This window comes from Aeromonas sp. NJAU223 (assembly GCF_051125555.1).
Classification (GTDB): domain Bacteria; phylum Pseudomonadota; class Gammaproteobacteria; order Enterobacterales; family Aeromonadaceae; genus Aeromonas; species Aeromonas veronii_G.
The window spans coordinates 410,001-780,000 of the sequence record NZ_CP144204.1; the positions used below are offsets into that span (position 1 = coordinate 410,001).

The window sequence follows — 370,000 nt, forward strand, 5'->3', positions numbered from 1 at the left end:
GTGAAAAGCCTCCTCGCCGGAAGACCAAGGGTTCCTGTCCAACGTTAATCGGGGCAGGGTGAGTCGACCCCTAAGGTGAGGCCGAAAGGCGTAATCGATGGGAAGCAGGTTAATATTCCTGCACGACTTGTAATTGCGATGGGGGGACGGAGAAGGCTAGGTGGGCCAGGCGACGGTTGTCCTGGTGAAAGTGCGTAGGTGGTGTTTCTAGGCAAATCCGGAGACACAACACTGAGACACGAGACGAACGCACTACGGTGCGGAAGCCATTGATGCCCTGCTTCCAGGAAAAGCCTCTAAGCTTCAGATTACAAGTCATCGTACCCCAAACCGACACAGGTGGTCGGGTAGAGAATACCAAGGCGCTTGAGAGAACTCGGGTGAAGGAACTAGGCAAAATAGAACCGTAACTTCGGGAGAAGGTTCGCTCTTGATGGTGAAGTCCCTTGCGGATGGAGCTGTCGGGAGTCGCAGTGACCAGATGGCTGGGACTGTTTATCAAAAACACAGCACTCTGCAAACACGAAAGTGGACGTATAGGGTGTGACACCTGCCCGGTGCCGGAAGGTTAATTGATGGGGTTAGCGCAAGCGAAGCTCTTGATCGAAGCCCCGGTAAACGGCGGCCGTAACTATAACGGTCCTAAGGTAGCGAAATTCCTTGTCGGGTAAGTTCCGACCTGCACGAATGGTGTAACCATGGCCATGCTGTCTCCACCCGAGACTCAGTGAAATCGAATTCGCCGTGAAGATGCGGTGTACCCGCGGCTAGACGGAAAGACCCCGTGAACCTTTACTACAGCTTGGCACTGAACATTGAACCTACATGTGTAGGATAGGTGGGAGGCTTTGAAGCGATGACGCCAGTTGTCGTGGAGCCGTCCTTGAAATACCACCCTTGTATGTTTGATGTTCTAACGCAGGGCCCTGAATCGGGCTCGCGGACAGTGCCTGGTGGGTAGTTTGACTGGGGCGGTCTCCTCCCAAAGAGTAACGGAGGAGCACGAAGGTTGGCTAATCCTGGTCGGACATCAGGAGGTTAGTGCAATGGCATAAGCCAGCTTAACTGCGAGACGGACAGGTCGAGCAGGTACGAAAGTAGGTCATAGTGATCCGGTGGTTCTGAATGGAAGGGCCATCGCTCAACGGATAAAAGGTACTCCGGGGATAACAGGCTGATACCGCCCAAGAGTTCATATCGACGGCGGTGTTTGGCACCTCGATGTCGGCTCATCACATCCTGGGGCTGAAGTCGGTCCCAAGGGTATGGCTGTTCGCCATTTAAAGTGGTACGCGAGCTGGGTTCAGAACGTCGTGAGACAGTTCGGTCCCTATCTGCCGTGGGCGTTGGATGATTGAAGGGAGTTGCTCCTAGTACGAGAGGACCGGAGTGAACGAACCTCTGGTGTTCGGGTTGTCACGCCAGTGGCACTGCCCGGTAGCTAAGTTCGGAATCGATAACCGCTGAAAGCATCTAAGCGGGAAGCGAGCCCTGAGATGAGTCATCCCTGACCCCTTGAGGGTCCTAAAGGGCCGTTGGAGACCACAACGTTGATAGGTGGGGTGTGTAAGCGCGGCGACGTGTTGAGCTAACCCATACTAATTACCCGTGAGGCTTAACCATACAACACCCAAGAAGTGTTTCTGGCCTTGTAGCAAGTGCATGAACTACTCAAATTCAGTGATAGCGACGAGCCAAGAGCGACATCGTTATTCACGTCAGCTTTCTAGATTAAGAATTTGCCTGGCGGCCATAGCGCCGTGGAACCACCTGATCCCATGCCGAACTCAGAAGTGAAACGCGGTAGCGCCGATGGTAGTGTGGCATTCGCCATGCGAGAGTAGGACACTGCCAGGCACCTAATTTGAAGAAGCCCGCTCATCTGAGCGGGCTTTTTTATTGACTGAAATTTATGCCTGTCCCTCTCACTTCTGCTCACCGCTCCTGTCTGGCTGGATTGCTGATTTCTTTCTCACAACCGTACCGAGCGGGACTGGATGGGGTTGTATCTGCACCATAACTCGGTAGAGTAAGGGGCATTCAGGGCTGTCCGTACCATGCTTTCATCTTCCTTCTGGTGCAGTTCGACCCGACCCGTTTTCATTCACCTTCAGTCAGTGGTATCGATATGGAACAAGTAAACAAGTCTAGCTTCAACGATGTGTTGGAATATGTGCGTATGTCCCGTCGCCAGAACAAGCTCAAGCGCGAGATCGTCGACAACGAGAAGAAGATCCGTGACAACCAGAAACGTGTACTGCTGCTCGACAACCTGAGTGACTATATCAAACCGGGGATGAGCATCGATGATGTCCAAGCCATCATCGCCAACATGCGTGCCGATTATGAAGAGCGGGTTGATGATCACATCATCAAGAATGCCGAGCTCTCCAAGGAGCGCAAAGAGCTGAGCACCAGACTCAAGGGCATGAGCTCCAGCAAGTAAGAGTTTTTACCTTCTCGAAACACCGGCTTGTAGCCGGTGTTTTGCATCTGGGCATCAGCTCGGATCTCTCTGCATACCGAAACAATCGACTCCCATTTTCATAATCGCCCTGTTAACATCTCTTCAAAGCGGTCAATAGTTTTCAAGCCCTTGACTTGAAACGACTAAGCTTGAATGAAATACAATAAATTGCGCAACCATGGTGGGGCTGATATGGGCGCATCAAAACAGACGGATTTGAAGACAGTGGCATCTCGGGATTCATCCGTACCGCATGCGGACGGGCAACAAAAGCGTAAACGCCGTTCCTGGTGGCGTTGGCTGTTCTGCTTCATCTTCTTGCTGTGCCTGGCGGTCGTCATCGCCTTGGTAGGCTATGAGATGAAGACTTCTCGCCTGCAATCGCAGGAGATCTCTCATTACGCCGCCAAGCTGACCTATCAGCTTGAAGCCGGTCCCAGCAAGCAGATTATCTTCCCGGATGACGGCCCCTTCGACAAGCGGCTCGGCTATGTGTTGATGCCGATGATCCAGGAGCGGCTCATCCAGCGTGGCTATCAGGTATCTGAGCAGGTCCGTTTCTCCGATGAGCTCAACAACTATGCCAGCCATGGCTTCTTCGTCCCCTATACCGAGAAGGTGCAGGCCGGATTGACGCTGCACGACTGTCGTGCCGAGCCTTTCTATCAGTACAAGTACCCGACCCACTACTACCCGGACTTCAACTCGATCCCGCCGCTGGTGATCCAGTCGCTGCTGTTCATCGAGAACCGGGATCTGCTGAGCAATGAGCAGCCGCTGGCCAACCCGGCGGTAGACTGGCCCCGCTTCGGCAAGGCCGCCCTGTCACAAGTCGGCAAGGCGCTGGACATGCAGGATCAATCAGCCGGTGGCAGTACGCTGGCGACCCAGGTCGAGAAGTATCGCCACTCCCCGGATGGGCTGACCCTTTCCCCGACCGAGAAGATCCGCCAGATGGTCTCTGCGAGCGTCCGTGCCTACCGGCTGGGCCCGGAGACCCTGGAGGCACGCAAGCTGGTCGCCTGGGCTTATCTCAACTCGGTACCGCTGTCCGCTGCGCCGGGCTACGGCGAGGTTCATGGTCTGGGGGACGGGCTCTGGGTCTGGTTTGGCGCCAATGTAGATGAAGTCAATAGACTGCTGGATCCTGAGCGCAATCAGGATGCCACCCTGGCCGAACAGGGGTTGGCACTGCGCCAGGTCGTCTCACTGATGATTGCTCACCGCCGCCCTTCTTACTATCTGGCACAAGGACGAGAGGCGCTGTCGACCCTGACGGATAGCTACCTGCGTCTGTTTGTGCAGGAGGGGATGATTACGCCTGCGCTGATGGAATCGGCACTCAAGGCCAAGCTGGGATTCCGGGACTTCCTGCTGGCACCGGCGATCACGCGGGTCAACAACAACAAGGGGCTGCAGGTAGCGCGTACCCGTCTCAGCCGTCAACTCGGGGTACAGCTCTACGATCTGGATCGCATGGATCTGACCGCAGATACCACTCTCAACATGCCGCTGCAAAACGAGATCTCCCGCTACCTGCAACAGCTGGCCGATCCCACTTTCGCGTCTCAGGTCGGTCTGTTTGGTGAGCGTTTGCTCTCGCCGGAGAAGACGGGGGACGTGAAGTACAGCTTCACCCTGTTTGAAAAAACGCCGGAAGGGGTCAAGGTGCGGGTGCAGACCGACAACACGGATCAGCCGTTCGACATCAACGAAGGCAGCAAGCTGGAACTGGGCTCCACCGCCAAGCTGCGGGTGCTGACCACCTATCTGGAAATCGTCACCGAGCTGCACGACGGCTATGGGGAGATGCCGGCGGAGAACCTGCGCAAGATAGAAGTCTCCAATCAGGACAACATCAGCCGCTGGGCCATCGGCTATCTGATGACCGCCAAGGACAAGAGTCTGCCTGTCATGCTGGAGGCGGCGCTGGATCGCAAATACTCCGCCAGCCCCTATGAAGGCTTCTTCACCGGCGGTGGCATGCACACCTTCAACAACTTCCGCAAGGAGGACAACGGCCGGATTCCCCCCATCCGGGATGCGCTGCGCGAGTCCATCAACCTGCCCTTCGTGCGGTTGATGCGAGACATAGTGCGCTACAGCCTCTACAAGGAAGGCAATCGCGCCCAGTTGCTCAAGGATGACAAGGATCCGCGTCGTACCGAATACCTTGCACGGTTCGCCGACAAGGAAGGGCAGACCTATCTGCTGCGCTTCTGGCGCAAGTATCAGGGCAAGACTCCCGATGAGCGGCTCGATACCTTCCTGGATGGTCTGAAGCCCAGCGCGGTGCGTCTCGCAGCCGTCCATCGCTATCTAATGCCGGAAGCCTCCCAGACAGACTTTGCGGCCTTCCTTGCCAAGCGACTGCCGCGGGAGAAATTGACGGACAAACGGATAGAACAGCTCTATACCAGCTATGGGCCAGGTAAGTATTCACTGCCGGATCAGGGCTATATCGCGCGGGTACACCCGCTGGAACTGTGGCTGCTCTCCTACCTCAAGGAGTTCGACAAGGCGACCTTTGCCGACGCGGTGGCGGCCAGTCGCGACGAACGCCAGGAGGTCTACAGCTGGCTGTTCAAGACCCGCCATCGCAGCGCCCGGGATACCCGGATCCGTACCATGCTGGAGGTCGAGGCTTTCCTCGACATCCATCAGCGCTGGGCCAGGCTGGGTTATCCATTCGATCACCTAGTGCCGTCGCTGGCGACCGCCCTCGGTAGCTCGGGTGACCGACCGGCGGCCCTGGCCGAGCTGATGGGGATCATCCAGAATGGCGGGCTGAGGGCGCCGACCCAACGCATCGAGTACCTGTCGTTTGCCAAGGATACCCCCTTTGCCACCGTGTTCGAACCGGCCAACGTGCAGGGTACCCGGGTGATGGCGCCCGAGGTGGCGAATGCCCTGCGCAATGCCCTGTCGAAAGTCGTGGAAGGGGGCACGGCACGGCGCATCGCCGGCGCCTTTGCCCTGCCGGACGGCACCATACTGCCGATGGGGGGCAAGACGGGAACCGGGGATAACCGGATAGAAACGGTGGGCCGCTATGGCAACGTGACCAGCTCCCTGGCCCGTAACCGTACTGCCACCTTCGTGTTCTACATCGGTGGCGATCACTTCGGCACCCTGACGGCCTACGTGCCGGGCAGCCAGTCCGACAAGTTCCGCTTCACCTCGGCGCTGCCGGTACAGGTGCTCAAGGGGATGGCACCGCTGCTGATGCCCTATCTGCAGCCAGGGACCCATACCCAGTGCATGGCAGGCAGCTGATGTCTGTGTTCAGAAGATAAAAAAACGGGGCCAGTTTGGCCCCGTTTTTTATCAGTCGGCGACGACTCCGGGTCGGCGCAGGTGAGTCATCACTCACAGCTGATCTTCGATCTCGCCGCGCAGGTACTGGTACATCTCGCGGAAGGCCACCGGCGGCTTGTTCAGCTCCCGCTCCTTGTTGGCGGTACGGATCAGCTGGCGCAGCTTCTGGCGATCCAGATCATGGAACTGGGCCATCAGCTCGTTGAGGGCGCTGTCTCCCTCGCTGATCAGCCGCTCGCGCCACTGCTCCAGCCGGTGCAGGCGGGCATTCACGGTAGAGTGACGCATCTTGATGATGGTGAGCGCCTCGGCGATGGGCTCGATGTCCCGGCTGCGCATCAGTCGGCCGATGAACTGCAGGTGGCGGCGGAAGGATTCATCCTTCTTGGGTTTGAGTTTGCGACCCAGCTCGACGGCTTCTGCCAGTTCTTCGTCCAGCGGGAGCTTCTCCAGTTCGCTGTGGCTGAGGGAGACGATCTCTTCCCCCATCTTCTGCAGCGCTTCGGCATCGCGCTTGAGCTGGCTCTTGCTGGGACCCCAATCGTCCAGTTCGTTGTCGTCTTGATACTGACTCATCGGTCTCTTGATTCCTGTCATTCACGTTGGTGGATATGTTACCAGCTTCTCCCGCTGGGCGCAGGGGTCTGATATGCTTAGCCCCTTTCCTTTCTTCATACAGATGTGAGTTATGGACCAGCTAGATCAAATTCGCCAGGATCAAGCCCACCTCGAGGCCGTGGTGGCCGAGGCACTGGAGATCGCCAAAGGGCTGGGTGCCGGGCTTGCCGAAGTATCCATCAGCAAGCAGACCGGTCTGTCGGTGAATACCCGGGGCTGCGAGCTGGAAAGTATCGAATTCAACAAGGATGGAGCGCTCGGCATCGCCGTCTATCGGGATGGCTGCAAGGGCTCCTCATCCACCACGGATCTCGGCAAGGCCGCCATTCGTGCCGCCGTCGAGGCGGCGATGGAGATTGCCCGTCACACCTCCCCCGATGACTGCGCCGGCCTCGCCGATGCGGAACTGCTGGCCTGGAACGCTCCGGATCTGCAGCTGTGCCATCCTACCTTGCTGGATCCGCAACAGGGCATAGAGCTGGCCATCGAGTGCGAGCGGCTGGCGCTGGGGCGCGATGCCCGCATCAAACACTCCGACGGTGGCAGCTTCTCCAGCCATCTGGGGGTCAAGGTCTATGGCAACAGCCACGGTTTCGTCAAAGGCTATGCGGCGTCCCGCAACTCCCTGAGCTGCGTGTTGATCGGCGAGCAGGATGGCGATATGCAGCGGGACTACGGCTATTCCTCCAGTCGTACCCTGGAGGGGCTCTGGAGCCCCCAGCGCATCGCCGACGAGGCGGTGGAGCGTACCCTCTCTCGCCTCGGTGCCCGCAAGATCAGTACCCGCCAGGCGCCCGTGCTGTTCCACCCCGATACCGCAGCCGGCCTCTGGGGCCACCTAGTGATGGCCATCAGCGGCGGCAACCTCTATCGCAAGTCGAGCTTCCTGCTGGACAAGCTCGGTGAGCAGGTGCTGCCACAGTGGCTCAACATCCAGGAGTTCCCGCATCTGCTGGGAGGCTTGGCTAGCACGCCGTTCGACGGGGAGGGGGTGCGTACCACAGACATGGACATCGTCCGTGACGGCCGCCTGATGAGCTGGCTGCTCACCTCCTACTCGGCCCGCAAGCTGGGGCTGACCACCACGGGCCATGCCGGTGGCATCCACAACTGGCAGGTGTCGAACACGGGGCAGGACTTCCAGGGCATGCTCAGGGAGATGGGCACCGGCCTGCTGGTGACCGAGCTGATGGGGCAGGGCGTCAATATCGTCAACGGTGACTACTCCCGTGGAGCCGCCGGTTTCTGGGTGGAAAATGGTGAGATAGCCTATCCGGTAGAAGAGATCACCATCGCCGGCAATCTGGCCGATATGTTCCGCTCCATGGTGGCGGTGGGGACCGACGTGGATGAGCGCTCCAGCCTGCGAACCGGCTCCGTGCTGGTCGAGCAGATGAAGCTGGCGGGCCACTGATCTCCCTTTCAGCCCCAAGCCGATGCGATGAAAAAGGCCCCCTCTTGTGAGGGGGCCTTTTCTATGTTCCGAGCCAGGAGTCGAGCTTACTCCTTGATGCGCTCGATGCGACCACTCAGGCCTTGCAGCTTGTGCTCGATGTCTTCATAGCCACGGTCGATGTGATAGATGCGCTCGACCATGGTGGTGCCTTCTGCGACGAAGCCGGCCAGTACCAGGCTGGCGGAGGCGCGCAGATCGGTGGCCATCACCTGGGCACCCTTGAGCTGCTCGGTGTCGCGGCAGATGGCGACATTGCCCTGCAGCTCGATGTCGGCGCCCATACGCACCAGTTCCGGCACATGCATGAAGCGGTTCTCGAAGATGGTCTCGGTGACCATGCCGGTGCCCTTGGCGACCGCGTTCAGCACGGTGAACTGGGCCTGCATGTCGGTCGGGAAGGCCGGGTAGGGGGCCGTCTTGATGGTGACCGGCTTGAGGGTACGGCCGGTCATATCCAGGCTGATCCAGTCTTCGCCTTTCTCGATCAGGGCGCCTGCCTCTTCCAGTTTGACCAGGACGGCTTCCAGCAGGGCAGGATCCGTCTTGCGGCAGGTGATCTTGCCACCGGTGACGGCGGCGCCCACCAGGAAGGTACCGGTTTCGATACGATCGGGCTGCACGCTGTAGCTGCCGCCGTGCAGACGCTCGACCCCGTCGATGGTCAGGGTGTCGGTACCCGCGCCCTGAATGTTAGCTCCGAGCGCGTTGAGGAAGTTGGCCAGATCCACGACTTCCGGTTCACGGGCGGCGTTCTCGATCACGGTGCGGCCATCTGCCAGGGTGGCGGCCATCATCAGGTTCTCGGTGCCGGTGACGGAGATCATGTCCATCAGGATATGGGCACCCTTGAGGCGACCATCGACGCGGGCCTTGATATAACCATCCTCGATGGCGATCTTGGCGCCCATCAGCTCCAGGCCGTGGACGTGCAGATTGACCGGACGGGCACCGATGGCGCAGCCACCGGGCAGGGAGACATCGGCCGCCCCGAAGCGGGCCGCCAGCGGACCCAGCGCCAGGATGGAGGCGCGCATGGTCTTCACCAGCTCGTAGGGAGCGACGTGGTTGTTCACGGCACCGGTCAGCACGGTCACGTTGCCGTTGACCTTGGTGCTGGCACCCAGCATCTCCAGCAGCTTGAGGGTGGTGCCCACGTCTTTGAGGCGCGGTACGTTGGAGAGCTGGATCTCCTCATCACACAGCAGGGTGGCGAACAGGATCGGCAGGGCGGCGTTCTTGGCGCCGGAGATGGTCACTTCACCGGAAAGGGTGCAGGGGCCGGTGATCTTGAATTTGTCCATTTTTACTTCGTTACCAAATCAGGAGGGCAATAGGAATTTACGTTCGCGTTTCCATTCGGCATCGGTAAAAGCCTTGATGGAGAGAGCGTGGATGGCGTTGCTGGCGATCTTGTCCATCAGCGGGGCATAGATGGCCTGCTGCTTCTTGACCCGGCTCATGCCGTCAAACATGTCACCGACGGCGATCACCTGATAGTGACTACCGTCCCCTTTGACATGGACTTCGGACAATGGCAAGGCCTCAAGGAGTATCGCTTCAATTTCAGAGACTTGCATTATGCGTCCTCAGTTGTGAGCGGGGTTGATTGAAACAAATTGGCCACCCCGTACAGGTTGGCCAAGGTAAAGAAATCGTCGGAGGCGCCCACCAGTGTCGGTGTAGCACCCCGGGCCAGCACGGCCTTGGCCCATTTGACCAGGAGCGCGAGTCCGGCGGAGTCCAGGGTGGTGATCTCGTCGAGGGCGAGCGTATCTTCCTGCCACCACTCGGCACGGCGCTGCCACAGGGCAATCACCTGTGGGGCCTGCAGCTCGCCCGCGAGCGTCATGACTTGATGACCAGCGGCTTGGCGTTGTGTTCGCGCAACTGGGCGATCACCGCATCGATGCCGTTCTGGCGAATGAGGCCACCGAGCTCGTTCTGCTTGGCAGAGAGCAGGCTGATCCCTTCGGCGACCATGTCAAAGGCCTTCCACTCGCCGGTCTTGTTGTTCTTGCGCAGCTTGAACTCGAGGAAGATATCCGGCTTGCCGGCCTCGGTCACGCTGACGTTGACGGCGGTGATGTTGCTGTCACCCACGGCCTTGCCCGGCTGCACCTTGACGGTCTGCTTGTCGAAGTGGGCGAGGGCATCGGCGTAGGAACTCACCATGTATTCGGTGAACACCTCGACGAAGGCATCACGCTGGGCCGGAGTGGTCTCCTTGATCTGGTTGCCGAGCACCTTGTAGGCGGCGAAGCGGTTGTCCACGTAGGGCAGCAGCTCCTCGCGGATGATGACCCTCAGGTGGTCCGGGTTGCTCTTGATCTGAGCCTGATCGGCCTTGAGACGGGCAAAGGTCTGCTTGGCGGCTTGATCCACCAGGGCGTAAGGATCCGTGGCATTGGCCCCTGCGGCCTGAGTGGTCACGGAAAACAGCATGCTGGTCATCAGGCCCAGCAACAGGGCGATCTTCTTGAACATGGTTACTCCTTGCTTGCAGGCGGATTGGTGGCCGGAGACGACTGGCTGTAGAGGAATTTGCCAATCAGATCTTCCAGCACTATGGCTGATTTGGTGTCTGCGATCATGTCGCCATCCTTGAGCATGCTGGTGCCCATGTCTTCATCGCTGAAACCCGGTGCCAGGCCGATGTACTGTTCGCCGAGCAGACCGGAAGTCAGGATGGAGAGGGTGCTGGTATCGGCAAACTCACCGGCCTCTTTTTGCATCAGCAGGGAGACGACGGGCACCTGGGTCTTGGCATCCAGCTCGATGCTGCTGACCCGACCGACGACGACACCGCCGACCTTGACCGGCGAGCGTACTTTCAGGCCGCCGATATTATCGAAATGGGCGCGCAGGGTATAGGTCTCTCCTTCCGGTTTGAAACTCAAACCCGCCACTTGCAGGGCCAATGCCAGAATGGCTGCGATGCCAGCCAGCATGAAGGCGCCAACCAGGAATTCTACTTTGCTGAACTTCATCTTTACCTTATCCAAACATGACTGCGGTGAGTATAAAATCCAGACCGAGCACGGCCAGGGATGAGTGGACCACGGTTCGGGTGGTCGCCTGACTGATCCCGGCCGAGGTCGGCTTGGCATCATAGCCATTGAAAAGCGCAATCCAGGTGACGACCAGCGCGAAGATCACGCTCTTGATGGCCCCCTGCATGATGTCATCCTGCCAGTCGACGGATGCCTGCATGGCGGACCAGAAACTGCCTTCGTCCACCCCCAGCAAGTCGACCCCGACCAGTTTGCCACCGAAGATGCCGATCAGGCTGAACATGAAGGCCAGCAACGGCATGCTGATGACCCCGGCCCAGAAACGGGGGGCCACCACCCGGCGCAGGGGATCCACCGCCATCATCTCCAGGCTCGAGAGCTGTTCGGTGGCCTTCATCAGGCCGATCTCGGCAGTCAGGGCGGAGCCGGCCCGACCGGCGAACAGCAGGGCGGTAACCACGGGGCCGAGTTCGCGCAGCAGCGAGAGGGAGACCAGGGGCCCCAGACTCTGCTCGGCGCCGAAATCCTTCAATACGTTATAGCCCTGCAACGAGAGCACCATGCCGATGAAGAGGCCGGACACCAAAATGATGGCGACGGATTGCACCCCCACCACATAGAGCTGCTGGATCAGCAGCGGGAAGTGCTTGCGTGGCTGGGGGCGACCGGCCAGGGCATGAAACAGCATAATAGTCGCACGGCCGATGGCGCTGATGAAGTGCACACCGACCCGGCCCAACTTGCTTACTTGGCTTATCAACATCACAGATCCTGTAGCAGGTCGCCTGCCGGAAAATGAAACGGAACAGGACCGTCAGGCAATCCACGCAGGAACTGCTCGACCTCGGGATTGTGCTCCTCGCGCAGCTGCGCCGGGGTGCCGTGTGCCACCACCTTGCGATTGGCGATGATATAGGCGTAGTCAGCGATGCCGAGCACCTCTTTCACGTCGTGGGTGACGATGACGGAGGTGATGCCGAGGGCATCGTTCAGCTCCTTGATCAGCTTGACCAGCACCGCCATGGTGATGGGATCCTGACCCACGAAGGGCTCGTCATACATGATGAGGTCCGGATCCAGGGCGATGGCACGGGCCAGGGCGGCGCGGCGGGCCATGCCACCGGAAAGCTCGGAAGGCATCAGTTTGGCGGCGCCACGCAGTCCCACCGCCTGCAGCTTCATCATGACGATGGTGTGGATCAGCTCCTCCGGCAGGCCGGAATGCTCCCGCAATGGAAACGCCACGTTGTCGAACACCGTCATGCCGGTGAACAGGGCGCCACTCTGGAACAGCATGCTCATCCGCTTGCGCACCTCGTAGAGACGGGAGCGGGAGAGGGTGGGGATATCCTCCCCGTCAAACAGGATATGACCCGATTCCGGTTTCAACTGGCCACCGATCAGCCGCAGCAAGGTGGTCTTGCCGATGCCGCTCGGCCCCATGACGGCGGTGACCTTGCCACGGGGAATGGTCAGATTGATCCCGTCATACAGCAGCCTGTCTCCGTGGCTGAAAGTCAGGTCGGAGATGGTGATCAGGTCATTGTTCAAACAATTGTCCATCCGGTATAAAAGAAGAGCGAATTTTATGGGCTAGTCTAGGTCTAAGCAACATCAAGGAACAACTATTGAGCGCAGATCCGCCCCAAAAACGCGACAGTTTTATGTAACAAGGTGCGTCAGCAAGTGGGTACCCCGCATCCGATTCGCTTATCTCGGCAGACTTTTTTATAATCCCGCAGCAAATTTCGGTCCGGAGCCGTGCCTTTATGTCTGTAAAGTCTGAAAAAGTGTCTGAACTGTTCGATTTTCGTCGCAGTGCCCGTGCGGTGCTGGACATTGAAAAACAAGCGATTGATGGACTCTACCAGTACCTCGACGAGCACTTCGTGAAGGCGTGCGAGATGGTGCTGCGCTGCGGCGGCAAGATAGTGGTCACCGGCATGGGCAAGTCGGGCCATGTGGGCAACAAGATAGCCGCGACCCTGGCCAGCACGGGCACGCCCGCCTTCTTCCTGCACCCGGGTGAGGCCAGCCACGGCGATCTCGGGATGATCTCCGCCGGGGATCTCATCATCGCCATCTCCAACTCCGGCGAGAGTGACGAGATCCTGGCCCTGCTGCCGGTACTCAAGCGTCGCGGCATCCCGCTCATCTGCATGACCGGCAACCCGGCCTCGACCATGGCCAAGGAAGCCAACGTGCACCTGTGCATCCGGGTCGAGCAGGAGGCCTGCCCCCTCGGTCTGGCCCCCACGTCCAGCACCACGGCGACCCTGGTGATGGGAGATGCCCTGGCGGTGGCCTTGCTGGAGGCCCGCGGCTTCACCGCCGACGACTTCGCGCTGTCTCATCCGGGCGGTTCCCTCGGCAAGCGGCTGCTGCTGCGGGTCGGCGATCTGATGCACGGTGGCGAGCTGTTGCCCAAGGTCGGGATCGATGCCACCATCAGCCAGGCCCTGCTGGAAGTGAGCCGCAAGGGACTCGGCATGACGGCGGTGGTGGATGAGCTGGGCCAGCTGGCCGGTCTCTTCACCGATGGCGACCTGCGCCGGATCCTGGATTTGCAGGTGGACATCCATCACACCTCTATCGCCAAGGTGATGACGGTCAACTGTGTTACCGTAGGGCCAGAGATGATGGCGGCCGAGGCCGTCAAGCTGATGGAAACCAGAAAGATTAACGGATTGCTGGTGGTGGATGGGGAGCGGCGGCCGCTGGGTGCCTTCAACATGCACGACCTGCTGAAAGCCGGGGTGATTTGATGCAAGATGTACCGACCCTCTATGGTCCGGTGACGCGCAGCCAGTTCGAGAAGGCGGCGCAGATCCGCCTGCTGGTGTGCGATGTGGACGGGGTGCTCTCCAACGGCTTCATCTACATGGGAAATAACGGCGAAGAGCTGAAGACCTTCTGCACCCGGGACGGGGCAGGCATGCGTGCCCTGCTCAATGCCGGGCTGGAGATTGCCATCATCACCGGGCGCAATTCCCGCATCGTCAGCGATCGGATGAAGAGCCTGGGGGTGCAGCACCTGGTGCAGGGGGCGGATCAGAAGCTGCCCCATTTCGAGGCCCTGCTGGCCAAGCTGGGGCTCGATGCCTCCCAGGCGGCCTATATGGGGGATGACACCATCGATCTGCCGGTGATGCAGGCCTGCGGCCTCGGCATCGCAGTGGCAGATGCTCACCCGCGGGTATTGGCCTGTGCCGACCTGGTCACCCGGCTGGGGGGGGGCGTCGGGGCGGTGCGGGAGGTGTGCGATCTGATCCTGCAAGCCCAGGGGCTCGCCGATGAGTTGCCCGAGGCGTCGCGATGAAGCAGACTATTCTGTTCTTCCTGCTTTTCCTGGCGGCATTGGCTGCCTGGCAGCTGGGTGACATCGACTTGGCCCCGGATTCCACCACCAAGGTAGAGAATTATCAGCCCGATTTCACCGCCAGGAATCTGGTCATCACCCGCTTTGACGAGCAGGGCAAGCGGACCGAGCGGCTGGAGTCGGAGTTTGCCGAGTATTTCCAGATCCTCGAGCAGGCGACCTTCAACAAGCCGGTCATCTACCTGTACGACGACAAGGGTGAGGCCGAGTGGAAGGTGACGGCGGAGACCGGCGTACTCAATACCGATGACAACGTGATCCTGCGGGACAAGGTGCATCTGGATGGCCTGTTGCCGACCTCCTTCATCTCCAGCATGGATACCCAGTATCTGGAGATGGACATGGTGACTCAGGACGTGAGAAGCAACCAGCACATCCGCATTCAGGGCCAGGAATTCCAGACCGAGGGCGTAGGCCTCAAGGGTCACCTGGAACGTAAATATTTCGAATTACTGGATAAAGGCCATGCCATTTATTTCAATGAAAAACGCTAATCTGGTCCTCGTGGCCCTGCTGCTGTGCGGCGCGGCCAACGCCAAAGAGTCCGACTTCACCGAAAAGGTCTATGTGGACGCGGTCAAGCAGGTGGCCGAGATGCAGGACAACCGTGTCACCTTCAGCGAAGACGTCATCATCACCCAGGGCACCATCAAGATTAAGGCCGACAAGGTGGTGGTGATCCGCTCCGGCGAGAAGGGTGCCGAGGTGATGACCGCCTATGGCAGCCCGGCCACCTTCTTCCAGATCCTGGACAACGGCAAGCCGGTCAACGCCCATGGCAACAGCATCCGTTACGAGCTGAAGAACCGTCTGGTGACCATCACCGGCAACGGCCAGCTCAAGCAGGAAGACAGCCAGGTCAATGGCGACCTCATCCGCTACGACATCGTCAAACAGAAGATGATCGCCGAGAGCAAGGGGCCGACCCAGCGCGTCAAGACGGTGTTCCTGCCGGATCAGGTCGAGAATTTCGACAAGCCCGCCGAACAGAAGAAGTAGGAAACAACAGTCATGGCAGTGTTAAAAGCAGTGGGCTTGCAGAAGAGCTACAAGCGTCGCATGGTGGTCAGTGACGTCAGCCTGGAAGTGGGCACCGGCCAGATCGTGGGGCTGCTTGGCCCGAACGGAGCTGGCAAGACCACCTCCTTCTACATGATAGTGGGGCTGGTGCAGCGGGATGCCGGGCTCATCACCATCGACGATCAGGATATCAGCCTGCAGCCCATGCACATCCGTGCGCGCAACGGCATCGGTTACCTGCCTCAGGAAGCCTCCATCTTCCGCCGTCTGTCGGTGTTCGACAACCTGATGGGGGTCATGCAGACCCGCAAGGGACTGAGCAGCGAGGAGCGGGAGGACAAGGTCGAGCAACTGCTGGAAGAGTTCAACATCACCCACATCCGTGACAGCCTGGGTCAGAGCCTGTCAGGGGGGGAGCGCCGTCGGGTCGAGATCGCCCGGGCGCTGGCGGCAGAGCCGAGATTTATTCTGCTGGATGAGCCTTTTGCAGGGGTTGATCCCATTTCTGTCATCGATATCAAAAAGATCATCCAGCATCTGAAGGAACGTGGGCTGGGTGTGCTGATCACCGATCACAACGTTCGCGAGACCCTGGATGTGTGTGAGAAGGCCTATATTGTCAGCCACGGCAAGATGATTGCCGAGGGCGCACCGGTGGATATCCTCGCCGATGAGCAGGTCAAGCGCGTCTATTTGGGCGATCAATTCAGTCTATAGTAAGGGGGCATTCCCTCATTTTTGTTAGGTGACTGCCTCGCTGAACATAAGGATATCCCGACGTAGATGAAGCCGACATTACAGTTGCGTCTCGGTCAGTCCCTGACCATGACGCCACAATTACAACAAGCGATTCGTCTGCTCCAGCTTTCCACGCTGGAACTCCAGCAGGAAATTCAGCAAGCGCTCGACAACAACCCCTTGCTGGAGCAAGAGGAGAGCGAGGCGCAGGAAACCAGTCCGGTCGAAGTGGCCGATGCCAGTCAGCTGGATTCCAGTGACGCCATGGCGCAGGACAAGATGCCGGACGAGCTGCCCGTCGATACCACCTGGGACGAGGTCTACTCCGCCGGGACGGCCCAGAGCGCCGGCCCCATCCACGATGGAGAGGAGAGCGTCTATCAGGGGGAAACCACCGAGAACCTGCAGGACTATCTGTTGTGGCAGATGCGGCTGACGCCGTTCAGCGATCTGGATGCCGCCATCGCCCTCGCCATCATCGATGCCATCGACGAATCCGGTTATCTGACGGTTTCTCTCGAGGATATTCAGGCTGCAGTCAGCAGTGACGAGGTAGAAGTGGAACTGGATGAGGTCGAGGCCGTGCTCAAGCGGGTGCAGCATTTCGATCCGCTCGGCATCGCCGCCCGCTCCGTGCAGGAGTGCCTGCTGATCCAGCTTGGCCAGTATCCCTCCGATCTGCCCTGGCTCAACGAGGCACGGGAAGTGATCAGCGAGCACATGGATCTGCTTGGCAATCGTGACTATCGCACCCTGGCGCGCAAGACCCGGCTCAAGGAGAGCGACCTCAAGGAGGTGCTGGACCTTATCCAGCAGCTGGAACCCAGACCCGGCAACGGCGTCATCCAGAGCGAATCCCAATACGTGATCCCGGATGTGTCCGTGGTCAAGAAAGGCAGCAAGTGGGTGGTGGAGCTCAACCCGGATTCGGCGCCGCGCATTCGCGTCAACGAGACCTATGCGGCCATGGCCCGCAACGCGCGCAGCAGCACGGATACCCAGTTCATCCGCTCCCACCTGCAGGAGGCGAAGTGGTTCATCAAGAGTCTGGAGAGTCGTAACGACACCCTGCTCAAGGTGGCCAGCTGCATCGTCGAGCAGCAGCAGGGCTTCTTCGAATACGGGGAAGAAGCCATGAAACCCATGGTGCTCAATGACATCGCCGAGGCGGTGGAGATGCATGAATCGACCATCTCGCGGGTGACGACCCAGAAGTACATGCATACGCCCCGTGGCATCTTTGAACTGAAGTTTTTTTTCTCCAGTCACGTGAATACGGAAGGAGGAGGAGAGTGCTCATCGACCGCTATTCGCGCCTTGATCAAGAAGCTGGTGACGGCGGAAAACCCCGCCAAGCCGCTTAGTGATAGCAAGATCGCGGATTTGCTGGCCGAACAGGGTATTATGGTGGCGAGACGCACGATCGCAAAGTACCGTGAATCCTTGTTGATCCCGCCATCCAATCAGCGCAAACGCCTGGTTTAGGCAAACAAAAGGAAGACGTTATGCAAATTAACCTGACCGGACACCATGTCGAGATTACCGAAGCTCTGCGTGATTATGTGAACAACAAATTTGCCAAACTCGAGCGTCACTTTGACCATATCAACAACGTCCATGTGGTGTTGAGCGTCGAAAAACTGAACCAGATTGCCGAAGCCAAGCTGCATGTCAGCGGCGGTGAGGTGTTCGCCAACTCGGAGCATGCCGACATGTATGCTGCGATTGATACCCTGCTTGATAAACTGGACAGACAGATCATCAAGCACAAAGATAAATTAAATCAAAAATAACTATGCAACTTGAACACATACTGAGTCGGGACTGCACCAAGAGTGCGGTCCCCTGTACCAGCAAGAAACGCGCTCTCGAGATCATCAGTGAACTGGCCGCAGAGCGCCTCGGCACCTCCCGTCAGGTGTTGTTTGAAAGCCTGCTGGCGCGGGAAAAAATGGGCAGTACCGGGATCGGTGCCGGTATTGCCATTCCGCATGGCCGCATTGACGATGCCTTTGCGCCGACGGCTGTGCTGATGACCTTCTCCGAACCCATCCCTTTCGACTCGATTGACAATCAACCGGTTGACCTGCTCTTTGCATTGCTGGTGCCGGAAAGCGAGTGCAAGCAGCATCTCAAGACCCTTTCCCTGATGGCATCCAAGTTGGGTGACAAGGCCGTCTGCCGCCAGTTGCGCCAGGCGACCAGTGACGAAGAACTCTATCAGATCATGACCTCGGCCTGATGCCGGACAAGGCACAGCCAGGTTGGCGTGGGGGGACAAGATGCAATTAATCGTGGTAAGCGGTCGCTCGGGCTCCGGCAAGACGGTAGCCCTGCGGGTGCTGGAAGATCTGGGGTATTACTGCGTAGACAATCTGCCGGTCAATCTGTTGCCCCAGTTGATCGTCTCGGTGGAGAGCCAGTATGACAAGCTGGCGGTCAGCATCGACGTGCGCAACCTGCCCACCGAGCAGGATCGGCTGGAGAATCTGCTGGCCCAGGTACGCAGCGAGGGGCGGGTGGAATTCTCCAGCTTCTTCTTCGACGCCGACAACACTACCCTGCTCAAACGCTATGGCGAGAGTCGCCGGTTGCACCCCCTCTCTCGCAACAAGCTGTCGCTGGACGAGGCCATCCGGGAGGAGACCCACCTGCTGGCGCCCCTCTCTTCCAGTGCCGACCTGCGCATCGACACCACCAACCTCAGCATTCACGATCTCAGCGAGCTCATCAAAACCCGGGTGCTCGGCAAGAAAGAGAACGAGCTGGTGCTGGTGTTTGAATCATTCGGCTTCAAGTACGGCATCCCCAAGGATGCAGACTTCGTGTTCGATGCCCGTTTCCTGCCAAATCCCCACTGGATCCCCGAACTCAAGCCTTTCACCGGCCGGGATGAACCTGTGGCGAACTACCTCTCCAGCCAGACGGACGTCATGCTGTTCATCCAGCAGATCGAGAACATGCTGGGCACCTGGTTGCCCCATCTGGAACGCAACAATCGCAGCTATGTGACCGTGGGTATCGGCTGCACCGGTGGCCAGCATCGCTCGGTGTTCATCGCCGAACGGTTGGCGAGCGCGTTTCGCCTGCTCGGCAAGAACGTGCAGATCCGCCACCGCACCCTGGACAAGCGCTCGGCGCAGGTCTGACAGCTCAGAAGGATGCACAGATGACCGTTTCCGCCTCGGTAGAAGTCAAAAACAAGCTGGGTATTCATGCCAGACCGGCCATGATGCTGTTCGAACTGGTACAGGGCTTCGATGCCCATGTCCTGCTGCGCAACGAGGACGGGGTCGAGGCCGACGCGGACAGCGTGATCGGCCTGCTGATGCTGGACTCCGCCCAGGGCAAACAGGTAGAAGTGCAGGTGGAAGGACCGGAGGAGACGGAAGCCCTGGCCGCGGTGGTGGCGCTGTTCACCTCGGGCTTCAACGAAGAGTAGGCGCCCTCTGACTAGGCGCCGGTGCGAGCCAGTGCCTTGAAACCGGCGAAACTGCGACAGGCCAGCAAATTCTTGCTGGCTTTTTCGTTCATCAGGGCCAGGAAGAGATCGTAGAGGCCCATGGCCTCCTCATAGTCCGCCTTGGCGATGGCCAGCAGGAAGATGAGGGTGGCCGTCTCGCCATTGCCCCAGTCGATGCCCTGGGGGGCCAGCACCGTATAGACCAGGGTGCGCCTGGCCAGCAGGCCGAGGGAGTGGGGCAGGGCTATGCCGTCTCCCAGCATGGTGGAGACGATACGCTCCCGCTCCTGCAAGGATCCCCTGAACCCCGTTTCCACCTGCTCTTCCCTTTCCAGCTGATCGCAGACCCGTGTGAACAGGGCTGACTGGCTGATGGGTTCATCGATCACCATGAAATGGTCGGCGTCAAAGTACTTGTCGAGCAGGTAGGGGCGGGTGCGATCGACCAGTACCAGCTTGCCGAGCTGCTCCAACTGATATTGGGCCGGGAAGGGGGCCACCTGCACCACGGGCACATTCTTCTCGCTCACCTTGACCGTGCTTATCACGAAATCCTGCTCGATCCGCGAGAGCCCCTCGTAGTCCCGTACGGATTCCAGACTGGTCAGTTGCAACTGGGGGTATTCCCGCTTGATTCGCGCCTCCAGTACCCGGAAGGTGGCATTGCCGGCATCGCACAGCAGTAACGCCTGGGGGGGACGGCTATAGCCGATGTCATAGTGGCGCTCCAGTCCGACGCCGATATGGATCACCAGGTAGCCTATCTCGTGATGGGTCAGATGATAGGGCGTCTGCCTGATCCACTCGGAGATGGCGGCGAGGGTGATGTCATAGGCGAGGGGATAGTACTGCTTGATGTGATCCGCCAGCGGGTTGTCGCTGCCTATCTGGTATTTGATCCGCAGCAACATGGCGCTGATGTGGGTAAGCAGGTCGGCGTGCAACTGGTCGTCGTGGCGCAAGTCATAGGGATAGTGTTCGTGGATGTAATCCAGCAGGTGCGCCACCAGGTGGGCACTTTCGGCCGTCATGGTCGGGCTGAGCTGCGGGGTATCGGCGATGAGACGAGCCTGGATCTGGATGGCGAGACACAGCAGCTCCGGCTCTCCCGGTGCGGTCAATGTGGGCAGCTCATCATAGATGTCGCGAGCCACGGCGGTGAGGGGGGCGGTCAGATCCTCGCTGCTGAAGGTCAGCAGCTCATGACCCGCCGCCTGGCGGAGCAGGGCCACGGCGCAGTAGATAGTGAGCTGCTGCAGGCTTTCGTCGGCCAGCCTGAGCTGATGGCGACCCAGCTGGGCATGGATCCGGTTGCCGATGACTTCCAAAGTCTTGCTGGGACAAAGGTTGGGCAGCAAGCCCTGCAAGGGGCTGTTGCGGCTCTGTTCCCGATAGAGCAACTGGGTGAGGCAGGCCCGGATGGCGGTCTCTTCCCCTTGAATGCGCATGCCGAGACGGGGCTTGCTGTCGATGTTCAGGCCGAAATGGATCAGCCGCTCCCTCACTTCCGCCATGTCTCCCTGTAGCGCGGCCCGGCTCAGATACCAGGTATCTGCCAGCTCGTCGAGCTTGATCCCCTGCTCGGCGGTGAGCAGCAGCAACTGCAGATGCAGCACCCGCTCCCGGCTGGTGCGGGGCAGGCTGGCCTCCTGCTCCTGGGCCGCCAGCAGTTCGTCAAACAGCCCCTGATTGTAAATCTTGAGTTGATAGCCGCTGCCGCGCTGGTGGATGAGGTGGGCGCCATGGGTGGCGATCAGCTCGTTCAGGGTCGCCACGTCGGTGCGTACCGTGCGGGTGGAGACATTGAGGCGACGGGCCAGCTCCTCCTGCGGCAAGGCCTCGGCGTGGAGCTGGGTCAGCAACTGATGGAGTCTGGGGTGGGGCAGCTTGGTCATGGGGGAAGGAGACTCCGATCGCGGGGGGAGAGAAGGATGTTAACAATTGAATCATCAACAAGCCAGGCACCGGCCAGAGGTTGGACCGGTGCCACTGTCAGGTCAGGGTAGCAGGCGTTTCACCGTATCGAGCAGGGTGCGCACGTCGGCCGGGCGGGTCTGGCCTGCCTCGTCGATGATGGAGCTGTAGACGTGGGGGATCACCTTGTCGACCCCGGCGGTCAGTGCGATTTGGACTATCTCTTCGAAGTTGTCCAGATCGATGCCGCCGGTCGGTTCCAGCCAGAAGCCGTGGCGGGCGCAAGCCTCGGCCACTGCCTGATATTCATCCCGGCTCTTGAGCCCTCCCATGGGGAAGAACTTGACCGAGCTGCCCCCCATGTCCTTGAGCATGGCGATGGCGGTATCGACGGGGACGATGGCGTCGGCCTGACTGGCGCTGAGGGGACCGGTGGAGATCTTGACCATGCCAGGAGTGCCAGTGGGGGAGACAAGGCCGTTGACCAGGCTTTGGGACTGGCCAAGTCGCGCCCGGCTGGCACCGACCCCGGTGAAGACCTGGTTGACATGCTGGGGCTGCAGCAGGCCGGCCAGCTCGGCGACCATGGCGGACTGGCGGGGATCCCCGGCGCCCAGTCCGATGGAGAGAGCGTTGTCGATGAGCGCGGCATACTCTTTCATGTCGGCGACGGCGGCAGGCACGTCCGGGTAGTTCTTGGAGAGCACGCCAACCAGCACGTGGCCCTCGGCCGCCTCATAGACATCGACGGCATTCTGCTTGGAGCCTGCCAGCACATTGAGGCAGATCCGGTCACGGTAGTAATTGGGAATAAGGGACATCAGTGATTCTCCTGGGTTAACTGGGCGATGGCGTGATGGATCTGATCGAGCTGGGCCGGGCTGACGCTGCGCACATCGATCTCGATATGGCCCTCGTTGGCCTTGTAGCCCCGGCAATAGATGGCGGGATTGCCCTGTTGCAAGCGGGCCACCACTTGGACCGTGGTCATGCCGAGGCGTTCGTGGTCGAAGGCAATATCGGTACGGGCGATGTCACGTCCCGCGCTGTCCCATACCACCTTGGCGGTGACGCCGGACAGCTGGTTGAGGCGTTCGATGAAGGGAGCCATCTTGGCGACCATGGCGGCGCCGCTCTCCTTTTCTTTCTCCAGATAACGTTCGATGGCGTGAGTCAGGCCGAGGATCCCTTCCTTGCCAACCTTCATGGCACGGCCGATGCCATTCGCCTGCTGTTTGACCCATGCCACATACTGGGCCTTGCCGAGCACCAGACCGCTGGTGGGCCCCTCGATGGCTTTAGCTCCGCTGTAGATGACCAGATCGGCGCCCTGCTGGTAGTAGAGGCGCAGATCCTCTTCTGCCGCCGCATCGACGATCAGCGGCAGCTGGTGGGCCTTGGCGACATCCGCGGCCTCGGCCACCGACAGAATGCTCTTCTGCACGCAGTGGTGGGACTTGATGTAGAGGATGGCGGCCGTCTGCGGATTGATGGCGGCGGCCAGCTGGGCGGCCGAACACTCGTTGGCGTAGCCGGCCTCCACCACCTTGCCGCCCCCCAGATTGATCATGGTGCCGACCGGCGCGCCGAAGTTCACGTTGTGCCCCTTGGGCAGCACGATTTCGCTCGGCACATCGTGGGCATGGGCATGCAGTTGTTCAAGGCGGTAGGCATCACCGCGCACGATCACGGCGGCGACTGACTGGGCGATGCCGGCACTGGCGCAGGAGACCACGACCGCATCCTCGACCCCCAGCAGGGCGGCGAGATAGGCCCCGGTCTTGTTGACCAGATCCTTGACCTCGAAGTAGTGGCCGAGGCCAAAATTGACGGCGTCGACCACCTCCTGCTCCGGCGTGGAGACACCGAGTATGGTCATGCGCCCGGAGGCGTTGATCACCGGTTTGAGCTGATATTTCTCATAAACAGAAGGCATGGTGTGATTTCCCATAGTGAGTCAGAACCAGGTTGCCGCCGACCAGGACGGCGAGGGGAAGCAGTTGCAGGTCGCCGCTGCGCGATTGCGCCTCGGTATCCGTGAACAGAGTCTGGCATTTGGCCAGATCAAACAGGGTCAGGTCGGCATCGGCGCCTACCTCGAGCCGCCCCTTGCCAGGCAGACGCAGGGCATCGGCGGCCTGATGGGTGACACAGGCGAGCACCTGCTCCAGGCTCATGCCGATGACGAAAAACTTCGACATCACGTGGGCCAGGCTGTAGACGGGGCCCTTGATGCGATTCTTGCAATAGATGTCCGAGCTGATGGTGTGGGGCAGGATCCCCTGACGGATGGCGTGTTCAGCCACTTCGAAGCTGAAGCTGGCGCCGCCATGGCCGATGTCGAGGCGCAGGCCTCGCAGCATGGCGTCGCGTACCGCCTGACGCAGCTCACCGGCCGGGGTCAGGATGCGATTTGGTTTGCCGTTGAAGCAATGGGTCAGCAGATCGCCCTCACCCAGCAGGGCGACGATCTCGTCCAGATCCGGTGGCGTATTGCCCACGTGCACCATCAGCGGCAGATCGCCGTTGTCGCGCTGGATCTGCTTGGCGATGCGCAGGGGTTGCAGGCCATTCTCACCCACCACGCTGCCACTCATGCGGGCCTTGATGCCGACGATGAAGGAGGGGTAGCGGCGAATGGCGGCCTTGGCGAGTACAGGGTCGATATCGGCGGGATTGGCCAGCTCGTTCTGGCGCAACAGGCCGATGCGGGAGATGTTGAGCAGGGCATGGACCCGGGTCTTGCAGCCGGCCGCCAACTGCTGGAAGGCATCCACATCGTCGGCCCCGGTGCTGCCCGCATCGATGACGGTGGTCACGCCGGATTCCACGCCCACCTTGTCCGGTTCATCGTGATAGATGGGGGAAGCGGGGTAGCAGTGGGTGTGGCCATCGATCCAGCCTGCACTCACATAGGTATTACCGGCCAGATCCAGCGTCTCTCTTGCCTCGGCCGTGGCAGGGAGAGAGCCCATGGCCGCTATCTTGCCGTCCAGAATGGCGATGTCGATGAGCTCGCCGTTTCCCTGGCGTCCCGCTCTGATGATGAAGTCATACATGGTGCTGGCCTCTAGCGTGCCGCCCCGCAGGGCGGCCAGTGTTTATGCAAGGGCTACCGGGAAGAAGGTCCCGAGCAGCATGGCACCCAGGATAGCGCCGCCAGTGATGGGCTTGTTCCAGATGTAGAACAGCAGTGCACCCAGCAGGGATCCCAGGCCGATGGGGATGGAGGCGCCCATGGCGGAGAGAATGATCAAGGGGCCGAGGAAGCGCCCCGAGCTGTTGCCAGCCCCCATCATCACATCCGCCCCATAGGTGGAGTTGCTCTGATTGATGGTGAACTTGCGGGCCAGGATGATCACGTAGCCGATGGCCAGGCCAATCCCCATGCCGGTGACCAGGGAGGCGGTGAAGTTCTCCACCGGGTAGACGATGCCGGCACCCAGCAGCAGGGCGGGAACCCCCAGGCCGACGCCGGTCTGGATGGCGCCGCCGATGTCCAGTATCCCCACCAGGGAGCCTTCGATGATGCGGGCGAACAGGAAGCTGGCACCAAAGGCCGCGACCGCGCCGTAGGCACCCGTGTCCATCCCGGCCTTCAGCATGGCGACGAAAGCCACTTCGTTGAAGGCACCGACCCCGTACAGATAGAACATGTGGGTCCCGGCAAAGACCCCGGCTGACAGCAAACCGACGAAGATGGGGAAGGACCAGTCGGCATACCAGAAGTTGTTTCTCAATTTCTCATCCATGGGATAGTCCTTATTTTCCGCTCATCAGGTTGTGGACATTGTCCAGCCACAGGGGGACCCCGAGGTGGAAGGACTCGATCAGTTTCATATCGAAGCCACGGAAGAATCCGCTCAGCACGAACAGCAGTACGATGGCCGCCATCATCACCTTGGTGACATGGTTCCAGCCGCTCTCTTCCACACCCTTGCCGATGAGGATGCCGAGTACCAGACCGGGAACGGCGTTGCCCATGATGAGCTGGGCCAGACCGCCGAAGATGGTGGCCCAGAAGCCGGACTTCTTGCCCGCCTCGATGGCGGCCAGCCAGAAGATCACCGGCATGACGGTGTTGACCAGCAGGTTGGCGGCAGGCACCAGTACCTTGACGGCGGTGACCTGCAAGGCGGCGGGGACGGCGGCGGCGGTGCTGTTCAAGAAGGCGACGACGATGGCGCCGATGATGCCGCAGGCGATGGCCATCTTCTTGGGATCGTGCAAGGTGGTGGCGAGATCCCGGTTCTTGATCATCAGGGCCGCAGCGCCCCAGTTCGGCAGGATGCGGTGATCCACGTCCTGGGTGAAGGCACCTGCCGCAACGGTTGAGGCCCAGGCGTTGAAGAAGAAGCCAAGACCGAAGGAGAAGTGTGACGCCGGGTCTCCCTCACAGGAGTTGAGCTCGCCCAGGGTACGGAAAGCCCCCATGCCCTGCACGGTCGGTGCATGGAACATCCGTGCCGCACCGGCCCCCACACCGACGCCCACCAGGCCGCCGATGATCAATGATTTGAAAAGAATGATTAGAAACATCCAACATGTCCTTTTTGTGGGTTAAACCAGGCTGAAATCCACCTTGTCCACGTCCAGGCTGGTGACCTTGACGGCGATCTCCAGCTGGACGCGGAACTCACGACGCTGGCGCGGCAGGAAGAAGAACAGAAACTTCTCCACCCGGACCGACTCCTCGGCCTTGAGCACCTGAACCTCGACCGGTTCGAGCCGCAGCATGACGTGCTGGCTGCCCTTGAGCAGCGTGGGTTGCACCTGGCTGAGGGCGGCGGCGAACGCCTGCTGGCGTGTCGCCCCCTTGCCATTGACGATGACCTGGGTGGTGAAGTGTTCTTTCATCAGGCGCGACCGTGCTTCTTGGCGAAGGCCTCGACCAGCTTCTGGCCCAGCTCTTCCTTGTCCATGAAGCCGAAGCCCAGCACCACGCAGCCTTCGTTGATGGCGGTGACGCCCTCTTCGATGGATCGCATGCCGTAGCGGCACTTGTAGCCGTACTTGGTCTGGGCCGTGATAGCACCGGCTCCGCCGCTGCCGCAGAAGGAGATGCCGAGATCCGCTTGCTCCTTGTTCATCACATCACCGAGCTTCATGTCGGCGGCCATGCCGGGGATGACGGTGACGCTGGCACCGGCGGCTTCGGCGCCGGCCCCCACTTTCTGGCCCTTGCCGAGACGATCTCCAATCACGAGTTTGATGGCTGACATACAGGTATCTCCTTGATTAAGGGTTCAGGACTGAACTGAGTTCATTTTCTTTGGCCACTTCGAAATGGACGGACAAGAGATGGGCCTCTTCGTAGGCCAGCTTGTCCAGCCAGGCGACGACCTGTTCGGCCAGTCGCAGGGACAGGGGGGAGATCTCGTCAAACAGGCTGAGATCGACCTCCGGCAGGGATTCACCGCTGTAGGAGCGCCACACCATGGCTTTGACATGGGAGGCGAGCATCTGTTTTTGCACCTCGTTGGGGAGAATGCCCTGTTCGGCCAGCAGGGGATAAATGCGGGCCAGAGTCAGGTCTGTCTTGCGCAACAGGTCCGGGCTATCCGGGGTCAGGGTGTGGTCAGTCTGGGTCTTCAAGGTCTGCTCTCCAAGGCTGGCAGAAGGAATGACCCTACCCTAAGGGGGCAAAGCAGTATGGAGGAGGCAGCTTTTTTCCGATTCGAACTGGAAATCCGGCTGGAAAGCAGACCCAAAATGGCCATTTCTGTGGCTCAGGGGCGTCAAAAGGGGAACTCCAGGCGCTATGAGTGTGATCCGTGCCGCACTTTGGCGGCCGAAACCTGGCCGTGGGCGAGGTGTGGAACTGTGAGTCGTCTCACGCAAAGGGAAGGGGGGCAGACATGAAAACAGGGCCATCGGGCCCTGTCGGTAACCAAATGGTGGCTTAACTGGTGGAAGTGGCGCTGCTGGCCGGCAGGTTCTGGTAGCGCACGTCCTCCTCGATGATGACATCCACATCCAGCGGTTTGCCATTGCGGATGACGGAGATGCGCAGCTTGGTGCCGGGGCGGCTCTCGACGATCTTGTCCATGACGGCCCTTACCCCGCTGATGGCTTCGCCATTGACCTTGAGCAGCACGTCACCGCGCTTGAGGCCGGCCTTGCTGGCGGGCCCCGTGGGGTCCAGGCTCTCCACCACCAGACCCTGCAGATCGCCCAGGTTCATCATGCGCGCGACTATGGGGTTGATCTCGACACTGGAGATGCCGAGGTAGCCGCGGATGACCCGGCCGTTGGCGATGAGCTCATCCATGATGCGCTTGGCCAGCTTGTAGGGGATGGCGAAGCTGATGCCGTAACTCTCCTGATTGCCGTTGAGGTGATAGGCGGCAGTATTGATGCCCACCAGGTCGCCGCGGCCGTTGACCAGGGCTCCACCGGAGTTGCCTTCGTTGATGGCGGCGTCGGTCTGCAGCAGATCCTGCCGGCCATTGCTGTCCGGCCCCATGCTGGAGAGGCCGATGCGGCCGGTGGCGCTGATGATGCCCTGAGTGATGGTCTGTCCGACGTTGTAGGGGTTGCCGATGGCGAGCACCACGTCCCCCACATCCGGCAGGCGGTCGGGATCTTGCGGGATCACCGGCAGGTTGTCCGATTCGATGTAGAGCACCGCCAGATCGGTCAGCTTGTCGGAGCCGACCAGCTCGGCACTGAACACCCGGCCATCCTGCAGCGCGACGATGATCTGATCCGCGTCTGCGATGACGTGATAGTTGGTCAGCACGTGGCCGCGGGCGCTCATGATGACCCCGGAGCCCAGACCCTGTGGTCGCAGCTCCGCCTTTTCACCACGGTTGCCGGCAAAGCTGCGGGTGTAGATGTTGACGACGGCGGGGCCGGCACGGTGAGCGGCGTAGGAGAAACTCAGCTCGCGGGCATTGGTGATGAGGCCGGGTAGCTGGGCTCCGCCACGGAAATTGGGGAACAGTAACAACAGGAGTGCAGCGACGGTGAGGCCGAAGCCGACAGACTTGCCCAAGTAGCTGATCAAAGGTGGGATTTTCATGTCATTCTCATCCGTACAGGCTGCGCGCAGAGAATAACATTATCGGTGGATAAAAATCACCCGCGGCAGTTGCCGCGGGTGTGAGGGGCTTAACGGATCACCAAATAGAGGGAGGAGTCGCCACGCTGGATGTTCAGCGCCAGCACTTCCGGCTTGTCCTTCAGCGCCTTGGTCAGTTCACCCAGGCTGTTGATGCGCAGGCGGTTGACCCCGATGATGATGTCGCCCTTCTGCAGGCCGGAGGCGGCGGCAGGGGAGCGCGGATCGATATCGGAGACGGCCACGCCGGTCACCGGCTCTGAGGTGGTGCTGAGCTTGGCGCCTTCGAGTGCCGGGTGCAGGGCACTGGCGAGGATCTCGCTGTCATCGGCCTTCTTCAGGGTGACCTTGACGGTCTGCTCCTTGCCATCACGGATAAGGCCGAGCGCCACCTGCTTGTCGGCCCCCATGGTGGCTATCTTGGCACGCAGCTCACCGAAGGAGCGGATGGCCTTGCCATCGATGCTGACGATGATATCCCCTGCCTTGATGCCGGCCTTGGCCGCCGCGGAGTCGGGCATGACCTGGTTGACGAAGGCACCATCCTTCTTGTTGTAACCGAAGGACTTGGCGATATCAGAGGTCAGCTCGGTACCCGTGATCCCCAGTTGGCCACGACGGACCTCACCGTACTTGACGATCTGCTCCGACAGGTCCCGCACCATGTTGGACGGGATGGCGAAGCCGATACCGATGTTGCCGCCGTTCGGTCCCAGAATGGCGGTGTTGATGCCGATCAGCTCGCCACGTAGGTTGAGCAGGGCACCGCCTGAGTTGCCGGAGTTGATGGCCGCATCGGTCTGGATGAAGTTTTCCAGGTTTTCGATGTTGAGGCCGCTGCGACCGAGGGCACTGACGATGCCGGAGGTGACGGTCTGGCCCAGGCCGAACGGGTTGCCGATGGCGAGCGCATAGTCACCGACCCGCAGGTCGTCGGAATCGGCAAACTTAATTTGTACCAGGTCATCGGCCTTGATTTGCAGCAGGGCGATGTCGGACTGCTTGTCTTCGCCTATCTTCTTGGCGGCATATTCACGGCCGTCCTTCAGATTGACCTTGATCTCGTCCGCCTCATGAACCACGTGGGCGTTAGTGATCACATAGCCTTTCTTCGCATCGATGATGACGCCGGAGCCGAGCGCCTGGAAGGGCTGCTCGCTCACCTGCTCGTCAGGCATGTTGGGGCCGAAGAAGAAGCGGAATTGTTCGGGCAGGCGCTGGCGAGTGATCTTTTTGCCAGAGACGGAGATGTTGACCACGGCAGGGGTGACCTGCTCGAGGACGGGGGCCAGGCTCGGCATCTCCTGGTTGTTCGCCAGCAGGGGCAGGGCAGCTTGCGCTGGCGCCGCAGACAGGGCGATACCGACACTGAGGGCTAATACACTGAATACAGAAAGAGATTTACGCATATGAGAAACAGCTCCCAGAAAAAGTTGCAGTGCAATCGTCAAGGTCTGACCACGATAAGGCGTAATAAGTTCCACCAGGGGCTAGCTGGATTGCTTGAGCAGACCCGAGGCGCCCGCATAGTCACGGGGCGGCAGACCCGGCTGCTCATTGGCTGATTCATCCTTCACCTCTTCGGCCTCTGACTCGCGGAACAGCGGCTCCTGTACCTTGGCCAGGAACTTGCTCTGCTCGGCCATGTGGCGATAGAGGGTCTGGTATTGATCGGCCAGCTGTTCCATCAGGGCTGCGCTGTCGGCGAAGTGGGTGTTGATCTGACCCTGGTAGCTTTCCAGCTCCTTGTGGGCCTTTTTCAGCTCCTGCTCCAGGCGCCCGGCATCGCGGCTGCGGACAGTAAAACGACCGACCAGAACGCCGATGATCAGGGCGGCTACCGCCAGCAGGATCCCGTTTAACAGAGTCATAGATGCTCCTTTTACAGCTAAATCGATGAGTGTTGAGGCGACCGACATGGCCGCTGTGCCTCGATGGCACTATACCGCGCACCCCGAGGGCGTGATACTATTTTGTCCTTCATTCAGGGACTTGGAGACGGTTGACAGGATGACCCCGCAGCAAAAATACCAGCAGGATTTGCAGCGTCCCGGCTTTTTGGCCGACCCGGCCCAGGCGATGGCCGTGACCCGGCTGGAACGACTCTATCAGGATTTGTGCGCCAGCCCGACTCCGACCAGATCCCGTGGCCTGTTCAGCTGGCTGCAAAAAACCAAGCCACCGGCTCCCGTCCTTGGACTCTATATGTGGGGTGGAGTGGGCAGAGGCAAGACCTGGTTGATGGATACTTTCTTCGAAAGCCTGCCGGGCACACGCAAGCTGCGCATTCACTTCCACCGCTTCATGCACCGCATCCATGCCGAACTCAAGGGGCTGACCGGCCAGGCCGATCCCCTCAAGCTCATCGCCAGCAGGCTGGCGGACGAGGTGGATGTCATCTGCTTCGACGAGTTTTTCGTCTCCGACATCACCGATGCCATGCTGCTGGGCACCCTGTTCCAGGAACTGTTCGGCCACGGCGTCGTGCTGGTGGCGACGTCCAACATTCCACCCAAGGATCTCTATCGCAACGGCTTGCAGCGGGCGCGTTTCCTGCCCGCCATCGCGCTCATCGAGCGGCACTGCGAGATCCTCAATGTGGACGGAGGGGTGGACTATCGCCTGCGGACCCTGGAGCAGGCCGAGATCTATCATTTCCCCCTGGATGAAGAAGCCAAAAGCAATCTGGAACGCTACTTCAGCCAGTTGACGGGGTTGCCTCAGGCGATCCCAGCCCCTCTTGAAGTCAATCATCGTCAGCTGAGCGCGCTGGGGAAAGGGGAAGGAGTGCTCTACATGGAGTTTGAGCAGCTCTGCTGTACTCCACGCTCCCAGGGGGATTACATCGAGCTGGCCCGGGAATTTCACACCGTCTTGCTGGCCAATGTGCAGCCCATGGGCACGGGGACGGATGATGCCGCCCGCCGCTTCATCGCTATGGTGGACGAGTTCTACGAGCGGCACGTCAAGCTCATCTTGTCGGCAGCGGTACCCATGGTTGAACTCTACGGAGACGGCCTGCTGAATTTCGAATTCAAGCGCTGCCTTTCACGGCTCCAGGAGATGCAATCGCACGAATACCTTGCCAGAGTGCACCTTCCTTAGTCACAATACTGCGCCTGCCAGTCGGATGGGCATCTGCGGCAGGTAGGGCCGGGCGACATTTGCTAGCTTCATGGCAGTGAAATTAGCAGGTGATATTTAAGGCAACTTCACTTATAATCGCCCGGCCCACGTTACAGCTGTCGATAAGACAGCAACACTTTAAGCTTTACTTGTATTCGAAGGGGTACAGGTAGGCCATCGTTTGTTGTTTGTGGGAGAGCCCCCATAAGCAATTGGGTCTGTAACAGGTAATTGGGTTTAACTTAATGAAAACTTTCGTTGCCAAGCCAGAAACCGTAAAACGTGACTGGTACATTGTGGACGCAGAAGGTAAAACTCTGGGTCGTATCGCCACCGAGATCGCTGCTCGTCTGCGCGGTAAGCACAAAGCGGAATACACTCCGCACGTTGACACCGGTGATTACATCATCGTTGTAAACGCCGAGAAGGTACACGTAACCGGTAAGAAATTTACCGACAAAATGTACCATGCTCACTCCGGTTTCCCGGGTGGTATCAAGTCCATCAGCTTCGACAAGCTGATTCAGCGTAAGCCGGAAATGGTAATCGAAGCTGCCGTCAAGGGCATGCTGCCGAAGGGCCCGCTGGGTCGTGCCATGTTCCGTAAGCTGAAAGTTTACGCAGGCGCAGAGCACGCTCATGCTGCTCAGCAACCTCAAGTACTGGATATCTAACGGGAACTGGCAACATGGCAGAAAATCAATACTACGGTACCGGCCGTCGCAAAAGCTCCACTGCTCGCGTCTTCATCAAAGCGGGTAGCGGTAAAATCGTAATCAACCAGCGCTCCCTGGAGCAATACTTCGGTCGTCCGACTGCCCGCATGGTAGTTCGTCAGCCGCTGGAACTGGTTGAGATGACCGAGAAACTGGATCTGTACATCACCGTTAACGGTGGTGGCATCTCCGGTCAAGCTGGTGCGATCCGCCACGGTATCACTCGTGCTCTGATGCAGTACGACGAGACCCTGCGTTCCGAACTGCGTAAAGCAGGCTTTGTTACTCGCGATGCCCGTAAGGTTGAGCGTAAGAAAGTCGGTCTGCACAAAGCGCGTAAGCGTCCGCAGTACTCCAAGCGTTAATTCGCTTTTGGTACGCACTCTCACGAGTGTCAAAAAAGCCTGGCAATCGCCAGGCTTTTTTTATTGGTAATATTCCGCACGTTATTGCTAACCATGCGTCACAAAAGACAAAAAAATGTGTATTTATTGTTTTTACCCATCGACTCTCTTTCTTGTCAAATTGTTATCTTTTCTTTAAAATTTCCCATGGTCTTTCTGTGTCAATTGCCACTCCGCTTCCGCCGCAGTTGTCATGGGGAAGGCGAAAGGGAAACGGGACACTAATAAGAATGAGCGGAGTCCACATGGGAGAGTTTTTGGATGAGCAATGTGCCAGTTGATACCGGCCGCCGCAGATTTCTTACCTGGTCAACGGTTGCCGTTGGCGGTGTAGGAGCTGCTTTTACCGCAGTGCCGTTTATAAAATCATGGAATCCGAGTGCCAAAGCCAAAGCGGCAGGGGCTCCGGTTGAAGTCGATATCAGCAAGTTGGAACCGGGCCAGCTCATCCGTGTGGAGTGGCGTGGCAAGCCGGTCTGGGTCGTGAAGCGTACCAAGCAGACGCTGGACGCCCTGGCGGCACATGACGACAAGCTGCGTGACCCCGCCTCCGATGAACCACAGCAGCCGGATTACGCCCACAACGGCTATCGATCCATCAAACCCGAGATCTTCGTCGCGGTCGGCATTTGCACCCACCTCGGCTGCTCTCCTTCTTACCTGCCGGACAGTTTCGGTGAACAGGTTCAGGGGGTGACTTCCGGCTTCTTCTGCCCCTGTCATGGCTCCAAGTTTGACATGGCCGGCCGGGTATTCCAGGGCGTTCCCGCGCCATTGAATCTGGTTATTCCGCCATATCAATTCCTCAGCGACACCACCATTCTGGTGGGTGCTGATGGCAAGGAGGCCTGATCATGTTGACCAAACTCATGGGCTGGATCGACGATCGTTTCCCGCTCACCGCCATGTACAACGATCACATGGCCAAGTATCCCGCGCCCAAGAACCTGAACTTCTGGTACTTCTTCGGCTCGCTGGCCATGCTGGTGCTGGTCAACCAGATCATCACCGGTATCTGGCTGACCATGAACTACAACCCTTCCGCCGAAGGTGCCTTCGCCTCGGTGGAGTACATCATGCGGGATGTGGACTACGGCTGGTTGCTGCGTTACATGCACTCCACCGGTGCCTCCGCTTTCTTCGTGGTGGTCTATCTGCACATGTTCCGCGGCATGATCTACGGCTCATATCAGAAGCCGCGCGAGCTGCTGTGGATCTTCGGCATGTTGATCTTCCTGGTGCTGATGGCGGAAGCCTTCATGGGCTATCTGCTGCCCTGGGGACAGATGTCGTTCTGGGGGGCCCAGGTCATCATCTCGCTGTTTGGCGCCATCCCGGTCATCGGTGACGATCTGACCCTGTGGATCCGGGGGGACTACGTCATCTCGGGTGCCACCCTGAACCGCTTCTTCGCACTGCACGTCATCGCCCTGCCGCTGGTGCTGGTGATGCTGGTGGCCATGCACATACTGGCGCTGCACGAAGTGGGTTCCAACAACCCGGACGGCATCGACATCAAGAAGCACAAGGACGAGAAGGGCTGGCCTCTGGATGCGGTGGCATTCCACCCGTACTTCACCGTCAAGGACATGATCGGGGTGGCAGGCTTCCTGTTTCTGTTCTGCGCCATCATCTTCTTCAAGCCGGACATGTGGGGCTACTTCCTCGAGAAGCCGAACTTCGAAGTGGCAAACGGTCTGAAGACGCCGGAGCACATTGCGCCCGTCTGGTATTTCACCCCCTTCTACGCCATCTTGCGGGCGGTGCCGGACAAGCTGCTGGGGGTCATCATGATGGGCCTCTCCATCGTCGTGCTGTTCCTGCTGCCCTGGCTGGATCGCTGCAAGGTGCGCTCGGTGCGCTATCGCAGCACCCTGCACAAGTTGAACATCGCCCAGTTCGTGGTCTGCTTCATCATTCTGGGGGTCTTGGGGGTGCTGCCGTCGACGCCGACCCTGACGCTGGTCGCGCAGATCTGTTCGCTGGGGTATTTCGGATTCTTCGTCCTGTTGTTCTTCTACAGCAAGAATGAGAGCACCAAGCCGCTGCCGGAGAGGGTGACATTCAAATGAAAAGAATAATTTTTGCGGTACTTGCCCTGTTGCCAAGTCTGGCACTGGCGGCCGGCAGTGATTTCCCGCTCGACAAGGCCGATTACGACCTGGGTGACAAGGCGTCCTTGCAGCGCGGGGCCGCCACCTTCATGAACTACTGCGCTGGTTGCCACTCGACCCAGTATCAACGTTACAACCGGGTGGCTGCCGATATCGGCATTCCGGAAGATCTGATGCGGGAGAACCTCATCTTCACCGGCGCCAAGATTGGCGATCTGATGAAGAGTGCCATGTCCGAGAAGGATGCGGCACGCTGGTTCGGGGCACCACCGCCGGATCTGACCCTTGTTGCCCGGGTGCGCGGTGCGGACTGGATCTACACCTATCTGCGCTCCTTTTACGTGGATGAAACCCGTCCATTCGGGGTGAACAATGCGGTCTTCCCGTCCGTGGGCATGCCCCATGTGCTGGAGCCGCTGCAAGGAACGCCCAGAGCCGAATTCGGTACTCACGAGGTAGACGGGCAGCCGGTTCAGCAAGTCGTCAGCATCAAATCTGACGGCAACGGTGAAATGAATAACGAAGAATATGATCAGACGGTACTGGATCTGGTAAACTTCTTGGTCTACTCGGCTGAGCCGGTACAGCAGGAGCGCGAACGCATGGGCTTCTGGGTACTCGGTTTCATCGCTATCTTCTTCATCTTCACTGTGCTGTTGAAGAAGGAATTCTGGCGCGACGTTCACTAAGCGACCAGATCAGGGTAATATGACGCACGGCAATGGAGATAAAACACCTTCATTGCCGTTTCTGCTTTTTAATGACGGGAGGGTTCAATGGCTGTAGCTGCCAATAAGCGTTCGGTAATGACGCTGTTTTCCGGTGCCAACGATATGTTCAGCCATCAGGTGCGCATTGTCCTGGCGGAGAAGGGGGTGAGCGTGGATATCTGCCAGGTTGACCCAAGCAACCTGCCGGACGAGCTGGCCGAGCTGAACCCGTACAACAGTGTGCCGACCCTGGTGGATCGCGAACTGGCGTTGTACACCTCGCGCATCATCATGGAGTATCTGGACGAGCGCTTCCCGCACCCGCCGCTGATGCCGGTCTACCCGGTGGCGCGTGGTAACAGCCGCCTGATGATGCACCGCATCGAGCTGGACTGGTACTCCCTGGCCGATAAGATCATGGCGGGTACCGATGCCGACGCCGCGCGTGCCGAGCTGCGGGACAACCTGCTGGCCATCGCCCCCATCTTCGGTGAGATGCCCTATTTCATGAGCGAAGAGTTCGGTCTGGTCGACTGCTACATGGCCCCGCTGCTGTGGCGTCTGCCGAGCCTGGGTATCGACTTCACCGGTCGTGGTGCCAAAGAGCTGAAGGCCTACATGGTTCGTCTGTTCGAGCGTGAATCCTTCCAGGCCTCCCTGACCGAGGCCGAGCGCGAGATCCGTGCCAGCATATGAGTACGGAACCTACCATGACTCCCAGTCGCCCGTACCTGCTACGGGCGTTCTTCGACTGGCTGCTGGATAACGATCTGACCCCCCATCTGGTGGTCAATGCCAATATTCCCCATGTGATGGTGCCGATGCAGTTCGTTCAGGATGGTCAAATCGTCCTGAACATAGCGCCACGGGCCGTGGGTCAGTTCCACATGGATAATGATGCCGTCAGCTTCAGCGCCCGCTTCGGCGGCGTGTCGCAGCAGGTCTACATCCCCATGGCGGCGATCCTGGCCATCCATGCCCGGGAGAACGGCGTGGGGACCTTGTTCCCGCCGGAGCCGGGTTATGATCTCTGGCTGGAACAGGCCGAAGCGCCGGCAGAACCGGAGCCGGAACCGCCGCGTCCCAGTGGTCGCCCGACCCTCAAGGTCATCAAATGAAAAAACGCAGCCAGTTGGCTGCGTTTTTTTATGGCTGTTTGCCGGGAGATCCGTTCTGGGCAAATTCGAAGGCCTTGATCACCTGCTTCACACCGCTAACGTGGCGGGCGATCTCCACCGCCTGCTCTCCTTCCTGACGGGTCACCAGACCGATGAGGAAGACCTCGCTATTCTCGGTTACCACCTTGACCTTGGTGCTGTCAAAGCCCTTGGTGCCCAGCATGTCGGCTCTGACCTTGGAGGTGATCCAGGTATCGTTGCTGCGCACCCCTATGCTCACCGGCTTGCCGAGGCGCAGCTCGTTGTAGACGTGGCGAACCCCTTCGATTCGACCCACTATCTTGCCCGCTTCCTGCTTGTAGGCGTCGGAAGGGGTCTGGCCGACCAACAGCACGCGGCCATTGTTGCTGTAGACGCTGATCTTGCTGGCTGCGCTCAGTTGCTTGTTGTCCGCCAGCAGATTGGCCGCTTTCAGTTCTATGGTCTGATCGTCCCACTGAGCGCCCAGGGTACGGCGATCGCCGGACGCCTTGGTGGCCCCGGCAGCGCCTCCCACCACGACGGCGGCGCAGCCTTGCAGCAGCAGGGAGGTAGTCAGCAGGCCAAGCACCAATATCTTCTTGTTCATCGTTTCAATCCTCCTGTTGCGGGAAAAGCGTCTGGTCGATGAGATCACAGAGACAGTGCAGGGTCAACAGGTTCACCTCCAGAATGCGGGGGCGGCGGGCTGAGGGCACCCGGATTTCCACGTCGTTGGGACCGAGCAGGCCAGCAATCTCGCCGCCGTCACCACCACCGAGCACTATGATGGTCATGTCGCGGGAGAGGGCCGCTTCCGCCGCCTTGATCAGGTTGCGGCTGTTCCCCGTGGTCGTGATGACCACCAGGATATCTCCCGGCTGACCCAGGGCCCGGATCTGCTTGGAGTAGACCTCTTCGAAGCCGTGATCGGTGGCGATGGCGCTGATGGTCGCCATGTCCGGGGTCAGGGCCATGCCGGGCAGGGAGGGGCGCTCGGTCTCGTAGCAGTTGACCAGCTCGGAGATGAACAGCTGGGCCAGGGCAGCGGAAGGGCCATTGCCGCATGCCATCACCTTGTGGCCATTGAGCAGACAGATGGTCAGCATCTGGGCTGCGGTATGGATAGCCTCCGGCAGTGCCTCGGCAGCGGCTATCTTGGTCTGGATGCTCTCGGTGTAATTCTCTTTGATGGGATCAGTCATGGGGTCCTCTTAAAATGCGTTCCGGATCCAGTGTGGCTGGTCGCCCTCGAACGCGATCACATCGAATCGGCAGGCCTGGCTGGCCTCGTTGATGGCATGTTGCTTGAAATAGTGGCGTGCGGCCAGCACGATCTTGTGCTGTTTGCGCCGGGTGACCGAGCTGGCGGCACCGCCATGGCTGGCGCTCTCACGGTACCTGACCTCGACAAACACCAGGGTGTCTCCCTGGTGCATGATGAGATCGATCTCGCCACCCCGGCAGCGGTAGTTGCGGGTCACGGGTTGCAGGCCCTGGGCCTGCAACCAGCGCTCCGCTAGGTGCTCAAAGTGCTGGCCCTTGCTCGTCGGTGACGGGAACAGGTTCTGCCACTGCTGGTTCATTCGTGCCAGTAGACCCTTCATGGGAACTTTCCTCTATCTGGGGCACGGCGCTGTCGCTCACCAGCTTGCCATTCTGATAGATGGCCCAGTCCAGCATGCGCACCACGTTGCCTTGAGGATCCACGCTCAGTTGACCACTCATGCCCGGCTGCTGCATGGCGTTGACCTTGCGCATCTGTGGCAGGTTGCCTGCCAGGCTGACCGCATCGTAACCAAGGGCAAACAGCCGCAGCAGATCGCCCTGGGTTTGTGGCCAGAGCACGGCTATCTGCTCGCGCTGCGGTTCATAACCACCCAGCAGCAGCGGCATGTCGGAGATGTGCATGCCGTTGAGCTCGGAGGCGACCTCGGTGGCGCCACTGTCATAACCGCGGGCGCTGCTGTAGATGGGCAGGCTGCCCATGGGGTCGACCGAGATGTCCACGTAGGGTTTGATCATCCGGGTCTCGAGGCTGTTGGCCACCACGTATACGGCATCGATGCTGCGCGGCGCGGCCTCGGACAGCTGGACGATTTCCCCGGCACGGGCGGTAGAGCGGCCGCTCAGGGCATTCTTGACCATGCCTTGCACCTCGTTGCGCGCCCCGAAGGTGGCGACCACGGGTTTCTCTTGGCTCAGACCGGCCCAGGACTGTTCGAACGCCTTGATGCTGCTGTAACCGATACGACCCTGAGCCGCGATCAGCAGGGGCTTGCGGTAACCCTGCGCATAGAGGTACTGGGCGGCCTGACCCGCATCGGCGGCGGCGGAGAGGGAGAAGTAGTAGGTGTTGTCATTGACGATGGGCTTGTCCAGCTCGTTCAGCGCCAACACGGGCACGGTCGGGTTGGCCTTGAGCAGCTCCTCGACCCTGTCCTTGAGCAGGGGACCGATGATCATGTTCGCCCCTTCCTGGACCGCCTGCTGGTAGAGAGCCCCCATCGCCTTGCCCTGGGTGTCGTAGAAGTTCAGGGTGAACTGACCCTGATTCTCCTTGTAGGACATCAGCATGCCGTTGCGAATGGCGGCGCCCTGGGCTTCCAGATTGCCGGACAGCGGCAGGAAGACGGCGACCTGCTGCAGCGAGCCCACGTTGGTGGTGGCGAGATCGCCGAGGCCGGCGGGCATGTCGCTCTGGGCCGGATGGTTCGGGAAGCTTTGCTTCCAACCCGCCAGCTGGCGGGAGAGCTGGCCGGGCTGAGCACCAAACTCGTTGACCAGCGCCGCCAGTCGCAGCCAGCCGGTGGTCACGTCAGGAGCTGGCGCCTCTTCCAGCGCCTGCAGGGTGGAGGGGGTCATGCTCTTGAGCAGGGACCAGATCTGCTGGTGATTGGTCGCCAGCTCATTCTTGGCGAGATAGGGCTCCAGCAGGATCAGTGACTTGGCGGCACCAAACTTGTTGTTGATGTCGAGCTGCAGCACCACCCGCTGGCGATACCAGTCCTTCTGGGTGTCTGCATCCAGCGCCACATCGGGCTTGCCTTCCAGCAGGATCAGCGCCTGGTTGGCGTTGCCCTGGGCCAGCAGCAGGTGAGCCTGCAGCAGTTGCAGCTGGGCCTTCTGCTCATCGCTCTGGGCCTGCTTTTGCAGTCGCTGGTAGAGCGCCGAGGCGGGCTTGGCCTGGCCGAGGGCCAGATAGCTGCGCGCCGCCATCACCTGCCAGGTGAAGGCTTCTGCCGGCTTGGCAGGATCCACCTGCTCCAGATACCACTGGGCATTCTTGGTCAGATCCGAGAAGGCCGACGGCATGCCGGGCTGGCCGGTGGATGAATTGGGCTCCGACGCACAGGCGGCGAGCAAGAGCGCCGCGAGTAGGATGCCGAAGAGTCGTGATACACTTAGCTGCTTTGTAACCCGGTTCAAGTTCATTCCCCGACCAGTGTTGAAGTTCTCCATAGTGTAAACGGGCCAATATGGCGACACAATTGTCGGGACGCTCGGAGATCCCATGAGTGACATCCCAACCCTGTATATAGTCCCCACCCCGATCGGCAATCTGGCGGATATCACCCAGCGTGCATTGGACATTCTACGCAGTGTCGATCTGGTGGCCGCCGAGGATACCCGTCACACCGGTATCCTGCTCAACCACTACCAGATCTCGGTGTCGACCTTCGCCCTGCATGATCACAACGAGCAGCAAAAAGCCGATGTGCTCATCGCCCGCATCAAGGAGGGCAAGAGCGTGGCCCTGGTCTCCGATGCCGGCACCCCGCTCATCAGCGACCCTGGTTATCACTTGGTCACCCGCTGTCGCGAGGCCGGGGTCAAGGTGGTTCCGCTGCCGGGCCCCTGTGCCGCCATCACGGCCCTCTCTGCCGCCGGTCTGCCCACCGACCGCTTCGCCTTCGAGGGATTCCTGCCGGCCAAGGCCAAGGGGCGGGACGACAGGCTGCAGGCCGTCATCGAAGACACCCGCTCTCTGGTGTTCTACGAATCCCCGCGCCGGGTGCAGGAGACGGTGGAGGCCATCGCCCGCATCCTGGGAGAACGTCAGGTGGTGGTGTGCCGCGAACTGACCAAGACCTTCGAGTCCATCCATGGCTTGCCAGCCTCCGAGATGCTGGTGTGGCTCGGCGAGGACGAGAACCGTTGCCGCGGCGAGATCGTGCTGGTGGTGGCCGGTGCCAGCAAGGTGGATGAGGAGTTGCCTGCGGAGGCGATCCGTACCCTGGGACTGCTGGTGGCGGAGCTGCCGCTGAAAAAAGCGGCCGCGCTCACCGCCGAGATCCACGGCGTGAAAAAGAACGCGCTCTATAAATACGGTCTGGAGCACCACTAGGTAGCACGAGTCACTGCGCTTTCAATACTCATGGTGTGAAACTCCGTAAATTCCTCATTTTATAGGCAGAATCGCTGCCTTTGACGGCTTTCCAACCCCGCCTCGCGGTGGAAAGCGCAATTGCGGGTTTACCCGGGACGCGGGACAAGGCTATAATCCGCGCCCGGAGTTGGCTGGGCAATCGCTGCTTCGTCGTTGTGTCCCTCGGGACAGACGGGCGGAGGGGAGGAAAGTCCGGGCTTCATAGGGCAGGGTGCCAGGTAACGCCTGGGGGGCGTGAGCCTACGACCAGTGCAACAGAGAGCAAACCGCCGATGGCCCGCAAGGGATCAGGTAAGGGTGAAAGGGTGCGGTAAGAGCGCACCGCGCGACTGGCAACAGTTCGTGGCACGGTAAACTCCACCCGAAGCAAGACCAAATAGGCCCCTATTGGCGCGGCCCGCGTTGGGGGCGGGTAGGTTGCTTGAGCCAGCGAGCGATTGCTGGCCTAGAGGAATGATTGCTACCGGGGCAACCCGGAACAGAACCCGGCTTACAGGCCGACTCCGACCTATTCGACAAAGAGCCTTGCGAGCGATCGCAAGGCTCTTTTCATCAGGGTGAGGAAATATGACCGTTGTGGGAGTAGGTCATTTTTGCTGTAGGGGAAAACCTCAGTCTTGTAGGAAAGGTATTGCGCTATTTGGCCGTCACCTTAAATAGTGATGGCTAATAGAAACATTATGCAGACAATGGTGACTTGAATGCGTATTCGAACCGCGCCATTACTCATCTTCGTGATATTTTTTAATTTTTTCTAATTAATCGCCTCCTGGCTGCCTCACGATAACTCTTGGAAAATCAATTCATTTAATCGGCTGTGCCCCACAGCTACGTCAATATGTTCCCCATGCCCGAGATCCTTGCTTGAAAAGCCCTCTGCTCGTCCTTAAACTTCATGGTGGAGAAAAGTGGATCAAAGTGGTTTTATCGGGCGATTTGCCTCCTTAAACTCACCTTCGGGGACTGACATTTGTTGCGTGGCGCTCACGCCATCAGCCTGGACAGCAAAGGGCGACTGGCGATTCCGACCAAATATCGAGACTGGCTGCGCGACGAATGCGACGGCCAGCTGGTCTGCACCATCGACATCGCACACCCCTGTCTGCTGCTTTATCCCCTGAATGAATGGGAAGAGATCGAGCGCAAGCTCAAGACGCTTTCCAGCACCAACCCCGCGGAGCGCCGCCTGCAGCGCCTGCTGCTCGGCAACGCCATCGAGTGCGAACTGGACGGCAATGGCCGTCTGCTGCTGAGCCAGCCGCTGCGCAATCACGCCGGGCTGGACAAGAAAATCATGCTGGTGGGCCAGCTCAACAAGTTTGAGCTGTGGGACGAAGCCCGCTGGCAGCAACAGATCAATGACGATATCCAGGGCCTGCCCGAGGACGATTGGGCGAGTTCACCACGACTACAGGATTTCTCTTTATAAATGACCCAAGCCGCTGAACACATCACTGTGCTGTTGCACGAAGCCGTCGAAGGGCTGGCCATCAAGCCGGACGGCGTCTATGTCGACGGTACTTTTGGCCGGGGTGGTCACTCTCGTCTCATTCTTGAAAAGCTCGGCCCCAATGGCCGACTCATCGCCATCGATCGGGATCCCCAGGCCATTGCCGAGGCAGCCAAGATCCAGGATCCCCGTTTCGAGATCGTGCACGGCCCCTTCTCCGGCATCACCGCTTATCTGAATGAGCGCGGTCTGCTGGGCAAGGTCGACGGCTTCCTGCTGGATCTCGGTGTTTCCTCCCCCCAACTCGACGATGCCGAGCGCGGCTTCAGCTTCATGAAAGATGGCCCGCTGGACATGCGCATGGACCCCACCTCCGGCCAGAGCGCGGCCGAGTGGCTGGCCCGCGCCGACGTGGATGACATCGCCTGGGTGTTGAAGACCTTCGGTGAAGAGCGTTTTGCCAAGAAGATCGCCCGCGCCATCGTCCATGACCGGGTGACCGAGCCCTATGTACGTACCCGCCAGCTGGCGGAGATGATTGCCCGGGTCAATCCGAGCAAGGAGAAGGGCAAGCACGCCGCGACCCGCAGCTTCCAGGCCATCCGCATCTATATCAACAGCGAGCTGGATGAGATCGAGACTGCGCTGAACGGTGCCCTGCAGGTACTGGCTCCGGAAGGGCGTCTCTCCGTCATCAGCTTCCACTCTCTGGAAGACCGGCTGGTCAAGCACTTCATCCGCAAACACGAGAAGGGCCCCGAGGTACCGCACGGCATCCCGTTGACCGAGGCTCAGCTGGCGGGTGGCCGCAAATTGAAGTCGATCGGCAAGGCGCTCAAGCCTTCCGATCATGAAGTCACCGAAAACACCCGCGCCCGCAGCTCAGTGCTGCGGGTGGCCCAGCGTCTGGCGGATTGAGTCATGAGCGAGGTGCGCGTTCATCTGGCCAAGGAGATCATCGGAGATCTCTGGCGCCACAAGCTGCAGGTCCTGCTGGCTGTCGCCGTGCTGGTCACTGCCTTCGCGGTGATCCTGGTGACCAACATGACCCGGGGTCTGACCGCCAAGCAGAATGACCTGATGGCGGAAGAGGACAGGCTCAACATCGAGTGGCGGCACCTGCTGCTGGAGCAGGGCACTCTGGCCGAGCACTCCAGAGTGGCGAGCCTGGCCATGGATAAATTGCAGATGGCTCGCCCCCTGGTGACCACCGAGAAGGTAATAACTCAACCATGAAACGCAAGGCTGCCACCCGGGCACCGGCAAAAGAGAAAGCCAAGGCCAAAGCACCGTCACTCTACCCGTGGCGCTTTCGCACGCTGGTCTTTTTCATCGGCATCGCCTTTGCGGGTCTGATCCTGCGTCTTGCCTGGATCCAGGTGATCGATCCCGATCGGCTGCGCCAGGAAGGGGACATGCGTTCATTGCGCACCACCTCCACCCAGGCGGTGCGTGGCATGATCACGGATCGCAACGGTGAGCAGCTGGCGGTATCGGTGCCGGTCGAGGCCGTCTGGGCGGATCCCAAGACGGTACACGAGACCGGTGCTATCCATAACGAACGCGCCTGGCTGGCGCTCTCCGCCGTGCTCAAGCTCGACATCAATACCCTCAAGCATCGCATCTCCAACCCGAGCAAGCGTTTCGTCTATCTGCAGCGGCAGGTGACGCCGGCGGTGGCGGAATACATCAAGGGGCTCAAGCTCGGTGGCATCTATCTGCGCCCCGAGTCCCGCCGCTTCTATCCGACCGGCGAGATAAGCTCCCATCTGGTGGGGGTGACCAATATCGATGGCAGCGGGATCGAGGGGATAGAGCGCAGCTACAACGAGTGGCTGACTGCGACCCCGGGTGAGATGCGGGTACGCAAGGACCGTCAGGGCCGCGTCATCGAGCGGCTCGGTCTGGTCAAGGAGGGCAAGAACTCCAACGATCTGCAACTGAGCATCGATCAGCGGGTACAGGCGCTGGCCTACCGGGCGCTCAAACGCGCCACCGACGAGAACAAGGCGACCTCCGGCTCCATGGTGATGCTGGACGTTAAGACCGGCGAAGTGCTCGCCATGGTCAACACCCCCTCCTACAACCCGAACAATCGTGGCCAGTACCAGAGCTTCCGGGTGCGCAACCGGGTGGTGACCGATACCTATGAGCCGGGCTCCACCATCAAGCCCCTGATCCTGCTGAGTGCGCTCCAGGCGGGCGTGACCAGCTGGAAAGACACCATTCAGGGCGGCCCCCTGTTCATCGGGGCCAAGCAGATCCGCGATGTGAGTATTCACAAGGCGACCAACCTGTACGACATCCTGCGCTACTCCTCCAACATCGGCATGTCGCGCATCGCCCTGCGCATGCCGGCCCAGGAGATGATCAACACTCTCAGCATGGTGGGCTTTGGCATGGATACCGGCAGCGGTCTGATGGGGGAAAGCAGTGGCATGCTGCCCCAGCGTCGTCGCTGGTCCGATATCGAGCGGGCGACCCTCTCCTTTGGCTATGGCCTGCGGGTCACCCCGCTGCAGCTGGCTTCCGCCTACGCGACCCTGGCCAACAAGGGCAAGCGGGTGCCGCTCTCCATCATCAAGGTGACCACGCCTCCCAAGGGGGAGCAGGTCATCGATCACAACAACGCCACCGCCATGTTGCAGGCGCTGGAGTACGTGGTCGACAACGCCATTCCCAAGGCCAAGATCCCCGGCTACCGGGTCGGCGGCAAGAGTGGTACCGCCAAGGTCGCCGTCGCCGGTGGCTATGGCAAGGACTACATGGCCTGGTTCGCCGGTTTCGCCCCCGCCAGCAACCCCCGCTTCGTCATGGTCGTAGTGATCAACGAGCCCAAGGGCACTGCCTACTACGGCGGCGCCGTGGCTACCCCGCCCTTCGCCGAGGCCATGGGCGGCGTGCTGCAACTCTTCAACATTCGTCCCGACGGGATTTCTCCTGCCGTTCCCGCCAAGCTTGCCCGTATGGAGGCTCCCAATGCTGCCCCGCGCACTTGATCAACTGCTGCGCCCCTTCGGCATCCACGCCCCGGCGCTCCCCCTCACCGACATCCAGCTGGACAGTCGGCGCGTCGGGCCCGGTTCGCTGTTCGTGGCCGTGCGCGGTCACCAGATGGATGGCAGAGGCTTTATCGAACAGGCGGTGGCTCGGGGAGCCGCCGCCGTGCTGTTTGAGGAGGACGGTGAATTCGTCCCGCCCGTGCTCTCCGTTCCCTGCTACGGGATCCCCGATTTGCCCGCCAGGCTCTCCGAGCTGGCCGGTCATTTCTATCAGCAGCCCAGCGACAGATTGCAACTGGTTGGCATCACCGGCACCAACGGCAAGAGCACCACGGCCCTGCTGGTCGCGAATTGGCGCACCCTGCTGGGGGGCAAGGCCGGGGTGATGGGTACCATAGGCAACGGTCTGTTCGGCAAGCTGGTGGAGGCGCCGAACACCACCGGCAGCGCGGTGGAGGTGCAAGCCACTCTGGATGCCTTGCAGCAAGAGGGGGCTGACCTGGTGGCGATGGAGGTCTCCAGCCACGGTCTGGTGCAGCATCGCGTGGCGGCCCTGCACTTTGCGGCGGCAGCCTTCACCAACCTGAGCCGGGATCATCTGGATTATCACGGCACCATGGAAGCCTATGGCGCGGCCAAGGAAGAGCTGATCAAGCTGGTGAATGAGCCTTGTGCAGTCATCAATGCTGATGACGAATTGGGTCGCAGCTGGTTGTCCCGTTACCCCAAGGCGGTGGCCTTCGGGGTGAATGGCCCCATCGCCCATCATTCCGGGCGACAGTTGACGGCGCAGGATCCCCAATTTCACCAACAAGGTTTTCACACACAGATTAACTCCAGCTGGGGGAATGGTGTATTATCCGCCCCCTTGCTCGGCCGCTTCAACGTCAGCAATGTGCTGGCGGCCATGGGTGTGATGCTGGTGCTCGGCTACGATTTCGACGCCTTGCTGGATAGTGCCCCCAGGCTGCAGCCGGTGACCGGTCGCATGGAGTGTTTCGGCGGTGGCGATGCGCCGCTGGCCGTGGTCGATTATGCCCATACCCCGGATGCGCTGGAAAAAGCCTTGCAGGCCCTGCGGGTGCACTGCGAAGGCGAGCTCTGGTGTCTGGTGGGTTGTGGCGGCGACCGGGATCGCGGCAAGCGTCCCATGATGGCCGCCATGGCAGAGCAGTATGCGGATCGCGTGATCCTGACCGACGACAATCCCCGTACCGAGGAGCCGGCCCAGATCATGGCGGACATGGTGGCGGGTTTTCGCGATCCCGCCTCAGTGCAGATCGAGCACGACAGGGTCAAGGCGATCGGCCTGGCGCTGGCGCAGGCGAGCAAGCAGGACATCATCCTGGTGGCCGGTAAGGGCCATGAGGATTATCAGATTATTGGCACTGACAAGCGGCATTACAGCGATCGGGAAACCGTCGCCGCCGCCTTGCACACATTATTGGAGTCATTCACATGATGACCCTCAGGCTTGCCGAACTGGCGCAGGCGCTCGATGCCCGTCTGATCGGCGGTGACGCCGAGATCACGGCGGTCAGCACGGATACCCGCACCCTGGGTGCTGGCGCGCTCTTCGTCGCCCTGCGTGGCGAGCGTTTCGATGCCCACGATTTCTGCGATCAGGCGGTCGCGGCCGGTGCCTCTGCGCTGCTGGTGGAGCGGGAGCTGCCACTGGCGGTGCCTCAGCTGATCGTGGCCGACAGCCTCAAGGGGCTGGGGCGTCTGGGCAGGTTGGTGCGCGAGCGCATCAACCCGAAAGTGCTGGCCATCACCGGCAGCTGCGGCAAGACCACGGTCAAGGAGATGGCGACCGCCATCCTGCGTCACGAAGGGGAAGTGCTGGCCACTGCCGGCAACTTCAACAACGAGGTAGGCGTCCCGCTCACCCTGCTGCGCCTCGAGCCGCAACACAGGTTCGCGGTGATGGAGCTCGGGGCCAATCACCCGGGCGAGATTGCCTGGACCACCTCGCTTGCCAAGCCTGATGCCGCCATCATCAACAACGTGGCGGCCGCTCATCTGGAGGGTTTCGGCTCCCTGGAAGGGGTATTCCACGCCAAGAGCGAGATCTTCGAGGGTCTGGGGGAGGGCGGCAGCGCCATCGTCAATGCCGACAACGAATTCTGGCCGAAGTGGCAGGCGAAGGGCATTCAGTGCGCCTTCTCCATCGAGGATCAGAGCCAGCCGTTCCACGCCCGCGACATCGGCTTCAATGCCGATGGCTGCGCCGAGTGCACCCTGGTGACTCCGAACGGTGAAATCAGTCTGACCCTGGCCCTGCCGGGCCGCCACAACGTGGCCAATGCCCTGGCGGCGACCGCCGGTTGTCTCGCGCTCGGCGCGTCGTTGGCCTCGGTCAAGGCGGGCCTGGAGCAGATGGCACCGGTCAAGGGGCGCTTCTGCGTCCAGCGCTGGGGTGGCCTCACCCTGGTGGATGACACCTACAACGCCAGCGTGGAATCCGTGCTGGCTGGCATCGACGCCCTGACCGCCATGGGTGGCTACAAGGTGCTGGTGTTCGGTGACATGAAGGAGTTGGGTGAGGAGTCCGCCGCGCAGCACGCCCGGGTTGGACGCCACGCCCGCGAGCGCGGCCTCGATGCCGTGCTGACGGTAGGGGAACAGAGTCGCCACACCGCAGATGCCGCGGCTGGCCGACATTTCGATAACAAGGCGTCGTTGTTTGAAGTGCTTGCGCAAATGATAAATACACACCCGGAAATCTCGATTTTGGTCAAGGGCGCCAGAGGCTCCCGCATGGAAGATATCGTCAAGATGGTCACCGACCATCAGGAGTCAGCCACATGCTAGTCTGGCTGGCGGAACTGCTGACCCCGCACTTCACCTTCTTTAACGTCTTCTCCTACCTGACGTTTCGCGCCATCCTGTCGATCATCACCGGCCTGGTGGTAGCGCTCTGGATGGGGCCACGCCTCATCCGCCGCCTGCAGATCATGAAGTTTGGCCAGGTGATCCGCAACGACGGCCCCGAGTCTCACCTCAGCAAGAAGGGCACCCCGACCATGGGGGGCCTGATGATCATTGCCGCCATCTTCACCTCGGTGCTGCTCTGGTGCCGCCTCGACAATCCCTATGTCTGGCTGGTGCTGTTCGTGCTCGGCGCCTACGGTGCCATCGGCTTCGCCGATGACTACCTCAAGGTGGTGCGCAAGAACACCGATGGCCTGATTGCCCGCTGGAAGTATTTCTGGCAGTCGGCGGTGGCGCTGGCCGTGGCGGTCTTCCTCTACGCCACGGCCACCCACGACGGTCAGACCCAGCTGGTGGTGCCCTTCCTCAAGGATGTGATGCCGCAACTTGGCCTGATGTTCATCGTGCTGACCTATTTCGTCATCGTCGGCACCTCCAACGCGGTCAACCTGACCGATGGCCTGGATGGGCTCGCCATCATGCCGACCGTGATGGTGGCGGGTGGCTTTGCCCTCATCGCCTGGGCGACCGGCAACGTCAACTTCGCGAACTATCTGCACATTCCCTATGTGCCCTATACCTCTGAGCTGGTGATCGTCTGTACCGCCATCGTCGGGGCGGGTCTGGGCTTCCTCTGGTTCAACACCTATCCGGCGCAGGTCTTCATGGGGGACGTGGGTTCCCTGGCCCTCGGCGGGGCGCTCGGCACCATCGCCGTACTGGTGCGTCAGGAGTTCCTGCTGGTGATCATGGGGGGCGTCTTCGTGATGGAGACCGTCTCGGTGATCCTGCAGGTGGGTTCCTACAAGCTGCGCGGCGTGCGCATCTTCCGCATGGCACCGATCCATCACCACTATGAGAAGAAGGGCTGGCCGGAGCCGCGCGTCATCGTGCGCTTCTGGATCATCACCCTCATGCTGGTGCTGCTCGGTCTCGCCACCCTGAAGGTGAGATAAGCCATGGTCATCATCATCGGACTCGGCAAAACCGGACTCTCCTGCGTCGATTACTTCCTCGGCCGAGGCATCACGCCGCTGGTGATGGACACCCGTGCCAATCCTCCCGGCAAGGATCAACTGCCCGCCGGGGTGGAGCTCATCCAGGGGCTGGATGGGGATCGTCTCAAGCAGGCCCACATGATAGTGGCGAGCCCGGGTATCGCGCTGTCGACCCCCGAGCTGAAGGCGGCTGCCGAGTTCGGGGTACGCATCGTCGGCGACATCGAGCTGTTCGTGCGCGAGACCCAGGTGCCGGTCATCGCCATCACGGGGTCCAACGGCAAGAGCACGGTCACCACCCTGGTGGGGGAGATGATCGCCGAGGCCGGTCTCAAAGTGGGCGTCGGTGGCAACATCGGCACCCCGGCGCTGGATCTGCTCAAGCAGCCGATGGATCTCTGCGTGCTGGAGCTCTCCAGCTTCCAGCTCGAGACCACCCACAGCCTGCGCGCCGCCGCCTCCGTGGTGCTCAATCTCTCCGAAGATCACATGGATCGCTACGCGGGCATGGCCGACTACCGGGCCGCCAAGCAGGAGATCCATCAACACTCCCAACACATTCTGATCAACCGTGACGATGCCCAGACCCAGCCCGATGTGGGTCAGGTGTGGCAAAGCTTCGGGCTGGATTGCAACGGTTACGGCCGCTGCGAGCTGGATGGTCGCTTCTGGCTGACCCTGCACGGCGAGCCGCTGCTGGCGGTGGACGAGATGAAGATCGTCGGTGCCCACAACCAGGCCAACGCCCTGGCCGCCATGGCCCTGTGCGACGCGGTCGGGATCCCCCGCGAGCCACAGCTGCGGGTGCTGCGCCGCTTCGAAGGGCTGCCTCACCGCGCCCGCTTCGTGCGTGAGGTGAACGGGGTGCGCTGGATCAACGACTCCAAGGCCACCAACGTCGGGGCGACGCTGGCCGCCGTGGCCGGGGTACGTGAGTCGGTCAAGGGCCGTCTCTTGCTGCTGGCCGGTGGTCAGGGCAAGGGGCAGGATTTTGGACCTGTTCAAGCGCTCCTTGGTAGTCAAATCGACCACATTTACTGCTTCGGGCAGGATGCTGACGTACTGCTCGCCTTGGGTGAGCAGACCGAGCGAGTGGCGGATCTCGACGCCGCCATCGCCAAGGCCGCCGCCGATGCTCGCCCAGGCGACTGGGTACTGCTGGCCCCGGCCTGCGCCAGCCTGGATCAGTTCAAGTCCTTCGAAGCGCGCGGCGATCGCTTCACCGAGCAGGTGCTGGCCCTATGAATACCCTGCGCGTTGTCGCCAGCTTCCTGCAACGCCTGCTGCTACCGGCGCGCCCCGCCGGTCTCTTCGATCGGCAACTGGTGGTGCTGGCCCTGGCGCTGATGTCCGTTGGTCTGGTGATCGTCGCGTCGGCCTCCATTCCGGAAGGGATCGCCATCAACAACGATCCCTTCATGTTCGTCAAACGCCATGGCCTCTTCCTGGTGATGGCGCTCGGTATCTCCTGGTTCGTGCTGCAGGTGCCCATGGCTCGCTGGCAGCAGTACAACGGCCCCATGCTGCTGCTCGCCATCGTCATGCTGGTGCTGGTACTGCTGGTGGGGCGCAGCGTCAACGGCTCCGTGCGCTGGTTGCCGCTCGGCCCCTTCAACCTGCAGCCGGCCGAGTTTGGCAAGCTGGCGCTCTTCGTCTATCTGGCGGGCTATCTGGTGCGTCGTCAGAGCGAGGTCCGTGAGCGCTTCATCGGCTTCATGAAACCCATGGCGGTGCTATTCGTGGTGGCCATCTTGCTGCTGGCCCAGCCGGATCTTGGCTCCGTGGTGGTGATGTTCGTGACCTCCCTTGGCATGTTGTTCCTCGCGGGGGCGCGGCTGGTGCAGTTCATCGGCCTCATCCTGGTGGGGGTGAGTGCCGTGGTGACCCTGATCATCGCCGAGCCTTACCGGATGCGGCGGGTAACCTCCTTCCTCGATCCCTGGGCCGATCCCTTCGGCAGCGGCTATCAGCTGACCCAGTCCCTGATGGCATTCGGCCGTGGCAGCTGGTTTGGCGAAGGGCTCGGCAACTCCATCCAGAAGATGGAATACCTGCCGGAGGCGCACACCGACTTCGTGTTCGCGATCCTCGGTGAAGAGCTCGGTTACGTGGGAGTGCTGGGCGCACTTTTCCTCATCTTCGCGCTGGCGATCAAGGCCCTCAAGCTGGGCCATCAGGCGCTGGTGGCCGAGCGGTTGTATGAAGGTTATCTGGCCATCGGCATCGGCATCTGGTTCAGCTTCCAGACCTTCGTCAACGTGGGGGCGGCCAGCGGCATGATGCCCACCAAGGGGCTGACCCTGCCCCTGGTCAGTTATGGTGGCTCCAGTCTCATCATCATGATGGTGGCGGTGAGCATGTTGATTCGTATCGATTTCGAGTTGCGTCAGGCCAGTGCCCAGGCGCGCGTGCGGGAGGTTTCGTGAGCAAGACGTTGCTGGTGATGGCGGGTGGGACCGGGGGACATGTCTTCCCGGGTCTGGCCGTGGCCGATCGCCTCAAGGCCCAGGGTTGGACCGTTCACTGGCTCGGCACCGCCGACCGGATGGAGGCCGAACTGGTGCCCGCCCACGGTTACCCCATCTCCTTCATCGACATCCAGGGGGTGCGTGGCAACGGCATCAAGCGCCTCCTGGCCGCGCCCTACCGCATCGTCAAGTCCGTGCTGCAGGCGCGCCGTGTGCTCAAGACCATCAAACCCGACGTGGTGCTCGGCATGGGGGGCTTCGCCTCGGGTCCCGGTGGCGTCGCTGCCTGGATCGCCGGTATCCCGCTGTTGCTGCACGAGCAGAATGCGGCGGCCGGCATGACCAACAAGCTGCTGGCCCGCATCGCCAAACGGGTGCTGATGGCCTTCCCCGGCGCCTTTGCTCCCAATGCCCGCACCGCCGTGGTCGGCAATCCGGTGCGCCCCGAAGTGGTGGCGCTGCCGGATCCCGTGCTGCGCAGTGCGGCCGACCCCCTGCGGCTGCTGATCGTCGGTGGCAGCCTGGGGGCCAAGGTGCTCAATGAGCAGGTGCCGCCCGCCGTCGCCGCCGCTGGCGTGCCCATCGCGGTGCGCCATCAGACCGGCAAGGGCAACCGGGACACCGTCGCCGCGGCTTATGCCCAGCACGGCGTCGAAGCCGAGGTGAGCGAATTTATCAAGGACATGGCGGATGCCTACGCCTGGGCCGATCTGGTGGTGTGCCGCGCAGGGGCGCTGACGGTCTCCGAAGTAGCGGCTGCCGGGCTCGCCGCCATCTTCGTGCCGCTGCCCCACGCGGTGGACGATCACCAGACCCGCAACGCCCTGACCCTGGTGGATGGTGGCGCCGCGGAGTTCCTGCCCCAATCCGAGCTGACGCCGGCCTCCCTGGCCGCCCGTCTCTCCTGGCTCGCCGGGCGCAGAGAAACCTTGCTGAACATGGCGCAAGCCGCCCGTCGCGTCGCCATCACCGATGCCGCCGAACGGGTTGCCGATGAGTGCAAACGGCTTGCGACCCAAAAATGATGATCAAGATGGCACCCGCAACGCCGTGCCGTCTTATCCCGAGAATGTTGATGTCGCCGCGCGGCTGCACGGTGGACTAAAGAGAGAAGATTATGACCAAGGTTGAACTGGCAAAACTGCGTACCGTGATCCCCGAAATGCGCCGCGTGCGTCGCATCCACTTTATCGGTATAGGTGGTGCCGGTATGGGCGGGATCGCCGAAGTGCTTGCCAACGAGGGGTATCAGATCTCCGGCTCCGATCTGGCGCGCAATGCCGTGACCGAGCGCCTGGCTTCCCTCGGTGCCCACATCTTCGTGGGTCACAGTGCCGAGCACGTCAACGAGGCGAGCGTGGTCGTGGTCTCCACCGCCATCAAGCAGGACAACCCCGAGCTGCTGGCTGCCCGTGAATTGCGCATCCCCGTGGTGCGCCGCGCCGAGATGCTGGCGGAACTGATGCGCTTCCGTCACGGCATCGCCATCGCCGGTACCCACGGCAAGACCACCACCACCAGTCTGGTGGCGAGCATCTATGCCGAGGCGGACCGGGATCCGACTTTCGTCATCGGTGGTCTGCTCAACAGTGCCGGCACCAATGCGCGCCTGGGCAGCAGCCGCTACCTCATCGCCGAGGCGGACGAGAGCGACGCTTCCTTCCTGCATCTGCAGCCCATGGTCTCCATCGTGACCAACATCGAAGCGGATCACATGGATACCTATGGCGGCGACTTCTCCAGGTTGAAGGCGACCTTCATCGACTTCCTGCACAACCTGCCGTTCTACGGCCTGGCGGTGGTCTGCGTGGATGACCCCGTGATCCGCAGCCTGCTGCCGGAGATCGCCCGTCCGACCCTGACCTATGGCCTGTCTGACGATGCGGATGTGCAGGTGCTGGACTTCGAGCAGACCAGCAACCGCAGCCGTTTCCGGGTGCGCCGCAAGGATGCCGGTGAGCTGCTGGTCACCCTGAACCTGCCCGGGGTGCACAATGCCCTCAACGCGGCTGCCGCCATTGCGGTCGCGACTGAAGACGGCATCGGCGACGACGCCATCATCCAGGCCCTGTCCAAGTTCGAAGGGGTGGGTCGCCGCTTCCAGCAATATGGCGAGTTCGAGACCGGTCGTGGCAAGGCCATGCTGGTGGACGACTACGGTCACCACCCGAGCGAGGTCAAGGTGACCATCAACGCGGCCCGTGCCGGCTGGCCCGAGAAGCGCCTGGTCATGGTGTTCCAGCCCCACCGTTACAGCCGTACCCGGGATCTCTACGAAGATTTCGCCGACGTGCTCTCCAAGGTGGATGTGCTGGTGATGCTGGAGGTCTATGCCGCCGGTGAGGAGCCGATTCCCGGTGCCGATGGCCGTGCCTTGTGCCGCACCATCCGCTCCCGAGGCGCGATGGAACCCATCTTTGTCGCAACGCCGGACGATGTCCCGGCGGTGCTGGCGGACCTCATCGGCGAGGGGGATCTGGTGCTGACCCAGGGGGCAGGGAACGTCGGGGCGCTGGCCCGTCGTCTCGGCGAGATGAAATTGAGCGTGGATAGCATGAAATCCGGTGCCTGAGGGCCCAATGAGTATTTTGACCGCCAAGCCGGCGCCTATATAATGGCGAACCGGTCTGCAAGTGGCCGACATGGCGCGTTAAACGGGGATCGATCGGGTGGAGGCAAGGGCACAAGGGCGCACCAAGGGGGGCTTCATCGCCGGGGTGGGATTTTTCATCCTGGTCATGTGGGGGCTCTACCAGACTGCGCTGGATGTTAAAGACTGGCTGACGGATGCCAGTCGGTTGCCCATGAGCGAGCTGTTGCTACAGGGGCAACACGAATATTTGAAAGCCGATGAGCTGCGCAATGCCGTGCTGGATGGTGCCCAGTTGCGCAATTTCTTCGAGCTGGATGTGAACGAATTGCAGGCGCGTTTGAACGCGCTGCCCTGGGTGGCCCAGGTGTCGGTCCGCAAGAAGTGGCCGAACAAGATCAAGGTCTACCTCACCGAACAGGATGTGGCGGCCCGCTGGAATGGCAACCGCTTCGTCAACACCAAGGGTGAGGTGTTCAGTGCCCCGGACAGGGTGAAAAAGCCGCTGATGCAGTTGTCCGGGCCCGATGATCAGGCCGCCAAGGTGCTGGAAGCCAGCCATCAGTACGAGACCTTGCTGGCGGCCAGGGGATACAAGTTGATGGGGGTGAATCTGACCCCCCGCCATGCCTGGGAACTGACCCTGGATGGCAACATTCAGCTGTTTGTGGGGCGCTCGGATATCGCGCTTCGTCTGCAGCGGTTTATCGATGCCTTCCCGGTCATCGAACCCCGTGAGCGGGTCGCTTACGTGGACCTTCGATACGACACCGGAATGGCAGTTGGCTGGAAGAAAAGCGAAGAGAAAGTGAATGACCAACACCGCAGATAGAAATTTGATTGTCGGACTGGATATCGGCACGACCAAGGTGGCGGTACTGGTTGGCGAAGTGCTGCCTGATGGTGAGCTCAATGTCATCGGCATGGGCAGCCACGCCTCACGCGGGATGGAGAAGGGCGGGGTCAACGATCTCGACTCCGTGGTCAAGTCCCTGCGCCGTGCGGTGGAAGAGGCAGAAATGATGGCCGACTGCCAGATAAGCTCCGTCTATCTGGGTCTGTCAGGCAAGCACATCGATTGTCGCAACGAGACCGGCATGGTGCCCATCTCCGACGAGGAGGTGACCCAGGAGGACGTGGACAACGTCATCCACACCGCCAAGTCGGTGCGACTGTCCGATGAGCTGCGGGTGCTGCACGTGCTGCCCCAGGAGTTTGCCATCGACTATCAGGAAGGGATCAAGAATCCGGTCGGCCTGTCCGGCGTGCGGATGGCGGCCAAGGTGCACCTGATCACCTGCCACAACGACATGGCGCGCAACATCGAGAAGTGTGTCGAGAAGGTGGGTCTGCGGGTGGATCAGCTGATCTTCTCCGCCCTGGCGTCCAGCTATGCGGTACTGACCGAGGACGAGAAGGAGCTGGGTGTCTGCGTGGTGGATATCGGCGGTGGCACCATGGACATGTCGCTGTTTACCGGCGGCGCCCTGCGTCACACCAAGGTGATCCCCTATGCCGGCAGCACGGTCACCAGCGACATCGCCTACGCCTTTGGCACGCCGCCGCTGGATGCGGAAGCGATCAAGGTGCGTTACGGTTGCGCCCTCGGCCGTCTGGTCAGCAAGGAAGACAATATTGAAGTCCCCAGTGTCGGCGGCCGTCCGGCGCGCAGCCTGCAGCGGCAGACACTGGCTGAAGTGATTGAACCCCGTTACACCGAGTTGCTCTCCATGGTGAATGATGAGCTGGTGCGGGTGCAGAGTGAGTTGAAGGCTCAAGGGGTCAAGCATCAGCTGGCGGCCGGTGTGGTACTGACCGGTGGCGCAGCCCAGATCGAAGGCATCGTGGAGTGTGCGGAGCAGATCTTCCAGAGCCAGGTCCGGGTGGGTGAGCCCATGAACATACGTGGATTGAGCGATTACGTGCAGGCGCCAGTGTATTCGACCGCGGTCGGATTGCTGCAATACGGCCGGACCAATCAATCCACCGGCAATAACAAGGAATATGCCGCCAAGGCAAGCGTAGGTGGGCTGGTCAAACGGGTCAGCAACTGGTTGCGTGGCGAGTTCTAAGAGATTTTGCGTCAGTCAGCAAATAAAGCGGAGAGACAACATGTTTGAATTTATGGATAGCCACACTGACGAAGCCGTCATCAAGGTGATAGGTGTGGGTGGCGGCGGCGGCAACGCAGTCGAGCACATGGTTCGTCAAAACATCGAGGGTGTTGAGTTCATTACCGTCAACACCGATGCCCAGGCCCTGCGCAACTCCAGTGCCAACACCACGCTGCAGATCGGTGGTGGTATCACCAAGGGTCTGGGCGCTGGCGCCAACCCGGAAGTGGGCCGTGACGCCGCCATGGAAGACAGGGAAGCGCTGCGTGAGCTGCTGACCGGTTCCGACATGGTGTTCATCGCCGCCGGCATGGGCGGTGGTACCGGTACCGGGGCTGCCCCCATCGTGGCCGAAGTCGCCCGCGAGATGGGTATCCTGACAGTGGCTGTCGTGACCAAGCCGTTCTCCTTCGAAGGGAAGAAGCGGATGGGCTTCGCCGCTCACGGTATCGAAGAGCTGTCCAAGAACGTCGACTCCCTGATCACCATCCCCAACGACAAGTTGCTGAAGGTGCTGGGTCGTGGCATCTCCCTGCTGGACGCCTTCAAGGCGGCCAACGACGTGCTGCTGGGTGCGGTGCAGGGCATTGCCGAGCTGATCACTCGCCCGGGCCTCATCAACGTCGACTTCGCGGACGTGCGTACCGTGATGCGCGAGATGGGTACCGCCATGATGGGTACCGGTTCAGCCTCCGGTGATGACCGTGCCGAAGAAGCGGCCGAGAAAGCCATCTCCAGCCCGCTGCTGGAAGACGTGGATCTGGCCGGTGCACGTGGCATCCTGGTTAACATCACCGCCGGCATGGACATGACCATCGAAGAGTTCGAGACCGTGGGTAACGCCGTCAAGGCCTTTGCCTCCGAGAACGCGACCGTGGTCGTGGGTACCGTTATTGACCCGGAAATGCACGACGAACTGCGTGTGACCGTGGTGGCTACCGGTATCGGTGCCGAGCGTAAGCCGGACATCACCCTGGTCAAGAGCAGCCAGGTGCAAGAGCGCCCGGTGCGTCAGCCGCTGGTGAGCGACATGATGCAAGGCCGCGTGATGGAAGAAGCCCCGGCCAAGGTGGTGAACGCCGAGCCGCAAGCTCGCCGTGAGCCGGATTATCTCGACATTCCTGCGTTCCTGCGCAAGCAAGCTGACTAAGCCTCTGATGGCTCTGGTTTGTTTGTTGCTTAAGGATTGTGCTATGATGGCCCGGCAACGACCATCTGGTCAGGAATTTGAGCTGTTAAGCGGATACGCCCATGATTAGACAAAGAACCTTGAAAACGAGTGTCCAGGCCACCGGTGTGGGCCTGCATTCGGGCCGGAAAGTCACAATGACGTTCCGTCCGGCGCCTGTTAACACAGGGATCGTTTACTTGCGTACCGATCTGAATCCTGTGGTAGAGCTGCCAGCCAACGCCGATCAGGTACGTGATACCGTGCTTTGTACCGCTCTGGTCAACGAAGCCGGTGTTCGTGTGTCGACTATCGAACATCTGTCTGCCGCCCTGGCCGGGATGGGGATCGACAACCTCTATGTGGAGGTTGACGCGCCTGAGATCCCGGTGATGGATGGCAGTGCACATCCGTTCATCTACCTGCTGCAGGAAGTGGGTATTCGTGAACAGAATGCACCCAAGCAGTTCGTGCGGATCAAGCAGAGCGTCCGGGTTGAAGACGGCGACAAGTGGGCGGAATTCCACCCCTATCGCAACGGCTTCAAGATGGATCTCGAGATCGATTTCCAGCATCCGGTGTTTGAAGGCCGCAACCAGCGTTGCGTGCTGGACTTCTCCGGCAGCTCCTTCGTGAAAGAGATCAGCCGTGCCCGTACCTTCGGCTTCATGCGTGACATCGAGTATCTGCGTTCCCAGAACCTGGCGCTGGGCGGAAGCCTGGAAAACGCCGTGGTGCTGGATGACTATCGGGTACTGAACGAAGATGGCCTGCGCTACGAAGACGAATTCGTGAAGCACAAGATGCTGGATGCGATCGGTGACCTGTACATGTGCAACCGCAGCATCATCGGTGAATTCCGTGCCTACAAGACGGGCCATGCCCTGAACAACAAACTGCTGCGTGCCTTGCTGGCCAAGCAGGAGGCCTGGGAACTGGTGACCTTCGAGGGTGAGGGCGAGAAAGCGCCTATCGCTTACTACGACAACGGTCTGGTTCTGGCCTGATAGCTGTGCAACAGGACGTCGGTCACCTCTCCGCACCGACGTCCTGTCATTTGTGTATTCCACTCCTTAATACCGATTATCTCCCGGTTTTATTACCCGTGCGGGCCTCTGGCCTCACCTGACCGAGCAGACAAGTTTCTATGAGCATTACCCTGATCCTCCACGGCAAGCAGCGCCGCAAGGTGCACTTACCCAAACAACGTCTGGCCTGGGTCGGCGGTATTCTCTTCTCCCTGTTGGCAATGGGCGGTGGCTGGCTCTGGCAGAGCTGGCACCAGAAGATGGAAGCGCTGGAAGTGGCGCTGGTCCTCGCGCAACAACAAAAATCGACCCAAGGGGCTGATGAAGCCCGTGAACAGCTTGCCATGCTGGCCGCCCAGGTGGGCACCATGCAGGGGCAGCTGGGTCGCCTCAATGCCCTCGGCGAGCGCCTGACCGAGAAGGCAGACCTGGATCCCGAGGAGTTCAACTTCAAGGAGCTGCCACCCATGGGGGGCCCCTCCTATGATGCGGATCTGGAAGTCAGCCTCAACGAGCTGCAAGATTCTATGGCACACCTCAATCGCCAGCTTAGCAGCCGTGAAGAACAGCTCTCGGTACTTGAATCTTTCATCATGAATCACCATATCACCGATGCCGGTTTTATTTCCGGCTCGCCGGTCAAGCAGGAGCGGGTCTGGATCTCCTCGGGCTTTGGTGGCCGGGTCGATCCGTTCAACGGTCGCGCCAAGATGCACAAGGGCGTGGATTTCCGGGGCAAACCCGGCACCCCCATTCTGGCGACCGGCAAGGGGATCGTCAGCTGGGCGGGACGTCACCCGGAATTTGGCAACATGGTGGAGATCGACCATGGCAATGGTCTGGTCACCCGTTATGCCCACAACTCCAAGCTGTTGGTGGAGGTGGGTACCCTGGTCGATGAAGGCCAGAAGATAGCCCTGATGGGCCGCACCGGTCGTGCGACCGGGGTGCATTTGCATTACGAAGTGTTGAAAGATGGTCGTCAGGTCAACCCCGCACGCTTTCTGAACGCCAGACGGGGTTAGGTTTTTTCTTCAGGTTCCAGTGACGGAACGCTTATATAACCAAAATAGTTGGTACCCATGATTAGCACACTGCTCACCAAGATTATCGGCAGCCGGAACGACAGAACGCTCAAGGCTTTGCGCAAAATTGTAAAACAGATCAATGCGATGGAGCCTCAGTTCGAGGCACTGTCCGATCAGGAACTGCAGGCCAAGACGGCCGAGTACCGTCAGCGTCTGGAGCAGGGTGAGACGCTGGAGCAGCTGTTGCCGGAAGCGTTCGCCACCGTGCGTGAAGCCTCCCGCCGGGTGTTCGGCATGCGTCACTTCGACGTCCAGCTGATCGGCGGCATGGTGCTCAACTCCAACCGCATCGCCGAAATGAAGACCGGTGAGGGCAAGACCCTGACCGCGACCCTGCCGGCGTACCTGAACGCCCTGTCCGGTCGCGGCGTGCACGTGGTGACGGTGAACGACTACCTGGCCAAGCGTGACGCCGAGGCAAACCGCCCGCTGTTCACCTTCCTCGGCATGACGGTCGATTGCAACGTGCCCGGCATGGATGCGTCCCAGAAGCGTGACGCCTACGCCGCCGACATCACTTACGGTACCAACAACGAATTCGGTTTCGATTACCTGCGCGACAACATGGCATTCTCGCCGGAGCAGCGCGTGCAGCGTCCGCTCAACTACGCGCTGGTGGATGAGGTGGATTCCGTGCTCATCGACGAAGCCCGGACCCCGCTCATCATCTCCGGCCCGGCGGAAGACAGCTCCGCCATGTACATCCAGATCAACAAGCTGATCCCGCTGCTGGTCAAGCAGGACAAGGAAGACTCTGAAGAGTACACCGGCGACGGCCACTACACCGTGGACGAGAAGAACCGTCAGGCCCTGCTGACCGAGAACGGCCAGATCTTCGTGGAAGAGCTGCTCAAGAAAGAGGGGCTGCTGGCGGAAGACGACTCCCTGTTCTCCGCCACCAACATCAGCCTGCTGCACCACGTCAACGCCGGTCTGCGTGCCCACACCCTGTTCGAGCGCAACGTCGACTACATCGTCCAGAAGGACGAGATCGTCATCGTCGATGAACACACCGGCCGTACCATGCCGGGTCGCCGCTGGTCCGATGGTCTGCACCAGGCGGTCGAGGCGAAGGAAGGGGTCAAGATCCAGAACGAGAACCAGACCCTGGCCTCCATCACCTTCCAGAACTACTTCCGTCTGTACGACAAGCTGGCGGGCATGACCGGGACGGCCGATACCGAAGCCTTTGAATTCCAGCAGATCTATGGTCTGGATACCGTGGTCATCCCGACCAACAAGCCGATGGTTCGCAAGGACATGGGCGATCTGGTCTATCTCACGGCACAAGAGAAGTACGCCGCCATCATCGAAGACATCCGCGGTTGCGTGGAGCGGGGCCAGCCGGTGTTGGTGGGTACCGTCTCCATCGAGAACTCCGAGCTGCTGTCCGGCATCCTGACCAAGGAGAACATTCCCCACAAGGTGTTGAACGCCAAGTTCCACGCCATGGAGGCGGAGATCGTCGCCCAGGCGGGCCAGACCGGTGCCGTCACCATCGCCACCAACATGGCCGGTCGTGGTACCGACATCGTGCTCGGTGGCAACTGGCAGGCGGAGATCGCCGCGCTGGAGAATCCGACCGAGGAACAGGTTCGCGCCATCAAGGAAGCCTGGCAGGTGCGTCACGACGCCGTGCTGGCCGCCGGCGGCCTGCACATCATCGGTACCGAGCGTCACGAATCCCGTCGTATCGACAACCAACTGCGCGGCCGTTCCGGTCGTCAGGGTGACCCGGGTTCCTCCCGCTTCTACCTCTCCATGGAAGATACCCTGATGCGGATCTTCGCCTCCGATCGCGTGACCGGCATGATGAAGAAGCTGGGCATGGAAGAGGGCGAGGCCATCGAGCATCCCTGGGTGACCAAGGCCATCGAGAATGCCCAGCGCAAGGTGGAAGGTCGCAACTTCGACATCCGTAAAAACCTGCTGGAGTTCGATGACGTAGCCAATGATCAACGTAAAGTGGTTTATGAGCAGCGTAATGAACTGCTGGATACCAACGATATCTCAGAAACCATCCATGTCATCCGTGACGACGTCTACGGCGCCATCATCGACGAGTACATCCCGCCCCAGTCCCTGGAAGAGATGTGGGACGTGCCGGGCCTGGAAACGCGCCTGAAATCCGACTTCGCCCTGGATCTGCCGCTGCAGCAGTGGCTGGCGGAAGATGACAAGCTGTACGAAGAGAAGCTGCGCGAGCGCATCCTGGAAGAAGCCACCAAGCTCTACGCCCACAAGGAGGAGCTGGTCGGCAAGGAGGTGCTGCGCAACTTCGAGAAGGCGGTGATGCTGCAGACTCTGGATGGCCTCTGGAAGGAGCATCTGGCGGCCATGGATCACCTGCGTCAGGGCATCCATCTGCGCGGCTATGCCCAGAAGAACCCCAAGCAGGAGTACAAGCGCGAATCCTTCGATCTGTTCACCCAGATGCTGGAAACCCTCAAGCGCGACGTGGTCAGCATCCTGAGCCGAGTACAGGTCCAGGAGCGCGACGTGGAAGCGATGGAAGAGCAGCAGCGCCAGCAGGCGGAAGCCGCTCCCCGCACTTACACCCATGCGGCCGCCGAGAACCAGCTGGCGGACGAGGAGAGCCAGGGCGAAGCGGCGCCGGTCACCTTCGTGCGGGACGAGCAGAAGGTAGGGCGCAACGACCCTTGCCCCTGCGGCTCCGGCAAGAAATACAAACACTGCCACGGTCAGTTGACCTAAGCTCCCGTGATGATCCATGCACCGCCTTCGGGCGGTGCATTCATTTCAGGGGACAGCACAAGGAGAGGGATGATGAGCAAGGTTCCAACGGGCTGGTGCAAAGCGGCTCATGCCAGCTGGTCGCAAGGAGATCGCCAACAGGCGGTGCAACAGGTGCTGGTACGGCTCAATGCACAGCAGAGCAAACCCGTCCCCCTGCAGTTGCAGTTTGCCTACTACCTCTTCCTGTGCGGCGATCCCGCATCCGCTGCCCAGGTGCTGGAGCAGGCTCACAAGAGCGCCCCCGATGACATCGAGGTGCTGCGCAATCTCTGCGTCTGCCTCTCCCGAGCCAACCAGTATGAGCGGGCTCTGGTGCATCTTGAGCTGCTGGCAAAGCGTGAGCCGGGGGATTATCTGGCGCAGGATGGGCTCTGTAGCTGCCTCGCCAAGCTCGGCCGTCACGACGAGGCGGCCGTGGCGGGCACCCAGGCGCTGACGCTGAAAGACGAGGCGAGAGGTCCCTTGCCTGCGGGCTGGTCTCTCCCCGCCATGGGCCCGGATGCCTGGCTGGCATCGCAGGGAGAGCGACAGAGCGTCATCGCCTTTTCGCTGTGGGGCAAGGCGCCCCGCTATCTGAGGGGCGCGCTCGACAACGTGCTAGCGGCTGCCTACCTCTATCCGGGCTGGCGGGTGCGCTTCTATGTGGATGAGAGCGTGCCGGCGGAGCTGCTGGATTGTCTGCGAGAACACGGTGCCGAGGTGATGATGCAGCCCGCCGGCCAGTCTCTGCGCGAGCGGCTCTGCTGGCGCTTCCAGGTGGCCAACGATCCCGGGGTCGGGCGTTTTCTCATCCGTGATGCGGACTCCGTGCTGAATGCCAGGGAGCGCGTAGCGGTCGATGCCTGGCTTGCATCGGGGCACTGGTTCCATATCATGCGTGACTGGTGGAGCCACACCGATCTGGTGCTGGCGGGCATGTGGGGCGGGGTGGCCGGCGTGCTGCCCTCTCTGGCGCCGATGCTCGCGACTTACCAGTCGGGCAACATGGAGACGCCGAACATCGATCAGTGGTTCCTGCGCGACTGTGTGTGGCCCTGTCTGCGCGTGAGCAGCCTGATCCACGATCGCTGCTTCACGCCGCAAGGAGCCGAGCCCTGGCCCTTGCCTTCACCCGCGGGCAACGAGCACGTGGGGCAGGATATCTTCATGGCCCAGGGGGCACGGCAGGCCAGCCGCCTGACACCCTGGATGGCCAGATTGTCATCTTTACGTTGAGGACGAAAATGGAAGCGAAGAAACGGATCTGGGTGGCGGTCGGCGTCATCGAAAATGAGAAGGGGGATATCTTCCTCGCCAAACGCTCCTCAGACCGCCACCAGGGCGATCGCTGGGAGTTCCCGGGGGGCAAGGTCGAATCAGGGGAAGACCTGCTCACCGCGCTGGACAGGGAGCTGTGGGAAGAGATTGGCATCCGGGTGCAGGACTGCAGCCCTTTCATGGAGCTGCATCACGACTATCCGGACAAGCAGGTGCTGCTGGATATCTGGAAGGTGACCCGCTTCCATGGAGAACCGTTCGGCAAGGAGGGGCAGGAGTGCCGCTGGGTGCCGCTGGCCGCCCTGCATGAGTACCAGTTCCCCGATGCCAACGGCCCTATCGTTGCCCGGTTGCAGCAACAGCTCGCTCAATAAAGCATGAGGGTGTGCAGCCCGGCAGGGGGGCCACCGTCAACATCATGAAAAAGGGCCCATCGGGCCCTTTTTCATCTCTGGCTTATTGCCACTGCTCCCCTTCCTCGGGGTAGGGCAACAGCTCGGGATCGATCTCGCCGGGAATGCGTTTCTCTTCATCGGCCCATTCACCGAGGTCGATCAGCTGGCAACGCTTGCTGCAGAAGGGGCGAAACAGGCTCTCGGGAGTCCATTCAACCTCGCCCTGGCAGGTGGGGCATTTTACCTTGGTGACCATGTCGTTTTCTCCTCAGCAGCAGGCGAGCTGGAAAGGCACGTCGCCTATCTGTTGCTCGGCGGTGGGCAGGAAGCGCAGGGCGAAGCGGTTCTTGTGGCCGCTCAGGGTCGGGTAGGCGGGCTGGCCGCCTGGCAGACGGATGCGGATGAGCTCGGCGCCCTCAGCGGTGTCCTGGAAGAAGCCGTTGGTGGCGACCTGATCGCTGAAGTTGCCGGATTCCCGCCACAGGCGCAGCAAGAGCGTGATGGCGTTCATCAACAGGTTGATGTCGCTGAGCCATTGCTGCATCTGCTGGTGGCGGGTGACGGCGGGGGTCGCCAGCCAGTGATGCAACTGGGGCACGTCGAAGGCGCACAGGCCGCCGGGAATGGAGAAGCGCTGGCGGATGGAGCCGAGCAGGCGATCTTCCTTCAGACGGGCGCCGGGGCGAGGGGAGTGCAGCAGGCTGCGGGAGAGCTGGGTGCTCTCCTGCTGCATCCGCTGGACTTGCTCGAGGTCCACATCCGGCAGGCTGGCCCAGTGGCTCAGCCGCTGGCCGAGACGTTCCAGATCCTTGATGAGATCGGCGCGCAGATCACCGCGCTCCAGCAACTCCTGCAGATCGAACAACCCCTTGAAGAAGGCGATGTGTGCCCAAGGCTGGTCACTCTCCAGATTGTCGCGGATCTGGGAAAACAGGGACTCCAGACGAAGATAGGTCCGGCTTTTTTCATTGAGGGGGAAGTCGTAAATCATGCCTAATCCTGGCCAGCCATAAACCGGCCTAGTGTACTCAGTGTTGGTGGGCTTGTTGAGAGGCAAACACCAGATATGTTTGGTGCAGCGCGAAAATCCGCGCAGAAATGGTCTCACTCGACCCATTCTGGTTGTCCAGCACGTCATCTGCTGCCGCGAGGCGCTCTGCCCGGCTGGCCTGAGCCGCCAGTATGGCCTGCGCCTGTTCCCGGCTGACGCCATCCCGGCGACAGGTACGCACTATCTGGGTCTCTTCATCCACGTCGATCACTAGCACCCGGTTGGCGAGGCTGGTGAGCTTGTTTTCGACCAGCAGAGGCACCACCAGCAGGCAGTAGGGGGAACTGGCAGCGGCGCACTGGCGCAACATCTCGCTGCGAATGAGCGGGTGAAGCAGTGCGTTCAACCACTGCTTCTCTTCTGGGTGGTTGAAGATGCGGTCACGCAAGGCGCGTCTGTCCAGCGTCCCGTCTTCCCCTAGCATAGCGGCGCCAAAATGCTCGGCGATGGCCGCCAGCGCCGGGGTGCCGGGCTTCACGACGTCACGGGCAATCACATCGGCGTCGATCACATCGATGCCGAGCGCTGCAAACTGGTTGGCGACAGTGGTCTTGCCGCTGCCAATGCCGCCGGTAATCGCTACCACATACATTGCTTTAACCTCGTTTCGTCAGAGCACCCAGTCCAGGTACCAGCGGGTGATGCTATCTCCCCACAGCAGCGCTGCCCAGCTCGCGATGGCGAGATAGGGGCCAAAGGGGATGGGATTGGCCTGATGGTGTTTGCGCAGCGCGATGAGCCCGATGCCGATGATGGCACCGACCAGGGAGGAGAGCAGCAGCACGATGGGCAAGGCTTGCCAGCCGAGCCAGGCGCCGAGGGCTGCCAGCAGCTTGAAGTCGCCATACCCCATGCCCTCCTTGCCGGTGAGCAGCTTGAAGGCCCAGTAGAGGCTCCAGAGCACCAGGTAGCCCACCATGGCGCCCACCACCGCGTCTCCCAGCGAGACGAATCCCCCCAGCAGGTTGAACAGCAGGCCGGCCCACAAGAGCGGCAGGGTGAGCTGATCCGGCAGCAGCATCTTGTCCAGATCGATGAAGGTGAGTGCAATCAGGGTCCAGGTCAGCACCAGGGCGGCCAGGGTGCCCCAGCCCGGAGTGAGGGTCGCCGCAACCACCACGGACAACAGGGCCGTCAGCAGTTCGACCAGGGGATAACGCACCGAGATCGGCGCCTGACAGCTGCGGCAGCGCCCCTTGAGCCAGAGCCAGCTCAGCAGGGGAATGTTCTCGATGGCCGTGATGGCATGACCGCAATGAGGGCAGCAGGAGCGTGGCACCATCAGGTTGTAGGGGGGAACAGAAGCTGCTGCGGGTTCGCTGTCGAAGTAGCTGCGGTATTCGGCCTGCCAGTCGCGCTCCAGCATGATGGGCAGGCGATGGATGACCACATTGAGGAAGCTGCCGATCATCAGGGAAAAGAGGAAGATCAGGGAAAAATAGAGCCAGGGCAGCGCCTGAGCCAGTTCGATGAGAGAGGCCATAATCAACCGCGTTTGTTGGAAAGGGGCTGCGAATGACCGGGCCTGACTAGCCGCGCTCCGGCCGGTCACTCGCGCGCAGGGGCTAGTGTATCACAGAGCCCAGTTTGAAGATGGGCAGATACATGGCGACCACCATGCCGCCGACCAGCACCCCGAGCACCACCATGATGAGGGGTTCGAGCAGACTGGTGAGACCGTCGACCGTGTCATCCACCTCCTGCTCGAAGATGGTCGCCACCTTGGAGAGCATGTCATCGATGGCGCCGGACTCCTCACCGATCATCACCATCTGGATCACCATGTCGGGGAAGAGGTCGACGGTGCGCATGGCGACGTTGATCTGCATGCCCGCCACCACTTCGTTGCGAATAGCCATGATGGCGGTGCGATAGACATAGTTGCCGGAGGCGCCGGCAGAGGAGACCAGGGCATCCACCAGGGGGATACCGGCGGAGAAGGTGGTGGAGAGCGTGCGGGCGAAGCGCGCCATGGCCGCCTTGTGCAGGATGGATCCCACGATGGGGATGCTGAGCACGAATTTGTCCGTGTTGTCGCGCACCTTCTGGGAGCTGCGCCAGGCCCGCACGTACAAGAAGATGGCGAGGCCGATGCCGCCGAAGATCAAATACCACCAATCCTGCATGAAGCGGGAGATGGCGATGACGAAACGGGTGAAGGCGGGGAGCTCGGCCCCGAAGCTCTTGAAGATGTCTTCGAACTGGGGAATGACGAACAGCAGCAGGATGGAGGTCACTACGATGGCCACCAGGATGACCATGGTCGGGTAGAACATCGCCTTCTTGATCTTGGACTTGAGTGCTTCGCTCTTCTCCCGGTAGGTGGCGATCCGGTCGTAGATGGTCTCCAGCGCGCCGGAGTGCTCCCCCGCTTCCACCAGATCGCAATAGAGATCATCGAAGTGACGAGGATGGCGACGCAGCGCCTCGGACATGGGGGTACCGGTCTCCACATCGGCGGCAATCTGGCCTATCAGTTCGCGCACGGCGGCTTTTTCATGGCCGCGAGCGATGATCTGCAGACTCTGCACCAGGGGCACGCCGGCGGAAAGCATGGTGGTGATCTGGCGGGAGATGACGGCGATGTCCATGGGCTTGATCTTGGCGCCGCCCTTGGAAAACAACCCCTGACTCTGCTTGCTGACCTTGGTGACGTTGACGCCCTGCTTGCGCAGCTCGATTTTGACGGTGTTGATGCTGTCGGCCTGCAATTCGCCAGAGACTTTCAGCCCCTTGCGATTGACCCCGTGCCAGCGGAAGGAGAAGACTTTTTTCGGGGTGTTCTGTCTTTGCGCTAATGTGGCCATCACTGCATCCTGCAATTGGGCGGCGGTAGCCGGAGCGGATCCTCTGTCCGGCGCATCGTGCTGTCAGATTTTAATTCTGACCAGCTCATGATTCTTGAAATAAGTGGTTTTAAAACGCCACGCTAGTTTGTGGTTATTCTGTTTATTTCAGCCAGGCTGGTGACGCCCAACCGCGCCTTCTCAAGGCCCGAGGTTCTCAGATTGCGCATCCCCTCTTTCTGGGCAATGGCGGCAATCTGCAAGGAGTTGGCCCCCTGCATGATGAGCCTGGCGATATTGTCGGACATCAGCATGATCTCATAGATGCCGACCCGCCCTCTGTAACCCCCCGAACACTCCTTGCAGCCCACGGGTTTGAACAACCGCAGCCCCGCGATCAACTGTTGTTGGCTGAAACCGAGCTCCAGCAGCTCGTTCTCGGGGATCACCTCTGGCGCCTTGCAGTGTTCACACAGCTTGCGAGCCAGGCGTTGGGCCATGATGAGGGTCACCGAGGAGGCGATATTGAAGGCGGGCACCCCCATGTTCATCATCCGGGTCAGCGTCTCGGCCGCCGAGTTGGTGTGCAGGGTCGAGAGCACCAGGTGGCCGGTCTGGGAGGCCTTGATGGCTATCTCGGCGGTTTCCAGATCCCGGATCTCCCCCACCATGACGATGTCAGGATCCTGGCGCAGGAAGGAGCGCAGAGCGCTGGCGAAGGTGAGACCCGCCTTGGGATTGATCTGCACCTGATTGACCCCCGGCAGGTTGATCTCCACCGGATCCTCGGCGGTGGAGATATTGACCTCCAGCGTGTTGAGAATGTTGAGGCCAGTATAGAGGGAGACCGTCTTGCCCGAGCCGGTGGGGCCGGTCACCAGGATCATACCCTGGGGCTTGGAGAGGGCGTTCAGGTATTGGGCTTTCTGTCTGTCGTCGAAACCGAGTTGATCGATGTTGAGGCGCGCCGCCGACGAGTCCAGCAAGCGGATGACGATCTTCTCGCCCCACATGGTCGGCAGGGTGTTGACCCGCATGTCCATGGACTTGCTGCGGGACAGTTTCAGCTTGATCCGGCCATCCTGGGGCAGCCGCCGCTCGGCGATATCGAGCCTCGCCATCACCTTGAGGCGGGCGGCGAAGCGATTGGCCAGATTGACCGGCGGGGTGGCAATCTCGTGCAGTATGCCGTCGATGCGAAAGCGGATCCGGTACTTGGTTTCGTAGGGTTCGAAGTGCAGATCCGAGGCGCCACGCTTGATGGCATCCATCATGATCTTGTTGATGTACTTGACGATGGGGGCATCGTCATCCGCGGTGTTGACGCTCTCGTCGAGCCGCGAGCTCTCATCGGTGACTTCGAGCTCGGAGATCTCGGCCTCATCGATATGATCCATGCCGAGGGCATCCTGCTCACTCTCCATCAGCTTGGCGATGGCGGTGGTCAGCTTGCTCTCTTCGACCAGCAGGGCCTCGGTGTGCAGCCCGAAGCTGAATCCGAAATCCTCCAGCGCCGACACATTGGTCGGATCCGACATGGCGATATAGAGGGTGTGGCCCTGGGTGTAGATGGGCAGCACATGGTGCTTCTCAATCAGCTTCTGATTGAGGTATTTCTGCGGGATCTCGGCCAAGTCGAAGGCGGCAAGATCCAGCAGAGGTACCCCATATTCCAGTTCACAGAAATCGGCGAGGGCCTTGCTGTCGAGGATATCGTTTTCAATCAGGAAGGTCACAAAGGGTTTGCGCTGCGCCCTGGCCTGGCTCAGATAGCGTTGTGAGTCTGGCTCACTGAGGAGGGAAGAAGCGGCCAGGCTGGTGGCCAGGCCGCTATTGGGGCTAGAGGTCATGCGTTAGCAAATACCGGTGCTGGTGCAGGTACTGCCGCTAGCGGCTTGGGCCCAGATAACTTGGCCATTGTTGAAGCTTCCTTGCAGAATATAGGTATTCTCTGTGGAGGCAAAGGTAGAGGTTTTACCCGTAGCTGTAATATTTACAGCCGCACTGCTACCACCAATACTCACGGCAGAGACATAGCTATCTGCAGAGGATGATCCACTAACTGCTGCCGGGATACCGTTGGAACCTGCAGTGAAGCAGCTAGCTAAGCTCCCATCTCTTTGCGCACATACTTCGACAGCAGTTTTAAAAGCACCTGTTGCTGAGACTACTTCGGAGAACTTCGCCTTCTTGGTATAGGTCTGATACGCCGGCAGGGCGATAGCGGCCAGGATGGCGACGATCGCGACCACTATCATCAATTCAATAAGGGTGAAGCCCGACTGTTTCTTCATGTCTCTGTTCATGTCAAATATCCTTTTTTCCATGGTTCCTGAGAAGTGCCGGTGGAATTCTGTCCACACGCCAGTATCTTATCCGAGCGCTTAAAGTTGGCAACAGAGGTTGTCACCTTGTTAACCATTTTCCTGCTGTTTAGTGAAAAATATAGAAAAATCAAAGATTAAAAAGCCTCTAATGACTCTTTCAATGGCAGGGGGGGCCCATGTCACACTCCTTATGTCGTGGGATCCTGCATAAAGAAAAGGCGCCTGTGGCGCCTTTTGCAAGTTTCGAGTCCTGTAATATCTGGCAGTACAGTCAGATGGCGTTTTTGCCGGTGAGATCAGACAAAGCGCATCGAGAGATCCAGTGCTCTCACATGCTTGGTCAGGGCGCCGACCGAGATGAAATCGACGCCGGTGGCGGCATAGCTGGCCAGGGTCTCCAGAGTGACGTTGCCGGACACCTCCAGTTTGGCGCGGCCCTGGTTCAGGGTCACCGCTGCTTTCATCATGGGGATGTCGAAGTTGTCCAGCATCACGATGTCGGCCAGGGCCGCCAGAGCCAGCTCCAGTTCGGCCAGCGATTCGACCTCCACTTCGACCGGTTTGCCCGGGTTGAGGTGACGCGCCTGGGCGATGGCTTCCTGAATACCCCCGCAGGCCAGGATGTGGTTCTCCTTGATGAGATAGGCATCGAACAGCCCGATGCGATGGTTCTTGCCACCGCCGCAGGTGACGGCATATTTCTGTGCACTGCGCAGGCCCGGCAGCGTCTTGCGGGTATCGAGCAGGCGGCAATCGGTGCCTTCCAGCTCGGCCACATAGCGGGCGGTGAGGGTGGCGACGCCACTCAGGGTCTGCACGAAGTTCAGCGCATTGCGCTCGCCGGTCAGCAGTATCCGGGCGGGGCCATGGAGGCGGAACAGCTCCTGATTGGGGGAGAGCTTCTCGCCATCCTGCACCAGCCACTCCACCCTGACCTCGCCGCCGAGCTGGGCAAATACCTCGTCAACCCAGGGCTGGCCGCAGAAGACACCGGCTTCACGGGTGATGACCCGGGCGGTGGAGAGGCGATCGGTCGGGATCAGCTGGGCCGTGATATCGGCGCTGGCATCCGGTTGATCCAGTGCGGTGAGGGCATCGCCCAAGTCTTCGAGTAGCGCGGCGCGCACGGCGCGGCTGATGTCCTGTTGTAGCATGCCTTATTCCTGCAGGGGTCTGAGAAGCAACTGCCTCTCCTTTTGGCGTAATTCCAGCCGGCCGAGGGCATTCATGCCCACCAGGATCTCTTCCCCGTCGGTGGCCGGATTGATAAAGACGGTCAGATCGTACAAGGTCAGCGGCCCCATCGCCAGGCTTTCGATCCGGCTAGTCTGGACCTGGATCTCACCGGCGGCCGTCTTGACCCGGCTGTGCCCGGTGGGAATGAGGCCGAGGCGCTCGGCCACCTGGCTCGGGATCGTCACCAGGGTGGCACCGGTGTCCAGCAGCAGTTGCACCAGCTGACCGTTGATGGCACCCTCCAGACGATAATGGCCGCTGGCATCGGCCTTGAGCAGCAGGTCTCCGCTGGCGGTCACCGTGGGCTTGGCGCTGGAGTAGAAGTAGAGGGTCAGCAATCCCAGCAGGGAGAGCCAGGCCAGCAGCCAGAGCCGGCGTGCCATCGGGTGCATATAGGATCCGGTATCGCGCGAGTTGATGCCTGAGCCTAACACAATTTCATCCATGGATTCAGAGGCTTGTTTCTCGTTTCAGGCGACGGGAGCGGGTTGCCATGGGATCTCTTTTCTCAGTCAGAATGAGCCGACGATGACGCAGCCCAAAGCCCTTTTCTCTATCGATGCCGACGGTTGGTGCGAGCAGGCCCGTCGGGTGCCCTCACCCCATCACAACGAGCGGGCCAGCCCGGATGACATCTCCCTGCTGGTGGTGCATGGCATCAGCCTACCCCCCGGGCAGTTTGGGGGCCCCTGGATCGACGATCTCTTCCTCGGCCAGCTGGATCCCGATGCTCACCCCTATTTTGCCGATATCCATCAGTTGAAGGTCTCCGCCCACTGCCTGATCCGGCGTGACGGCGAGTTGGTGCAGTATGTGCCGTTTGGTGCGCGTGCCTGGCACGCCGGGGTGTCGAGCTGGGAGGGGAGGGAGGCCTGCAACGATTTTTCCATCGGCATCGAGCTGGAAGGGACGGACGAGGCTCCCTATAGCGATGCCCAGTACGAGGTGCTGGCAGGACTCAGTAGGGCCATATCACGGCACTATCCGTCAATTACCGCTGAACGGATCGTGGGTCATTGCGACATCGCGCCAGGGCGCAAGAGCGATCCCGGTGAGAGTTTCGAATGGGATCGTTACAAGTCACTTCTCAATTTTGAACAGTGATTTGCAACATTAGTTTGTGTTTTTAAAATCAATGGCTTGCCACCAAGGTGAGCCATTTTTCATGCTGTTGGTTAAATGTTATCTGCAAGTCCCCCCGAAAATATTGGTCTGACCATTTTCTTTGAGCTAGGTCATAATTCCTCTTCTTTACCCCTAAAGTGGTGCCTTTAGATCTTGATGCAGATCATATTTCGGGTGGACTTTTCCCAAGCCCTCTGCTAATTTTCGCCCCATTCATAGAATTGGTAATACCAATTTAACAAAGTAGCCTCATGCCCTATATCAAGATTACTCAGCCCAAACTGGCCGACGCCATCGTCGCCGAGCTGGAAAGCATGATTCTGGAAGGCAGTTTGCAGCCGGGGCAAAAATTGCCACCCGAGCGTGAACTCGCCATCCAGTTTCAGGTTTCGCGCCCATCGCTGCGCGAAGCCATCCAGCGTTTGGAAGCGAGAGGGCTCTTGTATCGGCGCCAGGGGGGCGGCACCTATGTGCAGAATGCCTTGAGCAAGGGGATCGCCGATCCCCTGTTCGAGTTGCTCAGCACGCACCCGGAAGCCCAGTACGACCTGCTGGAGTTTCGTCACGCACTGGAAGGCATCTGTGCCTACTATGCTGCGTTGCGGGGAACTGATGCCGATTTCGAACGCATTCGCCTGGCGCAAGCCGCCATCATCGATGCGGGCCAGCAAGGGTCGCTGGTGGCTGAATCAGCTGCCGTTACCCAGTTCTATCTGGCGGTGGCCGAGGCCTCCCACAACGTGGTGCTGCTGCACCTGTTGCGGGCCATGGGCCCCATGCTCGAACAGAACATTTTACGAAATAATGAGATTTTGAATCGCCGTCCGGGAGTGGTCGCCAAGATCCGTCGCCATCGTGCGTCACTGATCGAGGCTATCCTGTCGGGGGCTCCGGAGCGGGCCAGGGCTGCTTGTCATGAGCACCTGGCCTTTATCGAGGACACCTTGTTGGATATGCAGAGGGAAGACAGCCGGATCCAGCGATCCATGCGTCGGATCCGTCAGCAGGAAAACTAATCCCACAAGGCTTTATTGTCGAATGCTTGCGCTCTTCGCCGTGCAATGCCGTGCAATCACAACAAATAGGAACCAGCCATGTCTGATATCCTGAAGAACGATGTGGACCCGATAGAAACGCTGGAGTGGCTTGCCTCTCTGGAATCCCTGCTGCGTGAAGAGGGTCCGCAACGCGCTCAGTTCATCCTTGAACAACTGGCCGAGAAAGCCCGCATCAGCGGTGTGGACGTGGCTGAAAAGGCAAATCGCGACTACATCAACACCATTCCTGCCAGCGACGAACCGGCTTACCCGGGCGACCTGGAGATGGAACGCCGCATCCGCGCCATCATCCGCTGGAATGCCATGATGATCGTGCTGCGTGCCTCCAAGAAAGACCTGGACCTCGGTGGTCACATGTCTTCCTTCGCCTCTTCCGCGACCATCTACGAAGTCTGCTACAACCACTTCTTCCGCGCTCGCAGCGAGAAGGACGGTGGCGATCTGGTCTACTTCCAGGGTCACATCTCCCCGGGCATCTACGCCCGTGCATTTGCCGAAGGTCGTCTGACCGAAGAGCAGCTGGACAACTTCCGTCAGGAAGTGGACGGCAAGGGTATCCCTTCCTATCCGCACCCGAAACTGATGCCGGACTTCTGGCAGTTCCCGACCGTTTCCATGGGTCTGGGCCCCATCGCCGCCATCTATCAGGCTCGCTTCCTGAAGTACCTGACCGACCGTGGCATCAAGGATTGCTCCGAGCAGACCGTTTACGCCTTCCTGGGTGACGGTGAGATGGACGAGCCGGAAGCCAAGGGTGCCCTGACCGTTGCCGTGCGCGAAAAGCTCGACAACCTGGTATTCGTGGTCAACTGCAACCTGCAGCGTCTGGACGGCCCTGTTGTCGGTAACGGCAAGGTCATCAACGAGCTGGAAGGCCTGTTCTCCGGCGCTGGCTGGGATGTCACCAAGGTCATCTGGGGTCGCAAGTGGGATGAGCTGCTGAAGAAAGACACGTCCGGCAAGCTGATCCAGCTGATGAACGAGACCGTGGACGGCGACTATCAGACCATGAAGTCCCGCGATGGCGCTTACGTCCGTGAGCACTTCTTCAACCGTTACCCGGAAACCGCCGCGCTGGTCAAAGACATGACTGACGAGGAGATCTTCGCCCTGAACCGCGGTGGTCACGACCCCCGTAAACTGTTCGCCGCCTTCTCCAAGGCCGCAGCGACCAAGGGCAAGCCGACCGTCATCCTGGCCAAGACCATCAAGGGCTATGGCATGGGCGAAGCGGCCGAAGGCAAGAACATCGCTCACCAGGTCAAGAAGATGGATCTGGGCTCCGTTCGTCACCTGCGTGATCGCTTCAACCTGCCGGTCACCGACGAGCAACTGGAAAAGCTGCCGTACCTGAAGATCGAAGAGGGTACCGAAGAGCACAAGTACCTGCACGCCCGTCGCACCGCCCTGAAGGGCTACGTACCGACCCGTCTGCGCGAGAGCACCACCAAGCTGGACATCCCTGCACTGGACGCTTTCGGCCCGCTGCTGGGTGAACAGGCGCGCGAGATCTCCACCACCATGGCGTTCGTGCGTTCCCTGAACGTGCTGCTCAAAGACAAGTCCATCGGCAAGCGTATCGTTCCGATCCTGGCTGACGAAGCCCGTACCTTCGGGATGGAAGGTCTGTTCCGCCAGATCGGCATCTACAGCCCGCATGGTCAGCAGTACACCCCGCAAGACCGTGACATCGTCTCCTACTACAAGGAAGACAAGCAGGGTCAGGTTCTGCAAGACGGCATCAACGAGCTGGGCGCCATGTCCTCCTGGCTGGCTGCTGCGACCTCTTACAGCACCAACGACTGCCCGATGATCCCGTTCTACATCTACTACTCCATGTTCGGCTTCCAGCGGATCGGCGACATGGCGTGGGCAGCCGGTGACCAGCAAGCCCGTGGCTTCCTGCTGGGCGCGACCTCCGGTCGTACTACCCTGAACGGCGAAGGTCTGCAGCACGAAGATGGTCACAGCCACATCCTGGCCGGTACCATCCCGAACTGCATCTCCTACGATCCGTCCTACGCCTATGAAGTCGCAGTGATCATGCAGGACGGTCTGCGTCGCATGTACGGTGAGAAGCCGGAGAACGTCTTCTACTACATCACCACCCTGAACGAGAACTATGCCATGCCGGCCATGCCGGAAGGCGCCGAGGAAGGCATCCGCAAGGGTATCTACAAGCTGGAAACCGTGGCCGGCAACAAGGCCAAGGTACAGCTGCTGGGTTGTGGCTCCATCCTGGGTCACGTGCGCACCGCCGCCCAGATCCTGGCCACCGAGTACGGCGTGGGTTCCGACGTGTTCAGCGTCACCTCCTTCAACGAACTGGCCCGTGACGGTCAGGACGCGGATCGCTGGAACATGCTGCACCCGACTGCCGAAGCGCGTGTACCTTACATCGCACAGGTGCTGGGCACCGACGCCACCATCGCCGCGACCGACTACATGAAGTCCTTCGCCGATCAGGTGCGTGCCTTCGTACCGACCGAGAACTACCGTGTACTGGGTACCGATGGTTACGGTCGTTCCGACAGCCGTGCCAACCTGCGTCGTCACTTCGAAGTGAACGAGTTCTACGTAGTGGTGGCTGCCCTGACCGAACTGGCCAAGCGTGGCGAGATCGACAAGCAGGTCGTGGCCGACGCGATCAAGAAATACGGCATCGATGCCGACAAGGTTAACCCGCTGCACGCCTAAGAGAACGGAGGAGCCGTCCGGCATTGCGCCGGGCGGCTTCTTGCCAGTTTTGGTGACAGTAGAAGCAATGGCAATTACCCGGTTTGGTAGTGGTTTATAGGCCAAATGGGCCCTTGCATAGGTTAACGCGACAGACGCGTAAGAGGATAAAGCACAATGTCCAAACAGATTATGGTGCCGGATATCGGTGCCGATGAAGTGGAAGTGACCGAAATCATGGTCGCCGTGGGTGACAAGGTCGAATTGGACCAGTCCCTGATCGCCGTGGAAGGTGACAAAGCCTCCATGGAAGTACCGGCCCCTGCCGCCGGTATCGTCAAAGAGATCCTGATCAAGGTGGGCGACAAGGTTGCCACCGGTTCCCAGATCATGATCTTCGAAGCCGAAGGCGCCGCCGCGGCTGCCCCGGCTCCGGCTGCTGCCCCGGTTGCGGCCGCCGCCCCGGCCGCTGCACCCGCTGCCGCAGCCCGCAAAGACGTGCACGTGCCGGACATCGGTGACGACGAAGTGGACGTGACTGAAATCATGGTCGCCGTGGGCGACATGGTCGAAGCCGACCAGTCCATCATCGCCGTGGAAGGTGACAAGGCCTCCATGGAAGTGCCGGCACCGTTCGCGGGCCGCGTGGTCGAGATCAAGGTTGCCGCTGGCGCCAAGGTCTCCACCGGTTCCCTGGTGATGGTATTCGAAGTGGCTGGCGCCGCGCCTGCCGCCGTCGCTGCACCGGTTCAGGCCGCCGCCCCCGTGGCTGCTGCCCCTGCCGTTGCCGCCGCCAAAGAGGTCAACGTACCGGACATCGGTGGTGACGAAGTGGAAGTCACCGAGATCATGGTCGCCGTGGGTGACAAGGTCGAAGCCGACCAGTCCCTGATCGCCGTGGAAGGTGACAAGGCTTCCATGGAAGTGCCTGCGCCGTTCGCCGGTGTGGTCAAAGAGATCAAGGTGAAGGCGGGTGACAAGGTCTCCACCGGTTCCCTGATCATGGTATTCGAAGTGGCTGGCGCCGCTCCTGCTGCTGCCGCGCCGGTTGCCCAGGCTGCCGCTCCTGCACCGGCTGCCGCCGCTCCTGTGGCTGCTGCCCCGGTTGCCCAGGCCGCCGCGCCTGCTGCCGCTTCTGACTTCGTTGCCAACGATGCCTACGTCCACGCCTCTCCGGCCGTGCGCCGTCTGGCCCGTGAGTTCGGCGTCAACCTGGCCAAGGTGAAAGCCTCCGGTCGCAAGGGTCGCATCGTCAAAGAAGACGTGCAGGCCTATGTGAAGGATGCGGTCAAGCGCGCCGAGTCCGCACCGGCTGCAGGTCAAGGCACTGGCAACGGCATGAGCGTTCTGCCGTGGCCGAAGGTGGACTTCAGCAAGTTCGGTCCGGTCGAAGAGCTGGAACTGACCCGGATCCAGAAGATCTCCGGTCCTGCCCTGCATCGCAACTGGGCCATGATCCCGCACGTCACCCAGTTCGACGAAGCCGATACCACCGAGCTGGAAGCGTTCCGCAAAGAGCAGAACATCCTGGCCGAGAAGCAGAAGCTGGACGTGAAGATCACCCCGCTGGTGTTCATCCTGAAGGCTGCCGCCAAGGCCCTGGAAGCGCATCCACGCTTCTGCAGCGCCCTGTCCGAAGACGGCACCAAGCTCATCATGAAGAAGTACATCCACATCGGTGTGGCGGTAGACACTCCGGGGGGCCTGGTGGTGCCGGTGGTTCGCGACGTCAACAAGAAGGGTATCTTCGAGTTGTCCCGCGATCTGGCGGAGATCTCCAAGAAGGCGCGTGCCGGCAAGCTGACCGCCGCCGACATGCAGGGTGGTTGCTTCACCATCTCCAGCCTTGGCGGCATCGGTGGTACCAGCTTTACCCCGATCGTCAATGCGCCGGAAGTGGCCATCCTGGGCGTCTCCAAGTCCGACTTCAAACCGAAGTGGAACGGCAAGGAGTTTGAACCGCGCCTGATGTTGCCGCTGGCCCTGAGCTATGACCACCGTGTCATCGACGGTGCCGACGGTGCGCGCTTCATCACCACCCTGAGTGGTGTGCTGTCCGACATTCGTCGACTGGTCCTGTAAGTGAGAGGGTGGGCCCAAAGCCCACCCTTTCTGCTTCTCATTTCATTAACAGGATTGTAAACTTGCCCCGTTTTTTTCACGGCTGCAGCCGCCTTGTCTGGCATAAGACTGTGCTGTCCGGGGATATAAGAACGACAAAGAGGTCATGATGAGTAAAGAAATCAAAACCCAGGTCGTAGTACTGGGTGCTGGCCCTGCCGGTTATTCCGCTGCTTTCCGCGCCGCCGATCTGGGTCTGGATACCATTATCGTCGAGCGTTACTCCACCCTGGGTGGCGTCTGCCTGAACGTGGGCTGCATCCCGTCCAAGGCGCTGCTGCACGTTGCCAAAGTGATCGAAGAAGCCAAGGCGCTGGCCGAGCACGGCATCGTCTTTGGTGCCCCGCAGACCGACATCGACAAGGTGCGTCTGTGGAAAGAGAAGGTCATCAACCAGCTGACCGGCGGTCTGGCCGGCATGGCCAAGATGCGTAAGGTGCAGGTTGTGAACGGCTTCGGCAAGTTCACCGGCCCGAATACCCTGGAAGTGGAAGGTGCCGACGGCAAGACGACCGTGACCTTCGACAACGCCATCATCGCTGCGGGTTCCCGCCCGGTGAAGCTGCCCTTCATCCCCCATGAAGATCCGCGCGTATGGGACTCTACCGATGCGCTGGAACTGACTACCGTACCGGGCAAGCTGCTGGTCATCGGTGGCGGCATCATCGGCCTGGAGATGGGTACCGTGTACTCCTCCCTGGGTTCCGAGATCGACGTGGTGGAGTTTGCCGATCAGCTGGTACCGGCTGCGGACAAAGACATCGTCAAGATCTACACCAAGCGCGTTGCCAAGAAATTCAACATCATGCTGGAGACCAAGGTCACCGCCGTTGAAGCCCGTGAAGACGGCCTGTACGTCTCCTACGAAGGCAAGCACGCGCCGGCCGAGCCGGTACGTTACGACAACGTGCTGGTCGCCGTGGGCCGTGTGCCGAACGGCAAGATGCTGGATGCCGAGAAGGCTGGCGTCACCGTGACCGAGCGCGGTTTCATCGAGGTGGACAAGCAGCTGCGTACCAACGTGGCTCACATCCACGCCATCGGTGACATCGTCGGCCAGCCGATGCTGGCTCACAAGGGTGTGCACGAAGGCCACGTGGCGGCCGAAGTCATCGCCGGCAAGAAGCACTATTTCGACCCGAAAGTGATCCCGTCCATTGCCTACACCGAGCCAGAGATGGCCTGGGTCGGTCTGACCGAGAAGGAAGCCAAGCAACAGGGCCTGAACTTCGAAGTCGCCACCTTCCCCTGGGCTGCTTCCGGCCGTGCCATCGCTTCCGACTGCGCCGACGGCATGACCAAGCTGATCTTCGACAAGGAGAGCGGCCGCGTCATTGGTGGTGCCATCGTGGGCACCAACGGTGGTGAACTGCTGGGTGAAATTGGTCTGGCCATCGAGATGGGCGCCGACGCCGAAGACATCGCGCTGACCATCCACGCTCACCCGACTCTGCACGAGTCCGTGGGTCTGGCCGCCGAAGTGTTCGAAGGCTCCATCACCGACCTGCCGAACGCCAAGGCCAAGAAGAAGAAATAAGCTTCTTCCTGCCCGACAAGAGCCGCTCCCAGGAGCGGCTTTTTTGTTTTTCAAGGTTGAAAGAGATTTGTTTGAGGCTATTTGCTATGCTGAGGCCTCGCCTATCAACCACCGACAACGCCATGCAGATCCCGCCCATCCCGGAACACGAACGCCAACGCCTTGATGGCCTGCGCCGCCTCGCCATTCTCGATACTTCCGCCGAGGAGAGGTTCGATCGCATTACTCGAATGGCTCGCAACATGTTCGAGGTGCCCATCTCGCTTATCTCCCTGGTGGATGAGGAGCGGCAGTGGTTCAAGTCCCGTTGCGGCCTGGAGGCGCGGGAGACCCAGCGGGATATCTCCTTCTGTGGTCATGCCATCCTGGGGGAGGGGGTCTTCGTCGTGGAAGATGCGGCGCTGGACGAGCGTTTTGCCGACAACCCCCTGGTGCTGGGGGCGCCCCATATCCGTTTCTATGCCGGTTGTCCCCTGCATATCGCCGGTGGCTACAAGGTGGGGACCCTCTGTCTCATCGATCGCACGCCACGTCAGCTGGATGAGCGTCAGCTGTCGCTGTTGACCGATCTGGCCGGCATGGTGGAGCACGAACTCGCCGCCATCCAGCTGGCTATTCTGGATGAGCTGACCGGCATCACCAATCGCCGTGGCTTCATCATGCTGGGGCAGAAGTGCCTGCAACTCTCCCATCGACAGGGACGGGAGGCGAGCCTCTTGTTTCTCGATCTCAATCGTTTCAAGGAGATCAACGACAACCTGGGGCACGAGGTGGGGGACGACGCCCTGCGCGAGATGGCGCTCCTGCTCTCCCGGGTGTTTCGCAACGCGGATATCTTCGCCCGCCTCGGCGGGGACGAGTTCGTGGTCTTGCTGCCGGGCATAGGCCCCGAGCTGGTGACCCGGGTATTGACCCGTTTCGAGGCGGCGCTGGCGACGTTCAACCGGGAGGCTGGAAAGCCCTACCGGCTGCAATGTTCCACCGGGGTTGCCCATTATGATCCCGCCCAGCCGGCGGATCTCGAGTCACTGTTGCAGCGGGCGGACAAGCAGATGTATGACCGCAAGAAGGGGGGCTGACTAGCCGCTGCCCTCTGGATTGCCGCCAAACAACAAGGGGACGCATCGCGTCCCCTTGTTGCATTTCACTCGAGCTTACAGCCGGAAATTGCCGACCAGCTTGTCGAGCTCGCCGGCGAGCTGCTGCAGGCTGCGGCTGGACGCCGTCAGCTGGTGGGCGATGTCGGCGGTCTCCATGGTCAGCTGGTTGATGTCCTCCACGTTGCGATTGAGCTCACCCACCACGCTGGACTGCTCCTCGGTGGCGGTGGCGACCTGGATGTTCATGTCGCTGATCTGGGTGATGTGACCGGTGATCTGGCCGAGCGCCGCATTGGCCTCGTCGGCCTGGCTGACCACGGCCTGGCTCTGGTTGCGGCCCTGGGCCATGGCGCTGACGGCGCGGGCGCTCTGCTCCTGCAGGCTGTTGATCATGGTCTGGATCTCGGCGGTGGAGGCGGCGGAGCGGCTGGCGAGGTTGCGAACCTCGTCGGCGACCACGGCGAAGCCGCGGCCCTGCTCGCCGGCCCGGGCGGCCTCGATGGCGGCGTTGAGAGCCAGCAGGTTGGTCTGCTCCGAGATGCTGCGAATGGTGTCGAGAATGCTGCCGATGGAGTCGGTCTGGCTGGCCAGGGACTCGATGACGCCGGCAACCTGCTCGATCTCGGTGGAGAGGCCGACGACGCCGTGACGGGCCTGAGCCACCACCAGGGCGCCCGCATCGGCCTGCTCGTTGGCCTGCTTGGCCACGTCGGCGGCCAGCGAGGCGTTACCGGCGATCTCGGTCACCGTGGCTCCCATCTCGTGGATGGCGGTGGCGACCTGCACGGTACGATCCCGCTGGGCGGTGCAGTTGTGCTGGGTCAGCTGGGCCTTGGCGGCGAGGTCGTTGGCGGTGGCGGCGACCTCGCGGGAGTTGTTGGCGACCTGTTCAATGGCACCGTGGATGCGGGCCACAAACTGGTTGAAGCTGCGGCCTATCTCGGCCAGCTCGTCCTTGCCGCTGAGGCTGGCGCTGCTGTCCAGTGCCAGGTGGCGGGCCACATCCCCGATATGCTGCTGCAAGAAGGAGACACGGTTGCGCAGCCCGATCAGAATGAGGACCGAGACGAGCAGGGAGATGGCGAGGGCGGCGACTATGATGGCGATCATCTGGTTGCGACCGCTGCCATAGCTGCGCTCGCTCAGCTCGTTGCGTTGCTGGGCCTGCTGGATCAGGCCGTCGAGCAGGGCATTGGCCCCCTTGCGCATGACCCCATAGCTCAGGCTGTAGCGATCCCGATAGAGGGCGCGGGCCTCATCCATCCGGTTGTCCGACAACGCTTGCAGCATGGGGGTCAGCTCGTCGCGCTCCATGGCGGTGAACTGATCGAGCAGGGTCTGCGCCTCGGCGCGGGCGGCGGGATCTACCTGGGCATTGACCGCCTGCTCCATGGCTTGACGCATCTCGGGAATATCTTCCTCTCGGGTCTCCTTGACCCGGGTCAGCACTCCCTTCTCATCCCGCAGCGAGGTGTCTTGCAGCAGCATCATGTCGATGCCGACTCGCATGCGTGGAATGCGGGAGGCCACTTCCGCCATGGCCCGCATGGGGGTCGCGGTATTCTGGAACAACTCGTCGGCCTGTTGCTTGATGTGTCCCATGCTGCGCAGGCTGGCCGCGCCAACCAGCAGCAGGGCGAGGCAAGGCACGGTGACCGCCAGGATGAGTTGGTTTTTGATGGTGAGTTTGCCAGCCAGCATGTTGACTCCTTGGTTCGTTGTTGTGTCGCTAATCTAGCGGCTTGTCATGACAATCGTTGTCATGAACGGGCCGGCACTCCATGCCGACCCGGTAAAATAAGGGCGCCGCAGCGCCCTTGGTGATCACAACCTGAAGTTGCCGACCAGCTTGTCGAGCTCGCCGGAGAGTTGCTGCAGGCTGCGGCTGGACGCCGTCAGCTGGTGGGCGATGTCGGCGGTCTCCATGGTCAGCTGGTTGATGTCCTCCACGTTGCGGTTGATCTCGCCCACCACGCTGGACTGCTCCTCGGTGGCGGTGGCGACCTGGATGTTCATGTCGCTGATCTGGGTGATGTGACCGGTGATCTGGCCGAGTGCCGCATTGGCCTCATCGGCCTGGTTGACCACGGCCTGGCTCTGGTTGCGGCCCTGGGCCATGGCGCTGACGGCGCGGGCGCTCTGCTCCTGCAGGCTGTTGATCATGGTCTGGATCTCGGCGGTGGAGGCGGCGGAGCGGCTGGCGAGATTGCGCACCTCGTCGGCGACCACGGCGAAACCACGGCCCTGCTCACCGGCCCGGGCGGCCTCGATGGCGGCGTTGAGGGCCAGCAGGTTGGTCTGCTCCGAGATGCTGCGAATGGTGTCGAGAATGCTGCCGATGGAGTCGGTCTGGCTGGCCAGAGACTCGATGACACCGGCGACCTGCTCGATCTCGTCCGACAATCCGACGATGCCATGACGGGCCTGGGCGACTACCACGGCGCCCGCATCGGCCTGTTCGTTGGCCTGCTTGGCCACGTCGGCAGCCAGCGAGGCATTGCCGGCGATCTCGCCCACGGTTGCCCCCATCTCGTGGATGGCGGTGGCGACCTGTACGGTACGATCCCGCTGGGCGGTGCAGTTGTGCTGGGTCAGCTGGGCCTTGGCGGCCACTTCGTTGGCGGTGAGGGCCAGCTGGCGGGAGTTGTTGGCGACCTGTTCGATGGAGCCGTGGATCTTGGCCACGAAGTTGTTGAAACCGGTGGCGACCTGGGCGAGCTCGTCGCGACCTTCCACCTTGAGGCGCTGGGTCAGATCGCCGTCACCGCTGCCGAGCGCCCGGAACAGGCGTGCCAGCTCGTTGAGCGGACGGCTGACGGAGCCTGCCAGCAGCACCCCGAGCAGCCCCATGCCGACGGCGATGACCAGGCTCACCAGCAGGATGTGCAGGCGCGCCTCGTTCAGCTCGGCATAGACTTCCGCCTCCGGTACCTGAGCCACCAGATACCAGTCGAGCAGCGGGATATAGCTGGTGGCGAGCACCACGGCCTGACCATCCACCTCGGCGTGCGTGGCGGAGAAGGGCTGCTTGGTCAGCAGGCTGCCAGCATCGGGACCGGCCAGCTGGGTCAGGCTGTCGCGATCGATGCGGGCCGCGTCAGGGTGCAGTTTCACCTTGCCGCTGCCGTCGGTCATGAAGACGAAGCCGCTGTCACCGATGCGGAAGTTGGCGAGCATGCTCACCATGCTGTCGAGGGACTTGGCGAGCCCCGCCAGGCCGCGACCGTTCAGTTGCTGGAAGTTGACGAACAGTTTCACCTCGCCGTTGGCCTCGCGGAAGATGCTGAGCATCAGATCCTGCGGGCTCTTGGTGTAGTCGTAGAACCAGTTGTCCTGCTCATGGTTCAGCACGCGCAGGAAACCATCCTGGTTGTAGTAGGCGGCGCTCTGCCGGTCGGCGAAAGAGGCGGTGACCAGGCCGTATTGTGCCGTCATGTCTTTCAACTGCGCGATGAGGATGGGCTCCTGCTCCTTGGGCATGCCGCGCTCCACCCAGTCCAGCACGAAGCGATCGTTGGCCAGCTGCTTGGCGGCCCCGGCGACCGAGGTCAGATCTTTCTCGATCTCCTTGCCGATACGCTGGGTCAGGTTCGGCAGTTCCTGCTCGAACATGCGGGTCTCGATCAGCTGCTGGGCAGAGCGCTGGCTGAAATAGCCAACCAGGAGACAGGAGAGCGCCACGGCCAGGATGACGGTGGCCAGAATTTTCTGCTTGAGTGTCAGGCTTGCAAACATAGGGTGACTCGGGAGTGTGGATCTGGGGTGAGTACATATTAGCGGCCGGTAATACCTCCCCTTGAGTCGTCGATGGCGTTTATTGCCGATTAACGTTTGCGCTCACAGCAGGTCGGGACTGGTTTGGCGCCAAGTTTGCCTGTTTGCCACCGACCGCAGCCAGATGAAATCTCGCCAGCACAGTCAGTTACGGTTACAGTTCCTCATCTGACGGTGAGCCAGCGGCTCACTCGGCTCGCACTGGAACCATGGACACTCATATGCGCATCTTTCCTCTGGGATGGACCCACCTGCTAATGCTCTTGCTGACTGCCGCCCCTCTCATGGTGGCAGCCCAGAACCCTGACCCGGCCAAGCAACATGGCGGCGCCAGGGGGGAGAGGCCAAAGGTGGCGCTGGTGCTCAGTGGCGGCGGTGCCAAGGGGGCAGCCCATATCGGGGTGCTCAAGGTGCTGGAGGAGAAGCGGATCCCGGTCGACATCGTGGTGGGGACCAGCATGGGGGCCTATGTGGCGGGCATGTACGCCATGGGGCTCAGCGCCGAAGAGGTGGAGCGAATGACCCTCGCCATCGACTGGAACAAGGGCTATCAGGACAAGGTCGGCCGCAACGAGCTTTCATTGCGCAAGAAGCAGCAGAGCGAGAAATACCAGCTGCGCACCGACATCGGCATCAACGGGGATCAGACCCAGCTGCCTGACGGCTTCTTCCAGGGGCAGTCCATGGCCAGCCTGTTGCGCCACGCCACCTCCAACCTGCCGGTGCAGAAGAGCTTCGACAATCTGCCCATCCCCTATCGCGCCATGGCCACCGACATGGAGACGGTGACCCCCTTCGTGCTGGATCACGGCAGCCTGGCCAAGGCCATGCAGGCCTCCATGTCCATCCCCGGCGCCCTCAAACCCGTGGATTGGGAAGGCCGGATCCTGACTGATGGCGGTACCGTCAACAACATGCCGGTGGACGTGGCCAAGGCCATGGGAGCCGACGTGGTGATCGCGGTGGATATCGGGGCCAAGCTGCGCACCCGGGAATCGCTGAAATCCGGGCTGGCCATCATTGACCAGCTCACGACCTACATGACCCAGGTCGGTACAGAGAAGCAGAAAGCCCTGCTGGGACCGAAGGATGTGCTGCTGAGCCCGGAGTTTGGCGACATAGGTATCGCCGATTTTGCCCGTATGCCGGAGGGAATCAAGATTGGGGAGACGGTGGCGATGCAATCTTCCAGTCAGCTGGACACGCTCTCTCTCTCCCCTGATGCCTATGCCGAGTATCGCAACCAGAAGCTGAGTCGCCGTGCCGAGCGCAGCGGCCAGCCGGCCTACTACATCGACAAGGTGGAGATCATCAACAAGTCCCGCCTCTCGGACGATACGGTGCGTGCCATGTTGAAGGTACGGCCGGACAAGGTGCAGACCTATGACAGCCTGGAGGCCGGCATCCGCCGTCTCTACGCGCTGGAATCCTTCGATCGCATCACCTATGAGGTGGAAGAACGGGGTGGCGAGAACGTGCTGGTGGTCAACGCCAGCGAGAAGAACTGGGGGCCGGGATATCTCAACTTCCAGCTCGGTTTCTCCGATGACTTCGAGAGCAATTCCAACTACAACGTCGGCATGTCCTACACCCTCACCAACGTCAATGACTGGGGTGGGGAGTGGCTGACGGAAGCGTCTCTTGGCACCGCCAAGCACTTCAAGACCGACTTCTATACACCGCTGGAACCCTCCCAGACCTACTACGGCGAGGCGAGCCTGGCCTATGACAAGACCCCGCGGCGGGTCTTCTTCACCGAGCAGAAGGATTTGGATGTATATGGGCTGCGCTATCTGGATTCGGAGTACAGCTTCACCAGCGTAGATCTGGCACTCGGCTGGAACCGTCAACCCTGGAGCCGGCTGTCGTTTGGCCTTGAGGGCCAGGTTGGGGGCGTCGATATCCAGAACCTGGCGGATGCGGACATCGATGCCCTCTCCTGGGGACCCTATGTGCGTTTCGAACACGATACCCTCGACAGCCGTTACTTCCCCTACGAGGGGATCTATTGGGATCTCAAGGGGGGATATACCAACGTCCGGCTGGAGCAGACCGGTGAGGATACTGAACATGGTGAGGGGCTCAACTACCATCTGGCGCTGATCAAACCCTGGTCCTGGGGCCGCCACAGCCTCAACCTGTTGCTGGAAGGCGGCGGTTCCACCTCGAAGGAGGAGGTGCCCCTTTATGTGCAGGATCTGGGAGGCTTGTTCCGGTTGTCCGGCTTCCAGCATTACCAACTGAGCGGGCGCTACAGCCTGCTTGGGGGTCTGCGCTATATCTACCGGGTGTCGGACAACGACTTCGGCGCCTTCAAGGCACCGCTGTTCCTCGGGGGATCCATCGAGCAAGGTAACGTCTGGGATAGCGGCGAGAAGATCAGCCTGGAGAACTCCTACACCGCTGGCTCCATCTACGTGGGGGTGGAGAGCTTCCTCGGCCCCATCTTCCTCGGTTACGGCATGGCGGAGGGGGGGCATGACATGTTCTACCTGCAATTGGGCACTACCTTCGATTAAACGGGTAATGATGCCTTTTTGTTAACATTTTCATGCCTGCACGCTTTGTGTGTTTAAAAAAATTGAACGGCATTAGTTGGTTATGTAGATCCGGTGAATAACCGTACAGGCTTTGGATTTTAATTAGTCGTTAAAACTTATATAGTGGGGGGCACCCTACGGGTGTCCCGCAAGGACGATCGCCGCGAGCGTGGGCGAGCCCCAAAAAAAAGACCAAAGAGGAATTAGTCGTGCTTGAAACATACCGTAAACACGTCGCAGAACGTGCCGCCGAGGGCGTAGTCGCCAAGCCTCTGGATGCAGAGCAAGTCGCCGCCCTGGTTGAGCTTCTCAAGAACCCGCCCGCCGGTGAACAAGATTTCCTGAAAGAGCTGTTGGCCTCCCGCATTCCCCCGGGCGTGGATGAAGCGGCCTATGTGAAAGCCGGCTTCCTCACCGCCATTGCCAAGGGTGAGGCCCACTCCCCGATCCTGACCGCCGCCGAAGCGGTCGAACTGCTCGGTACCATGCAGGGCGGCTACAACATCCAGCCGCTGATCGATCTGCTGGACGATGCCACACTGGCTCCTCTTGCTGCCAAGGGCCTCTCCCACACCCTGCTGATGTTCGACTCCTTCCACGACGTGGAAGAGAAGGCCAAGGCGGGCAACGCCCACGCCAAGCAGGTGCTGCAATCCTGGGCCGATGCCGAGTGGTTCCTCAATCGCCCGGCCCTGGCCGAGAAGATCACCGTCACCGTGTTCAAGGTGACCGGCGAGACCAACACCGACGACCTGTCACCGGCACCGGATGCCTGGTCCCGTCCCGACATTCCACTGCACGCCCTGGCCATGTTGAAGAACGCCCGCCCCGGCATCACCCCGGACAAGGACGGCGTCATCGGCCCCATCAAGGCCATCGAAGAACTCAAGCAGAGCGGCTTCCCCCTGGCCTATGTCGGTGACGTGGTCGGCACGGGTTCTTCCCGCAAGTCCGCCACCAACTCCGTGCTCTGGTTCATGGGTGACGACATCCCCCATGTGCCGAACAAGCGCGCCGGTGGCGTCTGCCTCGGCGGCAAGATCGCCCCCATCTTCTTCAACACCATGGAAGATGCCGGCGCCCTGCCCATCGAGGTGGATGTCTCCAAACTGGAGATGGGCGACGTGATCGACATCTTCCCCTATGAGGGCAAGATCAAGCGTCACGGCACCGACGAGGTGCTGGCCCAGTTCGAACTGAAAACCGAAGTGCTGATCGACGAAGTGCGCGCCGGTGGCCGTATTCCGCTCATCATCGGCCGCGGCCTGACCGACAAGGCGCGTGAAGCGCTGAGTCTGCCGTTCTCCACCGTGTTCCGTCGCCCGCAGCCGGTGGCCGATACCGGCAAGGGCTTCACCCTGGCCCAGAAGATGGTCGGCAAGGCGTGTGGCGTGCAGGGCATCCGTCCGGGCACCTACTGCGAGCCCAAGATGACCACGGTCGGCTCCCAGGACACCACGGGCCCGATGACCCGCGATGAGTTGAAAGACCTGGCCTGCCTCGGCTTCTCCGCCGATCTGACCATGCAGTCCTTCTGCCACACCGCGGCCTATCCCAAGCCCATCGACGTGCAGACCCACCACACCCTGCCGGACTTCATCATGAACCGCGGCGGCGTCTCCCTGCGTCCGGGTGACGGCGTCATCCACTCCTGGCTGAACCGCATGCTGCTGCCGGATACCGTGGGTACCGGTGGTGACTCCCACACCCGTTTCCCCATCGGGATCTCCTTCCCGGCGGGTTCTGGCCTGGTGGCCTTCGCCGCCGCCACCGGCGTGATGCCGCTGGACATGCCGGAATCCGTGCTGGTGCGTTTCAAGGGTGAGCTGCAACCTGGCATCACCCTGCGGGATCTGGTCCATGCCATTCCCTACGCCGCCATCCAGCGCGGTCTGCTGACCGTCGAGAAAGCGGGCAAGAAGAACATCTTCTCCGGCCGCATCCTCGAGATCGAAGGTCTGCCGACCCTGAAGGTGGAGCAGGCATTCGAACTGGCCGATGCCAGCGCCGAGCGCTCCGCCGCCGGTTGCACCATCAAGCTGGATAAAGAGCCGATCATCGAGTATCTGAAGTCCAACATCGTGATGCTCAAATGGATGCTGTCTGAAGGCTATGGCGACGTGCGCACCATCACCCGCCGTATCAAGGGGATGGAAGAGTGGCTGGCGAACCCGGTATTGATGGAAGCGGACAAGGATGCCGAGTACGCCGAAATCATCGAGATCGATCTCGCCACCATCAAGGAGCCCATCCTGTGTGCGCCGAACGATCCGGACGATGCCCGTCTGCTGAGCACGGTCGCCGGTGACAAGATCGATGAGGTGTTCATCGGTTCCTGCATGACCAACATCGGCCACTTCCGTGCCGCTGGCAAGCTGCTGGAGAAATACCAGGGCGAGCTACCGACCCGCATGTGGATAGCGCCGCCTACCAAGATGGACAAGGATCAGCTGACCGAAGAGGGTTATTACGGCATCTTCGGCCGGGTTGGTGCCCGCATCGAGATCCCGGGCTGCTCCCTGTGCATGGGCAACCAGGCGCGGGTTGCGGAAGGGGCCTCGGTGGTCTCCACCTCCACCCGTAACTTCCCGAACCGTCTGGGCAAGGGCGCCAACGTCTATCTGGCCTCTGCCGAGCTGGCTGCCGTTGCCGCCATCACCGGCAAGATCCCGAGCGTGGACGAGTACCTGCAGTACGCCAAGTCCCTGGACGCCACCGCGGCGGACACCTATCGCTACCTGAACTTCAACGAGATCGCCTCCTACACCAAGAAGGCCGATGAAGTGATCCTGCAGCAAGCGGTATAAGGGCTGGCGCCAACGGGCGCGAGTCATCAGATGAGAACCCCGGCCCATGCCGGGGTTTTTTTATGTCCCGTGGGCGGCGCTTCATTTTACTTTCATCTGATCAAAAAATGATCTCGCGCCAAGGGGGCGCGTGAAGGGCGCTATATGATGCGGAGCCTTTTATCGATGCCCCTCACATGTTTTTCATCGGGACGGGGTTTGCTGTTTCTCTTATGGGTACCCTCATCTATGCAGCTGTTTGGATTCGATGCCTCCCGGCCCTGCTGGCGCCTGCTCTGCGCCCTGTTGGTTTTCACCCTGCCCGTGACGCTCGGGCTCTGGGAGCTACATGCCAACTATTTGAATACCTTGAGCAAGCAGTCAGAGTTTGCGGCCAGCAGGGCGATGAAGCTGATGGAGGTCATGCTGGATCATGCCGAGGAGCACAATCGCAACATGCTGCCCTTGCTCAACCACCCCTGCGAAACGGCCCTGTTCGCCATGCGCAAGCTGGTGGTGCTGGCTCCCTTCGTGCGCACCACCAATCTCATCGCCGATGGCAACATCTACTGCAATTCCCTGCTGGGGAGCGTCAGTTGGCAGGATGACGCCAGTGGCTACAGTGACGGTGTGCTGCGGTTGCTGCCGGGCAATGGCATCCTGCCGAGGCACCCGGTGTTGGCGGTGCGCAGCCAGGCCACCCAAGGGGATGTGCTCAGCACCATAGATCGGGAATATCTGAGGATCATGCTGACCCTGAGCGCCCCGTCGCAAGGAGAGATCTTGCTGCGGGTGGGGGATGAGTGGCTCAACCACAGGGGCGACCTGATGGAGGGGAGCCCCAGATTGCCAACCCTGGCGGCGTCCGACATCACCTCCAGCCGCTACCCCATCTCCATGTATGCCGGCATGGATATCGCGTCGGTGTGGCGCGGCCTCTGGCAGGTTCGTTATCTGACTATCAGCCTGCTGCTCTGCTTCTCTTTCTCCATCGCCTTGCTGGTATGGTGGCTGCTGGGGCGGCCAGGTTCGATGGAAGGGGATCTCAAGCGTGCACTGCGCGCCAGGGAGTTCGTGCCCTACCTGCAGCCGCTGGTGAGTTGCGGCGATGGCCGCCTGAAGGGGGCCGAGGTGTTGATGCGCTGGCAGCATCCGGTCTCGGGTCTGATCCGCCCGGACCTCTTCATCCCCCAGGCGGAGGAGAGCGGCATGATAGTACCCATGACCCGGCAACTGATGCAGCAGGTCGCGGAGCAGCTGAGCGCCTGGCAACGGGAGATGCCGGATGACTTTCATATCGGCATCAACATCAGTGCCGTCCATTGCCGGGATCGCACCCTGGTGAGGGAGTGCCGCGCCTTTCTCGATCACTTCTCCCCGGGCCGGGTGGTGCTGGTGCTGGAACTGACCGAGCGGGAGCTGCTGGTGGCCAACGACCAGACGCTGGCCCTGTTCACGGAGCTGGATGACATGGGAGTCCGGCTCGCCATCGATGACTTCGGTACTGGCCACTCCAGCCTGCGATACCTGCAAGAGTTCCGGGTGGACTACCTCAAGATCGATCGCTCCTTCATCGGCCGGATCGGCACTGAGTCGCTTTCCGAGCACATCGTCGACAACGTCATCGATCTCGGCTCCCGGCTGGGGCTGTCGCTGGTGGCGGAAGGGGTGGAGACCCTGGAGCAGGCCGATTATCTGCGCAGGAAAGGGGTCGACTATCTGCAGGGCTATCTGTTTGGCATGCCCATGCCGCTGCAGCAGTTTTGTGAAAGCTTGCCGGCCAGGGTGAAGGTCGCCTGACTGGTCGTTTTTTGCGCGGTTAGGGCTGAGTTCAGGGTCGGGGGATAAACTGGTCGGCCATTTTGCACTGGACCTTCTATGCCTTATCGTCCCAGAATCAATGCGTCCCATCCTTGGCTGCGTCTGCTCTTCGCCATGCTGGTCTTCTCCACGCCCATGCTGCTTGGCAGCTGGGGGGGGTATTGCCACTACCAGAGCAATCTGCGAAAGAAAGCCGTGGAGGCAGCGTCTCATACCGTCAATCTGCTTGAAACGATGCTAAATAACGCAGAGGCCGCCAATCGGCAGGTGTTGCCGCTGCTGGGCAAGCCTTGCGGTCCGGTTCAGGCAGCCCTGCGAGAGCAGGTCGCCCTGGTGCCCTTCGTGCGCTCGGTCAACCTGGCCAAGCGGGATGACATCTATTGCTCCTCGCGCTTTGGTCCTTATCGCTCATCCTACTCGATGGGGGAGTTTGCCAGCGGGACTCTGCTGCTCAACAACGTGAGTCCGGTGCGGCAGGGGCACCCCTATCTGATGGTGCGGGCCGAGTCGGGCCAGCACTCGGTGCTGAGCGTCATCGATGGGGATTACCTCAACTTCATGCTGGGACTCAACGATCCCACCATGACCATCATGCTCAGGGTCGGGCCCCACTGGCTCGACCGTCAGGGCCACTTCTTCCGGCATGCCCCGGGTCTGCCGGATCGGATGGAGGTCATCCTGGGATCCGAGGTTTATCCCTTCTCCATTTACGCGGGGCACAATCAGCCCCCCAGCTGGCGAGACATGGTACAGCAGCACTGGTTCGGGCTCTGGTTGCTGGTCGGGCTCAGCCTCACCTTCGCCCTGAGTGTCTGGTGGCTGCTGGGGCGGCCCCGCTCACCGGCCAACGAGTTGGCGCGTGCCCTGAAGGCCCGGGAGTTCGAACCCTTCCTGCAGCCGCTGGTCGCCACGGACAGCGAGGCCATCGTGGGGGCCGAGGTGCTGATGCGCTGGCGCCACCCCGAGGCAGGCCTGATCCGCCCGGATCTCTTCATTCCCCAGGCGGAGGTGAGCGGCCTGATCGTGCCCATGACGACGCTCTTGATGGAAGAGGTCGCCAGGGTGCTGGGGAGCGAACGGGCGCTGCTCCCCCAGGGTTTTCATATCAGTTTCAACATCAGTGCCGCCCACTGCCGGGACATGGCGCTGCTCGATGAGTGCCGCCGTTTTCTTGCCCACTTCGCCCCGGGTCAGGTGGTGCTGGTGCTGGAGCTGACCGAGCGGGAGTTGCTGGTGGCGGATCCCCAGACCCTGTCGCTGTTTGGACAACTCAACGAGATGGGGGTCAGGCTCTCCATCGATGACTTCGGTACCGGCCACTCCAGCCTGGTCTATCTGCAGCAGTTCAACGTGGATTACCTCAAGATCGACAAGTCGTTCATTGGCAGGATAGGCACGGAGTCTCTCTCCAAGCACATCGTCGACAACGTGATCGATCTGGGGCGGCGGCTCGGCCTGTCGCTGGTGGCGGAGGGCGTCGAGACCCGCCAGCAGGCGGACTACCTCAGGGGCAAGGTGACCTTCTTGCAGGGTTATCTGTTTGGTCAGCCGGTGCCGTTGCCGCAGTTTCAGGGGGAGCTGCGCCAGGCCGCCACTGTTGTGGAGTCCGCCTCCGCGCCGCTGCTGGCCTGAGTCGTTGGCGCCAACCCTTTCTCATCCACGACTGTAGGGGCTTGTTTTTCATGCCTTGGCGAGCACTTTTCGGTAGAATTGCTGCTCACTTCGAAGTCAGATGAGGCGCGGTATGACGGTCAGGTTCCAGGCATTTCACAGCATCAAGGCGATTGGCAATCGGGAGGTGCTGTTCAACTGGTCCAGGACCAACCCCCTTGGCGCCCTGGATCAGGTGTGGCGCCCCAAGAGCCGGGACGAGCTGCAAGCGCTGCTGCGGGAGCACCCGGAGCGCAAGCTGCGGCTGATCGGCTCCGGCCTGTCGTTTGAACCCATCCACAGCGTCTATGCCGAGGGCAAGCAGGCGCTGCTGGTGGACCTGTACCACCTGCGCGGCCAGCTCGCTAGCACGGCGGATACCGTCACCTACCAGGCGGGCACGCCGCTTGATACCGTCTATGCCGATCTCATCGCCATGGAGCGGATGCTGCCGGCCTCCCCGGGGGTCATCGGCATCCAGACCCTGGGCGGGGCGCTCAGCACCGGCACCCACGGCCAGGGGTTGCACCAGTCTGCCCTGTGCGATGCGGTGGCGGCCCTGACCATCATGCTGGCGAGCGGCGACATCATCCGGGTGGATCGCACCGATCCCCGCTTCGGCGCCTTCGTCATGGGCATGGGGATGCTCGGCATCCTGCTGGATGTGACCCTCTACACGGTGCCGAACCGCATCATGCGTTGCACCAAGTTCACCACCGACTACCCCTTCCTGCTGGAGCACAACGAGCGGCTCAACCGTGAACACAGCTTCGTGAAGAGCTGGTGGTTCGCCTGGACTGGCGAGAGCCACATCTGGCTGGTGGATCCCGCCTCCGAGGAGGAGGTGGCCCGCTACCGCGCCGGGGGCTGCGAGCCCCTGCTGCTGGAAGGGGATGTGGACGGGCGCATGAACGCGACCATCGACGCCACCTTGCAGAAGATGGCCAAGGACACCAAGGACGAGGCCAGGGCCGGGGAGCACTTCGAGACGGTGCGCCGCTTCAAGGATGCCTCGGATCTGGTGGGCAACGTCTACCAGATCCTCTGCAAGGGGATACCGGCGCCCCAGATCAACTGCGAGGTGGCGGTGCCCCTCGCGCGGATGGGGGAGGCGCTGACCCTGTTGCAGGCCTGGCAGGAGGCCAACCCCGGCGTGCTGCACTATCCCTTCATCCTGCGCTGCACCGGCCCCTCCGAGGCCTGGCTCAGCGCCGCCTATGGCAAGTCGGTGTGCTGGATAGGGTTCCTGGTCTATCTGGCGGCGGACGGCACCTTTGTCGGGGGCTCCATGGAGCAGATGCGCGAACTGCAGCAACTGCTGGTGCCGCTCGGCGGAACACCGCACTTTGGCAAGCATCTGGCGATGGATCTCTACGACTTTCCGGCCCTGCTGCCACGCTGGCACGACTTCCTGGCCCTCAAGGCCGAACTGGATCCCCATGGCCGCTTCGAGAACCGCTGGCTCAGCGATCTGTTTGCCAACCGCTGAGGGCGGCCTCTTCGATAGGGAGAGGCATTTTTGCTCCCTTCTCCCCTGGCGGGAGAAGGGTTGGGGATGAGGGGAAACAATAACCCTTTCAGGCCCCATGACGACAGGTTTTAAGGATTTGACATGACTGACCCGCAAGACACTCGTATCCCCGTCACCCTGCTGACCGGATTTCTTGGCAGCGGCAAGACCACCTTGCTCAATCACTGGGTGAAGCAGCCCGAGCTTGGTGAGTGCGCCGTGCTTATCAACGAATTCGGCTCCGTGGGGCTGGATCATCATCTGGTGCAACAGGTGGACGAGCAGGTGGTGCTGCTCGATTCCGGTTGCATCTGCTGCTCGGTGCAGGGCTCCCTGGTGGAGGCGCTGCAGGGGCTCTTTATGAAGGCCATTCAGCGCAAGATCAAACCCTTCAAGCGGCTCATCATCGAGACCACAGGGCTTGCCGATCCGGCCCCCGTGCTGTTCACCCTGAGGGAAGAGGGCTTCATCGCCCAGCGTTACCGTTTCGACGGCACCGTGACCGTGGTGGATGCCGGCCACATCGAGCAGCAGTTGGCGGCCCAGTACGAGGCGGTCAAGCAGGTGGCGCTGGCGGACTTGCTGGTGGTGAGCAAGGGGGATCTGGTGGATGCCGAGACGCTGGACAGGGTGGAAGCCCAGCTGGCGACCCTCAATCCGGCAGCCCCCATCGAGCGGGTCAGCAACGGCGTGCTCTCGCCGCGGGTGCTGGAGACGCTCGGTGCCTACAACGAGGCGGCGGGGCGCGATGTGCGCCAGTTGCTCGCCTGGCTGCGTACCGAATCCCCGAAACAGGGGCTGGCCTCCCCGATGCAGCCCAGAATGAAGCCCTTCGCCGCCAAAGTGGGCACGGCCGCACCGACCCATTTCGACCATGGTGACATCGAGAGTTTCTCCCTGCGCATCGGCGAGCCCTTGAAGCCTGCCCGCCTGCTGGCGGCCATCGACGCGATACAGGCGCAGTATGGCGATGCCCTGCTGCGGCTCAAGGGCATATTGCTGCTGGAGGGAGAGAGCCAGCCCGTGGTGATCCACGGCGTGCACGGCCAGCTCTATCCGTTGCAGAGCCTGGGAGAGTGGCCGGAGGGACGGGCCCAGTCCCGCTTGGTGTTCATCGTCAAGAGCCGGGACAAGGGCGGGATAGAGCAGTTGTTCCTCGATACCCTCAAGGCCCCCGAGCCCAGCCTGGAAGAGCAGCTCAGAACCATGTTGGGGACACCCGACCAGTAGTTTTTGATATGACCCGCCGCCGTGCGGGTCTATTTTTAGGCAACGTATTTTCAGGCCAACCATTTTCGGTTCAACGATGTTCAGGTCCACAAGAGGTGACTCCATGCCCGACGACAACTCGCACCTGGTTACCCCGGCACAACGCAAGTGGCTGCCCCTGCTGACGGCGGTCGGCTTTTTCATGCAGACGCTGGACGGCACCATTCTCAATACCGCCTTGCCCAGCATGGCGGCGGCTCTGGGAGAGAGCCCGCTGCAGATGCAGTCGGTGATCATCGCCTACATGCTGACGGTGGCCCTGCTCATTCCCGCCTCCGGCTGGCTGGCCGACCGTTTCGGTACCCGCCGGGTCTATCTGGCGGCCATCCTGCTGTTTACTCTGGGATCCCTGGCTTGTGCCGTGGCCAACACCCTGCCGCTGCTGGTGGCAGCAAGGGTGCTGCAAGGGGTGGGCGGGGCGTTGCTGATGCCCATCGGGCGGCTCGCCGTGCTGCGGGTCTACAGCAAGCACGAGCTGCTGCGAGTGATGTCGTTTGTCACCATCCCCGGTCTGCTCGGGCCCCTCATCGGTCCGGCGCTGGGGGGCTGGCTGGTGGAGGTGGCGAGCTGGCACTGGGTGTTCCTCATCAACCTGCCGGTGGGCCTGGTCGGCTTCATCGCCAGCTGGAGCTTCATGCCGGAGCTGAAACAGCAGACGGCCAGGTTTGACTGGCAGGGTTTTGTGCTGTTCAGCGTCGGTATGGTGTTGGTATCTGTCGGTTTGCAGGGGTTGGGGGAGCACAGTATATCGACTGGCTGGGCGCTGTTTGCCGTCTTGTTCGGCCTCGCCGCCATGGCGAGCTACTGGCTCTATGCCGCCAATGCCGAGCAGCCGCTGTTCAGCCTGGCGCTGTTCAAGACCTCGACCTTCGCCATCGGCATCTGGGGCAACCTGTTCGCCCGCCTCGGCAGTGGTGCCATGCCCTTCCTCACCCCGCTCTTCCTGCAACTGGGGCTGGGCTTCTCGCCGAGCAAGGCGGGGATGACCATGATCCCGACCGTGATCGGCGCCATCCTGACCAAGACGCTGGTCAACAAGCTCATTCCCCGCATCGGTTACCGCCGCATCCTGATCGGCAATACCCTGACGCTGGGGGTGATGATCGCCAGCTTCTACTTCATCGACAACCAGGTGCCCCACGGGGTGCTGCTGGTCTGGCTGGCGGTGTTCGGCGCCATCAACTCGTTGCAGTTCTCCGCCATGAACACCCTCACCCTGCAGGATCTGAGTCCGGAGCATGCCAGCAGCGGCAACGGCCTGCTGTCGGTGGTGATGCAGCTCTCCATGAGCCTGGGGGTGGCCATCGCCGCCAGCCTGCTCGGCCTCTTCTCTGCCGGCAGACCGGCGGGGGACAGCGAATTCTGGCTCGGTGGCTTCCACCTCACCTATCTGTGCATCGGTCTGATGTCCATGCTGGCGGCGCTGATCTTCGCCCAGCTGGGCAAGCAGGAGAGAAGGGGCTGAGCCGACGCCTTTCTCCCTGATGACGGGGGAGAAAGGGTCATTGCGGTGCTTGATTCGGGTGGGGGAGCTGCGCGGCTCAGGCCTGTGAGGCGCGCAGATAGCTGACCGGGCAGGGCAGCCGGGCCAGCACCTCGGCCAGATGCTCGGTGGCCAGCAGGAAGGTCTGCTCCGGATGGCCCGGGGTCCAGGTGAAGGCCTCGTGGGTCAGCAGGAGTGGGTCAACCAGCAGGGGGATGTCGGCACGGGGCAGGAAGGGGCAGACCGCCCCCGGCAGGCAGCCGATCTCCGCCTGCATCTCCTCGGCCGTACAGATGGAGGGCTTGGCTCCCAGACTCGCCTTGACCACCTTGTTGTCCAGCCGTCCGTCCCTGTGGGTCAGCAGCAGGGCGAAGCGGCCATCCTTGAACTTGAGAAACAGGGTCTTGCTGAATTCGGCCTGCCAGCCGAGGCGGGCCTTGACCCGCTCGTCGGTGGCGTAGTCCAGGATGGGTTCGTGCTGGTAGCGCTGGTGGGGAAGGTCTGCCAGCAGTTGGCTGTTGAAGTCGTGAATGGTATCGAGTGGCATGGGGGTCTCCTGTCTGGGGCCATAGTGCCAGCCGATCTGGCTCGAGCCCAATCACCCTTTCTTATGACGGATAAGGGAGGACGGATAAACAACGAGGGCACCCTGGGTGCCCTCGTCGCTCAATGGGGTTGCAACTCGCTGGCTTCCCACTGGAAGGGGATGGGGCAGAGCTGCTGGGAGGCCTTGTCGTAGGCGTGCCACAGCTCGCCGAGGGTGCGGCCATCGCGGGGATGGCGCAGCTCGGGGGCCAGTTCGGCCAGCGGCCAGAGCACGAAGGCGTTGGTGAGGATCTCGGCACGGGGCAGCTCGACCGGCCCTTCGCACACCAGGCTCCCGTAGAGCAACAGATCCAGATCCAGGGTGCGAGGGGCGAACTTCTTGGCATCCGGCTCGCGGCCGTGGGCAAACTCCATGGCCCGCAACCGCTGGCACAGGGTTGTCAGCGGGAGATCCGTTCCGGCCCCCACCACAAGGTTGTAGAAGGGGCGGCCGTTGAAGCCCACTGCCGCACTTTCAAAGACCCGGGAGACCTGGAGTTCGCCAAACTCGGCATGCAGGGCATCGAGCCCGGCCCGGATGTGGCGCTCCCGCTCTATGTTGGAGCCCAGACTGATGTAGATGCGGGTCATGGATGCTTCCTCCCGACGGGCTGACTCACTGGGCACTCGCGGCCGGCGTGCGGTGACGCAGGATCTCGACACCGACGCCGGCGGCATTGGGCACGGCGGTCGGCTTGGTCAGGGTGACCTTGACCCATTGCACGCGCGCGTCGGCCAGCACCAGCGCGGCGACCTGTTCGGCCATGGTCTCCACCAGTTCGACGACGGTGTTGGCGGCGTGATCACAGATCTTGCGGGAGAGGGTGGCGTAGTCCAGTGCCAGCTTGATATCGTCGGTTGCGGCGGCGGGGCGGTTGTCGAACCCCATCTCGAGATCGAAGCTGAGCTTCTGGCGAATGCCCTTCTCCCACTCATAGACCCCTATGGTGGTCAAAACCTCGAGTCCGCGAATAAACACCTTGTCCATGACAGTACTTCTTCTTTACTCTTGATGGGCTGTGAAGACAGCGCTGGGATGCTGGCCTGGCAAGCAGATTGCCGCTGACGGTCGGTTTGGGCGACGCGCCCAGGCCAGAGAATGTGGCCCGCATCATACCCCATTCATATCGTGGTAAAAACGACCAAGATGACGGCCCTGACGATTTTAATGATTATTCTGGCCTACCTGGGTGGTTCACTGTCCAGTGCCGTGCTGGTTTCCCGCTTCACCGGATTGCCGGATCCCCGGGATCACGGCTCCCACAATCCGGGGGCGACCAATGTGTTGCGCCTCGGTGGTCGGTTGGCGGCGTTGATCGTTCTGCTGCTGGATGTGCTCAAGGGCATGGCCCCCGTCTACCTCGCCTGGTATCTGGAGATAAAGCCGGTCTACCTCGGCTTCATCGGGGTGGCGGCCTGCCTTGGTCACATGTATCCCCTCTTCTTCCATTTTCGCGGCGGCAAGGGGGTCGCCACCGCGCTCGGCACCATGCTGCCCATCGGCTTCGCCATGGGGGGCGCGGCCATCGCGACCTGGTTGCTGGTGCTGGTGGTGAGCGGCTATTCCTCCCTGGCCTCCATCGTGACCGTGCTGCTGACGCCGCTCTTTACCTACCTGCTCAAACCCGAGTACACCCTGCCGGTCTCCCTGCTCTCCTGCCTCATTCTCATCCGCCATCACGAGAACATCACCCGCTTGCTGAAAGGGGAGGAGTCTCGCCTCTGGGGGCGCCGCAGGGCGGCTTCTGCTACGGAAGTGACAGAAATGGATGATGCTGCGCAAAAAAGAGACGAACGAGACAAAAAGTGAAATTTCCCGTTGACCACCTGCCGTAAAATCCGTTTAATAGCGCCCACGCCCAGATAGCTCAGTCGGTAGAGCAGGGGATTGAAAATCCCCGTGTCGGCGGTTCGATTCCGTCTCTGGGCACCAAAATTTGGTGCCATGAAATAAAAATTTGTTCATGCACAATGGTTTAAAGTGTGCCGGCTTAGCTCAGTAGGTAGAGCAACTGACTTGTAATCAGTAGGTCACCAGTTCGATTCCGGTAGCCGGCACCATTTGCCCAGATAGCTCAGTCGGTAGAGCAGGGGATTGAAAATCCCCGTGTCGGCGGTTCGATTCCGTCTCTGGGCACCACGTTAGGATGCTGAGATAGCAATATCTGGGCTCCAAAGTACGATTCCTCCTTAGTTCAGTCGGTAGAACGGCGGACTGTTAATCCGTATGTCACTGGTTCAAGTCCAGTAGGAGGAGCCAATTCAAAAGACCCTTGTCGCAAGACAAGGGTCTTTTTTTATGTTTCTCGCTCACCGTCATCAGTATCGCTGAAAAGCGGACTAGCCTGATAGGCGCACCCACTGATGGCGAGGAGAAGACGATGGGAAGCTATGAACTGAAGCGAGCCAAGAACGACCAGTTCTACTTTGTGCTCAAGGCGGGCAATGATCAGGTGATCCTCAATAGCGAGATGTATACCAGCAAGGCGGCGGCCCAGAACGGCATCGCCTCGGTCCAGACCAATGCCCAGGAGGCGGGGCAATATGATCTGAAAGAGGCGGCCAATGGTCAGTATCACTTCACGCTGAAAGCCAAAAACCATCAGGTCATCGGCTCCAGCCAGATGTATGCCAGCAAGGCGTCGGCACAAAATGGCATCCAGTCGGTCCAGACCAATGGCCCGACCCAGACCATCAAGGATCTGACCCTCTGATCCGGATACCTTTCGATGTGAACCAGGAGCGCTGCGGCGCTCTTTTTTTGTTTGGAATGCCGGATCAGCGCTGTTTTGCATCCGGGCAGTTTGGCGCCGTTTTGCTGATGCAATGGACTGAAAACAAAGGAGTTATGTGAATGACTAGCAAGCCGTATCTGGCAAAGCGTCCCGCCGCTTAAGCTTCTGTACAAGGTTCAGCCGGTACAATTGGCACTCAGTAAGAATAAGGGTGACAAACCCGTAACCCAAGATAGATGAGGTTGTGATGACTTTGAGACTGAAACCTGTATGGATTGCATTGGCACTGGCGGCGACGACTGCACACGCAAGCGATGACTTCTATTTCGGTGCCGGCGTGGGTGCGACCCACTTCAACGGCCTGAACAAGATTGAAGGCGTCAACACGGGCGAAGAAGATGCCGCGGCGGCCAACGTCTTTGCCGGTTACAACTTCAACGAATACTTCGGATCCGAGCTGGGCTACCAGTACACCGGCCGCGGCAACACCGATGGCAACCGTTACGAGAGCCAAGGTGCCACCTTGTCCGGTATTGCGCGTCTGCCCCTTGGCGAGAACTTCTCCCTGTTCGGTGAAGCGGGCGCCTACTGGGGCCATACCGACGGTCTGGGCACCAGCGATACCCGCGTTTCCCCGCTGGCCGGTGCCGGTCTGACCTACAAGGTCAACGATGCACTGGATCTGCAGGCGCGCTACCGCTACATGTGGGATGTGGCAGACCTGACCACCCACACTGGCGAGCAGTACAAGTCCAACCAGAGCGTGACGACCCTGGAAGCCGTCTACCATCCGTTCCGCACTTCCTATGTCGCACCGGTGGCCGCCCCTGTAGTTGCTGAGGCCGCGGCACCCGAAGTCGTCGAGAAGAACTTCACCCTGAGCTCTGATGTGCTGTTTGCCTTCGGCAAGGCAGATCTGAAACCGGAAGGGGTGGATGCCCTGAACGGTCTGTATCAGCAGATCACGGCATCCCAGCCCAAGGATGGCAGCGCCATCGTCGTGGGTTACTCCGATCGCGTCGGCTCCGAGGCCTACAACCAGAAGCTGTCCGAAGAGCGCGCTCGCAGCGTGGCCGACTTCCTGGTGAGCAAGGGCTTGCCGGCCAGCAAGATCTCCGTCGAGGGCCATGGCGAAGCCGACCCCGTGACCGGCACCCAGTGTGACGGCGTCAAGGGCAATGAGCTGATCGCCTGCCTCTCCCCGGATCGCCGCGTGGAAGTGCGCGTCTCCGGCGTGCAGGAAGTCCAGCAGTAAGCTGATCCTGCCCGGGTGATATGAAGAGGGGATGCCATGGCATCCCCTCTTGCTTGTCTGCGCGGCGGTGACGATCTGGCACCGCCTGGCTCGAGGCTGCGGTGTTCAGTGCCAGTCCAAGGCGGCATGTCGTCGCCATCTGCCCCTTATTTATTCCCTATCAGTGACTTGCCTCTTGCTCCTCGCCTAGTATGGTGGCCAGACGGACGTTGACCACGGCGCCCCTTGCATCAGGCCGGTCACGCAGGCCAGGGCTTTCAGTACCTGTCCCTCTCTCCCGGATCATGCCTGGCAGACCCTATTTGCTATCGAGGTAATCTATGAACGCAACCGAGCTTTGGCAGCTCTCTCCCGAGCAGTTCAACGAATGGCGCCGGGAGAATGACTATCCCCTGATTTGGGAACTGCTGACGGCCTCGTTGCCCCATTTTGACGACTGGATGAGCGAGCAGAAGATAGACAAGGCGGTCATCTTCCAGATCGGCATCGCCCGCTTCATCAGCTCCCGCTGTGTACAGAGCCTCTGCGTCTACATGAGTGACGACAAGATCCGTCTGTACGAGACCGCCTCCAGTGCGCTGGAGTCCCTGCGCAAGAGCGGGCTCATCCGCTCCGAATCCCGTTTCGAACCCTACCTCATGTGGCTGGCCGGCAAGCATGGCAAGGATCAGGCGAAGCGGGTGCAGAGCCTGCTGTCGGTCTCCGAGAACAACAAGGGAGAGGCGCAGGTGCTCGGCAAGCATCGTCTGCTCAATATCGGAGGCGTCACCCTGCAGAGCCCCATCATCTCGGGACGGCTGCTCGACTTCACCTGTCTCGACGAGCTATCTCTGGATGGTGCGGTCAACAACTCCAAGGTCTATCTGTGGCACTGCTCGGCCAAGGGGGTCAGGGTCAACGGCGGCATCATAGGGCTGGATCTGTTCGATTCCCTGCTGTGGGATCACAGGGCCTGGGCCAAGAAGCGGGAGCTGGCGCTGGAGGACGGGGTGTTCCAGGACTTCACCATCGAGTGCGAGGAGATCCGCTTTCACTCGTCCCGGGCCGTGCTGAAGAACTTCAACGTCAGCGCCAAGAACTTCGATGCCACCATGGAACACACCAATCTGGACAAGGTGCAGGTCAGCTACAACGAGAATGGCCGGATCGACCACAGCGAGGCGAGCAAGCTGTACCGCAATGCCAAGCGGCTCTTCTCCAGCGTGGGGGATACGGTCGATGCCGGAGAGTGCTACTACCAGGAGAAGCTGCACGAGATGCGATCCCTGGCGAGCCCGAAGGAGCTCTACAAGGACAGCTGGCTGCGCAGCGGCCCGCTTAAGAAAGGGATGCTCTCCCTGCTCTGCTATCTGAAATGTGCCTCCAAGTTCATCAGCTTCATCACCTGGGGTTTTGGGGAGCGGCCCATCCGCAGCCTGCTGATGTCCATGGGGGTGATCCTGCTGGCGACCCTGACCTACTTCCTGGCGCCGGAGTCCGTCACCCACGGCCATCTCGGTCGTTCGCTCTATTTCAGCATCGTCACCTTCGTGACCCTGGGTTACGGGGACATCTCCCAGACCTCGTCGCCACTCCAGCTGCTGTCAGCCATAGAGGCGTTCAGCGGCATGTTCCTGACCGGTCTCTTCCTCGCGGGCTTCGCGTCGAAAACCAAGCAATACTGAGGCTCATGTCGGGGATGCCCGGGTCTGCGCTCTTTGCCACGCCCCGGGGATGAAACCCGCCCCCCTAATTGTCCAGCCCGGCCTGAGTGCCGGGCTTCGTCGTTTCTGGGGGCGGTGGCTGGCTTGACGGGGGGGATGGGGAGCGACTTTATTTAAGGTGCGTGGCCGGGGTCAGCCTTGGCCGAATGGGGATGCAAGCGACAACAAGACAGAGGAGCAGGATCGGCACGGATCAGTCAACCATCACTGCAGATAAGGAACAACGCTATGATATTGAATCACTTATGGGGATTGTATGCCCATCCTCACACCGAATGGCATACCATAGACGAGCGGCACGACAGCTTCAGAAACAGCCTGACCCACATCCTGCTCGTGGCCCTTATCCCATCAGTCTGCGCTTACTATTCCGCCGTCCACATCGGCTGGAGCATCGGGGTCGGCGAACCCATCCGGCTGACCGCGGACAGCGCCTTCGTGCTGTCGGTGGCCATGTATCTCGCCCTCATCGTCGGCGTCTTCGCCCTCTCCTACCTGGTGCACTGGATGGGTCACACCTTCGGGGCCGATCCCAGTTACACCACCTCCCTCGAACTTGCGGCCTATACCTCGACGCCCCTGTTCATGGTCGGCTTCTCCGCCTTCTTCCCCCATCTCTGGTTCGTGATGATCATCGGTCTCATCGGCCTCAGTTACTCCGTCTATCTGCTCTATATCGGGGTTCCCATCCTGATGCACATCACCAAGGAGCAGGGCTTCATCTATGCGAGCTCTGTGGTCACCGTGGGGCTGGTGTTGCTGGTCTGCGTGCTGGCGAGCACCGCCATCCTCTGGGGATCCGGTTTCGGACCCGTCTTCATGCATTAGCCAAGGTGTGCATCACCGTAAAAAAGGCGCCTGATGGCGCCTTTTCCATGGGGATCACTCACCCTTTCTGACCGGGTTGGCGCGTCGTCGTCCCCCATGCCAGGTGGTGCCCATCGACGCGGATATGATGGCGGCTATTCCCAGCCACTGGGACGGAGGTAGTTGCTCCCCCAGTAGCAACAAGCCCATCAGGGCGCCCATGGCTGGTTCGCCACTGGTCAGGATGCCGTAGCTCTTGAGCGGCAACCGGCGCAGGGCGAACATCTCGAGGGAGTAGGGGATGGCACTCGAGAGCAGCCCCACCCCCGCTATGGTCAACACCAGGGGGAGGGTGAAGCTCGCTTCGCTCGCCCCGCCGAGGCCGAAGGGCAGCACCAGCAGGGTGCCCACCCACATGCCAAGGGCCGGCGCCTGCGGCCCCAGCAAGGCCCCAGCCCGCTTGCCGGTCAGCATGTAGAGTCCCCAGAACACGCCGGCACCGAGGGCCAGGGCGGCCCCCAGGGGATCTATGGCCTGCTCGGCCTCCCGCAGGGGCAGGAGCAACAGCAGTCCGGCGATGGCCAGTGCCAGCCAGATGAAGTCTTCCCGGTGACGGGAGTTGAGCAGTGCCACCGTCAACGGGCCGATGAACTCGATGGCCAGCGCCACGCCGAGGGGGATGCGCTCGATGGCCAGGTAGAAGAGCAGGTTCATGGCCCCAAGCGAGAGTCCGTAAGGGATGACCATCAGCAGGGTGCGCCTCTCGAGGGGCGCTCGCCAGATACGAAACACCAGGGAGAGAAGGAGGGCAGCACACCCCAGCCGGAATAATGTGGTGCCGGCGGCTCCCAGCAGGGGAAACAGCGACTTCGCCAGGGAGGCGCCCAGGGTGATCGACAGCATGGCGAGCAGGACGGCTAGCAGGGAGGAGAGGGCGGGGCTGTTTGGCTGCATCTTGTTCAAACCTGAGTAGGGTATAAGCAAGAAAATATATCTGGAGGCTGCCGTAATTTCGGTCTAATACTGGCCTTACATGATAATTTTTATCTCCTGAGTCCCATGACCGACAAATTTGATCTGCTCATCCTGGCCGAGCTGCAGCAGGATGCCCGTCTGCCCATTCCCGAGCTGGCCCACAGGGTCGGTCTTTCCGCCCCTGCCTGTTACCGCCGTGTCCGGGAGCTGCGGGAGACTGGCCTCATCGAACGGGAGGTGGCGCTGGTGGCTCCGGCCACCATGGGCTGGCCTATCACCATGCTGGTGCTGGTGACCCTGGAGCGGGATCACGGCCGCATCGTCGATGAGATGATCGCCAGCCTGCAGCGGGAACCCGAGGTGATGGATCTCTGGTACGTGACGGGTGAGCAGGACTTCGTGCTGCAGGTAGCCGCGCGGGACATGCAGAGCTACGAGCAGTTCACCCGGCGGGTGCTCCATGCCAGGGAGCAGGTGCGCAGCTTCAAGACCCTGGTCGTCATGGGGCAGCACAAGCGTTGCGGCGCCTTGCTGCCCGGCTGAGAAAGGGGGGAGTGGGTTGTTGCCTTGAGGGAATCAAAGGCGCGCGAAGGGGCAGGTACTACCTGCCCCCTTCTTTTTCAGCCGGGCTGTTCGCCCGCCAGCTCCTCCGCCGTCATGGGACGCAGCACCTTGCAAGGGTTGCCCACCGCGACCACGCCCGCCGGAATATCCTTGGTCACCACGGAACCCGCGCCTATCACGCTGTTGTCCCCAATGGTGACGCCGGGGCAGATGACGGTGCTGCCACCTATCCAGACGTTGTTGCCGATGCGCACCGGTTTGCCGAACTCGACCCCGGCCACCCGGGGAACGACGGCAACGGGGTGGGCGGCGGTGTAGATCTGCACCCCGGGCGCCAGCAGCACGTTGTCGCCGATATGCACCTCGCACACATCCAGGATGGTGCAATTGACGTTGGCGTAGAAGTTTTCGCCGACGAAGATGTTGGCGCCATAGTCGCAGAAGAAGGGCGGGTTGATGGCACACGCCTTGCCACGACCACCGAGCAGGGCCCAGAGCAGGGCATCCTGCTCGGGCTTTTCCTGCCAGAGGGTGTTGAACCTGTGGTAGAGACTGCGGCAGCGCTCTCGCGCCGCCTTGAGATCGGGGTCGGCGGCATCATAGTCCTCGCCGGCAACCATCTTCAGCCATTCTGGATTCCGTTTTTGTGGTGTTTTATTTGGCTCAAATGCGATTTTTGAATTCATATGTTCCATCAATCATTCCATCAGCCAGATAACTGACTCATAGGGGCGCAGCGTGCAGGATTGCGGCTGTGCCGGGCTGTCCGGGTAGTTGCCAAGGAGCCGTTGCCCATTGCCGGTCGGCAGGCCGCCGGGGAGGGCAAAGTCGACCGCTTCGCCATAGAAGTTGCTCACGACCAGCAGTGCCTTGCCTTGCCAGTGACGGGCGTAGGCCCAGAGGCGCGGGTGGCCCGGCAGCAGCTCCTGATAATCCCCCAGGGTGAAGATGGGGTGCGCCTTGCGCAGGGCGATGAGATCCCGGTAGTGCCAGAACACCGAATCGGCGTCCGCCAGGGCGGCCTCTGCGTTGATTGCCGGGTAGTTGGCGGCGGGCTTGAGCCAGGGCGTGCCCTGGGTGAAACCGGCGTTGGGGGCATCGCTCCACTGCATGGGCGTGCGGGCGTTATCCCGCGACTTGGCCCCCAGGATGGCGAGGATCTCGGCTTCGCTCATGCCCTCGGCCTGCTTGATGGCGAAGATGTTGCGGCTCTCCACATCCTGGTAGTCGTCGATGCTGCCATAACCCGGATTGGTCATGCCGATCTCCTCCCCCTGATAGATGTAGGGGGTGCCTTGCAGGCCGTGCAGGGTGGTGGCCAGCATCTTGGCGGCCACCACGCGATGCTCCCCTTCGTCGCCGAAGCGGGAGACGATGCGCGGCTGATCGTGGTTGCACCAGAACAGCGCCGACCAGGCCTTGCCGTGCATGCCGCTCTGCCAGTGATTGAAGATGCGCTTGAGCTCGAGGAAATCAAACGGTGCCTTGGTCCACTTGTCCCCGTTCGGGTAATCGACTTTCAGGTGATGGAAGTTGAACACCATGGAGAGCTCGGAGCCATCCAGCGCGCCGTAGCGCTGGCAGTACTCCAGGGAGGTGGAGGACATCTCCCCCACCGTCATGGCGCCCACGGGGGCGAACACGTCGCGGCTCACATCCTGCAGGAATTCGTGGATGCGCGGCCCGTCGGTGTAGAAGCGGCGGCCATCGCCGTGTTCATCGTTCGGGAAGCGCAGATCCTTGGAGATGAGGTTGATGACGTCGAGGCGAAAGCCGTCTATGCCTTTGTCGGCCCAGAAGTGGATGATCTTCTTCACTTCAGCCCGCACCGCCGGGTTTTCCCAGTTGAGGTCCGCCTGCTCGCGGGCAAACAGGTGCAGGTAGTACTGGCCGGTGGCGCTATCAAGCTCCCAGGCGCTGCCGCCAAATTTGGAAATCCAGTTGTTCGGTACGCCGCCGTCTACCGGATCTTTCCAGATGTAGTAGTCGCGATAGGGGCTTTGCTTGTCCCCCAATGCCGACTTGAACCAGGCGTGCTCGGTGGAGGTGTGGTTGACAACGATGTCCATGACGATGCGGATATCGCGCTCATGGGCCGCCGCCAGCAGGGCTTCGAAGTCCGCCATGGTGCCGTAGGCGGGATCGATATTGAGGTAGTCGGAGATGTCGTAGCCGTTGTCTACCTGGGGGGAGACGTAGACAGGGGTCAGCCAGAGAGCGTCGACGCCGAGGGTCTTGAGGTAATCGAGGCGGGCCATGATCCCCTTGAGGTCACCGGTGCCACGGGCACCGCTGTCCTGAAAACTCTTGGGGTAGATCTGGTAAATCGTGGCGCTCTGCCACCAGGGTGTCTGGCTCATGGTCTGGTTCTCGTGTTGCGTGGTATGACGAGGCGCAGCACCGGGCTGCGCCTCGTATTCTGCTATTTGGGATCAGGCTGCGGCCAGTTCCAGCTTGCCAGCGGCCTGCTGGCGCTTGTAGACCAGCAGGGTCAGCACGGCAGGGACCACGATGGCCACCAGCATGGCGATGGCGTAGATGCCCCAGTATTGCGGTTGGATGGAGAGGATGCCCGGCAGGCCACCGACCCCGATGCCGTTGGCCATCACTCCGGCGAAGCCGCAGATGAGGGCCGCCGCGCTCGAGCCCACCATGGCGCACAGCATGGGGAACTTGTATTTCAGGTTGATGCCGTACATGGCAGGTTCCGTCACCCCGAGGTAGGCGGAGATGGCGGCAGGCACCGAGATCTCACGCTCGTTTTCCTTGCGGCTGATCAGGATGATGCCGACGACCGCAGAAGCCTGGGCGATGTTGGAGAGGGCGATCAGCGGCCAGATCGGGGTACCGCCCATGCTCTGCATCAGCTGCAGATCCACCGCGTTGGTGGTGTGGTGGATGCCGGTGATGACCAGGGGCGCATAGAGGAAGCCGAACAGGGCCGCGCCGATGGGGGCGAAGGAGCCCGTCATGGCAGCCTTGGCGGCGAAGCCGACGCCTTCACCAATCCAGCGACCGAAGGGGCCGATGAGGGCGTGGGCGACGATCACCGCCAGCAGCAGGGAGATGAAGGGCACGATGACCAGATAGAGATAGGCCGGGATGATGCGCTTGAGGCTGGTCTCCACCCAGGCGAGGAAGACCCCTGCCAGCAGGGCCGGGATGACCTGGGCCTGGTAGCCGACCTTCTGGATGACGAAGAGGCCGAAGTCCCACACTTCCGGGGTCTGCTGGCCGATGCCGTAGGCGTTCATCAACTGGGGTGAGACGAGGGTGATCCCCAGCACGATGCCGAGGATCTCGGAGCCGCCCATCTTCTTGACCGCAGACCAGCAGACGCCGACCGGCAGGAAGTGGAAGATGGCCTCGCCCAGCAGCCAGAGGAAGGCGTGAACCTGGGCCCAGAACTGGCTGATCTCGGTGAGGGTGTGAGTGCCGTCGTCGAACATCTTGATGTCGCCGATGACGTTGCGAAAGCCCAGGATCAGACCGCCGGTGATGATGGCGGGCAAGAGGGGGACGAAGATCTCCGCCAGGTGGGAGATGCCGCGCTCCAGCGGATTCATGTTCTGGCGCGCCGCCAGCTTGGCGGCGTCTTTGCTGCCGCCGCTCACGCCGATCTCCTCGGTGAGCGCCTTGTACCACTGCTCCACCTCGTTGCCGATGACCACCTGGAACTGGCCACCCTGGGTGAAGCTGCCCTTCACTGCCGGTATGGTCTCGATGGCCTTGGAATCGGCCTTGGCCGGGTCATTGAGCACGAAGCGCAGCCGGGTCAGGCAGTGGCTGACGGTGGCGATGTTTTCCTTGCCGCCGATCTTGTCGATGAGCTGGGCCAGATGTTGTGCGTTGATCTTGGACATGAGTCTTCCCTCTGTGACTCCATTGAGTTTGGTATGCATCACCCTGTAGGGCCAATCTGCCGGCCCGAGCGTTCTTGGTATAGTTCCTATTTAGCATGCTACCAATTTCTTTTCGCAGGAATGGGAACGTTCCCATTTCGTGGGTGATCTCACAAAACGGGTGATTTTCACTCAATGGGTCGTGATGGGGGTCACGGCAACCGGCTGGGGGCGATGCTGGCCTGGGGGGGCAGGTCCTGCTCTATCTGGCCGAGCAGTTGACGGGCCGCCTGCTCGCCGGCTCCCTTGTAGCCGAGATCCAGGCTGAGGGCGTTGGGGAACAGAAAACCAAGCAGGGGGTTGTTGCCAAGGCCGGTGACCAGCACCTCGCCCCGACCCTGCTCCTGCAGGTATTTGGCCGCCCCCATGGCGAGGGTGTCGCTGGCGCAGACCAGGGCCTGGGTGCTGGGAGTGAGCAGCTCGGCCGCCAGCCGATAGCCGCTCTGCAGGCTGAGATCCCCGAGGGCATGGCGGGGCATCAACCCCTGCTCCTGGCAGTGGGCGAGATAGGCGTCGAGTCGGCGCTGGCCGGTGGTGAGATCCGACACGTCCACCCCGAGATAGGCGATGTCGCGGGCGCCACGCCGGGTCAGCTGGGCCAGCATGGTACGCACCGCGCCGGCATCGTCGAAGCAGACAGAGGAAAATCCTGTAAATTCCCTCGCTACCAGCACCAGCTTCTCCCGGTACGGGGTCATGGCGTCGTAGTCGAGATCGTTGAAGGCAAACAGGATGATGCCGTCCACCCCGCGCCGCGCCAGCACCGCCAGGTGTTCGCTCACCTTGTCAGGGGAGAACTTGCTCTCCATCAACACGGCGTCGTAGCCACGGGCGTAGAGGGTCTCCAGCATGCCGCGCACCGCCTGATTCTCGGAGCTCGAATCGAGACGGGAGACAATGATGCCCACCACCTGCTGGCTCTGGCTGCGCATGGCGCGCGCCGATTTGCTCGGCACGAAGCCGTGCTGGGCGATGATCTGCTCCACCTTCTCCCGGGTCTGGGGTTTCACCTTGGGATCCTGATTGAGCACCCGGGAGACGGTCGACTTGCCGACACCCGACAGGCGGGCGATGTCGAGGATGGTCAGTTTCTTTTCCATATCGGGTGCTCGGGAGGGAATTGTCCGTATTGTTGTGACAAACCCCTGTGAATACAAGCCCATGGCGTTAGAATGGCCGCTCCCCTCTCCATTTCGGCGACGGCCTGCCGCTCGCTACGCACAGGACGCGCATCATGGATCTGTTGGCAAGTCTGCACTTCTCCCTCTCCATCACGGGCCCCATCTGTATGGTGCTGGTACTCGGCATCTGGCTCAAGCGCCTGGGACTACTGCCAGACAGCTTCGTCGAGTCCGCCTCCCGTCTGGTGTTTCAGGTCACCTTGCCTGCTCTGCTGTTTCTCAGCATGGTGCGCACGGATTTCTCCACCATGCCGAGCCCCTGGCTCATCCTTTACGGTCTGCTGGGAACCCTCGCCGGTTTCCTGATCCTCGAACTGCTGGCGTCCCGCTTCATCAGCGAGCAGAAGCTCAGAGGCATCTTCGTGCAGGGCAGTTTTCGCGGCAACATGGGGATCATGGGGCTGGCCTATGTGCAAAACGCCTACGGCCCGGAGGGGATAGGGGCCGCGGCCCTGCTGGTGGGGGCGGTGACCGTGCTCTACAACATTTTGGCCGTCATCACCCTCACCCGCAGCCTGGGGGGCGGGCGGGGGATCAAGCCCATCCTCAAGGGGATAGTCAAAAACCCGCTGATCATCGCCATCGTTTCGGCGCTGCCCTTCGGCCTGCTCGGCATCGAGTTGCCCCAGCTGGTGATCAGCACCGGCAACTATTTTGCCAACATGACCTTGCCGCTGGCCCTGCTCTGCACTGGCGCCAGCCTCAATCTCAAAGCCCTGCGTGGCGGGGCCGGCCTGACCGGCTGGGCCACCGCCAACCGGCTGTTCTGCATCCCCGTGCTGCTGGTGCTGGGGGCCTGGGCGCTCGGCTTCAGCCCCCAGGCCCTCGGCATCCTGTTCCTCATCAGCTCCACCCCGACGGCGGCCGCCAGCTATGTGATGACCCGCGCCATGGGAGGCGACAGCGTACTCGCCGCCAACATCATTGCCACCACCACCCTGGGCTCCCTGGTCAGCACCAGCCTGGGGGCGGCACTGATGAACTACCTGGGATTGATGGGATAAGGGGCGAGCTGGTCGCCCATATTGCTCGCTCTGATTCCCCGATCTCTTTGGCGGCCCTTGCCAGAGATTGCGTTGATATACCGGGCAACCCTCTTATCCCAGCCGCTCGCGCTCCTGCTCCAGCACCATCTTCTCGTGGGCCAGGAAGAAGGGGCGGTAGAGCACATAACTGTTGAGGATGCAGACCAGGCTCATCAGGCCGTTGTTCCAGCTGCCGTTGGCCGCCCAGGCGGCGCCGAGGGGAGAGGGCATGGACCAGGGCAGCAGGGCGATGAACCTGTCGAGGAAACCCCACTGGGTCAGCTGCCAGGCGATCACGGCGTTGATCAGGGGGACGCTGATGAAGGGCAGGAAAAACAAGGGGTTCATTATGATGGGGAAGCCAAACAGCAGGGGCTCGTTGATGTTGAACATGGAGGGAATGAAGCCCAGCTTGCCCACCGACTGGATGGAGTGGCAGCGGCTGCGCATGGCCATGAACACCAACGGCAGCGTGGTGCCTATGCCACCGATCAACAGGTAATAGTCCCAGAAACCCTGCAGGAAGATGTGGGGCAGGGGCTCGCCCGCCATCAGTGCCGCCTGGTTGGCGCTCACCCCGGCCATCCAGAACGGTGACAGCAAACCGGTGACGATCAGGGCACCGTGGATCCCCATGAACCAGAGCAGGTGTGCGATGAGCAGGGTGATCAGCAGGGCCGGCAGGGTGTCGGCCCCCACGATCAGGGGTCGGAATAGGGAGGCCATGAAGTCTGGCAGGCTGATACCGAACTGTTGCTGCAACCAGAGCCGCAGCAGGCTCAGCGAGAGCATGATGAACAGCAGTGGCACGATTAGCTGGAAGCCGCGGCGGGTCATCACCGGCACCTCCTCCGGCATATGGATATACCAGCCACGGCGATAGAAGAAGCGCGTCACCTCCACCGAGTAGAAGGCCATCAGCAAGGCCGTGAAGATCCCGGCTCCCCCCAGATAGCCAAACACCCCGGGTTGCAGCGAACGAAAGTCGATCAGCATCAGAAACGCCATGCAGCCCCCCAGACCACACAGCCGCTCCGGCATCTCATAGGCCTTGGCGAGGCTGGAGGCCGAGCCGAAGGCGATGATCAGCGCCACCAGCCCCAGGGTGTGGGAATAGACCGGAAACAGGAAGGGATGCAGCGCTCGCGACAGCCAGTGCAGCCACTGCCCGAGTGCGTGCGGGGTATCGGGGGAGACGGGCGGAAACAGGATCGGCACCAGCAGGCTGCCGACGATGACGAAGGGCATCGCCAGTTGGAAACCATCTCGTAGCGAGAGCACATGGCGACTGCGTGTCAGCCAATTGGCAAACGGTACCATGCGTTGCTCGATCATGCCGACCAGCATTGCCATCCATTGCAGGTTCATCAGGTTTTGTTCCGTCCCTTGTGTGTCCATTGCCCCTTTTTGTCATGGGGCTTGGGCTCCATATTGACGGCTTTGGGTTTTTGTTTCCGTAATATCCGCAACCATTTTGCCATTTCATTAGGTCGCTCACACTTCCCACCGCTTTTTACCGGAAATTGCCGATCCCGCTCACACATCAATGGATTTGAAATGGAAACCGGTTTCCAAGTTAAATCCGTTCGATCAAGAATGCGTCGTCCGTTATGAACGTCTGGAGAATCGGGAAATGAAAAAAATCATGTTGTGCTGCTCCTCGGGCATGTCTACCAGCCTGCTGGTCAAGAAGATGAAAGAGGAAGCGGACAAGCGGGGATTGAGCGCCGAGATACAGGCCTTCGGAGCGGCGGAGTTCGATCTGCAGATGCCCCATTACCAGGTGGTGCTGCTGGGGCCCCAGGTCAAATACATGCTGGCCGAGTTGCAGCAGCGGGCTGCCGCTCACGGCGTACCGGTCGAGACCATCAACATGATGGATTACGGCATGCAGCGGGGTGACAAGGTCCTCGACCACGCCCTCGCCCTGATCGGCTGATGAGCAGACCCAAACCAGTGACAGTCACAAGGAAACCTTCATGAACACCCTTTACGAACGCTTTGTCAGTACCATCGAAAACCGGGTCAGCCCCCTGGCCGGGCGGATTGGTCAGCAGAAATATGTGCAGGCCATCCGTGATGGCTTCATCGCCGCCTTGCCCTTCATGATCGTCGGCAGCTTCATGCTGGTGTTCATCTTCCCCCCCTTCTCGCCCCAGACCCAGTGGGGCTTCGCCCGCGCCTGGCTCGATTTCTCGGCCACCTATCAACCCCAGTTGTTGCTGCCGTTCCAGCTGAGCATGGGACTGATGACCCTGTTCATCTCGGTGGGGATAGGGGCCAGCCTGGCCCGTCAGAACGGACTGGATCCGGTCACCACGGGTCTGCTCTGCCTGATGTCCTTCATGCTGGTGGCCGCGCCGGTCAAGGATGGCGCCATCTCCATGCAGTACTTCTCCGGCCAGGGGATCTTCACGGCCCTGATCACCGCCATCTATGCGGCCGAGGTCTACGCCTTCCTCAAGCGCAACAACATCACCATCAAGCTGCCACCCCAGGTGCCGACCGGTGTGGCTCGCTCCTTCGAGGTGCTGATCCCGGTGCTGGTGATCATCCTGACCCTGCATCCCCTCAACCTGATATTGGAAGGGGCTACCGGCATGATCTTGCCGGAAGCCATCATGTCCCTGGTCAAGCCGCTGGTGGCGGCATCGGATTCATTGCCCGCCATGCTGCTGGCCGTGCTGGTGTGCCAGATCCTCTGGTTCGCCGGGATCCACGGCGCCCTGATCGTCACCGGCATCATGAACCCGTTCTGGATGGCGAACCTCGCCAACAACCAGGCCGCCATGGCGGCGGGTGAGGCGCTGCCCCACATCTTCCTGCAGGGCTTCTGGGATCACTATCTGCTGATCGGCGGTGTTGGTTCCACTCTGCCACTGGCCTTCCTGCTGCTGCGCAGCAAGGCGGCGCACCTGAGATCCATCGGCAAGATGGGCGTGGTACCGGGTCTGTTCAACATCAACGAACCCATACTGTTCGGCGCCCCCATCGTCATGAACCCGGTCTTCTTCCTGCCCTTCATCCTGGTGCCGATGATCAACGCCACCCTGGCCTGGTTTGCCCTGGACTTCGGCCTGGTCGAGCGGGTGGTGTCGCTCACTCCCTGGACCACACCGGGCCCCATCGGTGCCTCCTGGGCCGCCAACTGGGCCATCAGCCCCATGATCCTGAGCCTGCTGTGCATGTGCTCCGCCGCGGCCATGTATTACCCCTTCCTGAAAGCCTATGAGCGCACCCTGCTCAAGCAGGAAGAACAGACTGACACGAAAGAACCGACACTGGCGGCCGTTGCCAGCCGTTGATTGCCTGCTGGGGCCGCCTGGCGGCCTCTTTTTTCAAAGCCTGGAGTAACACGAGATGCAATACCGTTTTCCTGAACAGTTCTGGTGGGGCAGTGCCTCCTCCGCCGCCCAGGCGGAAGGCGCCAGCCAGCAAGATGGCAAGGCACCCACCATCTGGGATCACTGGTTCGAGCAATCCCCCAACCGTTTCCATCAGCAGATTGGGCCGGCGCAGACATCCGGTTTCTATGAGCATTTTCGCGATGACATTGGCCTGTTGAAGCAGCTTGGTCACAACAGCTTTCGCACCTCCATCGCCTGGTCGCGGCTGATCCCCGCCGGGCGTGGCGAACCGAATCCGCAGGCCGTCGCCTTCTACGACGCCATGCTCGATGAACTGGCGGCGCAAGGGATAGAGCCCTTCATCTGCCTGTTCCACTTCGACATGCCCATGAGCATGCAGGAGCTGGGGGGCTGGGAGAGCCGGGAGGTGGTCGCCGCCTACGCCGAGTTCGCCGACACCTGCTTCCGGCTGTTCGGTCACAAGGTCAAACACTGGTTCACCTTCAACGAACCGATCGTGCCGGTGGAGGGGGGGTATCTCTACGACTTCCACTACCCGAACGTGGTGGATTTTCGCCGCGCCGCCACCGTGGCCTACCACACCATGCTGGCCCATGCCGCGGCGGTGCAGCGTTACCGCATCCTCGGTCAGGATGGCCAGATAGGCATCATCCTGAACCTCACCCCCTCCTATCCACGTTCGCAGCACCCGGCGGACCTGAAGGCGGCCAACATCGCGGATCTGCTGTTCAACCGCAGCTTCCTGGATCCGGCGGTCAAGGGGGAATACCCGGCTGAGCTGGTGGCCCTGCTCGCGGAACATGACCAGCTGCCCGCCTGCGGGCCGGGGGACAAGGCCCTGCTGGCGGCCGGCAAGATCGACTTGCTCGGGGTCAACTATTACCAGCCGCGCCGGGTCAAGGCACGCAGCAACGCGGTCAATCCTGCCAGCCCCTTCATGCCGGAGTGGTTCTTCGACCATTACGAGATGCCGGGTCGCAAGATGAACCCGCATCGGGGCTGGGAGATCTACGAAAAAGGCATTTACGACATCCTCACCAACCTGCGCGATCACTACGGCAACATCCCGAGCTACATCTCGGAGAACGGCATGGGAGTCGAGGGGGAGGCCAAGTTCAAGGGAGAGGATGGCCAGATCCAGGATGACTACCGTATCGGCTTCATTCGGGATCACCTCATCTGGCTGCACAAGGGGCTGGAGGAAGGCTGCCAGTGCCTGGGCTATCACCTCTGGACCTTCATCGACAACTGGTCCTGGAGCAATGCCTACAAGAACCGCTACGGCTTCATCGAACTGGAGCTGGGTAGCCAGACTCGCCGCATCAAGAAGAGCGGGGAGTGGTTCGCTACCGCCGCGCGCGAAAACGGCTTCAACTGATTGTCTGCCACGGGGTCGGCCCGCGTCGGCCCTCATCAAGGAGTACATATGTTCGATCTGGAAGAGACAGTCATGGGTCTCATCATCAACGCCGGCATGAGCCGCAGCCTCTGTTTCGAGGCATTGCGCCAGGCCAGGGCCGGCCAGTTTACCGAGGCCGACGATCTGCTGCGTCAGGCCGCCGAGGCCGCCAACGCAGCCCATGCGGTGCAGACCCGGCTGATCGAGGCGGACGAGGGGGAGGGCAAGATCCCGGTCAAGTTGATCCTGGTACACGCCCAGGATCACCTGATGACCGCCATGCTGGCCCGGGAGCTGGTCACCGAGCTCATCGAGCTGCACCGCAAGCTGGCCGCCTGAGGGAGATCATCATGTTGCGACTCGGACTCGACATCGGGGGCACCAAGATAGAGGCACAACTGCTCGATGGTCAGGGGGTGAGCCTGCTGCGCAAGCGCATCGCCACCCCGACCAGTGGCTATGGTGAATTCCTCGTCACCATCACGCAGTGGGTGGAAGGCATACGCCAGGAGCTGGATCGCCCCTTCAGCATCGGCATCGGGTTGCCTGGGGCCATGGATCCCCACACGGGTCGTATCAAGAATGCCAACTGCCTGTTCCTGAATGGTCAGGATCTCAAGGGCGATCTGACCCAGGCGCTGGGTCAGCCGGTTGCCATCGCCAATGACGCCGATTGCTTCACCCTGTCGGAGGCGGTCGACGGAGCCGGGGAGGCGGGGCGGCTGGTGTTTGGCATCATACTCGGCACCGGTTGCGGCGGCGGTCTGGTGGTCAACCGTCAGCTCATCGTCGGCCCCAATGCCATCACGGGGGAGTGGGGTCACAATCCCTTGCCCGGTTACGACCCGGCTCTGGATGGCCCCACCCAGCCCTGTTATTGCGGCCGCGACAACTGCATCGAGCGGTTCATCTCTGGTACCGGTTTCAGCGCCCGCTTCAACCAGGCCCATGGGGTGAGCATGAGCACCCCAGAGATCATGGCGGCAGCGGCTCTGGACAATCCGGAGGCCCAGGCCCACTACCGGCACTTCATCGGTGCCCTCGGCCGCAGCGTGGCCAGCCTGATCAACGTGCTGGATCCGGACGTCATCGTGTTTGGCGGCGGCCTCTCCAACCTGGATGCCCTCTATCGGGATCTGCCCGCGGCCCTGGCGCCTTATCTGTTCTCGGACAGCTGCATCACCCGATTGCTGCCCGCCCGTTATGGGGACAGCAGCGGTGTGCGCGGCGCCGCCTGGTTGCCCAGTTGCAGCGAAGAGGTCGCGACCTGGTCCATCTGATCCCTGGCGGGGGAAGATGCCCATGTTCGCCATGAATTAAGACGCGGGGCCGGGCCAAGGCGCTCACCCGCACTACCCATGTTCCTTGCCTCACATTGCCTCGCGATGGGGGAAAGGCATGCCCGAATTTGCCCTCTCTGCGGAGAGACAAATAAAGAAACACTTATAAATCAAATTCATAAAACTCAAGGAATGATAATAATGAAACTGACAAACCTGTCCGTCCAACTGCTGGCCATCCTGGCCCTGGGCACTCCCTTCATGGCCAGTGCCGTGGTGGAAACCAACACGGATTTCGGGCGTCTGAGCCTGGGAGGGGATGCCGAGATCAACCTCAACGCCTCCAACACCAACCGCAACAACGTGCTGGGCCAGACCAGCGAGACCCGGGATGATCGCTGGGATGAGGACGGCCGTTTGTTGCTGAACTTCCTCGGTGTGCGGGAGCTGGAAGATGGGCGTTATGGCCAGATCCAGATCCAGCCGACCATAGGCACCAATGGTGGTGCCGGCGCCGACGATGCGTATCTCGGCTTCGGTCAGCGCAACAACTGGGGCATGAAGGTCGGCCGCTTCGAGGCCTATGACATGTTCCCGCTGGGACAGGACATCTTTGTCGAACACTCCGGCGACAGCGCCAACGATCTCTACGTCGACGGCAATGGCTACGTCTATATGCTCAAGGAAGGGCGCGGCCGGGCCAGCAAGGGGGGGCAACTGCTGCTCAACAAGGAGACGGGCAACTGGTATCTGGAACTCTCTACCCTGATCGGGGACAGGACCAACCTGTTCGCCGGTCAGCAGTACCACGGCTACGAGCTGACCAAGGCCAAGGACTCCATCATGGTTCGCCCCGTCATCGCCTGGAAGGGGCAGAATTTGAAGGTGGCGCTGGGGGCCGAAGGCAACGTGATCAATGACGCCATCGTCACCAGTGACGACGTCTCCGTCTCCGATCGTGTGGGTTATGGCATCACCACCAGCTGGACTCAGGATGCCCTGGTCATCAACGCCAGTGCGGCTCGCATGGACGCCGAAGATGAAACCGATACCACTTTGGGTGCCAACCTCGTCTGGTACAACGCGGGTCTGGGCTACATCTATGCCATCAACGACATCACGAACGCCAACCTGAACAACACCAGCGCCGACTTCAGCAAGATGATCGGCAAGCACACCATCAACACCGTCTATGCCTCCTACAAGATCCCCAGCGTGCTGGATCTCAGCAACTTTGACATCTATCTGGGAGCCTACTGGTCGCAACTGAACGTCGACAGCGGCGAGGTGGACAACATGGACCGCTACGGTGGCCGGGTGCGTTTCAAATACTACTTCTGATAGCAAGCCTGCGTGACAGAGGGGAGCCCTGGCTCCCCTTTTCCGTTGGTGCAACGAGGCAACCCTTACCGGCTGGCGTCGGTTTGTGCTAGGATGGAAACCTGTTAACCGGTTACCGTTGATGAAGCCATGGCCAATATTACCGATGTCTCGCGCCTCGCGAATGTATCAAAAGCCACCGTTTCCCGTGTCCTGAGCGGTTCGCGCGGGGTGCGTGAAGAGAGTCGGCTGGCCGTGTTGCAGGCGGCGGAACAACTGAACTTTCGCCCCAATGCGACCGCTCGCTCCCTCGCCACCCAGGCGACCGACTGCATCGGCGTCATCCTCTCGCCCCAGTTGGGCGGTCATCTGGCCAGCATGTTGCCCCTGATCGACGGCTTCCTCACGGAGGCCGGCAAGAGCATGCTGGTGCGTTTCGCCGAAGGGTTGTCCCAACAGCAGCAGGCGGTCGACGAGCTGCTGGGAGGCCGCTGTGACGGCGTGCTGGTGATCGGTGCCAAAGAGGCGCTGCAAGCGGATGAGCGACTGATCCAGCTCGATGGTGTCACCGATTCGGACAACCTCAATCTCTGCTATGACCTGACCTTCGCCACCGAGAGCGCCTGCCGTTTCCTGCTCGGCAAGGGACATCGTCAGTTGGTGCTGATGCTCGATGACAAACACTCTCCCGCCGGAAAACATGCCATCCAGGGTTATCAGCAGGCGCTGCAACAGCAGTCTCTGCCCTACAACAGCCAGTTGGTGATCGATGGCACCGGCAATCAGCAAGCCCTGCTCGGTCTGCTCAACCGCTATTTGCCTTTCACCGCACTCATCGTGCAGCGCGATACCCTGGCCGCCGATGCCATGCGCCTGCTGCGAGAGTTCAACCTCAGCATTCCGCAGGACGTTTCCGTGATGAGCCTGGAGGGATCCCCGCTGGCGGATCAGCTGACCCCGCCGCTCACCTGTATCGAATACCCGAGCGAGCGTCTGGCGCAGGAGTGCGTGCGTCTGCTGCAGGCCCAGCTGGCCCAGCGCCTGCTCCCCGCCGACGAGCAGTTGAAGTTTCACGGCCGCCTGCTGGTGCGTGAATCCGTAGTCGCGCGCTGACGCTTGACCTTGCCGCTGGCGGCAGCTTTAGGCTGGGATCACATTCACGAGAGGAGAGAGAATATGGCTATTGAACTCACCGTATCCGGTATGTCCTGCGGCGGTTGCGCCGCCAGCCTGCAAAAAGCCCTGCTGGCCCAGAGCGCAGTAACGCAGGCCAAGGTCGACTTCGACAGCAGCAAGGCAGTGGTGGAGAGCACCCTCAGCAAGGCCGAGATCATCGCGCTGATCGAGGCCAAGGGTTTCTCGGCAGAGTGAACTAACGCTATATAGGTATAAAACAGACCAATATTCTGTTTACTTGTTTTTATTGGTGAGAATGATCACTTAAATCCGTTTTAAAAAGCATAAAAATGCTGCAATCAACCCATCAGAAGGATTGCAGCATGACCCTCCCTATCCGCAAGACCCTGCTCGCCGCCGTACTCGGCCTGACCCTTTCACCCTTGGCCATGGCCCTGCCCAGCGTGCACATACTGGCGACCGGTGGCACCATCGCCGGGGCGGGCCTGTCTGCCACCCAGTCCAACTACGAGGCCGGCAAGGTGGCCATCGAGACCCTGATCGCCGCCGTACCCGAGATGAAGAACGTGGCGGAGGTGCAGGGGGAGCTGGTGGTAAAGATCGGTTCCCAGGACATGAACGACGAGGTGTGGCTCAAGCTCGCCAAGCGGGTGAACGAGCTGCTGGCCAAGGATGATGTGGATGGCATCGTCATCACCCATGGCACCGACACCATGGAAGAGACCGCCTACTTCCTGAATCTCACCGTCAAGAGCGACAAGCCGGTGGTGCTGGTGGGCGCCATGCGTCCCTCCACCGCCATGAGTGCCGACGGTCCGCTGAACCTCTACAACGCCGTGGTCACCGCCTCGGATCCGAGCTCCAGGGGGCGTGGCGTCATGGTCGCCATGAATGATACCGTGCTGGATGCCCGCGACGTCACCAAGACCAACACCACCGGGGTGCAGACCTTTGCCGCCCCGAACTTCGGCCCGCTCGGTTATATCCACAACGGCAAGATCGACTACCAGCGCAGCCCGGCCCGTCTGCACACCAGCAAGACCCCGTTCGACGTGAGCAAGCTCGACAAGTTGCCCCAGGTCGGCATCGTCTACAACTATGCCAACGCCACCGACCTGCCCGCCAAGGCCATGGTGGACGCCAAGTTTGACGGCATCGTCAGCGCCGGGGTGGGCAACGGCAACCTCTATCACACTCTGTTCGATACCCTGGCCAAGGCGAGCGAGGACGGCATCCGGGTCGTGCGCTCCGCCCGCGTGCCGACCGGCGCCACCACCCTGGATGCGGAGATCGACGATGCCAAGTACGGCTTCGTGGCCGCCGGCACCCTGAACCCGCAGAAGGCGCGCATCCTGCTGATGCTCTCCCTGACCCAGAGCAAGGATCCCAAGCAGATCCAGCGCTGGTTCCAGGAGTTCTAAGCGCACCTTATCAGATGGATTCAACGGGAGGCTCAGGCTTCCCGTTTTCATTCCCAAGCCTTGGCACAGTCATTGCTATGGATAGACCACTGTCCACAATGCTCTGGGAAGGATGAACGATGAAACGGTGGATCCAACATTTCTATCAGCTGAACCGCCTCAACTGGCTCATGGTCTGGCTGCTGCTCTGCTGCAGCATCATCCTGCTGTTCCCCGCGGGATTGATGAAGGGAGCCGTCAGCCAGTGGGCCACGGCCCATGCGGCCTGGCTAGGAGTCGGCATGCTGATCGCCATCTCCTATTTCTGCAGCCAGGGTTTCCTGATCTTCTGGGAGTGGGCCTGTGACGAGTGGCAGTCCCGCCGCCAGCAGGATCAACTGGCCCAGATGATCGGCTTCCTCGACTTCAACGAGAAGGCGGTACTGCGCGAGTTCGTATTGCAGCGCAAGAGCGTCATAAACCTGCCGATCACCGAGCCCGCCGTCAAAAATCTGATGGATGCCGGGGTGCTGACCTATGCCTATGGCAAGCCGGTGCGGGAGAAGGATGACGAGAACCAGATCCGCGCCCTGATGATCGCGCTGCCGGCACGGCCGCTGCTCACCTATAAGGTACTGGGGTTGTCTCGCGGCAAGATGAGCGATGAGCAGGTGGAGCAGATCATGAATGCCAGACCCAAGTTCGCCCAGAAGAGCTTCCAGCGCTGAGTTTCACGCATCCTGAATAAAAAAGCCGGACACTGTCCGGCTTTTTGCTGTCTGGGGCGCTTACTCGGTTCTTGCCTTGAGATAGCCGGCGTAGTCTGGCACCTGCACGCTGAAGGCGCGCTGCATGTGCGGACTGTCCATGATGAAGTCCGCAGTCGCTTCGTTGGTGGCGACCGGAATGTTCCACACCGCCGCGAGGCGCAGCAGGGCCTTCACGTCCGGATCGTGAGCCGCGGCATTGAGGGGATCCCAGAAGAAGATCATTACGTCGATCTTGCCTTCGGCAATCAGGGCGCCGAGCTGCTGATCGCCGCCCATGGGGCCGGAGAAGAGGCAGGTAATGGGCAGTTGTGCCTGCTTGCCGAGCAGGGTGCCGGTGGTGCCGGTCGCATAGAGATGGTGGAGCTTGAGCTCCTCCTTGCGTCTCAGCACCCAGTTCAGCAAGGGGGCCTTCATGTTGTCGTGAGCCACCAGGGCTACCCGTTTGTGGGGCGCCATCTCACGTGCGATCAGTTCCATGGGATCATCCGTAGCAAAGTGATGGGAATAGGGCTGTATCCTAATCGAAAGCGGCGCCCGCTGTCTTGCCGTGCACCGTAACTGTGATCTTCTCGACGCTTGCGACCAGGGATATCGACGTATTGCCAGCCACGGGCCGAGCAATGATGGCCCTGTCCACTGCGTTGGAGGTATGCATTTCGTGCTGATACCGGCGAGAAAAAACCCGCCGAAGCGGGTTGGGACGCGGCGTCATGCCATCACCACTTCAAGATGACTCCGAGTGCAACTGGGATTGCTGGTAGTTTTCCAGACCGATGCGATCGATGAGATCAAGCTGGGTCTCCAGCCAGTCCACATGATCCTCCTCGTCTTCCAGGATCTTCTGGAACAGGTCACGGCTGACGTAGTCATGGACAGATTCGGCATAGGTGATGGCCACCTTCAGGTCGGGGATGGCATCCATCTCCAGCGAGAGATCGCAACGCAACATCTCGTCGACCGTCTCACCGATGCGCAGCTTGCCCAGGTCTTGCAAATTGGGCAGTCCTTCCAGAAACAGTACCCGCTTGACCAGTTCGTCGGCATGCTTCATCTCATCGATGGACTCGTGGTATTCCTTGTGCCCAAGACCCTTGAGGCCCCAGTCATCATAGATGCGGGCATGGAGGAAATACTGGTTGATGGCCACCAACTCATTGGCCAGCACCTTGTTGAGGTGGGCAATGATCTTGGGATCTCCTTTCATCGACATTACTCCTTATGTTCGTGCCAGTGGCAGCGATCACTAGAGCTTAGTCCAGAAAAGTGACAATAGAAGAACCGGCGATGTTACTCGCCTGAGGGTATAGGGATCCTGCTGACGGATCAGAGAGGGGAGGAATCAGGTATCAAGCCACTTCGTAGTAGAGCGGAGCCTGATCCGATTCTATCTTGCTGCGTTCGGTGGCGATGATCTCCATGGCCATGCGTACACACTTGCCACATTGGGCACCCACTTCCAGCGACTCTTTCAGCTGTCTGAATTCGGTCTTGCCTGTCTGCACCGCCTTGCGGATCTGGGTATCTGTGATGCCGCGGCACAAACACACGTACATATTACTGACCTCATACTGGAATGAGAGGAAATCTAAATGAGAGTGGTTCGTAGTGCAAATACCGATTGGTAATAAGCTCCCTCGCTTGCCAGCCATTCTCCCCTTGGGGACAATGCGGCCATCAGAAAGGAGACGACGATGCTCAAGAAACTGTTCAGTGCCCTGTTCAACAGCCAGCTGGCCCCCGCCGTCGAGGTGACCCCGACCGAGTACGCCGGTTATCTCATCTATCCCGAGCCCATGGCGGAAGGGGGGCAGTACCGCCTGGCCGGACGCATCACCAGGGAGGTGGATGGGGAGGTGCTGACTCACAGGTTCATCCGCTCCGATCTGTTCGTCAACCCGGCGGATGCCGAGCGCTTCATGGTGCAAAAAGCCCATACCTTCATCGATCAGATGGGGGAGAAGATGTTCGAGCCTCGCGTCAAGAGCGGTGATCCGGCCGCCTCATGAGTCCATCAGAGGTAAGCGAGCTACGCCGCACCCTTGCGCTTTGTGGCGAGCGGCGCCTGATCTGGCTGGAGGGAGAGGAGGCCGATTGTATCGCCCGGACCGAACCCTGGCTGGGAGAGGTTGTCTTCTGGCTGGGTGATGGGCCTGCCTGCCATGCACCTATGCCGGCCGCCAAGGCGCTGCAACGGCTAGGCCAGGAGTGCGACACGCTTGTTTTCAATGCCTTCAGCGGTTTTCACCCCGATGCTTTTGGCGCCCTGGCGGGGACCCTGCGCGCTGGTGGTTTGCTGCTGCTGCTAACACCCCCGAGGGAACGGTGGCCCGCCTATGGGGATCCGGACAGGTTGCGGCTGGTCGCCCAGCCGGAGGAGGCGAGCAAGGCCGGCCATGGTTTTATTGCCCGCCTGGTGCGGCTGCTGGCGGCAGATCCCGCTACTTCACTTGCCTTTATTGGAAAGAATGTTCGTTGGCAGCCGCTGGGGCCGGAGCGTCTGCTGAGCAAGGACCAGGCTCATGCCTTGTCTGCCATCCACAGGGTGCTCCACGGCCACCGCCGTCGCCCTCTGGTGCTGAGCGCTGACCGGGGTCGGGGCAAGAGTGCCGTGTTGGGGCTCGCTGCGGCCAATTTGCTGCGTCAGAATCCGGATTTGAAGATAGTGGTGACGGCTCCTTCACAGGGGACTGTTGCCACCCTCTTCGCTCACGCCAGGGCCGGGTTGCCTGTCTGTGAGGCAGAACTGACGGGGTTGGTTTATGTGTCGCCGGATCGGCTGGTGCACGAAGATCTGCAGCCGGATCTGCTGCTGGTGGACGAAGCTGCCGCCATCCCGACTCCGCTGTTGGAGGCCATGCTGGCCCGTCACAGCCGTATCGTCTTCGCCACCACGGAACATGGCTATGAGGGAACCGGACGCGGTTTTCACCTGCGCTTCAAGCGTATTCTGGATGCGCAAACCCCGGGTTGGCAGGAGCTGCACCTGAGCGAGCCTATCCGCTGGAGCCGGCACGATCCGCTGGAGCCCCTGGTGTTCCGCCTGCTTGGTCTCGATACGGATGTCCAGGTGCCACCCCAGCCGACGACGCCCGAGTGGCAGTTGATTGGGCAAGAGAGGCTGGCCGTGGATGACGTGCTGCTCGGGCAGGTATTCGGCCTGCTGGTGCTGGCCCACTACCAGACGACCCCGAGCGATCTGCGATACCTGCTGGAGAGTCCGGATCTCGACATCCATCTGCTGGAGCAGGGTCAGAGCTTACTCGGTGTAGCGCTGGTGGTACGCGAGGGCAAGATAGCCCCTGCCTTGGCTCGCGATATCTGGGCGGGGCGGCGACGTCCCCGAGGTCATCTGCTGCCCCAGTCGCTGCTGGCACATGCCGGATTCACGACGGCGGGGGAGCGCAGCTACGCCAGGGTGATGCGTATCGCCATCCATCCGAGCCTGCATCGTCATGGGTTGGGCTCCGTGCTGCTGGGCAAGCTGGAGGCGCATTATCGGGCTCTGGGCGTCGACTATCTGGGGTCAGCCTTCTCCGCCAGCGCGGATCTGCTGCCGTTCTGGCACAAGGCCGGACTCAAGACCTTGCGTATCGGCTTGCAGCGGGATGCCGCCAGCGGCTGTCACGCAGCTCTGTTGCTCAAGGCACTGAAAGTGGAGTGGGAGCCCGAGCTGGCCCAATGGCGTCAGCGATTCGCACAACAGTTGCCGACCCTGCTGGCGGGGGAGCTCAAATCGCTGGATCCCGAGCTCGTCTGGCAATGTCTGCACGATGATGTCGCCAGGGTTACCGCACTGGATGAGTTCGAGCGCGAGGAGCTGGAGTGCTTTGCTCACCATCACAAGCCGTTCGAGTTGTGCCAGCCCAGCCTGCAGCGCTGGCTGATGGGCCAGACGCAGGCCCTAGGTGGACTGGAGCCGGGTGAGCGGCGTCTGCTTATCGCGACCATATGGCAGTATGCCCCCTGGGACGGGCTGGCCAAGGCTCTGGGGCTGGCTGGCAAACCCGCGATCATCAAGACATTGCGCAACCTGCTGGCTCGCCTGCTGGGTGAGGGCGCCAAGGCGGGGTGAAAACTTGGTAAAGTGCCACCCTGTCTAGCTATATCAGCAGTCAGTCTGATGCCTGGACAGCGACGTTATCGAGTCATCTGATAGGGACCTGCGGGTCCCTTGTTGATTGGTCAGTCGAGTAATAGCTATCCCGCTGTAGTACAACCCTGGATGAAAGCGCTGCTCCCGTCGGCCGACACTATTTCGGCCAGACCCTCTTGATATCCATGCTCCCCGTTCGTTCCTCGCATTGAATCTCTTCACCGCATCACTGCTCGGATGAGTTTCCCATGGGCCCGTATCATTTTGGCTTTTCCCGAATATGGTCTAATACTTGATGGTGGTGATGATTTTAATAACTGCATTATTTTCAGGTGGTTAGCATTATCATTGGTTAATGTTTGCCATCTTTTCTAACGTGCACAGGGAGTGCAATGTGGGAAAAAATGCAACCAGCCATGGCTCATGGATGTTCTGCCTCGTTGGCGGCACGGCATCTGCCAGCGACCTGACGTTCAACATGACGCGCGGTGCTACCGCCATCAGCCAGCAGGTCTACGACCTGCACATGACCATCTTCTACATCTGTTGCCTGATCGGCCTGCTGGTGTTCGGCGCCATGCTCTGGTCCATCATCCGTCATCGAAAATCCCGTGGCGCCAAGGTGGCCCAATTTCACGAAAGCACCCGTATCGAACTGTTATGGACCGCCATCCCTGTGTTGATCCTGGTGGCCATGGCGGTGCCCGCCACCTCGACCCTGCTGAAGATGGAGGACACCTCTAAAGCTGACCTGACGGTGCTGGTCACGGGTTCCCAATGGAAGTGGCACTACAAATATCTCGAGCACCCGGTGGAGTTCTACTCCCTGCTGGCGACTGACAGGAAGCAGATCAAGGGTGAGCAGCCCAAGGGGGACCACTACTTGCTGGAGGTCGATCAGCCGCTGGTACTGCCCGTCGGCAAGAAGATCCGCTTCCTGATGACCTCGGACGACGTCATTCACTCCTGGTGGGTTCCCGCCTTCGCGGTGAAGCGGGACGCCAACCCAGGCTACATCAATGAATCCTGGACCCGGATAGACCAACCCGGCACCTACCGGGGCCAGTGCGCCGAGCTGTGCGGCAAGGATCACGGCTTCATGCCCATCGTCGTGGTGGCGAAAACTGCCGAGGAGTTTGATGGCTGGATTGCCAAGACGGCAGGGGAGCAAGCCGCCGCCAAGGCGCAACAGCAGGATCTGGCGAGTCAGACCATGACCCTGCCCCAGGCCATGGAGATCGGCGAGAAGGTATTCCTCGGCCACTGCGCCGCCTGTCACCAGCCGACCGGAACCGGGCTGCCCGGCATTTTCCCCGCCCTCAAGGGCAGCAAGGTCACCACGATGGCTGAAAACCGGGCCCATCATCTGGATCTGGTGCTCCATGGTAAGAGTGGGACGGCCATGCTCGGCTTTGGCAAGCAGCTCAGCCTGCAAGAAGTAGCCGCGGTGGTGACTTACGAGCGTAATGCCTGGGGCAACAATACCGGCGACGTGGTACAGGCTGCCGAGGTGCAGTCCATCTTGAAACAGGACAAGTGAGGCGTCGGCATGAGTGATGGAATCATGGATACCCCCCACGGTGAGCACGCCCATCAGCCGGCGACGGGTCTGAGGCGCTGGCTATATACCACAAATCACAAGGATATCGGCACCCTCTATCTGCTGTTCGCGTTGACCATGTTCTTCACCGGTGGCGCCATGGCCATGGTGATCCGGGCCGAGCTGTTCCAGCCAGGTTTGCAACTGGTCGAGCCCCTGTTCTTCAACCAGATGACCACGGTACACGGCCTCATCATGGTGTTTGGCGCCGTGATGCCGGCCTTCACCGGCCTCGCCAACTGGCTGATCCCCATGATGATAGGGGCGCCGGACATGGCCTTGCCCAGGATGAACAACTGGAGCTTCTGGATCCTGCCGTTCGCCTTCATGATATTGTTGTCGAGCCTGTTCATGGAGGGTGGAGGCCCAAGTTCGGGCTGGACCTTCTATGCTCCCCTGTCGACCAAGTACAGCGGCAACAGCACGGCGCTGTTCGTGTTCGCCATCCACATCATGGGGATCTCCTCCATCATGGGAGCCATCAACGTCATCGTTACCATCTTCAACCTGCGGGCACCGGGCATGGGCTGGATGAGGATGCCGCTGTTTGTCTGGACCTGGCTTATCACCGCTTTCCTGCTTATTGCCGTCATGCCGGTGCTGGCGGCGGCGGTGACCATGGTGCTGACGGACAAGTATTTTGGCACCAGCTTCTTCGATGCGGCGGGGGGCGGGGATCCCGTGATGTTCCAGCATATCTTCTGGTTCTTCGGTCATCCCGAGGTCTACATCATGATATTGCCGGCATTCGGGATCGTCTCCAGCATTATCCCGACCTTTTCCCGCAAGAAGCTGTTTGGCTATCGCTCCATGGTCTATGCCACCAGCAGCATAGCCCTGCTCTCCTTCATGGTGTGGGCCCACCACATGTTCACCACGGGTCTGCCGGTGGTGACCGAGCTGTTCTTCATGTACACCACCATGCTGATAGCGGTGCCGACCGGGGTGAAGGTATTCAACTGGATAGCCACCATGTGGCGCGGTTCCCTGACCTTCGAGACACCCATGTTGTTTGCCATCGCCTTCATCACCCTGTTTACCATAGGCGGCTTCTCGGGGTTGATGCTGGCCATGACGCCGGCAGACTTCCAATATCACGACACCTACTTCGTGGTAGCTCACTTTCACTATGTGCTGGTGACCGGCGCCGTTTTTTCTATCCTGGCTGCTGCCTACTACTGGCTGCCGAAGTGGACAGGGCGCATGTATGACGAACGGCTGGGGCAGTGGCATTTCTGGTGCTCTCTCATCTCGGTGAACATGTTGTTCTTCCCCATGCACTTCGTCGGGCTGGCGGGCATGCCCAGGCGTATCCCTGACTATGCCCTGCAGTTTGCCGACTTCAATATGTTCATCAGCCTGGGGGGCTTTGCCTTCGGGTTGTCACAGTTGCTTTTCGTCTGGGGCGTGATCAAGTGCATCAGGGGAGGGGAGCGGGCCACTGGCCAGGTGTGGGAGGGGGCAGAGGGGCTGGAGTGGACCCTGTCATCTCCCCCACCTTATCACAGCTTCAAGGTTCCGCCCGAGGTTCGGCCGGATGAGCACTAGAGAGGACTTATGAATCAGGTCAATCATGGACCGCTGCTCAGGAAGCTGGCCCTGATCATCGTTCTCATGTTCGCCTTCGCCTTCGCTCTGGTTCCCCTGTATGACGTCTTCTGCAGGATCACCGGACTCAATGGCAAGACGGCTGGGCAACCTGCCACGACCGAGCGCGCCGTGGTTGATGACAAGCGAACCATACAAATCGAGTTTCTGGCTCATGCCGATACCCGGATGCCCTGGCAGTTCAACGGGGAAACCGATCGCCTGTCGGTGAAACCCGGCGAGATGAAGCAGATCAACTTCAAGGTGTTCAATCCGACAAAAGACACCATGGTAGGTCAGGCGGTGCCATCGGTCTCACCGGGCACGGCAGCAGCCTATCTCAAGAAGGTGGAGTGCTTCTGCTTCAACCGCCAGGAGCTGAAGGCAGGAGAGAGCAAGTTGATGCCTCTCAAGTTTTACATTGACCCGGCCCTGCCCGATGACATCAATACCATCACGCTCTCCTATTCACTTTATGACATCACAGAGTCCAAGCCGGCTCCGGCTATTGCACAGAGGAATTGACCATGGCCAAGGTGACCCAGAATTACTATGTCCCCGAACAGAGCCGCTGGCCCATCATAGGAGCCTTGGCTCTGTTCCTGCTGGCCTTCGGGGCTGGCCATCTGGTCAACGAGATCGCCAGCAAGCAGGTGGGGATAGGGCGTTATCTGATACTCGGGGGCGTGGCCCTGTTGGTCTTCATGCTGTTTGGCTGGTTTCGTCACATCATTCAGGAGTCCATGACCGGGCTCTACAGCCCCCAGATGGACAGATCCTTCAGACAGGGCATGGTCTGGTTCATTTTTTCCGAGGTGATGTTCTTCCTGGCCTTCTTTGGGGTGCTGTTCTATGCGCGGCAGCTGGCCATGCCCTGGCTGGATGGAGCTGGCAACAAGGCGATGACGGCGCAACTGCTGTGGCCGGACTTCTCGGCTCACTGGCCCATGCTGAAGACCCCGGGGGGCACGACAACCCAGGCGATGCCTTGGCACGGGATCCCACTAATCAACACCCTGATCTTGCTGGCATCTTCCGTGACTCTGCTGTTTGCTCATACGGGGCTGGAGAGCGGGCGTCGCACTCGTCTCAAGTTGATGCTGCTTGCCACATTGCTGCTGGGGGGAGGCTTTTTGTGGTTGCAGGGCTATGAATATATTCATGCCTATCGGGATCTGGGCCTGCGGCTGGATTCGGGCATCTATGGCAATACTTTCTTCATTCTGACCGGCTTTCATGGCCTGCACGTCACCCTGGGTACCCTGTTCCTCGGGATCATCTGGTTGCGCATCGTGCTGAGGGATCACTTCACGCCCGAGCGCCACTTCGCCTTTCAGGCCGCGGCCTGGTACTGGCACTTCGTTGACGTGGTCTGGCTCTGCCTCTTCGTCTTTGTCTACCTGTTGTGAGCCCGGTTTCAGTAAGGACGGGGATTGGGTTCCAGCCAGCCCATCATCAGCGAGAACAGCAGGATGGCGACCACCAGCAGGGAGAAGAATACCCGCCTACCCAGGGGAGCCGACATCCTTCTGGTCGCTTGCTTCGTGGTCATCATCAGCCAGAGGGCGTGGAATAGCTGTCCGATGATGAGCAGCAACATGAATACCAGCACGACTTTGATCAACATGTGGGGGCCTCGTGATATGGGTGACGCGGCGACATGGCACAAGCAACGGGCTCTCCATCGGCGACGCTGGCTGGTGCTGTTATTCACTCTGGGTGTCTCGGCTGGTTTGTGCAAGCTGGCACTCTGGCAATGGCAACGGGCGGCAGAAAAAGAGGCGTGGCTGGAGCAGGTGGCTGCGGCTCAGCAGGTGGCACCTCTGATGCTGGTTCGGCTCGACTGGCGTGAACTGGACAAGTTGGATGGCGCAGTGCTGAGTGGGCGAGCGGCCTGGTTTCGGCCCTACGTCTGGCTGCTGGATAACCAGACTGTGGAGGGGGAAATAGGCTATGACGTCATCATCCCGGTTCGCGCCAATGACGATACAGCTTTGGCTGGCACCTCTTCGTCGAAGGAGCCTCTTCTCTTGGTCAATTTGGGTTGGATCGCGGCGCCAGCCAGCCGGGATCAGTTGCCTGCCCCAGTGATCCCACCATTGCTGGAGCTGGATGGTCTGCTGCGTACCAGACCGGGTGGCCTGCTGCTTGGCCAAAACATAGAGGGCGGCCCATACCCGAACCGGATCCAGTCCGTCAGGGTTGCCAGTTTGAGTGAAGAGACGGGCTTGCCCCTCGTCGATGCCGTTTTTTACCAAAAAAATTCCCCGTTTTGCTACCACTACCAGCACAACGTCATGCCCCCAGAGAAGCACAGAGCCTATGCACTGCAATGGTTGGGGCTGGCAGTGGTAATGCTGGTGGGGGGGCTGGTGCTGGCAAGGAGAGTCTCATCATGAATGAATGGGCTAGATGGAAGGTACCGGTCGCCTTTGTGTTGGTGATCCTGTTGCCCGTGCTGCTGGCGGCGCTGACCCTGCACCAGGGTTGGTATGAGGCCGGCACCCGCAGCAAAGGGCAGTGGTTGAAGAGGGAAATTTATCTGCTGCCGCCACTCTCGGCTCATCAGAGCCAGTGGCGCCTGGTCTATCTGGAGGCAGATCGTTGTGCGGCGCAGTGCCAGCAGGTTCCCATCTTGATGGCGCGGATACAGAGTGCCCTGGGGCGCAATGGGGACAAGCTGGCGTTGATGCCGCTCAGGTTGACATCTCTCGGATCCGGTGAAGGGTTGCAGGCGGGAGAGCTGATGCTGGTGGACCCCCAGGGGCTGGCCATATTGCGTTACGAGGTGCCAGACAACAGCACGCAGTGGCCTCTGTTTGGCAAGGCAGTGCTGTCGGATTTGCAGCAACTGCTCAAGTACCAGCGAGGCGTGCAATGAAACTACAGAAGAGGCTCGCCTCGATCGCCATTGCCCTGGCCGTGCTGGTCATTCTGCTCGGTGCCTATACCCGGCTGACCGATGCGGGCCTTGCCTGCCCTGATTGGCCCGGTTGCTATGGCTCTCTGGCCATCCCTCATTTGGCTCAAGCCGAGCAGGCGGCCATGCTCTATCCGGATACCCCGCTAGTACCTCACAAGGCCCGCAGTGAGATGGTGCATCGCTACTTGGCCGGTATGTTGGGCTGTCTCATCGCCCTCCTGTTTGTATTGAGCTGGCGGCAAGGGGGGCGTCTGCGCCATCTTGCGAGCGGGTTGCTCCTGCTGGTGCTTGGGCAGGCGTTGCTTGGCATGTGGACGGTGACGCTGGCATTACACCCTCTGGTGGTGACGACCCATCTGCTCGGCGGCTTTGCCATCCTGACCCTGCTGTGGCTCTATCGTTGCGAGTCGACATGTGGCAACCGGGTCGTTGTCGGTGGTCAGGGACTGACCCTGCTGGGTAATCTCGCCTGCGGCATGCTCTTGATCCAGATAGCCTTGGGGGGATGGACCTCATCCAACTATGCCGCCATGGCCTGTGCCGAGCTGCCCCTGTGCCACTCGGGTTGGCAGCAGCAGCTCGACTGGAATGAGGCTTTTCATCTACCGCTCGGCCATGCCAGCTATGAGTTCGGCGTACTCAGCAAGGAGGCACGTCAGACCATCCACATCGCTCACCGACTGGGGGCGATGGCCACGGCCCTGCTGGTGGGCGGTTTTGCCATCGCGTTGATCCGCCATGGGGCTCCAATGAGAGTACTCGGTGCGCTGCTTCTTGCTCTGTTGCTGACACAGATTGCCCTGGGCCTGACCAATGTGCATCTGGCTCTGCCTCTAGCCAATGCCCTCGCCCACAACCTGGTGGGCGCACATCTGCTGGTGGTGTGTGTGCTGGCTCGTTGGCATCTCTCCCATGCCGTCACATCTCCCTCATTATCTCCCCTGATGATCAGGAGCCGGACATGAATGGCAAGCCGCAGGTTCAGTCGTTCGACCCTCAGTTGCTGAGGGACTATTACCTGCTGACCAAGCCGAGAGTGGTGGCCCTGCTGCTGTTGACGGCCTGGGTCGGCATGTTGCTGGCTGAGCCGACGTTGGCCTCCCTTGGGCACATGGGGCTGGGGCTCGCGGGAATAGGGCTATTGGCGTCTGCGGCGGCGGCCATGAATCACAGTCTGGAGAGCGGTATCGATACCCAGATGCGCAGGACGCGCTGGCGGCCGGTGGCGCGGGGGCGGATCAGCACGCGGGCGGCCATGATCTTCGCGCTCTGGCTGGCGGTTGCGGGTTTTTGCTTGCTCTATCTCGGGGTGAATCCGCTGACCGCTTGGCTGACCCTGGCCAGCCTGTTTGGTTATGCCATCGTCTACACCCTGCTGCTGAAGAAGGCGACTCCCCAGAACATCGTCATCGGCGGGCTGGCGGGGGCCATGCCACCGCTGCTGGGTTGGACCAGTATCACCGGGCAGCTCTCGGCCGAGCCCTGGCTGCTGGTGATGATCATCTTCGCCTGGACTCCCCCTCATTTCTGGGCTCTGGCCATTCACCGACGGGATGAGTATGCGAACGCCAGGATCCCCATGCTGCCGGTCACCCATGGCATCGAATTCACCAAGACTGCCATCCTGTTCTATCTGCTGATGTTGACCCTGGTCTGTCTGCTGCCTTACCTCATTGGCATGTCGGGGATCATCTATCTGGTTGGTAGTCTGGGGTTGAACTTCTGGTTCTGCTGGCACGGCTGGTTGTTGAAGCGATCGACCTCCTCGGTTCAGGCGATGCACACCTTCCACTTCTCCATTTATCACCTGATGTTGCTGTTCGGCCTGTTGATCCTGGATCACCACTGGCTGTGGCGACTGTCATAAGAAGGGGGATGGCACGATTGAAGGGGCAATAGGGATTCGATGTCGCAGCGAGGCTGGCCAGGGGCCAGCCTCGCTGCTTTCAGAGTTTGACCATGATGTGGCGCGGCACCGTGTAGTCCTCCAGTGCGTAGAGGGAGAGATCCTTGCCATAGCCTGACATTTTCATGCCGCCGTGGGGCATCTCCGAGCAGAGCATGAAGTGGGTGTTGATCCAGGTACAGCCGTACTGCAGGTGGCTCGCCACCTTGCTGGCGAGGCCGAGATCCTGGGTCCAGACCGAGGAGGCGAGGCCATAGTCCGAGTCGTTGGCCCACTGCACTACCTGTTCGGCATCATTGAAGCGGGTCACCGACACTACGGGGCCGAACACCTCGCGTCGTACGATCTCATCCTCCTGACGGGCGCCGACGATCAGGGTCGGTTCGAAGAAGAAGCCGTTGCCCGGGTGGATCTTGCCGCCGGCGGTTACCTCCACGTGGCCGCTGCTCTGGGCCCGCTCCACGAAGCTGGCGACCCGGTTGCGCTGGCGGTCCGAGATGAGGGGGCCCATCTCCACCCCCTCTTCGCGGGGACCTCCCACCTTGATGGAGGCAACGGCGTCCGTCATGGCGGCGACGAACTTGTCATAGATCTTGCCCTGGGCGTAGATGCGGCAGGCTGCGGTGCAGTCCTGGCCTGCGTTGTAGAAGCCGAAGGTGCGAATGCCCGCCACCACGGCTTCCAGATCAGCGTCGTCGAAGATGATGACGGGGGCCTTGCCACCCAATTCCAAGTGGGTGCGTTTCATGGTGCGGGCGGCGCTCTGCAGGATCTTCTGACCGGTGGCGATGTCCCCGGTGAGGGACACCATGCGCACCAGCGGGTGTTCCACCAGCGGGGCCCCCACACTCTCACCCCGGCCACAGATGATGTTGATGACCCCACGGGGAAACAGCTCGCTGGCGAACTCGGCGAGGCGAAGGGCGGTCAACGGCGTCTGCTCCGAAGGCTTGAGCACCACCGTATTGCCGGCGGCGAGCACCGGCGCCATCTTCCAGGCCGCCATCATCAACGGATAGTTCCAGGGGGCTATGCTGCCCACCACGCCGACGGGATCCCGGCGGATCATGCTGGTGTGTCCCTCGATGTATTCTCCGGCGAGCGGTCCTTGCAGGCAGCGGGCCGCGCCCGCGAAGAAGCGGAAGCAGTCCACCACGGCAGGCAGCTCGTCGTTCAGTACCGCCAGATAGGGTTTGCCACAGTTGAGGGATTCGAGCGCCGCGAACTCCTCGGCGTGACGTTCGATGGCATCCGCGAGGCGCAGCAGCAGGTTGCTGCGCTGGGCCGGGGTGGTGCGGCTCCACTGGGCGAAGGCGCGTTGGGCACCGTTGACCGCCCGGCTCACCTGTTCGAACGAGGCTTCGGGCACCGAAGCGATGAGTTCGCCGGTGGCCGGGTTGAGGACGGGCTCGGCCGGACCGTCACCGGTGACAAACTGGCCGTCGATCAAGAGTTGGGTATTGAGCTTCATGGTTGCATCCTTGCGCACGCGTTGAGTCGTTATTTGCCACTGCCGGCGACGTCCTGGCCGTCGCGGGTGAGGTAGTAGGCAAGCAGAATGGGGATGGTGGTGAAGGCCACTATGATGAGGGCCACCACGTTGGTGACGGGCCGATCGCGCGGGCGGATCAGCTCCTGATACATCCAGATGGGCAGCGTGGTCTGTTGGCCCGCGGTGAAGGTGGTGACGATCACCTCGTCAAAACTCAGGGCGAACGCCAACATGCCTCCAGCCAGCAGGGCGGTGGCGAGATTTGGCAGGATCACGTAGCGCAGGGTCTGGAAGCCATCGGCCCCGAGATCCATGGAGGCTTCGATCAGCGACCGATTGGTGCGGCGAAAGCGTGCCAGGGCATTGTTGTAGACCACCACTACACAGAAGGTGGCGTGGCCGATGACTATGGTCCAGAAGCTGAACGGGATCTCCATCAGGCCGTAGGCAGAGCGCAGCGCTATGCCGGTGACGATACCGGGCAGGGCGATGGGCAGCACCAGCAGGAGTGACACCACCTCCTGGCCGAAGAAGCGGCTGCGGGCGATGGCCCCTGCCGCCAGGGTGCCAAGCACCATGGCCGCGAGGGTCGCGAGCCCGGCCACCTCCAGCGACAGCTGGATGGCGCGCCACACATCGGGCCGGTTCAGCGTCACCTCGAACCACTTGAAGGTGAGCCCGGGGGGCGGGAACTGGTAGCTCTTGCTCTCGCTGGTGAAGGCGTAGAGGAAGATAAACAGGATGGGGATATGCAGGAACAGCAAGCCTCCGATGGCGGCGTATTTCAGCAGCCCGGATGGGCGCTGGCCATACTCCTGATTCACCGCGGGATTAGAGCGCATCGAAGGCCCCCAGACGTTTCGCGATGGCCAGATAGATGGCGATGATGAGGATGGGCACCAGGGAGAAGGCGGCGGCGAACGGCAGATTGCCCGCCGTGCCCTGCTGCACATAGACCACCTGGCCGATATACAGGGTCGAGTTGCCTATGATGCCGGGAATGATGTAATCCCCCAGGGTCAGGGAGAAGGTGAAGATGGAGCCTGCCACTACCCCCGGCAACGCCAGCGGCAGGATCAGGGTGCGGAAAGTCTGGGCCGGGGTGGCACCGAGGTCGCCACTCGCCTCCAGCAGAGAGCGCGGGATCCGCTCCACCGCCGCCTGGATCGGCAGGATCATGAAGGGCAGCCAGACGTAGACGAACACGATGAAGGTACCGAGGCGAGAGAACGACAGCGAGGGGCCTCCGATTACCGGCAGGGAGAGGATGGCGTCCAGCAGCCAGTCCAGCCCGAGGCTCCCCGCCAGCCAGCTGATGACCCCCTCCTTGGCCAGGATCAGCTTCCAGGCGTAGACCCGCACCAGATAGCTGGACCAGAGTGGCAACATGATGCCGAGATAGAACAGGGCGCGAGTCTTGCCGCTGGTGTAGCGGGCCATGTAGTAGGCGATGGGAAAGCCGAGCAGGGCGCAGGCCAGGGTCACCAGCAGCGCCATGCCGAGCGTGCGCAGGATGACGTCGAGGTTCTCTGCTCGCAGCAGGGCAGTGAAGTTTTGCAGCCCCAGTTCGTGGCGTATCTGTCCGCTGAACTCATCCAGCCCGAAGAAGGCGTTGGAGAGCAGCATCAGCAAGGAGCCGACGTAGATGATACCAAGCCAGATCAGTGGCGGGCCGAGCAACACCCCCAGCAACAGGCCGGGGCGGCCGTAGAGCAGGGTGGAGAGGCGCCGCAGCGGTCTGAATGTGGAGGTGGTGGGGGCTTGGCTCATGGGGAGACTCGCACTCTGGGGGAGGCTCATGGTCGAGCCTCATGATCGGTCAGACGGTGGATGGCCTGCTCCGGCCAGCTGAGGCTGACCCGGGCGCCGCGGGGAAGGCGTGCTTGCCCCTCGTTGGGGTGGTTGACGAGGATCTCGATCTGCTCCCCCAAGTCCACCCGATAGCGAACGAAGGCGCCCAGATACTCCACCTCGCGGATCTCGCCCGACCAACCCGGGCTGCCGGCGTCGCTGAGCCGGATCCGCTCCGGGCGTACCATCATCTGCTGGCTGTCGCCACACAGGCGCCTGGCCTGCTCTCCCTCGAACAGGTTGACGGTACCGACGAAGCGGGCGACGAAGGGGGTGGCCGGGGCGTCGTAGATCCGATCCGGCGGGGCTATCTGCTCGATTCTGCCCTGATTGAAGATGCAGATGCGGTCGCTCATGGAGAGCGCCTCCTGTTGATCGTGGGTGACGAAGATGAAGGTAATGCCAAGCTGGCGCTGCAAGGCTTTCAGCTCGAGCTGCATCTGCTCGCGCAGCTTGAGATCCAGCGCGCCGAGCGGCTCGTCCAGCAGCAGGATGCGCGGCTGGTTGATCAGCGCCCGGGCGATGGCGATGCGCTGGCGCTGGCCGCCGGAGAGCTGGCCTGGGCGGCGATTGCCGACGCCGGGCAGGCGCACCAGCTCCAGCATCTCGTCTACCTTGCGATAGCGTTCCGTCTTTGGCACGCCCCTGAGCATCAGGCCGTAGCCTATGTTGTCGCGCACATCCATGTTGGGGAAGAGGGCATAGTCCTGAAACACGGTGTTGAGGTTGCGATCATAGGGGGGAACCCGGGAGCAGGGTTCCCCGAACAGCCGGATCTCGCCGTCGCTCGGATATTCGAAACCCGCGATCATTCGCAGGCAGGTGGTCTTGCCAGAGCCGCTCGGCCCCAGCAGGGTAAAAAACTCACCGGCCGGGATCTGGAAGGAGATGTCGTCGACCGCCCTCACCTCGCCATAGTGGCGGCTGACCCGGTCAAATTGTACGGCTGTCATGGTACGTCCTTGTCATCGACCGGGCCGGACTCCTGTCCGGCCCGCAGAGGGCTGTGTCAGGGGTTGCTTGCCTGAAGGGGCTCAGCGACCACCCAGGATGGCGATATAGTCCGAGACCCAGCGGTAGTAGGGCACGCAGGTACCCTGGCTCTTGCACTGGGAAACCGGCGTGCGCCAGAAGTGAACCCGATCGAAGTTGTCGATGCCGTTGGTCTTGCATCCCTCGGCCCCGAGCAGGGTATTGCCCTCGCAGGCGGCGGGGACCACGGGCACTGAGCCGAACCAGGAGGCGAGATCCCCCTGCAGCTTGTTGTTGAGGGAGTGTTCCAGCCACTTGTAGGCGCAGGTCAGGTTCTTGGCCTCGCTGTGTACCATGCTGGTATCGGCCCAGCCGGTGACCCCCTCCTTGGGCACAGTAGTGGCGATGGGCTGCTTGTCGGCGATCAGGGTGTTGGCCTGGAAGGGCCAGGAGTCGGAGGCGACCACCCCCTCATTCTTGAAGTCGTCGATCTGGACGAAGGCGTCGTGCCAGTAGCGCCCCACCAGCTGGCGCTGCTTGCGCAACAGCTCGAGGGAGGCCTTGTACTGATCCTCGTTCAGCTCGTAGGGATCCTTGATGCCGAGCCCAGGCTGGTGGCTCATCAGGTAGAGGGCCGCATCGGCGATGTGGATGGGGCCGTCGAACGCCTGCACTCGCCCCTTGTTGGACTTGCCGTCCGGCAGGGTCTGCTCCTCGAATACCACATTCCAGGAGTCGGGGGCCTTGGGGAAGGTCTTGGTGTTGTACATCAGGATGTTGCCGCCCCATTGGTAGGGCACGCCGTAGTGCTTGCCGTCCACCGTGTGCCAGGGGGCGCTCTGCAGGCGGGGATCAATCTTGCCGTAGCTCGGGATGAGCGCCAGGTTCAGGGCCTGCACCTTGCCGCCGGCGATGAGGCGCAGGCTGGCGTCGCCGGAGGCGGTCACCAGATCGAAGCCCCCCTCGTTCATCAGGGCCACCATCTCGTCCGAGGTGGCCGCCGTCTTGACGCTGACCTTGCAGCCGGTTTCCTGCTCGAAGCCGGTCACCCAGTCGTAGTTCTTATCGGTCTCACCGCGCTCCACGTAGCCAGCCCAGGCCACGATGTTGAGTTGGCCTTCACCCTTGCCGAGCTCGGTGGGGGCGGCCTGGGTCTGGCCTGCCAGCAGGGCCGGGATCAGGGCCAGGGTCAGGGGGATCAGTTTCATCTTGCGCTCCTTGCATGATCGGGAACCATGGCGACATCGTCATGGCATTAACATCCTGTTAACTGCCATGAGCGTAGGAGACGGGCGACGTAATGAGAATTTCAATTTTTAACCGGCTGGGTATCTGAAAAATCGATATCGAGTGCAGATGAATCTGAATTTCCGAGATGAGCTTCTTAGCGAAACGCGGGTTGGCGGGCCCGCAACCGGCTCTGATCCCGAACTATGTCGATGAACTCCCGGGCGGTCCAGCTCAGATGCGAGCCACGGCGCCACACCAGACCTATGTCGATGGCGGGAATGGGTTCCTTGATGGGACGGGCCTCGACCCGTTCCTGCTCCAGTGACCAGGGGCGGTAGGCGAAGTCCGGCAGCAGGGCGGCCCCGAGCTGGCTGGCCACCAGGCTGCGCACCGCCTCCACTGAGGCGGTGCGTAGTACGATACGGGGGGAGACTCCGTAGCGGCGCAGGCCGGAGCCGATGATCTGATCCAGCTGATCGGCGGTGAGGGAGATCATGGGCTCCTCGGCGAGGGCCTTGAGGGAGAGGCTGGACTCGGCGCAGAGGGGGTGGTTGGCGGCGAGCCAGAGCCGCAACGGTGAGCGAGTCAGCAGCTCGGTATCGAACGCCTCCTGACGAATGGTGCGGTTGGTCATCAGGATCCCCACATCCACCTCGCCGTTGACGATCTGGTGCTCGAGATAGGGCTGCTCGTCTTCCTTCACCTCGATGCGCACCGCCGGGAAGGCGCGGCGAAAGCGGCCGAGGGCCTCCGACAGGTAGTAGCCAGCCACTAGCGTGGTCACCCCTATGGTGAGCTGGCCCTGATCCTGCTGCGCCACCGCCTTGAGGGACTGTCCCGCCTCCGTCATGGCACCGAGGATGCGTCTGGCGTGCAGCAAGAACTGGTGACCCTGGGCGGTGAGGCTGACCCCGCGCGGGTTGCGCTCGAACAGGGCGGCACCGAGTTCGGTTTCCAGCTCACGGATGGCGCTGGTGACGGCAGACTGTGAGATGTGCAGCTCGGCGGCGGCGCGGCTCACCGAGAAGCTGTCGGCCACGGCGACGAAATAGCGGATCTGGCGAAAGGTGAAGTTCATCTGGGCATCCTGCCACTGGGTGAGCCATCAGCTTAACCGCGAACAGCATCCAAACGAAAGGCGCCCGCAGGCGCCTCTGTCATTGTCTTTGAATGCTTAGCGGGAGCTGGCCGCCTCGATCACCGGCAGCCGGTTCACCCCCTTGCCCAGATAGGCGAGGGTGATGGTCACTATGATGCAGGTGAAGCTGAGCCACATGTAGGGCAGGTAGTCCAGGGTCGCCACCCCCAGCACCCCGGCCATGAAGATGCCGTTGTCGCTCCAGGGCACCATGCCGCAGGTGAGGGTACCGCCGAACTCGGCGTTGCGGGAGAGGTTCTTGCGAGCCAGTCCCAGCCGGTCGTAGTTCTTGGCCATGATCTTGGGGGTCAGGATCAGGGACACATACATGGCCGAGCCGAACACGTTGGCCAGGAAGGCGGTGCCTATGGTGTGGGTGGTCAGGCTGCCGGCGCTGTTGATCCGCTTCTCGAAGGCGCTGGCGATGACGGCCAGGATGCCGACCTTCTCCAGCAGACCGCCGAAGCCCAGACCGAAGATGATGACGGCCACCGACCCCAGCATGGACTCCATGCCGCCGCGGCCCAGAATGTTGTCGATGAAATCGACCCCGGAGACGATGGGGAAGGGACTGTAGGCCGAGTGCATCGCTTTGATCGGATCCATGCCCTGGAAGGCGATGGCCCAGATAAGGCCCAGCAGGGCGCCGAAGCTGATCACCGGGAAGGCGGGCTTGCGGTTGGCCAAGAGGCCCAGCACCAGCACCACGGGCACTATGGCCAGCGGTGTGATGTTGAACTGCTTGTCGAGAGCTTCCATCACCAGGTTGACCTGCTCTAGGCTGACATTGCCGGAGTACTGCATGCCGACCACGGTGAACAGGGCGGCCGTGATGACGTAGGAGAACAGGCTGATGGGCAGCATGCCCTTGATGTGTTCCACCACGTCGACGTTGGACATGGTGGACGCCAGCACCACTGAGTCGGAGAGGGGGGAGAGCTTGTCACCGAAGTAGACGCCGGAGAGCACCGCCCCCGCCACTAGGGGCGCGGGCACCCCCAGGCTGTGGCCTATGCCCATCATGGCGATGCCGGCGGTGGCGGCGGAGCCCCAGGAGGTGCCGGTCGCCAAGGAGGTGAGGGAGCAGATGATCAGGGTCGCCAGCAGGAAGATGGACGGGTGTATCACCTTGAGGCCGAAGTAGATGATGCTGGGGACTATGCCGCCGGCGATCCAGGTGCCGACCAGGGCACCGACGGAGACCAGTATCAGGATGGCGCCCATCCCCTTGGCGACGCCGTCGACGGCGGCCTGCTCCAGGGATTTGTAATCGTGGCCGAGTTTGATACCGAGCCCCATGATGACGAACCAGGCGATGAACAGTGCCAGCTGGATCGGCAGGTCGAGCACGCTGGTGAAGGAGAAGGCCAGGGCCAGGAAAATGGCCAGACAGGCAAACACCTGCAGCATGCTCGGTAGTCGGATGTGGTTTTGTTGGTTTTGCATAGATACTTCCTAAACTCTTGCTCGCCAAGGTGGGCGCCTCTCGTCCTGTGGATACTTGTATCCCGAGGAGCCCACCCAAAAAGAGGGCGCAATCTACCACAAACCCAAGGCCTAAAATCCCAACTTATTTAGCAAAAATGCATTAATGATTGAAAAACATCGCCATTAGTTGATCTCGCAAGCATTTTTTGAGTGTTTGGTCGATGTCACTCAAATGACCGAGACCCATAGAAAAGTTCGATTGCACCCTCCTAAAATACAAATGATAATTATTATCAAACTGATGCCATGGAGGTTTCATCATGATCTGGATAGTGCGTTGCCTGCTGTTGATAGGGGGATTGGCTGTGTGGGGTTGGGGACAGGAAAAGGCCTATGGCATCTGGAGTCTGGGATTCCTGCTGGCGGCCTGGGTCATGCTGGAACCCAGACTGAGGCCTGCACTGATCCTGTTGCCGGTGGCCGGCATGACCGGGGTTGTCGCCCTGATCTGGCAGCAGAGCTGGCTCTAGCAGACGAGCGAGTCAGCGAGAGGGGACGGCCAGGATCCTGTCATGGGCCAGGCGCAGTGCTGCCATGACCTTCTGCTCCATCTCGGTGCGCTCGACTTCCGTGGTGAAGTAGATCATGTCGACGTTGTGGCGGATGTAGTGGGCGGGCAGTTGATTCAGGGTGAGGCAGCAGAGATCGGCCAGTTGCGGGGGGCTTAGCGTCTGTTCCAGCCCCTGTTTCTCTATCTCCTTGAGCACTAGGTGTTCGTAGAAATTGTGAATGTCGGCATCCAGGATCATCGGGCATCCCCTTCCGTGGCGTTGAAGTCTCAACAGCATAGCCGCGCAGCATGAAAAGACAAAAGGCCCAACACTCGCGTGATGGGCCTTTTGCAGAATAGATGGTGCGAAGAGAGGGACTCGAACCCTCACATCCGTGGGACACTAACACCTGAAGCTAGCGCGTCTACCAATTCCGCCACCTTCGCACACTGATTTTCTCCAGCTGATTTTTAAATGCGGTTGGAGCGCATTCTCTGGTTTTACATGTCAGAAGCATGGTGCGAAGAGAGGGACTCGAACCCTCACACCCGGGGGGCACTAACACCTGAAGCTAGCGCGTCTACCAATTCCGCCACCTTCGCACATCGGGTCATCAGTCTGGATTTACATGCTGTCTGATAAAAGCATGGTGCGAAGAGAGGGACTCGAACCCTCACACCCGGGGGGCACTAACACCTGAAGCTAGCGCGTCTACCAATTCCGCCACCTTCGCACATCGGGTCATCAGTCTGGATTTACATGCTGTCTGATGAAAGCATGGTGCGAAGAGAGGGACTCGAACCCTCACACCCGGGGGGCACTAACACCTGAAGCTAGCGCGTCTACCAATTCCGCCACCTTCGCACATCGGGTTATCAGTCTGGATTTACATGCCGTCTGATAAGAGCATGTTGCAGTATGGTGCGAAGAGAGGGACTCGAACCCTCACATCCGTGGGACACTAACACCTGAAGCTAGCGCGTCTACCAATTCCGCCACCTTCGCATCACTGCGGTGGGGGATTCTATAGAGTTTTGGGGGAGCGTCAACAGCCAAAGGGGACTTTTTTCGCTGTTGACGGATAAAGCTGCGTTAAGGGCACAAAACTTCAGCAATCAGTGCTTACCCCTGGCCAGTGCATCCCGATACATCTGTTCGTATTGGGTTACGGAGTCGGCCCAGTTGAAGCGGGTCTGCATGGCCGTGCGCTGCACCTTGGCGAAACGCTCCGGCTCTTGCAGGTAGTGCAGCAGACTGCGGCGCATGGCGTCCAGCAGGGTGCTGGCGGTGGGGTCGTTGAAGCAAAAGCCGGTGGCCCGTGAGGGATCCGCATCCCAGTCCACCACGGTATCCTTGAGGCCGCCGACGGCGCGGACCAGCGGCAGGGTGCCATAGGCCAGGCTGTACATCTGGTTGAGGCCGCAGGGTTCGAACAGGGAGGGCATCAGGAAGAAATCGGCGCCCGCTTCCACCAGGTGGGCCAGCCGGTCGTCATAGGCGTTGATGAAGGCGAACTTGTCGGCATGTTGCTGGGCGATGGCCTGCAGCTGGGTGGCCAGCGAAGGATCGCCTGAGCCGACGATGACCAGCTGGACCTGATGTTGCAGGAACTTGGTCAGGGTGGGGATCAGCAGATGTACCCCTTTTTGCTCGGTCAGGCGACATACCATGCCATAAATTGGCAGGTCAGCAGTGGGAAGCCCTGCCTCCTGTTGCAGCGTCTGCTTACACAGACGCTTGCCGTCCAGATGATCGGCATCATAGGTCGCGGGCAGATAGCTGTCGCTGGCGGGATCCCAGTCCTGATAGTCGCAGCCGTTGAGGATGCCGCACAGATCGCTCGCCCGCTGCTGGAACACGTTGGCCATGCCGTGGGCCCCCAGGTGGGTCAGCAGCTCGTTGGCATAGTTGGGGCTGACCGCATTGATCTTGTCCGCATAGAGCACCCCGCATTTGAGCAGGTTGATGTGGCCGTAGTCGTAGTTGATGCGCCGTTCGTAGTCGGTGATCTCGGGCAGGGCCCAGAACTGCGGGCGGTCAAACACCCCCTGAAAGGCCGCATTGTGGATGCTGATGACCGAACGGGTGTGCTGGAAGAAGGGGTTGCCGGCATAACGGGTCTTGAGCAGCAGGGGCAGCAGGCCGGTATGCCAGTCGTTGCAGTGGGCGATGTCGGGGGCGAAACCCTGCTGCTCGCAGGCGTGCAGGGCGGCGGCGCAAAAGAAGGCGAACCGCTCGCCGTTGTCGGGATAGGCCTGGTTGTTTTCCGCGTAGAGCTGGGGCCGTTCGAAATACTGCGGACAATCGAGCAGGTAGACACAGACCCCGTCCAGCTCCAGCTGATAGATGCGATAGCTGATGTCAGCCCGATCCGGCGGGGTCGGCAGCCAGCGCGAGGCGATGAGTCTCGCCTCGTCCCGGCGTTTGAGGGTTTGGTAGAAGGGCAGGATGATGCGAACGTCGTGGCCCTGGCGGGCGAGATTCAGTGGCAGGGCTCTGGCGACATCCGCCAGGCCCCCGGTCTTGACCAACCCCTCGACCTCAGAGGCAACAAACAGAATTTTCAACGGGCTAGTAACCAACTCTTGCTCCCTTAGGTACCACGACGATACCGCCTTCGGACACGGTAAACCTCTCTCTGTCATGGTCCAGATTCTCACCGATCACGGTGCCGGGTGCAATTTCAACGTTTTTGTCGATGATGGCGCGCCGAATGGAGCTGCCTTCCCCGATCTTCACATCCCCCAGCAGCACGGATTCACTGATGTGACTGCAGGGACCGACGTTGCAGCTAAAGCCCAGAATGGAGCGCTGGATCTGGCTGCCCTGGATGAAGCAACCGCCGGAGATCAGGGAGTTGGCGATCTTTACCTTGCAGTCATCGGTGTCGATGAAGGTGGCGGGGGGCAGGGGCGGGTAGTGGGTGTGCAACGGCCACTTGCGGTTGTAGAGGGAGAAGGGGGCGTCATCGGCCACCAGGTCCATGTGGGCCTGCCAGTAGGCATCCAGCGTCCCCACGTCACGCCAGTAGACATTGGGCTTCTCCCCGGGGATCACGTTGCCGCTGTAGTCATAGACATAGACAGGGGTGCGCGGATAGAGGCTGGGGATGATGTCTTTGCCAAAGTCATGGCTGGAGTTCTCCTCCGCGGCATCCCGTTTCAGCTCCCGATAGAGGGTCTCGGTCTCGAAGATGTAGTTGCCCATGGAGACCAGGGCCTGGGTCGGATCCCCGGGGATGTGCTTGGGATGCTTGGGTTTTTCCTCAAAGCCTATCATCCGCCCTTCCTGATCCACTTCGATCACCCCGAAGGCACTCGCCTCCTCGATGGGCATGCGCAGGGCGGCGACCGTCATGGCCGCGGCCTTCTGCTTGTGGAAGCTGACCATCTGGCTCACGTCCATCTTGTAGATGTGGTCGGAGCCGAAGATGCAGACATGCTCGGGATCCGAGGTCTCGATGAAGCGCAGGTTCTGGTAGATGGCGTCCGCGGTGCCGTCGTACCAGCGCTTGCCCATCCGCATCTGGGCCGGGATGGGATCGATGAAGCGATCCGTGATGCCGACGATATTCCAGCCCTTCTTCATGTGCAGATAGAGAGACTGGGATTTGAACTGGGTCAGCACATAGATGCGCAGGAAATCGGCGTTGACGAAGTTGTTGAGGACGAAATCGATCAGCCGGTAACTACCGCCAAAGGGTACCGAGGGTTTGCTGCGAGTCGTGGTCAGTGGCTGGAGACGGGTTCCTTCTCCTCCGGCCAGGATCATGGTCAAAATGCCTGCCATCGTCTTTCTCTCTCTGTATGAAAAGGTTTTCAATCTGCTGCGAAAAAACACCCCAAAAGGGGTGGAAATCGTTTTCAGTCACCTTAACAGATCCCGTCTGGCACTCTCTATAGGTTTTATTAAGCACTTACATTTATTTACAGTTTGCTCAGGTAGACCTTGAATTTGGCATCGCTGCCGATGATCTCGGTCTGTTTAAAGTGAGCCTCCAGTATAGGCAGGTATCGCAGGAAGGCGTTGGCGACTATGGTCAGCGAGCCGTTGGCGCTGAGGTAGGCGGGGGCTTTTTCCAGGAAGGTTTCGGTGGCGGCGTAGAAGGTCTTGAGGCCCGCATGGAAGGGGGGATTCGAGACGATATGTTGGAATTTCCCCTCAATGTCGGAGTAGACATCGGAGGCGTGCACCTTCCCCTGCAGACCGTTGGCAGCCAGGGTGCGGCGGCTGGATTCCAGTGCCAAGGCGCTGATGTCCACCAGGTTCACCTGCAGCTCGGGATTGCGCTTGGCCAGCGTGGCGCCGATGACGCCGGCTCCGCAGCCAAAGTCCAGCAGCTTGCCCGTCATGGGGGGGAGACTCGCCAGCAGCATCTGGCTGCCGAGATCCAGGCCGTCTGCGCTGAATACCCCGGGCAGGGCCATCACCGTCAACGAGGTGTCCCCGGCCTGGCATTCATAGCGGCTGAACCAGGCGTCCAGCTTGAACGAGGTGACCGGCTTGCTGAGCTCCCCGTGATAGAGGGAGCAGCGGCGCGCCGAATCCCGCTTGACCGGTTTCTCCCCATAAGCGGCCAGCAGCTTGTCGGCCCCGTTGATCCCCCCTCTGTTTTCTCCCGCCAGCAGCAGATCGGCACCCGTCTCCAGCAAGGGGGCCATCATGGCCAGCAGGTACTGGGCCTCGGCCTTGGCCTTGGGCATCAGCAGCAGCAGGGCATCGAAGCGGGGGGCGCCGCCAAGCTGGTGATCGAACAGAATGCGTTCGCCAAGGGCGGCCTGCTGGCTGAGGTAGTAGCAGTAGTCGGTGGTGAAGACCGCCAGGGAGTCAGTCAGTTCGGCCAGCTGGCGCGGATAGTCATCCTCCAGGGCGCCGCAGACGAGCAGCCGCTTGCCGACGAAGAGGGCTTGGTTACGTTCCAGCATCTGGCTGACGGCACTGACAGGACGACTCATTGGTTTTCTCCACGCAATTTTGGGCGGCCATTATACATGGCTGCTTTCGCCTTGACATTTATGCCGCCTTCCCGAAATATGCCAGACACCTTATATATCCAGAGATGAGCCATGCGTCAGCGCGTATCGAAACGAAAGCATAAACACAGCCTGATCCCCGGGCCTGCTGACGTGCGCGCGTAACCTCTCATCTCTGAGACGATTCTAGCCCCGGTAGCGACCCTCGTACCGGGGCTTTTTATTGACCCATTAATTCAGTCAGGAGAAGGAAATCCATGTTTCAAGGTTCGATAGTTGCCCTGATCACCCCTTTCAAACAGGGCCAACTGGATGAAGCCGCGCTGGTCCGTCTGGTGGAGTGGCACATAGCGCAGGGGACCCATGGCATAGTGCCGGTCGGTACCACGGGGGAGAGCCCGACCCTGACCCACGACGAGCATTGCCGGGTGGTGGAACTGGTGGTCAAGCAGGTGGCCGGTCGGGTGCCCGTCATCGCCGGTGCCGGCTCCAACAACCCGGTGGAGGCCATCGAGTACACCCGTCACGCCGAGCAGGCGGGGGCTGACGCCACCCTGCACGTGGCCGGTTACTACAACCGCCCGAATCAGGAGGGGTTGTATCATCACTTCAAGGCGGTGCATGACGCCACCACCAAGCCCATCATCGTCTACAACATCCCGCCCCGCGCCATCGTCGATGTGCAGCCGGCGACCCTGGCCCGGCTGGCCGAATTGCCGCGCATTGCCGGGGTGAAGGACGCCACCGGCGATCTGGCCCGTCCCTGGACCGAGCGCCAGCTCATCAAGAAGCCCTTCGCCTGGCTCTCCGGTGAAGATGCGACCGCGGTCGCCTACAACATAGGTGGCGGCCAGGGCTGCATCTCGGTGACCGCCAACGTGGCGCCCAAACTGGTGGCCGAGGTGCAGAACCTGGCCCTGGCCGGTGAGTGGCAGGCGGCTCGCGAGTTGCAGGACAAACTCATCCCGCTGCATCAGGCCATGTTCGCCGAGCCCAGCCCCGCCGGTGCCAAATATGCGGTCTCCTTGCTGGGGTTGTGCAGCGAAGAGTGCCGGCTGCCGGTGATGCCTTTGTCCGAGGCGACCCGTGAGCGTATTCGCAGCGCCATGCAAGCACTGGACCTGCTGTAAAAATGGGCTCTGGATCGCGCTTTTGATTGCCAAGTCAGTTAGCCGCTGACTTTGTCGATATACTCGCTTGGATACATTTCAAGGATGAGTGGGCATGCAAGAATGGGATCCGGAGCACTTCACCAGCTTTGAACATCTCTGTGAAGTGACCCTGGCGGCGGTCAGCGAGAAGACCGAAGCCGAGCAGATCTATCTATGGCTGCGGGCACCCGTGCCCCAGCTCTACTGTTACCGGCCGGAGTCGGGCTTGCTGTGCCTGGCTGCCGACGCCCTGTCGACCCTCCCGCTGCCCGTTTCCTTCATCGAACGCTCCCTGGCGCTTGGCCAACTGCTGGTGGAACCTGTGGCACCGACCCATGGGATCTGGGAGAGCGTCGAACCCGAGGCGCCACGCCTGCGGGTCAGCTTCCCCCTCAAACGCCATCAGGGACTGGAGGCCGTGGTCTATCTGGAGACCCGCCGCCGCATAGATCGCCTTTCAAATCAAAAGAAACAGAGCATTCAGCTGCTGATGCACTATCTGGCAGCGGAACTGGAAGGGAGAAGGCTCGCCAGCCAGGTGGACAGGGAACGGGATCAGCGCCTCAGCACGCAGGCGGACCTCGTTCGCAGCCAGGCCCTGCAGGATGCCTTCCTCCATCTGCTGCAGGCCCTGCATGAGGTCGGGGTCAGGCTCTCTCGCTGCGACAGCGAGGATCAACTGCTGCACGACGCCGTGGTGCTCGCCCGGGAGGAGTTGCAGTTCGATCGGGTCGCCATCTTCCTCATCGACAATGACCGCAAGACCATGCACGGCACCTGGGGCACCAATGAGGCGGGGGAGCTTACCAACGAGCGCCATTTCGTCACCCCCATCCCGGAGCATCCCACGGTGCAGGAGGCGCTGCGGCGCAAGGACTATGTGCTGGTGCTGGAGGATGCCCCCCTCTATTACGAGCAGCAGGAGGTGGGACGGGGCTGGAACGCCATGGTCTCGCTGTGGGATGGGGCTACTCCCATCGGCTGGATCGCCGCCGACAACCTGCTCTGGCGCCGACCCCTCAAGGCTTATCAGAGCGAGATCTTCAAGCAGTATGCCGCCACGCTCTCCCAGTTGCTGATCCGCCAACGTACCCAGTCGGCGCTTGAGCGCTTCAATCGGGAGCTGGAGCAGAGGGTGCAGGAGCGCACCCGGCAGTTGGCCGATACCAACAGGGCGCTGGAGGAGGCCAATCGGCGCCTCTCCCTATTGTCCCTGGAAGATCCCTTGACCGGGATCGCCAATCGCCGCCAGTGGGACATCACCATGGAACGGGAGTGGGAGCGGGCCCGCCGTCATCAGGGGGTATTGGCGGTACTGATGATCGATGTGGACGAGTTCAAGTCCTACAACGATCACTTCGGCCACGGCAAGGGGGACCAATGCTTGCAGCAGGTGGCGGCGCTGCTGCAGGAGACGGAGCGACGGCGGACCAACCTGGTGGCCCGCTATGGCGGGGAGGAGTTTGTCATTCTGCTGTGTGCGCCGCAGCCGGGAGAGGCGGAGCGGCTGGCGGAGCAGATCCACCAGGGACTGGACAGGCTGCAGATCCCCCATCCCGCCTCCCGGGTGGAGGCACATCTCACGGTCAGCATCGGCTTCAGCTATCTCATTCCCTCATCGGACAAGGGGTGGCAGACCCTCACCGAGCAGGCGGATCAGGCGCTCTATCATGCCAAGTCCCGAGGGCGGGCCTGTACCCTGGCCTATCGGGTGGACTCTCTCGTCGCACCCCATTGAGCCCGCCTGGCTCACGGGTTTCGACGAGTGTGATCCCATCATCATAAATGGGGCCGCAAGCGTTTCTCGTCCTCGGGCGCATGGCGAGATGCCCTGGCTCTGGCTAGAATGGGGGCCCATTTTTCAATGACAGATCCCGCATCATGACCCTCTCCGGATTTAAAGGCCTGGTTTTCGACCTCGACGGAACCCTGGTGGACTCCATGCCGCTGCACCTGGCCGCGTGGGAACATACCGCACAGGAATTTGGCTTCCGCTTCGATGGGGAGTGGTTTTATGAGCTGGGGGGCATGCCGAGCCGCAAGATAGCCCTGCTGGTGGCCGAGGAGCAGCAGATTGCGCTGGATCCTCTGATCGTGACCCGCTGCAAGACGGAGCACTATGTGGCCAACCTGCACAAGGCGACGCCTTTCCCGGCCATGCTGGAACTGGTGGAGCGCTATCATGGCCTCATTCCCATGGGGATTGGGACAGGGTCTCCCCGGGTCAATGCCGAGGCCGTGCTGCGCAATACCGGATTGGATCGCTACTTCCCGGTGGTGGTCACCGCCGACGATGTCGAGCTGCACAAACCCCATCCGGACACCTTCCTGCTGGTGGCGCGTCGCCTCGGGGTCGAGTCGGGTCAATGTCTGGTATTCGAAGACACAGGCATAGGTGCTGAGGCCGGTCAGGCGGCGGGCATGCAGGTGTGCATGGTCAAGGCAGGAAAGCCGGTCGGATTGAGCTACTGAGTCGGGAGGGGGCGGGTCTGACCACCCTGGGTAAAACGTCCACTCTCATACGGGACAGGCGATAAACATGAGAGTGGACAGTCACTTGCGCCAGGAGATGACGTGGCGAAGCGCGGGGCAGGAAAAGAGCGAGCCTTATTGCTCGCTGTTGCCGCCCTGATTGTCGTCATAGCGACTCGGTGCACCGTGGGGGCGCGGCGCCATGGAGACGCGGGGCTTGCGGGCTCGCTGGATGCTCACGGCCGGGCGACCGGAGTGCATGGCGATGGTGGAGATCTTGGCCTTGTAAACCAGCTGCTGGTTGCCATGGGCATCGGTCAACAGCACGCTGTACTGGTCGAAGCCGCTGATGGTCCCCTCCAGCTTGATGCCGCTCACCAGGAAGATGGCGACCTGACTGCGATTCTTGCGCAACCAGTTGAGGGCGGAATCCTGCCCATTTCCAAGTGAGAATGCTTGCTCAATCGTGGAGTAGCTTGGGGATTCAGTTGTCATAAATTATTGTCCCGCGAAGAAAAGTGGCGTTTGATTGTGCTAAATGGTTACAGGCTTGTCAAAGCCATTCTCTTTTCCTGGATGAGGGCTTAATGCCCCCAAGAACAGGGCTGGTGGTTCAGGGCGGCGGCTGCGATAATTGACCGCTCTGGCCGTGACAGGCCTCCGCTGGGATCCTATCTTGCATCCGGTTTCAAATCCAATGACTTATACCCATGACGCGACGGCCTGTGAAGAGTGCGATCTGCTGGTCCCGGCCACCCCCCTCGCGGTGGGGGAGACGAGCAGTTGCCCCCGTTGCGGTCACACCCTGAGCCGACACCTGCCCGAGCAGGAGCGCAGGCCGCTGGCCTATGGTTTTGCCGCCCTCATCATGTTCGTGCTCTCCAACACCTTCACCTTCATGTCGTTCTCATCCAACGGGTTGGGGCAGGAGATGACCTTCCTGCAGTGCATCACCACCCTGGTGGAGCAAGGCTATCTGTTCCTCGGCGCCGTGTTGAGCCTGACCCTGATCGGCCTGCCGCTGGTCTATGTAGGCTCCATCATGCTGGTGCTGTGGCGGATCGACAAGGATATGCACAGCCGTGCACTGCGATCCCTCGGCCGTTTGCTGTGCCGGATCCGGCCCTGGCTGATGGTGGATGTCTTCCTGATCGGGGTGCTCATCTCCCTGGTCAAGCTGATGGGCATGGCGGACATCAAGATGGGGCTGTCGTTCTGGGCCTTCGTCGGCTATACGCTGCTGCTCATCAAGATGATGTCATCGCTGGACAGGATGTGGCTGTGGCAACGGCTGTTTGGCCAGACCGAGTCGAGGGAGCTGGATCCCGAGGCGAGCGCCATGGCATCCGGGCTGGTTGGCTGCCACATCTGCGGCGCCCTGAGCGAGGCCGGCACCGACCGCTGCCCGCGCTGCGGCGATCACCTCCATGCGCGCAAGCCCGGTGGTCTGAACCGGACCTGGGCGCTGCTGATCACCTCGGTGATCCTCTACATTCCCGCCAACGTCTATCCCATCATGGACACGGTGTTTCTGGGGGACGACAGCCCCTCGACCATACTGGGCGGGGTGCTGCTGCTGTGGGCGCTGGGTTCCTATCCCATCGCCGCCGTCATCTTCTTCGCCAGCGTGGTCATCCCCCTGGTGAAGATCCTGGCGCTGTTGTGGCTCTGTTTCGTTGTGCAGCGGGGTCAGGGCGCCTCGCCCCTGCGCAAGCTCAAGCTCTATCGCATGACCGAATTTGTGGGACGCTGGTCGATGATCGACGTCTTCGTGGTGGCCATCCTGGCCGGTCTCATCCGGCTCGATAATCTGATGTCCATCTATCCTGGCCCCGCCGCTGTCGCCTTTGCTGGCGTTGTGCTGATCACCATGGTGGCCGCCATGAGTTTCGATTCCCGTCTGATCTGGGATTTACAACAAGGAGAGCGCGAACGTGAGTGAGCGTAAGACAAGGTGGAAACCCGGCTCGGACTTTCTGAGCTCGGCCGCCGCTATCTGGATGGTACCGCTGCTGGCGCTGTTCATCGGTGCCTGGATGCTGTTCCAGCATTGGTATTCGCAAGGCCCCAGCTTCACCCTGACCGTGGCCACGGCCGAGGGCATAGTCGCGGGCAAGACGGTGATCCGCTCCCGCGAGGTGGAGGTGGGCCGCATCGAAGCGGTGGAGCTGAGCGATGACTACAGTCACGCCGTGCTCAAGGGACGGCTGAGCAATGCCGCCGCTGGCATGCTCAAGAAAGACAGCCAGTTCTGGGTGGTCAAGCCCAGGGTTGGACGGGAAGGGGTCTCCGGCCTCGGCACTCTGCTCTCCGGCGCCTATATCGAGCTCTCCCCCGGCAAGAAGGGCAAGGCACTCAATACCTACGCCATGCTGGACAGGCCGCCTCTGGCCTCGCTGGATGCCAAGGGGCTGCGGCTCTCCCTCAGCAGCCGCGATGCGCGTGCCCTGGGGGTGGGATCGCCCATCAACTACCAGGGCTTCACCATAGGTCAGGTGGAAGAGGCCAAGTTCCTGCCAGAGAAGAGCGAGATGGAGTATCAGCTTTTCATCAATGCTCCTTATGACACTCTGGTGAGCAGCAACTCCCGCTTCTGGTTGACCCCGGGCTTCGAGGTCTCCATGAGCAGTGAGGGCATGAAGGTCAAGATGGACTCGCTGGAGACGTTGCTCGATGGCGGCATCACCATGGGGCTGCCGCCTGGCTGGTACCCCGGTGAACCGGCCAAACAGCATGACGAGTTCGTGCTGTTCCAAGACGAGGCGAGCGTGCTGGCCGGTAGCCTGGATCAGTTCATCGATTACGTCTTCCTGTTCGAGGACAACGTGGGCGGCCTGCATCCCGGTGCGGCGGTGCAATATCGCGGCATCCGGGTCGGCACCGTGATCTCGGCCCCCTATCTTATCGATGACAAGGGCGTGCAGCTGTTCAAGAATCGCGAGATCCCGGTGCTGGCCCGCATCGAGGTGCAGCGGCTTTCCCATCGCTATGCCAATGCGGAGAAGGAACAGTGGCGCGCCCTGTTCAGCAAGCAGTTCAAGGAAGGCTTGCGGGCATCCCTCAAGACCTCGAACCTGCTGACCGGTGGCAAGGTGGTGGATCTCAACTTCTACCCGGATGTGCCGGCCTACAAGTCGGTCAAGGTGGCGGGTTATCAGGTGTTCCCAACCGTGCAGGCCGGGCTGGATCAGATAGAGCGCAAGGTGAACCTCATCCTCGACAAGTTCGTCGACATGGACATGACCACCACGCTCACACAGGTCAACAGCACCCTGGCGACTCTGGACAAGACCCTCAAGCATGTCAGTGCCGTGAGTGCCAATCTGGAGCAGTTTACCGGTCAGGACTCGACCCAGCAGTTGCCGGCTTCGCTCAATGAGAGCCTCAAGCAGTTGCAGGAGACGCTGCAAACCTATGATGCCAGCTCCCAGACCAATCAGGAGTTGCGTCAGTCGGTGCAATCTCTCAACCAGCTGATGGGCGAATTGCAGCCCCTGGTACATTCCCTGAACGAGCAACCGAGTTCACTGATCTTCGATCGCTCTCGTCCCCAGGATCCTGAGCCCAAGCGAGGAAAATGATGAAAAAAAGGATGATGACCCTGGCCTTGCTGGGCCTGTTGGCGGGTTGCAGTTCGGCCCCTGCCAGCTTGCACTACTACTCGCTCGATACGGGCAGCCAGCCAGCGCCGCTGATGGCGACTAAACCCCAGCATCAGCTGGTGCTGCGCCCTGTCGCTCTGGCGGGGCAGCTGGATCGCGTGAGCCTGGTCTATCAGTTGGAGGGCAACGAGCTGCACTTTGCCGAATACCACCGCTGGGCGGGCTCGCTGGATGCCCAGCTGAACCAGTTGGCCCTGAGCGGCCTCTCCAGCCGGTTGCCTGGCTGGGTGGTACGTCAGGACGGGGCCCGCAAGGGCCCGGTGCTGAGCATCTCGGTAGAGCGCTTCCAGGGGCGTCACGACGGCCGCGCCTTGCTGAGTGGCCGCTGGCGCCTGTTGACGGAGGACGGTGTGGTGCTGCGGGACGTGCCCTTCCAGCAGGTGCGGGTACTGCCAGCCGATGGTTATGGCACCCTGGTCGACGAGCTGGGACAGGGTTGGCAGCAGTTGCTGGACCAGATCGCGACAGAGGTGCGCAAAGCCGGTTGAGACCGGCATGAAAAACGGGAGGCCAAGGCCTCCCGTTTTGTTTTCTGGCAGAAACGGACGAGGTTACTGCTGGACCTCGGAGACCCCTTGCACCTTGACCTCGACCCGGCGATCCGGGGCCAGGCAGACGATCAGCTCACGCTTGGACTTGCTGGTGCAGCTGTCGCCGGTGACCGGGGAGTTCTTGCCATGACCTTCCACGTTCACCTTGCCAGCAGGCAGGCCCTTGCCGATCAGGTAGTTGGCCACGGTCTGCGCCCGCTGCTCGGAGAGCTTCTGGTTGTAGGCATCGGAACCGATGCGGTCGGTGTAACCGATGACGGTGGCAGAACCATCTTTGGGTCTGGCTTCCTCAATCTGGTTGTAGAGGGTGTCCAGCGCCTGGCCGGCTTCCGGCTTGAGGGTGGCCTTGTTGAAGTCAAACAGCACATCCGAACTCAGGGTGAACTGCTTGTCCACCACGACCGGCTCGGGTGCCGGGGCCGGGGCGGCGACCGGCAGGGCCGGTGCAACCTGACCGAAGCGATAGACAGCGGCCACGGAGAGCAGGCCGTTGTCCATGCGCAGGCCGGTGTCATCTCGGCTGCCATAGGGGGTGCTGTACTGGTATTCGAGGCGGGCGGCCCAGTCCAGGTTGAGGGCATATTCGGCCCCGAGGGCGCCGACGAAGATGCCACGGCTGTCATTGTCCAGCTCGTCGCTGCTGCTCCAGCCATAGCCACCACCGACGCGGCCATAGAGATCCAGGCTCTCGGTGACCGGGAAGCCGAGTTTTAGAGAGAGCTGTGCCATCTGGGCCTCTACGGCATCGTTGAAGGCCGCGCCGTTGCGGGTTCCGCTGTATTTGTATTTGCCCAGATAGTCGTAACCCAGCTCGACACCCAGATTCCGGTTGATCTGGTAACCCACGAAGGCACCGGCGCCGACTTCGTCGTCATCCTTGTCCGTGGTGGTGATGGTGTTGCTTTCGTCGAAGTTGTAGAAGTTGGACCAACCCAATTTGGCACCGCCATACCAGGTATTGTCTTGTCCGGCTGCCTGAGCGTTGGCCGCAAGCAAGCCTGAAACCAGCAAGGTAATCAGTGTTTTTTTCATGTGAAGCCTCTGCAATTTTGTTTGTCGGGAGGCTGGATCCGTATCGCCTCGCCGTATGGGTTGGGCCAGTGGCCGGCCACAACATGTTTAAACGTAGCCCGTTTTTTTTGAACCTCAAGCAACTGATATAAAACATATTGTGATAACTATGCCCATCATAGGGGAGTTATTCGGAAAGAGGGCCAGTATGACTCCGATTTGTGACGGGGGTCATATGAGTTACTTTGAGGCCGTTCAAGCGGGCAGACACAAAAAAGGCCGACATGCTGTCGGCCTTGGCACCCTCACTGGGGGATGAACTCGTACTGCTGCTCGATGAAGGCGCCAGCCCGCTCGCTCAGGGCCGCATGCACGGCCGTGGTGGGATGCACCTGATCCCAGAACATCTTGCCCTCGCAGTTGAGCTCGCTTGCGCTGCGGCGTGCCATGGGGGAGGCGACGGCCTGCGCCAGCAAGGGGTTGCCGGCGATGGCGAGGCGCTCTGGCTCGCTGAAAGCCGCGAGCTGGTTGTTGCTGGCCGCGCTGCGAGAGGCGAATGGTTTCCACACATAACCGCCGCCGTAGCAGGCATGTTCGGTGTCGCTCAGACCGAAGTTCTGCGGCTCACGCAGCATCTCGGCGAACTGCTTGTCTATCTCGAACAGCTTCACCAGGCCGGTGGGCGCCAGCTGGCGTGCCAGATTCAACAGTAGCTCGTTATGGTAGGCCGAGACATGGCTGGCGGCTTTCACTACATTCTGGCTGCGTGCCGAGGGGTTCTGACCGAGATCCGGCAGGTTGAACAGCAGTATCTGCTTGGCGCCGTTGAGCACCATGCGATTCGCCGAGTCGCTGATGACATCCCGCACCCGCTTGGCATCCTGCTCGGTGTTCCAGCCATAGGCCAGATAATCGTTGGCGCCGACCCAGAGGATCACCAGATCGTCAGGCTTGAAGCTGTCTTTCTCCAGGAACTGGGTGATCTCGTAGTCCAGGTTGTTGATGACCTGATACTTGGGGTTCCAGGAGATCTTGTTGTAGGCCACCGCGGTGGCGCCCCCTTCGGCCTCGTTGGCGATCGTCAGCCCCGGGAACTGCTGGGTCAGCTGCTCCAGCCAGACCGGACCGTTGGAGAAACGGCCCTGATAATAAGGAGGGCTGGAGGGGAGATAACCGCGCATCTTGCCGTACATCTTGCCGGTGTCGGAGAGGCTGTCACCGAACATGACGATGCGGGAGAAGGCGGGACGCGGCTCGGCGGCCTGGGCCGTCAGTGCGCAGAGTCCCAATAAACACAGAAACCATTTTTTCATGTCGTCTTTCTCATTGGATGCAGGCTTTGCCTGCGGGCTTTTCCTCGATGGCACCGGGCTGGGGACCCGTTTGCCACACCGCAGGGTATTTGGCCGAATTTAATTTCGCATCCATGGGGTATAATTAAATCGATTTCGGTCACACTCGGCTCCCCCACATGGGGGAAGCTTCACGTTTGTTTCACGGTCAGGGGGGCAAGATAGCCTCATACCGCAACGACAGGAGCATGAGATGAACAAAGCAAGCGTAATCGGCCTGGTGGCCCTGATGTCCGTATCCTCTTTCGCCATGGCGGCTTACACAGGCCCACAGGAGCAGAATGTCATCACCGTTGCCCAGTTGAAGGATCAGCGTGACGATAGCTGGGTGACCCTGGAAGGCAAGCTGACCAAGCACCTGGGTGGCGAGAACTACATGTTCCGCGACGCCAGTGGCGAGGTTGAGGTGGAAGTGGATGGGGATGTGTGGCGTGGCATCGAAGTGGGCCCGAACGATCTGATCCGCATCCGTGGCGAAGTGGATCATAGCTGGGACAAGACCGAGGTCGAGGTGGAACGCCTGGAAAAAGTAGGCGCTGCAGCCCCGAGCAAGGGTGGCTTCATCACCAAGTAAGCGGCGGAAGCCGCTTCAATGAGAAGGGCGCTCCATGAGCGCCCTTCCTGTTTTGGGTGGTTGTCAGCCGGCCCGGCTGGGCACGCTGCGCTTGAACCCCTTCTCGGCCTGATTGACCTTGTAGAGGTAGCGACGTGCTTCCGCCTTGGGATGCTGCTCTGTCAGCACCTGATAGACGGCCTCGGGGGAGAGCCGGTTTATCATGCCGGGGGCCGCCTTGCGGTCGCTGGAGAAGGTGTTGAGCACCCCGCCGGCCCCGCCGTTGTAGGCGGAGATCACCGCATAGCGCCTCGACTGGGGATCCTGGATATCCGCCAGATAGACGGTCTGCAGCAGGTGCAGATAGGCGGTGCCCACGTCGATGTTGTAGGCCGGATTGAACAAGTCCTCCCGGGTCGGCTGGCCGTTCTTGCCCTTGACCCGCACATAGACGTCGCGCCCCGCCGTGGCCGGGATCACCTGCATCAGGCCGTAGGCATTGGCGTGGCTGACCGCATAGGGGTTGAAGCTGCTCTCGGTCTTGATCACCGCGTAGATCAGGCTCTCGGCGACCCCGTACTTGCGGGAGGCGTCGCGGATGATGCTGGCGTACTTGTAGCCGCGCTTGTCCTCATGGTTCGCCACCATGGGGATGTCGATGAAGAAGATGTTGCGAATGCCGAGGGTACGCTTCTTCATGGCGGTGTTGAGCAGGTAGTCCGCATAGCGCTCTGCGCGCCAGCTGGAGCGGATCGGCTGGCCCTGGTTGTCCAGCACCTGACCGTAGAGGAAGGGCTCGCCGCCGGGCATGATCTCCCGGTCGGAGTAAAGATCCACTTCCGCCGGATCGTCCGGTGTCATCAGGGTTTCGATGATGGCGCGGCGCAGGTGGGCACGGGGATCCAGTCCGGAGACGGTTTCCACCATGATGTGGCCGCTGGAGAAGTCGATGTGGGCCCGGCTCTTGTACTGATCCGTGTATTTGACGTAGTCAAACTTGCCCGCAAACAAGGCTTCTCGCCCCCAGATCTCGTTCACGTTGTGAGAGAGGGCGCTGATCATGTGTTCGAAGCCACGTATGTCCTTGCCGTTGACCAGATCCTCGTCATCTTCGCGGGGGGCGGGGGAAGAGGAGCAGGCAGAGAGAAACAGCACGGCGCACAGCAGCCAAAAAAGTCGACCCATAAAATCCTCAAGCAAGGTGGCCGGGCCACCCGTCATTCATGAACCCTGAGCAAGGAGGGAAGTGGCCGTCGACGGCCCGATGCTGGAAGGCGAACCCCTGCCCAGGGCTAATTGTTACTGGCTGGGAGGGGTGTAGCCGTCGATGGCCACTTCACCCGCTTCGAACAGGTAGCTCACCATCTCTTTTTCCAGCAGCTGACGATGCTCGAGGTTCATCATGTTCAGCTTTTTCTCGTTGATCAGCATCACCTGCTTTTTCTGCCATTCGGTCCAGGCTTCCTTGCTGATGTTGTCGAAGATCCGCTTGCCGAGCTCGCCGGGGTAGAGTTGGAAATCGAGACCCGGCGCCTCTTTCTTCAGACGCTGGCAGAATACGGTACGGCTCATGTAGACCTCTGTGGTTGCAACTCAGGATTGTAAGTCCGGGTAGGCGAGCAGGCGGGCCGTAGCGGCCGCCAACCCCACCTCGGCAGGATGGCGTAAGTTATACCAGAGTCGGGAATCCGCTTCCATGAGCAGCGGGGGCGGCGGGGTAGTCAGTTCGATCAGCAGAGGTTGGATATCCAGGTGGAAGTGACTGAAGGTGTGACGAAAACCAGTCAGTTCCCGGTAGCCGGCGCCCTGCAGTCCCAGTGTCTGCAAACGTGCCTCCACCTCGGACTGTGCCTCCACCTGCGGGAAGCAGTAGAGCCCGCCCCAGATCCCCTGGGGAGGGCGCTTCTCCAGCAACAGCTGATCGCCGCTGCGGATGATCAGCATGATGCCGGTGCGGGCGGGGATGCTCTGCTTGGGTTTACTGTTGGGGTAGGCGGTGGGGTTGCCTTGCGACAGCCCCTGGCAATCGTTCTGGACCGGACAGCGCCCGCAGGCGGGCTTGCTGCGGGTACAGACGGTGGCCCCCATGTCCATCATGGCCTGGTTGTACTGGGCGACGCCGAGCCTGGGGGTGAGGCGAGTCGCCAGATCCCAGAGGGTGTTCTCCACCGTCTTCTGCCCGGGCCAGCCCGGCAGCGCCAGCCAGCGGGTGAGTACCCGCTTCACGTTGCCGTCCAGAATGGCGTGGGGCTGACCGAGCGACAGGGAGAGCACGGCGCCTGCGGTGGAGCGGCCTATCCCTGGCAGGGCCATGACCTCCTCCAGCCGTTCCGGGAACAGGCTATCGTGCAGATCGCGGATAGTCTGGGCCGCCTTGTGCAGGTTGCGGGCGCGGGCGTAGTAGCCGAGTCCGGTCCAGTGGTGCAGCACCTCGTCGATGGGGGCATCGGCCAGGGCCAGCACATCGGGGAAGCGTTCCATAAAGCGCTGATAATACGGAATGACCGTCGCGACCTGGGTCTGTTGCAGCATGATCTCGGAGATCCAGACCCGGTAGGGGGTCTTGTCCTGCTGCCAGGGGAGGGTCTTGCGGCCATGGATCTGGTACCAGTCCAGGATCCGGGTGGCGAAGGAGGCGTTGTCTGGGTTGCTCACGATATGCTCATCTTATTGATTAAAAAGGGGAGCTCTCGGGCTCCCTCTTGTGGTCTGTCGATATGGCGGGGTTATCCGCGCCAGTCCTGCAGCGCCTTGAGGCTGGCATGCTGGCCGCCGACCTGCAGCACTATATCATCCTGGGCGATGGCGATCAGGGTGACTCCGGGGGCAATCTCGCTCCCTTCATGCAGCTCTCGCCCGTTGAGCACCACGGCCCGCTTGGCCGGATCGGAGGAGTAGTTGTGGGCACCATAGGTCAGCGGTGGTACCTGCTGCTTGATGGCCGCGGGCAGGGCACCGAGGGGAATGGCCCCGGCCGAACGCTCAATCTGGGGCGTCGACTCTTCCACCAGCGGAGTGTTGTTGAGGGCCATCATGATGCGCTCCGCCAGACTCTGGCCATTGTTGGTGGCGCTGGCCGTTGCCTTGGGTGCCGGGGCCGCCTTGGGTTGCACCACGGGTTCCGGCAGCGGGGGCGGCAGGGGGCGGGTGATCATCGGCTTGGGCTCGACCCGCACGAAGGGCGGCGTCACCACCTCTTTCACTTCGATCTGCTGCTCGATGGGCTTGAGGTGATAGAGGTGCCAGCCATAGTTGGCGCCCGCCCCCATGACGAGGGCGAGCGGCGCCAGCAGCCACCAGATCCAGCGGCGGTTGGGCTCTTCATCCTGGCTCACGGGCAGCCCCATGAGCGGCATGTGCGGGGTGAATTGGGGTTGATCGGCCCGGCGCAGGGCTTTGAGCAGGGTCGACATCAGGAGGCCTCCTCCATCATTTCATCCAGTTTCACCGGGACATCGGCGCGCAAGGTATCGTCCTCCAGCTTGGGCATGGGTTCACCCGCCTGCACGTTCAGGCGCAGCAGGGTGTTGCTGCCGGCAATCCCGTCCGGGGTCAGCCCCTGCTCGCGCTGGAACTGCTGCAACTTGTTCTTGAGCTCGGCATCGAAGCGGCTCACCTTGCGATCCGGCTGTTGCATGGCGCGGCTGAGGGCATTGTCCAGCCATTGCACCTGGGTTGGGCCGGCGTTGCTGCCGATGAGCGACACGCCGCCTTTGGGCATGCGCCACAGCAGGGTGTAACTCCCTCCCCAGGCATCGGCGAGCCACTGGCGGTCTACCTGCCAGCTCTGGTTGCCGATGAGCAGGGAGGCCTTGTCCGGCCCCAGATTCACCAGGGTGGCGTAGTAGAGACCGCCGGTCGCATCGGTCAGGCTGATGAGGGCGGGGTGTTGCAAGGCTTGCAGCTCCGCCAGGGTGGCATCCCCCTCCTGGCAGCGCAGACCGGCGCGGGGGGCGTTGTCACAGGTCGCCTCCTCCAGCTCGGCCTGGTAGCCCCAAACCTTGTAGAGATTCTGCATGGCCACATCGGGCTCGATCGCCTGATTGATGGCCCGGGTCAATTGCTCCTGCTGCTCCGGCGTGTCGTCCACCTTGACCGGGATCTCCACCTTGACCACGGGACGGGTGGGGAAGATGCCGATGAACTGCCAACCCCACCAGCCGGTCGCGACCAGCAGGGCGCCGACCAGCGCCACGGTCAGGCCGGACTGCCAGCTTCCCTCATCACGAATGCCGCTCACCTCGAAGGCCGCCTGGCTGATGTCGCCATGGACTATCTTGTGGCTGCCACGGGCGAAGGCGGCGATGAGGGCACGATCGCAGATGAGGTTGATGAGGCGCGGGATGCCGCCGGAGAGGCGATGCAGGGTCTGGATGGCCCTGGGAGTGAAGATGGGCTGGATGCAGCCGGCCACCTGCAGGCGGAAGCGCACATAGGCATCCACATCCTGGCGCGACAGCGGCAGCAGGTGGTAGCGGGCGGTGATGCGCTGGGCCAGCTGACGCAGCAGGGGCTGGCGCAACATTTGTTGCAGCTCGGGCTGGCCGATGAGCACGACCTGCAGCAGTTTCTTCTCGTCGGTTTCGAGATTGGTGAGCAGACGTAGTTGTTCCAGCACGCCGGGCAGCAGATGCTGCGCCTCATCCACCAACACTACAGTGCGTTTGCCTGCCGCCAGGTTGGCCAGCAGGTGATCGCGGATGAGGTCGAACAACGGCTTGAGACCCGCGTCTTTCTCATAGGACAGCTGGAACTCATCGCAGATGGCCGCCAGCAGATCCCGCTCGGTCAGGGAGGGATTGAGGATGTAGGCAATCTCGGTGTCGACTGGCAACTGCTGCAACAGGCAGCGGGAGACCGTGGTCTTGCCCGTTCCCACTTCTCCGGTGAGCAGCACGAAGCCCCCCCCATCCTGCAACCCGTAGTTGAGGTGGGCCAGGGCCTCCCCATGGCGTTCGCTCATATAGAGATATTTGGGGTTGGGCGAGATGGAGAACGGGGGCTCCGACAGACCGAAGAACTGTGTGTACATAAGGATCCATTCCATTGTTATGGGCGGCAGGTTAAAGCCTCCCCCCGGGGATGTCAAAGACCCGGATACCATAAGAGGGTCATCCTACCCAGTGGCTCAAATGGCGAGGTTGATCGGGGTCGAATTATCACACCCGCTGACGGAGATGCCGGAATCGGGGACGTCGTCTCCCCGCCGCAAAAGCGGTATCATCGAGGCAGGTTTATTGAGGAGAGTGCGCGTGCAGACTTATCTGGTTGGGGGAGCGGTACGGGACCGCCTGTTGGGCTTGCCGCAGGGGGACAGGGATCACCTGGTGGTCGGTGCGACCGTGGAGCAGATGCTGGGTCTCGGCTTCACTCAGGTTGGCCGCGATTTTCCGGTGTTCCTGCATCCCAAGACCCAGCAGGAGTACGCCCTTGCCCGCACCGAGCGCAAACAGGGGCAGGGCTATACCGGCTTTGTCTGCCATGCCGCGCCGGACGTCACGCTAGAACAAGATTTGCTGCGCCGGGATCTCACCATCAACGCCATCGCCGAGGATGAGAGCGGCCAGCTGCACGACCCCTATGGCGGTCTGCAGGACCTGAAGGCCCGGTTGCTGCGTCATGTCTCCCCGGCCTTCGCCGAGGATCCCCTGCGCATCCTGCGGGTGGCCCGCTTCGCTGCGCGCTTCCATGCCCAGGGATTCGTGGTGGCCCCACAGACCCAGGCTCTGATGCAGCAGATGACGGCGGCGGGAGAGCTGGCCCACCTGACCCCGGAGCGGGTCTGGAAGGAGCTGGAGAAGGTGTTGCTGGGGCCGACCCCCGCGGTCTTCTTCGAGGTGCTGCGTGAATGTGGTGCCCTCAAGGCGCTGTTCCCCGAGCTGGATGCCCTGTTCGGGGTGCCGGCCCCGGCCAAGTGGCACCCGGAGATCGACACCGGCATCCACACCATGATGGTACTGACCCAGGCCTGCCAGCGCTCTCCCGAGCTGGCGGTGCGCTTCGCGGCGCTGTGTCACGACTTTGGCAAGGGGCTGACCCCCCCTGAGTTCTGGCCGAGCCACCACGGCCATGGCCAGAAGGGGCTGCCCCTCATCCGGGATTTCTGCGAGCGTTTTCGGGTGCCGAACGATTGCCGGGATCTGGCGCTGCTGGTGAGCGATCTGCACACCCACATCCACATCGCGTTTGAACTCAAACCCGCCACTCTGCTCAAACTGTTCGACAAGGCGGATGCCTGGCGCAGGCCCGAGCGCTTCGCCCAGTTGCTGGACACCTGTCGCGCTGACTTCCACGGCCGTACCGGCTTCGAGGAGCGGGTCTATGCCGAGCCGGACTATGTGGCTCAGGCACTGACGGCGGCCCAGGCCGTGCCGGTCAAGGAGATAGTGGCGGCAGGCTTCAAGGGGGAGGCGATCCGCGAGCAGCTCGGCAAACGGCGGCTCGATGCCATCAGCCGGGTGCGGGACGAGTGGACCTTTATCGACGAGTGATGAGATCCCTTCGGCGGCTCGATGGGCCAAGCCTGAACGGTCGTTCGAGACAATGGAGATATAAAAAAGCCCGGGTCACTGACCCGGGCTTTTTGCTGCGAGGTGCCTTAAGAGAAGCAGGCCTGCAGCACGTAGAAGATGGCGATGGCCAGGATGGCGCCCGCGGGCAGGGTGATGACCCAGGAGACCACGATGTTGCGCAGTACGCCGAGGTTCAGGGCCGCAATGCCGCGGGCAAGACCCACCCCCATCACGGCACCCACCAGGGTCTGGGTGGTGGAGATGGGCAGACCGGTGCCGGAGGCGATCACCACGGTGGCAGCGGTGGCCAGCTGGGCGGCGAAGCCACGGCTCGGGGTCAGGTGGGTAATGCCGGTGCCGACGGTCGCCATCACCTTCTCACCCATGGTGGCCAGACCGATGACGATGCCTATGCCGCCAAGGGGCAGGATCCACCAGGCGATGTGGGAGCTGCCGCCGATCTCGCCGCCCGCCGCCACGATGGAAGCGACTGCGGAGAGCGGGCCGATGGCGTTGGCCACGTCGTTGGAACCGTGGGCGAAGGCCATGGCACAGGCGGTGATGATCATCAGGATGCCGAACACCTTCTCCACGTTGGCGAAGTGCATCTTGCTGTCATCCTGCGGGTTGTACTTCTGACCGCGAATGTAGAGCCAGCCGGCAAAGGCCACGGCGATGGAGATGGCGATGGAGAGCAGGATCCCCTCGCCATTGCTCAGGTGCAGGCCGACGTGGGTCAGCCCCTTCTTGATGGTGACCAGGCAGATGACCAGGGCCGTCAGGAACATGTAGAAGGGGACATAACGCTTGGCGTTGTTGAGGGGATCATCGGTGTTGAAGATGAGCTTCTGCACACTGATGAACATGAAGTAGGCGATCACCCCCGAGATGGCGGGCGTCACCACCCAGGAGCCGACGATGCCACCGAACTTGTTCCACTGTACCGCTTCCGGGCCAATGCTCACCACGGCGAAGCCGACGATGGCACCGATGATGGAGTGGGTGGTGGAGACGGGCCAGCCGAAGTAGGAGGCCAGGATCAGCCACAGACCCGCCGCCAGCAGGGAGGCAATCATGCCAAGCACCAGCAGATCCGGCGTGTCGGCAAAGGCGTTGCTGTCGATGATGCCGTTGCGGATGGTGGCCGTCACTTCGCCACCGGCCAGATAGGCACCGGCAAATTCGAAGATCATGGCGATGATGATCGCCTGACGGATGGTCAGGGATTTGGTACCGACCGATGTACCCATGGCATTGGCGACGTCATTCGCACCAATCCCCCAGGCCATCAAAAAGCCGAACAAGGCCGCCACGAGCACCAGGGTGGTGCCGTAATTTGCGATAATGTCCATTAGTAGTGTTTACCCTGTCAGTCGATTACGAACGAGCCAGCATCAATTCCAGACGGGCGCCAACGCGCTCGGCCTGATCAGCCAGGTCACCTACCCATTCGAGGATCTTGTAGAGGAACATAACGTCGATCGGATTGTATTTGTGCTCAACGGCTTGCAGCTGTTGGCGCAGCCCGATCTGCATGGTGTCAGTATCGTCCTCGATGAGATCCAGCTGGTGGATCATCTCGGCAACCATTTCAACTTCACGTCCTTTAAAGCCGGTTTCGAGCAGCTCATCGAGTTCTCCGATGGCTTTTTCGGCTTGGGCGGTCGCATCGATACAACGTTTGAGATAGGCCATGAAATCGGCACGCATCTCGGAGGGGAATTCCATTTTACGGCCAAGCATGCGGCCGGAGATATCCTTGGCACGGTTGGCAATCTTGTCCTGCTGGGTCAGCATCTCCAGCAGGTCGGTACGGGCGACCGGCAGGAACAGGCCGCGGGGCAGCTTGAGACGGATTTCACGTTTGAGAATGTCCGCTTCTTTCTCCAGCTGGGCGATCTGTTGCCGGATCTTCTCGGCATCATCCCAGCGGTCTTCGGCAACGGCATCAAAGAACGGAATCAGCTGCTCACAGCACACGTGAACCTTGACGATATGCTTCTGCAGCGGCTTGATGGGGGACTTCGCGAAAAGTCCCAGGATAGTATTTACTGGCATGGCCAAACCTGTGTCGGTGAAAAAACACTCGATACTATTTCATGAGGGGCGCATGGTAACCGAACTATGCCCTCAATAAAACCGTGAATTAATCCTGATGTTTCGCTGGCATTATATCTTCGTGGCGGGGATCATGCCCCCCAAAGTTGCCAGCCAGCCCGGAATGACTATGCAAACTGAGATCGAGATAAAATTTTTCGTCGCCACGGACATCCAGGAACAACTCTCCAACCTGCTGAATAAACTCGATATTATCTCCGCAAGCAGCGCGAGCCTCGGCAACGTCTATTTCGATACGCCAGAGCTTGCCCTGCGCAGGCTCGACATGGGGCTGCGCATCCGCCGCAGCGACGATTTCTCCGAACAGACCATCAAGTGCCGGGGTCAGGCGATCGGGGGGCTGCATGCCCGCCCAGAGTACAATGTTCCGGTCAGCGGGGAGTTGCCGACCCTGGCAGCCTTCCCCGACGAGATCTGGCCGGATCTCGCCCATCGTGATGCCATCCAGTCCCGGCTGGTGGCCCAGTTCAAAACGGATTTCGTGCGTCGTCACTGGTTGATCGCGTTTGAGAAGGCGGGCCAGGCTGCCGAGATCGAGCTGGCCTGGGATCGGGGAGAGATAGTGGGGGAGCAGGGGCGCAGCGTCATCGATGAGCTGGAGCTTGAGCTCAAGTCCGGCGAGGCGAGCACCCTGTTCGCCCTGGCCGCCGAGCTGGCCGGGTTGGGGGGCATCCGGTTGGGGGCCCAGTCCAAGGCCCAGCGTGGCTACCGGTTGGCGGGGCTCGGCAAGGCGATGGCGCCGCAATCTCTGCCGGATCTGGAGGGCCGGGATGCCGGGGCGCTCATCGCGCTCGGGTTGCAGCACTGGCAGCATCACGAGCAGCTCTGGCTGGAGTCTGACGGCACGGCCAAGGCGCAGGCCCTGTCCGGTCTTCTGGAGGGGATTACCCTGCTGAAGGATGCGGCGGCCACCTTGGTGGGATCTCCCGCCTGGTTGCCAGCCCTGCTGACCCAGCACGCCTGGTTGGTGCAATGGGAGGGAGAAGAGGATGCACTCCTTGCCCGAGTTCACAGCGCCGACTATGTGCGGCTGCAACTGGCCATCTCGGCCTGGCTGCATCTGGGGGCTTGAGGGCCGCTCGCGATATGGGTTCGTGATGACACAAACAGCAAAAAGGTGAGCCTTGGCTCACCTTTTTTCGTCTCAGTCGGGGCTGCCCTGGGGTCAGTTCACCACGGCCACGTTGATGCTGCCGTTGCCCTGGGTCATGCGAACACGGGCCCCCGGCACAAAGGTGGGGCTGGCTTTTTGCACCACGACGATGGATTCCCCGTTCTCTTTCTTGATCTCGAGTTCCACCCCATCGACCTGATTGAGCTTGTCGCCAGCCGCCTTGCCGGCCGCGGCGCCCGCGATGGCGCCACCGGCTGCGGCGATGTCGCTGCCCCGGCCGCCACCTATGGTGCTGCCCAGCAGGCCGCCGACCACGGCGCCACCTATGGTGCCGAGTACCGAGTTCTCATCGGCCTGGATCTTGACCGGGCGGGTGGACTGTATGGTGCCGTAGCTGACGGTCTGGACCTGCTTGGCGCGATCCTTGGTGTAGACGTCACCGGAGTAAACGTCGCTGTTGGCACAACCCGTGAGGGCGGTGGTCGCGGCCAGCAGGGTGACGATGGCGATACGTTTGAACATGATGAGCCTCCTGGGCGAGCATAGGGTTGATCTCTTCGTTGAGCTTAACTTTACGCCAAGCTGATCGCGCATGAAACTGGCAAAATGTAACCATTTATGTGCCAGGGGCCCGCTGCCACGCTATCTCCTCATGACAGAGGCTTCTCCAGCAGCAGGCGATCCTCCCCCGGGCCGAAATAGCCGGGCTCCTCTGCCAGCTGCTGGTAGCCGAGACGAAAGTAGAGACGCTGGGCCGGGTTGGCCGGATCCACCGTCAGCCTGACTCCTGTCGCTGCCAGTGCCGCCAGCCCCTGTTCGACTCGCACCATCATCCGTTCGGCGAGCCCGAAGCCACGAGCTTCCGGCAGCACGGCCAGAGAGAGCAACCAGCCCTGCGACCGATCCTGTCCAAGCCCGCCCAGGGCATAACCCAGCAGCTTGCCATCCCGCTCGGCCACGATCAGCAGATCCGGCCACAAGTCCATGGCCTGGCGAAAGAAGAAGGGAGGGTAGACATCTTCTCCAAAGACCTCGACGTCGAGCCGCCCGATGGCGTGCATGTCGGTGTGGCGGGCCACTCTCAATAGGGGGGGCTGGTGCATCCTGACTCCTTGGGACTTGCTGCCGGGCGGCAGTCAAAAAAGAGCCACAGGGTAGTGAGCCAGCCGGTGCGATGCAAGGGGCAGGGGATTTACGGTGGCAGTGGCCTGCCATGGGGACGCCTGGGGGCCTTGCGGCGGCTGTCCAGCAGGTGGCGCAGGGCGAGCCAGGGGTGATGCCACAGCATGCGCGGGCCGCTCCATTTCATGATCTGCTGGATCTGCTTGCGCATGGCGGGGGCATAACAGTGGATATCGCACTTGGCGCAGGTGGGTTTGTGGCCCTGACCATAACGGCAGCGACGCAGCCGCTGGTGGGCGAATTCCCGCAGCTGGCGGCAATGCCGGCAGTCGGGATCCTGATGATGGTGGTTGCAGTAAAGGCGGATCATGGCGCTGACCGTCAACTGCTCCCGTCTGAGCCTGGGGTGATCGGGTGCCTGGCTGGCACGGGCACTGCGACGAGTGCCTGGCTGTTCGGAGTTCATGGCGCCATTGTCCTGACCAGGGCGGCCGGGGTCTTGATACAGGTCAAGGCGGGAATGAAAAACAGGGCCCTTGGGCCCTGTGTCATCACTGTATCTCGATTGCCCCGATCAGATGAGGCTGGTCGCCTGCTCCAGCCAGGCGAGATCTTCACCTTCCAGCAGCGGGCTCAGGCGGCGGAAGACTTCCACGTGGTAGTCGTTGATCCAGCGGAACTCATCCTGGCTCAGCAGGCTGCGATCGATGAGGCGGATGTCGAACGGCACATAGGTCAGTCGCTCGAAGCCCAGCATCGGCAGCTCGCCCCGCGCCTCCATCTCGGTCACCACCACCAGGTTCTCGCAGCGGATGCCAAAGGCGTTCTCGCGGTAGTAGCCCGGTTCGTTGGAGAGCACCATGCCCGGTTGCAGCGCCACCAGGCTGCCCTTGGGCGCAATGCGCTGGGGACCCTCGTGCACACTCAGGAAGTGGCCGACCCCGTGACCGGTACCGTGGTCATAGTTGTAACCGGCTTGCCACAGGGGCATGCGGGCCAGCACGTCGAGCTGGATGCCGGCGGTGCCGCGAGGGAAGCGGGCCTGATCCAGGGCAATGTGGCCTTGCAGCACCCGGGTGAACATGGCCTTGTGCTCCTCGGTCACCTCGCCCACCCGCAGGGTGCGCGTGATGTCGGTGGTGCCGTCCAGGTACTGGGCGCCGGAGTCCACCAGATAGATGCTGTCCTGGCCGAAGGGGCGCGGCACACCGTTGGTGTGGCGGTAATGGCACATGGCGGCGTTGGGGCCCAGGGCCGAGATGGTGTCGAAGCTCGGCTCCACATAGTGATCCTGCTCCTTGCGGAAGGACTCCAGCTGATCCGCCAGGGTACCTTCATCGACGCCCTCGAACTCACCGCTGGCGACCAGACGGTCCAGCCAGGCGAGGAAGCGGGTAACGGCAACCCCATCGCGCAGGTGGGCGGCGCGCATGCCGGCCAGCTCCACGGCATTCTTGCAGGCCTTGGGCAGCATGGTGGGATCCTGACCGGCCACCAGGATGGCACCGGCTTCTTCCATCACGAGTTGGGTCCAGGCGTTGGCGGTATTCGGGTCGGCCAGCACCTTCTGTTGATCTTCCCCGATGCGCTGCAGCACGTCACCCAGCTTGTCGATGGGGTAGACGGAGACATCCTGCCCCACGTGCTGGCTGAAGGCGATGCAGTCGATCTTGTCGGTATCGACGAAGAAATCCATGGTGGCATTGGCGTAGAGTACCGCGAAGCCCAGTACCACGGGCAGGCGCTCCACGTCACGACCGCGCAGGTTGAGCAGCCAGTTGATGGGCTCGGCCTGAGTCAGCAGCACGGCGTCCAGTCCGCGCTTGCGCAGATCCATTGCCAGCTGCTCGCGCTTGGACTGGCTCGACTGGCCAGCCAGCGCCTCGCTGTAGAGGATGACCGGGCTCTTGGCGGGCACCGGGCGATCGATCCAGAGCGGGTCGATGGGGTTCTCGTCCACCCGCACCAGTTCGATGCCACGATCCGCCAGCACCGCCTTGGCGTTCTGGTACCAGGCCAGGCTGTGCAGGCGGGCGTCGAAGCCGACCCGGGCGCCGGCCGGCAGTTGCTCCGCCAGCCACTGTACGTGGGGATCCTCGTTCAGGTGGAGGAATTCAAACAGTTCGGCGGGTGCCTGCATGCGGGCCTGCACAGTGTAACGACCGTCGATGAACAGGGCCGCCCGCTGCGCCAGGATGATGGCGAGGCCGGCGGAGCCGTTGAAACCCGTGATCCAGTCCAGCCGCTCGGCATGGGCGGGGATGTACTCCCCCAGGTGCTCGTCATCGTGAGGGACGATGAAGGCGTCCAGTTCCTGGGTGGCCAGGGTGGTCCTGAGCTGGGCGACGCGGGTTTCAATAATCTCGAAATGATTCATGTCGTTACTGCCAGATTGTGGTGATGTGAGTGTTCACTGGGATTGACTGCTCGCCAGGATCTGTTTGATCGACTGGCCAGCCGCCTCGATATGTTGCCTGAGCAGGACGACCGCCTCGTGCTTGCGGCGTTCGCGACACAGCGCCAGCAACTGGGCGTGCTCGCGCTCGGCCTTGTCCACGCCCCCCTGGGCAAACAGCAGCTCGAAGCGCACGTAGCGATCGCAGCTCAGGTTTATCTGGGCGATGAGCTCCAGCGCCTGGGGACGATTGGCGGCCTGATAGAGGGTGGCGTGAAAACTGTGGTTCAACTCGGCCCAGTGCTCGACCTGGGTACCGGACTCCAGCGCCAGATCGAACTGGGCCAGGATGGCTTGCGCCTTGGCGAAGGTCTCCTCCGTCATCATGTCGACGGCGTGGAACAGGGTATCGGCTTCCAGCAGGGCTCGCAAATAAAAGAGCTCGTCGATGGCCGAGGCGTCCAGCATGGTCACCACGGCGCCGCGATGGGCCTCGAACTTCACCAACCCCTGGGCTTCCAGCTGCATCAGGGCTTCTCGCACCGGGATCCGGCTCACCGCCAGCTCCCTGGCGATGGCGTCCTGGCGCAGGGGGGCGCCGGCGGGGAACTCGCCGCGCAGGATCCGGCCGCGCAGGTTCTCCATCACCATCTGGGTGCGGGTCTTGTAGGGTGGGCTCATGCTGGGGTCACGGGGCAGGTTGCAAAATTGTATATTGTATAAAGTTTGGCTGAATCTAACGCGCCATCGTCCCGCTGGCAAGGCTTCGCGGGAGTCAAACGCTGCGGTTTGGCCAAAAAAATACCGGCCAGCTGGGCTGACCGGTATGCAATCCTGGAAAGTGGCTGGTCGTTACAGCTGCGGACCCGCCGCCACCAGACGTTTGCCTTCGTCATTGTCGGTGAAGCGTTCGAAGTTCTTGATGAAGCGCCCTGCCAGATCCACCGCCTTGGTATCCCAGTCGGCCTTATTCGCGTAGGTATCGCGCGGGTCGAGGATCTCGGTGTTCACCCCCGGCAGTGCGGTCGGCACCTCCAGGTTGAAGATTGGCAGCACCTTGGTCTGCGCCTGCTCGATGGAACCGTCAAGGATGGCGTCGATGATGGCGCGGGTGTCCTTGATGGAGATGCGCTTGCCGGTGCCGTTCCAGCCGGTGTTGACCAGATAGGCCTCGGCCCCTGCCGCTTCCATCCGCTTCACCAGCTCCTGACCGTACTTGGTCGGGTGCAGGCTGAGGAAGGCCGCGCCGAAGCAGGAGGAGAAGGTCGGCGTCGGCTCGGTGATGCCACGCTCGGTGCCCGCCAGCTTGGCAGTGAAGCCGGACAGGAAGTGGTACTTGGTCTGCTCCTTGGTCAGCTTGGCGACCGGGGGCAGTACCCCGAAGGCATCGGCGGTCAGGAAGATCACCTTGGTGGCGTGACCAGCCTTGGAGACCGGCTTGACGATGTTCTCGATGTGGTAGATGGGGTAGGAGACCCGGGTGTTCTCGGTGCGGGAGCCGTCGTCGAAGTCGATGGTGCCGTCGGCCGCGACCGTCACGTTCTCCAGCAGCGCATCGCGACGGATGGCGTGGTAGATGTCCGGCTCAGCCTCCTCGGAGAGCTTGATGGTCTTGGCGTAGCAGCCCCCCTCGAAGTTGAACACGCCGTTGTCGTCCCAGCCGTGCTCGTCATCGCCGATCAGCTGGCGCTTGGGATCGGTGGAGAGGGTGGTCTTGCCGGTGCCGGAGAGGCCGAAGAAGATGGCCACGTCGCCGTCCTGACCCACGTTGGCGGAGCAGTGCATGGAGGCGATGCCGCGCAGGGGCAGGAAGTAGTTCATCATGGAGAACATGCCTTTCTTCATCTCGCCACCGTACCAGGTGCCGCCGATGAGCTGCATCTTCTCGGTCATGTTGAAGGCGACGAAGTTCTCGGAGTTGAGGCCCTGTTCTTTCCAATCCGGGTTGGTGCACTTGGCACCGTTCATCACCACGAAGTCCGGCTTGAAGGTCTTGAGTTCTTCCTCGCTCGGGCGAATGAACATGTTCTTCACGAAGTGTGCCTGCCAGGCCACCTCGGTGATGATGCGCACCGCCAGACGGGTGTCCGGGTTGGCGCCGCAATAACCGTCCACCACGAACAGGCGCTTGCCGGAGAGCTGCTGGGTCACCAGGGATTTCAGATGTGACCACACTTCCGGGGTAATGGCCTTGTTATCGTTCTTACCCTGGTCAGACCACCACACAGTATTCTGGGTAGTGCCGTCTTTGACGATATATTTATCTTTCGGGGAACGACCGGTGAAGATGCCGGTATTGACGTTGACGGCACCCAGCTCGGTGACGACGCCACGTTCGAATCCTTCCAGGTCTGGGCGGGTCTCTTCGGCGAAGAGCTGCTCATAAGAGGGGTTGCGAACGATTTCTTGGCTGTTTTTGATACCGTACTGGTCCAGTTTCAGTTGTTGGGCCAGGGTGGGTTCTGCCACGATAGTCATTATATTCTCCTGGGTTCAGAGGTTTGTAGGGTTCTATCTGACGATCATGCTACCACCTAGGTGGTAGAGTTTAGCGATCGCCATCAAACTTTATAAAATAGGGTATTTTTTTGTTATTTAAGTTAAAGGCGGGTTTTGCCCGCCTTCATTTAGTGTAACTTGTTTGCATCATTACCGGGAGCCCTGCTGAACAGGGTTTCGACGTCGATCCCATCGAATGGGTACTCGGCGCCGCAATAGTCACAGTGCATGTCGATCTTGCCGAGATCCTGCACCATGGCCATCGCCTCTTCTTTGCCGATCTGCAGCAAGGCCCCTTCACAACGGGCACGGGAGCAGGTGCAGCGGAACTCGATGGCCTGGGGATCGAACACCCGTACCTTGTCCTGGTGATAGAGGCGATAGAGGATCTCCTCGGCCTCCAGACCAAACAGCTCTTCATCCTTGATGGTGCTGGTGAGCTGTTCCAGATGCTCGAAATCGGCGCTGTGATCCTCGCTCTGGGCCGGCAGTTCCTGCAGCAGGATCCCGGCGGCGCGGGGCTGGCCTTCGTGATGGCCGGTGCGGATCCAGAGCCGGGTGGCGAGCTGCTCGGATTGGGCGAAGTACTGCTCGAGGCAGCCTGCCAGGGTGTCGGCCTCGAGGGCAATGATGCCCTGATAGCGCTCACCCTGATCCGGGGTGATGGTGATCACCAGCTGGCCGTTGCCGATCAGGCTCTGCAGCTTGCCATCCTCCGGCAACTTCCCTTCATAACGGGCCACGCCGCGCAGTTGCTGGTTGTGATCGCCGTTGATCACCGCCAGGCGCACCGGGCCGTCCCCTTGCAGCTGCACCGTGATGGAGCCTTCAAACTTGAGGGTGGCGGTCAGCAGGCTGGTGGCGACCAGCAGTTCACCCAACAGCGTTTGCACCTGCACCGGATAGCTCTGGGCTTCCACGATGTGGCGGTAGGTGCTGTCCAGCTGGACCAGCTCCCCGCGGACTTCGTACTCTTCGAACAGATAGCGATACAGGAGATCTTGGTTACTCATCATGCATTCCTGGGTTTTCTTGGGGATATGAACAAAAACATTGTTAAACAGCCGGTTAGGAACTAATTCCTCCGCCTGTCGTCATAAAAGGGCCACAAGGGCTGATTAGTATTGTTTGACCTTGATCAGCTGGCGTCGTTCCTGCTTGTCGGGACGGCGCTCCGGGCTTGGGGCAAACTGGCTGTTGAAACGCCGGGCCTCGCTGTTGTCGGCGCGTCGTTTCAGGCTCTCGGCGGTCTCTTCGTAGAGCAGCTGGGCCAGCGGAGCAGATTTGCGCTGCTCGCTCACCTCGAGCACTCGCACCTCCCGCTCGTCCTGGCCCTGCCAGAAGCGGATGAGGGCGCCGACCTCGACCTGCTTGCCCGGTTTGCTGCGCTGGCCGTTGTAGTGCACCTTGCCGCCGTCTATCTGGTCCCGCGCCAGACTGCGGGTCTTGTAGAAGCGCGCAGCCCACAGCCACTTGTCGAGGCGAACCTGAGTGCCGGTTTGTACTGGGTTCGACATGAATCGGCTCCGGATGGCTAAAAGGGTGCCTGATTATACCAGAGGGGAGCCCCGGGGTAGAAACAGGGGACGCCTTGGTGTGACGGGATCTGTATTTTCACCGCTTCACCTCATCCGGTCGGTTGTCTCTGGGTCCATTGCCGTACACAATAGCCAACCGATTTGGATGTCAGAACATTTTGATAAACATGACGCTACCGCCTAGGGATGACTTGTTGAACTCCCTGCTGGCCCGTTGCAAGACGGTGCCACTCGCTCGTTTGAGCCAGCCTCTGTTCTGGCTGCTGCTGCTATTGCTGGCCCAACAGTGTGCCGGCCTCACCTGGCGTCTGTTCGGCCTGACTCAACCAATTAACTCCCAGCCCTGGCAACCCTCGGTCACCGCGAGCCAGGGAGCAGGGTCGGCGCGTCTCGATATCAGCGGGGTCAGCCGCCTTTCCCTGTTTGGCAAGGCCCCCCCGGCCAATGCTGGCCAAGTGGCCCAGACGGTCGCGGCCGATGCCCCCAAGACCCAGCTCAATGCCCAGCTCAACGGCGTACTGGCGAGTTCTGATCCCGCCAAGTCCATCGCCATCATCGCCCATAACGGGTTGCAGAATTCTTACGGCATCGGTGATTACATCGATGGCACCCAGGCCAGGATCCGTCAGGTCTTTGCGGATCGGGTCATCATCGCCCGGGATGGCCGTGACGAGACCCTGATGCTGGACGGAGAGGAGTACGGCAAACCCTTGCCCAAGGCGAGCCAGCCCCAGAGCAAGCTCTCCACGGTACGCAGCGAACTGATGAGCAACCCCGGCAAGATCACCGATTACCTCAATATTTCCCCGGTACGGGTGGATGGCCGCATGGTCGGCTATCGCCTCAATCCGGGCAGCAATCCGGAAATGTTCAACCAACTCGGGCTGGTCGCCAACGATCTGGCGGTCAGCATCAATGGCCTGGATCTGCGGGACAACGCACAGGCCATGCAGGCTATGCAGCAAGTGGCGGGCGCCACTGAAATGACCGTCACCGTCGAGCGGCAAGGACAGCTCTACGACGTGTATGTCGGCTTGTCAGAATAATGATTGGAGTAGCACCAAGAATGAGAAATAAAGGGAAAGGCTGGCGTCTGGCCACGGTCGCGGCAGCCTTGATGATGGCAGGCTCTGCCTGGGCCACCGAATATTCCGCCAGCTTCAAGAATGCCGACATCGAAGAGTTCATCAACACGGTCGGCAAGAACCTGAACAAGACCATCATCATCGAGCCCTCGGTGCGCGGCAAGATCAACGTCCGCAGTTACGACCTGCTCAACGAAGAGCAGTATTACCAGTTCTTCCTGAGCGTGCTCGACGTCTATGGCTTCGCCGTGGTGCCCATGAACAACGGGGTGCTCAAGGTCGTGCGCTCCAAGGATGCCAAGACCTCCGCCATTCCGGTGGTGGACGATAGCAACCCCGGTATTGGGGACGAGATGGTGACCCGGGTGGTGCCGGTGCGCAACGTCTCGGTGCGCGAACTGGCACCGCTGCTGCGTCAGCTCAACGACAATGCCGGTGGCGGCAACGTGGTGCACTACGAGCCCTCCAACGTGCTGCTCATCACCGGCCGCGCCGCCGTGGTCAACCGCCTGGTGGAGGTGGTGCGCCGGGTGGACAAGGCCGGTGACCAGGACATGGACGTCATCAAGCTGAAATATGCTTCCGCCGGCGAGATGGTGCGGCTGGTGACCAACCTCAACAAGGATGGCAACAACCAGGGTGGCAATGCCCCCTTGCTGCTCTCCCCCAAGGTGGTGGCGGATGAGCGGACCAACTCCGTGGTGATCAGCGGTGAGCCCAAGGCCCGCGCCCGCATCATCCAGATGGTGCGTCAGCTCGATCGGGATCTGCAGAGCCAGGGCAATACCCGGGTCTTCTACCTGAAGTACGGCAAGGCCAAGGATCTGGTGGATGTGCTCAAGGGGGTCAGCTCCAGCATCGAGGCGGACAAGAAGGGGGGCGGTGCGACGGCGACCGGCGGCGGTGCCAGCATCGGTGGCGGCCAGCTTGCCATCTCGGCGGACGAGACCACCAATGCCCTGGTGATCACCGCCCAGCCGGACGTCATGGCCGAGCTGGAGCAGGTCATCGCCAAGCTCGACATCCGCCGTGCCCAGGTGCTGGTGGAGGCGATCATCGTCGAAGTCTCCGACGGTGACGGCATGAACCTCGGCGTGCAGTGGGCCAATACCAACGGTGGCGGCACCCAGTTCACCGATACCGGCCTGCCCATCGGTTCCCTTGCCATCGCCGCCAAGGATTACGACGACAACGGCAACACCGACGGCCTCGCGTCGCTTGCCAGCAACTTCAGCGGCATGGCGGCCGGTTTCTACAAGGGAGACTGGGCCATGCTGGTGACGGCCCTCTCCACCAACAGCAAGAACGACATTCTCTCGACTCCGAGCATCGTCACCATGGACAACAAGGAAGCCTCCTTCAACGTCGGCCAGGAAGTGCCGGTGCAGAGCGGCTCCCAGAGTTCCACCACCAGCGATCAGGTGTTCAACACCATAGAGCGCAAGACGGTGGGTACCAAGCTGGTGGTGACGCCCCAGATCAACGAAGGGGACTCGGTACTGCTCAACATCGAGCAGGAAGTCTCGAGTGTCGCCCAGAAGCAGGCGACCGGTACCGCGAACCTGGGTCCCACCTTCGACACCCGTACCGTGAAGAATGCCGTGCTGGTGAAAAGCGGCGAAACCGTGGTGCTGGGGGGCTTGATGGATGAGCAGACCCAGGAGCAGATCTCCAAGGTGCCGCTGCTCGGGGACATCCCCGTGCTGGGCTACCTGTTCCGCTCCTCCAAGACCTCGACCTCCAAGCGCAACCTCATGGTCTTCATCCGCCCGACCATCTTGCGCGATGCCAACGTCTACTCCGGCGTCTCCAGCAACAAGTACACCCTGTTCAGGGCCGAGCAGCTGAACCGCGCCGCCGATGAAGGCTATGCCACCTCGCCGGCCCGCCAGGTGCTGCCTGCCTACGGCCAGGATGTGATGATGTCCCCCGAGGTACAACAGCAGATCGAGCGGATGAAGGCGCAGCAGCAGGCGACCGCCACCGGCGTCAGAACCCAGGTGCAGCAGCCCCAGAGCCAACCCTTCGTGCAGAGCAAGCCCTGATGGCGTATCAACTGGACAACAGCGAACTGCCGGAGTTGCCGTTCGCCTTCGCCCGCAACTTCGGGGCCATCCTGACCGAGCGTCAGGGAAAGCCCCTGCTGCTCTGCCGTCAGGGGATCAGCCCCCAGACCCTGCTGGAGGTGCGGCGGGTGGCCGGTTGTGGTTTTGCCGTCGAGCAGCTTGGCAACGACGAATTCGAAACCCTGCTGATGGCCCACTATCAGCGCGACTCCTCCGAGGCACGCCAGCTGATGGAGGACCTCGGCAACGAGATGGACTTCTTCGCCCTGGCCGAGGAGCTGCCCCAGAGTGAAGACCTGCTGGATGCGGATGACGACGCCCCCATCATCCGCCTCATCAACGCCATGTTGAGCGAGGCGATCAAGGAGGAGGCGTCCGACATCCATATCGAAACCTTCGAGCGGGCCCTGGTCATTCGTTTTCGCATCGATGGCGTGCTGCGGGAGATACTGCGTCCCCATCGCAAGCTTGCATCGCTCTTGGTGTCGCGCATCAAGGTCATGTCCCGCATGGACATCGCCGAGAAGCGGGTACCCCAGGATGGCCGCATCTCCCTGCGCATCGGCGGCCGGGCCGTCGACGTGCGGGTCTCCACCATGCCGTCCAGCTACGGCGAGCGGGTGGTGTTGCGACTGCTGGACAAGAACAACGTGCGCCTCGAGCTCAAGCAGCTCGGCATGACGCTGGCCAATCGCAACGTCATCAGCGAACTCATCCGCAAACCCCACGGCATCATCCTGGTGACCGGGCCGACCGGCTCGGGCAAGTCCACCACCCTCTATGCGGCGCTCTCGGAGATCAACTCCCGGGATCGCAACATCCTCACCGTCGAAGATCCCATTGAATATGACCTGGAAGGGGTAGGGCAGACCCAGGTCAACAGCAAGGTGGACATGACCTTCGCCCGCGGCCTGCGCGCCATTTTGCGTCAGGATCCGGACGTGGTGATGGTGGGGGAAATTCGTGACCTCGAGACCGCCCAGATCGCGGTGCAGGCGTCCCTCACCGGTCACCTGGTGATGTCGACCCTGCACACCAACACCGCCATCGGCGCCATCACCCGGATGCGGGACATGGGCATAGAGCCCTTCCTGCTCTCCTCCTCCCTGCTGGCGGTATTGGCCCAGCGGCTGGTGCGTACCCTCTGCCCGGATTGCCGTGCACCCCATCCCATCAGCGAGCAGGAACGGCTCGCCATGGGCATGCCACTGCCGCCGGATCAGCAGATCTGGCGCCCGGTGGGATGCGAGCAGTGCAACCACACCGGCTATCGCGGCCGGACCGGGATCCACGAACTGGTGGTGATCGACGACGCCGTGCGCGAGGCCATCCACGGCGCCAGCGGCGAACTCGCCATCGAGCGGCTGATCCGGGGTCATACCCCCAGCATCCGCCGGGATGGCATCGACAAGGTGCTGCTGGGGCAGACCAGCCTCGAAGAAGTGCTGCGCGTGACCCGGGAAGACTGAGATGGCAGCGTTCGAATACAAGGCTCTCGACAGCAAGGGGCGTAACAAGAACGGTGTGCTGGAGGGCGACTCCGCCCGTCAGGTGCGCCAGCTGCTGCGCGAACAGGGGCTGACGCCGCTCGAGGTGAACGAGACCACCGAGAAGGCGAAGCGGGAAGCCAATCGCTTCGTGCTGTTTCGCCGCGGGGCCTCCACCTCCGAGTTGGCCCTCATCACCCGCCAGCTGGCGACCCTGGTGGGGGCCGGTCTCACCATCGAGGAAGCCCTCAAGGCGGTGGCCGAGCAGTGCGAGAAGGCCCACCTGCGCAGTCTGGTGGCGACGGTGCGCAGCAAGGTGGTGGAGGGTTACTCCCTTGCCGACTCCCTCGGCGCCTTCCCCCATGTGTTCGACCAGCTGTTCCGCTCCATGGTGGCGGCTGGGGAGAAATCCGGTCACCTGGAGAAGGTGCTGAACCGGCTTGCGGATTACACCGAGCAGCGCCAGCACATGCGCACCAAGCTGCTGCAGGCGATGATCTACCCCATCGTCCTCACGTTGGTGGCGGTGGGGGTCATCTCCATACTGCTTACCGCCGTGGTGCCCAAGGTGGTGGCCCAGTTCGAGCACATGGGTCAACAACTGCCCGGCACCACCCGTTTTCTCATCGGTACCAGCGAGTTGCTGCAGCACTACGGGCTCTGGTTCCTGCTGCTGCTGTTCATCGGCGGTCTGATCTGGCGCTGGTGGTTGGGGGATGCGACCCGTCGTCGCCACTGGCACGCCGTGCTGCTGCGTCTGCCGGTCATCGGCCGGGTCAGCCGCGGCCTCAACACCGCCCGTTTCGCCCGCACCTTGAGCATCCTCAACGCCAGCGCCGTGCCTCTGCTGGAGGGGATGAAGATCGCCGGTGAAGTGCTCTCCAACGACTTTGCCCGCCACCGTATCGGCGAGGCCACCGAGCGGGTGAGAGAGGGGACCAGCCTGCGCAAGGCGTTGGATGAAACCAAGATTTTTCCGCCCATGATGCTGCACATGATCGCCTCGGGCGAGCAGAGCGGCGAGCTCGACAGCATGCTGGAGCGGGCGGCGGACAACCAGGACAGGGAGTTCGAAACCCAGGTGAATATCGCACTCGGGGTGTTCGAGCCCATGCTGGTGGTCTCCATGGCCGGGGTGGTGCTGTTTATCGTGATGTCGATCCTGCAGCCGATCCTCGAGCTCAACAACATGGTGAATCTCTGATGCCGGCGTGACCCGCCGGTTTGAATGCCACAACAAGGTTAATCATCGATGGCGCTGGCCATCTTATTCGTTAGGGAGTCATAGCAATGCACAGTCGTCGTCAACGGGGTTTCACCCTGCTGGAAGTCATGGTGGTCATCGTGATCCTGGGGATCCTGGCCAGCCTGGTGGTGCCTAACCTGATGGGCAACAAGGAGAAGGCGGATCAGCAGAAGGCGGTGTCCGATATCGTCGCGCTGGAGAATGCGCTGGACATGTACAAGCTGGACAACAACCGCTACCCCACCACCGAGCAGGGGCTGGATGCCCTGGTCAATAAGCCGACCGCTTCCCCGGAGCCGCGCAGCTACCGGGAAGGGGGCTACATCAAGCGCCTGCCGCAGGATCCCTGGGGTAACCAGTACCAGCTGCTGAGTCCGGGCCAATTTGGCAAGATCGACATCTTCAGCATGGGGCTGGATGGGGAAGCTGGTACCGATGACGACATCGGCAACTGGAACCTGAAGGACTTCCAATAAGTGTTTGAAGGCGCCCTGATGCCTGTCGGGCCTGCCGCCATCGGGCAGGCCTTGTCTCGTTCATCCGCCATGGCCCGACCATGGAGGTAGTGCTCGTGACATGCCGTCATCAGTCAGGAGTCTCTGTGCCGGAGTGCCGCCATCTTGATGGGGGACAGCTGGTGAGGCGTCGCTACCAATCGGGGTTCACCCTGCTGGAAGTCTTGCTGGTCGCCATGTTGATGGGGCTTGTCGCCACCGCTGTCACTCTCAGCATGGGGGGCGCCCGCGGGGACAGGGAGCTGGACAAGCAGGCCCGCCGCTTCATGGCGACCCTGCAGCAGGCCCAGGAGTATTCGGTGATGGATGGCCGGCTGCTGGGACTGCGGATCGAGGCCAACGGCTGGCAGTTCATGTCCCGTAACCCGAAGGATCGCAAGTGGCAGGCGCTGGAGGGCGACAAGATCCTGGGGCCGGTACAACTGCCCGAGGAGATGGCCCTGACCATTGAACTGGAGGGGTTCAGCTGGCGTACCGACACCGATGACAAGACGGAGCAGAATCGCGACGAGCGGGAACGCACGCCCCAGATCCTCATCTTCCCGGGCGGTGAGCTCACCCCCTTCGTGCTGACCCTGAGCCAGCAGGTGGATGACGAGAAATATCTGCGCACCGTCAAGGGGGACGAGTTTGGTCGTCTCTCCCTGCAAGAAGACGAAGAGGAAGAGGAGTGAGACGCCAGGCTCCCAGGATGCGCGGCATGACGTTGCTGGAGGTCATGGTGGCGCTGGCGGTATTTGCCATCGCCGGCCTCGCCGTGATGAAGACCGCCAGCGAGCATCTCTCCGGTCTCAACTATCTGGAAGAGAAGACCCTGGCGACCTGGGTGGTGGAAAACCAGCTGGTGCAGCAGAAGCTCGAAGCCAAGTGGCCCGGCGACAGCTGGGTGGAAGGGGACGAGGAGCTGGCCGGTCAGACTTGGTACTGGCGCTATCGCGGCGTCGCCACCAGCGATGCCAACTTCAAGGCGCTGGACATGGAGGTGCGCACCGCGCCCAAGGCCGAGAGCCCGGTGGCCACGATCAGGACCTATATCAGCCGATGAGCGGGACCCAACGAATCCAGAGGTGCTCGAGCCAGGATCGGCGAAGGATGCCCCCCGTGATCCACTCCCGCCACGGCGGTGTTACCCGGCGGGAGGCGTCGACGGTGCCATCGGCCAGAGGGCGCCGCGCGGTTTTGAGGGCGCGCGGCTTCACCTTGCTGGAGATGCTGGTGGCCATCGCCATCTTCGCCACGCTGAGCCTTGGCGCCTATCAGGTGTTGCAGGGGGTGCTCACCAGCGACGAGGTGGCGAAGAAGAAAGAGACGCGGCTTGCGGAGCTGCAGCTGGCCTTCAGCCTGCTGGAGCGGGACGTCAGCCAGATGGTGCCCCGCAGCGGGCGCATCGACGGGGAAAACAACAAGGTGCTGCTGGCGGCGTCCCGCTTTGGCCAGCAGAGCGATGACTGGGGCATGGCCTTCATCCACGGCGGCTGGCTCAATCCGGATGGCATACTGCCACGCTCCGGTTTGCAACGGGTGGGCTGGCGTCTCAAGGATCAGACCCTGGAGCGGCTGAGCTACCTCTACCCGGATCCCGTGATAGGCACCGAGCCGCGCATCCAGCCCGTGCTCAAGGGGGTGACGGCGCTGCGCCTCTACTTCTACGACAAGGGGATGTGGAAGGAGGAGTGGACCCAGCGAGACCTGCTGCCCCATGGGCTGGCGGTGGAGCTGGATCTGGAGGATTACGGCACCATTCGCAGACAGTTCCTCATCGGAGCCGGTGGTCAGAGGGCTGAGAATGGCAACTAAGCGTCGCGCTTCGCCCACTCGCCAGGGGGGCATGGCCCTGCTGGTGGTGCTGCTTATCCTGTCGGTGATGGTGATCATCGCCAGCAACATGAGCGGCCGCTTGCAGCTGGAATTGCGTCGCACCAGCAACCTCACCATCGGCAAGCAGGCCTGGTGGTACGCCATGTCGGCGGAGGCCCTGGTGATCAAGGTGCTCAACCAGGACTTCAAGGACGATCCCGATGTGGTGAACCTGGGGCAGAACTGGGCGCGTGAGGACGGGGTCTTCCCGGTGGATGATGGCACCCTGGCCGGCCGGGTACGGGATCTGCAGTCCTGCTTCAACCTCAACAGCCTGAGTGTGGCGAAGAAAGAGGGTGAAGACGGGGACAACCTGGAGTCTCAGCCCTATGCGGTGAAGGCGTTCCGCGCCCTGCTGGAGGCGCTGGAGGTCGAGGAATATGAGGCGGTGCAGCTGACCGATGCCATCCGGGACTGGACCGACAAGGATACCCAGCTGGTGTCGAGCTACGGGGCCGAAGATGCCTACTACGAGGGGCTCCAGCCCCCTTATCTGGTGGCCAACCAGTGGATGCTGGGCACGGATGAGTTGCGGGCGGTGCGGGGCATGACGGGGGCGCTCTATGCAAGGCTGGCCCCCTATGTCTGCACCCTGCCCAACGACAAGCTGGTGGTGAACATCAACACCATCAAGCCCGAGCGGGCGGCCCTGCTGGTGGGCCTCTATCAGGGCAAGATTGGGCTGGACGATGCCAAGCAGGTGTTGACCAGCCGACCCAAGAAGGGCTGGAAAGAGAAGAAGGCCATGACGGATCAGTTGCCGGTGCAGCCGGGTGCCGTCAGCGGTCTCGACGCTGCCCTGGACATCAAGAGCAGCTACTTCGAAGCCAGCCTGCTGGCCGAGGTGGGGGACGCGCGGGCCCGGCTCAAGACGGTGTTCCAGCGCGGCAAGGACAACAAGCTGGTCATGTTGCGACGTCTGAGCGACGGCGCAGAATAACCGGGACGGGCGACCACTGGCGTCGTCCGTCCCGACCCCGTATCGATACCGCAGCCCAGGCTGCGTTCCCGCCCATCGACGACGATGGCGGGCATGGCAGGAGAACGATTAGTGAGCGAGAGTCTGGTCATCCGTCTGGGGACCAATGCGCAGCAGCCGGTACACTGGCTGGTGTGGTCGACACAGGAGCAGGAGATCATTGCCTCCGGCACCCTGGCCTCGGCCCATGCCCTCGGCGAGTTGCAGGAGCGTGCCGGTGGCCGCCCCGTGGTAACCCTGGTGCCCGGCAGCGATCTCATCTTCCGGCGGGTCAGCCTGCCGGGCAAATACAACCGCCAGAGTGCGGCGGCGCTGCCCTATCTGCTGGAGGAACAGATCGCCTCCGATGTGGACGCCCTGCACCTGGTGGTGCTCGGCCATCAGGGCAACGAGGTGGATCTGATGGCGGTGGACAAGGCCAAGATGCAGGCCTGGCTCGGCTGGCTGCAACAGGCAGGACTCAAGACCCTGCAACTGCTGCCGGACGTGCTGACCCTGCCGCTGGCCACCGAGGGCTGGTCCGCCCTGCAACTGGGGGAGGAGTGGCTGCTGCGCCAGGGGTCTCGTCAGGGCATAGTGGCGGAGGAGCCCCTGTTGGCCATGTTGCTGGCCACCCAGGCTGAGCCCGTGACCATCCACAGCCACACGCCGCCACCGGCCATGGCCGGTGCCAACTGGCTGCCGGCGGATCCCGAACTGCCCATGCTGCTGCTGGCCAAGGGGGCCCTTGGCTGCCAGGCGAACCTGCTGCAGGGGAAGTACCGTCCCCAGACCGAATACGCCCGTCACTGGTTGCAGTGGCGCAAGGTGGCCGTGGTGGCCGGTTTGCTGCTGCTGGTGGCCCTGACCCAGCGTGGCGTACACCTGTATCAGCTGGCGGAGCAGGACAAGGCGCTCAAGGCCGAGATCCGGCAGGTCTATACCCGGATCTTCCCGGGGGAGAGCCGGATCGTCAACGTGCGCAGCCAGATGACCCAGCACCTCAAGCTGCTGGGACAGGCGCCCCAGGACGGGGTCCTGCTGCTGTTGACCGAGCTGGCCCCGGTGTTTGCCGAGGTGCCCGGTCTCAAGCCCGAAGTCATGCGTTTCGATGCGGCCAGGGGCGAGCTCAGGCTGCAGGTCACCGCACCCGGTTTCACCGAGATAGAGCGTTTTCGCGAGCTGGCGGGCAAGCGCTTCGAGGTGCAGCAGGGAGAGGTGCGCAGCACCGAAGGCAAGGTCGAAGGGGCACTGGTGCTCAAGGGTAAATCATCATGATGGACAAACTGCAAGGCTGGTGGCGTGGCATCAGCACCCGTGAACAGCGGCTGGTGGCGGTGGGGGGCGGCATCTTGCTGATCGGGCTCTGTTACTGGGCCATCTGGCAACCCGTGGCCAACCGCATCGCCGAGCGCGAGCGGCAGGTGATCAACCAGCAGCAGACCCTGGCCTGGCTCAAGGAGAAGGGTCAGGAGGTGCTGGCGATGCAGGGTAGCCAGGGTCGTCAGATAGACACCAGCGGCACCCTGGACGGGGTGGTGAACCGCACCGCCTTCAACCAGAAGATCAAGATCGCTCGCCTGCAGCCACAAGGGCAGGAGTTGCAGGTGTGGATCGACACCGTGCCTTTTGACGATCTGCTGCTCTGGCTCGCGACCCTGTCGGATCAGCACGGGGTCCAGGTGCAGATCATCGAGGTGGCGCGGGAGAATCTGGCGCCGGGTCTGGTCAAGGTGAGACGTTTACAGTTGAGTCGTCCCGAATGAAGCATAGAGTTCTAATCCCAGTCATTTTTTTGGTGACTTATCTCGTCTTTTTACTGGTGCAACTGCCCGCTACCCTGGTGGTCCGTTACCTGCCTCTGCCCGCCAACCTGGTGCGGCTGGAGGGGGTGAGCGGCACCCTCTGGAGCGGCCAGATAGCCAGGCTGCAATACGCCAGTGAATCCCTGACCCAGTTGCGCTGGGACCTCAACGGCTGGTCCTTGTTGCGATTCGCCCCCGAGGTTTCGGTGCGCTTCGGGGACAGGGCCGGTTTCAACGGTCAGGGGATCGTCGGCTGGAATGGCGCCGCTTTTGGCCGCGACATAACCCTCAACGCGCCGGCCCCCTGGCTGCTGGAACGGCTGCCCATGCGGCTGCCCTTCCCGTTGACGGCGGCGGGCCAGTTGCAGCTCAAGGTGGATCAGTTTGCCCAGGGCAACCCCTGGTGCGAACAGCTCTATGGCAATCTCTACTGGTATGGGGCCGAGGCCGACACCCCGGCGGGCAAGCTGGCGCTGGGGGATCCCGAGGCCAAGCTGACCTGCCTGGATTCGCACTTGGTGGCCGAGCTCAAGCAGGGGTCGGAGGCGGTCCAGGTGATGGGCAAGCTGGAGCTGCAGGCCAATCGCCAGTACCTGTTCCAGGGCAGTCTCAAGCCGGGGCCTGAGCTGCCGGATCAGATGAAACAGGGGCTGCCCTTCCTCGGCCAGCCCGATGGTCAGGGGCGCTTCCCCCTGCGCTACCAGGGCAGGATCTGACTCTTTGCTCGATGCAGAACACCCCGCCACGGCGGGGTGTTCTGTTATGGGGGGGAAGAGGCGTCGGTATCCGGTGTCGGGGTCGTGATCAGGTGATTGAGGAAGTAACCGAACAGCTCCGCCTGTGAGCCGATGCGCAGCTTGCCGTAGAGGTGCTTGCGGTGATTCTTCACCGTGCCGCTGCCTATCCCGAGCGTGGCGGCGATGGCCTCGGCATCCTGGCCCTGCAGCAGCAGTTCGGCCACCTGCCGCTCCCGCCGGGTCAGCAGCTCGGCTCCCAGACTCTGCATCCCCTCATCGATCACCTGCCTGAGGCGGGCCCCGTCCAGCCTGGCACCATCGTCCTTGGTGGCGTCCTGTGCCAGCAAGGGGGCAGCTTGCCGCCAGTGCTGGCGACAGAGGGCATGCAGCAGGGGGAAGAGCTCGTTCAGCCTGGCCCGCTCCCCGGTACTCAGCGCCCGGCGCTTGGCGAGCCGGCCGAGAAACAGCACCAGGGTGAGATTGGGACGGATGGGCATGATCAGCCCCACCTCCTCCTGCCAGCCGGTCGCCTCGTAGAAGCGCTGGCGATAGTCGGGATCCAGCGGGCCACGGGTGACCTCGGCCAGGGTCCAGACCCCGGCGCCGAGCCCGTTTTCCAGTGCCTGCATGAAGGGATCCTGGCCGAAGTGGCCGGCGAGGTAGCGATCGAACAGCAGTGCCCGCTGATGGCTCAGGTTGTCGTAGAGGTAGACGGGCCGCCTGCCCACCCCGAGCAACAGGGCGCAGTCGAATGCCACTCTCTGCTGGATGAGACGCACCAGGGCGGCCGGAAAGGCCGGGCCATGAAGGGACTCGACAGTCTGGGTCAGGGCGAGGGTATGGGCGGCGCTGTTCATCTGAGGGCGGGATCTCTGCAGGGGCTGGGCCCGATAGGCCCCATGCTAGCATGGCAGTGATAAAACTGTCCCCAGAGGGACATATCCGCGGGACGACGGCGGAGGGAGGATAGGGGCTTTTCCTCTGCCGCTGGAGCACCCATGACAGACCCCCACCTGCTCGATGATCTGATGGCCCGCGGGCTCATCGCCCAAAATTCCGATCCCGAGGCCCTGGCCGCTCACCTGGCAACGCCGCGCACTCTCTATTGCGGCTTCGATCCCACCGCCGGCAGCCTGCACATCGGCCATCTGGTACCGCTCCTGATGCTACGCCGCTTCCAGCTCGCCGGTCACAGGCCGGTGGCCCTGGTGGGGGGGGCCACCGGCCTCATCGGGGATCCCAGCTTCAAGGCGACCGAGCGCACCCTCAACAGCGGTGAAACCGTGCAGGGCTGGGTCGCCAGTCTGTCGGCCCAGATAGCCGCTCTGCTGCCGGCCAGTGACGGCTTGGCGGCGCCGCAACTGGTCAACAACGCCGACTGGATGGGGCAGATGTCGGCCCTGGATTTCTTGCGGGATGTGGGCAAGCACTTTTCGGTGAACGCCATGCTGGCAAGGGAGTCGGTACGCCAGCGCCTCGCCCGCCCGGATCAGGGCATCTCCTTCACCGAGTTTGCCTACGCCCTGCTGCAATCCCAGGACTTCGCCGTGCTGCACGAGCGGCTCGGCTGCACCCTGCAGATAGGCGGCAACGATCAGTGGGGTAACATCACCAGCGGCATGGATCTCACCCGCCGCCTGCACCGGGCCCAGGTGTTTGGCATGACTCTGCCCCTCATCACCAAGGCCGATGGCACCAAGTTCGGCAAGACGGAAGGGGGGGCCATCTGGCTGGATCCGGCGCTCACTTCCCCTTACGCCTTCTACCAGTTCTGGCTCGGCACCGCGGATGAGGATGTGTACCGCTTCCTGCGCTACTACAGCTTTATGCCGTTCTCAGCCATCGCGGCGCTGGAGGCGGAGGATGCGGGGCGTCAGGGTCGCAAGCGGGCACCTCAGGTGCTGGCGGACGAGCTGACCGCCCTGGTGCACGGTGAGGCCGCGCTCGCGCAGGCACAGGTCATCAGCGAATTGCTGTTCAGCGGTCGGGTGGCAGAACTGGGCGAGGCGCAACTTGCACAACTCGCCGCCGGTGGCCTGCCGACCACGATCCGGCAGCCCGGAGACGATCTGGTGGCGCTGCTGGTGACGAGCGGACTCGCCGGTTCCCGGCGGATCGCCCGCGAACTGCTGGCAGCCGGTGCCATCAGCCTCAACGGCCGGCTGGCCGAGGGGGCGGAACTCGCCGAGACCGACTGGCGTTTTGGCCGCTACCTGCTGCTGCGCCGGGGCAAGAAGCAGTACCACCTGGCACTGCAATCCTGATGCTGGATTCCCCATGTCCGGCCTGCTCGCGGAGCACGTTGTCCAGGGTGTGCGTGACGAGGGCCGGGCAGGCGCGACGCCCGGTCAATGCGTCAGGAGGCTGATTGTTCCGGTGATGCCGAAGGCCCGCCGAGTTCGCGGATCACGTAGTCGAGGGCGCGTGTGACGAGGGCCGGGTAGGCGCGACGCCCGGTCAATGCCTCAGGAGGCTGATTGTTCCGGTGATGCCGAGGGCCCGCCGAGTTCGCGGATCACGTAATCGAGGGCGCGTGTGACGAGGGCCGGGTAGGCGCGACGCCCGGTCAAAGCGTCAGGAGGCTGATTGTTCCGGTGATGCCGAAGGCCCGCCGAGTTCGCGGATCACGTAGTCGAGGAAGTGGGTGATGAGCGCCGAGTCCGCCCGCCGCTGGGTATAGAGGGCGTAGAAGTGCGCACCCTTGGGCCGATAGGCGGGCAGCACCTCGCACACAGTGCCTGCCGCCAGATCCTCGGCCACCAGATAGCGGGGCAGGCGGGCGATGCCGAATCCCTGGCACATCGCCATCTGGATCGACTTCTTGCTGCTGAAGGCGAGCTCACCCGTCACCTCGAGGGGAATTTCTCGACCCTGGTGGAGCAAGGGCCAGGTGTCGTGGCGGGCATAATCCTGGCTGCGGGTGATGAGGCTGTGGCGCAGCAGATCCTGGGGCTGCGTGAGGGGCGGATGCGCGGCCAGGTAGGCCTCGCTCGCGCAGAGCACCAGATCGTCAGGGGCGATGGGGCGCGCCAGATAGGGTTCACTGTGCAATATCGTGCTGCGAAAGGCGACGTGCAGGTTGTCCCGCAGCAGATCGGCGACCTCGTTGGAGAAGTCGGCGATGATCCGCACCTCGGGGTGACTGGCGCGAAACCGTAGCAACACCGGGGCCAGCACCACCTCCCCCCAGAGATCCGGCGCCGTGATCCTGAGCTCACCGCAGAGGCTATGGCGACGCCGTTGCAAACCGTCGAGCAGTTCTTCGTGCAGGGCTATCATCTGGTCGGCCTGCTGGCAGGCCAGCTTGCCTGCATCCGTCAGTTGCACCCGGCGGGTGGTGCGGCTGAGCAGCACGGCCCCCAGATTCTGTTCAAGGTGGCGCAGATCCTTGGAGGCCTTGCTCGGGGTGATGCCGAGGTGGCTGGCGGCCGCGGCGAAGGAGCCGAAGCGGGCGATGGCGAGCAGCAGCCGCATCAGGTAGAGGGTATCGAGTTTGTGGTTGTCCATGGGGTTCTTTATTGCGTCCTGTTGGGAATGAGTGTCTTTCTTTCAGGTCTGATTATGTCTTGTCGGGCTGGGATTATAGTGGCGTCAACGAGGCACAGATGCCAGGAGAAAGACCATGATCCCGATGTTGAATGACGAGTTCCACTTTGTGCGGGCCGGGCTGCGGCTCAAGAATCGCGCCGTACTGGCCCCGTTGACCCACAACATGAGCGAGGAGAACGGGGATCCCGGCCGGGCCGAGCTCGACTGGCTGGCCCGCTGCGCCGAGGGGGGCTTTGGTCTGCTCATCGGCGCCGCCACCCAGGTACAGGCTGGGGGGCGCTGCTGGCCCGGCCAACCGGCCCTGATGACGGATGCCCAGCAATCGGCCTTTGCAAAGCTGACGCAGAGCGCCGAGGAAAACGGCGCCCTGGCGCTGATCCAGCTTCACCACGGCGGGGTCCGCGCCCAGCCCGAGCTGAACGGCACGGCCCCGGTGGGCCCCGGCGCCATTCCCCCGGGGGGACGTTATCCGCTCGGAGTATCGGCACTGACGGGGCCGCAGATCCTGCAACTGATCGACGCCTTCGTACTGGCCGCCGAGCGTGCCCATGGCGCCGGTCTGCACGGCATTGAGCTGCACGCCGCCCATAACTTCCTGCTCTGCAACTTCCTCAATCCCCTGCTGAACCGGCGGGAAGATGGCTGGGGAGGGAGTCTGGCCGGGCGGGCACGCATGCTGCTGGCCATAGTACGGGGCATCCGGGAGCGTCTGCCGAGAAGCTTCCTCATCGGGGTGCGGCTCTCGCCGGAGAGTTATGCCCACATAGAGGGCATCCAGCTCGCCAACCAGCTGGCGCTGGTCGAGTTGCTGGTGGAGGAGGATGTCGACTACCTGCACTTCTCCATGGGGGACAGCTTCAAGGCGGCGAGCGAGGATCCCGCCGGGGGTTCCCTGCTGGCCGCAGTGCGCGCCGGAGTCGCGGGGCGGGTGCCCCTCATGGTGGCGGGCAAGATCCGGGATGCCGAGTCTGCCAAGCAGGCCCTGGCGGGCGGGGCGGATCTGGTGGCCATCGGGTCGGCGGCCATCGGCAATCCGGACTGGCCGAAAAGGGTGAACTTAGACCTTCCCCTGGATCAACCCCCTTTCGAGACAGCCCGGCTGACGATGTCCGGCTTCACCCCCCGGGCCCAGGATTACCTTCGCAGCTTTCCCGGTCTGGTCGCCCAAGCCTCTTGAGGTGAAGGCCGGACGCCCGGCGAGAGGGTCAGGCCGTGAGGGGCAGCAGGTCGGCGTAATCCTTGAGAGCCGGGAAGCGCTGGAACCGCAGGGGCGGCATGGCGCTGTCGGGCTGGTGGATGCCGAGCTGATGGGCCACGCCGTAGTCGGCGGAGGCCGTCAGGATCCGCTCGCTGTCGTCGATGAAGAGGGTGCGGGCGGGATCGAAGGGCAGGCGTTCGGCCAGCGCCTGCCAGCAGTGCTGGCTCTCCTTCGACCAGCCGAGCTCGTGGGTGCTGACGATCTCGTCGAGATGCTCATCGAGCCCAAGCCGTTCGATCTTGACCGCCAGGCTGGCGGGATGGGCGTTGGTGAAGAGAACCCGGCGCTTGCCGGCGGCCTTGAGGGCGGCGAGAAACGCGACGGCATTGGGGCGCCACTGGATCTTCCCCAGGATTTCCTGCTTCATCCCCCGGATGTCGAGCCCCAGTGTCTGGCTCCAGTAGTCCACGCAGTACCAGTCGAGGGTCCCCGCCACCGCCTCGTAGTGGGCGTCGATGCGCCGCTTCGCCTCGTCCAATGCGAGATGGTGACGCTCGGCATAGCGCGCCGGCACCAGGGTCTGCCACAGGTGGCTGTCAAACTGCAGGTCGATCAGGGTGCCATCCATGTCGAGCAAAACGGTATCAATCTGGTGCCAGGGGAGGGAAGCGGGCATGCATCATCCTTTCGTATCGCGTAGCGAGGGAGAGTGAGGTGGAAAGGGCGGGATTATAACGGATTTTTCAGACACCTTTAGCACACTTGCCCCGTGGTGTTCGTTCGGTGAGTCGTTTACTCTTGAAGCACGATTTTTGATGAGCAGCCAGCCCCGATGAGTGACAGTCACAAGTGCAACCCCGTACACCTCAGTGTCGATGCCCTGGCACAGGACAAGGTCAAACCGACGATCCTCAAGGCCGAGATCGTGGCCGAGAGCCGGTTGTTCAAGGTGGAATCCCTGCACCTCCAGTTTTCCAACGGGGAGGAGCGGGTCTACGAGCGGATGCGTGGCGGCAACCGGGGGGCCGTCATGGTGGTGCCCCTGCTCGATGCGCATACCCTGCTGCTGGTGCGGGAATACGCGGCGGGCACCCACTCCTATGAACTGGGCTTCCCCAAGGGGCTGATCGATCCCGGCGAGAACGCCTTCGAGGCGGGCAACCGGGAGCTGATGGAAGAAGCGGGCTTCGGGGCCCGGGATCTGGTGTCCCTCAAGCAGGTCTCCCTCGCCCCCGGTTACTTCTCCAGCCGGATGGACATCCTGCTGGCACGGGAGCTCTACCCCGAGCTGCGCGTCGGCGACGAGCCGGAGCCCCTCGAGGTGATCCCCTGGCCCCTCGATCAGATCGATGAATTGTTGGCGCGACCCGACTTTACCGAGTCGCGCAGCATCAGCGCCCTGCTGCTGGCCCGCAAGTGGCTGGCAGAGCAGGGAAACGAGCGCCCCTGAGGCGCAGAGTTTGGAAAGTAGAGGTAGCGAGATGCAGGAGCTGTTGTCCTGGGTGCCTGGGGTCAAGGAGATTGCCCGCGAAGCAGGCAGGATCCTTCACGAAATCTATCACGGCGGTCAATTCGAGCGTCAGCTGAAGGAGGATGCGACCCCGGTCACCAGTGCCGACCTTGCTGCCGATGCCTACCTCAAGGAAGCGCTGTCGGCGCTGACTCCCCATATCCCCGTGCTGACCGAAGAAGCAGCCGACGTTCCCTTCAGCCTGCGGGCCGCCTGGCGGCAATACTGGCTGGTGGACCCTTTGGACGGCACCGGCGAGTTCATCGCCGGCAGCGGTGACTTCGCCACCCTGATCGCCCTGGTGCGGGACAACGTGCCCGTGCTCGGGGTCATCTATGCCCCCGAATCCGACGTGCTCTATTGGGCGGTGCGTGGCCATGGCGCCTTCAAGGAGGCGGGGGGGCAGGTCTATCCCATCAGCGCCATGCACCACGAACACGATCAGCCGGATGCCCTGGTGGTGGCCATCAGCCGTCGCCAGAAGCTGGAGCGACTGACCCGCCGTCTCAACCCGGCTATCAATTACGAGCTGATCCCGCTCGGCTCCAGTTCGCTCAAGTCCTGCCTGGTGGCGGAGGGAGCCGCCGACTGCTATGTGCGCCTCGGCCCCACCGGTGAGTGGGACACCGCCGCCGCCCAGTGCATCGTCGAGGCGGCCGGGGGACGCATCCTCAGCCTGGCGCTGCAGCCTCTCAGTTATAACGAGACGGAGTCGCTGGAGAACCCGGACTTCATCGTGATGGGGGATCCGGATCTCGCCTGGGGCAAGATCCTGGTCAGCTGAGGGGGCGGGATCCCGCTGCCGACATCGCAAAGGGCGACCTCAGGGTCGCCCTTTGCGTTAGCGCAATCATCTGCCTTCATGCACGTTAAGCAGGGATATGCGCTAGCCATTGGCGTGAATGGCAGTGGATCGTCACAACAAGCCATGATTGTCTGGTCTGTCATTTCATGTAATCCTGCAATCCACTAATCTGTCAAAGTAAAAAATCAAATCTATCGATAATTTTGGTTTTATATATCGCCAAACTAGTCTGTTTCGGTATTTTTTGAACATCAAGGCCACTTCCCCCTTCCCAATCACACTGGCTAGATCCCGCTTTGGTAGTGAGATCTGCCAGTCACCTTTTTTGAGAATTAAATTCTGAAAGAGCACAATCGTTGTAGTTTTAAATACTGACAATAAGTGAAATATCGATGAGTTTATCTGCAGAGGTCACCGCGGAGCTGTCCGGTTCCCAAGCTGTCGTCGCCCACACCGGCTGGCGCCGTCACGATACCCACTGGGTCATCAGCCTGTTTGGCACCGCGGTCGGTGCCGGCATCCTGTTCCTGCCCATCAATCTGGGGCTCGGCGGGATCTGGCCCCTGGTCATCGTCGCCGTGCTGGCCGGTCCCATGACCTTCCTGGCCCACCGTGGGCTGGCGCGCTTCGTGCTCTCCTCCTCCCGCCCCCAGGCGGATTTCACCGAGGTGGCGGAGGAGCATTTCGGCAAGATGGCCGGTCGGCTCATCTCCATGCTCTATTTCCTCTCCATCTTCCCGATCCTGCTCATCTACGGCGTCGGGCTGACCAACACGGTGGAGAGCTTCATGGTGAATCAGCTCGGCATGCTTACCCCAAACCGGGTGATGCTCTCCGGTGTGCTGGTGTTCGCCATGATCGCCGTGATGCTGGCCGGTGAGAAGGCCATGCTGCGGGCCTTCGCCTTCATGGTTTATCCGCTGGCGGCCATTCTGGCGGCACTCTCTTTCTACCTCATTCCCCAGTGGCACTGGCCACAGATGGTGGCATTTGAAGGGGGGAGCTTTCTCAACACCGTCTGGCTGGCGCTGCCGGTGACGGTATTTGCCTTCAGCCATGCGGCCGCCATCTCGGGTTTTGCCAACGTACAGCGCCGGGAATACGGCGAGCAGGCGGAGGCCAAGAGCGGCCTCATCCTGCGCAACACCACCGTCATGCTGGTGGGCTTCGTGCTGTTCTTCGTCTTCTCCTGCGTGCTGAGCCTCTCCCCGGCCCAGCTGGCCGAGGCCAAGGCCCAGAACGTCTCCGTGCTCTCCTATCTTGCCAACATCACCGACAACCCGGTGATCATCACCCTGGGGCCGCTCATCGCCTTCATCGCCATCAGCTCCTCCTTCCTCGGCCATTTCCTCGGGGCCCGCGAGAGCCTCAAGAGCCTGATCGCCAAGCCCACCGGCCTGTCGCTCGGGAAGGCGGACAAGGTCGGCATCGCCCTGATGTTCTTCGCCATCTGGGGGGCGGCGGTCATCAACCCCGGCATCCTCGGCCTGATGGAGACCCTCTCCGGCCCCGTCATCGCCATGATCCTGTTCATCATGCCGGTGGTGGCCATCTACAAGGTGGAGGCGCTGGCCCGTTTTCGTCAGGGCTGGGTCAACGGCTTCATCCTGCTGACCGGATCGCTCGCGGTGTCGGCGCTGCTGTTCAGCCTGCTGGGATAAGCCGACTGCAACATCCGGGTAACGGAAAACAATGGAAAGAGAGGCGACCCCGGGGTCGCCTCTCTTGTTTCGTCTGGCTGAGTGTTCTGCTCAAGGAGGGGGATTTATCCCAGCTTGGCGCCGTTTTCCACCGCCCGCTCCGGGATGGCCATCACCACGGCGCCATCCGGCCGGTAGAAACCGGTGAGCAAAAATTCCGACTGGAAGGGGCCTATCTGCTTGGTGGGGAAGTTCACCACCGCCACGATCTGGCGGCCCACCAGATCGTCCGGTTGATAGAGGTCGGTGATCTGGGCGCTGCTCTTGCGCACCCCGATCTCGGGGCCGAAATCCGCCCACACCTTGTAGGCGGGTTTGCGCGCCTCGGGGAAGGGCTCTACCCGCACCAGGGTGCCCACCCGGAGCTCCACCATCTCGAAATCCTGCCAGCTTATGGTCTGCATCTTGGCTCCTCGTTTCGCCTGCTCCATCTGCCCGCCAGCATGCCTCATGAGCCCGGCATTGTCTTCGGCGCAGAGCCGATCCGTTATGGCAACTGGCCGTTTTGCTGGCGCCAGAGGGACGGGGTCAGGCCGGTCTCGGTGAGGAAGCGTTCGGCGAAGGCCCCCTGATCCCGGTAGCCGCAGCGGTAGGCTATCTCGCCGATGGGCAGGGAAGTGTGGGCCAGCAGGTTGCGGGCCAGCGCCATGCGCCGCTGCCGGATGTAGTGGGAGACGCTCATGCCGAGCTGCTGGCGAAAGGCGTGCTTGAACTGGCTCTGACCGAGGCAGGCGAGGGCGGCGAGGCGCGCGTTGGTGAGGGGCTCGGCGAGGTGGGTCTCGATATGGCGCTGGACCCTGACGATGCGCGGGGGGATGGGGACGGCGGTGCTCTGAGGCTCCGCCAGCAGGTTCAGCCAGATCTGATCCATCCCCGCCACGTGGCGATCTTCGGCCACCATCTGGCGCAGGAAGGCAAGATAGTGGCGCTGGGCGGCATCCAGCTCGATAAAGGGGCGCTCGCCCAGGCGGCCCGGCAGCCAGGGGCTCTCCTGCACCAGGAAGGAGAGGGCAGGGTCGGCGGCGTAATCGTGACGCTCACCGGGGGCGATGACGCAGGCAAAGCCGGGGGTGAGGTGTCGACCCCGGCCCTGCACATCTATCTCGATGGGGCCGTCCAGGGGGATCACTAACTGGGCGAAGTCGTGGCTGTGGCTGCTGATATCAGACTGGTAGCGGCGCAGGCTGAAGGGACTGGCCGATGACAATGACGCGGCCAGGGGCCGCGTCATTGAGGGGGAAGTGCTCTTTGCCATCTGCTCGCAAGCTTATTCGGCGTCGAAGTCTTCGATCTCCTTGCCGAGCGCTTCCATGATGGCGCGCGCCTCGGCAGGGACGCTGTCCGGGTGATCCTTGCGCAGATCCTCGTCACCGGGCAGTGGCTGGCCGGTAAAGGCGTGCAGGAAGGCTTCACAGAGCAGCTCACTGTTGGTCGCATGACGCAGGTTGTTCACCTGGCGACGGGTGCGCTCATCGGTCAGCACCTTCAGCACCTTGAGCGGGATCGAGACGGTAATCTTCTTGACCTGTTCGCTCTTCTTGCCGTGTTCCGCGTAGGGGCTGACGTAGTCGCCGTTCCACTCTGTTCCCATGATCCACCTGTTCTCATTTGGCCGTGAGCGCGGATTTTAACCCTTAAGGAAATCAATGGCAATCCAACAGCAAAGCCATTTAGACGTCCAGAAGTGTTGACGGCTTTTTTAAGCTGGCGTACTGTGGTTCACCATGGGCCTGCGCTATGGCCGACCGAGAGGGATGACGTGGGCGACTGACCGCCAGCACGGTCCCCAGACAGATCAAATGGAGAGTGACATGACCCACAAGGCCACCCTGGCGGTACGTACCGGCATTGAGACAGATACCCAGCACGGCGCCGTGGTGCCGCCCATCTATCTCTCCAGCAACTACACCTTCGCCGATTTCGGCGAACCGCGCACCTACGATTACGCCCGCTCAGGCAACCCGACCCGCACCAACCTGGCGGACGCCCTGGCGGCCTTGGAAGGGGGCGCCGGCGCCGTGGTGACGGGTACCGGCATGGGCGCCGTTCACCTGGTGACCACGGCCCTGCTCAAGGCTGGCGACCTGCTGGTCGCCCCCCATGACTGCTACGGCGGCACCTGGCGCCTGTTCGAATACCTGGCGGCCAAGGGGCACTACAAGGTGCTGTTCGTGGATCAGGGGGATGCCGCCGCCCTGGCCGAGGCGCTGGCCCAGAAACCGGCGCTGGTGTGGGTGGAGACCCCCTCCAACCCGCTGCTGCGGGTGGTGGATGTGGCCGCCATCGCCACCGCGTCTCACGAGGTGGGGGCCAAGGTGGTGGTGGACAACACCTTCCTCTCGCCGCTGCTGCAGCAACCCCTGGCCCTCGGCGCCGACCTGGTGGTGCACTCGACCACCAAATACATCAACGGCCACTCCGACGTGGTGGGTGGGGTAGCGATCGCCAAGGAGGCCGCCCTGGCCGACTCTCTGGTGTGGTGGGCCAACTGCCTGGGGCTGACCTCGGGGGCGTTTGATTCCTACCTCACCCTGCGGGGCCTGCGCACCCTGGCGCCGCGCCTGCGCGCCCATCAGGAGAACACGGACCGGATCCTCGCCTTCCTGCAGCAGCAGCCCCTGGTGAAGACCATTTATCACCCCAGCCTGCCGAGTCACCCCGGTCACGAGATTGCGCGCCGTCAACAGTCCGGTTTCGGCGCCATGCTAAGTTTTGAACTCGATTGCAGCGAAGCAGGCCTGCGCGCCTTCCTGGATGCGCTGACCTTCTTCTCGGTGGCGGAATCCCTCGGCGGGGTGGAGAGCCTGGTGGCTCACCCCGCCAGCATGACCCACAGGGCCATGACCCCGGCGGCGCAGCAGGCGGCGGGCATCAGCGCCCAGTTGCTGCGCCTGTCGGTCGGCATAGAACACGGTGAAGACCTGGTGGCCGATCTGGCCCGGGCATTTGAACAAGCAGCATTGGCAGAGCAGGTGAAGTAAATGGAACAGCAGCAAGGAGAGGTAGCGGTGGCAGCAGAAGCAGCGTTGAAGCGGCGTCATGTGCACAAGTTCGGCGGAAGCAGCCTGGCGGATCCGGTCTGTTATCGCCGGGTGGCCAGCATCGTCGAGCAGCAGACGGGCGGTCATGAACTGGTGGTGGTTTCCGCCGCCGGCAAGACCACCAACCGGCTGATCCAGCTGGTGGAGCTGGCTGAAGCGGGGGATGAGGCCGCCGGGGAAGCCATCACCGCCCTGCACGCCTATCAGCAGAGCCTGATCGACGGCCTGCTGGAGGGCGAGCTGCAACTCTCCCTGAGCAAGCAGCTTGCCGATGATCTGCAACTGATCGCCAAGACCCTGGAGGGGCAGTTCGATCGCTTCGAGCGCAACGGCCTGCTCGCCTTCGGCGAGGTGTGGTCCGCGCGTCTGCTGGCCGCCCTGCTCAGCAGCCGTGGCGAACCGGCCATCTGGCTCGATGCCCGCAGCTTCCTGCGGGCCGAGGACGGCGCCCTGGTCAAGGTGGATACGGCGCTCTCCAGCGAACTGCTCAAGGCTCGTCTGGCGGAGCACGCCGGTCGCATCGTGGTGACCGGTTTCATCGCCGCCGACCTGGAGGGGCGCTCCCTGCTGCTCGGCCGCAACGGTTCCGACTACAGCGCCAGCCTGCTGGCAGCGCTGGCGGACGGCGAGTCCACCACCATCTGGAGTGACGTGGCCGGGGTCTACAGCGCGGATCCGCGCCGGGTGAAGGAGGCGCGCCTGCTGGAGCGTCTGAGCCTGGCCGAGGCCAACGAGCTGGCCCGTCTCGGCTCCTCCGTGCTGCATTCGCGCACCCTGCAGCCGGTGGCGGACAGCCGCCAGCGCCTCACTCTGCGCTGCAGCTACAACCCGGATGAGGGGTGCACCCACATATTGCGCCGTGCGCCGCGCTCCGGCGGGGCCCGCATCGTCTCCTCGGTGGATCAGATTGCGCTGATCGAACTGAAGGTGCTGCCCCAGACCGGCTATGACCAGACGGTGGCGGCCATCGAGGCCCATCTGGCCCGCCATCGCCTGCACCCTCTCACCCTGCAACGCCAGCCGGATCGGCGGGTGCTGCGCCTCGCCTACACCCTGGAGGTGGCCGAGGGGGCCTTCGAGGTGCTGCGGGACTTCCAGCTGCAGGGCAACTTCACCGGCCTCATCCAGAAGGAGGGCTACAGCCTGGTGGCCCTGGTGGGAGCCGGGGTGACCGACAACGCCGAACAGTGTCACCGCTTCTATCAGCTGCTGGCGGATCAGCCCCTGGAGTTCGTGCAGGTGGCCAGAGATGGGCTGAGTCTGGTGGCCGTGCTGCGCCAGGTGGTGCTGGAGCCTCTGCTCATCGCCCTGCACAGCGCCTTGTTCAGCCGCCCGACCCGGGTCGGTCTGGTGGTGTTCGGCAAGGGCAACATAGGCGGCCACTGGCTTAGCCTCTACGCCCGGGAGAAGGCGCGTCTCGAGCATGAGCTCAACCTGGCGATCACCCTCTATGGGGTCTTCGACTCCAAGGGGGGCCTGCTGGACGAGGAGGGGCTGGATCCCCTCAAGGTGCGGGACAAGTTTGATCCCAAGCCCCTCATCTGGCCCGAGCTGCTGGGCCAGCTGGAGCAGCACGGCTTCGATGCCCTGATCGCGCTGGACATGACGGCGAGCGAGACGGTGAGCCGCTACTACCCGGATTTTGCCCAGCTCGGCATCCACATCATCGCCGCCAACAAGTTTGCCGGTTCGGCGGAGAGCGAGTTCTACCAGCGCATCAAGCAGAGCTGCCGGGATCATCAGGTGCAGTGGCGTTACAACGCCACTGTCGGGGCGGGCCTGCCCATCCAGTCCAGCATCCAGATGCTGCGCCAGAGCGGCGATCGCATCCAGGGGGTCTCCGGCATCTTCTCCGGCACCCTCTCCTGGCTGTTCCAGCAGTACGACGGCAGCCGCCCCTTCTCCGAGCTGGTGGACGAGGCCTGGCAGCACGGCCTGACCGAGCCGGATCCCCGCGAGGATCTCTCCGGCCAGGATGTGCGCAGAAAGCTCTTGATCCTGGCCCGTGAGGCGGGTTTTGAACTCGACTCCGCCGACATCGAGCTGGAGAACCTGGTGCCCGTTCCCCTGCGCAAGGTGACCACGGATCAGTTCATGGACCGCCTTCAGGAGCTGGATGCCCCTATCCAGACGGCGTTTGAGGGGGCGCGCCGGGTCGGCAAGGTGCTGCGTTACGTGGCCCGCTTCGAGCACGATGGCAAGGCGCGGGTCGGGCTGGAGGCGCTGGAGCCCCATCACCCGTTTGCGAACCTGCTGCCCTGTGACAACGTGTTCGCCATCGAGAGCGACAGTTACCGCACCAATCCCCTGGTCATTCAGGGGCCGGGGGCGGGGCGCGAGGTGACGGCGGCGGCCATCCAGTACGATCTGTGGCAGATCTGCGCCAGCTTGTGACGGCCAGCAGCAATGAAGAAGAGGCGCCCAAGGGCGCCTCTTCTCGTTTCATGTCGCAAGCGTGGCCGTATTACCAGAACAGCCTGCCCAACAGGGGGGCGAGCAGCACGGTCGCCATGCCGGCGATCATCATCACCATGCTGGAGACCACGCCCTCCTCGTTGCCCATCTGATAGGCCCGGGCGGTGCCGGCACCATGGGCGGAGGCACCGAAGCCTGCCCCCTTGCCGAGGCGGCTGCGAATGGCGAGCACCGCCAGCACGCTCTCGCCGACCGCCATGCCGATCACCCCGGTCAGCACCACGAACAGGGCGGTGAGATCGGCATTGCCTCCCACGGAGCGGGTCGCCTCCACCGCGAAGGGGGTGGTGATGGAGCGCATGGCCATGCTGCGTTGCAGCAGCTCGGACAGGTTCAGCCAGCGGGCCAGCAGCACGGTACTGCCCACCGCCATGATGACGGAGGCGATGACCCCCACCGACAGCGACAGCCAGTGGCGGCGCATCAGCTGGCGGTTCTCGTAGACGGGCACCGCGAAGGCGACGGTGGCAGGTCCCAGCAGCCAGAGCAACCAGTGGGATTCGGCCATGTAGTCCTGATAGGGGATGTGGAACAGCATGACCACGGCCACCAGCAGGGCGGGGGCCAGCAGCAGGGGCATCAGCGGCAGTATGCGTTTGCGGGCATAGAGCCACTTGCTGGCGTAGTAGAACAGCAGGGTGAGGGCGAAGCAGAGCAGGCCGAGCAGGGTATCAGACATGGCGGCGACTCCGGCGGGCCAGCATGAGTTCGAAGCGATAGACTCTGTCCACCACCAATGCGGTAGTACCAAGCACCAAAATGGTGCTGATCACCAGCACGACCATGATGCGCCACCCCTCTTCAAGCAGCAGATCCTGATAGTTGACCACGGCCACCACGGCGGGCACGAAGAACAGCAGCATCTCCGCCAGCAACCAGCGGGCGCCGGCGCTGAACCACTGGGCCTTGACCACGCCCAGCAGAATGCAGACAAGCAACAGCAGCATGCCGGTGAGGTTGGCGGGCAAGGGCAGATGCAGGGTGCGAACCGCGGTATCCGCCAGCAGCCAGATGGCGGCGAGCAGGGCAATCTGGAAGGGCGTTTGCAACCAGCGAAGGCAGAAGGTTTTCATGATGGATGTCTGTCTGTGAACTTGCTCACAGTATAAGAGGGAGACAAACCTGCAAAAAATGAATTTAAATCATGAAAAACATGCCATATTGGCATTGTTTGAACGTCATCATCTCGAGCCCCGCCATGGATATCCGAGCCCTGCGTTACTTCGTCGAACTGGTGCGTGAGCAGAGTTTCACCCGCGCCTCCGAGAAGCTGTTCGTCACCCAACCCACCATCAGCAAGATGATCCGCAACATGGAGGAGGAGCTGGGCCAGCCCCTGCTGAGTCGCTCGGGGCACAGCTTCACCCTCACCGACAGCGGCCAGGTGCTGTTCACCCATGGTCAGCTGGTGCTGGCCCAGATGCAGCAGATGGAGGCGGAACTCGCCGACTTGCAGAGTCTGCAGCACGGTCGCCTCGCCCTCGGCATCCCCCCCATGGTGGGCCACGTCTATGCGGATCTCATCCGCGCCTATCGCAGCCGTTACCCCAAGGTGGAGCTCTCCATCGTGGAGTACGGCGGACGGCGCATCGAGCAGGCGGTGCTGGAGGGGGAGCTGGATCTCGCCATCACCATGCTGCCGACCAAGGAGGAGGGAACCCTGAGCACCCTGGAACTGGATTGCTATCCCATCCAGGTGGTGCTGCCGGACGTCCCTCGCTGGCGGGCGCGGGCCGAAATCCGGCTGGGGGACTTGAGAGAAGAACCCTTCCTGCTCTACACCCAGGCCTTCACCCTGAGCGAGCGGCTGGAGCAGGCCTGCCTGCAGGCGGGCTTCACTCCCCAGGTGGCGGCGCGCAGCAGCCAGTGGGATTTCCTTACCGCCATGGTGCGAAGCGGCATGGGGGTCGCCTTCCTGCCCGAACCCATCTGCCGTCGGCTGACCCCGGACGGCCTGGTGCTGCGGCCCCTGAAGCCTGAACTCAGCTGGCGGCTCGGGGTTATCTGGCCCGCCAGGCGTTACCTCTCCCGCACCGCCGAGGCCTGGCTCGAATTGTGCCGGGAGAGTCAGGAGCAGATCACGACTCCCTGAGTCTGTCGGCTCGGGGTGGACGGGGGAGAGTGTTCGCCAGTGTCGGGAGCGGATTGGCCCTCATCAGCTCCCCCAACCGGCGACAGAGCCGACGCAGGGTCTGGTTGTCGAGACAACCGAAACCGAGCAGCCAGCCTTCCCGGCTGGGGGCCCCGAGGTGAAACTGGCCCAAGGGGCGAACGCCCAGCCCCAGGGCATTGGCGGCGTCTGTCCAGCGCGCCTCGCCACCGGCGGGCAGCAGTACGGCGCACTGCAGGCCGGCACCACTGTGGATGGGGGTGAGGGTGGGGCAATGCTCGGCGAGCTCGCGCAGCAGCAGATCCCGCCGACTCTGGTAGACGAGCCGACTCTGGCGCAGGTGGGCGGCGAAGTGACCGGCGCGGATGAAATCAGCCGTGACCGCCTGCTGCAACTGGTTGCTATGGCCATCGATGGCGGCGCGGGCCCGGCTGAAGGCCTCCATCAGCGGACGCGGCAGCACCAGATAGGCGAGACGCAGGGAACCGAACAGCACCTTGCTGAAGGTGCCCACATAGATGACCCGCCCCTGTCCATCCAGCCCCTGCAGGGCGGGGAGCGGGCGCTGATCGTACTGATACTCCCCGTCGTAATCGTCCTCCAGCACCCAGGCTCCCTGCCGCTCGGCTTCGGCCAATAGCGCCATGCGCCGCGTCAGGCTCATGGGCACCCCCAGGGGATACTGGTGGGCGGGGGTGCAGTAGATAAGCCTGGGTCTGGGGTGTTCTCCGATTGGATTCATCCCTTCTTCATCCACCGGCACAGGGTGGATGCGGGCGCCGGCGCTCTCCATGGCGGTGCGCGCCCCCGGGTAGCCGGGATCCTCCACCCAGACGCACTCTCCTGCGTCGATCAGCAACTGGGTTGCCAACATGATCCCCTGCTGGGAGCTGGTGAGGATCAGGATCTGATCCGCCTCGCACACCACGCCCCTTGACTGCACCAGATAGCTGCTGATGGCGGCGCGCAGCTCCGGCAGGCCCTGCGGCTCCCCGTAGTTCATCCAGTCGCCGGCCCGCTGGCGCCATTGCTGCTGCATCAGACGGCCCCAGAGAGCCTGGGGAAAGAGACGGGGATCCGGCTGGCTGGAGGCAAAGGAGCTGCCCACCTCCGGCACCTCCGGGCAGGCGCTGCCTGCGGCCATCTCCTGGCCCCGGCGCGAGAGCCCCGCTGCCGACTGGGGCGGGCGCGGGGTGGGTCTCACTGCCGCCAGCGCCACGAAGCTGCCAGCCCCGACCCTGCGTACCAGATAACCCTCCGATTCCAGCCGGCCGTAGGCGAGCTCCACCGTGCTGCGGGAGATGCCGAGATCGCTCGCCAGCAACCGGCTCGCGGGCAGTCGGCTGTGCTGTGGCAGGTGGCCCGCGAGGATGGCTTCTCGCAGGGTGCGCACCAGCTGCTCATGAAGCGGCAGATCCCCATGGCGATGGTGAGCGAACAAGGTTGGCAGGACCGTCATGGCGGGCTCCAGCTAGCGATCGAAATTGGTCTGCTTATATTGGCAAAATTGGTCGGGGTGGCAAGGCCATTGTGCCGCTACATTGGAACCATCATCGGGATATCAGCCACCATAGGGAGTCGTTATGTCGGAGTTTGGCGCCATCATCAGCTGGCAGCGGGGGGAGGATGAAGCCTTCGTGGATCAGCGTTACAGTCGGGCCCACAGCTGGGAGTTTGACGGCGGCGTGCGGGTGCCCGCTTCCTCCTCTCCCCATGTGGTGCCCTTGCCCTATTCGGTGGCGGACAATGTCGATCCCGAGGAGGCCTTCGTCGCGGCGCTCTCCAGCTGTCATATGCTCACCTTCCTCTGGCTGGCGGCCAGGGCGGGCTATCGGGTGGAGAGCTATCAGGACGAGGCGATCGGCATCATGGAGGCGGACGAGCGCGGTCGCCAGTCCGTCACCCGGGTCAGGCTGCGTCCGCTCATCGTCTTCGGTGGCGAGCGTCAGCCGGGTATGCCCGAGCTGGAGCAGTTGCATCACCAGGCCCACGAAGAGTGTTTTATCGCGAACTCGGTGCGAACCATCGTGACCACCGAGATCAGGCGTTAATCGGCGGTGAGAACCACCGTTACCACAGAGATCAGGCGTTAATCGGCGGTGAACGCCACAGTTACCATAGAGATCAAAACCTGGTCGGCGCGGGCAGCCGTCATGGCCGGGATCAGACACGAGTCGCAAGGAGCAGGCAGTATGAGTCAGGTAATGAGTACCGGGGTCGCGAGCCCGATGGAGGCCAGTGCGTTTTTCGAGGCACAGTTGAAATACCGCACCGATCCGGCGGATCTGGCCGCGGATCTGCTGAGCGGGGAGGCGGGTGAGGAGGGGAAGATAGTGGTCATCGACACCCGCTCCCCTGCTCACTACGCCGAGGGTCACATTCCGGGGGCAGTCTCTTTCCCCCATCGCACCATGAATACCGCCAGCACGGCGGCCCTGCCGAGGGACAAGGTCTATGTCTGCTACTGCGATGGCATCGGCTGCAATGGCTCGACCCAGGGGGCCTACAAGCTGGCGGCGCTGGGCTTTCAGGTCAAAGAGCTGATCGGTGGCCTGCACTGGTGGCGTCAGGATGGCTTCGCCGTCGCCACCGGCAGCGAGGCCGGTGTCTTGCAAGAAGGAGGGATTGCCTGTGCCTGCTAAGCCATTTCTGAACGAATTCGATCAGCCGGTTGGCGCCGAGGTGACGGGCTGGGCGGGAGCCGAGTTCCCCCCCAAGGCGGTGATGCGCGGCTGGGGTTGCCGCCTTGAGCCGCTGGATCCCGCGCGTCACTGTGGCTCGCTCTGGCAGGCATTTGCTGCCGACAGCGGGGCCATGTGGACCTATCTTACCAGCGGTCCCTTCGAGGATGAGGCGGCCATGCTGGCCTGGCTGCAACAGAGCACCGCCAAGGCGGATCCCCAGTTCTACGCCATTGTGGACGAGGAGAGCGGCAAGGCGCTGGGGCTGGCCAGCTATCTGCGCATCGACCCGGCCGCTGGCAGCATAGAGGTGGGTTGGCTGCACTTCTCCCCCGCCATGCAGCGCACCCGACTCTCCACCGCCGCCATGGCGCTGATGATGGGCAACGCCTTCGCGCTCGGCTACCGGCGCTACGAGTGGAAGTGCAACGATCTCAACTGGCCCTCCCGTCATGCGGCGCTGCGCCTTGGCTTCAGCTATGAGGGCACCTTCCGTCAGGCGCGGGTGGACAAGGGGCGCTCCCGCGATACCGCCTGGTTCTCGGTGATCGACGGCGAATGGCCGGTCCTGAAAACGGCTTTCGAGCGCTGGCTGGCGGATGAGAACTTCGACGAAGCGGGGCACCAGAGAGTGCGCCTCTCCGATCTCACGGCCGCCGTACGAAACGGCGACCAATAGGCATCCAGAGCTATCAGCGTGGTTGGTGATGACACGAGAGAGGCCCCGATATCGGGGCCTCTCTTCATTCACGCCTTGATCTAGTCGTGATGCTCGCCGATGGGGGCGGCAATCCACTTCATCAGGGTCAGCATGTCCTGAGGCGCTACCCCCACCGAGAGGCCGCGCTTGCCGCCGCTCACCAGGATCTCGTCATACAGCATGGCGGAGTCATCCAGCACGGTGGGCAGCAGCTTCTTCTGGGCCAAGGGGCTGATGCCGCCCACCTTGTAACCGGTCAGCTTCTCGGCCTCCGCCGGTTTCATCATCTCCACCTTCTTGAGCCCCGCCGCCTTGGCGAGTTGCTTGAGGCTGCACATGCCCGATGAGGGGACAATGGCCACCACCGCCTGCTTGTCGTGGTGGGCGATCAGGGTCTTGAACACCTGCGCCTCCGGCAGGCCGAGCTGGGTCGCGGCATGTTTGCCAAAGTCGTCGTGGGCCTCGCACTCGTAGGGGTAGAGCTTGTGGGGGATCTTGAGCTTTTTCAGCAGGTTGATAGCGGGGGTCATCGGGGTTCCTCGAGCCGGGACAAGGCCAGACAGTCTGCGCCCGAGATGTCGGCATGGCAAGGGGTCAGGTCAATTCACCGCCATGCCGGGTGAGTGCGGGAATGCCGTCCCGCATCTCCGCCGGGCTCTGATGCCTATACTGGAAGAGTTGCAATCCTTGCGAGCGAAAGGAATCCCGGCCCGTGATGAATAGTTCAGTGATGAATCTCCCCAATGCAGAGCCCTTCGGTCGTCACGATGACCAGGCGCGTTTGACAGCTCTCGATCGTGCCTATGGCATCGTCGAGTTCGATCTCGATGGGCGCATGGTGTCAGCCAATCCCTTGTTTTGTGCCATCCTGGGCTACAGCTTGAAGGAGCTGATCGGCCAATCTCACCGGCTGCTGGTGCCCGCCGAGTTGCAGGAGGGCCATGAGGCCTTCTGGCAGGGGGTGCTGGGGGGCGAGATCCACGGCGGGGCCTTTCGCCGGGTTCTGCGAGACGGCAGCAGCCTCTGGATCCACGCCACCTATACGCCGATCACCGATGAGAGGGGGACCCCGCTCGGGGTGATCAAGCTTATCCACGACATCACCCAGGAGGTGCTGGCGGAGCAGCGTGTGGCGTTGCAGAGCCAGATGTTCGACATCATAGTGGCAGCCCATCAGAGCTTTCTGCTGGATCGCAATCTGGGCTCGGCCTGCGACACCATCTTCGAGCGGTTGCTGAGCGTGAGCATGAGTGCCTACGGCTTCATCGGCATCGTCCAGCACGAGGAGGGACAACCCAGCCTCTATGTGCCTTCCATCTCCAATCTCTCCTGGGACGAGGCCACCCATGCCTGGTATGAGCAGCAGCGCCAGAGCCGGGGAGGGCTCATCTTCAACAAGCTCGACAACCTGTTTGGCCATGTGGTGACCCACAACACGCTAGTGTGTTGCAACGATCTGCCGAGTCACCCGGCCAGTCGTGGCTCGTCCCCCCGCGGCCATCCCCACCTGTACAGCTTCCTCGGCATTCCCATTCGCCACAAGGGGGAGGCCATCGGCATGATCGCCCTGGCCAACCGGCCCGGCGGCTTCGATGAGAGCTTGGTAAGCCTGCTCGAGCCCCTCACCACGGCCCTGGGTACCCTTATCCATGCGCGCAACCTGGAGGAGGAGCGCAGCCGGATGGAGCAGGAGCTGCGCTTCAACGCCGAGCACGACTTCCTGACCCATCTGCCCAATCGCAGCCATTTCTTCAATCAAGGGAAGCAGCTGCTGGCCCATCTTCTGGCGCATGCGGAAGAAAGAAACTGCTGCCTGGCCCTGATCGATATCGACTTCTTCAAGCAGATCAATGACGAGTTCGGTCATCTCGCCGGCGATGCCGTGTTGCGGGAGCTGGCCCGGCTGCTGATGCAGGAGGCCAAGGACAAGGATCTGGCGGCCCGTTTCGGTGGGGAGGAGTTCATCTTGCTGCTGCGTAACGTGGCTCTCGAGGAGGCGACGTCTCTCATGGAGCATTTGCGCATGCAGATAGAGCAACACGCTTTTCGCTATAAGGGGATGGGTATCCCGGTGACCATCAGCATCGGTCTGTCCCCCTTCCTGCCCGATTATCACTCCATGGATGACTGGATCCAGTGCGTGGATCAGCACCTCTATGAGTCCAAGCGGCGGGGGCGCAACCGGGTGTCATAGCCTCCCCGTCTGGTGGATGGTCATCGTCAGCCGATACGGGATGCCACGTGGCCGGGGTGGTTGCGTTCCTGGATGGCCTGGGCGAGTCGCTTGACAGGCATGGCTTTGTAGAACACCCAGCCCTGGATCAGGGCATGTCTGTCGAATGACTCGATCAGCCTCAATTCGTGGGGGCTCTCGACCCCCTCAAAGACGATCTGCTTGTTCAATTTGGTGATGCCTTGCAGCATGGAGGTGAAGAGATCTTTCTTCAGTTCCTCGTGCAGGCCATTAATGAAGATCTTGTCCAGCTTGATTTCATCGAAGTCGATGGCGGTCAGCCAGAGAATATTGGATGAGCCGGTACCAAAGTCATCCAGCGATATCTTGAACCCTTTCTCTCGTGCCGAGGTGGTGAAGTCCGCTATTTTTTGATGGTATTCATTGATGCGCTCGGTGATCTCCAGCTTTATCTGGGAGGGTTTCAGATCATATCGGAGGACCTGGGCCTGCAACCGGTCGAGATAATCCGGGGCGTTGATTTCATAGGTGCTGACATTCAATGAAATCGTCAACTTTTCATCTTTTTCAAGCAGTTCATGCACCTCATCCAGCGCCCTGCTGACAATGAAGGTGGATATTTTCCCATAGATATCGAGCTTGGTGGCGACCGGAATAAATAACTCGGGTGAGACCTGACCATACAGATCATCTTTCCACCTCAACAGGGCTTCCATGCCAACGATATTGTGCTGGTGGGCATGTACCACGGGTTGGTATTCCAGATAGAGCTCGTTGCGCTGTATTGCCCGTTTGAGCCTGAATTCGAGGGATTTCTTCTCTTCCTGAAAACTGGTTGTGGCAAAGGCGATGAGCCCCCCAAGGCACAGGGAGAAGAGTATGTAGAAGCTGAGGGGGGCCGCCTTGTAAGCCAGCAGGCCGGCACGTTCATTGTGGGTGATGACACAAAAATCATACTGCTCGCTGCACAGCCTGGTGGACAGGGTGGTCAGACTATTGCCGCCGGCAGGCATGTCGAGCAACTTGAAGAAGGCGTTCTTCCCATCCTGGGTGACCAGTTCATAGGTGACGCCCTCCGGCCCCTGGTAGACCTGATGAGTGAGCAATTCGGAGGTGAAGGCGACGGTATTGCCCAGACGGGTCATGTCCCTGACCACATTGGATGGCAGCAGTGAGGTTGGTTTGATGTAAATTTCAAATCCCGAGGTGGTCAGGAAACTATGGCGGGGCAGAGACACCGGGTTCACCAATATTCCCCAGTCTGCGCTGCAAGCCAGTTTTTCATCCTGGATGATGCCGATATCCCCCACATAGGGAAATCGGGAGGCAATGACCCTTATTTTATCCAGAACGGGTTTTGTGCACTCGACGAGTCCAGCCTGATTCACCGCCCGCAGTGAATCGGCCAACTGTTGCGATATTCTCTCCGAGTTGTCGAGGACCAGCCGGGAAAAATCCAGTTGTTGCTGTCTCTGGTTGGATAAGGCCAGATAATGGCCGATGGTGACAAAAAACAGCAGGGAAAGAATGCTGCCGAGATAGATCCATTTATTGCTCGCTACCGACTTTAACATATAAAGCCCAGCCATCCCTTTTGACACCCAGAGTCCAATATATCAGCCTGAGTTCGGCTTGTAACGGCTTGTGATACAAGCAAATTTTCCCCGAGGCGGGATATTGCTCCGAGCTGTTGATGAAAGGCTTCGTATGACTTCATCCTCGCCTTGCTGGTGGGGCATGATGCCGTGGTGAGCGGTTCGCCCCTGCCAGTGGTCAGGGGATCTTCGCGGCCGGAGGGACAGGCTGGTTTGAGGCATATAAAGAGGGCGCCTGTGGGCGCCCTCTCAATCTGATGGGAGTGAGGTCGACAGCGCGTTCTCAACCCGTGTTGCGCATGCCGGCGGCGATACCGGCGATGGTGACCATCAGCGCCTGATCCAGCTCGGGATGCAGGGTCTCGGCGTGGTTGCGCGAGCGCCCCAGCAGCTCGACCTGCAGCACGTTGAGGGGATCCGTGTAGGGGTTGCGCAGCTTGATGGACTCCTGGATCCAGGGCTGATCATCCAGCAGATCGCCCTGGGGACGCAGCTCCAGTACCACCTGAATGGAGTCGGAGAGCTCCTGGCGCAGCTGTTTGCCCAGGGCCCACAACTCGGTGGGGACCAGACGGGTGTCGTAGTACTCCGCCAGCCAGAGGTCGGCCTTGAGGAACACCATCTCCAGCATCTCGAGACGGGTGCGGAAGAAGGGCCACTGGCGGCTCATCTCGTCCAGCACCGCCTTGTGACCGTCATCGATGGCCTGCTGCAGCCCCTTGTGGGCACCGAGCCAGGCTGGCAGCATCAGCCGGTTCTGGGTCCAGGCGAAGATCCAGGGGATGGCGCGCAGGCTCTCGACGCCGCCGTTCGGCTTGCGCTTGGCGGGACGGGAACCCAGCGGCAATTTGCCGAGCTCCATCTCCGGGGTGGCGGCGCGGAAGTAGGGCACGAAGTCCTGGTGGCCACGCACGATAGAGCGGTAGTGCTCGCAGGAGGACTCGGCGACCTGCTCGATCACGGCACGCCAACTCTCTTTCGGCTTCGGCGGTGGCAGCAGATTCCCCTCCAGAACGGCGCTGGTGTAGAGATTCAAGCTGTTGATGGCGACCTTGGGCAGTCCAAACTTGAAGCGGATCATCTCCCCTTGCTCGGTCACTCGCAGGCCGCCGCGCAGGGATCCCGGCGGTTGGGACAGGATCGCCTGGTGGGCGGGGGCACCGCCGCGACCGACGGTGCCGCCACGGCCGTGGAACAGGGTCAGTCGCAGATTGTTGGATTCAGCCAGCGCCACCAGGGATTCCATGGCGGCGTACTGGGCCCAGCCCGCGGCCATCATGCCCGCGTCCTTGGCGGAATCCGAGTAGCCGATCATCACGTACTGACGGCCCTGGATGTAGCCGCGATACCAGTCAACGGACAGCAGGCGCTCCATCACGGCGGTGCCCGCCATCAGATCTTCCTGGGTTTCGAACAGCGGCGCCACCGGCATGCGGAACTTGCAACCGGCCTCTTTGAGCAGCAGCTGCACCGCCAGCACGTCGGAGGGGGCGCCGGCCATGGAGATGATGTAGATGCCGAATGCATCCGGATCATGCTCTGCGATCACCCGGCAGGTATCGATGGTCTCGCGGGTATCGGCACTCGGCTCCCAGTCGGTCGGGATCAGCGGGCGGCGGGAGTTCAGTTCATTGAGCAGGAAGGCCTGCTTGTCATCCTCGCTCCACTCGGCGTAATCCCCCATGCCCAGATAGCGGGTCAGCTCGGAGAAGACCTGGCCGTGACGCTCGCCGTCCTGGCGGATGTCGAGCTTGACCAGATGGATGCCGAAGCAGGCGAGTTTGCGCAGCACGTCCAAGAGCATGCCGTCGGCGATGTTGCCCATGCCGCAGGCGTGCAGGGAGTGGTAGCAGAGCTCAAGCGGCTCGCGCAGCTGGGCCGTGGTCTTGACCAGATCCCGGCTCTCGCTTACCTGGCCTTGCACTTTGGCGGTCAGGTACTCCTGGGTCTCGCGCAGCTGTTCGCGCAGCTCCCGCACCAGGGCGCGATAGGGCTCGGGGTTGTCACCTACCTGTTTGCGCAGATCCTCGGTGCAGTCGGCCATGGAGAGCTCGGAGGTGAGCTCCTTGATGTCGCGGTAGAAGAGGTTCACCGCCATCCAGCGGCCCAGTTCCAGTACTTCGGCGGTCACCTTGGCGGTGACGAAGGGGTTGCCGTCGCGATCACCGCCCATCCAGGAGGTGAATTTGACCGGCGCCGCATCCAGGGGCAGCCGCACACCCAGGTGGTGTTGCAGGCGTTCGTCCAGGTTGCGCATGAATTCGGGAATGGCGGGCCAGAGGCTGTTTTCCACCACGGCGAAGCCCCACTTGGCCTCGTCCACCGGGGTGGGACGCTGCTCGCGGATCTCGTTGGTGTGCCAGGCCTGATTGACCAGCTGTTCGATGCGATTGAGGATCTTGTCCCGCTCACGGGGCAGCAGATCGGACAGCTCCAGTGCTTCCAGACAGTCGTTGAGCTGCACGTGCTTGTGGATCAGGGTGCGACGGGTCACCTCGGTAGGGTGAGCGGTCAGTACCAGATCGATGTCCAGCTCGCGCACGGCCTGGATGATGGCTTCCTGGGACAGGTTGGACGCTTTCAGCTTGGCGAACATCTGCTCCAGGGGATCCGGGGTGCACTCCTGCTCTTCGCAGCGGCGGGAGATGGTGTGGAACTGCTCCGCCACGTTGGCCAGATTGAGGAACTGGCTGAAGGCGCGGGCCACGGGCAGCAGCTCGTCGTCGGAGAGGGTGCGCAGGGTCTCGAGCAGGCGCTCCCTGTCTGCCTCATTGCCCTTGCGAGAGGATTTGGCCAGTTGACGAATGGTTTCGATCTTGTCGAGGAAGGCTTGTCCCTGATGATCTTTGATGGACTTGCCCAGCAACTGGCCCAGCATGCCTACGTTGGCGCGTAGAGCGGCGTACTTTTCGTTCATTCCACATCCTTATTTTTGTTGGTGCCTCCTGACCTTCCTAGGTGAGAGGCTGCCCCATTTATTGTTGTGCGATTACAACATATGCTCCGTCATCTTAGGGGGACAATCTACCCAGATTGTCTGCGCAAGGTCAAATAACAAGCCGATTCAGAACATGTATTTCCCTCACCTGTCCCGCCTCGGCATGTCATGTAACTTACTTACATTCCGCCCCCGTCAGACGCAGAAACGCCGGATCAGATGTTGCAGCACCGCCGTGGTCGGTTTGACGAACGACAGATCCAGATACTCATCCGGTTGGTGGGCCTGGGCGATATGGCCTGGGCCCAGCACTATGGTTTCACAACCGAGCTGCTGGATGAAGGGGGCCTCGGTGCAATAGTTCACGGATTGCGCGGCCTGGCCGCTCGCCTTCTCGGCCTCGCGCACCAGATCCGAGTCATCGGTGCAGGCATAGGCGGGGATGGGCTCGTGCAGGTGCTGCAGGTGCAGGCAGCCCGGCTGGTGGATTTCGATGGGGGAAAGCGCTTCTTTGAGCATGCCCATCAGCTCGTCCGGCCCGACCTGGGGGGTGGGCCTCATGTCGATGTGCAGCTCGCAGCAGCCGCAGATGCGGTTCGGGCTGTCCCCTCCCTGGATGTAACCCAGGTTCAGGGTGGGCTGGGGCACGGCGAAGCGATGATCCGCGTACTTGTCCTTCAGATCTTGCTGCAGTTTCAGCACCTGGCCCATGGCCTTGTGCATGATCTCCATGGCGTTGATCCCGTTGGCGGGATCCGAGCTGTGACCACTCCTGCCGGTGATGCGAATGGCCTCCGACATGTGGCCCTTGTGGGCGACCACGGGCACCAGGCCTGTGGGCTCGCCTATCACCGCATAATCCGGTTTGAGCTCGGCGGCCGCAGCGATGGCGCGGGCCCCCGCCATGGTGGTCTCTTCGTCCGCCGTGGCGAGAATGCGCAAAGGCTTGTTCAGGGTCTTGAGATCGATCTCCTTGAGCGCCTCCACGATGAAGGCGAAGAAACCTTTCATGTCGATGGTGCCGAGCCCGTACAGGCGGTTGCCCTCCTCGGTCACCTTGAAGGGATCCTTGCGCCAGGCCCCCTCATCGAAGGGCACCGTATCCGTATGGCCCGCCAGCAGTAGGCCCCCTTCACCCTGACCCATGGTTGCCACCAGGTTGAACTTGCCCGGCAGCTCCGGCAGCGCCGTCACCTCGCAGTGAAAGCCCAACTGACCGAACCAGTCAGCCAGCAGACGGATCACCCCCTCGTTGCTCTGATCCCAGCGGGGATCCGTGCTGCTGATGGAGGGAGTCGCAATAATATTCTTATAAAGTGAAAAAAAATCCAGATTGGCCATCAGCTCCTCCTTGCGTCCCCGGAATGTTTCTGTTAGAAAATACAAATGCAAAGTGAGTGCATGAATATTCTTTTCGAGTGCTCATCGACAAGGCTTCTAGTTGTAAGGGAAAGTTAATGTTCTGTCACCTGATCTGTAACCGACGACACACACCCGCCTGAATTGCCCCTCCGCACACGGTGCCAAAGGGGCGATAACTGACCCTTTGCACCACAGCATCGCGCTGTGAACTTCAAACCCAGACTTGGAATACTCAACAATGCTTAACACCGTTATCGTCGGTGCCAGTGGCTACGCGGGAGCCGAACTGGCCGCACTGGTCCAGAACCATCCACAACTCAAGCTGTTCGGCCTCTACGTCTCCGCCGGCAGCCAGGATGCGCACAAGCGCTTCTCCTCCCTCCATCCCCAGTGGGTCGGCGCGCTGGATCAGCCGCTGCTGCCCCTGGACGAGGACGGAATGACCCGGATCCTGACCCAGGCCGATCTGGTGCTGCTGGCGACCGCCCACGAGGTGAGCGCCGAGCTCGCGCCCAAGTTCCTGGCCAAGGGGCTGCCGGTGTTCGATCTCTCCGGCGCCTTCCGGGTCAAGGATCAGGGATTCTACGCCTCCTTCTACGGCTTCACCCACGAGAGCGAGCAGTGGCTGGACAAGGCGGTCTACGGTCTGGCCGAGTGGAACGCCGATGCCATCCAGGGCGCCCAGCTCATCGCCGTGCCGGGTTGCTACCCGACCGCGTCCCTCTGCGGCCTCAAGCCGCTGCAGCAGGCCGGTCTGATTGCCGAGGGATGGCAGCCCATCATCAACGCGGTGTCCGGTGTCTCCGGGGCCGGTCGCAAGGCCGCCATCAACACCAGCTTCTGTGAAGTGAGCCTGAGCCCCTATGGCACCTTCAATCACAGACACCAGCCGGAGATCAGCCACCACCTCGGCAAGGGGGTGCTGTTCCAGCCCCACCTTGGCAACTATGTGCGGGGCATACTGGCCACCATCTATGTGCAACTGGCGGACGGGGTGACGCAGACCCAGGTGGATCAAGCCTATCTCAAGGCCTATGAAGGCAAGCCCCTGGTGCGCCTCACCGGCCAGATGCCCTCCATCCGTGGCGTGGCCAATACCCCTTACTGCGACCTCGCCTGGCAGCAGCAGGGCAACATGCTGGTGGTGGTGTCCGCCATCGACAACCTGCTCAAGGGCGCCGCCTCCCAGGCGATGCAGTGCATAAATATCAAGTTTGGTTTTGAACCGGCCACCGGCCTGATTTAACGCTTTAAGGAAGGATCGAGAAGATGGACAAGCAGACGCTGGTAATCAAGTTGGGTGGTGCCCTGATCGAGAACGACGAGGCCCTGACCGCCCTGTTCGCTACCCTGAAAACCTTCCTGGACGATCAGCACCGTCCCCTGGTGCTGGTGCACGGTGGTGGCTGCCTGGTGGATGACCTGCTCAAGGGGCTGGGGATGACTTCCACCAAGAAGAACGGCCTGCGGGTCACCCCGTTCGAGCAGATCCCCTTCATCGCCGGGGCCCTGGCGGGTACCGCGAACAAGATGATGATGGCCAAGGCCATCGCCACCGGCATCCCTGCCGTGGGGCTCTGTCTCGCCGACGGCGGTCTGTGCCAGGTGACCCAGCTCGATCCGGATCTCGGCGCCGTCGGTGACTGCCAGCCGGGCAACCCGGCGCTGGTGGCCGGGATCCTGGGGCAGGGTTTCCTGCCGGTGGTGAGTTCCATCGGCATCACAGCCGACGGCCAGCTGATGAACGTCAACGCGGATCAGGCGGCCACGGCGATTGCCGAGGCGCTGGGCGCCGATCTGGTGATGCTGTCGGATGTGAGCGGCATCCTGGATGGCAAGGGCAAGCTGGTGCCGCAGCTGGACAAACAGAGCGCGCTGGACCTGATGGAGAAGGGTGTGATTCGCGATGGCATGGCGGTGAAGGTTAAGGCCGCCCTGCATGCCGCCGAGACCCTGGGCAAGCCAGTCTGTGTCGCCAGCTGGCGCTACCCGGACCAACTGCTCAAGCTGCTGGCGGGCGGCGCCGTCGGCACCCAAGTCACCCTCTAACCCTGGCCGGAAAAAGGAACATCCGATGCAACATCTTCTGAAAGACAGCGACTTGAGCAAGGCCCAGATAGAGGCGCTGATTGCCCTGGGCAAATCGGTCAAGGCGGACCCCAAGAAGTACGGCCAGGCGCTGGCGGGCAAGAGCGTGGTCACCCTGTTCGAGAAACCCTCCCTGCGCACCCGGGTCACCTTCGACATCGGCATCGCCCGGCTGGGCGGTCACAGCGTCTACCTGGATCAGCAGAACGGCGCGCTCGGCAAGCGGGAGTCGGTGAAGGATTTCGCCGCCAACCTGTCGCGCTGGTGTGACGCCATCGTCGCGCGGGTGTTCGATCACCAGACCCTGGTCGAGCTGGCGGAGCATGGCTCTGTGCCGGTGGTGAACAGCCTGTGCAACCTCTACCACCCCTGCCAGGGGCTGGCGGACTTCATGACCATCAGCGAGCACTACAGCGATCTCTCCAAGGTGAAGCTGGCGTATCTGGGCGATGGCAACAACGTCAGCCACTCCCTGCTGCTGCTGGGGGCGACCCTCGGCACCGACGTGACCCTGGTCTGCCCCAAGGGCCATGGCCCGGATACCCAGATCTTCCTGCAGGCCCAGGCGCTGGCGGCGCAATCTGGCGCGCACATCAACATCAGCGATGACGTGGGCGCCATCGAAGGCTTCGACGTGGTTTATACCGACACCTGGGTTTCCATGGGTGACAACACACCAATGGAGCAGGTAAAAGATATCTTCATGCCTTATCAGATCAACCAGGCCCTGCTCGATCGCACCGGCATCGCCCACGTGCTGCATTGTCAGCCGGCGCATCGGGAGCTGGAGATCACCTCGGAGGTCATGGACGGACCAGCCTCCCTCATCATGGATGAGGCAGAAAACCGGATGCATATCCAGAATGCCGTGCTGCTGACGCTGTTGGGTCATAAATAAGCCGGCGACCGACCCTGAATCACAACCTTATCGAATCATCACGGAGAGAAGTAAATGAGCGGAATCAACAAGATCGTACTGGCTTACTCGGGCGGACTGGATACCTCGGCCATCATTCCCTGGCTGAAAGAGAACTACGATGCGGAGATCATCGCCTTCGTCGCCGACGTGGGCCAGGAGCGTGACGATCTGGAAGGGATCGAGCAAAAAGCCCTCGCCTCCGGCGCCACCAAGTGCATCGTCAAGGATCTGCGGGAAGAGTTCGTCAAAGAGTACGTCTATCCGACCCTGAAGACAGGCGCCGTCTACGAAGGCACCTATCTGCTGGGCACCTCCATGGCCCGTCCCATCATCGCCAAGGCGATGGTGGAAGCGGCCCTGGCGGAAGGGGCCGACGCCATCTCCCACGGCTGTACCGGCAAGGGCAACGATCAGGTGCGTTTCGAAGGCGCCGTGGCAGCCCTGGCCCCCCAGCTGAAGGTCATCGCTCCCTGGCGTCTGTGGGACATGCGCTCCCGGGAAGATCTGCTGGCCTATCTGGAAGCCCGCAACATCCCCTGCAAGGCGACCCTGAAGAAGATCTACAGTCGCGATGCCAACGCCTGGCACATCTCCACCGAGGGTGGCGAGCTGGAGAGCACCTGGAACGAGCCGTCCGAAGCAGTCTGGCAGTGGACTGTCTCCGCCGAGCAGGCACCGAACGAGCCTGAATATGTCAAGCTGACCGTGGCCCAGGGCGAAGTGGTGGCCGTTGACGACCAGCCGCTGACCCCGCACCAGATCCTGATGACCCTGAACGAACGTGCCGGCAAGCACGGCGTGGGCCGCATCGACATCACCGAAAACCGGATGGTTGGCATGAAGTCCCGCGGCTGCTACGAGACCCCGGGCGGTACCGTCATGGTCGCCGCGCTGCGCGCCGTGGAAGAGCTGGTCTTGGATCGCCCGACCCGCGCCTGGCGCGAGAAGCTGGGTGCCGAGTTCTCCCACCTGGTCTATGACGGTCGCTGGTTCACCCCGCTGTGCAAGGCCATTGTCGCCTCCGCCAACGCCATCGCCGAGGATCTCGACGGTGAAGTGGTGCTGAAGATGTACAAGGGTCAGGTCACCGCGGTGCAGAAGAAGTCGCCGAACAGCCTCTACTCCGAAGACTTCGCCACCTTCGGCGCCGACGAAGTGTATGACCAGAGCCACGCCGAAGGCTTCATCCGTCTCTACACCCTGGCGAGCCGGATCCGCGCCATGAAGGAGCAGCATCAGGCCATCGGTGGTGATCACACCCACGGCTAACCCTCGAGGTTTCAAGCCGCAGACAACCGGTGAGGGGGCTTGGCCCCCTCACTTATAAGCGGCGACCGGATTCCCTCGTCTGTAAGCGGGGGAAGGATAACCGATGAGCTGTGACAAGAGCGGCAGCGCCCGGGCCGTGTCTGTGAGATAACAGGGGCAGCTTTCAATGAGGGGTGTGCTTTGCCCCCTTCTCCCCTTGCGGGAGAAGGGTTGGGGATGAGGGGGAAATTGCTCTCACCCTAGCCCTCTCCCAAAGGGAGAGGGAACCGGTTCGCAGTTACTTGATGTAACAGCAGCAACATCGCTCGCTACCGCACTGTCATGCAGATAAACAGGGCACGATTTCAAGTTCGACGGCGCAAGGCGCCGCCGACAACGCATTCAAGGAGAGCAGTATGGCACTTTGGGGTGGACGCTTCAGTCAGGGAGCCGATAGCCGGTTCAAGCAGTTCAACGATTCGCTGCGGTTCGATTACCGGCTGGCGGAGCAGGATATTCAGGGCTCCATGGCCTGGGCCCGTGCGCTGGTGAAGGTGGGTGTATTGACCAGCGATGAGCAGGGCAAACTGCAACAGGCGATGGAGGTGCTGCTCGCCTCGGTGCAGCAGGATCCCCAACAGATCCTGAGCTCGGACGCCGAAGACATCCACTCCTGGGTCGAGGGCAAGCTCATCGATGCCGTCGGCACCCTGGGCAAGAAGCTGCACACCGGCCGCTCGCGTAACGATCAGGTCGCTACCGACCTCAAACTCTGGTGCAAGGCTCAGGGTGAGCTGCTGCTCGCCTCCATCACAAGCCTGCAGCAGGGGCTGGTGGCGTCTGCCCGTGCCAATCAGGCCGCCGTGCTGCCCGGCTACACTCACTTGCAGCGTGCCCAGCCGGTCACCTACGCTCACTGGGCCTTGGCCTATGTGGAGATGCTGGAGCGGGACTATTCCCGTCTGCAGGATGCGTTGAAGCGCCTCGACACCAGCCCGCTCGGCTGCGGCGCCCTGGCGGGCACCGCCTACGCCATCGACCGCGAAGCGCTGGCGCTGGATATGGGCTTTGGCGGCGCGACCCGCAACAGCCTAGATTCGGTGTCGGACCGGGATCACGTGGTGGAGCTGATGCACGTGGCATCGCTGTCCATGGCGCATCTGTCGCGCTTCGCCGAAGACCTCATCTTCTACAACACGGGTGAGGCGGGCTTCGTCGAGTTGTCCGACGCGGTCACTTCGGGATCGTCCCTGATGCCGCAGAAGAAAAACCCGGATGCGCTCGAACTCATTCGTGGCAAGACCGGCCGGGTGGTCGGCGCCCAGATGGGCATGCTGATGAGCCTTAAGGCACTGCCGCTGGCCTACAACAAGGACATGCAGGAAGACAAGGAAGGGCTGTTCGATGCCCTCGACACCTGGCACGACTGCCTCGACATGGCGGCCCTGGTGCTGATCGACCTGAAAGTGAATGGCGAGCGCACCAAAGCGGCGGCCCAGGGCGGCTACGCCAACGCCACCGAGCTCGCGGACTATCTGGTCGCCAAGGGCATCCCCTTCCGCGAGGCGCACCATATCGTCGGCGAGACAGTGGTCTATGCCATCCAGGTGAAGAAACCGCTGGAGGAGCTGTCCCTGGCCGAATTCCAGCGCTTCAGCCCTGTGGTGGGGGAGGATGTGTATCCGAATCTGGAGCTGGAAGCGACCCTGGCCAAGCGGGTCGCCAAGGGCGGTGTCGCCCGGGAGCAGATCGAGGCAGCCCTGGTGGCCGCCGAAGCCTGGCTGGCCAAACGCGGCTGATGGCCGAGCGAGAGAAAATGAAGAGGGCTCATGCCCTCTTTTTTATTGCTGCGCCATCGCCAGCCAACTTCGATTGCGCAAGAATGGGCCTTCGCACGGATGCGTCACCATCGACCAAGGAGCCCTTATGTATCTGCCAACCCATTTTGCCGCCACCGATCCCGAGGCCCTGCACGCGCTGATGCGGGCCCATCCACTGGGGGCCCTGATCACTCATGGCGAGTCGGGGCTGGATGCCAATCATCTACCGTTCGAGTTCTATGCCGGGGAGGGAGAGCATGGGGTCCTGCGCGCCCATGTGGCGCGCAACAACCCGCTCTGGCAAGAGGTGACGGACGGGCAGGAGGTGCTGGTGATCTTCAAGGCCGCCGACGGCTATGTCTCCCCGAACTGGTATCCGAGCAAGCAGGAACATCACAAGCAGGTGCCGACCTGGAACTATGCCGTGGTCCATGCCCACGGCCGTATTAGGGTGCGCGACGATGCCCGTTTCGTGCGCCGCCTGCTGGCGAGCTTGACTAGGTGCCACGAGGCGACCGAGCCCAGCCCCTGGAAGATGGCGGACGCACCGCGAGACTATGTCGAGGCCATGGTGGCAGCCGTGGTCGGCATCGAAATCGAGATAAGCGCCCTGGTGGGCAAGTTCAAGCTGAGTCAGAACAAGGAGGCGGCGGATAGGCAAGGGGTTGTCGATGCCTTGCAGGAACGCGGGAAGGGGGCGCTGGCAGCGGCCATGCAGCGCCGGCCTGTTTGATAGAGGTAGTGATAATCACTTCTTTTTGTTGTTAAGTGAAATATAAATCTACAGAACATCCATCAAGCAGCGTGTCGAACTGCCCATGGACGGAATGTCGTCGGCCAGCAGGGTTTATAGCTCCTTGAATGGCCGGCGTTTCTCTTCCTCGATGACGATGGCCTCCAGGTTGGCGACCCGCTCCTGCAGCTCCTTGATGATCATGTCCTGTTTGCCGAGACGGTCGGTGATGCGACCATCCCCCAGCTTGTAGCGGGCGCGCTTGCCGAGATAGCCAAACAGCAGACTGAGAAAGACGATCAGGACTATGCCTGTCCACAGATTCATGAATCATTCCCTGTTGCTTCAATCATGATGTTCAATGAGCATTATCGACACCCCACGCTGTCATATCAACAGAATCCACGGAATATGAAAATATCACTCTACTTAAGGGTTGGGTTTTAAAACTGCCATATTGAACAATATACAATAAAGCGACATAGATGTTTTCATGGATCTATGCTTGCCACCAGTCGGGGATAGCCTATTCCTTACGCTATATTAAGGCGGTCTGAGAAACTGAGATGGCCATTTATTTTAACCTTGAGCAATTTTCTCTCCGGGAAGGATGACGTAAATACCATGACTCGCCTCCCATTCATCAAAACGTGCAGATCAGAAACACGAAACTGCTGCAGTATATTGGTTCTCGGCATTGACAGGTGGTGAGGTTTGTTCATCAGGGGCATCGTGTCCTGATAGAATTTAAAGATGACAATGCTATTCATAAAACTGATCTGAAGTCCTTTCGTAAGACGTCGTTCATATTTGTCCAATGCATAATATGTCAGAATTCCTTGCTGACAACTTCCCTTGTATGCTCGCCCATTTTGCTCATCGATACCTTCCACTTGTAATTACAGCCTGCGCCATTCGCAATACCAAACAGCAGCAATGAAATGGACATCATGGCCAGGATGGAGAAAACCTTGATAAATTTGGTTGTCAATTTATGACTCCTCAAATAAATGATGAATGAACGCTTCGATATCGAATTCTATGGGCGTGCTAGAAAAATAGAAATCGGGATCATCACTGGTGCAAACAATGACATCTTGTTTTGAAACGCAGATGGTTGGTGAGGTTTCATATAAATAAACCATCATGGTTGATATGATGAATGCAGCTGCAGCCGACAATAGTAAAAACCACATCAGGTTTCTTATGAACGGCTTGAACTGCCACATCCATAGTCGAGATGAGATGCCATGCAGCATACCCACATGTCCTGTGGATTGCTGATCATTATGTTCTTCACCTAAAACAAGTTCTGGGCCTGCGTTATGACTTTCTTCTTCCTCCTCTTTAGTTGCCTCCTCTCGCGCGACATGAACATTGGCAAGGTTCATGATATAGCCTAGCCTGGGGATGTTTTTTATTTCAATACCTGCGCCTTTCAGCGCACTCCTGATGTTGCTAATTGCCACCGTCAGTGCACTTGAACTGACAGGTTTGCCAGACCAGCCTATCGATATAAGTTGTTCCTTCTCAATGACGGTACCTTTTTTTGCGAAAAGTGCAGAAACGATTCTCACTTCCGCGATGGACAACGTTACATCAAAAAGCAGATCACCAGCAGGGCCGATAACCATGACGTTGTTGCCATTCGCATCCAGTGAAAATTCAGATGATGGGTTCATGTCATTACACCAAATCATAGATACATTGCGTTATCTATAGACGCCAATATTTAACTCTGTGATTACCAAGGATTAACCATGATAAGGAAATCACTCATGATATGAATAGCTTAGTATATATAGTTTCCACCTTTACTGCAGGAGATAGGCATGACTATTGGTCATGTAAATAGGGGGTTTAGTAACAAATAGTGACAGGGGAAATGCCAGTTTGCTAGTAGTTACTATTTATCCCTACTTGTTTATAGGGGAGGAGTTGCCTGATGTTAGCATCACCTATGACAGCAATCCATGCTATGGGTAAAATTTCATATGATTAATAAATCTGCTGTGGATTAATTTTATATAAATGAAATTAATATGTATGACTTGATATTTGGAACTTTGATATGGGCGCATACACCTTAACATTCTCACAGCGTAATGTACTCATCATTGATGATGCACAGGCAGTTATCTCGGTAGTGAGAAGCATGTTGAGAGCCATGGGCTTTTCGGATAACTGCATTGATTATGCCAAAGAAGGAAAGTCTGCGCTCAACTGCATCAAATTAAAAAAATATGATGTCATTATATGTGATTACAACTTGGGTGACGGCCTCAACGGAAGACAACTTTTGGACGAAATAAGGCATGGGAAGTTATTAGGGCCTGATAGTGTCTTCATCATGATAACTGGGGAGTCATCCAAGACGATTGTCCGTTCAATAATAGAACTAAGACCGGATGATTATATTTTGAAACCATTTAACCAACAACAATTGCAACGAAGATTGAGGGTTGCGTTGAGTAAAAGAAGTCAGTATCGCGCACTTTATGAAATAGACCATCAGCATGATGCTGCTGCCGGTATTGCCCTGTGCAATGAGTTGCTCTGTAATGAAAGTGTCGATCAATTGTTGGTCAATCAATTTAAAGGTCAGTTTTTGCAGTCATTACGGAAGTATGACGAGGCACAAAATTTATATTGGGAGCTTGATAAGAAGCATGCCGATGCATGGATCAAGATCGAACTTTGCAATGTTCTTGTCGAGCTGGGGGATTATGATGAAGTGGAATCCATCATGGCTCATATGAGCAATGACATTTCAGTGTCATCGCTGCCAGAATTGAGTGTGATGAGTAAGCTTGAAATATATAAAGATAATATTCCAGAAGCAATTTCTCATCTCACACTAGCATCCAGCCTTGCTCCAGGAAACCCTGATAGAGAGTTAGTCATTGCAAATCTGTGTCTTTCTGAAAGTGATTACACCAATGCGGAGCGTCGATACTCAATTTATCGGGCATGCTGCAAAGGAACTTTTAGGGATGATCTGACATCCTCTATCAATGTCGTCAGGGGCATGTTGTTATCAATCGAAGAAGAGGATTATAACGCCGCCCGGGACAACGATCTTAGAAAGATAGAATCTTTTATTTTCACATTATACAGTGCAGCCTCATCAGCAGATGAGAAAGTGAGTGTGGAAATATTATACATTCACTCCAGAATTCTACGTGGCGAGTTGGGAAAAGCCATGCTGCTATTTTATAAAGTGATGAGTGTCGTGGCTAATATCGATTTCTATTCCCGTTATCACTTATGCAGAATATGCAGTCTGTTAATGTTTGATGCTCGATATAAAGAGAACTTTCAAATAGCATCCGAGATGTCTTTGAAGATGGATAATCTGCTTGTATCGAAGAGTTGCATGATCATGCTGCACTCATTAGATATGAACCATGCCTGCCAGAAGAGGCTTTATCAGGAGAAATATGATGCATCTCTATTGCATCGTGTGCAGCACCCCCAAAAAGAACTTGCTGCTTTGATACAGCTTCATCAAATGAACCCATATCTGCAGCAAGTTGCCATCAGAATAATTGAACTGCTTGGGATGATATGGCCAAGAATGCTTAACAAGATGGAGGTGTTAAGCCTCATTGAATCCTGTGACAACACTGTATCCACTATCATGTCATTGTCACAGCAACAACATAATAATTATCAAGGAACATTGTCGGCTGCCAAGCAACATACAGAGAATAAAAGGGCATAGGGTATGAAGCTCTCTATCGATAACAGGAAATTCATGCTGTTCATTACGCTATCTTTGGCATTGATGATATGCATTTTTATTGCGAATAAACCTCACCCAATATCTACCCTTTCGGAAAGAGATTATGAGGCCATGTTGCGTGAACAGATGCTGTTGATGACAGATGTCTTTAATGTTCTCGGCAGTAAAGTGGATGGAAACTGCGATCCATCGATGAAGTCAGAGTTGCTCGCCACGGTGATGAAACATTCTCTTTTGTATAGTTTGACGTTACTCAAGAATAATCAACCCTACTGTTCATCACATCATGGTGATGAATCGTATTCGGTAGACGTTTCCACTGGCTTAGCGGATAAAAATATCGGTAAAGTGCTGAGCTATATCAATATTGACGAGGAATTCACAATCCAAGCCGAGATGAAGTCCCTTGTTCACCAAGTGCTCACTCATCATTATTTGTTGGCATTCATGGTGGTGAAAGGGGATGGCAACGAATATCTTCATGACCATCTCAATGTCAGTCACCCCCATGACCATTCTAATCTGGTTAGCCCATATATTGATCTTCAGCTCGGCAGTGAGTCCCGCCATAGGCTCATCTTTTCAAGCCCAATCATGGGGTTGCTAATTTTGTCTACGCTGATGAGCATCTACTTATTTATGCATGGCGGCCGACCTCAGATTGAGTATGTCTTCAAGAAATACTTGTTGAAGAAAGCGATCATCCATCATGAACTGAAGCCGTATATGCAACCGGTTGTCTCATCAACAGATGGCCGTATCATTGGCGGGGAGGTCTTGCTGCGATGGATTCACCCCAAGAAAGGCATTGTTTACCCAGCTGATTTCATCTGTGTTGCGGAACGTTCTGGATTGATCGTTCCCATTACCAAGCAGTTATTCGAGCGGGTGAAAAATGAGCTGCTTGAGATTGTCCCGCATCTACCAAGTGGATTCAAGGTTGGCTTCAATATTAGTGCCACTCATCTCGGAGATCCCGAACTGGTGCAGGACTGTGCTGATTTCATCGATGCATTCGAACCGGGCAGCATAGTGATGGTGCTGGAGATAACGGAGCAGGAAGCTATTGTTTATACCGATAGGGTATATACCAATATTGCCGGGTTACGCCAGGCTGGCATAGAACTGGCGATAGATGACTATGGCACCGGTAATTCAACATTGCAAAATATTCAAAAAATCCCTTTTGATTACATTAAGATAGATAAATCATTTGTTGCACTTGCCGCTACCGACAAGATAAGCAGAGATATATTAATAAATATAATTTCACTGGCGCTGAGCATTAATGCAAAGACAGTCGCAGAGGGTGTCGAGAGAGCTGAGCAGGCTAAATTGCTTGCGTTGTCCGGTGTACATTTTCAGCAAGGTTGGCTGTGGAGCAAGGCTATACCTATATCTGATGTAATATCTTTACCGAGACTCACCCATGCACAAAAATCTTAAAAGAAATTACATGTTCGCTAGTTTTATCATAGCGTTCATTGTATCTTCTTGGTTATCTTATTTATATGTGAGAACCATATTTAATGCCCATGCGAAATTCGACTTTGATGTTGTTGAATATTTGTACTTTGATATGGCAGCATTCGATCTCGACTCTCTGTTACATGGGAATGATATAAAAGATGTTGATGCATATAAAGATCAGAACATTTTCTTTAAAAAATATGCTAACGAAAAAGGTAATTACCAGTATTTCGTCTATAACAATGACAGTGGCGAGTTGGAGTCTAATCGGGTGCTGCATATAAGGGAGGCGCAATGGCTCGCACCATATGGGATGTTATTGAATAGCAGCCTTGTCAGCAGTATTTACTTGATTACCAATGACTACAAGATCATTGGATTGACAGAGCAGCAACTTTCAGTCCCGGTCCATCTTCATCCATTGGATAAAGATGTCAAAAAAACTGAGTATTGGGAAAGTTTTAGTGCATGTTTCAATCCAGACCCTGGCTCAGAGTGCAGCACCAATCCCTATGTGACAAACCAGTATACTGACATGTTATCAAAAGATGACATTATTACATTATTGTTCCCCTACAAATTAAACAACCAGTTTTTCGGGGTTATTGGCTTTGATATAAGGACCAAGATCCTCTTTGAACGTTTTTTTGACACCAAAGATGTTATTAAACCGACAAGTTTCAAAATTACGGATATGAATGTAGCCTGTAATGGATACACAATCTGTTTCAATAAAGAAATATCATTGCTGGATTCAAGGCATTTCACTCTGTTCTGGGAGTACAATTATGTTGATTTTATACAAGCTATTGTATCAACCCATCGATTCATTTATACATTCCAGGTTATGCTGGTTTTGATGTCATTTATTTATTTCCTTATAACTCTCTGGGGTGACAGTCAGTCCCGAGATGGCTTGACTGGGGTTTATAGCCGTAAGGCTATTTATAATGTAAAACGCCATGGACGATATTCATATGTTCTGATGATGGACATAGACAACTTCAAGGCAATCAATGATACCTACGGTCATGATATTGGCGACAAAGTACTGGTTGCATTCGCTAATCATCTCAGGAAACACACCAGAAGTGATGATCTCTTGTGCCGTTGGGGAGGGGAAGAGTTCGTGGTGATGTATCGTACGGGGGCAGATGAAAACTGCATGCTGGATATTGTCAGGCGACTGTGGTCTTCGCCCGTGACGATCCTGGATTCTACTCTGAATATCACGTTTTCCGGTGGTCTGGTCAGAATGGGCAAAGATATTTCCAGTAGTATCAATGTCGCCGATCGGCTGCTTTATCAGGTGAAGCGAAACGGCAAGAACAACGTCATGCTGGAGATCAATGGTGAGCATTCGCTATTGATGGCCAAATCCCTCGCAGGGCCACCGGCCTGTACAGGCAGCAGCATGGTTTGTACAGAGCCCCTCCTTTGTCATGGATATGGCCATAGCGGCTAGCCGGGGCCTCTGCCTTGCCATGGCAACTGATTCTGGACCTGGGCCCGTCATTCAGCCTTTCCCCTTCCGACCTTAGCGGCACCACTCGCTGTACTGGGCGATACCTGGTGGGGTTTGCTTGTGACACGGGGAAGTCTTGCCCGGTGATCGGAGAGGTTGGCGCCAGTGTGTCGGCATCTGATTATAAAGAGTCCGTGAATTGGCCAGACCCGGGTGTGCTGGCCCTGGGTAACCACTGACGCGCCATCTCTGGCACTCGATCCGATAGCATCAAGACCGAGATGTCAGTGGCGCTGAAGGTCTAGGTGCCGGGCGTGGCGGCGAGGCAGTTAGCGGGTTGTGGCTTCGGCCACCTTCATTTCTCTTTTGGCGTCAGGTTGGGGTCAGGTCAGCCAGAGCGGGCGGCTCACCCAGATCCCGAGCAGTATCAGCTGACCCCAGACGATGGCCCAGAACACCCGCCGGTAGCTTCCTTTCTGGGTCTTGTGGCGCAGCCAGTGGCGGGCGAGCAGGGCGCCGGGCCAGCCACCGAGCAGTTCCAGCAGATGCAGACGGGCTTCCGGCACACGCCAACCGCCGCGCACCGCCTGGCGCTTGTCGTGGGCGTAGGCCAGGGCAGTCAACAAGCTCATGGTGGTGATGAGGGCGAGTGGCCACCAGTTGGCGTCCACCATACCGAGCCAGCTGCCCCACAGCAGGGGCAGAAGGGCGAGCCAGATCATGATGTCAGTTCCAGATCTCGCGGCTCGTCCGGGTTCAAGGTGCGAATGACTTTGGCCGGGTTGCCGACGGCGAGGGAATCGGCCGGGATGTCGCGGGTGACCACGGCGCCGGCTCCGATGATGGAGCGCGCCCCTATGGTGACGCCGGGGCAGATGATGGCGCCGCCGCCAATCCAGCAGTCATCGCCGATGTGGACCGGCTTGTTGTAGGCGGTCCAGTTGCGGCGCTCCAGGTGGTTCAGGCTGTGGGTGGCGGTGTAGATCTGCACATTGGGGGCCAGCAAGACGTTGTTGCCTATGTGTACTTCGCCCACGTCGAGGATGGTGACGTTGAAGTTGAAGAAGGTCTTCTCGCCGATGTGGATGTTGCGGCCAAACTCGCAGGTGAAGGGGGAGCTGATCCAGCAGGTATCCGGGCAGGTGGCGAACAGTTCGCGGCAGAGCGTCTGCCTGGCGTCGTGATCCCCTGCCGGGGTGGCGTTGAACCTGGCCAGCAGGGCCTGGCCGCGAATGCGATCGCCCGCTATCTCCTCGGTCTGGGTGAGGGGGCCACCCGCCAGAATATCGTCCCAGTCGCTTGCCATGCTCTTATCTCCTCATGTGCCAAGAGGCGCCAGTATACGCAAGTTGCCAGGAGGCGTCAGGGGGCTCGCCCTGGCTTGAGGGACGCGCTCACAAAAAAAGGCGCCACCGGAGGGGGGCGCCTGCAAAGCCAAACCTTGCGGTTTGAGGACCAACGGAACCAAAGATCACACACACTCAGTACTTCTTCGGGATGGCGGGGATCAACCCTGCCACTTGCCTCCTTCCACTATCACGTCGTTGGGATCGGTATCGGCGCTCAGGCGATCTCGCACGTACTGGTCATAGAGTTTGAGCAGGTATTTCTCCTCCCCCAGCTTGGCGAGGCGAGCGTTCACCCAGTCACGCAGCTCGACGTTGCCCTTCTTCACCGCCGGTGCGATTGGGTCTTCCGAGCCCAGCTTCTCGGGCAGCACCCGATAACCCGGGTTCTCCTTGGCCCAGCTGAACAGCACCAGGTTGTCCTGGGCGTAGGCGTCACCACGACCCTGGGCCAGGGCCTGCAGGGATTCGGAGTTCTTCTCGAACTTGATCACCTTCCAGTCCGGGTGATTGCGGGTCAGCCAGATGTCGGCGGTGGTGCCGGTGGTGACGATCAGGGTCTTGTCCGCCAGATCATCCAGCCCCTTGGCGGCGCTCTTTTCGGGTACCAACACCTGTACCGCGACCTTGAGGTTCGGGTTGGTGAAGTCCACCACCTCGCGCCGCTCCGGGGTCACCGTCATGTTGGCGAGGATGAGATCCACCTTGTCACTCTGCAGGAAGGGGATGCGGCTGGCGGGTTCCACCGCCACGAATTCGACCTTGTTTTCGTCCCCCAAGAGATCCTTGGCGAAACGGCGGCCGAGATCGGTATCGAAGCCGACGTAGTTGCCCTTCTCGTCCACATACCCGAAGGGGGGCTTGTCGGTGAAGACCCCGACGATGAGTTTGTCGCGGGCCTTGATCTTGTCGAGGGAACCGTCCGCCGCCTGGGCGGTGCCGCTGGCGATCCCGAGCCCAATGAGGGCGCTGAGCAGAACAGAGGTGATTTTTTTCATGCTGACTCCTTTCGCTTGATGACATGGGTATAAGAAAACTTGTCGAGGAACTGGCGGGCACGCTGGCTCCTCGGATTCTCGAAGAATTGCTGGGGGGCGGCCTGCTCCAGGATGTGGCCGCCGTCCATGAAGACGATGCGATCCGCCACCGCCCGGGCGAACGCCAGCTCGTGGGTGACGATGAGCAGGGTCATGCCGCTGCCGGCGAGATCCCGGATGACCGCCAGCACCTCCTGCACCATCTCGGGATCCAGGGCGGCGGTGACCTCGTCGAACAGCATCACCTGAGGGTTCATGCACAGGGCCCGAACTATGGCGATGCGCTGCTGCTGGCCGCCGGAGAGCTCGCGCGGATAGGCGTGGCGCTTCTCCCACAGGCCCACTCGGTTCAGCAGTTGCTCCACCTGCAGCAGGGCCTCGGCCCGTTCCCGCCTCTGCACCCGGAGGGGCCCGAGCAATACGTTCTCCTGCACGGTCAGATTCGGGAAGAGGTGATAGCTCTGGAACACCATGCCGATGCGCTGGCGCAGCCGCTGCCAGTCGGTGTGGGTATCGAGAGCCTCGCCGTCGAAGCGGATCTCGCCGCTCCCGATGGACTCGAGGCCGTTGAGGGTGCGCAGCAGGGTGCTCTTGCCGCAGCCGCTCGGCCCCAGGATGACGATCACCTCGCCGGGGTTCACGGTGAGGCTGACCCCGTCCAGCACCCGGTGCTGGCCAAATTGTTTGCTGATGGCATTGAGTTCAAGCAGAGGTGTCATACCGCATTACCCCATTTTTGCTCCAGCCGGCGCGAGGCGAGCGAGAGCGGATAGCAGACCAAAAAGAAGAACAGGAACAGCAGGCCGTAGATGAGCACGGAGGCATAGGTGCGCTCGATGATCTGCTGGCCCACCTTGATCACCTCCACCACCCCGATCAGCACCGCCAGCGAGCTGGTCTTGATGATACGGGTGTGAATGTTGATGGTCGGCGGCGTCAGCCGTTGCAACGCCTGGGGCAGCAAAACGTAGCGATAGAGCTGCCAGCGGGAGAGGCCAAGGGCCAGTCCGGCCTCCTGCTGACCACGGGCGAGAGATCTCAGACCGCCGCGCACCACTTCCCCCACCTCGCTCGCCCCCCAGAGGGAGAGCACCAGCACGGCGCACCAGAAGGCCGGGATATCGAGGCCGAAGACGATGGGCAGCCCGAAGAAAAACAGATAGAGCCACACCAGCACGGGTACCACCCGAAACAGCTCCAGATAGACCCGCAGTATCCCCTGGGTCAGCCGACCTCCCTGCTGGGCCAGCACGCCGTAACCCAGGCCCCCCAGGGTGGCGAACAGGATGGCGAGCAACGAGATGGCGAGGGTCTGGCCCGCACCGACGATAAGCAGGGGCAGGGCCTGGCCCAGCAACTCAGAAACCGGAGTGGTCATAGTCATCCCTCCCTTCCAATGCATGCAGGGCAGGTGACGGCAGCGGCAGAAAGATCCGTGCCCACATAGGGATCCGCGACTGTACCAGCGACTCAGTGACCGAACTGACCATGTTGCAGCCTCCTCTCAAGGGCGCGCAGGGCGAGAGACAAGGGCAGGAAGATCAGCACGCACATCAATGTCAGCACCGCCAGCATCTCGTAGGTCTTGTAGTAGAGGGCGATGTAGTTCTTGGTGGTGTAGAGCAGCTCGGGCACCGCTACCGCCGAGGCCACGGTCGTCTCTTTGAGCAAGAAGATGAAGTTGGCAAAAAGCGCCGGCAGGCTGGCGAGCCAGGCCTGGGGCAGCTGTACGTGTCGCAGCAGTTGCCAGCGGGAGAGGCCGATGGCCTGGCCCGCCTCTAGCTGACTCGGAGGCACCGCCTGCACCCCGGCTCGCAGCGCCTCCGTGAGGTAGCCACCGCCCAAGAAAGTCATGGCGATCACCGCCGTGGTGAAGCCGGAGAGGGAGAGCCCGAGCGCAGGCAGCCCGAAGTAGAGAAAGAACAGCTGGATCAGCAGCGGCGTGTTGCGGGCCAGCTCCACATAGCCGCGGATCACCCCGTTCAGCCAGGGTTTGTGCAGGCCGAGCAGCGCCACGTTGATCAGGGCCACCGCGAGGGCGGTGACGATGACGATGGCGCCGAGCTGCAAGGTGACCCAGACCGATTTGCCAAAGGCGGGCAGGGTGGCGACGACAAAGGCCCAGTCGAAGGTCATGCGGGGATCCTCCCGTCACGGCGCAGCCGCTGGGGCACCACGGTAATGGCGTCCGGGTACTTGATGCCGGCACCGGTGTTGAGCACCACCACCCGCTCCCCTCCTTTTATCCAGCCTGATTCCCGCAACTGGCGGGCGGCGGCGAAGGCGGCGGCCCCCTCCGGGCAGACGAAGCTCCCCTCCTGGGCGGCGAGCTGGCGGATCTCGCTCTGGATGGCCCTGTCGTCCACCGCGATGGCGCAACCCTCGGTGCGATAGAGGGCGTCGAGCACCAGGAAGTCCCCCAGCGCCTTGGGCACATTGATGCCAAAGGCCAGGGTCTGGGAGTCGGACCAGAAGGTCGATTCTGACGCTCCCTGCTGCCAGGCCTGGACGATGGGGGCGCAGCCGCTTGATTGCACCGCCACCAGTCGGGGGAGGGGGCCCTGAACCCAGCCCAGCTCCTGCAATTCCCGCAGCGCCTTGTAGATGCCGATGAGGCCGACGCCGCCACCGGTGGGGTAGAGGATGACATCCGGCAGGGTCCAGCCGAGCTGCTCGGCGATCTCCAGCCCCATGGTCTTCTTGCCCTCGATGCGATAGGGCTCCTTCAGGGTGGAGGCGTCGAACAGGGACTGTTCCGCCACCGCCTGGGCCACCTGGCGGCCGGCGTCGCTGATGAGGCCATCCACCAGATAGAGGCGGGCACCGGCCAGCGAGGTCTCCAGCCTGGTAATGGCGGGGGCCGCCTGGGGCATGACGATGGTGCTGCGCAGGCCGGCGCGGGCACCGTACAGGGCCCAGGCCGCGCCGGCGTTGCCGTTGGTGGGCATGGCGAAATGGGCGATGCCGAGCTCGCGGGCACGGGAGAGGCCGACCGCGGCGCCGCGGGCCTTGAAGGAGCCGGTGGGGATGATGCTCTCATCCTTCATCCAGAGATCCGGGATGCCGATTTGCTTGCCGAGGGTCGGCAGGGGCAGCAGAGGAGTGAAGCCCTCCCCCAGGGTTACTACCTGGGCGGGATCGCGCACCGGCAGCAGCTCGTGGTAGCGCCACAGGCTGGCGGGGCGGCCGAGCAGGGCGGCCGGGTGCCAGGCCTTTTTCAGGGCATCGAGATCGTAGCTGGCGAGCAGCGGGGCCCCGACCCGGCTCAGTTGCTGGGGCTGGTCGGCATCATGGATTTCGCCTGTCTTGCTGCAACGCAGATGTGAGAGATAGCTATAGGGCATGGATTATCCTGAGCGGGTCGTCTGGCGTGGTCTGTTATGCCATCCTGTGACCCAAGTGCCGGATAACAAACAAAATAAAGCGGCAAACCAAAGTGAAAAGATGGCTATGAGGCGTGCCGAACTGGCACGGCCGTTATGCGGGTCTGGGGGGTTGGGGCTGCCGCCACTCTTTGTTAACCTGCCTGCTTCATTCGAACAGCAGGGAGTTGCCTCGATGCGATCCATCGTCAGTCTGCTGGCCCTGTCACTGCTCGCCGGTTGCAGTGGCCAGTCTGACCCCACTCAAGAGGATGCCATGTCAGGGAAAGCGCGCCTTCACTACCCCGTCACCCGCCAGAACGATCAGGTGGATCACTATTTCGGTCAGGCCGTGGCCGACCCCTATCGCTGGCTGGAGGATGACCGCAGTCCCGAGACCGAGGCCTGGGTCAAGGCCCAGAACGCGGTGACTCAGGACTATCTGGCCCGGATCCCGTTTCGGGAGGCGATAAAGAGCAAGCTCGCCGCCTCCTGGAACTATGCCAAGGAGGGGGCGCCGTTTCGTGAGGGGCGCTACCACTACTTCTTCAAGAATGATGGCCTGCAGAACCAGAACGTCTTGTGGCGCCAGGCACCGGGCAAACCCGCCGAGGTGTTCCTCGATCCCAATACCCTCAGCACCGATGGCACCACGGCGCTGGATCAGCTGAGCTTCTCCCGGGACGGCAAGCGGCTGGCCTACTCCCTGTCGCTCGCCGGCAGCGACTGGCGCGAGATCCACCTGATGGACGTGGAGAGCAAGCAGCCCCTGGAGGCACCCCTCAAGGACGTGAAGTTCAGCGGCATCAGCTGGCTTGGCAACGAGGGCTTCTTCTATTCGAGCTATGACAAGCCGGACGGCAGCGAGCTGTCGGCCAAAACGGATCAGCACAAGGTCTACTTCCACCGCCTCGGCACGGCCCAGGAAGATGACAGGCTGGTGTTTGGCGCCATCCCGGCCCAGAAGCACCGCTACGTGGGGGCCAGCGTCACCGAGGATGATCGCTACCTGCTCATATCGGCGGCGAACTCCACCTCGGGCAATCGCCTCTATGTGAAGGATCTGACCCAGGACAATGCTCCGCTCCTGACCGTGCAGGGGGAGCTGGATGCGGATGTGAGCCTGGTGGACAACAAGGGCAGCACGCTTTATCTGCAGACCAACCGCGGCGCCCCCAATGGCCGGCTGGTGACGGTGGATGCGAGCAACCCGGGCCCCCAACAGTGGCGTGACCTCATCCCCGAGCGACCCCAGGTGCTGTCGGTGCACAGCGGCGCCGGCTATCTCTTTGCGGAATATATGGTGGATGCCACCGCCAGGGTCGAGCAGTTCGACTATGACGGCCACAAGGTGCGGGACATTGCACTGCCTGGCCCCGGCAGCGTCAGCGGTTTCAACGGCAAGCATGATGACCCGGAGATCTACTTCGGCTTCGAGAACTATGCCCAGCCGCCGACCCTCTACCGACTGGCCCCCAAGAGCGGTGACATCAGCCTCTACCGCGCCTCGGCGGCGCCGTTCAAACCGGAAGATTACGTCTCCGAGCCGCGCTTCTACCAGAGCAAGGATGGCACCCGGGTGCCGCTCATCATCAGCTATCGCAAGGGGCTCAAGCTCGACGGCAGCAACCCCGCCATCCTCTATGGCTACGGCGGTTTCGATGTGAGCCTGACCCCGAGCTTCAGCGTCTCGGTGGCGAACTGGCTGGATCTGGGGGGCGTCTACGCGGTGGCGAACCTGCGCGGGGGCGGCGAGTACGGTCAGGCCTGGCATCTGGCGGGCACCCAGATGAACAAGCAGAACGTGTTCGACGACTTCATCGCGGCGGCCGAGTACCTGAAGGACGAGGGCTACACCAGTACCGACAAGCTGGCGGTGCGTGGCGGCTCCAACGGCGGCCTGCTGGTGGGCGCCGTCATGACCCAGCGCCCGGATCTGATGCGGGTCGCCCTGCCGGCGGTGGGGGTGCTCGACATGCTGCGCTACCACACCTTCACCGCCGGGGCGGGCTGGGCCTATGACTACGGCACCAGCGCCGACAGCGAGGCCATGTTCACGTACCTGAAGGGCTACTCCCCCCTGCACAATCTGCGCAAGGGGGTGAGCTATCCCTCGACCCTGGTGACCACGGCGGATCACGACGATCGTGTGGTGCCGGCCCACTCCTTCAAGTTCGCCGCCACCTTGCAGGCAGACAACGAGGGCCCTCATCCCCAGCTCATCCGCATCGAGACCAATGCGGGGCACGGGGCGGGCACGCCGGTCACCAAGCTCATCGAGCAGAGCGCGGATCTCTATGCCTTCACTCTCTATGAGATGGGTTACCGGCGACTGCCGTTGCAACCCTGAGCTGGGTGAGAGGGCGGGCATCCACCACGCCGACCATGACCAAGGGCCCTGCGGGGCCCTTTTCGTTGCGTGGGCTCCACTAAGCGGGCGGGCGCGACCATCCCTGTCTCGCCATTTGCCGGTTTTGGTTCCTCCTTGCCCTCTGTTATCCCCCCGATGGTATAGTCGGCGACAGGATCTGCATTGAGGACATCATGGTGAAGAAGATCATCTATATAGTGCTGGGGTTGGCGCTGGCCGCCCTGGTGGCCATCGTCGCCCTGGTCAGCCTGATCGACCCGAACCAGTTCAAGCCCCAGCTGGCCGAACAGGTACGCAAGAACACGGGCCGCGAACTGGTGATGGAAGGGGACATCGGCTGGCGCTTCTGGCCGAGTCTCGGTCTCAGCTTCGAGCGGGTGGCCCTGCGCAATCCCGCCGGTTTTGCCGAGCCGGATCTGGTGCGGGTGGCGCAGGGAGAAGCCTCGGTTGCCCTGCTGCCTCTGCTCTCCCATCGGCTCGACATCGGTGAGGTGACGCTCAATGGTGCCCACCTCTTCATCCAGACCAAGGCTGACGGCAGCAGCAACCTGACGGATCTGGTCAAGGATGAACGCAAAGCAGCGCCGGCAAACGAGGCGGCCTCCGCCAGCCCTGCTGATGCCGCCACCCCCTGGCAGGTCTCCCTCAAGGGGGTCTCCCTCGAGCAGGCCAGCGCCCTGGTGCAGGATGATCGCAACGGCCTCGTCTCCCGTCTGGAACGACTGGATCTCACCCTGGGTCAGCTGACCCTGGGGCAATGGGTCCCGGTGACCCTGGCCGCCAAGGGCGCGCGCGGTGATCTGCTCTTCGACATCAAGGGACAGGCCGAGATCAAGCTGGCGCAGGATGAGAAGGAGAGCGAACTCAAGGGGCTGGCGCTGAGCGGCAGCCTGGGGGCTCCCGGCCAGCGGCTCGATGCCTTCAATCTCAAGGCCGACAGAGTGGCACTGGGTGAGTGGAGCAGTCTGACCCTGAGCCTGAACGGCGCCCAGGGAGAGGCGGCCAAACCAACGTTGGCAGGCTCTCTCGAGGGGACCCTCAAGGCGAAGGTCGACCAGAGCCTCCAGCTGGTGGAGGTGTCGGATGCGGTGTTGTCCGCCAAGCTGGACGGGGAGAGCCTGCCCCGTGCGCCTCTCTCTCTCAAGCTGGCTGGCTTTGCCCGCGCCGAGCTGGACAAGCAGACGGTGACCCTGAGCAACCTGGTGATGGGGGCCGAAGATCTGCTGCTGAGCGGCAACGGGACGGTCAGGCTGGGGGCTGTGCCCAACGTCGATTTTGATCTCAAGGGCAACAAGCTGGATCTCGATGCCTGGCTGGGTCAGCCGCAGGGCGCCAAACCGGCTGCGGCCACTGCCGCTGCACCGGCGCCAGCTGCCAGCAGCGGGGCCGCCAAGGGTACCCTCTCCAGTGCAGAGCCTGATTTGAGCGCCCTCAAGAAGGTGGATCTGGCAGGTGAGCTGCAATTGGACGGTCTGAAGGTGAAAGGACTGGATCTGAGCGCCGTCGATCTGCAACTGGCCCTCAATGGTGGTCAACTCACTCTCAAGCGCTTCGTCGCCGGAGTGGCCGGAGGCAAGGTCAGTGCGGAAGGGGCGGTCGATGCCCGTCAGCAGCCCGCCAGCTACCGGGTACACAAGCAGATCCAGGGGGTGGAGATACGCCCGCTGCTGCAGACCCTGGCCCAGAACGACAAGCTGGAGGGCAAGGGGGATCTGGAAATCCAGGTGCAGGGGCGCGGCTTCTCCGAGCAGGCCCTGCGCAGCCAGATGCAGGGTACGGTGAGCCTGAAGCTGAGCGATGGTGCCTTGCATGGCATCAACCTGGCCCAGATGATCCGCGAGGCGCGAGCGACCCTGACCGGCAAGGGCGCCGAGCAGGTCAAGGAGGTGCGCAAGACCGACTTTAGCGACCTTAGCGCCCGCTTCCTGATAGCGAACGGCATCGCCAGCAGCAACGACATCCAACTTGCCGCCCCGGCGCTGCGGGTGAAGGGGCAGGGGCAGACCGCCCTGGTGCCCGAGACCCTCGACTTCCTGTTCCTCACCTCGGTGGTGGAGAGCAGCAAGGGGCAGGGGGGCAAGACGGTGGATGAGCTCAAAGACATCACCATACCGGTGCGCATCGGCGGCCACTGGCAGGCGCCGAGCTACCAGCTCGATGTGAAGGCGCTGCTCAGCAACAACAAGGTACTGGAAGAGAAGGCCAGGAAAGAGGCCGAGCGGGGTCTCAAGAAGCTGCTGGGAGACAAAGCCGACGACGAGGGGATCAAGGGGGCGGCGGATCAGCTGCTCAAGGGCTTGTTCAAGTAACCTCTTGTTTCATCTGACAATCACTAAAACGGGCCCAGTGGGCCCGTTTTTTTGTCTGCGCAGCTTAGTCCTGCCGATACCCGCCGATCAGCCCCTCGGCGAGCCAGAGCTGCAGGAAGCAACCCGCCCGAAAGGCGGCGACCTCCTCCCCCAGCCGCTCCCCAAGGTGGAGGCAGAGATCGGCAAAGGTCGCTCTTCGGAACAGATCCTGCACCGCCGCCGCCTCATCGGACTCCAGGCTGCGGTAGCGACTGAGGCGCTCGCCGTCCCGCCAGATGAGGCAGAGGCTCGCCTGCTCCTGACGACCAGGGGGGGGCGGAGCCTGCTCCGCCTTGAGCGCCTTCCACACCGCCAGGGTGTTGAAGTACTGGGGATGCAGGTCGGCTGAAGGCACCGGCACGAAACGCATGCCGGGCCAGGACTCGGCAGGCTGTTGCTGGATGTCGGTCAGGGTCAGGGGGGCGGCATCGGCGGCGTCGAAGGCGGCCCGCAGCCGCCATTCGAACTCGGCGAGCTCCGCCACCTGGCGATGTTCGTCGAGGACCTGCTCGAGATAGTGAGGGAAGCCGGCGCCGAGGGTGCGCAGGGTCCAGCCGTGGGGCGGATGCTGGGCCAGATAACCGAGGCAGCACTGTTCGAACAGGTCATCCCCCACATAGGCCCAGGTCTGTTCGAAGTCTTCTTGCAGGCACTCCAGCAGCCGGCTCTGGTAGGCGTTGGCATAGATGTGCCAGCGCAGCGAGGTGGGCAGATGACCTTCGACCAGAGGGACGGGGGCGGATTCCGGCTGCTGCTGCAGGCCCTGCATGAAGGCCAGTTGCAGGGCTTGTAGTTCAGCGGGCGCCGGCATGGGGCACCTCGGCACGGGCTGATGCCGCCTGGCTGACAGCGGGCCAGTGGGGGGCGGCGATGGCTCTCGCCTGGTTCAGCTCCGCCACCAGATCACTGAAGGGGGGAATGTGATCGTCGCGCTCTATCATGGTGCTGACGGGGCCGAAGCGGCGCACCGCCCGATCGTAGAGGGCCCAGACCGGGTCGACGATGGGGTGGTCGTGAGTGTCTATCACGTAGTCCCCGTAATCGCTGTGACCGGCGAGGTGGAATTGCACCACGGCCTCGGTATCTATCTCGTCCAGATAGGCGTTGGCATCAAAGCCGTGGTTGCGGCTGCTCACATAGATGTTGTTGATGTCGAGCAGCAGCTTGCATCCGCTCTGGCGGCTGAGCTGGTTGAGAAAGTCCTGCTCCAGATACTCGTCCCCCGGGAAGGCGAGATAGGTGGAGGCGTTCTCCAGCACCAGGGGGCGACCGAGGTAGTTTTGCACCGCATCGATGCGATCGAGCAGATGGGTCAGCACGGCCTCCGTCAGGGGCAGGGGCAGCAGATCATGGCTACTCTGGCCGCCGACACCGGTCCAGCAGAGGTGATCCGACAGCCAGACGGGCTCCACGCTGCGCATCAGCTCCCGCAGGCGGGCGAGGTAATCCATGTCGAGGGGATCCGCCGAGCCGATGTTCATGGAGACCCCGTGCATGACGATGGGGTAGTCGGCGCGCACACGATCGAGGTAGTGACGGGGCTTGCCCCCCGCCACCATGAAATTTTCGGACAGGATCTCGAACCAGTCGACGCCCCTGGCGCCATCCAGCACATCCTGAAAGTGAGGGGGTCTGAGGCCCAGACCAAAACCTAGCCAGGGAAAATGATCCATCCAGACTCCTTGGGTGAAAAGGCCGTTAAAAAACAGGCCGGTAACCCTTTGCAGGGGCCGGCCATGGCAAGAGCGTGTGGTCAGCTTAGCGGACTTTCCCACCCTTGGCGTTGCACTCTTCCCGGGTCATGCTGAGGAAGCCTTGGCCCTTGCAGGATCCTTGCCCCTTGCAGCTGTTCTTGGCGGTCTTGCAGTCGTTGTGGCCCTTGCAGCTGTTCACTCCCCAGCAGTGCACCTGATCTTCACCGTGTTGCCCGGTATTGGCAGCCATGGCGGTGCCAGAGAGGGAGACGGCGGCCATGGCCAGTGCGGCGCCGGCCAGACAGTTGAGGGTTTTGCGGGTTGCGTGCATGTTGTTCTCCTTGGGTCATGCCGTCACTCTGCCCGTATTGGCCGAGTGTCCGTGTGACGTCATCTGGTGAGGCGCGGCCTCCGGTACTGTGTTTTGGAGGAGTGGCTCACTGACCTTTCATTACGATCCGGTTCTCATGCCTGGATCACAGGGGTCGCGATGACGACGCTCATTGAACAAGACCGTGACGAGCGTCATTTACATTCAGGCAACATGCATCTTTTTGAAAAAAATCGTGCAGGCCCCGCCAGTACTGGGCTGACGAGCAGCGCCGGATCCCCAGGAAGGGCGGTGTTTCCCTTGCCGCTCCAACCTCATGGGGTAGTATCACAGGCCGGATGGCCATCAATGAACAGGGAGGGGGAATGAGAGGCAAGGTATTGATCACCGGCGCGAGCCGGGGGATAGGGGCCGCGACGGCCCGCTATCTGGCGGAGCAGGGTTATGGGCTCTGCCTCAATTATCACCGCAACCGTGCCGCCGCCGAGGCGCTGGCGGCGGAGCTTGGTGAGCGTTACGGCGTCCCCTGCATCGCCGTGCAGGCGGATGTCAGTCAGGAGGCCGAGGTGGTGCGGTTGTTCGAGGAGATGGACGCGCGGCTTGGTCCCCTCACCCATCTGGTGAACAACGCCGGCATCCTGCAGCCCCAGATGAAAGTGCTGGAGATGAGCGCCGAGCGCATCAACAAGACTCTGGGCACCAATGTGACCAGCTATTTCCTCTGTTGCCGGGAGGCGGTGCGCCGGATGACGGCCGGAGGATCCATCGTCAACGTCTCCTCCGCCGCCGCCCGTCTGGGCTCCGCCGGCGAGTATGTGGACTATGCCGCCTCCAAGGGGGCCATCGACGTGCTGACCCGGGGGCTGTCGCTGGAGGTGGCGGCACTGGGGATCCGGGTCAACGGGGTGCGGCCCGGGTTCATTTATACCGAGATGCACGCCGACGGTGGCGAACCCGGCCGCGTCGATCGCATCAAGGGAAATATTCCGCTGCAACGGGGTGGTCAGCCAGCAGAAGTTGCTGCCGCCATCGCCTGGTTGTTGTCGGATGAGGCCTCTTACGCCACCGGCACCTTTATCGATGTGGCCGGTGGACGTTGAGTCGGCGGTCGCTTGCCGAGGATCGCAAAAGAGGGGGCGCCATGGCGCCCCCTCTTTACAGTGCAAACATGACGTTCACTCCCCCAGCAGTTGTTGCCAGACGGCCTCGACCAGGCTGCGTTCTGGCAGCAACTGGTCGTCACTGACCTTGCGGGAGATCTCCGAGAGGTTGAGGCGATGGCCGAGGTTGCGGATCTCCAGATAGGCGTGCTTGAGCCCCTCCGCCTGCTCCAGGGTCAGCACCCCCGCCATGACGCATTCGTCGAAGATGCGCACGTTATCGGACCAGCGGGTCAGGGCGTCCGGCTCGCCGCTGGCGTGGGCCAGTACCAGGTACTGGGCGATGAACTCGATGTCCACCATGCCGCCGGGGGATTGCTTGAGGTCGAACTCCCCCTCGCCGGCTTTCAGCAGGTGATCCCGCATCTTGTGGCGCATCTCGCGCACCTCCCTGGCCAGGGTGGGCAGATCCCGCTCCCTGGCGAGCACGGCCCGGCGGATGCGGACGAATTCGGCGACCACGGCTTCATCCCCGTAGATGGGGCGGGCCCGCACCAGGGCCTGATGCTCCCAGGTCCAGGCCTCTTGCTGCTGGTACTGCTCGAAGGCGGCGAGGGAGGAGACCAGCAACCCCGAATCGCCGGACGGGCGCAGCCGCATGTCTATTTCGTAGAGGATGCCGGACGGGGTGCGGGTGCTGAACAGGTGCAGGATGCGCTGGGCCAGGCGCAGGTAGAACTGGCGGCTGTCGATGGGCTTGCGGCCGTCGGTATAGCCGTTGGGGTCGCCGCCGTGCAGGAAGACGAGATCCAGATCCGAGCCATAGCCGAGCTCGATGCCGCCGAGCTTGCCGTACGCCACCACGGCGAAGCCGCGCCGGTCACTGGTGACCTCGGGGGGCACGCCGTAGCGCTCGCTCATCTGGACCCAGGCCTGATTGACCACCTCCTCGGTGATGGCCTCCGCCAGCCAGGTGAGGTGATCGCTCACCTTCATCAGCGGCAGGGCGCCGGCGATATCGGCCGCCACGATGCGCAAGAGTTGCACCTGCTTGAACTGGCGCAGGGCCTCCATCTGCTGCTCCACATCCTCCTCGGGAATGCGCAGCAGGAACTGGCGCAGCTGGGGCTTGTACTGATCCAGCGGGGTGGGGTGGTAGAGATGCTGGGGATCCAGCAGCTCGTCCAGCAGGATGGGGTAGCGGGCGAGCTGTTCGCTCACCAGGTGGCTGGCGTCGCACAGCCGCACCAGCTGGCGCAGGGCGGCGGGGTTTTCCGCCAGCAACTGTAGGTAGGCGCTGCGGGTGAAGATGCGGGTGAGCAGGGTGCAGACCCGCTCGAACAGGCGGGCGGGCTCCTGGCTCGCCACCACCAGCCGCAGCAGCTCCGGCATCAGCCAGTCCAGGGCGATCCGCCCCTGGGGGCCGACCTGGCGGCGTTTGTACTCCTCCTTGAAACGCAGCAGGGCGGCGCAGAGGGGGGCCGGCTCGCCGACTCCCTGGCCGGTCAGCAGGCTCGCCAGCTCGGTTGCGTCCAGCTCGGTGCGCCAGAGATCGAGCCAGAGCTGCTCCAGATGGGCGGGCGCCTCTTTTTCCTCCCCTACTACGGCGACGAACTCCAGGTGAACGGCGGCCATCTCCTCGTCCAGGTGCGCCATGAAGGCGGCCCAGTCATCAAACCCCAGAGAGGTGATCAGCCGCAGCCGATCCCGCTCCTCGGTGGGCAGGGTCTGGGTCTGTTGATCGCCAATCTCCTGCAGGATGTTCTCGACCCGGCGCAGGAAGCGATAGGCGCCGAGCAGGCGCTCGGTGCGCTCGGGCTCCAGGGCTCCCCCCTGGGCGATGGCGGCCAGCGCCTCGGGCAGGTGGCGCACCCGCAGGGCGGGCTCACGGCCGCCGCGGATGAGCTGCAACGCCTGGGCGATGAACTCCACCTCGCGAATGCCGCCGGCGCCGAGCTTGATGTTGCCCTCCAGCCCCTTGCGGCGCACCTCGGCGGCGATCATCGCCTTCATCTGGCGCAGGCCGTCGATGACCCCGAAGTCGATGTAGCGGCGGAACACGAAGGGGCGCAGCAGCTCGGTGAGGGCCTGGGCATGTTCGCATTGGGGCCCCAGCACCCGCGCCTTGACCATGGCGTAGCGTTCCCAGTTGCGGCCATGGTGCTGGTAGTAATCCTCCATGGCGGCAAAGGAGATGGCCAGCGGCCCCGCCTCGCCGAAGGGGCGCAGCCGCATGTCGACCCGAAACACCTGGCCGTCCTGGGTCGGCTGGTGCAGGGCGTTGATGAGGCGCTGGCCGAGCTTGATGAAGAATGGCTGGTTGGCGAGTTCCCGCCGTCCGCCGACCGTATAGCCGTTCTCCGGGAAGGTAAAGATCAGGTCGATGTCGGAGCTGAAGTTCAGCTCGCCGCCGCCGAGCTTGCCCATGCCGAGGATGAGCAGGGGCTGGGGATCCCCGTTGCCATCCACCGGGGTGCCGAGCTCGCTGCACTGCTTGGCATAGAGCCAGTCGCGGGCCGAGCAGATGAGGGCATCCGCCAGCTTGGTCAGATGGACGAAGCTCTCCTCCACCGCCGCCTGCCCCAGCAGCTCGCGCCAGGCGATCACCAGCATGCGGCTGCGCCTGAACTGGCGTAGCACCCGTTTGAGCGCCTCCTCGTCCTGGATCTCGGCGAGCAGGGCGGCGAGATCCCCCTCGTAGGCGGGCCAGCGTTCGGCCTTGGCAAGATCGCCGCTCTCCAGGGTCTCTTTTAGCAGACTTGGCTGCTGGATAAGGGAATCGGCGATGAAATCCGAGAGTCCAAGCAAGACAAGCAGTGTTTGCTGCTGCCCGGAAGGCAGCTCCCCGTAGGCCGGCACCAGGGCGAGCAGCCGCTGCCACTGGCGGTTGGCCTGCTCGTGCAGCAGGGGCGGGAGAGAGGGGAGAGACGCGGGAGAGAGAGAATCATGCTGGGCCACGGTTGCCGTCCTTGTGATTAACGGGTCTGCGAAGAAAAGGGAAACGCCGGCAGCCAATCTATCATCGCCGCGGGGCTCGGCACAGTGGGATGGGCGATCGGCGTGCCGGCGATCCCATCCGATGTCGCGGTGACGTACCGTCGCCGCTCGGGGGCAAGAGATGTTGACCGGCGAGAAACCGCAGCCCGCGGGGCTCAGGGGCGCCGGTAGATATCGGGGTCGTATTGCTCCATCAGGCTCTCTGGCCTGGCTGGCGCTGTGAAGCCGAAGCCGGCGTAGAGTCCGTGGGCATCGGCGGTGGCCAGCATGAGACGGCGCAGCCCCTGCAACTCGGGATGGGCGAGGATGGCGGCGATCAGCGTCTTGCTGTGACCCTGGCCGCGATGGGCCGGCAGCACGAACACGTCAGAGAGATAGCCGAAGGTGGCCCGATCCGTGATGACCCGGGCGAAGGCGATCTGCTGACCGTCCAGGTAGCCGCCGAAGCAGAGGGAGTGGTTGATGGCCCGCTGCACGGTGGCAAACGGAATGCCGGGGCTCCAGTAAGCCTCTTCGGACAGGAAGCGGTGGATCAGCGGCACGTCGAGCCGCCCCTTGTCGTCGCTGATCTCCAGTCTGGTCTTGTCGCTGAGTTGCATCCTGGCTCCTTGCCGTGGCGTTCAAAAAAGAAGGCTCCTTGCGGAGCCTCTCAACATACCAGCATGGGCCGGTCAGGCAAGTTTGAAGGCCTGGATATGGTTGTCCAGCGTCTGGCTGTGGTGCTCCACCAGCTCGGAGGCATCTTTCAGCTCCCGCAGCACCACCACGGATCCTTCCACCACCTGCTTGACCTGCTCCAGATTGGCGCTCATCTCCTCGGCCACCGAGCTCTGCTGCTCGGAGGCGGCGGCGATCTGGCGGTTCATGTCGGCCACGCCCTGTACCCGCTGCACTATGGTGGCGAGCTGATCGCCAGCCTGGGTCACCTGCTCGACCCCCTTGTCCGCCTGCTGTACGCTCTGGGCCATCAGGCCGACGGCCTGGCGGGCATTGCCTTGCAACTGCTCGATCATCTTCTGGATCTCGACGGTGGCGGCCTGGGCCCGGTTGGCGAGCTCCCGCACTTCGGAGGCGACCACGGCGAAGCCGCGTCCCGCCTCACCGGCGCGGGCGGCCTCGATGGCGGCGTTCAGGGCCAGCAGGTTGGTCTGCTCCGAGATGCTGCGGATGGTGTCCACTACTGAGCCGATGCGATCCACCCCGTGCTCCACCTCGTTGACCACGGTGGAGGAGCGCTGGATGTTGTCGGACAGGGTATCGATGGTGCTGACGGTGGCGGCCACGCAGCGGCTGCCCTCCTCGGCCAGGGCACTGGCATCGGAGGTGGCATGGGAGGCCTGCTCCGCATGGGCGGCCACCTCGCGAATGGCGCCGACCATCTGGCTCATGGCGCTCGCCAGCTGTTCAATCTGGGTGAACTCCTCGTTGATCGCCTCGTTGGCCTCTTCCATGCAGAGGGTCACCTGGGAGGCGATGTCGTTGAGCTCCTTGCAGGCGACACGCTGGGTGCCGAACACCTCCTTGAGGTTCTCCTGGGAGTGGGCCACCGCCTTGGCGATGTCGCCGAATTCGTCGCGGGACTTGAGCAGCACGCTGTGGCTGAGATCCTTGCGGGCGAAGCGCTCGAGCAGCCCCACCAGGTAGTGCACCTGTTTGACCATGAGGCGGGAGCCGGTCAGCAGCAGGATGACGAAGAGCACCCCCATCAGGGCCGTCTCCATCAGGCCGGTCCAGAGCAGGCGATCGGAGATGGCATTGGCCTTGGCGGCCTCGATGCCTTCGGCCAGCAGGGTGGCCTCCAGGTTGCTGGCATCGAACCAGAGTTTGACCAGCAACAACAGGGTGCTGAACACCATGAGCAGGACCACTTTGGGCACCAGACGGATATTGCTCATGCGCCGTTCCAGCGAGTTCAACTGCATAATCTTTCTCCTTTCAACGTCCATTTTTCCTTTGTCATCATGGCTATCGGCATTATCTTCCTTTTTGTTACTTGGTACTGCGTTTAAAGTTGGAAAATGTATGCGACATCACTTAAGTCACCTGCGCGCCATGGATCTGCTGATGGCGTTTCTGTCGGTGATCTCCGTCATCCTGGTGGGCGCCCGCTGGTGGGGGGTTGGGGAGCTGAGCCCCCAGACCCGGCAACTCTTCTATGACCTCGACAGCCTGATCTGCTACTTATTCCTCGCCCATTTTGCCTATGGCTGGGTGCGGGCATCCGATCGGATGGCCTTCTTCAAGGCCAACTGGTTCTATCTGCCAGGCAGCCTGCCCATGGTGGAGCAACTGCGCTGGGCGCGGCTGATCCAGCTGTGGCGCGTCTATCAACTGTTGCGTGACGGGCCGGATTTGCTCGGCATGTTCCGCCGCGAGCGCAACGAGACGACGATCTCCGGCATTCTGTTTCTGTTCTTCCTGTTACTGGGGGTCGGCTCTGGCGTCATGTTCTGGCTGGAGTCGGGCCATCCCGGCAGCCAGATAGAGACGCCCTATGACGCCTTCTGGTGGACGCTCGTCACGTTATCTACCGTGGGCTACGGGGACCTGGTCCCCAAGACCGAGGAGGGGCGCTTCGTCGCCAGCCTGCTGATCCTGTTCGGGGTCGGATTGTTCGGTGCCATCAGTGGTTTCATGGCCAGCCTGTTTGTCCATCCGGGCCGCACCAGCGAGGACGACAGCCAGTGGCGGCGCAGGCAGCACGAGCAGCAGGAGCAGTTGCTGCAAGAGATCAAGGCATTGCGGGAAGAGGTAAAGGCGCTGCAGCAACGCTAGGCGGCCCTATTGGAGCCAATGGGGGGCGGATCCCGCTCCGACCCCCGGGGCGGCGTCTGGAATGGTCGCGTGGGGTTGGGCACAAGATGCGAGCCAGCTCGCAGGGCGGGGGAGGGTATCTTTCTTTGCTTGTCCTTTGACCCGCCAGCAGCTTAACATTCCGCCTGTCACCTAACTCAACGAAGAGAATCGATCGACCATGCGCGCCCTTCTCGGGATTTTGATCTGCTTGTGTGCCCAACAGGCACTGGCCGACACCCGTTATGTTTCAGACAACATCTTTACCTATATCCACAACGGCCCGGGTACCCAATACCGGATCCTTGGCAGCGTCAAGGCCGGTGAGCCCCTGGAGGTCAAGACGGTCAACAATGAGGCCGGCTTCACCCAGATAGTGGACGGTCGTGGCCGTGAGGGCTGGATCAAGAACAGCGAGCTGCAGAACCAGATCAGCCTGCGCGAGCGCCTGCCCCAGGTGGAGAAGGAGCTGGAAGAGGCCAAGGCCCGCCTGCTGAACCTCAATGGCGACAACGAGCGCCGCTTCGCCGAAAAAGATGGCAAGCTTGCCGAGCAGACCCAGGAAATCGCTACCCTGAAGGCCCAGCTGGCCAGCCAGGGTGACGAGATGGGGAACCTCAAGGAGCAGAACGAGGCCCTGACCCAGAGCTATGACAACCAGGAGCACGACATGCAGATGGACTGGTTCATCCGTGGCGGCGCCATGGTGGGCGGCGGCATCCTGCTGGGCATTCTGCTCCCCATGTTGCCCCGTCGTCGCAAGAGCAGCGAACGCTGGATGAACTGACGACCATCATGGGTTGGATGAAAGAGGGCCGCGAAAGCGGCCCTCTTTTTTCAAGGGGCGGGTCGCCAGCGGGGATGGGCGGCCGTAAGATGGAGCGCATGCGTCCGTGCCCTGCACCTTCTTCTCAACGAGAGTCTTCATCTTATGTCATCGACCGAACAGGCCCGCTGGTTCGTGCTGGGGGGCGATCACCTCGTCCTGCTGGACGGCCAGGGGCAGATCCCACAGGGTTGTCGTAGCCAGCTGCCCGCCGAGCTGCAGGACGCCCCCTTCGAGCCCTTTGATCACTGGGAGGGCCTGCCCTGCCACCTGCTGGATCTGGGGGAAGAGGCCGACACCTCGGCCATGACGGGCCTGCGCCAGCTGATGGTGGCCGGGGACGAGGAGGGCTTTCGCCTCGCGGGCCGCGCCTGGCAGCTTGCCACCTTCCGCCGCAGCCATCGCTTCTGCGGCGAGTGCGGCGCCGCCATGGTCCCGAGGGCGGGGGAGTGGGCCATGGCCTGCGGGCAGGGGCACGTGGTCTATCCGCGCATCTCCCCCTGTATCATAGTGGCGGTGCGCAAGGGGCCGGCCATCCTGCTGGCGGCCCACCGTCGTCACTATCAGGCCGACGATCCCATGTATACGGTGCTCGCCGGTTTCGTCGAGGCCGGTGAAAACCTGGAGCAGTGCGTGGCGCGGGAGGTATTCGAGGAGAGCGGCATCAGGGTGCACAATGTGCGCTATGTGGCGAGCCAGCCCTGGCCCTTCCCCCACAGCCTGATGATGGGCTTCACCGCCGATTACCAGAGCGGCGAGATCAAGGTGCAGGACGAGGAGCTGGTGGCCGCCGACTTCTTCGAAGCCGACCGCCTGCCCCGTCTGCCCCCTCACGGCACCATAGCGCGCAGCCTGATTGAGCAGTGCCTCGCCGGCGACGCCTGACCGACGTCCGGGCCAAGAGGATGAGGGGCGCTTGTTTGCGCCCCTTCACATCTTTGTGCACCGATGGCCCCGCTCTGTGTTTGAGCCGCCCTAAGCCCCACACAAAGTGGTATCATATCCGCCATTTTATGCTGGATATGACTCAGGAACTGGGATGAAAGAGCTGAAAAACGATCGATACCTGCGTGCCCTGCTGCGCCAGGAAGTGGACATGACCCCGGTGTGGATGATGCGTCAGGCTGGCCGCTATCTGCCGGAATACAAGGCGACCCGCGCCGTGGCGGGGGATTTCATGTCCCTGTGCCGCAACGCCGAGCTGGCCTGCGAGGTCACCTTGCAGCCCCTGCGCCGCTATCCGCTCGATGCCGCCATCCTCTTCTCCGACATCCTGACCGTGCCCGACGCCATGGGGCTCGGCCTCTACTTCGAGCACGGCGAAGGCCCGCGCTTCGAGCGCCCCATCAAGTCCATGGCGGATGTGCAGGCCCTGCCCATCCCGGATCCGGAAGACGAGCTCGGCTACGTGATGAATGCGGTGCGCACCATTCGCCGCGAGCTCAAGGGGGAAGTGCCCCTCATCGGTTTCTCCGGCAGCCCCTGGACCCTGGCCACCTACATGGTGGAGGGCGGCAGCTCCAAGGCGTTCACCAAGATCAAGCAGATGATGTACGCCGAACCCATGACCCTGCACCTCCTGCTGGACAAGCTGGCGGACAGCGTGATCGCGTATCTCAACGCCCAGATCAAGGCTGGCGCCCAGTCGGTCATGGTGTTCGACACCTGGGGTGGCGTGCTGACCCCGCGGGATTACCGCGACTTCTCCCTGCAGTACATGCACAAGATCGTCGATGGCCTCATCCGCGAGCATGATGGTCGCCGGGTGCCGGTCACCCTGTTCACCAAGAACGGCGGCCAGTGGCTGGAGCAGATCGCCGCCACCGGCTGCGATGCGTTGGGTCTGGACTGGACCACCGACATTGCCGATGCCAAGCGCCGGGTCGGTGACAAGGTGGCGCTGCAGGGCAACATGGATCCCTCCATGCTCTACGCCGCTCCCGAGCGCATCCGTGAAGAGGTTGCCACCATCCTGGCCGGTTTCGGTCAGGGCAACGGCCACGTCTTCAACCTGGGCCACGGCATCCACCAGGACGTGGATCCCGAGCACGCCGGCGTCTTTGTGAACGCAGTGCACGAGCTCTCCGCCCAGTATCACGGCCGCTGAGGCCGTCACATTCGTATGACGACGGGGCCTGCAGGCCCCGTTTTGCTATCCGCGAATGGGGGCCGCCATGCGTGGGGATTACGCCCGGGCCCTGGCTCGGGTTACACTGCGCCATCGGTGACCCAGGGTCACGCACAAGACAGCCGGCGAGCCCTGAATGGGGGCCGGGCTATGGCAGGAGGCAGAATGAGCAAGGGTTCTTGGGATTGGGGCATCGACCTTGGCGGGACCAAGTGTGAGTGCGTGGTGCTGGATGGCGACGAGGTGCTGCTGCGACATCGCATCCCCACGGAACGTCGCGGTGGCTATCAGCACATGATCGGCCAGATTGCCAAGCTGGTGGATGAATGTGCCGAGAAACTCGGTCAACGCCCCAGCATCATCGGCATGGGCACGCCGGGGGCGCGGGATCCCCAGACCGGGCTGATGAAGAACTGCAACACCACCGAACTCAACGACAAGCCGTTCAAGGAAGATCTGGAACGCAGGCTGGGCGTGCCCGTGCTCATCGCCAACGACGCCAACTGCTTCGCCCTGGCGGAGACCCACCTCGGCGCCGTGCGCCAGCACCATCCGAATGCGAGAGTCGTGTTCGGCATCATCATGGGGACGGGGGTGGGCTCCGGCATCGTCATCAACGGCCAGATCCTCAACGGTCACCACGGCATCGCCGGGGAGTGGGGTCACAACGTGCTCTCTCCGGACGGCCCCGAGTGCTACTGCGGCAAGCGTGGCTGCGTCGAAACCTTCATCAGCGGCCCGGCCCTGGAGGCCTGGTACGAAGCCAAGGCCAGGCGCCACCTGTCGCTGGCCCAGATTGCGGCGGCAACTGCCCACGATCACGTGGCCAAGCTCACCATAGACCGGCTGCACCTGCTGTTTGGCAAGGCGCTGGCCAATGTGGTCAACATTCTGGATCCGGACGTCATCGTCATCGGTGGCGGGGTGGGCAACGTGCAGAGCCTCTATACCGCCGGACGAGAGACCGTCTTGCCCTTCCTGTTCAACCCCCGCTTCGCCACCCCCATCATCGCGCCCTCCCTCGGGGACAGCGCCGGGGTGTTCGGGGCGGCGCTGCTGGCTCGCGGCGTCTTCAAGGATGCCCTGCTGTCGTGAGCCTGTCATCGACCCCATCCCCTGTCGTCAAGGACACGGAGTTTTCATGATCAAGATTGCCATCAACGGATATGGCCGCATCGGCCGCAACGTGCTGCGGGCCCTCTACGAGAGCGGCCGTGACAACAACATCAAGATAGTGGCCATCAACGAGCTGGCGGCCCCCGAGGCCATGGTGCACCTCACCCGCTTCGACACCAGCCACGGCCGCTTCCACCATCCGGTGCAGCTCGCGGGCAACAGCATGCTGGTGGGGGAGGATCTCATTCCCCTGTTCGCCGAGCGGGATCCGGCCAGGCTGCCCTGGCGGGCGCTGGGGGTGGACGTGGTGCTCGATTGTACCGGGGTGTTCGGTTCACGGGCCGATGCGGAGCTGCATCTGGCGGCGGGGGCGGGCAAGGTACTGTTCTCCCACCCGGCGGATGCGGATGTGGATGCCACCATCGTCTACGGGGTGAATCACCAGACCCTGACGGGGCGGGAGCGGATCGTCTCCAATGCCTCCTGCACCACCAACTGCGTGGTGCCCGTCATCGAAACATTGCATCGAGAATTCGAGATCAATTGTGGTACTATTACGACAATTCATTCGGCCATGCACGATCAGCAAGTCATCGATGCCTACCACAGTGACTTGCGCAGAACGCGAGCGGCGAGCCAGTCCATCATCCCGGTGGACACCAAGCTGGCAAAGGGGTTGGAGCGTATCCTTCCCCACTTCGCCGGCAAGTTCGAGGCGATCGCGGTGCGGGTGCCGACCATTAACGTCACGGCGATGGATCTCAGCATCACTGTTCGTAAAAAAGTGACAGTTAGTGACGTAAATCAAGCCCTGCAACGGGCATCCAGAGGTACATTAAGCGGTATTCTGGATTACACGGAAGAGCCATTGGTTTCCGTAGACTTTAATCATGATGCACACTCCTGCATCATTGATGGTACCCAGACTCGAGTGAGCGATGCCAACCTCGTCAAGATGCTGATGTGGTGTGATAACGAATGGGGCTTCGCGAATCGGATGCTGGATACCACCCGGGCCATGATGGCCGCAGGCTGAGAGCCTGCACGGGTGCAAGGTTACTGTTTTTTTAACATTACCTGAAAATATAGAGGACTGAATATGTCTGTTATCAAGATGACCGACCTGGATCTGGCGGGTAAACGCGTCCTGATCCGTGCTGACCTGAACGTGCCGGTAAAAGACGGCAAGGTCACTTCCGATGCACGTATCGTCGCTACCCTGCCGACCATCAAGCTGGCTCTGGAAAAGGGCGCCAAGCTGATGATCACCTCCCACCTGGGTCGTCCGACCGAGGGCGAATACAACGAAGAATTCTCCCTGGCTCCGGTTGTCAACTATCTGAAAGACGCACTGTCCTGCCCGGTCCGTCTGGCCAAAGACTACCTGGATGGCGTCGACGTCGCCGCCGGTGAGCTGGTTGTGCTGGAAAACTGCCGCTTCAACAAGGGCGAGAAGAAAAACACCGAAGAGCTGGCCAAAAAATACGCCGCCCTGTGTGACGTCTTCGTGATGGATGCGTTCGGTACCGCTCACCGCGCCGAAGGTTCCACCTATGGTGTGGCCCAGTTTGCCCCCGTTGCCTGTGCTGGTCCCCTGCTGGCCGGTGAACTGGAAGCCCTCGGCAAGGCCATGCTGAAGCCTGAGCGCCCCATGGTTGCCATCGTCGGCGGCTCCAAAGTCTCCACCAAGCTGACCGTGCTGGAATCCCTCTCCAAGATCGCTGACCAGCTGGTAGTCGGTGGTGGCATCGCCAACACCTTCATCGCTGCTGCCGGTCACAACGTCGGCAAGTCCCTGTGCGAGCACGACCTGATCGACACCGCCAAGAAGCTGGCTGCCGAGACCAACATTCCGGTGACCACCGACGTGGTTGTTGGTGCAGAATTCTCTGAATCCACCCCTGCCACCATCAAATCTGTCGCAGACGTGACTGATGGCGACATGATCTTCGATATCGGCCCGGATTCCGCCAAGGCCCTGGCCGACATCATCATGAACGCCAAGACCATCCTGTGGAACGGCCCGGTCGGCGTGTTCGAGTTCGACCAGTTCGCCGCAGGCACCAAGGTGATCGCCGAAGCCATCGCCGCTTCCCCGGCCTTCTCCATCGCTGGTGGTGGTGACACCCTGGCCGCCATCGACAAGTTCGGCATCGCCGACAAGGTCTCCTACATCTCCACCGGCGGCGGCGCCTTCCTGGAGTTCGTAGAAGGCAAGGTACTGCCGGCCGTGGCGATTCTGGAACAGCGCGCCAAAGCCTAATTGACCCGAAGCGGGGGGCAAAAGCCTCCCGTTTCGTTTATCATGTGACCGCTGTGCCGGTTCGTGATGAACCCCCATTTTTATTAACGGCATACGAGAACAGGACGATTTAACATGTCTAAGAAAATTTTCGACTTCGTAAAACCCGGCGTACTGACCGGTGATGACGTACAAAAAGTGTTCGCCATCGCTAAAGAGAACGGCTTCGCTCTGCCAGCCGTCAACTGCGTCGGTACCGACTCCGTCAACGCTGTACTGGAAGCGGCCGCCAAGGTAAAAGCGCCGGTCATCGTTCAGTTCTCCAACGGTGGTGCCGTGTTCACTGCCGGTAAGGGCCTGAAGCTGGAAGGCCAGCAAGCTGCCATCCTGGGTGCCATCTCCGGTGCCAAGCACGTACACGCCGTGGCCGAAGCCTACGGTGTTCCCGTGATCCTGCACACCGACCACGCTGCCAAGAAGCTGCTGCCGTGGATCGACGGCCTGCTGGATGCCGGTGAGAAGCACTTCGCCGAGACCGGCAAGCCGCTGTTCTCCTCCCACATGCTGGATCTGTCCGAAGAGTCTCTGGAAGAGAACATCGACATCTGCTGTGAGTACCTGGTACGCATGGCCAAGATGAACATGACTCTGGAGCTGGAACTGGGTTGCACCGGTGGCGAAGAAGATGGTGTGGACAACAGCCACATGGATCAATCCGCCCTGTACACCCAGCCGGAAGACGTGGCTTACGCCTACGAGCGTCTGTCCAAGATCAGCCCGCGCTTCACCATCGCTGCCTCCTTCGGCAACGTGCACGGTGTCTACAAGCCGGGTAACGTCAAGCTGACCCCGTCCATTCTGGACGCTTCCCAGAAATACGTTTCCGAGAAGTTCGGTCTGCCGGCCAAGTCCCTGGACTTCGTATTCCACGGTGGCTCAGGTTCCACCCTGGAAGAGATCCGCGAATCCATCTCCTACGGCGTGGTGAAGATGAACATCGACACCGACACCCAGTGGGCGACCTGGGAAGGTATTCTGGGCTTCTACAAGACCAACGAAGCCTACCTGCAGGGCCAGCTGGGCAACCCGGAAGGCGCCGACAAGCCGAACAAGAAGTTCTACGATCCGCGCGTATGGCTGCGTGCCGGTCAGACTTCCATGATCGCCCGTCTGGAGAAAGCCTTCTCCGACCTGAACGCCATCAACGTACTGTAATCAGTACCGAGATCGCAGAAAAAGGCGCCTCATGGCGCCTTTTTTATTGCGCGGCTGGCAGGGCGGATCGCCGGCCTCGCACAAAGGTGTCCTTCGGGACACCTTTTGCATTTCTGTGATCCGGGCGGGCTGGCATGGCATCCTGGGGCTGGGTATTATCGATGACGAAACGTTTAATTTAGTAAACGAATGCAACCAAGGCAGGATGCTGAGCATGCAGACAGGAAGACATGGACATCAGGAGCACGTGGCCTCCTATTACGCGGCGACCCGCAACGATCATCAGCAGTGGCCCGAACTCAGCGGTGAACTGGATGCCGATGTCTGCATCATCGGTGGTGGTTTCACCGGCCTCAACACCGCCATCAACCTGGCCGAGGCGGGCTACAAGGTGGTGCTGCTGGAGGCGAACCGTATCGGTTGGGGGGCTTCGGGACGCAACGGTGGCCAGCTCATTCGCGGCATCGGCCATGACACTAGCCAGTTTGCCCGCTGGATAGGGGAGGAGGGGATCCGGGAGCTGGATCTGATGGGGCTGGAGGCGGTGCAACTGGTGCGTGATCGCGTCGAGCGCTTCAATATCGAGTGCGATCTGCGCTGGGGCTATTGCGATCTCGCCACCAAGGCGCGCCATCTGGCAGGCTTCGAGGAGGAGCTGGCCCATCTGGCGAGCCTGGGTTACCAGCATGAGACCAGGCTGGTGCCAAAGGATCAAATGCACTCGGTGGTGGGGTCGGATCGATACATCGGCGGTATGATCGACATGGGTTCTGGCCACCTGCATCCTCTCAATCTGGCCCTGGGGGAGGCGCGCGCCGCTGCCAGCCTCGGCGTCTCTCTGTTCGAGCAGTCCAGAGTGCTCAACATCGATTATGGGGACAAGGTGCAGGTCACCACGGCCCATGGCCGCTGCCGTGCCAGCTATCTGGTGATCGGCTGCAACGCCTATCTCAATGATCTCAACCCCGAACTGGGGGGAAAGGTGCTGCCGGCGGGCTCTTACATCCTTGCCACCGAGGTGCTGGAGAAGCGGCTGCGCCAGCGTCTGCTGCCCCAGAATATGGCGGTGTGCGATCAGAATGTGGCGCTTGATTACTACCGGCTTTCCGCCGATGGTCGTCTGCTGTTTGGCGGCGCCTGCAACTACTCAGGGCGGGATCCCAAAGACATCAAGGCTTTTATGCTGCCCAAGCTGCTGCGGGTGTTCCCGGAGCTCGCGGGCACTGCCATCGAGTTCCAGTGGGGAGGCATGATAGGCATAGGGGCGAATCGACTGCCCCAGATAGGGCGCCTGCCGAGTCACCCCAATGTGTTCTACGCCCAGGCCTATTCGGGGCACGGTCTCAATGCCACCCACATGGCGGCCAAGCTGGTGGCGGAGGCGATCAGAGGGGAGAGTCGGGGATTCGATCTGTTCAGCCAGGTGCCCCACATCACCTTCCCGGGGGGTCCCTCCCTGCGCTCACCCCTGCTGGCACTGGGAATGTTGTGGTATCGATTGAAAGATCTGCTGTAAGGGTCAGGAGGCGGGGCTGTCCTGAGGCTGGCCGGGCTCGGCCAGGCGCCAGCCCTGCTCCGTCTTCATCATCCAGACTTCGCGCTCCTGCGCCAGCGCCTGACCGGCTTCGAACTCGCCGTATTTGCGCTCCAGCTCCATCAGCCCCATCTCCTGCTGAAAGGGACCGACCCTGTCATAGACGAGATCTTCGTCGTGCAGGATCTGGAGTTGTGCCAGTCCCTGCTTGAAATGCAGCTGGTAGCCGACCTTGACCAGATAGACCCCTTCCATCCGCTCTTCCTTGCCAAGTACGGCGAAGTCACTGATGTCAAACAGATTGGCGTCCGCGTCTGACTGGAGTTTGGCGGTGACCTGACGCTGGATGGCCTCTTCACCAGGGCCTGCATCACAGCCATAGAGCCAGCAGGCGAGCAGGGGGATGAACCACTTTTTCATCGAAACTCCGGATGATACGAGACACAAGGGGCAAAGTTTGCCACGGTGAGGGCGAGATACAAGGGATGCTCAGAAAAATCAGCGCGCTATGGCTGGCCTGAGGAGAGGGGGCAGGGATGGCTGACGGTGCGGCTCATGACCAGGGTATCGCCGCTGAACCCGGAGATCCGCTTGCGATTCACCTGCTGGAAGCCGTGCCTGGACCAAAAATGCAGGGCGGGCAGGTTGGTTTCGATGACCCCGAGCCGCATGGCGCTGCAACCCCAGCCGGCCGCCCTTTCCATGAGCCGTGCGACCAGTTTGCTGCCGATCCCTTGTCCCTGCCAGCACTCCTTCAACAGCAGCAGGCCGAGGTAGGCCGTCTGCGCATCCGGATAACCGCGGACAAGATCGACGCAGCCAAGCAGCTCCTCTCCCTCCAGCACGGCGAGTACAAACTTGTCGTCTTCCCAGATGCCGGGTGGGCAGACCTTGAGGATCGCCAGGGCATCCGCAGGGTCGGGTGCCTTGCCCTCGGTCAGCCAGCTGTAGGCGGGCGTCGCCAGCACGACCTCTTCCAGCCACTGACGGTGGTCTGGGTTCGTCGGTGACAGGCAGCGCAACTCCATCTAGCGCAGCTTGTCCAGCTGACCCAGGAATTCCGCTGGGCCCATAAAGCCGGTCACCCGCTGGCCGTTCACTTCGTTGCCATCCCGGTCAAAGAAGATGAGGGTCGGCAGCCCCAGCACGTTGAGGCCGTTGAGCAGCGCAACGTCGGCATCGTCATTGGCGGTGACATCCGCCTGCAGCAGCACCATGTCGGCGAAGCGGGCACGCACCGCCGGGTCGCTGAAGGTCTTGTGCTCGAACTCCTTGCAGGCCACACACCAGTCGGCATAGAGATCCAGCAGCACCGGCTTGCCGCGGGCGGCGGCGAGCTGGATCTTGAGATCATCCAGGGTCTTGATGCGGATAAACTGCGGTACTTCGCGCTGGGTGCTCGCGGCGGCATCCTGGCTCGGCAACAGCAGATCCTTTGCCACCACCACGGCTCCCATCATGGCGAGCAGCAGAGTGAAGCCACACAGGCTCTTGCCCAGCGAATGGGTGCGATGCTGGTTGTGGTGATAGAGGTAGGCGCATAGCGCCAGTCCCCATACCAGCCAGGCCAGGGTGCTGGTCTCGTCGCTCCACAGTCGGGAGAGCAGCAGCAGGGGCACTGCCAAGAGCGCAAAGCCGAACAGCTGCTTGATCACATCCATCCAGGCGCCGGCTCTGGGCAGCAGCTTGCCCCCCGAGGTGCCGATCAGCAGCAGGGGCAGCCCCATCCCTAAGGAGAGGGCATAGAGGGCCGCGCCACCGAGCCAGAGGTCACCGCTCTGGGCCACGTAGATGAGGGCGCCGGAGAGGGGGGCCGTGGTACAGGGGGAGCAGACCAGGCCGGAGATCATGCCCATGATGCCGACCCCGAGCACCGAGCCCCCTTGCTGGCGGTTGGAGAGGCCGGAGAGCCGTGTCTGCAGGCCGCTTGGGAGCTGCAGGGTATAGAGCCCGAACATGGAGAGGGCCAGCAGCACGAACATGACCGAGAGGCCGATCAGCACATAGGGGTGCTGCAGGGCTGCCTGGAATTTCAGTCCCGCCGAGGCGACCACCAGGCCGAGCAGGGTGTAGGTGATGGCCATGCCCTGTACGTAGACGAAGGAGAGCAAAAAGGCGCGCCGGGTGGAGAGGCGTTCACCGGCACCGGCGATGATCCCGGTCAGTATGGGGTACATGGGGAAGACGCAGGGGGTGAAGGCGAGCCCCAGCCCTAGGGCGAAGAAGGCGGCGATGCTGAGCCAGAAACCCTGGCTGCCGAGGGCGGCCGCCAGCTGATCCTGCTGGCTGGCGGGCTGGTCGACGGCAGGACTGGCGTCCCTGATGCCATCTTGAGGGGCCTCGCTCGCGAGGGGTTGTATCTCGACCCGCTTGTCGGTCGGCGGGTAACAGAGGCCCTCGGTACAACCCTGATAGCTGATGGTGAGGCTGGCCCCCTGGCCCACTTCGGTCAGGGCGAGCGGGATCTGCACCTCCTGGTAATAGACCCGGGTCTTGCCGAAGAAGTCGTCCTCGTGCTCGGTGCCGGCGGGTAGTTCGGGCTGCTGGAAGCTGAGATTTTCTCCCTTGAAGCTGAAACGGTGGCGGTAGAGGTAGTAGCCATCGGCGATGCGCAGGATCAGCCGTAGCTGGTTGCCCTGCTGGCTGCTCTCGAGACGAAAGGCCTCATCGACTTTCAGAAACTGGGGCTGACTGCCGGTGTCGATACCGAGGCTGCTCAGCAGATCCTGGCTGGCGGCCTGCGCCGGGCTGGCCAGCAGGCTGAGCAGGAGCAGCAGAGGGGTAAACAGGGCGGTCAGTCTCATGCGGTCTCCCCGGCGAGCCAATCGAGATAGGGCTGATGGCCGAGACTGACCGGCAGCGCCAGGATCTCCGGCACCTCGTAGGGATGCAGTGCGAGGATGCACTCGCGCAGGGGCTCGAACAGGGCGGCGCTGGATTTGATGATGAGCTGGATCTCCCGGGCTCGTTCAATCTGCCCCTGCCAGCGATAGACGGAGGTGAGTCCCGGCAATTGATTGATGCAGGCGGCGAGGCGCCGGCCTAGCAGTTGATCGCAGATGAGATCGGCAGTGGCCTCATCTGGACAGGTGCAGAGCACTAAAATAGCGTCGGTCATGGCGTGAAAATCTCGTCATAAAGGGGTGAAACAGGCCCATAAACCAGAGGGCTACTATACCTAGCGCTAGGATAAATAGCACCCGCCATGCCTCTTTCGCCGGGGACGAAAATTAGTGGTGCGTCCGAGATAGACGCTGTGAAAAGGAGAGGGCAAAATGGGCTGGCTTATTCCCATTTTTACGTAAGGAAATGTATGACCCAACAGAATGAGCAGCAGAGAAACCGGATGTTGAGCCTGTTGCGTGAGGGCGAGCGCCGCATGCTGGTGCAACTGTCTGGTCTGCTGCGTACCAGTGCCGATGAGATCAACGCCGAGCTGGAGAAAGAAGAGCTGCTGGGGGCTCTGGAACAGCCCATCACGGTGGAGTATCTGAGTGGCGTGGTGCAACATCATCTGTTTGAGCGCCTGCACAAGGGCGACATGACGGCTGCCCAGCGCATGCTGACCCAGTACCAGAGCGATCTCGAGGCCATGCTGAAACAGGAAGCGGGGGAAGACGAAACACCCGTCGAAGAGGCAAAGGCCGGGGCCTGAGCCCCAACCTCCCCATCAGCACCATCATGCCTGCCGCATGATGGTGCCTCGTCACTTCTTTTAAATCCCTTCTTTAGTTCAGTACCCGCTGCGCCGGTTGGCCCGGAATGGGGAACACCTTGTCATAGCTCCAGTTGTAGACGAAGGCATAGACCAGGTAGAACAGCACGAAGCCCATATCCAGTACCAGCGCCTCTAGCAGCCCGATGTCGAGCCACCAGCACATCACCGGCAGGGCCACGGTCAGCAATCCCCCCTCGAAACCCAGCGTATGCAGGACTCGCTGCCACAGTACCTTGTGGGTATGGCCTTGATAACGCAGCAGTAATTTATCCACCCCGATGTTGTAGACATAGTTCCAGACGGTGGCGACCACCGAGAAGAACAGGGCCAGGGGCCCCATGTGGTTGAGGCCGACCCCGGTGACCCAGCTTGCCAGGGGGGCGGCGATCAACAGGCCGATCAATTCGAAGCCGATGGCGTGACGAAGGCGATCGCGAGTGTTGCGCATGAGTGTGTCCCTCTGTGTTGGTTGAGATGATGACGGCGACTATAATCGCTAAAAGCCATGGATGCTCGTTGGTATCTATCGCTAAAACAGATAGATGAATGAGGGCATAAGCTGATGAATCTCTCCCTGGAGCAACTCAAGGCACTGTTGGCGGCGGCGGAAACGGGTTCGTTCTCCGGTGCCGCCCGTCGTCTGGGCAAGGCCCAATCCGTGGTGAGCACCGCCATCGCCAATCTGGAGATCGATCTGGGGCTCGAGCTGTTCGATCGCAGCGGCCGCTACCCGGTGCTGACGGAGGCGGGCCGCCGGGTCCAGCAGGAGGCGTTGATCCTGCTGGCCCAGAGCGAGCGGCTGCAGGCCATCGCCGGCGAGCTGGCGGTGGGCATCGAATCGCGCCTGACCCTGGCCATCGACGATGACTCCCACCTGCCCTGGCTCGGCTCCGTGCTGGAGGAGTTTGCCACTCGCTACCCGGCGGTGGAGCTGGAGCTGCTGTTCCCCCTGATGGATGACGTGACCGAACTGCTCAAGAGCGGGCGGGCCCAGCTCGGCATCTGCTATCAACAGATGCAGCCGGCGCGGGAACTGGTGGCACGCTCCCTGGGGGCGGTCAGCATGCCGCTGGTGGTCTCCCCGGATCACCCCCTTGCCCACAAGGAGCCGCTGCGGGAGAGCGACTTGCAGGGGGCGCGCCAGCTGATGGTGACCGGGCGGCGAGAGGGGACGGAGCGCAACCGCTTCCGCCTCTCTTCCCAGGTGTGGTGGGTCGAGGGGGATCTGGGGATCCTAGAGCTGGTCAAGCTGGGGCTGGGGTGGGCATCCGTGCCGGACTTCCTGCTGCATCGGCCGCTGGCGCGGGGGGAAGTGGTGGTGTTGCAGCCGGATTTCGCCAGCCAGACCGAGTTGATGCTGGAGCTGCAGTGGCATCGCGCCCGCCCGCTGGGGCAGGCGGGGGCTTGGCTCAAAGAGGCACTGCTGGCGCGCGTGCCCCGTTGATCAGGATGGCGGCTCAGTCGGCGAGGGAGTAGGGCAGGGGTTGCAGGGTGAGATGAGCGCTCTCATCCTGCTTGAGGCGAAACTCGGCATCGGCCTCGGTGTCCTTGGGCAGCACGGCGGTGAGCCAGAGCTGGCCACCCTGCAGCCAGGCGTTCAGCACCATGCCGCTACGGCGCCAGTTGTCACCGAGCCGGATCTCCAGGGTATCGCCGCTGGCGACCGGGCCGCTGGCGGTGCCTGCCAGTACGAAGAGGGCGCGGTTGTTGGCGCCGCGGTACTTGGCGCGGGCCACAATTTCCTGGCCCATGTAGCAGCCCTTGGTGAAGCAGATGCCGTCCAGTGCCTGCAGGTTCAACATCTGGGGGATGTACTCCCCTTGATGCACGGCTTCCAGATGGGGGATCCCCGCCTTGACATCCAGCCCCCACCAGAGGGCCTCGTCGGCCGCGGGCAGGGTGATGGCGAGGGGCTGCTCGCTCACCAGCAACCAGCGATCGGCCTCCACACGCACCGCCATGCCACCCTCGATGAGGCCGGTCTCCTGCAGGCCGTACTGGGCCGAGATCCACGCATCGCTGCCCAGACCCGCAACACCCACCGCCTTGCCCGGATAGTCGTCGATCTCCACCTTGGCGAAGACCGCAAACTTCTTGAGCTCCGGCAACTGGCGTGCCAGCACCGAGGGCTTGGTCAGCAGCAGCAGGGACTCGTCCTGGCAGAGCAGACGAAAATCGCTCCACAGCTTGCCCTTGGGATCGCAGTGACCGCCGAGGGTGCTCTGGCCCGGTTGCAAGGCGTTGACGTCGCAGGTGACCTGGCCTTGCAGATACTTGGCGCGATCCGTGCCGCGCAAACGGGTGATGGCGAGATCGTTCAAGGAGAAAAGGCTGGGTTCGGCAGGCAGAACAGGGGTCAGCAGGCTCACGGTGGTGGTCCAAAGGCATAAAGTATGTGACCTGCATGGTAAAGACGTAAGGAATGTTTGTCAGCCGGAAAATCCAGCTGCTACCATTCCCGAGTCTTTGTAAGGAGAGTTCCATGTTGAGCCCAATTGAAAAGTCCCGCCTGAAGTGGGCCTGCCGCCGTGGCATGCTCGAGCTGGACGTCATCTTTATGCCCTTTTTTGAACACGAGTTCGACAGCCTGAGTGACGAGCAGCAGCAGACCTTCATCCGCCTGCTGGAGCGCGAGGATCCCGAGCTGTTTCGCTGGAGCATGGGTCACGGGGTGCCGGAAGATCCTGCCTTCGCCGCCATGATCCCGCTGATCCTGGAGCGCAACCAGGCCCGCCACGACCGCCAGGGCTGATCCCCCATGCGGGTGAGCATGCCCGTGCTCGTTTCCCGCCAGCAGCTGCGCCTGCTGTCCCTTCTCTTTTTGTTGCTGCTCTGGCCTGCCGCCAGCCTTGTTCAGGGCTGGCTGTGGGGGCTGTTCCTGCCTTGCTGGCTGCTGGGGTTCTGGCTCGCCCGAGGGTGGGCCAACGCCGTCTGTGGTGAAGTGATCCACGATGGCGAATGGCTGGAGTGGCGGGGCCGTCGCTATCGGCTCGATCCCCGCAGCCGCATCCTGCCCGGGGTGCTCTGGCTTTACCTCACCGCAGAAGGGGCGCCCGCCACCCGGCTCTGGCTTTTCGCCGATGCCCTGGCTCCCGAACACTATCGTATCCTGGCCCGCGCCATCCATCTCACTCCCTCCGATAAGGGCAAAGCCCGGCGACCATAAACAGATGACCCCGCAAGGGCGGGGTCATCTGGATGGATGCACGAGTGGGAATTCAGTCCCGCTCCGGGTCAGCACCGTCGGCTTGGAGTCCGGCTGCATGCCCCGGGCTGTCCGGGATGAGAGGTGCAGTCCGCGGGCTCTGTTTTGGCTCATCAGAAACGCAGAGTCAGTCCCGTTTCGGGGTCAGCACCGTCGGCTTGGCGTCCGGTTGCATGTCCCGGGTTGTCCGGGATGAGAGGTGCAGTCCGCGGGATCTGTTTTGGCTCATCAGAAACGCAGAGTCAGTCCCGCTCCGGGGTCAGCACCGTCGGCTTGGAGTCCGGCTGCATGTCCGGGTAGTCCAGGTTGTAGTGCAGACCGCGGGACTCCTTGCGCTGCAGGGCACAGTTGACGATAAGCTCGGCCACCTGCAACAGGTTGCGCAGCTCCAGCAGGTTGTTGGAGACCCGGAAGTTCGCGTAGTACTCCTGTACCTCCTGCTTGAGCAGATCGATGCGGCGCTTGGCACGGGCGAGGCGCTTGTTGGTGCGCACTATGCCCACGTAGTCCCACATCATCAGCCGCAGCTCGTGCCAGTTGTGCTGGATCACCACCTGTTCGTCCGAGTCATCCACCTGGCTCTCGTCCCAGGCCGGCAGCCGCGGTGGCGCCACGCTCATGGGCAGCTTGGCCAGGATGTCGGCCCCCGCCTGATGGGCGAAGACCACGCATTCGAGCAGGGAGTTGGAGGCCATGCGGTTGGCGCCGTGCAGGCCGGTGTAGGTCACCTCGCCGATGGCGTAGAGGCCCGGGATATCGGTCTGGCCGTTGCCATCGATCATCACGCCACCGCAGGTGTAGTGGGCCGCCGGTACGATGGGCATGGCCTCCTTGGTGATGTCGATGCCCACCGCGAGGCAGCGCTCATGGATGGTGGGGAAATGCTTGATGATGAAGTCCGCCGGCTTGTGACTGATGTCCAGATACATGCAGTCGGCACCCAGGCGCTTCATCTCGTGGTCGATGGCGCGGGCGACGATGTCGCGGGGTGCCAGCTCCGCCCGTTCGTCGAAGTCCGGCATGAAGCGGCTACCATCCGGGCGACGCAGATAAGCCCCTTCACCGCGCAGGGCTTCGGTCAGCAGGAAGTTGGGATCGTCCGGGTGGAACAGGCTGGTGGGGTGGAACTGGTTGAACTCCAGATTCGCCACCCGGCAGCCGGCGCGCCAGGCCATGGCGATGCCGTCGCCCGAACTCACATCCGGGTTGGAGGTGTATTGATAGACCTTGGAAGCGCCGCCGGTGGCCAGCGCCACGAAGCGGGCGCGGATCACCTCGACCTGTTCGACGTTGCGGTTCCAGACGTAGGCACCGAGCACCTTGTTGCCCGGCAGGCCGAGCTTGCGGGTGGTGATGAGATCCACTGCGTTGAAGCGCTCCATCAACTGGATGTTGGGGTGAGCGCGGACCTGATCGATCAGGGTGAGCTGGACCGCCTTGCCGGTGGCATCGGCCGCGTGGAAGATGCGGCGATGGCTGTGGCCCCCCTCCCGGGTCAGGTGGTAGTGGGATTCCCCTTCGGCATCCTCTTCCTGATCGAAGGGAACCCCTTGCTGGATCAGCCACTGGATGGACTCGCGGGCGTTGCGGGCGGTGAACTCGACCACGGCCGGATCACACAACCCGGCCCCGGCGTTGAGTGTGTCGCTCACGTGGGATTCGATGCTGTCGGTCTCGTCGAACACGGCAGCGATGCCTCCTTGCGCATAGAGAGTGGCCCCCTCACTGATGGGCCCCTTGCTCAGAACCAGGACTTTGGCCTGGTCTGCCAATCGCAATGCGAGGGACAAACCGGCGGCACCGCTGCCAATGATGAGTACGTCGCAAAGGTATTCAACACTTGCTTTCATAAGTATCATTGGCCTGGATTAAGAACTGGCCCCATGGTAGCCCAAGGGGGGGTTGTGATGCAGCCCGCATCACATTTTTTTCGATACAAGCGAACTTTCTCTGATTCCTCCTGTCTGAACTTGTGCGCTTAGAAAGGGCCGGAAAAGAAAAACGATAACCTGATGGGGGTTTTACGGCTCTGATGAGCGACCAGAATCTACTGGACGAACAGCTGGTTGAACGGGTCCAGCGTGGCGATAAAAATGCATTCAACCTGTTGGTAAAAAAATACCAGCATAAGGTGGTCAATCTGGTGGCCAGGTATGTCAACAATCCGGGCGATGTGCCGGATGTGGCGCAGGAGGCTTTCATCAAGGCTTACCGTGCGTTGCCGACATTCCGTGGCGAAAGCGCGTTTTACACCTGGTTGTACCGGATCGCCGTCAATACGGCCAAAAATTACCTGACCTCACAGGGGCGCAGACCGCCCAGCAGTGATGTCGAAGCCGATGAGGCTGAATACTATGGTGGGGGCGAAGCCTTGCAAGAGGTGGCCACCCCGGAAAACCTGACGCTGACCGATGAGATCAAGCGCACCGTGTTTACCGCCATAGAAGCCTTGCCGGAAGACTTGAGAACAGCGATCACCCTTCGTGAACTGGAAGGGCTGAGCTACGAAGAGATTGCAGAGATCATGGATTGTCCGGTTGGAACGGTGAGATCCCGTATCTTCCGGGCGAGGGAAGCAATCGATAAAAAGCTGCAACCTCTGATCGAGAATTAAACTGGGGAAAGACAGGCAAACTTATGGCAAATAAAGAGCAAATCTCAGCCCTGATGGATGGCGACCTGAGCGAGATAAAGGTACTGAATGAGCTGGGAACGGATCCCTCCATGCAGGATACCTGGTCTCGTTACCATCTGATCGGTGATGCCATGCGGGGTGACCTGCCGGTCAATCTGCAACTGGATCTCAGCGACAGCATCATGCTGGCGCTGGAGGATGAGCCCACCATACTGGCTCCCGTGCCGGCACCATCGACCGTTACCGAGGTGAAAACCGGTGCCAAGGTGATACCGCTTATCCGCCGCTTCGGTCAGCAGGTGGGGCAATATGCCATCGCTGCATCCGTGGCTGCCGCCGTCATCTTCGGGGTACAGCAGTATCAGGGTCAGGACGGTGTGCCGAGCAATCCGGTACTCAATACCATACCCGTTGGTGGCAGCGCCGCTCCCGTAAGCGTTCACTATCCGCAAGAGGGCAACCGCGCCACGGCTCGCCAGCAAGGGTTGAACGAGCAACAGATGCAAGAGCAGCGCGAACGGGTCAACGCCTTCCTGCGTGATCACCAGTTGCAACAACGTCTGCTGCAAGACAAGCAGATTCAGGAATAACGCATTTTTAGGGATCAGACCGTGCGCCAGTCCAGCCGTATCCTGCTGGCCTCTCTTCTGTTGATTTGTGCCAAGGCCTCGGCCGACGATCTGTCGGCCGAGGCCTTGTTGCAGCAGATGCAGAGTGCCGTTTCACAACAGAATTTTGAGTTATCCATGGTCAAGGCCCGCCAGGGGCGTCTCGAACCCATCCGCATCAGCCATGGGGTCATCGATGGCAAGGAGGTCGCCCATCTGAGCTACCTCGACGGCAAGACGGTGGAGTACCTGCAGCGCCAGAATGAATACACCTTCTTCGAGAACACTCACGAGCCCTACACCCTGAAAGGCGCCCGCTTCCCCGGTGTCTGGTCAACCCTGGTGAAGATGCCGCTGACCCGAGTGCTGGAGAGCTATGATCCCGTGCTGGCGGGTCGCAGCCGGGTCGCCGGTCTGGTGGCTCAGGTGGTGAGACTGGTCCCGAAAGAAGCTGACAAGTACGGCTTCGTGCTCTGGATTGACGAGCAGAGCCACCTGCTGCTGCGCATCGACATGGTCGATCGGGAAGGCAACCTGGTAGAGCAGGTGCTGGGGGTGGATCTGGACAGGCAGTCGGCGCCGGCCCCCTGGCTGGTGGCCCTGGCCAACAGCAAGCTGCCGGAGGCGCTGACCCTGGAGGATGCCTATCCGACACCCCAGCAGACCCTGGCCTGGCACCTCACCTGGCTGCCGAGCGGCTTTAAAGTGCTCTCTCAGGACAGGCACCAGCTGGTCAGTACCAGCCTGCCGGTGGATTACATGATGTTGTCAGACGGCGTGGTGGATCTCTCCGTCTATGTCGCCCGGGTCGACCCCAAGCAGACGGTGCGCCAGCAGCTTATTCGGCAAGGGGCCACTTCCCTGGTGAGTTATGTCAACGAAGTCGGGGTCGAGATCACCGTCGTGGGCGAGGTGCCGGCCGAAACCGCCAAACGTATCGCCGAGTCGGTGCAACCCCTGGCCCGCAACGAGGCCGTGCAGTAATCCCCATGGCGAGCCGTGCTCATTCCCCTTGCCGAGGCGAGGTGGGCGTGTTCAGATTGCATAAATCCATGGCTGTTAATCTGGAGTCGTCAGGTGAGTAACATGAGTGAAGAGCTGGCGACTGTCGTGGCCATCGAAGGGGATTACGCCTGGGTGGAGTGTGAACGGCGCTCTGCCTGCAGCGGTTGTCATCAGCAGTCCAACTGCGGTACCGGCACCGTGGCCAAGGCGTTTCCCATGAAGTCCCAGCGATTGAAGGTGGCCCTCAATGGCGAGGTGAGGGTGGGTCAGCAGATCCGCCTCGGCATTCCCCAGGCGAGCATTCTGCGGGGGGCCGCTTTGGTCTATGTGCTGCCGCTGTTCTGCCTGCTGCTCGGTGCCCTGCTCGGCCAGCTCTGGCTGGTGCCGCTGCTCTCGGCGGGGGAAGGGGTCACCATCCTCAGCTGCCTGCTGGGGGGCACTCTGGGCTTTTTACTGGTTCGTTACTTTTCCGCAAGGCTTGAGCAGGGGGAGTATGGCCCCCGCATGCTCGGTGTGGTGCTGAGCACCCGCCATCTCTCCTGACTGGCATGGTATTACTGCAGATACAGGTCCTGGCGCGATAAATGGCCGCCAGGGCGCTATTTCCGGGCCTGTGTCGACTAAAGATTGGCCGTCGACCGGGTTATCCAGTAAAATCCTGCCCTCATATCCGACCCTAACTTAATTTTGAGTGATTCTTGCTCGATGAAACACATTCGTAACTTCTCGATTATTGCGCACATCGACCACGGTAAATCGACCCTGTCGGACCGTCTGATCCAGACTTGTGGCGGCCTGTCCGACCGCGAGATGCAGGCTCAGGTGCTGGACTCCATGGATTTGGAGCGCGAGCGCGGCATTACCATCAAGGCGCAGAGTGTGACCCTGAACTACCAGGCACAAGACGGTAACACCTATCAGCTGAACTTTATCGACACCCCGGGCCACGTGGATTTCTCCTACGAGGTTTCTCGCTCCCTGGCTGCCTGTGAAGGGGCGCTGCTGGTGGTGGATGCCGGTCAGGGGGTTGAGGCACAGACTCTGGCCAACTGCTACACCGCCATGGAAATGGATCTGGAAGTGGTACCGGTGCTGAACAAGATCGACCTGCCGGCCGCCGAACCCGAGCGTGTCGCCGAAGAGATCGAAGACATCGTCGGCATCGATGCCATGGATGCGGTGCGCTGCTCCGCCAAGACCGGTCTCGGTGTGGATCTGGTGCTCGAAGAGATCGTGGCCCGGATCCCGTCGCCGGAAGGGGATCCCGATGCACCGCTGCAGGCGCTGATCATCGACTCCTGGTTCGACTCCTACCTCGGCGTCGTCTCCCTGGTGCGGATCAAGAACGGTTCTCTCAAGAAGAACGACAAGATCAAGGTCATGAGCACCGGTCAGGTGTGGGGCGTGGATCGCATCGGTATCTTTACCCCCAAGCAGGTGGATACCCAGGGCCTGGGTTGTGGCGAGGTAGGTTGGGTCGTCTGCGGCATCAAGGACATCCACGGCGCGCCGGTGGGCGATACCCTGACCCAGGCCAAGCACGGTGCCGACAAGGCGCTGGCAGGTTTCAAGAAGGTGAAGCCGCAGGTCTATGCGGGCCTGTTCCCCATCTCCAGCGACGACTATGAGTCCTTCCGTGACGCCCTGGACAAGCTCTCCTTGAACGATGCGTCCCTGTTCTTCGAGCCGGAAAGCTCCACGGCGCTCGGCTTTGGCTTCCGTTGTGGCTTCCTCGGTATGCTGCACATGGAGATCATCCAGGAGCGGCTGGAGCGGGAGTACGATCTGGACCTCATCACCACGGCGCCGACCGTGGTCTACCAGATCGAGCTGAACAACGGCGAGACCATCCACATCGACAGCCCGGCCCAGATGCCGGCGGTCAACAACATCAAAGAGATGCGCGAGCCCATCGCCGAGTGTCACATCCTGCTGCCGCAGGAGTACATGGGCAACGTCATCACTCTGTGTATCGAGAAGCGTGGCGTGCAGACCAACATGGTCTATCACGGCAAGCAGGTGGCGCTGACCTATGAAATCCCGATGGCGGAAGTGGTGCTCGACTTCTTCGACCGCCTGAAGTCCACCAGCCGCGGCTACGCCTCCCTGGATTACGGCTTCAAGCGCTTCGAAACTTCCGACATGGTCCGTCTGGATATCATGATCAACGGCGAACGGGTCGACGCCCTGGCCATCATCACCCACAAGGAGAACGCCCAGTTCCGCGGTCGCCAGGTGGTGGAGAAGATGCGTGAGCTGATCCCGCGCCAGATGTTCGACATCGCTATCCAGGCTTCCATCGGCAACCAGATCATCGCCCGCAGCACGGTCAAGGCCCTGCGCAAGGACGTGACTGCCAAGTGTTACGGTGGTGACGTGAGCCGTAAGAAGAAGCTGCTGAACAAGCAGAAAGAAGGCAAGAAGCGGATGAAGTCTCTCGGCCGTGTCGACGTGCCGCAAGAGGCCTTCCTCGCGATTCTCCACGTAGGCAAGGACTAATCGATGGCAAGCACCTTTTCCCTGATCCTCGTCGTCGTCACCCTGCTGACCGGCATCATCTGGACCGTCGACAAGCTGGTCTGGTCCAAGCAACGGGCGGCCAAGATAGCGGCTGCCCGTGCCAATGCCGGCCCGAATGTGGATGAGAAAACCTTGGCCAAGGTGGCCCCCATGCCGGTCTGGATCGAACAGACCGGCGGGGTCTTCCCGGTCATTGCCCTGGTGCTGATCCTGCGCTCCTTCATCTTCGAGCCGTTCCAGATCCCCTCCGGCTCCATGATGCCCACCCTGCTGGTGGGAGACTTCATCCTGGTGGAGAAGTTTGCCTATGGCCTCAAGGATCCGGTGAGCAACACCAAGTTCCTCGAGACTGGCTCCCCCAAGCGCGGGGATGTGGTGGTGTTCAAGTATCCGCTGGACACCCGGGTCGACTACATCAAGCGTGTGGTCGGCATGCCCGGAGACAGGGTCATCTATCGCAACAAGGAGCTGATGATCCGGCCCAAGTGTGACGAACAGGCAGGGAAAACGTGCCCGGGCTTCAAGAAGCTCGACGTCAAGTTTGAACAACGTGGTGAGTTCAGCCAGATGGGGATCCCGCTGGATCGCTATACCGAGCAGTTGGGCGATGTCTCTCACGAGACCCTGCGCAATCCGCTCATGCCGGATCTGGTGGATCGCTACTATCGTCAGCCGGGTACCTACCCCGATGAGTGGGTGGTGCCGGAAGGCCATTACTTCGTGATGGGTGACAACCGCGACAACAGCACCGACAGTCGCTTCTGGGGCTTCGTGCCCGAGGAGAACCTGGTGGGCAAGGCGGTCGCCATCTGGATCAGTTTCGAATTCGAGCGCGAGGAAGGTTCCAGCTTGCCAAGCTGGGTGCCGACCGGTGTGCGCTTCAACCGCATTGGCGGAATCAAGTAAATGAATATCAAGATGAACAGACTGCAGTCCCGTCTCGGGCATGTCTTTCAGGATCAAGAACGACTGACCCGGGCGCTGACTCACCGCAGTGCCGGTTCCCGTCACAACGAGCGACTGGAATTCCTGGGTGACTCCATCCTGAGTCTGGTGATTGCCGATGACCTCTTCCACCGCTTCCCGCAAGCGGCGGAAGGGGATCTCAGCCGGATGCGCGCCACCCTGGTGCGGGAGAAGACCCTGGCCGAGCTTGGCCGGGAGTTCGATCTCGGGGATCACCTGATCCTGGGGCCGGGTGAGCTGAAAAGCGGCGGTTTTCGCCGCGAGTCGATCCTGGCCGACACGGTCGAGGCGGTGATCGGCGCCATCTATCTGGATACCAATCTGGAGACGGTGCGAACCCTGTTGCTCGGCTGGTACGCCAGCCGCCTGGAGGAGATCAAGCCCGGCATCGAGCAGAAGGATCCCAAGACCCGGCTGCAGGAAATTTTGCAGGGAAGCCGCAAATCCCTGCCGACCTACACGGTGACCAACGTCAAGGGCGAGGCCCACAATCAGGAGTTCACCGTCCAGTGCGAGGTGGATGGCCTGGATGGTCCCCTGGTCGGGATCGGCACCAGCCGCCGCAAGGCTGAACAAGCCGCCGCGCAGCAAGCATTGGAAAGATTGTCATGACAGATACCACTTACTGCGGCTTCGTCGCCATCGTGGGCCGCCCCAACGTGGGCAAGTCCACCCTGCTCAACAAGCTGCTTGGCCAGAAGGTCAGCATCACCTCGAAGAAACCCCAGACCACCCGTCACCGGATTTTGGGGATCGACACCGAGGAAAACTATCAGACCATCTACGTGGATACCCCGGGTCTGCACATCGAAGAGAAACGGGCCATCAACCGCCTGATGAACCGCGCCGCCACCAGCTCCCTCGGGGACGTGGCCATGGTGGTGTTCATGGTGGACGGCACCCACTGGACCAAGGACGACGAGATGGTGCTCGGCAAGTTGCGCCACCTCAAGTGCCCCGTGGTGCTGGCGGTCAACAAGATCGACAACGTCAAGGAGAAAGAGGATCTGCTCCCTCACCTCGAGTGGCTGGGCCAGCAGATGAACTTTGCCCATATCCTGCCCATCAGCGCCGAGAAGGGCACCAACGTGGAGAAGATCCGCGAGTGGGCCAAGGATCTGCTGCCGGAAAACGTCCACTTCTTCCCGGAAGATTACGTGACCGACCGCTCCTCCCGCTTCATGGCCTCCGAGATCATCCGCGAGAAGCTGATGCGTTTCACCGGTGAGGAGCTGCCCTACTCGGTGACCGTGGAGATCGAGCGCTTCAAGGTGGAGGAGAACGGCCTCTACCACATCCACGGCCTGATCCTGGTGGAGCGCGACGGCCAGAAGAAGATGGTCATCGGCAACAAGGGCGAGAAGATCAAGACCATCGGTACCGAGGCGCGCCTCGACATGGAACGCCTGTTCCAGAACAAGGTGCACCTGGAGCTTTGGGTCAAGGTCAAATCCGGCTGGGCCGACGACGAGCGCGCCCTGCGTAGTCTCGGTTACGGCGATGACTAAGTGGCACTGAGCGATTGCTGAGCCCGGCTTTCGTCATCCACAGTCGGCCCTATCGGGAGACCAGCCAGCTGGTCGAGGTCTTCACCCAGGATAGTGGTCGCTTTACCCTGGTGGCTCGCGGTTCTCGCGGGCCACGCTCCCCTCTGAAGGGGCTGTTGCAGCCGTTCTCCCTGCTTACCATCGCCTGGCGTGGCAAGGGGGATCTCAAGAATCTCACCCAGGTGGAATGCCCGGATCACTCCCTGCGGCTCGGCGGAGATCGGCTGTTCTACGGCCTTTATCTCAACGAGCTGGTCTACTACCTGCTCGAAGCCCATACCCCTTTCCCCGAGGTGTTCGATGCCTATGCCCGCGCCATCATGGCACTGGCAGATGGGGAGACCCCGGAGCTGCCCCTACGCCGTTTCGAGTTCCTGCTGCTGCAGGCGCTCGGCTATGCGGTGGATTTCGAGTATGCCGCCGACGACGAGTCTCCCATTCAACCCGAGCTGCTGTACGGCTTCGAGCGGGAGCTCGGCTTTGTGGCTTGCGAGCGGGCGCCGGATCCCCGTACCCTGTTCCTCGGCGCTCACCTGCTGGCCTTCGCCGAAGGGCGCTTCGATACCCCTCCCTTGCTGCAGGCGGCCAAACGTTTCAGCCGACTGGCGTTGCAACCCTATCTGGGCAAGCGTCAGCTGAAGAGCCGGGAGCTGTTTTTGAAGCGCAGGGGCAGTGTTTCAGGCTGACAGGTTCGATATTCTCGATAGTTACTGTAGGCCTGTCTGAATTTTAAAGAATATATCGCTGCCACATGGGAGGGAAAACCCGCCTCCGGTGGCTCATGGACAACCGGGACTGGCGCTGGCGCCTGCCCACAATGAACAGATGACCTGTATCAAGGAGTATGCAATGAGCGAGATCTACCTGGGCGTGAACATCGATCACATCGCCACCCTGCGCAATGCCCGCGGCACCCAGTACCCGGATCCGGTACAGGCCGCTTTCGTGGCCGAGCAGGCCGGTGCCGATGGCATCACGGTTCACCTGCGGGAAGATCGCCGCCACATCACTGACCGTGACGTGGAGATCCTGCGTCAGACCATCCAGACCAGGATGAACCTGGAGATGGCGGTGACCGAGGAGATGATCGGCATCGCCTGCCGCATCCAGCCCCAGTTCGTCTGCCTGGTGCCGGAGAAGCGCACCGAGGTAACCACGGAAGGGGGGCTGGATGTGGCCGGTCAGCTGGACAAGGTGACCGATGCGGTCACGCGCCTGGCCGCCGTCGGTGCCAAGGTCTCCCTGTTCATCGATGCGGATTATCTGCAGATCGATGCCGCCGCCGCGAGCGGGGCTCCCTTCATCGAGATCCACACCGGCCGTTACGCCGACGCCACCACGGATACGGAGCGCAACGCCGAGTTCAAGCGCATCGCCGCCGGGGCCTCCTATGCCGTCGGCAAGGGCTTGAAGGTGAATGCCGGCCACGGCCTGCACTATCACAACGTCAAGGCCATCGCCGCCATCCCCGAGCTCTATGAGCTCAACATCGGCCACGCCATCATCGGCCGCGCTGCCTTCGACGGTCTGGCCAAGGCGGTCAGCGACATGCGTCTGCTGATGCAGGAAGCCCGCCAGGGGATCTGATATCTGCTCGCCAGAGCGGGATCAACGAGGGACGCCACGGCGTCCCTCGTCGTTTTTGGGCGCGGCGTTGGGTGGGATCCCGAACATCGGAAAGTCAGGTTTTCGCAATGCCATCAGGCATTTCGCTGGCACTCTGCATCCGGTGAGGGGGAAGGAGGATTCAGGGGGACGGGAAGTAACGCTCCAGCAGCGCCATCAGAATGGCCTGAGACTCGGCATCCGGCTCGCCGGTCACCAACGTCGGGCGAAAGTGGAGCTGGAAGGCGCGCAGCACGGCCTGGCTCTGCTCATCCCAGTCACCGCTGGGGGCAATGCCATAGCCGTAGCGGGCGAGCTGCTGTTGCCACTGGCGCGCATCCCAGGCTGGCAGGGAGCTCTGGCGCAGGGCGGTGACCCTGGCCTCGTCTGGCCAAGCGCCGACCCCGTAGTCCAGGGCGAGCTCGCGCCAGGGAAAGAGGGGGCCGGGATCCTGCTTGCGATCGGGGGCGATGTCACTGTGGGCCAGTACCTGGGTCGGCGGGATCTGATGGCGCGTCACCAGATCCCGCGCCAGGGCGCCGACGGCGGCGATCTGGGCCCGGGTGAAGGGCTGCCAGTGGCGCAGGTGCGCGGGGAGCGCCGCCTCTTTCTCGTCATAGCCGAGGTTCACGATCTCGATGCCGAGCGAGCTGGCATTGAGGCCGGCATACTGGTGCCAGCGGCTGCGACCGGCATGCCAGGCGCGCCTATCGTCGGGCACCAGCTGGTAGACCGGCAGCGGGCTCTGTTCGATATCCCGTGGCACCAGATAGTGGGCACTCACCTTGTATTGAGGTTCCGTCAGCAGGCGCAGGGAGTGGGCATCGTCCTCGTCCGTGTAGTGCAGGATCAGGAAGGCGATGCGGCCATTCTGGCTGGCGCTGGCATGGCGGGTATCGAGGTGGTAGGGGGCGGGCTGACAGGCCCCCAGCAGCAGAAGCAGCAGGCAGAGCGACCAGCGCAGTTCACCGGCCATCCTGATGAGGGCTGAGGGTGAGCGGGGGCGCTGGTCCATGGCTCAGGCGCGGCAGCTATGTCAAGCGCGATGCTTGGCGGTGAGGCCGATCAGGAAGTTGCGCAGGATCTGATCCCCGCAATCCTGATAGTGCTTGTGATCCTTGGCGCGGAACAGGGCGCTCAGCTCGGACTTGGAGAGGTTGAAGTTGGCGAGCTTGAGGGTGCCCAGCATGTCCTCTTCCTTGTAGTTCAGGCCGATGCGCAGCTTGCGCAGGATCAGGTTGTTGTTGATCCGGTTCGGGATCACCTGGGGCGGCGCATCCTCGCGCACGCCGCGACGCAGGGCGATGAAACCGTCGAGGAACTGGCTCAGCGCCGAATCCGGACAGGCCATGAAGCCCGGATCTTGCGCTTCGCCTTCCGCCGCCTCTTTCAGCAGCCAGCCGTGCAACTGGGCATGGGTGACGGTCAGGTTGCCCTTGGCAAACATCTCGACCATCTGATCGTTGCTGATGGTGAGGGCGTAGCGCAGACGGCGCAGAATATCGTTGTTGGTCATGCTGACTCCTGTAAAAAACGGCGCAACTCTACCATTTACCGGGCTGTGCGTCAGAAAAAGCGCGTCATTCGCTCGCATCGAGATAGCGTGGCGCCTCCTGACGCACCTGCGCCAGCGCATCCTGCAATTCCAGCAATTCGGGCTCCAGCTCGCTCACCGGCACACCGTCCCGCAACTGCTGCTCCAACTGGGAGAGCAGGCGCTGCAGGCCGGGGACGCCGGAGTAGGCGCAACCACCGTTGAGGCGATGGAGCTGGGCCAGCACCTCGGCATCGTCGGCCTGCCCCGCGAGGGCGGACTCCAGCAGGGGCTCCACCTCGTCGAAGCTGGCCAGCAGCATGGTCAGCATCTCCCGGGCCAGCTCCGTCTTGCCGGCGGCCTGGCGCACGGCGAGGGCCCAGTCTATCTGCTCGTCCCCGTGATTCTGGTGGCGACGATGGGCGAAGTCGGTAATGAGCTGGGCCAGCATGCTCTCGTCGATGGGCTTGGCCAGATAGTCATCCATGCCCTGGCGGATCAAGCGCTCCCGCTCCCCCGGGATGGCGTGGGCGGTGACCGCGACTATGGGGGTCTCCATGTTGAGGGAGTGGCGACGAATGGCCTGGGTGGCGCTGATGCCATCCATGATCGGCATCTGTATGTCCATGAAGATGATGTCGAACGGCTGGCTCTGGGCCAGGCTGACCGCCTCCTTGCCGTTCTTGCACACCACCACCTGGCTCACCATCTCCTTGAGCATGGCGGCGATGAGCTTGAGGTTGGCGGCATTGTCATCCACCGCCAGTACCTTGACCTCCTGCACCTTGATAGCCGGCTCGGGAGGCGTGACGGGGACGGGCAGCCGGGCGTCTCTGGCGGTCTCGGGGGAGAGCAGGGCGTGCAGCAACTTGCGATGGTTGATGGGCTTGGAGAGGCAGTGCTGGGCACCGTGAGCCTGCATGGCGTCATACAGGGCGGGTTCGTGGCTGCTCAGCACCACTATGGTGTTCTGGGCATCGCCGAGGCCATCGAGGCGGGCGATCACCTGCTGGGGAGGATGCTGGGTGCTGCTGCCGATGATCACCACATCCTGGCGGCTCATGTCGGGCCAGTCGTCGTCCATGCCGAGGGAGTGCACATCCAGCTGCCATTCGGCCAGCAGGGCGTGCAGGGAGGCGTGGGCGAAGGGATCCGGCTCCAGCAGCCAGACCCGTTTGCCCTGGATGCGATCCAGTGGCAGCCGCTCGGTCTGGGGCAGGGGAGAGACGTCGAGTTCCAGGTTGAAGGAGAAGATGGAACCCTTGCCAAGTTCGGATTCGAAGCGGATCTGCCCCCCCATCTGCTGCACCAGCTTCTGGGTGATGACGAGGCCGAGGCCGGTGCCGCCATAGCGGCGGGAGATGGAGGAGTCGGCCTGGTTGAACGCCTGGAACAGCTGGCGCTGCTGCTCCTCCGAGATGCCGATGCCGGTATCGTGGATCAGCACCCGGAGCCGTACCTTCTTGCCGGCATGGAGGCCATTGCCGGCCTCGAGCTGCTCGATGCGAACATCCACGTTGCCACGCTCGGTGAACTTGATGGCGTTGCCGGTGAGGTTGGTCAGCACCTGCTGCAGGCGCATGGGGTCGCCGGTGAGGTAGTCCGGCACTTCGGCATCCACCTGCAGGGAGAGTTCCAGCTGCTTGTCGTGGGCACTCGGGCCCAGCAGATGCATGGTCTCGTTCAGGGTGTCGCGCAGGCTGAACGGGATATGCTCGAGCTGCAGCTTGCCCGCCTCCAGCTTGGAGAAGTCGAGGATGTCGTTGATGATGCCGAGCAGGTTGCGGGCCGATTTTTCTATGGTCTGCATGTAGTCGGTCTGACTCGGGGTCAGGCTGGTCTTGAGCAGCTGACGGGTGAAGCCGATGACGCCGTTCAAGGGGGTGCGCAGCTCGTGGGACATGTTGGCCAGGAATTCGGATTTGACCCTGGCGGCCTCTTGGGCACGTTTTTTCGCCATGTCGAGCTCGACGTTCTGGATCTCTATCTGCTCCAGGGTTTCCCGCAGATCCGAGGTGGCCTGGTCGATGTTCTGCTGCATCTCCTCGTGATATTCGGAGAGCGCCTTGGCCATGGCATTGATGCCGTTTTTCAGCATGTCCAGCTCGCCGGTGAGCTGGCCGTTGACCCGGGTATCGAGCCGCCCCTCCCTGATCCGGTGCACCGCTTGCACCATGTCGGTGATGGGTTGGGTCACGCTCTTGACCAGCCTGAAGCCGAACAGGGTACTGATGGCCAGGCCGATGAGTACCATGACCACGGCGAAGAAGGCATCCCGGTATTGCAGGACGATGGCCCTGTCGGTGGCGAGCTGCATGGAGATGTAGCCGATCACCGGCGGCTCCAAATCGCTTGGCAGCGGGAAGCCGTCAAGGCTGGTCTCCGCCTGGATGGGGGTGCGCAGTATGATGTCATCGCCGTTGAAGGAGACGCTGGTGAGCTCCGGGATGGCGCTGCCATCGGGCAGGCGCAGCTGGCCGAAGTCCCTGTGGTAGTTGGAGGTGACGAACAGCTGGTTGTCCTGGGTGAAGACGGCGATGGACTTGATGAAGGGGGAATTCTTGCGATGGGTGAGCCCGATCAGCCGCTTGAGGGATTCGCGACTGTGCTGGGTCATGCCGTACTCACTGGCAATCGCCAGGGGTTCTATGATGTTGATGCCCTGATCGATCAGGCTGCTTTCCAACTGCTGGTAGCGGTGGAAGGTGAAATAACCGGCAATCAGACCGCCGATGATGAGGGTGGGCAAGATGGTAAAGGCCAGCACCCTGGCTCTGAGGCCATATCTGGTCATGCTGATAACCCGTTGGGGATGAGGGCGGATACGAGGGTCATTGCCGCACAGGCGTGAAGGCCATATCTGGTCATGCTGATAAACCGCCGACGAAGAGGACTGACATAGGGTGAGGTCATGACAGCACGGGCCCCGAGGCCGCATTTGGTCATACTATTATTCTTGTGGGACAATGACCTGCTGCAGACCTCACAATCATGACATAGCCACCTATAGGCACCAAGTTTTATGGCCCAGTTTTTCAAGCCCCAAAAGAAATCCACCCAGCCCCAACGTATTGAATTTACGGTAGACAGTCTGGACCACCACTGTGTTGGCGTCGGCCGTCATCAGGGCAAGGCGATCTTCGTCGAAGGGGCGCTGCCCGGTGAACGGGTCAAGGTTCGCATCCTGGATGACAAGAAGCAGTACGCCCACGGTGCCCTGCAGCAGGTCGTCACCCCGGCGGCCAATCGGATCGACCCCTTCTGCGCTCATTACCGGGAATGCGGTGGTTGCAGCGCCCAGCACCTGTCCGAGGCGGATCAGCAAGGGGCCAAGGAGGCCGGCCTGGTCAGCCTGTTCGAACGTCTCGGCAACATCCAGCCGCCGCCCCTCGAACCCGCTCTCAACGGGGAGTCCCGCTCTTACCGCCGGGTCTGCCGGCTGGCCATCAAGTTTGACAAGAATGGCCGCTGTACCCGGGTCGGTTTCCGTCGCCGCCAGTCCAACGACCTAGTGGAAATCCAGGGTTGTCCCGTGCTGGCCGAGCCTCTCTCCGCCCTCATCAACCCGCTGCGCGACTGCCTCAATCGCCTCAAGAGCCAGCGTGAGCTGGGCCATGCGGAGCTCATTCAGGCGGAGCAGGGGATCCTGATGCTGCTGCGCCACACCGGCCGGCCGAACGAGACCGACCGGGCCATGCTGATCGAATTCGCGCAAGATCAGGGGATCGATCTCTACCTGCAGGCCGCGGACGAGCAGATAGAACCCCTGCGTCAACAATTCCAGCCGAGCTACTCTCTCGATGGCCTGTCTCTTGCATTTGCCCCGGGGGACTTCATCCAGGTCAACGGCCCCATCAACCAGGCCATGGTCAATCAGGCCCTGAACTGGCTCGATGCCACCCCGGATGACAAGGTGCTGGATCTGTTCTGCGGCATCGGCAACTTCACCCTGCCCCTGGCCCGCCAGGCCCGGGAAGTGGTGGGGGTTGAAGGGGATCTCGCCATGGTGGCCCGGGCCCAGGAAAACGCCCGTCGCAACGGCATCGACAATGCCCGTTTCTTCAAGGCGGACTTGAGTGGAGACATCAAAGGCATGTCCTGGGCACGGGAAGGCTTCGATCTGGTACTGCTGGATCCGGCTCGCCCCGGCGCCCTGGAAGTGATGAGCCACGTGGCGGCACTTTCCCCGAAACGGGTGGTCTATGTCTCCTGTAACCCGGTCACCCTGGCCCGTGACAGCCAGGTGCTGGTGAAGCAGGGTTATCGACTGACCCGTCTGGGCATGCTGGACATGTTCCCTCACACCGGCCATCTGGAATCCATGGCGCTGTTTGAGCGAGGCTGAGCGACGTTATTCGGGAAGGGGGACAGGCAGACTTATCTCCCTGTTCCTGAATGCCGGATGCTGTGTGAGCAGGGTGATTAGGGTAATCTAGAGCGTCGAAAATTGGCCGGACAGGTGGGAGGCTCCTGTTGCCCTGATGGGTGATATGCCTTGAAAAGTCGACCATTTATCCCCATTTGAGGCAATCGTCAGCTGATGAGGGGCGGGAGCGACGGCTCCTGGCCCCACACTTTTTAAGGATTGATACCATGGTTGCGGTACGCGATATTCATTTGAAGGACAACTTCACCCTCGAAGAGTGGGTCAATTCACTCGGTCTGAGTGAAAGCGACAAGAATCAGCTGCGAACCGTCTACCAGTTTTGCCTGACCCTGGGTGATGAGGCCCTCACCAACCGCCTGTTGGTACGTGGCGTCGAGATGGTGGGCATACTGCTGATGCTCAGCATGGATCTCGCCACCCTCAAGGCCGCCATCCTCTACCCCTTCGTCGAAGCCGGTCTCATCAAGCAGGAGAAGGTGGAGGAGGACTTCGGCCCCAAGATCGCCAAGCTGGTGGAAGGGGTGCTGGAGATGGAAGCCATCCGCTCCCTGCAGACCCTGCACCGCAGCGAGACCTCGCCGGAGCAGGTCGACAATGTGCGACGCATGCTGCTCGCCATGGTCGAGGACGTGCGCGCCGTGGTGATCAAGCTGGCGGAGCGGATCGCCTGCCTGCGGGAAGCCAAGAAGGCGGATGAAGAGACCCGGGTGCTGATGGCCCAGGAGATCACCAACATCTATGCGCCGCTGGCCAACCGGCTCGGCATCGGTCAGCTCAAGTGGGAGCTCGAGGATCTCGCCTTCCGCTACCTGCACCCGGATACCTACAAGCAGATCGCCAAGCAGCTCGACGAGAAGCGTCTCGATCGGGAGCGCTATATCCGCGAGTTCGTGCAATCCCTGCGCGATGCGCTGGCGGAGGCCGGGGTCGAGGCCGAGGTCTATGGCAGGCCGAAACACATCTACAGCATCTGGCGCAAGATGCAGAAGAAGCACCTCGAATTCAACGAGTTGTTCGACGTGCGCGCGGTGCGGGTGGTGACCAAGCGGCTGCAGGATTGCTACGCGGCCCTCGGCATCGTCCACACCCACTTCCACCACATTCCCCGTGAATTCGACGACTATGTCGCCAACCCCAAGCCCAACGGCTACCAGTCCATCCACACCGTGGTGGTGGGGGAAGAGGGCAAGACGGTAGAGATCCAGATCCGTACCGAGCAGATGCATCAGGATGCGGAGCTCGGCGTCGCCGCCCACTGGCGCTACAAGGAAGGGGCCCAGGCTGCGGCCAAGACCAACACCTTCGAGGACAAGATCGAGTGGCTGCGCAAGCTCCTCGCCTGGCAGGAGGATCTGTCGGAAAGTGGCTCTCTGCTGGACGATCTGCGCAGTCAGGTGTTCGAGGACAGAGTCTATGTCTTCACTCCCAAGGGGGATGTGATCGATCTGCCTGCCGGCGCCACCCCGCTCGACTTCGCCTATCACGTTCACAGCATGATTGGCCACCGCTGCATCGGCACCAAGATAGACGGCCGCATCGTCCCCTTCACCTATACCTTGCAGACTGGTGACCAGGTGGAGGTGATCACCCAGAAGGAGCCGAACCCGAGCCGCGACTGGATGAACCCCAACGCCGGTTTCCTGCGCTCCAGCCGGGCGCGGGCCAAGGTGGCCACCTGGTTCAGGAAGCTGGATCGGGACAAGAACATCGCCGCCGGCAAGGAGCTGCTGGAAAAGGAACTGGACAGGCACAACCTCACCCTCGCCAAGGTGGACAAGGTGGTGCTCGAGCGCTTCCACGCGGAGGAGCTCGAGGATCTGCTGGCGGGCATTGGCAGCGGCGACATCCGCATCAACCAGCTGCTGAACTACCTGGATACCCGCTACAACAAGCCGACGGCGGAGGAGGAAGACCGCCGCCTGCTGGAGAAGCTGGAGCAGAAGGCCAACGTGCCGTTCCGCCCCAAACCCAAGGATCACATCGTGGTGGAAGGGGTCGGCAACCTGATGACCCACATCGCCCGCTGCTGCCAGCCCATCCCGGGGGACAGCATCCAGGGCTTCATCACCATGGGGCGTGGCGTCTCCATCCACAGGGACGACTGCGAACAGCTCAAGGAGCTCTCCCGTCGCAACCCGGAGCGCCTCATCGAAGCGGTCTGGGGGGAGAACTACTCCGGCGGCTATGGCCTCACCATCCGCATCCTCTCCAACGACAGATCCGGTCTGCTGCGGGATATCACCACCGTGCTCGCCAACGAGAAGATCAACGTCATGGGGGTGCGGTCGCGCTCCAACGTGCGCGAACAGACCGCCGAAATCGACATGGAGCTGGAGATCTACAACATCAACGCCTTCAACCGGGCGCTCGCCAAGCTCAGCCAGCTCAACGACGTGATCAGCGCCAAGCGCCTGTGATACACACCAACCGGCCCCTGTGGCCGGTTGTTCTTGATGACCCCATTTGATGAAGTGACACGACCATGACCCAACCTTATGACCTCCCCAAGCTGCTCGACATCATGGCCCGATTGCGCTCCCCGGACGGGGGTTGCCCCTGGGATCTCAAGCAGAGCTTCCAGACCATAGTGCCCCACACCCTGGAGGAGGCCTACGAGGTGGCCGATGCCATCGAGACTCAGGATTGGGAAGGGTTGAAGGGGGAGCTCGGGGATCTGCTGTTCCAGGTGGTGTTCTACGCCCAGCTCGGCAAGGAGCAGGGGCTGTTCGATTTCGCCGACATCGTCGACACCGTGAGCGAGAAGCTCATTCGCCGTCATCCCCATGTGTTTTCCGATGCCGACCTCGATGACGAGCAGGCGGTCAAGGTGAACTGGGAGGCGGAAAAGGCCAAGGAGCGGGCGGCGCTGGACAAGGAGAGCGTGCTGGATGACATTCCGCTGGCGCTGCCTGCCCTGACCCGGGCGGCTAAGATCCAGAAGCGCTGCGCCACCGTCGGCTTTGACTGGAAGACCCTCGGCCCTGTGGTGGACAAGATCCACGAGGAGATCGACGAGGTGATGGAGGAGGCGTTGATGGTGGATGTGAACGAGGAGCGGGTGAGCGATGAGCTTGGCGATCTGCTGTTTGCCACCGTCAATCTGGTGCGCCATCTCGGCAAGGATCCGGAGCAGGTACTGCGGGCCGCCAATGCCAAGTTCGAACGTCGTTTTCGACAGGTTGAGCAGTTTATTGCCGCCGAAGGGCTGAAAATGACCGATTGCTCATTGGAGAAGCTCGACGCCGCCTGGGACAGGGCCAAAGAAACCGAACAAAGTTGATTTGGCGCAAGACGGGGGGGCGGGGAGCCTGATAGATTTTTGTTCATTGTTTGGGAGTGGGGGTTTTGGTATACTGTTTCCCCGTCCTGCTTCATCCCCGAAGCACCCCTTAAAATTTCCTAAACTTCTTTCAGGTTCAGCATGACGACCAAATATATTTTTGTGACTGGTGGCGTTGTTTCATCCCTCGGCAAAGGCATTGCCGCAGCTTCTCTGGCAGCCATTCTGGAAGCCCGTGGTCTGGATGTGACCATCATGAAACTGGACCCCTATATCAACGTGGATCCGGGCACCATGAGCCCGACCCAGCATGGTGAAGTGTTCGTTACCGAGGACGGGGCCGAGACCGATCTGGATCTGGGTCACTACGAGCGTTTCATCCGCACCAAGATGACCCGCCGCAACAACTTCACCACCGGCCGCATCTACGCCGACGTACTGCGCAAAGAGCGTCGTGGTGACTACCTGGGCGCCACCATCCAGGTGATCCCGCACATCACCAACGCCATCAAGGAGCGGGTGATTGCCGGTGCCGAAGGCCATCAGGTGGCCATCGTCGAAGTGGGCGGTACCGTGGGCGATATCGAGTCCCTGCCGTTCCTCGAAGCAATTCGTCAGCTGGCCGCCGAAGTGAGCCGCGACAATGCCATGTTCATGCACCTGACCCTGGTTCCCTACCTGGCCGCCGCCGGTGAGGTGAAGACCAAGCCGACTCAGCACTCCGTGAAGGAGCTGCTCTCCATCGGGATCCAGCCGGACGTGCTGATCTGCCGCTCCGATCGCGCCATCCCGGCCGTTGAGCGCGCCAAGATCGCCCTGTTCTGCAACGTGCCGGAGCGCGCCGTCATCTCCATGAAGGACGTGGACTCCATTTACAAGATCCCGGCCCTGCTCAAGTCCCAGAATCTGGATGATTACTTCATCGCCCGTTTCGGCCTGGAGTGCAAAGAGGCAGATCTGTCCGAGTGGGAACAGGTGGTCTACGAAGAGGCCAACCCGACCGCGGAAGTGACCATCGGCATGGTGGGCAAGTATGTCTCCCTGCCGGATGCCTACAAGTCCGTCAACGAAGCCTTGAAGCACGGTGGCCTCAAGACCCGTCTGTCCGTCAACATCAAGTACATCGATTCCCAGGACATCGAGACCCGTGGCGCCGAGTTGCTGGAAGGTCTGGATGCGATCCTGGTACCGGGTGGCTTCGGCGAGCGTGGCGTGGAAGGCAAGATCCAGGCCGCCCAGTATGCCCGTGAGAACAAGATCCCCTACCTGGGTATCTGCCTCGGCATGCAGGTTGCCATGATCGAATTCGCCCGCAACGTGGCGGGCATGACTGGTGCCCACTCCTCCGAATTCAAGAAAGACTCTCCGTTCCTGGTAGTCGGTCTCATCACCGAATGGGTGGATGAGGAAGGCAACGTCGAGACCCGCAGCGAGAAGTCCGATCTGGGCGGCACCATGCGTCTGGGCTCCCAGCTCTGCCACCTGGTGGAAGGCTCCAAGGTGCGCCAGATGTACGGTTCCCCGACCATTTACGAGCGTCACCGTCACCGCTATGAGGTGAACAACAAGCTGCTGCCGCAAATTGAAGCAGCCGGTTTGCAGGTGACCGGTCTCTCCGCCGACAAGAAACTGGTGGAAATTATCGAGATCCCGGATCACCCTTGGTTTGTTGCCGCGCAGTTCCACCCGGAGTTCACCTCGACTCCTCGTGATGGACACGCCCTGTTTGCCGGTTTTGTGAAGGCTGCCGGTGAGTACCAGAAGCGCAATCTGAAGTAATTGAAAATAAATGCGGTTGAGGCCCTGTGCCGCAGCCGCTTTTTTTGGCATATTTTTGTTGTTTTTTTACGAAACCTGAGGAAATACACATGTCCAAGATCGTTAAAGTGATCGGTCGTGAAATCATCGACTCCCGTGGTAACCCGACCGTTGAGGCCGAAGTTCACCTGGAAGGTGGTTTTGTTGGTATGGCAGCCGCTCCGTCTGGCGCGTCCACCGGTTCCCGCGAAGCGCTGGAACTGCGTGACGGCGACAAGAGCCGTTTCCTGGGTAAAGGCGTGCTGAAAGCCGTCGAAGCCGTCAACGGCCCGATCGCTCAGGCTCTGCTGGGCAAAGATGCCAAGGAACAGGCCGCTCTGGACCAGATCATGATCGATCTGGACGGTACCGAGAACAAATCCAAGTTCGGCGCCAACGCCATCCTGGCCGTTTCCCTGGCTGCCGCCAAGGCTGCCGCTGCCTCCAAGGGCCTACCGCTGTACGCTCACATCGCCGAGCTGAACGGTACCCCGGGCGTCTACTCCATGCCGCTGCCCATGATGAACATCATCAACGGTGGTGAGCACGCCGACAACAACGTCGACATCCAGGAGTTCATGATCCAACCGGTTGGCGCCAAGACTCTGAAAGAAGCCATCCGCATGGGTGCCGAAGTGTTCCACAACCTGGCCAAGGTTCTGAAGGCCAAGGGTTACGCTACCGCCGTGGGTGACGAAGGTGGCTTCGCGCCGAACCTGAAGTCCAACGCCGAAGCGCTGGAAGTGATCGCCGAAGCCGTTGCCGCTGCCGGTTACAAGCTGGGTACCGACATCACCCTGGCCATGGACTGCGCCGCGTCCGAGTTCTACGACGCCGAGAAGAAAGAGTACAACCTGAAGGGCGAGGGTCGTACCTTCACCTCCAACGAGTTCTCTGACTACCTGGCCGACCTGACCACCAAGTTCCCGATCGTCTCCATCGAAGATGGCCTGGACGAATCCGATTGGGAAGGCTTCGCCTACCAGACCAAGGAACTGGGCAGCAAGATCCAGATCGTGGGTGACGACCTGTTCGTAACCAACACCAAGATCCTCAAGCGCGGCATCGACAACGGCATCGCCAACTCCATCCTGATCAAGTTCAACCAGATCGGTTCCCTGACCGAAACCCTGAACGCCATCAAGATGGCCAAAGACGCTGGCTACACCGCCGTCATCTCCCACCGCTCCGGTGAGACCGAAGACGCGACCATCGCCGACCTGGCCGTGGGTACCGCTGCTGGCCAGATCAAGACCGGTTCCATGAGCCGTTCTGACCGTGTTGCCAAGTACAACCAGCTGATCCGTATCGAAGAAGCCCTGGGTGCCAAGGCTCCGTTCCGCGGTCTGAAAGAAGTGAAGAACCAGGCTTAATGCCTGACTGCACTTGTGCTGTTGAAAGCCCCGCCATCCGGCGGGGCTTTTTCATATCCGGCGGCGAGTCCGCTATTTTTCATTTCCCTTGCCCATCTGGCGCTTCGGCTTTCTTTTGTCTTGCCTGCGAATATGGGAAACTAGGCCGCTTGAAGGAGACTCAGTGCATGCGGCTACTCACTCTAATCCTGCTCCTCCTGTTGGGAGGATTGCAATATGACTTCTGGCTGGGGAAGAACGGCCTCTCCGACTATCGGGAACTCTCCGGCGCCATCGATCGGCAGCAGCAAGACAACCTGGTTCTCAAGGACCGCAACAACCTGATTTACCGCGAGATCGACGATCTGACCTCGGGCCTCGAGGCCATCGAGGAGCTCTCTCGCAACGATCTGGGTTACATCAAACAGGGCGAAACCTTCTACCGGATCATTCCCAAGGAAAAAGACCAGGTCACGGAACCGGACGGAGTGCCCTACGATGACTGATCTGCCTCAGGAGCTGATCGTCAGCGGCCTGACGGCGATCGTGCCGGCCGCCGGTGTCGGTAGCCGGATGGGGGCCGACTGCCCCAAGCAATACCTGCCGCTGGCAGACAAAACCATACTCGAGCACACCCTTGGTGTTTTATTGTGCCATCCTGCGATTGAACAGGTTATTGTCGCTGTCTCACTCGGGGATGAGTGGTTCGAACAACTGCCGGTGGCGGCGGATCCCCGCATCCTGCGCGTCGAAGGGGGGGCCGAGCGTGCCTTCTCGGTGCTCAATGCCCTGCGAGTCGTCAAGACCCCCTGGGTACTGGTGCACGATGCCGCTCGCCCCTGCCTGCGCCACGGGGATCTCGATGCCCTGATCGCCTGCGCACTGGCGTGTGATGGCGCCATCCTTGGCAGCCGGGTGCGGGATACCATGAAGCGCACAGACGCCGCCGGCAACATCCTGGCGACGGTGGAGCGCGAGCAGCTCTGGCATGCTCTGACGCCCCAGATGTTCCCCACCGCCCCCCTGACGCGGGCGCTGGAAGAGGGGCTGGCCCTGGGGGCGGCCATCACCGACGAGGCCTCCGCCATGGAGCGCGCCGGTTTCACGGTGCGCATGGTGGAAGGGCGGGCCGACAACATCAAGGTGACCCGGCCCGAGGATCTCGCCCTGGCCGGGCTCTTCCTGCAGCAACAGGCTGCGCCCTAGCGGGCAAGCAGATTCACCCAATGAGCGCCGACAGGCCCCTCGTTGGACAAGTAGTGTGAAACCGATTTTTGTGACATGAGGGAAAGCCGGACATGATGCGGATTGGACACGGGTTTGATGTACACAAGTTTGGTGGTGTCGGCCCCTGCATGCTGGGAGGGGTCGCCGTGCCCTATGAACAGGGTCTGCTGGCTCACTCCGACGGCGACGTGGTGCTGCACGCGGTGAGCGACGCCCTGCTGGGGGCCATCGGTGCCGGCGACATCGGCCGCCATTTCCCCGATACCGCCGCCGAGTTCAAGGGGATCGATAGCCGCATCCTGCTGCGGGATGTCTATGCCCGGGTGCTGAAATCGGGTTATGCCATCGGCAACCTGGATGTGACCATCATCGCCCAGGCCCCCAAGATGGCCCCCCATATCGAGGCCATGTGCGCCGTGCTGGCGGCGGATCTGCAATGTGATTTGAACCGGGTGAATGTCAAGGCGACCACCACGGAACAGCTTGGGTTCACGGGGCGCAAGGAAGGGATCGCCACCGAAGCCGTCGTCTTACTGGTGAAACAATGATGCTGGAACAGCTTAGCTATCTGCACGGGGCGCCGACCACCCGCGGTATTCTCAAGGCCGAGGCCAGTGACTTCGTGGTGGTCGAGGATCTCGGTTTCGAGCCTTGCGGCGAGGGGGAACACATCTTCGTGCGGGTGCGCAAGACTGGCGAGAACACCGCCTGGGTGGCGGGCCTGCTGGCGGATGCCGCCGGCGTTGCCCGCCATGCGGTGACCTGGGCGGGGCTGAAAGATCGCCACGCGGTGACCGAGCAGTGGTTCGGCATCCACCTGCCGGGCAAGGGGGAGCCGGACCTGTCGGTCATCGAGAGCGACAGCATCCAGATCCTGCAAGCCAGGCGCCACAACAAGAAACTTCGGGTCGGTTACCTCAAGGGCAACCACTTCCGCCTGCGTCTCACCGGGCTGGAGCACCCCGAGGGGCTGGAGTCCCGGCTGCACGCCATCGCCACCCAGGGGGTGCCGAACTACTATGGCGAGCAGCGTTTCGGCCGGGGCGGCAACAACCTGGAGGCGGCCAAGGCGATGTTTGGCGGCAAGCGGATCAAGGATCGCAACAAGCGTTCTTTGTATCTCTCCGCCGCCCGCAGCATGCTGTTCAACGCCATCGTCAGCGCCCGCATCGAGCAGGGCCTGGCCCATCAGCTGCTGGCCGGTGACTGCGTGATGCTAAAAGGCAGCCACTCCATCTTCAGCGAGGAGACGCTGACCCCGGAGCTTGAGGCGCGTCTTGCCTCCGGCGATGTGCAGCTCACCGCGCCCCAGTGGGGGCGTGGCCGGCTGGCGAGCCAGGGCGCCGCTGCCGAGTTCGAGCAATCCGTGCTGGCCCCCTATCGCGAGTGGTGCGAGGGGCTCGAGAAAGCCGGGCTGGATCAGGACAGGCGTCCGCTCCTGCTCAAGCCAGAGGCGATGGAATGGACGCAGGAAGCCGGGGTGCTGACCCTGTCATTCTTCCTGCCGGCTGGCGCCTTTGCGACCAGCCTGGTGCGCGAGTTAATGCAGGCCGAAGAGGCCGATCACGGTTTCAGGGATTCAACCGATGCGAATTCTGGTCAGTAATGACGATGGAGTACACGCCGAGGGCATTCGTGCCCTCAGCACTGCGCTGGCGGCCTGTGGCGAGGTCATCGTGGTGGCGCCGGATCGCAACCGCAGCGGGGCGAGTCACTCCCTGACGCTGGAAGTGCCGTTGCGGGTCACCCGCATCAGCGAGACCGGGTATTATGCGGTCAAGGGGACGCCGACGGACTGCGTGCACCTGGCGGTCAACGAGCTGGTGCGCCCGGAACCCGACATGGTGGTGGCCGGCATCAACCACGGCGCCAATCTGGGGGATGATGTCATCTACTCCGGCACGGTTGCGGCGGCGACAGAGGGGCGTCATCTGGGCTTCCCGTCCATCGCCATCTCGCTGGTGGGCAAGACCCATTTCGCCAGCGCTGCCCACTATGCGGCCCAGCTGGTGCGAGGCTTGATGGTGCACCCCCTGCCGGCGGATCAGATCCTCAACGTCAACGTGCCGGATCTGCCCCTGGCGCAGATCAAGGGCATCAAGGTGACCCGCCTTGGCAATCGCCACCGCGCCGAATCGGTGATCCGCACCGAGGATCCCCGTGGCCAGCCCATCTACTGGATTGGCCCACCGGGCAGCCAGCAGGATGCGGGGGAGGGCACGGACTTCGCCGCCATCGAGCAGGGTTATGTCTCCATCACCCCGCTGACCATCGACATGACGGCCTACAGCAGTCTGGCCGGTCTGGGCGCCTGGCTGGATCTGCAGGGTTGATGCGGTGATAGTCCAGCGCCTGTTAAATCAGCTGATCGCCCAGGATGTGCGGGATTTTCGTGTGCTCGCGGCGATCGCCAAGGTGCCGCGCCAGCTGTTCGTGGATGAGGCCATGGCCCACAAGGCCTGGGACAACACGGCCCTGCCCATCGGCCACGGCCAGACCATCTCGCAGCCCTATATGGTGGCGCGGATGACCGAGCTGCTGATGCAAAATGATCCGGCCCATGTGCTGGAGATCGGCACTGGCTCGGGTTATCAGACGGCCGTGCTGGCCAATCTGGTGGAGCATGTCTACACGGTGGAACGGATCAAGTCGCTGCAGTTCCAGGCCCGGCGTCGGCTGCGTCAGCTCGACTTGCACAATGTGTCGGCCAAGCATGGCAACGGCTGGCTGGGCTGGCCCAACAAGGGCCCCTTCGATGCCATTCTGGTGACGGCGGCGGCGAGCGAGGTGCCCAAGGCCCTGACCGATCAGCTGGCCGAGGGGGGCCGACTGGTGCTGCCGGTGGGTGACAGCCAGCAGACCCTGCAACTGATCGAGCGATCCGGCTCCCAGCTGACCAGCCGGATCCTGGAACCGGTACGTTTTGTTCCCCTTATCGACGGAGATGTTGAGTGAAGTTGTTTTCCCGCCTCTATGTAATGGTGATGCAGTGGGCTCGCCACAAATATGCCCCCTGGTATCTTTCCATCACCGCCTTTATCGAATCCATCTTCTGGCCCATTCCGGTGGATGTGATGCTGGCGCCCATGGCGCTCGGCAAGCCGCAACGGGCCTGGCACTACGCCGGTCTCGCGACCTTCTTCTCCGTGCTGGGGGCGCTGTTTGGTTATCTGCTGGGCTATGCCCTCTGGGATCCCGTGGTGCAGCCCCTGGTGGTCTCGGTCGGTTATGAGGACAAGATTGCCCTGGCCGAGCAGTGGTTTGAGCAATGGGGGATCTGGGTGATTTTTATTGCCAGTTTCACGCCGATCCCCTACAAGGTGTTTACCGTCACGGCGGGACTGCTCCACATGGCGCTGTTGCCCTTCATCCTGACCTCGCTGATCGGGCGTGGCATGCGCTTCTTCCTCGTCGCGGGCCTGATGCGCTGGGGTGGTGAGAAGATGGAGCGCAAGTTGATGCACTATGTGGACGTGCTGGGCTGGCTCTGTATTGGTTTGGCCGTTGTGGCCTATTTCTGGTTTAGTCGTTAAGGATCCACTATGCGTTCGCGTGTTTGGCAAGGTAGCAGTGTCGTCGTGTTGTCATGGCTGCTGCTTGCCTGCTCTTCCAGCAAGACAGCTGCTCCGGTGCAGAGTCTGGGCAATGACCCCATTGCCTCGACCATTCCGACCCGTCAGGCCATGGCCAAGCCGGGCATCCAGGGCGGCAGTTACACTGTGGTCAGAGGGGATACCCTCTACTCCATCGCCTTCCGTTCCGGCATGGATGTCGCGTCGCTGACCAGCCTCAACGGCATCAGTCCCCCCTACAACATCTATCCGGGTCAACAACTGCGGCTGGATGGCTCCTCTGGTGTCGTAGCCAGCACCGGCATGGCGGTGAGCCGCCCGGCTGCCACCGGCAACGGCACCTACGAGGTGCGTCGCGGCGACACCCTGAGCAGCATTGGCCGCCAGTTCAACGTCTCCAACCAGACCCTGGCCCAGCGCAACAATCTGCAGGCCCCGTACGGGCTCCATGTCGGTCAGGTGCTGAGCGTACCGACGGCCGCCAGCACGGGCAGCAGCCAGATGGTGGCCAGCACGGCAGTGACCAGTTCGGGACCCAAACCCCTGGCCACGGCACCAACAGGTACGACCACTCCATTCATCTCGCAAAAAAGCATTGCTCCGGCATCTTCAACAGCATACGCTCAGCCGAAAGAACAAAAAATCAGCAGTTCCTCGTCGACACTCGCGTGGCACTGGCCGACCCAAGGCAGAATCGTCGAAGGCTTCTCTGTGGCTGAACAGGGCAACAAGGGCATCGATATCTCGGGTCAGAAGGGGCAACCCATCTACGCCGCCAGCGGTGGCAAGGTGGTTTACGCGGGCAGTGCACTGCGAGGTTACGGCAAGCTGATCATTCTGAAGCACAACGATGACTACCTCTCTGCCTATGCCCACAACGACGAGTTGCGGGTGAAGGAAGGAGACTCCGTCAAGGGCGGAGCCGTCATCGCCAATATGGGTAGCACGGATGCACCGGATGTGCGCTTGCACTTTGAAATCCGGTACAAAGGCAAGTCAATCAACCCGATGGGTTATTTGCCAAAGCGTTAACCCAGAGAGCTAGGTCTTACTCTGGTTCAGTTCAGGGAGACATAACATGAGCCAAGAACAACTGGTAATGCAGGATGCAGAGTTAGAGTTCGACGAAGAGCTGGAAACCCAGGAGGAAGAAGAGGTTCAGGAGGTGACTGCAGAAGCCGAGGAGACGATCTCCGACGAGCTGCTGGTACCTGAACTGAACAAGGTGATGGATGCCACCCAGCTCTATCTGGGGGAGATAGGATTCTCCCCCTTGCTCACGGCCGAAGAGGAAGTCTATTACGCTCGTCGTGCCTTGCGGGGTGACAAAGCCGCCCGCAAGCGCATGATCGAATCCAACCTGCGCTTGGTGGTGAAGATTGCCAGACGCTACAACAATCGCGGCCTGGTGCTGCTGGATCTCATTGAAGAGGGCAACCTCGGTCTTATCCGCGCGGTCGAGAAATTCGACCCGGAACGCGGCTTCCGTTTCTCCACCTATGCCACCTGGTGGATCCGCCAGACCATAGAGCGGGCCATCATGAACCAGACTCGCACCATCCGTCTGCCCATTCATGTGGTCAAGGAGCTGAACGTCTACCTGCGTACCGCCCGCGAGCTCTCCCACCGCCTCGATCACGAACCCACCGCCGAAGACATCGCCCATGCGCTGGATCGCTCGGTGGATGACGTGAACCGCATGCTCAAGCTCAACGAAAAGATCACCTCGGTGGATACTCCCATCGGCGGCGATCGGGACAAGGCGCTGCTGGACGTGCTCTCCGACGAGCGCGGCATGGGCCCTGAGCTGGAATCCCAGGACGACGACATGCGCGCCAGCATCGTGCACTGGCTGGAGGAGCTCAATCCCAAGCAGCGGGAAGTGTTGGCCCGTCGCTTCGGCCTGCTCGGCTATGAGCCAGCGACCCTGGAAGACGTAGGTGCCGAGATAGGCCTGACCCGGGAGCGGGTGCGCCAGATCCAGGTTGAGGGGTTGCGCCGCCTGCGGGAGATCCTGCTGGGACAGGGGCTCTCCATCGAGGCCTTGTTCCGGACCAACTAATCAAAGCAGTCAGAAACAACAAAAAGGGGCCATAGGCCCCTTTTTTATATGGTACTGAATCCTGTGGATCACACCGGATCCAGAGTGTCCAGCGGCCAGCGTGGCACGGCCTTGACCACCAGGGGCTCGAATACCCCCGCCTTCAGGCGCTGCATGCCGGCGTAGGCGATCATGGCGCCGTTGTCGGTGCAGTATTCGGTACGCGGATAGAACACTTCGCCATGCAGGCTCTCCATCAGCTCGGCCAACTGGGCCCGCAGGTGACGGTTGGCGCTGACGCCGCCGGCCACCACCAGACGGTTGAGACCGGTCTCCTTCAAGGCGCGACGGCACTTGATAGCCAGGGTATCGACCACGGCATCTTCGAAGGCGCGGGCGATGTCGGCGCGGGTCTGCTCGTCGTCACCGTTGGCGGCGATGGTGTTGGCGGCGAAGGTCTTGAGACCGGAGAAGCTCATGTCGAGGCCCGGCCTGTCGGTCATGGGACGGGGGAAGGTGAAGCGCCCCTTGGTGCCTTTCTCGGCCAGACGGGAGAGCAGGGGGCCACCCGGATAGTCCAGCCCCATCAGCTTGGCAGTCTTGTCGAAGGCCTCGCCGGCGGCGTCGTCGATGGATTCCCCCAGCAGCTCATAGCTGCCGATACCATCGACCCGTACCAGCATGGAGTGGCCGCCGGAGACCAGCAGCGCCACGAAGGGAAACGCGGGGGATCGCTCTTCCAGCATGGGGGCCAGCAGGTGACCCTCCATGTGGTGCACGGCCACTGCCGGCTTGTTCCAGGCCATGGCCAGGGAGCGACCTATGGTGGCTCCCACCAGGATGGCCCCAACCAGGCCTGGGCCCGCGGTATAGGCGATGCCGTCGATGTCATCCTTGCCGAGCCCGGCCTCCTTCAAGGCGGCCTGGATCAAGGGGATCGTCTTGCGCACATGATCCCGGCTGGCGAGCTCGGGAACCACGCCACCGTAGTCCGCATGCAGCTTGACCTGGCTGTATAACTGATGGGAAAGGATCCCTTTTTGATCGTCGAAGATCGCGATCCCGGTTTCGTCACAGGATGTCTCTATGCCCAATACACGCATTGCTAAAAAATTTCACTGCTAAAATGAGATGGCTATGGTAACCTTCGCGGGTTTTTTAAACCAGAGCGATCTCTGCGGGTTTACTTTCATTCCCTGTCCAGAGTATAATTTCGCACCATTTTAAGACATGCTGATCGATTGAAGGTCAGCTAACCAAATATCACTGAGGTGAAAGGCACATGCCAGTAATCAAAGTCCGTGAAAATGAGCCGTTTGACGTTGCTCTGCGTCGCTTCAAGCGTTCTTGCGAAAAGGCCGGTATCCTGTCTGAAGTTCGTAGCCGTGAGTTCTACGAGAAGCCGACTACCATTCGCAAGCGCGCCAAAGCGTCCGCCGTCAAGCGTCACGCCAAGAAGCTGTCCCGCGAAAACGCACGTCGTATCCGCCTGTACTAATCGGGGGATCATGCCGTGTCTCTGAAGGATCAACTCAAGGATCAACAAAAACTCGCCATGTTGGCCAAAGACAAGGCCAGACTGGGGACGATCCGTTTGTTGATGGCAGAAATCAAACAGCGTGAAATCGATACCCGTGTCGAGCTCAATGATGAGGATATCCTCGCTGTCGTGACCAAGATGGTCAAACAGCGCCGCGATTCCATCAGCCAATTTGAAGCTGCCGGCCGTCAGGATCTTGCCGACAAAGAGTTTGCCGAGATCCAGGTGCTGCAGGAATTCCTGCCACAGCAACTGACCGCAGACGAGGTTGCCAGCCTGATCGAGCAAGCCATCACTGAAAGTGGGGCTGCCGTCATGGGCGATATGGGTAAAGTCATGGCTGTCTTGAAGCCGAAAATTCAGGGGCGTGCCGATGTCGGCGCCGTCAGTGCGCAGGTGAAAACCCGCTTGGCGTAACAGGCATTTCTCTTGTTAGTCGAAAGAAGCCGTGCTTCCCTGTGAATGCGCGGCTTTTTTATTTTCAATGAAACAGGACGGTTATGGCAGGCAGGATCCCACAATCCTTTATCGATGATCTGCTCGTACGCACAGACATCGTCGAGCTGATCGACTCGCGAGTGCGGTTGAAAAAAGCCGGCAAGAACTATCAGGCTTGCTGCCCGTTTCATAACGAAAAAACCCCCTCCTTCACCGTCAGTCAGGAGAAGCAGTTCTATCACTGCTTCGGTTGCGGTGCCCACGGCAATGCCATCGGTTTTGTCATGGAGTACGACGGACTCGAATTTCCCGATGCCATCGAAGAACTGGCCAATCTGCAAGGGATGCAGGTGCCCCGCGAACAGAGCGCAGGTGGTGCCAACAAGGCGCAACCTGCCGTCAGCAAGGATCTCTATGAACTGATGAACCAGATCGCCCGCTTCTACGAGAGCAATCTCAAGAGTGCTCCCCAGGCGGTGGATTACCTGAAGGGACGCGGTCTGACTGGGGAAGTGGTCAGGCGCTTCAACATCGGTTATGCCCCGGGCGACTGGGATCAGGTCAGACGACGCTTTGGCGGTAGCCGGGAGCACGAGCAACTGCTCATCTCGGGCGGCATGCTGATCCCCCGTGACAGCGGGCCTGGCAGCTATGATCGTTTCCGCGATCGCATCATGTTCCCCATTCGTGACAAGCGTGGCCGCGTCATCGGTTTCGGTGGCCGGGTATTGGGGGACGGTACCCCCAAGTATCTGAACTCGCCGGAGACCCCCATCTTCCACAAGGGACGCGAGCTGTTTGGCCTCTATGAGGTGAAGCAGGCGCACAAGGATCCGCGCCGGATCCTGGTGGTGGAAGGCTACATGGACGTGGTGGCACTCGGCCAGTACGACATCGACTATGCGGTGGCGGCGCTGGGCACGGCGACCACCAGCGACCATATCCACACCTTGTTTCGCACCACGGCCGAGGTGGTGTGCTGCTATGACGGCGACAACGCCGGTCGCGAGGCGGCCTGGCGCGCGCTGGACAATGCGCTCTCTCACCTGCAGGACGGGCGCGAGCTCAAGTTCGTGTTCCTGCCGGATGGCGAGGATCCGGACTCCCTGGTGCGCCAGATCGGCAAGGAGGGCTTCGAAGCTCTGCTGGACGAGGCTCAGCCTTTTGCGGACTTCATGTTCGAGCGCCTCGGGCGGGATGCGGCGCTCTCCGGCGAAGCGGGCAAGTTCGAGGTGGCCAACAAGGCGGCCGAGCTGATCCGCCGGGTGCCGGAGGGTTTCACCCGGGAGGGACTCATCACCCGGCTCTCCAACATGATGCGCTGGGGAGAGAACAAACAGCGTATCGCCGAGCTGTTTGCCCGCGGCAGCCAGCCGAAGGCCGAAATCATCAAACCCAAGGCTGCCAAGCTGACCCCCATACGCCGCGCCCTGGCGTTGATGCTGCAATACCCGGCGGTCACGGCCGAGCTGCCCGCCATGCCGGAGCTCGCCGGATTGCGGGTACAGGGCATCCAGTTCCTGTTGCAGCTGCACCAGCAGATCCTCTCCCAACCGGGGATCACCACCGGCATCCTGCTGGAGCACTGGCGCGGCACCAAGGAGGGAGAGATCCTGGCCCAACTGGCGATGCACGATCTGTTCGAGGAGATCAAACTCGATCAGGAACCGGACATTCTGGGGGAGTTGCAGGACACCTTCGTCGGCTTCATCAACCAGTTTCTCAAGCAGAGAATTGAGGAGCTGCAGGCCAAGGTGGCCCAGCAAGGGCTCAGCAGTGAAGAGACCCAGGAGCTGATGATGCTGATCAGAGAGGTGCAGATTGGAGAAAAGAAATGAGACTGGGGCTTGATATTTGAGTGATTAGTCTCAATATAAATACCGTTGCCCGAATGGACGGGATTAAAAGCAAACACTTTATAACCGCCTGGCCCCGACAATACTGCGGGCAGGGGTTTCTCATGACCGACGCCGCAACCAGACATAGCATGTCTGGCGGTTTTCTATTAGAATTGGCTATTTGCGCAGCAGCGCACTGTACGCGCAACCTAGCAACACCAACCGGATGAGTTCTATGGAGCAAACCCCGCAGTCTCAGCTTAAACTCCTCGTTGCCAAAGGTAAAGAACAGGGCTACCTGACCTATGCCGAGGTGAACGATCACCTCCCGCAAGACATCGTCGACTCCGACCAGATCGAAGACATCATCCAGATGATCAACGATATGGGTATCCAGGTGGTGGAAAACGCCCCGGATGCCGATGACCTGATCATGGCTGAAGGTGGTACTGCCGATGAGGACGCTGCCGAAGCAGCGGCCCAGGCTCTGGCATCTGTTGAATCTGAGATTGGTCGCACGACCGATCCCGTCCGCATGTACATGCGGGAAATGGGTACCGTCGAACTGCTGACCCGCGAAGGCGAAATCGACATCGCCAAGCGGATCGAAGACGGTATCAACCAGGTACAAAGCTCCGTTGCCGAGTACCCTGAAGCCATCACTTACCTGCTCGAACAGTACGACAAGTACGAAGCCGAGCAGCTGCGTCTGTCTGACATCATCTCCGGCTTTATCGATCCCAATGAAACGGACGATGTGGCGCCGACCGCCACCCATATCGGTTCCGAGCTCAGCGAAGATGACCTGGCTGACGAAGATGAAGACGAAGATGAAGACGAAGATGAAGACGGCGACAGCGATGACGATGGAGACGGTGGTCCGGATCCCGAAGTCGCCCGCGAGAAATTCGGCGAGCTGCGTGCCCAGTACGAAGTAACCCGTCTCTCCATTCAGAAGAATGGCCGTGCCCACGACGACACCCAGGCCGCAATTGCCCAGCTGGCCGATGTGTTCCGTCAATTCCGCCTGATGCCCAAGCAGTTCGATCGCCTGGTCAACAACATGCGCGAAATGATGGAGCGGGTCCGTGTGCAGGAACGCATCATCATGAAACTCTGCGTTGAGCAGGCCAAGATGCCGAAGAAAACCTTCGTCGCGGCCTTCACCAACAACGAGTGCGAGACTGCCTGGTTTGAATACCAGAAGCAGGCCGGCAAGGCGTGGTCACCGCGTCTGGTGGAGATGGACGAAGACGTGCTGCGTGCCATCGGCAAGCTGCAACAGATCGAAGAAGAGACCGGCCTCTCCATCGCCCAGATCAAGGACATCAACCGTCGCATGAGCATCGGTGAGGCCAAGGCCCGCCGTGCGAAGAAAGAGATGGTTGAGGCAAACCTGCGTCTGGTTATCTCCATCGCCAAGAAATACACCAACCGTGGCTTGCAATTCCTGGACCTGATCCAGGAGGGCAACATCGGTCTGATGAAGGCGGTGGACAAGTTTGAATACCGTCGTGGCTACAAGTTCTCGACCTATGCCACCTGGTGGATCCGTCAGGCCATTACCCGCTCCATCGCGGATCAGGCCCGTACCATCCGTATCCCGGTGCACATGATCGAGACCATCAACAAGCTCAACCGTATCTCCCGCCAGATGCTGCAGGAGATGGGTCGTGAACCGAACCCGGAAGAGCTGGCCATGCGCATGGGCATGCCGGAAGACAAGATCCGCAAGGTATTGAAGATCGCCAAAGAGCCCATCTCCATGGAGACGCCCATCGGTGATGATGAAGACTCCCACTTGGGCGATTTCATCGAAGATACCACCCTGGCACTGCCGGCGGATGCGGCCACCAGCGAGAGTCTGCGCAACGCTACCCGCGAAGTGCTGGCCGGTCTGACCGCCCGTGAAGCCAAGGTACTGCGCATGCGTTTCGGTATCGACATGAACACTGACCACACCCTCGAGGAAGTGGGCAAGCAGTTCGACGTCACCCGTGAGCGTATTCGTCAGATCGAAGCCAAGGCCCTGCGCAAGCTGCGTCACCCGAGTCGCTCGGAAGTACTGCGCAGCTTCCTGGACGAATAGTCCTGAGGTCGCCGACAAACCTTGTCAAAAAGCCCCGCCATGCGGGGCTTTTTTTAGGGGCGACGGGCTGGGATCGGCGCCTAGACAGGGGAGGTCAGAGTTGGACAAAAACTCGGCAAGTGGTTGATCTGCCTATGGACGAGCCCTGCCTCATCCCCTATAATCCACGCCGCAAAACCAAGATTCTGGCCCCTTAGCTCAGTTGGTTAGAGCAGTCGACTCATAATCGATTGGTCGCCCGTTCAAGTCGGGCAGGGGCCACCACATTCAAGACAAAGCCGCTCATCATGAGCGGCTTTGTCGTTTCTGGCGCCTCACCAGTGTCTGTCCAGATCCTCGGCATAGAGGGCGATGGCACGTCGATAGGGAACAATGGCGGGATCGGTGATTGTCTCGGCCAGCACCGCCAGCAGGGTCTCCATCCCCTCCTTGTGCTGCCCCAGGTTGTAGCGGGCCATGGCTCCGAAGACCTTGAATTCGTGGGCATGGGGGAAGCGGGCCAGGCCCTGCTCGAAGGCGGCCAGCGCCTCGGTATAATGTCCCGTCGTGCGATAGGAGCTGCCAAGACCGAGCCAGGCCCCGCGCAGTGAATCCTCACTCAGTCCCAATGCAATGGCCTTCTGATACAGGGGAATGGCCTGCTGCTCGCGCCCCAGCAGATCGTGCAGACCCGCCACCTCGTAATGCAGTTCGGCGTGTTTCGGGTGCTCCGCTATCTGCAGCAATCCGTGCTGTCTGGCCTCTTCAATCCTTCCCTCGGCCTTGAGGGCTTCCAGTTGTTTCATATGCGCTCCTGCATGGGATCCGAAATGAAGTATGCCCGTGCGCGGGTGACGGGGATATGAAAGATGAGGAGGAGTCGGTGAAAGAGTGCGATGCAGGGAAATAAAGAACACGACCGGGCACAGGGCCCGGTCGCGTTGTCAGACAGGTCGAGTCTTTGCTTTACCAGAAGCCGACCAGCTTCATCCAGGCGCCGCCGAGCACGATCCAGATGAGAAGGGAGACGATGGAGACGAGGAAGCTGACGCCCCACCATTGGCCCGTGCTGTTGTAGCCAGAGCCGAAGAGTGCCGGTCCCGGGCCGCCTGAGTACTGGGTCAGCCCCATGGAGAGGTTGGAGGTATAACCCAGCACCAGGGCGGCGAACAGGGGAGGCGCTCCGACCGAGATGGCGACGGCGAGGAAGGCCAGATACATGGCGGAAATATGGGCCATGGCCGAGGCGAAGAAGTAGCGGGTATAGAAATAGACCAGCACCAGGATGGCGAAGACCGTCAGCCAGTCCAGATGATCCACATAGCTGACGATATGTCCCGAGATCCAGTTGATCATGCCGTATTTGTTGAGGGCGTTGGCCATCATCACCAGCACGGCAAACCAGAACATGGTATCCCAGGCGGTATGCTCTTCGATGATGTTCTTCCAGGACATGATATTGGAGACGAGCAGGATCGCCAGGCCGATGAAGGCCGAGAGGGTGGCCGGGATGGCGAACAGCATATCGCCCACGGTCCACAGCAGGATCAGCAAGACGAAGTCGAATGCCAGGATCTTCTCGGCGAGGGACATGGGGCCCATCTTCTGCAGCTGCTCGCGGGCGAGCCCGGGAATGGCCGGCGTCTTCTTCAGCTCGGGAGGATAGAAGAAATAGAGGGCGAGAGGCAGCAGCAGCAAAGAGGCAATGCCCGGTACGATGGCACCGACAAACCAGGTGGTCCAGCTGATGTCGACCCCCTGGCTTCTGGCCAGCTCAGCCACCAGCGGGTTGCCCGCCATGGCGGTCAGGAACATGGTGCAGACGATGGCATCGATCTGGGAGACGCACAGCATCAGGAAGGCACCAGCCCGTCTCGCGGTGGGGCCGGGTTCAGACTGATAGGCGGTGGCGATGGACTGGGTGATGGGGTACATGATGCCGCCGCCCCGGGCGGAGGCCGACGGGATCCCCGGGCCAAGCACCAGATCGGAGAGGGCCAGGCCGTAGGCGACCCCCAGCATGTTGGAGCCGAACTTGGAGATGAACCAGAGGGCGACCCGCTTGCCGAGCCCTGTCTTGATCACGGCCCGGGAGATGAACATGGCGATGCCGATGAGCCAGATGGTGCCATTGGCAAAGCCCGACAGCGCGGCGACCTGATCGCCCTTGCCATTCAACGGGGTAACCCCGGTCAGGGCGGAGACGATGAGGGCAATCATGGTGACGGCCCCCATCGGCATGACTTTGATGATGATGGCGAAGATGGTGGTCGCGAAGATGGCAAACATATGCCAGGCATTGTCCGCGAGCCCGTCAGGGGCGGGGATCAGCCAGAGAATGGCGCCAAATAGCAAAGTGAGCACCCCCTTCCAGAGGGGAAATGCCAGTTGTACCGGTATTGCCTGGGTTCGATCATTCATGCTGATGCCCTGTGATATAGGAAGAGTGAAATGACTGCACTCATATTTGGGGCGAGGAGGGGAAAGCATCTTGATATTAATCAATGGTTTAAACGTTAGGCTTTCGGTCAACATGTGAGCGACATGCATGTTTTCCGGGCTGAGACAGTGGTAGTGATTGAAGATCTATTTGTTGGTGAAATATTGCTCCGAAATTTTTGTGTTTGTTGGTGTTATATCGCGATGCGGCGAGAATAAAGTTTTAATGGTCACAATTTTCACCGGCATGAAAATGGCCTCCCACCCAGTCGGGCAGGAGGCCAGAATGACGATTGCCGGTTTCCTGACCCCCGGCAGGGTCATTTCCTATTGGGCGCTCAGGCTGTAGGCCAGGGTCTGGTCGTTGAAGCGCACCAGATAGGTGCCGACCAGCGTGGTGGTGATGTCGGCCCCACCGGATTCGGCCACCCCGTCCTTGTTCGTGTCGCCGTAGTTCTGGCTCCAGTCGCCCTTGACGTCGAACTTGAAACGCTGGCTGCCGCTGGCATCCCCGGCGCCGCTGAAATTGACGCTGACCTGCCATTGGTGGTCTCCCACCAGCGCCATGGGCGTGCTGCCCCAGCTGTTGGGAGTACCGCGCAGATGCAGGCTGGGGAAGGTGTGTGCGTAGCCGACATTCACCGGAGTCAGGCTGTAGGCCCGGGTCAGGTCGTTGAAACGCACCCGATAGAGCCCGGTCACTGTGGTGGTGATGTCATTGCCCCCGGATTCGGCCACCCCGTCCTGATTGTTGTCGCCGTAGTTCTGGCTCCAGTCCCCTTTGACGTCGAATTTGAAGCGTTGGTTGGCCTGCCCATCGAAGGTGACCTGCGCTTCCCACTGGTTGTCGGCTACCAGGGTCATGGCAAGCGCTCCCCAACCGTTGGGGGTGCCGCGGAAGCTCAGGGTCGGCAGCATGCTGGCGTAGGCGCCGTTGCTGTCGGTGACGGTGACGGTCGCGCTGGCGCTGGCGGTCAGCCCCTCGGCATCGGTGACGGTGAGGGTAATGGTGTGGTTGCCCAGGGTATCGAACTGCACCGTTTCCGTCGTGCCGTTGCCTCCGGTGGACCAGGCGTAGCTGAGCCCGTCGGCATCGTCGCTGGAGGCGGAGGCATCGAACACCACGCTATCCCCCGGCTTGACCGTGATGGCCTTGGGGGTGAGGACGGCGACCGGTGCCTGATTGGTGGTGATGGGGGTGATGGTGTAGCGCAGATCGCTTTCGTTCAGGGTGACGCGATACTGGCCGGCGCCGCTGACCAGGATGTCCTTGTTGCTGCCCTTGTCGGCGATGCCATCTCCCTCGGTGTCGCCGTAGTTCTCGGCCCAGTTGCCAAAGACGTCGAACTTGAAGCGCTGGGATCCCGTTGCGTCACCGGCACCGCTGAGGGTGAGGGTGGCGGACCAGACGCGGTTGGCATCAACCTGCATGGGGGTGTTGCCCCAGGCGTTGTGGGTGCCGCGAATGTTCAGGCTGCTGAACTTGTTGCCGGGCAGGGTGGTGCCACCACAGGGGCTGGCTTTGGTACAACCGGCGACGATGGCGGCGGCCTTCATGCCCGCCAGGTTCAGGCTGGCCTTGCCGCTGCCATCGACCTGGATGTAGGCGCCGCTGCAGTAGTCGTTGCCGCTGAGGATGTTGCAGTACTCCCCGGCCGGCAGGCCGGTCTGCACCGCCGCGACCAGGCTGCCGCTCTCGTTGTTGATGGCGACGAAGCCCTTGTCCCCCCGGCTGAAGGCTATCTGGTTGTTGCCGTTGTCCCACCAGTTGCTGACCGCCGTGCCCTCGGTGCGATTGTGGAACAGGGCCATGTTCATGATGGTCGGACGGCGCTGCTCGCAGTTCCACTGGCTGTCGGAGCAGGGCGTGCTGGCCGGTGCCCCTTTGTCGGTCTCGTATTTGCCCATGTCGGCGAAGCGGTAGCCGGACATCACCTGCTTCCAGCCATAGGGCCAGGCCATCATGAAGGTGTTGGCCAGCTCATAGCGGGCGCCGTTCATGAAGGTGAGCATGCCGCCGCCCCCGTGGCCGCGCTCGCGGTCGTGGTTGACCACGAAGATGAAGGCCTTGTCGGTGGGGAGCAGGCCCCAGCTCTCGCCGAGGGTCTTGAGGTTCTTGATCTGGCCGTTGAAGTTGGCGGCCAAGTCGGTGCCGTATTTGAAGTCGGTGACCCGGTCGATGTAGGTGTAACGATTGGGCTGGATGTCGGCGGATTCACCGCCGGCGCCGATCACTTCCAGATAGGCCTTGGGGTTGCCTGCCTTGTCGAGGATCGCCTTCACCTCGGCGGGCGCCATGTGTTTGGCCGCATCGATGCGAAAACCGGCGACCCCCCAGCCGAGCAGGGTCTTCATGTAGGTCGCTATCTGGTCCTGCACATAGACCGAGCCGGTGTTCAGATCCGGCATGCCGTAGAGGGCGCCGTTCCAGACGTTGTAGCTGTCGCCGTAGTTGGTGATGTCACCGTTGTGATGGAAGTCGTTGTAGCCGAACTGGGGATACTGGAACTGGCCCGAGTTGTAGCTGCCGCCCCCTGTGGCGGTGCCGCTGCCGGAGGCGAGCTGGTTGAAGACGGCGTCGGCGTAAATCTTGACCCCGGCGGCATTGCAGCGGGCGATCATGCTCCTGAGTTCCGCCTCGCTACCGCCGAAGCTGTTGAAATTCTTGAAGCTGACCGGCTGGTAGACGGTCCACCAGTACTCGCTGCCCTGCTTGTGTTCGGCCGGTGGGGTGATCTGGACGCCGCCAAAGCCCTTGGGGCCGAGCACGGTTTCGCACTCGTTGGCGATGTCGTTGAACTTCCATTGGAACAGGTGAACCATGACCCCTTCGGCGCTGGCACTTTGGCTGAATGAGCCGAGTGCCGCGGCGAGCAGGGCGGTTCGCAACAGTGTGTGATGCATGACGATTTTCCCTTCGACGTTGTTATTGGTTATCACTGCCTGCTATCGAACGGACGACAAACAACCTCGTTCGGCCAGTAGCATTGATGAAATCGAGGTGGTTGAAAATCGAACAGGCGAATTTAATTAAGAATTGTGAATGAAAATGTTTTCATATAAGGCCTTCTAATCTGTCGGCACGAGTGAGGGGGGGGAAAGGAGGGGGCATTAGTCTGTCAGTGATGAACCGACAACTCGTCGAACCTGGTGTATGGCTCGGGCTGGTGACCTGCGTCGGCGGCTCGATGGCATGGCATTGCCGTACCTAGATGACCATTTTGTAATATTCAAGACAGCCTGGGGTAATCATCGGCCTCTTATAGTCTTCATATCATCCCAATCATGAAAAGAAGAGGTGGTATATGAAGGTCAATACGGGTGCCATTATGGCGTGTGTACTCATGGTCGGCAGTTTCTCGGCTTTTGCACAAACGGCAGCGCCTTATACGGTGCGTGCCGGGCATAATATCATCTACATGGATTGGAGCACCGATGCACGTAGTACCGACAGAGTGACCATTTCCACGAGCGACGGCATCGAGCTGGGCATGATGACGGCCATCCCGGGTAAAACGGATCAACTGCAACTTCCAGCAGGGGAAAATATCAATGCTGTGAATGTGAACTATAACGGTGATGTCCATGTGATATCGCTTCAACATGGCATGGGCAGTGGTAGCAACAGATAAAGCATTAGTAGGGTTGTTTGCCATCAGGTAAAGACCATTGCCGAGCAATATAGGAAGAGATGATGAGCATCATGCTATATGTTGCGATGATGCTCATCCGTATTATCTATCGTTATATTTTTTACCCGGTACGTATTATTGACTTTGCAAGAGGAATGCACATGGCAGTAAAGATGATTGCGACTGTTTTTATGTTGATGACATGGGGTGTCACGGCATCAGAGAAAGACCATCAGGTGCACGCCCATCAAGGGGAGGCCGCCCAATCGGAGCATGTTGCGGTGGGCTCTCCGGGCATGGTGGGAGATGTCTCTCGCACCCTGAATATTGCCATGAATGATACCATGCGGTTCACACCCGACGTTATCGCCGTCAAACAGGGTGAAACGGTGCGATTCTCAATCAAGAATGACGGCAAGGTTACCCATGAACTTGTACTGGGCAGTCCTGCGGAGTTGAAGGCACATGCTGGCATGATGCAGCAACAAGGAATGGAGATGGAGCACGATATGCCCAATATGATCTCCCTTGCGCCAGGCAAGAAGAGCGATATGGTCTGGAAATTTGATCAAGTCGGGACTGTGTCATTTGCCTGTTTGCTCCCGGGGCATATGGAAGCGGGTATGGTTGGTGAGATCGTTGTTCAATGATGCCGGTCATCACTCCAGTCTGAAATACGGATGAGTGTTTATCTATGTTCTAAATGAAATTGACCTGGCAGGCATTTGTGATGCGGACTTAAAACTGTCAGGTCAATCTTCTTTCATGTGAATTACCTGATATTTAATATCGCCATCAAGTTATACAGGATCGAGAGCATAAGGTGTTTGGTGCCCATGAAAATACAACCAGTTCATTCATCGCACCGGGAATAGCAAATGGAATGTGATGTGATCACCATCCACCTCATTCCACACTTTTCCACCATGAACCTCGATTATCGACTTGACGATGGAAAGACCCAGGCCAACACCGTCACTGCTACCCGAGCGTGATATATCCCCACGATACAAGCGATCGAACATCCTGGATATAGGCTCACCCGATATACCCGTACATCTGTTTGTGACTGAAACAAGGGTGCCGTGGGATGGATCGCGGGAGAGTGATATGCCGATGGGGGAGCCATGATCCGAGTATCGGATGGCGTTGGAAATGACATTGGATATCGCTCTGCGAAACATGATTTTATCCGCCATGACGTGGTCTTCATTGTTAATGAGTTCAAACGTCAATGCTTTCTCCTCCGCCAGATAGGTGAAAAAATCCAATAAGGATGAAAGTTCGCTCGCCAGGCTCAACGGCTCTTTATCCGCCAAAATGAGTCCGTTGTCAGTTCGGGCTAGCCAAAGCATGTCGCCTACCATTTTGGCCAGTTGCTCAAGCTCCTCCAATATCGAGTACATCAGTTCCTGATACTCTGGAATGCTGCGCTCCTGGCTCAAGCCAACCTGTGCCTGCATGATGATATTGGTCAAGGGGGTCCGCAGTTCATGGGCCACATCGTTGGAGAAATCCGACAACTTGATGAAGCTGCCATTCAACTTGGTCAGCATGCCGTTGAATGACTCGATCAGTTCCCTCAGTTCGCCGGGGTATTTATCGATTGCCAGCGTCGCCTCCAGTTTTTCGGCCTGGATGGTTGACATATGCTTGCTCAATGAATAAATGGGTTTATGCCCTTTCTTTATACCAAGGTAAGTCGACAATATGATAATGAGCCATGCCCCGCAGAAAATGGTCAGCAATTGGACTCTGAAGTCAGCAAGAAAATGAGAGTGGACACTGGCATCGAGATAAATCATGACGGAGTAACGTTGCTTGTCGATATCTACATGGATTGTCTTGACGATATAGTTATGGCTGGACGGGGGCTCAGTTTCTGATATGGAGATAAATTTGCTGGAATTGTTCCCGGGGGAGAGTCGGCTCCGATTGCTTTTATATACAAGCCGCTCATCATCCAATACTTTTATATAAAATCCCTCATCAGAATTGGCTGCATCCCAGGACATTATCTTTGACAGGGCATCTTTCTGCTTGGAAAGAGAGACGATGATGGATGCCTTGTTGTTGACGATATCCTCATCAAGTTCCATGAAATGGTTTTTGAGCGACCTCTCTACCAAAAAAAGCAACGCCATCATGCTGAGCGTGATCGCGACAGAGACCAGCAGCATGGTGCGCAGAATGATGGATGTATTACCCCTCATCACCGTTTCCTTCCATCTTATATCCCATCCCGCGTATCGTATGGATGAGCTTCACATGATGGTCATCATCAACCTTGGCTCGCAGTCGCCTGATCGCTACGTCAATGACATTGGTATCGCTATCGAAATTCATATCCCACACCTGAGAGGCAATCAGGCTGCGAGGCAAGACTTCTCCACGGCGACGTGCCAGCAACTCCAATAGCAAATACTCCTTGGGTGTCAGATGCAGTTTTTTACCCGCGCGACTGACGACCCTCGATTTGATATTGATGGCCATGTCTGCGATGACAATTATCTCTTCGATATGATTGTCTTTGGTTCTTCGTAACAGGTTTTTTATTCTTGCCAGTAATTCAGCGAATGAAAATGGCTTTGCAAGGTAATCATCAGCACCGGATTCCAATCCTTTTACGCGATCCCCCACGCCATCTTTTGCCGTCAGAAACATGACGGGAACCTGATTGTTGACCTGCCTTATTTTCTCAAGGAGTTGCCAGCCATTCATCCCCGGCAGCATGATGTCCAATATGATCAGATCAAATTCATGGTTCAGTGCATAAAACTGGCCATCCATGCCATCGGTCGCCAGCGTCACGACATAGCCCGACTCCATGAGTCCTTTCTTCAAATACTCACCAATTTTGGGCTCGTCTTCGACAACCAGAATATTCATCATGTCCCCCTCGACAAGGCAAGGTTATTGGCAATGCCATCCATTGCTACTCTACGCCATCGTGCACTGGACGGAAATATTCCCGCCTGAGTCGATACCAGTCACTATGGTATCCAGGTTGCCGTGAGCTGTCTCTTGGTTCCCAATGAGAATATAAATCGACCTTGATGGTGCCATGAGAGGTCGTCTGCAACCCTGTTTGAAAGAAATAAAAGAGTGAAACACCATGGCATGAATTACTTTTCTAGTCGGTCATGCATGATATGTATTTTGAACGTCATGGTCTGTGCTGAGCCATGAAACATTCACAGTGAAAAAATGCAGGCTCTTGCCGTCAATACCGACAGTGAACTCGCCGACAAACACCCGGTGAACCTTAACACCGGATAACGCCACCAGTAAAATTACATTTCTGTCATGGATGACATGCCATCTCCAGATGGTTATTGCCGCGATCTGATGAATGCATGGCAAGGCGCCGCTGATGTCCGTCATGAACCGGTCTAGGGTCATGTGACTGGGAAGGGCGGTCAAACGTCATCCAGGGAAGGGATAGCGCTCGCACCAAGAGGGGGTGGGTTCTGGTTTGGCACCGATATCGGAGGACCCCGTTGTAGCGGGGGCAGCAATCAGAAAGCCACCCGAGTTTGGTGGCTTTCTGATCTCAAGAAGATGAAATGATCTTATTCACTCTTGCGAAGCGTTCCGTGGGGCAACATGCGGGCCACCAGATTGCTGCGCTGGCGCCAGGAGGTGAGGACGATGGCGCACAGGTGCAGGGCTATCATGGCCTGCAGTGCCCAAGTGCACCACTCGTGCCAGTCGTCGGCACCGAGCTCGAAGCCCATCTCGGTATTCTGGAACCAGCCGGTGCCGGCGGTGGCGAGGATGATGAGCCAGAGTGCCCAGACCGCCAGCTTGCCGCTGCCGTGGTGGCCGGGGGCGGCGGGCGCGCGCGTTTGCAGGGCCCGGGCCTGCTGGTCGAATTCACCCCGCCTCGGGATGAGGGCGCTCAGGCGGGCGTGACCCCTGGCAAAGGAGAGGCCCCAGCCGAGGCGGACGCTGATCAGAATGATCGCCAGGTAACCGAGCCGCTCGTGCCAGGTTTCCCCCGCCTCGTTGAACCACAGGTTGGCGACGCAGGCGGCCGCCACACCCCAGTGGGTGAGGCGGACCAGGTTATCCCAGCGAAAGGGTTCAGCCTTTCTGCTTGGCATAGGTGTGATACTCCTTCTTCAGGTCATTGACCTTGGCGAGGTGGGCGCGGGCCTTCTCCTGATCGCCGGCCTGCAGGGCCGCCAGGCTGGCGTCCAGCTCACCTTGCACCTCGTTCATCCCTTCCAGGAACTTGGCCTTCTTGGCTTCCGGCATCTTCCTCTCTTTGGCGATGTCGAGCTGGGCCTTCATCTCCTTGATGTGTTTCTCCATGGTGGCGGCATCATCGGCCTTGAGGGCCTGCTTGTAGTTGAAGCCGATCTTCTTCATGGGTTGCTCCAGCTCACCGGCCAGGGCGGGCAGAGTCAGCAGGCCGAACATCAGGGGCAACAGCAAGGGGCGCACGGTTTTCAACATGGGATTTCCTTATGAAACGACGACATTGTGGGTTCTTATGGCACTCATTTGAGTGCGTTATCATACAGCATGATGCCACGTTCAAGGGGCACTTGTATGAATAAAGTGCGACCAATTGTGACAAAATGTGCCCATTGTGCTGACGAGATGTAGCCAATCAGTGAGGATGTGCTGCGGGAGGAGGGCCGGGATCCCCGGGGAATGAGCAGCAAAAAGGGCCCGCAGGCCCTGATGATAAATTGGCTGTGACGAGCCCGATTTAGCGGGCCTGTTCGCGCAGGATGGCGCGCCAGCCGATGTCATTGCGATAGAAAACCCCGTCCCACTGGATGCGGCCAGCCAGCTGGTAGGCGCGCTTCTGTGCCTCGGCGACGGTGTGACCCAGCGCGGTGGCGCACAGCACCCGGCCACCGGCGGTGACCACGGTATCTCCCACCAGGCGGGAGCCTGCGTGGAACACCTTCTCGCCGCTCGCCTCTTCCACCGGCAGACCGCTGATGGCCTTGCCCTGCTGGTAGTCACCGGGGTAGCCGCCGGCCGCCAGCACGATGCCGATGGCGACACGGGGATCGTAGATGGCCTCTTTCTGATCCAGCTTGCCGGCGCAGGCCGCCAGGCACAGCTCCACCAGATCGGAGCGCATGCGCAGCATGATGGGCTGGGTCTCGGGGTCGCCGAAGCGGCAGTTGAACTCGATGACCTTGGGGTTGCCCTGCTCGTCGATCATCAGACCGGCGTAGAGGAAGCCGGTGTAGACGTTGCCTTCGGCGGCCATGCCACGCACGGTGGGCATGATCACCTGTTCCATCACCTTCTGGTGTACCGCATCGGTCACCACGGGGGCGGGAGAGTAAGCGCCCATGCCACCGGTGTTGAGGCCGGTATCGCCATCGCCGACCCGCTTGTGGTCCTGGCTGGTGGCCATGGGTAGCACGTGCTCGCCATCCACCATGACGATGAAGCTCGCCTCTTCGCCGCTGAGGAACTCCTCGATCACCACCCGGGCGCCGGCGTCACCGAAGGCGTTGCCGGAGAGCATGTCCCGCACCGCTTCCTCGGCCTCTGCCAGGGTCATGGCGACGATGACCCCCTTGCCGGCGGCCAGGCCATCGGCCTTGATGACGATGGGGACGCCTTTCTCGCGCAGGTAGGCGAGCGCTGGTTCCACCTCGGTGAAGTTCTGGTACTCGGCGGTGGGGATGGCGTGACGGGCCAGGAAGTCCTTGGCGAAGGCCTTGGAGCCCTCCAGCTGGGCGGCGGCGGCGGTCGGGCCGAAGATGGCCAGCCCCTCGGCGCGGAAGGCATCCACCACCCCTTTCACCAGCGGTGCTTCGGGACCGACGATGGTGAGGCCGATGTGCTGCTCCTTGGCAAACGCCAGCAGGGCAGGCACGTCGGTGGCGGCGATGGCCACGTTTTCGATGCTGCCTTCATGGGCCGTGCCCGCATTGCCGGGGGCGACGAACACCCGGGTCACCAGGGGGGATTGCTTGGCCTTCCAGGCCAGGGCGTGTTCACGGCCGCCGTTGCCGATGATCAGTACTTTCATCCTGTTCCTCGCTGCTGTTCGTGCTGACCGGCCGCGCCTGTGAGGGCGGCCGGTTGAAAAGAGTCCGTTGAAGGAAGGGCCGCACGGCGCGGCCCCAGGTATCAGTGACGGAAGTGGCGCATGTTGGTGAACACCATGCACATGCCGTGCTCGTCGGCGGCGTCGATCACTTCCTGATCCCGCATGGAGCCACCCGGCTGGATGACGCAGGCGATGCCGGCGGCAGCGGCGGCGTCGATGCCGTCGCGGAACGGGAAGAAGGCGTCGGAGGCCATGACGGAGCCCGCCACCACCAACCCTTCATCCTCGGCCTTGATGCCGGCGATCTTGGCGGAATAGACCCGGCTCATCTGACCGGCGCCGACGCCGATGGTCTGGCCCGCCTTGGCGTAGACGATGGCGTTGGACTTGACGAACTTGGCGACCTTCCAGCAGAACAGCAGATCTTTCAGTTCCGCCTCGGTGGGCTGGCGCTTGCTGACCACGGTGAGATCCCCGAGAGAGACCATGCCCAGATCGCGCTCCTGCACCAGCAGGCCGCCGTTGACGCGTTTGAGATCAAAGCCTTGAGCCGGTGCCGTCCACTGACCGCATTCGAGCAGACGTACGTTCTGCTTGGCGGCCACGGCCTCGCGGGCCTCTTTGCTGACGCTGGGGGCGATGATCACTTCCACGAACTGGCGATCCACGATGGCCTTGGCGGTGGCGCCATCCAGTTCGCGGTTGAAGGCGATGATGCCGCCAAACGCCGAGGTGGGGTCGGTCTGCCAGGCGCGCTCGTAGGCGCCGAGCAGATCGCTGCCGATGGCCACACCGCAGGGGTTGGCGTGCTTGACGATGACGCAGGCGGGCTCATCGAACTCCTTCACGCATTCCAGCGCCGCGTCGGTGTCGGCGATGTTGTTGTAGGAGAGCGCCTTGCCCTGCAGCTGGATGGCGCTCGCGACAGAGCCTGGGGCGGCCTGCTCCTCGGCGTAGAAGGCGGCAGCCTGATGGCTGTTCTCGCCGTAGCGCATGTCCTGCTTCTTGATGAACTGGCTGTTGAAGGTGCGCGGGAAGCGGGACTCTTCGTCTCCTTCCTTGTTGTCGCCGTAGGATGGCACCAGGGTACCGAAGTAGTTGGCGATCATGCCGTCATAGGCGGCGGTGTGCTCGAAGGCGGCGATGGCGAGATCGAAACGGGTGGTGAGGGTCAGGCTGTTACCGTTGGCATCCATCTCGGCGATGACGCGGCCGTAGTCGGCGGCCTTGACGACGATGGTGACGTCCTTGTGGTTCTTGGCGGCGGAGCGCACCATGGTCGGACCGCCGATGTCGATGTTCTCGACCGCATCGGCCAGGGTGCAACCCGGCTTGGCGACGGTGGCGGCGAAGGGATAGAGGTTGACGACGACCATGTCGATGGGGGAGATAGCGTGCTGGGCCATGATGGCGTCATCCTGATCGCGACGGCCGAGGATGCCGCCGTGTACCTTGGGATGCAGGGTCTTGACGCGCCCATCCATCATCTCGGGGAATCCGGTGTAATCGGAGACCTCGGTCACCGGCAGACCCGCTTCTGCGAGCAGCTTGGCGGTGCCGCCCGTGGAGAGCAGGGCGACGCCACGTTCGTTGAGTGCCTTGGCAAATTCCAGGATGCCAGTCTTGTCAGACACACTCAGCAGTGCACGGCGAATGGGTCGAGCTTGTTCCATCACACTATCGTCCTCAGCATAACGGGGACAGGTCCATGAGAGGCGAGGCTCAGCACAGAGAGTCCCCAAATAAATGGAAGTGGGGGATTTCACAAACCACTCTCGCCAGGCCGGGGCCGGCAACAGCATTTTAGGAAATGCCCGTTTGATGCGACGCTCTCTTGTGGGCGCGTATTCTACACAAAAAATGTGAGCCGTGGTGGATTTTTTACAATCACAAACCCTTGTCTGGCGCGGTGTTAAACGTTTTCTGGTCAATTTTTGTGAAACGTTTGTCTTTTCAGTGTTTTGGCAGGAAAAACCACGTCGGCCTCCCCTTGTCTGCCCCTTTCCTGCCTTTGGCTGGTAATCGGTGAGCAAAGGGGTGATAGTGAGAGCTGGTTTATATTGAGTACCCATTCCAGCAGGAGAGTGATGATGTATCGCATCGGGGAACTGGCCAAGGCGTGCGGGGTAAAGGCGGATACCCTGCGCTTTTACGAGAAGAACGGGCTGCTCTCGCCGGGTCTGCGCAACGACTCCGGCTATCGTGTCTATGGCGAGCAGGACCGGCGACGGTTGGAGTTCATCATCCGCGCCAAGTCGGTGGGTTTTTCCCTGGCGGACATCGGCGAGCTGCTGGATCTGGATACCAACAAGGCCAGGGTCACCTGCCAGGAGGTCAAGGCGGTGGCCGATGCCAAGCTCACCCAGGTGGAGCAGAAGATCCTCGAGTTGAGCCGCTTTCGTGAGAACCTGAAGCAGCTCTCCAACATCTGCTGCGGCGGGCCGCGCTCGGCAGAGCACTGCGCCATCCTGGAGACCCTGGAATCGGGGGTACCATCCCGCCACGAGCACCATGATCACGAGCACTCATAAACCCGGCCCCCACCCCTTGCGGCGGGAGCCGAACAGGCGCACAATCGGCGCGTTTTTATCACGTGTGGCGATTTTATCGCCATGTTTAATGACCAAGGCAGGAGTCTATATGGCCAAGAAGAGACGAGTCGATATCATCGACCAGGCCCACGATCATCAGCGTGGCATCATCCAGGACAATCATCTGAAGGCCCTGGTGACCTCCCCCCTGTTCCAGGCGCGGGTCGAGGCGAGCAAGAAAGGCAAGGGCAGCTATCAGCGTAAGGCCAAGCACGGCAAGCGGTGGGAGCCCGGCCAACAGCGGATGCAACGCGTCTGCTGCTGAGCGGGTTTCCACCCCTTCATCTCAAAACAATCAGGGCGCCCATGGCGCCCTGATTGTTGTTGCGAAAGCGGCCGTTTGCTCACGGCTTCGCTGCAAGATGTGTGAACGCCTTCTCACTCGTCCATGAAAAGCTCGAGCAAGACGTTGAGATAGCGATGACCGAGGGAAGTCAGCTGCCAGCTGTCGCCGAGATCCAGGATGAGCTCCTTGGTCTGGGCGATGGCGAGCATGGTCTCCACCCGCTCCAGCGCCAGGCCGGTATAGGCCTCGAATTCCGCCTTGGGGGCCGGCTCGAACAGCCGGAACCGGTTCATGAAGTACTCGAGGGGCAGATCGTCCTCGGTCACCGTCCACTGGCTGTCCAGATAGGCGCGGGCGGGATCCAGATAGCCTTTGGGGTGCTTCACCTTGGCGGTGCGCAGGATCTGCTGGCTGGCAAGATCCGTCACCTTGCCGTGGGCGCCACAGCCGATGCCGAGATAGTCGCCAAAGCGCCAGTAATTGAGGTTGTGACGGCACTGATAGCCCGCCTTGGCGTAGGCCGAGATCTCGTACTGCTGGTATCCCTGGGCGGTGAGCATGGCGTGGCCCTGCTCGTAGATGTCCCACAGGGTGTCATCTTCCGGCAGGGTGGGGGGTTTGGAGGCGAATGCGGTGTTCGGCTCTATGGTGAGCTGATACCAGGACAGATGCGGCGGCGCGCAGTCGATGGCCTGCTGCAGGTCATAGAGCGCATCTTCCAGGCTCTGATCCGGCAGGCCGTGCATCAGATCCAGGTTGAAGGTGGGCAGTGATATGGCGTGAGCCAGCTCGGCGGCCTTGCGCGCCTCCTCTGGCCCGTGGATGCGGCCGAGTCGGGTCAATTTCTCCTGCTGGAAGCTCTGCACCCCGATGGAGATGCGGTTGATGCCCGCTTTCTGGAAGCCGGCGAACTTGTCCGCCTCGACGGTACCCGGGTTCGCCTCCATGGTGATCTCGCAATCCGGAGTCAGGGGGATGCGCGCCCGCACCCCGTCCAGCAGGGCCAGCATGGCCTCCACGCTCAGCAAACTGGGGGTGCCGCCACCGATAAAGATGGAGGAGAGCGGTCGTCCCTGGGCCCAGTGCAGATCCTGCTCCAGATCCTCCAGCAAGGCGGCCACGTACTCGAGGTGGGGCAGCTCTCCCTTCTGGGCGTGGGAGTTGAAGTCGCAGTAGGGGCACTTCTGGACGCACCAGGGCACGTGGATATAGAGGGAGAGAGGCGGCAGTTGCAGCATGGGTATTCCAGTGTTCAGCAATCAGGGATCAAAACGGGGGCCAACTCTACTGTTCCCCGCCATCGCTGGCAATGGTTGTGGCACAAGCTGGGAACGATGAGCAAAACGGGGGCCGATGGCCCCCATTGTAGATGAAACGCGCTGCGGCGTATGCCGGTGCCAGGTGTGGCCTCAGTGGGCCGCGGCCAGGGCGGCCTTCAACTTGGCCAGGGCCTGGCCCCGGTGGCTGAGCTGGTTTTTCAGCTCGCTCGGCATCTGGGCCGAGGTGCAGTCGTGATCCGGCACGAAGAACACGGGATCATAGCCAAAGCCGTGCTGGCCGCGGGGTTCGTCCAGGATCATCCCCTCCCAGCTCGCCTGGCAGATGATGGGGGTAGGGTCGTCGGCGTGACGCATGTAGACCAGTACGCACCAGAAGCGGGCGCTCTTGAGGTAGTCGGGGGCACCCTGAAGCTCTGCCAGCAGCTTGTCGATGTTCTCCTTGTCGCTGGCACCCGGGCCTGCGAAGCGGGCGGAGTAGACACCGGGGCGGCCGTGCAGCAAGTCCACCTCCAGACCGGAGTCGTCGGCGACGGCGGGCAGACCGGTGATGCGGGCGGCGTGACGGGCCTTGATGATGGCATTCTCGACGAAGGTGGTGCCGGTCTCCTCGGCATCGGTGACGGCGAACTCGCTCTGGGGGATCACCTGGATCTTCATATCGGCCAGCATGGCGGCCAACTCCTTCACCTTCTTCTGGTTACCTGTTGCCAGGACAAGCTTGCTCATCACGCACCTCCGCAAAAATTAATCTGCGCATTCTATGCGGGGCAGGCGTTTAGGCAAAGCGCTGATTAGCTCCCGTCGGAACTGGCCGGGGCTGGGATGCGCTGCTCGGAGCTGTGGTAAAAATACATCTTTCCTCAGTGGAATAACCAAAGTGATTAAATGCCATTTCAATTCATTACTCTGAGTCAGTAGACTCGCGCACCAATTCAATCCCCTGGTCTTGAGGTGAACTGATGCCATTGATCCTTTTGCTCGTACTCCTGGTGTTGTTCAGCCCGCTGGCCATCGACATCTATCTGCCCGCCATCCCCCAGATGGCGGAGCAACTCGGCGCCGAGGTGACCCTGATGCAGGGCACTATCACCTGGTTCCTGTTCAGCATGGGGCTGGGCCAGTTGCTGGTGGGGCCGCTCGCCGATCGTTACGGTCGCAAACCCATCGCGCTCGGCGGCGTGCTGCTCTACGGCCTGAGCGCCCTGGCCGCCGGTTTCGCGGCCAGTCTGGGGGAGCTGATGCTGGCCCGGGTGCTGCAAGGCTTCGGCGCCTGCGCCACCTCGGTGGCGGCCTTCTCCGTGGTGCGTGACAGCTATGGCCCCAAGAAGAGCGGCCAGATGATCTCCTACTTGAACGGTGCCATCTGCTTCATCCCCGCCCTGGCCCCCTTGCTCGGTGGCTGGCTCACCGCCAAGGCGGGCTGGTCGGCCAACTTCTGGTTTATGGCGGGCTATGCCGTCATCGTCGGCAGCTGGCTGCTGTGGCGCATGCCGGAGACCCGTCCGGAGGAGACCAGCAGCGCCGGTCCGCTCATCAGCTGGTCCCGCTACAGCCCGGTGCTGCGCTCCCCCAGCTTCCTGTTCAACGCCGGCCTCTGCATGCTGTCGATGGCGGTGATCCTGGCCTATGTCACCGCGGCCCCCGTGCAACTGATGGTGAAGCTGGGTCTGGACATGAACGGCTTCAGCTACTGGTTCACCGCCAATGCGGCACTGAATATCCTGGCCTGCTTCCTGGCCCCGCGCTTCATTGCCAGGGTTGGCCCAAGGCGCACCCTGCGCATCGGCCTGCTGGTGATTTCGCTCTCGGCCATCGCCCTGACCCTGGTGCAGCACATCGAGCACCCGCTCGCCATGATGGGCCCCGTGTTCCTCTCCAGCATCGGCTTCGCCATGGTGCTGGGAGCGGCTGCCGGCATGGCGCTTGCGCCCTTCGGCCACTGCGCCGGCACGGCGGCAGCCCTGCTCGGTCTGTTCCAGATGAGCGGCGCCGGCGCCCTGGTGGGGATCACCGGTGCCCTGGTGGCGGATCCCCTCAATCAGCTGGCGCTGCACATGTGGCTGCTGCTGCCGCCCCTGCTGGTGCTGCTGACGCGCCACGGCCGCCGTCTCTGCCTGCAGCCTTGAGTGCCAGGGGCGTGCATCCGTGATGGATAAGGCCCCTGTACTGGCGATAAATCCTGTGCTCTGATGGGCACAATCAGGGGGCCTTGGGCCCCTTTCTTCTTGGGACGCACTCGTCTGTGCCCCTTTATACGGATGACTTCAGCGGAGAACAGCGGATGAGCCAGACAATCAATGCCGCCCTGGTGGGCTATGGCTATGCAGGCCAAACCTTTCATGCCCCCTTCCTGGTGACCACGCCGGGCCTCACCCTGCGCTGGGTGGTGAGCCGAGATGCCGCCAAGGTGCACGCCGAGCTGCCGGGCAGCCAAGTGGGGACGCTGGAGCAGGTGCTGGCCGATGAGAGCGTGGATCTGGTGGTCATCGCCACCCCGAACGATACCCATGCCCCCATCGCCCGTCAGGCCCTGCTGGCCGGCAAGCACGTGGTGATCGACAAGCCGTTCGCACTGGATCTCGCCGAGGCGAAGGCGCTGGTGGAGCTGGCGCAGAAGCAGCAGCGGCTGCTCAGCATCTTCCACAACCGGCGCTGGGACGGGGACTTCCTCACGGTGCGCCGCCTGCTCGCCGAAGATGCCCTGGGACAGATCGCCCAGTTCGAGTCGCACTTCGACCGTTATCGTCCCGAGGTGCGCCAGCGCTGGCGGGAGGCGGGCGGCCCGGGCTCGGGCCTGTGGTTCGATCTCGGCCCTCACATCCTGGATCAGGCGCTGCAGCTGTTCGGCCAGCCAGAGTGGATCCAGGCCGATCTGGCGGCGCAGCGTCCCGGCGCCCTGAGCGATGACTATTTCCACGTGGTGCTGGGCTACGGGCCGCTGCGGGTGATCCTGCACGGCAGCTGCCTGGTCTCTGCCGACATGCCCCGCTTCGTCATCCACGGCAGCCGCGGCTCCTTCATAAAGTTCGGCATGGATGTGCAGGAGCCGCAGCTCAAAGAGGGCCTGCGTCCTCCAGTGGCGGGTTGGGGAGTGGATCCCGCGCCGGGCCAGATCAGCCGCATGGTGGAAGGGCTGCCCGGGCAGGAGCCGGTGAAGGGGGAGGCGGGCAACTACGGCACCTACTATAGCGGCGTCTGTGCGGCCATCCGTGGCGAGGCAGGCAATCCGGTGCCGGCCGACGAGGCGCTGGCGGTGATGGCGCTGCTGGATCTGGCCCGGGAGAGCGACAGCCAGGGCCGTCGGCTGAGTTGTCAGAAGTTGTCTGACTGATCCCGGGCTTTCACGCAGAATTCGATGGTATTCAATAGCGGCCAACCACTGTGGGTTGGCCATTTTTTGGATGATTATTGTGCCAAATTGCGTTTTTAATTGGCTTTTATATTAATTTTTGTCGCTATAGCAGTTATTTTTATCCAGCCCACGAGAAAATATCATTGTGATACGCGTTTTCATCGGCTGTGTATGGCGTTATATTTCGCGCGTCTCTTGGCTCCCGTTCTGATGGTTTTTTCACGGGGACAAGGGGCACAGTGATGGCCCTGACGGCCGTCTCTCCATCTTTATTTGAGGATATGTACATGAACAAAGTACTGGTAGCCGGTATCCTGGGTCTGATGTTGACCGCTTGTGGTCAGAAAGAAGAAGCCGCCGCTCCGGCCGCTACTCCGGCCGCCGACGTTGCTGCAACCGTTGAGAAGGCTGCTTCCGACGCTTCTGCCACCGTAGAGAAGGCTGCTTCTGAAGCCTCTGCTACCGTAGAGAAAGCTGCCGAAGACGTGGCCACCAAGGTCGACGCTGCAGTGAGCGATGCCAAGGCCAACTAAGCCTGCACCTCATCTGAAAACGGGCCCGACGCTAGCGTCGGGCCCGTTTTTTTATGGCCGTGTTTTGAAAAGTGGCAGGTTGCCTGCATCAGCCCGCTGAATCGACTCAGGCCAGCGGCTCCACCAACAGGATATGGGAGTCGGCACCGATGACCTTGACCCGGCTGCCTGCCGGCAAGGGCTGGGCACAGCGCACCGTCCAGACGGTGTCGTCCAGATGGACCCGACTCATGCCCTGGCTCACCTCGTCGAGCAAGGTGAGCTCCCGCCCCAGATAGCTCTGCATCCGCTCGTTGATGGGGGCGGCGGCATCCTGCAGTGAGCGATCCCGCCTGTGCTGCCAGCGCCACCAGGCCCAGGTGGTCAGCAGGGACTGCACCGCAAACAGCAGCAGTTGTACCTGCCAGCCGAAGGGCCAGAGCAGCAGCAGTATGCCCACTTCCAGGGCGGCAATGCCGGTCCAGAGCAAAAAGCCCACAGACCCCATCACCTCGATGGCCAGCAGGGCGAAGCCCAGCCCCAACCAGTGCCAGTGGGTCAGCCCCTCCAGCAGGGCGCTCATGGTTGCTTGCCAGCCTTGTTGAACAGCTCGGCCATGCCGGCGACCGAGCCTATCAGGCTGCCCGCCTCCAGCGGCATCATGACGATCTTGCTGTTCGGGCCTTCGCCGATGCGGGCGAGAGCCTCGGTGTATTTCTGGGCGACGAAGTAGTTGATGGCCTGCATATCCCCTTCAGCGATAGCTCTTGAGACCATATGGGTCGCCTTGGCTTCCGCCTCGGCGGCCCGCTCCCGCGCCTCGGCGGCGAGGAAGGCGGCCTGACGCTCACCCTCGGCCTTGAGGATCTGGGACTGTTTCTCCCCTTCGGCCTTGAGGATCCGTGACTGACGCACCCCTTCGGCTTCCAGCACTTCGGCCCGTTTCTGGCGCTCGGCTTTCATCTGGGCGTTCATGGCGTCGATCAGCGCCATCGGCGGGCGCACATCCTTGATCTCGATCCGGGTCACCTTGATGCCCCAGGGGGCGGTGGCGGCGTCCATGGTGCGCAGCAGCTTCTCGTTGATGGTGTCGCGCTGGGAGAGCATCTCGTCCAGCTCCATGGCGCCGAGCACGGTCCGCATATTGGTCATGGTCAGGTTGCGGATAGCGCTGGTGAGATCGTTGACCTCGTAGCCCGCTTTACGCGCATCCACCACCTGCACGAAGCTGATGGCGTCGATGGTGACGTTGGCGTTGTCCCGGGAGATCACCTCCTGAGCCGGGATGTCCAGCACCTGCTCCATCATGATGATCTTGTGGCCGACCCTGTCCACGTAGGGAATGAGCAGGTTGAGGCCGGGGGAGAGGGTGCGGGTATAGCGGCCGAAGCGCTCCACCGTCCAGTTGTAGCCCTGGGGCACTATCTTGATGCCGGCGCTCAGGGTCGCGAGCACCAGGAACACGAAGATCCCCAATACAATCAATGACTCATTCATTATTAAGCTCCTTATGAAACACTTTCACTAGCCTAGAGTCTGGTGCGCAGCACCACAAGGACATTCACTCGCCTTTGCCATTGTGCAGGTTTACTAATTACTAAAACGCATTAAAGAGCATTTTTTATTATTTTGAAGGAATAAGCAGCCTGCCTATAGTCGCCCCAGTTGTCGTCGTATGCCGAGGAATGGGCCGAGATGGATTATTTACCTATGTTTGCCAAGTTGGAAGGCCGCCCGGTACTGCTGGTGGGCGGGGGCGAGGTCGCCCTGCGCAAGGCGCGCCTGCTGCTGGCATCGGGTGCCCGGCTGACACTGGTTTCCCCGGTCATCGACGCCGCTTTCAGCGAATTCCATGGCCGCTTCACCCATCTGGCGGAGCGCTTCAGCCCCGAGCATCTGGCAGGCCAGCAACTGGTGGTGGCCGCCACCGACGATGCCGAGGTCAACGCCCTGGTCTATCAGAGCGCCAACCAGCGCGGGCTCTTCGTCAACCTGGTGGATGACCCCGAGCGTTCCAGTTTCATCTTCCCCTCCATCATCGACCGCAGCCCCATCGTGGTGGCCGTCTCCAGCGGCGGCAAGGCACCTGTGCTGGTGCGCCTGCTGCGCGAGCGGCTCGAGAGCCTGCTGCCCCGCCACCTCGGCGGCCTGGCCGAGCTCTCCGGCCGGGTGCGCAGCAAGGCCAAGCGGGTGCTGGAGTCTATCTCTGATCGTCGCCGCTTCTGGGAGCGGGCCTTTGCCTCCAACACCCTCGGCAGCCTGGTGGAGAAGCAGGACTGGCAGGGGGCAGAGCATTGGCTGAACGAGGGGCTCGACAAGGCGCAGACCGAGCTGGGCGAGGTCGTGCTGGTCGGGGCCGGTCCCGGCGATCCGGGCCTGCTGACCCTCAAGGCACTACAGCAGATCCAGCAGGCGGAAGTGGTGCTCTATGACCAGCTGGTTTCCCCCGAGATCCTGGATCTGGTGCGCCGTGATGCCACCCTGGTGTCGGTCGGCAAGAAGGCGGGTGCCCACAGCGTGCCGCAGGAAGAGACCAACCGCCTGCTGGTGGAATACGCCAGGGCAGGCAATCGGGTGGTGCGCCTCAAGGGGGGCGATCCTTTCATGTTCGGCCGCGGTGGCGAGGAGCTGGAAGTGCTGGCCGCCGAAGGCATCCCCTTCTCAGTGGTGCCCGGCATCACGGCCGCCGCCGGTGCCACCGCTTATGCAGGCATTCCACTTACCCATCGTGACCATGCCCAGAGCGCCGTCTTCATCACCGGCCACTGCCAGAGCGAGGGCAAGGAGCCGGACTGGCAGCAGCTCGCCGCCACCAACCAGACCCTGGTCATCTACATGGGGCTGATGCGCTCCGAGCACATACAACAGCAGCTGGTGAGCCATGGCCGCAGCGGCACCACCCCGCTCGCCATCATTGAACGGGGCACCCAGGCCAGTCAGCGGGTGCTGACCGGCACCCTGGATGAGCTGGCGAGCCTGGCGAGTCAAGCCCAGAGCCCGTCCCTCATCGTCATCGGCGAGGTGGTGGCCCTGCGCAAGCAGCTCGCCTGGTTTGCCGAAGGGGGAAGCCCCCTGAGCGATGAGTTCGGCAGCACGGATTTGAAACTGGTGAGCCTGGCCTGAGGCCGCTCACCCCATCGATTTTTTGGCGCAGCCCAGGCTGCGCCGCACTGAACCCGAAGCGCGCCGAGGCGTGCTGGCAATGACAGAGGACCCAGACATGGATCGTGAAAGATTGACGCATTTGCAGCAGCTGGAAGCCGAGAGCATCCACATCATCCGCGAGGTGGCTGCCGAATTTGAAAACCCGGTGATGATGTACTCCATCGGCAAGGACTCCTCCGTCATGCTGCACCTGGCCCGCAAGGCCTTCTACCCGGGCAAGATCCCCTTCCCGCTGCTGCACGTGGATACCAACTGGAAGTTCAAGGAGATGATCAAGTTCCGGGACGAGACCGCCAAGAAATACGGGCTGGATCTCATCGTCCACAAGAACCCGGACGGTCTGGCCATGGACATCAACCCCTTCGTGCACGGCAGCGGCAAGCACACCGACATCATGAAGACCGAGGGGCTCAAGCAGGCGCTGAACAAGTACGGCTTCGATGCCGCCTTCGGGGGCGCACGCCGGGACGAGGAAAAATCCCGCGCCAAGGAGCGGGTCTACTCCTTCCGTGACAAGTCCCACCGCTGGGATCCCAAGAACCAGCGTCCCGAGCTGTGGCGCGTCTACAACGGCCAGGTCAACAAGGGGGAGAGTATCCGGGTGTTCCCGCTCTCCAACTGGACCGAGCTCGACATCTGGCAATACATCTATCTGGAAAACATCGACATCGTGCCCCTCTACTTCGCGGCCATGCGCCCGGTGGTGGATAAAGGCGGCATCAAGATCATGGTGGACGACGAGCGCATGCCCATCGGGCCGGAAGACGAGGTGAAGCATGAGCTGGTGCGCTTCCGTACCCTCGGCTGCTACCCGCTGACCGGGGCCATCGAATCCAATGCCACCACCCTGACCGAGATCATCGAGGAGATGCTGGTGACCACCTCCAGCGAGCGGCAGGGGCGATTGATTGACCACGATCAGGCGGGCTCCATGGAGCAGAAGAAGCGTCAGGGATATTTCTAAGGAATCGACACATGAACAACCACATTCAAACCGCCATCACGGAACAGGGCATCGAAGCCTACCTGCACGCCCAGCAGCACAAGAGCCTGCTGCGCTTTCTCACCTGCGGCAGCGTGGATGACGGCAAGAGCACGCTCATTGGCCGCCTGCTGCACGACTCCCAGCAGATCTATGAAGATCAGCTCAAAGCCCTGGAATCTGACAGCCAGAAGCTCGGCACCACCGGCGAGAAGCTGGATCTGGCGCTCTTGGTCGACGGCCTGCAGGCCGAGCGCGAGCAGGGCATCACCATCGACGTGGCCTACCGCTATTTTTCTACGGCGAAACGCAAGTTCATCATCTCGGACACCCCGGGCCACGAGCAGTACACCCGCAACATGGCCACCGGCGCCTCTACCTGCGATCTGGCCATCATCCTCATCGATGCCCGCAAGGGGGTGCTGGATCAGACCCGTCGCCACAGCTTTATCGCCAGTTTGCTCGGCATCAAGCAGTTCGTGGTGGCGGTCAACAAGATGGATCTGGTGGAGTTCAGCCAGGCCGTGTTCGAGCGCATCAGTGCCGAATACCGTGAGTTCGCCAAGAAGCTCAGTGTCGACACCATCCACATCGTGCCGGTCTCGGCGCTGGACGGGGACAACGTGGTCAACCAGAGCGACAAGCTGGCCTGGTATCAGGGTGAAACCCTGCTCTCCTTGCTGGAGACCGCCGAGGTGGAGCGCGAGCTGGAGCGCCATCCGGTGCGCCTGCCGGTGCAGTATGTGAACCGCCCGAACCTGGACTTCCGGGGCTTTGCGGGCACGCTCGCCTCCGGCGTGCTACGGGTGGGTGACAAGCTGGCGGTGCTGCCGTCCGGCAAGCAGAGCACGGTGACCCGCATCGTCACCTTCGACGGGGATCTGGAATACGCCCTGCCGGGTCAGGCCATTACCGTGACCTTTGCCGACGAGATCGACATCAGCCGTGGCGATCTGCTGGTGGATGCCGCCCATCAGCCCCAGGTGACCCAGAATGTGCTGGCTCACATCGTCTGGATGGGGGAGGAATCCCTGCAGCCGGGCCGTGCCTATGACGTCAAGCTGGCCACCAAGAAGAGCCGCGGCCAGGTGGAGGCGATCCGTCACCGCGTCGAGATCAACAAGCTGGACGAGCTGCCAGCCTCCGAGCTCAAACTCAACGAGATAGGCCTGTGCGAGCTGAGCCTGACCGACCCGGTGGCGTTCGACCCGTATCAGGAGATCCGCGACACCGGCAGCTTCATCCTGATCGACCGTCTCTCCAACGTTACCGTCGGCGCCGGCATGATAGTGCAAGGCTTGGCCGCCAAGGTGGTAGCAGGGCAGTACAGCGAGTTTGAAATCGAGCTCAACGCCCTGGTGCGCAAGCACTTCCCCCACTGGCAGGCACTTAGCCTAGGTAACGAAACAAACAAGGAGTAGGCCCATGACCTGGCAACAATCCCTGGTGCTGGGTCTGCTGGCTGCCCTCGTGGTCCTGCTGATCCAGGGCAAACTCCGTCCGGCGCTGCTCTTCTCGGGCGCCGTGCTCATCACCTACCTGAGCGGGCTGGCGGACATCAACGCCGTGGTGGCGGGCTACACCAACAGCGCCCTGCTGACCCTGGTGCTGCTGTTGCTGGTGTCGCTCGCGGTGGAGAAGACCCGGATCATGAGCTGGTTTGCCAATCTGGTGGGCACGGGCTCGTTCAACAAGGTGCTGGTGAAGGTGTGGTTCTCTACCGCCTTCCTGTCGGCCTTCGTCAACAATACCGCCGTGGTGGCCTCCATGCTGGGGGCGGTCAAACGCAACCCCAACCATGCGCCGTCACGGCTGCTGCTGCCCATGTGCTTCGCGGCGACCTTCGGCGGGGTGCTGACGCTGATCGGCACCTCCACCAACCTCATCGTCAACAGCTTCCTCGTCAAGATGGGGGCCGAGCCCCTCGGCATGTTCGACTTCTTCATGGTGGGTGCAGGGACCCTGCTGACCGGTCTGGTGGCCGTGCTGCTGTTTGCCCGCCACCTGCCGGAGCAGGACACCGAGATGAGCCGGGAATCCGGCTACTTTCTGGAGGCCAAGGTCGGGATTGGTTCGCCCCTGGCCGGGCGCAGCGTCAAGGAGAACGGCCTGCGCAGCCTCAAAAGCCTCTATCTTGCCGAGATCATCCGTGGCAACCAGGTGATCTGCCCTGTGCAGCCGGAGCACGAGCTGCACGAGGGGGACATGCTGCTGTTTTGCGGCGACGTGGAGAGCGTCGGCGTGTTGCAAGAGCTCAAGGGGCTGGATCTCTACGGTCAGCATCGCCTCAACGGCCAGCATCTGGTGGAGGTGATCGTCAGCCACAGCTCGCGCCTGGTGGGGCAATCCATCAAGGATGCGGAGTTTCGCACCCACTTCGATGCCGTGGTGCTGGCGGTGCGCCGTGGTGAGACCCAGCTCACCGGCGGGCTCGGCCAGATTGAACTGCACGCGGGGGATACCCTGCTGCTGGCGCCCGGCCCCAAGTTTGCCAGCAACAAGTCCCTCTCCCGGGAGTTCGTGGTGGTGAGCGGGCTGGAAGCCTCCACCCGTCTCGATGGCAAGCGCAGCGCCGCCGTGGTGCTGGGTTTTCTCGGGGTGTTAGCGCTGTCGGTGCTGGATCTGGTGCCGCTGTTCAAGGGCTTGCTGGTGATGCTGGTGGCGCTGCTGTTCTCCCGCATCCTGACCCTGGACGAGATCCGCCGCCGCTTCCCGCTGGATATCTGGCTGGTAGTGGGCGGGGCGCTCGCCATCGCCGATCAGCTGGAAAAAAGCGGCCTGGCCCGCCTCATCGCCGACTGGCTGATGGGGGAGTTCAACGGCGCCAGCCCCTTCATCGCCTTCCTCGGCATCTACCTCTTCACCCTGGTGCTGACCGAGTTGATGAGCAATAACGCCGCGGCGGCCCTGGCCTTCCCCATGGGCTATCAGCTGGCGCTCAGCATGGATGTCTCCACCATGCCGTTCATTCTGGCGGTGCTGTTCGGGGCCAGCTCCAGCTTCATACTGCCCTACGGCTATCAGACCAATCTGATGGTCTACGCGGCGGGCAACTACAAGATGCCGGATTACCTCAAACTGGCCTTGCCGGTCTCCCTGGCCTACAGCATCGGGGTGATCATCATGGTGCCCCTGCTGTTCCCGTTCTAAGGCGGTGCCACCGGCTTGGGGCATCGGTGGGAAGATAAATAGACGATGGCCCAGTTACCCGTCAGTGGCGGGTAACTGGGCGGGCTCCAGAGAGCCAGAGAGTTTCAGCATTGAGGCGCGAGCGCCGAGCAAGGAGTGTGAATGAGCAATATCGTGTGGCATCAGCATGCCGTCGACAAACAGAGCCGCGCCGCGCAGAAGGGGCAAAAGCCCCTGGTGATCTGGTTTACCGGCCTGTCCGGGGCAGGCAAGTCCACCCTGGCAGGGGCGCTGGAGCAGGCGCTGGCGGCCGAGGGAAAACACACCTATCTGCTGGATGGAGATAACGTGCGCCACGGCCTCTGTGGTGATCTCGGCTTCGACGATGCAGCCCGGCAGGAGAATATCCGTCGGGTTGGGGAAGTAGCGAAACTGATGGTGGATGCGGGCCTCATCGTCCTCACCGCCTTTATCTCGCCGTTCCGCGCCGAGCGGGATCTGGTGAGAAGTCTCTTGGGAGCGGATGAATTTATCGAGGTGTTCGTGGATGCGCCGCTTTCCGTCTGCGAGGAGCGCGACCCCAAGGGGCTCTACAAGAAGGCGCGGGCAGGAGAGATCCGTAACTTCACCGGCATCGACTCCGCCTACGAGGCCCCGGAAAATCCGGAGATCCACCTGCTCAACGCCGACAAATCGGTGGCAGCGCTGGTGGATGAGCTGCTGGCCGCCCTAAGGCTGCGGGGCTTTATTGAATGATGTCGATATTCTCCACCGATCATTGATAGCGAGGGGGCTAGTGCCTCCTCTTAATTGCCTGCCAACAATTCCCCTTATTGCAGTGGCTAACGGCTTAATGGGGGTTATTGTATAGTGCTCAAAGGTTAATTTTCCTCTATCTAAAGCTGCGCTCTGCGGTAAATTTTGAACGCAGCGTAAAATTTGATAATAGCAGGATCTTGTTAGGTGCTTACACCCACTCTGGATTAGAGGCAACTCCTTTGGAAAGCACTGCTAACCAAGGTCGTGCAATAACTTTACCTTCAAGAGAATGTCGATCAACTTCATGCCCAAATATTGCGTCAAACCCTAGTTTCTTTGCTGAAGTGCAGATAAGCTCAATTAAACCACGGGAAGAGTTAAGTTGAATAACCACGCTTGCAGCTTCTTTAGGGAGATCAGACTGCCGTGAAAGATTTACAACCATCTGTTGAAGATGATCCTCCAGCGTAGGATCTGAGAATGTCATTCGTAATACATCACCAGTTTTCCACCCATTATGCCAGAAATCACGCTGTATATTTAGGGTTCTTGATGCTATCTGATGCTGGCTTAGAGACAGCCTAAGATTCTCTGATGCTTCATAGTTAGCTGTGGTGTCCAGTATTTTTGCGTGACTTGATATAGATACCTTGGCAATTTTTTTACCAGCTCCTTTGGCGAAGTCAATATCGCTTGTAAAGAAAATTGCAGTATGAGGAACGAGCAATATTTCTCCCGGCTTGGGTGGCGGAGGTATCATCCATGTGTCAAAATCTTGTTCTGTTCCATGAAACCAGCAAGGTAAATTAAGCTTTTCCTTTAAATTGTCTGAGATTTTCATTGTTCTGCTATTAGTCCATTTATTTAAACAATAACATTTATATTTTTCCTCTGCCACATGGGTAAGAAATTTTTCGGTTATTCGCCAAAAATGAACTCCTTTCTACCACCTAACGCTTTTAACGCATCAAACACATGTTTCGAAGGTATATCCACATACGCTCCTTGAGAAATCTAACGCCCGCAGCAGGCGCGGCGTTGTAGTGAAGGCGAAGCCACAACGAAAAAGCCGTCGCTGTGCCTGCGATTGTTATGTCTTGACAGCCTCATGTTTGACTCTTGAGACATTCGTATACAAACGAGCCGATGACTGAGCCAGTAATACCAAGTGCTAATGCAAACACACTAGATAAAACCAGTGCCGCAATAGGATGTTTTTTTACATGAGTAATTATTCTGTAATATAAATATTTTTTTATGCGCTTTATGTCACTTTGAGTGCTTTCAATATCTGACTTAGATACTCTTTCTTGCTTCAATCGCTCTTGGCACTCATCACATATTTGAGGCTTATGACAAGAAGCTATTAAATCGGTTTTTATGCCATTCATATCAAAGAGGCATCCCCGCGTCTCGTCGTGGGTAAAACTTGCCGCTTCTCCAAAATCAGGAATTCTGTTTCCCGCGCGGCGATACAAAAGTGTATACGCATATAGTAAACGGTAAATGACATTTTCTAGTGGAATATTATAGTGCTCGAGGATATCGCTGACTTGATGAAAGGTAAATACAACTTGATTATTTCCAAGTCTTCTCGAATACCAATCATCCTCAATCGGAACATTTACAATAGCGATCATAAAGTCAGCATTAAATTGATTGGGGAGCTGTTCTTTTAATGCGCTATCTGAAAATTCCCAGTCAAAACCATCAGAGTCACAACGAAGCGAATAATTGTCTATATCCTCGACAACTTCAAAAGTCTTAGATGACCAATTTCTAATTTTTTTAGGCTGGAGCCCTAAAGGTAAGTGCCCTATCGATACCAGCTTGATCTTAACTTTACTCATAAGATTCCTTTAGAGACATAACAGTGATTAGATGGAAGGCGGTACTAACACATTAATACCGCCTTCCATCTAACTCCGCCTATCCCTGATACCGAGCATAAAAAATCATATTTTAAATCAATGTGCTACTTGCCGAACCCCGAAACCAAACGTGTTCGCTTGACTTCCTCTTTTTACGCAACCATTACCACGGTATAGAAAGACAGCGAAGGCATTGGTCATGGCAAGCGCAGGCAACGCTACCGCCCCTGAATTACAGCCTCCAGCTTGCTGCTTGCTATCAGTGGTGTTGCTCTGGCTTGGCTCATGGCTGACTCCGGCGAGAGGTGATCCTGATTGCCATGTTACCGAACGGAGCTGGTTAGGAAAGGGGGAACAGGCGATTTCTCAGCCAAGATCAATAAATTGGGGGGACAACGGGGCTTGCGGCAGGTTGGATAAGAGGGATCTCAAGGCGCGACGCTACCCGCTCAAGGCTCAAGGCTCAAGGCTCAAGGCTCAAGGCCCAACGTCCACAACTCACGGTGTATGGATGGGGGAGTGAGCAAGGCCATTGCCCTGCCGAGGGCCATGCGGTGTAGCCGAGAGGGTCGGCCTGGCAAGGGCGAGCAGGTGGTTGGGACGGGGCGAAAGACCCGCTGCTTCAGTCGACGACTCGAATTTGAAACCCGCTCAGACTCCCATGCACCATCAAAAAGAGGGGCCCGTTTTTATTGTTAGCGCACGGTCTTTATATAGGGTCTGGTTTCCTCCGTGAAGGCTTAGCGGGCGAGCAGGGGGTCGACCACTGGACAGGGGTTCACTGGCGGCATGGGGGGCGGGGCGTTGCTGGAACTGGCGCACCAACCGCTCCAGGTCGTTTAATTGCCGCACCAGTGCTATGACGCCCTGCACCGCGTGCTGGCTGCCCTGACTGGAGTCATCGGCGAGGCGCTTGATGCTGAGCACGCTGCGGTCGATGTCGGCCGTGACCTGGGATTGCTCCTGCACCGCCTGGGCTATTTGGTTGCTGCCAGCGGTCACCTGCAGCAGGCGCTCGCTTATCTGTTGCAGCACGTCGCCGGTGGCAGAGGCCTTGAGGCGGCAGCTGGCGGAGAGCTGCTCCCCTTGCGCCATCGCCTGCTCCGCATCCCCGGCACTGCCCTGCAACAGGCTTATCATCTTCTGGATCTCGCCGGTGGAGGACTGGGTCTTGATGGCCAAGGATCTGATCTCGTCTGCCACCACGGAGAAGCCGCGCCCCGCCTCGCCGGCCCGGGCGGCCTCGATGGCGGCGTTGAGGGCCAGCAGGTTGGTCTGGTTGGCGATGCTGTTGATCACATCCAGGATGCCGTCGATGGCCCGGCACTGGGTGGCGAGGGTGTTGATCACCCCCTTGGAGGTGACCAGCTCGCTGTGCATCCCCTCCACCTCTTCGATGGTCTCCTGCACGCGGAGGTTGCCCTCCTTGAACAGATCCGCGGTCTCGTCCAGCCGATCGGAGGAGGCGGTGGAGCTCTGGGAGACCTCGCGGATGGACTGGGCCATCTCGGTGATGGCGGTGGCGACCTGGTTGGTCTGGGCCTGCTGCTGCTGCAGGTTGTCGGTGATGGTCTCGGCGTTGTGCAAGTCCGTCTGGGCGGAGGTCAGGATCTGCTGGCAGGTCTGCTGGGTACGGGCCAGCACGGCGTTGAACTCGGCCTGGTTCATCTTCATGGCGAGCTCGACGGCGGCGAGCCGATCGACCCGGCCGGTGTAGAGCAACTGCATCAGCGGGTTGTCGAAGCGGTTGCGGGCCAGCTCGCCGAGTTTGCCAAGTCGCCGGGAGAGGGCGTTCACCACCAGCAGGGCTGCGATCAGGGGCAGGGCGGCGAACCCGGCCAGCCAGCCGGATTCATGGCCATAGCCGAGACCCAACAGGGCGATGAGAGCGAGCAGCAGGCAGCCATTGAGTACAAATGTGTGGGAGAAGGCCGGCAGGCGCAGGGCCAGGGGCGCTTTCCCCTCTCTCAAGCCCGCGTAGACCTTCTCGGCCCGCCCCTTGAGCGCCTCGTCCGGCGCGGTGCGCACCGACTGATACTCCACCACCTTGCCGCTCGCATCCTGAATCGGGGTGACGAAGGCGTTGACCCAGTAGTGATCCCCGTTCTTGCAGCGATTCTTCACCGGTCCCATCCAGCTCTTGCCCTCCCGGATATGGCTCCACATATCGGCGAAGGCCTGGGTCGGCATGTCGGGGTGGCGTACCAGGTTGTGGGGGGCGCCCTGCAACTCCGCCAGGGTGAAGCCGGCTATCTGGCAGAACTCCTCGTTGGCAAAGGTGATTCGGCTCTCCAGATCCGTGGTGGAGATGAGATTCTGATGCGCCGGGTAGAGGCGCTCACGCTGGGTAACGGGCTGGTTGACTCTCATGGGGGCGTCCGACAATGGGGATGATGAGTCCCGATCGTTCGGGACTAGTCGTCCCACTGCAAGCCGCGCACCAGAGTGCCAAGGGGCGCTTAAAATGCGTTCGACGTGCGTGTTATTTGCCCAAGGCGCATGGATTGCTGAAAACCGCCAATGCCAGCGTGGCGACTAGCTGAATCGATTCGCTTTTTGGGAGCCGTTTTGGCAATGGCGGTGCCGGTTTCGCAATTTGGAAAGCAACAAAGCGGGAGCCCACTCGGGCTCCCGGCTGATTCAGGCGGGGATGTCCGGTGCGCTGGCGGGGGGCGCAATCTGGGTTTCGATCTGCAGGTGGGTGGAGAGCAGGGTCTTCAAATCCTGCAGGTACTCCTCCAGCGGCGGCTCCTCCAGCAACAGGGCGAGTTCGTTGCCCACCGGGGTGAGGCGGTAGTAGAGCAGGGTGAGGTGGCTCTGGCGCTGGCGCAGCCGCCAGTGCTGGTTGCCGAAGGCGAGCTCCACCCCGTCGGCGGGCAGAGGGCCGGATTCGAGCTCCCCTCGGTGCAGCAGACCGAGATCGAACAGCAGCAGCAATGCGCTGTAGGGCACCCGATATTTGCCGAGGCCCATGCGGGTGACCTTGGCGCGGCTCAGCAGGCTGGCCCCCTTGTGCATGCCGAGCAGCAGGCGTTGCTCGTCGCTCCCCTCGTAGTGGCAGCAAAGCGCGCAGATGCGCTGGAACAGCTGCGCCTCGCGCTGGGTCATCTCCTTGAGGGTGCTGAGGGCGCGGATGGAGAAGCGGCCAGGGGTTGCGACTTCCAGGGCGAAGATCCGCCCCCACAGCTGCTGCATGGGCACCATGCTGATCTCTTCGGCCAGTTGCAGGAAGCGGGTCAGCCAGTCGCTGTCCATCTCGCCGCCGGCGGCCGTCTCCTCGCAGTGACGAGAGGCCATCACCATGATGGATTCCAGATTGCGCTGGCGGGCGGCCTGCTCCGCCAGTTGGCGGAAGGTGGCGCGCTGCTCGAAGGTGCTGTCACTGTTGCGGGTCAGCATGCCGTCGATACCGCGGCTGCGGGCCAGGCGCAGGGTCTGCTCCTGACTGCTTAAAATGGAACTCTCTTTCTTGGGGGGCGGCAGATCGGCCATGCTGGCTCCGTGCTGGCTGAGGGGATTCAGGCTGGTATTGAATGTTACTCCAAGCAGACAAACGAGCAATCCCCAGAACCTATCCACGATCTTACTGTGAGCTCGTGATCAAGGTTCATGTGCTGCTCGCTTAGGTGGGGTAAAGAGTGCTCACGTATATCTATACGTTCCGGTTCCTGCGCAGCTCTTTGCCTTGCTGACGACCTCTCGTTACAGGTCGTGAAAAGATTCTCAAGCGGGGACGGGCTCCCGATGTGCAGGCCGGATAACACAATGGCCTCCCGGGGGAGGCCATGTTGATTGCATATCAAGGCAATAGACGCAGGGGCTTATTCTTCGTAGACGCTGACGTCGGTCGCCTCCATGGAGTAGGAGGCGGTGGCCATCTCATGGCTCGAACTGATCGTGCGCATCTTGCCCTTCACCCAGATGGCGTCCCACAGATCATCCACCGGCGCCCCCTTGGGGTAGCTTACGTAGATCACCTGGTTGGTGGGGGGAGGCGGGACATGGATGCAGGCGCCGAAGTAGGGCACCAGCAGGAAGGCGGTGACCTTCTTGGCATCCCCTTCCAGCGGTACCACGAAGCCCGGGATGCGCAGGTCCTGGTTGTCCAGCTTCTTGTTGACCCCGCCCACCGGTTGCGGCACCGACGCCATGTTGCCATCGTGGCTGACCTGGGGCGGTGGCAGCAGTTTTTCACCCTCTGGAATGAGGATGTCCCAGTCGATTGTCTTGTAATCCACGGCGTGGGCAGGCAAAGCCAATATGCCCAGCAGCACGGTCAGTACTTTCCACATCCTGCTCATTCCCTTTGTCATCGTCATATCCGGATACTCATGCCATCGCTCAGGCTGTAGCGATATGCGCGGGCGGCGGGCAACAAGCCTATCACCATGCCCGCCAGCCACACCAGCCCCAGCAGTTGCCACTCATAGGCACTCGGCAGGCCGATCCCGAGTTGCAGGCCATAGTGGCTGAGCAGCCAGGGGGTGGCAAGCAGTTGCCCGAGGTAGAGGGCCCCGACTCCGAGGGCGATGCCGAGGGTGGTGAGGGCCATGGCCTCCAGCGCCAGCAGCAGGAACAGATGGGAGGGTCCGGCGCCGAGGGAGCGCAGAATGGCGAGCTCGCGGCGCCGCTCGTTGAGCCCCGCCAGCAGGGTAGTCAGCATGCCGATGAGGCCCGCCACGACCACGAAGCCTGCGATGACGGTCAGCGCCGTCTCCATCACGCTCATCATGCCCCACAGCTCCTGCAAGGCGGCCCCCGGCAGGATGGCCATCAGGGGTTCGCCGGTGTAGGTGTTGATGCCCCGTTGCAGCTGGAACGCCAATATGCGGTTGCTCAACCCCACCATAAAGGCGGTGATGGTCTTGGGGGTGAGATCCTGCTCAAGCGCCTGCTCGGCGGTGACATTCTTGCTGTGACGACCGGTGTCCCAGCCGAGGTGAATGGCCTCGATGCCCGCCAACGGCACGTGCACGGTGCGATCGACCGGGGTGCCGGTCGGCGCCAGTATCCCGACCACCTTGAACGGCAGGTTGTCGTGCTGGCTGAAGGAGGTGTTGCCAGCGCCGTGGGCGATGATGATGGACTGATCCAGCTTGTAGCCGAGCTTTTCGGCCACCTGGGCGCCGAGCACCGCCTCGAACGGCGTCTCGAACGGCCGGCCTTCGCGCATCTGCAGCGACTGTTGCTGACCGTACTTCAGGTGAGTGAAGTAGTCCCCGTTGGTGCCGAGCACCCGAAAGCCCTTGTGGGAGTCCCCGAGGGAGAGGGGGATGGTCCAGGCGATGCCGGGACGCTGCTTGATGGCCTGATAGGCATCCCAGCCCACGTTGTTGGTGGGGTTGCCGATGCGAAACACCGAGTAGAGCAGGAGGTTCACCTGGCCGGAGCGGGCGCCGACGATGAGATCCGTGCCCGAGACGGTGTTGGCGAAGCTCTCGCGCGCCTCGGTGCGCACCCGCTCCACCCCGAGCAGCAGGGTGACGCTGATGGCCACGGCCAGCAGGGTGAGCCCGGCGGTGAGGCGGCGGGCCCAGAGGCTTTGCAGGGCGAGTTTCAGCATGGTGACCTCCGCGTCCTGAATGGCTGGCAGTCTGCCTGCGCGGGCGGGCAGAGGTTCTGGTTATCGATCTTCATGCAGCCCTCCGGTTGAGCTGTTGCAGGTTCTCCACCCGGGGGAAGAGGGGCTCGAGATAAGGGTCGTGGCTGACGAAGACGAGGGTCGAGCCCTGCTTGTCGCACTCCTCGAACAGCAACTTGATGAAGGCGGCCCTGTTGTCGGTATCGAGCGCCGAGGTGGGCTCGTCGGCGATGACGAGTGGCGGGGAGCCTATCAACGCCCGGGCGGCGGCGACCCGCTGCTGCTGGCCGATGCTCAAGGCATGGACGGGCCTGTGCAGCGCTTCGTCCGGCAACTGCAATTCCCCGAGCAGGCGGCGAGCTTCCTGCTCTGGCGTGCCCCGCAGACGGGAGCGTTTTTGTGGAGAAAATGTGAGCGCCGTAGTGACATTGTCCAGTACGGATAAAAATGGCAGCAGATTGAACTGCTGGAAGATATAACCCAGATTGGCCGCCCGGAAGTGGTCACGGGCGCGGCCTGAGAGCTGGGCCAAAGGCTGGCCCAGCACCTCCAGGGTGCCGTGGTTGGCGGTCTGGATCCCGGCCAGCAGCCCGAGCAGGGTCGACTTGCCGGAGCCCGAAGGCCCCTTGATGAACACCCGCTCCCCTTGCGCGATGTGCAGGGCGGGCAGATCGAGTACAGCCTCGCCACCTGGCCAGGCGAAGGCCAGATCGCGGATCTCAACCACGGCTTTGTTCATGGGATCACCAGCTCAGTTTGTAGGCGGACGGGGTCAGCTCGGCCGCGGTCTGACCGGTGGGCAAGATGCCCTGCACGCTCAGTTTTTCCAGGCTCGGGTAGACGGTAAAGAGGGTGGCTTCCAGCCCGGTCAGCTTGGCCGGTGTCTGGCAGTTGTAGGTGTACATGGCTCCGAGATCGGCGTGACCATCTTCGTGATGGTGTTCGTCGTGATCGGCGTCAGCCTTGTCATGGTCATGGTCATGGTCATGGTCATGGTCGTGATCATGCTCTTCCTTGGGGGCGTTGATCTCCTGCTGGGCCAGGGTGCAGCCGGCCGCAGGATCCAGTCGGAAGAGGGCATCCGGCTGCTTGAGCTGGGCCATGGCCTTGGCGTATTGCGCCTTTTCGGCGTCGGTCTTGGCGGCATGCTCGAAGCCCACCAGATCGGCGGCAGGGGCCTGCAGCTCGATCATCAGCTGGTTGCCGTCGAGCACCAGGTTGAGGTGGCCGTGACCATGCTCGTGAGCGCCGTGGCCGTGGCTTTCGTGTTCATCGTGGTTGGCTTGTACGCCAAAGGCGGCGACCGCCAGGAACAGGGTGGCTGCTTTCATCGTTAATCCTTTCAAATTCATTGATAAATAATGGAAATATCTAAACGAACGGGAAGGAAGAGGCTGGTGGGGCACGGATGCTGTAATGGGGGACGCCGAGATGGTCGATGGGGGTAAAAGCAGTGGTGAGGGAGGGATAGGCGATAAAGGGAGCGGCCGGAGGCACCAGGGTGGGCGTCAGGGCCAGCTTACCATCCAGGTGGAGGGCGCAGACGAGGCAATGGTGATCATGACCAGGCAGATCCGCTTCCAGCGGGTGCTGCGCCAATACCGGTTGCAACCACAACCAGCCGAGCAACAGCAACCAGATTTTCAGCTTGGAACGAACCATAAGCCCCTATGGAAAGGGCGCCATCAGCGCCCTTTTCTCTGATTCAGAGATGGGACTTGATGAGCCCCATCACCTTGGTGATATCGGTGGCACCGAGCTGGCCATCTTTGGCGAACAGCACCTTGCCTTCTTTATCCAGCAATATGATGGCCGAGCTTTCCGGCGCGAGATCCCAGGCATTGCGGGCCATACCCTTGGCGTCCAGCACCATGGCGGACCAGGGGAACTCTTTCTTGCTGTCTTCGGCGCTGCTCTTCACAAAGCCGGAGGTGCCCCAGATGGCGTCATTGCTGTTGATGATGGTGACGGTCTGGTATTGATCATGGGGCAGCTTGGCGGCCTTGATCGCCTCGATCATGGGGCCGTTGAGCTCCTTGGCGCTGGAACGACCCGCGATGTGCTGGATCAGAAATACCTTGCCAGTCAGCACCTTGCTTTGCCAGGGCTGGTAGCTTATCTCTTTGTCCTTCAACACCAGTTCGCCTCTGTCGGCGATGTTGACCAGGGGAACCTGGGCAGACTCCTTGATGTTGTGGGCCATGACCAGGCTCGGCAGCAGCGCCAGAGTAAGTACGAGATGTTTCATCCGTATGACACTCCTTTGTTATGTTATAACGACTTGTGGTTGAGGGGAAGAGGCACACCACATCCTAAACTGATCGGATCTGTTTAAAAAGTGTTAAATGTTATCGCCTGGCGGAGGGTGCCATCCTTGCCACCCAGAGGCGGCCCGCTGGCAAGCGGTCGCTAGAATCGCATGCAGTCGATAAAAATCAACTGCTTGCAAACTGGTTTGAGCAGTGGCGTCAGTAGAGGGGTTCGCTCACCAGCGGGATCTGGGCCATGGTCATCTGCTGGGCCAGCAGGGGGGAGCCGGTCAGCAGCACGTGACGCTGATTGCCGATCACCACGGTGTCTCCCTTGAGGCCGCTGTCTGCGGTGATGGCGAGCCAGGCAGGGGAGACGCTGCCGATGCTGATGTTGGGGTAGATGATGCTGAGCATGTATTGGGGGGCGAGCTCCGCCAAGAGGCTTGCCATCAGCAGCGCCTTCTCGTCGCTGTCGGCCTTGTTCTCCTGCAGGGCCTGCAGGGGGGGCGCGAAGTGATCCATCTGCTCGGGCGGAGTGGGAATGGCGTTCAACCACTCCTGCAATAGATACACGCTGGTGGCCAGATCCTTGGCGGAGAACTGTTGAGCCAGAGGTTTGAGATCGCCCTTGAACTGATAGAACAGCTGGGAATAGTTGGGCCGCACGCAGGGGAGCTTGATATTGGCCGGATGAATGCAGGGGGAGACTCGCATCTGGTAGAAGGCATCCTCCTGATATTGTTGATAGGCCTGCCAGAACTGGGTCGATTCCTGGCTGTTGTCGTGCAGGGTGAAGGCCTGCTCCAGATTGCGAAACTTGGTGGCGGTTTCCGGGCTGCTCTGATTGATCTGGTTGATGCTGCTGTAGAGGCGCGGGCTGATATAGGAGTAGAGCGTCTCCAGGGGATAGTTGAGGGAGGCATCGAGTTGGGTCATCTCGTGGCGACTGGCGGAGAGAATGCGTTCGTCCGTGCTCAGTTGCAGGTGTTTTTGCTGGCCATCGGCGGAGAGCCATTGCCAGCTGAAATTGACCTCCTGCGCGCAAGAGGTGCCCACCATCAGACTCCACAGCAGAGCTTGTGCCAGTTTCATGAGGATGCTTCCTGCGCCGGTTGATATTAAACAACTAGGTGAGAGCGCGGGATTTGGATTGCTCCAATGAGGCTTTAGTTGGTAATTAATTGATAAAGCTTTAAATTTAATTTCGAAAATATTCGATTTGGAGGACGACCATGAGAGCTGGCGCCATATTCCTGCTGTTGTTAACCACCCTGCCGGCGGCGGCGGGCCAGGTGATCGTCAATCAGGGGCTCTCTCCGGCGGATACCTTCGCCCTGCGGGACAGGCTGGCACGTGAACACGAGTGGCAGGAGTGGTTGCGTTTCCAGCAGGCGGTCAAGTGGCTGGAGGTGCTGCCGGTAAACTGCGATCTGGTGGGCAGTGCGGGTGGGGAGTATCGCTGCGGCGATGACTACTATCGCCCCTATCGCGACAACGGCCGCGACATCTATATCCAGGGGGATCCGCCGGGCAGGCAGCCAAGGAGCAACAAAAAGGCGCCATAAGGCGCCTTTTTTGCACGAGGACGCGGCTTATTTGGCAGCGTAACGCTCGGCGGAAGTCAGAATCTCGGCTTCGGCGGCGGCCTTGTCGCCCCAGCCTTCCACCTTGACCCACTTGCCCGCTTCCAGCTCTTTGTAGCGCTCGAAGAAGTGCTGGATCTGGGCTTTCAGCAGCTCGGGCAGATCGTTCACATCCTTGATGTGATCGTATTGCTTGGTCAGCTTGGAGTGCGGCACGGCCACGATCTTGGCATCTTCGCCAGACTCGTCGGTCATCTTCAGCACGCCGACCGGGCGGCAGCGAATGACGGAGCCGGCCAGCAGCGGGTAGGGAGTCGGCACCAGCACGTCGACGGGATCCCCATCCAGGGACAGGGTGGCGTTCACATAACCGTAGTTGCACGGGTAGAACATCGGGGTGGACATGAAGCGATCCACGAAGATGGCACCGCTGTCCTTGTCGACTTCGTATTTGATCGGGTCGGCATTCTGCGGGATTTCGATGATGACGTAGATGTCGTCGGGCAGGCTCTTGCCAGCCGGTACCAGATTCAGGCTCATGACATTTCCTTTAGCATGTTGGAGTCGAGTTTGCAGGCCGACATTATAGCGATGTCCCGTCAAATGACCATATTTCGCGGCCATTGCGACAGCCTTGGTACCACGGCGGCAGCTTGGGTCTGCCAAATTCCGGCGACCTTGGTAGAATGCCCACTCCCTTCATTGGACAAGGCAGTGGTATGCACATTCATATTCTCGGGATCTGCGGCACCTTCATGGGTGGTCTGGCGGTGTTGGCAAAGCAGCTTGGCTATCGGGTGACCGGCTCCGATGCCAATGTCTACCCCCCCATGAGTACCCAGCTCGAGCAGCAGGGGATCGAGTTGACCGAAGGCTATGACCCGTCCCAGCTCAGCCCTGCGCCGGATCTGGTGGTGGTAGGCAACGCCATGAGCCGTGGCAACCCTTGCGTGGAATATGTGCTGGATCGCAATCTGCCTTATATCTCTGGCCCCCAGTGGCTGCTCGAACATGTGTTGAAGGATCGCTGGGTGCTGGCCGTGGCGGGCACTCATGGCAAGACCACCACCGCCAGCATGCTGGCCTGGGTGCTGGAATACGCCAAGCTGGAGCCCGGTTTTCTCATCGGTGGCGTGCCGGGCAACTTCCCGGTCTCCGCGCGCCTGGGCGCGGCCCCCTTCTTCGTCATCGAGGCGGACGAGTATGACTGCGCCTTCTTCGACAAACGCTCCAAGTTCGTCCACTACCACCCGCGCACCCTGATCATGAACAACCTGGAGTTCGATCACGCGGACATTTTCCCGGATCTCGCCGCCATCCAGCGCCAGTTCCACCACTTGATGCGCACCGTGCCGCGCAATGGCCGGGTGCTGTTCCCGCAGGCGGATCACAACCTCGGTGCCGTGCGCGAGATGGGCTGCTGGAGCGAAGTGGAGCTGGTGGGTCAGGACGACGCCAAGTGGAAGGCGGTCAAGCTGGCGGACGACGGCTCGGTGTTCGAGGTGTGGCTGGATGGCGTCAAGCAGGGCGAGGTGCACTGGGAGTGCATCGGCGAGCACAACGTCAACAACGGCCTGATGGCCATCGCTGCCGCCCGCCATGCCGGTGTCATGGTGGAGCACGGCATTGCTGCCCTGTGCCAGTTCAAATCCCCGAAACGGCGAATGGAGCTCAAAGGGGAGGTGGCCGGTGTCAGCGTCTACGACGACTTCGCCCACCATCCGACCGCTATCGAGACCACCCTCGGCGGCCTGCGCGCCAAGGTGGGCAAGGCCCGCATCCTGGCGGTGCTGGAGCCGCGCTCCAACACCATGAAGCTCGGGGTGCACAAGGCCGAGCTGGCCGCCTGCTTCGACGATGCCGATGAGGTGTTCTTCTTCCAGCCGCCGAACATCGGCTGGGATCTCGGCGAGGTGACGGCTCACATGCGTCGTCCGGCCCGGGTGTTTGGGGAGCTGGATACCCTGATTGCCCAGCTGGTGGCCGAGAGCCGTCTGGGGGATCATATTCTGATCATGAGCAACGGCGGTTTTGGCGGCATCCATGACAAGCTGCTTGGCCGCCTCCACCAGAAGATCGCGGGTTAACATGGATAAACAGATCACTTTGGCGCTGACGGGGGCTTCCGGCGCCCCATATGCGCTGCGTTTGCTCGAGTGCCTGGTGCAAGCCGATTACAAGGTCTATCTGCTGGCCTCCTCGGCGGCCCGGGTGGTACTCAAGACCGAACAGCAGGTGGATTGGCCCGGCAGCCCCAAGGAACTCTCGACCTATCTATGCCGCGAATATGGGGCAAAAGAGGGGCAGATTGTGGCCTGTGGCAAGGAGGAGTGGTTCTCGCCGGTGGCCTCGGGCTCGGCGGCGCCGAGGCAGATGGTGGTCTGTCCCTGCTCCATGGGCACTGTCTCGGCCATCGCCAATGGCACCTCGGACAACCTGCTGGAGCGGGCGGCGGACGTGGTGATCAAGGAGCGCGGTCAGCTCATCCTGGTGCCGCGGGAGAGCCCGTTTTCTGCCATCCATCTGGAGAACATGCTGAAACTGGCACGACTCGGGGTGACCATCATGCCGGCGGCGCCCGGTTTCTACCACGAGCCCAAGCGTATCGAGGATCTGGTGGACTTCATGGTGGCGCGAGTCCTGGATCATCTCGGCATCGAGCAGGCACTGACCCAACGCTGGGGCTACGCCAAGCCTTGATCTGAGCCAGGACAGGCAAACAAAAGCGGCGCCGGACTCGATGTCCGGCGCCGCTTTTTTCATGGGTGAGGCGGTTTAGGCGGCCTGAAGGGGGGCCGTCACATATTTGAACAGGAAATCAGTCACCTCTTCCCGGGACGGGCGCTGGGGCTGATTGATCATCTGCATCATGACGTAGCCAAACCCGGTCAGGGAGCGGGCCAGATCCTGCGCCGACAGCACGCTCTGGATCTCGCCACTGTCCATGGCAGCCTGCAGGTGGGGCGCGATGCGCTCCAATGCCTTGTCCAGCAGACGGGTGTAACGGGGCCAGACCTCTTCGCGGACCGACGAACTCCATTCCAGCCAGATGCTGGCATGGTCCGGGCTGTCATAAGCCGCATCGACAAAGAGTTTGACGTGGCGGTGGATGCTGTCCTTGACCGGCCCCTGACCGGTATAAGCCTGCTCGAGGATTTGTTGCACAAAACGCTCGATCTCTGCCAGGACTTCATCGACCAGATCTTCACGGGTGTTGAAGTAGTTGAATACGGTCGCAACCGATACCTTGGCCTGTTCCGCGATCTCGGCATGACCCGCACGGCCGATGCCGCGACGGGAAAATACCTCGATGGCACATTCCATCAATTGATCACGACGAGCCTCCGGCGAGAGCCGGGTTCGACGTCTTATTTCTGCGCGTGGTTCCATAGTTTTTTCATCTAATAGTTATTGATTATGGTGTTTATAGTATTGTCACCGATAATGCCGAAAGGCTTGCTAACTCTATCAATTAAAATAAGCCGATAAAAGCATCACGTATGCCTGACGCCTCGGGGCTGGAGTGATAGAATCCTCGGCTTTGATGTACATGAACGGCCAACGACCCGTTGGCCATTATTGGAGTAAGTGATGAAACATATCGTCGAGGTGATGATCTCCGAGGCTGACGTTGCCGCCCGGATCGCCAAGCTGGGTGAAGAGATCACCGCACGCTACCAGGGCTCCGATGAAGTGGTCATGATCGGCCTGCTGCGTGGCTCCTGCGTCTTCCTGGCCGACCTGTGCCGTCAGACCCAACTGCCCATCACTCTGGATTTTATGACTGCCTCCAGCTATGGCTCCGGCATGCACAGCACCCGTGACGTGCGCATCCTCAAAGACCTGGATGACGATATCAAGGGCAAGGATGTGGTGATCGTCGAGGACATCATCGATACCGGTTACACCCTCAACAAGGTGCGCGAGATCCTCTCCCTGCGTGAACCCAAGTCCCTGGCCATCTGCACCCTGCTGGACAAGCCGTCTCGCCGGGAAGTGCAGGTACCGGTGGACTGGATCGGCTTCTCCATCCCGGACGAATTCGTGGTGGGCTGTGGTATCGATTACGCCCAGAAGTATCGTAATCTGCCGTTCATCGGCAAGGTAGTTCCGCAAGAATAAGCAAGGCTCACAGTGGCAACGGCAGGGTGACAGCGTCATCGACTGCCTGCAGGCGGCCTTGGCCGCCTTTTCTGTCTCGAGATGGGCTCATCCATCACAGGGGTTGCAATGAACGCATTGGAAATCAGCGGTCTGAAGAAGACCTATCAGGGGGGCGTCGAAGCCCTCAAGGGCATCGATCTCTGCGTCAAGCAGGGGGATTTCTTCGCCCTGCTCGGCCCGAACGGGGCAGGCAAGTCCACCACCATCGGCATCATCAGCTCGCTGGTGAATAAAAGCGCCGGCAAGGTGAAGGTGTTCGGCCATGATATCGATGGCGAACTGGAGCTGGCCAAGGCCCAGCTCGGCCTGGTGCCCCAGGAGTTCAACTTCAGCCAGTTCGAGAAGGTGAGCCAGATAGTCATCCACCAGGCCGGCTTCTATGGCGTGCCGAACTCAGAGGCGAAGATCCGCGCCGAGAAGTACCTGCGTCAGCTCGATTTGTGGGACAAGCGCGACATGGCGGCCCGCACCCTGTCCGGTGGCATGAAACGACGCCTGATGATTGCCCGCGCGTTGATGCACGAGCCCAAGCTGCTGATCCTGGATGAGCCGACCGCCGGGGTGGATATCGAGATCCGCCGCTCCATGTGGCACTTCCTGCAGCAGCTCAACGAGCAGGGGGTCACCATCATACTCACCACCCACTACCTGGAAGAGGCGGAGATGCTGTGCCGCAACATCGGCATCATCGACAAGGGTCGGCTGATTGAAAACACCAGCATGAAGAACCTGCTGGGCAAGCTGGGTCGGGAGACCTTCATGCTGGACTTGGCCCCCGGCTCCGCCCTGCCCAATGTGCCCGAATTCCAGGGACGCATGCAGGATGAGCGCACCCTGGAGGTGGAACTGGACAAGAGCCAGTCCCTCAACAGCCTGTTCGAGCAGCTCTCCGCCCAGGGGGTGCAAGTACAGAGCATGCGCAACAAGGCGAACCGGCTGGAAGAGCTGTTCGTCAACCTGGTGGAAGAGGGGCGCAAAGCATGAGTTTCGAGATTGATCCCATCACCTTGCTGGAAGGGGTTTGTACAGCATGAATGCCAACACCTATTACATCGCTTTCAAGAGCATCCTGACCAAGGAAGTGGTTCGTTTCACCCGGATCTGGCTGCAGACCCTGGTGCCGCCGGCCATTACCATGAGCCTCTACTTCGTCATCTTCGGCAACCTCATCGGCTCGCGCATCGGTGAGATGGGGGGCTTCAGCTACATGGAGTTCATCGTGCCCGGCCTCATAATGATGTCGGTCATCACCAACTCCTACTCCAACGTCGCCTCCTCCTTCTTCAGTGCCAAGTTCCAGCGCAACGTGGAAGAGCTGCTGGTGGCACCGGTGCCGAACTACGTCATCATCGCCGGCTACGTGGGGGGCGGCGTCGCCCGCGGCCTCTGTGTCGGCTTCATCGTCACCCTGGTGTCCCTGTTCTTCGTACCGCTGCAGATCCACCACCTGTTCAGCGTCTTCATTACCGTGTTGCTGACCGCCATCCTCTTCTCTCTGGGGGGGCTCATCAACGCCGTGTTCGCCAAGACCTTCGATGACATCAGCATCATCCCGACCTTCGTGTTGACACCGCTCACCTACCTTGGTGGCGTCTTCTACTCCATCACCCTGCTGCCGCCATTCTGGCAGGGGGTTTCTCAGGTGAACCCCATCATCTATATGGTGAACGCCTTCCGTTACGGCTTCCTCGGTATCTCCGACGTGCCGCTCGGCACCGCCTACCTCATCATCATCGGCTTCATCGTGGCCCTCTATGGCCTGGCCTGGTGGCTCATCTCTCGCGGCACTGGCTTGCGACACTGAGTGACTGAGCATAAAAAGGCGCCATTGGCGCCTTTTTATTATGTCCATGTAAGGCTCCACGCTCGCGTTCTCATACCTCGTGATATAGCCATATTGATTGATGGTGGATGTAGAAGAAAGCAGGTGAGTTGATATCTTGATTAACCCCTTGCATGTCGAATTATTTTACTGAACATCACTTCCCGCTTTACCCGATATATCTATAACCTCTTTGTGCGATATGGGATTTAAAATCCCTCCACCTTCTTTTAATATCTGTTACTTGGTTTTGTTTTTCTTGTGCATGACGACATGATAGTCTCGGCATCATAGTTATTGCGATGCTTGTGTTTATAGGGTGAAACACAACATAAAGACTTAGCAATTTTACAGACATAGTATTCACTATATTTGATAATTCCATCTGGACTGATTAATAAGGTGGCACGCTTTTTATTAAAACATTTACAACAAATGCATGACGAAACGCTCGCATTCATGGTGCATCGGTTTTCCGAATTTCATCTTGAACAAATCCATGGCCTTGGTCAGAAAGCCAAGAGCAGGAAAAGTCTCTGGCGGCAGGGAGGTGATACCTCATGACGATGGAGCGGGAAGGGGCTGGAGCGGTGCAGCCATACTAGATGCGTGCAAATGATACCTGTTTCAGTCAGCACAGGCACTGGGCGGGGCCAAGCCTTGGTGCGCATTATCTCACCGGATTTTGATGCAGAACAAAACAGCCTCACCATGGTTGATAATAATGGGATCCTGAATATTGCCGACACGGCCCTTATTCTGTTGCCCATGTTCGGGAGCCGCATTACCTGATAACCCATAGAAGCACATACTTGTCTGGTGTATGCATGCCTCATTTTCTGTCTGAGATGGCAGGACGGTTTGGTGTCCATTATTTGTCACGGCATGACAGCACCAGCCTCGAGATAGTCTGTGAGATCACTTTATTTTAATGTTCATTGGAGAGATAAATGAGAAATGGAATTGTTTGCGGTGCCATCCTGTTGGCTATTACCGGTAGCGCCACCGCGGTCAGTGCTGGATATCATGTGCTGGAAGAATCAAAAATAAAGCTGATGTCTATAAATAGCGAACAATGTTCAGTTAATCTTGAGTCAAACAAAATTTATAAAGTGAAATGCGGAGAAAGCTTTCAGCGTTTTCGTGCCGGTGATGATGTGAAGGTGCTGGACGGCGAGAAGGGGCTGGCGCTGTATAATATTTCAAACGACCTGCTGGTGGGGGCTGCCGAAGTGCAGTGACGCACCACAGTTCACCTGATGACCAGACACCGGCCTTGCGCCGGTGTCTGCATATTCAGCCGGTGTGATGGTCATCCAGGCGGATCAGAAGACGGGGGCGTCGTACTGCACCGGCTCGTCGCTGTAGACGCAGACATTCCACTTGGCGGCCAGCCCGTCATCGGCGAGGCAGTAGCGCTCGAAGAAGGCCTTGATCTCGGCCCGCTGGCAATGGGCCTCGAAGCTTGCCATGTCACGCCAGATCTCGTTGAAGACGATGGGGAAGCTCTCACCCTCGGCGAAGGGACTCGGGATGTGGCGAGTGACGATGTACTGCTGGCAGCCATCTTCGCGCAGGGTGTTGGGCTCCAGACTCTGCAGTACCTGGAACAGGGTCTGCTCCTTGCCCGGCTTGGGCTGGAACTGGGCGATGCAATAAACCTTCTTGGACATGGTCTCTCCTTGGGATAAGGCGCAGTGATGGTGGGCGATGGGGCTATTGATGGGATGGCCGCACCTGAGCACGGCCATCGGACGCATCAGCTGGGTTCAGCGTGGGCAAGCGTGACGACTCGGTTGTCGATGAGGCGAGCCTTGCCGAGATAAGCGGCCATCAGGATCACCAGTTGCTGGCTGTCGCCGGTTGCCGCCTCCAGGGTTGCCGCATCGACGATGTCGATGGCATCGGTCCGAAAACCTGCGTTGTCCAGACGCTGACTGGCCTTGGCCACCAGGGAGGGCAGGTGATGCTCTCCCGCCTCGATCTGCTCGGCTACCCAGTTCATGGTGCGGGCAAGCTCGGGGGCCAGAGCACGCTCGGCAGCGGTGAGGTAGCCGTTGCGTGATGACAGGGCCAGCCCGTCTTCGGCACGTACCGTGGGCACACCGACGATCTCGATAGGCATGGCCATGTCATCCACCATCTTGCGGATCAGTGCGAGCTGCTGGTAGTCCTTCTGGCCGAAGCAGGCCACATCCGGTTGCACCAGGTTGAACAGCTTGGTGACCACAGTGCTCACCCCGCGGAAGTGCCCCGGACGCAGCGCTCCTTCCAGCAGACTGGAGAGGCCGGGCACCTCGACGAAGGTCTGGCTGGCGAGACCATGGGGATACATGAGTTCCGGGGTCGGGGTGAACACCAGATCCACACCGGCGGCCTGCAGGGCGGCGCAGTCCTGCTCCAGGGTGCGGGGGTAGTTGGCGAGGTCTTCGGCCTTGTCGAACTGCAAGGGGTTCACGAAGATGCTGACCACCACCTTCTCACCGTGGCTGCGGGCCTCGTTGACCAGGGTCAGATGGCCCTGATGCAGGTTGCCCATGGTGGGGATGAATGCGATGGCACGACCTTCACGGCGCCACTGACCGATCTGCTCGCGCAGGGCGGCGGGATTATTAACGACGAGCATCAATAGTTCACCTTCGGATAGATCCAAGAGAATGGGTTGAATGGGTTATCGGCAGATGGCGAAACGGGGGCCATGGCCCCCGCTCGCGTCCCTGAGGCCGGCTGTCAGTTGAAGCAGTGCTCCGGGCCCGGGAAGGTGCCCTCGCTGACCTCTTTCACATAGAGGCGGATGGCAGCATGCATGTCGCCGGTCTCGGCCAGGAAGTTCTTGGTGAACTTGGGCACATAGCCGGAGGTGATGCCGAAGGCGTCGTGCATGACCAGGATCTGGCCATCGGTGGCGGGGCCCGCACCTATGCCGATCACCGGGATGCGCAGTGCCTTGGTGATGCGCTCGGCCAAGGCGACCGGCACGCATTCCAGCACCAGCAGCTGGATGCCGGCAGCTTGCAGCTCCAGGGCCTGGCGGTAGATCTCCTGAGCGTGATACTCATCGCGTCCCTGCACCTTGAAGCCGCCAAACACGTGTACGGATTGCGGGGTCAGCCCCAGGTGACCGCATACCGGCACGCCGTTGCGGGTCAGATGGCGGATGCTCTCGCAGAGCCAGTCGCCCCCTTCCATCTTCACCATGCGGGCACCTGCGGCCATCAGCCGGGCGGCGTTCTGGTAGGTCTGCTCCGGAGTGGCATAGCTCATGAACGGCATATCGGTCACCACCAGCGCCTTGCTGGTGCCACGCACCACGCAGCGGGTATGGTAGACCATCTCGTCCATGCTGACCGCCAGGGTGTCTTCACCACCCTGCAGCACCATGCCGAGGGAATCGCCGATGAGCAATACCTGTGCACCCTCGTCGTCAAACAGCTTGGCGAAGGTGGCGTCATAGGCGGTGATGGCGGTGATTTTCTGGCCGTCCTGCTTCATCTTCATCAGGCCGGTGGTTGTGATCTTGCTCATTGCGTTGCTCCTACTTCTCTACTCATCCGTGGCACCGGCAAGGATCGACAGACCATTGCGCGGGCAGCGGGCAACCAGTTCGGCGAGCGGGGTGCCACAGGGCAGCACCAGGTCGGGCGCCAGTTCGGCGAGGGGCAGCAGGACGAACTCCCGCTCCTTCATGCCGTAGTGGGGGACAATCAGGCGTTCATGCTGGATGACTTGCTCACCATAGAGCAGCAGATCCAGATCCAGGGTCCGCGGACCCCAGCGCTCGTCCTTGCGCACACGTCCTTGTTCCAGCTCTATTTTCTGCAATTGATCCAGCAAGGCCAGGGGGCCGAGCCGGGTCTGGAGTCGCACCACGGCATTGACATAGTCCGGCTGATCCGCCGGGCCCATGGGGCGACTGCCGTAGAGGTGCGAGGCCTGTACCAGGTTAGACTCCGGCAACGCCATCATTGCTCTGATGGCCCGCCTGGCCTGGGCGAGAGGATCCCCCAGGTTGGAGCCGATAGCGACGAAGACCTCGATCATGGGACTGGCTTACTCGGCGGCTTTGGGCTTGCGGCGACGGGGGCGGCGGCGATTGCGGCTGTTGCTGCTGCGTTTCTCACCGCTGCGCTCTCCTGCCGGTGCGCGCTCACCGCGTCCCGCGTCCCGTTGCAACTGCGGGCGCACGTCCGGGTTGGCGGCTACGTAGCGTTCCCACCAGCTGGCGAGTTCGCCCAGGCCCCGCTCGACCCGGTTGCGCAGCAACAGGAAGTCGAAAGCTGCGCGGAACTTGGGATGCTCCATGGCGCGCTCGGGATGACGGCCCTGGCGACGGGTCAGTCGCTGTTGCAGTGCCCAGATGTCGCGCACGTCCGTGGTGAAGCGGCGCGGCACCGCGATGATCCGCACCTGGGCATCCAGCACCTCGTTGATGGCCAGCATGAAGGCGTCGTACCAGGGCAGGCCGCTCTCGTTCTCCAGCACCCGGCCACGGGCTTCGACGGCGCCCCACAGCAGGGTGGCGTAGAGGAAGGCTGGGCTGACCCGCTTCTCCTCACGGACCCGGTTGTCGGTATCGATCAAGGCCTGTTCGATGAACTGCTCGTAGGGAGAGTTGCCATGGGGGGTGAACAGGGCGGCGACCTGGGGGAACAGGGGCTGGAACAGACCGTATTCCCGCAGGAGCTTGTAGGTGGCGAGGCCGTCGCCGGCGAGGAACAGCTTGAGAGTTTCCTCGAACAGGCGGGCCGCCGGAATGTCTTGCAGCAGGGGCGCCAGCTCCTTGATGGGGGCGGCGGTGCGAGGGCTGATGTGCATGTCCAGCTTGGCGGCGAAGCGCACGGCGCGCAGCATGCGCACCGGATCTTCCCGATAACGGGTCTCGGGATCGCCGATCAGTTCCAGCTTGCGCTCGGCCAGATCCTCGATGCCCCCCTCGAAGTCGTGCAGGGTAAAGTCCCTGGCGCTGTAGTAGAGGGCATTGACGGTGAAGTCGCGGCGCTCGGCATCCTCTTCGATGGTGCCGTAGACGTTGTCCCGCAGCAGCATGCCTTCATCAGACTGGGCCGACACGTGCTTGCTGGTATTGACCTGATGGTGGTGACCCCGGAAGGTGGCCACTTCGATCACGTCACGACCAAAGACGATGTGAGCCAGGCGGAAGCGGCGGCCGATCAGGCGGCAGTTGCTGAACAGTGCCTTGATCTGTTCCGGCGTCGCGTTGGTGGCGATGTCAAAATCCTTTGGCGTCTTCCCGAGCAGAATGTCACGGACGCCGCCACCCACCAGGTAGGCGTCATAGCCTCCCTTGTTCAGGCGGTAGAGCACCTTGAGCGCGTTCTCGCTGATCTCTTTGCGCGAGATGGGGTGCTGGTCACGGCTCAGGATGCGGCGCTGGCCGGCGACATGGGTCGGCAGGCTGGATTCCATCGACTGCTCGCCGTCTTCCTTGCCGAGCACCTTGCGGCAAAAGTTTGCGATCTGGGAAAAAATGGTACACCTCTTCATGACTTCAAATTGACGGGAGGCCAAAAAATAGCGGCCTATCATAGCTCAGGCCTGGCCAAATGCGAAACTATGTGGTCTGCGCACCGGATACGGCGCTGACCTGCTGGCCGACTGGGTCAGGTATCCGGCTTGTTGCCCCCAAACAGAATGGTCGGCTGATGGGGCACCCGTGCCAACTGCCAGTGGGCTATTCCCCAGGCAATCATCTGCGCAACGGTTCCCTCGGCCAGCTCGGGAGGCGGGTTTTGGCCGAGGAATGCGAGGGCCTGCCAGAGGGCGGGTCTCACCTCATCGAGCGCCAGGGCCGGGGCGTGATTCTGCTTGGAGAGCTTGTGGCCATCGGCCAGCACCGCCAGCGGCAGATGCACCCAGGCGGGCACCGGCGCCCCCAGCATCTGGTAGAGCGCAATCTGGCGCACCGTGGGCTCCAGCAGATCGGCGCCCCTGACGATCTCTGTGATGCCGCAGTCCATGTCATCCACCACCACCGCCAGGTTGTAGGCGTAGAGCCCGTCCCGGCGGCGGATGATAAAGTCCTCCTCCGCCAGGGCCGCCGGCACCGAGATCCGGCCCTGCAGCGCATCCTCGAAGTGATAGACGGGCTGGCGCTGGCGCAGGCGGGCGGCGCAGCCGGAAGCCGATAAGCCCAGCTCCCGGCAATGGCCGCCATAGAAACCGCCGGCGGCCATGATCTCGCGCCGGGTACAGCGGCACCAGTAGAGGTGGCCGGCCCGATAGAGCCCCTCGATGATCTCGTCATAACGCCCATGGCGCAGGCTCTGATAGACAACCTCCCCATCCCACTCGAGGCCATGGGCCTCCAGTGTGCGGAGAATGAGGTCGCTCGCGCCGGCCATCTCCCGCGGCGGATCGATGTCCTCGATGCGCACCAGCCATTTTCCTTGCCGGGATCTCGCCTGCAGAAAGCTGCCAAGGGCCGCCACCAGGGATCCAAAGTGGAGCGGGCCTGACGGCGAGGGGGCGAAGCGGCCGATATAGGGGCGAGTCGGGGGCGTAGGGGTGGCAGTGGTGGGCATGATCATCGGGGAAAGCTGAATAATGAGACCGCATTCTGGGCCGCACCCGGCAAAATCACAATAAAAAAGGGAGCTCGCAAGCTCCCTTCTGTGATTCACCTTGATGGTCGGCCTCAGCCTGCCATCTGTTTTTCCTTGATCTCGGCCAGCGTCTTGCAGTCGACACAGAGGTCGGCGGTCGGACGGGCTTCCAGACGACGGATGCCAATCTCGATACCGCAATGCTCGCAGTATCCGAAGTCATCGTCTTCGAGCAGCAGCAAGGTCTTCTCGATCTTCTTGATCAGTTTGCGTTCACGGTCGCGGGTACGCAGCTCGAGCGCGAACTCTTCTTCCTGCGCGGCGCGATCGACGGGATCCGGGAAATTGGCAGCCTCATCCTTCATATGGTCAACGGTGCGGTCAACTTCCTGCATCAGTTGGTTACGCCAGGCTCCCAGGATCTTGCGGAAATGAACCTTCTGTTGGTCATTCATGTACTCCTCGCCAGCTTTCATCTGGTAAGGCTCGACACCCGCAATGGCCAGGGGGCCCAGAGATTTCCTGTTTTCGCCTGTTGGCATGCCCTGTCTCCTAATTCAGCACGCGACTCGTGCCATCCATAAATTGAGGGCGGTATCTATAGCAGAAGGGTAACCCGTAGGCAAACAAGCCATACCAATATTGTTACCCATTCCAGCATTTATTTGCAGCCCTCGGGTTGCAGGTGGTCAGATTCAAACGGGATAAAGTCTTGAGCCACCATGCCTCGCACCCCAACATGGGGGCGATAGCATAAAATTTCAACCCCCGCCGCCATTGCCTGTTCAATGAGCAGACTATAGTGCGGATCGATGTGCGTTGCCGGGCGCATCCGCGCAATCCCCGAATGCAACACCATGAATAACAACACAGCTCTGTGCCCCGCCGCCTTCATGGCCATCAGTTCACGCAGATGTTTGGCTCCCCGGGTCGTCACCGCATCGGGGAAGTAACCCATGCCGGTCTGCTCCCGTTCGTCCAGCAGGGTGACGGATTTCACCTCGATGTAGCAGCTGGGCCTGTCATCGTCCTCCAGCAACAGGTCGATGCGGCTGTTCTCTTCCCCGTATTTCACCTCGGTCCGCAGCCTGGCATAACCGGCAAGGGGGGCCAGCGCCCCCTGCTCGATCAACTCGCGGGCAATCTGGTTGGCGCGGGCGGTATTGACGCAGATGAAATGGCCCGCCGGACTCTCGGCAATCTCCCAGCTGTGAGCCAGCTTCCGCTTGGGATTGTCGGAGGTGGAGTACCAGACCCGGGTGCCCGGATCGGCGCAGCCGGTCATGGCGCCGGTGTTGGCGCAATGGATGGTGATGGTCTCGCCATCGTCCAGTTGCACATCGGTCAGGAAGCGTTTGTAGCGGCTGATGAGCTGCCCGCATTGCAGGGGGGGATCGAAAATCATGGGGTCAGCTCCTCGGGTTTTTGTTCCTTGATGCGAGCCCGCAGGGGCCAGCAGGCGATGGCTTCATAGCTGACCCCGTCCGGGGTGCTCACCGAGCGATAGAGGCAGAACCGCTCCGCCTGCAGCACGAAGACCGGCGCAGGCAGATCATTGGGGGCTTCCCCCGCCTTGCGCGACAGGGTGACATGGGGGCGATAGCCCTGTTCCCCGTTGCCGAGCCCCAGCTTCTCGCCGTGACGGCGCAGGGCCCGGGCCAGCACGTTCAGCTCGTTGGGCCACTCCCTCGGCCCTACCCAGGCGGCCTTGGCGCGGGCGAACCAGCCGGTCTGATCGAGCCGGACGGCAAAGGGCGGGCAGTGCTGCTGTCCGGCGGCGGCAATCAGGCGCTCCTGGGTCTGCTCGTCGGTTTCTCCGAGAAAGGCCAGGGTGAGGTGCAGGTTCGCCGCCGGGACCGGCAGACCGGGCCAGGGACGCTCTGCGCGCCAGGCGGCCAGCTCGGCAGCCAGCTCGGGCAGGGGCAGGGCGAAGAAGAGTTTGGACATGGGGGGAGTCGGTCCTCGTGATGCGCAGGTAGGAGCCCATTCTATGGCAGTGGACGGGGGAATGTCTTGCCGACGCCAGTCATCGCCATGCACGGGAGGGAGGGGAGAGGGATGGCTTCGACGCCATGCGCTTACAGCAGACCCCTTGCTATGGCAGAATGGACACCGTTTTTCATGTCGCCACAGAAGGTTGTCGCCGTTTTGTCCCAACTCCCCATCGTTTCGGTGCTCCCCGAGCTGTTTGATGCCATCGATAGCCATGCCAGCGTGATCCTGCAGGCGCCCCCCGGCGCGGGCAAGTCGACCCTGCTGCCCCTGGAGCTGGTACGCCAGCACCGGCTGCCCGGTCGGATCATCATGCTGGAGCCCCGCCGGCTGGCGGCACGGAACATCGCGAGCTTTCTGGCTCGCCAGCTGGGGGAGAAGGTGGGGGAGCGCATCGGCCTGCGGGTGCGGGGGGAGAGCCGTACCAGCGCCGCGACCCGGCTCGAGATAGTGACCGAAGGGGTGCTGACCCGGATGCTGCAGCAGGATCCGGAGCTCGCCGGGGTGTCGCTGGTCATCTTCGACGAGTTTCACGAGCGCAGCCTGCATGCGGATACCGCCCTGGCCTTCGCCATCGAGAGCCAGCAGGGACTGAGGGACGATCTCAAGCTGCTGATCATGTCCGCCACTCTGGATGGCATGGCGCTGGAAGCCTTGCTGCCGACAGCTCCCGTCATCCGCTCAGAGGGGCGCGGCTTTCCCATCGACTATCACTACCGCCCCGCCAACCGCCAGCAGTGGCTGGAGCCGCAGGTGGGCGTCGTAGTGCTTGAAGCGCTGGCTGCACATCCCGGCAGCGCCCTGGTGTTTCTGCCGGGGCAGGGGGAGATAGAGCGACTGGCGCAATGGCTGGAGGGGCGGCTGCCTGATGATGTGCGCCTCGCCCCCCTCTATGGCCGCCTCGACATCAAAGCCCAGCAGGCCGCCATCGAACCGGCACCGGCGGGCAGCCGCAAGCTGGTACTCACCACCAATGTGGCGGAGACCTCCCTCACCATTGAAGGGATATCGATTGTCATCGATAGCGGGCTGGAGCGGCGTGCCTCCTTCGATCTCAAGAGCGGGGTCACCCGGCTGGAGACCCGCCAGATCGCCAAGGCGTCCGCCACCCAGCGGGCGGGGCGGGCGGGCCGCTTAGGCCCGGGTATCTGCTACCGGCTCTGGAGTGCCGAGGTGCAGGAGCGCCTCGCCGAGCAGAGCCCGCCAGACATCCTGACCCAGGAGCTGACCGGCCTGCTGCTGGACGCCGCCCAGTGGGGGGCCAGGGTCGAGAGCCTGCCGCTGCTGGACCCGCCACCCGCGGCGGCGGTGGCCAGTGCCCAGCGACTGCTGGCCTCCCTCGGCGCGATGAAAGCGGATGGGGAGCAGCAGCTGACCCCGGCCGGCCGCGCCATGGCGGCCCTGGGGACCCATCCCCGGTTGGCGCGCATGTTGCTGCGGGCCCGTGAGCTCGAGGCCGAGGGTCTGACAGGGATTGTCGCCGATGCCGCTTTCCTGGTGGCGCTGCAGGAAGAGGATCTGCGAGGATCCGAGCGTCTGTCCGTGCTGTTCCAGCGCCGCCAGAGCGCCTTGCGCCAGGGCGCCGCCCGCTGGTTTGATCGCCTCGGCGTGCGCCCCTCCACCGCCAGGGGGGAGTGGCTCGGGCTGCTCTGCGCCCTCGCCTGGCCGGACAGGATCGGCAAACTGCGCAGCGGCAATCGCTATCAACTCAGTGGTGGGGTGAGCTGCGATCTGGTAGAAGGTCATCCCTGTCAGGGGCAAGCAGCGCTCGTCTCCATCGAGATGGGCCAGAACGAGCGTGGCAGCCGCATCTTCATCGCCGAACCCGTGGAGCTGGATGAGCTGGTGCGCCAGCTGCCTGAACTGGTCAGCGAACGCCAGTGGTTCGACTGGGATGAACGGGAGGAGCGGGTGCGGGCCGAGCGCCAGCAGGTACTCGGTGAACTGGTGCTGAGCCAGCGCCCCCTCACGGATCTGTCGGACGAGCAGAAGGGGCGCTGCCTGCTGCAGGGCATTCGTCGCAAGGGACTGCACGTGCTGCCCTGGGACGAGAGTAGTGAAGGGCTGCTGGCCCGGCTGCGCTGCGCCGCCGACTGGTTGCCGGAGGAGGGCTGGCCTGCCATGGATGAGAACAGCCTGCTGGCAACGCTGGAAACATGGTTGCTGCCGGCACTGAGCGGCATGACGAGGCTGGAGCAGCTCAAGCGTCTCAACCTGGCGGAGCTGCTGCGCCAGTCTCTGCCCTGGCCCCTGCCAAAGCGGCTGGACGAGGCGTTGCCGAGTCATTTCCAGGCCCCCACCGGCAGCCGGGTGCGCATCCGCTATGAGCCGGGTCAGGCACCGGTGATCCCGGTGCGGATCCAGGAGATGTTCGGTCAGGCCAGCACGCCCTGCGTGGCCGATGGCCGGGTGGCCCTGGTGGTGGAGCTGCTCTCCCCGGCCCAGCGGCCACTGCAGATCACCGCGGATCTCGCCGCCTTCTGGGCGGGCTCCTACGAGCAGGTGAAGAAAGAGATGAAAGGGCGCTACCCGCGTCACTACTGGCCGGACAATCCCCTCGAGGCGATGCCGACCAGAGTGACCAAGAAGAAGATGGGATTGTAGAGCCGATTGACCAGGCGCAATCGGACGTTCGCGAAGGCGACAACACAAGCAGGAAGGAAAGCAAAGAGGATTTATGGCAACCCAACGACGCAAGCGCGCGCCCAAGAAGGCCGCGCCCAACAACACCATCTGGCGCAAGCTGTTCTGGCTTGGCTTCAAACTCTCGCTGGTGGTGGGCGCCTTCATGGTGGTATTCGGTATCTATCTCGATACCAAGGTGCGCGAGCGCTTCGATGGCGAGAAGTGGCAGCTGCCGGTGATGGTTTACAGCCGTCCGCTGGAGCTCTACCCCAGCCAGCGTCTCTCCCAGGCCCAGATGCTGCGCGAGCTGAACATGCTGAGCTACAAGCAGGTGCGCCAGCCCCACACCCCGGGTGAGTATGCGGTCAATGGCAACAAGATTGACCTGATCCGCCGCCCGTTCGCCTTCCACGACGGCGCCGACGGTGCCCGCGGCCTGCGCCTGACCTTCAACGGTGCGCGGCTGGACGGGATCCTGGCGCTCGAAAACCAGCGCCAGCTCGGTTATGCCCAGATGGACCCGGTGCTGCTGGACCGGCTGAACACCGAGGATCGGGAGGATCGCCTGCTGGTGCGCATCGCCGAGGTGCCAGACAGCCTGCTGGTCACCCTGCTCACCACGGAAGACAGGGACTTCTATCAGCATGGCGGCGTCTCCCCCGTGGCCATCATGCGCGCCATGGCGGCCAACGTGTTGGCGGGGCGCACCGTGCAGGGGGGCAGTACCCTCACCCAGCAGCTCGCCAAGAACTTCTTCCTGACCCGTGAGCGCAGTCTGTGGCGCAAGGTGCAGGAAGCCTATATGGCGGTGCTGATCGACTACCGCTACAGCAAGGACGAGATCCTGGAGGCCTATCTCAACGAGGTCTACCTCGGCCAGAACTTCTCCCAGGGGGTCTACGGCTTCGGGCTCGCCTCCTATTTCTACTTCGGCATCCCGGTCAACGAGCTGGACATCGATCAGGTGGCCCTGCTGGTGGGCATGGTGAAGGGCCCTTCCTATTACGATCCCTGGCGCTTCCCGGAGCGGGCCAAGGCCCGGCGGGATCTGGTGCTGAAATTGCTGATGGATCACGGCAGCCTGACCCAGCCCGAGTATGAGCTGGCCAGCAAGCAACCCCTTGGCATCATCACCCGTGGCCAGATGAGCTATGGTCGTACCCCGGCCTTCATGGGCCTGCTCAAGCGGGAGATCCAGAGCCGCTTCGGCCCGGATCTGCTCAAGCAGTCCGGCCTCAAGATCTTCACCAGCCTGGATCCCATCGCCCAGCACGCCGCCGAACAGGCGGTGGAGTCGGGGCTTGCCACCATCGAGAAGCAGCGTGGCAAGAAGAAGCTGGAGGCGGCCATGGTGGTCTCCGACTGGCACAAGGGGGAAGTGGTCGCCATGGTGGGGGGCCGGGATCCGCGCTACGCCGGCTTCAACCGCGCGCTGGATGCCCGTCGCCAGATCGGTTCCTTGGTGAAACCCGCCGTCTACCTGACCGGCCTCTCCAATGGCCTGACCCTGGGTACGCCGCTCAAGGATCAGCCGATCCGCATCCGCGGCCAGGATGGCCAGATCTGGACACCCCAGAACTACGATCGCAAGTTCCGCCAGAGCGTGCCCATGATGGAGGCGCTGGCGAGCTCCCTGAACGTGCCGACCGTCAACCTCGGCATGCAGGTGGGGCTCGACAAGGTGGTGGATACCCTGCACAAGCTCGGGGTCACCCAGGAGATCCAGCCCTACCCGTCCCTGGTGCTGGGGGCCGTGGCGCTCTCTCCCATGGAGGTGAACCAGATGTACCTGCCCATCGCGAACCAGGGGCTGACCCAGCCACTGTCGGCCATCCGCGCCGTGGTGAACGGCGATGGCAGCCAGCTCTATCAGCATGATGAGGCCGCCAAGCGGGTCACGGATCCCCAGGCGAGCTGGCTGACCCTGTTCGCCATGACCAAGACGGTGAGCCAGGGCACGGCACGGGCCCTCGGGGCCAAGTTCCCCGGCGCCACCATGGCCGCCAAGACCGGGACCACCAATGAACTGCGGGACTCCTGGTTCACCGGGCTCGACAACAACGAACTGGTGAGCATCTGGGTCGGTCGTGACGACAACACCCCGGCCGGGCTGACCGGTGCCAGCGGTGCCCTGCAACTGTTCAGCGGTTACATGAGCCAGCGCGGGGTCAACAGCCTGAGCCTGAACATGCCGGAGGGGGTGAGCTGGGCCAGCTTCTCCCGCACCAGTGGTGCCCGGGTCACCAGCGACTGCCCCGGCAGCCTGCAGGTGCCGGCCAAGCTGGCAGGACTGGGGGAACCCATGAGCTGCGCCGCCCCGGTGGCGAACCCGAGCCCGACCAACGCCCTGGACAACTGGTTCAACGGTTTCTTCAACTAAGGAAACGGGCGGCCTGGCCGCCCGTTTTGATGGAGTCGGTATGACGATACCCCTGCTCGGCGGCATCCACCATGTGGCCATCATCGCCAGCGACTATGCGCGCTCGCGCCGCTTCTATCACGAGGTGCTGGGACTGCCCATCATCGCTGAGACCCTGCGCGAAGCCCGCCAATCCTGGAAACTGGATCTGGCCCTGCCGGACGGTAGCCAGCTCGAGCTGTTCAGCTTCCCCGCGCCGCCGCCGCGCGCCTCGAGGCCCGAGGCCTGCGGCCTGCGCCATCTGGCCTTTCGGGTGGCGGATCTGGAGCGGGTCATCGCCCATCTGCAGAGGCAGGGGATCGAGGTGGAAGCGGTGCGGGTGGACGAGCTGACCGGTCGGCGCTTTACCTTCTTCGCCGACCCCGACGGCCTGCCGTTGGAGCTCTATGAGGCAGAGAGTTAGACTGCCTGCTGCAATCTGAGCGATCGTTTTGACTGTTTAAAAGCCGCCCGGCAAACCGGACGGCTTTTTTCATGAGCTTTTGGCGTGGATCATGCGGTGGTCAACAGGGCTACCGCCACCGCCATCACCAGGATCCCGGCCCAACCGATGGGTTTGAGCCGCTCCCCGAACAGCAAGAGGCCGCCAAGGGCGGTGCCGAGGATGCCGATGGCTCCCCAGGTGGCGTAGGCGATGGCGAGATCTATCTTGCCGGTGCTCACCGCCTCGGAGAGCAGGGTGAAGGCGCAGAGCACCAGCAGGATGCCGAGAAAGCCCCAGCCCTTGTAGCGAAATCCCACCGAGCGGTTGATGGCCATGTTGGCGCCAATGTCCAGCAGGGCGGCGCCGAGCACGATGATCAGCGGGTGCATGGGGCCTCCCCAATCTGACGCGGTGCGGGGGCTGAGGTCGGCTCATCATGGCTCTCACCCAGGGTCACCATAACAATCCCCACTATGGCCAGCGCGAGCCCGATCAGCTCCTGGGTGCTGATGCGGTACTCCAGGAACAACACGGAGACCAGGGTGATCAAGGCGATCCCCAGTCCTTCCCAGAGGGCGAACGCGATACCAATGGAGATTGTTTTGGCGGCTTTGGCCAACATCAGGTAGGAGAGGGCGATGAGCGCCCACATGGGCAGGTAGTTGAGCCAGCCCGCGCCATTGTCCGCGATGAGGGTCATGGAGGAGGTGCCGGCGACCTCGGTCAGGATGGCGCCGGTCAAAAACATCCGGGCCAATAACATACGACTGATTGACATAAAACGTCCTTCTGTGACTTCGACCCGGCAAGGATAGCCGGGGCCTTGGCCCCGTCGGGAATCGCTCAGCGTCGATAAACCAAACGCTGCGGGTTTGCCTTGTGCGCAAGGGGCGGGCTAAGGTAAAGACCGGATCCTCTGCACGCCAACACCTTCATGAAACTCAATCAGATAAAACTCTTTGTTGAATCAGCGGAAAGTGGTTCCATTGCCAATGCTGCCCGCCGTCTTGGCAAGAGTCGCAGCGCGGTCAGCACGGCCATTGCGGCACTGGAGCTGGAGCTTGGCGTCGAGCTTTTTGAACGTGGGGCGAATCGCAGTCGATTGACCGAGATCGGGGAGCTGGTGCTGGATGACTGCAAGCGACTGCTGCAGGCGGCCAACAGCCTGCAGCTCAAGTGCGAGCATCACGCCTCCGGCGCCGAGGTGGCGCTGCGGGTGGCGCGGGACGACGCCATCCCCGAATCGGTCTGGCGGGACATGCTGGGCACCCTGCGTCGCCAGTTCCCCGGCACCAGCATCTCCCTGGTGCTGGCCTCGCCCCCCGAACTGCCATCCCTGGTGGAGGAGGGGTTCGTGGATGCGGCCTTCGGCCTCATCACCGAGGAGCAGGAGCGCAGCGGCCTGTGCATCGATGTGCTCAGCCCCATCCGTACTCTGATGGTGGTGGCCCCGAGCCACCCCCTGTCCAGCCTGAAACGGGTGTTGCAGCAGGATCTCAGCGGCCACACCCAGGTGACCCTCTCCTACGTCGACGAGTTCTCGGTCAAGAGCCTGCTGCCCATCGGCGGCCAGCACATCGGCCTGTCCAGCTTCGAGCTGATGCGGGACGCCGTGCTGGATGGGCTGGGGTGGGCCGTGCTGCCCTCGCCGCTGATCCAGGGTCAGTTGCGGCAGGGCGATCTGTTGACCCTGAAGCACAAGTTCAGCCTGCAGTGGCGGGACTACGGCGTCTATCTGTCGGAAAGCGCCCACCACGGCAAGGTGCTGGCCTGGTTGAAGAAGGCGATCCAGGCCTATCTCGAACCCTTCGAGTAGGCCGGGAGAGGGGCGTCAGCGATAGCGGGGGGCAGGCTGGCGCGAGCGAAACGGCAGCAGGATGATGCCGAGCAGCAGATCCCCGAGCAGGGCGGCGATCAGGCCAACGGCGAGACCACAGCCGATGGCGGCCTGCTTGAGCGGCACCACATAGCTGTAGTTGTGCAGGGTATCCTGCCAGAGCAGGGGATCCGGTTGCAGCAGCAGGTGGGAGAGCTGTCGGAGCCAGGGTTTATCCTTGATGGCGAGCTCCTGCTGCAGGTGGCGCTGCTGGCTCACCAGCAGCTTCAGGCTGTCGGCATCCTGGGTGAAGACCGGATCCTGACTGGCGCCGTAGTGGGCGATCAGGGCCTGCAGATCCCCACCGAAGTGCTGATCCGCGGTCCCCTGGAAGGGGGCCAGGCTGAGGTTGGCCTGCTGCACCCGGGCATCCAGCCGCTGGAAGTAGAGATCGATCAGACCCGGGATCTGGACCCCAGCCAATAATCCCAGTGCAAACAACATCATGCGAAGGTAGCTGCGCATCATCATCATCATCCTGAATGAAGGGATTCACATACTAGCCGCAAGCCGCTGGCGCGCCAAGCCGAGCACTGCCAGTTTGGGAGCCGACATGGGATCTGTGGAAAAAGATTCGCTAGAGTATCTTTCTGACATTAACTTTTACATTTTTGTGATTCAGATCTCGAATAATCTACTTTAAAATAAGGTTTTTCTGAAGGAAGGCTCGGCATGAGCAAGTTCATACCTTTCTATCTGGTCGGGGGGCTGATCGCCCTCAGTTGGGGCGCCCTGCCGGGCCACGGCCCCTGGGATCACTGGGATCTCACCACCTTCCTGCGGGTCAATGGCTGGCTCGCCGACTCCGCACGCTGGGCGGATCTGGTGGCCATCACCAACAACCGCCTGTTCGATCTGGTGGCCTTGGCCTGCATGGGGCTGATCCTGGCCATCTGCTTCTTCCGTGCACAGGGGCAGGAGCGCCGTCGGCTGGTGGCTATGGGGGTCGTCATGCTGCTGGGGGCCCTGGTGATCAACCAGTTTGGCCACCTGCTGCCGGTCAGTCGCCCCAGCCCCACCCTGATGGTGGAGGGGGCGCTGCGGGTGACCGAGCTGAGCGCCATCCCGACCAAGGATTCCTCAAGCGACAGCTTCCCCGGTGATCACGCCCTCTTCCTGATGATCTTCGCCGGCTTCGCCCTGCGCTACCTGCCGCGCTGGGCCGGCGTCATCGCCCTGCTGATGGTGCCCCTGTTCTCGGCCCCCCGCATCCTGGCCGGGGCTCACTGGCTGACGGATGTCTATGTCGGCGCCCTCTGCCTGGCTCTGCTCTGTCTGCCCCTCTTGCTGCTGACGCCCTTGTCGGATCGCATGATCGCGCGCATCGCCCCCAGGCTGCCCGGCTGGCTGGGCTGACAGACCCGGCATCGGATGGCTGGCAATAAAAAAGAAGGCAGGGAAACCTGCCTTCTTTTGCTTATTTCCATCGGCGGCTGTGGTCGTCGCGAAATGACCATGACTACGGCCGATGACCCCGGGCTTGCGCCCTCATGGGCAAGTATGGGCAGCGCCGTTCGAGTTCGCATACTCACCCTGGGATCAATCCCGTCGATGGGGCCGGACTGGTGGGCCCACGCCATATTGTCGGGGGCGGCGCGCCATTGACATCGCCGCCTCTTTTGGAGAACGCCAATGCTAATCAATCTGTTGCGTCTGCTGTTCATCGGCTGCGCCCTGGTCTTCATCTTCATGCTGATCCACGCCTGGTGGCACAAGCGGCGCAGGGGGGAGCTCGAGTCCACGCCGTTCTGGCCGGTGGCGGGCATCGGTTTTGTCGCCAACTTCCTCGATACCCTGGGGGTGGGCAGCTTCGCGGTGAAGACCGCCTGCTACAAGCAGTTCAAGCTCATCGACGATCGTCTGCTGCCGGGCACCCTCAACGGTCAGTGCGTGCTGCCGACCGTGACCCAGTCCCTCATCTTCATCGGCGTGGTCAAGGTGGACCCCCTCACCCTCATCAGCATGATGGCGGCGGCCGCCGCGGGAGCCGCCTGGGGGGCGAGCCGGGTCGCCGGCTTCGATAGGCAGACCATCCGGCTGGTGATGGCGGTCTCCCTGCTGGTGGTGGCCGGGCTCATCTTCGCCGGCCTGCTGGGGCTCTTCCCCCTCGGTGGCGAGGCCATGGGGCTGACCGGCTACAAGCTGGGGATTGCCCTGGCTGGCAACTTCCTCTTCGGGGTCTTGATGAACGTCGGCATCGGCCTGTTCGCCCCCTGCATGACCCTGGTCTACCTGCTGGGGATGAACCCCATGGCGGCCTTCCCCATCATGATGGGCTCCACCGCCGTGCTCAGCGTCTTCTCGGCGGGCACCTTCATCCGGAGGGGAGCATTTGATGCCAAAGCCGTGCTGGCGGTGGCCATCTTCGGCCCTCTCGGCGTGGTGCTGGGGGCCCAGCTGGTGCAGTCCATGGACATGGAGATGCTCAAATGGCTGGTGGCCCTGGTGGTCATCTACACCTCCTGGACCATGTACGCCTCCTGGCGGGCGGGGCGGCGCCAGCCCGCTAGCCCGTTACCGGCTCAGCACGGGCTGAGCGAGGCTCCCCGCTAACCTTGTTGCGGGGAGGGATCACCTCCCGCGCCGAAAGCCGGTGCGCCGTCGCGAAAGCCCGGCTCCCGGCTCGCCACCACTCGTCAGGGGACGCTGGCTGGAGGCGACCAGGGCCGCCTCCGCCTTGGCGCCGAGAAACACGTAGAGCCCGAGCGCCAGCAGCAGTCCCACGGCGCAGGCCATCACCCCCACCGCCGGCCAGAGCAGCTCGACCTGGCCGAGAGACCCCTTGAACAGCAACAGCAGCCCCTCGATGGAGACCGCGATCAGGATGGCGGCGATGAAGCGGGTGATGGTGCGGCGAATGGCGCTGTGGCGGAAGATGTCCTTATGGAGCAGTACCTCCTCCTCCAGTATGGTCTTGCCGAGATCGAACACCGCCAATGCCAGGGTCAGGAAGATGATGGCGCTGAAGGCGCCGAGCCGGTTTGGCTGGGTGCCGCACAGCAGCAGGTAGAGCTGCTCAAGTCCGTGCCAGATCAGGGTGGCGACGATGAGAAACAGCGCAAGGCTCAGCACCACGTAGACGGCCCTGAACCAGGGGATGGCGCGGCGCCGCTCTCTGTCTCCCATCAGCCAGGCGATCAGCTGATGCAGGTTGATGCCAAGCTCACGGCCATGGCCCTGCACCACCAGTCTGAGCTGCCCCTGGGGGGCGGGGATCGGAGCCAGGATGGTGGCGTTTGCCTGGGGCAGGGGCGTGCTCTGCACGCTCTGCACGAAGGGATAGGCCTTGAGGGACTCCGGGGGGAGGTTGAGTAACCCCAGCAGCAGGGGGGCCAGCTCGGTTTCGTACTCCTGATAGCGCCGCAGCACATCGATGGGGCTCATCTCTGCCATACACACCTCGGTCAAGTGGGCTCCTGGGGGCGCGGTTCACCCGGGATGCCGTGAACCGCCTCCAGCAATCTGGTGCAAATAGTGGGCCTGCTTTATGACAGCCGTGGTGGCGCTGCTTGCACCAGTGCATGGCAAACCCGAAGGGGAGGAGGAGAGGCGTGCACCACAAGGGGGCATGCAATCAGGATCCTGTGCGGGCTAGCCGCACAGGCAAGAAGAAGGGCCCCGCAGGGCCCTTCTTTATTTGGACGGGTTTATATGGACCGGGATCAGCCCGCCAGCTTGGCGAAGCTGCGCTCGGCGGCGGCCAGGGTGTGGGCTATCTCCTTGTCACCGTGGGCCAGGGAGAGGAAGCCCGCCTCGTAGGCGCTCGGCGCCAGGTAGACACCCTCTTCCAGCATGAGGTGGTAGAAGCGCTTGAAGCGTTCCATGTCGCAGCGGGTCACCTGCTCATAGCGGGTGATTTCGGCTTCATCGGTGAAGAAGAAACCGAACATGCCACCCACCTGGGTGACGGCGAGCGGGATGCCGTGTTTGGCGGCGGCGGCCTTCAAGCCCTCCGCTATCTGGGCTGTCTTGGCGTCGAGCCGCGCATAGAGGCCGGGTTCTTGCAGCAGATCCAGCATGGCCAGACCCGCGGCCATGGCCACCGGGTTGCCGGACAGGGTGCCCGCCTGGTAGACGGGGCCGGTCGGGGCGATGTGCTGCATCACCTTCTTCTTGCCGCCGAAGGCGCCCACCGGCATGCCGGCCCCGATGATCTTGCCGAGGGTGGTGAGATCCGGGTCAATGTTGTAGTGGCCCTGGGCGCCGCCGAGGGCGACCCGGAAGCCAGTCATCACTTCGTCCAGGATCAGCAGGGCGCCGGCTTCGTCGCAGATGGCGCGCAGCCCTTCCAGGAAGCCAGGCATCGGCGGGATGCAGTTCATGTTGCCGGCCACCGGTTCGACGATGATGCAGGCGATGTCGCTGGCGTACTGGGCGAAGACGTCCCGCACCGAATCCAGATCGTTGAACACGCAGGTGAGGGTGTGTTTGGCAAAGTCCGCCGGTACGCCCGGGCTGTTCGGCTGACCCAGGGTGAGGGCGCCGGAGCCGGCCTTCACCAGCAGGGAGTCGGCGTGGCCGTGGTAGCAGCCCTCGAATTTGACGATCTTGTCGCGGCCGGTGTAGCCGCGGGCCAGGCGGATGGCGCTCATGGTCGCTTCGGTGCCCGAGTTCACCATCCGCACCTGCTCCATGGAGGGGACTAGCTGGCGCACCTTCTCCGCCATGCGCACCTCGATCTCGGTGGGGGCGCCGTAGCTCAGCCCCTTCTCCACCGCCTGGATGACGGCGGCCTTGATGGCCGGGTGGTTGTGACCCAGCAGCATGGGGCCCCAGGAGCCGATATAGTCCACATAGGCCTGACCATCCACATCATAGAGATAGGCACCGTCGGCACTCTCGATGAAGCGGGGCGTGCCACCAACCCCGTTGAAGGCGCGGACCGGGGAGTTGACGCCACCCGGAATGGTCTGGCGGGCCTGTTCAAACAGCTGATCTGATTTTGACATGGATCATCCTTAATGGGATTTTGGTGGTCGTACCGGGAAAGGTGGCCGAATGCGGCTCGGCAGCCTGCGGGTGGTGGAGTATGCTTTGCGCTCTCATTACCCGGGCCGCTGGCCTGCCCCGTGGCACATTAAACGGGCCGACTATAGCAGAAAGGCCCTGTGCTGGGCAGTCGAGCCGGGACCGGGTGTTGTCAAACCTTGCTGGATGAATATGGTTTCTCATGGCGCAACAAGCTCCCTCTTCTTCTGATAATCCGTTGCCTGGGCACAGACCCGTCTTTCAACGCCTTATTTTGCAGGACAAGATGCCGCTACTGGTGCTGCTGTTGGCCGCCCTGTTGGGTCTCCTGGCGGGCCTGGTGTGTGGATTGTTTGAGTCCGGCGTGCACTGGATGATCTCCTTGCGGGTCACCCTGCTGGCGGACAGGCCCTGGTGGCAACTCATCGGGCTAGGGTTCGGTTTCAGCGCCCTGCTCGGCATGGTCGGCTACTTTCTCACTCATGCCTTCGCTCCCGAGGCGGGGGGATCCGGCATTCCCGAGATCGAGGGAGCCATGGACGAGCTGCGGCCGGTGCGTTGGTGGCGGGTACTGCCGGTCAAATTCTTCGGTGGCATCTGCACCTTGAGCTCCGGCATGGTGCTGGGACGGGAGGGACCCTCGGTACAGATCGGCGGCAACCTCGGCAAGATGGTGGCGGATATCTTCCGTCTGCCCAAGGAACATGGACATGCCCTGCTGGCGGCGGGTGCCGCCGGGGGGCTGGCGGCAGCCTTCAATGCGCCACTCGCGGGCATACTGTTCGTGATGGAGGAGATGCGCCCCCAGTTTCGCTACTCCTTCCTCGCCATTAAGGCGGTGGGGATCTCCGCCGTCATGGCGACCCTGATGCTGCAAAACATGAAGGGACAGGCGCCGGTGATAAGCCTGCCTCATTACGACGCCCCGGCCCTGAAGGCGCTCTGGCTCTTCCTCTTCATGGGGGCCTGCTTCGGCGTGCTGGGTTTTGTCTTCAACAAGCTGGTGCTGGCCTGTCAGGACGGTTACCTCGCCTTGCACCAGAACAAGCGCCATCGCTTCGTCGCCATCGGCATGCTGGTGGCGGGCACCTTCGGCGTGCTGTCGCTGTTCGTGCCCTCGGTGACCGGTGGCGGCACCGAGCTCATCCCGCACCTGATGGGGGGTGAATATGCCATGGCCACCCTGTTCCTCATCTTCACGGTGCGCCTCATCGCAACGCTCATCTGCTTTTGCTCCGGCGCCCCCGGCGGTGTCTTCGCGCCCACCCTGGCCCTCGGCACCCTGTTCGGGGTGGTGTTCGGCCATATCTTCCACGCGGCTTTCCCGGACCTTGGCATTGAACCCGGTGCCTTTGCCATCGCCGGCATGGGGGCGCTGTTTGCCGCCACCGTGCGCGCCCCCATCACCGGCATTGTGCTGGTGACCGAGATGACCGACAACTATCAGCTGATCCTGCCCATGATGATCACCACCATCGGCGCCACCCTGGTGGCTCAGTGGTTGGGGGGGCGGCCCATCTATTCCCAGATCCTGGAGCGAACTTTACGGCTGGCTGCGCGTCAAAAGCGGGGTGAGAGTAGTGTGACTGTTGGTTAACCCCTTGTTTGTTCACATCAATCAATTGATGTCGCATATAGTGAAGGGAAGAGGCCGCAGTGTGGCGCAGTAATAGAAGAGGCCCTATGTCCCAAATCGTGAAGTTATTGGTGGTGCTGCTGGTGGGGGGGCTCATCGGGTATGTGATCGGCAATCGGCAGGAGTTGGCCCAGAGTAGCCTCTTGACGGTGCAGCAGGAGACCCTGGCGCGCCAGAGCAAGGCCATCGGTCAACTCAAGACGGATCTGGGGATCAAGGATACCCTGCTGGCGACCCAGAAGGCGGCCTTCGAGCAGTTGCAGCAGACTCTCAAGGATCAGGAGGCGCAGGTGCAGGAG

The 370,000-nt window shown here is 61.2% G+C and carries 351 protein-coding genes, 10 tRNA genes, 2 rRNA genes, 1 other RNA gene and 2 pseudogenes (2 of these 366 only partly in view); 203 read left to right on the plus strand and 163 right to left on the minus strand.

Going from position 1 to position 370,000, the window contains the following annotated elements; all coding sequences use genetic code 11:
- From VZC39_RS01940 to VZC39_RS01955, 4 genes are all read left to right on the plus strand, one after another.
- Window positions 1-1,623 (plus strand): 23S ribosomal RNA (locus VZC39_RS01940); it begins 1,266 nt to the left of the window's first position.
- Window positions 1,624-1,742: 119 nt separating this feature from the next.
- Window positions 1,743-1,857: ribosomal RNA gene (gene rrf, locus VZC39_RS01945) — 5S ribosomal RNA — on the plus strand.
- 271 nt (window positions 1,858-2,128) lie between these two features.
- Complete coding sequence (gene tmaR / locus VZC39_RS01950; protein WP_349920759.1) at window positions 2,129-2,446, plus strand: PTS system regulator TmaR; 318 nt, start codon at window positions 2,129-2,131, stop codon at window positions 2,444-2,446.
- 213 nt (window positions 2,447-2,659) lie between these two features.
- Window positions 2,660-5,743 (plus strand): transglycosylase domain-containing protein, encoded by a 3,084-nt coding sequence (locus VZC39_RS01955; RefSeq protein ID WP_434665293.1) that lies wholly within the window; start codon window positions 2,660-2,662, stop codon window positions 5,741-5,743.
- Between the two features lie 93 nt (window positions 5,744-5,836).
- On the opposite strand, the gene yjgA is transcribed toward VZC39_RS01955, so the two are convergent.
- The gene (yjgA, locus tag VZC39_RS01960; RefSeq protein ID WP_434665295.1) at window positions 5,837-6,361 is read right to left on the minus strand and encodes a ribosome biogenesis factor YjgA; all 525 of its coding nucleotides are present in this window, start codon (window positions 6,359-6,361) and stop codon (window positions 5,837-5,839) included.
- A 112-nt stretch (window positions 6,362-6,473) separates the two neighbouring features.
- On the opposite strand from yjgA, the gene pmbA reads away from it, so the two are divergent.
- A complete protein-coding gene (gene pmbA, locus VZC39_RS01965) occupies window positions 6,474-7,817 on the plus strand; it encodes a metalloprotease PmbA (RefSeq protein WP_434665298.1) in 1,344 nt (447 codons plus the stop codon).
- A gap of 86 nt (window positions 7,818-7,903) precedes the next feature.
- Here pmbA and murA read toward each other — a convergent pair whose 3' ends face one another.
- The 7 genes from murA to mlaF are packed head-to-tail and all read right to left on the minus strand — an operon-like array spanning window position 7,904 to window position 12,433.
- Window positions 7,904-9,160: a UDP-N-acetylglucosamine 1-carboxyvinyltransferase gene (gene murA, locus VZC39_RS01970; protein ID WP_434665301.1), complete on the minus strand. Its 1,257-nt coding sequence runs from the start codon at window positions 9,158-9,160 to the stop codon at window positions 7,904-7,906.
- Window positions 9,161-9,178: 18 nt separating this feature from the next.
- Window positions 9,179-9,436 (minus strand): BolA family iron metabolism protein IbaG, encoded by a 258-nt coding sequence (ibaG, locus tag VZC39_RS01975; RefSeq protein ID WP_005306001.1) that lies wholly within the window; start codon window positions 9,434-9,436, stop codon window positions 9,179-9,181.
- Complete coding sequence (locus VZC39_RS01980) at window positions 9,436-9,708, minus strand: STAS domain-containing protein (protein WP_349920764.1); 273 nt, start codon at window positions 9,706-9,708, stop codon at window positions 9,436-9,438. The genes ibaG and VZC39_RS01980 overlap by 1 nt, the downstream gene beginning before the upstream one ends.
- The gene (gene mlaC / locus VZC39_RS01985) at window positions 9,705-10,343 is read right to left on the minus strand and encodes a phospholipid-binding protein MlaC (protein WP_349920765.1); all 639 of its coding nucleotides are present in this window, start codon (window positions 10,341-10,343) and stop codon (window positions 9,705-9,707) included. Before mlaC ends, VZC39_RS01980 begins: the two co-directional genes overlap by 4 nt.
- A gap of 2 nt (window positions 10,344-10,345) precedes the next feature.
- Window positions 10,346-10,846 (minus strand): outer membrane lipid asymmetry maintenance protein MlaD, encoded by a 501-nt coding sequence (mlaD, locus tag VZC39_RS01990; RefSeq protein WP_349920766.1) that lies wholly within the window; start codon window positions 10,844-10,846, stop codon window positions 10,346-10,348.
- A 7-nt stretch (window positions 10,847-10,853) separates the two neighbouring features.
- On the minus strand, window positions 10,854-11,633 hold the full coding sequence (gene mlaE / locus VZC39_RS01995) for a lipid asymmetry maintenance ABC transporter permease subunit MlaE (RefSeq protein WP_349920767.1): 780 nt from the start codon (window positions 11,631-11,633) through the stop codon (window positions 10,854-10,856).
- Window positions 11,633-12,433 (minus strand): phospholipid ABC transporter ATP-binding protein MlaF, encoded by an 801-nt coding sequence (gene mlaF, locus VZC39_RS02000; protein WP_434665309.1) that lies wholly within the window; start codon window positions 12,431-12,433, stop codon window positions 11,633-11,635. The genes mlaE and mlaF overlap by 1 nt, the downstream gene beginning before the upstream one ends.
- 206 nt (window positions 12,434-12,639) lie before the next feature.
- On the opposite strand from mlaF, the gene VZC39_RS02005 reads away from it, so the two are divergent.
- The 10 genes from VZC39_RS02005 to npr all read left to right on the plus strand — a co-directional run bounded on the left by VZC39_RS02005 (window position 12,640) and on the right by npr (window position 19,449).
- Window positions 12,640-13,635, plus strand: coding sequence for a KpsF/GutQ family sugar-phosphate isomerase (locus tag VZC39_RS02005; protein WP_349920769.1), 996 nt, complete (start codon window positions 12,640-12,642; stop codon window positions 13,633-13,635).
- A complete protein-coding gene (kdsC, locus tag VZC39_RS02010; RefSeq protein WP_349920770.1) occupies window positions 13,635-14,189 on the plus strand; it encodes a 3-deoxy-manno-octulosonate-8-phosphatase KdsC in 555 nt (184 codons plus the stop codon). The genes VZC39_RS02005 and kdsC overlap by 1 nt, the downstream gene beginning before the upstream one ends.
- On the plus strand, window positions 14,186-14,743 hold the full coding sequence (gene lptC / locus VZC39_RS02015; protein ID WP_434665314.1) for an LPS export ABC transporter periplasmic protein LptC: 558 nt from the start codon (window positions 14,186-14,188) through the stop codon (window positions 14,741-14,743). Before kdsC ends, lptC begins: the two co-directional genes overlap by 4 nt.
- Window positions 14,730-15,248: a lipopolysaccharide transport periplasmic protein LptA gene (gene lptA, locus VZC39_RS02020; RefSeq protein ID WP_349922338.1), complete on the plus strand. Its 519-nt coding sequence runs from the start codon at window positions 14,730-14,732 to the stop codon at window positions 15,246-15,248. The genes lptC and lptA overlap by 14 nt, the downstream gene beginning before the upstream one ends.
- A gap of 12 nt (window positions 15,249-15,260) precedes the next feature.
- Window positions 15,261-15,986, plus strand: coding sequence for an LPS export ABC transporter ATP-binding protein (lptB, locus tag VZC39_RS02025; RefSeq protein ID WP_033132290.1), 726 nt, complete (start codon window positions 15,261-15,263; stop codon window positions 15,984-15,986).
- A 66-nt stretch (window positions 15,987-16,052) separates the two neighbouring features.
- Window positions 16,053-17,492, plus strand: a complete 1,440-nt coding sequence (locus VZC39_RS02030) for an RNA polymerase factor sigma-54 (protein ID WP_349920772.1) — start codon at window positions 16,053-16,055, stop codon at window positions 17,490-17,492.
- 20 nt (window positions 17,493-17,512) lie between these two features.
- Window positions 17,513-17,800 (plus strand): ribosome hibernation promoting factor, encoded by a 288-nt coding sequence (gene hpf, locus VZC39_RS02035; RefSeq protein WP_042001473.1) that lies wholly within the window; start codon window positions 17,513-17,515, stop codon window positions 17,798-17,800.
- Between the two features lie 2 nt (window positions 17,801-17,802).
- Window positions 17,803-18,249, plus strand: coding sequence for a PTS IIA-like nitrogen regulatory protein PtsN (ptsN, locus tag VZC39_RS02040; protein WP_349920773.1), 447 nt, complete (start codon window positions 17,803-17,805; stop codon window positions 18,247-18,249).
- A gap of 40 nt (window positions 18,250-18,289) precedes the next feature.
- Window positions 18,290-19,156, plus strand: a complete 867-nt coding sequence (gene rapZ, locus VZC39_RS02045) for an RNase adapter RapZ (protein ID WP_349920774.1) — start codon at window positions 18,290-18,292, stop codon at window positions 19,154-19,156.
- 20 nt (window positions 19,157-19,176) lie between these two features.
- Complete coding sequence (gene npr, locus VZC39_RS02050) at window positions 19,177-19,449, plus strand: PTS phosphocarrier protein NPr (protein WP_349920775.1); 273 nt, start codon at window positions 19,177-19,179, stop codon at window positions 19,447-19,449.
- An 11-nt stretch (window positions 19,450-19,460) separates the two neighbouring features.
- On the opposite strand, the gene VZC39_RS02055 is transcribed toward npr, so the two are convergent.
- The 12 genes from VZC39_RS02055 to VZC39_RS02110 all read right to left on the minus strand — a co-directional run bounded on the left by VZC39_RS02055 (window position 19,461) and on the right by VZC39_RS02110 (window position 30,318).
- Window positions 19,461-21,365, minus strand: coding sequence for a BglG family transcription antiterminator (locus VZC39_RS02055; RefSeq protein WP_434665320.1), 1,905 nt, complete (start codon window positions 21,363-21,365; stop codon window positions 19,461-19,463).
- 102 nt (window positions 21,366-21,467) lie between these two features.
- Window positions 21,468-22,205 carry a 2-dehydro-3-deoxy-phosphogluconate aldolase gene (gene dagF / locus VZC39_RS02060; protein WP_349920777.1) on the minus strand — a complete coding sequence of 246 codons (738 nt, stop codon included), beginning with the start codon at window positions 22,203-22,205 and terminating at the stop codon, window positions 21,468-21,470.
- Window positions 22,205-23,320, minus strand: a complete 1,116-nt coding sequence (locus VZC39_RS02065; protein WP_349920778.1) for a DgaE family pyridoxal phosphate-dependent ammonia lyase — start codon at window positions 23,318-23,320, stop codon at window positions 22,205-22,207. The genes dagF and VZC39_RS02065 overlap by 1 nt, the downstream gene beginning before the upstream one ends.
- Window positions 23,304-24,443 (minus strand): amidohydrolase/deacetylase family metallohydrolase, encoded by a 1,140-nt coding sequence (locus VZC39_RS02070; RefSeq protein WP_434665324.1) that lies wholly within the window; start codon window positions 24,441-24,443, stop codon window positions 23,304-23,306. Before VZC39_RS02070 ends, VZC39_RS02065 begins: the two co-directional genes overlap by 17 nt.
- A gap of 42 nt (window positions 24,444-24,485) precedes the next feature.
- On the minus strand, window positions 24,486-25,136 hold the full coding sequence (locus VZC39_RS02075; RefSeq protein WP_349920780.1) for a DUF4310 family protein: 651 nt from the start codon (window positions 25,134-25,136) through the stop codon (window positions 24,486-24,488).
- Window positions 25,137-25,146: 10 nt separating this feature from the next.
- Entirely contained in the window at window positions 25,147-25,923 is a 777-nt protein-coding gene (locus VZC39_RS02080) for a DUF4311 domain-containing protein (RefSeq protein WP_349920781.1), read from the minus strand.
- Between the two features lie 21 nt (window positions 25,924-25,944).
- The gene (locus VZC39_RS02085) at window positions 25,945-26,241 is read right to left on the minus strand and encodes a DUF4312 family protein (RefSeq protein ID WP_349920782.1); all 297 of its coding nucleotides are present in this window, start codon (window positions 26,239-26,241) and stop codon (window positions 25,945-25,947) included.
- On the minus strand, window positions 26,241-26,606 hold the full coding sequence (locus VZC39_RS02090; protein ID WP_349920783.1) for an SFCGS family glycine-rich protein: 366 nt from the start codon (window positions 26,604-26,606) through the stop codon (window positions 26,241-26,243). The genes VZC39_RS02085 and VZC39_RS02090 overlap by 1 nt, the downstream gene beginning before the upstream one ends.
- A 16-nt stretch (window positions 26,607-26,622) precedes the next feature.
- Window positions 26,623-26,979: a transcriptional regulator gene (locus tag VZC39_RS02095; RefSeq protein WP_349920784.1), complete on the minus strand. Its 357-nt coding sequence runs from the start codon at window positions 26,977-26,979 to the stop codon at window positions 26,623-26,625.
- 307 nt (window positions 26,980-27,286) lie between these two features.
- Complete coding sequence (degS, locus tag VZC39_RS02100) at window positions 27,287-28,408, minus strand: outer membrane-stress sensor serine endopeptidase DegS (protein WP_349920785.1); 1,122 nt, start codon at window positions 28,406-28,408, stop codon at window positions 27,287-27,289.
- Window positions 28,409-28,497: 89 nt separating this feature from the next.
- On the minus strand, window positions 28,498-29,856 hold the full coding sequence (locus VZC39_RS02105; RefSeq protein WP_349920786.1) for a Do family serine endopeptidase: 1,359 nt from the start codon (window positions 29,854-29,856) through the stop codon (window positions 28,498-28,500).
- 81 nt (window positions 29,857-29,937) lie between these two features.
- Window positions 29,938-30,318, minus strand: a complete 381-nt coding sequence (locus VZC39_RS02110; protein ID WP_349920787.1) for a YhcB family protein — start codon at window positions 30,316-30,318, stop codon at window positions 29,938-29,940.
- Between the two features lie 139 nt (window positions 30,319-30,457).
- Between VZC39_RS02110 and zapE the strand changes: the two genes are divergently transcribed.
- From zapE to VZC39_RS02150, 8 genes are all read left to right on the plus strand, one after another.
- Entirely contained in the window at window positions 30,458-31,552 is a 1,095-nt protein-coding gene (gene zapE, locus VZC39_RS02115; protein ID WP_434665330.1) for a cell division protein ZapE, read from the plus strand.
- 266 nt (window positions 31,553-31,818) lie between these two features.
- Complete coding sequence (gene rplM, locus VZC39_RS02120; RefSeq protein WP_005336289.1) at window positions 31,819-32,247, plus strand: 50S ribosomal protein L13; 429 nt, start codon at window positions 31,819-31,821, stop codon at window positions 32,245-32,247.
- A gap of 14 nt (window positions 32,248-32,261) precedes the next feature.
- The gene (gene rpsI, locus VZC39_RS02125) at window positions 32,262-32,654 is read left to right on the plus strand and encodes a 30S ribosomal protein S9 (RefSeq protein ID WP_005336286.1); all 393 of its coding nucleotides are present in this window, start codon (window positions 32,262-32,264) and stop codon (window positions 32,652-32,654) included.
- 300 nt (window positions 32,655-32,954) lie between these two features.
- A complete protein-coding gene (petA, locus tag VZC39_RS02130) occupies window positions 32,955-33,545 on the plus strand; it encodes a ubiquinol-cytochrome c reductase iron-sulfur subunit (protein ID WP_349920789.1) in 591 nt (196 codons plus the stop codon).
- 2 nt (window positions 33,546-33,547) lie between these two features.
- A complete protein-coding gene (locus VZC39_RS02135; RefSeq protein WP_349920790.1) occupies window positions 33,548-34,765 on the plus strand; it encodes a cytochrome b in 1,218 nt (405 codons plus the stop codon).
- Window positions 34,762-35,496: a cytochrome c1 gene (locus VZC39_RS02140; protein WP_434665336.1), complete on the plus strand. Its 735-nt coding sequence runs from the start codon at window positions 34,762-34,764 to the stop codon at window positions 35,494-35,496. Before VZC39_RS02135 ends, VZC39_RS02140 begins: the two co-directional genes overlap by 4 nt.
- Window positions 35,497-35,583: 87 nt before the next feature.
- Window positions 35,584-36,213, plus strand: a complete 630-nt coding sequence (gene sspA, locus VZC39_RS02145) for a stringent starvation protein SspA (RefSeq protein ID WP_349920792.1) — start codon at window positions 35,584-35,586, stop codon at window positions 36,211-36,213.
- Window positions 36,210-36,635, plus strand: a complete 426-nt coding sequence (locus VZC39_RS02150; RefSeq protein WP_349920793.1) for a ClpXP protease specificity-enhancing factor — start codon at window positions 36,210-36,212, stop codon at window positions 36,633-36,635. Before sspA ends, VZC39_RS02150 begins: the two co-directional genes overlap by 4 nt.
- Window positions 36,636-36,663: 28 nt before the next feature.
- On the opposite strand, the gene dolP is transcribed toward VZC39_RS02150, so the two are convergent.
- Genes dolP through VZC39_RS02170 form a run of 4 tightly spaced genes read right to left on the minus strand, consistent with a single transcriptional unit; the run spans window position 36,664 to window position 40,088 of the window.
- Complete coding sequence (gene dolP, locus VZC39_RS02155) at window positions 36,664-37,263, minus strand: division/outer membrane stress-associated lipid-binding lipoprotein (RefSeq protein WP_434665340.1); 600 nt, start codon at window positions 37,261-37,263, stop codon at window positions 36,664-36,666.
- 4 nt (window positions 37,264-37,267) lie between these two features.
- Complete coding sequence (locus VZC39_RS02160) at window positions 37,268-37,858, minus strand: D-sedoheptulose-7-phosphate isomerase (protein WP_349920795.1); 591 nt, start codon at window positions 37,856-37,858, stop codon at window positions 37,268-37,270.
- Between the two features lie 9 nt (window positions 37,859-37,867).
- On the minus strand, window positions 37,868-38,260 hold the full coding sequence (locus VZC39_RS02165; protein WP_434665343.1) for a YraN family protein: 393 nt from the start codon (window positions 38,258-38,260) through the stop codon (window positions 37,868-37,870).
- Complete coding sequence (locus VZC39_RS02170; RefSeq protein ID WP_434665345.1) at window positions 38,181-40,088, minus strand: penicillin-binding protein activator; 1,908 nt, start codon at window positions 40,086-40,088, stop codon at window positions 38,181-38,183. Before VZC39_RS02170 ends, VZC39_RS02165 begins: the two co-directional genes overlap by 80 nt.
- A 79-nt stretch (window positions 40,089-40,167) precedes the next feature.
- Here VZC39_RS02170 and rsmI point away from each other — a divergent pair, with 79 nt between their 5' ends.
- From rsmI to mutT, 21 genes are all read left to right on the plus strand, one after another.
- Complete coding sequence (rsmI, locus tag VZC39_RS02175; protein ID WP_349920798.1) at window positions 40,168-41,001, plus strand: 16S rRNA (cytidine(1402)-2'-O)-methyltransferase; 834 nt, start codon at window positions 40,168-40,170, stop codon at window positions 40,999-41,001.
- Window positions 41,002-41,166: 165 nt separating this feature from the next.
- Window positions 41,167-41,552, plus strand: an RNA gene (rnpB, locus tag VZC39_RS02180) — RNase P RNA component class A.
- Window positions 41,553-42,013: 461 nt separating this feature from the next.
- Window positions 42,014-42,472, plus strand: a complete 459-nt coding sequence (mraZ, locus tag VZC39_RS02185) for a division/cell wall cluster transcriptional repressor MraZ (protein ID WP_349920799.1) — start codon at window positions 42,014-42,016, stop codon at window positions 42,470-42,472.
- Window positions 42,473-43,411, plus strand: a complete 939-nt coding sequence (gene rsmH / locus VZC39_RS02190; protein ID WP_349920800.1) for a 16S rRNA (cytosine(1402)-N(4))-methyltransferase RsmH — start codon at window positions 42,473-42,475, stop codon at window positions 43,409-43,411.
- Window positions 43,412-43,414: 3 nt separating this feature from the next.
- Entirely contained in the window at window positions 43,415-43,729 is a 315-nt protein-coding gene (ftsL, locus tag VZC39_RS02195; RefSeq protein WP_349920801.1) for a cell division protein FtsL, read from the plus strand.
- Complete coding sequence (locus VZC39_RS02200) at window positions 43,726-45,492, plus strand: penicillin-binding transpeptidase domain-containing protein (RefSeq protein WP_349920802.1); 1,767 nt, start codon at window positions 43,726-43,728, stop codon at window positions 45,490-45,492. The genes ftsL and VZC39_RS02200 overlap by 4 nt, the downstream gene beginning before the upstream one ends.
- Window positions 45,473-46,957 carry a UDP-N-acetylmuramoyl-L-alanyl-D-glutamate--2,6-diaminopimelate ligase gene (gene murE, locus VZC39_RS02205; protein ID WP_349920803.1) on the plus strand — a complete coding sequence of 495 codons (1,485 nt, stop codon included), beginning with the start codon at window positions 45,473-45,475 and terminating at the stop codon, window positions 46,955-46,957. The genes VZC39_RS02200 and murE overlap by 20 nt, the downstream gene beginning before the upstream one ends.
- Window positions 46,954-48,309, plus strand: coding sequence for a UDP-N-acetylmuramoyl-tripeptide--D-alanyl-D-alanine ligase (locus VZC39_RS02210; RefSeq protein ID WP_434665352.1), 1,356 nt, complete (start codon window positions 46,954-46,956; stop codon window positions 48,307-48,309). The genes murE and VZC39_RS02210 overlap by 4 nt, the downstream gene beginning before the upstream one ends.
- Window positions 48,303-49,385 (plus strand): phospho-N-acetylmuramoyl-pentapeptide-transferase, encoded by a 1,083-nt coding sequence (gene mraY, locus VZC39_RS02215; protein WP_349920805.1) that lies wholly within the window; start codon window positions 48,303-48,305, stop codon window positions 49,383-49,385. Before VZC39_RS02210 ends, mraY begins: the two co-directional genes overlap by 7 nt.
- A 3-nt stretch (window positions 49,386-49,388) precedes the next feature.
- Window positions 49,389-50,672, plus strand: coding sequence for a UDP-N-acetylmuramoyl-L-alanine--D-glutamate ligase (gene murD, locus VZC39_RS02220; RefSeq protein WP_434665355.1), 1,284 nt, complete (start codon window positions 49,389-49,391; stop codon window positions 50,670-50,672).
- Complete coding sequence (gene ftsW, locus VZC39_RS02225; protein WP_434665357.1) at window positions 50,669-51,853, plus strand: cell division protein FtsW; 1,185 nt, start codon at window positions 50,669-50,671, stop codon at window positions 51,851-51,853. Before murD ends, ftsW begins: the two co-directional genes overlap by 4 nt.
- The gene (gene murG, locus VZC39_RS02230; RefSeq protein ID WP_434665359.1) at window positions 51,850-52,920 is read left to right on the plus strand and encodes an undecaprenyldiphospho-muramoylpentapeptide beta-N-acetylglucosaminyltransferase; all 1,071 of its coding nucleotides are present in this window, start codon (window positions 51,850-51,852) and stop codon (window positions 52,918-52,920) included. Before ftsW ends, murG begins: the two co-directional genes overlap by 4 nt.
- Window positions 52,921-53,012: 92 nt before the next feature.
- Window positions 53,013-54,467 (plus strand): UDP-N-acetylmuramate--L-alanine ligase, encoded by a 1,455-nt coding sequence (gene murC, locus VZC39_RS02235; RefSeq protein ID WP_349920809.1) that lies wholly within the window; start codon window positions 53,013-53,015, stop codon window positions 54,465-54,467.
- A 97-nt stretch (window positions 54,468-54,564) separates the two neighbouring features.
- Window positions 54,565-55,317: a cell division protein FtsQ/DivIB gene (locus VZC39_RS02240; protein ID WP_349920810.1), complete on the plus strand. Its 753-nt coding sequence runs from the start codon at window positions 54,565-54,567 to the stop codon at window positions 55,315-55,317.
- Window positions 55,298-56,557: a cell division protein FtsA gene (gene ftsA, locus VZC39_RS02245; RefSeq protein ID WP_349920811.1), complete on the plus strand. Its 1,260-nt coding sequence runs from the start codon at window positions 55,298-55,300 to the stop codon at window positions 56,555-56,557. Before VZC39_RS02240 ends, ftsA begins: the two co-directional genes overlap by 20 nt.
- 40 nt (window positions 56,558-56,597) lie before the next feature.
- Window positions 56,598-57,749, plus strand: coding sequence for a cell division protein FtsZ (gene ftsZ / locus VZC39_RS02250; RefSeq protein ID WP_349920812.1), 1,152 nt, complete (start codon window positions 56,598-56,600; stop codon window positions 57,747-57,749).
- Between the two features lie 101 nt (window positions 57,750-57,850).
- The gene (lpxC, locus tag VZC39_RS02255; RefSeq protein ID WP_349920813.1) at window positions 57,851-58,774 is read left to right on the plus strand and encodes a UDP-3-O-acyl-N-acetylglucosamine deacetylase; all 924 of its coding nucleotides are present in this window, start codon (window positions 57,851-57,853) and stop codon (window positions 58,772-58,774) included.
- Between the two features lie 140 nt (window positions 58,775-58,914).
- Window positions 58,915-59,820: a M23 family metallopeptidase gene (locus VZC39_RS02260; RefSeq protein ID WP_349920814.1), complete on the plus strand. Its 906-nt coding sequence runs from the start codon at window positions 58,915-58,917 to the stop codon at window positions 59,818-59,820.
- 57 nt (window positions 59,821-59,877) lie between these two features.
- Entirely contained in the window at window positions 59,878-62,598 is a 2,721-nt protein-coding gene (gene secA, locus VZC39_RS02265; protein ID WP_349920815.1) for a preprotein translocase subunit SecA, read from the plus strand.
- A gap of 72 nt (window positions 62,599-62,670) precedes the next feature.
- Window positions 62,671-63,855 (plus strand): tetratricopeptide repeat protein, encoded by a 1,185-nt coding sequence (locus tag VZC39_RS02270; protein ID WP_349920816.1) that lies wholly within the window; start codon window positions 62,671-62,673, stop codon window positions 63,853-63,855.
- A gap of 8 nt (window positions 63,856-63,863) precedes the next feature.
- On the plus strand, window positions 63,864-64,271 hold the full coding sequence (gene mutT, locus VZC39_RS02275; RefSeq protein ID WP_349920817.1) for an 8-oxo-dGTP diphosphatase MutT: 408 nt from the start codon (window positions 63,864-63,866) through the stop codon (window positions 64,269-64,271).
- Window positions 64,272-64,353: 82 nt separating this feature from the next.
- Here mutT and yacG read toward each other — a convergent pair whose 3' ends face one another.
- The 9 genes from yacG to VZC39_RS02320 all read right to left on the minus strand — a co-directional run bounded on the left by yacG (window position 64,354) and on the right by VZC39_RS02320 (window position 72,084).
- The gene (gene yacG / locus VZC39_RS02280; protein WP_349920818.1) at window positions 64,354-64,548 is read right to left on the minus strand and encodes a DNA gyrase inhibitor YacG; all 195 of its coding nucleotides are present in this window, start codon (window positions 64,546-64,548) and stop codon (window positions 64,354-64,356) included.
- A gap of 12 nt (window positions 64,549-64,560) precedes the next feature.
- Window positions 64,561-65,283 (minus strand): cell division protein ZapD, encoded by a 723-nt coding sequence (gene zapD / locus VZC39_RS02285; protein ID WP_349920819.1) that lies wholly within the window; start codon window positions 65,281-65,283, stop codon window positions 64,561-64,563.
- A 37-nt stretch (window positions 65,284-65,320) separates the two neighbouring features.
- The gene (gene coaE, locus VZC39_RS02290; protein ID WP_434665366.1) at window positions 65,321-65,935 is read right to left on the minus strand and encodes a dephospho-CoA kinase; all 615 of its coding nucleotides are present in this window, start codon (window positions 65,933-65,935) and stop codon (window positions 65,321-65,323) included.
- A gap of 18 nt (window positions 65,936-65,953) precedes the next feature.
- Window positions 65,954-66,826 (minus strand): prepilin peptidase, encoded by an 873-nt coding sequence (locus VZC39_RS02295; RefSeq protein WP_349920821.1) that lies wholly within the window; start codon window positions 66,824-66,826, stop codon window positions 65,954-65,956.
- An 82-nt stretch (window positions 66,827-66,908) separates the two neighbouring features.
- The gene (locus VZC39_RS02300) at window positions 66,909-68,150 is read right to left on the minus strand and encodes a type II secretion system F family protein (RefSeq protein ID WP_434665369.1); all 1,242 of its coding nucleotides are present in this window, start codon (window positions 68,148-68,150) and stop codon (window positions 66,909-66,911) included.
- Between the two features lie 122 nt (window positions 68,151-68,272).
- Window positions 68,273-69,979 carry a PilB family type IVa pilus assembly ATPase TapB gene (gene tapB / locus VZC39_RS02305; RefSeq protein WP_349920823.1) on the minus strand — a complete coding sequence of 569 codons (1,707 nt, stop codon included), beginning with the start codon at window positions 69,977-69,979 and terminating at the stop codon, window positions 68,273-68,275.
- 3 nt (window positions 69,980-69,982) lie between these two features.
- Window positions 69,983-70,435, minus strand: a complete 453-nt coding sequence (locus VZC39_RS02310; RefSeq protein WP_434476170.1) for a pilin — start codon at window positions 70,433-70,435, stop codon at window positions 69,983-69,985.
- Between the two features lie 317 nt (window positions 70,436-70,752).
- Entirely contained in the window at window positions 70,753-71,610 is an 858-nt protein-coding gene (gene nadC / locus VZC39_RS02315) for a carboxylating nicotinate-nucleotide diphosphorylase (protein ID WP_349920824.1), read from the minus strand.
- Window positions 71,611-71,613: 3 nt separating this feature from the next.
- The gene (locus tag VZC39_RS02320) at window positions 71,614-72,084 is read right to left on the minus strand and encodes a retropepsin-like aspartic protease family protein (RefSeq protein ID WP_434665374.1); all 471 of its coding nucleotides are present in this window, start codon (window positions 72,082-72,084) and stop codon (window positions 71,614-71,616) included.
- Window positions 72,085-72,220: 136 nt separating this feature from the next.
- Between VZC39_RS02320 and ampD the strand changes: the two genes are divergently transcribed.
- The 6 genes from ampD to VZC39_RS02350 all read left to right on the plus strand — a co-directional run bounded on the left by ampD (window position 72,221) and on the right by VZC39_RS02350 (window position 81,288).
- The gene (gene ampD / locus VZC39_RS02325) at window positions 72,221-72,796 is read left to right on the plus strand and encodes a 1,6-anhydro-N-acetylmuramyl-L-alanine amidase AmpD (protein WP_349920826.1); all 576 of its coding nucleotides are present in this window, start codon (window positions 72,221-72,223) and stop codon (window positions 72,794-72,796) included.
- Between the two features lie 272 nt (window positions 72,797-73,068).
- Window positions 73,069-73,833, plus strand: a complete 765-nt coding sequence (gene pdhR, locus VZC39_RS02330) for a pyruvate dehydrogenase complex transcriptional repressor PdhR (RefSeq protein WP_349920827.1) — start codon at window positions 73,069-73,071, stop codon at window positions 73,831-73,833.
- Between the two features lie 78 nt (window positions 73,834-73,911).
- The gene (gene aceE / locus VZC39_RS02335) at window positions 73,912-76,572 is read left to right on the plus strand and encodes a pyruvate dehydrogenase (acetyl-transferring), homodimeric type (protein WP_349920828.1); all 2,661 of its coding nucleotides are present in this window, start codon (window positions 73,912-73,914) and stop codon (window positions 76,570-76,572) included.
- A gap of 156 nt (window positions 76,573-76,728) precedes the next feature.
- Entirely contained in the window at window positions 76,729-78,633 is a 1,905-nt protein-coding gene (gene aceF, locus VZC39_RS02340) for a pyruvate dehydrogenase complex dihydrolipoyllysine-residue acetyltransferase (protein ID WP_349920829.1), read from the plus strand.
- Window positions 78,634-78,781: 148 nt separating this feature from the next.
- Entirely contained in the window at window positions 78,782-80,209 is a 1,428-nt protein-coding gene (gene lpdA, locus VZC39_RS02345; protein WP_349920830.1) for a dihydrolipoyl dehydrogenase, read from the plus strand.
- A 122-nt stretch (window positions 80,210-80,331) separates the two neighbouring features.
- Entirely contained in the window at window positions 80,332-81,288 is a 957-nt protein-coding gene (locus VZC39_RS02350) for a GGDEF domain-containing protein (RefSeq protein ID WP_349922342.1), read from the plus strand.
- Window positions 81,289-81,363: 75 nt separating this feature from the next.
- On the opposite strand, the gene VZC39_RS02355 is transcribed toward VZC39_RS02350, so the two are convergent.
- Both VZC39_RS02355 and VZC39_RS02360 read right to left on the minus strand, forming a co-directional pair.
- Complete coding sequence (locus VZC39_RS02355) at window positions 81,364-83,010, minus strand: methyl-accepting chemotaxis protein (RefSeq protein WP_349920831.1); 1,647 nt, start codon at window positions 83,008-83,010, stop codon at window positions 81,364-81,366.
- Window positions 83,011-83,133: 123 nt separating this feature from the next.
- Window positions 83,134-85,044: a methyl-accepting chemotaxis protein gene (locus VZC39_RS02360; protein WP_349920832.1), complete on the minus strand. Its 1,911-nt coding sequence runs from the start codon at window positions 85,042-85,044 to the stop codon at window positions 83,134-83,136.
- Between the two features lie 260 nt (window positions 85,045-85,304).
- On the opposite strand from VZC39_RS02360, the gene VZC39_RS02365 reads away from it, so the two are divergent.
- The 7 genes from VZC39_RS02365 (at window position 85,305) to mdtD (ending at window position 98,124) form a co-directional block, all read left to right on the plus strand.
- The gene (locus VZC39_RS02365) at window positions 85,305-87,602 is read left to right on the plus strand and encodes a patatin-like phospholipase family protein (RefSeq protein WP_434665380.1); all 2,298 of its coding nucleotides are present in this window, start codon (window positions 85,305-85,307) and stop codon (window positions 87,600-87,602) included.
- A gap of 230 nt (window positions 87,603-87,832) precedes the next feature.
- Window positions 87,833-90,430 (plus strand): bifunctional aconitate hydratase 2/2-methylisocitrate dehydratase, encoded by a 2,598-nt coding sequence (gene acnB, locus VZC39_RS02370; protein WP_349920834.1) that lies wholly within the window; start codon window positions 87,833-87,835, stop codon window positions 90,428-90,430.
- 228 nt (window positions 90,431-90,658) lie between these two features.
- Window positions 90,659-92,209: an EAL domain-containing protein gene (locus VZC39_RS02375; RefSeq protein ID WP_349920835.1), complete on the plus strand. Its 1,551-nt coding sequence runs from the start codon at window positions 90,659-90,661 to the stop codon at window positions 92,207-92,209.
- Between the two features lie 78 nt (window positions 92,210-92,287).
- A complete protein-coding gene (locus VZC39_RS02380) occupies window positions 92,288-93,862 on the plus strand; it encodes an EAL domain-containing protein (protein WP_349920836.1) in 1,575 nt (524 codons plus the stop codon).
- Between the two features lie 112 nt (window positions 93,863-93,974).
- Window positions 93,975-95,369, plus strand: a complete 1,395-nt coding sequence (locus VZC39_RS02385) for a D-arabinono-1,4-lactone oxidase (protein ID WP_349920837.1) — start codon at window positions 93,975-93,977, stop codon at window positions 95,367-95,369.
- A 123-nt stretch (window positions 95,370-95,492) separates the two neighbouring features.
- Window positions 95,493-96,620 (plus strand): CobW family GTP-binding protein, encoded by a 1,128-nt coding sequence (locus VZC39_RS02390; protein ID WP_349920838.1) that lies wholly within the window; start codon window positions 95,493-95,495, stop codon window positions 96,618-96,620.
- Window positions 96,621-96,723: 103 nt separating this feature from the next.
- Entirely contained in the window at window positions 96,724-98,124 is a 1,401-nt protein-coding gene (gene mdtD, locus VZC39_RS02395) for a multidrug transporter subunit MdtD (RefSeq protein WP_434665386.1), read from the plus strand.
- A 76-nt stretch (window positions 98,125-98,200) separates the two neighbouring features.
- Here the strand turns inward: mdtD and VZC39_RS02400 are convergent, their stop codons facing one another.
- The 3 genes from VZC39_RS02400 to folB all read right to left on the minus strand — a co-directional run bounded on the left by VZC39_RS02400 (window position 98,201) and on the right by folB (window position 99,715).
- Window positions 98,201-98,689 (minus strand): YbaK/EbsC family protein, encoded by a 489-nt coding sequence (locus VZC39_RS02400; protein ID WP_434665387.1) that lies wholly within the window; start codon window positions 98,687-98,689, stop codon window positions 98,201-98,203.
- 119 nt (window positions 98,690-98,808) lie between these two features.
- Window positions 98,809-99,318, minus strand: a complete 510-nt coding sequence (folK, locus tag VZC39_RS02405; RefSeq protein ID WP_434665390.1) for a 2-amino-4-hydroxy-6-hydroxymethyldihydropteridine diphosphokinase — start codon at window positions 99,316-99,318, stop codon at window positions 98,809-98,811.
- 25 nt (window positions 99,319-99,343) lie between these two features.
- Entirely contained in the window at window positions 99,344-99,715 is a 372-nt protein-coding gene (gene folB / locus VZC39_RS02410; RefSeq protein ID WP_349920842.1) for a dihydroneopterin aldolase, read from the minus strand.
- Window positions 99,716-99,874: 159 nt separating this feature from the next.
- On the opposite strand from folB, the gene plsY reads away from it, so the two are divergent.
- The 9 genes from plsY to VZC39_RS02455 all read left to right on the plus strand — a co-directional run bounded on the left by plsY (window position 99,875) and on the right by VZC39_RS02455 (window position 105,248).
- Entirely contained in the window at window positions 99,875-100,537 is a 663-nt protein-coding gene (gene plsY / locus VZC39_RS02415; RefSeq protein ID WP_434665392.1) for a glycerol-3-phosphate 1-O-acyltransferase PlsY, read from the plus strand.
- A 47-nt stretch (window positions 100,538-100,584) separates the two neighbouring features.
- Window positions 100,585-100,660 (plus strand) — tRNA-Phe (locus tag VZC39_RS02420).
- Between the two features lie 52 nt (window positions 100,661-100,712).
- Window positions 100,713-100,788: transfer RNA gene (locus tag VZC39_RS02425), tRNA-Thr, on the plus strand.
- A 3-nt stretch (window positions 100,789-100,791) separates the two neighbouring features.
- Window positions 100,792-100,867, plus strand: a tRNA-Phe gene (locus VZC39_RS02430).
- A gap of 44 nt (window positions 100,868-100,911) precedes the next feature.
- A tRNA-Asn gene (locus VZC39_RS02435) sits at window positions 100,912-100,987 on the plus strand.
- Window positions 100,988-101,108: 121 nt separating this feature from the next.
- On the plus strand, window positions 101,109-101,441 hold the full coding sequence (locus tag VZC39_RS02440) for a YegP family protein (RefSeq protein ID WP_434665395.1): 333 nt from the start codon (window positions 101,109-101,111) through the stop codon (window positions 101,439-101,441).
- A gap of 268 nt (window positions 101,442-101,709) precedes the next feature.
- The gene (locus VZC39_RS02445; RefSeq protein ID WP_349920845.1) at window positions 101,710-102,717 is read left to right on the plus strand and encodes an OmpA family protein; all 1,008 of its coding nucleotides are present in this window, start codon (window positions 101,710-101,712) and stop codon (window positions 102,715-102,717) included.
- Window positions 102,718-103,037: 320 nt separating this feature from the next.
- A complete protein-coding gene (locus VZC39_RS02450) occupies window positions 103,038-104,381 on the plus strand; it encodes a potassium channel family protein (protein ID WP_434665399.1) in 1,344 nt (447 codons plus the stop codon).
- A 267-nt stretch (window positions 104,382-104,648) separates the two neighbouring features.
- Entirely contained in the window at window positions 104,649-105,248 is a 600-nt protein-coding gene (locus VZC39_RS02455) for a Yip1 family protein (protein ID WP_349920847.1), read from the plus strand.
- A 54-nt stretch (window positions 105,249-105,302) separates the two neighbouring features.
- Here VZC39_RS02455 and VZC39_RS02460 read toward each other — a convergent pair whose 3' ends face one another.
- Entirely contained in the window at window positions 105,303-106,181 is an 879-nt protein-coding gene (locus VZC39_RS02460) for an EamA family transporter (RefSeq protein ID WP_434665402.1), read from the minus strand.
- A 105-nt stretch (window positions 106,182-106,286) separates the two neighbouring features.
- Between VZC39_RS02460 and VZC39_RS02465 the strand changes: the two genes are divergently transcribed.
- Entirely contained in the window at window positions 106,287-106,745 is a 459-nt protein-coding gene (locus VZC39_RS02465; protein WP_434665404.1) for an Lrp/AsnC family transcriptional regulator, read from the plus strand.
- A gap of 77 nt (window positions 106,746-106,822) precedes the next feature.
- On the opposite strand, the gene VZC39_RS02470 is transcribed toward VZC39_RS02465, so the two are convergent.
- The 4 genes from VZC39_RS02470 to treR all read right to left on the minus strand — a co-directional run bounded on the left by VZC39_RS02470 (window position 106,823) and on the right by treR (window position 111,768).
- Window positions 106,823-107,452, minus strand: coding sequence for a sugar O-acetyltransferase (locus tag VZC39_RS02470; protein WP_434665406.1), 630 nt, complete (start codon window positions 107,450-107,452; stop codon window positions 106,823-106,825).
- A 12-nt stretch (window positions 107,453-107,464) separates the two neighbouring features.
- The gene (treC, locus tag VZC39_RS02475; RefSeq protein WP_434665408.1) at window positions 107,465-109,126 is read right to left on the minus strand and encodes an alpha,alpha-phosphotrehalase; all 1,662 of its coding nucleotides are present in this window, start codon (window positions 109,124-109,126) and stop codon (window positions 107,465-107,467) included.
- A gap of 72 nt (window positions 109,127-109,198) precedes the next feature.
- Entirely contained in the window at window positions 109,199-110,629 is a 1,431-nt protein-coding gene (treB, locus tag VZC39_RS02480) for a PTS trehalose transporter subunit IIBC (protein WP_349920852.1), read from the minus strand.
- Between the two features lie 191 nt (window positions 110,630-110,820).
- Window positions 110,821-111,768, minus strand: coding sequence for a trehalose operon repressor TreR (gene treR, locus VZC39_RS02485; protein ID WP_349920853.1), 948 nt, complete (start codon window positions 111,766-111,768; stop codon window positions 110,821-110,823).
- Between the two features lie 134 nt (window positions 111,769-111,902).
- Here treR and VZC39_RS02490 point away from each other — a divergent pair, with 134 nt between their 5' ends.
- Window positions 111,903-112,853 (plus strand): AEC family transporter, encoded by a 951-nt coding sequence (locus tag VZC39_RS02490; protein WP_349920854.1) that lies wholly within the window; start codon window positions 111,903-111,905, stop codon window positions 112,851-112,853.
- A 93-nt stretch (window positions 112,854-112,946) separates the two neighbouring features.
- On the opposite strand, the gene VZC39_RS02495 is transcribed toward VZC39_RS02490, so the two are convergent.
- On the minus strand, window positions 112,947-114,242 hold the full coding sequence (locus VZC39_RS02495; RefSeq protein WP_434665413.1) for a PTS sugar transporter subunit IIC: 1,296 nt from the start codon (window positions 114,240-114,242) through the stop codon (window positions 112,947-112,949).
- Between the two features lie 265 nt (window positions 114,243-114,507).
- Between VZC39_RS02495 and VZC39_RS02500 the strand changes: the two genes are divergently transcribed.
- The 10 genes from VZC39_RS02500 to VZC39_RS02545 all read left to right on the plus strand — a co-directional run bounded on the left by VZC39_RS02500 (window position 114,508) and on the right by VZC39_RS02545 (window position 123,506).
- Complete coding sequence (locus VZC39_RS02500; RefSeq protein WP_349920856.1) at window positions 114,508-114,813, plus strand: PTS sugar transporter subunit IIB; 306 nt, start codon at window positions 114,508-114,510, stop codon at window positions 114,811-114,813.
- Between the two features lie 40 nt (window positions 114,814-114,853).
- On the plus strand, window positions 114,854-116,179 hold the full coding sequence (locus VZC39_RS02505; RefSeq protein ID WP_349920857.1) for a PTS sugar transporter subunit IIC: 1,326 nt from the start codon (window positions 114,854-114,856) through the stop codon (window positions 116,177-116,179).
- Between the two features lie 55 nt (window positions 116,180-116,234).
- Window positions 116,235-117,620, plus strand: a complete 1,386-nt coding sequence (locus VZC39_RS02510; protein WP_349920858.1) for a glycoside hydrolase family 1 protein — start codon at window positions 116,235-116,237, stop codon at window positions 117,618-117,620.
- Window positions 117,621-117,668: 48 nt separating this feature from the next.
- Window positions 117,669-117,980 (plus strand): PTS N,N'-diacetylchitobiose transporter subunit IIA, encoded by a 312-nt coding sequence (gene chbA / locus VZC39_RS02515; RefSeq protein WP_042641204.1) that lies wholly within the window; start codon window positions 117,669-117,671, stop codon window positions 117,978-117,980.
- 11 nt (window positions 117,981-117,991) lie between these two features.
- The gene (locus VZC39_RS02520) at window positions 117,992-118,921 is read left to right on the plus strand and encodes an ROK family protein (protein ID WP_349920859.1); all 930 of its coding nucleotides are present in this window, start codon (window positions 117,992-117,994) and stop codon (window positions 118,919-118,921) included.
- Between the two features lie 201 nt (window positions 118,922-119,122).
- Entirely contained in the window at window positions 119,123-120,262 is a 1,140-nt protein-coding gene (locus tag VZC39_RS02525; protein WP_434665419.1) for a carbohydrate porin, read from the plus strand.
- Window positions 120,263-120,391: 129 nt separating this feature from the next.
- Entirely contained in the window at window positions 120,392-121,354 is a 963-nt protein-coding gene (locus VZC39_RS02530; protein WP_349920861.1) for a LacI family DNA-binding transcriptional regulator, read from the plus strand.
- Window positions 121,355-121,417: 63 nt separating this feature from the next.
- On the plus strand, window positions 121,418-121,612 hold the full coding sequence (locus VZC39_RS02535) for a heavy-metal-associated domain-containing protein (protein ID WP_434665422.1): 195 nt from the start codon (window positions 121,418-121,420) through the stop codon (window positions 121,610-121,612).
- 128 nt (window positions 121,613-121,740) lie between these two features.
- Entirely contained in the window at window positions 121,741-122,799 is a 1,059-nt protein-coding gene (gene ansB, locus VZC39_RS02540; RefSeq protein ID WP_434665425.1) for an L-asparaginase 2, read from the plus strand.
- Between the two features lie 119 nt (window positions 122,800-122,918).
- Window positions 122,919-123,506 (plus strand): superinfection exclusion B family protein, encoded by a 588-nt coding sequence (locus VZC39_RS02545; RefSeq protein ID WP_349920864.1) that lies wholly within the window; start codon window positions 122,919-122,921, stop codon window positions 123,504-123,506.
- Between the two features lie 60 nt (window positions 123,507-123,566).
- Here VZC39_RS02545 and VZC39_RS02550 read toward each other — a convergent pair whose 3' ends face one another.
- From VZC39_RS02550 to VZC39_RS02560, 3 genes are all read right to left on the minus strand, one after another.
- Complete coding sequence (locus VZC39_RS02550) at window positions 123,567-124,025, minus strand: methylglyoxal synthase (protein WP_349920865.1); 459 nt, start codon at window positions 124,023-124,025, stop codon at window positions 123,567-123,569.
- Window positions 124,026-124,272: 247 nt separating this feature from the next.
- Window positions 124,273-124,752, minus strand: a complete 480-nt coding sequence (gene bfr / locus VZC39_RS02555; protein ID WP_349920866.1) for a bacterioferritin — start codon at window positions 124,750-124,752, stop codon at window positions 124,273-124,275.
- Window positions 124,753-124,894: 142 nt separating this feature from the next.
- The gene (locus VZC39_RS02560; protein ID WP_349920867.1) at window positions 124,895-125,101 is read right to left on the minus strand and encodes a bacterioferritin-associated ferredoxin; all 207 of its coding nucleotides are present in this window, start codon (window positions 125,099-125,101) and stop codon (window positions 124,895-124,897) included.
- 138 nt (window positions 125,102-125,239) lie between these two features.
- Between VZC39_RS02560 and VZC39_RS02565 the strand changes: the two genes are divergently transcribed.
- The 6 genes from VZC39_RS02565 to VZC39_RS02590 all read left to right on the plus strand — a co-directional run bounded on the left by VZC39_RS02565 (window position 125,240) and on the right by VZC39_RS02590 (window position 132,237).
- Window positions 125,240-125,554, plus strand: a complete 315-nt coding sequence (locus VZC39_RS02565) for an HlyU family transcriptional regulator (protein WP_349920868.1) — start codon at window positions 125,240-125,242, stop codon at window positions 125,552-125,554.
- Entirely contained in the window at window positions 125,551-127,620 is a 2,070-nt protein-coding gene (locus VZC39_RS02570; RefSeq protein ID WP_434665431.1) for a tRNA(Met) cytidine acetyltransferase TmcA, read from the plus strand. The genes VZC39_RS02565 and VZC39_RS02570 overlap by 4 nt, the downstream gene beginning before the upstream one ends.
- 448 nt (window positions 127,621-128,068) lie before the next feature.
- Complete coding sequence (gene coxB / locus VZC39_RS02575) at window positions 128,069-129,181, plus strand: cytochrome c oxidase subunit II (protein WP_434665433.1); 1,113 nt, start codon at window positions 128,069-128,071, stop codon at window positions 129,179-129,181.
- Window positions 129,182-129,190: 9 nt separating this feature from the next.
- Window positions 129,191-130,789 carry a cytochrome c oxidase subunit I gene (ctaD, locus tag VZC39_RS02580; RefSeq protein WP_434665435.1) on the plus strand — a complete coding sequence of 533 codons (1,599 nt, stop codon included), beginning with the start codon at window positions 129,191-129,193 and terminating at the stop codon, window positions 130,787-130,789.
- A 9-nt stretch (window positions 130,790-130,798) separates the two neighbouring features.
- The gene (locus tag VZC39_RS02585; RefSeq protein ID WP_349920872.1) at window positions 130,799-131,353 is read left to right on the plus strand and encodes a cytochrome c oxidase assembly protein; all 555 of its coding nucleotides are present in this window, start codon (window positions 130,799-130,801) and stop codon (window positions 131,351-131,353) included.
- 2 nt (window positions 131,354-131,355) lie between these two features.
- Window positions 131,356-132,237, plus strand: a complete 882-nt coding sequence (locus VZC39_RS02590; protein WP_349920873.1) for a cytochrome c oxidase subunit 3 — start codon at window positions 131,356-131,358, stop codon at window positions 132,235-132,237.
- Window positions 132,238-132,245: 8 nt separating this feature from the next.
- Here VZC39_RS02590 and VZC39_RS02595 read toward each other — a convergent pair whose 3' ends face one another.
- The gene (locus VZC39_RS02595; RefSeq protein WP_349920874.1) at window positions 132,246-132,455 is read right to left on the minus strand and encodes a DUF2909 domain-containing protein; all 210 of its coding nucleotides are present in this window, start codon (window positions 132,453-132,455) and stop codon (window positions 132,246-132,248) included.
- On the opposite strand from VZC39_RS02595, the gene VZC39_RS02600 reads away from it, so the two are divergent.
- Genes VZC39_RS02600 through cyoE form a run of 4 tightly spaced genes read left to right on the plus strand, consistent with a single transcriptional unit; the run spans window position 132,427 to window position 135,618 of the window.
- Window positions 132,427-133,227, plus strand: a complete 801-nt coding sequence (locus tag VZC39_RS02600) for an SURF1 family protein (RefSeq protein WP_349920875.1) — start codon at window positions 132,427-132,429, stop codon at window positions 133,225-133,227. The two genes, VZC39_RS02595 and VZC39_RS02600, sit on opposite strands and share 29 nt — an antisense overlap.
- A complete protein-coding gene (locus tag VZC39_RS02605) occupies window positions 133,224-133,709 on the plus strand; it encodes a hypothetical protein (protein ID WP_349920876.1) in 486 nt (161 codons plus the stop codon). Before VZC39_RS02600 ends, VZC39_RS02605 begins: the two co-directional genes overlap by 4 nt.
- Window positions 133,706-134,716: a COX15/CtaA family protein gene (locus VZC39_RS02610; RefSeq protein WP_434665438.1), complete on the plus strand. Its 1,011-nt coding sequence runs from the start codon at window positions 133,706-133,708 to the stop codon at window positions 134,714-134,716. Before VZC39_RS02605 ends, VZC39_RS02610 begins: the two co-directional genes overlap by 4 nt.
- Window positions 134,713-135,618, plus strand: a complete 906-nt coding sequence (gene cyoE, locus VZC39_RS02615) for a heme o synthase (protein ID WP_434665440.1) — start codon at window positions 134,713-134,715, stop codon at window positions 135,616-135,618. Before VZC39_RS02610 ends, cyoE begins: the two co-directional genes overlap by 4 nt.
- Window positions 135,619-135,697: 79 nt before the next feature.
- Here cyoE and VZC39_RS02620 read toward each other — a convergent pair whose 3' ends face one another.
- The 7 genes from VZC39_RS02620 to nhaC all read right to left on the minus strand — a co-directional run bounded on the left by VZC39_RS02620 (window position 135,698) and on the right by nhaC (window position 143,786).
- A complete protein-coding gene (locus tag VZC39_RS02620) occupies window positions 135,698-137,128 on the minus strand; it encodes a gamma-aminobutyraldehyde dehydrogenase (RefSeq protein ID WP_434665442.1) in 1,431 nt (476 codons plus the stop codon).
- 29 nt (window positions 137,129-137,157) lie between these two features.
- The gene (locus tag VZC39_RS02625) at window positions 137,158-137,991 is read right to left on the minus strand and encodes an ABC transporter permease (protein WP_434665444.1); all 834 of its coding nucleotides are present in this window, start codon (window positions 137,989-137,991) and stop codon (window positions 137,158-137,160) included.
- Window positions 137,981-138,949, minus strand: a complete 969-nt coding sequence (locus tag VZC39_RS02630; protein ID WP_434665446.1) for an ABC transporter permease — start codon at window positions 138,947-138,949, stop codon at window positions 137,981-137,983. The genes VZC39_RS02625 and VZC39_RS02630 overlap by 11 nt, the downstream gene beginning before the upstream one ends.
- Window positions 138,946-139,953: an ABC transporter ATP-binding protein gene (locus VZC39_RS02635; protein ID WP_434665448.1), complete on the minus strand. Its 1,008-nt coding sequence runs from the start codon at window positions 139,951-139,953 to the stop codon at window positions 138,946-138,948. The genes VZC39_RS02630 and VZC39_RS02635 overlap by 4 nt, the downstream gene beginning before the upstream one ends.
- Before the next feature lie 81 nt (window positions 139,954-140,034).
- Entirely contained in the window at window positions 140,035-141,180 is a 1,146-nt protein-coding gene (locus VZC39_RS02640; protein WP_434665450.1) for an ABC transporter substrate-binding protein, read from the minus strand.
- 176 nt (window positions 141,181-141,356) lie between these two features.
- Window positions 141,357-142,280 carry a LysR family transcriptional regulator gene (locus VZC39_RS02645; protein ID WP_434665452.1) on the minus strand — a complete coding sequence of 308 codons (924 nt, stop codon included), beginning with the start codon at window positions 142,278-142,280 and terminating at the stop codon, window positions 141,357-141,359.
- Between the two features lie 96 nt (window positions 142,281-142,376).
- A complete protein-coding gene (gene nhaC / locus VZC39_RS02650) occupies window positions 142,377-143,786 on the minus strand; it encodes a Na+/H+ antiporter NhaC (RefSeq protein WP_434665455.1) in 1,410 nt (469 codons plus the stop codon).
- A gap of 302 nt (window positions 143,787-144,088) precedes the next feature.
- On the opposite strand from nhaC, the gene VZC39_RS02655 reads away from it, so the two are divergent.
- On the plus strand, window positions 144,089-144,298 hold the full coding sequence (locus tag VZC39_RS02655) for a hypothetical protein (RefSeq protein ID WP_434665458.1): 210 nt from the start codon (window positions 144,089-144,091) through the stop codon (window positions 144,296-144,298).
- 12 nt (window positions 144,299-144,310) lie between these two features.
- Here the strand turns inward: VZC39_RS02655 and VZC39_RS02660 are convergent, their stop codons facing one another.
- From VZC39_RS02660 to rsmC, 9 genes are all read right to left on the minus strand, one after another.
- Window positions 144,311-144,577 carry a late competence development ComFB family protein gene (locus VZC39_RS02660; protein WP_349920887.1) on the minus strand — a complete coding sequence of 89 codons (267 nt, stop codon included), beginning with the start codon at window positions 144,575-144,577 and terminating at the stop codon, window positions 144,311-144,313.
- 102 nt (window positions 144,578-144,679) lie between these two features.
- Window positions 144,680-144,765: transfer RNA gene (locus VZC39_RS02665), tRNA-Leu, on the minus strand.
- A gap of 70 nt (window positions 144,766-144,835) precedes the next feature.
- Window positions 144,836-144,921: transfer RNA gene (locus tag VZC39_RS02670), tRNA-Leu, on the minus strand.
- A 45-nt stretch (window positions 144,922-144,966) separates the two neighbouring features.
- A tRNA-Leu gene (locus VZC39_RS02675) sits at window positions 144,967-145,052 on the minus strand.
- Between the two features lie 45 nt (window positions 145,053-145,097).
- Window positions 145,098-145,183, minus strand: a tRNA-Leu gene (locus VZC39_RS02680).
- 55 nt (window positions 145,184-145,238) lie between these two features.
- Window positions 145,239-145,324, minus strand: a tRNA-Leu gene (locus VZC39_RS02685).
- Between the two features lie 110 nt (window positions 145,325-145,434).
- The gene (glgA, locus tag VZC39_RS02690; protein ID WP_434665460.1) at window positions 145,435-146,901 is read right to left on the minus strand and encodes a glycogen synthase GlgA; all 1,467 of its coding nucleotides are present in this window, start codon (window positions 146,899-146,901) and stop codon (window positions 145,435-145,437) included.
- Entirely contained in the window at window positions 146,891-148,108 is a 1,218-nt protein-coding gene (glgC, locus tag VZC39_RS02695; RefSeq protein WP_349920889.1) for a glucose-1-phosphate adenylyltransferase, read from the minus strand. The genes glgA and glgC overlap by 11 nt, the downstream gene beginning before the upstream one ends.
- 137 nt (window positions 148,109-148,245) lie before the next feature.
- Window positions 148,246-149,274: a 16S rRNA (guanine(1207)-N(2))-methyltransferase RsmC gene (rsmC, locus tag VZC39_RS02700; RefSeq protein ID WP_434665463.1), complete on the minus strand. Its 1,029-nt coding sequence runs from the start codon at window positions 149,272-149,274 to the stop codon at window positions 148,246-148,248.
- 275 nt (window positions 149,275-149,549) lie between these two features.
- On the opposite strand from rsmC, the gene dapA reads away from it, so the two are divergent.
- From dapA to VZC39_RS02715, 3 genes are all read left to right on the plus strand, one after another.
- Window positions 149,550-150,422 (plus strand): 4-hydroxy-tetrahydrodipicolinate synthase, encoded by an 873-nt coding sequence (gene dapA, locus VZC39_RS02705; RefSeq protein ID WP_349920891.1) that lies wholly within the window; start codon window positions 149,550-149,552, stop codon window positions 150,420-150,422.
- A gap of 94 nt (window positions 150,423-150,516) precedes the next feature.
- Window positions 150,517-152,181, plus strand: a complete 1,665-nt coding sequence (locus tag VZC39_RS02710; protein ID WP_434665465.1) for a GGDEF domain-containing protein — start codon at window positions 150,517-150,519, stop codon at window positions 152,179-152,181.
- Between the two features lie 143 nt (window positions 152,182-152,324).
- On the plus strand, window positions 152,325-152,915 hold the full coding sequence (locus tag VZC39_RS02715; RefSeq protein WP_434665467.1) for an HAD family hydrolase: 591 nt from the start codon (window positions 152,325-152,327) through the stop codon (window positions 152,913-152,915).
- Between the two features lie 135 nt (window positions 152,916-153,050).
- Here the strand turns inward: VZC39_RS02715 and hfq are convergent, their stop codons facing one another.
- Complete coding sequence (gene hfq, locus VZC39_RS02720; protein WP_434665469.1) at window positions 153,051-153,410, minus strand: RNA chaperone Hfq; 360 nt, start codon at window positions 153,408-153,410, stop codon at window positions 153,051-153,053.
- Window positions 153,411-153,612: 202 nt separating this feature from the next.
- On the opposite strand from hfq, the gene VZC39_RS02725 reads away from it, so the two are divergent.
- From VZC39_RS02725 to VZC39_RS02735, 3 genes are read left to right on the plus strand one after another with little or no spacing between them, the layout of a single operon-like run.
- Complete coding sequence (locus tag VZC39_RS02725) at window positions 153,613-154,857, plus strand: PqiA/YebS family transporter subunit (RefSeq protein WP_434665471.1); 1,245 nt, start codon at window positions 153,613-153,615, stop codon at window positions 154,855-154,857.
- Window positions 154,850-156,496, plus strand: a complete 1,647-nt coding sequence (gene pqiB, locus VZC39_RS02730) for an intermembrane transport protein PqiB (protein WP_434665473.1) — start codon at window positions 154,850-154,852, stop codon at window positions 156,494-156,496. The genes VZC39_RS02725 and pqiB overlap by 8 nt, the downstream gene beginning before the upstream one ends.
- On the plus strand, window positions 156,496-157,065 hold the full coding sequence (locus VZC39_RS02735) for a PqiC family protein (protein ID WP_349920897.1): 570 nt from the start codon (window positions 156,496-156,498) through the stop codon (window positions 157,063-157,065). The genes pqiB and VZC39_RS02735 overlap by 1 nt, the downstream gene beginning before the upstream one ends.
- Window positions 157,066-157,128: 63 nt before the next feature.
- Here the strand turns inward: VZC39_RS02735 and ompA are convergent, their stop codons facing one another.
- Window positions 157,129-158,160, minus strand: a complete 1,032-nt coding sequence (gene ompA / locus VZC39_RS02740; RefSeq protein WP_349920898.1) for a porin OmpA — start codon at window positions 158,158-158,160, stop codon at window positions 157,129-157,131.
- Between the two features lie 284 nt (window positions 158,161-158,444).
- Window positions 158,445-159,452 (minus strand): SGNH/GDSL hydrolase family protein, encoded by a 1,008-nt coding sequence (locus VZC39_RS02745; protein WP_434665477.1) that lies wholly within the window; start codon window positions 159,450-159,452, stop codon window positions 158,445-158,447.
- Window positions 159,453-159,684: 232 nt separating this feature from the next.
- On the opposite strand from VZC39_RS02745, the gene VZC39_RS02750 reads away from it, so the two are divergent.
- A complete protein-coding gene (locus VZC39_RS02750; protein WP_349920900.1) occupies window positions 159,685-160,065 on the plus strand; it encodes a YgiW/YdeI family stress tolerance OB fold protein in 381 nt (126 codons plus the stop codon).
- 63 nt (window positions 160,066-160,128) lie between these two features.
- On the opposite strand, the gene mltC is transcribed toward VZC39_RS02750, so the two are convergent.
- The 5 genes from mltC to VZC39_RS02775 all read right to left on the minus strand — a co-directional run bounded on the left by mltC (window position 160,129) and on the right by VZC39_RS02775 (window position 165,076).
- Window positions 160,129-161,229, minus strand: a complete 1,101-nt coding sequence (gene mltC, locus VZC39_RS02755) for a membrane-bound lytic murein transglycosylase MltC (RefSeq protein WP_349920901.1) — start codon at window positions 161,227-161,229, stop codon at window positions 160,129-160,131.
- Between the two features lie 114 nt (window positions 161,230-161,343).
- Entirely contained in the window at window positions 161,344-161,616 is a 273-nt protein-coding gene (locus VZC39_RS02760) for an oxidative damage protection protein (RefSeq protein ID WP_139433930.1), read from the minus strand.
- Window positions 161,617-161,637: 21 nt separating this feature from the next.
- A complete protein-coding gene (mutY, locus tag VZC39_RS02765; protein ID WP_434665481.1) occupies window positions 161,638-162,699 on the minus strand; it encodes an A/G-specific adenine glycosylase in 1,062 nt (353 codons plus the stop codon).
- 71 nt (window positions 162,700-162,770) lie between these two features.
- Complete coding sequence (gene exeB, locus VZC39_RS02770; RefSeq protein ID WP_349920903.1) at window positions 162,771-163,457, minus strand: GspB family T2SS assembly factor variant ExeB; 687 nt, start codon at window positions 163,455-163,457, stop codon at window positions 162,771-162,773.
- Window positions 163,457-165,076: an ExeA family protein gene (locus VZC39_RS02775; RefSeq protein WP_349920904.1), complete on the minus strand. Its 1,620-nt coding sequence runs from the start codon at window positions 165,074-165,076 to the stop codon at window positions 163,457-163,459. The genes exeB and VZC39_RS02775 overlap by 1 nt, the downstream gene beginning before the upstream one ends.
- A 220-nt stretch (window positions 165,077-165,296) precedes the next feature.
- Between VZC39_RS02775 and VZC39_RS02780 the strand changes: the two genes are divergently transcribed.
- Entirely contained in the window at window positions 165,297-166,535 is a 1,239-nt protein-coding gene (locus VZC39_RS02780; RefSeq protein WP_434665484.1) for a multifunctional CCA addition/repair protein, read from the plus strand.
- Window positions 166,536-166,642: 107 nt separating this feature from the next.
- Here the strand turns inward: VZC39_RS02780 and VZC39_RS02785 are convergent, their stop codons facing one another.
- Window positions 166,643-167,908: an inorganic phosphate transporter gene (locus VZC39_RS02785; protein WP_349920906.1), complete on the minus strand. Its 1,266-nt coding sequence runs from the start codon at window positions 167,906-167,908 to the stop codon at window positions 166,643-166,645.
- A 25-nt stretch (window positions 167,909-167,933) separates the two neighbouring features.
- Complete coding sequence (locus VZC39_RS02790; protein WP_434665487.1) at window positions 167,934-168,614, minus strand: TIGR00153 family protein; 681 nt, start codon at window positions 168,612-168,614, stop codon at window positions 167,934-167,936.
- Between the two features lie 169 nt (window positions 168,615-168,783).
- On the opposite strand from VZC39_RS02790, the gene VZC39_RS02795 reads away from it, so the two are divergent.
- Window positions 168,784-169,746, plus strand: a complete 963-nt coding sequence (locus tag VZC39_RS02795; protein ID WP_434665490.1) for an inorganic triphosphatase — start codon at window positions 168,784-168,786, stop codon at window positions 169,744-169,746.
- 93 nt (window positions 169,747-169,839) lie between these two features.
- Here the strand turns inward: VZC39_RS02795 and VZC39_RS02800 are convergent, their stop codons facing one another.
- The 8 genes from VZC39_RS02800 to hslR all read right to left on the minus strand — a co-directional run bounded on the left by VZC39_RS02800 (window position 169,840) and on the right by hslR (window position 177,321).
- Entirely contained in the window at window positions 169,840-170,310 is a 471-nt protein-coding gene (locus VZC39_RS02800) for a glycine zipper 2TM domain-containing protein (RefSeq protein WP_349920909.1), read from the minus strand.
- A gap of 128 nt (window positions 170,311-170,438) precedes the next feature.
- A complete protein-coding gene (locus VZC39_RS02805) occupies window positions 170,439-170,891 on the minus strand; it encodes a GNAT family N-acetyltransferase (RefSeq protein WP_434665492.1) in 453 nt (150 codons plus the stop codon).
- An 89-nt stretch (window positions 170,892-170,980) separates the two neighbouring features.
- Window positions 170,981-171,376: a nitrous oxide-stimulated promoter family protein gene (locus tag VZC39_RS02810; RefSeq protein ID WP_349920911.1), complete on the minus strand. Its 396-nt coding sequence runs from the start codon at window positions 171,374-171,376 to the stop codon at window positions 170,981-170,983.
- Window positions 171,377-171,484: 108 nt separating this feature from the next.
- Window positions 171,485-173,287, minus strand: a complete 1,803-nt coding sequence (locus VZC39_RS02815) for an aminopeptidase P family protein (RefSeq protein WP_434665496.1) — start codon at window positions 173,285-173,287, stop codon at window positions 171,485-171,487.
- 33 nt (window positions 173,288-173,320) lie between these two features.
- Window positions 173,321-173,986 (minus strand): GntR family transcriptional regulator, encoded by a 666-nt coding sequence (locus VZC39_RS02820; RefSeq protein ID WP_349920913.1) that lies wholly within the window; start codon window positions 173,984-173,986, stop codon window positions 173,321-173,323.
- 171 nt (window positions 173,987-174,157) lie between these two features.
- Window positions 174,158-175,783 carry a phosphoenolpyruvate carboxykinase (ATP) gene (gene pckA, locus VZC39_RS02825; RefSeq protein ID WP_434665499.1) on the minus strand — a complete coding sequence of 542 codons (1,626 nt, stop codon included), beginning with the start codon at window positions 175,781-175,783 and terminating at the stop codon, window positions 174,158-174,160.
- A 149-nt stretch (window positions 175,784-175,932) separates the two neighbouring features.
- Window positions 175,933-176,817 (minus strand): Hsp33 family molecular chaperone HslO, encoded by an 885-nt coding sequence (gene hslO / locus VZC39_RS02830; protein ID WP_434665501.1) that lies wholly within the window; start codon window positions 176,815-176,817, stop codon window positions 175,933-175,935.
- A gap of 105 nt (window positions 176,818-176,922) precedes the next feature.
- Window positions 176,923-177,321, minus strand: coding sequence for a ribosome-associated heat shock protein Hsp15 (hslR, locus tag VZC39_RS02835; RefSeq protein ID WP_434665503.1), 399 nt, complete (start codon window positions 177,319-177,321; stop codon window positions 176,923-176,925).
- A 212-nt stretch (window positions 177,322-177,533) separates the two neighbouring features.
- Between hslR and exeC the strand changes: the two genes are divergently transcribed.
- The 12 genes from exeC (at window position 177,534) to exeN (ending at window position 189,077) form a co-directional block, all read left to right on the plus strand.
- Window positions 177,534-178,388, plus strand: coding sequence for a GspC family type II secretion system variant ExeC (gene exeC, locus VZC39_RS02840; RefSeq protein ID WP_434665505.1), 855 nt, complete (start codon window positions 177,534-177,536; stop codon window positions 178,386-178,388).
- Window positions 178,389-178,408: 20 nt separating this feature from the next.
- Window positions 178,409-180,472, plus strand: a complete 2,064-nt coding sequence (exeD, locus tag VZC39_RS02845; RefSeq protein ID WP_434665508.1) for a GspD family T2SS secretin variant ExeD — start codon at window positions 178,409-178,411, stop codon at window positions 180,470-180,472.
- Window positions 180,469-181,962: a type II secretion system ATPase GspE gene (gene gspE, locus VZC39_RS02850; protein WP_434668307.1), complete on the plus strand. Its 1,494-nt coding sequence runs from the start codon at window positions 180,469-180,471 to the stop codon at window positions 181,960-181,962. The genes exeD and gspE overlap by 4 nt, the downstream gene beginning before the upstream one ends.
- Window position 181,963: 1 nt before the next feature.
- Window positions 181,964-183,184, plus strand: a complete 1,221-nt coding sequence (gene exeF / locus VZC39_RS02855; protein ID WP_349920919.1) for a GspF family T2SS innner membrane protein variant ExeF — start codon at window positions 181,964-181,966, stop codon at window positions 183,182-183,184.
- Window positions 183,185-183,270: 86 nt separating this feature from the next.
- Entirely contained in the window at window positions 183,271-183,702 is a 432-nt protein-coding gene (gene exeG / locus VZC39_RS02860; RefSeq protein ID WP_349920920.1) for a GspG family T2SS major pseudopilin variant ExeG, read from the plus strand.
- A 125-nt stretch (window positions 183,703-183,827) separates the two neighbouring features.
- Complete coding sequence (gene exeH, locus VZC39_RS02865; protein ID WP_434665511.1) at window positions 183,828-184,415, plus strand: GspH family T2SS minor pseudopilin variant ExeH; 588 nt, start codon at window positions 183,828-183,830, stop codon at window positions 184,413-184,415.
- 17 nt (window positions 184,416-184,432) lie between these two features.
- Complete coding sequence (exeI, locus tag VZC39_RS02870; protein WP_434668309.1) at window positions 184,433-184,786, plus strand: GspI family T2SS minor pseudopilin variant ExeI; 354 nt, start codon at window positions 184,433-184,435, stop codon at window positions 184,784-184,786.
- A 164-nt stretch (window positions 184,787-184,950) separates the two neighbouring features.
- Window positions 184,951-185,538, plus strand: coding sequence for a GspJ family T2SS minor pseudopilin variant ExeJ (exeJ, locus tag VZC39_RS02875; RefSeq protein ID WP_349922350.1), 588 nt, complete (start codon window positions 184,951-184,953; stop codon window positions 185,536-185,538).
- On the plus strand, window positions 185,528-186,538 hold the full coding sequence (gene exeK / locus VZC39_RS02880; protein WP_349920921.1) for a GspK family T2SS minor pseudopilin variant ExeK: 1,011 nt from the start codon (window positions 185,528-185,530) through the stop codon (window positions 186,536-186,538). The genes exeJ and exeK overlap by 11 nt, the downstream gene beginning before the upstream one ends.
- A gap of 111 nt (window positions 186,539-186,649) precedes the next feature.
- Window positions 186,650-187,834 carry a GspL family type II secretion system protein ExeL gene (gene exeL, locus VZC39_RS02885; RefSeq protein WP_434665514.1) on the plus strand — a complete coding sequence of 395 codons (1,185 nt, stop codon included), beginning with the start codon at window positions 186,650-186,652 and terminating at the stop codon, window positions 187,832-187,834.
- Window positions 187,831-188,322 (plus strand): GspM family type II secretion system protein ExeM, encoded by a 492-nt coding sequence (gene exeM, locus VZC39_RS02890; RefSeq protein WP_349920924.1) that lies wholly within the window; start codon window positions 187,831-187,833, stop codon window positions 188,320-188,322. The genes exeL and exeM overlap by 4 nt, the downstream gene beginning before the upstream one ends.
- Window positions 188,319-189,077 (plus strand): GspN family type II secretion system protein ExeN, encoded by a 759-nt coding sequence (exeN, locus tag VZC39_RS02895; protein ID WP_349920926.1) that lies wholly within the window; start codon window positions 188,319-188,321, stop codon window positions 189,075-189,077. Before exeM ends, exeN begins: the two co-directional genes overlap by 4 nt.
- Window positions 189,078-189,121: 44 nt before the next feature.
- On the opposite strand, the gene VZC39_RS02900 is transcribed toward exeN, so the two are convergent.
- Window positions 189,122-189,955 (minus strand): helix-turn-helix transcriptional regulator, encoded by an 834-nt coding sequence (locus tag VZC39_RS02900; RefSeq protein ID WP_349920927.1) that lies wholly within the window; start codon window positions 189,953-189,955, stop codon window positions 189,122-189,124.
- A gap of 141 nt (window positions 189,956-190,096) precedes the next feature.
- Here VZC39_RS02900 and tyrS point away from each other — a divergent pair, with 141 nt between their 5' ends.
- Complete coding sequence (tyrS, locus tag VZC39_RS02905) at window positions 190,097-191,362, plus strand: tyrosine--tRNA ligase (protein ID WP_434665517.1); 1,266 nt, start codon at window positions 190,097-190,099, stop codon at window positions 191,360-191,362.
- Between the two features lie 310 nt (window positions 191,363-191,672).
- Here tyrS and VZC39_RS02910 read toward each other — a convergent pair whose 3' ends face one another.
- Window positions 191,673-192,605: a LysR family transcriptional regulator gene (locus VZC39_RS02910; RefSeq protein WP_349920929.1), complete on the minus strand. Its 933-nt coding sequence runs from the start codon at window positions 192,603-192,605 to the stop codon at window positions 191,673-191,675.
- A gap of 115 nt (window positions 192,606-192,720) precedes the next feature.
- Here VZC39_RS02910 and VZC39_RS02915 point away from each other — a divergent pair, with 115 nt between their 5' ends.
- Window positions 192,721-193,824: an NADH:flavin oxidoreductase gene (locus tag VZC39_RS02915; RefSeq protein ID WP_434665520.1), complete on the plus strand. Its 1,104-nt coding sequence runs from the start codon at window positions 192,721-192,723 to the stop codon at window positions 193,822-193,824.
- 28 nt (window positions 193,825-193,852) lie between these two features.
- Here VZC39_RS02915 and yrfG read toward each other — a convergent pair whose 3' ends face one another.
- Window positions 193,853-194,521: a GMP/IMP nucleotidase gene (yrfG, locus tag VZC39_RS02920; protein ID WP_434665523.1), complete on the minus strand. Its 669-nt coding sequence runs from the start codon at window positions 194,519-194,521 to the stop codon at window positions 193,853-193,855.
- Between the two features lie 156 nt (window positions 194,522-194,677).
- On the opposite strand from yrfG, the gene nudE reads away from it, so the two are divergent.
- The 3 genes from nudE (at window position 194,678) to VZC39_RS02935 (ending at window position 197,821) form a co-directional block, all read left to right on the plus strand.
- Entirely contained in the window at window positions 194,678-195,295 is a 618-nt protein-coding gene (gene nudE, locus VZC39_RS02925) for an ADP compounds hydrolase NudE (RefSeq protein WP_434665525.1), read from the plus strand.
- 31 nt (window positions 195,296-195,326) lie between these two features.
- A complete protein-coding gene (cysQ, locus tag VZC39_RS02930) occupies window positions 195,327-196,139 on the plus strand; it encodes a 3'(2'),5'-bisphosphate nucleotidase CysQ (RefSeq protein WP_434665528.1) in 813 nt (270 codons plus the stop codon).
- 413 nt (window positions 196,140-196,552) lie between these two features.
- Window positions 196,553-197,821 (plus strand): aromatic amino acid transport family protein, encoded by a 1,269-nt coding sequence (locus tag VZC39_RS02935; protein WP_434665530.1) that lies wholly within the window; start codon window positions 196,553-196,555, stop codon window positions 197,819-197,821.
- A 104-nt stretch (window positions 197,822-197,925) separates the two neighbouring features.
- Here VZC39_RS02935 and VZC39_RS02940 read toward each other — a convergent pair whose 3' ends face one another.
- The 3 genes from VZC39_RS02940 to metJ form a co-directional block, all read right to left on the minus strand.
- On the minus strand, window positions 197,926-198,264 hold the full coding sequence (locus VZC39_RS02940; protein ID WP_434665533.1) for a tRNA-binding protein: 339 nt from the start codon (window positions 198,262-198,264) through the stop codon (window positions 197,926-197,928).
- An 83-nt stretch (window positions 198,265-198,347) separates the two neighbouring features.
- Window positions 198,348-199,091 carry a helix-turn-helix domain-containing protein gene (locus VZC39_RS02945; protein WP_434665536.1) on the minus strand — a complete coding sequence of 248 codons (744 nt, stop codon included), beginning with the start codon at window positions 199,089-199,091 and terminating at the stop codon, window positions 198,348-198,350.
- Window positions 199,092-199,127: 36 nt separating this feature from the next.
- Window positions 199,128-199,451, minus strand: a complete 324-nt coding sequence (gene metJ / locus VZC39_RS02950; RefSeq protein WP_349920937.1) for a met regulon transcriptional regulator MetJ — start codon at window positions 199,449-199,451, stop codon at window positions 199,128-199,130.
- A gap of 220 nt (window positions 199,452-199,671) precedes the next feature.
- Here metJ and metB point away from each other — a divergent pair, with 220 nt between their 5' ends.
- Window positions 199,672-200,841 (plus strand): cystathionine gamma-synthase, encoded by a 1,170-nt coding sequence (metB, locus tag VZC39_RS02955; RefSeq protein WP_434665539.1) that lies wholly within the window; start codon window positions 199,672-199,674, stop codon window positions 200,839-200,841.
- Window positions 200,842-203,295, plus strand: a complete 2,454-nt coding sequence (locus tag VZC39_RS02960) for a bifunctional aspartate kinase/homoserine dehydrogenase II (protein ID WP_349920939.1) — start codon at window positions 200,842-200,844, stop codon at window positions 203,293-203,295.
- 70 nt (window positions 203,296-203,365) lie between these two features.
- Here the strand turns inward: VZC39_RS02960 and VZC39_RS02965 are convergent, their stop codons facing one another.
- Together VZC39_RS02965 and VZC39_RS02970 are read right to left on the minus strand one after the other, a co-directional pair.
- Complete coding sequence (locus VZC39_RS02965) at window positions 203,366-204,055, minus strand: LrgB family protein (protein ID WP_349920941.1); 690 nt, start codon at window positions 204,053-204,055, stop codon at window positions 203,366-203,368.
- Window positions 204,048-204,449, minus strand: a complete 402-nt coding sequence (locus tag VZC39_RS02970) for a CidA/LrgA family protein (RefSeq protein WP_349920942.1) — start codon at window positions 204,447-204,449, stop codon at window positions 204,048-204,050. The genes VZC39_RS02965 and VZC39_RS02970 overlap by 8 nt, the downstream gene beginning before the upstream one ends.
- Window positions 204,450-204,574: 125 nt before the next feature.
- Between VZC39_RS02970 and VZC39_RS02975 the strand changes: the two genes are divergently transcribed.
- Complete coding sequence (locus VZC39_RS02975; protein WP_349922352.1) at window positions 204,575-205,468, plus strand: LysR family transcriptional regulator; 894 nt, start codon at window positions 204,575-204,577, stop codon at window positions 205,466-205,468.
- Here the strand turns inward: VZC39_RS02975 and VZC39_RS02980 are convergent.
- Complete coding sequence (locus VZC39_RS02980) at window positions 205,455-206,945, minus strand: PLP-dependent aminotransferase family protein (protein WP_434665543.1); 1,491 nt, start codon at window positions 206,943-206,945, stop codon at window positions 205,455-205,457. The two genes, VZC39_RS02975 and VZC39_RS02980, sit on opposite strands and share 14 nt — an antisense overlap.
- Before the next feature lie 124 nt (window positions 206,946-207,069).
- On the opposite strand from VZC39_RS02980, the gene VZC39_RS02985 reads away from it, so the two are divergent.
- The 3 genes from VZC39_RS02985 (at window position 207,070) to VZC39_RS02995 (ending at window position 208,846) form a co-directional block, all read left to right on the plus strand.
- Window positions 207,070-207,537, plus strand: coding sequence for an OsmC family protein (locus VZC39_RS02985; protein WP_434665546.1), 468 nt, complete (start codon window positions 207,070-207,072; stop codon window positions 207,535-207,537).
- A gap of 141 nt (window positions 207,538-207,678) precedes the next feature.
- The gene (locus VZC39_RS02990; protein WP_434665549.1) at window positions 207,679-208,128 is read left to right on the plus strand and encodes a rhodanese-like domain-containing protein; all 450 of its coding nucleotides are present in this window, start codon (window positions 207,679-207,681) and stop codon (window positions 208,126-208,128) included.
- Complete coding sequence (locus VZC39_RS02995; protein WP_434665551.1) at window positions 208,118-208,846, plus strand: GNAT family N-acetyltransferase; 729 nt, start codon at window positions 208,118-208,120, stop codon at window positions 208,844-208,846. The genes VZC39_RS02990 and VZC39_RS02995 overlap by 11 nt, the downstream gene beginning before the upstream one ends.
- Before the next feature lie 80 nt (window positions 208,847-208,926).
- Here the strand turns inward: VZC39_RS02995 and ybaK are convergent, their stop codons facing one another.
- Complete coding sequence (ybaK, locus tag VZC39_RS03000) at window positions 208,927-209,397, minus strand: Cys-tRNA(Pro) deacylase (RefSeq protein WP_349920948.1); 471 nt, start codon at window positions 209,395-209,397, stop codon at window positions 208,927-208,929.
- Window positions 209,398-209,582: 185 nt separating this feature from the next.
- On the opposite strand from ybaK, the gene VZC39_RS03005 reads away from it, so the two are divergent.
- On the plus strand, window positions 209,583-211,061 hold the full coding sequence (locus tag VZC39_RS03005; RefSeq protein ID WP_434668314.1) for a sensor domain-containing diguanylate cyclase: 1,479 nt from the start codon (window positions 209,583-209,585) through the stop codon (window positions 211,059-211,061).
- A 26-nt stretch (window positions 211,062-211,087) separates the two neighbouring features.
- Here the strand turns inward: VZC39_RS03005 and VZC39_RS03010 are convergent, their stop codons facing one another.
- The 3 genes from VZC39_RS03010 to argE form a co-directional block, all read right to left on the minus strand.
- Window positions 211,088-212,635, minus strand: coding sequence for an EAL domain-containing protein (locus tag VZC39_RS03010; RefSeq protein WP_434665554.1), 1,548 nt, complete (start codon window positions 212,633-212,635; stop codon window positions 211,088-211,090).
- Window positions 212,636-212,939: 304 nt separating this feature from the next.
- On the minus strand, window positions 212,940-215,573 hold the full coding sequence (gene ppc / locus VZC39_RS03015) for a phosphoenolpyruvate carboxylase (protein ID WP_434665557.1): 2,634 nt from the start codon (window positions 215,571-215,573) through the stop codon (window positions 212,940-212,942).
- Window positions 215,574-215,789: 216 nt separating this feature from the next.
- The gene (gene argE, locus VZC39_RS03020) at window positions 215,790-216,935 is read right to left on the minus strand and encodes an acetylornithine deacetylase (RefSeq protein WP_434665560.1); all 1,146 of its coding nucleotides are present in this window, start codon (window positions 216,933-216,935) and stop codon (window positions 215,790-215,792) included.
- A gap of 259 nt (window positions 216,936-217,194) precedes the next feature.
- Between argE and argC the strand changes: the two genes are divergently transcribed.
- The 6 genes from argC to VZC39_RS03050 all read left to right on the plus strand — a co-directional run bounded on the left by argC (window position 217,195) and on the right by VZC39_RS03050 (window position 223,764).
- Complete coding sequence (argC, locus tag VZC39_RS03025) at window positions 217,195-218,202, plus strand: N-acetyl-gamma-glutamyl-phosphate reductase (RefSeq protein ID WP_434665563.1); 1,008 nt, start codon at window positions 217,195-217,197, stop codon at window positions 218,200-218,202.
- 23 nt (window positions 218,203-218,225) lie between these two features.
- Window positions 218,226-219,005, plus strand: a complete 780-nt coding sequence (gene argB / locus VZC39_RS03030; RefSeq protein ID WP_005324857.1) for an acetylglutamate kinase — start codon at window positions 218,226-218,228, stop codon at window positions 219,003-219,005.
- 25 nt (window positions 219,006-219,030) lie between these two features.
- Window positions 219,031-219,942: an ornithine carbamoyltransferase gene (locus VZC39_RS03035; RefSeq protein ID WP_265435158.1), complete on the plus strand. Its 912-nt coding sequence runs from the start codon at window positions 219,031-219,033 to the stop codon at window positions 219,940-219,942.
- Between the two features lie 54 nt (window positions 219,943-219,996).
- On the plus strand, window positions 219,997-221,232 hold the full coding sequence (locus VZC39_RS03040) for an argininosuccinate synthase (RefSeq protein ID WP_202047235.1): 1,236 nt from the start codon (window positions 219,997-219,999) through the stop codon (window positions 221,230-221,232).
- A 395-nt stretch (window positions 221,233-221,627) separates the two neighbouring features.
- On the plus strand, window positions 221,628-223,010 hold the full coding sequence (gene argH, locus VZC39_RS03045) for an argininosuccinate lyase (protein WP_434665568.1): 1,383 nt from the start codon (window positions 221,628-221,630) through the stop codon (window positions 223,008-223,010).
- A gap of 127 nt (window positions 223,011-223,137) precedes the next feature.
- Window positions 223,138-223,764 carry an FMN-binding negative transcriptional regulator gene (locus tag VZC39_RS03050; RefSeq protein ID WP_434665571.1) on the plus strand — a complete coding sequence of 209 codons (627 nt, stop codon included), beginning with the start codon at window positions 223,138-223,140 and terminating at the stop codon, window positions 223,762-223,764.
- A 114-nt stretch (window positions 223,765-223,878) separates the two neighbouring features.
- Here the strand turns inward: VZC39_RS03050 and VZC39_RS03055 are convergent, their stop codons facing one another.
- The 3 genes from VZC39_RS03055 to VZC39_RS03065 all read right to left on the minus strand — a co-directional run bounded on the left by VZC39_RS03055 (window position 223,879) and on the right by VZC39_RS03065 (window position 225,446).
- The gene (locus VZC39_RS03055; protein WP_349920958.1) at window positions 223,879-224,091 is read right to left on the minus strand and encodes a hypothetical protein; all 213 of its coding nucleotides are present in this window, start codon (window positions 224,089-224,091) and stop codon (window positions 223,879-223,881) included.
- A gap of 502 nt (window positions 224,092-224,593) precedes the next feature.
- Window positions 224,594-224,755, minus strand: a complete 162-nt coding sequence (locus tag VZC39_RS03060) for a hypothetical protein (RefSeq protein ID WP_434665574.1) — start codon at window positions 224,753-224,755, stop codon at window positions 224,594-224,596.
- Between the two features lies 1 nt (window position 224,756).
- Entirely contained in the window at window positions 224,757-225,446 is a 690-nt protein-coding gene (locus VZC39_RS03065; RefSeq protein ID WP_434665577.1) for a winged helix-turn-helix domain-containing protein, read from the minus strand.
- A 389-nt stretch (window positions 225,447-225,835) separates the two neighbouring features.
- Here VZC39_RS03065 and VZC39_RS03070 point away from each other — a divergent pair, with 389 nt between their 5' ends.
- Genes VZC39_RS03070 through VZC39_RS03080 form a run of 3 tightly spaced genes read left to right on the plus strand, consistent with a single transcriptional unit; the run spans window position 225,836 to window position 230,444 of the window.
- A complete protein-coding gene (locus VZC39_RS03070; RefSeq protein ID WP_434665580.1) occupies window positions 225,836-227,488 on the plus strand; it encodes a response regulator in 1,653 nt (550 codons plus the stop codon).
- A gap of 3 nt (window positions 227,489-227,491) precedes the next feature.
- Window positions 227,492-228,955 (plus strand): EAL domain-containing protein, encoded by a 1,464-nt coding sequence (locus tag VZC39_RS03075; protein WP_434665582.1) that lies wholly within the window; start codon window positions 227,492-227,494, stop codon window positions 228,953-228,955.
- A 10-nt stretch (window positions 228,956-228,965) separates the two neighbouring features.
- On the plus strand, window positions 228,966-230,444 hold the full coding sequence (locus tag VZC39_RS03080; RefSeq protein WP_434665585.1) for a GGDEF domain-containing protein: 1,479 nt from the start codon (window positions 228,966-228,968) through the stop codon (window positions 230,442-230,444).
- A 383-nt stretch (window positions 230,445-230,827) separates the two neighbouring features.
- Here the strand turns inward: VZC39_RS03080 and VZC39_RS03085 are convergent, their stop codons facing one another.
- The 7 genes from VZC39_RS03085 to VZC39_RS03115 form a co-directional block, all read right to left on the minus strand.
- On the minus strand, window positions 230,828-231,166 hold the full coding sequence (locus VZC39_RS03085; protein WP_349920964.1) for a DUF1294 domain-containing protein: 339 nt from the start codon (window positions 231,164-231,166) through the stop codon (window positions 230,828-230,830).
- Window positions 231,163-231,750: a sugar O-acetyltransferase gene (locus VZC39_RS03090; RefSeq protein WP_349920965.1), complete on the minus strand. Its 588-nt coding sequence runs from the start codon at window positions 231,748-231,750 to the stop codon at window positions 231,163-231,165. Before VZC39_RS03090 ends, VZC39_RS03085 begins: the two co-directional genes overlap by 4 nt.
- Before the next feature lie 201 nt (window positions 231,751-231,951).
- Window positions 231,952-232,788: a transporter substrate-binding domain-containing protein gene (locus VZC39_RS03095; protein ID WP_434665589.1), complete on the minus strand. Its 837-nt coding sequence runs from the start codon at window positions 232,786-232,788 to the stop codon at window positions 231,952-231,954.
- The gene (locus VZC39_RS03100) at window positions 232,785-233,546 is read right to left on the minus strand and encodes an amino acid ABC transporter ATP-binding protein (RefSeq protein ID WP_349920967.1); all 762 of its coding nucleotides are present in this window, start codon (window positions 233,544-233,546) and stop codon (window positions 232,785-232,787) included. Before VZC39_RS03100 ends, VZC39_RS03095 begins: the two co-directional genes overlap by 4 nt.
- The gene (locus VZC39_RS03105) at window positions 233,543-234,205 is read right to left on the minus strand and encodes an amino acid ABC transporter permease (RefSeq protein ID WP_434668318.1); all 663 of its coding nucleotides are present in this window, start codon (window positions 234,203-234,205) and stop codon (window positions 233,543-233,545) included. Before VZC39_RS03105 ends, VZC39_RS03100 begins: the two co-directional genes overlap by 4 nt.
- 92 nt (window positions 234,206-234,297) lie before the next feature.
- Window positions 234,298-234,963 (minus strand): amino acid ABC transporter permease, encoded by a 666-nt coding sequence (locus VZC39_RS03110; protein ID WP_434665593.1) that lies wholly within the window; start codon window positions 234,961-234,963, stop codon window positions 234,298-234,300.
- Window positions 234,960-236,171: a threonine synthase gene (locus VZC39_RS03115; RefSeq protein ID WP_434665596.1), complete on the minus strand. Its 1,212-nt coding sequence runs from the start codon at window positions 236,169-236,171 to the stop codon at window positions 234,960-234,962. The genes VZC39_RS03110 and VZC39_RS03115 overlap by 4 nt, the downstream gene beginning before the upstream one ends.
- Before the next feature lie 214 nt (window positions 236,172-236,385).
- Between VZC39_RS03115 and VZC39_RS03120 the strand changes: the two genes are divergently transcribed.
- A complete protein-coding gene (locus VZC39_RS03120; RefSeq protein WP_434665599.1) occupies window positions 236,386-238,539 on the plus strand; it encodes a prolyl oligopeptidase family serine peptidase in 2,154 nt (717 codons plus the stop codon).
- A gap of 197 nt (window positions 238,540-238,736) precedes the next feature.
- Complete coding sequence (locus tag VZC39_RS03125) at window positions 238,737-240,869, plus strand: AsmA family protein (protein WP_434668321.1); 2,133 nt, start codon at window positions 238,737-238,739, stop codon at window positions 240,867-240,869.
- 64 nt (window positions 240,870-240,933) lie between these two features.
- On the opposite strand, the gene VZC39_RS03130 is transcribed toward VZC39_RS03125, so the two are convergent.
- From VZC39_RS03130 to bufA2, 3 genes are all read right to left on the minus strand, one after another.
- Window positions 240,934-241,719: an HvfC/BufC family peptide modification chaperone gene (locus tag VZC39_RS03130; protein WP_434665602.1), complete on the minus strand. Its 786-nt coding sequence runs from the start codon at window positions 241,717-241,719 to the stop codon at window positions 240,934-240,936.
- On the minus strand, window positions 241,703-242,581 hold the full coding sequence (gene bufB, locus VZC39_RS03135; protein ID WP_434665605.1) for an MNIO family bufferin maturase: 879 nt from the start codon (window positions 242,579-242,581) through the stop codon (window positions 241,703-241,705). Before bufB ends, VZC39_RS03130 begins: the two co-directional genes overlap by 17 nt.
- An 85-nt stretch (window positions 242,582-242,666) precedes the next feature.
- Window positions 242,667-242,933: a BufA2 family periplasmic bufferin-type metallophore gene (bufA2, locus tag VZC39_RS03140; protein WP_349920975.1), complete on the minus strand. Its 267-nt coding sequence runs from the start codon at window positions 242,931-242,933 to the stop codon at window positions 242,667-242,669.
- A 365-nt stretch (window positions 242,934-243,298) separates the two neighbouring features.
- Between bufA2 and VZC39_RS03145 the strand changes: the two genes are divergently transcribed.
- Window positions 243,299-244,033, plus strand: coding sequence for an SDR family oxidoreductase (locus VZC39_RS03145; RefSeq protein WP_434665609.1), 735 nt, complete (start codon window positions 243,299-243,301; stop codon window positions 244,031-244,033).
- Between the two features lie 75 nt (window positions 244,034-244,108).
- Here the strand turns inward: VZC39_RS03145 and glnE are convergent, their stop codons facing one another.
- From glnE to VZC39_RS03160, 3 genes are all read right to left on the minus strand, one after another.
- On the minus strand, window positions 244,109-246,991 hold the full coding sequence (gene glnE / locus VZC39_RS03150; RefSeq protein WP_434665612.1) for a bifunctional [glutamate--ammonia ligase]-adenylyl-L-tyrosine phosphorylase/[glutamate--ammonia-ligase] adenylyltransferase: 2,883 nt from the start codon (window positions 246,989-246,991) through the stop codon (window positions 244,109-244,111).
- Window positions 246,992-247,185: 194 nt separating this feature from the next.
- A complete protein-coding gene (locus tag VZC39_RS03155; RefSeq protein ID WP_434665615.1) occupies window positions 247,186-247,629 on the minus strand; it encodes a GNAT family N-acetyltransferase in 444 nt (147 codons plus the stop codon).
- Between the two features lie 72 nt (window positions 247,630-247,701).
- Complete coding sequence (locus VZC39_RS03160) at window positions 247,702-248,952, minus strand: methyl-accepting chemotaxis protein (protein ID WP_434665618.1); 1,251 nt, start codon at window positions 248,950-248,952, stop codon at window positions 247,702-247,704.
- Window positions 248,953-248,983: 31 nt separating this feature from the next.
- On the opposite strand from VZC39_RS03160, the gene VZC39_RS03165 reads away from it, so the two are divergent.
- The 9 genes from VZC39_RS03165 to VZC39_RS03205 all read left to right on the plus strand — a co-directional run bounded on the left by VZC39_RS03165 (window position 248,984) and on the right by VZC39_RS03205 (window position 258,866).
- Complete coding sequence (locus VZC39_RS03165) at window positions 248,984-249,805, plus strand: potassium channel family protein (RefSeq protein WP_434665621.1); 822 nt, start codon at window positions 248,984-248,986, stop codon at window positions 249,803-249,805.
- Window positions 249,806-250,004: 199 nt separating this feature from the next.
- A complete protein-coding gene (locus tag VZC39_RS03170; protein ID WP_434665624.1) occupies window positions 250,005-250,610 on the plus strand; it encodes a TIGR04211 family SH3 domain-containing protein in 606 nt (201 codons plus the stop codon).
- A gap of 144 nt (window positions 250,611-250,754) precedes the next feature.
- On the plus strand, window positions 250,755-251,534 hold the full coding sequence (gene nudC / locus VZC39_RS03175; protein ID WP_434665627.1) for an NAD(+) diphosphatase: 780 nt from the start codon (window positions 250,755-250,757) through the stop codon (window positions 251,532-251,534).
- Window positions 251,535-251,688: 154 nt separating this feature from the next.
- On the plus strand, window positions 251,689-252,756 hold the full coding sequence (gene hemE / locus VZC39_RS03180; RefSeq protein WP_349920984.1) for a uroporphyrinogen decarboxylase: 1,068 nt from the start codon (window positions 251,689-251,691) through the stop codon (window positions 252,754-252,756).
- Between the two features lie 186 nt (window positions 252,757-252,942).
- Entirely contained in the window at window positions 252,943-253,872 is a 930-nt protein-coding gene (locus VZC39_RS03185; protein WP_349920986.1) for an ROK family protein, read from the plus strand.
- Between the two features lie 46 nt (window positions 253,873-253,918).
- Window positions 253,919-254,929, plus strand: a complete 1,011-nt coding sequence (epd, locus tag VZC39_RS03190) for an erythrose-4-phosphate dehydrogenase (protein WP_349920987.1) — start codon at window positions 253,919-253,921, stop codon at window positions 254,927-254,929.
- Window positions 254,930-254,992: 63 nt separating this feature from the next.
- A complete protein-coding gene (locus VZC39_RS03195) occupies window positions 254,993-256,156 on the plus strand; it encodes a phosphoglycerate kinase (RefSeq protein WP_349920988.1) in 1,164 nt (387 codons plus the stop codon).
- 114 nt (window positions 256,157-256,270) lie between these two features.
- Window positions 256,271-257,350, plus strand: a complete 1,080-nt coding sequence (gene fbaA / locus VZC39_RS03200; RefSeq protein ID WP_349920989.1) for a class II fructose-bisphosphate aldolase — start codon at window positions 256,271-256,273, stop codon at window positions 257,348-257,350.
- 214 nt (window positions 257,351-257,564) lie between these two features.
- Window positions 257,565-258,866, plus strand: coding sequence for an NAD(P)/FAD-dependent oxidoreductase (locus tag VZC39_RS03205; protein ID WP_434665633.1), 1,302 nt, complete (start codon window positions 257,565-257,567; stop codon window positions 258,864-258,866).
- Between the two features lie 3 nt (window positions 258,867-258,869).
- Here VZC39_RS03205 and VZC39_RS03210 read toward each other — a convergent pair whose 3' ends face one another.
- From VZC39_RS03210 to cutA, 4 genes are all read right to left on the minus strand, one after another.
- Window positions 258,870-259,304: a hypothetical protein gene (locus VZC39_RS03210; RefSeq protein WP_349920991.1), complete on the minus strand. Its 435-nt coding sequence runs from the start codon at window positions 259,302-259,304 to the stop codon at window positions 258,870-258,872.
- A gap of 86 nt (window positions 259,305-259,390) precedes the next feature.
- Window positions 259,391-259,912, minus strand: a complete 522-nt coding sequence (locus VZC39_RS03215) for a GNAT family N-acetyltransferase (protein ID WP_434665637.1) — start codon at window positions 259,910-259,912, stop codon at window positions 259,391-259,393.
- Window positions 259,913-261,688: a protein-disulfide reductase DsbD gene (locus VZC39_RS03220; protein WP_434665640.1), complete on the minus strand. Its 1,776-nt coding sequence runs from the start codon at window positions 261,686-261,688 to the stop codon at window positions 259,913-259,915.
- The gene (gene cutA, locus VZC39_RS03225; RefSeq protein ID WP_434665643.1) at window positions 261,685-262,002 is read right to left on the minus strand and encodes a divalent-cation tolerance protein CutA; all 318 of its coding nucleotides are present in this window, start codon (window positions 262,000-262,002) and stop codon (window positions 261,685-261,687) included. The genes VZC39_RS03220 and cutA overlap by 4 nt, the downstream gene beginning before the upstream one ends.
- A 195-nt stretch (window positions 262,003-262,197) precedes the next feature.
- Here cutA and VZC39_RS03230 point away from each other — a divergent pair, with 195 nt between their 5' ends.
- Window positions 262,198-262,539, plus strand: a complete 342-nt coding sequence (locus tag VZC39_RS03230; protein WP_434665645.1) for a hypothetical protein — start codon at window positions 262,198-262,200, stop codon at window positions 262,537-262,539.
- 73 nt (window positions 262,540-262,612) lie between these two features.
- Here the strand turns inward: VZC39_RS03230 and VZC39_RS03235 are convergent, their stop codons facing one another.
- On the minus strand, window positions 262,613-263,050 hold the full coding sequence (locus VZC39_RS03235) for a PACE efflux transporter (RefSeq protein ID WP_349920996.1): 438 nt from the start codon (window positions 263,048-263,050) through the stop codon (window positions 262,613-262,615).
- A 114-nt stretch (window positions 263,051-263,164) separates the two neighbouring features.
- Here VZC39_RS03235 and VZC39_RS03240 point away from each other — a divergent pair, with 114 nt between their 5' ends.
- A complete protein-coding gene (locus VZC39_RS03240; protein ID WP_434665647.1) occupies window positions 263,165-264,046 on the plus strand; it encodes a LysR family transcriptional regulator in 882 nt (293 codons plus the stop codon).
- Between the two features lie 13 nt (window positions 264,047-264,059).
- Here the strand turns inward: VZC39_RS03240 and ygfZ are convergent, their stop codons facing one another.
- Window positions 264,060-264,965 (minus strand): tRNA-modifying protein YgfZ, encoded by a 906-nt coding sequence (ygfZ, locus tag VZC39_RS03245; protein WP_434668324.1) that lies wholly within the window; start codon window positions 264,963-264,965, stop codon window positions 264,060-264,062.
- 119 nt (window positions 264,966-265,084) lie between these two features.
- On the opposite strand from ygfZ, the gene VZC39_RS03250 reads away from it, so the two are divergent.
- The gene (locus VZC39_RS03250) at window positions 265,085-265,354 is read left to right on the plus strand and encodes a succinate dehydrogenase assembly factor 2 (protein ID WP_349920998.1); all 270 of its coding nucleotides are present in this window, start codon (window positions 265,085-265,087) and stop codon (window positions 265,352-265,354) included.
- Between the two features lie 18 nt (window positions 265,355-265,372).
- Entirely contained in the window at window positions 265,373-265,768 is a 396-nt protein-coding gene (locus VZC39_RS03255; RefSeq protein WP_434665650.1) for a protein YgfX, read from the plus strand.
- A 281-nt stretch (window positions 265,769-266,049) separates the two neighbouring features.
- On the opposite strand, the gene nadB is transcribed toward VZC39_RS03255, so the two are convergent.
- Window positions 266,050-267,657 (minus strand): L-aspartate oxidase, encoded by a 1,608-nt coding sequence (gene nadB / locus VZC39_RS03260; protein ID WP_349920999.1) that lies wholly within the window; start codon window positions 267,655-267,657, stop codon window positions 266,050-266,052.
- A gap of 182 nt (window positions 267,658-267,839) precedes the next feature.
- On the opposite strand from nadB, the gene rpoE reads away from it, so the two are divergent.
- The 10 genes from rpoE to pdxJ all read left to right on the plus strand — a co-directional run bounded on the left by rpoE (window position 267,840) and on the right by pdxJ (window position 276,675).
- Entirely contained in the window at window positions 267,840-268,421 is a 582-nt protein-coding gene (gene rpoE / locus VZC39_RS03265; RefSeq protein ID WP_349921000.1) for an RNA polymerase sigma factor RpoE, read from the plus strand.
- Between the two features lie 23 nt (window positions 268,422-268,444).
- Window positions 268,445-269,032, plus strand: a complete 588-nt coding sequence (locus VZC39_RS03270; protein WP_434665654.1) for a sigma-E factor negative regulatory protein — start codon at window positions 268,445-268,447, stop codon at window positions 269,030-269,032.
- A gap of 21 nt (window positions 269,033-269,053) precedes the next feature.
- On the plus strand, window positions 269,054-270,034 hold the full coding sequence (locus tag VZC39_RS03275; RefSeq protein ID WP_434665656.1) for a MucB/RseB C-terminal domain-containing protein: 981 nt from the start codon (window positions 269,054-269,056) through the stop codon (window positions 270,032-270,034).
- Between the two features lie 102 nt (window positions 270,035-270,136).
- Complete coding sequence (locus VZC39_RS03280; RefSeq protein ID WP_434668327.1) at window positions 270,137-270,598, plus strand: SoxR reducing system RseC family protein; 462 nt, start codon at window positions 270,137-270,139, stop codon at window positions 270,596-270,598.
- 162 nt (window positions 270,599-270,760) lie between these two features.
- The gene (gene lepA / locus VZC39_RS03285) at window positions 270,761-272,554 is read left to right on the plus strand and encodes a translation elongation factor 4 (protein ID WP_349921003.1); all 1,794 of its coding nucleotides are present in this window, start codon (window positions 270,761-270,763) and stop codon (window positions 272,552-272,554) included.
- Between the two features lie 3 nt (window positions 272,555-272,557).
- Complete coding sequence (gene lepB, locus VZC39_RS03290; RefSeq protein ID WP_434665658.1) at window positions 272,558-273,481, plus strand: signal peptidase I; 924 nt, start codon at window positions 272,558-272,560, stop codon at window positions 273,479-273,481.
- The gene (gene rnc, locus VZC39_RS03295) at window positions 273,482-274,153 is read left to right on the plus strand and encodes a ribonuclease III (RefSeq protein ID WP_349921005.1); all 672 of its coding nucleotides are present in this window, start codon (window positions 273,482-273,484) and stop codon (window positions 274,151-274,153) included.
- The gene (gene era, locus VZC39_RS03300) at window positions 274,150-275,049 is read left to right on the plus strand and encodes a GTPase Era (RefSeq protein WP_011704750.1); all 900 of its coding nucleotides are present in this window, start codon (window positions 274,150-274,152) and stop codon (window positions 275,047-275,049) included. The genes rnc and era overlap by 4 nt, the downstream gene beginning before the upstream one ends.
- Window positions 275,050-275,063: 14 nt before the next feature.
- Window positions 275,064-275,774: a DNA repair protein RecO gene (recO, locus tag VZC39_RS03305; RefSeq protein ID WP_434665662.1), complete on the plus strand. Its 711-nt coding sequence runs from the start codon at window positions 275,064-275,066 to the stop codon at window positions 275,772-275,774.
- A gap of 163 nt (window positions 275,775-275,937) precedes the next feature.
- On the plus strand, window positions 275,938-276,675 hold the full coding sequence (gene pdxJ, locus VZC39_RS03310; RefSeq protein WP_434665665.1) for a pyridoxine 5'-phosphate synthase: 738 nt from the start codon (window positions 275,938-275,940) through the stop codon (window positions 276,673-276,675).
- Between the two features lie 160 nt (window positions 276,676-276,835).
- Here pdxJ and VZC39_RS03315 read toward each other — a convergent pair whose 3' ends face one another.
- The 3 genes from VZC39_RS03315 to barA form a co-directional block, all read right to left on the minus strand.
- Window positions 276,836-277,708 carry an N-acetylmuramoyl-L-alanine amidase gene (locus VZC39_RS03315; protein ID WP_434665668.1) on the minus strand — a complete coding sequence of 291 codons (873 nt, stop codon included), beginning with the start codon at window positions 277,706-277,708 and terminating at the stop codon, window positions 276,836-276,838.
- Between the two features lie 21 nt (window positions 277,709-277,729).
- Window positions 277,730-278,209 (minus strand): DUF1456 family protein, encoded by a 480-nt coding sequence (locus VZC39_RS03320; RefSeq protein WP_434665670.1) that lies wholly within the window; start codon window positions 278,207-278,209, stop codon window positions 277,730-277,732.
- Window positions 278,210-278,273: 64 nt separating this feature from the next.
- Window positions 278,274-281,021: a two-component sensor histidine kinase BarA gene (gene barA / locus VZC39_RS03325; RefSeq protein WP_434665673.1), complete on the minus strand. Its 2,748-nt coding sequence runs from the start codon at window positions 281,019-281,021 to the stop codon at window positions 278,274-278,276.
- A 228-nt stretch (window positions 281,022-281,249) separates the two neighbouring features.
- On the opposite strand from barA, the gene rlmD reads away from it, so the two are divergent.
- The 14 genes from rlmD (at window position 281,250) to rpoS (ending at window position 295,904) form a co-directional block, all read left to right on the plus strand.
- On the plus strand, window positions 281,250-282,572 hold the full coding sequence (gene rlmD, locus VZC39_RS03330; RefSeq protein ID WP_434665674.1) for a 23S rRNA (uracil(1939)-C(5))-methyltransferase RlmD: 1,323 nt from the start codon (window positions 281,250-281,252) through the stop codon (window positions 282,570-282,572).
- Between the two features lie 248 nt (window positions 282,573-282,820).
- Entirely contained in the window at window positions 282,821-285,031 is a 2,211-nt protein-coding gene (gene relA, locus VZC39_RS03335) for a GTP diphosphokinase (RefSeq protein WP_434665676.1), read from the plus strand.
- A 65-nt stretch (window positions 285,032-285,096) separates the two neighbouring features.
- A complete protein-coding gene (gene mazG / locus VZC39_RS03340) occupies window positions 285,097-285,894 on the plus strand; it encodes a nucleoside triphosphate pyrophosphohydrolase (protein WP_434665679.1) in 798 nt (265 codons plus the stop codon).
- A 141-nt stretch (window positions 285,895-286,035) separates the two neighbouring features.
- Entirely contained in the window at window positions 286,036-287,673 is a 1,638-nt protein-coding gene (pyrG, locus tag VZC39_RS03345; protein ID WP_434665682.1) for a glutamine hydrolyzing CTP synthase, read from the plus strand.
- An 89-nt stretch (window positions 287,674-287,762) separates the two neighbouring features.
- On the plus strand, window positions 287,763-289,064 hold the full coding sequence (gene eno, locus VZC39_RS03350) for a phosphopyruvate hydratase (RefSeq protein ID WP_349921017.1): 1,302 nt from the start codon (window positions 287,763-287,765) through the stop codon (window positions 289,062-289,064).
- A 167-nt stretch (window positions 289,065-289,231) separates the two neighbouring features.
- Window positions 289,232-289,549, plus strand: a complete 318-nt coding sequence (ftsB, locus tag VZC39_RS03355; RefSeq protein WP_349921018.1) for a cell division protein FtsB — start codon at window positions 289,232-289,234, stop codon at window positions 289,547-289,549.
- Entirely contained in the window at window positions 289,542-290,249 is a 708-nt protein-coding gene (gene ispD / locus VZC39_RS03360) for a 2-C-methyl-D-erythritol 4-phosphate cytidylyltransferase (protein ID WP_434665685.1), read from the plus strand. Before ftsB ends, ispD begins: the two co-directional genes overlap by 8 nt.
- Before the next feature lie 92 nt (window positions 290,250-290,341).
- Complete coding sequence (ispF, locus tag VZC39_RS03365) at window positions 290,342-290,818, plus strand: 2-C-methyl-D-erythritol 2,4-cyclodiphosphate synthase (protein ID WP_349921020.1); 477 nt, start codon at window positions 290,342-290,344, stop codon at window positions 290,816-290,818.
- On the plus strand, window positions 290,818-291,876 hold the full coding sequence (gene truD / locus VZC39_RS03370) for a tRNA pseudouridine(13) synthase TruD (RefSeq protein ID WP_434668330.1): 1,059 nt from the start codon (window positions 290,818-290,820) through the stop codon (window positions 291,874-291,876). The genes ispF and truD overlap by 1 nt, the downstream gene beginning before the upstream one ends.
- On the plus strand, window positions 291,857-292,603 hold the full coding sequence (gene surE, locus VZC39_RS03375) for a 5'/3'-nucleotidase SurE (RefSeq protein ID WP_434665688.1): 747 nt from the start codon (window positions 291,857-291,859) through the stop codon (window positions 292,601-292,603). Before truD ends, surE begins: the two co-directional genes overlap by 20 nt.
- Before the next feature lie 4 nt (window positions 292,604-292,607).
- Window positions 292,608-293,225 carry a protein-L-isoaspartate(D-aspartate) O-methyltransferase gene (locus VZC39_RS03380; RefSeq protein WP_349921024.1) on the plus strand — a complete coding sequence of 206 codons (618 nt, stop codon included), beginning with the start codon at window positions 292,608-292,610 and terminating at the stop codon, window positions 293,223-293,225.
- On the plus strand, window positions 293,222-293,803 hold the full coding sequence (locus VZC39_RS03385) for a YqaA family protein (protein ID WP_434665691.1): 582 nt from the start codon (window positions 293,222-293,224) through the stop codon (window positions 293,801-293,803). The genes VZC39_RS03380 and VZC39_RS03385 overlap by 4 nt, the downstream gene beginning before the upstream one ends.
- A gap of 9 nt (window positions 293,804-293,812) precedes the next feature.
- Window positions 293,813-294,874, plus strand: a complete 1,062-nt coding sequence (locus VZC39_RS03390) for a LysM peptidoglycan-binding domain-containing protein (protein ID WP_434665693.1) — start codon at window positions 293,813-293,815, stop codon at window positions 294,872-294,874.
- 46 nt (window positions 294,875-294,920) lie between these two features.
- Complete coding sequence (gene rpoS, locus VZC39_RS03395) at window positions 294,921-295,904, plus strand: RNA polymerase sigma factor RpoS (protein WP_349921027.1); 984 nt, start codon at window positions 294,921-294,923, stop codon at window positions 295,902-295,904.
- A gap of 68 nt (window positions 295,905-295,972) precedes the next feature.
- Here rpoS and tsaD read toward each other — a convergent pair whose 3' ends face one another.
- On the minus strand, window positions 295,973-296,986 hold the full coding sequence (gene tsaD, locus VZC39_RS03400; protein WP_434665696.1) for a tRNA (adenosine(37)-N6)-threonylcarbamoyltransferase complex transferase subunit TsaD: 1,014 nt from the start codon (window positions 296,984-296,986) through the stop codon (window positions 295,973-295,975).
- A 179-nt stretch (window positions 296,987-297,165) separates the two neighbouring features.
- On the opposite strand from tsaD, the gene rpsU reads away from it, so the two are divergent.
- From rpsU to VZC39_RS03425, 5 genes and pseudogenes are all read left to right on the plus strand, one after another.
- Entirely contained in the window at window positions 297,166-297,381 is a 216-nt protein-coding gene (rpsU, locus tag VZC39_RS03405; RefSeq protein WP_005309452.1) for a 30S ribosomal protein S21, read from the plus strand.
- A 15-nt stretch (window positions 297,382-297,396) separates the two neighbouring features.
- Complete coding sequence (locus VZC39_RS03410; protein WP_349921031.1) at window positions 297,397-297,840, plus strand: GatB/YqeY domain-containing protein; 444 nt, start codon at window positions 297,397-297,399, stop codon at window positions 297,838-297,840.
- An 83-nt stretch (window positions 297,841-297,923) separates the two neighbouring features.
- Window positions 297,924-299,712 (plus strand): annotated as a pseudogene (gene dnaG / locus VZC39_RS03415) (DNA primase).
- 222 nt (window positions 299,713-299,934) lie between these two features.
- The gene (rpoD, locus tag VZC39_RS03420) at window positions 299,935-301,788 is read left to right on the plus strand and encodes an RNA polymerase sigma factor RpoD (RefSeq protein WP_349921033.1); all 1,854 of its coding nucleotides are present in this window, start codon (window positions 299,935-299,937) and stop codon (window positions 301,786-301,788) included.
- 187 nt (window positions 301,789-301,975) lie between these two features.
- A tRNA-Ile gene (locus VZC39_RS03425) sits at window positions 301,976-302,052 on the plus strand.
- 50 nt (window positions 302,053-302,102) lie between these two features.
- Here the strand turns inward: VZC39_RS03425 and VZC39_RS03430 are convergent.
- From VZC39_RS03430 to VZC39_RS03440, 3 genes are all read right to left on the minus strand, one after another.
- A complete protein-coding gene (locus VZC39_RS03430) occupies window positions 302,103-302,573 on the minus strand; it encodes a tetratricopeptide repeat protein (RefSeq protein ID WP_434665703.1) in 471 nt (156 codons plus the stop codon).
- Window positions 302,574-302,733: 160 nt separating this feature from the next.
- Window positions 302,734-304,188, minus strand: a complete 1,455-nt coding sequence (locus tag VZC39_RS03435) for a DASS family sodium-coupled anion symporter (RefSeq protein WP_434665706.1) — start codon at window positions 304,186-304,188, stop codon at window positions 302,734-302,736.
- Between the two features lie 345 nt (window positions 304,189-304,533).
- The gene (locus VZC39_RS03440) at window positions 304,534-307,110 is read right to left on the minus strand and encodes an alpha amylase C-terminal domain-containing protein (protein ID WP_434665708.1); all 2,577 of its coding nucleotides are present in this window, start codon (window positions 307,108-307,110) and stop codon (window positions 304,534-304,536) included.
- A 401-nt stretch (window positions 307,111-307,511) separates the two neighbouring features.
- On the opposite strand from VZC39_RS03440, the gene VZC39_RS03445 reads away from it, so the two are divergent.
- Together VZC39_RS03445 and VZC39_RS03450 are read left to right on the plus strand one after the other, a co-directional pair.
- Entirely contained in the window at window positions 307,512-307,838 is a 327-nt protein-coding gene (locus VZC39_RS03445) for a hypothetical protein (protein ID WP_434665711.1), read from the plus strand.
- Between the two features lie 59 nt (window positions 307,839-307,897).
- Window positions 307,898-308,488, plus strand: a complete 591-nt coding sequence (locus tag VZC39_RS03450) for a cupredoxin domain-containing protein (protein WP_434665713.1) — start codon at window positions 307,898-307,900, stop codon at window positions 308,486-308,488.
- 207 nt (window positions 308,489-308,695) lie between these two features.
- On the opposite strand, the gene VZC39_RS03455 is transcribed toward VZC39_RS03450, so the two are convergent.
- From VZC39_RS03455 to purH, 7 genes are all read right to left on the minus strand, one after another.
- Window positions 308,696-310,051, minus strand: coding sequence for a heavy metal sensor histidine kinase (locus VZC39_RS03455; protein WP_434665716.1), 1,356 nt, complete (start codon window positions 310,049-310,051; stop codon window positions 308,696-308,698).
- Window positions 310,041-310,730 carry a heavy metal response regulator transcription factor gene (locus VZC39_RS03460; RefSeq protein WP_434665719.1) on the minus strand — a complete coding sequence of 230 codons (690 nt, stop codon included), beginning with the start codon at window positions 310,728-310,730 and terminating at the stop codon, window positions 310,041-310,043. The genes VZC39_RS03455 and VZC39_RS03460 overlap by 11 nt, the downstream gene beginning before the upstream one ends.
- 249 nt (window positions 310,731-310,979) lie before the next feature.
- Complete coding sequence (locus VZC39_RS03465; RefSeq protein WP_434665721.1) at window positions 310,980-311,222, minus strand: hypothetical protein; 243 nt, start codon at window positions 311,220-311,222, stop codon at window positions 310,980-310,982.
- 188 nt (window positions 311,223-311,410) lie between these two features.
- Window positions 311,411-311,944 (minus strand): cytochrome b/b6 domain-containing protein, encoded by a 534-nt coding sequence (locus VZC39_RS03470; protein WP_434665724.1) that lies wholly within the window; start codon window positions 311,942-311,944, stop codon window positions 311,411-311,413.
- Entirely contained in the window at window positions 311,925-312,299 is a 375-nt protein-coding gene (locus tag VZC39_RS03475) for a cytochrome b562 (protein WP_434665726.1), read from the minus strand. The genes VZC39_RS03470 and VZC39_RS03475 overlap by 20 nt, the downstream gene beginning before the upstream one ends.
- Window positions 312,300-312,558: 259 nt before the next feature.
- Window positions 312,559-313,848, minus strand: a complete 1,290-nt coding sequence (gene purD / locus VZC39_RS03480) for a phosphoribosylamine--glycine ligase (RefSeq protein ID WP_434665729.1) — start codon at window positions 313,846-313,848, stop codon at window positions 312,559-312,561.
- Between the two features lie 101 nt (window positions 313,849-313,949).
- Window positions 313,950-315,542, minus strand: a complete 1,593-nt coding sequence (gene purH / locus VZC39_RS03485) for a bifunctional phosphoribosylaminoimidazolecarboxamide formyltransferase/IMP cyclohydrolase (RefSeq protein WP_434665731.1) — start codon at window positions 315,540-315,542, stop codon at window positions 313,950-313,952.
- A gap of 417 nt (window positions 315,543-315,959) precedes the next feature.
- Between purH and zntR the strand changes: the two genes are divergently transcribed.
- Together zntR and VZC39_RS03495 are read left to right on the plus strand one after the other, a co-directional pair.
- Window positions 315,960-316,400 carry a Zn(2+)-responsive transcriptional regulator gene (zntR, locus tag VZC39_RS03490; RefSeq protein ID WP_434668333.1) on the plus strand — a complete coding sequence of 147 codons (441 nt, stop codon included), beginning with the start codon at window positions 315,960-315,962 and terminating at the stop codon, window positions 316,398-316,400.
- Between the two features lie 109 nt (window positions 316,401-316,509).
- Window positions 316,510-316,725: an alternative ribosome-rescue factor A gene (locus tag VZC39_RS03495; RefSeq protein ID WP_349921065.1), complete on the plus strand. Its 216-nt coding sequence runs from the start codon at window positions 316,510-316,512 to the stop codon at window positions 316,723-316,725.
- Window positions 316,726-316,838: 113 nt separating this feature from the next.
- Here the strand turns inward: VZC39_RS03495 and hemW are convergent, their stop codons facing one another.
- On the minus strand, window positions 316,839-317,984 hold the full coding sequence (gene hemW / locus VZC39_RS03500; protein ID WP_434665734.1) for a radical SAM family heme chaperone HemW: 1,146 nt from the start codon (window positions 317,982-317,984) through the stop codon (window positions 316,839-316,841).
- 171 nt (window positions 317,985-318,155) lie between these two features.
- Entirely contained in the window at window positions 318,156-318,752 is a 597-nt protein-coding gene (locus VZC39_RS03505) for an XTP/dITP diphosphatase (RefSeq protein ID WP_349921067.1), read from the minus strand.
- Between the two features lie 233 nt (window positions 318,753-318,985).
- Here VZC39_RS03505 and VZC39_RS03510 point away from each other — a divergent pair, with 233 nt between their 5' ends.
- From VZC39_RS03510 to VZC39_RS03520, 3 genes are all read left to right on the plus strand, one after another.
- Window positions 318,986-320,152 carry a multidrug effflux MFS transporter gene (locus tag VZC39_RS03510; protein WP_349921068.1) on the plus strand — a complete coding sequence of 389 codons (1,167 nt, stop codon included), beginning with the start codon at window positions 318,986-318,988 and terminating at the stop codon, window positions 320,150-320,152.
- Window positions 320,153-320,307: 155 nt separating this feature from the next.
- Window positions 320,308-321,357, plus strand: coding sequence for an oxidoreductase (locus tag VZC39_RS03515; RefSeq protein WP_349921069.1), 1,050 nt, complete (start codon window positions 320,308-320,310; stop codon window positions 321,355-321,357).
- A 308-nt stretch (window positions 321,358-321,665) separates the two neighbouring features.
- Entirely contained in the window at window positions 321,666-321,911 is a 246-nt protein-coding gene (locus VZC39_RS03520; protein ID WP_050719122.1) for a hypothetical protein, read from the plus strand.
- Window positions 321,912-322,017: 106 nt separating this feature from the next.
- Here VZC39_RS03520 and VZC39_RS03525 read toward each other — a convergent pair whose 3' ends face one another.
- Window positions 322,018-322,473 carry an NfeD family protein gene (locus VZC39_RS03525; RefSeq protein WP_349921070.1) on the minus strand — a complete coding sequence of 152 codons (456 nt, stop codon included), beginning with the start codon at window positions 322,471-322,473 and terminating at the stop codon, window positions 322,018-322,020.
- Window positions 322,470-323,387, minus strand: a complete 918-nt coding sequence (locus VZC39_RS03530) for an SPFH domain-containing protein (RefSeq protein WP_349921071.1) — start codon at window positions 323,385-323,387, stop codon at window positions 322,470-322,472. Before VZC39_RS03530 ends, VZC39_RS03525 begins: the two co-directional genes overlap by 4 nt.
- A 198-nt stretch (window positions 323,388-323,585) precedes the next feature.
- Between VZC39_RS03530 and cysG the strand changes: the two genes are divergently transcribed.
- The 5 genes from cysG to cysC all read left to right on the plus strand — a co-directional run bounded on the left by cysG (window position 323,586) and on the right by cysC (window position 329,922).
- Entirely contained in the window at window positions 323,586-325,013 is a 1,428-nt protein-coding gene (gene cysG / locus VZC39_RS03535; protein ID WP_434665740.1) for a siroheme synthase CysG, read from the plus strand.
- Between the two features lie 97 nt (window positions 325,014-325,110).
- On the plus strand, window positions 325,111-326,019 hold the full coding sequence (gene cysD / locus VZC39_RS03540) for a sulfate adenylyltransferase subunit CysD (RefSeq protein WP_434665743.1): 909 nt from the start codon (window positions 325,111-325,113) through the stop codon (window positions 326,017-326,019).
- Between the two features lie 11 nt (window positions 326,020-326,030).
- On the plus strand, window positions 326,031-327,458 hold the full coding sequence (gene cysN / locus VZC39_RS03545; protein ID WP_434665746.1) for a sulfate adenylyltransferase subunit CysN: 1,428 nt from the start codon (window positions 326,031-326,033) through the stop codon (window positions 327,456-327,458).
- 4 nt (window positions 327,459-327,462) lie between these two features.
- The gene (locus VZC39_RS03550; RefSeq protein WP_434665748.1) at window positions 327,463-329,187 is read left to right on the plus strand and encodes an SLC13 family permease; all 1,725 of its coding nucleotides are present in this window, start codon (window positions 327,463-327,465) and stop codon (window positions 329,185-329,187) included.
- Between the two features lie 141 nt (window positions 329,188-329,328).
- The gene (gene cysC, locus VZC39_RS03555; protein ID WP_434665750.1) at window positions 329,329-329,922 is read left to right on the plus strand and encodes an adenylyl-sulfate kinase; all 594 of its coding nucleotides are present in this window, start codon (window positions 329,329-329,331) and stop codon (window positions 329,920-329,922) included.
- 211 nt (window positions 329,923-330,133) lie between these two features.
- Here cysC and VZC39_RS03560 read toward each other — a convergent pair whose 3' ends face one another.
- The 11 genes and pseudogenes from VZC39_RS03560 to VZC39_RS03610 all read right to left on the minus strand — a co-directional run bounded on the left by VZC39_RS03560 (window position 330,134) and on the right by VZC39_RS03610 (window position 340,721).
- The gene (locus VZC39_RS03560; RefSeq protein WP_434665752.1) at window positions 330,134-330,766 is read right to left on the minus strand and encodes a hypothetical protein; all 633 of its coding nucleotides are present in this window, start codon (window positions 330,764-330,766) and stop codon (window positions 330,134-330,136) included.
- Window positions 330,767-331,031: 265 nt separating this feature from the next.
- A complete protein-coding gene (locus VZC39_RS03565) occupies window positions 331,032-331,775 on the minus strand; it encodes a hypothetical protein (protein ID WP_434665754.1) in 744 nt (247 codons plus the stop codon).
- A gap of 777 nt (window positions 331,776-332,552) precedes the next feature.
- Window positions 332,553-334,166: pseudogene (locus VZC39_RS03570) on the minus strand (methyl-accepting chemotaxis protein); the annotation flags it as partial.
- A 270-nt stretch (window positions 334,167-334,436) separates the two neighbouring features.
- Window positions 334,437-335,288 carry a TIGR03899 family protein gene (locus VZC39_RS03575; protein WP_349921081.1) on the minus strand — a complete coding sequence of 284 codons (852 nt, stop codon included), beginning with the start codon at window positions 335,286-335,288 and terminating at the stop codon, window positions 334,437-334,439.
- Between the two features lie 329 nt (window positions 335,289-335,617).
- On the minus strand, window positions 335,618-336,088 hold the full coding sequence (locus VZC39_RS03580; protein WP_434665757.1) for a DUF3299 domain-containing protein: 471 nt from the start codon (window positions 336,086-336,088) through the stop codon (window positions 335,618-335,620).
- A 23-nt stretch (window positions 336,089-336,111) separates the two neighbouring features.
- Window positions 336,112-337,359 carry an ABC transporter permease gene (locus VZC39_RS03585; protein WP_434665759.1) on the minus strand — a complete coding sequence of 416 codons (1,248 nt, stop codon included), beginning with the start codon at window positions 337,357-337,359 and terminating at the stop codon, window positions 336,112-336,114.
- 70 nt (window positions 337,360-337,429) lie between these two features.
- Window positions 337,430-338,116, minus strand: coding sequence for an ABC transporter ATP-binding protein (locus VZC39_RS03590; RefSeq protein WP_434665761.1), 687 nt, complete (start codon window positions 338,114-338,116; stop codon window positions 337,430-337,432).
- A gap of 4 nt (window positions 338,117-338,120) precedes the next feature.
- On the minus strand, window positions 338,121-338,708 hold the full coding sequence (locus VZC39_RS03595; RefSeq protein ID WP_434665763.1) for a DUF2796 domain-containing protein: 588 nt from the start codon (window positions 338,706-338,708) through the stop codon (window positions 338,121-338,123).
- 40 nt (window positions 338,709-338,748) lie between these two features.
- The gene (locus VZC39_RS03600) at window positions 338,749-339,039 is read right to left on the minus strand and encodes a hypothetical protein (protein ID WP_434665765.1); all 291 of its coding nucleotides are present in this window, start codon (window positions 339,037-339,039) and stop codon (window positions 338,749-338,751) included.
- A gap of 43 nt (window positions 339,040-339,082) precedes the next feature.
- Window positions 339,083-339,625, minus strand: coding sequence for a YtfJ family protein (locus VZC39_RS03605; RefSeq protein WP_434665768.1), 543 nt, complete (start codon window positions 339,623-339,625; stop codon window positions 339,083-339,085).
- Window positions 339,626-339,845: 220 nt separating this feature from the next.
- Window positions 339,846-340,721: a hypothetical protein gene (locus tag VZC39_RS03610; RefSeq protein WP_434665771.1), complete on the minus strand. Its 876-nt coding sequence runs from the start codon at window positions 340,719-340,721 to the stop codon at window positions 339,846-339,848.
- Window positions 340,722-340,861: 140 nt separating this feature from the next.
- On the opposite strand from VZC39_RS03610, the gene VZC39_RS03615 reads away from it, so the two are divergent.
- Entirely contained in the window at window positions 340,862-341,194 is a 333-nt protein-coding gene (locus tag VZC39_RS03615) for a hypothetical protein (protein WP_434665773.1), read from the plus strand.
- 27 nt (window positions 341,195-341,221) lie between these two features.
- Here the strand turns inward: VZC39_RS03615 and ppa are convergent, their stop codons facing one another.
- Entirely contained in the window at window positions 341,222-341,752 is a 531-nt protein-coding gene (ppa, locus tag VZC39_RS03620; protein WP_349921090.1) for an inorganic diphosphatase, read from the minus strand.
- A gap of 179 nt (window positions 341,753-341,931) precedes the next feature.
- Here ppa and mpl point away from each other — a divergent pair, with 179 nt between their 5' ends.
- Both mpl and VZC39_RS03630 read left to right on the plus strand, forming a co-directional pair.
- Complete coding sequence (gene mpl, locus VZC39_RS03625) at window positions 341,932-343,299, plus strand: UDP-N-acetylmuramate:L-alanyl-gamma-D-glutamyl-meso-diaminopimelate ligase (RefSeq protein ID WP_434665776.1); 1,368 nt, start codon at window positions 341,932-341,934, stop codon at window positions 343,297-343,299.
- A 1-nt stretch (window position 343,300) separates the two neighbouring features.
- Window positions 343,301-343,912, plus strand: a complete 612-nt coding sequence (locus tag VZC39_RS03630; RefSeq protein ID WP_349921092.1) for a flavin prenyltransferase UbiX — start codon at window positions 343,301-343,303, stop codon at window positions 343,910-343,912.
- A gap of 75 nt (window positions 343,913-343,987) precedes the next feature.
- Here VZC39_RS03630 and VZC39_RS03635 read toward each other — a convergent pair whose 3' ends face one another.
- A complete protein-coding gene (locus tag VZC39_RS03635) occupies window positions 343,988-344,602 on the minus strand; it encodes a TetR/AcrR family transcriptional regulator (protein ID WP_434665779.1) in 615 nt (204 codons plus the stop codon).
- 201 nt (window positions 344,603-344,803) lie between these two features.
- Between VZC39_RS03635 and hpt the strand changes: the two genes are divergently transcribed.
- The 4 genes from hpt (at window position 344,804) to VZC39_RS03655 (ending at window position 348,439) form a co-directional block, all read left to right on the plus strand.
- Window positions 344,804-345,334, plus strand: coding sequence for a hypoxanthine phosphoribosyltransferase (hpt, locus tag VZC39_RS03640; RefSeq protein ID WP_349921094.1), 531 nt, complete (start codon window positions 344,804-344,806; stop codon window positions 345,332-345,334).
- A gap of 108 nt (window positions 345,335-345,442) precedes the next feature.
- Window positions 345,443-346,360, plus strand: a complete 918-nt coding sequence (locus tag VZC39_RS03645; protein WP_434665782.1) for an ABC transporter ATP-binding protein — start codon at window positions 345,443-345,445, stop codon at window positions 346,358-346,360.
- Between the two features lie 46 nt (window positions 346,361-346,406).
- Window positions 346,407-347,180 (plus strand): ABC transporter permease, encoded by a 774-nt coding sequence (locus tag VZC39_RS03650; RefSeq protein WP_349922368.1) that lies wholly within the window; start codon window positions 346,407-346,409, stop codon window positions 347,178-347,180.
- Window positions 347,181-348,148: 968 nt separating this feature from the next.
- Entirely contained in the window at window positions 348,149-348,439 is a 291-nt protein-coding gene (locus VZC39_RS03655; protein ID WP_434665784.1) for a hypothetical protein, read from the plus strand.
- A gap of 84 nt (window positions 348,440-348,523) precedes the next feature.
- Here VZC39_RS03655 and VZC39_RS03660 read toward each other — a convergent pair whose 3' ends face one another.
- The 9 genes from VZC39_RS03660 to thpR form a co-directional block, all read right to left on the minus strand.
- Window positions 348,524-348,871: a putative quinol monooxygenase gene (locus tag VZC39_RS03660; protein WP_434665786.1), complete on the minus strand. Its 348-nt coding sequence runs from the start codon at window positions 348,869-348,871 to the stop codon at window positions 348,524-348,526.
- 86 nt (window positions 348,872-348,957) lie between these two features.
- The gene (gene panC / locus VZC39_RS03665; protein WP_434665789.1) at window positions 348,958-349,824 is read right to left on the minus strand and encodes a pantoate--beta-alanine ligase; all 867 of its coding nucleotides are present in this window, start codon (window positions 349,822-349,824) and stop codon (window positions 348,958-348,960) included.
- A 104-nt stretch (window positions 349,825-349,928) separates the two neighbouring features.
- Window positions 349,929-350,723, minus strand: a complete 795-nt coding sequence (gene panB, locus VZC39_RS03670) for a 3-methyl-2-oxobutanoate hydroxymethyltransferase (RefSeq protein WP_434665792.1) — start codon at window positions 350,721-350,723, stop codon at window positions 349,929-349,931.
- Between the two features lie 18 nt (window positions 350,724-350,741).
- Window positions 350,742-351,239 carry a 2-amino-4-hydroxy-6-hydroxymethyldihydropteridine diphosphokinase gene (folK, locus tag VZC39_RS03675; RefSeq protein WP_349921101.1) on the minus strand — a complete coding sequence of 166 codons (498 nt, stop codon included), beginning with the start codon at window positions 351,237-351,239 and terminating at the stop codon, window positions 350,742-350,744.
- A 9-nt stretch (window positions 351,240-351,248) separates the two neighbouring features.
- Complete coding sequence (gene pcnB, locus VZC39_RS03680) at window positions 351,249-352,703, minus strand: polynucleotide adenylyltransferase PcnB (protein ID WP_349921102.1); 1,455 nt, start codon at window positions 352,701-352,703, stop codon at window positions 351,249-351,251.
- A 116-nt stretch (window positions 352,704-352,819) separates the two neighbouring features.
- On the minus strand, window positions 352,820-353,740 hold the full coding sequence (gene gluQRS / locus VZC39_RS03685; protein ID WP_434665795.1) for a tRNA glutamyl-Q(34) synthetase GluQRS: 921 nt from the start codon (window positions 353,738-353,740) through the stop codon (window positions 352,820-352,822).
- Window positions 353,741-353,853: 113 nt separating this feature from the next.
- The gene (gene dksA / locus VZC39_RS03690; protein WP_349921104.1) at window positions 353,854-354,303 is read right to left on the minus strand and encodes an RNA polymerase-binding protein DksA; all 450 of its coding nucleotides are present in this window, start codon (window positions 354,301-354,303) and stop codon (window positions 353,854-353,856) included.
- A 119-nt stretch (window positions 354,304-354,422) separates the two neighbouring features.
- Window positions 354,423-355,166 (minus strand): DNA/RNA nuclease SfsA, encoded by a 744-nt coding sequence (gene sfsA, locus VZC39_RS03695; RefSeq protein WP_349921105.1) that lies wholly within the window; start codon window positions 355,164-355,166, stop codon window positions 354,423-354,425.
- On the minus strand, window positions 355,163-355,708 hold the full coding sequence (gene thpR, locus VZC39_RS03700; RefSeq protein WP_349921106.1) for an RNA 2',3'-cyclic phosphodiesterase: 546 nt from the start codon (window positions 355,706-355,708) through the stop codon (window positions 355,163-355,165). The genes sfsA and thpR overlap by 4 nt, the downstream gene beginning before the upstream one ends.
- A gap of 201 nt (window positions 355,709-355,909) precedes the next feature.
- Between thpR and hrpB the strand changes: the two genes are divergently transcribed.
- The 3 genes from hrpB (at window position 355,910) to gloA2 (ending at window position 361,200) form a co-directional block, all read left to right on the plus strand.
- Entirely contained in the window at window positions 355,910-358,357 is a 2,448-nt protein-coding gene (gene hrpB / locus VZC39_RS03705) for an ATP-dependent helicase HrpB (RefSeq protein ID WP_349921107.1), read from the plus strand.
- 73 nt (window positions 358,358-358,430) lie between these two features.
- Entirely contained in the window at window positions 358,431-360,758 is a 2,328-nt protein-coding gene (gene mrcB, locus VZC39_RS03710) for a penicillin-binding protein 1B (RefSeq protein WP_434665799.1), read from the plus strand.
- Window positions 360,759-360,798: 40 nt separating this feature from the next.
- Complete coding sequence (gene gloA2 / locus VZC39_RS03715) at window positions 360,799-361,200, plus strand: SMU1112c/YaeR family gloxylase I-like metalloprotein (RefSeq protein WP_434665802.1); 402 nt, start codon at window positions 360,799-360,801, stop codon at window positions 361,198-361,200.
- 89 nt (window positions 361,201-361,289) lie between these two features.
- Here gloA2 and VZC39_RS03720 read toward each other — a convergent pair whose 3' ends face one another.
- Together VZC39_RS03720 and VZC39_RS03725 are read right to left on the minus strand one after the other, a co-directional pair.
- Window positions 361,290-361,610, minus strand: a complete 321-nt coding sequence (locus tag VZC39_RS03720) for an SMR family transporter (RefSeq protein ID WP_349921110.1) — start codon at window positions 361,608-361,610, stop codon at window positions 361,290-361,292.
- Window positions 361,598-361,999, minus strand: coding sequence for an SMR family transporter (locus VZC39_RS03725; RefSeq protein ID WP_434665804.1), 402 nt, complete (start codon window positions 361,997-361,999; stop codon window positions 361,598-361,600). The genes VZC39_RS03720 and VZC39_RS03725 overlap by 13 nt, the downstream gene beginning before the upstream one ends.
- Window positions 362,000-362,155: 156 nt before the next feature.
- On the opposite strand from VZC39_RS03725, the gene VZC39_RS03730 reads away from it, so the two are divergent.
- Window positions 362,156-363,037: a LysR family transcriptional regulator gene (locus VZC39_RS03730; protein ID WP_434665806.1), complete on the plus strand. Its 882-nt coding sequence runs from the start codon at window positions 362,156-362,158 to the stop codon at window positions 363,035-363,037.
- 15 nt (window positions 363,038-363,052) lie between these two features.
- Here VZC39_RS03730 and VZC39_RS03735 read toward each other — a convergent pair whose 3' ends face one another.
- The gene (locus VZC39_RS03735; protein WP_434665808.1) at window positions 363,053-363,574 is read right to left on the minus strand and encodes a DUF2937 family protein; all 522 of its coding nucleotides are present in this window, start codon (window positions 363,572-363,574) and stop codon (window positions 363,053-363,055) included.
- A 195-nt stretch (window positions 363,575-363,769) separates the two neighbouring features.
- Here VZC39_RS03735 and VZC39_RS03740 point away from each other — a divergent pair, with 195 nt between their 5' ends.
- The gene (locus VZC39_RS03740) at window positions 363,770-364,453 is read left to right on the plus strand and encodes a phosphatase PAP2 family protein (RefSeq protein ID WP_434665810.1); all 684 of its coding nucleotides are present in this window, start codon (window positions 363,770-363,772) and stop codon (window positions 364,451-364,453) included.
- Window positions 364,454-364,729: 276 nt separating this feature from the next.
- Complete coding sequence (locus tag VZC39_RS03745) at window positions 364,730-365,650, plus strand: TSUP family transporter (RefSeq protein WP_434665812.1); 921 nt, start codon at window positions 364,730-364,732, stop codon at window positions 365,648-365,650.
- A gap of 18 nt (window positions 365,651-365,668) precedes the next feature.
- Here the strand turns inward: VZC39_RS03745 and VZC39_RS03750 are convergent, their stop codons facing one another.
- On the minus strand, window positions 365,669-366,490 hold the full coding sequence (locus tag VZC39_RS03750) for a hypothetical protein (protein WP_349921116.1): 822 nt from the start codon (window positions 366,488-366,490) through the stop codon (window positions 365,669-365,671).
- A gap of 269 nt (window positions 366,491-366,759) precedes the next feature.
- Window positions 366,760-368,046 (minus strand): glutamate-1-semialdehyde 2,1-aminomutase, encoded by a 1,287-nt coding sequence (gene hemL, locus VZC39_RS03755; RefSeq protein WP_349921117.1) that lies wholly within the window; start codon window positions 368,044-368,046, stop codon window positions 366,760-366,762.
- Window positions 368,047-368,267: 221 nt separating this feature from the next.
- Between hemL and clcA the strand changes: the two genes are divergently transcribed.
- Window positions 368,268-369,662 (plus strand): H(+)/Cl(-) exchange transporter ClcA, encoded by a 1,395-nt coding sequence (clcA, locus tag VZC39_RS03760; RefSeq protein ID WP_434665815.1) that lies wholly within the window; start codon window positions 368,268-368,270, stop codon window positions 369,660-369,662.
- Between the two features lie 86 nt (window positions 369,663-369,748).
- Window positions 369,749-370,000 carry the beginning of a DUF6776 family protein gene (locus VZC39_RS03765; RefSeq protein WP_434665817.1) on the plus strand. It continues 441 nt past the right edge of the window, so the window shows 252 of its 693 coding nt (coding positions 1-252); the start codon lies at window positions 369,749-369,751; the stop codon falls past the right edge of the window.

Coding starts and splice junctions, on each gene's coding strand:
- VZC39_RS03230 (WP_434665645.1), top strand. CDS start 262,198: ATGACCCAACAGAATGAGCAGCAGAGAAACCGGATGTTGAGCCTGTTG.
- VZC39_RS03445 (WP_434665711.1), top strand. CDS start 307,512: ATGAAGGTCAATACGGGTGCCATTATGGCGTGTGTACTCATGGTCGGC.
- murC (WP_349920809.1), top strand. CDS start 53,013: ATGACCAAGGTTGAACTGGCAAAACTGCGTACCGTGATCCCCGAAATG.
- VZC39_RS03235 (WP_349920996.1), bottom strand. CDS start 263,050: ATGCGCAACACTCGCGATCGCCTTCGTCACGCCATCGGCTTCGAATTG.
- VZC39_RS02170 (WP_434665345.1), bottom strand. CDS start 40,088: ATGAACTTGAACCGGGTTACAAAGCAGCTAAGTGTATCACGACTCTTC.
- folK (WP_349921101.1), bottom strand. CDS start 351,239: ATGATCGAGGTCTTCGTCGCTATCGGCTCCAACCTGGGGGATCCTCTC.
- VZC39_RS03075 (WP_434665582.1), top strand. CDS start 227,492: ATGAAGCTCTCTATCGATAACAGGAAATTCATGCTGTTCATTACGCTA.
- tsaD (WP_434665696.1), bottom strand. CDS start 296,986: ATGCGTGTATTGGGCATAGAGACATCCTGTGACGAAACCGGGATCGCG.
- VZC39_RS02445 (WP_349920845.1), top strand. CDS start 101,710: ATGACTTTGAGACTGAAACCTGTATGGATTGCATTGGCACTGGCGGCG.
- VZC39_RS03630 (WP_349921092.1), top strand. CDS start 343,301: ATGGATAAACAGATCACTTTGGCGCTGACGGGGGCTTCCGGCGCCCCA.
- hslR (WP_434665503.1), bottom strand. CDS start 177,321: ATGTCGAACCCAGTACAAACCGGCACTCAGGTTCGCCTCGACAAGTGG.
- VZC39_RS03515 (WP_349921069.1), top strand. CDS start 320,308: ATGAGCCAGACAATCAATGCCGCCCTGGTGGGCTATGGCTATGCAGGC.
- dolP (WP_434665340.1), bottom strand. CDS start 37,263: ATGAACAAGAAGATATTGGTGCTTGGCCTGCTGACTACCTCCCTGCTG.
- VZC39_RS02460 (WP_434665402.1), bottom strand. CDS start 106,181: ATGCAGCCAAACAGCCCCGCCCTCTCCTCCCTGCTAGCCGTCCTGCTC.
- VZC39_RS02135 (WP_349920790.1), top strand. CDS start 33,548: ATGTTGACCAAACTCATGGGCTGGATCGACGATCGTTTCCCGCTCACC.
- treR (WP_349920853.1), bottom strand. CDS start 111,768: ATGGAAAAGAAACTGACCATCCTCGACATCGCCCGCCTGTCGGGTGTC.
- VZC39_RS03560 (WP_434665752.1), bottom strand. CDS start 330,766: ATGAAAATCTCAGACAATTTAAAGGAAAAGCTTAATTTACCTTGCTGG.
- VZC39_RS03270 (WP_434665654.1), top strand. CDS start 268,445: ATGGCAAATAAAGAGCAAATCTCAGCCCTGATGGATGGCGACCTGAGC.
- VZC39_RS02560 (WP_349920867.1), bottom strand. CDS start 125,101: ATGTACGTGTGTTTGTGCCGCGGCATCACAGATACCCAGATCCGCAAG.
- VZC39_RS02210 (WP_434665352.1), top strand. CDS start 46,954: ATGATGACCCTCAGGCTTGCCGAACTGGCGCAGGCGCTCGATGCCCGT.
- VZC39_RS03440 (WP_434665708.1), bottom strand. CDS start 307,110: ATGCATCACACACTGTTGCGAACCGCCCTGCTCGCCGCGGCACTCGGC.
- VZC39_RS03185 (WP_349920986.1), top strand. CDS start 252,943: ATGAGCAAGGGTTCTTGGGATTGGGGCATCGACCTTGGCGGGACCAAG.
- VZC39_RS02595 (WP_349920874.1), bottom strand. CDS start 132,455: ATGTTGATCAAAGTCGTGCTGGTATTCATGTTGCTGCTCATCATCGGA.
- VZC39_RS03510 (WP_349921068.1), top strand. CDS start 318,986: ATGCCATTGATCCTTTTGCTCGTACTCCTGGTGTTGTTCAGCCCGCTG.
- rpoE (WP_349921000.1), top strand. CDS start 267,840: ATGAGCGACCAGAATCTACTGGACGAACAGCTGGTTGAACGGGTCCAG.
- plsY (WP_434665392.1), top strand. CDS start 99,875: ATGACGGCCCTGACGATTTTAATGATTATTCTGGCCTACCTGGGTGGT.
- VZC39_RS02300 (WP_434665369.1), bottom strand. CDS start 68,150: ATGGCCACATTAGCGCAAAGACAGAACACCCCGAAAAAAGTCTTCTCC.
- nadC (WP_349920824.1), bottom strand. CDS start 71,610: ATGCTACAACAGGACATCAGCCGCGCCGTGCGCGCCGCGCTACTCGAA.
- ispF (WP_349921020.1), top strand. CDS start 290,342: ATGATGCGGATTGGACACGGGTTTGATGTACACAAGTTTGGTGGTGTC.
- lptB (WP_033132290.1), top strand. CDS start 15,261: ATGGCAGTGTTAAAAGCAGTGGGCTTGCAGAAGAGCTACAAGCGTCGC.
- exeD (WP_434665508.1), top strand. CDS start 178,409: ATGAGAAATAAAGGGAAAGGCTGGCGTCTGGCCACGGTCGCGGCAGCC.
- relA (WP_434665676.1), top strand. CDS start 282,821: ATGGTTGCGGTACGCGATATTCATTTGAAGGACAACTTCACCCTCGAA.
- panC (WP_434665789.1), bottom strand. CDS start 349,824: ATGCTCGTCGTTAATAATCCCGCCGCCCTGCGCGAGCAGATCGGTCAG.
- npr (WP_349920775.1), top strand. CDS start 19,177: ATGACCGTTTCCGCCTCGGTAGAAGTCAAAAACAAGCTGGGTATTCAT.
- VZC39_RS02005 (WP_349920769.1), top strand. CDS start 12,640: ATGTCTGTAAAGTCTGAAAAAGTGTCTGAACTGTTCGATTTTCGTCGC.
- argC (WP_434665563.1), top strand. CDS start 217,195: ATGCTTAACACCGTTATCGTCGGTGCCAGTGGCTACGCGGGAGCCGAA.
- VZC39_RS02400 (WP_434665387.1), bottom strand. CDS start 98,689: ATGCCACTCGATACCATTCACGACTTCAACAGCCAACTGCTGGCAGAC.
- nudC (WP_434665627.1), top strand. CDS start 250,755: ATGTCATCGACCGAACAGGCCCGCTGGTTCGTGCTGGGGGGCGATCAC.
- VZC39_RS02065 (WP_349920778.1), bottom strand. CDS start 23,320: ATGCCTTCTGTTTATGAGAAATATCAGCTCAAACCGGTGATCAACGCC.
- VZC39_RS02525 (WP_434665419.1), top strand. CDS start 119,123: ATGAAACTGACAAACCTGTCCGTCCAACTGCTGGCCATCCTGGCCCTG.
- tapB (WP_349920823.1), bottom strand. CDS start 69,979: ATGACCTCTAGCCCCAATAGCGGCCTGGCCACCAGCCTGGCCGCTTCT.
- VZC39_RS03470 (WP_434665724.1), bottom strand. CDS start 311,944: ATGCCAAGCAGAAAGGCTGAACCCTTTCGCTGGGATAACCTGGTCCGC.
- bufA2 (WP_349920975.1), bottom strand. CDS start 242,933: ATGCACGCAACCCGCAAAACCCTCAACTGTCTGGCCGGCGCCGCACTG.
- truD (WP_434668330.1), top strand. CDS start 290,818: ATGCTGGAACAGCTTAGCTATCTGCACGGGGCGCCGACCACCCGCGGT.
- VZC39_RS03430 (WP_434665703.1), bottom strand. CDS start 302,573: ATGAAACAACTGGAAGCCCTCAAGGCCGAGGGAAGGATTGAAGAGGCC.
- yjgA (WP_434665295.1), bottom strand. CDS start 6,361: ATGAGTCAGTATCAAGACGACAACGAACTGGACGATTGGGGTCCCAGC.
- VZC39_RS03550 (WP_434665748.1), top strand. CDS start 327,463: ATGACCTGGCAACAATCCCTGGTGCTGGGTCTGCTGGCTGCCCTCGTG.
- rsmH (WP_349920800.1), top strand. CDS start 42,473: ATGACCCAAGCCGCTGAACACATCACTGTGCTGTTGCACGAAGCCGTC.
- VZC39_RS02790 (WP_434665487.1), bottom strand. CDS start 168,614: ATGCCAGTAAATACTATCCTGGGACTTTTCGCGAAGTCCCCCATCAAG.
- murD (WP_434665355.1), top strand. CDS start 49,389: ATGGTCATCATCATCGGACTCGGCAAAACCGGACTCTCCTGCGTCGAT.
- mlaD (WP_349920766.1), bottom strand. CDS start 10,846: ATGAAGTTCAGCAAAGTAGAATTCCTGGTTGGCGCCTTCATGCTGGCT.
- ampD (WP_349920826.1), top strand. CDS start 72,221: ATGACGCAGCCCAAAGCCCTTTTCTCTATCGATGCCGACGGTTGGTGC.
- VZC39_RS02295 (WP_349920821.1), bottom strand. CDS start 66,826: ATGGCCTCTCTCATCGAACTGGCTCAGGCGCTGCCCTGGCTCTATTTT.
- hemW (WP_434665734.1), bottom strand. CDS start 317,984: ATGCTGCAACTGCCGCCTCTCTCCCTCTATATCCACGTGCCCTGGTGC.
- VZC39_RS02910 (WP_349920929.1), bottom strand. CDS start 192,605: ATGGACAACCACAAACTCGATACCCTCTACCTGATGCGGCTGCTGCTC.
- ftsZ (WP_349920812.1), top strand. CDS start 56,598: ATGTTTGAATTTATGGATAGCCACACTGACGAAGCCGTCATCAAGGTG.
- cysQ (WP_434665528.1), top strand. CDS start 195,327: ATGCAGGAGCTGTTGTCCTGGGTGCCTGGGGTCAAGGAGATTGCCCGC.
- VZC39_RS03145 (WP_434665609.1), top strand. CDS start 243,299: ATGAGAGGCAAGGTATTGATCACCGGCGCGAGCCGGGGGATAGGGGCC.
- coaE (WP_434665366.1), bottom strand. CDS start 65,935: ATGTATGTGGTAGCGATTACCGGCGGCATTGGCAGCGGCAAGACCACT.
- metJ (WP_349920937.1), bottom strand. CDS start 199,451: ATGGGAACAGAGTGGAACGGCGACTACGTCAGCCCCTACGCGGAACAC.
- VZC39_RS03655 (WP_434665784.1), top strand. CDS start 348,149: ATGAGAAATGGAATTGTTTGCGGTGCCATCCTGTTGGCTATTACCGGT.
- argE (WP_434665560.1), bottom strand. CDS start 216,935: ATGGCCAATCTGGATTTTTTTTCACTTTATAAGAATATTATTGCGACT.
- VZC39_RS03635 (WP_434665779.1), bottom strand. CDS start 344,602: ATGGAACCACGCGCAGAAATAAGACGTCGAACCCGGCTCTCGCCGGAG.
- VZC39_RS03610 (WP_434665771.1), bottom strand. CDS start 340,721: ATGAAACTGGCACAAGCTCTGCTGTGGAGTCTGATGGTGGGCACCTCT.
- ppa (WP_349921090.1), bottom strand. CDS start 341,752: ATGAGCCTGAATCTGGTACCGGCTGGCAAGAGCCTGCCCGACGACATC.
- VZC39_RS03035 (WP_265435158.1), top strand. CDS start 219,031: ATGCAACATCTTCTGAAAGACAGCGACTTGAGCAAGGCCCAGATAGAG.
- mlaE (WP_349920767.1), bottom strand. CDS start 11,633: ATGTTGATAAGCCAAGTAAGCAAGTTGGGCCGGGTCGGTGTGCACTTC.
- ansB (WP_434665425.1), top strand. CDS start 121,741: ATGACCCTCCCTATCCGCAAGACCCTGCTCGCCGCCGTACTCGGCCTG.
- VZC39_RS03730 (WP_434665806.1), top strand. CDS start 362,156: ATGAAACTCAATCAGATAAAACTCTTTGTTGAATCAGCGGAAAGTGGT.
- rsmC (WP_434665463.1), bottom strand. CDS start 149,274: ATGAGTCGTCCTGTCAGTGCCGTCAGCCAGATGCTGGAACGTAACCAA.
- VZC39_RS02915 (WP_434665520.1), top strand. CDS start 192,721: ATGATCCCGATGTTGAATGACGAGTTCCACTTTGTGCGGGCCGGGCTG.
- fbaA (WP_349920989.1), top strand. CDS start 256,271: ATGTCTAAGAAAATTTTCGACTTCGTAAAACCCGGCGTACTGACCGGT.
- VZC39_RS02450 (WP_434665399.1), top strand. CDS start 103,038: ATGAACGCAACCGAGCTTTGGCAGCTCTCTCCCGAGCAGTTCAACGAA.
- VZC39_RS03105 (WP_434668318.1), bottom strand. CDS start 234,205: ATGACCACTCCGGTTTCTGAGTTGCTGGGCCAGGCCCTGCCCCTGCTT.
- VZC39_RS03590 (WP_434665761.1), bottom strand. CDS start 338,116: ATGAACAAAGCCGTGGTTGAGATCCGCGATCTGGCCTTCGCCTGGCCA.
- nudE (WP_434665525.1), top strand. CDS start 194,678: ATGAGTGACAGTCACAAGTGCAACCCCGTACACCTCAGTGTCGATGCC.
- nhaC (WP_434665455.1), bottom strand. CDS start 143,786: ATGCAAAACCAACAAAACCACATCCGACTACCGAGCATGCTGCAGGTG.
- hemE (WP_349920984.1), top strand. CDS start 251,689: ATGAAAGAGCTGAAAAACGATCGATACCTGCGTGCCCTGCTGCGCCAG.
- mrcB (WP_434665799.1), top strand. CDS start 358,431: ATGGCAACCCAACGACGCAAGCGCGCGCCCAAGAAGGCCGCGCCCAAC.
- VZC39_RS02310 (WP_434476170.1), bottom strand. CDS start 70,435: ATGAACAGAGACATGAAGAAACAGTCGGGCTTCACCCTTATTGAATTG.
- zapD (WP_349920819.1), bottom strand. CDS start 65,283: ATGATTTACGACTTCCCCCTCAATGAAAAAAGCCGGACCTATCTTCGT.
- folB (WP_349920842.1), bottom strand. CDS start 99,715: ATGGACAAGGTGTTTATTCGCGGACTCGAGGTTTTGACCACCATAGGG.
- VZC39_RS03120 (WP_434665599.1), top strand. CDS start 236,386: ATGCGATCCATCGTCAGTCTGCTGGCCCTGTCACTGCTCGCCGGTTGC.
- VZC39_RS02385 (WP_349920837.1), top strand. CDS start 93,975: ATGACGGTCAGGTTCCAGGCATTTCACAGCATCAAGGCGATTGGCAAT.
- VZC39_RS02085 (WP_349920782.1), bottom strand. CDS start 26,241: ATGAAAGAACACTTCACCACCCAGGTCATCGTCAATGGCAAGGGGGCG.
- clcA (WP_434665815.1), top strand. CDS start 368,268: ATGGCGCAACAAGCTCCCTCTTCTTCTGATAATCCGTTGCCTGGGCAC.
- VZC39_RS03050 (WP_434665571.1), top strand. CDS start 223,138: ATGTATCTGCCAACCCATTTTGCCGCCACCGATCCCGAGGCCCTGCAC.
- eno (WP_349921017.1), top strand. CDS start 287,763: ATGTCCAAGATCGTTAAAGTGATCGGTCGTGAAATCATCGACTCCCGT.
- zapE (WP_434665330.1), top strand. CDS start 30,458: ATGACCCCGCAGCAAAAATACCAGCAGGATTTGCAGCGTCCCGGCTTT.
- rplM (WP_005336289.1), top strand. CDS start 31,819: ATGAAAACTTTCGTTGCCAAGCCAGAAACCGTAAAACGTGACTGGTAC.
- panB (WP_434665792.1), bottom strand. CDS start 350,723: ATGAGCAAGATCACAACCACCGGCCTGATGAAGATGAAGCAGGACGGC.
- VZC39_RS02565 (WP_349920868.1), top strand. CDS start 125,240: ATGCTCAAGAAACTGTTCAGTGCCCTGTTCAACAGCCAGCTGGCCCCC.
- cyoE (WP_434665440.1), top strand. CDS start 134,713: ATGAATGGCAAGCCGCAGGTTCAGTCGTTCGACCCTCAGTTGCTGAGG.
- VZC39_RS02635 (WP_434665448.1), bottom strand. CDS start 139,953: ATGACAGCCGTACAATTTGACCGGGTCAGCCGCCACTATGGCGAGGTG.
- cysG (WP_434665740.1), top strand. CDS start 323,586: ATGGATTATTTACCTATGTTTGCCAAGTTGGAAGGCCGCCCGGTACTG.
- VZC39_RS03085 (WP_349920964.1), bottom strand. CDS start 231,166: ATGATCTGGCTCGCCCTTCTGCCCCTGCTGTGGGGCAGCTGGCTCGGT.
- VZC39_RS03220 (WP_434665640.1), bottom strand. CDS start 261,688: ATGAGACTGACCGCCCTGTTTACCCCTCTGCTGCTCCTGCTCAGCCTG.
- thpR (WP_349921106.1), bottom strand. CDS start 355,708: ATGTCCAAACTCTTCTTCGCCCTGCCCCTGCCCGAGCTGGCTGCCGAG.
- VZC39_RS03585 (WP_434665759.1), bottom strand. CDS start 337,359: ATGCTGAAACTCGCCCTGCAAAGCCTCTGGGCCCGCCGCCTCACCGCC.
- VZC39_RS02645 (WP_434665452.1), bottom strand. CDS start 142,280: ATGAACTTCACCTTTCGCCAGATCCGCTATTTCGTCGCCGTGGCCGAC.
- zntR (WP_434668333.1), top strand. CDS start 315,960: ATGTATCGCATCGGGGAACTGGCCAAGGCGTGCGGGGTAAAGGCGGAT.
- VZC39_RS02585 (WP_349920872.1), top strand. CDS start 130,799: ATGAATCAGGTCAATCATGGACCGCTGCTCAGGAAGCTGGCCCTGATC.
- VZC39_RS03250 (WP_349920998.1), top strand. CDS start 265,085: ATGTTGAGCCCAATTGAAAAGTCCCGCCTGAAGTGGGCCTGCCGCCGT.
- VZC39_RS02750 (WP_349920900.1), top strand. CDS start 159,685: ATGAACAAAGCAAGCGTAATCGGCCTGGTGGCCCTGATGTCCGTATCC.
- VZC39_RS02990 (WP_434665549.1), top strand. CDS start 207,679: ATGAGTCAGGTAATGAGTACCGGGGTCGCGAGCCCGATGGAGGCCAGT.
- VZC39_RS03525 (WP_349921070.1), bottom strand. CDS start 322,473: ATGAGCGCCCTGCTGGAGGGGCTGACCCACTGGCACTGGTTGGGGCTG.
- lptC (WP_434665314.1), top strand. CDS start 14,186: ATGAAGCAGACTATTCTGTTCTTCCTGCTTTTCCTGGCGGCATTGGCT.
- VZC39_RS02530 (WP_349920861.1), top strand. CDS start 120,392: ATGGCCAATATTACCGATGTCTCGCGCCTCGCGAATGTATCAAAAGCC.
- mlaF (WP_434665309.1), bottom strand. CDS start 12,433: ATGGACAATTGTTTGAACAATGACCTGATCACCATCTCCGACCTGACT.
- VZC39_RS02440 (WP_434665395.1), top strand. CDS start 101,109: ATGGGAAGCTATGAACTGAAGCGAGCCAAGAACGACCAGTTCTACTTT.
- mutT (WP_349920817.1), top strand. CDS start 63,864: ATGGAAGCGAAGAAACGGATCTGGGTGGCGGTCGGCGTCATCGAAAAT.
- VZC39_RS02605 (WP_349920876.1), top strand. CDS start 133,224: ATGAATGAATGGGCTAGATGGAAGGTACCGGTCGCCTTTGTGTTGGTG.
- VZC39_RS02105 (WP_349920786.1), bottom strand. CDS start 29,856: ATGCGTAAATCTCTTTCTGTATTCAGTGTATTAGCCCTCAGTGTCGGT.
- epd (WP_349920987.1), top strand. CDS start 253,919: ATGATCAAGATTGCCATCAACGGATATGGCCGCATCGGCCGCAACGTG.
- dapA (WP_349920891.1), top strand. CDS start 149,550: ATGTTTCAAGGTTCGATAGTTGCCCTGATCACCCCTTTCAAACAGGGC.
- VZC39_RS03520 (WP_050719122.1), top strand. CDS start 321,666: ATGAACAAAGTACTGGTAGCCGGTATCCTGGGTCTGATGTTGACCGCT.
- VZC39_RS02055 (WP_434665320.1), bottom strand. CDS start 21,365: ATGACCAAGCTGCCCCACCCCAGACTCCATCAGTTGCTGACCCAGCTC.
- VZC39_RS02800 (WP_349920909.1), bottom strand. CDS start 170,310: ATGTTCAAACGTATCGCCATCGTCACCCTGCTGGCCGCGACCACCGCC.
- VZC39_RS03280 (WP_434668327.1), top strand. CDS start 270,137: ATGAGTGAAGAGCTGGCGACTGTCGTGGCCATCGAAGGGGATTACGCC.
- VZC39_RS02980 (WP_434665543.1), bottom strand. CDS start 206,945: ATGACGGTCCTGCCAACCTTGTTCGCTCACCATCGCCATGGGGATCTG.
- VZC39_RS03320 (WP_434665670.1), bottom strand. CDS start 278,209: ATGACCAACAACGATATTCTGCGCCGTCTGCGCTACGCCCTCACCATC.
- VZC39_RS03315 (WP_434665668.1), bottom strand. CDS start 277,708: ATGGACCAGCGCCCCCGCTCACCCTCAGCCCTCATCAGGATGGCCGGT.
- gluQRS (WP_434665795.1), bottom strand. CDS start 353,740: ATGCCCACCACTGCCACCCCTACGCCCCCGACTCGCCCCTATATCGGC.
- cysN (WP_434665746.1), top strand. CDS start 326,031: ATGAACAACCACATTCAAACCGCCATCACGGAACAGGGCATCGAAGCC.
- VZC39_RS02745 (WP_434665477.1), bottom strand. CDS start 159,452: ATGAAAAAATGGTTTCTGTGTTTATTGGGACTCTGCGCACTGACGGCC.
- VZC39_RS02795 (WP_434665490.1), top strand. CDS start 168,784: ATGCAAACTGAGATCGAGATAAAATTTTTCGTCGCCACGGACATCCAG.
- nadB (WP_349920999.1), bottom strand. CDS start 267,657: ATGAAAGCAAGTGTTGAATACCTTTGCGACGTACTCATCATTGGCAGC.
- VZC39_RS03495 (WP_349921065.1), top strand. CDS start 316,510: ATGGCCAAGAAGAGACGAGTCGATATCATCGACCAGGCCCACGATCAT.
- lepB (WP_434665658.1), top strand. CDS start 272,558: ATGGCAAGCACCTTTTCCCTGATCCTCGTCGTCGTCACCCTGCTGACC.
- VZC39_RS02465 (WP_434665404.1), top strand. CDS start 106,287: ATGACCGACAAATTTGATCTGCTCATCCTGGCCGAGCTGCAGCAGGAT.
- VZC39_RS03110 (WP_434665593.1), bottom strand. CDS start 234,963: ATGACCTTCGACTGGGCCTTTGTCGTCGCCACCCTGCCCGCCTTTGGC.
- VZC39_RS02160 (WP_349920795.1), bottom strand. CDS start 37,858: ATGACTGATCCCATCAAAGAGAATTACACCGAGAGCATCCAGACCAAG.
- VZC39_RS03065 (WP_434665577.1), bottom strand. CDS start 225,446: ATGAACCCATCATCTGAATTTTCACTGGATGCGAATGGCAACAACGTC.
- VZC39_RS03255 (WP_434665650.1), top strand. CDS start 265,373: ATGCCCGTGCTCGTTTCCCGCCAGCAGCTGCGCCTGCTGTCCCTTCTC.
- lepA (WP_349921003.1), top strand. CDS start 270,761: ATGAAACACATTCGTAACTTCTCGATTATTGCGCACATCGACCACGGT.
- VZC39_RS03450 (WP_434665713.1), top strand. CDS start 307,898: ATGATGAGCATCATGCTATATGTTGCGATGATGCTCATCCGTATTATC.
- kdsC (WP_349920770.1), top strand. CDS start 13,635: ATGCAAGATGTACCGACCCTCTATGGTCCGGTGACGCGCAGCCAGTTC.
- VZC39_RS03010 (WP_434665554.1), bottom strand. CDS start 212,635: ATGTTAAAGTCGGTAGCGAGCAATAAATGGATCTATCTCGGCAGCATT.
- pckA (WP_434665499.1), bottom strand. CDS start 175,783: ATGACTATCGTGGCAGAACCCACCCTGGCCCAACAACTGAAACTGGAC.
- VZC39_RS03390 (WP_434665693.1), top strand. CDS start 293,813: ATGCGTTCGCGTGTTTGGCAAGGTAGCAGTGTCGTCGTGTTGTCATGG.
- VZC39_RS01980 (WP_349920764.1), bottom strand. CDS start 9,708: ATGACGCTCGCGGGCGAGCTGCAGGCCCCACAGGTGATTGCCCTGTGG.
- ispD (WP_434665685.1), top strand. CDS start 289,542: ATGACTGATCTGCCTCAGGAGCTGATCGTCAGCGGCCTGACGGCGATC.
- VZC39_RS03740 (WP_434665810.1), top strand. CDS start 363,770: ATGAGCAAGTTCATACCTTTCTATCTGGTCGGGGGGCTGATCGCCCTC.
- dksA (WP_349921104.1), bottom strand. CDS start 354,303: ATGCCAACAGGCGAAAACAGGAAATCTCTGGGCCCCCTGGCCATTGCG.
- VZC39_RS03465 (WP_434665721.1), bottom strand. CDS start 311,222: ATGACGGACATCAGCGGCGCCTTGCCATGCATTCATCAGATCGCGGCA.
- VZC39_RS02655 (WP_434665458.1), top strand. CDS start 144,089: ATGATCTGGATAGTGCGTTGCCTGCTGTTGATAGGGGGATTGGCTGTG.
- VZC39_RS03750 (WP_349921116.1), bottom strand. CDS start 366,490: ATGGCAGAGATGAGCCCCATCGATGTGCTGCGGCGCTATCAGGAGTAC.
- VZC39_RS03725 (WP_434665804.1), bottom strand. CDS start 361,999: ATGTCAATCAGTCGTATGTTATTGGCCCGGATGTTTTTGACCGGCGCC.
- VZC39_RS02150 (WP_349920793.1), top strand. CDS start 36,210: ATGAGTACGGAACCTACCATGACTCCCAGTCGCCCGTACCTGCTACGG.
- VZC39_RS03040 (WP_202047235.1), top strand. CDS start 219,997: ATGAGCGGAATCAACAAGATCGTACTGGCTTACTCGGGCGGACTGGAT.
- exeG (WP_349920920.1), top strand. CDS start 183,271: ATGCACAGTCGTCGTCAACGGGGTTTCACCCTGCTGGAAGTCATGGTG.
- ppc (WP_434665557.1), bottom strand. CDS start 215,573: ATGAACGAAAAGTACGCCGCTCTACGCGCCAACGTAGGCATGCTGGGC.
- hslO (WP_434665501.1), bottom strand. CDS start 176,817: ATGAGTAACCAAGATCTCCTGTATCGCTATCTGTTCGAAGAGTACGAA.
- VZC39_RS03100 (WP_349920967.1), bottom strand. CDS start 233,546: ATGACACCTCTGCTTGAACTCAATGCCATCAGCAAACAATTTGGCCAG.
- VZC39_RS02165 (WP_434665343.1), bottom strand. CDS start 38,260: ATGAAGGGTCTACTGGCACGAATGAACCAGCAGTGGCAGAACCTGTTC.
- cutA (WP_434665643.1), bottom strand. CDS start 262,002: ATGACCGACGCTATTTTAGTGCTCTGCACCTGTCCAGATGAGGCCACT.
- VZC39_RS03055 (WP_349920958.1), bottom strand. CDS start 224,091: ATGAATCTGTGGACAGGCATAGTCCTGATCGTCTTTCTCAGTCTGCTG.
- VZC39_RS03650 (WP_349922368.1), top strand. CDS start 346,407: ATGAATGCCAACACCTATTACATCGCTTTCAAGAGCATCCTGACCAAG.
- VZC39_RS02495 (WP_434665413.1), bottom strand. CDS start 114,242: ATGAACCTGCAATGGATGGCAATGCTGGTCGGCATGATCGAGCAACGC.
- VZC39_RS03090 (WP_349920965.1), bottom strand. CDS start 231,750: ATGGCAAGCGACTGGGACGATATTCTGGCGGGTGGCCCCCTCACCCAG.
- VZC39_RS03580 (WP_434665757.1), bottom strand. CDS start 336,088: ATGTGGAAAGTACTGACCGTGCTGCTGGGCATATTGGCTTTGCCTGCC.
- VZC39_RS02610 (WP_434665438.1), top strand. CDS start 133,706: ATGAAACTACAGAAGAGGCTCGCCTCGATCGCCATTGCCCTGGCCGTG.
- VZC39_RS02080 (WP_349920781.1), bottom strand. CDS start 25,923: ATGTTTCTAATCATTCTTTTCAAATCATTGATCATCGGCGGCCTGGTG.
- mdtD (WP_434665386.1), top strand. CDS start 96,724: ATGCCCGACGACAACTCGCACCTGGTTACCCCGGCACAACGCAAGTGG.
- VZC39_RS03615 (WP_434665773.1), top strand. CDS start 340,862: ATGAGAGCTGGCGCCATATTCCTGCTGTTGTTAACCACCCTGCCGGCG.
- VZC39_RS03210 (WP_349920991.1), bottom strand. CDS start 259,304: ATGAAAAAGTGGTTCATCCCCCTGCTCGCCTGCTGGCTCTATGGCTGT.
- aceE (WP_349920828.1), top strand. CDS start 73,912: ATGTCTGATATCCTGAAGAACGATGTGGACCCGATAGAAACGCTGGAG.
- VZC39_RS02260 (WP_349920814.1), top strand. CDS start 58,915: ATGAGCATTACCCTGATCCTCCACGGCAAGCAGCGCCGCAAGGTGCAC.
- hemL (WP_349921117.1), bottom strand. CDS start 368,046: ATGTCAAAATCAGATCAGCTGTTTGAACAGGCCCGCCAGACCATTCCG.
- VZC39_RS03155 (WP_434665615.1), bottom strand. CDS start 247,629: ATGCAACTCAGCGACAAGACCAGACTGGAGATCAGCGACGACAAGGGG.
- VZC39_RS02520 (WP_349920859.1), top strand. CDS start 117,992: ATGTTGCGACTCGGACTCGACATCGGGGGCACCAAGATAGAGGCACAA.
- VZC39_RS02945 (WP_434665536.1), bottom strand. CDS start 199,091: ATGACGCGGCCCCTGGCCGCGTCATTGTCATCGGCCAGTCCCTTCAGC.
- gloA2 (WP_434665802.1), top strand. CDS start 360,799: ATGACGATACCCCTGCTCGGCGGCATCCACCATGTGGCCATCATCGCC.
- bfr (WP_349920866.1), bottom strand. CDS start 124,752: ATGAAAGGAGATCCCAAGATCATTGCCCACCTCAACAAGGTGCTGGCC.
- VZC39_RS02510 (WP_349920858.1), top strand. CDS start 116,235: ATGCAATACCGTTTTCCTGAACAGTTCTGGTGGGGCAGTGCCTCCTCC.
- treB (WP_349920852.1), bottom strand. CDS start 110,629: ATGTCCAAGATCAACGCACAACATCTGGCCCAGCTCATCGACAAGATC.
- sfsA (WP_349921105.1), bottom strand. CDS start 355,166: ATGATTTTCGATCCCCCCCTGCAATGCGGGCAGCTCATCAGCCGCTAC.
- VZC39_RS03505 (WP_349921067.1), bottom strand. CDS start 318,752: ATGAGCAAGCTTGTCCTGGCAACAGGTAACCAGAAGAAGGTGAAGGAG.
- VZC39_RS03130 (WP_434665602.1), bottom strand. CDS start 241,719: ATGCCGGCGCCCGCTGAACTACAAGCCCTGCAACTGGCCTTCATGCAG.
- rpsI (WP_005336286.1), top strand. CDS start 32,262: ATGGCAGAAAATCAATACTACGGTACCGGCCGTCGCAAAAGCTCCACT.
- VZC39_RS03575 (WP_349921081.1), bottom strand. CDS start 335,288: ATGGCCGATCTGCCGCCCCCCAAGAAAGAGAGTTCCATTTTAAGCAGT.
- VZC39_RS02715 (WP_434665467.1), top strand. CDS start 152,325: ATGACCCTCTCCGGATTTAAAGGCCTGGTTTTCGACCTCGACGGAACC.
- VZC39_RS02960 (WP_349920939.1), top strand. CDS start 200,842: ATGGAACAGCAGCAAGGAGAGGTAGCGGTGGCAGCAGAAGCAGCGTTG.
- VZC39_RS02625 (WP_434665444.1), bottom strand. CDS start 137,991: ATGCGCTCTAATCCCGCGGTGAATCAGGAGTATGGCCAGCGCCCATCC.
- ibaG (WP_005306001.1), bottom strand. CDS start 9,436: ATGCAAGTCTCTGAAATTGAAGCGATACTCCTTGAGGCCTTGCCATTG.
- VZC39_RS02200 (WP_349920802.1), top strand. CDS start 43,726: ATGAAACGCAAGGCTGCCACCCGGGCACCGGCAAAAGAGAAAGCCAAG.
- exeK (WP_349920921.1), top strand. CDS start 185,528: ATGGCAACTAAGCGTCGCGCTTCGCCCACTCGCCAGGGGGGCATGGCC.
- degS (WP_349920785.1), bottom strand. CDS start 28,408: ATGAAAATCCCACCTTTGATCAGCTACTTGGGCAAGTCTGTCGGCTTC.
- VZC39_RS03215 (WP_434665637.1), bottom strand. CDS start 259,912: ATGGAGTTGCGCTGCCTGTCACCGACGAACCCAGACCACCGTCAGTGG.
- VZC39_RS03095 (WP_434665589.1), bottom strand. CDS start 232,788: ATGAAAAAAATCACCTCTGTTCTGCTCAGCGCCCTCATTGGGCTCGGG.
- rpsU (WP_005309452.1), top strand. CDS start 297,166: ATGCCAGTAATCAAAGTCCGTGAAAATGAGCCGTTTGACGTTGCTCTG.
- VZC39_RS02270 (WP_349920816.1), top strand. CDS start 62,671: ATGAGCAAGGTTCCAACGGGCTGGTGCAAAGCGGCTCATGCCAGCTGG.
- petA (WP_349920789.1), top strand. CDS start 32,955: ATGAGCAATGTGCCAGTTGATACCGGCCGCCGCAGATTTCTTACCTGG.
- tyrS (WP_434665517.1), top strand. CDS start 190,097: ATGACAGACCCCCACCTGCTCGATGATCTGATGGCCCGCGGGCTCATC.
- pdxJ (WP_434665665.1), top strand. CDS start 275,938: ATGAGCGAGATCTACCTGGGCGTGAACATCGATCACATCGCCACCCTG.
- ftsB (WP_349921018.1), top strand. CDS start 289,232: ATGCGGCTACTCACTCTAATCCTGCTCCTCCTGTTGGGAGGATTGCAA.
- mazG (WP_434665679.1), top strand. CDS start 285,097: ATGACCCAACCTTATGACCTCCCCAAGCTGCTCGACATCATGGCCCGA.
- VZC39_RS03735 (WP_434665808.1), bottom strand. CDS start 363,574: ATGATGATGATGATGCGCAGCTACCTTCGCATGATGTTGTTTGCACTG.
- VZC39_RS02505 (WP_349920857.1), top strand. CDS start 114,854: ATGAACACCCTTTACGAACGCTTTGTCAGTACCATCGAAAACCGGGTC.
- VZC39_RS02455 (WP_349920847.1), top strand. CDS start 104,649: ATGATATTGAATCACTTATGGGGATTGTATGCCCATCCTCACACCGAA.
- aceF (WP_349920829.1), top strand. CDS start 76,729: ATGTCCAAACAGATTATGGTGCCGGATATCGGTGCCGATGAAGTGGAA.
- VZC39_RS03160 (WP_434665618.1), bottom strand. CDS start 248,952: ATGCAGTTGAACTCGCTGGAACGGCGCATGAGCAATATCCGTCTGGTG.
- ftsA (WP_349920811.1), top strand. CDS start 55,298: ATGACCAACACCGCAGATAGAAATTTGATTGTCGGACTGGATATCGGC.
- ompA (WP_349920898.1), bottom strand. CDS start 158,160: ATGAAAAAAACACTGATTACCTTGCTGGTTTCAGGCTTGCTTGCGGCC.
- VZC39_RS03605 (WP_434665768.1), bottom strand. CDS start 339,625: ATGAAACATCTCGTACTTACTCTGGCGCTGCTGCCGAGCCTGGTCATG.
- ctaD (WP_434665435.1), top strand. CDS start 129,191: ATGAGTGATGGAATCATGGATACCCCCCACGGTGAGCACGCCCATCAG.
- VZC39_RS02660 (WP_349920887.1), bottom strand. CDS start 144,577: ATGATCCTGGATGCCGACATTCACAATTTCTACGAACACCTAGTGCTC.
- exeB (WP_349920903.1), bottom strand. CDS start 163,457: ATGTCGACCCTGCTCAAAGCCCTGCGCCGGGCCGATCAACCCCAATTC.
- VZC39_RS02070 (WP_434665324.1), bottom strand. CDS start 24,443: ATGTATGACTTCATCATCAGAGCGGGACGCCAGGGAAACGGCGAGCTC.
- argB (WP_005324857.1), top strand. CDS start 218,226: ATGGACAAGCAGACGCTGGTAATCAAGTTGGGTGGTGCCCTGATCGAG.
- sspA (WP_349920792.1), top strand. CDS start 35,584: ATGGCTGTAGCTGCCAATAAGCGTTCGGTAATGACGCTGTTTTCCGGT.
- VZC39_RS03600 (WP_434665765.1), bottom strand. CDS start 339,039: ATGGTTCGTTCCAAGCTGAAAATCTGGTTGCTGTTGCTCGGCTGGTTG.
- cysC (WP_434665750.1), top strand. CDS start 329,329: ATGAGCAATATCGTGTGGCATCAGCATGCCGTCGACAAACAGAGCCGC.
- argH (WP_434665568.1), top strand. CDS start 221,628: ATGGCACTTTGGGGTGGACGCTTCAGTCAGGGAGCCGATAGCCGGTTC.
- VZC39_RS02710 (WP_434665465.1), top strand. CDS start 150,517: ATGCAAGAATGGGATCCGGAGCACTTCACCAGCTTTGAACATCTCTGT.
- rlmD (WP_434665674.1), top strand. CDS start 281,250: ATGGCCCAGTTTTTCAAGCCCCAAAAGAAATCCACCCAGCCCCAACGT.
- rnc (WP_349921005.1), top strand. CDS start 273,482: ATGAATATCAAGATGAACAGACTGCAGTCCCGTCTCGGGCATGTCTTT.
- VZC39_RS03080 (WP_434665585.1), top strand. CDS start 228,966: ATGTTCGCTAGTTTTATCATAGCGTTCATTGTATCTTCTTGGTTATCT.
- lptA (WP_349922338.1), top strand. CDS start 14,730: ATGAAAAACGCTAATCTGGTCCTCGTGGCCCTGCTGCTGTGCGGCGCG.
- VZC39_RS02620 (WP_434665442.1), bottom strand. CDS start 137,128: ATGAAGCTCAATACCCAACTCTTGATCGACGGCCAGTTTGTCACCGGT.
- VZC39_RS02630 (WP_434665446.1), bottom strand. CDS start 138,949: ATGAGCCTCCCCCAGAGTGCGAGTCTCCCCATGAGCCAAGCCCCCACC.
- barA (WP_434665673.1), bottom strand. CDS start 281,021: ATGACCAGATATGGCCTCAGAGCCAGGGTGCTGGCCTTTACCATCTTG.
- ybaK (WP_349920948.1), bottom strand. CDS start 209,397: ATGACCCCCGCTATCAACCTGCTGAAAAAGCTCAAGATCCCCCACAAG.
- VZC39_RS02985 (WP_434665546.1), top strand. CDS start 207,070: ATGTCGGAGTTTGGCGCCATCATCAGCTGGCAGCGGGGGGAGGATGAA.
- VZC39_RS02545 (WP_349920864.1), top strand. CDS start 122,919: ATGAAACGGTGGATCCAACATTTCTATCAGCTGAACCGCCTCAACTGG.
- VZC39_RS02375 (WP_349920835.1), top strand. CDS start 90,659: ATGCAGCTGTTTGGATTCGATGCCTCCCGGCCCTGCTGGCGCCTGCTC.
- mltC (WP_349920901.1), bottom strand. CDS start 161,229: ATGGGTCGACTTTTTTGGCTGCTGTGCGCCGTGCTGTTTCTCTCTGCC.
- mraY (WP_349920805.1), top strand. CDS start 48,303: ATGCTAGTCTGGCTGGCGGAACTGCTGACCCCGCACTTCACCTTCTTT.
- VZC39_RS02590 (WP_349920873.1), top strand. CDS start 131,356: ATGGCCAAGGTGACCCAGAATTACTATGTCCCCGAACAGAGCCGCTGG.
- tmaR (WP_349920759.1), top strand. CDS start 2,129: ATGGAACAAGTAAACAAGTCTAGCTTCAACGATGTGTTGGAATATGTG.
- ptsN (WP_349920773.1), top strand. CDS start 17,803: ATGCAACTTGAACACATACTGAGTCGGGACTGCACCAAGAGTGCGGTC.
- VZC39_RS02810 (WP_349920911.1), bottom strand. CDS start 171,376: ATGAACTCCGAACAGCCAGGCACTCGTCGCAGTGCCCGTGCCAGCCAG.
- glgC (WP_349920889.1), bottom strand. CDS start 148,108: ATGGCAGGCATTTTGACCATGATCCTGGCCGGAGGAGAAGGAACCCGT.
- VZC39_RS02090 (WP_349920783.1), bottom strand. CDS start 26,606: ATGTCAGCCATCAAACTCGTGATTGGAGATCGTCTCGGCAAGGGCCAG.
- rapZ (WP_349920774.1), top strand. CDS start 18,290: ATGCAATTAATCGTGGTAAGCGGTCGCTCGGGCTCCGGCAAGACGGTA.
- VZC39_RS02820 (WP_349920913.1), bottom strand. CDS start 173,986: ATGAGCCCACCCTACAAGACCCGCACCCAGATGGTGATGGAGAACCTG.
- VZC39_RS03070 (WP_434665580.1), top strand. CDS start 225,836: ATGGGCGCATACACCTTAACATTCTCACAGCGTAATGTACTCATCATT.
- VZC39_RS02775 (WP_349920904.1), bottom strand. CDS start 165,076: ATGTACACACAGTTCTTCGGTCTGTCGGAGCCCCCGTTCTCCATCTCG.
- VZC39_RS03475 (WP_434665726.1), bottom strand. CDS start 312,299: ATGTTGAAAACCGTGCGCCCCTTGCTGTTGCCCCTGATGTTCGGCCTG.
- purH (WP_434665731.1), bottom strand. CDS start 315,542: ATGGAACAAGCTCGACCCATTCGCCGTGCACTGCTGAGTGTGTCTGAC.
- VZC39_RS02360 (WP_349920832.1), bottom strand. CDS start 85,044: ATGTTTGCAAGCCTGACACTCAAGCAGAAAATTCTGGCCACCGTCATC.
- VZC39_RS02350 (WP_349922342.1), top strand. CDS start 80,332: ATGCAGATCCCGCCCATCCCGGAACACGAACGCCAACGCCTTGATGGC.
- chbA (WP_042641204.1), top strand. CDS start 117,669: ATGTTCGATCTGGAAGAGACAGTCATGGGTCTCATCATCAACGCCGGC.
- VZC39_RS02110 (WP_349920787.1), bottom strand. CDS start 30,318: ATGACTCTGTTAAACGGGATCCTGCTGGCGGTAGCCGCCCTGATCATC.
- VZC39_RS03170 (WP_434665624.1), top strand. CDS start 250,005: ATGCGCGCCCTTCTCGGGATTTTGATCTGCTTGTGTGCCCAACAGGCA.
- VZC39_RS02805 (WP_434665492.1), bottom strand. CDS start 170,891: ATGCACCAGCCCCCCCTATTGAGAGTGGCCCGCCACACCGACATGCAC.
- lpxC (WP_349920813.1), top strand. CDS start 57,851: ATGATTAGACAAAGAACCTTGAAAACGAGTGTCCAGGCCACCGGTGTG.
- VZC39_RS03595 (WP_434665763.1), bottom strand. CDS start 338,708: ATGAAAGCAGCCACCCTGTTCCTGGCGGTCGCCGCCTTTGGCGTACAA.
- VZC39_RS03645 (WP_434665782.1), top strand. CDS start 345,443: ATGAACGCATTGGAAATCAGCGGTCTGAAGAAGACCTATCAGGGGGGC.
- VZC39_RS02470 (WP_434665406.1), bottom strand. CDS start 107,452: ATGAATTCAAAAATCGCATTTGAGCCAAATAAAACACCACAAAAACGG.
- VZC39_RS03720 (WP_349921110.1), bottom strand. CDS start 361,610: ATGCACCCGCTGATCATCGTGCTCGGCGCCGCCCTGCTGGACATTGGC.
- yrfG (WP_434665523.1), bottom strand. CDS start 194,521: ATGCCCGCTTCCCTCCCCTGGCACCAGATTGATACCGTTTTGCTCGAC.
- metB (WP_434665539.1), top strand. CDS start 199,672: ATGACCCACAAGGCCACCCTGGCGGTACGTACCGGCATTGAGACAGAT.
- VZC39_RS02320 (WP_434665374.1), bottom strand. CDS start 72,084: ATGCACCCGATGGCACGCCGGCTCTGGCTGCTGGCCTGGCTCTCCCTG.
- yacG (WP_349920818.1), bottom strand. CDS start 64,548: ATGGTCACCAAGGTAAAATGCCCCACCTGCCAGGGCGAGGTTGAATGG.
- murA (WP_434665301.1), bottom strand. CDS start 9,160: ATGGACAAATTCAAGATCACCGGCCCCTGCACCCTTTCCGGTGAAGTG.
- VZC39_RS03460 (WP_434665719.1), bottom strand. CDS start 310,730: ATGATGAATATTCTGGTTGTCGAAGACGAGCCCAAAATTGGTGAGTAT.
- VZC39_RS02815 (WP_434665496.1), bottom strand. CDS start 173,287: ATGAATCATTTCGAGATTATTGAAACCCGCGTCGCCCAGCTCAGGACC.
- VZC39_RS02030 (WP_349920772.1), top strand. CDS start 16,053: ATGAAGCCGACATTACAGTTGCGTCTCGGTCAGTCCCTGACCATGACG.
- VZC39_RS01955 (WP_434665293.1), top strand. CDS start 2,660: ATGGGCGCATCAAAACAGACGGATTTGAAGACAGTGGCATCTCGGGAT.
- VZC39_RS03205 (WP_434665633.1), top strand. CDS start 257,565: ATGCAGACAGGAAGACATGGACATCAGGAGCACGTGGCCTCCTATTAC.
- VZC39_RS03240 (WP_434665647.1), top strand. CDS start 263,165: ATGAATCTCTCCCTGGAGCAACTCAAGGCACTGTTGGCGGCGGCGGAA.
- VZC39_RS02390 (WP_349920838.1), top strand. CDS start 95,493: ATGACTGACCCGCAAGACACTCGTATCCCCGTCACCCTGCTGACCGGA.
- VZC39_RS02760 (WP_139433930.1), bottom strand. CDS start 161,616: ATGAGCCGTACCGTATTCTGCCAGCGTCTGAAGAAAGAGGCGCCGGGT.
- VZC39_RS03195 (WP_349920988.1), top strand. CDS start 254,993: ATGTCTGTTATCAAGATGACCGACCTGGATCTGGCGGGTAAACGCGTC.
- exeJ (WP_349922350.1), top strand. CDS start 184,951: ATGCTGGTGGCCATCGCCATCTTCGCCACGCTGAGCCTTGGCGCCTAT.
- VZC39_RS02970 (WP_349920942.1), bottom strand. CDS start 204,449: ATGAAAACCTTCTGCCTTCGCTGGTTGCAAACGCCCTTCCAGATTGCC.
- VZC39_RS03115 (WP_434665596.1), bottom strand. CDS start 236,171: ATGCCCTATAGCTATCTCTCACATCTGCGTTGCAGCAAGACAGGCGAA.
- VZC39_RS02490 (WP_349920854.1), top strand. CDS start 111,903: ATGGATCTGTTGGCAAGTCTGCACTTCTCCCTCTCCATCACGGGCCCC.
- folK (WP_434665390.1), bottom strand. CDS start 99,318: ATGACCCGCATCTACATCAGTCTGGGCTCCAACATAGAGCGGGAGCGC.
- era (WP_011704750.1), top strand. CDS start 274,150: ATGACAGATACCACTTACTGCGGCTTCGTCGCCATCGTGGGCCGCCCC.
- mlaC (WP_349920765.1), bottom strand. CDS start 10,343: ATGTTCAAGAAGATCGCCCTGTTGCTGGGCCTGATGACCAGCATGCTG.
- pcnB (WP_349921102.1), bottom strand. CDS start 352,703: ATGAAGAGGTGTACCATTTTTTCCCAGATCGCAAACTTTTGCCGCAAG.
- rpoS (WP_349921027.1), top strand. CDS start 294,921: ATGAGCCAAGAACAACTGGTAATGCAGGATGCAGAGTTAGAGTTCGAC.
- rsmI (WP_349920798.1), top strand. CDS start 40,168: ATGAGTGACATCCCAACCCTGTATATAGTCCCCACCCCGATCGGCAAT.
- VZC39_RS03530 (WP_349921071.1), bottom strand. CDS start 323,387: ATGAATGAGTCATTGATTGTATTGGGGATCTTCGTGTTCCTGGTGCTC.
- VZC39_RS02600 (WP_349920875.1), top strand. CDS start 132,427: ATGAATACCAGCACGACTTTGATCAACATGTGGGGGCCTCGTGATATG.
- VZC39_RS02965 (WP_349920941.1), bottom strand. CDS start 204,055: ATGTCTGATACCCTGCTCGGCCTGCTCTGCTTCGCCCTCACCCTGCTG.
- bufB (WP_434665605.1), bottom strand. CDS start 242,581: ATGGATCATTTTCCCTGGCTAGGTTTTGGTCTGGGCCTCAGACCCCCT.
- VZC39_RS03435 (WP_434665706.1), bottom strand. CDS start 304,188: ATGAATGATCGAACCCAGGCAATACCGGTACAACTGGCATTTCCCCTC.
- VZC39_RS03745 (WP_434665812.1), top strand. CDS start 364,730: ATGCTAATCAATCTGTTGCGTCTGCTGTTCATCGGCTGCGCCCTGGTC.
- rpoD (WP_349921033.1), top strand. CDS start 299,935: ATGGAGCAAACCCCGCAGTCTCAGCTTAAACTCCTCGTTGCCAAAGGT.
- VZC39_RS02355 (WP_349920831.1), bottom strand. CDS start 83,010: ATGCTGGCTGGCAAACTCACCATCAAAAACCAACTCATCCTGGCGGTC.
- ftsL (WP_349920801.1), top strand. CDS start 43,415: ATGAGCGAGGTGCGCGTTCATCTGGCCAAGGAGATCATCGGAGATCTC.
- pmbA (WP_434665298.1), top strand. CDS start 6,474: ATGGACCAGCTAGATCAAATTCGCCAGGATCAAGCCCACCTCGAGGCC.
- VZC39_RS02500 (WP_349920856.1), top strand. CDS start 114,508: ATGAAAAAAATCATGTTGTGCTGCTCCTCGGGCATGTCTACCAGCCTG.
- exeF (WP_349920919.1), top strand. CDS start 181,964: ATGGCAGCGTTCGAATACAAGGCTCTCGACAGCAAGGGGCGTAACAAG.
- exeI (WP_434668309.1), top strand. CDS start 184,433: ATGCGCGGCATGACGTTGCTGGAGGTCATGGTGGCGCTGGCGGTATTT.
- VZC39_RS02365 (WP_434665380.1), top strand. CDS start 85,305: ATGCGCATCTTTCCTCTGGGATGGACCCACCTGCTAATGCTCTTGCTG.
- VZC39_RS03455 (WP_434665716.1), bottom strand. CDS start 310,051: ATGAGGGGTAATACATCCATCATTCTGCGCACCATGCTGCTGGTCTCT.
- VZC39_RS02640 (WP_434665450.1), bottom strand. CDS start 141,180: ATGAAACTGATCCCCCTGACCCTGGCCCTGATCCCGGCCCTGCTGGCA.
- dagF (WP_349920777.1), bottom strand. CDS start 22,205: ATGTCCCTTATTCCCAATTACTACCGTGACCGGATCTGCCTCAATGTG.
- ftsW (WP_434665357.1), top strand. CDS start 50,669: ATGAATACCCTGCGCGTTGTCGCCAGCTTCCTGCAACGCCTGCTGCTA.
- treC (WP_434665408.1), bottom strand. CDS start 109,126: ATGAGCCAGACACCCTGGTGGCAGAGCGCCACGATTTACCAGATCTAC.
- lpdA (WP_349920830.1), top strand. CDS start 78,782: ATGAGTAAAGAAATCAAAACCCAGGTCGTAGTACTGGGTGCTGGCCCT.
- hpt (WP_349921094.1), top strand. CDS start 344,804: ATGAAACATATCGTCGAGGTGATGATCTCCGAGGCTGACGTTGCCGCC.
- VZC39_RS02550 (WP_349920865.1), bottom strand. CDS start 124,025: ATGGAACTGATCGCACGTGAGATGGCGCCCCACAAACGGGTAGCCCTG.
- cysD (WP_434665743.1), top strand. CDS start 325,111: ATGGATCGTGAAAGATTGACGCATTTGCAGCAGCTGGAAGCCGAGAGC.
- secA (WP_349920815.1), top strand. CDS start 59,878: ATGATTAGCACACTGCTCACCAAGATTATCGGCAGCCGGAACGACAGA.
- VZC39_RS02140 (WP_434665336.1), top strand. CDS start 34,762: ATGAAAAGAATAATTTTTGCGGTACTTGCCCTGTTGCCAAGTCTGGCA.
- VZC39_RS02535 (WP_434665422.1), top strand. CDS start 121,418: ATGGCTATTGAACTCACCGTATCCGGTATGTCCTGCGGCGGTTGCGCC.
- VZC39_RS02940 (WP_434665533.1), bottom strand. CDS start 198,264: ATGCAGACCATAAGCTGGCAGGATTTCGAGATGGTGGAGCTCCGGGTG.
- coxB (WP_434665433.1), top strand. CDS start 128,069: ATGTTCTGCCTCGTTGGCGGCACGGCATCTGCCAGCGACCTGACGTTC.
- VZC39_RS03565 (WP_434665754.1), bottom strand. CDS start 331,775: ATGAGTAAAGTTAAGATCAAGCTGGTATCGATAGGGCACTTACCTTTA.
- VZC39_RS03005 (WP_434668314.1), top strand. CDS start 209,583: ATGAATAGTTCAGTGATGAATCTCCCCAATGCAGAGCCCTTCGGTCGT.
- pdhR (WP_349920827.1), top strand. CDS start 73,069: ATGCCCTATATCAAGATTACTCAGCCCAAACTGGCCGACGCCATCGTC.
- VZC39_RS02380 (WP_349920836.1), top strand. CDS start 92,288: ATGCCTTATCGTCCCAGAATCAATGCGTCCCATCCTTGGCTGCGTCTG.
- VZC39_RS02075 (WP_349920780.1), bottom strand. CDS start 25,136: ATGGATGAGAAATTGAGAAACAACTTCTGGTATGCCGACTGGTCCTTC.
- VZC39_RS02570 (WP_434665431.1), top strand. CDS start 125,551: ATGAGTCCATCAGAGGTAAGCGAGCTACGCCGCACCCTTGCGCTTTGT.
- mpl (WP_434665776.1), top strand. CDS start 341,932: ATGCACATTCATATTCTCGGGATCTGCGGCACCTTCATGGGTGGTCTG.
- VZC39_RS02785 (WP_349920906.1), bottom strand. CDS start 167,908: ATGGACATTATCGCAAATTACGGCACCACCCTGGTGCTCGTGGCGGCC.
- exeN (WP_349920926.1), top strand. CDS start 188,319: ATGAAGCATAGAGTTCTAATCCCAGTCATTTTTTTGGTGACTTATCTC.
- VZC39_RS02935 (WP_434665530.1), top strand. CDS start 196,553: ATGAGTTTATCTGCAGAGGTCACCGCGGAGCTGTCCGGTTCCCAAGCT.
- VZC39_RS02725 (WP_434665471.1), top strand. CDS start 153,613: ATGACTTATACCCATGACGCGACGGCCTGTGAAGAGTGCGATCTGCTG.
- hfq (WP_434665469.1), bottom strand. CDS start 153,410: ATGACAACTGAATCCCCAAGCTACTCCACGATTGAGCAAGCATTCTCA.
- VZC39_RS02975 (WP_349922352.1), top strand. CDS start 204,575: ATGGATATCCGAGCCCTGCGTTACTTCGTCGAACTGGTGCGTGAGCAG.
- hpf (WP_042001473.1), top strand. CDS start 17,513: ATGCAAATTAACCTGACCGGACACCATGTCGAGATTACCGAAGCTCTG.
- murE (WP_349920803.1), top strand. CDS start 45,473: ATGCTGCCCCGCGCACTTGATCAACTGCTGCGCCCCTTCGGCATCCAC.
- VZC39_RS02735 (WP_349920897.1), top strand. CDS start 156,496: ATGAAAAAAAGGATGATGACCCTGGCCTTGCTGGGCCTGTTGGCGGGT.
- surE (WP_434665688.1), top strand. CDS start 291,857: ATGCGAATTCTGGTCAGTAATGACGATGGAGTACACGCCGAGGGCATT.
- pyrG (WP_434665682.1), top strand. CDS start 286,036: ATGACGACCAAATATATTTTTGTGACTGGTGGCGTTGTTTCATCCCTC.
- VZC39_RS03660 (WP_434665786.1), bottom strand. CDS start 348,871: ATGTCCAAGAAGGTTTATTGCATCGCCCAGTTCCAGCCCAAGCCGGGC.
- exeM (WP_349920924.1), top strand. CDS start 187,831: ATGATGGACAAACTGCAAGGCTGGTGGCGTGGCATCAGCACCCGTGAA.
- purD (WP_434665729.1), bottom strand. CDS start 313,848: ATGAAAGTACTGATCATCGGCAACGGCGGCCGTGAACACGCCCTGGCC.
- VZC39_RS02900 (WP_349920927.1), bottom strand. CDS start 189,955: ATGAACAGCGCCGCCCATACCCTCGCCCTGACCCAGACTGTCGAGTCC.